The sequence below is a fragment of the Rhodococcus sp. NyZ502 genome (genome assembly GCF_041464245.1).
GTDB classification, from domain to species: Bacteria; Actinomycetota; Actinomycetes; order Mycobacteriales; family Mycobacteriaceae; genus Rhodococcus_F; species Rhodococcus_F qingshengii.
In genome coordinates, this window is sequence record NZ_CP167155.1 from 1,844,600 (window position 1) to 2,305,972 (window position 461,373).

At 62.4% G+C, this 461,373-nt stretch carries 396 protein-coding genes and 2 riboswitches (2 of these 398 only partly in view); of the genes, 243 read left to right on the forward strand and 153 right to left on the reverse strand.

Features of this window, described 5'->3' with window-relative positions; all coding sequences use genetic code 11:
• The 4 genes from rpsL to tuf all read left to right on the forward strand — a co-directional run.
• Nucleotides 1-178 carry the 3' end of a 30S ribosomal protein S12 gene (rpsL, locus tag ACBG85_RS08800; protein ID WP_003941908.1) on the forward strand. It extends 197 nt beyond the left edge of the window, so the window shows 178 of its 375 coding nt (coding positions 198-375); the start codon falls outside the window, past its left edge; it ends in the stop codon at nt 176-178.
• On the forward strand, nt 178-648 hold the full coding sequence (rpsG, locus tag ACBG85_RS08805) for a 30S ribosomal protein S7 (protein ID WP_003941856.1): 471 nt from the start codon (nt 178-180) through the stop codon (nt 646-648). The genes rpsL and rpsG overlap by 1 nt, the downstream gene beginning before the upstream one ends.
• 200 nt (nt 649-848) lie before the next feature.
• The gene (gene fusA, locus ACBG85_RS08810; protein ID WP_007728394.1) at nt 849-2,951 is read left to right on the forward strand and encodes an elongation factor G; all 2,103 of its coding nucleotides are present in this window, start codon (nt 849-851) and stop codon (nt 2,949-2,951) included.
• Nucleotides 2,952-3,076: 125 nt separating this feature from the next.
• Entirely contained in the window at nt 3,077-4,267 is a 1,191-nt protein-coding gene (gene tuf / locus ACBG85_RS08815; protein WP_003941926.1) for an elongation factor Tu, read from the forward strand.
• Nucleotides 4,268-4,404: 137 nt separating this feature from the next.
• Here tuf and ACBG85_RS08820 read toward each other — a convergent pair whose 3' ends face one another.
• Genes ACBG85_RS08820 through ACBG85_RS08840 form a run of 5 tightly spaced genes read right to left on the reverse strand, consistent with a single transcriptional unit; the run spans nt 4,405 to nt 6,948 of the window.
• Complete coding sequence (locus tag ACBG85_RS08820; protein WP_003942084.1) at nt 4,405-4,968, reverse strand: hypothetical protein; 564 nt, start codon at nt 4,966-4,968, stop codon at nt 4,405-4,407.
• Entirely contained in the window at nt 4,965-5,939 is a 975-nt protein-coding gene (locus ACBG85_RS08825) for a DUF6286 domain-containing Asp23/Gls24 family envelope stress response protein (RefSeq protein ID WP_082931432.1), read from the reverse strand. The genes ACBG85_RS08820 and ACBG85_RS08825 overlap by 4 nt, the downstream gene beginning before the upstream one ends.
• Nucleotides 5,926-6,105: a hypothetical protein gene (locus tag ACBG85_RS08830; RefSeq protein WP_003942043.1), complete on the reverse strand. Its 180-nt coding sequence runs from the start codon at nt 6,103-6,105 to the stop codon at nt 5,926-5,928. Before ACBG85_RS08830 ends, ACBG85_RS08825 begins: the two co-directional genes overlap by 14 nt.
• 1 nt (nt 6,106) lies before the next feature.
• The gene (locus tag ACBG85_RS08835; RefSeq protein WP_042453130.1) at nt 6,107-6,484 is read right to left on the reverse strand and encodes a hypothetical protein; all 378 of its coding nucleotides are present in this window, start codon (nt 6,482-6,484) and stop codon (nt 6,107-6,109) included.
• The gene (locus ACBG85_RS08840) at nt 6,481-6,948 is read right to left on the reverse strand and encodes an Asp23/Gls24 family envelope stress response protein (RefSeq protein ID WP_003941912.1); all 468 of its coding nucleotides are present in this window, start codon (nt 6,946-6,948) and stop codon (nt 6,481-6,483) included. The genes ACBG85_RS08835 and ACBG85_RS08840 overlap by 4 nt, the downstream gene beginning before the upstream one ends.
• Nucleotides 6,949-7,075: 127 nt before the next feature.
• Here ACBG85_RS08840 and ACBG85_RS08845 point away from each other — a divergent pair, with 127 nt between their 5' ends.
• Together ACBG85_RS08845 and ACBG85_RS08850 are read left to right on the forward strand one after the other, a co-directional pair.
• Entirely contained in the window at nt 7,076-8,311 is a 1,236-nt protein-coding gene (locus ACBG85_RS08845; RefSeq protein ID WP_315872981.1) for an FAD-dependent oxidoreductase, read from the forward strand.
• Nucleotides 8,312-8,353: 42 nt separating this feature from the next.
• The gene (locus tag ACBG85_RS08850; RefSeq protein ID WP_042921015.1) at nt 8,354-9,118 is read left to right on the forward strand and encodes a glutamate racemase; all 765 of its coding nucleotides are present in this window, start codon (nt 8,354-8,356) and stop codon (nt 9,116-9,118) included.
• Between the two features lie 13 nt (nt 9,119-9,131).
• Here ACBG85_RS08850 and ACBG85_RS08855 read toward each other — a convergent pair whose 3' ends face one another.
• Complete coding sequence (locus ACBG85_RS08855) at nt 9,132-9,500, reverse strand: SPW repeat protein (protein ID WP_003941901.1); 369 nt, start codon at nt 9,498-9,500, stop codon at nt 9,132-9,134.
• A gap of 361 nt (nt 9,501-9,861) precedes the next feature.
• Between ACBG85_RS08855 and ACBG85_RS08860 the strand changes: the two genes are divergently transcribed.
• Nucleotides 9,862-10,599, forward strand: coding sequence for a DNA alkylation repair protein (locus ACBG85_RS08860; RefSeq protein WP_007728380.1), 738 nt, complete (start codon nt 9,862-9,864; stop codon nt 10,597-10,599).
• 38 nt (nt 10,600-10,637) lie between these two features.
• Nucleotides 10,638-11,954 (forward strand): glycosyltransferase family 87 protein, encoded by a 1,317-nt coding sequence (locus ACBG85_RS08865; RefSeq protein ID WP_372027091.1) that lies wholly within the window; start codon nt 10,638-10,640, stop codon nt 11,952-11,954.
• Here the strand turns inward: ACBG85_RS08865 and ACBG85_RS08870 are convergent.
• The gene (locus ACBG85_RS08870) at nt 11,926-12,981 is read right to left on the reverse strand and encodes a ferredoxin--NADP reductase (RefSeq protein WP_003941851.1); all 1,056 of its coding nucleotides are present in this window, start codon (nt 12,979-12,981) and stop codon (nt 11,926-11,928) included. The two genes, ACBG85_RS08865 and ACBG85_RS08870, sit on opposite strands and share 29 nt — an antisense overlap.
• 361 nt (nt 12,982-13,342) lie before the next feature.
• Here ACBG85_RS08870 and mdo point away from each other — a divergent pair, with 361 nt between their 5' ends.
• The 4 genes from mdo (at nt 13,343) to ACBG85_RS08890 (ending at nt 17,709) form a co-directional block, all read left to right on the forward strand.
• Entirely contained in the window at nt 13,343-14,617 is a 1,275-nt protein-coding gene (gene mdo / locus ACBG85_RS08875) for an NDMA-dependent methanol dehydrogenase (protein ID WP_003942095.1), read from the forward strand.
• A gap of 85 nt (nt 14,618-14,702) precedes the next feature.
• Entirely contained in the window at nt 14,703-15,785 is a 1,083-nt protein-coding gene (locus ACBG85_RS08880; protein ID WP_047268919.1) for a MoxR family ATPase, read from the forward strand.
• Nucleotides 15,782-17,305, forward strand: coding sequence for a VWA domain-containing protein (locus ACBG85_RS08885; RefSeq protein WP_050656403.1), 1,524 nt, complete (start codon nt 15,782-15,784; stop codon nt 17,303-17,305). Before ACBG85_RS08880 ends, ACBG85_RS08885 begins: the two co-directional genes overlap by 4 nt.
• Nucleotides 17,306-17,361: 56 nt before the next feature.
• The gene (locus tag ACBG85_RS08890) at nt 17,362-17,709 is read left to right on the forward strand and encodes a hypothetical protein (RefSeq protein ID WP_372027094.1); all 348 of its coding nucleotides are present in this window, start codon (nt 17,362-17,364) and stop codon (nt 17,707-17,709) included.
• Here ACBG85_RS08890 and ACBG85_RS08895 read toward each other — a convergent pair.
• Together ACBG85_RS08895 and ACBG85_RS08900 are read right to left on the reverse strand one after the other, a co-directional pair.
• The gene (locus tag ACBG85_RS08895; protein ID WP_054187804.1) at nt 17,698-18,117 is read right to left on the reverse strand and encodes an RNHCP domain-containing protein; all 420 of its coding nucleotides are present in this window, start codon (nt 18,115-18,117) and stop codon (nt 17,698-17,700) included. The two genes, ACBG85_RS08890 and ACBG85_RS08895, sit on opposite strands and share 12 nt — an antisense overlap.
• Before the next feature lie 11 nt (nt 18,118-18,128).
• Nucleotides 18,129-18,491: an RNHCP domain-containing protein gene (locus ACBG85_RS08900; RefSeq protein WP_003941922.1), complete on the reverse strand. Its 363-nt coding sequence runs from the start codon at nt 18,489-18,491 to the stop codon at nt 18,129-18,131.
• Between the two features lie 435 nt (nt 18,492-18,926).
• Between ACBG85_RS08900 and ACBG85_RS08905 the strand changes: the two genes are divergently transcribed.
• Genes ACBG85_RS08905 through ACBG85_RS08915 form a run of 3 tightly spaced genes read left to right on the forward strand, consistent with a single transcriptional unit; the run spans nt 18,927 to nt 22,229 of the window.
• A complete protein-coding gene (locus tag ACBG85_RS08905; protein ID WP_003942060.1) occupies nt 18,927-20,132 on the forward strand; it encodes an iron-containing alcohol dehydrogenase in 1,206 nt (401 codons plus the stop codon).
• Between the two features lie 43 nt (nt 20,133-20,175).
• On the forward strand, nt 20,176-21,549 hold the full coding sequence (locus ACBG85_RS08910; RefSeq protein WP_003941844.1) for a GAF domain-containing sensor histidine kinase: 1,374 nt from the start codon (nt 20,176-20,178) through the stop codon (nt 21,547-21,549).
• Nucleotides 21,546-22,229, forward strand: a complete 684-nt coding sequence (locus tag ACBG85_RS08915) for a response regulator transcription factor (protein ID WP_003942005.1) — start codon at nt 21,546-21,548, stop codon at nt 22,227-22,229. Before ACBG85_RS08910 ends, ACBG85_RS08915 begins: the two co-directional genes overlap by 4 nt.
• On the opposite strand, the gene ACBG85_RS08920 is transcribed toward ACBG85_RS08915, so the two are convergent.
• Both ACBG85_RS08920 and ACBG85_RS08925 read right to left on the reverse strand, forming a co-directional pair.
• Nucleotides 22,226-22,765, reverse strand: a complete 540-nt coding sequence (locus tag ACBG85_RS08920) for an RNA polymerase subunit sigma (RefSeq protein WP_230359653.1) — start codon at nt 22,763-22,765, stop codon at nt 22,226-22,228. The genes ACBG85_RS08915 and ACBG85_RS08920 overlap by 4 nt on opposite strands.
• Nucleotides 22,766-22,848: 83 nt before the next feature.
• Nucleotides 22,849-23,343: a GbsR/MarR family transcriptional regulator gene (locus ACBG85_RS08925; protein ID WP_007728322.1), complete on the reverse strand. Its 495-nt coding sequence runs from the start codon at nt 23,341-23,343 to the stop codon at nt 22,849-22,851.
• A gap of 68 nt (nt 23,344-23,411) precedes the next feature.
• Here ACBG85_RS08925 and ACBG85_RS08930 point away from each other — a divergent pair, with 68 nt between their 5' ends.
• Both ACBG85_RS08930 and ACBG85_RS08935 read left to right on the forward strand, forming a co-directional pair.
• Nucleotides 23,412-24,347: an ABC transporter ATP-binding protein gene (locus ACBG85_RS08930; protein ID WP_003942009.1), complete on the forward strand. Its 936-nt coding sequence runs from the start codon at nt 23,412-23,414 to the stop codon at nt 24,345-24,347.
• A complete protein-coding gene (locus tag ACBG85_RS08935) occupies nt 24,344-26,014 on the forward strand; it encodes an ABC transporter permease (RefSeq protein WP_372027098.1) in 1,671 nt (556 codons plus the stop codon). The genes ACBG85_RS08930 and ACBG85_RS08935 overlap by 4 nt, the downstream gene beginning before the upstream one ends.
• 12 nt (nt 26,015-26,026) lie before the next feature.
• Here ACBG85_RS08935 and ACBG85_RS08940 read toward each other — a convergent pair whose 3' ends face one another.
• Nucleotides 26,027-26,815 carry a thioesterase family protein gene (locus ACBG85_RS08940; protein WP_042920993.1) on the reverse strand — a complete coding sequence of 263 codons (789 nt, stop codon included), beginning with the start codon at nt 26,813-26,815 and terminating at the stop codon, nt 26,027-26,029.
• A 233-nt stretch (nt 26,816-27,048) separates the two neighbouring features.
• Nucleotides 27,049-27,525, reverse strand: a complete 477-nt coding sequence (locus ACBG85_RS08945; protein ID WP_007728315.1) for a MaoC/PaaZ C-terminal domain-containing protein — start codon at nt 27,523-27,525, stop codon at nt 27,049-27,051.
• A gap of 110 nt (nt 27,526-27,635) precedes the next feature.
• On the opposite strand from ACBG85_RS08945, the gene ACBG85_RS08950 reads away from it, so the two are divergent.
• Nucleotides 27,636-28,061, forward strand: a complete 426-nt coding sequence (locus ACBG85_RS08950; RefSeq protein ID WP_054781287.1) for a DUF6314 family protein — start codon at nt 27,636-27,638, stop codon at nt 28,059-28,061.
• 16 nt (nt 28,062-28,077) lie between these two features.
• On the opposite strand, the gene ACBG85_RS08955 is transcribed toward ACBG85_RS08950, so the two are convergent.
• The gene (locus ACBG85_RS08955; RefSeq protein ID WP_003942061.1) at nt 28,078-28,290 is read right to left on the reverse strand and encodes a molybdopterin-binding protein; all 213 of its coding nucleotides are present in this window, start codon (nt 28,288-28,290) and stop codon (nt 28,078-28,080) included.
• 141 nt (nt 28,291-28,431) lie between these two features.
• Here ACBG85_RS08955 and ACBG85_RS08960 point away from each other — a divergent pair, with 141 nt between their 5' ends.
• A complete protein-coding gene (locus tag ACBG85_RS08960) occupies nt 28,432-28,635 on the forward strand; it encodes a DUF4287 domain-containing protein (protein ID WP_007728313.1) in 204 nt (67 codons plus the stop codon).
• Between the two features lie 6 nt (nt 28,636-28,641).
• Here ACBG85_RS08960 and mftM read toward each other — a convergent pair whose 3' ends face one another.
• On the reverse strand, nt 28,642-29,475 hold the full coding sequence (gene mftM / locus ACBG85_RS08965; RefSeq protein WP_042453167.1) for a mycofactocin oligosaccharide methyltransferase MftM: 834 nt from the start codon (nt 29,473-29,475) through the stop codon (nt 28,642-28,644).
• A gap of 29 nt (nt 29,476-29,504) precedes the next feature.
• Nucleotides 29,505-30,104 carry a mycofactocin system transcriptional regulator gene (gene mftR, locus ACBG85_RS08970; protein WP_007728311.1) on the reverse strand — a complete coding sequence of 200 codons (600 nt, stop codon included), beginning with the start codon at nt 30,102-30,104 and terminating at the stop codon, nt 29,505-29,507.
• A 150-nt stretch (nt 30,105-30,254) separates the two neighbouring features.
• On the opposite strand from mftR, the gene mftA reads away from it, so the two are divergent.
• From mftA to ACBG85_RS09090, 24 genes are all read left to right on the forward strand, one after another.
• Nucleotides 30,255-30,350, forward strand: a complete 96-nt coding sequence (mftA, locus tag ACBG85_RS08975) for a mycofactocin precursor MftA (RefSeq protein WP_063836238.1) — start codon at nt 30,255-30,257, stop codon at nt 30,348-30,350.
• On the forward strand, nt 30,335-30,622 hold the full coding sequence (gene mftB / locus ACBG85_RS08980) for a mycofactocin biosynthesis chaperone MftB (protein WP_007728309.1): 288 nt from the start codon (nt 30,335-30,337) through the stop codon (nt 30,620-30,622). The genes mftA and mftB overlap by 16 nt, the downstream gene beginning before the upstream one ends.
• Before the next feature lie 76 nt (nt 30,623-30,698).
• Nucleotides 30,699-31,916 (forward strand): mycofactocin radical SAM maturase, encoded by a 1,218-nt coding sequence (gene mftC / locus ACBG85_RS08985; RefSeq protein ID WP_003942089.1) that lies wholly within the window; start codon nt 30,699-30,701, stop codon nt 31,914-31,916.
• A gap of 55 nt (nt 31,917-31,971) precedes the next feature.
• Nucleotides 31,972-33,150, forward strand: a complete 1,179-nt coding sequence (gene mftD / locus ACBG85_RS08990; RefSeq protein ID WP_003942047.1) for a pre-mycofactocin synthase MftD — start codon at nt 31,972-31,974, stop codon at nt 33,148-33,150.
• Nucleotides 33,151-33,176: 26 nt separating this feature from the next.
• Nucleotides 33,177-35,108, forward strand: coding sequence for a mycofactocin system FadH/OYE family oxidoreductase 1 (locus ACBG85_RS08995; RefSeq protein WP_058227508.1), 1,932 nt, complete (start codon nt 33,177-33,179; stop codon nt 35,106-35,108).
• The gene (locus ACBG85_RS09000; RefSeq protein ID WP_064689523.1) at nt 35,105-35,932 is read left to right on the forward strand and encodes a mycofactocin-coupled SDR family oxidoreductase; all 828 of its coding nucleotides are present in this window, start codon (nt 35,105-35,107) and stop codon (nt 35,930-35,932) included. The genes ACBG85_RS08995 and ACBG85_RS09000 overlap by 4 nt, the downstream gene beginning before the upstream one ends.
• Complete coding sequence (locus ACBG85_RS09005) at nt 35,932-37,881, forward strand: mycofactocin system FadH/OYE family oxidoreductase 2 (protein WP_372027103.1); 1,950 nt, start codon at nt 35,932-35,934, stop codon at nt 37,879-37,881. The genes ACBG85_RS09000 and ACBG85_RS09005 overlap by 1 nt, the downstream gene beginning before the upstream one ends.
• 52 nt (nt 37,882-37,933) lie before the next feature.
• Nucleotides 37,934-39,172, forward strand: coding sequence for a DUF222 domain-containing protein (locus ACBG85_RS09010; protein ID WP_372027105.1), 1,239 nt, complete (start codon nt 37,934-37,936; stop codon nt 39,170-39,172).
• A 98-nt stretch (nt 39,173-39,270) separates the two neighbouring features.
• A complete protein-coding gene (gene mftE, locus ACBG85_RS09015) occupies nt 39,271-39,963 on the forward strand; it encodes a mycofactocin biosynthesis peptidyl-dipeptidase MftE (protein WP_372027107.1) in 693 nt (230 codons plus the stop codon).
• A 97-nt stretch (nt 39,964-40,060) separates the two neighbouring features.
• Complete coding sequence (gene mftF / locus ACBG85_RS09020) at nt 40,061-41,458, forward strand: mycofactocin biosynthesis glycosyltransferase MftF (protein ID WP_287976250.1); 1,398 nt, start codon at nt 40,061-40,063, stop codon at nt 41,456-41,458.
• Nucleotides 41,455-42,936: a mycofactocin system GMC family oxidoreductase MftG gene (mftG, locus tag ACBG85_RS09025; protein ID WP_372027110.1), complete on the forward strand. Its 1,482-nt coding sequence runs from the start codon at nt 41,455-41,457 to the stop codon at nt 42,934-42,936. The genes mftF and mftG overlap by 4 nt, the downstream gene beginning before the upstream one ends.
• Nucleotides 42,937-43,041: 105 nt before the next feature.
• Nucleotides 43,042-44,355 carry a helix-turn-helix domain-containing protein gene (locus tag ACBG85_RS09030; protein WP_047268928.1) on the forward strand — a complete coding sequence of 438 codons (1,314 nt, stop codon included), beginning with the start codon at nt 43,042-43,044 and terminating at the stop codon, nt 44,353-44,355.
• Between the two features lie 143 nt (nt 44,356-44,498).
• Entirely contained in the window at nt 44,499-46,022 is a 1,524-nt protein-coding gene (adh, locus tag ACBG85_RS09035; RefSeq protein ID WP_007730158.1) for an aldehyde dehydrogenase, read from the forward strand.
• A gap of 91 nt (nt 46,023-46,113) precedes the next feature.
• Nucleotides 46,114-46,674 (forward strand): DUF779 domain-containing protein, encoded by a 561-nt coding sequence (locus ACBG85_RS09040; protein WP_003942021.1) that lies wholly within the window; start codon nt 46,114-46,116, stop codon nt 46,672-46,674.
• A 165-nt stretch (nt 46,675-46,839) separates the two neighbouring features.
• Nucleotides 46,840-48,312: an ethanolamine permease gene (gene eat / locus ACBG85_RS09045; RefSeq protein WP_003941913.1), complete on the forward strand. Its 1,473-nt coding sequence runs from the start codon at nt 46,840-46,842 to the stop codon at nt 48,310-48,312.
• A complete protein-coding gene (locus ACBG85_RS09050) occupies nt 48,309-49,733 on the forward strand; it encodes an ethanolamine ammonia-lyase subunit EutB (RefSeq protein WP_007730162.1) in 1,425 nt (474 codons plus the stop codon). The genes eat and ACBG85_RS09050 overlap by 4 nt, the downstream gene beginning before the upstream one ends.
• Complete coding sequence (gene eutC / locus ACBG85_RS09055) at nt 49,730-50,503, forward strand: ethanolamine ammonia-lyase subunit EutC (protein WP_058227511.1); 774 nt, start codon at nt 49,730-49,732, stop codon at nt 50,501-50,503. The genes ACBG85_RS09050 and eutC overlap by 4 nt, the downstream gene beginning before the upstream one ends.
• 80 nt (nt 50,504-50,583) lie before the next feature.
• Nucleotides 50,584-51,882: an HAD family hydrolase gene (locus ACBG85_RS09060; RefSeq protein WP_372027114.1), complete on the forward strand. Its 1,299-nt coding sequence runs from the start codon at nt 50,584-50,586 to the stop codon at nt 51,880-51,882.
• 142 nt (nt 51,883-52,024) lie between these two features.
• Nucleotides 52,025-52,564, forward strand: a complete 540-nt coding sequence (locus ACBG85_RS09065; protein ID WP_007730168.1) for a hypothetical protein — start codon at nt 52,025-52,027, stop codon at nt 52,562-52,564.
• Between the two features lie 331 nt (nt 52,565-52,895).
• Nucleotides 52,896-54,173 carry an MFS transporter gene (locus ACBG85_RS09070; protein WP_085998903.1) on the forward strand — a complete coding sequence of 426 codons (1,278 nt, stop codon included), beginning with the start codon at nt 52,896-52,898 and terminating at the stop codon, nt 54,171-54,173.
• A gap of 207 nt (nt 54,174-54,380) precedes the next feature.
• Nucleotides 54,381-56,018: an AMP-binding protein gene (locus ACBG85_RS09075; RefSeq protein WP_039973143.1), complete on the forward strand. Its 1,638-nt coding sequence runs from the start codon at nt 54,381-54,383 to the stop codon at nt 56,016-56,018.
• A gap of 4 nt (nt 56,019-56,022) precedes the next feature.
• Nucleotides 56,023-57,690 (forward strand): sigma-54-dependent Fis family transcriptional regulator, encoded by a 1,668-nt coding sequence (locus ACBG85_RS09080; protein WP_058038111.1) that lies wholly within the window; start codon nt 56,023-56,025, stop codon nt 57,688-57,690.
• 108 nt (nt 57,691-57,798) lie between these two features.
• Nucleotides 57,799-59,298 (forward strand): aldehyde dehydrogenase family protein, encoded by a 1,500-nt coding sequence (locus tag ACBG85_RS09085; protein WP_019744236.1) that lies wholly within the window; start codon nt 57,799-57,801, stop codon nt 59,296-59,298.
• Between the two features lie 47 nt (nt 59,299-59,345).
• A complete protein-coding gene (locus ACBG85_RS09090; protein WP_003942086.1) occupies nt 59,346-60,458 on the forward strand; it encodes an NDMA-dependent alcohol dehydrogenase in 1,113 nt (370 codons plus the stop codon).
• A gap of 55 nt (nt 60,459-60,513) precedes the next feature.
• Here the strand turns inward: ACBG85_RS09090 and ACBG85_RS09095 are convergent, their stop codons facing one another.
• A complete protein-coding gene (locus ACBG85_RS09095; protein ID WP_372027116.1) occupies nt 60,514-61,962 on the reverse strand; it encodes a hypothetical protein in 1,449 nt (482 codons plus the stop codon).
• Between the two features lie 223 nt (nt 61,963-62,185).
• Here ACBG85_RS09095 and ACBG85_RS09100 point away from each other — a divergent pair, with 223 nt between their 5' ends.
• The 3 genes from ACBG85_RS09100 (at nt 62,186) to ACBG85_RS09110 (ending at nt 67,425) form a co-directional block, all read left to right on the forward strand.
• A complete protein-coding gene (locus tag ACBG85_RS09100; RefSeq protein ID WP_372027118.1) occupies nt 62,186-64,432 on the forward strand; it encodes an MMPL family transporter in 2,247 nt (748 codons plus the stop codon).
• A gap of 183 nt (nt 64,433-64,615) precedes the next feature.
• Nucleotides 64,616-66,064 carry a hypothetical protein gene (locus ACBG85_RS09105; protein ID WP_372027119.1) on the forward strand — a complete coding sequence of 483 codons (1,449 nt, stop codon included), beginning with the start codon at nt 64,616-64,618 and terminating at the stop codon, nt 66,062-66,064.
• The gene (locus ACBG85_RS09110) at nt 66,061-67,425 is read left to right on the forward strand and encodes a PQQ-binding-like beta-propeller repeat protein (RefSeq protein WP_372027121.1); all 1,365 of its coding nucleotides are present in this window, start codon (nt 66,061-66,063) and stop codon (nt 67,423-67,425) included. The genes ACBG85_RS09105 and ACBG85_RS09110 overlap by 4 nt, the downstream gene beginning before the upstream one ends.
• Before the next feature lie 45 nt (nt 67,426-67,470).
• Here the strand turns inward: ACBG85_RS09110 and ACBG85_RS09115 are convergent, their stop codons facing one another.
• Both ACBG85_RS09115 and dctA read right to left on the reverse strand, forming a co-directional pair.
• Nucleotides 67,471-68,343: a glycosyltransferase family 2 protein gene (locus ACBG85_RS09115; RefSeq protein ID WP_063892130.1), complete on the reverse strand. Its 873-nt coding sequence runs from the start codon at nt 68,341-68,343 to the stop codon at nt 67,471-67,473.
• 534 nt (nt 68,344-68,877) lie between these two features.
• Nucleotides 68,878-70,275 carry a C4-dicarboxylate transporter DctA gene (gene dctA / locus ACBG85_RS09120; RefSeq protein WP_208689716.1) on the reverse strand — a complete coding sequence of 466 codons (1,398 nt, stop codon included), beginning with the start codon at nt 70,273-70,275 and terminating at the stop codon, nt 68,878-68,880.
• A gap of 188 nt (nt 70,276-70,463) precedes the next feature.
• Between dctA and ACBG85_RS09125 the strand changes: the two genes are divergently transcribed.
• On the forward strand, nt 70,464-70,724 hold the full coding sequence (locus tag ACBG85_RS09125; protein ID WP_003942027.1) for a GlsB/YeaQ/YmgE family stress response membrane protein: 261 nt from the start codon (nt 70,464-70,466) through the stop codon (nt 70,722-70,724).
• 158 nt (nt 70,725-70,882) lie between these two features.
• On the opposite strand, the gene ACBG85_RS09130 is transcribed toward ACBG85_RS09125, so the two are convergent.
• Nucleotides 70,883-71,629, reverse strand: a complete 747-nt coding sequence (locus ACBG85_RS09130; protein ID WP_024487832.1) for a GTP pyrophosphokinase family protein — start codon at nt 71,627-71,629, stop codon at nt 70,883-70,885.
• Nucleotides 71,630-71,677: 48 nt separating this feature from the next.
• On the reverse strand, nt 71,678-72,277 hold the full coding sequence (locus tag ACBG85_RS09135) for a TetR/AcrR family transcriptional regulator (protein ID WP_003941968.1): 600 nt from the start codon (nt 72,275-72,277) through the stop codon (nt 71,678-71,680).
• A gap of 98 nt (nt 72,278-72,375) precedes the next feature.
• Here ACBG85_RS09135 and ACBG85_RS09140 point away from each other — a divergent pair, with 98 nt between their 5' ends.
• The 10 genes from ACBG85_RS09140 (at nt 72,376) to ACBG85_RS09185 (ending at nt 138,713) form a co-directional block, all read left to right on the forward strand.
• Complete coding sequence (locus tag ACBG85_RS09140; RefSeq protein ID WP_042453308.1) at nt 72,376-73,965, forward strand: carboxyl transferase domain-containing protein; 1,590 nt, start codon at nt 72,376-72,378, stop codon at nt 73,963-73,965.
• 5 nt (nt 73,966-73,970) lie between these two features.
• Nucleotides 73,971-76,010, forward strand: a complete 2,040-nt coding sequence (locus tag ACBG85_RS09145; protein WP_064074224.1) for an acetyl/propionyl/methylcrotonyl-CoA carboxylase subunit alpha — start codon at nt 73,971-73,973, stop codon at nt 76,008-76,010.
• Entirely contained in the window at nt 76,010-77,173 is a 1,164-nt protein-coding gene (locus ACBG85_RS09150; RefSeq protein ID WP_007730190.1) for an acyl-CoA dehydrogenase family protein, read from the forward strand. The genes ACBG85_RS09145 and ACBG85_RS09150 overlap by 1 nt, the downstream gene beginning before the upstream one ends.
• Nucleotides 77,170-77,658 (forward strand): MaoC family dehydratase, encoded by a 489-nt coding sequence (locus ACBG85_RS09155; protein WP_003942078.1) that lies wholly within the window; start codon nt 77,170-77,172, stop codon nt 77,656-77,658. The genes ACBG85_RS09150 and ACBG85_RS09155 overlap by 4 nt, the downstream gene beginning before the upstream one ends.
• Nucleotides 77,655-78,482 (forward strand): CoA ester lyase, encoded by an 828-nt coding sequence (locus ACBG85_RS09160; protein ID WP_003942031.1) that lies wholly within the window; start codon nt 77,655-77,657, stop codon nt 78,480-78,482. The genes ACBG85_RS09155 and ACBG85_RS09160 overlap by 4 nt, the downstream gene beginning before the upstream one ends.
• A gap of 3 nt (nt 78,483-78,485) precedes the next feature.
• Entirely contained in the window at nt 78,486-79,241 is a 756-nt protein-coding gene (locus ACBG85_RS09165; RefSeq protein WP_007730192.1) for a CoA transferase subunit A, read from the forward strand.
• A 41-nt stretch (nt 79,242-79,282) separates the two neighbouring features.
• Nucleotides 79,283-79,888 carry a 3-oxoacid CoA-transferase subunit B gene (locus ACBG85_RS09170; protein ID WP_372027829.1) on the forward strand — a complete coding sequence of 202 codons (606 nt, stop codon included), beginning with the start codon at nt 79,283-79,285 and terminating at the stop codon, nt 79,886-79,888.
• 457 nt (nt 79,889-80,345) lie between these two features.
• Nucleotides 80,346-109,091, forward strand: a complete 28,746-nt coding sequence (locus ACBG85_RS09175; RefSeq protein WP_372027125.1) for a non-ribosomal peptide synthase/polyketide synthase — start codon at nt 80,346-80,348, stop codon at nt 109,089-109,091.
• A gap of 93 nt (nt 109,092-109,184) precedes the next feature.
• Entirely contained in the window at nt 109,185-123,035 is a 13,851-nt protein-coding gene (locus ACBG85_RS09180; RefSeq protein WP_372027126.1) for an amino acid adenylation domain-containing protein, read from the forward strand.
• Between the two features lie 273 nt (nt 123,036-123,308).
• Nucleotides 123,309-138,713, forward strand: coding sequence for a non-ribosomal peptide synthase/polyketide synthase (locus ACBG85_RS09185; protein ID WP_372027128.1), 15,405 nt, complete (start codon nt 123,309-123,311; stop codon nt 138,711-138,713).
• 173 nt (nt 138,714-138,886) lie between these two features.
• Here the strand turns inward: ACBG85_RS09185 and ACBG85_RS09190 are convergent, their stop codons facing one another.
• The 5 genes from ACBG85_RS09190 to ACBG85_RS09210 form a co-directional block, all read right to left on the reverse strand.
• Nucleotides 138,887-139,789, reverse strand: coding sequence for a triacylglycerol lipase (locus tag ACBG85_RS09190; RefSeq protein ID WP_064443511.1), 903 nt, complete (start codon nt 139,787-139,789; stop codon nt 138,887-138,889).
• 86 nt (nt 139,790-139,875) lie between these two features.
• Nucleotides 139,876-140,913, reverse strand: coding sequence for an alpha/beta hydrolase family protein (locus tag ACBG85_RS09195; RefSeq protein ID WP_058039005.1), 1,038 nt, complete (start codon nt 140,911-140,913; stop codon nt 139,876-139,878).
• Nucleotides 140,914-141,031: 118 nt separating this feature from the next.
• A complete protein-coding gene (locus tag ACBG85_RS09200; RefSeq protein ID WP_058039006.1) occupies nt 141,032-141,892 on the reverse strand; it encodes an ABC transporter permease in 861 nt (286 codons plus the stop codon).
• Nucleotides 141,889-142,752 (reverse strand): ABC transporter permease, encoded by an 864-nt coding sequence (locus ACBG85_RS09205; protein ID WP_054781949.1) that lies wholly within the window; start codon nt 142,750-142,752, stop codon nt 141,889-141,891. The genes ACBG85_RS09200 and ACBG85_RS09205 overlap by 4 nt, the downstream gene beginning before the upstream one ends.
• Entirely contained in the window at nt 142,749-143,720 is a 972-nt protein-coding gene (locus tag ACBG85_RS09210; RefSeq protein WP_020969036.1) for a daunorubicin resistance protein DrrA family ABC transporter ATP-binding protein, read from the reverse strand. Before ACBG85_RS09210 ends, ACBG85_RS09205 begins: the two co-directional genes overlap by 4 nt.
• Nucleotides 143,721-144,124: 404 nt before the next feature.
• Here ACBG85_RS09210 and ACBG85_RS09215 point away from each other — a divergent pair, with 404 nt between their 5' ends.
• Nucleotides 144,125-144,982 carry a glycosyltransferase family 2 protein gene (locus tag ACBG85_RS09215; protein ID WP_064073940.1) on the forward strand — a complete coding sequence of 286 codons (858 nt, stop codon included), beginning with the start codon at nt 144,125-144,127 and terminating at the stop codon, nt 144,980-144,982.
• A 121-nt stretch (nt 144,983-145,103) separates the two neighbouring features.
• On the opposite strand, the gene ACBG85_RS09220 is transcribed toward ACBG85_RS09215, so the two are convergent.
• The 5 genes from ACBG85_RS09220 to ACBG85_RS09240 form a co-directional block, all read right to left on the reverse strand.
• Nucleotides 145,104-146,081, reverse strand: coding sequence for a diiron oxygenase (locus ACBG85_RS09220; protein ID WP_209908057.1), 978 nt, complete (start codon nt 146,079-146,081; stop codon nt 145,104-145,106).
• Between the two features lie 6 nt (nt 146,082-146,087).
• Nucleotides 146,088-146,966 carry a prephenate dehydrogenase dimerization domain-containing protein gene (locus ACBG85_RS09225; RefSeq protein WP_214514505.1) on the reverse strand — a complete coding sequence of 293 codons (879 nt, stop codon included), beginning with the start codon at nt 146,964-146,966 and terminating at the stop codon, nt 146,088-146,090.
• Nucleotides 146,967-146,974: 8 nt separating this feature from the next.
• On the reverse strand, nt 146,975-149,059 hold the full coding sequence (gene pabB / locus ACBG85_RS09230; protein ID WP_214514504.1) for an aminodeoxychorismate synthase component I: 2,085 nt from the start codon (nt 149,057-149,059) through the stop codon (nt 146,975-146,977).
• A complete protein-coding gene (locus tag ACBG85_RS09235) occupies nt 149,056-149,580 on the reverse strand; it encodes a chorismate mutase family protein (protein ID WP_042922406.1) in 525 nt (174 codons plus the stop codon). Before ACBG85_RS09235 ends, pabB begins: the two co-directional genes overlap by 4 nt.
• Nucleotides 149,581-149,665: 85 nt before the next feature.
• Nucleotides 149,666-150,142, reverse strand: a complete 477-nt coding sequence (locus tag ACBG85_RS09240) for a hotdog fold domain-containing protein (RefSeq protein WP_003940943.1) — start codon at nt 150,140-150,142, stop codon at nt 149,666-149,668.
• Between the two features lie 552 nt (nt 150,143-150,694).
• On the opposite strand from ACBG85_RS09240, the gene rpsJ reads away from it, so the two are divergent.
• The 32 genes from rpsJ to truA all read left to right on the forward strand — a co-directional run bounded on the left by rpsJ (nt 150,695) and on the right by truA (nt 168,890).
• Nucleotides 150,695-151,000: a 30S ribosomal protein S10 gene (gene rpsJ / locus ACBG85_RS09245; protein WP_003938093.1), complete on the forward strand. Its 306-nt coding sequence runs from the start codon at nt 150,695-150,697 to the stop codon at nt 150,998-151,000.
• A 17-nt stretch (nt 151,001-151,017) separates the two neighbouring features.
• Nucleotides 151,018-151,674, forward strand: a complete 657-nt coding sequence (gene rplC / locus ACBG85_RS09250) for a 50S ribosomal protein L3 (RefSeq protein WP_003940826.1) — start codon at nt 151,018-151,020, stop codon at nt 151,672-151,674.
• The gene (gene rplD, locus ACBG85_RS09255; RefSeq protein WP_003940723.1) at nt 151,671-152,345 is read left to right on the forward strand and encodes a 50S ribosomal protein L4; all 675 of its coding nucleotides are present in this window, start codon (nt 151,671-151,673) and stop codon (nt 152,343-152,345) included. Before rplC ends, rplD begins: the two co-directional genes overlap by 4 nt.
• Entirely contained in the window at nt 152,342-152,647 is a 306-nt protein-coding gene (gene rplW / locus ACBG85_RS09260; protein ID WP_003940990.1) for a 50S ribosomal protein L23, read from the forward strand. Before rplD ends, rplW begins: the two co-directional genes overlap by 4 nt.
• Nucleotides 152,648-152,686: 39 nt before the next feature.
• The gene (rplB, locus tag ACBG85_RS09265; protein WP_003940895.1) at nt 152,687-153,523 is read left to right on the forward strand and encodes a 50S ribosomal protein L2; all 837 of its coding nucleotides are present in this window, start codon (nt 152,687-152,689) and stop codon (nt 153,521-153,523) included.
• A gap of 13 nt (nt 153,524-153,536) precedes the next feature.
• On the forward strand, nt 153,537-153,818 hold the full coding sequence (gene rpsS / locus ACBG85_RS09270; RefSeq protein ID WP_003940820.1) for a 30S ribosomal protein S19: 282 nt from the start codon (nt 153,537-153,539) through the stop codon (nt 153,816-153,818).
• Nucleotides 153,815-154,219 carry a 50S ribosomal protein L22 gene (gene rplV / locus ACBG85_RS09275; RefSeq protein ID WP_003940717.1) on the forward strand — a complete coding sequence of 135 codons (405 nt, stop codon included), beginning with the start codon at nt 153,815-153,817 and terminating at the stop codon, nt 154,217-154,219. Before rpsS ends, rplV begins: the two co-directional genes overlap by 4 nt.
• Complete coding sequence (gene rpsC, locus ACBG85_RS09280; protein WP_003941003.1) at nt 154,219-155,025, forward strand: 30S ribosomal protein S3; 807 nt, start codon at nt 154,219-154,221, stop codon at nt 155,023-155,025. Before rplV ends, rpsC begins: the two co-directional genes overlap by 1 nt.
• Nucleotides 155,026-155,028: 3 nt before the next feature.
• Nucleotides 155,029-155,445 carry a 50S ribosomal protein L16 gene (gene rplP, locus ACBG85_RS09285; RefSeq protein WP_003940899.1) on the forward strand — a complete coding sequence of 139 codons (417 nt, stop codon included), beginning with the start codon at nt 155,029-155,031 and terminating at the stop codon, nt 155,443-155,445.
• Nucleotides 155,445-155,681, forward strand: coding sequence for a 50S ribosomal protein L29 (gene rpmC / locus ACBG85_RS09290; protein ID WP_003940734.1), 237 nt, complete (start codon nt 155,445-155,447; stop codon nt 155,679-155,681). Before rplP ends, rpmC begins: the two co-directional genes overlap by 1 nt.
• Complete coding sequence (rpsQ, locus tag ACBG85_RS09295; RefSeq protein ID WP_003941020.1) at nt 155,678-155,959, forward strand: 30S ribosomal protein S17; 282 nt, start codon at nt 155,678-155,680, stop codon at nt 155,957-155,959. Before rpmC ends, rpsQ begins: the two co-directional genes overlap by 4 nt.
• 346 nt (nt 155,960-156,305) lie before the next feature.
• Nucleotides 156,306-156,674: a 50S ribosomal protein L14 gene (gene rplN / locus ACBG85_RS09300; RefSeq protein ID WP_003940951.1), complete on the forward strand. Its 369-nt coding sequence runs from the start codon at nt 156,306-156,308 to the stop codon at nt 156,672-156,674.
• A complete protein-coding gene (rplX, locus tag ACBG85_RS09305; RefSeq protein ID WP_003941019.1) occupies nt 156,674-156,991 on the forward strand; it encodes a 50S ribosomal protein L24 in 318 nt (105 codons plus the stop codon). Before rplN ends, rplX begins: the two co-directional genes overlap by 1 nt.
• Before the next feature lies 1 nt (nt 156,992).
• Nucleotides 156,993-157,559, forward strand: coding sequence for a 50S ribosomal protein L5 (rplE, locus tag ACBG85_RS09310; RefSeq protein ID WP_003940924.1), 567 nt, complete (start codon nt 156,993-156,995; stop codon nt 157,557-157,559).
• Between the two features lie 4 nt (nt 157,560-157,563).
• A complete protein-coding gene (locus ACBG85_RS09315; protein WP_003940698.1) occupies nt 157,564-157,749 on the forward strand; it encodes a type Z 30S ribosomal protein S14 in 186 nt (61 codons plus the stop codon).
• A gap of 451 nt (nt 157,750-158,200) precedes the next feature.
• Complete coding sequence (gene rpsH, locus ACBG85_RS09320) at nt 158,201-158,599, forward strand: 30S ribosomal protein S8 (RefSeq protein ID WP_003940873.1); 399 nt, start codon at nt 158,201-158,203, stop codon at nt 158,597-158,599.
• A 14-nt stretch (nt 158,600-158,613) separates the two neighbouring features.
• On the forward strand, nt 158,614-159,153 hold the full coding sequence (rplF, locus tag ACBG85_RS09325) for a 50S ribosomal protein L6 (RefSeq protein ID WP_003940970.1): 540 nt from the start codon (nt 158,614-158,616) through the stop codon (nt 159,151-159,153).
• A gap of 1 nt (nt 159,154) precedes the next feature.
• Nucleotides 159,155-159,562 carry a 50S ribosomal protein L18 gene (gene rplR / locus ACBG85_RS09330; protein ID WP_003940996.1) on the forward strand — a complete coding sequence of 136 codons (408 nt, stop codon included), beginning with the start codon at nt 159,155-159,157 and terminating at the stop codon, nt 159,560-159,562.
• A gap of 31 nt (nt 159,563-159,593) precedes the next feature.
• Nucleotides 159,594-160,265, forward strand: a complete 672-nt coding sequence (rpsE, locus tag ACBG85_RS09335; RefSeq protein ID WP_003940718.1) for a 30S ribosomal protein S5 — start codon at nt 159,594-159,596, stop codon at nt 160,263-160,265.
• Nucleotides 160,265-160,444: a 50S ribosomal protein L30 gene (gene rpmD / locus ACBG85_RS09340; protein ID WP_372027152.1), complete on the forward strand. Its 180-nt coding sequence runs from the start codon at nt 160,265-160,267 to the stop codon at nt 160,442-160,444. The genes rpsE and rpmD overlap by 1 nt, the downstream gene beginning before the upstream one ends.
• 2 nt (nt 160,445-160,446) lie before the next feature.
• On the forward strand, nt 160,447-160,890 hold the full coding sequence (gene rplO, locus ACBG85_RS09345; protein ID WP_003940829.1) for a 50S ribosomal protein L15: 444 nt from the start codon (nt 160,447-160,449) through the stop codon (nt 160,888-160,890).
• A 276-nt stretch (nt 160,891-161,166) separates the two neighbouring features.
• On the forward strand, nt 161,167-162,486 hold the full coding sequence (gene secY / locus ACBG85_RS09350) for a preprotein translocase subunit SecY (protein WP_003940773.1): 1,320 nt from the start codon (nt 161,167-161,169) through the stop codon (nt 162,484-162,486).
• The gene (locus tag ACBG85_RS09355) at nt 162,483-163,028 is read left to right on the forward strand and encodes an adenylate kinase (RefSeq protein ID WP_372027154.1); all 546 of its coding nucleotides are present in this window, start codon (nt 162,483-162,485) and stop codon (nt 163,026-163,028) included. The genes secY and ACBG85_RS09355 overlap by 4 nt, the downstream gene beginning before the upstream one ends.
• Nucleotides 163,028-163,825 (forward strand): type I methionyl aminopeptidase, encoded by a 798-nt coding sequence (gene map / locus ACBG85_RS09360; protein ID WP_003940806.1) that lies wholly within the window; start codon nt 163,028-163,030, stop codon nt 163,823-163,825. The genes ACBG85_RS09355 and map overlap by 1 nt, the downstream gene beginning before the upstream one ends.
• A gap of 313 nt (nt 163,826-164,138) precedes the next feature.
• Nucleotides 164,139-164,360, forward strand: coding sequence for a translation initiation factor IF-1 (gene infA, locus ACBG85_RS09365; protein WP_003418601.1), 222 nt, complete (start codon nt 164,139-164,141; stop codon nt 164,358-164,360).
• Between the two features lie 90 nt (nt 164,361-164,450).
• Nucleotides 164,451-164,564: a 50S ribosomal protein L36 gene (rpmJ, locus tag ACBG85_RS09370; RefSeq protein WP_003938068.1), complete on the forward strand. Its 114-nt coding sequence runs from the start codon at nt 164,451-164,453 to the stop codon at nt 164,562-164,564.
• A gap of 250 nt (nt 164,565-164,814) precedes the next feature.
• Nucleotides 164,815-165,189: a 30S ribosomal protein S13 gene (gene rpsM / locus ACBG85_RS09375; RefSeq protein ID WP_003940834.1), complete on the forward strand. Its 375-nt coding sequence runs from the start codon at nt 164,815-164,817 to the stop codon at nt 165,187-165,189.
• Nucleotides 165,189-165,602 carry a 30S ribosomal protein S11 gene (rpsK, locus tag ACBG85_RS09380; protein ID WP_003940683.1) on the forward strand — a complete coding sequence of 138 codons (414 nt, stop codon included), beginning with the start codon at nt 165,189-165,191 and terminating at the stop codon, nt 165,600-165,602. The genes rpsM and rpsK overlap by 1 nt, the downstream gene beginning before the upstream one ends.
• 22 nt (nt 165,603-165,624) lie before the next feature.
• Nucleotides 165,625-166,230: a 30S ribosomal protein S4 gene (gene rpsD / locus ACBG85_RS09385; RefSeq protein WP_003940769.1), complete on the forward strand. Its 606-nt coding sequence runs from the start codon at nt 165,625-165,627 to the stop codon at nt 166,228-166,230.
• Between the two features lie 120 nt (nt 166,231-166,350).
• Entirely contained in the window at nt 166,351-167,412 is a 1,062-nt protein-coding gene (locus tag ACBG85_RS09390; RefSeq protein ID WP_003941016.1) for a DNA-directed RNA polymerase subunit alpha, read from the forward strand.
• 29 nt (nt 167,413-167,441) lie between these two features.
• Nucleotides 167,442-167,999 (forward strand): 50S ribosomal protein L17, encoded by a 558-nt coding sequence (gene rplQ, locus ACBG85_RS09395; RefSeq protein WP_007728580.1) that lies wholly within the window; start codon nt 167,442-167,444, stop codon nt 167,997-167,999.
• Between the two features lie 6 nt (nt 168,000-168,005).
• Nucleotides 168,006-168,890 (forward strand): tRNA pseudouridine(38-40) synthase TruA, encoded by an 885-nt coding sequence (gene truA, locus ACBG85_RS09400; RefSeq protein WP_217018618.1) that lies wholly within the window; start codon nt 168,006-168,008, stop codon nt 168,888-168,890.
• 57 nt (nt 168,891-168,947) lie between these two features.
• Here the strand turns inward: truA and ACBG85_RS09405 are convergent, their stop codons facing one another.
• On the reverse strand, nt 168,948-170,090 hold the full coding sequence (locus ACBG85_RS09405; protein WP_007728582.1) for an acyl-CoA dehydrogenase family protein: 1,143 nt from the start codon (nt 170,088-170,090) through the stop codon (nt 168,948-168,950).
• A 57-nt stretch (nt 170,091-170,147) separates the two neighbouring features.
• On the opposite strand from ACBG85_RS09405, the gene ACBG85_RS09410 reads away from it, so the two are divergent.
• Nucleotides 170,148-170,726, forward strand: coding sequence for a TetR/AcrR family transcriptional regulator (locus ACBG85_RS09410; protein WP_003940885.1), 579 nt, complete (start codon nt 170,148-170,150; stop codon nt 170,724-170,726).
• 22 nt (nt 170,727-170,748) lie between these two features.
• Nucleotides 170,749-171,306, forward strand: coding sequence for an NADPH-dependent FMN reductase (locus tag ACBG85_RS09415; protein ID WP_003940967.1), 558 nt, complete (start codon nt 170,749-170,751; stop codon nt 171,304-171,306).
• Nucleotides 171,307-171,322: 16 nt separating this feature from the next.
• On the opposite strand, the gene eccE is transcribed toward ACBG85_RS09415, so the two are convergent.
• Nucleotides 171,323-172,963, reverse strand: coding sequence for a type VII secretion protein EccE (eccE, locus tag ACBG85_RS09420; RefSeq protein WP_054188119.1), 1,641 nt, complete (start codon nt 172,961-172,963; stop codon nt 171,323-171,325).
• A gap of 97 nt (nt 172,964-173,060) precedes the next feature.
• Here eccE and eccB point away from each other — a divergent pair, with 97 nt between their 5' ends.
• A complete protein-coding gene (gene eccB / locus ACBG85_RS09425; RefSeq protein WP_082845801.1) occupies nt 173,061-174,527 on the forward strand; it encodes a type VII secretion protein EccB in 1,467 nt (488 codons plus the stop codon).
• Nucleotides 174,528-174,541: 14 nt separating this feature from the next.
• Here the strand turns inward: eccB and mycP are convergent, their stop codons facing one another.
• Together mycP and eccD are read right to left on the reverse strand one after the other, a co-directional pair.
• Nucleotides 174,542-175,954, reverse strand: a complete 1,413-nt coding sequence (gene mycP / locus ACBG85_RS09430) for a type VII secretion-associated serine protease mycosin (protein ID WP_063316703.1) — start codon at nt 175,952-175,954, stop codon at nt 174,542-174,544.
• Nucleotides 175,955-175,968: 14 nt separating this feature from the next.
• Nucleotides 175,969-177,435: a type VII secretion integral membrane protein EccD gene (eccD, locus tag ACBG85_RS09435; protein WP_209448511.1), complete on the reverse strand. Its 1,467-nt coding sequence runs from the start codon at nt 177,433-177,435 to the stop codon at nt 175,969-175,971.
• A gap of 235 nt (nt 177,436-177,670) precedes the next feature.
• Between eccD and eccCa the strand changes: the two genes are divergently transcribed.
• From eccCa to ACBG85_RS09485, 10 genes are all read left to right on the forward strand, one after another.
• On the forward strand, nt 177,671-181,675 hold the full coding sequence (gene eccCa / locus ACBG85_RS09440) for a type VII secretion protein EccCa (protein WP_372027297.1): 4,005 nt from the start codon (nt 177,671-177,673) through the stop codon (nt 181,673-181,675).
• 56 nt (nt 181,676-181,731) lie between these two features.
• A complete protein-coding gene (locus ACBG85_RS09445) occupies nt 181,732-183,174 on the forward strand; it encodes a type VII secretion-associated protein (RefSeq protein ID WP_341514147.1) in 1,443 nt (480 codons plus the stop codon).
• A 184-nt stretch (nt 183,175-183,358) separates the two neighbouring features.
• Nucleotides 183,359-183,664 (forward strand): WXG100 family type VII secretion target, encoded by a 306-nt coding sequence (locus tag ACBG85_RS09450; protein WP_003940986.1) that lies wholly within the window; start codon nt 183,359-183,361, stop codon nt 183,662-183,664.
• Between the two features lie 86 nt (nt 183,665-183,750).
• A complete protein-coding gene (locus ACBG85_RS09455) occupies nt 183,751-184,044 on the forward strand; it encodes a WXG100 family type VII secretion target (protein ID WP_003940975.1) in 294 nt (97 codons plus the stop codon).
• Between the two features lie 290 nt (nt 184,045-184,334).
• Nucleotides 184,335-184,778: a 50S ribosomal protein L13 gene (gene rplM, locus ACBG85_RS09460; protein WP_003940842.1), complete on the forward strand. Its 444-nt coding sequence runs from the start codon at nt 184,335-184,337 to the stop codon at nt 184,776-184,778.
• The gene (gene rpsI, locus ACBG85_RS09465) at nt 184,775-185,284 is read left to right on the forward strand and encodes a 30S ribosomal protein S9 (protein WP_007728596.1); all 510 of its coding nucleotides are present in this window, start codon (nt 184,775-184,777) and stop codon (nt 185,282-185,284) included. Before rplM ends, rpsI begins: the two co-directional genes overlap by 4 nt.
• 154 nt (nt 185,285-185,438) lie before the next feature.
• A complete protein-coding gene (glmM, locus tag ACBG85_RS09470) occupies nt 185,439-186,776 on the forward strand; it encodes a phosphoglucosamine mutase (protein ID WP_372027300.1) in 1,338 nt (445 codons plus the stop codon).
• Between the two features lie 111 nt (nt 186,777-186,887).
• Nucleotides 186,888-187,193: a hypothetical protein gene (locus ACBG85_RS09475; RefSeq protein WP_073512436.1), complete on the forward strand. Its 306-nt coding sequence runs from the start codon at nt 186,888-186,890 to the stop codon at nt 187,191-187,193.
• 176 nt (nt 187,194-187,369) lie between these two features.
• Nucleotides 187,370-188,338, forward strand: a complete 969-nt coding sequence (locus tag ACBG85_RS09480) for a hypothetical protein (protein WP_372027302.1) — start codon at nt 187,370-187,372, stop codon at nt 188,336-188,338.
• Entirely contained in the window at nt 188,335-188,619 is a 285-nt protein-coding gene (locus ACBG85_RS09485) for a hypothetical protein (RefSeq protein WP_003940907.1), read from the forward strand. The genes ACBG85_RS09480 and ACBG85_RS09485 overlap by 4 nt, the downstream gene beginning before the upstream one ends.
• Here ACBG85_RS09485 and ACBG85_RS09490 read toward each other — a convergent pair.
• A complete protein-coding gene (locus tag ACBG85_RS09490; protein WP_372027303.1) occupies nt 188,580-189,419 on the reverse strand; it encodes a dienelactone hydrolase family protein in 840 nt (279 codons plus the stop codon). The genes ACBG85_RS09485 and ACBG85_RS09490 overlap by 40 nt on opposite strands.
• A gap of 112 nt (nt 189,420-189,531) precedes the next feature.
• On the opposite strand from ACBG85_RS09490, the gene glmS reads away from it, so the two are divergent.
• On the forward strand, nt 189,532-191,394 hold the full coding sequence (glmS, locus tag ACBG85_RS09495) for a glutamine--fructose-6-phosphate transaminase (isomerizing) (RefSeq protein ID WP_003940837.1): 1,863 nt from the start codon (nt 189,532-189,534) through the stop codon (nt 191,392-191,394).
• 53 nt (nt 191,395-191,447) lie between these two features.
• Here the strand turns inward: glmS and ACBG85_RS09500 are convergent, their stop codons facing one another.
• Nucleotides 191,448-191,819 (reverse strand): plastocyanin/azurin family copper-binding protein, encoded by a 372-nt coding sequence (locus ACBG85_RS09500; RefSeq protein ID WP_003940908.1) that lies wholly within the window; start codon nt 191,817-191,819, stop codon nt 191,448-191,450.
• A 38-nt stretch (nt 191,820-191,857) separates the two neighbouring features.
• Here ACBG85_RS09500 and ACBG85_RS09505 point away from each other — a divergent pair, with 38 nt between their 5' ends.
• The 7 genes from ACBG85_RS09505 (at nt 191,858) to tsaD (ending at nt 198,409) form a co-directional block, all read left to right on the forward strand.
• A complete protein-coding gene (locus ACBG85_RS09505) occupies nt 191,858-193,291 on the forward strand; it encodes an NAD(P)H-hydrate dehydratase (protein WP_073512438.1) in 1,434 nt (477 codons plus the stop codon).
• A gap of 55 nt (nt 193,292-193,346) precedes the next feature.
• The gene (gene alr / locus ACBG85_RS09510) at nt 193,347-194,549 is read left to right on the forward strand and encodes an alanine racemase (RefSeq protein ID WP_372027305.1); all 1,203 of its coding nucleotides are present in this window, start codon (nt 193,347-193,349) and stop codon (nt 194,547-194,549) included.
• Nucleotides 194,546-195,598, forward strand: coding sequence for an alpha/beta fold hydrolase (locus ACBG85_RS09515; RefSeq protein WP_054831462.1), 1,053 nt, complete (start codon nt 194,546-194,548; stop codon nt 195,596-195,598). Before alr ends, ACBG85_RS09515 begins: the two co-directional genes overlap by 4 nt.
• Nucleotides 195,588-196,079, forward strand: coding sequence for a tRNA (adenosine(37)-N6)-threonylcarbamoyltransferase complex ATPase subunit type 1 TsaE (tsaE, locus tag ACBG85_RS09520; protein ID WP_003940673.1), 492 nt, complete (start codon nt 195,588-195,590; stop codon nt 196,077-196,079). Before ACBG85_RS09515 ends, tsaE begins: the two co-directional genes overlap by 11 nt.
• Before the next feature lie 107 nt (nt 196,080-196,186).
• Nucleotides 196,187-196,870 (forward strand): tRNA (adenosine(37)-N6)-threonylcarbamoyltransferase complex dimerization subunit type 1 TsaB, encoded by a 684-nt coding sequence (gene tsaB, locus ACBG85_RS09525; protein ID WP_372027307.1) that lies wholly within the window; start codon nt 196,187-196,189, stop codon nt 196,868-196,870.
• Nucleotides 196,871-196,880: 10 nt separating this feature from the next.
• A complete protein-coding gene (rimI, locus tag ACBG85_RS09530) occupies nt 196,881-197,375 on the forward strand; it encodes a ribosomal protein S18-alanine N-acetyltransferase (RefSeq protein ID WP_050655860.1) in 495 nt (164 codons plus the stop codon).
• On the forward strand, nt 197,372-198,409 hold the full coding sequence (gene tsaD, locus ACBG85_RS09535) for a tRNA (adenosine(37)-N6)-threonylcarbamoyltransferase complex transferase subunit TsaD (RefSeq protein ID WP_054827677.1): 1,038 nt from the start codon (nt 197,372-197,374) through the stop codon (nt 198,407-198,409). The genes rimI and tsaD overlap by 4 nt, the downstream gene beginning before the upstream one ends.
• A gap of 18 nt (nt 198,410-198,427) precedes the next feature.
• On the opposite strand, the gene ACBG85_RS09540 is transcribed toward tsaD, so the two are convergent.
• Nucleotides 198,428-200,017 (reverse strand): Hsp70 family protein, encoded by a 1,590-nt coding sequence (locus ACBG85_RS09540; protein ID WP_372027309.1) that lies wholly within the window; start codon nt 200,015-200,017, stop codon nt 198,428-198,430.
• Between the two features lie 161 nt (nt 200,018-200,178).
• On the opposite strand from ACBG85_RS09540, the gene ACBG85_RS09545 reads away from it, so the two are divergent.
• Nucleotides 200,179-200,739: a potassium channel family protein gene (locus ACBG85_RS09545; protein WP_042922497.1), complete on the forward strand. Its 561-nt coding sequence runs from the start codon at nt 200,179-200,181 to the stop codon at nt 200,737-200,739.
• Between the two features lie 19 nt (nt 200,740-200,758).
• Here the strand turns inward: ACBG85_RS09545 and ACBG85_RS09550 are convergent, their stop codons facing one another.
• Nucleotides 200,759-202,474, reverse strand: a complete 1,716-nt coding sequence (locus ACBG85_RS09550) for a TIGR03767 family metallophosphoesterase (protein WP_007728613.1) — start codon at nt 202,472-202,474, stop codon at nt 200,759-200,761.
• A 233-nt stretch (nt 202,475-202,707) separates the two neighbouring features.
• Here ACBG85_RS09550 and groES point away from each other — a divergent pair, with 233 nt between their 5' ends.
• Both groES and groL read left to right on the forward strand, forming a co-directional pair.
• On the forward strand, nt 202,708-203,007 hold the full coding sequence (gene groES, locus ACBG85_RS09555; RefSeq protein ID WP_003940763.1) for a co-chaperone GroES: 300 nt from the start codon (nt 202,708-202,710) through the stop codon (nt 203,005-203,007).
• A gap of 86 nt (nt 203,008-203,093) precedes the next feature.
• The gene (gene groL, locus ACBG85_RS09560) at nt 203,094-204,704 is read left to right on the forward strand and encodes a chaperonin GroEL (RefSeq protein WP_065352178.1); all 1,611 of its coding nucleotides are present in this window, start codon (nt 203,094-203,096) and stop codon (nt 204,702-204,704) included.
• 74 nt (nt 204,705-204,778) lie between these two features.
• On the opposite strand, the gene ACBG85_RS09565 is transcribed toward groL, so the two are convergent.
• From ACBG85_RS09565 to ACBG85_RS09580, 4 genes are all read right to left on the reverse strand, one after another.
• Nucleotides 204,779-205,516, reverse strand: a complete 738-nt coding sequence (locus ACBG85_RS09565; protein WP_165638197.1) for an anti-sigma factor domain-containing protein — start codon at nt 205,514-205,516, stop codon at nt 204,779-204,781.
• Nucleotide 205,517: 1 nt separating this feature from the next.
• Nucleotides 205,518-206,186 (reverse strand): sigma-70 family RNA polymerase sigma factor, encoded by a 669-nt coding sequence (locus ACBG85_RS09570; RefSeq protein ID WP_007728615.1) that lies wholly within the window; start codon nt 206,184-206,186, stop codon nt 205,518-205,520.
• An 88-nt stretch (nt 206,187-206,274) separates the two neighbouring features.
• Nucleotides 206,275-206,940 carry a fasciclin domain-containing protein gene (locus ACBG85_RS09575; RefSeq protein ID WP_007728616.1) on the reverse strand — a complete coding sequence of 222 codons (666 nt, stop codon included), beginning with the start codon at nt 206,938-206,940 and terminating at the stop codon, nt 206,275-206,277.
• A gap of 165 nt (nt 206,941-207,105) precedes the next feature.
• On the reverse strand, nt 207,106-207,402 hold the full coding sequence (locus ACBG85_RS09580) for a WhiB family transcriptional regulator (RefSeq protein ID WP_003940939.1): 297 nt from the start codon (nt 207,400-207,402) through the stop codon (nt 207,106-207,108).
• Between the two features lie 768 nt (nt 207,403-208,170).
• Here ACBG85_RS09580 and ACBG85_RS09585 point away from each other — a divergent pair.
• From ACBG85_RS09585 to ACBG85_RS09595, 3 genes are all read left to right on the forward strand, one after another.
• A complete protein-coding gene (locus ACBG85_RS09585) occupies nt 208,171-208,869 on the forward strand; it encodes a hypothetical protein (RefSeq protein WP_003940892.1) in 699 nt (232 codons plus the stop codon).
• Nucleotides 208,870-209,044: 175 nt separating this feature from the next.
• On the forward strand, nt 209,045-209,623 hold the full coding sequence (locus tag ACBG85_RS09590) for a sigma-70 family RNA polymerase sigma factor (RefSeq protein ID WP_003940953.1): 579 nt from the start codon (nt 209,045-209,047) through the stop codon (nt 209,621-209,623).
• Complete coding sequence (locus ACBG85_RS09595) at nt 209,607-210,545, forward strand: anti-sigma-D factor RsdA (RefSeq protein WP_228402069.1); 939 nt, start codon at nt 209,607-209,609, stop codon at nt 210,543-210,545. Before ACBG85_RS09590 ends, ACBG85_RS09595 begins: the two co-directional genes overlap by 17 nt.
• Nucleotides 210,546-210,634: 89 nt before the next feature.
• On the opposite strand, the gene ACBG85_RS09600 is transcribed toward ACBG85_RS09595, so the two are convergent.
• Nucleotides 210,635-211,039: a DUF5319 domain-containing protein gene (locus tag ACBG85_RS09600; RefSeq protein WP_003940777.1), complete on the reverse strand. Its 405-nt coding sequence runs from the start codon at nt 211,037-211,039 to the stop codon at nt 210,635-210,637.
• A 243-nt stretch (nt 211,040-211,282) separates the two neighbouring features.
• Here ACBG85_RS09600 and guaB point away from each other — a divergent pair, with 243 nt between their 5' ends.
• The 3 genes from guaB (at nt 211,283) to ACBG85_RS09615 (ending at nt 215,901) form a co-directional block, all read left to right on the forward strand.
• On the forward strand, nt 211,283-212,806 hold the full coding sequence (guaB, locus tag ACBG85_RS09605; protein ID WP_003940903.1) for an IMP dehydrogenase: 1,524 nt from the start codon (nt 211,283-211,285) through the stop codon (nt 212,804-212,806).
• Nucleotides 212,807-212,833: 27 nt separating this feature from the next.
• The gene (locus ACBG85_RS09610; RefSeq protein ID WP_003940976.1) at nt 212,834-213,973 is read left to right on the forward strand and encodes a GuaB3 family IMP dehydrogenase-related protein; all 1,140 of its coding nucleotides are present in this window, start codon (nt 212,834-212,836) and stop codon (nt 213,971-213,973) included.
• A gap of 173 nt (nt 213,974-214,146) precedes the next feature.
• A complete protein-coding gene (locus ACBG85_RS09615) occupies nt 214,147-215,901 on the forward strand; it encodes a GMC oxidoreductase (RefSeq protein WP_003940689.1) in 1,755 nt (584 codons plus the stop codon).
• A gap of 69 nt (nt 215,902-215,970) precedes the next feature.
• On the opposite strand, the gene ACBG85_RS09620 is transcribed toward ACBG85_RS09615, so the two are convergent.
• Nucleotides 215,971-217,728 carry an Ig-like domain-containing protein gene (locus ACBG85_RS09620; RefSeq protein WP_003940813.1) on the reverse strand — a complete coding sequence of 586 codons (1,758 nt, stop codon included), beginning with the start codon at nt 217,726-217,728 and terminating at the stop codon, nt 215,971-215,973.
• Between the two features lie 51 nt (nt 217,729-217,779).
• The gene (locus ACBG85_RS09625) at nt 217,780-219,549 is read right to left on the reverse strand and encodes an Ig-like domain-containing protein (RefSeq protein WP_372027314.1); all 1,770 of its coding nucleotides are present in this window, start codon (nt 219,547-219,549) and stop codon (nt 217,780-217,782) included.
• Nucleotides 219,550-219,916: 367 nt separating this feature from the next.
• On the opposite strand from ACBG85_RS09625, the gene guaA reads away from it, so the two are divergent.
• A complete protein-coding gene (gene guaA / locus ACBG85_RS09630; protein WP_007727510.1) occupies nt 219,917-221,488 on the forward strand; it encodes a glutamine-hydrolyzing GMP synthase in 1,572 nt (523 codons plus the stop codon).
• 55 nt (nt 221,489-221,543) lie between these two features.
• On the opposite strand, the gene ACBG85_RS09635 is transcribed toward guaA, so the two are convergent.
• Both ACBG85_RS09635 and ACBG85_RS09640 read right to left on the reverse strand, forming a co-directional pair.
• Nucleotides 221,544-221,777, reverse strand: a complete 234-nt coding sequence (locus ACBG85_RS09635) for a hypothetical protein (protein ID WP_003940832.1) — start codon at nt 221,775-221,777, stop codon at nt 221,544-221,546.
• The gene (locus tag ACBG85_RS09640) at nt 221,774-223,159 is read right to left on the reverse strand and encodes a PspC domain-containing protein (RefSeq protein ID WP_007727507.1); all 1,386 of its coding nucleotides are present in this window, start codon (nt 223,157-223,159) and stop codon (nt 221,774-221,776) included. The genes ACBG85_RS09635 and ACBG85_RS09640 overlap by 4 nt, the downstream gene beginning before the upstream one ends.
• Before the next feature lie 236 nt (nt 223,160-223,395).
• Here ACBG85_RS09640 and ACBG85_RS09645 point away from each other — a divergent pair, with 236 nt between their 5' ends.
• The 3 genes from ACBG85_RS09645 to ACBG85_RS09655 are packed head-to-tail and all read left to right on the forward strand — an operon-like array spanning nt 223,396 to nt 226,836.
• The gene (locus ACBG85_RS09645) at nt 223,396-224,676 is read left to right on the forward strand and encodes a PspC domain-containing protein (protein ID WP_372027830.1); all 1,281 of its coding nucleotides are present in this window, start codon (nt 223,396-223,398) and stop codon (nt 224,674-224,676) included.
• A complete protein-coding gene (locus ACBG85_RS09650; protein ID WP_003940972.1) occupies nt 224,673-225,332 on the forward strand; it encodes a response regulator transcription factor in 660 nt (219 codons plus the stop codon). The genes ACBG85_RS09645 and ACBG85_RS09650 overlap by 4 nt, the downstream gene beginning before the upstream one ends.
• Before the next feature lie 49 nt (nt 225,333-225,381).
• The gene (locus ACBG85_RS09655; RefSeq protein WP_047270229.1) at nt 225,382-226,836 is read left to right on the forward strand and encodes an MFS transporter; all 1,455 of its coding nucleotides are present in this window, start codon (nt 225,382-225,384) and stop codon (nt 226,834-226,836) included.
• Here ACBG85_RS09655 and ACBG85_RS09660 read toward each other — a convergent pair.
• From ACBG85_RS09660 to ACBG85_RS09685, 6 genes are all read right to left on the reverse strand, one after another.
• The gene (locus ACBG85_RS09660) at nt 226,833-228,041 is read right to left on the reverse strand and encodes an MFS transporter (protein ID WP_372027317.1); all 1,209 of its coding nucleotides are present in this window, start codon (nt 228,039-228,041) and stop codon (nt 226,833-226,835) included. The genes ACBG85_RS09655 and ACBG85_RS09660 overlap by 4 nt on opposite strands.
• Before the next feature lie 188 nt (nt 228,042-228,229).
• Nucleotides 228,230-229,624, reverse strand: a complete 1,395-nt coding sequence (locus ACBG85_RS09665) for a cell wall metabolism sensor histidine kinase WalK (protein WP_003940854.1) — start codon at nt 229,622-229,624, stop codon at nt 228,230-228,232.
• Nucleotides 229,621-230,319 (reverse strand): response regulator transcription factor, encoded by a 699-nt coding sequence (locus ACBG85_RS09670; RefSeq protein ID WP_058039028.1) that lies wholly within the window; start codon nt 230,317-230,319, stop codon nt 229,621-229,623. The genes ACBG85_RS09665 and ACBG85_RS09670 overlap by 4 nt, the downstream gene beginning before the upstream one ends.
• 75 nt (nt 230,320-230,394) lie before the next feature.
• On the reverse strand, nt 230,395-231,036 hold the full coding sequence (locus tag ACBG85_RS09675; protein WP_372027320.1) for a phosphatase PAP2 family protein: 642 nt from the start codon (nt 231,034-231,036) through the stop codon (nt 230,395-230,397).
• Between the two features lie 2 nt (nt 231,037-231,038).
• Nucleotides 231,039-231,623: a M15 family metallopeptidase gene (locus ACBG85_RS09680; protein WP_003940687.1), complete on the reverse strand. Its 585-nt coding sequence runs from the start codon at nt 231,621-231,623 to the stop codon at nt 231,039-231,041.
• Between the two features lie 110 nt (nt 231,624-231,733).
• Nucleotides 231,734-232,411: a helix-turn-helix domain-containing protein gene (locus ACBG85_RS09685; protein WP_003940889.1), complete on the reverse strand. Its 678-nt coding sequence runs from the start codon at nt 232,409-232,411 to the stop codon at nt 231,734-231,736.
• A gap of 135 nt (nt 232,412-232,546) precedes the next feature.
• Here ACBG85_RS09685 and ACBG85_RS09690 point away from each other — a divergent pair, with 135 nt between their 5' ends.
• Together ACBG85_RS09690 and ACBG85_RS09695 are read left to right on the forward strand one after the other, a co-directional pair.
• Nucleotides 232,547-233,383: a class I SAM-dependent methyltransferase gene (locus tag ACBG85_RS09690; protein ID WP_047270192.1), complete on the forward strand. Its 837-nt coding sequence runs from the start codon at nt 232,547-232,549 to the stop codon at nt 233,381-233,383.
• The gene (locus tag ACBG85_RS09695; protein WP_047270191.1) at nt 233,380-234,771 is read left to right on the forward strand and encodes an FAD-binding oxidoreductase; all 1,392 of its coding nucleotides are present in this window, start codon (nt 233,380-233,382) and stop codon (nt 234,769-234,771) included. The genes ACBG85_RS09690 and ACBG85_RS09695 overlap by 4 nt, the downstream gene beginning before the upstream one ends.
• 9 nt (nt 234,772-234,780) lie before the next feature.
• Here the strand turns inward: ACBG85_RS09695 and ACBG85_RS09700 are convergent, their stop codons facing one another.
• Nucleotides 234,781-235,980: a serine/threonine-protein kinase gene (locus ACBG85_RS09700; RefSeq protein ID WP_003940952.1), complete on the reverse strand. Its 1,200-nt coding sequence runs from the start codon at nt 235,978-235,980 to the stop codon at nt 234,781-234,783.
• Between the two features lie 227 nt (nt 235,981-236,207).
• Here ACBG85_RS09700 and ACBG85_RS09705 point away from each other — a divergent pair, with 227 nt between their 5' ends.
• From ACBG85_RS09705 to ACBG85_RS09735, 7 genes are all read left to right on the forward strand, one after another.
• Complete coding sequence (locus ACBG85_RS09705) at nt 236,208-237,083, forward strand: hypothetical protein (protein ID WP_064689598.1); 876 nt, start codon at nt 236,208-236,210, stop codon at nt 237,081-237,083.
• Nucleotides 237,080-238,633 (forward strand): DNA polymerase Y family protein, encoded by a 1,554-nt coding sequence (locus tag ACBG85_RS09710; RefSeq protein ID WP_372027323.1) that lies wholly within the window; start codon nt 237,080-237,082, stop codon nt 238,631-238,633. The genes ACBG85_RS09705 and ACBG85_RS09710 overlap by 4 nt, the downstream gene beginning before the upstream one ends.
• Before the next feature lie 165 nt (nt 238,634-238,798).
• Nucleotides 238,799-239,644 carry an alpha/beta hydrolase gene (locus tag ACBG85_RS09715; RefSeq protein ID WP_054828055.1) on the forward strand — a complete coding sequence of 282 codons (846 nt, stop codon included), beginning with the start codon at nt 238,799-238,801 and terminating at the stop codon, nt 239,642-239,644.
• Entirely contained in the window at nt 239,631-240,386 is a 756-nt protein-coding gene (locus ACBG85_RS09720) for an alpha/beta fold hydrolase (protein ID WP_030535116.1), read from the forward strand. The genes ACBG85_RS09715 and ACBG85_RS09720 overlap by 14 nt, the downstream gene beginning before the upstream one ends.
• A 67-nt stretch (nt 240,387-240,453) precedes the next feature.
• Nucleotides 240,454-240,795, forward strand: a complete 342-nt coding sequence (locus tag ACBG85_RS09725) for a DUF6292 family protein (RefSeq protein WP_007727485.1) — start codon at nt 240,454-240,456, stop codon at nt 240,793-240,795.
• A gap of 45 nt (nt 240,796-240,840) precedes the next feature.
• On the forward strand, nt 240,841-242,478 hold the full coding sequence (locus ACBG85_RS09730; RefSeq protein ID WP_372027326.1) for a sulfatase-like hydrolase/transferase: 1,638 nt from the start codon (nt 240,841-240,843) through the stop codon (nt 242,476-242,478).
• Between the two features lie 87 nt (nt 242,479-242,565).
• On the forward strand, nt 242,566-243,522 hold the full coding sequence (locus tag ACBG85_RS09735; RefSeq protein WP_003940790.1) for a R2-like ligand-binding oxidase: 957 nt from the start codon (nt 242,566-242,568) through the stop codon (nt 243,520-243,522).
• A 9-nt stretch (nt 243,523-243,531) separates the two neighbouring features.
• Here the strand turns inward: ACBG85_RS09735 and ACBG85_RS09740 are convergent, their stop codons facing one another.
• Nucleotides 243,532-244,170: an HD domain-containing protein gene (locus tag ACBG85_RS09740; RefSeq protein ID WP_007727481.1), complete on the reverse strand. Its 639-nt coding sequence runs from the start codon at nt 244,168-244,170 to the stop codon at nt 243,532-243,534.
• 125 nt (nt 244,171-244,295) lie between these two features.
• On the opposite strand from ACBG85_RS09740, the gene ACBG85_RS09745 reads away from it, so the two are divergent.
• On the forward strand, nt 244,296-245,252 hold the full coding sequence (locus ACBG85_RS09745) for a GlxA family transcriptional regulator (RefSeq protein ID WP_007727480.1): 957 nt from the start codon (nt 244,296-244,298) through the stop codon (nt 245,250-245,252).
• On the opposite strand, the gene ACBG85_RS09750 is transcribed toward ACBG85_RS09745, so the two are convergent.
• The gene (locus ACBG85_RS09750; RefSeq protein ID WP_064073919.1) at nt 245,237-246,082 is read right to left on the reverse strand and encodes an alpha/beta hydrolase; all 846 of its coding nucleotides are present in this window, start codon (nt 246,080-246,082) and stop codon (nt 245,237-245,239) included. The two genes, ACBG85_RS09745 and ACBG85_RS09750, sit on opposite strands and share 16 nt — an antisense overlap.
• 128 nt (nt 246,083-246,210) lie before the next feature.
• Between ACBG85_RS09750 and ACBG85_RS09755 the strand changes: the two genes are divergently transcribed.
• The 3 genes from ACBG85_RS09755 to ACBG85_RS09765 are packed head-to-tail and all read left to right on the forward strand — an operon-like array spanning nt 246,211 to nt 248,245.
• Nucleotides 246,211-246,714, forward strand: coding sequence for a hypothetical protein (locus ACBG85_RS09755; protein ID WP_372027329.1), 504 nt, complete (start codon nt 246,211-246,213; stop codon nt 246,712-246,714).
• A 9-nt stretch (nt 246,715-246,723) separates the two neighbouring features.
• Nucleotides 246,724-247,296, forward strand: a complete 573-nt coding sequence (locus ACBG85_RS09760) for a YdeI family protein (protein ID WP_372027331.1) — start codon at nt 246,724-246,726, stop codon at nt 247,294-247,296.
• A gap of 58 nt (nt 247,297-247,354) precedes the next feature.
• The gene (locus tag ACBG85_RS09765; RefSeq protein ID WP_214514488.1) at nt 247,355-248,245 is read left to right on the forward strand and encodes a sucrase ferredoxin; all 891 of its coding nucleotides are present in this window, start codon (nt 247,355-247,357) and stop codon (nt 248,243-248,245) included.
• Between the two features lie 54 nt (nt 248,246-248,299).
• Here the strand turns inward: ACBG85_RS09765 and ACBG85_RS09770 are convergent, their stop codons facing one another.
• Nucleotides 248,300-249,283 carry a hypothetical protein gene (locus tag ACBG85_RS09770; protein WP_003940911.1) on the reverse strand — a complete coding sequence of 328 codons (984 nt, stop codon included), beginning with the start codon at nt 249,281-249,283 and terminating at the stop codon, nt 248,300-248,302.
• 76 nt (nt 249,284-249,359) lie between these two features.
• Between ACBG85_RS09770 and ACBG85_RS09775 the strand changes: the two genes are divergently transcribed.
• Nucleotides 249,360-249,941, forward strand: a complete 582-nt coding sequence (locus tag ACBG85_RS09775) for a GNAT family N-acetyltransferase (RefSeq protein ID WP_372027333.1) — start codon at nt 249,360-249,362, stop codon at nt 249,939-249,941.
• Nucleotides 249,942-249,954: 13 nt separating this feature from the next.
• Here the strand turns inward: ACBG85_RS09775 and ACBG85_RS09780 are convergent, their stop codons facing one another.
• Complete coding sequence (locus ACBG85_RS09780; protein ID WP_003940783.1) at nt 249,955-250,569, reverse strand: NAD(P)H-dependent oxidoreductase; 615 nt, start codon at nt 250,567-250,569, stop codon at nt 249,955-249,957.
• A gap of 76 nt (nt 250,570-250,645) precedes the next feature.
• On the opposite strand from ACBG85_RS09780, the gene ACBG85_RS09785 reads away from it, so the two are divergent.
• Complete coding sequence (locus ACBG85_RS09785) at nt 250,646-251,221, forward strand: TetR/AcrR family transcriptional regulator (RefSeq protein ID WP_042449699.1); 576 nt, start codon at nt 250,646-250,648, stop codon at nt 251,219-251,221.
• Nucleotides 251,222-251,223: 2 nt separating this feature from the next.
• Here ACBG85_RS09785 and ACBG85_RS09790 read toward each other — a convergent pair whose 3' ends face one another.
• On the reverse strand, nt 251,224-252,147 hold the full coding sequence (locus ACBG85_RS09790; RefSeq protein WP_372027335.1) for a LysR family transcriptional regulator: 924 nt from the start codon (nt 252,145-252,147) through the stop codon (nt 251,224-251,226).
• Between the two features lie 81 nt (nt 252,148-252,228).
• Between ACBG85_RS09790 and ACBG85_RS09795 the strand changes: the two genes are divergently transcribed.
• Both ACBG85_RS09795 and ACBG85_RS09800 read left to right on the forward strand, forming a co-directional pair.
• A complete protein-coding gene (locus ACBG85_RS09795; RefSeq protein WP_372027337.1) occupies nt 252,229-253,218 on the forward strand; it encodes a threonine/serine dehydratase in 990 nt (329 codons plus the stop codon).
• Between the two features lie 153 nt (nt 253,219-253,371).
• On the forward strand, nt 253,372-254,997 hold the full coding sequence (locus tag ACBG85_RS09800; protein ID WP_372027831.1) for an amidohydrolase family protein: 1,626 nt from the start codon (nt 253,372-253,374) through the stop codon (nt 254,995-254,997).
• Between the two features lie 93 nt (nt 254,998-255,090).
• Here ACBG85_RS09800 and ACBG85_RS09805 read toward each other — a convergent pair whose 3' ends face one another.
• The 4 genes from ACBG85_RS09805 to ACBG85_RS09820 all read right to left on the reverse strand — a co-directional run bounded on the left by ACBG85_RS09805 (nt 255,091) and on the right by ACBG85_RS09820 (nt 260,324).
• Nucleotides 255,091-256,242: an MFS transporter gene (locus ACBG85_RS09805; protein WP_372027339.1), complete on the reverse strand. Its 1,152-nt coding sequence runs from the start codon at nt 256,240-256,242 to the stop codon at nt 255,091-255,093.
• A 286-nt stretch (nt 256,243-256,528) separates the two neighbouring features.
• Nucleotides 256,529-257,725: a serine hydrolase domain-containing protein gene (locus tag ACBG85_RS09810; protein ID WP_372027341.1), complete on the reverse strand. Its 1,197-nt coding sequence runs from the start codon at nt 257,723-257,725 to the stop codon at nt 256,529-256,531.
• Nucleotides 257,726-257,825: 100 nt separating this feature from the next.
• On the reverse strand, nt 257,826-259,010 hold the full coding sequence (locus tag ACBG85_RS09815; protein ID WP_372027343.1) for a serine hydrolase domain-containing protein: 1,185 nt from the start codon (nt 259,008-259,010) through the stop codon (nt 257,826-257,828).
• Nucleotides 259,011-259,238: 228 nt separating this feature from the next.
• Nucleotides 259,239-260,324, reverse strand: coding sequence for a serine hydrolase (locus ACBG85_RS09820; RefSeq protein ID WP_230359678.1), 1,086 nt, complete (start codon nt 260,322-260,324; stop codon nt 259,239-259,241).
• A 301-nt stretch (nt 260,325-260,625) separates the two neighbouring features.
• On the opposite strand from ACBG85_RS09820, the gene ACBG85_RS09825 reads away from it, so the two are divergent.
• Nucleotides 260,626-261,795, forward strand: a complete 1,170-nt coding sequence (locus ACBG85_RS09825; RefSeq protein WP_372027345.1) for a sensor histidine kinase — start codon at nt 260,626-260,628, stop codon at nt 261,793-261,795.
• A complete protein-coding gene (locus ACBG85_RS09830) occupies nt 261,792-262,520 on the forward strand; it encodes a response regulator transcription factor (protein WP_054826543.1) in 729 nt (242 codons plus the stop codon). Before ACBG85_RS09825 ends, ACBG85_RS09830 begins: the two co-directional genes overlap by 4 nt.
• A gap of 96 nt (nt 262,521-262,616) precedes the next feature.
• Here ACBG85_RS09830 and ACBG85_RS09835 read toward each other — a convergent pair whose 3' ends face one another.
• From ACBG85_RS09835 to ACBG85_RS09850, 4 genes are all read right to left on the reverse strand, one after another.
• Entirely contained in the window at nt 262,617-264,611 is a 1,995-nt protein-coding gene (locus ACBG85_RS09835) for an SDR family oxidoreductase (protein WP_054188139.1), read from the reverse strand.
• Between the two features lie 50 nt (nt 264,612-264,661).
• Entirely contained in the window at nt 264,662-264,784 is a 123-nt protein-coding gene (locus tag ACBG85_RS09840) for a hypothetical protein (protein ID WP_003940840.1), read from the reverse strand.
• A 284-nt stretch (nt 264,785-265,068) separates the two neighbouring features.
• Entirely contained in the window at nt 265,069-265,536 is a 468-nt protein-coding gene (locus tag ACBG85_RS09845) for a hypothetical protein (RefSeq protein WP_223304434.1), read from the reverse strand.
• A gap of 67 nt (nt 265,537-265,603) precedes the next feature.
• Complete coding sequence (locus tag ACBG85_RS09850; protein ID WP_007727439.1) at nt 265,604-267,724, reverse strand: MMPL family transporter; 2,121 nt, start codon at nt 267,722-267,724, stop codon at nt 265,604-265,606.
• Between the two features lie 71 nt (nt 267,725-267,795).
• Nucleotides 267,796-267,942: riboswitch (cobalamin riboswitch) on the forward strand.
• Between the two features lie 115 nt (nt 267,943-268,057).
• Between ACBG85_RS09850 and ACBG85_RS09855 the strand changes: the two genes are divergently transcribed.
• The 4 genes from ACBG85_RS09855 to ACBG85_RS09870 are packed head-to-tail and all read left to right on the forward strand — an operon-like array spanning nt 268,058 to nt 271,705.
• Entirely contained in the window at nt 268,058-269,053 is a 996-nt protein-coding gene (locus tag ACBG85_RS09855) for an ABC transporter substrate-binding protein (protein WP_054188177.1), read from the forward strand.
• Nucleotides 269,050-270,090, forward strand: a complete 1,041-nt coding sequence (locus ACBG85_RS09860) for an iron ABC transporter permease (protein WP_054188140.1) — start codon at nt 269,050-269,052, stop codon at nt 270,088-270,090. The genes ACBG85_RS09855 and ACBG85_RS09860 overlap by 4 nt, the downstream gene beginning before the upstream one ends.
• 32 nt (nt 270,091-270,122) lie before the next feature.
• The gene (locus tag ACBG85_RS09865) at nt 270,123-270,938 is read left to right on the forward strand and encodes an ABC transporter ATP-binding protein (RefSeq protein ID WP_372027348.1); all 816 of its coding nucleotides are present in this window, start codon (nt 270,123-270,125) and stop codon (nt 270,936-270,938) included.
• Nucleotides 270,935-271,705, forward strand: a complete 771-nt coding sequence (locus ACBG85_RS09870) for a (2Fe-2S)-binding protein (RefSeq protein ID WP_372027350.1) — start codon at nt 270,935-270,937, stop codon at nt 271,703-271,705. Before ACBG85_RS09865 ends, ACBG85_RS09870 begins: the two co-directional genes overlap by 4 nt.
• Nucleotides 271,706-271,736: 31 nt before the next feature.
• On the opposite strand, the gene phoA is transcribed toward ACBG85_RS09870, so the two are convergent.
• Nucleotides 271,737-273,269, reverse strand: coding sequence for an alkaline phosphatase (gene phoA / locus ACBG85_RS09875; RefSeq protein WP_372027352.1), 1,533 nt, complete (start codon nt 273,267-273,269; stop codon nt 271,737-271,739).
• 268 nt (nt 273,270-273,537) lie between these two features.
• Between phoA and ACBG85_RS09880 the strand changes: the two genes are divergently transcribed.
• The 4 genes from ACBG85_RS09880 to ACBG85_RS09895 all read left to right on the forward strand — a co-directional run bounded on the left by ACBG85_RS09880 (nt 273,538) and on the right by ACBG85_RS09895 (nt 279,256).
• Nucleotides 273,538-276,825, forward strand: a complete 3,288-nt coding sequence (locus ACBG85_RS09880; RefSeq protein WP_372027354.1) for an error-prone DNA polymerase — start codon at nt 273,538-273,540, stop codon at nt 276,823-276,825.
• 234 nt (nt 276,826-277,059) lie between these two features.
• Complete coding sequence (locus tag ACBG85_RS09885; RefSeq protein ID WP_007727425.1) at nt 277,060-277,407, forward strand: hypothetical protein; 348 nt, start codon at nt 277,060-277,062, stop codon at nt 277,405-277,407.
• Nucleotides 277,408-277,421: 14 nt separating this feature from the next.
• Complete coding sequence (locus ACBG85_RS09890) at nt 277,422-278,192, forward strand: glucose 1-dehydrogenase (protein WP_003940866.1); 771 nt, start codon at nt 277,422-277,424, stop codon at nt 278,190-278,192.
• A 56-nt stretch (nt 278,193-278,248) separates the two neighbouring features.
• Nucleotides 278,249-279,256 (forward strand): NAD(P)-dependent alcohol dehydrogenase, encoded by a 1,008-nt coding sequence (locus ACBG85_RS09895; protein WP_007727420.1) that lies wholly within the window; start codon nt 278,249-278,251, stop codon nt 279,254-279,256.
• Here ACBG85_RS09895 and ACBG85_RS09900 read toward each other — a convergent pair.
• Together ACBG85_RS09900 and ACBG85_RS09905 are read right to left on the reverse strand one after the other, a co-directional pair.
• On the reverse strand, nt 279,243-280,133 hold the full coding sequence (locus tag ACBG85_RS09900; RefSeq protein ID WP_058039042.1) for an alpha/beta hydrolase: 891 nt from the start codon (nt 280,131-280,133) through the stop codon (nt 279,243-279,245). The two genes, ACBG85_RS09895 and ACBG85_RS09900, sit on opposite strands and share 14 nt — an antisense overlap.
• Before the next feature lie 33 nt (nt 280,134-280,166).
• On the reverse strand, nt 280,167-281,006 hold the full coding sequence (locus ACBG85_RS09905; protein WP_058039115.1) for a CPBP family intramembrane glutamic endopeptidase: 840 nt from the start codon (nt 281,004-281,006) through the stop codon (nt 280,167-280,169).
• An 85-nt stretch (nt 281,007-281,091) separates the two neighbouring features.
• On the opposite strand from ACBG85_RS09905, the gene ACBG85_RS09910 reads away from it, so the two are divergent.
• Nucleotides 281,092-281,400 (forward strand): rhodanese-like domain-containing protein, encoded by a 309-nt coding sequence (locus ACBG85_RS09910; protein ID WP_003940684.1) that lies wholly within the window; start codon nt 281,092-281,094, stop codon nt 281,398-281,400.
• A gap of 47 nt (nt 281,401-281,447) precedes the next feature.
• Here ACBG85_RS09910 and ACBG85_RS09915 read toward each other — a convergent pair whose 3' ends face one another.
• Together ACBG85_RS09915 and ACBG85_RS09920 are read right to left on the reverse strand one after the other, a co-directional pair.
• On the reverse strand, nt 281,448-282,089 hold the full coding sequence (locus ACBG85_RS09915) for a dihydrofolate reductase family protein (protein ID WP_003940771.1): 642 nt from the start codon (nt 282,087-282,089) through the stop codon (nt 281,448-281,450).
• Nucleotides 282,090-282,163: 74 nt separating this feature from the next.
• Complete coding sequence (locus ACBG85_RS09920) at nt 282,164-283,249, reverse strand: TDT family transporter (protein WP_372027357.1); 1,086 nt, start codon at nt 283,247-283,249, stop codon at nt 282,164-282,166.
• Between the two features lie 91 nt (nt 283,250-283,340).
• Between ACBG85_RS09920 and ACBG85_RS09925 the strand changes: the two genes are divergently transcribed.
• Nucleotides 283,341-284,252 (forward strand): LysR family transcriptional regulator, encoded by a 912-nt coding sequence (locus tag ACBG85_RS09925; protein WP_030535095.1) that lies wholly within the window; start codon nt 283,341-283,343, stop codon nt 284,250-284,252.
• 12 nt (nt 284,253-284,264) lie between these two features.
• Here the strand turns inward: ACBG85_RS09925 and ACBG85_RS09930 are convergent, their stop codons facing one another.
• Entirely contained in the window at nt 284,265-284,945 is a 681-nt protein-coding gene (locus ACBG85_RS09930; protein ID WP_007727412.1) for a TetR/AcrR family transcriptional regulator, read from the reverse strand.
• Nucleotides 284,946-285,019: 74 nt separating this feature from the next.
• On the opposite strand from ACBG85_RS09930, the gene ACBG85_RS09935 reads away from it, so the two are divergent.
• The 3 genes from ACBG85_RS09935 to ACBG85_RS09945 all read left to right on the forward strand — a co-directional run bounded on the left by ACBG85_RS09935 (nt 285,020) and on the right by ACBG85_RS09945 (nt 291,362).
• Complete coding sequence (locus ACBG85_RS09935) at nt 285,020-286,156, forward strand: FAD-dependent oxidoreductase (protein WP_372027359.1); 1,137 nt, start codon at nt 285,020-285,022, stop codon at nt 286,154-286,156.
• 7 nt (nt 286,157-286,163) lie between these two features.
• On the forward strand, nt 286,164-286,997 hold the full coding sequence (locus tag ACBG85_RS09940; protein WP_285181813.1) for a DUF3626 domain-containing protein: 834 nt from the start codon (nt 286,164-286,166) through the stop codon (nt 286,995-286,997).
• A gap of 180 nt (nt 286,998-287,177) precedes the next feature.
• The gene (locus ACBG85_RS09945; RefSeq protein WP_372027832.1) at nt 287,178-291,362 is read left to right on the forward strand and encodes a molybdopterin-dependent oxidoreductase; all 4,185 of its coding nucleotides are present in this window, start codon (nt 287,178-287,180) and stop codon (nt 291,360-291,362) included.
• A 6-nt stretch (nt 291,363-291,368) separates the two neighbouring features.
• Here the strand turns inward: ACBG85_RS09945 and ACBG85_RS09950 are convergent, their stop codons facing one another.
• Nucleotides 291,369-291,833 carry a tRNA (cytidine(34)-2'-O)-methyltransferase gene (locus ACBG85_RS09950; protein WP_007727408.1) on the reverse strand — a complete coding sequence of 155 codons (465 nt, stop codon included), beginning with the start codon at nt 291,831-291,833 and terminating at the stop codon, nt 291,369-291,371.
• A 136-nt stretch (nt 291,834-291,969) separates the two neighbouring features.
• Between ACBG85_RS09950 and ACBG85_RS09955 the strand changes: the two genes are divergently transcribed.
• Entirely contained in the window at nt 291,970-292,653 is a 684-nt protein-coding gene (locus ACBG85_RS09955; RefSeq protein WP_058039043.1) for an excalibur calcium-binding domain-containing protein, read from the forward strand.
• A 33-nt stretch (nt 292,654-292,686) separates the two neighbouring features.
• On the forward strand, nt 292,687-293,307 hold the full coding sequence (locus tag ACBG85_RS09960) for a pentapeptide repeat-containing protein (RefSeq protein ID WP_372027362.1): 621 nt from the start codon (nt 292,687-292,689) through the stop codon (nt 293,305-293,307).
• Nucleotides 293,308-293,313: 6 nt separating this feature from the next.
• Here ACBG85_RS09960 and ACBG85_RS09965 read toward each other — a convergent pair whose 3' ends face one another.
• Both ACBG85_RS09965 and ACBG85_RS09970 read right to left on the reverse strand, forming a co-directional pair.
• Nucleotides 293,314-293,589 carry a DUF1905 domain-containing protein gene (locus tag ACBG85_RS09965; RefSeq protein WP_007727403.1) on the reverse strand — a complete coding sequence of 92 codons (276 nt, stop codon included), beginning with the start codon at nt 293,587-293,589 and terminating at the stop codon, nt 293,314-293,316.
• Between the two features lie 32 nt (nt 293,590-293,621).
• On the reverse strand, nt 293,622-294,134 hold the full coding sequence (locus ACBG85_RS09970; protein ID WP_063892105.1) for a GNAT family N-acetyltransferase: 513 nt from the start codon (nt 294,132-294,134) through the stop codon (nt 293,622-293,624).
• A 31-nt stretch (nt 294,135-294,165) separates the two neighbouring features.
• On the opposite strand from ACBG85_RS09970, the gene ACBG85_RS09975 reads away from it, so the two are divergent.
• Both ACBG85_RS09975 and ACBG85_RS09980 read left to right on the forward strand, forming a co-directional pair.
• Nucleotides 294,166-295,023 carry a bifunctional methylenetetrahydrofolate dehydrogenase/methenyltetrahydrofolate cyclohydrolase gene (locus tag ACBG85_RS09975; RefSeq protein ID WP_174519480.1) on the forward strand — a complete coding sequence of 286 codons (858 nt, stop codon included), beginning with the start codon at nt 294,166-294,168 and terminating at the stop codon, nt 295,021-295,023.
• Nucleotides 295,024-295,028: 5 nt separating this feature from the next.
• Nucleotides 295,029-295,313, forward strand: coding sequence for a DUF3017 domain-containing protein (locus tag ACBG85_RS09980; protein WP_003940740.1), 285 nt, complete (start codon nt 295,029-295,031; stop codon nt 295,311-295,313).
• Between the two features lie 5 nt (nt 295,314-295,318).
• Here ACBG85_RS09980 and ACBG85_RS09985 read toward each other — a convergent pair whose 3' ends face one another.
• The 4 genes from ACBG85_RS09985 to ACBG85_RS10000 form a co-directional block, all read right to left on the reverse strand.
• The gene (locus tag ACBG85_RS09985; RefSeq protein WP_372027365.1) at nt 295,319-295,894 is read right to left on the reverse strand and encodes a hypothetical protein; all 576 of its coding nucleotides are present in this window, start codon (nt 295,892-295,894) and stop codon (nt 295,319-295,321) included.
• Nucleotides 295,894-297,723 carry a DEAD/DEAH box helicase gene (locus ACBG85_RS09990; RefSeq protein WP_372027367.1) on the reverse strand — a complete coding sequence of 610 codons (1,830 nt, stop codon included), beginning with the start codon at nt 297,721-297,723 and terminating at the stop codon, nt 295,894-295,896. Before ACBG85_RS09990 ends, ACBG85_RS09985 begins: the two co-directional genes overlap by 1 nt.
• Nucleotides 297,724-297,841: 118 nt before the next feature.
• Nucleotides 297,842-298,978 carry a homoserine O-acetyltransferase gene (locus ACBG85_RS09995; protein WP_372027369.1) on the reverse strand — a complete coding sequence of 379 codons (1,137 nt, stop codon included), beginning with the start codon at nt 298,976-298,978 and terminating at the stop codon, nt 297,842-297,844.
• Nucleotides 298,975-300,300, reverse strand: a complete 1,326-nt coding sequence (locus ACBG85_RS10000; protein WP_007727392.1) for a bifunctional o-acetylhomoserine/o-acetylserine sulfhydrylase — start codon at nt 300,298-300,300, stop codon at nt 298,975-298,977. Before ACBG85_RS10000 ends, ACBG85_RS09995 begins: the two co-directional genes overlap by 4 nt.
• 143 nt (nt 300,301-300,443) lie before the next feature.
• Nucleotides 300,444-300,584, reverse strand: a riboswitch (SAM riboswitch).
• 305 nt (nt 300,585-300,889) lie between these two features.
• Between ACBG85_RS10000 and ACBG85_RS10005 the strand changes: the two genes are divergently transcribed.
• The 7 genes from ACBG85_RS10005 to yhjD all read left to right on the forward strand — a co-directional run bounded on the left by ACBG85_RS10005 (nt 300,890) and on the right by yhjD (nt 307,520).
• Nucleotides 300,890-302,113, forward strand: coding sequence for an NADP-dependent isocitrate dehydrogenase (locus ACBG85_RS10005; protein ID WP_003940772.1), 1,224 nt, complete (start codon nt 300,890-300,892; stop codon nt 302,111-302,113).
• 130 nt (nt 302,114-302,243) lie between these two features.
• The gene (locus ACBG85_RS10010) at nt 302,244-303,452 is read left to right on the forward strand and encodes an MFS transporter (RefSeq protein ID WP_371714359.1); all 1,209 of its coding nucleotides are present in this window, start codon (nt 302,244-302,246) and stop codon (nt 303,450-303,452) included.
• Nucleotides 303,453-303,488: 36 nt separating this feature from the next.
• Nucleotides 303,489-304,334, forward strand: coding sequence for an exodeoxyribonuclease III (locus ACBG85_RS10015; RefSeq protein WP_372027371.1), 846 nt, complete (start codon nt 303,489-303,491; stop codon nt 304,332-304,334).
• Between the two features lie 26 nt (nt 304,335-304,360).
• Nucleotides 304,361-304,879, forward strand: coding sequence for a ribonuclease domain-containing protein (locus tag ACBG85_RS10020; RefSeq protein ID WP_372027373.1), 519 nt, complete (start codon nt 304,361-304,363; stop codon nt 304,877-304,879).
• On the forward strand, nt 304,879-305,373 hold the full coding sequence (locus ACBG85_RS10025; RefSeq protein ID WP_047271784.1) for a barstar family protein: 495 nt from the start codon (nt 304,879-304,881) through the stop codon (nt 305,371-305,373). Before ACBG85_RS10020 ends, ACBG85_RS10025 begins: the two co-directional genes overlap by 1 nt.
• Nucleotides 305,374-305,399: 26 nt before the next feature.
• Entirely contained in the window at nt 305,400-306,434 is a 1,035-nt protein-coding gene (trpS, locus tag ACBG85_RS10030) for a tryptophan--tRNA ligase (RefSeq protein ID WP_003941025.1), read from the forward strand.
• Nucleotides 306,435-306,485: 51 nt separating this feature from the next.
• Nucleotides 306,486-307,520, forward strand: coding sequence for an inner membrane protein YhjD (gene yhjD / locus ACBG85_RS10035; protein WP_042449663.1), 1,035 nt, complete (start codon nt 306,486-306,488; stop codon nt 307,518-307,520).
• Here yhjD and ACBG85_RS10040 read toward each other — a convergent pair.
• Nucleotides 307,517-308,827, reverse strand: a complete 1,311-nt coding sequence (locus ACBG85_RS10040; protein WP_030535079.1) for a D-alanyl-D-alanine carboxypeptidase family protein — start codon at nt 308,825-308,827, stop codon at nt 307,517-307,519. The genes yhjD and ACBG85_RS10040 overlap by 4 nt on opposite strands.
• 198 nt (nt 308,828-309,025) lie before the next feature.
• Between ACBG85_RS10040 and ACBG85_RS10045 the strand changes: the two genes are divergently transcribed.
• A complete protein-coding gene (locus ACBG85_RS10045; protein ID WP_054800914.1) occupies nt 309,026-309,598 on the forward strand; it encodes a dihydrofolate reductase family protein in 573 nt (190 codons plus the stop codon).
• A gap of 62 nt (nt 309,599-309,660) precedes the next feature.
• Here ACBG85_RS10045 and ACBG85_RS10050 read toward each other — a convergent pair whose 3' ends face one another.
• From ACBG85_RS10050 to iolC, 8 genes are read right to left on the reverse strand one after another with little or no spacing between them, the layout of a single operon-like run.
• Complete coding sequence (locus ACBG85_RS10050; protein WP_003941032.1) at nt 309,661-311,166, reverse strand: CoA-acylating methylmalonate-semialdehyde dehydrogenase; 1,506 nt, start codon at nt 311,164-311,166, stop codon at nt 309,661-309,663.
• Nucleotides 311,167-311,190: 24 nt separating this feature from the next.
• Nucleotides 311,191-312,075, reverse strand: coding sequence for a sugar phosphate isomerase/epimerase family protein (locus ACBG85_RS10055; protein WP_217018652.1), 885 nt, complete (start codon nt 312,073-312,075; stop codon nt 311,191-311,193).
• A gap of 2 nt (nt 312,076-312,077) precedes the next feature.
• Nucleotides 312,078-313,118, reverse strand: a complete 1,041-nt coding sequence (locus tag ACBG85_RS10060; RefSeq protein ID WP_372027377.1) for a Gfo/Idh/MocA family protein — start codon at nt 313,116-313,118, stop codon at nt 312,078-312,080.
• Nucleotides 313,119-313,144: 26 nt separating this feature from the next.
• Nucleotides 313,145-314,050, reverse strand: coding sequence for a sugar phosphate isomerase/epimerase (locus tag ACBG85_RS10065; RefSeq protein WP_007727370.1), 906 nt, complete (start codon nt 314,048-314,050; stop codon nt 313,145-313,147).
• Nucleotides 314,051-314,102: 52 nt separating this feature from the next.
• Nucleotides 314,103-316,058, reverse strand: coding sequence for a 3D-(3,5/4)-trihydroxycyclohexane-1,2-dione acylhydrolase (decyclizing) (gene iolD / locus ACBG85_RS10070; RefSeq protein ID WP_064074955.1), 1,956 nt, complete (start codon nt 316,056-316,058; stop codon nt 314,103-314,105).
• A gap of 14 nt (nt 316,059-316,072) precedes the next feature.
• Nucleotides 316,073-316,945, reverse strand: coding sequence for a 5-deoxy-glucuronate isomerase (iolB, locus tag ACBG85_RS10075; protein ID WP_030535075.1), 873 nt, complete (start codon nt 316,943-316,945; stop codon nt 316,073-316,075).
• Between the two features lie 21 nt (nt 316,946-316,966).
• On the reverse strand, nt 316,967-317,866 hold the full coding sequence (locus ACBG85_RS10080; RefSeq protein ID WP_070162750.1) for an aldolase: 900 nt from the start codon (nt 317,864-317,866) through the stop codon (nt 316,967-316,969).
• The gene (iolC, locus tag ACBG85_RS10085) at nt 317,859-318,863 is read right to left on the reverse strand and encodes a 5-dehydro-2-deoxygluconokinase (RefSeq protein ID WP_030535074.1); all 1,005 of its coding nucleotides are present in this window, start codon (nt 318,861-318,863) and stop codon (nt 317,859-317,861) included. The genes ACBG85_RS10080 and iolC overlap by 8 nt, the downstream gene beginning before the upstream one ends.
• A gap of 199 nt (nt 318,864-319,062) precedes the next feature.
• On the opposite strand from iolC, the gene ACBG85_RS10090 reads away from it, so the two are divergent.
• From ACBG85_RS10090 to ACBG85_RS10110, 5 genes are all read left to right on the forward strand, one after another.
• The gene (locus ACBG85_RS10090; RefSeq protein WP_003941006.1) at nt 319,063-319,800 is read left to right on the forward strand and encodes a GntR family transcriptional regulator; all 738 of its coding nucleotides are present in this window, start codon (nt 319,063-319,065) and stop codon (nt 319,798-319,800) included.
• Between the two features lie 106 nt (nt 319,801-319,906).
• Nucleotides 319,907-321,055, forward strand: a complete 1,149-nt coding sequence (locus ACBG85_RS10095; protein WP_287489144.1) for a Gfo/Idh/MocA family oxidoreductase — start codon at nt 319,907-319,909, stop codon at nt 321,053-321,055.
• Between the two features lie 30 nt (nt 321,056-321,085).
• Nucleotides 321,086-322,468, forward strand: coding sequence for an MFS transporter (locus ACBG85_RS10100; RefSeq protein ID WP_372027381.1), 1,383 nt, complete (start codon nt 321,086-321,088; stop codon nt 322,466-322,468).
• A gap of 121 nt (nt 322,469-322,589) precedes the next feature.
• Complete coding sequence (gene iri, locus ACBG85_RS10105; RefSeq protein ID WP_372027383.1) at nt 322,590-324,026, forward strand: rifampin monooxygenase Iri; 1,437 nt, start codon at nt 322,590-322,592, stop codon at nt 324,024-324,026.
• A 58-nt stretch (nt 324,027-324,084) separates the two neighbouring features.
• Nucleotides 324,085-324,510 (forward strand): hypothetical protein, encoded by a 426-nt coding sequence (locus ACBG85_RS10110; protein WP_100245418.1) that lies wholly within the window; start codon nt 324,085-324,087, stop codon nt 324,508-324,510.
• Nucleotides 324,511-324,549: 39 nt separating this feature from the next.
• Here the strand turns inward: ACBG85_RS10110 and ACBG85_RS10115 are convergent, their stop codons facing one another.
• The 4 genes from ACBG85_RS10115 to ACBG85_RS10130 form a co-directional block, all read right to left on the reverse strand.
• Entirely contained in the window at nt 324,550-324,867 is a 318-nt protein-coding gene (locus tag ACBG85_RS10115) for a hypothetical protein (protein ID WP_037125592.1), read from the reverse strand.
• Between the two features lie 61 nt (nt 324,868-324,928).
• The gene (locus ACBG85_RS10120) at nt 324,929-326,113 is read right to left on the reverse strand and encodes a phytanoyl-CoA dioxygenase family protein (RefSeq protein WP_372027385.1); all 1,185 of its coding nucleotides are present in this window, start codon (nt 326,111-326,113) and stop codon (nt 324,929-324,931) included.
• A gap of 173 nt (nt 326,114-326,286) precedes the next feature.
• Complete coding sequence (locus ACBG85_RS10125; RefSeq protein WP_080726629.1) at nt 326,287-327,063, reverse strand: TIM barrel protein; 777 nt, start codon at nt 327,061-327,063, stop codon at nt 326,287-326,289.
• Nucleotides 327,060-328,085 carry a Gfo/Idh/MocA family oxidoreductase gene (locus ACBG85_RS10130; RefSeq protein ID WP_372027387.1) on the reverse strand — a complete coding sequence of 342 codons (1,026 nt, stop codon included), beginning with the start codon at nt 328,083-328,085 and terminating at the stop codon, nt 327,060-327,062. Before ACBG85_RS10130 ends, ACBG85_RS10125 begins: the two co-directional genes overlap by 4 nt.
• 115 nt (nt 328,086-328,200) lie before the next feature.
• Here ACBG85_RS10130 and ACBG85_RS10135 point away from each other — a divergent pair, with 115 nt between their 5' ends.
• The 4 genes from ACBG85_RS10135 to ACBG85_RS10150 all read left to right on the forward strand — a co-directional run bounded on the left by ACBG85_RS10135 (nt 328,201) and on the right by ACBG85_RS10150 (nt 332,302).
• Nucleotides 328,201-329,202, forward strand: coding sequence for a LacI family DNA-binding transcriptional regulator (locus tag ACBG85_RS10135; protein WP_118602482.1), 1,002 nt, complete (start codon nt 328,201-328,203; stop codon nt 329,200-329,202).
• A 160-nt stretch (nt 329,203-329,362) separates the two neighbouring features.
• On the forward strand, nt 329,363-330,364 hold the full coding sequence (locus tag ACBG85_RS10140) for a substrate-binding domain-containing protein (RefSeq protein ID WP_007727338.1): 1,002 nt from the start codon (nt 329,363-329,365) through the stop codon (nt 330,362-330,364).
• Between the two features lie 63 nt (nt 330,365-330,427).
• Nucleotides 330,428-331,486, forward strand: a complete 1,059-nt coding sequence (locus tag ACBG85_RS10145) for an ABC transporter permease (protein ID WP_003940759.1) — start codon at nt 330,428-330,430, stop codon at nt 331,484-331,486.
• A 3-nt stretch (nt 331,487-331,489) separates the two neighbouring features.
• Nucleotides 331,490-332,302 (forward strand): ATP-binding cassette domain-containing protein, encoded by an 813-nt coding sequence (locus ACBG85_RS10150; RefSeq protein WP_007727336.1) that lies wholly within the window; start codon nt 331,490-331,492, stop codon nt 332,300-332,302.
• A gap of 58 nt (nt 332,303-332,360) precedes the next feature.
• On the opposite strand, the gene ACBG85_RS10155 is transcribed toward ACBG85_RS10150, so the two are convergent.
• From ACBG85_RS10155 to ACBG85_RS10170, 4 genes are read right to left on the reverse strand one after another with little or no spacing between them, the layout of a single operon-like run.
• Entirely contained in the window at nt 332,361-333,362 is a 1,002-nt protein-coding gene (locus ACBG85_RS10155) for a Gfo/Idh/MocA family protein (protein WP_082893249.1), read from the reverse strand.
• Nucleotides 333,359-334,225, reverse strand: coding sequence for a TIM barrel protein (locus ACBG85_RS10160; protein WP_007727332.1), 867 nt, complete (start codon nt 334,223-334,225; stop codon nt 333,359-333,361). Before ACBG85_RS10160 ends, ACBG85_RS10155 begins: the two co-directional genes overlap by 4 nt.
• The gene (locus ACBG85_RS10165; RefSeq protein ID WP_372027390.1) at nt 334,222-335,262 is read right to left on the reverse strand and encodes a Gfo/Idh/MocA family oxidoreductase; all 1,041 of its coding nucleotides are present in this window, start codon (nt 335,260-335,262) and stop codon (nt 334,222-334,224) included. The genes ACBG85_RS10160 and ACBG85_RS10165 overlap by 4 nt, the downstream gene beginning before the upstream one ends.
• Nucleotides 335,262-336,053: an SDR family oxidoreductase gene (locus tag ACBG85_RS10170; protein WP_065455150.1), complete on the reverse strand. Its 792-nt coding sequence runs from the start codon at nt 336,051-336,053 to the stop codon at nt 335,262-335,264. Before ACBG85_RS10170 ends, ACBG85_RS10165 begins: the two co-directional genes overlap by 1 nt.
• Nucleotides 336,054-336,128: 75 nt before the next feature.
• Here ACBG85_RS10170 and ACBG85_RS10175 point away from each other — a divergent pair, with 75 nt between their 5' ends.
• Nucleotides 336,129-337,151 (forward strand): LacI family DNA-binding transcriptional regulator, encoded by a 1,023-nt coding sequence (locus tag ACBG85_RS10175; protein ID WP_083057767.1) that lies wholly within the window; start codon nt 336,129-336,131, stop codon nt 337,149-337,151.
• Between the two features lie 58 nt (nt 337,152-337,209).
• Here ACBG85_RS10175 and ACBG85_RS10180 read toward each other — a convergent pair whose 3' ends face one another.
• From ACBG85_RS10180 to sdhC, 4 genes are read right to left on the reverse strand one after another with little or no spacing between them, the layout of a single operon-like run.
• Entirely contained in the window at nt 337,210-337,977 is a 768-nt protein-coding gene (locus ACBG85_RS10180; protein WP_003940925.1) for a succinate dehydrogenase iron-sulfur subunit, read from the reverse strand.
• A complete protein-coding gene (sdhA, locus tag ACBG85_RS10185; protein ID WP_003941011.1) occupies nt 337,977-339,728 on the reverse strand; it encodes a succinate dehydrogenase flavoprotein subunit in 1,752 nt (583 codons plus the stop codon). Before sdhA ends, ACBG85_RS10180 begins: the two co-directional genes overlap by 1 nt.
• 15 nt (nt 339,729-339,743) lie before the next feature.
• The gene (locus tag ACBG85_RS10190) at nt 339,744-340,199 is read right to left on the reverse strand and encodes a succinate dehydrogenase hydrophobic membrane anchor subunit (RefSeq protein WP_003940699.1); all 456 of its coding nucleotides are present in this window, start codon (nt 340,197-340,199) and stop codon (nt 339,744-339,746) included.
• A gap of 1 nt (nt 340,200) precedes the next feature.
• Nucleotides 340,201-340,605, reverse strand: a complete 405-nt coding sequence (gene sdhC, locus ACBG85_RS10195; RefSeq protein ID WP_020969155.1) for a succinate dehydrogenase, cytochrome b556 subunit — start codon at nt 340,603-340,605, stop codon at nt 340,201-340,203.
• Nucleotides 340,606-340,858: 253 nt separating this feature from the next.
• Between sdhC and ACBG85_RS10200 the strand changes: the two genes are divergently transcribed.
• The 3 genes from ACBG85_RS10200 to ACBG85_RS10210 are packed head-to-tail and all read left to right on the forward strand — an operon-like array spanning nt 340,859 to nt 343,646.
• The gene (locus tag ACBG85_RS10200) at nt 340,859-341,263 is read left to right on the forward strand and encodes a cytidine deaminase (RefSeq protein ID WP_003940810.1); all 405 of its coding nucleotides are present in this window, start codon (nt 340,859-340,861) and stop codon (nt 341,261-341,263) included.
• Nucleotides 341,256-342,551: a thymidine phosphorylase gene (locus tag ACBG85_RS10205; RefSeq protein ID WP_003940738.1), complete on the forward strand. Its 1,296-nt coding sequence runs from the start codon at nt 341,256-341,258 to the stop codon at nt 342,549-342,551. Before ACBG85_RS10200 ends, ACBG85_RS10205 begins: the two co-directional genes overlap by 8 nt.
• Before the next feature lie 9 nt (nt 342,552-342,560).
• Nucleotides 342,561-343,646: an adenosine deaminase gene (locus tag ACBG85_RS10210; RefSeq protein WP_003940981.1), complete on the forward strand. Its 1,086-nt coding sequence runs from the start codon at nt 342,561-342,563 to the stop codon at nt 343,644-343,646.
• Nucleotides 343,647-343,661: 15 nt separating this feature from the next.
• Here ACBG85_RS10210 and ACBG85_RS10215 read toward each other — a convergent pair whose 3' ends face one another.
• The 5 genes from ACBG85_RS10215 to ACBG85_RS10235 are packed head-to-tail and all read right to left on the reverse strand — an operon-like array spanning nt 343,662 to nt 346,880.
• Nucleotides 343,662-344,900: a hypothetical protein gene (locus ACBG85_RS10215; RefSeq protein WP_063316661.1), complete on the reverse strand. Its 1,239-nt coding sequence runs from the start codon at nt 344,898-344,900 to the stop codon at nt 343,662-343,664.
• Between the two features lie 47 nt (nt 344,901-344,947).
• Complete coding sequence (locus tag ACBG85_RS10220) at nt 344,948-345,247, reverse strand: YbaB/EbfC family nucleoid-associated protein (protein WP_063316660.1); 300 nt, start codon at nt 345,245-345,247, stop codon at nt 344,948-344,950.
• Nucleotides 345,244-345,585: a hypothetical protein gene (locus tag ACBG85_RS10225; protein ID WP_372027395.1), complete on the reverse strand. Its 342-nt coding sequence runs from the start codon at nt 345,583-345,585 to the stop codon at nt 345,244-345,246. Before ACBG85_RS10225 ends, ACBG85_RS10220 begins: the two co-directional genes overlap by 4 nt.
• 9 nt (nt 345,586-345,594) lie before the next feature.
• The gene (locus tag ACBG85_RS10230) at nt 345,595-346,569 is read right to left on the reverse strand and encodes a C40 family peptidase (protein WP_372027397.1); all 975 of its coding nucleotides are present in this window, start codon (nt 346,567-346,569) and stop codon (nt 345,595-345,597) included.
• The gene (locus ACBG85_RS10235) at nt 346,566-346,880 is read right to left on the reverse strand and encodes a type VII secretion target (RefSeq protein WP_042449627.1); all 315 of its coding nucleotides are present in this window, start codon (nt 346,878-346,880) and stop codon (nt 346,566-346,568) included. Before ACBG85_RS10235 ends, ACBG85_RS10230 begins: the two co-directional genes overlap by 4 nt.
• An 81-nt stretch (nt 346,881-346,961) precedes the next feature.
• Between ACBG85_RS10235 and upp the strand changes: the two genes are divergently transcribed.
• The gene (gene upp, locus ACBG85_RS10240) at nt 346,962-347,585 is read left to right on the forward strand and encodes a uracil phosphoribosyltransferase (RefSeq protein ID WP_064689002.1); all 624 of its coding nucleotides are present in this window, start codon (nt 346,962-346,964) and stop codon (nt 347,583-347,585) included.
• Here upp and ACBG85_RS10245 read toward each other — a convergent pair.
• The gene (locus ACBG85_RS10245) at nt 347,582-349,174 is read right to left on the reverse strand and encodes a phospho-sugar mutase (protein ID WP_064688922.1); all 1,593 of its coding nucleotides are present in this window, start codon (nt 349,172-349,174) and stop codon (nt 347,582-347,584) included. The two genes, upp and ACBG85_RS10245, sit on opposite strands and share 4 nt — an antisense overlap.
• Nucleotides 349,171-349,968: a purine-nucleoside phosphorylase gene (locus ACBG85_RS10250; protein WP_064688923.1), complete on the reverse strand. Its 798-nt coding sequence runs from the start codon at nt 349,966-349,968 to the stop codon at nt 349,171-349,173. Before ACBG85_RS10250 ends, ACBG85_RS10245 begins: the two co-directional genes overlap by 4 nt.
• A 67-nt stretch (nt 349,969-350,035) precedes the next feature.
• Between ACBG85_RS10250 and ACBG85_RS10255 the strand changes: the two genes are divergently transcribed.
• Genes ACBG85_RS10255 through ACBG85_RS10270 form a run of 4 tightly spaced genes read left to right on the forward strand, consistent with a single transcriptional unit; the run spans nt 350,036 to nt 354,184 of the window.
• The gene (locus ACBG85_RS10255) at nt 350,036-350,734 is read left to right on the forward strand and encodes an enoyl-CoA hydratase-related protein (RefSeq protein WP_003940710.1); all 699 of its coding nucleotides are present in this window, start codon (nt 350,036-350,038) and stop codon (nt 350,732-350,734) included.
• 12 nt (nt 350,735-350,746) lie between these two features.
• Nucleotides 350,747-351,907, forward strand: coding sequence for a M20 family metallopeptidase (locus tag ACBG85_RS10260; protein WP_050654878.1), 1,161 nt, complete (start codon nt 350,747-350,749; stop codon nt 351,905-351,907).
• Entirely contained in the window at nt 351,904-353,052 is a 1,149-nt protein-coding gene (locus ACBG85_RS10265) for a M20 family metallopeptidase (RefSeq protein ID WP_231783232.1), read from the forward strand. Before ACBG85_RS10260 ends, ACBG85_RS10265 begins: the two co-directional genes overlap by 4 nt.
• A 55-nt stretch (nt 353,053-353,107) precedes the next feature.
• On the forward strand, nt 353,108-354,184 hold the full coding sequence (locus ACBG85_RS10270) for a hypothetical protein (RefSeq protein ID WP_030535059.1): 1,077 nt from the start codon (nt 353,108-353,110) through the stop codon (nt 354,182-354,184).
• A gap of 13 nt (nt 354,185-354,197) precedes the next feature.
• Here ACBG85_RS10270 and ACBG85_RS10275 read toward each other — a convergent pair whose 3' ends face one another.
• A complete protein-coding gene (locus ACBG85_RS10275; protein ID WP_003940753.1) occupies nt 354,198-354,668 on the reverse strand; it encodes a gamma-glutamylcyclotransferase in 471 nt (156 codons plus the stop codon).
• A 154-nt stretch (nt 354,669-354,822) separates the two neighbouring features.
• On the opposite strand from ACBG85_RS10275, the gene ACBG85_RS10280 reads away from it, so the two are divergent.
• Both ACBG85_RS10280 and ACBG85_RS10285 read left to right on the forward strand, forming a co-directional pair.
• On the forward strand, nt 354,823-356,226 hold the full coding sequence (locus ACBG85_RS10280; protein ID WP_003940987.1) for an NAD(P)H-quinone dehydrogenase: 1,404 nt from the start codon (nt 354,823-354,825) through the stop codon (nt 356,224-356,226).
• A gap of 181 nt (nt 356,227-356,407) precedes the next feature.
• On the forward strand, nt 356,408-357,589 hold the full coding sequence (locus tag ACBG85_RS10285) for a PLP-dependent aminotransferase family protein (protein WP_007727308.1): 1,182 nt from the start codon (nt 356,408-356,410) through the stop codon (nt 357,587-357,589).
• Here ACBG85_RS10285 and ACBG85_RS10290 read toward each other — a convergent pair.
• Both ACBG85_RS10290 and ACBG85_RS10295 read right to left on the reverse strand, forming a co-directional pair.
• Complete coding sequence (locus tag ACBG85_RS10290; protein ID WP_003940707.1) at nt 357,570-358,355, reverse strand: 3-oxoadipate--succinyl-CoA transferase subunit B; 786 nt, start codon at nt 358,353-358,355, stop codon at nt 357,570-357,572. The two genes, ACBG85_RS10285 and ACBG85_RS10290, sit on opposite strands and share 20 nt — an antisense overlap.
• Nucleotides 358,352-359,266: a CoA transferase subunit A gene (locus tag ACBG85_RS10295; protein ID WP_003940930.1), complete on the reverse strand. Its 915-nt coding sequence runs from the start codon at nt 359,264-359,266 to the stop codon at nt 358,352-358,354. The genes ACBG85_RS10290 and ACBG85_RS10295 overlap by 4 nt, the downstream gene beginning before the upstream one ends.
• A gap of 83 nt (nt 359,267-359,349) precedes the next feature.
• Between ACBG85_RS10295 and ACBG85_RS10300 the strand changes: the two genes are divergently transcribed.
• A complete protein-coding gene (locus ACBG85_RS10300) occupies nt 359,350-360,246 on the forward strand; it encodes a LysR substrate-binding domain-containing protein (protein WP_030535055.1) in 897 nt (298 codons plus the stop codon).
• Here ACBG85_RS10300 and ACBG85_RS10305 read toward each other — a convergent pair.
• Both ACBG85_RS10305 and glpK read right to left on the reverse strand, forming a co-directional pair.
• Entirely contained in the window at nt 360,243-361,664 is a 1,422-nt protein-coding gene (locus ACBG85_RS10305) for an MFS transporter (protein WP_075832817.1), read from the reverse strand. The genes ACBG85_RS10300 and ACBG85_RS10305 overlap by 4 nt on opposite strands.
• A 171-nt stretch (nt 361,665-361,835) precedes the next feature.
• Entirely contained in the window at nt 361,836-363,326 is a 1,491-nt protein-coding gene (glpK, locus tag ACBG85_RS10310; RefSeq protein WP_058039065.1) for a glycerol kinase GlpK, read from the reverse strand.
• A gap of 108 nt (nt 363,327-363,434) precedes the next feature.
• Between glpK and ACBG85_RS10315 the strand changes: the two genes are divergently transcribed.
• From ACBG85_RS10315 to ACBG85_RS10325, 3 genes are all read left to right on the forward strand, one after another.
• Complete coding sequence (locus tag ACBG85_RS10315; RefSeq protein WP_125050568.1) at nt 363,435-365,177, forward strand: glycerol-3-phosphate dehydrogenase/oxidase; 1,743 nt, start codon at nt 363,435-363,437, stop codon at nt 365,175-365,177.
• 99 nt (nt 365,178-365,276) lie between these two features.
• Nucleotides 365,277-365,819 (forward strand): hypothetical protein, encoded by a 543-nt coding sequence (locus ACBG85_RS10320; protein WP_312637521.1) that lies wholly within the window; start codon nt 365,277-365,279, stop codon nt 365,817-365,819.
• 50 nt (nt 365,820-365,869) lie between these two features.
• Nucleotides 365,870-366,586 carry a GAF and ANTAR domain-containing protein gene (locus tag ACBG85_RS10325; protein WP_372027404.1) on the forward strand — a complete coding sequence of 239 codons (717 nt, stop codon included), beginning with the start codon at nt 365,870-365,872 and terminating at the stop codon, nt 366,584-366,586.
• On the opposite strand, the gene ACBG85_RS10330 is transcribed toward ACBG85_RS10325, so the two are convergent.
• Complete coding sequence (locus ACBG85_RS10330; protein ID WP_058039067.1) at nt 366,555-367,502, reverse strand: LysR family transcriptional regulator; 948 nt, start codon at nt 367,500-367,502, stop codon at nt 366,555-366,557. The two genes, ACBG85_RS10325 and ACBG85_RS10330, sit on opposite strands and share 32 nt — an antisense overlap.
• Nucleotides 367,503-367,655: 153 nt before the next feature.
• On the opposite strand from ACBG85_RS10330, the gene ACBG85_RS10335 reads away from it, so the two are divergent.
• Complete coding sequence (locus tag ACBG85_RS10335; protein ID WP_003940819.1) at nt 367,656-369,032, forward strand: MFS transporter; 1,377 nt, start codon at nt 367,656-367,658, stop codon at nt 369,030-369,032.
• Nucleotides 369,029-369,772, forward strand: a complete 744-nt coding sequence (locus ACBG85_RS10340; RefSeq protein ID WP_064688928.1) for a 3-hydroxybutyrate dehydrogenase — start codon at nt 369,029-369,031, stop codon at nt 369,770-369,772. Before ACBG85_RS10335 ends, ACBG85_RS10340 begins: the two co-directional genes overlap by 4 nt.
• Nucleotides 369,773-369,808: 36 nt before the next feature.
• Here ACBG85_RS10340 and ACBG85_RS10345 read toward each other — a convergent pair whose 3' ends face one another.
• From ACBG85_RS10345 to ACBG85_RS10365, 5 genes are all read right to left on the reverse strand, one after another.
• Nucleotides 369,809-370,693, reverse strand: a complete 885-nt coding sequence (locus ACBG85_RS10345) for an aldo/keto reductase (protein WP_064689003.1) — start codon at nt 370,691-370,693, stop codon at nt 369,809-369,811.
• Between the two features lie 86 nt (nt 370,694-370,779).
• Nucleotides 370,780-371,703: a hypothetical protein gene (locus ACBG85_RS10350; protein ID WP_030535049.1), complete on the reverse strand. Its 924-nt coding sequence runs from the start codon at nt 371,701-371,703 to the stop codon at nt 370,780-370,782.
• A complete protein-coding gene (locus ACBG85_RS10355) occupies nt 371,693-372,166 on the reverse strand; it encodes a hypothetical protein (RefSeq protein WP_054781860.1) in 474 nt (157 codons plus the stop codon). The genes ACBG85_RS10350 and ACBG85_RS10355 overlap by 11 nt, the downstream gene beginning before the upstream one ends.
• 324 nt (nt 372,167-372,490) lie before the next feature.
• The gene (locus ACBG85_RS10360) at nt 372,491-373,027 is read right to left on the reverse strand and encodes a hypothetical protein (protein WP_003940745.1); all 537 of its coding nucleotides are present in this window, start codon (nt 373,025-373,027) and stop codon (nt 372,491-372,493) included.
• 17 nt (nt 373,028-373,044) lie between these two features.
• Entirely contained in the window at nt 373,045-373,986 is a 942-nt protein-coding gene (locus ACBG85_RS10365; RefSeq protein WP_312637517.1) for an oxygenase MpaB family protein, read from the reverse strand.
• 87 nt (nt 373,987-374,073) lie between these two features.
• Here ACBG85_RS10365 and ACBG85_RS10370 point away from each other — a divergent pair, with 87 nt between their 5' ends.
• On the forward strand, nt 374,074-374,643 hold the full coding sequence (locus tag ACBG85_RS10370) for a TetR/AcrR family transcriptional regulator (RefSeq protein WP_218695222.1): 570 nt from the start codon (nt 374,074-374,076) through the stop codon (nt 374,641-374,643).
• Here the strand turns inward: ACBG85_RS10370 and ACBG85_RS10375 are convergent.
• Together ACBG85_RS10375 and ACBG85_RS10380 are read right to left on the reverse strand one after the other, a co-directional pair.
• On the reverse strand, nt 374,630-375,421 hold the full coding sequence (locus ACBG85_RS10375) for a DNA-formamidopyrimidine glycosylase family protein (protein WP_030535047.1): 792 nt from the start codon (nt 375,419-375,421) through the stop codon (nt 374,630-374,632). The two genes, ACBG85_RS10370 and ACBG85_RS10375, sit on opposite strands and share 14 nt — an antisense overlap.
• Before the next feature lie 63 nt (nt 375,422-375,484).
• Nucleotides 375,485-380,032 (reverse strand): ATP-dependent helicase, encoded by a 4,548-nt coding sequence (locus ACBG85_RS10380; protein ID WP_063316753.1) that lies wholly within the window; start codon nt 380,030-380,032, stop codon nt 375,485-375,487.
• Between the two features lie 106 nt (nt 380,033-380,138).
• On the opposite strand from ACBG85_RS10380, the gene ACBG85_RS10385 reads away from it, so the two are divergent.
• Complete coding sequence (locus ACBG85_RS10385; protein ID WP_372027409.1) at nt 380,139-381,470, forward strand: anaerobic C4-dicarboxylate transporter family protein; 1,332 nt, start codon at nt 380,139-380,141, stop codon at nt 381,468-381,470.
• A 38-nt stretch (nt 381,471-381,508) separates the two neighbouring features.
• On the opposite strand, the gene ACBG85_RS10390 is transcribed toward ACBG85_RS10385, so the two are convergent.
• Genes ACBG85_RS10390 through ACBG85_RS10400 form a run of 3 tightly spaced genes read right to left on the reverse strand, consistent with a single transcriptional unit; the run spans nt 381,509 to nt 384,258 of the window.
• Nucleotides 381,509-382,600, reverse strand: a complete 1,092-nt coding sequence (locus ACBG85_RS10390; RefSeq protein WP_003940896.1) for an N-formylglutamate amidohydrolase — start codon at nt 382,598-382,600, stop codon at nt 381,509-381,511.
• A gap of 34 nt (nt 382,601-382,634) precedes the next feature.
• Nucleotides 382,635-383,639, reverse strand: coding sequence for an acyl-CoA dehydrogenase family protein (locus ACBG85_RS10395; protein ID WP_372027411.1), 1,005 nt, complete (start codon nt 383,637-383,639; stop codon nt 382,635-382,637).
• Between the two features lie 55 nt (nt 383,640-383,694).
• Nucleotides 383,695-384,258, reverse strand: a complete 564-nt coding sequence (locus ACBG85_RS10400) for a helix-turn-helix domain-containing protein (protein ID WP_007727247.1) — start codon at nt 384,256-384,258, stop codon at nt 383,695-383,697.
• Between the two features lie 134 nt (nt 384,259-384,392).
• Here ACBG85_RS10400 and ACBG85_RS10405 point away from each other — a divergent pair, with 134 nt between their 5' ends.
• The 3 genes from ACBG85_RS10405 to ACBG85_RS10415 are packed head-to-tail and all read left to right on the forward strand — an operon-like array spanning nt 384,393 to nt 387,611.
• Nucleotides 384,393-385,784, forward strand: a complete 1,392-nt coding sequence (locus tag ACBG85_RS10405; RefSeq protein WP_372027413.1) for a uracil-xanthine permease family protein — start codon at nt 384,393-384,395, stop codon at nt 385,782-385,784.
• Nucleotides 385,765-386,829: an isopenicillin N synthase family dioxygenase gene (locus ACBG85_RS10410; RefSeq protein ID WP_372027415.1), complete on the forward strand. Its 1,065-nt coding sequence runs from the start codon at nt 385,765-385,767 to the stop codon at nt 386,827-386,829. The genes ACBG85_RS10405 and ACBG85_RS10410 overlap by 20 nt, the downstream gene beginning before the upstream one ends.
• The gene (locus ACBG85_RS10415) at nt 386,826-387,611 is read left to right on the forward strand and encodes an alpha/beta fold hydrolase (RefSeq protein WP_372027417.1); all 786 of its coding nucleotides are present in this window, start codon (nt 386,826-386,828) and stop codon (nt 387,609-387,611) included. The genes ACBG85_RS10410 and ACBG85_RS10415 overlap by 4 nt, the downstream gene beginning before the upstream one ends.
• Here ACBG85_RS10415 and ACBG85_RS10420 read toward each other — a convergent pair.
• Both ACBG85_RS10420 and ACBG85_RS10425 read right to left on the reverse strand, forming a co-directional pair.
• Nucleotides 387,562-389,067 carry an aldehyde dehydrogenase family protein gene (locus tag ACBG85_RS10420; protein ID WP_075832825.1) on the reverse strand — a complete coding sequence of 502 codons (1,506 nt, stop codon included), beginning with the start codon at nt 389,065-389,067 and terminating at the stop codon, nt 387,562-387,564. The genes ACBG85_RS10415 and ACBG85_RS10420 overlap by 50 nt on opposite strands.
• Entirely contained in the window at nt 389,054-390,349 is a 1,296-nt protein-coding gene (locus tag ACBG85_RS10425; protein ID WP_064074932.1) for a VOC family protein, read from the reverse strand. Before ACBG85_RS10425 ends, ACBG85_RS10420 begins: the two co-directional genes overlap by 14 nt.
• A 30-nt stretch (nt 390,350-390,379) precedes the next feature.
• Here ACBG85_RS10425 and ACBG85_RS10430 point away from each other — a divergent pair, with 30 nt between their 5' ends.
• The gene (locus tag ACBG85_RS10430; protein ID WP_003940830.1) at nt 390,380-390,844 is read left to right on the forward strand and encodes an Lrp/AsnC family transcriptional regulator; all 465 of its coding nucleotides are present in this window, start codon (nt 390,380-390,382) and stop codon (nt 390,842-390,844) included.
• Nucleotides 390,845-390,909: 65 nt separating this feature from the next.
• On the forward strand, nt 390,910-392,238 hold the full coding sequence (gene lat, locus ACBG85_RS10435) for an L-lysine 6-transaminase (RefSeq protein WP_047271731.1): 1,329 nt from the start codon (nt 390,910-390,912) through the stop codon (nt 392,236-392,238).
• On the opposite strand, the gene ACBG85_RS10440 is transcribed toward lat, so the two are convergent.
• The 6 genes from ACBG85_RS10440 to uraD all read right to left on the reverse strand — a co-directional run bounded on the left by ACBG85_RS10440 (nt 392,235) and on the right by uraD (nt 398,935).
• Nucleotides 392,235-394,943 (reverse strand): molybdopterin-dependent oxidoreductase, encoded by a 2,709-nt coding sequence (locus ACBG85_RS10440; protein WP_372027420.1) that lies wholly within the window; start codon nt 394,941-394,943, stop codon nt 392,235-392,237. The genes lat and ACBG85_RS10440 overlap by 4 nt on opposite strands.
• Nucleotides 394,940-395,749 (reverse strand): FAD binding domain-containing protein, encoded by an 810-nt coding sequence (locus ACBG85_RS10445; protein WP_030535037.1) that lies wholly within the window; start codon nt 395,747-395,749, stop codon nt 394,940-394,942. Before ACBG85_RS10445 ends, ACBG85_RS10440 begins: the two co-directional genes overlap by 4 nt.
• Before the next feature lie 7 nt (nt 395,750-395,756).
• On the reverse strand, nt 395,757-397,070 hold the full coding sequence (locus ACBG85_RS10450; protein WP_372027834.1) for an 8-oxoguanine deaminase: 1,314 nt from the start codon (nt 397,068-397,070) through the stop codon (nt 395,757-395,759).
• Between the two features lie 53 nt (nt 397,071-397,123).
• The gene (gene pucL / locus ACBG85_RS10455; RefSeq protein ID WP_372027835.1) at nt 397,124-398,026 is read right to left on the reverse strand and encodes a factor-independent urate hydroxylase; all 903 of its coding nucleotides are present in this window, start codon (nt 398,024-398,026) and stop codon (nt 397,124-397,126) included.
• 64 nt (nt 398,027-398,090) lie between these two features.
• Nucleotides 398,091-398,420, reverse strand: a complete 330-nt coding sequence (gene uraH / locus ACBG85_RS10460; protein WP_372027422.1) for a hydroxyisourate hydrolase — start codon at nt 398,418-398,420, stop codon at nt 398,091-398,093.
• On the reverse strand, nt 398,417-398,935 hold the full coding sequence (uraD, locus tag ACBG85_RS10465; protein ID WP_030535033.1) for a 2-oxo-4-hydroxy-4-carboxy-5-ureidoimidazoline decarboxylase: 519 nt from the start codon (nt 398,933-398,935) through the stop codon (nt 398,417-398,419). The genes uraH and uraD overlap by 4 nt, the downstream gene beginning before the upstream one ends.
• 130 nt (nt 398,936-399,065) lie before the next feature.
• Between uraD and ACBG85_RS10470 the strand changes: the two genes are divergently transcribed.
• Complete coding sequence (locus ACBG85_RS10470) at nt 399,066-399,866, forward strand: tyrosine-protein phosphatase (RefSeq protein WP_007727222.1); 801 nt, start codon at nt 399,066-399,068, stop codon at nt 399,864-399,866.
• Here the strand turns inward: ACBG85_RS10470 and ACBG85_RS10475 are convergent, their stop codons facing one another.
• The 9 genes from ACBG85_RS10475 to ACBG85_RS10515 all read right to left on the reverse strand — a co-directional run bounded on the left by ACBG85_RS10475 (nt 399,867) and on the right by ACBG85_RS10515 (nt 408,811).
• Nucleotides 399,867-400,229 (reverse strand): VanZ family protein, encoded by a 363-nt coding sequence (locus ACBG85_RS10475; RefSeq protein ID WP_042922147.1) that lies wholly within the window; start codon nt 400,227-400,229, stop codon nt 399,867-399,869.
• Nucleotides 400,226-400,576 (reverse strand): hypothetical protein, encoded by a 351-nt coding sequence (locus tag ACBG85_RS10480; protein ID WP_003940792.1) that lies wholly within the window; start codon nt 400,574-400,576, stop codon nt 400,226-400,228. Before ACBG85_RS10480 ends, ACBG85_RS10475 begins: the two co-directional genes overlap by 4 nt.
• Entirely contained in the window at nt 400,576-401,001 is a 426-nt protein-coding gene (locus ACBG85_RS10485) for a DUF1707 domain-containing protein (protein WP_003940708.1), read from the reverse strand. Before ACBG85_RS10485 ends, ACBG85_RS10480 begins: the two co-directional genes overlap by 1 nt.
• Nucleotides 401,002-401,077: 76 nt before the next feature.
• Entirely contained in the window at nt 401,078-402,874 is a 1,797-nt protein-coding gene (locus tag ACBG85_RS10490; RefSeq protein ID WP_030535031.1) for an acetyl/propionyl/methylcrotonyl-CoA carboxylase subunit alpha, read from the reverse strand.
• A gap of 138 nt (nt 402,875-403,012) precedes the next feature.
• On the reverse strand, nt 403,013-404,413 hold the full coding sequence (locus ACBG85_RS10495) for a condensation domain-containing protein (protein WP_003940858.1): 1,401 nt from the start codon (nt 404,411-404,413) through the stop codon (nt 403,013-403,015).
• Nucleotides 404,414-404,417: 4 nt separating this feature from the next.
• Nucleotides 404,418-404,834, reverse strand: a complete 417-nt coding sequence (locus ACBG85_RS10500) for a SufE family protein (RefSeq protein WP_003940804.1) — start codon at nt 404,832-404,834, stop codon at nt 404,418-404,420.
• Entirely contained in the window at nt 404,831-405,736 is a 906-nt protein-coding gene (locus ACBG85_RS10505) for a sulfurtransferase (RefSeq protein WP_003940962.1), read from the reverse strand. The genes ACBG85_RS10500 and ACBG85_RS10505 overlap by 4 nt, the downstream gene beginning before the upstream one ends.
• A 118-nt stretch (nt 405,737-405,854) precedes the next feature.
• A complete protein-coding gene (locus ACBG85_RS10510; protein ID WP_218748899.1) occupies nt 405,855-407,318 on the reverse strand; it encodes a condensation domain-containing protein in 1,464 nt (487 codons plus the stop codon).
• Nucleotides 407,318-408,811 carry a condensation domain-containing protein gene (locus ACBG85_RS10515; protein ID WP_042449584.1) on the reverse strand — a complete coding sequence of 498 codons (1,494 nt, stop codon included), beginning with the start codon at nt 408,809-408,811 and terminating at the stop codon, nt 407,318-407,320. The genes ACBG85_RS10510 and ACBG85_RS10515 overlap by 1 nt, the downstream gene beginning before the upstream one ends.
• A 150-nt stretch (nt 408,812-408,961) precedes the next feature.
• On the opposite strand from ACBG85_RS10515, the gene ACBG85_RS10520 reads away from it, so the two are divergent.
• Both ACBG85_RS10520 and ACBG85_RS10525 read left to right on the forward strand, forming a co-directional pair.
• The gene (locus ACBG85_RS10520) at nt 408,962-410,659 is read left to right on the forward strand and encodes an MFS transporter (protein ID WP_042922151.1); all 1,698 of its coding nucleotides are present in this window, start codon (nt 408,962-408,964) and stop codon (nt 410,657-410,659) included.
• A gap of 61 nt (nt 410,660-410,720) precedes the next feature.
• On the forward strand, nt 410,721-412,031 hold the full coding sequence (locus tag ACBG85_RS10525) for an HNH endonuclease signature motif containing protein (RefSeq protein ID WP_063316644.1): 1,311 nt from the start codon (nt 410,721-410,723) through the stop codon (nt 412,029-412,031).
• Nucleotides 412,032-412,140: 109 nt separating this feature from the next.
• On the opposite strand, the gene ACBG85_RS10530 is transcribed toward ACBG85_RS10525, so the two are convergent.
• The 3 genes from ACBG85_RS10530 to ACBG85_RS10540 are packed head-to-tail and all read right to left on the reverse strand — an operon-like array spanning nt 412,141 to nt 414,777.
• A complete protein-coding gene (locus ACBG85_RS10530; protein WP_007731146.1) occupies nt 412,141-412,782 on the reverse strand; it encodes a nucleoside triphosphate pyrophosphatase in 642 nt (213 codons plus the stop codon).
• 16 nt (nt 412,783-412,798) lie between these two features.
• Nucleotides 412,799-413,140, reverse strand: a complete 342-nt coding sequence (locus tag ACBG85_RS10535) for an acyl-CoA carboxylase subunit epsilon (RefSeq protein WP_007731147.1) — start codon at nt 413,138-413,140, stop codon at nt 412,799-412,801.
• Nucleotides 413,137-414,777 (reverse strand): acyl-CoA carboxylase subunit beta, encoded by a 1,641-nt coding sequence (locus tag ACBG85_RS10540; RefSeq protein WP_372027429.1) that lies wholly within the window; start codon nt 414,775-414,777, stop codon nt 413,137-413,139. Before ACBG85_RS10540 ends, ACBG85_RS10535 begins: the two co-directional genes overlap by 4 nt.
• 115 nt (nt 414,778-414,892) lie before the next feature.
• Here ACBG85_RS10540 and ACBG85_RS10545 point away from each other — a divergent pair, with 115 nt between their 5' ends.
• The 5 genes from ACBG85_RS10545 to ACBG85_RS10565 all read left to right on the forward strand — a co-directional run bounded on the left by ACBG85_RS10545 (nt 414,893) and on the right by ACBG85_RS10565 (nt 419,149).
• The gene (locus ACBG85_RS10545; RefSeq protein WP_003940755.1) at nt 414,893-415,747 is read left to right on the forward strand and encodes a biotin--[acetyl-CoA-carboxylase] ligase; all 855 of its coding nucleotides are present in this window, start codon (nt 414,893-414,895) and stop codon (nt 415,745-415,747) included.
• A 118-nt stretch (nt 415,748-415,865) separates the two neighbouring features.
• On the forward strand, nt 415,866-416,441 hold the full coding sequence (locus ACBG85_RS10550; RefSeq protein WP_007731150.1) for an HdeD family acid-resistance protein: 576 nt from the start codon (nt 415,866-415,868) through the stop codon (nt 416,439-416,441).
• Between the two features lie 74 nt (nt 416,442-416,515).
• Entirely contained in the window at nt 416,516-417,082 is a 567-nt protein-coding gene (locus tag ACBG85_RS10555) for a PH domain-containing protein (RefSeq protein ID WP_003941034.1), read from the forward strand.
• Nucleotides 417,083-417,119: 37 nt separating this feature from the next.
• Entirely contained in the window at nt 417,120-417,800 is a 681-nt protein-coding gene (locus ACBG85_RS10560; protein ID WP_003940916.1) for a response regulator transcription factor, read from the forward strand.
• 26 nt (nt 417,801-417,826) lie between these two features.
• Nucleotides 417,827-419,149, forward strand: coding sequence for a HAMP domain-containing sensor histidine kinase (locus tag ACBG85_RS10565; RefSeq protein ID WP_007731154.1), 1,323 nt, complete (start codon nt 417,827-417,829; stop codon nt 419,147-419,149).
• A gap of 25 nt (nt 419,150-419,174) precedes the next feature.
• Here the strand turns inward: ACBG85_RS10565 and ACBG85_RS10570 are convergent, their stop codons facing one another.
• The gene (locus ACBG85_RS10570; RefSeq protein ID WP_047271714.1) at nt 419,175-419,774 is read right to left on the reverse strand and encodes a GtrA family protein; all 600 of its coding nucleotides are present in this window, start codon (nt 419,772-419,774) and stop codon (nt 419,175-419,177) included.
• Between the two features lie 191 nt (nt 419,775-419,965).
• Here ACBG85_RS10570 and ACBG85_RS10575 point away from each other — a divergent pair, with 191 nt between their 5' ends.
• From ACBG85_RS10575 to ACBG85_RS10605, 7 genes are all read left to right on the forward strand, one after another.
• Complete coding sequence (locus ACBG85_RS10575) at nt 419,966-421,165, forward strand: 5-(carboxyamino)imidazole ribonucleotide synthase (protein WP_249786034.1); 1,200 nt, start codon at nt 419,966-419,968, stop codon at nt 421,163-421,165.
• Entirely contained in the window at nt 421,149-421,661 is a 513-nt protein-coding gene (gene purE, locus ACBG85_RS10580; RefSeq protein WP_039973205.1) for a 5-(carboxyamino)imidazole ribonucleotide mutase, read from the forward strand. The genes ACBG85_RS10575 and purE overlap by 17 nt, the downstream gene beginning before the upstream one ends.
• Nucleotides 421,662-421,668: 7 nt before the next feature.
• The gene (locus tag ACBG85_RS10585) at nt 421,669-422,046 is read left to right on the forward strand and encodes a hypothetical protein (RefSeq protein WP_058039082.1); all 378 of its coding nucleotides are present in this window, start codon (nt 421,669-421,671) and stop codon (nt 422,044-422,046) included.
• A 35-nt stretch (nt 422,047-422,081) separates the two neighbouring features.
• Entirely contained in the window at nt 422,082-423,269 is a 1,188-nt protein-coding gene (locus ACBG85_RS10590) for a sensor histidine kinase (protein ID WP_030535022.1), read from the forward strand.
• Nucleotides 423,270-423,304: 35 nt separating this feature from the next.
• Complete coding sequence (locus ACBG85_RS10595; RefSeq protein WP_003940960.1) at nt 423,305-423,997, forward strand: response regulator transcription factor; 693 nt, start codon at nt 423,305-423,307, stop codon at nt 423,995-423,997.
• Between the two features lie 134 nt (nt 423,998-424,131).
• A complete protein-coding gene (locus ACBG85_RS10600) occupies nt 424,132-424,929 on the forward strand; it encodes an ABC transporter ATP-binding protein (RefSeq protein ID WP_003940882.1) in 798 nt (265 codons plus the stop codon).
• Complete coding sequence (locus ACBG85_RS10605) at nt 424,926-427,376, forward strand: ABC transporter permease (protein ID WP_372027434.1); 2,451 nt, start codon at nt 424,926-424,928, stop codon at nt 427,374-427,376. Before ACBG85_RS10600 ends, ACBG85_RS10605 begins: the two co-directional genes overlap by 4 nt.
• A gap of 3 nt (nt 427,377-427,379) precedes the next feature.
• Here the strand turns inward: ACBG85_RS10605 and ACBG85_RS10610 are convergent, their stop codons facing one another.
• Together ACBG85_RS10610 and ACBG85_RS10615 are read right to left on the reverse strand one after the other, a co-directional pair.
• Complete coding sequence (locus ACBG85_RS10610) at nt 427,380-428,093, reverse strand: TIGR03089 family protein (protein WP_372027436.1); 714 nt, start codon at nt 428,091-428,093, stop codon at nt 427,380-427,382.
• 38 nt (nt 428,094-428,131) lie between these two features.
• Nucleotides 428,132-429,616, reverse strand: a complete 1,485-nt coding sequence (locus tag ACBG85_RS10615) for an LCP family protein (RefSeq protein ID WP_037125651.1) — start codon at nt 429,614-429,616, stop codon at nt 428,132-428,134.
• A gap of 114 nt (nt 429,617-429,730) precedes the next feature.
• Between ACBG85_RS10615 and rfbD the strand changes: the two genes are divergently transcribed.
• From rfbD to ACBG85_RS10635, 4 genes are read left to right on the forward strand one after another with little or no spacing between them, the layout of a single operon-like run.
• Entirely contained in the window at nt 429,731-430,570 is an 840-nt protein-coding gene (gene rfbD / locus ACBG85_RS10620) for a dTDP-4-dehydrorhamnose reductase (RefSeq protein ID WP_230359719.1), read from the forward strand.
• Between the two features lie 43 nt (nt 430,571-430,613).
• The gene (locus ACBG85_RS10625) at nt 430,614-431,528 is read left to right on the forward strand and encodes a glycosyltransferase family 2 protein (RefSeq protein WP_003940999.1); all 915 of its coding nucleotides are present in this window, start codon (nt 430,614-430,616) and stop codon (nt 431,526-431,528) included.
• Nucleotides 431,525-432,607 (forward strand): sugar phosphate nucleotidyltransferase, encoded by a 1,083-nt coding sequence (locus ACBG85_RS10630; protein ID WP_037125580.1) that lies wholly within the window; start codon nt 431,525-431,527, stop codon nt 432,605-432,607. The genes ACBG85_RS10625 and ACBG85_RS10630 overlap by 4 nt, the downstream gene beginning before the upstream one ends.
• A gap of 32 nt (nt 432,608-432,639) precedes the next feature.
• The gene (locus tag ACBG85_RS10635) at nt 432,640-433,410 is read left to right on the forward strand and encodes an SGNH/GDSL hydrolase family protein (protein ID WP_003940765.1); all 771 of its coding nucleotides are present in this window, start codon (nt 432,640-432,642) and stop codon (nt 433,408-433,410) included.
• Here the strand turns inward: ACBG85_RS10635 and ACBG85_RS10640 are convergent.
• From ACBG85_RS10640 to cofD, 3 genes are read right to left on the reverse strand one after another with little or no spacing between them, the layout of a single operon-like run.
• A complete protein-coding gene (locus ACBG85_RS10640) occupies nt 433,401-433,961 on the reverse strand; it encodes an NUDIX hydrolase (RefSeq protein WP_372027439.1) in 561 nt (186 codons plus the stop codon). The genes ACBG85_RS10635 and ACBG85_RS10640 overlap by 10 nt on opposite strands.
• A 5-nt stretch (nt 433,962-433,966) precedes the next feature.
• The gene (locus ACBG85_RS10645) at nt 433,967-435,352 is read right to left on the reverse strand and encodes a coenzyme F420-0:L-glutamate ligase (protein WP_372027441.1); all 1,386 of its coding nucleotides are present in this window, start codon (nt 435,350-435,352) and stop codon (nt 433,967-433,969) included.
• Nucleotides 435,349-436,341, reverse strand: a complete 993-nt coding sequence (gene cofD / locus ACBG85_RS10650; RefSeq protein ID WP_003940958.1) for a 2-phospho-L-lactate transferase — start codon at nt 436,339-436,341, stop codon at nt 435,349-435,351. The genes ACBG85_RS10645 and cofD overlap by 4 nt, the downstream gene beginning before the upstream one ends.
• A gap of 380 nt (nt 436,342-436,721) precedes the next feature.
• Between cofD and ACBG85_RS10655 the strand changes: the two genes are divergently transcribed.
• Nucleotides 436,722-437,000: a WhiB family transcriptional regulator gene (locus ACBG85_RS10655; RefSeq protein ID WP_020907098.1), complete on the forward strand. Its 279-nt coding sequence runs from the start codon at nt 436,722-436,724 to the stop codon at nt 436,998-437,000.
• Nucleotides 437,001-437,175: 175 nt separating this feature from the next.
• On the opposite strand, the gene ACBG85_RS10660 is transcribed toward ACBG85_RS10655, so the two are convergent.
• A complete protein-coding gene (locus tag ACBG85_RS10660; protein ID WP_003940797.1) occupies nt 437,176-437,664 on the reverse strand; it encodes a metallopeptidase family protein in 489 nt (162 codons plus the stop codon).
• A 79-nt stretch (nt 437,665-437,743) separates the two neighbouring features.
• Between ACBG85_RS10660 and ACBG85_RS10665 the strand changes: the two genes are divergently transcribed.
• The 18 genes from ACBG85_RS10665 (at nt 437,744) to secA (ending at nt 458,227) form a co-directional block, all read left to right on the forward strand.
• Nucleotides 437,744-438,130: a DUF3499 domain-containing protein gene (locus ACBG85_RS10665; protein ID WP_007731177.1), complete on the forward strand. Its 387-nt coding sequence runs from the start codon at nt 437,744-437,746 to the stop codon at nt 438,128-438,130.
• Between the two features lie 127 nt (nt 438,131-438,257).
• The gene (locus ACBG85_RS10670) at nt 438,258-439,631 is read left to right on the forward strand and encodes a phosphomannomutase/phosphoglucomutase (protein ID WP_003941022.1); all 1,374 of its coding nucleotides are present in this window, start codon (nt 438,258-438,260) and stop codon (nt 439,629-439,631) included.
• A gap of 163 nt (nt 439,632-439,794) precedes the next feature.
• Entirely contained in the window at nt 439,795-440,889 is a 1,095-nt protein-coding gene (locus ACBG85_RS10675) for a hypothetical protein (RefSeq protein WP_058039087.1), read from the forward strand.
• Nucleotides 440,890-442,122 carry a mannose-6-phosphate isomerase, class I gene (gene manA / locus ACBG85_RS10680; RefSeq protein ID WP_047271699.1) on the forward strand — a complete coding sequence of 411 codons (1,233 nt, stop codon included), beginning with the start codon at nt 440,890-440,892 and terminating at the stop codon, nt 442,120-442,122. It begins immediately after the preceding gene.
• A gap of 8 nt (nt 442,123-442,130) precedes the next feature.
• Entirely contained in the window at nt 442,131-443,090 is a 960-nt protein-coding gene (locus ACBG85_RS10685) for a cation diffusion facilitator family transporter (RefSeq protein WP_372027445.1), read from the forward strand.
• An 86-nt stretch (nt 443,091-443,176) separates the two neighbouring features.
• Nucleotides 443,177-444,673 carry an amino acid permease gene (locus tag ACBG85_RS10690; protein ID WP_007731185.1) on the forward strand — a complete coding sequence of 499 codons (1,497 nt, stop codon included), beginning with the start codon at nt 443,177-443,179 and terminating at the stop codon, nt 444,671-444,673.
• 111 nt (nt 444,674-444,784) lie between these two features.
• Nucleotides 444,785-446,011, forward strand: a complete 1,227-nt coding sequence (locus ACBG85_RS10695) for an alkane 1-monooxygenase (protein WP_372027447.1) — start codon at nt 444,785-444,787, stop codon at nt 446,009-446,011.
• Nucleotides 446,011-446,196, forward strand: a complete 186-nt coding sequence (locus ACBG85_RS10700; RefSeq protein ID WP_003940827.1) for a rubredoxin — start codon at nt 446,011-446,013, stop codon at nt 446,194-446,196. Before ACBG85_RS10695 ends, ACBG85_RS10700 begins: the two co-directional genes overlap by 1 nt.
• The gene (locus tag ACBG85_RS10705; protein ID WP_003940894.1) at nt 446,193-446,375 is read left to right on the forward strand and encodes a rubredoxin; all 183 of its coding nucleotides are present in this window, start codon (nt 446,193-446,195) and stop codon (nt 446,373-446,375) included. Before ACBG85_RS10700 ends, ACBG85_RS10705 begins: the two co-directional genes overlap by 4 nt.
• A 48-nt stretch (nt 446,376-446,423) precedes the next feature.
• On the forward strand, nt 446,424-447,065 hold the full coding sequence (locus ACBG85_RS10710) for a TetR family transcriptional regulator (RefSeq protein ID WP_003941024.1): 642 nt from the start codon (nt 446,424-446,426) through the stop codon (nt 447,063-447,065).
• A gap of 60 nt (nt 447,066-447,125) precedes the next feature.
• On the forward strand, nt 447,126-448,604 hold the full coding sequence (ahcY, locus tag ACBG85_RS10715) for an adenosylhomocysteinase (protein ID WP_003940766.1): 1,479 nt from the start codon (nt 447,126-447,128) through the stop codon (nt 448,602-448,604).
• 80 nt (nt 448,605-448,684) lie between these two features.
• The gene (locus ACBG85_RS10720) at nt 448,685-449,326 is read left to right on the forward strand and encodes a dTMP kinase (protein ID WP_007731190.1); all 642 of its coding nucleotides are present in this window, start codon (nt 448,685-448,687) and stop codon (nt 449,324-449,326) included.
• A 116-nt stretch (nt 449,327-449,442) separates the two neighbouring features.
• Nucleotides 449,443-450,120 carry an MtrAB system response regulator MtrA gene (mtrA, locus tag ACBG85_RS10725; RefSeq protein WP_003941013.1) on the forward strand — a complete coding sequence of 226 codons (678 nt, stop codon included), beginning with the start codon at nt 449,443-449,445 and terminating at the stop codon, nt 450,118-450,120.
• The gene (gene mtrB, locus ACBG85_RS10730; RefSeq protein WP_042450112.1) at nt 450,117-451,856 is read left to right on the forward strand and encodes an MtrAB system histidine kinase MtrB; all 1,740 of its coding nucleotides are present in this window, start codon (nt 450,117-450,119) and stop codon (nt 451,854-451,856) included. Before mtrA ends, mtrB begins: the two co-directional genes overlap by 4 nt.
• The gene (gene lpqB / locus ACBG85_RS10735) at nt 451,853-453,631 is read left to right on the forward strand and encodes an MtrAB system accessory lipoprotein LpqB (RefSeq protein ID WP_003940768.1); all 1,779 of its coding nucleotides are present in this window, start codon (nt 451,853-451,855) and stop codon (nt 453,629-453,631) included. Before mtrB ends, lpqB begins: the two co-directional genes overlap by 4 nt.
• 33 nt (nt 453,632-453,664) lie before the next feature.
• Nucleotides 453,665-454,396, forward strand: coding sequence for a ComF family protein (locus ACBG85_RS10740; protein WP_003940811.1), 732 nt, complete (start codon nt 453,665-453,667; stop codon nt 454,394-454,396).
• A 175-nt stretch (nt 454,397-454,571) separates the two neighbouring features.
• Nucleotides 454,572-455,252, forward strand: coding sequence for a ribosome hibernation-promoting factor, HPF/YfiA family (hpf, locus tag ACBG85_RS10745; RefSeq protein WP_003940893.1), 681 nt, complete (start codon nt 454,572-454,574; stop codon nt 455,250-455,252).
• Nucleotides 455,253-455,383: 131 nt separating this feature from the next.
• On the forward strand, nt 455,384-458,227 hold the full coding sequence (secA, locus tag ACBG85_RS10750) for a preprotein translocase subunit SecA (protein ID WP_007731191.1): 2,844 nt from the start codon (nt 455,384-455,386) through the stop codon (nt 458,225-458,227).
• A gap of 36 nt (nt 458,228-458,263) precedes the next feature.
• Here secA and ACBG85_RS10755 read toward each other — a convergent pair whose 3' ends face one another.
• The gene (locus tag ACBG85_RS10755; protein ID WP_372027452.1) at nt 458,264-458,782 is read right to left on the reverse strand and encodes an Rv3235 family protein; all 519 of its coding nucleotides are present in this window, start codon (nt 458,780-458,782) and stop codon (nt 458,264-458,266) included.
• Nucleotides 458,783-458,912: 130 nt separating this feature from the next.
• Here ACBG85_RS10755 and ACBG85_RS10760 point away from each other — a divergent pair, with 130 nt between their 5' ends.
• The 4 genes from ACBG85_RS10760 to ACBG85_RS10775 all read left to right on the forward strand — a co-directional run.
• A complete protein-coding gene (locus tag ACBG85_RS10760; RefSeq protein ID WP_003940859.1) occupies nt 458,913-459,338 on the forward strand; it encodes an HAD-IA family hydrolase in 426 nt (141 codons plus the stop codon).
• Entirely contained in the window at nt 459,332-460,741 is a 1,410-nt protein-coding gene (locus ACBG85_RS10765; protein ID WP_007731194.1) for a wax ester/triacylglycerol synthase family O-acyltransferase, read from the forward strand. The genes ACBG85_RS10760 and ACBG85_RS10765 overlap by 7 nt, the downstream gene beginning before the upstream one ends.
• 23 nt (nt 460,742-460,764) lie before the next feature.
• The gene (locus ACBG85_RS10770; RefSeq protein WP_030535010.1) at nt 460,765-461,265 is read left to right on the forward strand and encodes a hypothetical protein; all 501 of its coding nucleotides are present in this window, start codon (nt 460,765-460,767) and stop codon (nt 461,263-461,265) included.
• Between the two features lie 92 nt (nt 461,266-461,357).
• Nucleotides 461,358-461,373, forward strand: the beginning of a protein-coding gene (locus tag ACBG85_RS10775) for a ferredoxin reductase (RefSeq protein ID WP_003940928.1). The gene runs 1,103 nt beyond the window's last position; the window shows 16 of its 1,119 coding nt (coding positions 1-16); the start codon lies at nt 461,358-461,360; the stop codon falls past the right edge of the window.

Consider the following 461,373-nt stretch of genomic DNA (forward strand, 5'->3'; position numbering starts at 1 on the left):
CATCCCCGGTGAAGGTCACAACCTTCAGGAGCACTCCATGGTGCTCGTCCGTGGCGGTCGTGTGAAGGACCTCCCGGGTGTCCGTTACAAGATCATCCGCGGCTCCCTCGACACCCAGGGTGTCAAGGGTCGCAAGCAGGCACGCAGCCGCTACGGCGCCAAGAAGGAGAAGAGCTAATGCCACGTAAGGGCCCCGCTCCGAAGCGCCCGCTCATCAACGACCCGGTTTACGGTTCCCCGTTGGTGACGCAGCTCGTCAACAAGATCCTGCTGGACGGCAAGAAGTCCACCGCAGAGCGAATCGTGTACCAGGCTCTCGAGCAGGCACGCGAGAAGACCGGCACCGATCCGGTCGTCACCCTCAAGCGCGCCCTGGACAACGTCAAGCCTGCACTCGAGGTTCGTAGCCGCCGCGTCGGTGGCGCTACCTACCAGGTGCCGGTCGAGGTTCGCCCCGGTCGTTCCACCACGCTGGCACTGCGCTGGCTGGTCACCTTCTCGCGTGCACGTCGTGAGAAGACCATGGTCGAGCGTCTCGCCAACGAGCTCCTCGATGCCAGCAATGGCCTCGGTGCAGCTGTGAAGCGTCGCGAAGACACTCACAAGATGGCCGAAGCCAACAAGGCATTCGCCCACTACCGCTGGTGATGTAAAGCGTCGGAGCAACTGCCATCGGGTGGGGCTCCGACGCTTGTCGCCGTTGGCGGCCTGATCATCGCGACGGATTCCGGACGCAGGTGGCCAGGTTCGCCTCGGCAGAGACATAATTGAAAGACCATGGCCCTGACGGTGGAACACACCGATAAGGCCGACACCCGAAAACCAAGCAACGAGCGGGGAAGAAACCTGTGGCACAGGAAGTGCTGACTGACCTGAACAAGGTCCGCAACATCGGCATCATGGCGCACATCGATGCCGGCAAGACCACCACCACCGAGCGCATCCTGTTCTACACCGGTGTCAATTACAAGATCGGTGAGACGCACGACGGTGCGTCGACGACGGACTGGATGGAGCAGGAGAAGGAACGCGGCATCACGATCACGTCTGCCGCCGTGACTTGCTTCTGGAACAACAACCAGATCAACATCATCGACACCCCCGGCCACGTCGACTTCACGGTCGAGGTGGAGCGGTCGCTGCGCGTGCTCGACGGCGCAGTTGCTGTCTTCGACGGTAAAGAGGGTGTCGAGCCGCAGTCCGAGCAGGTTTGGCGTCAGGCTGCCAAGTACGACGTTCCGCGCATCTGCTTCGTCAACAAGATGGACAAGATGGGCGCGGACTTCTACTTCACAGTCCAGACCATCATCGACCGCTTGGGCGCGAAGCCGCTCGTTCTCCAGCTGCCCATCGGCGCTGAGGACGACTTCGACGGCGTCGTCGACCTGGTCGAGATGAAGGCCATCACCTGGCGCGGCGTGGTCCCGACGGGAACCGCTCCGACCATCGAGGAGATCCCCGCGGATCTCGTCGAGAAGGCTGCCGAGTACCGCGAGAAGCTGCTCGAGACGGTTGCAGAGTCCGACGAAGCTCTCATGGAGAAGTACTTCGGCGGCGAAGAGCTCACCATCGAGGAGATCAAGGGCGCCATCCGCAAGATGACGGTCGCCTCCGAGCTGTACCCGGTTCTCTGTGGCTCCGCGTTCAAGAACAAGGGCGTTCAGCCCATGCTCGACGCTGTCATCGACTACCTTCCGAACCCGCTGGACATCGGCGAGGTCATCGGCCACAAGCTCGGTGACGAAGAAGTAGAGATCACTCGCAAGCCGAGCAAGGACGAGCCGTTCTCGGCTCTCGCCTTCAAGATCGCTGCTCACCCGTTCTTCGGCAAGCTGACCTTCGTCCGCGTGTACTCGGGTCGTATCGATCCGGGTGCTCAGGTGCTCAACGCAACCAAGGGCAAGAAGGAGCGCATCGGAAAGCTCTTCCAGATGCACGCCAACAAGGAGAACCCGGTAGACGAGGCCGTAGCCGGCCACATCTACGCAATGATCGGCCTCAAGGACACCACCACCGGTGACACCTTGTGCGATCAGGCGAGCCCCATCGTCCTCGAGTCGATGTCGTTCCCCGCGCCGGTCATCCAGGTCTCCATCGAGCCCAAGACCAAGTCCGACCAGGAAAAGCTGGGCGTCGCGATCCAGAAGCTCGCCGAAGAGGACCCGACCTTCTCGGTCGAGCTCGACGAAGAGACCGGTCAGACCGTCATCGGCGGTATGGGCGAGCTCCACCTCGACATCCTCGTCGACCGCATGCGTCGCGAGTTCAAGGTCGAGGCGAACGTCGGTAAGCCGCAGGTTGCGTACCGCGAGACCATCACCAAGAAGGTCGAGAAGCACGACTACACCCACAAGAAGCAGACGGGTGGCTCGGGCCAGTTCGCAAAGGTCATCATCGCTCTGGAGCCTTTCGTGGGCGAAGACGGTGCTACCTACGAGTTCGAGAACAAGGTCTCCGGCGGACGTATCCCGCGCGAGTACATCCCCTCCGTGGATGCCGGTGCGCAGGACGCGATGCAGTACGGTGTTCTCGCCGGCTACCCGCTCGTGAACCTGAAGCTGTCGCTGCTCGATGGTGCTTACCACGACGTCGACTCCTCGGAAATGGCGTTCAAGGTTGCCGGTTCGCAGGCACTGAAGGAAGCCGCCCGCAAGGCCGGCCCCGTCATTCTCGAGCCGCTCATGGCTGTCGAGGTCACAACGCCCGAGGAGTACATGGGCGACGTGATCGGCGACCTCAACTCCCGCCGTGGCCAGATCCAGGCCATGGAGGAACGCAGTGGTGCCCGTGTCGTGAAGGCGCTGGTTCCGCTCTCGGAGATGTTCGGTTACATCGGTGACCTGCGGTCGAAGACCCAGGGCCGAGCGAACTTCTCCATGGTGTTCGATTCCTACGCAGAGGTTCCCGCGAACGTCTCGAAGGAAATCATCGCCAAGGCGACGGGCGAGTAAGCACAGCGAGCTCCCCAGCCCGCGCCGGCAAGTAACCTCGGTTTCTTCCGGCACGAAGCACGACCTAGTAACAACCAACCGCACTGCTGCATACGGCAAGCAACAACAGTCCAGGAGGACACAAAGTGGCGAAGGCGAAGTTCGAGCGGACGAAGCCGCACGTGAACATCGGCACCATTGGTCACGTCGACCACGGCAAGACCACGACGACGGCGGCCATCACCAAGGTTCTCGCGGATGCATTCCCCGACCTGAACGAGGCTTCGGCCTTCGATCAGATCGACAAGGCTCCCGAGGAAAAGGCTCGTGGCATCACGATCAACATCTCGCATGTTGAGTACCAGACGGAAAAGCGCCACTACGCGCACGTCGATGCACCGGGTCACGCCGACTACATCAAGAACATGATCACCGGCGCAGCTCAGATGGACGGCGCTATCCTCGTCGTCGCAGCTACCGACGGCCCGATGCCCCAGACGCGCGAGCATGTCCTGCTCGCTCGCCAGGTTGGCGTTCCTTACATCCTCGTCGCCCTGAACAAGGCCGACATGGTTGACGACGACGAGATCCTCGAGCTCGTCGAGATGGAGGTCCGCGAACTGCTGGCCGCTCAGGAATTCGACGAGGAAGCCCCCGTCATTCCGATCTCGGCACTCAAGGCACTCGAGGGTGACCCGAAGTGGACGCAGTCCATTCTCGACCTGATGGCTGCTGTCGACGAGTCCATCCCGGACCCGATTCGTGAGACCGAGAAGCCCTTCCTCATGCCCGTCGAGGACGTCTTCACGATCACCGGCCGTGGCACCGTTGTCACCGGTCGTATCGAGCGTGGCGTTGTCAACGTCAACGAAGAGGTCGAGATCGTCGGCATCAAGGAAACCTCGACCAAGACCACGGTCACGGGTATCGAGATGTTCCGCAAGCTGCTCGACTCGGGCCAGGCCGGCGACAACGTCGGACTGCTCGTTCGTGGCATCAAGCGCGAAGATGTCGAGCGTGGACAGGTTGTCGTCAAGCCGGGCACCACGACTCCCCACACGGAGTTCGAGGGCCAGGCATACATCCTGTCGAAGGACGAGGGCGGCCGCCACACCCCGTTCTTCAACAACTACCGCCCGCAGTTCTACTTCCGTACCACGGACGTTACGGGCGTCGTGACGCTGCCTGAGGGCACCGAGATGGTCATGCCCGGTGACAACACCGAGATGTCCGTCAAGCTGATCCAGCCTGTCGCCATGGACGAGGGCCTGCGCTTCGCAATTCGCGAAGGCGGCCGTACGGTCGGCGCCGGCAAGGTTGCCAAGATCATCAAGTGAGACTCTTGTCTCGCTAGCTGATTCACAGCACTGAAAAAGGCGCTCATTCCCTTCGGGGAGTGAGCGCCTTTTCTGTGTCTTCCATCGGGTGGCCTGTGATCGAGTGTTCGGTGATCGGGTGCCTGCGTGGTTCTTACTTACTTGTTGGCTTCCACCCGGTCGAGGTGCAGCAGAACCTGTACTGCGACGGTCGAGCCGTCGAGGCTGCGCCTGGTTGCGCCGGCGATGCGTTCGGCCGAAGCGGTGAATCCGGCGACGTCGATCGACGGATCTGCAGTGACGACAATCGACAGCGTCGGCAGTCCGCGATCGACCGTCGCTTTGCTCTTGGTGCTCCGCACGCCGGTCAGCTGAGCGAGTTCGGCCGCTACGCCGTCTGCGACGGGTCCGAGATCCACGCTGACGTCGGTACCGGATTCGTTGTGCCGCAATGTGACTGCGCTTGTACGGCGCCGGCGAAGGTTCAGGTACAACAGCCCGAAACCGGCGAAGACACAGAGGACGAAGGTGCCCGACAGTACCCAGTGCCACCACGGCTCCTCCGGAAGGCCGAAGAGGACCTCCCGATCGAGGCGTGACACCCAGGTTCGAATCAGCGACGCGCCCGCGTCCCACGCGATGGCGTATGCGCCCGCCGCGAGGAGTGCGATTCCGACGATGAGGACGATGATCCGATCGACCGCGGAGATCCAACGGTTCACGAGGCGTCCTTTCGTCGTACTACAGTTTCTCGCACGACAACCGAAAGTTGCAGTGGCCGCTGCAGTATCGCGAGGTGGGGCCGAACCGCCGCGTCGACGGCTGCGGCAAGTTCAACTCGATCGCCACCGGTCGATTCGATGTGGACCTTGACGTGTTTACGGTCGACGCTGGTGTGAGCCGAGCCGACGCCGGGAACGACCGCTGCGTGGCTACTGCACAGACGTGCAATGTCAGTCGGCCGCATCCACACCGTCGATGCGCTCGGGTTCCCGAGTGGGACATGGGTTTTCGCACGGCGTTTGATCGCCGACATTATCAGGACAACACCCGCGACAACGGCAGCGATCGCCACCGGAAGTAGCCACGGTTGCCAGTGCAGACGAGACGTCCACTCCACGGAGTTTCGGATCCAGGGTGCCGATTCGAAAGTTTCACGGTTGATGAACCATTCGCGCGAGACGACGAAGGCGAGTGCGAGTAGACCACACGCGATGACGACGGCCGAAACCGCGGCCGCCGGGTTCGCAGAGGGGACCCGCGGCGGAATCGGATCCGAGAGTGCCTGCTGTGCCGGGCCCTCCGCGATCTCGACGCCGGAAACACAGGAGTCGTCAGAACCCTCGGTTGCCGCGATCATCACGTTCATGTCGTGGAGTGGAAGCCCGGTCAGCGATTCGACGCTGCGTCCGACTTCCGTTCGCACCCGGCCGGTCAACTCGGTGACCGAACACGGCCAGGACACGGCGAGGAAGAGATTGATGGCGACGGCGTCGCTACCCATCGAGATGTCGGCTCGCGGAAGGTCGCGTCCGGTCAGGCGAGTCAAGCCACCGGACTGGCGGACCACCCCCGGGACGTTCACCGCTGCGGCCGTGGCGATCTTGGCCATCGCACGGTCCTTGATGACCAAGGAGCCGCGTAGGCCAGGATCGTCCGCTGCGCTGGGATCGGACGGCTCAGCCACGGCCACGGCTTCGGAGGATCGCGCCGAGGTCGAGATGTCCGTCGCGGTGTGCTCCGATCGCCATACCGGCGGCGCCGAGCAGGACTGCGAAGACGAAACCGCTGAACCCACCCATGATTCCGGCGAGTGCGAGGAGCAGACCGACCAGCAGTCCGACGGTGGTGCTGTTCATGTCAGTTCCCTTCTCGAATGTTCGGTGCAATGTCTGTGACGGTGGCAGGCTCGGTGACTGCATTTTCGGCATCAACGGGTAGATATCCCGCGGTCGACAGGTCGCCGACGGTCACGTTCACCGGTACGTCGACCAATCTCGCCACCACCGCTCGTACGCGTTCGGCGACGCTGCGAACGTCTGCCGGATAGTGAACGGAAATGTGTACAGCACAAGAGTTTTCGTCGACGACGACGCCGGTGATGCGGCGTCCGGGGAGGTAGGTTCCCACTTCGCCGAACTGTCCTCCGTGCAGATCTGCCACTTCCGGGATGGCAAGAACCGCGTCGGCGACTACCTCGGCCGCGTCGATCTCGCGGCCGGCGTCGGCGGTACTCACTGAACCCTCGGCTTGGCTTCCGGATCGGTACTGCCGCCGCTCTCTGCATCCTCGAAGAGCATGACGTCGAAGACGGTGATGTTGACCTCGGTGACCTCGAGACCCGTCATGCTTTCCACTGCGGCAATGACGTTGCGGCGGATACCTACCGCCAGTTCGTGGAGTGCGACGCCGTACTCGGCGACAATGCCGATGTCGATGGCGGCTTGTTTCTCGCCTACCTCCACCGCCACGCCCTGGGCATGGTTGACGCGGGCGCCCGGTATGCGGTCGCGAAGTGCCCCCACCGCACGCGCTGTGCCCCCGCCGACGTCGTACACGCCGTTGATCTCGCGGGTCGCGATACCGGCGATCTTGGCGACCACGGCGTCGGCGATGATCGTCTTACCCTGGGTGCTGACTAGTTCCGCGCCACCGTCGGCGCCGAATCGGACGCTGTTCTTTTCACTGGAATCGCTGGTCATGGGGGCTCCCTGCTCATGTGTCAGTGCGTGCGTCTGAAGTACCTCCAACTGTAGTGACTGGTAGGTGACCATGCGGGATGCACCACACCTACTCCGGCATTTGGTATGGCAGAGTCGGAGGCAAATAGTGACGGCGTTCATAGTGAGCGCTGCAAGTGACGTGGGTCGGACAGGGTGGTACGTGGTGGCACGGATAGTGATCGTGGGTGCGGGTTTGTCGGGACTGCGGACCGTCGAGGAACTGCGACGAGCTGGTTTCGAAGGTGAATTGACGCTCGCGGGTGGGGAAACGCATCTGCCCTACGACAGGCCTCCGTTGTCGAAGGAAGTGATCCGCGGCGACAAGGACGAGACGACCTTGCGTCCGGCCGAGTTCTACGTCGAGAACAAGGTCGATCTCAAGCTCGGTTCGCCGGCAACCTCGGTGGACACGGTCGCCAAGTCGGTGGCGTTCGCCGACGGATCCACCCTGGACTACGACGAGTTGGTCATCGCGACCGGACTGACTCCGCGTCGCATCTCCGGCCTTCCGGAGTTGTCCGGAGTGCACGTTCTGCGCTCCATCGAGGAAGCGTTGGCCCTCCGCGCCGACCTTGCTCCCGGTAAGCGTGCGCTGATCGTCGGGGCCGGCTTCATCGGCTGCGAACTGGCCGCGAGCATGAAGTCTCACGGCGTCGACGTCGTGTTGCTCGAACCCCAGCCGACGCCGCTGGCGTCGGTGCTCGGCCCCACGGTCGGCGCCCTCGTCGAACGTCTGCATCGGAACGAGGGCATCGACGTCCGAGTCGGTACGGGCTTGACCTCGTTGTCCGGCGACGGAGCGGTTGCCGCGGCGACCTTGAGCGACGGTTCGGAAATCCCGGTCGACGTGGTCGCGATCGGAGTCGGTTCGGTGCCGGTCACGGGATGGCTCGACGGTTCGGGGATCGAACTCGACAACGGAGTGCTCTGCGACGGCGTCGGCCGCACCAGCACCGAACACGTCTGGGCGGTCGGCGACGTCGCGTCCTGGCAGATCGGAGATCGACGCAAGCGTGTCGAACACTGGACCAATGCTGGGGACCAGGCCAAGATCCTGGCGGGAGCGATCACCGGAACGGGTGATCCGGACGCGCCGGCGCAGGTTCCGTACTTCTGGAGCGATCAGTACGACGTCAAGATCCAGGCATTGGGGACCGTCGCACCCACGGACACCGTTCACATCGTGAAGGACGACGGCCGAAAGTTCGTCGCCTACTACGAGCGCGACGGTGTGCTGGCAGCTGTCGTCGGCGGCGGTAGCGCGGGAGCTGTGATGAAGATGCGCGCGAAGATCGCAGCCGGCACGCCCATCTCGGACGTGTTGGAGTCCACACCGGCCTGAACGGATGAGGCAGGACCGGTTCCGAGACGATAGATTTGTGCGGTGATCGTTGCACTCATCGACTCGGGACTGGGCCTGCTCCCTACCTCTGCGTGGCTCAGACGCCTGCGCCCGGATCTCGATCTTGTGCTGTCCCTCGATCCGGACGGCGCCCCCTGGGGGCCCAAGCCCGAGGAGTGGGTCGTCGACCGGGTACTCGGTGCGGTGCGCCGGAGCCTCGATCGTGGGGCTCAGGTCATCGTTCTTCCATGCAATACCGCGAGCGTCACCGCTCTCCCACACGTCCGCGAACTGGTCGGACCGGGTGTGCCGGTCATCGGAACGGTGCCCGCGATCAAGCCCGCGGCCGCCGCGTGCGATTCAGTGGCGATCTGGGCTACCGCCGCGACGACTGCCAGCCGGTACCAAGCCGATCTGATCGAACAGTTCGGCAACGGCGCCAAGGTCGTCGGGGTGCCGTGCCACGGCCTGGCCGATTCGATAGACCTCGGTGATCGTGCAGCCGCACTTGCAGCCATCGAATCCGCAGTGGCCCGGACGCCGGACGACGTCAACGGCGTTGTCCTCGGCTGCACGCACTACCCACTGCTCGCGGACGAAATCGCAGCGCGGCTACCCGCCGGTGTCACACTCTTCGACAGTGCCGAAGCCGTTGCACGACAGACCCTGCGGCGGATCGACGGGCTCGGTGACGCGGGTGAAGGATCGGGAACCGTCGAGGTTTTCGTGAGTGGTCGTCCGGGCGCGCTACCGCCCAGCGCCGAAGCCTTCGACGCCGGGCGGTTGTTGGGCGCGATCAAAGCCTGATCCAGCCGCTCTGTCAATGGGCGGCTACTCCGCCGTGACCCCCGTGATGCATCCGCGCACTCATCACCGGCATCGCACTCACCGCGACCACAACGGTCAGGACCCCGACCACCCAGGCCGTCCACGACGCACCGCGTAGAGCGTCGAAGCTCATGACCCAGGGTGAAATGAACATCAAGACGCCGAAAACGCCCATCGCGTAATCCGCCATGGCCATGTCCGGACGTGCCATGTGCGCCAGACCCGACAGTGCAACCAGGACACCCAGGACGACGAGTGACCACATTGCCCGATCGGTGGTGTCGAGCCACATCGGCGAGAGAGCCGCAAAGACGCCGAGAACCACCGCGACGGCATCTTGCATTCGATTCCACGACTTCATGACGAGACCTCCAAAGACGAGAGTGTGTCCACCTGTAGTACACGCCCGCGGCAGATCGAGATCAACTCTCCGCCAATTGCATTCGCGTTGCAGTTAGAGGCGATGTGGAGGCTCGAATATCAAGATTTGTGACTATTCGTCCGGATTGCCACGAGCCCGCGCGGAGCGCTGGCCGCGATATGTCCCGAGAGTGCCATGAGGGTGAGAGTGGTGAATGCGATAGCGGCGGTGATCATGGGTGGTCCTTTCACTGACTGTCCTCGAGTGTCGTCTGCCGACCTGTGGCCGAGCAGGGCACACGGTGTGAGGACGCTGAGAGAATCGAAGAGTCCGCACAGACGACCCGTGAGAAGGTTCTGGGGTGACGCAATCGAGTGCCCAGGACGTGATCGAACAGTTGGCCGACCTCGCGGATCCCGCGGATGCCGTCCAGCTACAGAAGTTCTTCAAGACAGCGCCGGGGGAGTACGGCGAGGGTGACGTCTTCATCGGCGTGCGAGTACCGAAGACGCGTTCGGTGGTGAAGAAGCATGTCGGTCTCGAGTTGCCTCAGGTACGCCTCCTTCTCGACAGCGACGTCCACGAGCATCGCTTGGCCGGTCTGTTGATCCTTGTTGCTCGATTCGAAAAGGTCAGTCGCCCAAAATTTTTCGACGACGAGAGTCGCTCCCGCATCGCCGACTTCTATCTCAGCGCTGTCGAGGACGGGCGGGTGAACAATTGGGATCTCGTGGATTCGTCCGCCGGACAGATCCTCGGCGGCTGGCTGTACGACCGAGATCGCCGGCTGATCTTCGAGCTTTCCGATTCGGGTGACCTGTGGCGACGACGGGTGGCGCTGCTGACGACGTACGGATTCATCACTCGCGGCGACGGGTCGACCACGCTCGAGCTTGCCGCGCGGGTGCTGGGTGATCGACGAGACCTGACCCAGAAAGCGATGGGCTGGATGCTCCGCGAGGTGGGCAAGCGGGTGGACCGGGATTTGTTGACCGGTTTCCTCGCGAAGAATGCAGCAGACATGGGACGCACGGCACTGAGCTACGCGTGCGAACACCTGACCGCAGACGAGCGAGCGCACTTCCGGGCGGCCCGCTAGCGAAGTACCGCTCGGTAGGTTGTGGGACGATTCTCGGTATGCCCGCCACCCGTGTCGAGGCGTCTCGAATTGTGACGATCGGTTCACTGATCGCTGCCGGCGTCGCAGCTCTGTGTTATCTCGTGTACTCCGTTCGAGCCGTCGAACCCGTTGATTTTCTCGTCTACCGCTACGCTGCCCAGGTGTTCGCAGCGGGATCGAACATCTACGAGGGCAATCTGTCCGGCCCGTTGATCGTCGACGAGGGTATGCCGTTCACCTACACCCCGTTCGCGGTGATCTTCCTCTGGCCGACTGTCCTCTTCGACTGGTGGACTGCCTATCTGCTGTGGTCGGGATTGTGCATCGCGGCGTTGGTGTGGACGGTTGCGATGTTCACTCCCGCTCGCGTCCCCAAGCGGCCGCTCGTCATGGCGGCATTGGTCCTGGCCGTGTCGGTGACTCCCATCGTCAGTGCGCACATCTCATTCGGCCAGGTGAACTTGGTGCTGATGGCGCTCGTACTGCTCGATGTGACTCGCCGAGAGGATTCGAGATTCGGCCGGTGGTTTCCGCGAGGACTGCTGATCGGCGTCGCGGCCGCGATCAAGCTGACTCCGGCTCTCTTCATCGTCTACTTCGTCGTCACGAAGCAGTGGCGACTCGCGATCTGGAGTTCGATCGGATTTGCCGCGGCGACCGCCGTCGCAGCAGTGGTGGACCCGGCCGTCAGCTGGACCTTCTGGTCGGACGTCGTCTGGAACCTCAGCGACCGGGTGGATTTGAGCGGGCAGGCGATCGCGAGTGCCGGCAACAGTTCGCTGCAGGGCGGACTTGCCGCGCTGGGCCCATGGACAGCGTCTCTGGCGATGCCGTCGACCGTGCTGTGCGCGGGGGTAGCGCTATGGATCGCCCGAGATGTCTATCGCGTCGGGCGAGCGGTCGATGCGGCGTTGGTGATCGGATTGAGCGCGCCGATTCTTTCGCCGATCAGCTGGATTCATCACTGGGTGTATCTCGTGCCTGCTGCCGTCACGGTTCTCTTTCGGCTTCGATCGCCGCTGCAGTTCGGTGCGGCCGCTGTGGGGTTGGCCGTCGTCTATTGCGGGCCGAGCATGGGGCAGCAGTTCATCGAGACGTCGCCGCTGCTGCTTCCTCTGGGGTTGGTCCTTCGTGAGGGCTTCCTGATCGTGACCCTGGTGCTGATTCTTGCGCTGTGGCGGTTGCCCACAACGGCGCCGGAGTGGATTACGGGGCGGGACTCGGAAGATGACTCGGGAGACTCCGAACATGACAAAGCCCCCGATTCCGCAGGGAATCAGGGGCCGTCACGCATCGAAGCAGGGTTCAGAACTCGATCTTCAGGTGATCGGTGATCGGCTTCGCCTGGCAACCGAGGATGTAGCCGTTCGCCACGTCCTCGGCGTCGAGGATTTCGGAGTTGTCCATCTGAACTTCGCCTTCGGTGACGGTGCAGGCACACGACCCGCACTCGCCTTCCTGGCAGGAGTACGGCACGTCGAGGCCCTTGGCGAGCATGATGTCGACGAGCGTCTGCTTGCGCGGCCAGACGAGGGTGTGGGTTTCACCGTCCAGTTCGACCTCGACGGTTGCGGCGTCGGCTGCTTCCTCGTCGGAGACCTCGGCTACCTCGACGTCACGGAACGGGTCACCCGCGAGTGAATTGAAGACCTCGGCGTGAACCTGCGTGCGGGGCATGCCGGCCTCTGCCAGTGCCTTGTGGACGGCGTCCATGAAGGGGCCCGGACCGCACATGAAGGCCTCGTACGCGACAAATGGCTTGGCCAGTGTCGCCAACTGTGAGACGGCGGGGAGTCCCTGCACGGTTTCGATCCAGTGGACAACGGTGAGGCGGCCGGGGTGTTGCGCTGCCAATTCGCGAAGTTCGGCGCCGAAGATGACGGACTTCTCGTCGCGATTCGCGTAGATCAGCACGACGTTGCCGCTGCCCTGCGTGAGGGCGGACTTGAGGATCGAGATCACCGGAGTGATACCGCTGCCTGCACCGAAGAGCAGGAAGTCGTGATCGAGCGACTTGGGCGTGAAGACACCTGACGGCGGCAGCACTTCGATGGTGTCGCCGACCTGGAGTTTGTCGCACAACCAGTTGGAGCCGTAGCCGTCGACGGTTCGCTTGACGGTCACCTTGGGGGCGTCGTCGGTGAAGGGTGAACTGGCCAGCGAGTAGCAGCGTGCGACCGAGCCGGTCTGATCACTCGGGATGCGCAGGGTCAGGAATTGACCTGGCTTGTAGTCGAACTTGTCCTTCAGTTCTGCGGGAATCTCGAACACCAGCGACCGGGCGTCGGAAGTCTCTTCGATGACTCCGGACACGGTGAGTACCGCCGATCGCGAGCTGTGCGGTACCTCGACTGTCGTCATCGCGAAGCTAGTCCTCTCGTGAAGCTGGGTAAAGCGCAGGTCAGTGAAGTGCAACATCTAGAACGTGTTCTAGTTCAATGTTAGCAGTGATGAAAAGCTACTGGGGATCGTAGTCGCCGAGCAACACGTTCCCGATCAGCGGGAACCACGGCGGTCTGATCCAGCCGTCCTGGCAGTCCGGGGTGGCGTCGACCTGCCCGAACGGGCGGTTCGTGAGCGGCGTCCGGGCGGTTGAGCTGCCGAAGTCTGTGCACGGGCTGTTTGTCGGTACACAGTGGGAACCAGGTGAGACGCCGGTCACAAAGATTCGGCTCGAATCCCTCCCGCAGTCACATTCGTGCACATCCCTGAGGAGATACCGATGGCTATCGAGCTCAACCAGATCTGGGACTTTCCCATCAAGGAGTTCCACCCCTTCCCTCGCGCCCTGATGGGTGTGGGCGCTCACGACATCATCGGGGTGGAGGCCAAGAACCTCGGCTTCAAGCGCACCCTTCTGATGACGACCGGTCTGCGCGGTTCGGGCATCATCGAGGAACTCGTCGGCAAGATCGAGTACCAGGGTGTCGAGGTCGTGCTCTACGACAAGGTCGAGTCGAATCCCAAGGACTACAACGTCATGGAGGCCGCGGCTCTCTACCAGAAGGAGAAGTGCGACTCGATCATCTCGATCGGCGGTGGTTCGAGCCACGACGCCGCCAAGGGCGCTCGCGTCGTGATCGCACACGACGGTCGCAACATCAACGAGTTCGAGGGCTTCGCCAAGTCCACCAACAAGGAGAACCCGCCCCATATCGCCGTATCCACCACGGCCGGAACGGGTTCCGAGACGTCGTGGGCGTACGTCATCACCGACACGTCGGACATGAACAACCCGCACAAGTGGGTGGGCTTCGACGAGGCGACCATCGTCACCCTGGCGATCGACGATCCGCTGCTCTACTACACCTGCCCTCAGCATTTCACCGCGTACTGCGGCTTCGACGTACTCGCGCACGGCAGTGAGCCTTTCGTGTCTCGTCTCGATTTCGCGCCTTCGCTCGGTAACGCGATCTACTCGGTCGAGTTGGTCGCGAAGAACCTGCGCGAGGCCGTCTTCGAGCCTCGCAACCTCAAGGCCCGCGAGGGAATGATGAACGCGCAGTACATTGCCGGGCAGGCCTTCAACTCCGGTGGCCTCGGCATCGTTCACTCGATCTCGCACGCGGTCAGTGCCTTCTTCGACAGCCACCACGGTTTGAACAATGCCATCGCGTTGCCGCGTGTGTGGGAGTACAACCTGCCTTCGCGCTACGAGCGCTACGCCCAGTTGGCCGGCGCACTCGGTGTCGACACTCGCAACCTCACCACGGTTCAGGCCGCGGATGCTGCCGTCGAGGCTGCCATCCGTCTGGCCAAGGACGTCGGTATCCCCGACAACTTCGGTCAGGTTCGCACCGACTCGTACGCGAAGAACCAGATGAACACCAAGAAGTACGAGGGCCGTGGTGATGTCATCAAGGGTGACGAGAAGACTGTGCGCGCCATCTCCGAGCACATTCAGGACGACTGGTGCACCCCGGGCAATCCCCGTGAGGTGACCGTGGAGTCGATGATCCCGGTTGTCGATCACGCGATCAACAAGTCGTACTTCTAGCAGGGCCTTCGGCCCCGTGCGCCTTTTTGGTAGCCCGCACTACCAAAAAGGCGCACAGGGGCTTGCCCCCCATGAAAGGTGTTCCATGTCCGGTCGCAGTTTCTCCAGCGGAATCGAAGTGAAAGATGCTCTGCGAGAGCAGGACTACATTGCCGATGACGAGTTCGCGGTAGTCGTTCATCTGGCGACGGCGCTGGGGCGCCCGCTCCTGCTCGAAGGTCCGGCCGGTGTCGGCAAGACGGAACTGGCGAAGTCTCTGGCTGCGATCGGGGGCCGCAAACTGGTGCGATTGCAGTGCTACGAAGGGCTGGACGACAATCGCGCCCTGTACGAATGGGACTACGCGAAGCAACTCCTGCACGTGCAGATGCTCCGCGACCGGATCAGCGATCAGGTTTCCGAATTCGACAGCGTCGCCGAAGCGTCCAAGTTTCTGGCCGATCAGGATTTCGGTTTGTACTCCGAGAACTTCCTGTCCGTACGACCGCTGCTCGAAGCAATCCTCTCACCCGATCCGGTAGTGCTTCTGGTCGACGAGGTAGATCGCACCGAGGAATCGATGGAAGCACTGCTCCTCGAGATTCTCGCCGAACAGCAGATCACCATTCCCGAGGTCGGTACGTTCGTTGCCCGCTCGCAGCCCTGGGTCATCCTGACGTCCAACGACACCCGCGAGCTCTCACCCGCGCTCAAGCGTCGTTGTCTGCATTACCATCTCGGCTATCCGACATCGGAGCGTGAACGCGAGATCGTCACGGCCCGAGCGCCTGAGGTGGATACGGCTACGGCCACCGAGGTTGTCGAATTGGCTCGCATCTTGCGTGATCTCCCGCTGCGCAAGAGCCCGTCCATCTCGGAGGTCATCGACGCGGCCAGAGCGGCAACAGTGCTCGCGGCCGGCGGATTCGACACCGCTTCCGACGCCAAGGTGCGCGACATCCTGCTCACGGCGTTGCTCAAGTACTCGTCCGATGTGACGCTGGCCAAGGAACGATTCGACGGAAAGCGTTTCGAATCATCGTCGCGTGACGGTGGCGAGCCGATCGAGCGGGCCACGGTGGCAAGCAAACCCGCCAACACGACGACGGCCGTGTTCCGGGGCACGGGTGGACGTGACCCTCATCAACAGGGAATCCGCGGCGGCAGCGGAATCCGTTCGACGCGATGACGACGCTCGGTGGCCTTGCCGTGTGGCAACCGTCGTTTGTTCTCGACGTGGTGTCCGCGAGTTTCGGCCGATTGCTGAGGGCGGCCGGAGTTTCCGCGTCACCGGCCGAGGTCATCGAGGTTCGGCGTGTTCTCGCGATGGTCGGCGCTTCGGATCGTGAGACGTTGCGAGCATGTCTTCGGGCAGTGTGCGCCAAGTACTCTCACGAGCAGGCCGGTTTCGATCGGGCGTTCGACGCGCTGTTCCGGCCAGCCGCAGGCAAAGCGCACGCCGAGCGGATGGCTTCGCGCGCCGAGGTGGCGGACGGTCTGCCCACCGCGCTGGGGATCGACGAGGATCAAGAAGTAGGCCGGTATGCCGAGTACAACGAGCGTGCAGCCGAGGTCGGCGACTACTTCGATACTCCGGAAGCGGAGAAGGGGTTCAACCCGCACAAGGACGACGACGATGTGTCGATGACGTCCAGCGATGCGGAACTGTCGGTGGATACCGGTTCGGAGACCGGTCGACGGGGAGTCAGCTACACGGTCGACGTGGACCGTGCCGCATCGGCAGTGGTCGGCGACTTGAGCACCAGTGTTGCTGCAGCAGTGGTCGGTTCGTTGTCCTGGGACGATCCGACGTCGATCCTCGCCTGGCTGGATGCATACGACCCGAGCAAAGCGTATGCGGACGTCTCCGACGACGGGCCGCTGACGCAGGCGCAACTGAACCGGCTCGTCGAGGCGGTCGAAGCGTTCGTGCAAGCACTCTCGGCCGCTGCACTCGCCGAAAGCGCTCCCGATGCGCCCGACAGCGAATCTGCTGCGGGCGCAACGCACAACGACATCGAACTCGCGTGCCACGAAGTGCTTCGGCGGATGAGAGGACCGTCCAGACCGCGGCCCCGAGAGCGCTCTCGTGGGCATCTCGACATGCGGCGCACGGTGCGTTCGAGCCTGCGCACCGACGGGATACCCTTCCATCTCGTCGTGAAAGCTCCTCGCCCCGATCGTGTTCGACTACTTCTCATCGCCGACGTGTCGCTGTCCGTGCGCCCCATCACCGCGTTCACTCTGCGCTTGGCTCAGGCAATGCATCGCCGAGCAGATCGTTGTGAAGTCCTCGCCTTCGTCGATCGTCCGGTCGACGTGACCGACACCCTTCTCGCCAGTAGTGGTGACGGCGCACTGGCCGCGGTACTCGCGCACCCGGGTCTGGATCTGGAAGCCAGCAGCGATTACGGGCGGGTGCTCACAGAATTGTTGGACGAGCACGGAAACACCTTGAACTCACGGACGTCTGTCATCATCGTGGGCGACGGTCGGTGCAACGGGTTGCCCCCGCAGGCGGACAAGCTCGAGGAACTCCGCCGAAAGGTCCACCGTCTGGCCTGGATTACGCCTGAACCACAGCGTTACTGGAACCAGGCATCGTGCGCGATGCCGGAGTATTCGGAGATCTGCGACGAGGTTGTTGTTGCCCGAGATGCCGCGCAACTGATGGCAAAGGCCGCCGAGTTGGGGCACGCACTTCGCTGATGTCAGTGCACTTCACCGATGTCACTGCGCGATCTGTCGTGAACTAGTTTGATCTCATGTCCGAAATCAGGGGATCGATCTGGCGACCGATCGCGGCGCTGACAGTGCTCGGCGCCGTGTGTGGGGTTGTGGCGCTCGGCGTGTTTCAGTGGTGGTGGAAGTCGTTGGTGTCACCGCACATTCTCACCGGAGGACCCTATCGGGAGCCGTTTTCCGAACCGACATACACCGGACCCATATTCATGGACCTCTTGCCGGCAGAACCTGCCCCGTGGTTGTACTCGGGACTGGTCCTCGGACCGACTGTGGTCGGCTTGCTCGCCGGGATCGTGTTCGTGGTCTTCGTCCGGTGTAATCGCGCGCAGAACCGCGCGAGTACACCGGACGAATCATCAGAGCGCTAGCAACGCGCGCGAGCGCAGGCGAGGGTCTGCCAACGGACGTAGCGCCAAGCGCAGCAGGACCAAGACGTTGTCGTCGCCGGCAATCCTGTTGACTTTCAACGTATTGCACTCGACACACTGGTGAACGAGCATCCATTCACCGTCTTGACGGACCGACAGGCACAGCGCCGCCATGGCACCTCGGCACTGTTGTGCTCGGTCGCCCGGAACGCGACCGTCCACGTGGCGGCTGGCCAGACAGTTCGGGCAGTGGTTCCGATGAGCGGTACCCGGCGCCGCAGTGGAGATGTCCAAACGGCATGTGAGACAACGGAAGCTCGATCCTTGTTCTCCACCGATTCCGTGCAGTACGTGCTTGGCCCGTTGCGGTGCCCGCCGCGCGCGGGTGCTGGGATTCCTACGTGGCATCTGATTCCCTCTCACAAGTCGCCGAAGGCTTCGAGCGGGAAGGGCGGTTGCGCGAGCGGCCGCACTGCCATTCTCATCAACAACAACTGGTTGTCGTCACGGCTGACGGGGTTGGAGGTGAGCTCGAGGCACTGTGCGCAGCGGTGGATGATCATCCAATCGCCACTGCGCAGTACTGCGATCGAAATGGGAGCCATCCGCATTCCGCAGTCCGACGGTCCACCTTCCACCTGGTCGAACAGGTGTCGGGAATGCAGGCAACTGGGGCAGTGGTTTCGGCGATCACCATCGGGGCCGTACGTCATGACTGTGAGTCCGCACTGAATGCACGAGAAGGTGTCGGTTTTCGAGATGGAATTGTGTGATTGAGGCACTGGAGAACTCCTAGCTGAGTGAACAAAGCAGTAGGAGCAGGCCGAGGGGGCCTCGCGGCTGTCAGTCCGACGTTTCGAGGATCAGCATGTGACCCTCGAGGTTGCCGGTAGTGCAGGGGCGAGAGGCGCGCTCGGCGCGGGCTGGGTCATAAACACCTTCTGAATCGGTTCTACGGGCCACTCTGGCCGCAACCGAAAGTACAGCGGGACCTTCTCGCCGCGCCATTCATTTTCCCGAGACGCCTTACCTGCCCGAACGGGTAGGTAAGCGCCTCTCCTTCGGTGGGTGTGCCCCGTCTGCTGTCCGCGTAGGCTCGGGGCCAGCGATTGTAAGGTGGATCACACCAGTTTGTGCACGTGGGAGTTGATGCGCTGAGAGCGACGGATGCGAAATCCCGACCGGAGATCTCAGAGCAGCGAGAGGAGAGTGGGGTCGTGTCCGTGGCATACCCGGATGCTGTGAACCACGGTGTTCATCGCCGCGGCACTGCTGCTCGACTGGTCAAATTTCACGCCCCCGAGATCGTCTTCGGTATCGGTTCCCTGGTCGAGGCAGCACACGCGACTCTGAGGTTCGGCGGGTTCCGACCATTCCTGGTCACCGATCCCGGTCTGATCGACGCGGGGTGGGTCAGCGAACTCGAAGACCATCTCACGGAGCAGGGATTGACGGCGACGGTGTGGTCAGGGCTGACGCCCAATCCCAAGGACTTCGAGATCGCGGCCGGTTTCGAGGTGTACCAGGAAGGCGAGTGTGACGTCATCATCGCGCTCGGCGGCGGTTCGGTCATCGACGCGGCTAAAGGTGTAGCCGTCCTCGCTGCCAACGGTGGCAACATACTCGACTACGAGGGGGTAGATCAGGCGACCAAACCGATCCCGCCGTTGGTGATGGTTCCCACCACGTCCGGCACGGGCGCGGACGTGTCGCAGTTCTGCATCGTCACGGACACGACCCGCGGCACCAAGATCACCATCATCGGCCGGGCGCTGGTTCCAGATGTGACGGTCATCGATCCGCGGTTGCTCACGACGATGCCCGAGTGGCTCAATGCGGCAACAGGATTGGACGCACTGACGCACGGAATCGAAGCCTTCGTCTCACTGGCGCACAATCCGTTGACCGATCATCACGCGCTCCGCGCTGTCGGCCTCGTGACCGAGAATCTGGTGCACACGATCCAGGACCCGATGGAGATGGAAGCTCGATCGGTGATGGCGCAGGCGAGCCTCGAGGCCGGGTTGGCGTTCACCAACGCGATACTCGGAGCCGCGCACGCCATGAGCCATCAGGTGGGCGGCATGCTCGACCTTCCGCACGGCGTCATCAACGGAATTCTCTTGCCCCACGTCATCCGGTTCAATTCCACCACGGACGCCGCCCCCTTTGTCGCCATCGCTGCGGCACTGAGTCTTCCCGAGCAGCGCGGCACCCCGGAGGAAGCAGCGCTGGCGGTGGCCGACCGTGTCGAACGTCTCGCCCGGGAGGTCGGTGTGCCGAAGGGACTGGGGGAGTTGGGTGTTCGCGAGGAAGACCTGAGTAGGCTCGCCAGCTTCGCGTTGCTCGACGCCTGCATGTCCACCAATCCCAGGGAAGCGACGCAGGAACAGATGGTGGCGTTGTTCCGAGGTGCCTTGTGAAGATGGACGCTGTGAAGAGGGCCGCTGTGAATTGGTGCAGGCGATGACTGCGGACCTGTCCCGGCTCACCGGATTACGATCGGGTAAGAGTTCGTTCTACCCGCAGTATCGCGGAGCGGCCGAGCGCCTCGAACGCGTCGTGCATGCCTTGGAGTTGATCTCGCGGGCTTTGGTGCGCACCGTCGAGGGGCCGGAAACCCTCGTCTGCGCGGTCGCGGAAGCTGCCCGTGCGCATCTGAGTGCCAACTGGATAGTCTTCGCCTTGGCTGACGGAACATTGCCCGACGCCGGACCACGGCGACTGGTTCTCGGCCCGGACGCCACCCCTTTTCTGGTCGACAATGTGGAGGGGCCGCCACTTCCGGAGGACGTCGTCGAATGCCTCGACGACATCCGGTACGGAAGAATCGAATCCAACTCGGTGATCGACGCGCACTACGCGTTTGTGCCGATCGTGCTCGGTGGCGGCGTGGTAGGTGCCTTTGCAGCCTGGACGCCGGCCAACCGAACCCTCGACACGACGGACGGAGCCGTGCTCAGCATTCTGGCCAGCCAGACTGCTGTGGCTCTGCAGAATTCGGCGCTCTATCAGCGCGGACAACTACTGCTCGAGCGTGCCGAAGATGCGTATGCGGAGGCCAATCGTACTGCAGCCGACCTTGCGGTGCGCAACAGCGAATTGGAGTCCACTCAGCGTCAACTCGGAGTGGCGCACCGGCACCAAGTGGTCGACGACGAACGTCACCGGATCGCCCGCGAACTGCACGACAGTGTGACACAGGCGGTGTTGTCGGCGGGCATGCAGATCGAGGTCTGCCGGAGCGACATCCCGGAGGCTGAACGCAGTGAAAGACTGGACTTGGCAAAGGATTTGACCAGGAGGGCGGTCGAGCAGCTTCGTTCGGCGATCTATGCGCTCAATCATTCGTCGGACGCGGACCGGACGTCGTTGCCCGAGATGCTCGAGCAACTCGGCGTGGTTCACATGCCGGACGAGTTGGCGGTGAGCGTTCGCGTCGGCGGTACCCCGACCGAACTTCCGGGCGATGCCGAACACGCTCTTCTCCGGATCGCTGGGGAAGCTCTCTTCAATGCAGCGGTCCATGCTCACGCGAATCGGGCGGTGCTACGTCTGACCTATCGGGCGGACTCCGTGTTGCTGTCGGTCTCCGACGACGGTGACGGCGACCCTGCGCGAATGCGTCTGATCCTCAAACTCGCAGCCACCAACGACGTCGACGGCCGCCATCGCGGTCTCGCGAACATGCAGGCGCGAACACTCGAGTTGGGTGGTGCGCTCGAAGTACGGCGCGCGCGGATCGGTGGGATTCAGATTCTCGTGCGACTACCACTGCCGTTCGACTCGGGCATGGAAAACCTTTGCTCCACAACTGAAATCGAGAGCGAGGAATCATGACCACTGCGCGTCCCGTCATCACCCGCGGAGCATCGCCGGTTCAGGGATTGGTTCGAATCGTCCTGGTCGACGACCATGCAATTCTGCGGCAAGGGCTCCGCTCGGTTCTCGAGCGCGAAAGCGATCTCGAGATCGTGGGGGAGGCTTCGTCCCTCGCCGAGGCACTCGCCGTGGTCGACAAGGTCGGCCCGGACATCGTCCTGATGGATCTCAAACTCTCCGCCAGTTCCGACTACGAGGGACTGACCCTGTGTGGCCAGCTGTCCTCGGCGCATCCCGGCCTCGGACTGTTGGTTCTCACCACGTTTCTCGACGATCAACTGGTGGTGCGAGCGGTGCACGCGGGTGCTCGCGGCTATGTCGTCAAAGACGTCGACACCACCGAATTGGTGCGTGCGATCAGGGCGGTCTCGCGGGGTGAGAGTGCGTTCGATTCGCGCAGCGCGTCAGCTGTCGTGCGATCGCTCAACGGGCAGTCGTCGTCGAAAGAACGATTGACCGATCGCGAACTCGAAGTGCTCAGACTCCTCGCAAACGGCTTGTCCAACATCAAAATCGGTGAGAGATTGTTCATCTCACCGACCACCGTCAAGTTTCACGTCAGCAACATCATGCGCAAACTCGAGGTGAGCCGTCGAGCAGAGGCCGTCTACGCCGCGAGTAAGCAAGGTCTGATCTAGCTCTGCTCGGAGACCGTCCAGGCGCGCAGCGCTTGATGCTGTACGAGGAGCACGCTCGAACGAGTTGTGCGCAGAGTCGACGCGGTCATCTCGGCAGTCAGACCCACTGCGATTCGTAGTACCAGAACCTCACGTTGGTCGTCGGTCAGGCGACGCGGGCGTTTGAATTGTCCGTCGATGTTGCGTGACTGGGGAATTGACGCAATTCGTCGAGAGGCCAACTCGTACGCGAAGGTCTCGATGCGTGTGTCGGCCGAGATCGTGTCGGACATTCGTGTGACGACGTCCAGGGTGCATTGGTGGGCGAGATCGTCGGCGAATGTCGCGACGGGCGTCCCGAGGAGTCTGGCGCGATAGTAGAGAACGACGCGAGGGTGCAACCGGGCCAGTAGTTTCGACAGTGCATGGTGATCACCGGCGAATGCCTCGGCGGCGGTGCGATTCAGGGAAATCGATCGTTCACAGGTTTCGGGTGAAGCGGTACGCGCGAAGGGTGGAGTCGGTGAAGTGTTCGCGCCCCTGATCGACAGCTTCATCAGCAACTCCTCGATTACACCGCACCTGACCGTGCTGGAACGAGAATTGAGGTACCCCGCCGAAATTGCGGGTAAACCTGAAGTTACCTGCCAGGTGTCCGGTCTTTTCGCCGGGAGCGCCAGTCCGCGAGCATTCGCGGCATTTCCGCGGCCATGAAGTCGAAGAAGTCGCGCAGATCTGCCATTCGATCGCCGGCGGTTGTTCCTTCACCGAGGACTCGTATGCCCTCGTCCGCAACTGCCGAGACCTGGTAGAGCGAGGACTGTTTCGTGACAAACGCGTCGGCCCACATGTCGACGCTGACGCAGTAGTGCTGACGCCGCGATCCGGGGACGGCCACACGCTCGATCAATCCGACTTGCTGGAGGTATCGGACGGCTCCGGAAATGGCGGCGGGGCTCACTCCCAACCGAGATCCGAGATCTCCTGGCGTGGACGAGGGTGTCTCGCTGGTCATCAACGCGGCCCAGACGCGGGCGGGCATCGGCGGAAAACCCATGTCGCTCAGTACGAGTGAGAGTCGCTCGACATAGTGTCGGCTCTCGTCCGGTGCAACGGTGTGGCTGGTGTCGGTCATCGGAACCTTTCGATCTTTCCGTCTTTTCTATCTTCACACATTTGTGAAATCGGCGTACGGTCAAATTCATGGGTGCGGCAATTTCAGTGAAAAGCCTCGTCAAGACCTTCGGTACCACCCGCGCGCTGGACGGCCTCGACCTCGACGTCTCGACGGGTGAAGTGCACGGATTCCTGGGGCCGAACGGTTCCGGAAAGTCCACCACTATTCGGGTGCTCCTCGGCCTGCTCCGCTCGGACTCCGGAGACGCAACCGTTCTCGGCGGCGATCCGTGGCGAGACGCTGTCACTTTGCATCGACGTCTCGCCTATGTGCCTGGCGACGTGAATCTGTGGCCCAACCTCACCGGCGGTGAGGCTATCGATCTGTTGGCGGGCCTGCGCGGTGGCCTGGACCGAAAACGCCGCAGCGAGTTGCTCGATCGCTTCGAATTGGACCCGACCAAGAAGGCGCGCACGTACTCGAAAGGTAACCGGCAGAAGGTTGCACTCGTGGCCGCGTTCTCGTCCGACGTCGACCTTTACGTCCTCGACGAACCCACATCGGGGCTCGACCCGTTGATGGAGGCGGTATTCCAGGACTGCGTCGAGGAGGTGGCTCACGCCGGAAAGACGGTACTGCTGTCGAGCCATATCCTCGCCGAGGTCGAAGCGCTGTGCGATCGTGTGAGCATCATCCGCGACGGGCGGACGGTGGAAGAGGGAACACTGTCCGAACTCAGGCATCTCACGCGCACGTCCGTCGCGGCGGAGACGCAGCGTCCGATCGGTGGACTCGACGGACTCGGCGGTGTCCACGACGCGGTGATCGACGGTAACCACGTCACCTGCGAAGTCGACAGCGCGCAACTCGGACCACTCATGACGTACTTGGTCGGATTCGGAATCGTGGCGCTCACTTCCACTCCGCCGACTCTCGAAGAACTTTTCTTGCGGCATTACGGTGACGAACGGGCCAGGGAGACTTCGGTACACCTGCGAGCCGAGACCGGAGTACGGCCGTGACCGTTGTTGTCGAGGCCGCTCCACCGGTACCGGCCTCGGCAAGTCAATTCACCGGCACACGCCGACTGGTTCGGCTGGCTTTGCGGCGGGACCGAATTCAGCTCTCCGTGTGGGTTATCTCCATCGTCTTGTTCATGCTGCTGGTTGTCGCCAGTGTGACCGGGCTGTACTCGACACCCGAGGAATTACGAAACATCGCAGTCAGTTCCGCGGTATCGCCGGTCGCGCTGGCGACCAACGGGATCGTGTCCGGTGATTCGCAGGGCGCGATAGTCGCCAGTCAGTCGGTGCTCGTGTTCGCGTTGGTGGCCGCATTGATGAGCACCCTTGCGGTGGTTCGCCATACGCGACAGAACGAGGAGACCGGCCGAGCCGAGATGATCGGTGCAGCGGTGGTAGGTCGACGAGCGCTCCTGACCTCCGCATTGATCGTAACCGTCGGTGCGAACGTCGTTCTTGCACTGGGAATTGCACTGGGATCGATCGCCGTCGGTTTGCCTGTCGTCGGTTCGTTCGCGTTGGGCGCCTCGATAGGTGGGACCGGAATCGCGTTTGCCGGAGTGGCAGCCGTGACGGCGCAGATCACCGACGGTGCTCGTACGGCCAACGGCCTGGCGGGTGCCGCGATCGGCGTTGCGTTCATGCTGCGCGCGATCGGCGACGTGAACAGTACGGTCGTCGACGACGGAACTCGCGTGGTCAGTGGCTGGTTGTCGTGGCTCTCGCCGATCGGATGGGCACAACAGATCAGACCTTTCGACGACGACGCCTGGTGGATCCTGTTGTTGCTGATCGGATTCGCGGCTGTGCACGTGGTGGTGGCTTTTGTTCTCATCGGCCATCGCGATCAGGGAGCGGGACTCGTTCAGCCCCGACCCGGCCCGCCAGTCGCGGCATCGTGGCTACCGTCGGCCTGGGGCCTGGCGTGGCGCATGCAGCGAATGACGATGTTCTGGTGGATCTTTGCCGTTGTCATACTCGGGTTCGCGTACGGCGCTGTGGGCAACGAGATCGACGCGATGGTGGGATCGTCGCAGCAGACCGCGGAGATGTTCGAGAAACTTGGCGGCGGCGGATCGGATCTGGTGGATTCCTACTTGGCCACTGCTCTGGGGCTCACGTCGATAGTCATCGCGGCGTATTCGGTCCAGAGTCTTCTCCGGATGCGGGGCGAGGAAACATCGGGACGGCTCGAACCGTTGCTGGCAACGTCTTTGTCGCGGTGGAGGTGGATGCTTTCCCACCTGGGTGTGGTTGTGGGCGGCGTGATCCTCGCGCACGTCTTGATGGGTGCCTTCACCGGTTTTGCCTTCGGGCTCGTCACGGACGACATCGGCGGCAACACACTTCGTATGACTGGCGCCGCGTTGGCCTATCTGCCTGCGGTGCTCGTAGTCGTGGGGTTGGTGTCGTTGGCTTTCGGACTGTTTCCGACGTACGCGTCGGCGCTCTCCTGGGGAATCTTGGCGGCATGCATCGTGCTCGGGCAACTCGGCACGTTGCTGAAGCTTCCGCAGGTAGTGCTGGATCTGTCGCCCTACACTCACGTGCCGGGTGCCCCTGCCGAGCCAGTGACAGTTCTGCCACTGCTGGCAATCATCGTTGTGGCAGTGGTGCTTTCGACAGCATCGCTTGTTGCGTTCCGTCGTCGCGACCTCCAGGTGTAGGAGAGCTGAAACTCAACTCAGAATTCGACGAAGCTGGCGAGCCCGAGCAGCAAGTCGTCCGGTCGAGTCGAATAGTTCGGATTCGTCAACACAGAGAGTGTCCGTCGCCCAGGCAGTCCCGTGGCGTAGGCGATACCACGGTGACAGCGTTCGGGGATCTGCCGTGAGGTGCTCCGGGGTGAAATGCGCGGTGAACTCGATGGTCGGTATGGCCACGGGCATCGTCAGTGTCGCGAACAGTCCGGGCGGAAGCGCGTCGAGAAGGACCGCGGCGCGCTCTTGGGCCGTGAAATCGAGGTCTGTGAGCAGGCGGATCCAGACGTCGAATTCAGGGGAGTCGCCACCGGCGAACGGCCTCGCGGAATTGATCGGCCGGATGTCGAGGTGCTGGGCGAACGGCACAAAATCCACCGGGATCTCCAGCGGCGGCAGGGTTGACGGGTCGGCCGGAGCCGGTTCGGCGACAGGGGCGGACATTGTTGTAGCTCCTATGTCGCGGGCCAACCGAACGAGAGCGGATCCCGAACCGGTCAGCGTGACGTGGCAACTGACGGTCCGCCCGCCCCGCATCTCGCCGACAGTCAACTCGGCCGGCCCAGGAGGAACGGGGCGGTCCAGATGCGCCGTGACTGCCAGCGGTTCGGCTCCGGACGCGTCGGCCGCCACCCGCAGCATCCGTGCAATTGCGAGTCCGCCCTGGATGCCGTCGAAACTCCGCCAACTGGAGTCGAATTCGGTGTGATGACGCGCTGCGTCGGTCGACGGCGCGGCCGCCACTGATGCCTGACTAGTAATTGCCATAGTCAGCACCCTAGGTGCTGACTATGGCTATGGCAAGCTAGGTTCTATTCGGGAGTGCTGGACGACCCACCGAAGAGCATGTAGATGAGGATCTGAAGAATGCCGAGAGGATTGATCTCGCCGAGGCTGCTCATGTGTGAGGAACTCCTGATTGCAGGGATGGGTATTGTTGCGTCGCAACGTCACTGAAAGTACGGCAATTCGGACAGTGTGGTGCGAAATTTACCGATAATTCACTGTCCGCGAGTCGAGCGGCAGTGCAGGTAGGCGTCAGTGACCACGTCGAGAACGCGATTGCCGTGTGCATCGACCAATTTCGCTGTGATGGTCACCAATCCTCGCGCGCGATTGTCGAACACGACGTTGTCGACGGTGACCTTTCCGCTCAGGGTGTCACCGGGGCGAAGCGGACGGAGGAAGCTCACGTCGCGCATGGTTTTCCCGGCGATCACGTTCCACTGGTCGTAGAGACTGGCGACCACCAACTTCTGGCAGATCGACAGGGTGTGCAGCCCGCTGGCGATCAACCCGCCGAAGACGCCGGACTCGGCGGCTTCCTTGTCGACGTGAAACCACTGGGGATCCCACTGTGTTGCGAACTCGACGATTTCCTCTTCGGTCACCGAATACGAACCCAATGGGATCACTTGGCCGATCTCGAGATCCTCGGCGAACACTGCGCGTTTGTGAAGGGCGGCCGAATCGTTCATGGTTGTGAAAATCTCCTGCGTGTTCCGGGTGTACTCGGAACATACTCTCGCAGTGTGTTCGAGTCGGTCTCCGGTGTCGTCGGGCAATGCAGGGTCACTAGAATCGCCACATGGTCGACGACGCGAAAATCGAGCCGAGGGCGCTGGTAGGAAAGTGGCACTTCGAGCGGGACATCGTCGACCGCCTTTCCGGTTCCACCAAGCTTGTATTCGGCGAGACCACTATCACCGACGCCGGTGACGGTCGGATGCGCTGGTACGAGAGCGGCACGCTGCGTGACGGCGACCTGGAATTACCCGTGTTCCGAACTCTGTTCGTTGCCGAGCGCGGCCTCGAGTGGGCCGTGACATTCGAAGACGGCAGAGAGTTCCACGACTGGGCGCCGGGGGAGGAAGTCGAGCACCTGTGCGGTGCGGATACCTACCGCGGGCGAATCGACGTCACTGCCGGAGATCGATCGACCTGGACTGTCGTCTGGACCGTGACGGGGCCGAGCAAGGACTACACGATGACCACGCATCTCACCCGGCCCTGATCACATCGCTCGCCAGTTACTCGACGCCGATCGTCACCTCGGTGGACTTCACGAATACCGTTGCGGCTTGGCCTGGTTCAAGATCGAGATCCAGTGCGGCATCGCGGGTGATCGACGAGGTCACAATCTGATTCCCGCCGTCCAACTTCACCTTGACCGTCGCCATGACGGTGCCGAGGTTGACCTCGGTGATGGTGCCGGTGAGTTGATTTCGTGTGGACAGTCGCATCGCTGAACTCCTGTGCTCTCGGGTGGGTGTTCTTCGACCATAATGCGATGGTCGCGTGTCTACCCAGTGATTCCGCAGGTGCGGACATGCGGGCGCCGCCGGTGCGCGAATATTGTCGGGCGGTGGAGGTAGATTCCGGTCATGACTGAACCCGTGAAAGGCCCGGCGTCGTATTTTCCGTCGATCGAGAAGAAGTACGGTCGGCCGATCGGTGAATGGCAAGAGCTGATCAGAAGCTCAGACCTCACGAAGCACATGGAATTGGTCAACTGGTTGAAGTCGGAGCACGGTATGGGTCATGGGCACGCGAATGCGCTTGTCGCCCATACGCTGAAAGAAGGCTAGTTCTTTTCAGGCGGCCGATGCGTCCAGCACCAACCAGCCGCCGTGATGCTCGAATACCTCGAACGGCACACGGCTCTGCCGGCCGACCGCACGCAGTGACTCGAGATCGAAAGTGCGGATGTGGCCGTGGCACGCGGTGGCTTCGTCTTCGAAGGGGACGGCAATGACGACCCGTTGACGCGCGATCCGGAGTGCTTGCGCGATCACGGCCTCGCCGACTGCGTCGTCGACGTGTTCGAGGAGATGAATCGCGGTGACGGTGTCGGCGCTGTTGTCCGGTGCCGGTACTTCACCCGCGTCGCAGATCACCGTGTCGATCGTGATGCCGAGTTCGGGGGCAACCGCGTCGAGCAGGATCATCGTTCCGGGCAGGATGTCCGTGGCGGTCACGTCCATTCCGGCGCGCGCGAGCCGCAGGGGCAGGAAACCGAAGCAGGAACCCAGATCGAGCACGGAACCGCGGACCAGCTCTTCGGCTTTGTCGTGAATCGGCGCGAAATCTGCAGTGCCGTCCAGTAGTTCGGCAAGGGAGTTCCGGTAGTAGGTGGTCCAGGATTCGAGAGCGCCGTCCACGGTGGAGCGAACCAGGCCGACCATCGTCAACTCGAATTCGTCCTGACCGAACTCCGCGTCCTGGATCGACGAGGTGACTCCGGCGACGAGTCGCTCACTCAGATCGGCGGGAGTGAGGGAGTGCTTGACGTGGAGGCGACCGCCTCGGCGATCGAGCGAGATCGGACCGGACTCGACGCGTTCGACGGTGACATGCCCGAACGACCACAAGCCCGGCGTCGACGGCGCCAGGGAATCCAGGACGGGTTCGTTCGTGATGGTGGACATGATCGCCTTTCTCAGGTGGTGATGCTTTCTCAGGTGCTGATACCGGTCCGCAGGGACTGCGTACCTGTTTTCAAGAGTTCCGGTAGCTCGAGTGAATCGTCGGTGAGCCACTGCTCGTACGCCGACATCGCGACCCCGAGCAGAAGATAGCCGACCGTGCGCGGGCCGTGATCGGTCGGCTCGAGATTCATTCGGCGTGCGACGTAGTCGGCGACCACCTGCCGCCAACCTTCGTACATCACCACAGAGTATGCCTGAAGCGTCGGAACTTCGAGGATCAATTCCATCCGTTTGCGATGTACCGCAGTCTCTTCCGGTGGGAAGGTGTTGAACGTCAACAATGCGGATTCGAGTGCGTCGACCAACGGAATATCAGCGGGCAGTGAATCCAGGTGCTCGCGCATCTCGTCGAGATGTCCGTCGAAGTCTCCCCAGGGGACGGCGTTCTTGGACGGGAAGTAGCGAAAGAAGGTCCGACGCGCGATTCCGGCGGCATCGGCTATCTGGTCGACGCTCACCTCGTTGAAGCCGACTGTCGAGAACAGTTCGATCCCGATCGTGCTGATTCCCTCCTTCGTTGTGGAGGGGCGACGACCTATCCGAGCGGACGGTTTCTTGCGGCTACGCATACTTTTTTCGCTCCATGTGTGTCATTCTGCACTCGATGCCATTACAGTGGTGAACCGAGTCACAGTGAAGTCCCACTAGTGACCACCAACTCCCAGGTTGGAAGTCTGATCTACAGACTTCCAGACGGAGTGCGACCGCAGGAGGAATCCATGTCAGATCGTGACAACAAGGCGCTCGAGAACGACCTCGTCGAGGAGTCCCTCGTGGAGGAAGTTTCCATCGACGGCATGTGCGGCGTGTACTGACCGTGTCTGCTTTGGATCTCGATGCGGGGTGGAAACTCCACCCGCAGGTAGCGCTTCGCCCCGAACCTTTCGGGGCGTTGCTCTACCACTTCGGAACACGCAAGCTGTCGTTCCTGAAGAACACGACCATCGTTGCGGTGGTCAAGGCGTTGCCAGACCATCCTGATGTCCGGTCCGCACTACGTGCGCAAGGCATCGAAGATGACGCGGCTCCCCAATATGCCCGCGCGCTGAGCACTCTCGCCGACTCGCACATGATCGTGCCTGTCTGAGCCAGACGCTCGCCCCCACGTGCGGAACAGCCCTTCCGCACGTTCGCCCGCTTCATTTCTTCGCGAGGACACAGCCATGACCTCAGTTCTTGAACAGCCCTCCCCGCCCGCCAAGGTGGGTCGCCTCGTCGATCAGTTCGAACTCGGACTCGACGCCCCCATCTGCCTGACGTGGGAACTCACCTACGCCTGCAACCTGTCCTGCGTGCACTGCCTTTCGTCGTCGGGTCGTCGTGACCCCAACGAGCTGAGCACCGAACAGTGCAAGTCCATCATCGACGAGCTGCAGCGTATGCAGGTTTTCTACGTCAACATCGGTGGCGGCGAGCCGACGGTACGCTCCGACTTCTGGGAGCTCGTCGACTACGCGACCGACCACCAGGTTGGTGTGAAGTTCTCCACCAACGGCGTGAAGATCGACAAGAAGGTCGCGGCGCGCCTCGCAGCCAGTGACTACGTCGACGTGCAGATTTCCATCGACGGTGCCACCGCTGAGGTCAATGACGCTGTGCGCGGGCCTGGTTCGTTCGCGATGGCCGAGCGCGCTCTCGCGAACCTGAAGGAAGCCGGCTTCAAGGACGCCAAGATTTCGGTGGTCGTCACGCGGCACAACGTCAGTCAGCTCGACGAGTTCAAGGCTCTCGCGGACAAGTACGACGCGACCCTGCGCATCACTCGACTGCGTCCTTCGGGCCGCGGCGCCGACGTGTGGGACGACCTGCACCCGCGTCCGGAGCAGCAGCGTGAGCTCTACAACTGGCTGGTCGCCAATGGCGAAGGCGTCCTGACGGGCGACTCGTTCTTCCACCTCTCCGCCTTCGGCGATGCACTGCCCGGTCTCAATCTCTGTGGCGCGGGCCGCGTCGTGTGCCTGATCGACCCGGTCGGTGACGTGTACGCATGCCCCTTCGCGATTCACGAGCAGTTCCTCGCCGGAAACATCGTGAAAGACGGTGGATTCCAGGAAGTCTGGCAGCACTCGGACCTGTTCGAGGAGCTGCGATCGCCCCAAACCGGTGGCGCCTGCAGCAAGTGCAACCACTACGACTCCTGCCGCGGCGGCTGCATGGCGGCCAAGTTCTTCACCGGACTGCCGATGGACGGACCTGACCCCGAGTGCGTCATCGGCAACGGTGAAATGGCACTGGCGTCGGCGGGAGAGGTCCCGAAGTCCAGTGTCGACCACTCCCGTTCCGGTCAACGCAAGACCCCACGTGCATCGGTGCCACTGACACTGATGATGCGTCCGCCCGCCAAGATTTGTGACGAAAACCCGCTTGCGGGAATGCAGTAACTACTGCGCGATACCGACAGTGCGGCGAAAGCTGCACCCCAGAGAGGTCAGTTCAATGGCTAAGAATGCTTTCTTCGAGACGGTGGCAGAAGCACAGCGCCGTGCGAAGAAGAGGTTGCCCAAGTCCGTGTACGCGGCGTTGGTGGCGGGATCCGAGAAAGGGCTGACGGTCGACGACAACGTCGCGGCATTCAGCGAATTGGGTTTCGCTCCCCACGCTGCCGGGCTGTCGGACAAGCGCGAGATGTCCACCACCATTATGGGCCAGGACATTTCGTTGCCCGTCATGATTTCACCGACCGGTGTGCAGGCAGTGCACCCCGACGGTGAAGTAGCGGTAGCCCGTGCGGCTGCAGCACGGGGAACAGCCATCGGACTGAGTTCTTTTGCCAGCAAGTCCATCGAAGAAGTTGCCGCGGCCAACCCGCAGGTCTTCTTCCAGATGTATTGGGTCGGCAGCCGCGACGTGCTCCTGCAGCGTATGGAGCGCGCTCGCGCTGCCGGTGCCAAGGGCCTGATCATCACCACCGACTGGTCCTTCTCGTACGGTCGCGACTGGGGCAGCCCGTCCATCCCCGAAAAGATGGACCTCAAGGCGATGTTCCAGTTCGCACCCGAGGGAATCATGCGCCCGAAGTGGTTGCTCGAGTTCGCCAAGACCGGCAAGATCCCGGACCTGACCACCCCCAACCTCGCGGCTCCCGGCCAGCCTGCACCGACGTTCTTCGGCGCATACGGCGAGTGGATGCAGACTCCGCTTCCGACGTGGGAAGACATCGCCTGGCTTCGTGAGCAGTGGGGTGGACCGTTCATGCTCAAGGGCATCATGCGCATCGACGACGCCAAGCGAGCTGTCGACGCCGGTGTCTCCGCTATCTCGGTCTCCAACCACGGTGGTAACAACCTCGACGGCACCCCGGCGCCGATCCGTGTGCTCCCGGGCATTGCCGAGGCCGTGGGCGATCAGGTGGAAGTTGTTCTCGACGGCGGCATTCGACGCGGCGGCGACGTCGTCAAGGCGCTCGCACTCGGAGCCAAGGCCGTCATGCTCGGGCGCGCCTACCTGTGGGGCCTCTCGGCCAACGGCCAGGCCGGTGTCGAGAACGTGCTCGACCTCATGCGGATGGGCATCGACTCGGGGCTGATGGGCCTCGGCCACTCGTCCATCACCGAACTGAGCCCGGCGGACCTGGTGATACCGGAAGGCTTCACACGCACATTGGGTGCCAGCTGAGATTACGGCTCCGATAGAGCTGTGAGTTGACACTCGACGAACACACGACCCTGGCCGGACGCCTCGTCCGGTCCAGGGTTGTTTTCGGTCCGCACGAGACCAATCTTGCTGTGGGACGCTCGCTTTCCGATCGGCACCGTGCGTACTACCAGCGCCGCGCCGAGGGCGGAACCGGGATCGTCGTCACCGAAGTGGCCTCGGTATCGGAGAACGACTGGCCGTACGAGCGGGCGCCGTTGGCGTCGCAATGTGGCCCGGGGTGGCAGTCGATCGCGGCTGCATGTGCTCCGTACGGAACGCTGGTTCTGGCCGGGCTCGGTCATACCGGCATGCAGGGATCGAGCGCATACTCCCAGTCGGTGCTGTGGGGACCGTCAAGAGTGGCCGACCCGGCGACGCGTGAGTTGCCGATGGCAATGGGGCAGCCGGAAATCGACCAGCTGATAGTCGGCTTCCGTGAGGCGTCGGCGCTGGCCGTCGCTTCGGGAATGGACGGAGTGGAACTCGATGCCGGTCCTCGAAGCATTCTGCGACAATTCCTTTCGGGTCTGACCAACACTCGGCAAGACCGATACGGTAGCGATCGCGTTGCTCTTGTTCGCGAGGTCATCTCGGCAGTGCGCGAGGAAGTCGGGTCGGATCACGTTGTCTCCCTGCGGTTGTCCTGTGACGAGGAAGCTCCATGGGCGGGCCTGACGCCCGATCTTGCCATCGGTATCGCGCGTGAAGTGTCTCCGTTCCTCGATCTCCTTGTCGTCGTTCGTGGCGGACTCTATTCGTCCGACCGGTACCGCCCCGATTTTCACTGCCCGCCGAACTTCAACCTCGATCTGTGCCGTGAGATCAAGGCCGCTCTGTCGATTCCTGTTGTCGTGCAGGGGAGCGTCGTGGACATCGCCGACGCTCACGCGGCGCTGGAAGTAGGTGAGTTCGTCGAGATGACCCGGGCCCAGATCGCAGACCCGGACCTGGTCGTGAAAGCCGCGCGCGGCGATCGTCCCCGGCCGTGTGTGCTCTGCAATCAGACGTGCCTCGTGCGTGATCCTCGCAATCCTGTCGTGACGTGCGTCGGGAATCCGAGCGCGGGTTTCGAGACGGTGGACCCCGATGAGCGAGAGCAGATTTCGACACCGGGAGCCGTGCTGGTCGTGGGGGGTGGCCCCGCTGGGATGGAAGCCGCACGGATCTCGGCGGTGGCGGGGCACTCGGTCACACTCGTCGAGAGTTCATCGCAGTTCGGCAGCATGATCCGAACTTTTGCGCGAGGTGACGGCCGTAGCCGGTTCGCACTCCTCGCGCAGTGGTTGGAGGACGAATGCCGTCGTAGCGGCGTGACGATGCGGACCGGGGCGGCGCTCGACGCCCAAGACCTGGGTGACGCACGCAGCCGGGGCGAGTTTGTTGTCGTTGCCACCGGTAGTGCTGCGAGGCCGCCGACGTATCCGGTCGACGATTCGGTTCGGTGGTTGGATGCGTCGGAAGCCTTCGAGAAGTTGAGCACCGTGGGGCCGGGTCCGGTCGCGCTGATCGATCCCCTCGGTGGACCGATCGCGGTGGCGCTCGCAGAAGCACTCGCGGCCCATGGCATCTCCGTCTCGATTGTGACTCCCGACAGCATCGTCGGTTCGAGGCTCGGTGCGAGTGGGGATCTGGTCGGTGCCAACACGCGCATCCAGCAGGCCGGGGTCACCAGGGTGCTCGCGTCACGTGTCACCGAAATCGCTCGAGGGGCCGTCTGCGTCGAACACGTCCATACCGGCGAGCGGTCACAGCTCGAGTGCGAAGTGGTGATCGACTGCTCGCCTCGTCTGCCGAACGAAACGCTGAAGGAAGAGGCCGACATTCAGGTGGGCGACTCGGTTGCCCCGAGAACTGTTCTCGAATCTATCCGCGAAGGGCGCTTTGCAGGGTTTACTACTAGAACGAGTTTCAATTCTGCAGAGAGGGCTATCTCATGACACAGGGTTCAGTTCGTTCGCTCGAAGGTCGCGTTGCTTTCATCACCGGCGCAGCGCGCGGTCAAGGACGTGCGCACGCGGTCAAGATGGCGCGCGAGGGAGCAACGATCATCGCGGTCGACGTATGCGCGTCGGTGGCGTCGGACAATTCCTACGACGCAGCAACTTCCGAGGACTTTGCCGAGACGATACGTCTGGTGGAAGCGGAGGGCGGGAAGATCCTCGCCCGTGAGGTCGATGTCCGTGACGGCGCAGCGCTCACCGCGGTGGTCAAGGACGGCGTCGAACAGTTCGGACGTCTCGACATCGTGGTCGCCAACGCCGGGGTCTGCAACTGGAATCGATTCTGGGAAATGTCGGACGAGCAGTGGGAAACCCTGATCGACATCAACCTGACCGGAGTCTGGAAAACCCTCAAGGCCTCGGTGCCGGCGATCATCGAGGGTGGGCGCGGTGGATCGATCATCGTGGTCAGTTCGGTGGCCGGACTCAAGGCGCTGCCCGGACAGGCGCACTACGCGAGCGCCAAGTTCGGTCTCGTCGGTCTGACGCAGGCCGCGGCAAAGGAACTGGGGGAGTACAAGATCAGGGTCAACTCGATCCATCCTTACGGAGTGAATACGCCGATGGGGGTCGACCAGGGCGCTCTCGAGGTATTTGCAAAGTTTCCGCAGTACCTTCCCAACTTCACTCCGATCCTCTCGGACATCGCTTTCGCCGAACCTGACGAGATCGCCGATACCGTCCTGTGGCTCGCCGGTGACGGTTCCCGCACCGTCACGGCAAGTCATATCGCTCTCGATCAAGGAAACTCCAAGGTCTGATGACGCCGTACCCGCGCCTCTTCGCGCCACTGCGCCTGGGCAACCTGACACTCCGCAATCGGGTCGTGTTCTCCGCACACCTGACCAATTACGCGGAGAACGGGTTGCCGACGGAGCAGCACGCGAGCTACTACGAGGCGCGGGCACGCGGCGGTGCGGGTCTGATCATCACCGAGGAGCACTCGACGCATCCTTCGGATCGACCGTACGAGAAGATGATTGCGGGCTATCGGCCGGAAGCGATCGAGGGATACCGGCGGATCACCGACGCCGTTCATGCGCATGGTTCGTCGATTCTCGCGCAGATCAACCACAATGGGGGTCAGGGCGCTGGAACCTATTCGCGATCGCCGCTGTTGGCGCCGAGCGCCGTTGCGGATCCGTTGTTCCGCGAGGTGCCCAAGGCTGTCGACGACGCGGACATTGCCGAGATTCTCGCAGGGTTCGCCCTTGTTGCGCGCAACTGCGTTGCCGGTGGCTTCGACGGGGTGGAATTGCAGGCGTCGCAGTCGTCCATCGTGCGCGCGTTTCTCGCACCCTCGACCAACCTGCGCACTGATCGCTACGGCGGGGGCGTGGCGAATCGTGCGCGTTTCCTTCTCGAAGTGCTCGGGGTACTGCGTAAGGCCATCGGCCCGGATCGTGTGCTCGGTGTGCGCCTGAGTGGATACGAAGGAACGCGGGGTGGCATCGAACTGTCCGACGCGGTAACCACCGCCCAACTCATCGAAGCTGACGGTCACGTCGACTACATCAACACCACCGTCGGAATGGCCACGGAAACACTGCATCTGGTCGAAGCATCGATGGCTGTACCCACCGGCTACGCCAACTTCGTCCCGTCTGCGATCAGGGAGGTCATCGATCTTCCAGTCGTCGGAGTCGGCCGTTTCAAGACGCCGGAGCAAGCCGAAGCTGCACTCGAGGACGGTGTATGCGATCTGGTGGGCGTAGTTCGCGGGCAGATCGCCGATCCGGATTTTGTGAACAAGGCGCGTGCTGGTCAATCGGTACAGGTGCGAACCTGCCTGTCCTGCAACCAGGAATGCGTCGGGCGGATGGGTCTGGGACGTTGGTTGGGGTGCACCGAAAATCCGCGCGCCGGTCGGGAATCGGTACCGCTGCCGATGCCGCGGCGACGGGGCCGCACGGTGGTGGTGGTCGGTGGTGGCCCGGCCGGCCTGCAAGCTGCGGCTACAGCGGCCCAGCGAGGTCATGCGGTGACGCTGTTCGAGCGTGAACGAAGACTTGGGGGACAGATTCTTACCGCCTCGGTGGTACCGGCTCGCCGTGAGCTCGTCGACCTCGTCCGGAATCTCGAATCTGAGTGTCGCCGAAGCGGTGTGACGATCGAGTTGGATGCTGGAGCTGATCTCGCGATCGTGGAGGAGCGCGCGCCCGAGGTGGTCGTGATTGCAACCGGAGCGCGGCCTGTGCGACCGGCGTGGGCGGGTGGATCAGAGCGTGTGGTGGGTGTTCGAGACGTTCTCGACGGCAAGATTCTGCCGAGTGGAACGGTGCTCGTCTACGACGAACTGGGATTCCATCAAGGTACGTCGGTGGCGGAGTTCCTCGCTGATCGAGGCTGTGCCGTCACGATCGCGACCAACGGCATGGTGGTCGCGCAGGACCTGAGCATCACCCTGGATTTCGAGGGGTGGAACCGCCGAGCGTTCGAGAAGTCGATCGGTCAACGGACAGATCTGATGGTGACTTCGGTGAGCGCTGGGGCCTCGCCGCTCGTGAGCTTGGTTCACCTTCCGACGGGTGTGACCGAGGAAGTTGCAGTCGACTGGGTGGTCTTCGCGACACAGCAGGAACCTGTCGACGAGTTGTGGAACACCTTGCAGGGAAGCTGTTTCGAGAAATTTCGCATCGGTGACGCCTTGTCTCCGAGGCGTTCGCACGCGGCCGTCATCGAGGGGCATCGGGCCGCGTTGGCGATATAAGTCGTCCGTTTTGTCTCTGGTTCTCGAAAGTATGTTCGATTAAACTTTGAGCATGGACAGTCGGGATGCGTGGCAGCTGGATGGTGAGGGCCTCAAGAGTGAGGTTCTCGATCTGGTGCGCGCCCGGCACGAGTTGCAGTCGCGGATGGTGTTGCTGATCGTGGAGATGTTTTCCCGGGAGACTTTGGTCGGGAAGGGTTTTCGGGCGATCGCGCAGTGGTTGCACGGGTCGACGAATCTGGAGATCGGTGAGTGCAGCCTGCTCGTCGGGTTGGCGCGATTGTTGATGCTCGAACCTGTTGTCGCGGATGCATTCCATCGCGGTGACGTTGATGCGTTGAAGGCGCGGCAGGTGGCGTCGTTTTGTCAGCATCCACCGAAGAACATGACCCTGGCGGATGTGGACAAGGCTCGCGGGATCCTGCTTGGCCTGGCGTCGCAGAATATTGCTGATTGTGATGCGGTGCGGGCGACGATCCGGCGGATCGACAAGCAGTACGGAAACCGTGAGGACGGCGTTCCGGTGGGGGAAGATTCGGAGCGTAACGAGTTCTACGCGTCGAAAGGTTTGTACGGGCGCGTGTCGGTGAAGGGAGACCTAGATGCTGTGAACGGGGCGCGTCTGATCACATTGTTGTCGAGTCTGTCGGCTCCGACGCCGGAGAAGGACGGCGCCAAAGACACCCGCACTCCGGCATTACGACGTGCAGACGGGTTTTGCGAGTTGTTGCGCCGGTACGAGCGGGCGGGGTTGGGTCCGATCGAGGGCGGGGTGAAACCACACATCACGGTCACCGCCAGCGCAAAAGACATGACGGACCTGCAAGCGTTGAAAGACCTCCTGCCGTCCACCGAAGAACTCGGATTTGCGTGGGCGGATTGGGTGGGCCCGATCAGTATTGACACCGCACGGATGTTGGCCTGCGATTGCACCGTGACGCGGATCTTGTTGGATGAGAATGGTGTTCCGCTCGAGTGCGGTAAGGAAGCGAGAACAGCGACGGTGCCGCAGCGGCGGGCGTTGGCGGTCCGCGATGGCGGGTGTGCGTTTCCGGGGTGCGGGACACCGTCGGGGTGGTGCGATGCCCATCATATTGTTCACTGGAACGATGGCGGCCCAACAGATCTCGACAATCTGATCTTGTTGTGCGGTCATCACCATCGGACGCTGCATCACACGGAGTGGCGGGTGGAGATCGGCCCGGATCGGAAAACGGTGTTCTATCCACCGATGTCGATCGATCCGTATCAGCAGCCGATCGGTGGGAACAGCCCACCGACAGCGGCGTGAACCGCGACAACTGACGAATACGCCGGGGCACAACAATCCCCCGGTGTATCCGCATGCAGTGTTGCGGTGGGAGGGGCCCGCACCAATACGATCGGGGGATGAGTTCTCCGCGTGACCTTGCTGCCATCCCGAGTCCTGCGCTCGAGGGCACTGCGCTCACCGTCGTGGTCCCGGTCGGTTCTTTCGAACAACACGGACCGCACCTGCCTCTCGATACCGACACTCGGATCGCGAGAGCAGTCGCACAGGCTCTGCCCGACGTCGTCGTGGCCCCGGCCATCGAATACGGGGCGAGCGGCGAACACGAAGGGTTTGCCGGCACGATTTCGATCGGTGCCGAGGCTATGGAAACCGTCGTCGTCGAATACGGAAGGTCGGCGTTCAGATGGACGAAGCGGGTGCTGTTCGTCAACGGCCACGGCGGAAATGGTCCCGCATTGGCCAAAGCGGTGGCACTTCTGCGGTATGAGGGGCGTGATGCTGCTTGGGCGCCGTGCGCTGTTCCGGGTGCCGACGCGCATGCCGGACACACTGAAACGAGCCTATTGCTGCACCTTTCGCCCGATTTGGTGCACATGAGCCTTGCTGAGACAGGAAATTTGTCTCCTATCGCGGACCTGATGCCAGGAATGCGTTCGGGCGGTATGGTCGCTGTGTCGCAAAACGGCGTTCTCGGCAATCCAGTCGGGGCTACCGCCGAAGACGGCGCATACATCTTCTGTGAGTTGGTAGGACGCGTGACGGATGGACTGGCCCGGTGGGAGCCTGGTCCAGATGGGAGGCTTCGGTGACGACCACGACCGAGTGGGGGCGGACGGTCCACCTGCGACGGCTTTCGAGGCTGCGACGAGTTGCAGCAGGACGGGCTACGTCCCTTACGATCATCTGATGCGACCAGCAAGACTCCCCGACGGCTTCGGCATTCGGTTGGACCCCAAGGTGCGCACGTACTCGGGTGGCCGGGTACTCATCGGCGGATCTCCGACGCGGATGCTCAAGCTGGCGCCGACGGCTGCGGCGATGATCGGTGACGGCTTCCTCGAGGTGGTCGATCAGCAGAGCGCTGCGGTTGCGCGACACCTTCTCGATTCAGGTGTCGCGAATCCTCGTCCGATGTCGACGCCGTCCGCTGCCGATGTCACGGTCGTGATTCCGGTCAAGGACAACCAGGCCGGCGTCGAACGCCTATTGCCCGTCCTCAAGGATCTGACCGTCATCGTTGTCGACGACGGTTCGGAAGTGCCGGTGGAGCCCCGTCGCGCCTGCCCGGGCACCGGCACCATCACAGTGGTCCGGCACGAGAGTGCCCGCGGACCCTCGGCAGCGAGAAACTCGGGATTGCGTTCGGCCCAAACATGTTTCGTAGCTTTTCTGGACTCTGACGTCATACCGCGTGCCGGTTGGCTCGAGTTGATGTTGGGCCACTTCAGCGATCCGGGGGTTGCCCTTGTTGCACCCCGCATCGTCGCCCTCGATCCGTACGGGACGGCGCTGGCGCGGTACGAGAACATGCGATCGTCTCTCGACCTCGGACGCAAGGAAGCTGCGGTGAAGTCGGGCAGTCCGGTCGCCTATGTCCCCAGCGCCGCCGTGATCGTCCGGCGCGACGTGGCACTCGAATGCAACGGTTTCGACGAGAGTCTCGAAGTAGCCGAGGACGTCGATTTCTGCTGGCGACTGCAGGCTGCGGGTTGGCGACTGAGGTACGAACCGGTTGCGCATGTCGCCCACGATCATCGAGTTCAGTTCGACAAGTGGTTCGCCAGGAGAGCGTTCTACGGCACGGGTGCGGCGCCGTTGGCTGCAAGACACGAGGGTTCGGTTCCACCGATGGCGATGTCGTTCTCGACGCTCTTCGCGTGCATCGCCGCCGCAACACTGACCCGTTCCGGTCTTGCCGGCGCACTCGGCGCTTTGCTGTTTACCGTTTACCGGCTGCGAAAGATGTTCACCGGCCTGAGTCAACCCACCCGGATCGCGGCGATCCTCACCGCGCAGGGAGTTGTCGGCGGATTCTGGCAACTCGCCTCGGCAATGTGTCGTCACTACTGGCCCGTGACGCTCCTGGCGGTGATCGCCTCCAGGCGAATTCGGCGGCTGGCCGTCGCTGCAGCAGTCACCGAAGGTTTGGTGGACTGGTATCGCCACCGTGAGCCAGGCGGGCTGGGACCGGTTCGGTACGTCTTCTTCAAACGAGCCGACGACATCGCGTATGGAGCCGGACTCTGGCGTGGCGCATTCGACGCCCGCGACTGGGCGGCGCTGAAACCTCGAATCACCAAGTGACAGAAGCCGACTACGCAGATTTCCTGGTTGTCGGTGGTGGCACGTGTGGTTGCGTGGTCGCAGCCAGGCTCAGTGAAGATCCATCCGCCACGGTGATGCTCCTCGAATCGGGAAGCGGATATCGATCGGCGCTCGAACTCCCGGACGTCCTGGGTGATCCGTACCGACTGCCGGTCGGACCTGCGAGCGAATACACGTGGACCTATCCGGTCGAACTGACGCCGCGTCGGGCGTCCACAATTGCGAGGGGGCGGACACTCGGTGGATCCGGAGCCGTCAACGGTGCGTACTTCACCCGCGCGACCCGTGCTGATTTCGAGAATTGGCCGAGTTCATGGCGATACGACGACGTCTTGCCGTACTTCAAGAAGTCCGAAACGGATCGTGATTTCGAGAGCGAGTTCCACGGGACCGCCGGACCGATCCAGGTCGAGCGTCGAGCGTGGGACCAACTGCATCCACTGAGCGGCGAGTTTCATGCGGCAGCGCTCGGAGCAGGCTTTCCCGACGACGTCGACAAGAATGCGCCGGACTCGTTCGGGGTGGGCCGAGTGCCACTGAACGTGTCGGATCATCGTCGGATCAGTACGGCGATCGGGTATCTGATGCCGGCGTTGCACCGGCCGAATCTGCGGGTGGAATCCGGAGTGAACGTCATTCGTATCGCGTTCTCGGGTACCCGTGCGATCGGCGTCGACGTTCTCGACGACGGTAATGTCCGACGCATTCGTGCCGACCATGTGGTCGTGTGTTCGGGCGCGGTGGCGACACCGCACATTCTCCTGAATTCCGGTGTTGGTCCAGCGGAACAACTTGTAGGGCAGGGAGTTTCCGTCGTTCTCGATCGACCGGGTGTCGGACAGAACTTCGTCGACCACCCGGAAGTGCTGCTGCCGTACCATTTTTCGAAGCCCCGCACGATTCGATCGCAGACTCCGGTGCTGGAGACAGCCCTCAACCTCGCTGAGATCGAAATCCGTCCGTACACCGCATCTTTCACAGACCTGGTTCCCGGCGCGCCTCGCATGGACCACGGCGTCGGAGTGGTCCTGATGGCGCCGCACAGCCGGGGAAGCATCGAACTGGCATCGGGGGATCCCGCTGGGGCGCCGCGTATTCGGTACAACTACGTCGCGTCGGCGCACGATCGAGCTGCCATTCGGGAAGGGATGCGGATCGCCGAGAATCTTCTCGAGTCGATCGCCGAGACGGGGTTGATCGATCGCCCCGTCGTGGAGTACACCGATGAGTGGGTCGAATCCCGCCTGGGAACGTCGCTGCATATGTCCGGTAGTTGCGTGATGGGTGCCGAGGCGGACCCGTTCGCAGTCGTCGACGGTCGGTGCCGTGTGATCGGCGCGCAAGGACTCAGTATTGTTGACACGTCAATCCTGCCGACGATCCCGACCCGCGGCCCGCATGCGACCGCGGTGATGGTCGCGGAACGAGCAAGCGCCATTCTGCTCGGTGACGAGTGACCGCGAGGGGCAGCAGGCTGGGTCGGCAGTCATACCGAATGGTCGTTCTCGCCTATGGGCTGTGATCGGCGTTACAGTGGTCCACGGAGCGGAGGAACGCAAAATATGGCACGTGAACAGGCTGTGCCCGGCAACCCTTGGGTGGCGGTCAGGCCAGGCGATGACGTCGCGTTACTCGCGCGGCGACTTTCGTCTGCCCATCAGTCGTTCATCGATGCCCGCGGCGTGCCCGGCCAGGGGCTGACCGACGACTCGCATGTCCGTTCGGTCGTACTCGAGTCCTGGATGCGGAGCCGCAACAAGGGGGTAAATCCCGATGTGGTCGGCAACCCTGAGATGCTCGAAGGGTTGGAGCTCGAAAAGTATCGCTCCGCGCATCCCATGTCACTGATCCGTCCGGTGATTCGGAAACTCCTGGTGGAAGATGCTGCCGAAACCGGACTACTGATCGCGATCAGTGACGCACACGGTCGACTGCTCTGGGTGGAGGGTGACAACTCGGCCAAGGACAAGGCGTTGTCCATGAACTTCGTCGAAGGCGCCGACTGGAGCGAAGATCGTGTCGGCACCAATGCGCCGGGAACGGCGCTTGCTCTCGATCACTCCGTACAGATTTTCGGATCCGAGCATTTCAACCGAACCGTGCACGACTGGAGTTGTTCGGCCGCACCCGTCCACGATCCCACCACTGGGCAAATCCTTGGTGCCATCGACATCACCGGTGGTCCCAGGGTTGCGGTTCCCGAAGTGCTGTCACTGATCCGTGCAACTGTCGCGGCCGCCGAATCGGAATTGCGATTCCATCTCTTGAACTCGCCCATCCCACTCAGTGCCACGGCTCCGCGCCTCGAAACATTCGGTGCCGGCCGGCCGACCCTGGTTCGCGGCGGTGACCGCATCCCGATTTCGCAGCGTCACGCCGAGATTCTCCTTCTGCTTTCCGAACACCCGGAGGGTCTCAGCTCCGACCACCTTGCGGTCCTGCTCGACGAGGGCGAACTCGACGCAGTGACCATTCGCGCGGAAATGTCGCGGCTTCGTAAGGTTTTCGGCGCCGACCGGCTGGCTTCGCGCCCCTATCGGATCATCACGGAGTTCACGACAGATGTCGGCGAGGTGCGGGCAGCGTTGGATCGAGGCGACGCAGCGACGGCGATGAAACTGTATTCGGGCCCGGTGCTGGCGGGCTCGGCGTCACCCGGCATCGAAGAGGTGCGGGAAGAACTACGCACCAGGGTCCAGGCAGCTCTGCTGCGTGGAGGTGACGCCAACCTTCTGGCCCGGTGGACCACGTCGGTACACGGCCGCGAAGACTCCGTCGTGTGGGAGGCCTACCTGTCCACGTTGGATCCTCAATCTCCGCTGTATTCGCAGGTCCAGGCAAGAATTGATCTCCTCGACCGCCAATTGGGCATCTGAGAATCATCCGCGTTTCTCGCACGCAACGTACTTGCAACGTTGCAACTCCTAGTGTTGTGAATCACACCCCACCGGGGGGTGGGATTGCAGTCACCGATTTGGTGGGTGCGCCCAGGAAGAACACGTTTACATAGGAGCTTGCAATGACCGTGTACGCCCGCCCAGGTACCGCCGACGCGATCATGTCCTTCCAGTCTCGATACGACAACTGGATCGGCAACGAATGGGTTGCTCCGGTCAAGGGTCAGTACTTCGAGAACCCGACACCGGTGACCGGACAGAATTTCTGTGATGTGGCTCGTTCCACCGCAGAAGACATCGAACTCGCTCTCGACGCAGCGCACGCAGCAGCTCCGGCCTGGGGCAAGACCTCGGTCGCCGAGCGCGCGATCATCTTGAACAAGATCGCTGATCGTATGGAGGAGAACCTCGAATCCATCGCACTCGCCGAGTCGTGGGACAACGGCAAGCCGATCCGCGAGACCCTCAACGCCGACATTCCGCTCGCCATCGATCACTTCCGATACTTCGCGGGAGCTATTCGCGCACAGGAAGGTTCGCTCTCGGAGATCAACTCCGACACCGTGGCGTACCACTTTCACGAGCCGCTCGGCGTAGTCGGCCAGATCATTCCGTGGAACTTCCCGATCCTCATGGCCGTGTGGAAGCTTGCCCCCGCCCTCGCTGCCGGTAATGCCATCGTGCTCAAGCCTGCCGAGCAGACGCCAGTCTCGATCCTGCACCTCATCGGCATCATCGGTGACCTGCTGCCTGCCGGTGTTCTCAACATCGTCAACGGCTTCGGCGTCGAGGCCGGAAAGCCGCTCGCGTCCAGCCCGCGTATCAAGAAGATCGCGTTCACCGGTGAGACCACCACCGGTCGCCTGATCATGCAGTACGCGTCGCAGAACCTTATCCCCGTCACCCTCGAACTCGGTGGCAAGAGCCCCAACATCTTCTTCTCCGACGTCCTTGCCTCCAACGACGACTACCAGGACAAGGCACTCGAGGGCTTCACGATGTTCGCCCTCAATCAGGGCGAGGTCTGCACCTGCCCGTCACGTTCGCTGATCCAGGAAGACATCTTCGACGAGTTCCTGGCGATGGCAGCCATCCGCACCAAGGCTGTGCGCCAAGGGGATCCGCTCGACACCGACACCATGATCGGTGCTCAGGCCAGCAACGATCAGCTCGAGAAGATCCTCTCGTACATCGAGATCGGCAAGGCCGAAGGCGCCAAGGTCATCACCGGTGGTGAGCGAGCCGAACTCGGCGGAGACCTGTCCGGCGGTTACTACGTCCAGCCGACGGTGTTCACCGGCAACAACAAGATGCGCATCTTCCAGGAAGAGATCTTCGGACCCGTCGTCTCGGTCACCTCGTTCAAGGACTACGACGAGGCCATCGAAATCGCCAACGACACGCTCTACGGTTTGGGCGCCGGTGTCTGGTCCCGCGACGGCGGAGTTGCTTACCGCGCAGGCCGCGACATCCAAGCCGGTCGCGTCTGGACCAACACGTACCACCAGTACCCGGCACACGCCGCTTTCGGTGGATACAAGCAGTCCGGCATCGGCCGCGAGAACCACCTGATGATGCTCTCGCACTACCAGCAGACCAAGAACCTCCTGGTCAGCTACGCCCAGAAGGCTCAGGGCTTCTTCTGATCTACCCACCGGCACCCGTGAGCCCCTCGCTGCGGGTGCCGGTGAGCAAGACTGCAACACGCGAAACCTGCACAAACACACGGAGGTTGGAATGAGCGCCACGGACACACCCGATACCGGCGCCGTTCCACCCCGGTTGGTGACCACCGCTGGGGCGGCTGACCTCCTGCGCCGCCTCAGCGGGACTCACGGCGAACTGATGATGCATCAATCCGGCGGATGCTGCGACGGCTCGGCCCCGATGTGTTATCCCTCAGGCGAATTCATCGTCGGGGACCGTGACGTACTACTCGGAATCGTCGATCTCCGACTTGCTGTCGGAGAGACTCCCGAAGATCTTCCCACCGGAACCGACGCTGTACAGGTCTGGATTTCCGGATCACAGTTCGAAGCCTGGAAGCACACCCAGTTGGTACTGGACGTCGTGCCCGGCCGCGGCAGTGGATTCAGCCTGGAGTCTCCTGAAGGATTCAGATTCCTCAGTCGAGCAAGGGCATTCACACCGGACGAAAACGAAGCACTCGGCGCGTCGAGCATTCTCGTGGGCGCTGATTGGGAAGCGGGCGTGCGTCCTTTGCCCCCGACGGTTCCCCAGGTGGTCGCCGAGGCCGTCGACGCCTGCCCGGTGCCGGGCGCGGCCGCCCGATCCTGAGAACGGCAGCCTGAAGAAGATCTGAACAGACTCGGGGCCGCTCACATGACAGCCAGTTAACAGCACGGTCATCTCCAGGCGACCTTCTCCGTACATCGCCCACATACCGTTCATTTCACGCGACGCATCCACCGTGCGTCGTCTCATTCTTGACCGATTCAGAGGATGGACATGTCTCTTTCCGACCACGCAACCGGCAAAAACGCCGGTGCCGCGGGTGCACACCACGACGGCGCAGACTTCCATGCGGAAGACAATTCGTATCTGGAGAAACGAACACTCCGAAAGGGAACAGCAGGGTGGGTGCTGCTTGCGGGGTTGGGTGTCAGCTATGTGATTTCCGGTGACTACGCCGGCTGGAACAACGGTCTGGCCGAAGGTGGTTTCGGTGGCCTTCTCATCGCGGCCGTCGTCATCGCGGGTATGTACCTGGCGATGGTGCTCGGTATGGCCGAGATGTCGTCGGCACTTCCTGCCGCTGGTGGTGGATACACGTTTGCCAGACGGGCCATGGGGCCCTGGGGCGGATTTGCCACCGGCACAGCAATTCTCATCGAGTACTCGATAGCACCCGCAGCGATCGCGACCTTCATCGGTGCGTACGTCGAGTCCCTGAACCTGTTCGGGATCACCGACGGCTGGTGGGTGTACCTCGCGGTGTACGCGATCTTCATCGGCATTCACCTCACCGGCGCCGGTGAGGCACTCAAGGCGATGTTCATCATCACCGCCATTGCACTCGTCGGCCTGGTCGTGTTCGCGGTTTCGGCTGTCGGCCTTTTCGATTCGTCCAACCTCACCGATATCGCCGTCGACACCAGCGCAGTCGGATCGTCGTCGTTCCTGCCATTCGGTCTGCTCGGAATCTGGGCCGCCGTGCCCTTCGCGATCTGGTTCTTCCTTGCGGTCGAAGGTGTACCGCTGGCCGCCGAGGAAGCACGTGAGCCGGAGAAGAACGTCCCCCGCGGCATCATCATCAGCATGTTGATCCTGATCGTCACAGGCGCAACGGTTCTCTTCCTCGCCACCGGTGCGCTCGGCGCAGACGCCCTGTCCACCTCCGGAAATCCGCTCGTCGAGGCTCTGGGGGACAGCGGAGCGGCAAAGGCCGTCAACTACATCGGACTTGCCGGTCTGGTCGCGAGCTTCTTCTCGATCATGTACGCCTACTCACGCCAGACGTTTGCGCTCTCCCGCGCCGGCTACCTGCCGAAGAACCTGTCGGTGACCAACAAGCGCAAGGCCCCCACTCTCGCGCTCGTCGTACCCGGAATCATCGGCTTCGCGCTCTCACTCACCGGTGAAGGTGCAATGTTGCTCAACATGGCGGTGTTCGGCGCGGCAGTAAGCTACGTCCTGATGATGGTGAGTCACATCGTTCTTCGTAAGCGTGAGCCGAACATGCCGCGCCCGTACCGCACGCCCGGCGGTATCGCCACCACCTCGTTTGCGCTCGTGATCGCGGCAGTGTCGGTGGTGGCCACCTTCCTGGTCGATCCCGTTGCGGCATTGCTGACGTTGGTTGCCTTCGGAGTTCTCATGGCGTACTTCGGTCTCTACAGTCGCCACCACCTTGTTGCCAACTCGCCGGACGAGGAGTTTGCTGTACTTGCACAGGCGGAAGAAGAATTGGGATGAGTCGCGGGATGGCCAAGTATCACCAGCAGGTATCCGGAACCAACTACTCGTTCGACGGTCTCGTCGATCTGATGGCAAAAGCGACACCACTGCGGTCGGGTGATGAACTAGCCGGTTGTGCGGCAAGCTCCGACGCCGAACGTGCTGCTGCTCAATGGGTTCTGGCTGATCTTCCGTTGACGGTGTTCCTCGAAGATCTGGTGGTTCCGTACGAGGACGACGAGGTAACCAGGCTCATCATCGACAGCCACGATCGCCTGGCCTTTGCGCCGGTGGCGCACCTGACTGTTGGCGGACTACGAGACTGGTTGCTCGAGACCGCGTCGGCGCCGGAAGCTTCAGCACGCTTGTCCGCCGTAAGTCCCGGGCTCACCCCCGAGATGGTTGCGGCGGTCAGCAAGATCATGCGCAATCAGGACCTGATCGCCGTCGCGAAGGCCATCACCGTGACCGCGGGGTTCCGTACGACCATCGGACTGCCCGGCCGGCTGAGCACCCGACTCCAGCCAAACCACCCGACAGACGATCCACGCGGCATCGCGGCGGCCACATTGGACGGTCTCCTGATGGGATGTGGCGACGCCGTCATCGGTATCAACCCCGCGACGGATTCACCCCAGGCCACCTCGGATCTGCTCCACCTGCTCGACGACATCCGTCAGCGATTCGAGATCCCGACTCAGTCGTGCGTGCTCTCGCACGTGACCACCACGATCGGGCTGATCGAATCGGGGGTGCCGGTCGATCTTGTCTTCCAGTCGATTGCCGGTACCGAAGGCGCCAATTCCGGTTTCGGAGTGAACATTCCGCTCCTGCGTGAGGGCAACGAGGCCGGGCGCTCCTTGAACCGCGGAACGGTCGGCAACAACGTCATGTACCTGGAGACGGGGCAGGGGTCCGCCCTCAGCTCAGGTGCCCACTACGGCACCGGCGGAGCCCCGGTCGATCAGCAGACACTCGAGACCAGGGCATACGCAGTGGCACGTGATCTCGAACCGCTGCTGGTCAACACCGTGGTCGGCTTCATCGGTCCCGAGTATCTCTACGACGGCAAGCAGATCATTCGCGCGGGCTTGGAGGATCATTTCTGCGGAAAACTCCTCGGGCTGCCGATGGGAGTGGACGTTTGCTACACCAACCACGCCGAAGCCGATCAAGACGACATGGACAACCTGCTCACCTTGCTGGGCGTCGCCGGCGCGGCGTTCGTGATCGCGGTGCCCGGCGCCGACGACGTGATGCTCGGCTATCAAAGTCTGGCGTTCCACGACGCGCTGTATGTGCGTAAGGTTCTCGGTTTGCAGCCCGCCCCGGAGTTCGAGACCTGGCTCCACAATTTGGGGATGACCGACGCAAACGGTCGGGTTCTTCCGATCGATGCCGAAATGTCGCCGTTGCGGGCTTTGACGGTGAACTCATGACCGAAGATCAGGCACCGATCCTCGATTTCTGGGGTCCACTGCGCAAGACCACACAATCGCGTATCGGGCTGGGGCGTGCCGGAGATTCGTTGCCCACCAAGCGGGTTCTCGAATTCAAGGCAGCTCACGCCGCAGCCCGCGACGCGGTCCACGAGCCACTCGACTCCGAGACGCTTGCCAGTCGGGTCGAAGGGGTGGGCATCGGGGCGCCGGTGGTGGTGGCGAGCAGCGTCTCCACCCGCAGTGAGTATCTCCGGAGACCCGACCTGGGGCGCCAGCCGGCTGACCTGAGCGCGATCAAGAGCTCCGACAAGGAAATCGGGTTCATCCTCGCCGACGGACTCTCCCCGCGAGCACTGATGGACCACGGCGAGCAACTATTGTCCGCGTTGGTCACGGTGTTGGGGGAGCGGTACTCGATTGCGCCGCCGGTGATCGCCACGAATGCCCGTGTGGCACTGGGTGATCACATCGCCGCCGCGATGGGAGTGCAGACGGCGATCGTCCTGATCGGCGAACGTCCAGGGCTCTCCGTTGCGGACAGCGTCGGGATCTATCTGACTCATCTTCCGCGCGTCGGTCGTACCGACGCGGATCGAAACTGCATTTCCAATGTCCACCCACCCGAGGGGCTCGGATACGAGCAGGCTGCTCGTGTCGTCCTGGGATTGGTGACGGGAGCGCGCCAGTTGGGCCGCTCCGGCGTCGACCTCAAGGACACCTCTCGCGCCGACGCCGTTGCGTCGGGAGAAGTGCTGACGCTCGATTAATTGACAACTGCACGGCATACCCGGGTCGATCGACCCGGGTATGCCGTCGTACCCGAATCACGACGAAAACGAGGGAATCGATGTTCCGTTCGCTGCATTCCCGCGCCCTGTGCGCGTTGGCGGTAGGTAGTGTCCTGTTGAGTGCAACTGCATGTAGTTCGGCCGAGAGCGCCCCGAAAGAAGATGTGGCGCAGAGTGGTTCATCCTGCGCGGCGTTGGATCCCAGTCTTGCGTGGTACGGCGACAACCGTGTGACGTTGGATGCCATGATGACGGAGTTCGGAACGTGTGGAGCTGCAGGTGATGTCGATGACGGAGCTCCGTTGGCGCTCTTCGACTGGGACAACACAGTTGTCAAGAACGACATCGGAAGCGCCACCGCATTCTGGATGATCAAGAACAACAAGGTGTTACAGCCTGCCGGAGGGGACTGGGCAACCACCAGCCGCTTCATGACGCCAGCCGGCGTTGCCGCACTTTCCGCCGCGTGTGGCTCCGAGACCGCGCCGGGGCAACCGTTGGCAACCAGCACCGACTTGGACTGCGCGGACGAGATCGTTGCGGTACTCGAAGAGAAGACTCGCGACGGGCAGGCCGCATTCGACGGTTACGATCACCGCCGGACAAAAGCCGCATACGCGTGGGCCGTGCAGTTGATGGCAGGGCACACCGAGGACGAGGTCACCGAGTACGCCCGCGCAGCGCGTGCCGAGAATCTCGCTGCTGCAGAAGGATCCGATCAGACCGTCGGTACGACGGAAGTCGACGGCTCGGTGCGGTACTACGCGCAAATCGAAGATTTGGTGAAATCCCTCGGCGCTCATGGATTCGACGTGCGGATCATCTCCGCGTCGGCCGAACCGGTCGTTCGAGTCTGGGCGGAACAGCTGGGATTGGACGCCGATCACGTGATGGGAGTTCGGCCCATCGTCGAGGGCGGGGTTCTCACCGGGCGCCTGCGTGGGTGTGGTGGCGTTGCGGACGGCGACGACTCGGTCATTCCGTACATCGACGGCAAACGGTGCCAGGTCAACGAGGTTGTCTACGGGGTTCAAGGGCCTACGGCGTTCGAGCAGTTGGCCGCCGATCGACGTCAGGTATTTGCTGCCGGTGATTCTGTCACCGACGTGACGTTCCTCGGAGATGCGACCGGCGCGCGCCTGGTGATCAACCGCAACAATCCCGAACTGATGTGCAATGCCTACGACAACAGTGACGGGAAATGGCTGGTCAACCCCATGTTCATCGAACCGAAAGCACAGGCGGATGCTCCCTATCGCTGCTCGACCGATGCTTACACCGACGCGGCCGGGGAGAAAGGTGCCGTGACTCGCGCAGACGGCAGCGTGATCCCCGATCAGGCCGATACCGTCGCGTGACGGTCGACTTGTCGCGGTGACTTCACAACGATCGATCGGGGTGTGATCTGATTCTGTCGAGCCCTTTGTCGGGCTGCGGAAACCCACGGGTGTCCGCTGTGATGCTGGAGCCGCAGAGGCGGCACGTGAGTAGGAGAAATCGATGGCCTTCGCTGGCAATGTGGACGAGTTGGCACTGCTCCAGGCAGTACGTCTCAAGGAGCGGGTCGGAGCGGTCGTCCTGGCCGAGCACCTGGGCGTCAGCTCGGCTTCCGGTCAAGCTGCGTACGACGCACTTGTCGCGCAGGGCAAAGCGGTCGAAGCGGAAAACGCCATCAGCCTGACCGAGAAAGGTTTGGCAGAACTCGAAGATCAGTTGGACGCCGAGCGCGTCTCGATCGACGAGGACTCCATCGGTGAGGTGTACGAGGCGTTCCTTCCCTTGGACGAGGAGTTCGCCGCGCTCATCGACGACGCAGATGCGGATTCCCTTGCAGAGTTGGATCGCCGGGCTGCAAACCTGTTCGACGATCTGTCGGCATTCGTTCCGCGGTTGTCTCGTTACCAGGATCTCTTCTCGGATGCTCTCGCGAAAGTGCAAGCGGGGGAGTCCAAGTGGATTTCCGAACCGATCATCGACTCCTACGCCACGGTGTGGGGCGAGATCCGTCAGGAACTGTTCGGGGCTGCCGGTAAGGCTTGATCCGTAGCGTTGCACCGTGACGCCGTTTCTCGAGGGCCGTCCGATTCGTGAGAACGAATCGGACGGCCTGCGGCATGTCGAGGGTCGTGAAACTCGTTACCATTGCATACAAGTGGTGACCGAGATCACTCCTACCCCCTTTCGGGGGTAGTGCGGGGGTGAGCCACATCACTACCTTTCCTCCTATCGACGGTGATGCCCACAGGGCGACACCACGGGACCACGGAGGAATCGAGTGACCACAGTCTCTCCCACAGGCGGCACCAGTGCCGCCGGCGCCGGGGGTGCGAGTGCCGCAGGTGCGACGCAGCCCCCGCAGAACACCACCAGTGTGCGGCGCGTTGCAATCGCGAGTTGTATCGGCACGACTATCGAGTTCTACGACTTCTTTATCTACGGAACCGCTGCGGCACTTGTCTTTCCGACGGTGTTCTTCCCCGCGCTCGGTGCCACTGCGGGAACTGTCGCATCGTTTGCGACTTTCGCAGTCGCATTCATCGCCCGGCCCGTCGGCGCAATGTTGTTCGGACACTTCGGTGATCGCATCGGTCGCAAGAAGACGCTGATCTCGACGCTCCTGCTCATGGGTATCTCGACGCTCCTGATCGGCTTGCTGCCGGGTGCTGCAACCATCGGTGTCGCGGCCCCGATCATCTTGGTGCTCTTGCGATTCGGCCAAGGTTTCGCGGTCGGTGGTGAGTGGGCAGGCGCAACCTTGCTCACCGCGGAATACGCTCCACCGGGCAAACGTGGTCTGTATGCGATGTTCCCGCAGCTCGGCCCTGCAATCGCCTTCGTTCTCTCGAGTAGTACCTTCCTCATCACCGGCGCAGTTCTCGGCGACACCAACCAGGCTTTCCTCGATTACGGCTGGCGTATCCCGTTCCTGTTCTCCATCGTGTTGGTCGGCATCGGCCTCTACATGCGACTCGCTATCGAGGAGACTCCCGTCTTCAAGGCGGAGCAGGCAGAGCGCGTCGCGGAGCAGAAGAACGAAGCACCGCGCACCCTTCCGTTCCTGGATGCTTGGCGGTTCCAGACCAAGGAGATCCTGCTCTCGGCAGGCGCCCTGGCTTGCCTGTTCGCGTTTTTCTACATGGGCACGGCTTTCCTGACGAGCTACGGAACAAAGACCCTCGGCTTCTCCCGTCCGTTCGTCCTGTCGGTCGGTATCGCTTCCGCGGTTGTCTTCGGTGCGGCGATCGTCGTTTCCGCTCTGTACTCGGACCGCATCGGGCGCCGCAAGGTCATCATGATCTCGTGTGGTCTGGCCGTCGTCTGGGCGCTGGTGCTGTTCCCGCTCCTCGACACGGGATCGCCGATCGCGTTCATCATCGGGATGTTCGGCACGCTCATGATCTTCGGAATCGCCTACGGCCCCTGCGGTGCGCTGCTTCCGGAAATGTTCCAGACCCGCTACCGCTACACCGGTGCCGGCCTCGGCTACAACCTCGCCGGAGTGCTCGGTGGGGCAGTGCCGCCGCTGATCGCCGCACCGCTGGCCTCGGCCTACGGGAGTATGGCCATCGGAGTCATGCTGGCGATCCTGGGTGTGTTGAGCCTGATCTGCACCTGGGCACTCGTCGAGACCAAGGACCACGCGCTGTAACCACTGTGCGCCTTTATTAACCGCCGGCGGTTAATAAAGGCGCACAGCAGGCGGGTGGGGTGTCCGGACTCTGAACAGTTACGGCCACCCCGCACCGGGAAGTATGTCGTGCATCACACCGAATCGAGTAAATTCGTAGATGAGAGGGTCCGCTGCGGCGGCCCCTCTCATAGGTGCCTGAACAGGTAACCGGAGAGGACAGAACACATGAGTACGCCGCTGCCCAGCTATACGTCCGGAGTATGGGACGGTCCGATGCTGGGCGACACCATCGGAGACAACCTCGATCGCACGGTTGCCGCACACGGCGACCGCGATGCGTTGATCGACCACGCCAGCGGTCGACGATGGACGTACCGGGAGTTCGCCGAGCAGGTGAACGGGCTCGCTGCCGGACTACTTTCCCGTGGTGTGGGGAAGGGCGATCGGGTAGGAATCTGGGCTCCCAACTGTCCGGAATGGACGTTCACGCAATACGCGACGGCAAAGGTCGGCGCGATCCTGGTCAACATCAATCCGGCGTACCGCTCGCACGAGTTGCAGTACGTACTCGAGCAGGCCGGGATCTCGACGCTGGTGTCTGCGGCCAGCTTCAAGACCTCGGACTACGCGTCGATGATCGAGACGGTGCGGCCGCAGTGCCCGGATCTGACGTCGGTGCTCCTGCTCGGTTCACCCGAGTGGGACGCGGTGCTTGCAGACGGCTTGGCGGCGCAGGCAAGCGATCCGGCTCCGCTCGCCGCAGCCCAGGCCGCGTTGTCGGCCGACGACGCGATCAACATCCAATACACCTCGGGTACTACCGGTTTCCCGAAGGGCGCGACGCTCAGTCACCACAACATCCTCAACAACGGCTATTTCGTCGGCGAGTTGTGCCACTACAGCGAGGTCGATCGGGTGTGCATCCCGGTGCCGTTCTACCACTGTTTCGGCATGGTGATGGGCAACCTTGCGTGCACCAGTCACGGTGCTGCCATGGTCATTCCGGGTCCGGCTTTCGATCCGCGTGCTTCGCTCGAAGCCGTTCAGGCTGAAAAGTGCACGTCCCTCTACGGCGTTCCGACGATGTTCATCGCGGAGTTGGCGTTGCCTGACTTCGACAGCTTCGATCTGTCGTCCCTTCGCACCGGCATCATGGCGGGCTCGCCCTGCCCGGTCGAGGTGATGAAGCAGGTCATCGATCGCATGGGCATGTCGGAGGTGTCCATCTGCTACGGCATGACGGAGACCTCGCCGGTGTCGTTGCAGACCCGCTCGGACGATTCGATCGAGCAGCGCACCGAAACGGTCGGCCGGGTAGGGCCGCATCTCGAGATCAAGATCGTCGATCCGGCAACCGGATTGACGGTGCCCCGCGGCGAGCCGGGTGAACTGTGCACGCGTGGTTACTCGGTCATGCTCGGATACTGGGAGAACCCGGAGAAGACCGCCGAGGCGATCGACGCTGCCCGGTGGATGCACACCGGAGACATCGGAGTCATGGACGAGGCCGGATACGTCGCCATCACGGGACGCATCAAGGACATGGTCATCCGCGGTGGCGAGAACGTCTATCCGCGTGAGATCGAGGAGTTTCTCTACACCCACCCCGACATTCTCGATGCGCAGGTCATCGGCGTACCCGACGCAAAGTACGGCGAGGAATTGATGGTGTGGGTCCAGATGCGCGAAGGTGCAGACGATCTCGACGCCGATTCGGTCCGCGCGTTCTGCACCGGCAAGCTCGCGCACTACAAGATTCCGCGGTACGTCCATGTCGTCGACGAGTTCCCGATGACAGTCACGGGCAAGGTCCGCAAGATCGCGATGCGAGAACAGGCGATCGAATTGATCGGTCAGGCCTGAGAGTATGTCCGCGAACCCAGGGGAGCGTGAGCCGGTACGCCCCGAGATCGCGCTCTCCTGGAAGCGTTCTCGACTCAGTGGCCTCGACCCGTCGTCGGCCATCGCCGTGGACACCGAGGAGCAGGACGGTGAGTCTCGTCTGCTCCGGGCCGCCGCACCCGTGCTCGACGAAGTTTCGCAACAGATCGCGGGCACCGGTTTCTGCGTGCTGCTTGCTGATCGCGAATGCCGCGTGGTCGCTTCGGTGTACTCCGACAGTCGCGTCGAGCGAACGATCGAGCGGTTGGGTGTCGTCAACGGTTCACGCTTCGGTGAAGAGCACGCCGGCACCAACGCGCTCGGTACGCCCCTCGAGGTCGGACGAAGCGTGGTGATCCACGGTGACGAGCATTTCCTCGACAGCCTCAAGGGTTTGAGCTGCTACGGACAGCCGATCCTGCATCCCGTCACACGTCGTGTCGAAGGCATTCTCGACATGACCGGCGTTGTCTCGCAGGCCAACCCACTGTTCGCGCCCTTCCTTGCGCGTGCTGCAGCGGACATCGAGAAACGGCTGCTCGAAGGCTCGAAAGCATCGGAGCAGCGGCTGGTCGACGCATTCCAGCGAGTTTCACATCAGCGCCACATTGCCGTCGCGGCCATCGGCGACGACATCCTGCTGAGCAACCGAACCGCTTTGGATCTGCTCGACACCGCAGACCATGTATCGCTCCGTTCCTTGATTGCCGACCTGAATCCGGACCAATCACGATTGGTGACAGTCGAATTGGCGTCCGGCGCGCTGGCGCGAGTTCAAGCCGACCGGATTTCCGGGGCTGACGGTGGTGCGCTCTTCCTGGTCGAACCACTCCAACGGGAACGGGCACCGATCCGCAGAACGCACGAGCGGGCACCGTCTCCCGGCGAACGACTGCGGCGCGACCTGATGCGGGCGCGGGCAACCTCTGCCGCCGTGGCGATCTCGGGTGAAGCGGGATCCGGCCGAACCTCGGCAGCATCGGACGTAGTCGGCAGTGTCGATGCGAGTTGGCTCGATGCCACGCGAATCGCGTTCGACGGCCGTGAGCAGTGGGTCACCGATCTCGTGCGAGCATCCCGTAAGCGTTCGGGCGTGGTCGTGATCGAACAGGTACAACTCCTTCCTGACTCGGTGTTGCCGCTGGTCGCAGACCTGATCGACGCCAGCGCCGAGGGGCCGAAAATCGTACTGACCAGCGGAGCGGCAGTTGATCTTCCGCCGACCATCGCCGCGCTGCTCTCACGATGCGCCTCCCGGGTTGTCATCACCCCACTGCGCGAGCGACAGGCTGAGATCGCCGAGTTGGCACAAGTCATGTTGGAGGGGATCTCACCAGAACTGAGATTGACCGCCAGCGCTGCCGAAGCACTCGCGGCGGCCAACTGGCCGGGCAACCTGGCCGAATTGCGCGTCGTGTTGAATCGCGCCTCGGATGAACGCTCGAGCAATCGCATCGACGTCGCTGATCTGCCCGAGGACTATCGCACCACGACCAAGGTGTCGCGGTTGGCAGGGCGGGAGAAAGCCGAGCGCCAGGCGATCATCGGAGCGTTGAAAGACTGCGGCGGCAACAAGGTTCACGCGTCGGCGCAACTCGGAATCAGCCGAAGCACTCTCTACACACGGATGCGGGCGCTCGACATCACTGTGTAGTTTGCTGTCCGACTTCAGTTGTACAAAGTTCGGACAGTTAGCACCCCTGGAAGCGCGGAAGTATGGCGTGCATCACATTCGCACCTCACTACTTCAGGGGAGTTTCCGATGACGGCAGTAGCCGAACACACCATCAGTTCCGCGGTACAGGGTTTCCTGAACGGACCGAAGAAGCTCTACATCGGCGGCGAATTCGTCGACGCCGCTTCGGGTCAGACCTTCGCGACGTACAACCCGGCTGACGGACAGAAGCTCGCAGACGTGGCACACGGTCAGGCCGAAGACATCGACCGCGCGGTACGTGCCGCTCGAACGGCTTTCGAGGACGGCCCCTGGTCACGTATGAAGGCAAACGAGCGCGAGCGGATGATCTGGCGCGTCGGCGACATTCTCAGTGCTCGTGCCGAGGAATTCGGTCAGCTCGAAGCTCTCGACAACGGCAAGTCCGTTGCCATCGCCACCGCCGTCGACGTGGCTTGGGCCGCAGACGTTTTCCGCTACTACGCGGGTTGGGCCACCAAGATCGAAGGCAGCACCGTCAACGTGTCGATGCCCTTCTCTCCGGGCGGCGAGTTCCACGCCTACACCCTGCGTGAGGCGATCGGCGTCTGTGGACTGATCGTGCCGTGGAACTTCCCGCTGCTGATGTCGTCGTGGAAGCTCGCCCCCGCGCTCGCCGCCGGCAACACGGTGATCCTCAAGCCCGCTGAGCAGACCCCGCTCACCGCACTGCTTCTCGCGGAGGTCTTCGAAGAAGCAGGCTTCCCGCCCGGCGTCGTCAACATCGTTCCCGGCTTCGGCGATGCAGGTGCTGCTCTGTCCGGCCACGACGACGTGGACAAGGTTGCGTTCACCGGTTCCACCGAGGTGGGTAAGAAGATCGTCGACGCCGCCAAGGGCAATCTGAAGAAGGTTACGCTCGAGCTCGGTGGCAAGAGCCCCAATATCGTGTTCGCCGACGCCGATTTCGATTCCGCGGTGGAGGGTTCGCTCAATGCGTGGCTGTTCAACCACGGACAGTGCTGCGTTGCGGGTACTCGTCTGTACGTCGAGGACACCATCTTCGAGAAGTTCACCGAGGCCGTCGCGCACGCAGCGAGCCAGGTCAAGATCGGACCCGGCCTCGATCCCACCACCCAGCTCGGACCGCTGGTCTCGCAGGAGCAGTTCGACAAGGTGACCGGCTACCTGCGTGAGGGAATCGCCGACGGCGCACGTGCACTGACGGGCGGCAACCGCTGGGGCGATCAGGGCTACTTCGTCGAGCCGACCGTCTTCGTTGACGTCAAGCCCGAATTCTCCATCGTTCAGGAGGAGATCTTCGGACCCGTCGTGGCGGCGCTGCCGTTCAATGCGGACGACGGACCGATCACTGCCGCAAACGATTCCATCTACGGCTTGGCCGCCGGCATCTGGACCCGGGACATTTCCAAGGCTCACCGCACGGCGAAGCGCTTGAAGGCCGGTTCGGTGTGGATTAACCAGTACAACGGCTTCGACACTGCAATGCCCTTCGGTGGATACAAGCAGTCCGGCTGGGGCCGCGAGCTCGGCGCTTCGGCTATCGATCTCTACACCCAGACCAAGGCCGTCAACATCGCTCTCTGACCGACCCCATCGCTCATTCTCTCGTCCGACAATCAAGGAGATCACCAGTGAAGACCAAAGCTGCTGTACTGCTCGAGCCCGGAAAGCCTTTCGAGATCATGGAACTCGACCTCGACGGCCCGGGTGTGGGTGAGGTACTGATCAAGTACACCGCTGCCGGACTGTGCCATTCGGATCTGCACCTGACCGACGGTGATCTCCCGCCGCGTTACCCGATCGTCGGCGGACACGAAGGCTCGGGCATCATCGAAGAGGTCGGCCCAGGCGTCACGAAGGTCAAGCCGGGCGACCATGTCGTGTGTAGCTTCATCCCCAACTGCGGCACCTGTCGCTACTGCTCGACCGGTCGCCAGAACCTCTGCGACATGGGTGCCACCATCCTCGAAGGCTCGATGCCCGACGGTTCCTTCCGTTTCCACGGCAACGGAATGGATTTCGGCGGAATGTGCATGTTGGGAACGTTCTCCGAGCGCGCCACCATTTCTCAGCACTCGGTAGTCAAGATCGACGACTGGCTTCCCTTGGAGACAGCGGTGGTCGTCGGCTGCGGCGTGCCTTCGGGTTGGGGAACGGCAGTAAATGCCGGTAACCTTCGCGCCGGTGACACCGCTGTGATCTACGGCATCGGTGGTCTCGGCATCAACGCCGTCCAGGGCGCCGTTTCGGCCGGCTGCAAGTACGTCGTTGTGGTCGATCCGGTTGCTCTCAAGCGTGAGACCGCACTGAAGTTCGGTGCAACCCATGCCTTTGCAGACGCCGAGAGCGCTGCTGCCAAGGTCAACGAGCTGACGTGGGGACAGGGTGCCGACGCTGCGCTCATCCTTGTCGGCACCGTCGACGAGGACGTGGTCAGTGCAGCGACGGCAGTGATCGGCAAGGGTGGCACCGTGGTGATCACGGGACTCGCCGACCCCGCCAAGCTGACCGTTCACGTGTCGGGTACCGACCTGACGCTGAATCAGAAGACGATCAAGGGCACGTTGTTCGGGTCCATGAATCCGCAGTACGACATCGTGCGACTGCTGCGTCTCTACGATGCCGGTCAGCTCAAGCTCGACGAACTGATCACCAACACCTACAGCCTCGAAGACGTCAACAAGGGCTACCAGGATCTACGTGACGGCAAGAACATCCGTGGCGTGATCATTCACGACAAGTAACCCCAAGTGCTGTGCGCCTTTATTAACCGCCCGCGGTTAATAAAGGCGCACAGCACTATTTCTTGGCTTTCGACAAAATCTGCATCAACTGAAGTAGCGCCGAGAACTTCGCGAACACCGAGCGCGAGACCACCGGACCGAAAGCCGCGGTGTCGGTTGCGTCGAAGGCGTCGAGCAGATCCCGAAAGCTTTCGATCTGCTTGATCATCGCGTCCAGGTCGACGTGCGTGACGGCGTCGGCTTCGCGCAGAGCGAGCAGGTACTGCGGCGCCGTCACCAAGGCGACCGCCGGGATCTTCCGCTCGAACAGTGGTTCGCCCTCACCGAAATGAATGACCGGTCCTGGCGCCACGATTCGGCGATCGCCCGCTCCAATGTCGCGCCACAGCGGTGCAACGATGTCGTGCACTTCCCGACTCGTCGCGTAGAGCAGTTCCGGTTCCGGAGTGGTCTCCAAGGCATAGCCGCCGGTCGAGTTGTCCTCGGTATCACCCAGTGCGCCGAGGTGCTCGATGGCGATCCCCGCTACGGCGCGCGCCTGACCGGCTTCGCCCTTCCACATCTCGGGGTGCGCTTCGAGCCAGGTGGACGTTGCCTGTCCGTGCTTGGACACCGCTGGAATACGAAGGTGGCCAGTCGTCAGGACAAAAACGTACGACCGTCGATGCGGCTGCGCCACGGCGTGCCGCGCCAACGCCAACATTCCCAGATGGCCGTTCTCCTCGACACCGTTGGTTCCGTCGCTGTGAGTGATGAGCAGAATCGTCTCTTCGGGTGAGGTTCCGGGGGACACCGCCCACACCGTGTCGGTCCGGGTGTCCGGATGCAGAGTCGCATCCAGTACCAGAGTCGCCAGCTGACCGGAGCGAGCTGCAGCGACAACCTTCGCACCCTCGTCGCCGGCCACCCAGACGGCGGGGATGTCGTGATATGGCTGCGTGAACGGAAGATATTGTCCCAGTGCGTTGTCCGGAGCGATGTCACGCCACACCGCGATCACGCCGAGGACACCGGCCTTGCGGGCCTTGTCGAGCTTCGGGCCCAGAAGTGTTGCGGAGAGAACCGGATTTCGAAGTGTCTCGTCGGTGGCGATCGGGCCCCACTCGCTGACCAGTAGCTTGCGGGGGAGATCGATGTGCGGGACCTCGATCACTGCGATCGCGCCCTTGGCCGCCGACCACTTGGGGCGTCGCGCGCTGACGTAGACCAGGGGAGCGGAGATTCCCTGTGGCCCGGTCAATCCGGAGTAGGGGAATGCGGACGAAACTCTGATCGGTCCCGTCGGCAATTCGATGCGAAGTCCGTCAGGTGTCGCCGGCAGATCCCAGCGTTCGAAAGTGTGTGAATCACGCCGGACGTCGAGGCCCAGTTCGGTCAGTTCGTTCGCGACTTCTTCCACCACCTCGTGGTGTGCAGGAGATCCCGTCAATCGTGGGCCCAGCGCGTCGAGTCGCTGTTGGCCGGCAAGGACGAGATCGCGATCGACGGCCTGGCCGTGATTCATGGGATTGCCTTTCGTACTACGTGGCGTCTGCTCTGGTGAGGCGCCTGCCCGTGTCGTGTCCACGGTACCGAGCGGTCTGAAAACGGGACGAAGGCGCGTCGGATATGCCGTTTTCGCAGATATACCGGGTGCCAACAGGCCGATCGGTCCGTACCGTATGTCCCTGGCACCGAAAGACTCCGTGTTCTTCGGACAGACCAGTCCACGGCGAGAGAGGCCTACGTTGGCTACGTATCTTTACAGGTTGGGGAAGTTTGCTTTCCGCCACAAGTATCTTGTGGTGGCCGCGTGGATTATCGTGATCGCGGTGGTGGGTGGCGCAATCAGCGCCACAAATCCGACGTTCTCCAAAGAATTCAACCTTCCGGGCACCGATTCACAGCGTGCGACCGAGTTGATGAACGAGAACTTTGCAGCTGCAGCGGAGCAGCAAACTCAGGCGTCGACCAGTATTCTCATCGCGGCAGACGACGGGCTTGCCGCGCACAGCGATCAGATCGATCAGTTGATCGCGCAGGCGAAGACGTTGCCGGACATCGTCGATCCCGAGATGATCGTCAATCCGGTCACTCTCGCGGAGGCCAATCCAGCGGTGGCGTCGGCCGTTCTCGGCGACAACGGCAAGGTCGGGCTGATCCAGCTCAATCAGTCGATTCGCATCGAGGATCAGACGCAGGCAAACAAGACCGCGTTCCTCGACTTGATGGCAAAGTTCCGCACCGGCGGCTTGCAAGTCGAAGGAACCGGCTCGATGATGCAGGTGCAGGCCGCGGGCGGTCTGTCGGAGATGCTCGGCTTCGCGGTGGCGTTCATCGTGATGATCGTGGCGTTCGGTGCACTCATCGCGGCGTTCATCCCGTTGTTCACTGCAATTCTGGGAATTGCGCTGGCCACTCTGACTGTCACCCTCGGCTCGGGCTTCTTCGACATCAACGAAGGCGTCACGGGAATCGTCACGATGATCGGCATCGCAGTCTCGATCGACTACGCGTTGTTCATCGTGTCGCGCTACCGCAGTGAGCTCAACCTGGGCGGAACCAGGGAAGCCGCCGCCGGACGCGCAGTAGGTACTGCCGGTTCGTCTGTCGTATTCGCAGGCCTGACAGTGGTGGTTGCGCTGGCGGCCCTGGCGGTGGTCGGGGTTCCGATGATCACGCAGATGGGAATCTCGGCAGCGGTTGCCGTCATCATCGCTGTGCTCGGCGCAATCACATTGATCCCAGCGGTTCTGGGTATCTTCGGCCGATTCGCGTTCTCGCCTCGTATCCCCGGGCTGCGCCACGGTGACGAGCCCGAGACGATGGAATCCAACGGACATCGCTGGGCCAAGATAGTCACCAGGTACCCGTGGCCGATCGCGGGTGCTGCGCTGGTGCTTCTGGTGATCGCGGCTATTCCGATGACGAAGCTCGAACTCGGACTCTCGTTCACTCAGGACGAAGAGCGGCCGGCACTTGCCCTGCTGCAACGTGGGTTCGGTGAAGGCGTCAATGGCGAATTGTTCGTCGTGCTCGACGCGCCTGACGGCACCGACATCACCGCGATTGCCGAAGGCACTGTCGCGCACATCAAGGGCCTCGACAACGTCGCAACTCCGGATCAGTTGATGTGGGTCGGAAACGGACCCGACGCGGCAAACCCGATGGCGGGCGCCAACTCTGCGCTGATCGCGGTCACCCCGCAGATGTCACCGAGCGGCCCCGAAACCCACGAGCTGATGAATCAGATCCGGAATTACGGATCGACGGTGAAATCGGAAGGCGCAGAACTCGGTGTAGCGGGGCAAACCGCGATCGTTGCCGACATGTCGTCGAAGCTCAGTTCCGCGCTCATCCCGTATCTCATCGTGGTTGTGGGGCTGGCGTTCATCATCATGATGGTCGTCTTCCGCTCGATCCTGGTGCCGCTGACCGCAACTCTCGGATTCCTGTTTTCCGTCTGTGCGACCTTCGGCGCCACGGTGGCCATCTTCCAGGAGGGCGACTTCGGGCTGATCGAGCACACACAACCCATCATCTCGTTCCTGCCGATCTTCATGATCGGTGTGGTCTTCGGGTTGGCGATGGACTATCAAGTGTTCCTCGTGACGCGAATGCGCGAGGAATACGTGCACGGATTGTCGGCCAAGGACGCCATCATCTCCGGCTACACCCATGGTGCTCGCGTGGTCGCGTCGGCGGCCATCATCATGATCTCCGTGTTCGGCGCATTCATGCTGTCCTCAGAGACGACAAGCAAGATGATGGGCTTCGGCCTCGCGGCTGCAGTCTTCTTCGACGCCTTCATCATCCGCATGATCGTGATACCTGCGGTCATGTCGATTCTCGGTGATTCGGCGTGGAAGTTGCCGGCGTGGCTCGACAAGATCCTGCCGAACGTCGACATCGAGGGTGAAGCGATTCGACGGATTCCGATCGAGCAGGATCCGAATTCCGATCCAGACCCGAATCAGGTGCCTGTGAGGGTGTAAGCACTCAGGTCGTCAGGACGGGGTGCCGGTTGCACAGCAACTGGCACCCCGTCCTTCTGTGTTCATACGGCGCTCGTGCGATAGGAAACCATCCGGTTGGTAACAGAAATCGCTGTGATCGCGACAGGACATCCAGAGGCGACGCGCATCGGGAGCGGGCCGTGACGGTGACTGCGAGGGTACGTGTCGAAGGAGCAAACCGATTTGAAGCGGGCCGAGAAGTGGACCTTCGCGCTGACGGTCGTCTCCCTGATCGCCGGTGGGACAGTGGTTGCCGGGCTGGTGGATCGGTGGAGCAGTTCGCCGTCCGATGACATCTCGGTAGCTGCGTCATCTTCGATCACCATGACATCCACACCGGACGAGATTCCGGCGGAAGACGTGCCTGAATTCTCGTACGTCACGCCGAGCGCGGTGTACCCGACCACGATTCCGGGTTGTGAGAGTGTCGAAGCGCCGGACGACGACCACGGAATCTCGATCTTCACATCGACAGGCGGCGGCGACGACGCGTATGACGACCCACGTTTTCCGTGGTTTTCCGGCGCCAAGGCTGTATCGATGTCGGATGCGGTCGCCGATGCGATTCCGGACGGCGTCGAGATCAAGTTCGCCAGTCCGAGCCGATCACTCCAGTTCGGTCCGATCTCGGCACCGTCGGCCTCGGACGAGTTGCCCGAGGGATGGACGATCGAGGATCTGGCGTCCACTGATGCGTCGGCGACAATACTTCGAGGCGAGGCCAGTGGTGGACTGTCGGTCTCGGTCAACAGCAGTAAGGCGCCGGTTCCTCCGTGCGTTGCCGGTTCTCTCGTCGAACGTCGCTCACTCGCGGATGGTTCAGTAGTGGACGTGCAGGACTCGTGGAGTGAAATCAACGGACAACGCACTCTTTCTCGTTCGGCGTTCCTTTACGGTATCGATGGCACACGAGTTCACGCCTATCTCGATGACACTGCCGATCGAGTCGGCGCCGAGGTTCAGGCAAGCGGCGCGCTTCCACTGACCATCGACGAACTGGTTTCTCTGGTCAGCCTGCCGCAACTGCGAATCACGACGCCTGCTCCGCCGGGTACGGCACCGCGTTCGCCCGGGTGCCACGGGATCCCCCGAGACTCTGGCGACGTGGCCGAACTCGATCGCGCGACGATCGAACGTCTCAACGCGGTACTCGAAGTCAGATGGCGCGCTGTACCTCCGGGTTTTCCGATTATCGATACCGGACCGGGCACTCTGACGGTGGCGGAGAATGACAAGTCCACTGCATGTCAGAGACTTCCCACCCGGACGGGAGACAGCGAGTCGACGCTCAACATGACAATTACCGGCGGACAACCACTCCCCAAGGAGCCCAACAAATACGACCCCTCCTACTACGGGCACCCCTTGGAGGTCGTGACGCGACCGGATGGATCCGTGATCGAGCGAGACGAACGGAACTACGCGACCGTGCCCATGACAAATGACGGCTCGAAAGCAGAATCGACGCAGGAAACGAGTAGGTCGGTGGTCGTCACTCGCCCGAATGGGACCCAAGTCTCGGTTTCGTCGTCGGCAGCGATCCCGAACGATCCGATGACGTTCGCGCAGTTGGAGTTTCTCGCGACGACCGAAGGCCTGGAGATTCGATGACCACCAGATTCTCCCCGAAATCGCGACTTCGGATCGCGGCCGCCGCAGCCGTAGTCTCCGTCACTGCCGCCATCGCCACGGTGGTCACGTCGACGAGTTCCGAACCGACAGCGATCTCGTCGCCGCTATGGAGCGTCGAGGCCTCCGAGATTCTCGGGCGCGAGTTCGCGATCTTCCGGAGCCCACTTGTTGGAACCGAATTCAACATGGACATGGGCGGATTCATCGACGCCGGATCACTCGTGGTCACGATGATCGGTATGCCGGACCGCCAGGCATATTCGTTGGACGACGCGGAATTGGTCGCACTCGATGCCGACGACGGCACTGTCCGTTGGCGCACGTCGGCGGTCGACGTCGGTGGTTGCTCCGAGACTCTGCTCGGCAGTTCGGTGCTGTGTTTCTCCGGGCCGTACGTATCCGGTGGTTCGTACTCACTTTTCGATATCGAGACAGGAGAGCGTCGAGACATCAAGACGCCGTGGGCACCGATCTTCGCGGTTGTCTCGGGTGACACGGTCCTCGCGCTCGAGGGCGATATCGAGAGCAACGACGTTCGCGTGCACAGCGGAACCGTCGACGATCCGGAAGCGAACTGGTCCAAAGCGTTCGACGTCGGTGGATCGTGGGAAGCCGGATACGTCGATCCGGTGATGTCGGTGCACGGCGATCTGGGCGTGATCACTCTCGACGAGTCTCTGGGATTCGATCTGAAGACGGGCGAACAGCGGTGGGTACACGGTTACTCCACCTGTTCGACCGCGCATACATCGTCGAACGGCGTGACATTGGTGTCGGATGGCGGTTGCGAAGGCAATGGCCGTCCGACAAGTGAGTACGCGCTCGATCAGAACGGGCGCGAGTTCGCCAGGACGGACGAACTGCCCTCGGAGTCCTCGTACTACGGCGGGCGATACAGCCGAGATGATCCCGCGGGAAGATCGACTCCGATCATTCTGGGACACAGCGGTTTCGACCGGACTTCCGGCGAGAAATTGTGGTCCAACAGTGAACTCTTCGACACCGCACAGTCGTTGGCGGTGATCGGCAACGTGGTTGCCGTGACCCGTTCCGGTTCCGAACCCGAGGTCCAGTTCGTGGACCTGCTCACCGGTGAGGTCCTGTGGCGATCGAACGCCGAGCGCGCCGGGGAGGTTGTCTGGCACGGCGATGTCGTTATCGACGAGGGAAACGTCTACGGAACAGATGTCAGGACCGGCCAACGTAGTTGGGAGGTCCAAGTCGTCCAGGACGGGGACGACGAGTTCACGCCTTGGGTGATGCCGCGCGAGCTGTGGGCGGGGGAGAAGGTGCTGTTGCGTTCCAGTGAAGACCGCATCACGGCGTTGAAACTGTCGTGAAATTCGGTGGCTGCGAACCTTCGGTGATTAGCGAAATTCGATGGGTTACTGGTGAACTGGCATGATTCGACCTTTCGACATGCCGAACAAGCGCCTGAACTCCAGGCGCTCCTGCTCGAAGTTGTAGATGCGGTAGACGGGCCACACGAGCGCGTGGAGCATCGAGTCGCCCCAGATGGTCAGTTTGAGGCGCCAATTCATGATGTTGTGAAGGTGCAGAACCGATTCGGATGCTTGGTTGTACTTCAGGTACTCCAACGGAGGGGTTTCACCGCGTCGACCGGACGTTTCTGCTCGCATGTCGGCGATCTGACCGATCGTCATCCCTTCCTCCCGAAGGCACAGTGAAAGGTCGATATCTTCGTGGATGTCCGGCCGGTCACTGACTTGCTCGCGGACCGACAACCATGCGCTTTTTCTGATCGCCATGTTCGCTCCGGCGACAGCGAGTACTTGACGTTCGCAATCGAACTTCCCCTGTTTCACCTGCCTGTCCAGTGCGTAGCGGTGGATTCGAGCAAACGGCGATTCGAAGAGGTAGGTGAGTCCGGCAACCGCTGAATGAGCGGTGCTGCGTTGGAAGAAACCCTTGACCGCATCTGCCCATCCCGGTTGTACCCGTGTGTCCGCGTCGATACGACCGATGATGTTGCCGGTCGAGGCGTCGAAGCCCGCGTTCCGGGCGTGTACGACGCCTTGGCGGGCCTCGAAGACATATCTGACTTTGTCGTACTTCTCGGCGAACTCCTGGATGATCGATGCAGTACCGTCCGTCGAGTTGTTGTCGACAATCAGAATCTCATCGATTTCCGACTGGGTCAGTAGACGCTCGATGCAGCCGGAAACCGCGTTCTCTTCGTTGAATACCGGAACAACCACCGAAAGTCGATTAGTGGACAAGTGTTCAATATCCTGCATGGATGCGGTCACTGTATTCCTTTGCTGGGCAATCGGGTCCAGTCCTTCGCAAAGGTTACGATAGCAATAGGTGACCATTCGGACAATTTGAACCGAGGGCCATATGATCGATCCCGCAACAGCTTATTGCGGGAAACTATCAGCATAAGTGCAGCTGGCACGGCATAAATGCATGCAGAATAAGCCTTTCGGAACTGATTGATTTTTACCCACTCGAGTCTATTCGTCGGTCGAACACCGGACTTTAGTCCTTCTAATTCCGGCAAATACAATGCTGCCCGTTCGCTGAATTGTGAATCGCCACTGCGGCAACCGCCGGGCAATATCTGGATGTCGCAAGTTGCTTTTCAGTGAAGTGGAGTCGGTGCAGCGCAAGTGTCGTATTTGTAGATTCAACGGACCCCTGACGGCAAGGTTGTCGCCATCTGCAAATATTTGCTTTTGTAGCTGTCGGTCTGGATTTTCCAGTGAAGTCTGCCCCCCCGCGACTCTTCAGCACCGATTTCCGATGTGCAAACAGCAGCCGGCACCTACCTATCGGGTCAGGATGCTTTCGGTTTCGGGTGCCGGAACGGTTTTCCCCGCGATCGGATCGACTTCCTCGAGCGGTGGAACGTCTTCTCCGTCGAGCACTCGGCGCATGCGCTCCTTGTCGAGCTGCCCCTCCCAATTGGCGACCACGAAGGTTGCGACACAGTTCCCGAGCAGGTTCACCGACACCCGCATCGAATCCATGATTCGATCGGCGCCCAGTAGGAGAGCGACTGCGGCGACGGGAATTGCGCCGTGACCGATTGCGGCCACGGTGGCCGACAGCGCCAGGAATGACGATCCCGGCACGCCGGCCATTCCCTTCGAGGTGAGCATCAGAACCAGGACGGCAGTGATCTGTTCACCGAGTGTCAGGTCCACGCCGAGTGCCTGCGCCAGAAACAGCATGCAGATCGACAGGTACAGCGTTGCGCCGTCGAGATTGAACGAGTAGCCGGTAGGCACCACCAATCCTGTTGTAGCGCGCGAGCATCCGGCGTTGGTGAGCTTGACCATGATTCGGGGCAGAACTACTTCGGTCGACGCCGTTCCCAAAGCGAGGAAGAGTTCGTCCTTGATGTACTTGACGAACTTCCACAGGTTCACGCCCGCGAAGTACCTGACTATCGCGGCCAGGATGAGGATGAACAGGACGGCGGCGAGATAGCATGCGGCGATCAGCTTTCCGTAACTTCCGAGCGAAGCGATCCCGTACTGACCGACGATGTACGCCATCGCGCCCAAAGCGCCCAACGGCGCCAGTCTCATGATCCAGCCGATGATCGTGAAGAACAGATGGCTCAGACGATCGACGAGTTCGAACACGATCGGTGGTCCACTCTCACCCGCCTTGGCCAATGCGAGCCCGAACAGTACGGCGAAGAAGAGGACTTGGAGGAGTGCGTTCTCGGCGAAGGCCGAAACTATCGACACCGGAATGATATTGAGCAGGAATTCGACGGTGTGGGGAAGTTCGCCACTTCCAGTCTTGGCGGCCACGGCGTCCGCACCGTTCGCCAGCGTCTCCGGATCGATGTCGAATCCCGCACCCGGCTTCATCAGATTTCCGATGAGCAGCCCGAACAACAGGGCGAAGGTGGTCACGACCTCGAAGTAGATGAGTGCTTTGACGCCGATACGCCCCACGGCCTTCAGATCCCCGACGTGGGCGATCCCGATCACAACGGTGCAGAAGATGATCGGCGCGATCAGCATTTTGATCAGCTTGATGAACCCGTCGGCGAGGGGCTTGAGGTTCGTGCCGAATTCCGGCCACAACCAGCCGATGAGAACACCGATGACGATAGCGGCGATCAATTGCACGAACAGTGATCGGTACCAGGGCGGCTTGTTGGCGAGTCGCGCGAGCTCGCTGTTCGGCAGTTTTACGGAAGTTGGCATGGATGGGAACGGTAGGTCCGCTTGATTGCGAAAAAATAACTCGCGAATGTCGTGGATGTAACGCGTCGAGGTTGCATCTCGGACAACAATTCGGTCAACAAGCGACAGTTGTGTGTGACTGTGGTTATTGTTTCCCTGAGCGGTGATCTTCCGTCCGCGTGCATGCACGACGTGTGAGAGGGGCTGTCATGGGGCAAATTATCGGAACCATCATTTTCGGCGCAGTCATCGGAATCCTGGCTCGTCTCGTACTGCCAGGTAAGCAGCAGTACGGCATGATCGTGACCGTCGTGCTGGGTATCGCCGGAGCGCTTATCGGGTACTGGGTCTGGGGAGCGATCTCGGACAAGGGCGACACGGGTGGAATCGACTGGATCCGCTGGATCATCAGCATCGCCGCGGCGGCCGTGCTCTCGATCGGCTACAGCGCCGTCACGGGCAAGAAATAGCAAGCCGACCCAATTCGAGAAGTGCGCCCTCCCGAAGTTCGGGAGGGCGCACTTCTTTTTGTTTGCCCTAGTTGTCCGACCCCAGTTGTGAGCGAACGGCACTTTCGTCGCCTCAGATGCGCCGAAAGGCGCGTTCGCTCAGGGGAGGGGGACCGAAGTCAGAGCGCCCGTCGCTGAAGATGCAGCGCCTCGAGGAACTGCGCCGGCAGATCCTGCTCGAGGATTTCGTCGTCAGGATGCGGTAGCGCTTTGATTTTGGCGAACTCGTCGTTGAGTCGTTCCATCTTGACATCGAGACGGTGTGCCGCGGCAGCAGCCTCGGTGAGTTCGTCGAGGAGTTCGACGGGAACCTCGCGGTTGTACTTGTAGTAGATCTTGTGCTCGAGGCTCGCCCAGAAATCCATTGCGATCGTGCGGATCTGAAGTTCGATCGGTACGTGCCTGACGCGGTCACTCATGAAAACCGGGACCTCGACGATCAAGTGCAAGCTCTTGTAGCCGTTGGGTTTCGGATCGGCGATGTAGTCCTCGCGCTCGATCACCCGAAGGTCCGTCTGGCTGGTGAGCATCTCGGCGATTCGGTACGTGTCGGAAATGAAGCTGCAGGTGATACGTACTCCAGCGATGTCGAAGATGTTCTTCGAGATGTCGTCGATCGTCAGCGGGACGTTCAGGCGTTGAGCCTTTCGCAGGATGCTGTCCGGTGACTTGACCCGTGACGTGACGTGTTCGATGGGGCTGTACTGATTGATGTGAGTGAACTCGTCCTTGAGGATGTTCACCTTGGTCATCAGTTCGGAGATTCCGAATTGGTACAACATCATGAAGCGGGAGAACTCGGTCCGCAGTTCGGCGAAATCGGCCCTGCTGACCCCACTGCTGTCTTCCACGTTCGGCACCCTCATCTGTTAGCTGGTGTAACCAGTCTGCCACCGATTGTGCCGTGTCCGGTTTCAGTGGGTGCGCAGTGCGGCGAGCGTCATATCCCGCAGGACTCGACGCGCGCGTGCCGGCGAAGCGGGGTTGGCGCTGTGAGGGGTCGAGTTGATCAGACCGAAGGTGGCATGCGCTTTGATTCGTGCGTCCGCCTGATCGAGTTGGGGATCGAGTTGCTCGAGCACCCCGACCCAGACCTCGACGTACTTGCGCTGCGTCTGGCGTACCTGTCGACGCGCGTCGGCCGGCAGGCTTTCGAGGTCGCGGTCCTGGATGCGGATCAGGTCCGGCTCGCCGAGCGCGAAGTCGAGGTGGAACTCCACCAGTGCGTCGAGTGCGGCGCTCGGTGAGTCCGCTGCCTCCGCTGCCGCAGAGCCGCCTTCGTGCAGGCGCGTGCTGATGCCGACGAGAAGTTCCACGAGGACGGCGTCCTTGTTCGGAAAGTGCCGGTACACGGCCGGGCCGCTGATGCCGACGGCCGCGCCGAGGTCTTCGAGTCGCACACTCACGAATCCGCGCTCGGCGATCAACCGGGCGGCGGCGTCCAAGAGTTGACGTCGACGGTCGGCCTTCATCTGATCGCGTCGCGTCGGAGCTGCTACCTGCTCAGAGGTCATTCTCTCGATCTTTCTTCGCTTGTGTTCTGGACAACTCAGTTAATCATAGTTAATCTAGTTTCAGTTATCGAGCATTAACTCATGGCGAAGGCGGCGGGATGACTCCCAGTGGAATCACGCAAGGATCGGGCTACCGGTCCGATCACACCGTTCTGGTGGACGAACTGAAGAAGAAACTCGCGCAAGCAGCGCTGGGTGGCAACGAGCGCTCTCGCGAGCGTCACGTGAGCAGAGGGAAGTTGCTGCCGCGAGATCGCGTCGACTCGCTGCTCGACCAGGGCAGCCCGTTCCTCGAGCTGTCCCCACTGGCGGCCAACGGCCTGTACGACGACGAGTGCCCGGGCGCCGGCGTCATCACCGGTATCGGCCGTGTGTCGGGTCGCGAGTGCGTCATCGTTGCCAACGACGCGACGGTCAAGGGCGGCACCTACTACCCGATGACAGTGAAGAAGCACCTGCGCGCGCAGGAAGTTGCGCTGCAGAACAACCTTCCCTGCATCTACCTCGTCGACTCCGGCGGCGCCTTCCTGCCGCGCCAGGACGAGGTCTTCCCGGACCGTGAGCACTTCGGCCGGATCTTCTACAACCAGGCGACCATGAGCGCCAAGGGGATCCCCCAGATCGCCGCAGTTCTCGGTTCATGCACCGCGGGAGGCGCCTACGTGCCCGCGATGAGCGACGAAGCAGTGATCGTCCGCAACCAGGGCACCATCTTCCTCGGCGGACCGCCGCTCGTGAAGGCTGCCACCGGTGAGATCGTGACGGCCGAAGAGCTCGGCGGCGGCGACCTGCACTCCAAGGTTTCCGGCGTCACCGACCACCTGGCCGAGGACGACCGCGACGCACTTCGGATCGTGCGCAACATCATTGCCACGCTCGGCCCCCGCTCCGAGCGCCCGTGGGACGTCATCTCCACGGTTCCGCCCGTCGCCGATCAGAGCGAGCTGTACGACGTCGTTCCGACTGATCCCCGTACTCCGTACGACGTGCACGAGGTCATCACCAAGCTCGTCGACGGTGGCGCGTTCCAGGAGTTCAAGGCTGAATACGGCAAGACGCTCGTCACCGGTTTCGCGCACATCGAGGGCCACCCGGTCGGCATCATCGCCAACAACGGCGTGCTCTTCGGCGAATCCGCCATGAAGGGAGCACATTTCATCGAACTGTGTGACAAGCGCAGTGTGCCGCTGCTGTTCCTGCAGAACATCGCAGGCTTCATGGTGGGACGCGACTACGAGGCCGGCGGCATCGCCAAGCACGGCGCCAAGATGGTCACGGCAGTCGCGTGTGCACGGGTCCCCAAGCTGACAGTCGTCATCGGCGGCTCGTACGGCGCCGGCAACTACTCCATGTGTGGACGCGCGTATTCACCTCGCTTCCTGTGGATGTGGCCGAACGCGCGCATCTCGGTCATGGGCGGCGAGCAGGCCGCGTCGGTGCTCTCGACGGTTCGTAGTGACCAGCTCGACAGCGCGGGTAATCCGTGGTCGGCCGAGGACGAAGAATCCTTCAAGGCGCCGATCCGCGAGCAGTACGAGGCTCAGGGTAATCCGTACTACTCCACTGCGCGGCTATGGGATGACGGTGTCATCGATCCCGCAGATACCAGAACTGTTCTCGGCCTGGCCCTTTCGGTGTGCGCAAACGCGCCGATCGAGCCGGTCTCCTACGGCGTCTTCCGGATGTGAGCGAAATGACTGAGTTGCGCACTATCGATACTGTTCTCGTGGCCAACCGCGGTGAGATCGCGGTCCGCGTGATCCGCACGCTGCGTGAGTTGGGAATTCGCAGCGTCGCCGTCTACAGCGACGCCGACGCGAATGCTCGCCACGTCCGCGAGGCCGACACTGCCGTCAACATCGGACCGGCCGCGGCGCGTGAAAGCTACCTCGTCATCGACAAGGTCATCGACGCTGCCAAGTCCACCGGTGCTCAGGGTATTCACCCCGGTTACGGCTTCCTGTCGGAGAACTCGGCGTTCTCGGCTGCCTGTGCGGCTGCCGGAATCGCCTTCCTCGGCCCCTCCGAGCACGCCATCGAGGTGATGGGTGACAAGATCACCGCGAAGAATGCGGTTGCCGCGTTCGACGTGCCGGTGGTCCCGGGTATCGCTCGCCCGAATCTGACCGACGAAGAACTGATCGCAGCGGCCGAGGACATCGGCTACCCGGTGTTGGTCAAGCCTTCGGCAGGCGGCGGTGGCAAGGGAATGCGTCTGGTCGAGGATCCGGCCAATCTGGCCGAGGCTCTTCGCAGTGCCCGCCGTGAGGCCGCGTCGTCGTTCGGCGACGACACCCTGTTCCTCGAGCGATTCGTCCTGCGGCCCCGGCACATCGAGGTCCAGGTTCTCGCCGACCAGCACGGCAACGTCGTCCACCTCGGTGAGCGCGAATGCAGCCTGCAGCGGCGTCACCAGAAGGTCATCGAAGAGGCTCCGTCGCCGCTGCTCGATCAGGTGACCCGCGACCGGATCGGCGCGGCAGCCTGCAACACCGCTCGAAGCGTCGATTACACCGGCGCCGGCACCGTGGAGTTCATCGTCTCCGCCGACAAGCCGGACGAGTTCTTCTTCATGGAGATGAACACCCGCCTGCAGGTCGAGCATCCCGTCACCGAAATGGTGACCGGACTGGATCTGGTCGAATGGCAGGTCCGTGTGGCAGCGGGAGAGAAGTTGGCCTTCTCCCAGAGTGACATCACGCTGACCGGGCACGCCATCGAAGCTCGTGTGTACGCGGAGGATCCCGGCCGTGGATTCCTGCCGACGGGCGGCCGCGTCGTCGATCTGGTCGAGCCGTCAGGTTCCGGCGTGCGCGTCGATTCCGGACTGCTCGCGGGCACCGTCGTCGGCAGTGACTACGACCCGATGCTCAGCAAGGTCATCGCCCACGCTCCCGACCGCGCGGGCGCACTGCGCAAGCTCGATCGCGCACTCGGTGACACCGCAGTGCTCGGAGTCGTGACCAACATCGAATTCGCACGGTTCCTCCTCGCTGATCCGGATGTGATCGCGGGCAACCTCGACACCGGTCTGCTCGATCGTCGCGTCGAAGACTTTGTCGCAGCCGACGCCTCCGACGAGGTGCTCATTGCTGCCGCGGCGTATCGCTGGCTCTCGCGGTGGACAACTTCGGAATCCGTTGATCCCTGGGACGTCCCGAGTGGGTGGCGCGTCGGAACTCCCGCTCCGACCAGCATCAGGCTCTCCGCCGGCACCCGAACGGCGCACGTTGCGATCGTCGGCGTTCCCGCGGATGCAAAGGTCGAGGTCGAAGGTTCACAGCCTCGCGCATTCAGCGCGACCCTGACGGGATCCGAACTGGCGGTGGTGATCGACGGACGTCGACGCACGTTTGTCGTCGCCCAGACCGATGGCGGTCTGTGGCTGGCAGGCGGCGGAACCTGGCACGTGCGCGAGGTAGCCGAAGTCAGCGTTCGCGGTGAGGACAAGCATGCCGGTGACGCCGAAATCGCCAGCCCCATGCCCGGTGCCGTCATCGCAGTCAACGTCGAGAACGGCGCGGCAGTGAGCGCGGGACAACCACTCGTCGTGGTCGAGGCCATGAAGATGGAGCACTCCTTGACGTCCCCGATCGACGGGATCGTGGAAGTGCTTGTCCGTCAGGGCGATCAGGTGATGGTGGATCAGGTTCTGGCCCGCGTGGTACCTGTCGCGGACGAAGAGACTGCAGAAGTAAAGACCGAGAACACGACGCAGAAGGAAGACGCCTGATGTCCGATTACCTTGCCACCGGAGCGCTTCCGGACGAATACCAGCAGCTCGCCAAGACGGTTGCGGATTTCGCGAAAACCGTAGTGGCACCGGTTGCTGCCGAGCACGACGCCAACCACACCTTCCCGTACGAGGTAGTGGCCGGGATGGCCGACATGGGACTGTTCGGCCTGCCGTTTCCCGAGGAGTACGGCGGAATGGGCGGCGACTACTTCGCACTCTGCCTGGCGCTCGAAGAGCTGGGCAAGGTCGACCAGAGCGTCGCGATCACTCTCGAAGCTGGTGTGTCCCTTGGTGCCATGCCGATCTACCGTTTCGGTAACGAGGCACAGAAGCAGGAGTGGCTTCCGCAGCTCACCAGCGGCAAGTCGTTGGCTGCCTTCGGCCTGACCGAACCCGGTGCGGGTAGCGACGCCGGCGGAACCAAGACCACCGCGAAGTTCGACAGCGGTGAGTGGATCATCAACGGCAACAAGCAGTTCATCACCAACTCGGGCACCGACATCACCAAGCTCGTGACGGTCACCGCGGTCACGGGTGTCAAGGACGGCGGCAAGAAGGAGATCTCGACGATCCTCGTGCCGACCACGACGCCCGGCTTCACGGCCGAACCGGCGTACAACAAAGTCGGTTGGAACGCATCCGACACCCATCCGCTCACGTTCGCCGATGTTCGTGTCCCCGAAGAGAATCTGCTCGGTGAGCGCGGCCGCGGCTACGCGAACTTCCTGCGCATCCTCGACGAAGGCCGCATCGCTATTTCCGCGTTGAGCGTCGGTGCCGCCCAGGGCTGCGTCGACGAGTCGATCAAGTACGCCAAGGAACGCGAGGCGTTCGGTCGCCCCATCGGACACAACCAGGCCATCGCGTTCAAGATCGCGCGTATGGAGGCTCGTGCCCACGTCGCACGTACCGCGTACTACGACGCGGCCGCACTCATGTTGTCGGGCAAGCCGTTCAAGAAGCAGGCGTCTATCGCCAAGCTGATTTCCTCCGAAGCTGCCATGGACAACGCCCGTGACGCCACGCAGATCCACGGCGGATACGGCTTCATGAACGAGTACGCCGTCGCGCGCCACTACCGTGACAGCAAGATCCTCGAAATTGGTGAGGGAACGACCGAGGTGCAGTTGATGCTCATCGCTCGTGAGGCAGGGCTGTGACGAACCCCAAGAAGATCACTCAGCGCGGGCTCTGGTTCGAGGAGTTCGAGGTCGGCGCGATCTACGAGCATCGCCCAGGCCGGACGGTGACCGAGGCTGACAACGTCCTGTTCACGACTTTGACCATGAACACGCAGGCGTTGCATCTCGATGCCGCGTACAGCGAGGACACTCAATTCGGTGTGCGGCTGGTCAATTCGATGTTCACCCTGTCGACCATCGTCGGCCTGTCCGTCGCGCAGTTGACGCAGGGCACCATCGTGGCGAACCTCGGTTTCTCCGAGATCAGCTTCCCGAAGCCGCTCTTTCACGGCGACACCTTGTATGCCGAGACGCTCATCGCGGACAAGCGCGAGTCGAAGAGCCGTCCAGGTGAAGGCATCGTGACGCTCGTGCACACCGGGCGTAACCAGCACGGTGACGTCGTCGCACTGGCCACGCGCAAGACACTGGTGCAACTGCGTCCGGCAGAGGTGTCCTCATGACGTGGACACCGCCGGGGCCGGCGTGGTTGTTCTGCCCGGCGGATCGTCCCGAGCGCTATGCGAAGGCCGCGGCTGTTGCCGACGTCGTGATCCTCGATCTCGAAGACGGTGTGGCTCCGGCCGACAAGGAAGCCGCACGTGCAGCCCTGATCGACACGCCTCTCGATCCGGAGCGGACGGTCGTGCGCGTCAATCCGGTCGGTACGCCTGATCACGAACTCGATCTGATCGCGCTGGACGGCACACACTATTCGCGTCTCATGCTGTCCAAGTGCGAATCGGCCGAGGACGTCCTCTCGCTCGCACCGGCGGACGTGGTTGCGCTCGTCGAGTCCCCGCGAGGAGCCCTCGCCGTGGCCGACATCGCGCTTGCTGCGAACGCCATCGGTGTCATGTGGGGAGCCGAGGATCTTGTTGCCGGTCTCGGCGGCAACTCGAGCAGGCACCCGAACGGTTCGTACCGCGACGTTGCCAAGCACGTCCGATCGACGTCTCTCCTGGCCGCGAAGAGCTACGGCCGGTTGGCTGTCGATTCCGTGTACCTCGACATCAAGGACCTCGTCGGCCTGGGCGTCGAGTCCGCTGATGCCGTCGCAGTCGGCTTCGACGTGAAGGTTGCGATCCATCCGAGTCAGGTCGAGGTCATCCGCGGGGCCTTCGCACCTTCGGAAAAAGAGATCGACTGGGCCACACGAGTGCTTGCCGCGGTGTCTACTGAACGTGGTGTGTTCGCGTTCGAGGGCAAGATGGTCGACGCTCCCGTTCTCCGTCACGCCGAGAAGCTTCTTCACCGAGCCGGAATCTTTCAGCAGAAGGAGAACTAACGGATGAGCAAAGTCGTGAATACGGCAGCTGAGGCAGTTGCCGACATCGCGAGCGGATCCAGGCTCGCAGTGGGCGGCTTCGGGCTGTGCGGTATTCCCGACGCACTGATCGCGGCGATCGCCGACGGCGACGCCACCGATCTCGAGGTGTTCTCCAACAACTGCGGTGTCGACGACTACGGTCTCGGCATTCTGCTCGGCGCGCACCGGATCGCCAGGGTGACGGCGTCGTACGTGGGGGAGAACAAGGAGTTCGCGCGCCAGTATCTCGCCGGTGAGCTCGAAGTGGAGTTGACGCCGCAGGGGACGCTGGCCGAGCGGCTGCGAGCAGGCGGTACCGGCATCCCGGCGTTCTACACTCCGGCCGGCGTCGGCACCCCGATCGCCGAGGGCGGCTTGCCGTGGCGATACAACCCGGACGGTTCGATCGCCGTGGCGTCGCCACCGAAGGCGACGGCAGTGTTCGGTGGCCGCACGTATGTATTGGAAGAGGCGATCACCGCTGACTTCGCGCTCGTGCACGCGGACTACGGCGACACCGAAGGAAATCTCGTCTTCAACAAGACGGCGATGAACTTCAACCCGCTTGCTGCCATGGCCGGCCGGATCACCATCGCGCAGGTGGAGAACCTCGTCGAGCCGGGCGACATCGACCCCGCACACGTGCACCTACCTGGAGTGTTCGTCGCGCGGGTCGTGCACACAGGCCCACAGGAGAAGCGGATCGAGAAGCGGACCGTCTCAGGAGGTACCAAGTGACCAGTGCAGAGGAAACCCGTATCGGTTGGACTCGCCACGAGATGGCCGCTCGCGCTGCCGCCGAGATGCGGCCGGGGGAGTACGTCAACCTCGGCATCGGCCTGCCGACTCTGATCCCCAGTTACCTGCCCGAGGGCGTCAAGGTGGTCCTCCACAGCGAGAACGGCATCCTCGGTACCGGACCGTATCCGACCGATGATCAGGTCGATGCCGACCTCATCAATGCCGGTAAAGAAACCGTCACCGTCAATTCAGGCGCCGCGTTCTTCGACTCGGCTCTCTCCTTCGGCATGATCCGCGGTGGTCACATCGACACCGCGGTGCTCGGCGGGATGCAGGTGTCGAAGACCGGTGACCTTGCCAACTGGATGGTGCCGGGCAAGATGGTGAAGGGTATGGGCGGGGCGATGGATCTGGTCGACGGTGCCCGCCGCGTCATCGTCGTGATGGAGCACACCGACCGCGACGGCAATCCCAAGATCGTCGAGGCCTGCACGCTGCCGCTTACCGGTCAGAGCGTCGTCAACCGGATCATCACCGACCTGGCAGTGCTGGACGTCACCGCGGACGGGCTGCAGCTTGTGGAGCTGGCTCCAGGGGTCAGCAGCGAGCACCTGAAGAGTGTGACTGGTGTGGGCTTTTCCTGAAGCTTCGTACCGTAAATCGAAGAACGCGCCGACCGCTGGTCGGCGCGTTCTTTCGTCGGTCTGTCGGCGAGTACCGATAGTCTCGATCAGCGACTGTCGAATCTCGTTCGAGCTCAGACACCCAGTACCCGGCGGCCCTGTAAATTGTCCGAGGTGACTGATGTGGATTGGGGTGTAGATCGTCGGTTGCAATTGATTGTCCCAGGGGGAGAGGTGTCGCGCGCCGCGTCTGAACGGTGCGTTTCGGCAATGCGATCGGGGGGTAGATGAGCTGGGCGATTTGTAACGAATTGCAACAAAACCGTCGATACACCGGGGTATGGATTTCTCTTGTCACCTATGTATCGGAGACAATGGGTGGTTCTGGCTCGTCGAGGTTGGATGAGGTCGGTAGCTGCTGCGAATCGGACGTTCGGCTCGCACGGGTGCGCAATGGTGTGGAAGAGAGGCTGTGGGCGTGAATTCGCTGGGTAACGGAGAACTGGGGAGCGGCAAGCCGGAGGTCGGCAGCTCGCCGGAAGACGTTCAGCGATCCGACGCATTCCCGCTTTCCGCGGCCCAGCTCGGTATGTGGTTCGCGCAACACCTCGATCCCGCCGTTCCGGTCAACATCGCTCAGTACGTCGAACTCCGTGGTGCTCTGGAACTTGACGCCCTTCGGCAGGCCTGCGCAGACGCCGGTCGCGAAATCGGGTCGGCCTTCGTCCGGATCTTCGAGATCGACGCCCAGCCTTACCAGATCATCGACCCCGCACTCGATGATTCGGTCGGTTACGTCGACCTTCGTAGTGAAGACGACTCGCACGACGCTGCCATGCGGTGGATGCGAGCAGATCGCAGCCGGCCGATCGACATGCTCACGGACCGCTTGATCTCTGCCACGATCCTGCGGCTCGGCGAGAATCGCTACTACTGGTACACACGGGTCCACCACACAATTCTCGACGGTTTCGGTGCGTCGACGTTCGTCACTCGTGTGGCGGAGCTGTACTCGGCGCGCGTGGAGGGCCGGGATCCGGAGCCGAGTGAGGCCTCCGATCTCCGGAACGTCTACGAGGTGGACAACAAGTACCGCCAGTCGAGTCGTTTCGAAACCGATCGCAAGTACTGGGCAGACAAGATCGAGAATCTCGACGAGATCTCGAGCCTCGCGGGTCGAAGTGCCGCGCCGGCTCCAGTCAGTCGGATCGACAGTGCAGCGCTGTCCAACCACGTCGAGGCTCTGCTCGGGCGGTTCCTCGAGCGCATCGAGAAGACCACTGTTGCCGGCACTGTCGTCGCGGCGTTTGCGGCGTACCTCGCTCAGATGACCGGACGAGAGGACGTGTCGCTGAGTCTGCCCGTTTCCGGTCGAACAACAGCCGTGCTGCGTCGATCCGGAGGCATGGTCTCCAACGTCGTGCCGCTGCGCCTGACCGTCACCGCGGACACCACCGTCCAGGAGCTTCTGGACGATGTCAGGAACGAAATGTCCGGCGCACTGCGCCACCAGCGATACCGACACGAGGACATGGTTCGCGGCGGGGACGGGCCGGGCCGGGGCGGATTCTTCGGCCCCTGGATCAACATCATGATGTTTTCCACCGAGTTGGCGTTCGGGCCCCTCGTCGGCGAACTTCACATCTTGTCCACGGGTTTGATCGAAGACCTCGGTGTCAACCTGTATCAGAGCGTCGGCGATACCCGCACACACATCGACTTCGAGTCGAATCCCAATCTGTACGCGCCCGCGGACGCCCAGCGAAATCACTCGCGGTTCGTAGAGTTTCTCGAGAAGTTCGTCTCGGCCGAAACGAGCCGCAAGGTCTGGGATCTTCCTGTCGCAACCGACGAGGAGCGAAACAAGGTTGCCTTGTGGAACCGCACCGGCTTCCACGTTGCCTCGCAGACCATCACCGAAGCATTCGAGCGTCAGGTCGAGAGAACTCCCGATGCCACCGCTGTCATTTTCGAAGGCGCCAGCCTCACGTACGCCGAATTCGACTCTCGCGCAAATGGTTTGGCTCGTCAACTCATCGCCATGGGTGTTGGGCCCGAATCGCTTGTAGGACTGTCGATCCGCAGGTCTTTGGACTTGATGGTCGGTCTGTACGCGATTGCCAAGGCCGGCGGAGCCTGGGTACCGGTGGATCCCGACCACCCAGCCGACCGCACCGCCTACATTCTCGAGTCGGCGCAGCCCACGTGTGTTGTGACCACTGCGCGGGACGACGTGGATCTGCCCTCGGGCACACGGGTCATCGAGATCGACACACTGGACTATGGGCAGCTCGACAGCAGGCCGATCGTCAACGCGGATCGCCTGTCTCCCTTGCATTTCTCGAACACTGCGTACGTGATCTACACCTCGGGTTCGACCGGTCGACCCAAGGGTGTCGCGGTCACTCACGCGGCGATCAACAATCAGCTTCAGTGGATGAACGCCGAGTACGGGCTTTCGGCGTCGGACATCTACCTGCAGAAGACCGCTACGACATTCGACGTGTCGCTGTGGGGATTTTTCATGCCGTTGCAGGTCGGCGCCACGCTCGTCGTCGCGACTCCGGACGGTCATCGAGACCCGATCTACGTGGCGAACAAGATCGCGGAGCTCGGCGTCACGATCACCGACTTCGTGCCATCCATGCTCACGCTGTTCACTGCGAATGCACCTGCCGGATCTTGTGATTCGTTGCGCCACGTGTTTGTCATCGGCGAGGCGCTCCCGCCCGAGACGTCTTCCGCCTTCCGCGAACTCTGTGGAGCCGGACTGCACAACCTGTACGGTCCGACCGAAGCCGCGGTATCGGTCACGTACTACGAGGCCGTGGCCACGGATACTACTTCCGTGCCGATCGGTATGCCGCAGTGGAACACTCAGGCGCACGTACTGGACGGGCAACTTCGCCCGACCCCCATCGGGCAGCCGGGTGAGCTCTATCTCGCCGGCGTTCAACTCGCGCGCGGATACGTTGGTCGACCGGACCTGAGCTCGGATCGGTTCGTAGCCAATCCGTACGGCACGGCCGGTGAGCGTATGTACCGGACCGGCGACCTCGTTCGTCGCCGTGAGGACGGAAATCTCGACTACATCGGGCGTACAGACTTCCAGGTGAAGTTCCGCGGGCAGCGCATCGAACTCGGCGAGATCGAGACCGTCCTTCTGGCGCACCCCGACGTTTCGCAGGCTGTCGTTTTGGTGACCGTCACCCCGACCGGTGATCAATTGGTCGGCTACGTCGTGCCGGGTCCAGGCCGAAACATCGATGCTGCGGTGCTCAGTGAGTTCGCCGGCCGAAGCCTCCCGTCGTACATGGTTCCGGCCGCGTTGATGGTGCTCGATGCGTTGCCGCTCAACACGAGTGGCAAATTGGATCGTGCCGGGTTGCCCGAGCCGGTGTTCGCGAGTGCGAAGCAGTACCGCGAGCCCCGCACCGAAATCGAACGCATCGTGGCGGACGTGTTTGCCGACGTTCTCGGTGTCGAGCGCGTCGGTATCGATGACGACTTCTTCGAGCTCGGTGGAAACTCTCTGGTTGCAACACAATTAGTGACGCGAGTGGGTTCGGCATTGGGAGTGCAACTCGGCGTTCGAGAGCTCTTCGAATCCACCACGGTCGCCACCCTGGCGGCCCGCGCCGAGTCGGTGGCGGGCAACGCCAGGCAGCTCACCCCGCTGATCGCCAAGCCTCGTCCCGAGGTCGTCCCGCTCTCGCTTGCGCAGCAGCGCATGTGGTTCATCAACCGTCTCGATCCGTCGACGCCCGCCTACAATCTTCCGTTCACGGTCCGGCTCACCGGTTCGGTGGACCCGTCCGCCCTGCATGCCGCGGTGATGGATCTTCTCGAGCGACACGAGTCCTTGCGGACGATCTACCCTGATCTCGACGGAACCGCGCAACAGCTGGTTCTGCCGGTCGACCGGGCCGCGGTGGAGTTGAATCCGGTCAAGATTCGGAATTCGCATCTCGACGCGGCGCTGTTCGACGTGGCGTCTCGCGGCTTCGACGTGACGCTCGAAATCCCGGTACGGGTTGCCCTCTTCGAGGTGTCTCCGACGGACTACGTCCTGGTGATGGTTCTCCATCACATCGCTGCAGACGGACTGTCGTTCCGTCCGCTCGCACGTGACCTTCTCGTCGCCTACTCGGCGCGAAGTGAGAAGTCTGCGCCGGCGTGGACGCCGCTGCCGATTCAGTACGCCGACTACGCCCTGTGGCAGCGCGAAGCACTGGGATCCGACGAAGACCCGCGCTCGGAGTCGTCTCGCCAGATCAACTTCTGGCGCCGGGCACTTGCCGATCTGCCGGATCAGTTGGATCTGCCGACCGACCGACCTCGTCCTGCCATCGCGTCCAATCACGGTGCCAAGCACCATTTTCAGATCAGCGAACGCACGACGCGCAAGTTGAACGAGTTGGCGCGCTCGAGGAGCGTCTCGCTGTTCATGGTGTTGCAGGCGGCATATGCAACGCTGTTGAGCCGGCTCAGTGGTACCTCCGACATCGCGATCGGTGCCCCGATCGGCGGGCGAGGCGATCAAGCGCTCAACGACGTGATCGGCATGTTCGTGAACACCCTGGTGCTTCGCACCGAGGTCGATCCGAACGAACGATTCGAAGAGTTGCTCGCTCGGGTAAGGGAATCGGGCTTGTCTGCCTACGGGCATGCCGATGTGCCGTTCGAGCGGTTGGTCGAAGTCCTGAGTCCGGCGCGTTCGCAGGCTCGTCACCCGCTGTTCCAGGTTGCGCTCACTGCGGAGATCAGTGGACGACGCGAACTGGAATTCTCAGGTGTCAAAGCAGTTGCAGCTGAATTGGAAGTCCCGGTCGCCAAATTCGATCTCGAGCTCATGGTGTCCGAGAATCCTGAAGGCAGCGAAGACTCGGACGTCTTGAGCGCCACCTTCACCTATGCCACGGACCTGTTCGATCCGGCCACGGTGAACACTTTCGCTACTCGGTTCGTGCGCATCCTCGATGCCGTGGCTACCCGACCTGAAACGATCGTCGGCGATATCGACCTGCTCTCACGCTCCGAGCGCACCGATCTGACGGTCGTAGCCGCGGATGACACGATGCCCCGGCAGAGTCTCGTCGACATCTTCCTGTCCGGCACGGCTGAGGCGGATTCGGTTGCTGTGCGCTTCGAGGGTCGATCGATCACCTATCGAGAGCTCGATGAGCAGTCGTCGAAGCTCGCTCGGGTTCTGATCGGACGTGGCGCCGGCCCCGAGACCATTGTTGCTCTCGCCTTTCCTCGCTCGTACGAGATGGTCTGTGCAGTATGGGCGGTGGCGAAGTCAGGGGCGGCATACGTCCCAGTCGACCCGAGTTATCCGGAAGATCGTGTCCGGCACATGCTGGCCGATTCTTCGGCCGCGATCGGACTCACGTCGGGACAGTTCGTAGATCAGCTTCCTGCGGTCACAGAATGGTTGGTCCTTGACGGCCAGGCGCTGAACGGAGAACTGTCGGCGCAATCTTCAGCGCCGGTCACGGACGAGGACCGAATTGCTCCGATTCACAGTTCTCACGTTGCATATGTCATTTACACATCCGGTTCCACGGGAAAACCGAAGGGTGTCAGCGTCACTCACGGTGGACTCCGTGGCGTCAGAGACGCAGCACAGCGTCGCTACGGGGTAGAACAGTCCTCGCGCTTCCTCCATATCTGTTCACCGAGCTTCGACCCGTCGGTACTCGAATGGATGGTCGCCTTCTCCGCGGGTGCAACTTTGGTGATCGTTCCGTCGACAATTATCGGTGGACACGAGTTGTCGGATCTTCTTCATTCCGAGAAGGTCACACACGCGATCATCACTCCCGCAGTACTCGGGACCATGGAGCCGGCAGAGCTGCCTGAATTGCGAGTCGTCTCCGTCGGCGGTGACGTGACCACTCCCGAGTTGCTGGCGAAATGGGCCCCAGGGCGCGCCTACTTCAATGGGTATGGTCCGACCGAGACCACTATCATCTCGTCGTTCGGCGATCTCGCGATCGGCCGATCGATCGACATCGGGCGTCCCGTCGAGGGCATGTCGGCACTGGTACTCGACGAGCGTCTGCATCCTGTTCCAGTCGGTACCAGGGGAGAGCTCTACTTTGCGGGCGCTGCATTGGCTCGCGGCTACCATGAGCGGCGAGGCCTTTCTGCGGAACGGTTTGTCGCCAACCCGTATTCGCCGGATGGCGAGCGAATGTACCGGACCGGCGATGTCGTGCGCTGGACCGGCGGAGACGCGCGCGGTGACGCGGGGGTTCTCGAATACGTCGGCCGCAGTGACTTCCAGGTCAAGGTTCGCGGATTCCGTATCGAACTCGGTGAGATCGACGCAGTTCTGTCCTCGCACGAGTCTGTGCGCTTCGCGGTGACGGTCGGAAGCGAAGGCGCGGCGGGTGTCACAACCCTCGTTTCCTACGTCGAACTGGCTGACGGGTCGAGTTTCGATCGGGACGTGCTCGCCTCGTTCGTGGCGGAGGCTCTGCCGAGCTACATGGTTCCGTCCGTCATCATGGAACTCGCTGAGGTTCCGTTGACCCCGGTGGGCAAATTGGATCGCCGGGCTTTGCCGGAGCCTGTTTTCGAGGTCCGCGAGTTTCGTGCACCCACCACGCCGGTGGAAGAGATTGTCGCGCAGGTGATTGCGGATGTTCTCGGAGTGGAACGAGTCGGCCTCGACGACGACTTCTTTGAACTCGGTGGCAACTCCCTGGTGGCCACTCAGGTCACCTCCCGATTGGGGCGGGCGCTCGACACTACGGTGCCGGTGCGAACGCTATTCGACGTTTCCACCGTCGAGGCGCTCGCCGCACACATCGAGTCGCACGTAGGTAGCGGCGGGCAGAAGGCGCTCGTCGCACAGGTGCGTCCCGCGGAAATTCCGTTGTCGCTGGCGCAGCAGCGCATGTGGTTCCTGAACCGCTTCGACACCGACTCAGCTGCTTACAACATCACTTTTGCTCTGCACCTGACTGGTCATCTCGATACTGCCGCGATGGAAATGGCGCTGGAGGACGTACTGGCCCGGCATGAGGTGCTCCGAACGGTATATCCGGACGGGGCTTCCGGACCGAAGCAGTCGATTCTGTCGCTCTCGGAGGCGTTCGGCGGGCTGACCGTGGAGTCGGTTTCGGATCAGGACGAGCTCGAAAGTCGAGTCGCTGCAATCGGATCCTCAGCGATCGACGTCACCGTCGACGTGCCGATCCGTGTCCGCCTGTTGACGGTCAGCGACACCGAGCACACCCTTGCGATCGTGGTTCATCACATCGCCGCTGACGGTTGGTCGATGGCGCCCCTGGCTCGCGATGTCATGATTGCCTACTCGGCACGCAAGGACGGGATCGCGCCGGCGTGGCAGCCGTTGACTGTGCAGTACGCCGACTATTCGTTGTGGCAGCGTGAGGTTCTGGGGTCGGAAGAGGACTCGGAATCACTGATCTCGCAGCAGATCTCGTACTGGACCGAGACTCTGGCAGACCTACCGGATGTGATCGAGCTTCCGTCGGACCGGTCTCGGCCTGATGTGGCGTCGATGCGCGGCGAGCGATTCGCGTTCGAGATCTCCGGGGATGTGCACCGTCGATTGGACGCGCTGGCACGGGAGAACAACGCGACGCTCTTCATGGCGTTGCACTCGGCGCTTGCCGTTCTGATGGCCCGACTGAGCGGGACCTCGGACATCGCCGTGGGCACTCCCGTTGCCGGTCGCGGGGACGAGGCGCTCGACGATCTCGTCGGTATGTTCGTCAACACGCTTGTTCTGCGCACCGAGGTCGACCAGGCCCAGGCATTCACGGATCTGCTGGCTGCGGCGAGTGATTCTGCGCTCGGAGCGTTCGCTCACTCGGACGTGCCCTTCGAGCGGTTGGTGGACGTCTTGGCTCCCGCCCGGTCGCAGGCCAGACATCCGCTCTTCCAGGTTGTGCTGTCCTTGCAGAATCTCGCGCAAACGGCATTGGAACTGCCGGGACTGGCGATCAAGGCCGCCGAAATCGACACGACCACTGCCAAGTTCGACCTCGAACTCGCAGTAACAGAGTCGATCGGCGAAGACGGGATCCAGCAAGGGCTCTCGGCCGAATTCACGTTTGCTGCAGATCTGTTCGACGTTTCGACGGTCGAGGGGTTTGCTCGGCGTCTGGTTCGTATCCTCGAGACTGTCGTGTCGGTTCCTTCGATTGTCGTTGGTGACATCGATATTCTCGACGCGGCCGAGCGGGGTGTGCTGGCCGATGTTCATGGAGGTCAGTCGGTCTCGGGAACCCTGGTCGAGATCCTCACAGCGGCGGCCGCTTTGGATCCGTCGGCGGATGCGATTCGCTTCGACGGTCAGTCGATCAGCTACCGCGAACTCGACGAGCGGTCGTCGCGACTCGCTCGTGTTCTGATTGAGAAGGGCGTCGGGCCGGAGGATCGGGTCGCGATCGCGATTCCGCGTTCGGCCGATTCGGTTCTCGCTCTGTGGGCAGTGGTGAAAACGGGTGCTGCATTCGTGCCCGTCGACCCGACGTATCCGGTTGACCGTATCGCCCACATGATCTCCGATTCCGGTGCGGTGCTGGGTCTTGCGCTCAGTGACGTCGAGGCAGGATTGCCGTCGGCGTTGACGTGGGTTGTTCTCGACGACGAGAAGACAATGGCGGCGTGCGCGGCAGAATCTTGCGCGCCGGTAAGTGATTCGGATCGACGCAGTGCGATCGACGAGCGGCAGCCTGCTTACGTCATCTACACCTCTGGCACCACGGGTCTGCCCAAGGGCGTTGTGGTCACCAATGCGGGTGTGGCGAACTTCTGCGCCGAGCAGGTCGAGCGCTATGCGCTGACCGCGGATGCTCGGACGCTGCATTTCGCCTCGCCGAGTTTCGATGCTTCTGTTCTCGAGTTGCTGATGGCATTCGGAGCAGCATCGACGATGGTGATTGCGCCGACGACGGTGTACGGCGGCGCGGAATTGGCCGAGATCTTGCGCTCGGAGGGCGTGACGCATGCGTTCGTGACGCCCGCTGCGCTGGCATCAGTGGATCCGAGCGGGCTCGACGCGTTGCGGGTGGTTGTCGTCGGTGGCGAAGCCAGTTCGCGGTCTCTCGTTGCCAAGTGGGCGGTGCCGCTTCCGGATGGCGGTGTGCGTGGATTCTTCAATGCGTACGGTCCGACGGAGTCGACAGTCGCCTCGAACATCAGCGATACGCTGACCGCGTTTGATCGTATGAACATCGGCGGCCCGATTCGGGGAATGGCCGCGCGGATCTTGGACGGCCGCTTGCAGCCCGTTCCGGTTGGTGTCGCAGGTGAGTTGTACGTGTCGGGTGTTCAGGTCGCTCGTGGATACCTGGGACAGCCGGCATTGACAGCGGGTCGTTTTGTCGCAGACCCGTTCGGGGCGCCGGGAGAGCGGTTGTACCGCACGGGTGACGTGGTCCGGTGGATCGACGGTGGCGCAGTGGAGTACGTGGGCCGCAGTGACTTCCAGGTCAAGATCCGTGGGTTCCGTATCGAACTCGGCGAGATCGAGGCCGCGCTGACCCGTTGCGCGGGCGTTGCGCAAGCTGTTGCTCTCGTTCGTTCCGACGATCACTTCGGAGATCGTCTCGTTGCATACGTCGTGCCGCAGGCCGGCGCCGAGGTGGATCCCGCACAGGTCATCGAGTCGGTGTCGACGTTCCTGACCGGCTACATGGTCCCCGACTCGGTACTGGTACTCGATTCGATTCCGTTGACCACCGCGGGCAAGACGGACATCAAGGCTCTGCCCTCGCCCGTGTTCGAGTCCAAGGTGTACCAGGCGCCGATCACGACCGTCGAAGAGACTGTCGCGCAGGTGTTCTCCGAAGTTCTCGGAGTCGCACAGGTTGGCCGCGACGACGATTTCTTCGAACTCGGCGGCAACTCGTTGATCGCGACCCGTGTCGCCGCTCGGCTGGGAGAGGCGCTCGACACAAGCGTTCCGGTTCGTGCGCTCTTCGAAGCGTCGACCGTGCAGTCACTCGCCGTCCGGCTCGAGCTGCACGCCGGTTCGGGCGCCACCGCCCCACTGGTGCAGCAGCCCCGGCCAGCTCGGATCCCACTTTCGTTGGCGCAGCAGCGCATGTGGTTCCTGAACAGGTTCGAACCCGCGTCGGCAGTGAACAACGTCCCGGCGGCGATCAGGATTTCGGGCGCCCTCGATGTGGCAGCTCTTGACGCCGCCGTGATCGATGTCGTGGGCCGACACGAATCACTGCGAACTGTGTATCCAGACGTCGACGGCGTCGGCTATCAGGACGTCCTCGACGTCCAAGACGTTGTCGTCGACCTCAGCCCCGTGTCGATCACGGAAGATCGCCTGGCTGCGGGCGTCGCCGAGCTGGCGACAGTCGGCTTCGACGTGACGTCCGAAGTCCCGTTGCGCGCCAAGCTCTTCAAAGTCGGCGACAGCGAATACGTTCTGGTGTTCGTCGTGCATCACATCTCGACCGACGGTTTCTCGATGGGTCCGTTGACCCGTGACGTGATGGTTGCCTACGAAGCACGTACACGAGCGTCGGTGCCGGCTTGGACGCCGTTGCCGGTGCAGTACGCCGATTACTCGTTGTGGCAGCGTGAGGTTCTCGGGTCCGAGGACGATCCGCGGTCCGTGATCGCGAAACAGATTGCGTTCTGGTCGGATGCGTTGGCTGATATTCCGGAGCAGTTGGATCTGCCTGCCGATCGTCCTCGTCCCGAGGTCGCTTCAGGGCGCGGAGCCGAGGTCGAGTTCGATATCGACGCCACCCTGCACGAAGCTGTCAATTCGATTGCGCACAGCAGTAACTCGACACCATTCATGGTTGTTCACGCAGCGCTCGCCGTCGTACTTTCTCGTTTGTCCGCAACGACCGACATCGCGATCGGTACACCGATCGCGGGTCGCGGTGAGGCGCAGCTCGACGATCTGATCGGTATGTTCGTCAACACTTTGGTGTTGCGTACCGAGGTTGATCCGTCGATGTCGTTCACGGATCTGTTGGCGTCGGCGCGTGAAGTGGATCTACAGGCGTTCGCGCATGCGGATGTTCCGTTCGAGCGTGTGGTGGAGGTTCTCGATCCGGTTCGTTCGCAGGCTCGTCATCCGCTGTTCCAGGTGGCATTGACGTTCCAGAACCACGAACAGACAACGCTCGAACTGGGCGACCTCGAAGTGTCGATCGAAAGTGCCGATCTTGCGCTGGCGAAATTCGACCTCCAGTTGACCCTGACCGAACGAACCGACGAGGCCGGCGCACCCGCCGGAATGTCCGCCTCTTTGACGTATGCGACGGATCTGTTCGACGAGTCGACCGTTGTGGAATTCGGTGATCGGCTGGTAAGGACCTTCCGTGCGGTGACTGCTGATCCCACCGTAGCGGTGGGTGACGTTGACATCTTGGTCGATGGAGAACGAAACCTGCTGTCCCGCTTCAGTGCCGGCCAGATCGATCGTGGTGTGGATTCGACGTTGTCGGCGTGGTTCGATGATGCTGCTGCGCGGTTTGGTGATCGGGTTGCGGTGCGGTTCGGTGGCGAGTCGTTGTCGTATGGTGAGTTGTCGGTGCGGGCTAATCGTTTGGCGCGCAGGTTGATTGCTCAGGGTTGTGGTCCGGAGTCGTTGGTGGCGGTGGCGTTGCCGCGGTCGGCGGATCTTGTGGTGGCGTTGTTGGCGGTGGTGAAGTCCGGTGCGGGGTATTTGCCGGTGGATCCGTCGTATCCGGCTGATCGTGTCGAGTTCATGTTGGCTGATGCTGCTCCGGTGGCTGCGATTTCGTGGTCCGGGCGTGAGTTGGTGTTGCCCGCTGGTTTGCCTGTGGTTGATATCGACGCGGTGGATGTGTCGGAGTTCGATGGTTCGGTGGTGGCGGATGCGGATCGTGTTGCGCCGTTGCGGTCGTCGAATGTTGCGTATGTGATTTACACGTCGGGTTCGACGGGTCGCCCGAAGGGTGTGCAGGTTCCGCACACGACGGTGGCGAAGTTGTTTGCGAATACCGAGGGTGTGTACGGGTTCGACGAATCCGATGTGTGGACGATGTTCCACAGTTATGCGTTCGACTTCTCGGTGTGGGAGTTGTGGGGTCCGCTGTTGTACGGCGGCACGTTGGTGGTTGTGGATTATGTGACGTCGCGGTCGCCGGAGCAGTTCTTGGAGTTGCTTGCTGCTGAGCGGGTGACGGTGCTCAATCAGACGCCGTCGGCGTTCTATCAGTTGGCCGAGGCTGATCGGTTGGCGTCGGAATCCGGTCGGGCCGCTGAGTTGTCGTTGCGGTGGGTTGTTTTCGGCGGCGAGGCGCTCGAGCTGCGTCGCTTGTCGGATTGGTACGGCCGCCGCGGTGACTTCGCGCCGACGTTGGTGAACATGTATGGCATCACGGAGACGACGGTGCATGTGAGCCATCGTGTGTTGGATGCTGCGTTGGCGGCGGATGCGTCGGCGAGTGTTGTGGGTCAGGCTATTTCGGGTCTGCAGGTGTTCGTGCTCGATACGCGTTTGGCTCCGGTGCCTGTTGGTGTCGCGGGTGAGATGTATGTCTCTGGTGTTCAGTTGGCTCGGGGTTATCTGGGTCAGGCGGGGTTGACGTCGACGCGGTTTGTGGCGAATCCGTTCAATGCCGGCGAGGTGTTGTACCGCACGGGTGACGTCGCGTCGTGGAACAGTGCTGGTGATTTGGAGTATCTGGGTCGCGCGGATGATCAGGTGAAGATCCGTGGTTTCCGGATCGAGATCGGTGAGATCGAGTCTGCGGTGTTGGCGGATGTGTCGGTGGCGCAGACGGCGGTGGTTGTTCGTGAGGATTCTCCGGGTGATCAGCGGTTGGTGGCGTATGTGGTTCCGGCTGCGGGTGTGAGCGTTTCGGTCGACGATCTTCGGGTGTCGGTGGGTTCGTTGTTGCCGGAGTACATGGTGCCGTCGGCGTTTGTGGTGTTGGATTCGATTCCGTTGACGGTGAACGGGAAGTTGGATCGTCGGGCGTTGCCGGTTCCGTCGTTGCAGGTTGCGGTGTTCCGTGCTCCGACGTCGGTGGTGGAAGAGGTTGTTGCGCAGACGTTTGCGGATGTTCTGGGCGTCGAGCGTGTTGGTTTGGATGATGATTTCTTCGCGCTCGGTGGTAATTCGCTGATTGCGACGCAGGTGACGTCTCGGTTGGGTCAGGCGTTGGATGCTTCGGTGTCGGTGCGGGAGTTGTTCGAGGCGTCGACGGTGGAGGCGTTGGCTGCTCGTTTGGGTTCTCATGTCGGTGGCGGTTCACGTGCGGCGTTGACTGCGCAGGTGCGTCCGGTTCGGGTGCCGTTGTCGTTGGCGCAGCAGCGCATGTGGTTCCTCAACCGATTCGACACCGATTCTGCTGTCAACAATGTCCCTGTTGCCGTTCGGCTCACGGGTGCGCTCGATCTGGTGGCCCTGAATTCGGCAGTTCACGACGTTATCGGCCGTCACGAGGTTCTGCGCACGGTCTACCCCGAGGTCGACGGCGTCGGCTACCAGAAGATCTGCTCGGTAGAAGATGTCTCGATCGATCTCGGCGCAGAACGCGTCACAGACGACCGAATCCAGGCGGAGCTGTATTCGTTCTTCGCCCAGGGCTTCGATGTCACTGTCGAGGTTCCGTTGCGCGCCAAGCTTTTTCAGGTCGCTGATGACGACTTCGTGTTGTCGTTCGTGATGCATCACATCTCGACCGACGGCTTCTCGATGGGCCCGTTGACCCGCGACGTCATGACCGCCTACTACGCCCGAACCAACGGCCAGGCTCCGACCTGGACGCCGTTGCCGGTGCAGTATGCCGACTATTCGTTGTGGCAGCGTGAGGTTCTCGGGTCCGAGGACGATCCGCAGTCCATGATCGCGAAGCAGATTGCGTTCTGGTCGGATGCGTTGGCTGATCTTCCGGAGCAGTTGGATCTGCCTGGTGATCGTCCGCGTCCCGAGATTGCTTCAGGGCGCGGCGCCAATCACAGTTTCACCATCGAACCGCAGCTGTGGTCCGAGCTGGACGAACTGGGCAAGGCAACGAACGCAACTCCGTTCATGGTTGTTCACTCGGCTCTGGCGGTGCTGTTGGCACGACTGTCCGCGACGACCGACATTGCGATCGGTGCCCCGATCGCGGGTCGTGGTGAAGCCGAGCTCGATGACGTGATCGGTATGTTCGTCAATACCTTGGTGTTGCGTACCGAGGTTGATCCGTCGATGTCGTTTGCCGAGTTGTTGGCGTCGGCGCGTGAGGTGGATTTGCAGGCGTTCGCGCATGCGGATGTTCCGTTCGAGCGTGTGGTGGAGGTTCTCGATCCGGTTCGTTCGCAGGCTCGTCATCCGTTGTTCCAGGTGGCGTTGACGTTCCAGAACCTTGGACAGAGTGCTCTCGAACTGCCCGGACTCACCGCCGCTGCTGTGGAATTCGACGCAGCACTGGCCAAGTTCGATCTGCAATTCACACTTGAAGACGCCGCTGACGCCGGTATGTCCGGCACCCTGACCTACGCGACGGATCTGTTCGACGCGTCGACAGCGGCCGAGTTCGCTGATCGGTTCGTGTCCGTCCTCCGTGGCGTTGTCGCGAATCCGGCCGCTGCCGTTGGCGACGTGGATGTTATGACCGCCGGTGAGTTGGATCGCGTTCTGTCATGGAGCGACACGGGTGTCGACAGTGGTGTGGATTCGACGTTGTCGGCGTGGTTCGATGATGCTGCTGCGCGGTTTGGTGATCGGGTTGCGGTGCGGTTCGGTGGCGAGTCGTTGTCGTATGGTGAGTTGTCGGTGCGGGCTAATCGTTTGGCGCGCAGGTTGATTGCTCAGGGTTGTGGTCCGGAGTCGTTGGTGGCGGTGGCGTTGCCGCGGTCGGCGGATCTTGTGGTGGCGTTGTTGGCGGTGGTGAAGTCCGGTGCGGGGTATTTGCCGGTGGATCCGTCGTATCCGGCTGATCGTGTCGAGTTCATGTTGGCTGATGCTGCTCCGGTGGCTGCGATTTCGTGGTCCGGGCGTGAGTTGGTGTTGCCCGCTGGTTTGCCTGTGGTTGATATCGACGCGGTGGATGTGTCGGAGTTCGATGGTTCGGTGGTGGCGGATGCGGATCGTGTTGCGCCGTTGCGGTCGTCGAATGTTGCGTATGTGATTTACACGTCGGGTTCGACGGGTCGCCCGAAGGGTGTGCAGGTTCCGCACACGACGGTGGCGAAGTTGTTTGCGAATACCGAGGGTGTGTACGGGTTCGACGAATCCGATGTGTGGACGATGTTCCACAGTTATGCGTTCGACTTCTCGGTGTGGGAGTTGTGGGGTCCGCTGTTGTACGGCGGCACGTTGGTGGTTGTGGATTATGTGACGTCGCGGTCGCCGGAGCAGTTCTTGGAGTTGCTTGCTGCTGAGCGGGTGACGGTGCTCAATCAGACGCCGTCGGCGTTCTATCAGTTGGCCGAGGCTGATCGGTTGGCGTCGGAATCCGGTCGGGCCGCTGAGTTGTCGTTGCGGTGGGTTGTTTTCGGCGGCGAGGCGCTCGAGCTGCGTCGCTTGTCGGATTGGTACGGCCGCCGCGGTGACTTCGCGCCGACGTTGGTGAACATGTATGGCATCACGGAGACGACGGTGCATGTGAGCCATCGTGTGTTGGATGCTGCGTTGGCGGCGGATGCGTCGGCGAGTGTTGTGGGTCAGGCTATTTCGGGTCTGCAGGTGTTCGTGCTCGATACGCGTTTGGCTCCGGTGCCTGTTGGTGTCGCGGGTGAGATGTATGTCTCTGGTGTTCAGTTGGCTCGGGGTTATCTGGGTCAGGCGGGGTTGACGTCGACGCGGTTTGTGGCGAATCCGTTCAATGCCGGCGAGGTGTTGTACCGCACGGGTGACGTCGCGTCGTGGAACAGTGCTGGTGATTTGGAGTATCTGGGTCGCGCGGATGATCAGGTGAAGATCCGTGGTTTCCGGATCGAGATCGGTGAGATCGAGTCTGCGGTGTTGGCGGATGTGTCGGTGGCGCAGACGGCGGTGGTTGTTCGTGAGGATTCTCCGGGTGATCAGCGGTTGGTGGCGTATGTGGTTCCGGCTGCGGGTGTGAGCGTTTCGGTCGACGATCTTCGGGTGTCGGTGGTTTCGTTGTTGCCGGAGTACATGGTGCCGTCGGCGTTTGTGGTGTTGGATTCGATTCCGTTGACGGTGAACGGGAAGTTGGATCGTCGGGCGTTGCCGGTTCCGTCGTTGCAGGTTGCGGTGTTCCGTGCTCCGACGTCGGTGGTGGAAGAGGTTGTTGCGCAGACGTTTGCGGATGTTCTGGGCGTCGAGCGTGTTGGTTTGGATGATGATTTCTTCGCGCTCGGTGGTAATTCGCTGATTGCGACGCAGGTGACGTCTCGGTTGGGTCAGGCGTTGGATGCTTCGGTGTCGGTGCGGGAGTTGTTCGAGGCGTCGACGGTGGAGGCGTTGGCTGCTCGTTTGGGTTCTCATGTCGGTGGCGGTTCACGTGCGGCGTTGACTGCGCAGGTGCGTCCGGTTCGGGTGCCGTTGTCGTTGGCGCAGCAGCGCATGTGGTTCCTCAACCAGTTGGATACGAGCTCGGCAGGGAACAACGTCCCGGTTGCGATAACTCTCACCGGAGAACTGGACGTCTTGGGGCTGGAGCAAGCGGTCGCCGACGTTATCGGCCGTCACGAGGTTCTGCGCACGGTCTACCCCGAGGTCGACGGCGTCGGCTACCAGAAGATCGTTGCACCGGCTGATGTCGACGTGAACCTCGCGGCAACCTCGGTCTCGGATTCGGAGATCGTTTCCGAGGTAACGAACTTCGTAGCGGCAGGCTTCGACGTGACGGCCGAGGTGCCGTTGCGCGCCAAGCTTTTCCAGATCAAGGCCGACGAGCACGTTCTGGTATTCGTGGTGCATCACATCTCGACCGACGGTTTCTCGATGGGCCCGTTGACCCGCGACGTCATGACCGCCTACTACGCCCGAACCAACGGCCAGGCTCCGACCTGGACGCCGTTGCCGGTGCAGTATGCCGATTACTCGTTGTGGCAGCGTGAGGTTCTCGGGTCCGAGGACGATCCGCAGTCCGTCATCGCGCAACAGATCACTTACTGGGCGCAAGCACTGGACGGCGTGCCCGAACAGTTGAATCTTCCGGGCGATCGGGCTCGGCCGGCGGTATTCTCCGGTCAGGGAGCGACATTCGAATTCTCGATCGGTCAGGAATTGCATGAGCGGCTGATCAGCGTGGGCCGGGAACACAATGCGTCGATGTTCATGGTGGTCCATGCGGCTCTGGCGTCGCTTCTCGCTCGTCTGTCGGGAACAACGGACATCAACATCGGTGCACCGATGGCCGGGCGAGGTGAATCCGAACTCGACGATTTGATCGGAATGTTCGTCAACACCCTGGTTTTGCGTACCGAGGTTGATCCTTCGGCGGCATTCACAACACTTCTGGCCTCGGCTCGGGAAACCGACCTTCAGGCGTTCGCGCACTCGGACCTTCCGTTCGAGCGGCTCGTGGAAGTGCTGGATCCCGTTCGGTCGAGGGCACATCACCCGCTGTTCCAGGTGGCATTGGCATTTCAGAACCTGGGGCAGAACTCGTTGGCTCTGCCCGGTCTGACGGCGGCCGAGTTCGAAATCGACGAGACCGTGGCCAAGTTCGACCTGCAGCTCACGATCAGTGAGGTATCAGAAGGGCTGTCGGCGACGTTCACGTACGCGACGGATCTGTTCGACGAATCGACCGTCCGCGGATTCGCCGCACGATTGATGCGCATTCTGAACGGAATTGCGACGGACCCCGCAACTTCAGTGGGTGACATCGAAATCCTCGACGCGTCCGAGCGTGAGGTTCTGACGAGTCAAAGGGCTTCGTCAGGAGTAGCGCAGGCGCCGTTGGCCGAGATTCTTGCCGACGCTGCTGCGCGCTACCCGGACAACGTCGCTTTGCGCTACCCCGGCACGGCGCAGGCCGCGGCCGGTAGGTCCATGACGTATCGAGAGGTCGACGAGTGGTCGTCGAAGCTGGCCCGCGTTTTGATCAACCGTGGTCTCGGGGCTGAAGATCTTGTGGCGGTGTCGATTCCGAGATCCGTCGAATCGGTACTCGCGGTCTGGGCAGTGTCGAAGACCGGGGCAGCGGTCGTTCCGATCGATCCGCACTATCCGGCAGACCGTATCGCGCACATGCTCAGCGACTCGGGTGCGAAGGTTGGCCTGACCCTCGACGTCGAACGTCCGAATCTCGCCGACGACGTCGAGTGGTTGGTCGTGGACGGACCGCTCGGCGAACAGATGATCGCCGGAGTGTCCGGAGCGCCGATAGATGCCGAGGAACGTGTCCGTCCACTGACGACTGCTCATCCGGCTTGGGTCATCTACACCTCCGGCACGACAGGACTGCCGAAGGGCGTTGTCGCGACCAACGCGGGACTGGCGAGCTTCAGTGTCACGCAGGCCGCGCACTACCTCGTGAAGCCCACCTCGCGGACATTGCACTTCGCGTCACCGAGTTTCGACGCGTCGATGCTCGAGTTGTTCCTCGCGGTGGCCACCGGCGCGACGATGGTCATCGTCCCGCCTGGCGTGTACGGCGGCGACGAACTGGCTGAGGTGTTCCGTAGCGAACGAGTCACGCATGCGTTCATCACACCCGCTGCCCTGGCGTCGATGGACCCGAGCGGCCTGGACGACCTGACGGTGGTAGGCGTGGGTGGCGAAGCGTATTCGCCGGAACTGATCAGCAAGTGGACGACAGGGGACGGATCGGCCGCGTCGGCTTCGGCTCCCAGGACATTCCTGAATGTCTACGGCCCGACCGAGACGACGATCGTGACGAACGTCAGCGTTCCGCTTCTGCCCGGTGACCGAATGGACATCGGCGCCACGATCGGTGACATGGCCGCATTCGTCCTGGACACACGACTCAATCCAGTTCCACTGGGAGTCTCGGGCGAGCTGTATCTGTCCGGTCCTCAGGTGACCCGCGGCTATCATCGTCGTCCAGGCTTGAGTGCCGATCGATTCGTGGCAAACCCGCACGGTAATCCGGGCGAGCGAATGTACCGAACCGGTGACGTGGTGCGCTGGGTCGCTGGAACGGCACCCTCCACCTACGCCGTGGAATACGTGGGCCGCAACGATTTCCAGGTCAAGATTCGCGGTTTCCGTATCGAACTGGGCGAAATCGATGCATCGCTGACGGCACACCCCGAGGTCGAGTTCGCTGCGACGATGGGTACGACCCTGCCGTCGGGTGCCCCGGCGCTGGTGTCGTACGTGTTCACCGGAAAGCACGCTTCGGTCACTTCGGCGGAATTGATCGAATTCGTCTCCAGAACCCTTCCGGCCCATATGGTTCCGGCTTCGGTCATGGTCTCCTCGGACATGCCGCTCAGTCCGGCAGGCAAGCTGGACCGAAAAGCGCTCCCAGCACCGGTTTTCGAGACCAAGGAATTCCGCGCCCCGGTCACCGAGATGGAACAAATCCTGAGCGAGATCTTCGCGGACGTTCTCGGCCTGGATCGCATCGGCACCGACGACTCGTTCTTCGCTCAGGGCGGCGACTCGATCATGTCCATCCAACTCGTCTCTCGTGCGAAGGCACGTGGGGTCGTATTCGCACCCAGTGACGTCTTCGAGAGCAAGACTGTCGCGGCATTGGCCGAAGTGGCGAAGTATGCCGCCGACGTCGAGGCCGCGGTGGTGCTCGAGGAGTTGCCGGGCGGTGGAGTCGGCTGGATGCCGTTGACGCCGATCGAACGATTCATGGTCGAGCGCGGTGGCAGCTACAACCGATTCACACAGACGATGACTCTCGAGCTTCCACTCGGAGTGCAGCGAGCCGACATCGTGCGAACACTCGCTGCAGTCGTCGACCACCACGACATGTTCCGCTCGCGGCTGATCTCCGACGGTCGCGGATGGGGGATGTCGGTCTCCGAGCCCGGAACCGTGGACGTCGAGGATCTGCTCAGCCGCGTCGATGTCGACGCGGCTGCGGACGAGTCGACAATTGTTCTCACGGCTTCCAAGGGCCTCGACGAGGCTCTCGGCCGGTTGAATCCGGCGGACGGCGTAATGGTTCAGTTCGTGTGGGTCGACTTCGGTCCCACTCGCACCGGGCGCTTGATCATTGCTGCACATCACCTGATCGTCGACGGGGTTTCCTGGCGAATCATCGTTCCGGATCTGGTGTCGGCTGCGGCTCAGATGGCCGGGGCGAGCGGAGCGACGGGGGATGTTGCTCTCGAGCCGACCGGTACGTCGATGCGACGCTGGGCTCATGCTTTGTCCGAAGAGGCCCATCGGGATTCGCGTGTGGCCGAGCTGGATACGTGGCGGAAGGTGTTGCAGACACCGGACCCGGTGCTGGGTAAGAGGGCGTACGACTCTGCCGTCGACGTTGCGGCAACGGTTCAGCGGATAAGCGTGACGGTCCCCACTCAGGTGACGGAGACTCTGTTGACCACGCTGCCGGAGGTTTTCAACGGCGGCGCCAACGACGGCCTGCTCGCTGGACTGGCACTCGCGCTGATCGAGTGGCGTCGCCGAGCCGGAATCGACTCGACGTCTGCCTTGCTGCAACTCGAGGGCCACGGTCGCGAAGAAGCCGTGATTCCTGGCGCGGATCTGTCAAGGACCGTTGGCTGGTTCACCGCTGCCTTCCCGATCAGTCTCGATCTTTCCGAGGTAGATCTGGGTGACGCTTTCGCCGGAGGTGATTCGGCGGGACGCGCGATCAAAGCAGTGAAGGAACAGCTTCTGGCGATCCCGGACAAGGGCGTCGGGTACGGACTGCTGCGCTACCTGAACGAAGACACGCGCGCAGTGCTTTCTCGCTTCGCCGGGGGACAGGTCAGCTTCAACTACCTGGGACGAGTTGTCGCCGAGGATCTTCCGGCAGGCGTCGAGGGACTCGGGTGGCTGCCGGCCGGCGATTTCGCCAACGTGTCGGCACCCGAAGACGTCGACATGCCCGCAAACAAGGTCGTCGACATCAATGCGATCGTCAACGACGGCGCAGACGGTGCTGTTCTGGAGGCCTCTTTCGCATACCCCGTCGGTGCCATCGACGGCGAGAGTGTCGAGACATTTGCACAGATTTGGGTCGAAGCACTGACTGCCCTGGCGGAGCATTCTCGCTCCGTCGGAGCCGGTGGACTCACACCGTCCGACGTGCCGCTTGTCTCCGTGAGCCAACGAGATATCGACGGCTTCGAGAATCGATTCGGTACGGTGACCGACATCTGGCCCCTGGCACCGCTGCAGTCCGGTTTGCTCTTCCACGCGATGTTGGCAGAATCCAGCGTCGACCTCTACTCGGTGCAGATGATTCTCACTCTGTCCGGGAAGGTGGATGCCGACCGCTTGCGCACTGCAGCACAGGGAATCATCGACCGTTATGCGAACCTGCGAACGGCATTCACGGCCGACGACGACGGAACGCCGGTCCAGATAGTCCTCGAAGACGTTCCAGTCCCGTGGCGGAACATCGATCTCAGCGATATTGCGGCCGTCGACCGTGAGGCAGCTCTGAACGAAGTTTTGACGGCTGACCAGGCGACACACTTCGACATGGCGTCACCGCCGTTGATTCGGTTCACCTTCGTCACCATGGCGGAGGGGGACTATCGCTTAGTGGTGGCGAATCACCACATTATTCTCGACGGTTGGTCGGTGCCACTGCTCTTGCAGAACCTGTTGGCGCTGTACGCGACGCGTGGTGACGACTCGGTTCTTCCGCGTGTGCGTAGCTATCGCAATTACCTGGCGTGGCTTGTCGATCAGGATCGTGATCGATCACTCACAGCCTGGGCGGATGTGCTTTCCGGCGTCGAAGAGCCGACGCTGCTTGCTCAGGTCACAGGCGGACAGGAATTCACCGCGCTGTCACAGAAGCTGAACGTGTCGATGTCGTCGGAGACAACCGCGGCGCTCACCGCTCTGGCCGCACGACTCGGGGTCACCGCCAACACGATCGTGCAGAGCGCGTGGGCGGTCCTGCTCGGTGCGTTGACCGGAACCGACGACGTTGTCTTCGGTGCAACAGTGTCCGGCCGGCCACCGGCGCTCACCGGCGTCGAATCGATGGTCGGGTTGTTCATCAACACCCTCCCCGTGCGGGTGCGCCTCGACGCCGGGGAGTCCGTCGAAGAATTGGTTGCCAGGGTCCAGATCGAGCAGGCGAGAATGCTTGATCATCACTATCTCGGTTTGACCGATGTCCAGAAAGCAGCGGACGTCGGAACACTGTTCGACACGTTGGTTGTATTCGAGTCGTACCCGGTCGACCGTGAGGGCCTCGCCGCACAGGCGGATGTTCTCGACGGAATGATGATCGACGACATCGCCTCGGACGATTCCACGAACTACCCGTTGACCCTGCTGATCGCACTCGACGAGCAGTTGCACTTGACGCTGCGGTACCTACCGGACTTCTTCGATGCCGACTACGCAACTGCGTTGCTGGACAGAGTTCTTCGACTGCTCTCCTCCGTAGCCACCGATCCTTCGGTGCGTGTTGGTGACGTTGATATTTTGGATTCTGTTGAGCGTTCGTTGGTGCTCGAGGGGTGGAATGACACGGCTCGTGAGGTTGCGGGTGTGTCGGTGTTGGACGGGTTTGTTGCGCAGGTGGCGGCGTCTCCGGATGCGGTAGCGCTCTCGTTCGAGGGGCAGTCTCTGTCGTATGCGGAGTTCGATGCTCGGGTGAATCGTTTTGCCAGGTATTTGGTTTCGGTGGGTGTGGGGCCGGAGTCGTTGGTGGGTGTTGCGGTTCGTCGGTCGGTTGATTTGTTGGTTGCGGTTTACGGTGTGCTCAGGGCTGGTGGTGGGTATGTTCCGGTGGATCCGGATCAGCCTGCGGAGCGTAATGGGTATGTGTTGGCGGCGGCGTCGCCGGTGTGTGTGGTCAGTACTTCTGATGTTGGTTTCGATGCTGGTGTGGTGCCGGTGGTCGAGGTTGATGTTGTTGATGTGTCTGGTTTTTCGGATGCTCCTGTTTCGGATGTGGATCGGGTTGCGCCGTTGCGGTCGGGGAATACGGCGTATGTGATTTTCACGTCGGGGTCGACGGGTCGGCCGAAGGGTGTGGCGGTCAGTCATCGCAGTGTGGTCAATCAGGTGTCGTGGTTGGCGGAGCGTTATGCGGTGTCGGGTTCTGATGTGGTGTTGCTTAAGACTCCGGTGACGTTCGATGTGTCGGTGTGGGAGTTGTTTGTTCCGTTGGCGGTGGGTGCTCGGTTGGTGGTGGCTACTCATGACGGTCATCGGGATCCGGGGTATTTGGCGTCGGTGGTGGCGGCGGAGTCGGTGTCGATGGTCTCGTTTGTGCCGTCGATGTTGGAGGTGTTCGTCGATCAGTTGGTCGACGCGTCGGAGGCGACGATTTCGCGTCTCGGTGGTGGTGGGTTGGGTTCGTTGCGGGTGATTTTCGCGGCGGGTGAGGCGTTGCCGGCGTCGGTGGTGGGTCGGGTGTTGTCGGTGTTGCCGTCGGTTGAGGTTCATAATTTGTATGGTCCGACGGAGTTCACGGTGCATGCGACGGCGGCGGGTCCGCTCGATGGTGTGGGTGTGGTGGTGCCGATGGGTGCTCCGGTGTGGAATTCGTCGGTGTTGGTGTTGGATTCGCGGTTGCGTCCGGTGCCGGTGGGTGTTGCGGGTGAGTTGTATTTGTCGGGTGTGCAGGTCGCTCGTGGGTATTTCGGGCGGGTGGATTTGTCGGCGGAGCGGTTTGTGGCGAATCCGTTCGGTGGGGTGGGTTCGCGGATGTATCGCACGGGGGATGTGGTGCGGTGGATCGGTGTGTCGGGTGAGCTCGAGTATGTCGGTCGTAGTGATTTTCAGGTGAAGTTGCGTGGTCAGCGGATCGAGTTGGGGGAGATCGAGTCTGCGGTTCGGGATCAGGTGGGTGTGGGTTCTGTGGTGGTGGTGGTGTGGCGTGATCAGTTGGTTGCGTATGTCACTGCTGCGGTGGGGTCTTCGGTTGATGTTGATGTGGTGAAGGTGGGTGTGGGGGAGCGGTTGGCGTCGTATATGGTGCCGTCGCAGTTTGTGGTGTTGGATGCGTTGCCGCTCAATGCTTCGGGGAAGTTGGATCGGAAGTTGTTGCCGGAGCCGGTGTTCGAGGTTGCGGTGTTTAGGGCTCCGGTGACGGCGGTGGAGGAGATCGTTGCGTCGGTGTTTGCCGAGGTGTTGGGTGTTGATCGTGTGGGTCTCGATGACGATTTCTTCGAGCTCGGCGGCAACTCTCTCAACGCCACTCGCACGATCAAACGAATCGCCGATGCTCTCGACACCGAACTTTCGGTTCGAGTTCTGTTCGAAGCATCCACGGTGCAGGATCTCGCAGCGCACGCCGAAAGCCGGACCGGGTCGGGTGGGCGAGTCGCGCTGACCGCGGTCGAGCGGCCAGAGCGGATTCCGCTTTCGTTGGCGCAGCAGCGTATGTGGTTCCTCAACCGATTCGACGGGAGTGCAGCGGCATACAACATCCCGATGGCGCTGCGCCTTCAGGGCGATCTTGACGTCTCGGCGCTGAGCGCGGCGATTTCTGATGTGATCGGGCGGCACGAATCACTTCGAACCGTCTACCCGGAAATCGGAGACGGTCCGGTGCAGGTCGTCAAGCCCGTGTCGAGTTGGTCGGACGAAATCGTCGCAGAACCGACTGGCGTGGACGAACTCGAAGGTGAGTTGGTCGCGCTGGCGTCGACGCGCTTCGACGTCACACGCGAGATTCCGATTCGTATCCGGTTGTTCCAGTTGGCTTCCGACGAATACGTACTCGGTGTCGCGATTCATCATATTTCCGCCGACGGTTCCTCGATGGCACCGTTCGCTCGGGATGTCGTGACCGCATACGCCTCGCGGGTTGCCGGGTACACACCGTCCTGGGCTCCTCTCGACGTTCAGTACGCCGACTACAGCCTGTGGCAGCGAGAGGTGCTGGGCAGTGAGGAAGACGCGGGATCTATTGCTTCGCAGCAGATTGCGTACTGGAGCAATGCTCTTGCCGGGCTGCCTGATCAGCTTGCACTTCCCGCCGACCGGCCGCGCCCCGCGACGCAGTCCTTCCGCGGCGGTTACCTGCACTTCGATATCGATGCAGAGTTGCATGCTCGGTTGAGCGGTCTTGCCAGGGCAAATAATTCGACGCTGTTCATGCTCACGCACACTGCGTTCGCGATGTTGTTGGCTCGACTGTCCGGAACCGAGGACATCGCGGTGGGTACACCCATTGCAGGACGTGGTGAGCGGGCACTCGACGATCTCATCGGCATGTTCGTGAACACCTTGGTGTTCCGTACGCAGATCGACAGCGGCACGCCGTTCCTCGACCTGCTCGGACGTGTCAGGGAGACCGACCTTCAAGCATTTGCACATTCGGACGTTCCTTTCGAGCGACTCGTGGAGGTGCTCAACCCACCGCGTTCGACCGCTCGTCATCCGCTCTATCAGGTCGGCTTCCTCTTCCAGAACATGGAAACCGGAGGGCTCGAGCTTCCGGGGCTCACCGTCAAGGGCGTCGATATCGACAACGGGGTCGCGCAGTTCGATCTTCAGTTGATCGTCAGTGATCGGTACGACGCGAACGGATCTGCAGCCGGCATCACGTCGATGTTCAGCTACGCGCATGATCTGTTCGACGAGTCGACCGTGCAGGACTTCGCCGATCGATTCGTGCGATTGCTCGCGGAGATCGCGTCCGATCCGTCGTTGACCGTCGGCGACTTCGCGCTGCTGGATTCGTCCGAGAGCGACCGGATCCTGAACCGCTGGAACGAGACCGATCACTCCGTCCCGGGAGTCACTCTGGTCGAACTGTTCGACGAGCAGGTCGGTTCGAACCCGGGTGCGGTGGCAGTGATCGCAGGGAACACGTCGCTGACCTACGCCGAGTTCGATGCACGTGTGAACCGTCTCGCACGCCATCTGATCGCAACCGGTGTCGGTCCGGAGTCGTTGGTCGCGTTGGCAATCGAGCGATCGGTCGAACTGCTGGTCGCCATGTACGCGGTGGTGAAGGCAGGTGGTGGATACGTACCGATCGATCCGAACCACCCGGCGGACCGCATCGAGTACGTGTTGACCATGGCAGATCCGGTCTGCGTCCTCACTGCCTCGACCACTGCGAAGAATCCGGCGTTCGGTGATTCCGTGATCGAGGTGGACACGATCGATCTCGCGTCCTACGCGGAAGCGACGGTTACCGATGCGGATCGGATTGCTCCACTGCGAGTGGGCAACACCGCCTACGTGATCTTCACGTCGGGATCGACGGGGCGACCGAAGGGCGTCGCGATCTCGCATCAGGCGGTGGTCAACCAGATTCTCTGGAAGCGCGATCAGTACAGCCTGGACCGATCCGATGCGATGGTGCTCAAGACCGCGGCAACGTTCGACCTCTCGGTCTGGGAGTTCTGGTCGGCACTGACTTCCGGTGCACGACTGGTGATTGCCGAACCCGAAGGTCACAAGGACCCGAGCTACCTGCTCGACCTGATGACCCGGGAGAAGATCACGACGCTCCACGTGGTGCCGTCGATGCTCGCGATGTTGCAGTCGGCATCGGAAAATGGCCTTCCGGAATCACTTCGTCAGGTGCTTGCGATCGGTGAAGCGTTGCCGGCCGCGACCGCGACCGAGTTCGCAGAACTCAGCGACGCGCAGTTGGTGAATCTGTACGGTCCGACCGAGGCCGCCGTCTCGGTGACAGCGCACGTCGTCGGTTCGGACGATACGACCTCGGTGCCGATCGGTGCCCCCGAATGGAACACGCAGGTGTTCGTGCTCGACACGCGTTTGCATCCGGTCCCCGTCGGAGTCACCGGGGAGCTTTACCTCGCCGGTGCCCAGCTTGCTCGCGGCTATCACGGTCGCGCGGATCTGACGTCGGAACGATTTGTGGCCAACGTCTTCGGTGACGCGGGTTCGCGGTTGTACCGCACGGGCGACCTCGTCCGGTGGACGGAGAACGGCGAACTCGACTACGTGGAGCGCGCCGACTTCCAGGTCAAGATCCGTGGCTACCGCATCGAACTCGGTGAGATCGAAGCGCTTCTTCGCAAGCAGGCCAGCGTGGACTCCGCTGTGGTGGTGGCCAAGTCGGATGCGCGTATCGGTGATCGACTTGTCGGCTACGTCGTTCCTCAAAGCGGGGAAAGCATCGATGTCGAAACCTTGAAGCGGACTCTTGTGGCTGAGTTGCCGAGTTACATGGTGCCGGCGGCATTGATGGTCTTGGACGAACTACCGCTCAACATCAACGGCAAGGTCGATCGCAAAGCCCTGCCCGACCCCGAATTCGAGGCGACCGAATTCCGTGCGCCGACCAACCCCGTCGAAGAGATCGTGGCGGGTGTGTTCGCTGACGTACTCGGTGTGGCGAGGGTCGGACTCGACGACGACTTCTTCGAGCTCGGCGGAAACTCTCTCGTCGCGACGCAGGTCGTGTCGAGGCTGGGTGAGGCGTTGGACGCGCAGATTCCGGTCCGCGTGATCTTCGAGGCGTCGACTGTCGGGGCATTGGCGTCGAGGGTTCTCGAACACGCGGGATCTGGTGGCCGCCCACCGTTGGTGGCTCAGGTGCGTCCGCACGAGATTCCGCTGTCGTTGGCGCAGCAACGTATGTGGGTGCTCAATCAGTTCGACAAGACCTCGGGTGCGTACAACATCCCCGTCGCGATCCGGCTGTCCGGCGCACTCGATGTCGACGCACTTCACTCGGCGGTGTCGGATCTGATCGAGCGTCACGAAGTGCTCCGGACGGTATACCCGGACCGGGGCAACGGACCGGTTCAGATGATCCTGCCTCGCTCCGCAGCGGCGGTGGGACTGGAAGTGATCGCAACCGACGAAGCGTCGGTCGCCGAGCAGGTGGCTGACACAGTTCGCGAGGGCTTCGATGTCACGACAGCCGTTCCGTTGCGAATCCGTCTCTTCGAGGTCGACGAATCCGAGCGGGTCCTCGTCGTTGTCATTCACCACATCAGCGGTGACGGCTTCTCGATGGCTCCGTTGATCAGAGACACCATGGTTGCGTACACCGCACGTACCGGCGGGGAGACCCCGGAGTGGGCTCCGCTCGAGGTGCAGTACGCCGACTACACGCTGTGGCAGCGTGATGTCCTCGGATCGCCGGAGGACGCGGACAGTCAGCTGGGCCGTCAACTCGCGTACTGGGTGAACGAGCTCAAGGGCACTCCGGAGCTTCTGGAACTGCCGACCGACCGGCCGCGGCCGGCGCGGGCCAGCATGCGCGGTGCGGAATTCGAGTTTGCCGTCGATTCCGAGACCACGGACCGGCTCGCGACGATCGCACGGGAGCAGAACTCGACAGTCTTCATGGTGGTTCACACTGCCCTGGCCGTGCTGTTGGCGAAGATGAGTGGATCGAACGACATCGCAATCGGTACGCCGATCGCGGGTCGAGGTGAGCGGGCGCTCGACGATCTTGTCGGGATGTTCGTCAACACGTTGGTCTTGCGAACGGAGATCGCGCCTGCTTCGACGTTCGTCGACGTTCTGGCACACGTGAAGGACAAGGACTTGTCGGCATTCGCCAATGCCGACGTACCGTTCGAGCGGTTGGTCGACGAACTGGGGCGAGAGCGCTCTCACGCATACTCGCCGCTTTTCCAGGTCATGCTCACCTTCCAGAACATGGCTCTCGGTACGTTCCAGCTCCCGGGCCTCGAGCTCTCTGCGGTCGACAACGGTTTCGACCAGGCGATGTTCGATCTGCAGCTCACCGGTATCGAGCAATTCGACGATGCCGGGGTGCTGTCCGGGCTGAGGATGCGTTTCACCTATGCGACCGACCTGTTCGACGAATCGACCATCGCGCTTTTTGCGGCGCGATTCGGGCGGGTGCTCGAAGAACTGGTGACCGATCCCGGGGTCGTGATTCGCACGATCGACATCGTGACCGAGCAGGAACGCGAGGAAGCGAGCGCTGCCGAGCCGAAGTCCGCGGCGGACCTACCCGAACTGGCAGCCGCAGCGGCGGCCGCCGATCCTGAGGCAATTGCGTTCACCCACGGTGATCAGGCTGTCACCTTCGGTGAGTTGTCGACCAAGCTCGTTGCCATGCGTACCGCCATGGGGGCTGCTCTCGCCCCCGATGCTCTGGTTTCTGTGTCGCTCGCCGGACTTGTTCCGGGCATCCTGCCGGCACTTGGCGTCGACGGTCTCGCCACACTTGTGAGCTCGGTGATAGCTGACGCACAGTCGGTGTCAGCGGGCCGTGGGGGTACGGCCGGGTAACATTCAGTATTTGCCCAGTGAACGCCTCCGGCCGAGCAGAACGCTGTGCTCGACCGGGGCGCACTTCACGAAAGTCAGTTGGAGGAAGTGTAGATGTCCGTCGGTATTCCGGGACCGCAGTCGCTGACGATCGAAGATCTGCCGAAGTTGGTGGCTGCAGTTGCGGCGGTAGATCCTGATCGTGTGGCTCTGAGCCACGGTGGAACCGAAATCAGCTACGGACGACTCAATGACGAGTTGGTCACTCTCGACACCGCGATGGGTGGGGCATTGGGGGCGGATGCCCTGGTTCCTGTTGTCGTTTCCACGGTGCTGCCAGAGCTGATCGGCAGCGAGGCCGACGGTCTCGGCGCGGTGGTCGACCGTCTCATCACCGACGGCACTTCGATCGTGGAGGTCGCGTCGGAGTCCGATGCACACGTGACCCTCGCAGGACTCTTCGACGAGCAGGTCGAGCGGACGCCGGATGCGCTCGCGCTGGATTACGCCGGAACGCAGCTCACTTACGCGCAGTTCGACGCGCGGGCGAACCGCCTGGCCCGTGAACTCGTCGCGGCAGGTGTCGGACCGGACAGCCTCGTCGGTCTCGCGATGCGTCGATCGATCGATCTCCTCGTCTCGATGTACGCGATCGTCAAGGCCGGCGGCGCGTACGTTCCACTCGACCCGGATCATCCTGCCGACCGTCTCGCTTACGTACTCGAGATCGCGAAGCCCACGGCTGTGCTCACACGTACGTCCGATGCCGTGGTGCTGCCGCACGGTACGCCCACGCTCGACGTCGACACCCTCGACTTGTCGGGTCGTGCCGAGACAACTGTCACCGACGCCGACCGGTTGGCGCCGCTGCGCGCGGACAACACTGCGTATGTCATCTTCACGTCCGGATCGACCGGACGCCCCAAAGGCGTTGCAGTCTCTCACCGTGCCATCGTCGCGAACCTGCAATGGCGTCAGACCGAGTACGGATTCACTGCCGACGACGTGATCTTGCAGAAGACACCCTTCACTTTCGATGTGTCCGTGTGGGAGTTCTTCTGGCCGCTGCAGGTCGGTGCATCGCTGGTGATCGCGGAACCCGACGGACATCGTGATCCGGTGTACGTGGCTCGCACGATGATCGAGCGCGGAGTGACGGCGGTGCACTTCGTGCCGTCGATGCTCGCCGTGTTCGTCGCCGAACCCCTTGTTGCGCAGGTCAAAACCCTTCGCTACGTGTTCGCTTCCGGTGAGGCGTTGCCGGCTCGAACGGCGGCACGTCTGCGCGAGGTCAGCAGCGCTGGACTCCACAACCTGTACGGCCCGACCGAAGCCGCCGTCGACGTGACTTATTACGAAACCGGCGAGCAGGATCAGGTGTCGGTGCCGATCGGTGCAGCAGTTGCGGACACCGAGCTCCTGGTGCTCGACGATGCGCTGCGGCCCTCGCCGTCGGGTGTAGCAGGAGAGCTCTATCTTGCCGGGATTCAGCTGGCCAGGGGATACGTGTCGCGTCCCGATCTCACGGCAGACCGCTTCGTGGCGCGGCCCGGCGCTACTGACGGATCCCGGATGTACCGAACCGGAGACCTGGTGCGCTGGCGCGGTGCCGGAGCGAACCGTCAGCTCGAATACATCGGTCGCACCGACTTTCAGGTCAAGCTCCGCGGTCTGCGCATCGAGCTCGGTGAGATCGAGGCGGCACTGCTCGATTGCGAAGGTGTTTCCCAAGCCGTGGTGATCGTCCATTCGGACGAAACGATCGGTGACAACTTGGTGGCCTACATCGTCGCCGAGGGTATCGATTCTGAGAATCTGACGTCGTCGCTTGGCGAACGGCTACCCGACTACATGATCCCTGCCATGTTCGTCGAACTGGACGAGTTTCCGCTCAACGCCAGCGGCAAACTGGATCGAAAGGCTTTGCCCACACCCGAATTCGCGTCGAAGACGGTTGAGTATCGCGAGCCCGCGACACCCACCGAAGCCGGTGTGGTCGCGATCTTTGCCGATCTACTCGGGCAGGATCGGGTAGGGGCAGATGACGGCTTCTTCGAACTGGGCGGCAACTCATTGCTCGCCACTCGCGTGGTTGCGCGGATCAATGCCGAACACGGCATCGCCATCGACATGCGCAACTTCTTCGACGCACCCACCGCCGCAGAACTTGCCGTCTTCATCGACGAAGCGAAAATCTCAGAAGACCGCAAGGCTCACGTTCCCCTGATCCCTCGCGAGCGCCCCGAGTTGGTTCCGCTGTCTTTGGCACAGCAGCGCATGTGGTTCCTCAATCGATTCGAACCAGAATCGGCAGTCGACCATATTCCGGTCGCGCTGCGGCTCAGCGGAGCGCTCGATGTCGATGCGTTGCAAGGCGCACTCGAGGATTTGATCGAGCGGCACGAGATCCTTCGGACTGTGTACCCGGAGGTCGACGGCGTCGGATATCAGCGCCTGGTCGACATTGCAGCCGTGGTACCGAACCTGACTCCCATACGGGTGGACGAGTCGGCGATCGTCGAGCGCGTGACCGACTTCGTGACTCCGGGATTCGACGTGACCACCGAGGTTCCGATTCGGGCGGCACTCTTCCAATTCGCCGCCGACGAATTCGTCCTCGTGTTCGTCGTCCATCACATCAGCGGTGACGGGTTCTCCATGGGACCGTTGACCAAGGACATCGTTTCGTCTTATGTGTCTCGGACACAGGGAATTTCGCACGATCTTGCTCCGCTGCCCGTACAGTTCGCCGACTTTGCACTGTGGCAGCGCGAGGTTCTCGGCAGTGAAGACGACCCGGATTCTCTGATCACTCGCCAGGTCGACTACTGGCGCCACGCGTTGGCCGGTATCCCCGATCAGCTCGATCTTCCGTCGGACCGCCCGCGCCCGCGCGTCGCGTCGAACCGGGGAGCCGGGCACACATTCACGATCGAGCCGGATCTCCACCAGGCTCTCAATCGAATTGCGCTCGACAACAACGCATCTCTGTTCATGGTGTTGCACAGTGCCGTGGCGATTCTGCTGGCGCGGTTGTCGGGGACTTCGGACATCGTGATCGGCACTCCGGTCGCCGGTCGAGGCGATCAAGCTCTCGACGACCTGATCGGAATGTTCGTCAACACACTCGTCCTCCGCACGGAGGTTGATCTCGAAGCTTCGGCACGGGACATGATTTCGCGGGCGCGCGAATCCGACCTCAGCGGCTTCGGGCACGCCGATGTGCCATTCGAACGACTGGTGGAGGTACTCAACCCCGCCCGGTCTCAGGCACGGAACCCGTTGTTCCAGGTGATGCTCTCGCTGCAGAACTTGGGACAGAGCATGCAGCAAAGTCTGGAGGTTCCGGGACTGCGCATTTCCGGACTGGACGTAGAGTCGTCGGCCGCGAAGTTCGACCTCCAATTCACTGTGTGGGAATCTGATACCGCGGACAAGGTCGGTGGTTTGACCGTCGCACTGGTCTATGCGACCGACCTGTTCGACGAGTCGTCTGCCAAATCAATCGGAAAGCGGTTGATTTCAGTTCTCGAAGCAGTGGTTGCCGATCCCTCGGTTCGGGTTGGTGATGTGGATATGTTCGATTCGGGTGAGCGATCTTTGGTGCTCGAGTCGTGGAATGGCACTGCGCATGAGGTTGCGGATGTGTCGTTGGTGGACGTGTTCGATGCTCAGGTTGCGGCGTCGCCGGATTCGGTAGCTGTGTCGTTCGAGGGTGTTTCGCTGTCATATGCGGAGTTCGATTCGCGGGTGAATCGTCTTGCCCGGTACCTGGTTTCGGTGGGTGTGGGACCGGAGTCGTTGGTGGGTGTGGCGGTACGTCGGTCGGTTGATTTGTTGGTTGCGGTTTACGGCGTGCTCAAGGCTGGCGGTGGGTATGTTCCGGTGGATCCGGATCAGCCTGCGGAGCGCAATGCGTACGTGTTGGAGTCGGCGTCGCCGGTATGCGTGATCAGTACCTCTGACGTTGGATTCGATGCCGGTGTGGTACCGGTGGTCGAGGTTGATGTTGTTGATGTGTCTGGTTTTTCGGATAACTCTGTTTCGGATATCGATCGGGTCTCGCCTTTGCGGTCGGGCAATGCGGCGTATGTGATTTTCACGTCGGGGTCGACGGGGCGTCCGAAGGGTGTGTCGGTTTCGCATGCGGCGATTGTGAATCGGTTGGCGTGGATGCAGGACGAGTACGGGTTGGATTCGTCGGATGTGGTGTTGCAGAAGACGCCGTTCACGTTCGATGTGTCGGTGTGGGAGCTTTTCTGGCCGTTGCAGGTTGGTGCTCGGTTGGTGGTGGCTGTGCCGGATGGGCATCGTGACCCGCGGTATTTGACGTCGGTCATTGTGGGGGAGGGTGTGACGACGGTGCATTTCGTGCCGTCGATGCTCGAGGTTTTCGTGACGGATTCGTCTGTGGCTGCGTGTGTTTCGCTGACTCGGGTGTTCGCGTCAGGTGAGGCGTTGCCGGCGAGTGTTGTTGCCGATGTGTGGGCTGTGTTGCCGGGTGTCGGGGTGCACAATTTGTATGGTCCGACCGAGGCGGCGGTGGATGTGACGTTCCACGAGGTGGTGCCGGCGGATGTTCTGGGGGTGCCGATCGGTGCTCCGGTATGGAATACGCAGGTGTTTGTTCTGGACTCTCGATTGAGTCCGGTGCCGGTAGGTGTTGCGGGTGAGCTGTATCTGGCGGGTGTTCAGCTGGCTCGTGGGTATGTGGGTCGGCCGGATTTGTCGTCGGATCGATTTGTGGCGAATCCGTTCTCGGGTGATGGTGGGCGGATGTATCGCTCCGGTGATGTGGTGCGGTGGACTGCGTCGGGCGAGTTGGAGTACATCGGGCGTAGTGACTTTCAGGTGAAGTTGCACGGTTTGCGGATCGAGCTCGGTGAGATCGAGTCGGTGATTCGTGAGCACGAGTCGGTGTCGTCGGTAGTTGTGGTTGTGCGTGAGGATGTGTTGGTTGCGTACGTTACGGCCGCTGGTGGTGTGGTGGACGTTGACGAGTTGAAGAGAGTTGTTGCGGGTCGTCTGCCGGGTTACATGGTGCCGGCGGTGGTGATGGTGCTGGAAGAGTTGCCGTTGGGTGTGTCGGGGAAGTTGGATCGGAAGCTTCTTCCGGATCCGGTGTTCGTGGCGCGCGAGTTTCGGGCACCGTCGAGTGTCGCCGAAATCGCTGTGGCCGGCGTCTTCGGAGATGTTCTCCGGTTGGAACAGGTCGGTCTGGATGACGACTTCTTCGAGCTCGGCGGAAACTCTTTGGTCGCAACGCAGTTGGTGGCTCGCGTAGGTCAAGCGCTCGACACTCAGGTTCCGGTGAGGGTGTTGTTCGATGCTTCGACTGTCGAAGGTTTGGCAGCGCAGGTTGAGTTGATCGCAGGGGCAGGAGGGAGGACCGCGCTCGTGGCCCGCCCACGGCCGGCGTTGATCCCACTCTCACTAGCTCAGCAGCGAATGTGGTTCCTCAGCCGCTTCGATCCTGATTCTGCCGTCAACAACATTCCAATCGCATTGAATATCAAAGGCGTCCTGAATGTTTCGGCGCTGAGGCATGCGATTTCTGATGTAATCGAACGCCACGAGTCGCTCCGGACCGTCTATCCGGAGCAAGGTGGACAAGGACACCAGGTAGTCCTCCCGTCGTCCGAGGTGCCGGTTGAACTGACACCGAAGGTCATCGACGCCTCGCATATTCACAACGAACTTCTGAGTTTCGCGCTCCAGGGTTTCGACGTGACGTCAACCGTTCCGGTTCGAGTCGGGTTGTTCGAACTTGCAGAGGATTCGTACGTTCTGGCCTTCGTTGTGCACCACATCGCAGCGGACGGCTTCTCGATGCGCCCGTTGACTCGGGATGTCATGGTTGCCTACACCGCTCGGGTTTCGAACGGCGTTCCGAATTGGACTCCGCTCGAGGTGCAGTACGCCGATTATGCACTCTGGCAGCGGGAGGTCCTCGGCGACGAGGACGACCCGGATTCGTTGATCTCGGCTCAGCTGGACCACTGGCGCTCCGTCCTCCGTGATTCTCCGGAAGTGCTTGCGTTACCGGCTGACCGATCCCGCCCGGTCGTCGCCTCGAATCGTGGCGCTACGTATCGCTTCTCCGTCAGCGAAGAGATTCGGTCGAGCTTGGACTCACTCGCACGCGAGCGGAACGCATCGCTGTTCATGGTGGTGCATTCGGCCCTCGCCGTGCTTCTCGCAAGGTTGTCCGGTACCAGTGACATCGTGATCGGTACTCCGGTTGCAGGGCGAGGCGAAAAGGCGCTCGACGATGTGATCGGTATGTTCGTGAATACACTGGTCCTGCGGACTCCTGTTGACCTCGCCAGTTCGTTCAGTGCGCTCGTCTCGGCAACGCGGAGGACAGACCTTCAGGCGCTCGGCAACGGCGATGTTCCGTTCGAGCGGCTGGTCGAGGTGCTCGATCCCACCCGATCGCAGGCACATCACCCGCTGTTCCAGGTCGCGTTGTTCTTCCAGAACATGTCGCAGGATGCTTTGGAGCTTTCGGGATTGGAGGTCTCAGGCGTCGAGTTCGATGCCGGTATCGCGAAATTCGATCTTCAACTTACTCTCGCTCCCCGCGTCGAAGATGCGCTCGAAGACGGCATGTTCGCCGAGTTCGCATACGCCACAGATCTGTTCGACGAGTCGACGATTCGTGGATTCGCCGATCGGTTCACCAGGATCCTCGAACAGGTGGTCGTGGATCCGTCGATCACCGTGGGTGACATCGAGCTGTTGGACGAGGCCGAGCGCGAGTCGCTGTTGACTGCGCGCAACTCCACCGCACATGACGTCGGGAACAGTGAGACATTGGCTTCGCTGTTCGACACTCGCGTTGCGTTGGCACCCGATGCTGTTGCCGTGGTGTTCGACGGCCAGTCGCTGACCTATGGCGAGTTGTCGGAACGTGTGAACAAATTGGCACGCAAGCTGATCGAAGATGGTGTCGGGCCCGAATCGTTGGTGGCCTTGGCGATGCGTCGATCGCTCGATCTGGTAGTAGGTATGTACGCGGTGATCGCCGCGGGCGGAGCCTACGTGCCCTTGGATCCCGATCACCCCGCCGAGCGAATCGGGCAAATCCTCACGACGGCCGATCCAGTCTGTGTGCTGTCGACGACGAGGGACGCTTTCGTAGCGCCGAACGGCGCCGACGTGCTGTTGATCGACAATGTCGATCTTTCGAGCTACTCGGCTTCAGTCATTTCCGATGCTGATCGTCGCGGTCGTCTGCATGATGTGAATGCCGCCTACGTGATCTTCACCTCGGGTTCCACGGGCAAGCCCAAAGGCGTTGCGGTGTCGCATCACGCCATCGTGAACCAGGTCCTGTGGATGCAGGATCAGTACGCCATCGGCCCAGAAGACGTCTATTTGCAGAAGACTGCTACGACATTCGACGTCTCGTTGTGGGGATACTTCACTGCGCTTTTGTCCGGTACGAGAGTGGTGCTGGCATCTCACGACGGCCATCGAGATCCCGCGTATCTGGCTCGTCTGATCGAAGATCATCGGGTGACGCTGACGGACTTCGTTCCATCGATGTTGACCGTCTTCGCGACTTCGGTTCCGGAACACGCATTGGTGTCACTGAGGGACGTATTCGTGATCGGTGAGGCATTGCCGGTCGAGACGGTGCGTGCATTCGCTCAGGTGTCGTCTGCAGGCCTGCACAATGTGTACGGCCCAACCGAGGCTGCGGTCTCGATCACCTACTACGAGGTCGATGGATCGGAATCAACAGGGATTCCGATCGGGGTGCCCGAGTGGAACTCGCAGGTCTACGTGTTGGACAGTCGGTTGCAGCCGGTGCCGGTAGGCGTTGCGGGTGAGCTGTATCTGGCCGGTGATCAACTGGCGCGCGGTTACGTCGCGCGACCCGATCTCACCAGTGATCGTTTTGTCGCGAACCCATTTGTGGAGGCGAGCGACACGAACGGTGAAATCAATCCCGGTGGCAGTCGGATGTATCGCACCGGGGACCTGGTGTGGTGGAACACCGCAGGCGAACTCGAGTATGTCGGGCGTACCGATTTTCAGGTCAAATTCCGTGGTCAGAGGATCGAACTGGGTGAGATCGAGTCAGCTCTGCTGGCGCATTCGACGGTAGCTCAGTGTGTGGTCACTGTGGCATCCACCGATACGGGCGATCAGCTGGTCGCATATGTGATCGCGGTCCCGGATTCTGTGATCGACGTAGAAGTCTTGAGGAATGCGCTTCCTGAATCGCTACCTGTCTACATGATTCCGAACGCGATCATGGTCTTGGACGAGTTGCCTCTGAACTCGTCTGGGAAGTTGGATCGGAAGTTGTTGCCGGAGCCGGTGTTCGAGGTTGCGGTGTTCCGGGCCCCGGTCACGCCGGTAGAACAAATTGTCGCTTCTGTTTTCTCGGCGGTACTCGGGGTCGAGCGAGTGGGTCTGGATGACGACTTCTTCGCACTCGGCGGAAACTCTTTGATTGCTACTCGAATGGCCGCTCGGTTGGGGCAGGCGCTCGATGCACAGGTTCCGGTGCGGGTGTTGTTCGAGGCGTCGTCGGTGGAGTTGTTGGCTGCGCGGATGGAGTCGGAGATTGGTTCGGGTGCGCGGGCGGCGTTGACGGCTCGGGTGCGTCCGGAGCGGGTGCCGTTGTCGTTGGCGCAGCAGCGGATGTGGTTCTTGAACCGTTTCGATACGTTGTCGTCGGCGAACAATATTCCGGTGGCGATTCGGTTGTCGGGGTTGTTGGATGTGGCGGCGTTGGACGCTGCGGTGTCGGATGTTGTTGTGCGGCATGAGATTTTGCGGACGGTGTATCCGGAGGTCGACGGTGTCGGGTTCCAGGAGGTGTTGTCTGCGGATCGGGTGCGGTTGGATTTGTCGCCGGTGGCGGTGTCGGAGTCCGATGTCGTTGGTGCGGTGACGGAGTTCTTGTCGGCTGGTTTCGATGTGGCGGTGGAGGTTCCGGTTCGGGCGCGGTTGTTCGCGGTGTCGGAGTCGGAGTTCGTGTTGGCGATGGTGGTTCATCACATCAGTGGTGATGGTGTGTCGATGGGGCCGTTGACGCGTGATGTGATGGTGGCGTACGAGGCTCGTTCTCGGGGTGAGGTGCCGGGGTGGACGCCGTTGGCGGTGCAGTATGCGGATTACGCGTTGTGGCAGCGGGAGACTCTCGGTTCGGAAGATGATCCGTCGTCGTTGATTTCGCGTCAGATCGGGTTCTGGGAGTCGGCGTTGGCGGGGTTGCCGGATCAGTTGGATTTGCCGGCTGATCGTCCGCGGCCGGCGGTGGCGTCCAATCGTGGCGCCAAACACGCTTTCGTTATCGACGCGCCAGAGCATCATTCTTTGAAAAAAATTGCCCGTGAGTCGAATTCGTCCTTGTTCATGGTGGTGCATGCGGCGTTGGCGGTGTTGTTGTCGCGGTTGTCGGGGACGTCCGATATTGCGATCGGTACTCCGGTGGCGGGTCGTGGTGAGCAGGTTCTCGATGATTTGATCGGGATGTTCGTCAATACGTTGGTGTTGCGGACCGAGGTGGATTCTTCGGAGTCGTTCTCGGGGTTGTTGGGTCGGGTTCGTGAGGGCGATCTGGGTGCGTTTGCGCACGTAGATCTGCCGTTCGAGCGGTTGGTGGAGGTGCTCAATCCGGCGCGGTCGCAGGCGCGTAATCCGTTGTTCCAGGTGATGCTGTCGTTCCAGAACATGGAGCAGTCGGTGCTTCGACTTGGCGATCTGACAGTTGCGGGAATCGACGCCAACACGGTGGCGGCCAAGTTCGATCTGCAGCTGACCATGGTCGAGCAGTTCGACGAGGCGGGTGCCCCGGCGGGGATGGCGGCGCAGTTCACGTACGCGACGGATCTGTTCGACGAGTCGACGGTGGCAGGCTTTGCCGGCAGGTTCGGGCGCATCCTTGCTGAGATCACTGTTGATCCGTCAGTTCGGTTGGGTGATATCGACGTACTTACCGCTGCTGAGCGCAGCAACCTTCTCAGCTGGTCCGCTGGTGGGCGCACAGCGTTGGCAGGCGCGTCCTTGACTGCGATGTTCGAAGAACAGGTTGGGCGGACGCCTGATTCTCTTGCCGTCGAGTGCGATGGCGAGGCGCTGACCTATGGGCAGCTCGACGCCTACGCAAACGTGGTGGCCGAGCGATTGACGGCGGCCGGCGTCGGTCCGGACGACGTCGTCGCGTTGATCGTGCCGAGGTCGGTCGAGTGGGTCGTAGGTATGTTGGCGGCGTGGAAGGCGGGTGCTGCGTACGGGCCGATCGATCCGTCGTACCCACAGGATCGGATCGAAGCGATAATCGCCGACACCGGTGCCCGATGCGCGGTGAGTACGACGACTCTCGATCTGGCGGTGGACGTGATCGTCCTCGACAGCATCATGCGCGATTCGCCGATGGTGGAGAGGCCGACGGATCGATGGCGTGAACTCGGTGCGGGGGACCGCTTGGGGTATGTCATTTCGACATCCGGTTCGACGGGTCGTCCGAAGCCGACGTTGGTGCCGATGGCCGGCATCGAGAACACGGTGGCCTGGTACCGCAGCGAGTTGCCCGAAACTGGTGGTCTATTGATCGCGTCGTCACCGAGTTTCGACTTGACGCAGAAGAACGTCTGGGCAGCGTTGAGCAGCGGTCGGAGCGTAGTGCTTGCCTCGGACGGTTTCGATCCGGATGCGATCGTTGCTCGCGTCGGGCACGGTGACGTTGCAGTGGCGAACATGTCGCCGAGCGCGTTCGAAGCCGTGGTGGATTCCGACGAGGAGTCTGCTTTGAGCGTTCTCGATGTTGTGTTCCTTGGAGGCGAGTCGATCCGGCTTAATCGTCTTGGCAGTTTGTTGTCAGGCGGAGTACGCGTGGTGAACAGTTACGGCCCGACGGAAGCGTCGGACGTGGTCTCGTTCCACGCGGTGACTGCGCATGACACCGTCAGCGTTCCGATCGGTGCACCGGTGCCGAACATGGATCTGTTCGTTCTGGATCGGTCGTTGGGTATGGTGCCGCCGGGCGTGATCGGCGAGTTGTATGTCGGTGGTGTCGGTGTCGGTCGCGGATACGGAAACCGAGCGGCGTTGACGGCGGAGCGTTTCGTCGCCAACCCCTTTGCGGGCGGGGAAAGGGGCGCCTCAGATGGCGGCAGCAGGTTGTATCGAACCGGCGACCTCGTCAGGTGGAACGGTCGGGGCGAGCTCGAGTACATCGGCCGATCGGATTTCCAGGTCAAACTGCGGGGGCAGCGTATCGAACTCGGCGAGATCGAATCTGCTCTGATCTCGCACGAGGCGGTTTCAGATGCGGTGGTCGTCCTGCACAGCGATGCGACGTTCGGCGACAGCCTGGTCGGGTATGTCGTGGGAACTGCAGTAGATGCGTCGGAAGTTCTGGAGTCTGTGCGGGCCGTGCTTCCGACGTACATGGTGCCCTCGAAGGTTCTTGTCCTCGACGAGCTTCCACTCAATGCGTCGGGCAAATTGGATCGAAAGGCTCTCCCGTCACCGGTATTCGAGGCAGCAGAGTTTCGGGCGCCGGTCACAGCGGTGCAGGAAATTGTTGCGTCGGTGTTCGGAGATGTGTTGGGCGCGGAGCGGGTCGGTCTGGATGACGATTTCTTTGCGCTGGGTGGTAATTCGTTGATCGCTACCAGGTTGGCAGCAAGATTGGGGCAGGCACTCGATGCGCAGGTCCCGGTGCGCGTGCTGTTCGAGAACTCGACAGTGGAAGGTTTGGCTGTAGTAGCGCAAAAGACCGCAGGTTCCGGTGCGAGGATGGAGTTGGAGGCGCGGGAACGTCCAGAACGTCTTCCTCTGTCCTTGGCCCAGCAGCGAATGTGGTTGGTAAACCAGATGGATCCCGGTTCTGCGGCATACAACATTCCGTTGGCTCTGCGATTGACAGGGAACTTGGATGTCGCGGCTTTGCGCCAGGCTCTTCACGACGTTTTGGTTCGACATGAGTCGCTCCGGACCAGCTACCCGAGTGACATCGAAGGGCCGGTTCAGAAAATCGTCGCGATCGACGAACTCCTTTCGCCTCTCGAAACGATTCAGGTGGACGACGAGGCCGCGGCGTTCAATCGCGTCGTGGAGTTGGTGACGACCGGATTCGACGTAGCTCAGGAGGTACCTGTACGCACTGGGTTGCTCGAGTTGGGCCCGGCAGACTTCATATTCGTCTTGGTCGCTCATCACATCGCCGCTGACGGTGAATCGATGGGACCTCTTGCCCGAGACATGATGGTCGCCTACGAGGCTCGCGTGCGCGGCACCGCGCCGTCGTGGACGCCGTTGACTGTTCAGTACGCGGACTTCGCGATCTGGCAGCGCGAAGTACTCGGTAGCGCCGGCGAGGTCGGCTCACAGGCTGCACGGCAACTCGACTTCTGGCGCCGGACGTTGGACGGTGTGTCGTCGACGCCCGGATTGCCTTCCGACCGTCAGCGACCCGCGCAGATGTCTGCACGTGCCGGTGTCTCGGAGTTCTCCGTCAACGCGGAGACGGCGGCGCGGCTCAACGAGATTGCGCGCGAACACAACGCCACATTGTTCATGGTTGTGCACGCTGCGCTTGCAGTACTCATCGCACGGTTGAGTGGAAGCCGAGATTTCGCGATCGGAACGGTAGTGGCCGGGCGAGGTGAGCAGCAACTGGACGACATAGTCGGAATGTTCGTCAACACGCTTGCACTCAGGACCGCTCCGGATCTCGGAGCGGGATTCGGCGACTTGGTCTCGCTCGTCCGAAACGTCGATCTCGAGGCATTTGCGAACGGAGACATCCCGTTCGAGGAAGTAACCGGCGCCTTGTCGGCGTCAGCGAGCGAGCTCTTCCAGGTTGCACTGTCGGTCGAACCGATGGCAGGAGCCTCGTTCAGTCTGCCGGATTTGAAGATCACGGCTGTCGAGGGTGTGGAGGCGACTGCGAAGTTCGACCTCCAACTCAATCTCAGTTCAGATCCGGTAACGGGAGGGTTGCTCGGCCATTTGGTTTTCGCTGCGGACCTTTTCGACCAAGCAACCGCCGACGCACATGTCGAGCGCTTCGTCCGCGTTCTAGATCGGGTCTCCTCGGATCCTTCACGTCCGATTGGTGACATCGAACTGCTCACCGACTCCGAACGAGCAGAAGTCCTCGGCTCCGTGGACACAACGCCGCCCCCGGCCGTTGGCGCTCCGACGGGCCGACTCGTGCCACAGCGATTGGCAAATTCCGTAGAGGCTGATCCTGATGCTGTCGCAGTCGTGTGCGATGAGGAGGAAATGACTTACCACGAGGTCGATGCACGATCATCTCGCCTCGCTCGCCACCTGATCAATCTTGGGATCGGTCCGGGCGACACGGTGGGGATCACAGGATTGCGTGGCATCGAACTGGTGGTGGCGGCCTGGGCGCTGTCCAAAGCCGGCGCGGCAGCTCTGGTAGGAGCTACAGGAGCAGCACGTGGGACAGAAACGGCTCCGAGTGTGGCCTTGGCGTTGATTTCGGGTGAGGCCGAATCTGACGTACCGCTGGACACGAGCCTCGACTTGGACCAGCCAGATGTTATCGAGTTGGTGGCGTCGTACTCGAGTCGTTCCGTGAACTACACGGACCGGCTTCGTCCGCTGAGCGCGGACGACATCGCGGTCGTGGTTGCCGGTTCGCACCCTGGCCAGATCACCCATGGAGAGCTCGCAGCGAAGTTGGACGCGATGTCGCAGAAGCACGATGTCGACTATGAATCGCGTTTGATGTACTTCGGTCCCGAGGAAGACGAAACATCGATTCTGACTATTCTGCTTGGCGGAGCGGTCGGTGGCGTCGTACTGCTGTACTCGGAAGCGGCGAAGGACGCAGAGGTACAGGAGCTACTTGCAGAGGAGTGGGTTTCGCACGCGGTTGGTCCGACAGACGTCTTCACAGGTGTTGTCGAAGGAGCTTTGCCAGATCTACGCCTGGCGTGTGATCCCGCGACGTGGACTCTGAGCTGACGCCGCCGTTCACGAAGTTGATGGACTCCCATATCCCGAACAGTCCGATGATGTCCACTCCGCGACAGCTGTAACAATGGTTCGGTGTGTCCGATCAACTATTGGGGCTTTACCGGGACGTCGAACGCGATTTGCCCAGGTCAAGGGTAGAACCTCGGAAGTGATCGGATTCCTGCGAATACTGATCGAACTGCAGTACCAAAGCGAAGGTGAAATTGTCTTGACGCAGCACGTGTTCCTCCAGCATGCCGTTCGAGTGCAGGTCGTGACCGCATGAGCTCCGATGGTGTGACGCCAGGGACTTCGGTAGCTCGCAAGGCACGTCGAGAGCGTCCGGCACGCGGCCGTCGTGCCAGCACCTCGTTGCTTCCGCAACTGCTGGCGGCGGCCGTCGAGCTGGGGCCCGAGCGGGAGGCGTTGCGGTTCGAAGGACGTTCGCTGTCATACGCAGAGTTGGACGAGCAATCGTCTCGTTTGGCGAGATTGTTGATCGCCGGCGGCATGGGGCCAGAGGATCGGGTTGCAATTTCGATACCGCGGTCCATCGAGTCCGTTCTGGCACTGTGGGCAGTCGCCAAGTCCGGCGCCGCCTTCGTCCCGGTGGATCCGAACTATCCAGCCGATCGCGTGGCCTACATGATCAGCGATTCTGGAGTTTCGGTCGGGTTGACCACTAAGGGTGCACGCGCCGGGTTAACCGACTCGGTCGGGTGGATCTCGATCGATGCTTCGGACACTGTCGAGTCGTTGGCCGCTGTCTCCGGCGCGCCAGTGACGTATGACGAGCGGGTAAGGACACTGCGTGAGCAGCACGCCGCGTACGTCATCTACACATCCGGCTCCACAGGGCGACCCAAGGGTGTTGTTGTTTCGCATTCGGGGCTAGCCGTCCTGCAGCGAGAGCAAATTCGCATGCTGTCGCTCGACGGCAATTCGCGGGTTTTGCACTTCACGACTCCAAGCTTCGACGTATCGATCTTCGAACTACTCGAGACGATCGGGGCTGGCGCCGTCATGGTGATTGCCCCATCGAGCATCTACGGTGGGCCCGAGCTAGCCGAGCTGATCAAGACAGAGCGAGTGACGCATGTCGGCGCTACTCCTTCGGTGCTCGCATCGGTGGATCCATCTGGACTCGACGATGTTGCTGTCGTCGTGGTCGCGGGTGAAGCGTGTCCGCCAGAGTTGGTCGCGAAGTGGGCGCCCGGACGCCACTTTGTCAACGCGTACGGCCCGACCGAGATGACGATCGTCACGAACATGACGGAACTCGGCGCGGGTGATCCCGTCACGATCGGTGGTCCGATTCGTGGTGCAGCGTCTTTGGTATTGGATGCCCGCTTGCAGCCTGTACCGACGGGGACTACGGGTGAGCTCTATCTTGCAGGGCCGCAGGTTGCGCGCGGATACCACAATTTGGCAGGTATGACGGCCGATCGATTCATCGCGAATCCCTTTGGGGCACAGGGTGAACGAATGTACCGCACGGGGGACGTGGTGCGGTGGACGGAAAGTGCTGCCGGCGATCGTAGCGTCGAATACGTCGGACGGTCCGATTCCCAGGTCAAGATCCGTGGCTTCCGCATCGAGTTGACTGAAATCGACGCGGTCATCGCACTCGACGAACGGGTCGAGTTCGTGACAACGCTCGGGCGAGTGTTGCCCAGCGGTGAAACGGCTCTCATCTCTTATGTGCTTCCTGCAGTTGGAGCCGTGCTGTCCGGGGATGACGTCCTGGCAGTGGTCAAGACGGATCTTCCCCGTCACATGATTCCGGCGGCTGTCGTTGTCATCGACGAGATTCCCTTGACGCCAGTAGGAAAGCTGGATTCAGCAGCACTTCCTGATCCCGTATTCGAGGCCCGAGAGTTTGTAGCGCCATCCTCCGATGGTGAGGTCGTGGTCGCGCGCATATTCGAAGAACTCTTGGGGGTGGACCGAGTCGGCGCTGACGACGACTTCTTCGAACTCGGCGGCAACTCGTTGATTGCTGCGAAATTGGCCGGGCGTCTCAGTGCGGCTTTCGATGTGCGGGTTCAGGTCAAAACGCTCTTCGAGTACTCGACAGTCTCCGGTCTTGCATCTGTTTTGTCAGATTCAGCGGGGCGTGTGCGAATTGCCTTGGCCCCTCGCTCTCGTCCGGAGCGGATACCTCTTTCCCTTGCACAGTCGCGGATGTGGTTCTTGTCGAGATTCGACTCTGTGTCTGGTGTGAACAACATTCCGATCGTGTTGCGGTTGTCCGGTGCCGTCGATGTTTCGGCACTGTCCGCAGCGCTGTCGGATGTTGTTGCGCGGCACGAGGTGTTGCGGACCGTCTATCCGGAATTCGAGGGCATCGGGTTCCAACAAGTACTTCCGGTGGACGAATTCGTGGAAACTGTATTGCCCGAAACTGTCGACGCGGCCGACTTGCTCGGTGTGCTGACGCCAGTGGTGGCAGAGGGGTTCGATGTCACGGTCGAGGTGCCATTACGGGTTCGTTTGTTCCAGACGGGTTCGTCGGAGTTTGTGTTGGCGTTGGTGATTCACCATATCGCTGCTGACGGTGTGTCGATGGGTCCGTTGGTGCGTGATGTGTCGATGGCGTATGTGGCGCGTGCGGGTGGACAGGTTCCGGGGTGGGCGCCGTTGGCGGTGCAGTATGCGGATTACGCGTTGTGGCAGCGTGAGGTGTTGGGGTCCGAGGGTGATCCGTCGTCGTTGATGTCTGAGCAGTTGGGGTATTGGACGTCGGTGTTGGCGGGGTTGCCGGAGCGGATCGAGCTGCCGGCGGATCGCCCGCGGCCGTTGGTGGCATCCAATCAGGGTGCGAGTTACCAGTTTTCGATAGACGCGCGGTTACATCGAGCGCTCGAGCAGTTGGCGCTTGATCGTAATGTGTCGTTGTTCATGGTGGTGCATGCGGCGTTGGCGGTGTTGTTGGCGCGGCTGAGCGGTAGTGACGACGTTGTGGTGGGCTCTCCGATCGCAGGGCGGGGTGAGCCGGAGCTGGACGATCTGATTGGTATGTTCGTCAATACGTTGGTGTTGCGGACCGAGGTGGATTCTTCGGAGTCTTTCTCGGCGTTATTGGGTCGGGTTCGTGAGGTCGATCTCGGGGCGTTCGGCAACGAGGACGTGCCGTTCGAGCGTTTGGTGGAAGTGCTTGATCCGGCGCGGTCGCAGGCCCATCATCCGTTGTTCCAGGTTGCGTTGTTCTTTCAGAACATGGCGCAGGATGTCGTGGAGTTGCCGGGACTGTCGATTGCCGGTTTCGACGCCGGTGTCGAGATCGCGAAGTTCGATCTGCAGTTGACGGTGACGCCGTTGGAGGAGGACGGCGTCGGTGTGGGGATGCCGATGTCGTTGACGTATGCGACGGATCTGTTCGACGCGTCGACAGTTGTTTCGTTTGCGGAGCGGTTGGTGCGTGTTCTGGAAGCAATGGTGGCGGAGCCTGATTCGGTTGTCGGGGATGTGGAGTTGCTCGGTGAGGGCGAGCGTTCGCAGGTGCTGGTGGCGGTCAATGACACTGTTCACGAGTTGACTGTTGGTGCTTTGTTGCTCGACGGGTTTGTTGCGCAGGTGGCGGCGACGCCGGATGCGGTGGCGGTGGTGTTCGAGGGGCAGTCTCTGACGTATGCGGAGTTCGGGTCTCGGGTGAACCGTCTTGCACGGTATCTGATTTCGGTGGGCGTGGGGCCGGAGTCGTTGGTGGCGTTGGCGATGCGCCGGTCGGTTGACCTTGTGGTTGGTATGTATGCAGTGGTTGCTGCGGGTGGGGCGTATGTGCCGTTGGATCCGGATCATCCGGTCGAGCGCAATGGTCATATTCTCGAGACCGCGGCACCGGTCTGTGTGTTGTCCACTGCTGGTGACGGTGTGGTGTTGCCGAGTAAATTCGATGTGGTGTTGATAGACGAGCTGGACGTGTCCGGATTCTCGGATGCGCCTGTTTCTGATGTGGATCGTGTTGCGCCGTTGCGTGTTTCGAATGCTGCGTATGTGATTTTCACGTCGGGGTCGACGGGGAAGCCGAAGGGTGTGGCGGTTTCGCATGCGGCGATCGTCAATCAGATGGCGTGGATGCAGGGGCAGTATGTTCTGACCGGGTCGGATGTGTATCTGCAGAAGACTGCGACGACGTTCGACGTGTCTTTGTGGGGGTTCTTCCTGCCGTTGGCGGTGGGTGCTCGGTTGGTGGTGGCCACTCATGACGGTCATCGGGATCCGGGGTATTTGGCGTCGGTGATCGCTGATCAGCGCGTGACGGTGACGGACTTCGTGCCGACGATGCTGTCGGTGTTCGCGGGGGAAGTCTCTGCCAGCCAGTTGGATTCGCTACGTGATGTGTTCGTCATCGGTGAGGCGTTGCCGGCGCAGACGGTGCGCGATTTCGGTGTTGTTTCAAGCGCGCGGGTTCACAACTTGTATGGTCCGACCGAGGCCGCGGTGTCGATCACGTTCGCGGATGTGACGGATGCTGTCCACGGTGGTGTGGCTTCTATTGGTGTGCCGCAGTGGAATTCGCAGGTTTTCGTCTTGGATTCGCGATTGCGTCCGGTGCCGGCGGGTGTTGCGGGAGAGTTGTATCTTGCGGGTGATCAGTTGGCTCGTGGGTATGTTTCTCGTCCGGATTTGTCGGCGGATCGCTTCGTCGCGAATCCGTTCACTCATGGCAGTGTCGGCGATCGGATGTACCGCACGGGGGACTTGGTGCGGTGGGGCTGGTCGGGGGAGCTCGAGTACATCGGGCGCACTGATTTCCAGGTGAAGTTCCGGGGTCAGCGGATCGAGTTGGGGGAGATCGAGTCGGCCCTGGTGGCCGATGTGTCGGTGTCGGTGTCGTCGGTGGCGGTGGTGTCGACCAAGACCGGTGATCAGTTGGTGGGGTATGTGGTGCCGACGTCGGGAGCGGTGGTTGATGTTGCGGCGCTTGTGGATTCGTTGGGGTCGGTGTTGCCGTCGTATATGGTGCCGTCGCAGATCATGGTGTTGGATGCGTTCCCGCTGAATGCTTCGGGGAAGTTGGATCGGAAGCTGTTGCCGAAGCCGGTGTTCGAGGCTGCGGCGTTCCGGGCTCCGGTGACTCCGGTGGAGGAGTCGGTTGCCTCGGTTTTCGCCGAGGTGTTGGGTGTGGATCGGGTCGGGCTTGATGATGATTTCTTTGCTTTGGGTGGCAATTCGCTGATTGCGACTCGGATGGTTGCCCGCCTTGGGCAGGCGCTCGATACGCAGGTTCCGGTACGGGTGCTGTTCGAGGTGTCCTCGGTCGAGCGCGTGGCTGCCCGGGTTCAGACCAAGATCGGTTCGGGTGCTCGGGCGGCGTTGACTGCTCGGGTGCGTCCGGAGCGGGTGCCGTTGTCCCTTGCACAGCAACGGATGTGGTTTCTGAACCAACTCGACCCAGAGTCGCCGGTCTACAATGTTCCTCTCGCGATCCGGCTTTCAGGGAAGCTGGACGTGGCGGGGCTGAAAGCTGCTGTTTCCGATGTCCTGGCACGGCACGAGTCGCTCAGAACGTTGTACCCAAGCGATCCAGATGGACCAATGCAGGTAATTGTTCCACCCGAAGAGGTCGTGCTGGACTTGAGTCCAGTCGAGGTCGACGCCGAGTCTGTAATGCTGCGCGTAGCAGAGGTTGTCGGACAGGGATTCGACGTCGGTGCTGAGGTCCCCGTTCGAGCGAAACTGTTCAGCCTTGGCTCTGGCGACTACGTGTTGGTTGTCGTGATCCACCACGTTGCCGGAGACGGTTCCTCAGTCGGGCCACTCGGGCGCGATGTCATGGTCGCGTATGAGGCCCGATCTCGGGGGGTGGTTCCGGGGTGGGCACCTCTCGGAGTGCAGTACGCGGACTATGCGTTGTGGCAACGCGAGATGTTGGGCTCAGATGGTGACCCGGACTCGATCGCGTCGAAGCAAATTGCGTATTGGCGAACTCAGTTGGCTGACGTCCCCCCCGTTTTGAATCTCCCCTTGGATCGTGCAAGGCCCGCGATTCAGTCGTTACGCGGAGCGACAGTCAATTTCACGATCGATGCACGCCTTCATTCAGACTTGTCGAGGCTTGCAGAGGGTCACAACGTCACTGTCTTTATGGTCATTCACGCGGCTGTGGCTGTTTTGATGTCCAGACTGAGCAGTTCCACGGACGTGGTGCTTGGTACTCCTGTCGCAGGACGCGGGGAGGCCGAACTCGACGATCTGATTGGTATGTTCGTCAACACGCTGGTCTTACGCACGAACGTCGAAGCGTCGGAGGGATTCGGTTCGTTCCTGGAGCAGGTGCGTGAAATCGATCTATCGGCGTTTGCCAATGCGGATGTGCCGTTCGAGTGGTTGGTGGATGAGATCGACCCCGTGCGTTCTACTGCGCACTCACCGCTGTTCCAGGTTTTGTTGGTGTTCCAGAACTTTGCGCAAACGCAGTTCGTGTTGCCAGAACTCACGATTTCCGGGATCGAAGCGGACTCGGGAACGGCGAAATACGACCTTCAGATCACTCTGTCCGAGGTCATCAGCGAGTCTGGAGAACCCTCAGGGATACACGGGTCGTTCAACTACGCAACCGACCTGTTCGACGAATCAACGGTGCTGGAATTCGTCGATCGTCTGTTGCGAATTCTGAGCACAGTGTCCGCAACTCCGGACGTACTGGTGGGTGATATTCCCGTACTCTCACAGAGCGAGAGTGAACAGGTACTGGCACAAGCTGTTTCGGCCGGATCTTTGTGCTCGGACAATGCGACGCTGGTCTCGTTGTTCGACGAGCAGGTTGCGCGGACGCCTAACTCTGTCGCGTTGGCCATGGACGCAATTGAACTTACGTATGCGGAGTTCGATGCCAAGGTCAATCAACTCGCGCGTCACCTCATTTCCGAAGGAGTCGGACCTGAGCAGTTGGTCGGTGTGGCGATGCGTCGGAGCATTGACCTCGTGGTTGCGATCTACGCCGTTCTGAAGGCTGGGGGCGCCTACGTTCCTATCGATCCAGATCATCCAGCAGAACGCACCGAGTACGTCGTAGAGGCGGCGGATCCGGTACTGATTCTGACTACCGCTCGCGATCAGTTCGCGTCGACGGGTCGACGGATGGTGACTGTCGAGGCTCTGAACTTGGACGGGTTCCCATCTCGCCGGATTGCCGACTCTGAACGCAATTCGCCTTTGCGATCGCAAAACACGGCGTATCTGATCTTCACTTCAGGTTCGACAGGTCGACCCAAGGGCGTTGCCATTACACACAGCGCAACGGTGAACCAGTTGGTGTGGGCTCAGGCGACCTACAGGCTTGATTGCTCGGATGTGGTACTGCACAAAACGCCGATCACCTTCGACATTTCGGTCTGGGAATTGTTCTGGACTCTCCAAACTGGCGCGAAACTGGTCATCGCGGTTCCCGATGGACACCGGGACGCAGATTATCTTGCGAAAACCATCGCTCAAGAGCGGGTCACGACGGTGCATTTCGTTCCGTCGATGTTGAGCGCATTCATGTCCGCGGTGCCCGCGCCGCTGCCGGAATCGGTGCGTCGAGTCTTTGTCGCAGGAGAGGCGTTGAGCGCCGACACCGTACGCCGATTCAGCGGGTACGCCTCGGCGAGCCTGCACAACTGGTACGGGCCTGCCGAGGTCGAGGTGGTAACAGCTTGGGAGGCGACTCCTGAGGCGGTGGTCGTCCCGATCGGTACGCCCGTCGCTAACGCGTCCACTGTTGTGCTTGACGGCCGGTTGGCGCCAGTGCCGGTGGGTGTGGCCGGTGAACTGTATTTGGGTGGACCGCAGGTGGCTCGTGCATATCACGGTGAGCCTGCTATGACGGCGCTGCGATTTGTCGCCGATCCATTCGGATCAGCCGGCGCCAGGTTGTACCGCACCGGAGATTTGGTTCGATGGACCAAATCGGGGGAGCTGGAGTACATCGGCCGTAGTGATTTCCAGGTGAAGTTGCGTGGTCAGCGGATCGAACTGGGTGAGATCGAATCAGCCCTGCTCACGCATGAGAACGTAAACGACGCCGTCGTCGTGATGCACTCTGACTCCAAGTCGGGTGACAGCTTGGTTGGGTATGTGGTGCCGGCGTCGGGTGCGGTGGTTGATGTTGTAGCGCTTACGGATTCGCTGCGTGCGGTGTTGCCGTCGTACATGGTTCCGTCGTTGATCATGGTGTTGGATGCGTTGCCGCTGAATGCGTCGGGAAAGTTGGATCGGAAGTTGTTGCCGGAGCCGGTGTTCGAGGTTGCGGTGTTCCGGGCTCCGGTGACGGCGGTGGAGGAGATCGTCGCGTCGGTGTTCGGGGATGTTCTCGGGGTCGAGCGTGTCGGGTTGGATGATGATTTCTTTGCTTTGGGTGGTAATTCTTTGATTGCTACTCGGGTGGCGGCTCGGTTGGGGCAGGCGCTCGATGCGCAGGTTCCGGTGCGGGTGTTGTTCGAGGCGTCGTCGGTGGAGTTGTTGGCTGCTCGGGTGGAGTCGGAGGTTGGTTCGGGTGCTCGGGCGGCGTTGACTGCTCGGGTGCGTCCGGAGCGGGTGCCGTTGTCGTTGGCGCAGCAGCGGATGTGGTTCTTGAACCGTTTCGATACGTTGTCGTCGGCGAACAATATTCCGGTGGCGATTCGGTTGTCGGGGTTGTTGGATGTGGAGGCTCTGCAGGCTGCGGTGTCGGATGTTGTTGGTCGGCATGAGATTTTGCGGACGGTGTATCCGGAGGTCGACGGTGTCGGGTTCCAGGAGGTGTTGTCTGCGGATCGGGTGCGGTTGGATTTGTCGCCGGTGGCGGTGTCGGAGTCCGATGTCGTTGGTGCGGTGACGGAGTTCTTGTCGGCTGGTTTCGATGTGGCGGTGGAGGTTCCGGTTCGGGCGCGGTTGTTCGCGGTGTCGGAGTCGGAGTTCGTGTTGGCGATGGTGGTTCATCACATCAGTGGTGATGGTGTGTCGATGGGGCCGTTGACGCGTGATGTGATGGTGGCGTACGAGGCTCGTTCTCGGGGTGAGGTGCCGGGGTGGACGCCGCTCGAGGTGCAGTATGCGGATTACGCGTTGTGGCAGCGGGAGACTCTCGGTTCGGAAGATGATCCGTCGTCGTTGATTTCGCGTCAGATCGGGTTCTGGGAGTCGGCGTTGGCGGGGTTGCCGGATCAGTTGGATTTGCCGGCTGATCGTCCGCGGCCGGCGGTGGCGTCCAATCGTGGTGCTGCGTATTCGTTCGTGATTGATCGTGATGTGCATGTGTCGTTGAGTGACGCTGCGCGTGAGTCGAATTCGTCGTTGTTCATGGTGGTGCATGCGGCGTTGGCGGTGTTGTTGTCGCGGTTGTCGGGGACGTCCGATATTGCGATCGGTACTCCGGTGGCGGGTCGTGGTGAGCAGGTTCTCGATGATTTGATCGGGATGTTCGTCAATACGTTGGTGTTGCGGACCGAGGTGGATTCTTCGGAGTCGTTCTCGGGGTTGTTGGGTCGGGTTCGTGAGGGCGATCTGGGTGCGTTTGCGCATGCGGATGTGCCGTTCGAGCGGTTGGTGGAGGTGCTCAATCCGGCGCGGTCGCAGGCGCGTAATCCGTTGTTCCAGGTGATGCTCTCGTTCCAGAACATGGAGCAGACCGCGTTGCAGTTGGGCGATCTGACGGTTGCGGGCGTCGATACCGGCGCGGTGGCGGCGAAGTTCGATCTGCAGTTGACCATGGTCGAGCAGTTCGACGAGTCCGGTGCCCCGGCCGGGATGGCGGCGACGTTCACGTACGCGACGGATCTGTTCGACGAGTCGACGGTGGCCTCGATGGCAACCCGATTCGAACGCATCCTGCGCACAGTTCTCGACGATTCATCGGCGCTGGTGGGAGAAGTCGATCTTCTTGATGGTGTTGAACGAATTGAGATCTACAACAGATCGCGCGCCAGTCGTCGGGATCTGCCCGCGACGCGATTGGTGGATGTCGTCGGTACGGCTCAGCGCGCTATGGATGTTGCGGTGATTTACGGTGACGAAAGCTTGACCTATGGCGAATTCGATTCGCGCGTCAATCGATTGGCCCGACATCTGATTTCGCAAGGTGTTGGACCTGAGGTTCTGGTCGGCGTGCTCATGGGGCGGTCTATATCTTGGGTGATCGCAGCCCATGCGGTGATTCGTGCAGGTGGCGGATATGTACCCCTGGACCCATCGCATCCGACTGAACGCGTCTCTTATGTTTTGCGAACGGCGGCGCCGGCCGTTGTCTTGTACTCGCGTGACTTTACGGTTGATGGTCGACTCGACGCGAAGTTGCCGACTTCCTGGGTTGATGTTGACAGTCTTGACCTGCATACGTATTCGACTGATCCGATCACCGATTCAGAGCGACTGTCTGCTCTTCGGGGAGATCACCCTGCGTATGTGATTTTCACTTCCGGTTCTACCGGGACGCCGAAAGGCGTCCTGGTATCGCATATCGCCGTAGTAAACCAGATGCTTTGGCGCCAGGATCGATACAATTTGGACCCGTCGGACGTGGTGCTGGTCAAGACTCCGTCCACATTTGACGTTTCACTTTGGGAGTTGTTCTGGCCGTGCCAAGTAGGCGCGCGCATGGTGATCGCCGAACCGGATGGCCATCGTGACCCTCAGTACATAGCGAAGTTGATCCGGGAGCATGCGGTCACGGTCGCGCACTTCGTGCCTGCAATGATGGCCCTATTCATTTCAGCCGAATATGCCAGCAATATTCCTTCCTTGAGGCTGGTGTTTTCCGGTGGCGAGGCCTTGAAAGTTGGCACTGCCGCGGAAGTTTTCGGAGTGATGCCATCAGCACGCTTGGAGAATTTGTACGGTCCTGCCGAGGCTGCAATTGATGTGACCTTCCATGAAGTCACATCGGACGAGACCGTGTCGATCCCGATTGGTTCTGCTGTGTGGAATACAGGGCTGCTAGTCCTGGATTCCAGGCTGCACCCGGTTTCAAGGGGTGTTGTCGGCGAGCTTTATCTATCGGGCATTCAGTTGGCGCGCGGGTATATCGGGCGGGCCGCAATGTCGTCGGATCGGTTTGTTGCGAACCCGTTTGCCGATGGCAGCGGGGGCGGTCGGATGTATCGCACGGGCGATTTGGTGCGGTGGGATGCGTCGGGGGAGCTGGAGTACATCGGCCGTAGTGATTTCCAGGTGAAGTTGCGTGGTCAGCGGATCGAGTTGGGGGAGATCGAGTCGGCTTTGGTGGCTGATGCATCGGTATCCGCATCTGCAGTGACTGTTGTTTCGGCCAAGTCGGGTGACAGCTTGGTTGGGTATGTGGTGCCGGCGTCGGGTGCGGTGGTTGATGTTGTAGCGCTTACGGATTCGCTGCGTGCGGTGTTGCCGTCGTACATGGTTCCGTCGTTGATCATGGTGTTGGATGCGTTGCCGCTGAATGCGTCGGGGAAGTTGGATCGGAAGTTGTTGCCGGAGCCGGTGTTCGAGGTTGCGGTGTTCCGGGCTCCGGTGACGGCGGTGGAGGAGATCGTCGCGTCGGTGTTCGGGGATGTTCTCGGGGTCGAGCGTGTCGGGTTGGATGATGATTTCTTTGCTTTGGGTGGTAATTCTTTGATTGCTACTCGGGTGGCGGCTCGGTTGGGGCAGGCGCTCGATGCGCAGGTTCCGGTGCGGGTGTTGTTCGAGGCGTCGTCGGTGGAGTTGTTGGCTGCTCGGGTGGAGTCGGAGGTTGGTTCGGGTGCTCGGGCGGCGTTGACTGCTCGGGTGCGTCCGGAGCGGGTGCCGTTGTCGTTGGCGCAGCAGCGGATGTGGTTCTTGAACCGATTCGACCCGGGATCCAATGTTGACAATATTCCGGTGGCGATTCGGTTGTCGGGGTTGTTGGATGTGGAGGCTCTGCAGGCTGCTGTGTCGGATGTTGTTGGTCGGCATGAGATTTTGCGGACGGTGTATCCGGAGGTCGACGGTGTCGGGTTCCAGGAGGTGTTGTCTGCGGATCGGGTGCGGTTGGATTTGTCGCCGGTGGCGGTGTCGGAGTCCGATGTCGTTGGTGCGGTGACGGAGTTCTTGTCGGCTGGTTTCGATGTGGCGGTGGAGGTTCCGGTTCGGGCGCGGTTGTTCGCGGTGTCGGAGTCGGAGTTCGTGTTGGCGATGGTGGTTCATCACATCAGTGGTGATGGTGTGTCGATGGGGCCGTTGACGCGTGATGTGATGGTGGCGTACGAGGCTCGTTCTCGGGGTGAGGTGCCGGGGTGGGCGCCGCTCGAGGTGCAGTATGCGGATTACGCGTTGTGGCAGCGGGAGACTCTCGGTTCGGAAGATGATCCGTCGTCGTTGATTTCGCGTCAGATCGGTTTCTGGGAGTCGGCGTTGTCGGGGTTGCCGGATCAGTTGGATTTGCCGGCTGATCGTCCGCGGCCGGCGGTGGCGTCCAATCGTGGTGCTGCGTATTCGTTCGTGATTGATCGTGATGTGCATGTGTCGTTGAGTGACGCTGCGCGTGAGTCGAATTCGTCGTTGTTCATGGTGGTGCATGCGGCGTTGGCGGTGTTGTTGTCGCGGTTGTCGGGGACGTCCGATATTGCGATCGGTACTCCGGTGGCGGGTCGTGGTGAGCAGGTTCTCGATGATTTGATCGGGATGTTCGTCAATACGTTGGTGTTGCGGACGGAGGTGGATTCTTCGGAGAGTTTCGTCGATCTGCTCGCAGGTGTGCGGGAGGCTGATCTTCAGGCGTTTGCGCATGCGGATGTTCCGTTCGAGCGGTTGGTGGAGGTGCTCAATCCGGCGCGGTCGCAGGCTCGTAATCCGTTGTTCCAGGTGATGCTCTCGTTCCAGAGCGCACGCCAGACCGGGTTGCAGTTGGGCGATCTGACGGTTGCGGGCGTCGATACCGGCGCGGTGGCGGCGAAGTTCGATCTGCAGTTGACCATGGTCGAGCAGTTCGACGAGGCGGGTGCCCCGGCGGGGATGGCGGCGCAGTTCACGTACGCGACGGATCTGTTCGACGAGTCGACGGTGGCCTCGATGGCAACCCGATTCGAACGCATCCTGGCTGCCGTCGTTGCTGATCGGTCAACCATTGTTGGTGACGTTGATATTTTGGATTCTGTTGAGCGTTCGTTGGTGCTCGAGGGGTGGAATGACACGGCTCGTGAGGTTGCGGGTGTGTCGGTGTTGGACGGGTTCGATGCGCAGGTGGCGGCGTCTCCGGATGCGGTAGCGCTCTCGTTCGAGGGTGTGTCGTTGTCGTATGCGGAGTTCGATGCTCGGGTGAATCGTTTTGCCAGGTATTTGGTTTCGGTGGGTGTGGGGCCGGAGTCGTTGGTGGGTGTTGCGGTTCGTCGGTCGGTTGATTTGTTGGTTGCGGTTTACGGTGTGCTCAGGGCTGGTGGTGGGTATGTTCCGGTGGATCCGGATCAGCCTGCGGACCGTAATGGGTATGTGTTGGCGGCGGCGTCGCCGGTGTGTGTGGTCAGTACTTCTGATGTTGGTTTCGATGCTGGTGTGGTGCCGGTGGTCGAGGTTGATGTTGTTGATGTGTCTGGTTTTTCGGATGCTCCTGTCTCGGATGTGGATCGGGTTGCGCCGTTGCGGTCGGGGAATACGGCGTATGTGATTTTCACGTCGGGGTCGACGGGGCGGCCGAAGGGGGTGGCGGTCAGTCATCGCAGTGTGGTCAATCAGGTGTCGTGGTTGGCGGAGCGTTATGCGGTGTCGGGTTCTGATGTGGTGTTGCTTAAGACTCCGGTGACGTTCGATGTGTCGGTGTGGGAGTTGTTTGTTCCGTTGGCGGTGGGTGCTCGGTTGGTGGTGGCCACGCATGACGGTCATCGGGATCCGGGGTATTTGGCGTCGGTGGTAGCGGCGGAGTCGGTGTCGATGGTCTCGTTTGTGCCGTCGATGTTGGAGGTGTTCGTCGATCAGTTGGTCGACACGTCGGAGGCGACGATTTCGCGTCTCGGTGGTGGTGGGTTGGGTTCGTTGCGGGTGATTTTCGCGGCGGGTGAGGCGTTGCCGGCGTCGGTGGTGCGTCGGGTGTTGTCGGTGTTGCCGTCGGTTGAGGTTCATAATTTGTATGGTCCGACGGAGTTCACGGTGCATGCGACGGCGGCGGGTCCGCTCGATGGTGTGGGTGTGGTGGTGCCGATGGGTGCTCCGGTGTGGAATTCGTCGGTGTTGGTGTTGGATTCGCGGTTGCGTCCGGTGCCGGTGGGTGTTGCGGGTGAGTTGTATTTGTCGGGTGTGCAGGTCGCTCGTGGGTATTTCGGGCGGGTGGATTTGTCGGCGGAGCGGTTTGTGGCGAATCCGTTCGGTGGGGTGGGTTCGCGGATGTATCGCACGGGGGATGTGGTGCGGTGGATCGGTGTGTCGGGTGAGCTCGAGTATGTCGGTCGTAGTGATTTTCAGGTGAAGTTGCGTGGTCAGCGGATCGAGTTGGGGGAGATCGAGTCTGCGGTTCGGGATCAGGTGGGTGTGGGTTCTGTGGTGGTGGTGGTGTGGCGTGATCAGTTGGTTGCGTATGTCACTGCTGCGGTGGGGTCTTCGATTGATGTTGATGTGGTGAAGGTGGGTGTGGGGGAGCGGTTGGCGTCGTATATGGTGCCGTCGCAGTTTGTGGTGTTGGATGCGTTGCCGCTCAATGCTTCGGGGAAGTTGGATCGGAAGTTGTTGCCGGAGCCGGTGTTCGAGGTTGCGGTGTTCCGGGCTCCCACTACCGAAGCTGAACTACTTGTCGCAAGCGTCTTTTCGGAGATTCTCGGTGTCGAGCACATCGGAGCGGACGACAGCTTCTTCGAGTTGGGTGGCAACTCATTGGTCGCAGCGAGGGTTGCTGCTCGGCTGAGCGCAGCAGTTTCCGTGGAGGTCCCACTGCGACTCATCTTCGCTACTTCGACGGTCAGCGAACTTGCAGAACGAATTGCACTCGGAATTCGGGTGGGCTTCGATGCGAAAACCGATGATGCACTACGAACGCTTCTGCCGCTGAGAACGACAGGGAGCGATGTGCCGTTGTTCTGTGTTCATCCACTCGTTGGACTGGCGTGGCCTTTTGCGCCGTTGGCGGCTGTTGTGGACCGTTCGATTCCGCTTTATGGATTGCAGAGCCCTGTTCTGACTGATGAGGCATTCCAAGGACGATCCCTTGACGATTACGCGGATCGCTACGTGGATGAGATCACCCGGGTTCAGCAGTCAGGCCCGTACCGAATTCTCGGTTGGTCGCTCGGCGCGATCATTGCTCAAGCGGTTGCGGCGAAGATGGAGGAGCGAGGCGAGATCGTTGAGGCGTTGATCTTGCTGGACGGTTCGCCGGAAACACGCGACGAATCAGAGCACGCTGTCCAGGTGCGCGCTGAGTTGGCTGCAATGGGGATTGTCTTCGGCGAGAACGAAAAGCTCGATGAATTGTCGGTCGAAAGGTCTGCAGAGATCTTGACGGCTGTCGACGGAGAGAGAATCGGACTCGATGCGTCTGCGATCAAGCGGTTGCTCACAAGCATTGCGATTTCGGCGAAGCTGATCAACGCCCATCGGCCGCAGTCGTTCGGGGGGCCGATCACCTTCGTGAGTTCGTTGGATCGTTCGGACGCAAAGCAAGCCGATAAGGTTTGGGGTCCGTACGCGCAAGGAGAACTGACGGATGAATTGGTCGACGTTCACCACCTGGAGATGATGTCTCCTGAAGGCGTTCGCGCTATCGGGCTGATCATTGAGCGTGTGTTGCGCGGTGGCGCCGCTGATTGATCAACCGGCGTATACGAGCCTGGTCGGGCGACGGCCAGGCTCGTATGCTTCGCTCTTCGTGATTGGCCTTGTAGGAGGTCATGTTCACCCGTGACAGCGCACGCTTGTCGATCGGAGTTTGTCGAGCGTGCGATTTCGACCGCTGCGGCTGAACATCTCGACGTCTGGGGCAGCTATGCGCAGGGGATCGGCGTGAATTCCGGATCGAGCGCGGATTTTACGAGGTCCAACGAATGCGCGTCACGAACCAGCCCCGCATGCGAGGCAGTGTTGCCTGGGCATCCATCCTGGACCCAGACGTTGTTTACAACGGAATTGGGGCCTGCGGTAAGGAACGAAGCTTCCGGAGGGGTTGAAATCTGGTCGTGAGCGGTCGCGATTACGGTATACGTAACTCCCGGTTGGGTTTCCGAGCCCGCATTGAGCTCAGTCAACAGCGGTGTCCCTTGAAGTTGTTGAACACCGGCTGGTCCCCAAATCGCCTGAACCAAGAGGTCTCCAGGAAGCCCCATATCTGAGAGTTGTTTGGCGTTTGCTTGCAAGCCGCCGAAGGTCGTTCCGTGGTTGGTAGCGCCGAGGGTGACCAGAGAATGGACGGCGTTTTTCGACGGATCTTCCGGAGTCGAACCACCGTCGAACTTCAGGTACTGGCGAGCGACGACTCCCCCTTGGGAGTGGCCTACGAGATCCACCTGGCCTGCACCCGTATGACGGCGAACTGAATCAACGAAGGTTGCAAGCTCTTTCGCTGAAGTCGCAATGTCCCTGATACCCCATTGGAGAGCGTTGGGATTGAAGATTTCCCGTGCCCCTCCATAATTGAGAGCAAATACGCAGTAGCCGAGATCAGCAAGTTGCGGGGAAAGTTCAGCCCAGGTATCAACCATGTTCGCGGTTGTTCCATGGATGAGAACTACCGGACGAGGATGATCGGCGCTCGGAACGCAATTCCAGTTGTTGGAGCCCGCCGGCGATGGACCCATAGTCGCGAAACCAGGGCTGGGTTCTCGATCATCTGCCAGGGCACTAACTGAGGTGCCAGACAGCAGGAAACACGTTCCCAGTACGACCAGCATGATCCGAATGAACCGCACCGCTGATTCCTCCTATGAAGCTAATCGGTGCCTCGTGCTGGAGTTGAAGCCAGCACGAGGCACTTGAATCAGACGCCCAGAGACTGTGCGATGAATGGCCAGGACTTGTGTAGATCGTCTTGCCAGTAGCCCCATGAATGGGTACCTGTTGGTCGGAAATCCACTACTGCCGGAATATTCAGTTCGAAGAGCCGCTTCGCCATGTTGGAGGTACACAGGTTGGTTGCAAGCTCGATCGGACTGCCGACAACGATCTGGTCGAACATCGCAGCGCGGCCGTCCTGGATGCGCGGATTAGCAGGGGTGTCATTGGGGAAACCGGGGAGCCCGCTGCCGGTGCTCATGTAAATCTGTGTGCCACGCAGCTTCTCAGCGTTCACAAGGGGGTCGTGTTCCCGCCAACCGGGGCCGTCGAACGGACCCCACATGTTCTGCACGTCGTCAACGCCGCCGATCCACTCCGTGGTGGTCTTGACGAACTGCTGGCCGAGCGGATCGCTGGTCTGAGCACACCCGCTGAATGCGGCAACGGAGTTGTAAAAACCTGGGTACTCGATCGCCAGGTTGAGCACAGAAGTACCCGACATCGAGATTGCTGCAATCGACTGTTCGCCATTGCTGCCAAGTTGCTTGTTCAGCAACGGGGGGAGCTCCTTACCCAGAAAAGTGCTCCACATGTTCTTACCAAGTTTCGGGTCTTCCTTCTGCCAGTCGGTGTAGTACGACAGGCGTCCACCAACTGGCGTCGCGACGTTGACGTTCTTGTCCTGGAAGAAGTCGACGACATCGGTCTGGTACTCCCAAGTAGCGGAATCTTGTCCACCACCGGCTCCGTTGAGCAAGTACAGGATGGGACGGGGCGCGGAGTCATCGGCAGGAGTAATGACCTGAATTGGAACAACGCGGTCCATCGACGCCGCGTATACATTCACGATCTTTTGGCGATCGTTCACTTGCTCGACTGAGACGACGTAAGAACCACTCGTGACGGGCTCCACCGAATCTCCGCCGCCCTGGTGAGTGACAGGCGACGCAGTTGCGATACCGGCCGGAACCAGAGCGCACACCATCGTCACCGCGGCGACACCGGTAGCGCGCCTCCACATGGACTGCCTTGTACGCGTCAAGTTAGATACCTCTCGTTGCGTGGCACGGGTACATCGATGCTCATCCCTGGTGCCACTTGTTTCTCGAACTGTGAAGTCGGTTTGCGGTCTGTATTCGTTACGACATCGCCGCGGCGCGTCGGTATCCCCGAATTGCTGGGTAGACGAAGACCAGAATCATGCCGATGGACCAGATCAGCGTCTTGACGAGGGGTTCCGCCACAGGACCGCCCAACGACAGCCCTCTCATCGTGTCGATAGCGACGGACATCGGTTGCTCTGCCACCACTGGTTGAAGCCACTTCGGGTAGGCCATCACAGGGACGAATCCGGAATTGAAGAACATCAATAGTGTGCACGAGATGGATACGATTTCGACGAGCGGCAAGTTGTCGGAGACAGTGGCCAGGGCCGTCACCATCATGGCAAAACCGACGCCGAAAATGACGGGCAACGCCAAGATCGCGAAGGCCGCCAGCGGACCTTGATTGAATCGGAACCCCAGCAGATAGCCGACGCCGAGAATCACGATTGACGTGAGAAGAACTCGGACTGCTTCTGCGATCATGCGTCCGACGAGACTCGAGGCGCGATGCGCGGGGAGCGTCCAGAATCGACTCAGCAGTCCGGACGCGCGTTCACCTTTGAGGCCGACGGCGCTCGCAATCGACCCGAACATAGCGCCTACGAGGATGATCAGTGGAACTGTCCCGAAAATACTCGACTGGCCGGTTGCTGCTGTAATCGAATTGCCCAATACGACCCGGAACATGAGCAACATGAATGCTGGGTATATGAGGGCTTGAATGGCCGTCGACGGATCTCGCAGCCAGGTGAGCAGCAGGCGTTTAGCCTGAATCCCACTGTGCACGACCAGCGCCTTGAACGAGTTCTCGGGGAGCGCTTTATCCGGGTAAGGGAAGTTGAACCCCTCGACCGGGCGGACTACAGCCATGAATCGATCTGTCGGTTCGTTCATGACCGCCTCATACTTGCCCAGAACGCGAGTGGCGCGAACACGACGATCAACCCGATAGTCCACGCAACGACGGGAAACAGGACGCTCCAGGTGACTCCGCCTTGTGCAAGATCACGCATGGCGAATGAAAACTGCGATACCGGTTGATTGCGTACAAACGGCCGAATCCACTCGGGAAAGCCGGTCTCGGGCGCAAAACCGCAGGACAACATCCCCAGAATCAACTGTGGCAATGTCAGCGCTTGACTGGTGGCCTGCGGGCTCTTCGACAATGAGCCGATGGCGTCACCAGCGAAGGACAGGCAGGTGCTGAACGCCAGGGCGACAGCGCAGAACAAGACGGCCTGCCCGACTCCGGCTGAGAATCGAAAACCGATCAAGTGGCCGAACGCCAATGCGGCAGCAAGCGAGACTGTTGATCTGACGAACCCACTGGATTGACGGGACAGCAGCGGGATCGGGCCGACGACCGGCATGGTTTTCATCCGGTTGCTGAAGCCGGTGATCGATTCGGTCGAAGACATTTGAGCAGCCGAGATCGATGTGAATGCCATCGCCTGCAGGACAATGATCGGCATCAAGAACTGCGCGTAGTTGATCCCTTGAAGTTGCATGACGAACTTCAAGGGAAGGTAGAACCCGATCGTGAAGATCAGCGGTGCGATGACTGCAACGAGCAGCTCATAGCGCTTGACCATCGATTTGACGGTGCGTGCAGTCAGCACCCACCACTGATTGATCGCTGATGGATGCGGTCGGCGGTGCTTTCCAACGCTTAAAGCCTCGGGGACTGCAATCTTGCTGCGACTTTCCCCGCGGACAGTCACTTGATCGACCCCGAATTTTGTAGTTGTCGTCACGGCGTCTCGCTTACGTGCTGTTCACCTGTGAGTGAAAGAAAGACGTCATCGAGTGACGGGCGACGGAGCGCGATGTCTGCAAGCGGAATCCGTGCGTGGTCCAGACGACGCAGCGCTTCGGAGAGGGTTCCTGCGCCGACAGGTGCGGGGATAGCGATGCGACCGCTTTCTTGTGCCAGATCGAATCTGAAGTCGCGGGGGACCAGATTGCCCAGGGCATGGACCGCATGAGGCAGCTGTTTGAGATCTGCGGGCACAATCTCGCAGAAGCTTGCGCCGGTTCGCGCCTTCAGTTGGTCAGCAGTCCCCTCAGCAATGACTGCGCCTTTGTCGATGACGATGATGTTGTCGCTCAGTAAATCTGCCTCTTCGAGGTACTGAGTTGTCAGGAGCACGGTGATTCCCTGCTCCTTCAGTGACTGGACCAGCGACCAGACGCTCTGCCGACTGCGCGGATCCAAGCCGGTGGTCGGCTCGTCGAGGAAAACGACCTCGGGGCGAACAACCAGGCCACACGCGATATCGATTCGTCGGCGCATACCGCCGGAGTAGTTCCTCACTACTCGAGATCCTGCTTCGACGAGGTCGAATTGAGAGAGCAGGTCGGCAGCGCGCACCTTCGCCGACATTCGGTCGAGACCCATCAACCTGCCGAACAGTTCGATGTTCTCCCGGCCGGTGAGTGAATCGTCCAGGGCGGCGAACTGCCCGGTCATCATGATGGAGCGTCGAACCTCGGGAGCATTGCGCACTACGTCGTAGCCAGCCACCATCGCGCGTCCACTGGTGGGACGAATGAGCGTGGAGAGGACCTTCACCGTCGTCGTCTTGCCTGCGCCGTTGGGACCTAAGATGCCGAGCACTGTCCCACGTGGGGCGGTGAAGTTGATCCCTCGCAGCGCGTGCACGTTCTTGAAGGACTTGTGTACGTCCTCCACTAGTACCGCTGCGTCCGTGGAAAAGGGCATCAACACTCCGCTGTCTGCATTGTCGGAACGGGCACGCGCTCCCGACGGGCGCACAGATGCCTTCTGTCTTCTATCCGTGATCTCCGCTCAGATGTTACCGGAGGGTCAAACCGACACTCGGGCAATCGGACGCGTGAGAGGGAGTATGTGGCTCCTGCCAGCAACTCTCACCTTCGATTTCACCTTGTGGCAAGAATCACAAATATTCTTTGTAACGTAAAGATCTCTTCTAATTGAACGAATGACCAAATAGATTTTCAGCGCATCTGCGCAGGTGGGTATTCGGTTGCGCGGACCGGAGGTCTTTGATTTGACCGGTGACGAAAGTCCCCCGATTCCTTCCGGTTGGTCCCCTGGGCCCGCTGCTCGATGTCTTGTGGAGAGATTCGCGATACCGTTGGGAAATGGCGAACGCGACGTTGTCGGTGGTTGTTCCGGCTTTTAATGAATCTGAATACATCGAAACGTGCATCGAAGCGCTCATTGCTCAAGGTGAATATGTCGACGAAATCATCATCGTTGACAATAATTCCTCGGACAACACTTCCGAGTTGATCGAGAAGTATCAAAGTAGTTGTCCCAAGGTTCGGCTTCTCAAAGAATCCCGCCCCGGGGTGGTGCATGCGAGAAACAAAGGGTTTGACGCGGCGAGTGGAGAAATTATCGGACGTATCGACGCGGATACGATCGTGGGGGAAGACTGGGCCGTTGCGGTTCACGAATTCTTCGAGCGTCGCGACGATTTCTCGGGCGTAACTGGCCTGACTTACCTTTATGAATCTCCGATCGCCGGCCTTCAGCGCCGATGGACGAATTGGCGACTCGGTCGCGGGGCTCAGGGGGCGGTTCGGCCCGTTGTTGCAGTTCCAGGCAGTAACATGGCGATGCGTCGGTCGGCTTGGTTGGCCGTTAGGGGTGCGGTCAGCGATCGAACCGACATTCATGAGGATATCGATCTATCCCTCTGCATGGCGCATGTTCGTTGCGCAGTGGGGCAGATCTCGAGCATGGCCGCAAAGGTTTCGGGTAGACGTGGGGTTAGTTCGCCGCGAGTGTATGCACGATATAATCGAGCATCGAAGAAAACCCTCGAGCATCATGGTGTATCGAATTGGAAGTTAACATTCTTGATTGCAGCAGACAGTATTCTGCATGCAATCTTGTGGCCTCTTTATCGAATTTATGACAAGGATTCCGGACAACTCTCGTCTCGGGTCTTGGGTCGGAGGCAGCGGGCGCGGGATCTTCCCGTCTTTTCTTGATAAATCCGTCCGGTATTTATTCGAGAACGCTCGTGTCTAGCTGAAAAATCGGGAGTGCCCGATAATTGCGGACTATTGCTGGTTCTCGTTCGTTGCGAACTATTTCTTTTATTGCACGGGATTAACTGGCAGAATATTCATCTGCAGCGATTGTTACTTCTGGTGTAACTTGTAGCTTTTGGAACAGGGACGTTATTCCACTGTAGTCCTGCACGAACAGTTCGTTGTGCGGTTCCAATGCGACATCGTCGAGCATCTTCCGTCCTCCAGGTATGGCTTCAATTTCCATGATTGCTCGCCACGCGCCGAAGTCGGTCCCGCTGAACGCATGCATTGCGTCCTCGAAACCTTCGAGTAGATAGCTGCGATCTCCACCACCCAGGGAATCCCAGACCAGGACGGCTAATTCCCCGGCAATCGAGGCATGGCAGTACTCGTCGCGAGCGTGCAACCGGATTGTCGCGCGGTTGATCGACTGAACGCCCGGGTCGTCCGAGATGAGGTCGAGGTATGCGGTGATCGACACCTCGGCGACGGTCATGAACGCCAACTGTGTCAGGGCGATCTTGCGAGGCCCCTCGGCTGCGTCGAGAGCTTGCGCCCGCGTGCGGACCGTCAGGACGTCTGGCAGTGCCTTCGCCGGCAGCCCCCAGCCCCTGCCTCGACGGGTCGCTGAACTGGCATTGAAGTGCATGAGCGTGTGATATTGCTCGTCGACCATCGCCTGATTGACGGCCACTGCAGCCCAATCTCCGAGACCGACGCCGAGTCGGTCTTCGGCGAGAACGTCGAAGCCGGGATTGACGACGTACTTCTCGATGTCCATGACGTTCTTGTTGAACGCGATCCATGCCCAGGCTTGCAGGCGTTGCTTCTGCTCGGGGCTCAATGCCAGGTAGGTCGGATGCTCCGCGAACGGGAGAAGTGCTTCGGGGTAGTCGGACAACGACGAATCGAAGAGATCGTCCAGTTCCGGCTCCGCCTTCTTCACGGTTGCCCGGCGCGCCCAGTTGCTCGCAAGGCGGCGGACGATTGCACTCTCGACCGGATCCGAGGCGTCGTACTCCGGGAGGCTGGGCGGACTCACTCCGGGTCTCATCGTTCCCTACTCTCTGTGCCCTTCGGCAATGCGATCGAACAAGCTCTGGCACTCCGCGTTCAATTCGCCGGAGTGATCGTCGAGCGCTGCCTCGGCGGTTTTCATCAGCGTCGTGAAGTCGCCGAGCGTCTCGGCCGCCGTGTCCACCTGTGAGGTGGCATCAAACAGTGCTTTTCGTGTCGCACCTGCATGCGGATTGCCCGCTTGTACGTCCCAGTACACCTCCGGTTCGCCGCCGGCTATCCGCGCCAGGAGCGCGAGCAAGGTCCGATGCGGGGGAGGGGCGACCGCGATGAGTTCGTCCGCGGAAACTCCGAGTTCGGCCAGGGCAACGCCGAAAGCCAGCACCGACGCGTGTGTCAGAACCTGGGTGGCCGCAGCCAACCGGTCGTGACGATCGGCGTCCATCACCGCGACCGACGCTCCCCACGAGCGCACGATGTCGAGGAATCTGTCGGACTGCGGACCGCCGACGTACGGCACTGCGATGACGGCCCGACCGCGTGGCCCGAGCGACGGACGGAACATGGGGTTGAGTCCGAGGAATTCCCCTTCTCGGCCGGCGTCGGCGATTGCTGCGTCCATCCGCGATTTGACCGACAGTGTGTCCACAACGAGAGCGCCGGATGTCCGAAGGCTCGGTAGTGCGGCTAGAGCGACCTGTTCGGGAACCGCGAGCACGATGATGCGCGAGGACTCCACGTGCGCGAGGACTTGCTCACTGGGTTTCGTGATGTCTCCGACGACTACATCTCCGTCGGGATCGCTGCCTGCTGGGTCGACGACGGTGACGGTCGACCCCCCGGCGCGAAGCAGTTCGACGAACATGGATCCGACGGCACCCAGCCCGCCGACAACCGTCGCTGTGCCTGATGACGCCGTCATGGCTGGATCTACCCGCCGTACTCGAGGACCCGCGAGGACACCGCGTCGAGCGCACGGAGCAGCGTGGACGCCTTGACCGTGGTCTCGTCGAATTCTTCTTCCGGATCGGACAACGCTGTGATGGCACCGCCGATTCCGAAGGTCACGCCGCTCGCGGTGCAGACCAGCGACCGGATCACGATCGAGAGGTCCGCGGCGCCACCGAGCGCGAAGTACCCGATCGATCCCGAGTAGACCCCACGTGGGCCTGATTCGAGGCGGTCGATGATCTCCATCGTCCGTACCTTCGGGGCGCCGGTCATCGATCCACCGGGGAACGCGGCACGCACACAGTCCACCGCCGACGACCCCGGACTCAGATGTCCGCGCACCGTCGACACCATTTGGTGAACGGACGAGTACGACTCGATCGCGAACAGCCTCGGAACGTGGACACTTCCCGGAACGCAGACCTTGGTGAGGTCGTTGCGGGTGAGGTCCACGATCATCAGGTTCTCGGCGCGGTCCTTCTCGCTGTCGAGCAGGTCCTGCCGTAGGGCAGCATCACGCGCTCGGGTGACGCCGCGCGGGCGGGTCCCTTTGATCGGCTTGGACTCGACGTTGCCGGCCGAGTCGACACGAAGGAACCGCTCAGGCGAGGCCGAGACCACCGAGATGCCGGTGAAGTCGAGAAGTGCGCTGTACGGCGTCGGATTGATCGAGCGCAGATACTCGAACGCCTGCTGTGCATCGATCGTCTCGTCGACGCTCGCCATGTTGGTCAGACACACCTCGTAGGACTCACCCGCCCGGATCTCCGAGAGGGCCGTTCCGATCAACGACAGGTACTGATCGCGATCATGCCGAAGGCGAGCCTGCGTCCAGACGGTGTCGCTGATCAGCGGAACCGGGGTGCGTTCCGGAAGGTCCGCGCCGATCCGCGCCAGGGTGTCGACGGTCGATTCGAGCCAATCGTCATAGCCGGCGTCCCGGACTTTCTCGCGCAACCTCAAAACGTGAGTGCGGCCCGCGGTGTGATCGATGACGACGGCGCGATCGGCAAACACCAGAGCGGCATCAGGAGTGGGTGCCGGATGGACTGCCCTTCCTCCGGTCTGTGCTTTCAGTTCGTAGCCGAGGTAGCCCACGTAGCCGAGGTTGAAGTCGAGTTCCGGATGTGAGGGCACGAAGCGCGTCGCGAGTTGTGCGTCCAAGTAATCGAAGAACGGAACTCGAATGTGCTCGTCGGACAAGCCTTTTCGGCTGACAGTCAGTACCTCGGCTTGCACGTCGTACGTGATGAACTCGGCCAGCGGCCCCGACGAATCGCCGAGAATCGAAAAGCGCGCACTCGGCTCTGCGGTTGCCGCGCGGTCCAGCCAGAACGCGTTCGGGCCGTCGGCGAACAGTGCTGCATAGGCCGCCGACGGGTCCACTGCAAAATCGAGAATCACGTCGTCGACGTCGTAGTTGATCGCCGGCCGCAGGTCGGGTGTTTGCGGAACAGGTTCGGGTCGGATCACCGAATCCAGAGTGCGTCCGACGGACAGATCGCGGAAGTTCGCGAGCAAATCTATGCCGAACTCGGTGCTGATGGACTCCGGATGGAACTGAACTCCCCACATCGGCTTGGTCCGGTGCCGGACACCCATGAGCAGACCGTCGGACGTCCACGCGGTACGAACGAAGGCGTTCGGCAGATTCTCGACGGTCAACGAGTGGTAGCGAACAGCTCGGAACGGCGACGGAAGTCCGGCAAAAATGCCCGAGCCGTCGTGATCGATCAGCGAAATTCGGCCGTGCATCGGTACGGGCGCAACCACCACGTCCGCGCCGAACAACTCGCACAGGCCCTGGTGGCCGAGACAGACACCGAGAAGTGGGAGAGGCGCTTCTTCGATGAAACGGCGGCTGATTCCGAAATCACGGTCGCGATCCGGCCGGCCGGGACCTGGGGAGATGACCACGTTGTCGTACGACGCGAGATCGAGGGAATCCCAATCCGCGTCGTTGCGGACCACGATCGGCACAACCCCGTTGACCTCGGTCAACAGGGTGAACAGGTTGTAGGTGAACGAGTCGTAATTGTCCACCAGAAGGGTGCGGGAACTCATGTCGATGATCCTGATCTCGGTCCGACGGATTCCCGAACAGTGTCCTCCTCCTCAACAGGTGCGTTGATCACCAGGTCTTCGAGTCGACAGGTCTCGGCAATCATCAGCTCGTACAGGGCGTTGAAGAAGTCAGGAGAGAGGTCGTGTCTACGAGCGAATTCACGCGCCCGCTCCTGCACGACGCGCACGCGGCCGGGTTGCATCATCGGAACCTCGCGGGAGCGCTTCCACTCGCCGATGCGCAGGCAGAGTTCCAGCCGCTGCCGCACCGTCTCGAGAAGTAGAGCGTCGATGGCGTCGAGGTCGCGCCGGAAGCTGTCCAATCCCTCGGCCTCGTCCGGATACGACGAGGTCTGCGTGCCTGCTTCGGAACTCGTTGTGGTCAAGAACTCTTCCACGAGGCCTCCCGGTGCTCGGCGTGACGCGAGGTCGACAATGTGGTGCCCGGAACGCAACCCACCTCCGGACACCGGCACCCCGACCGACCATCGCCGTTCGGGGAGGTGTTCCACGATCGTCATTCGCCGAAACCTGCGGTGGTGCCTAATTCTGCGAAACCTGTTTGGCGGGCGAATCAGGTTGCGATGCAGGCGGGTTCGTGAGTGCCTACTTGGGGGAGACCCAGGTGGTGATTTCGGCGTGGACTACTTCCTTGCCGCCCCGGTCGAAGATCGAGATGGGAACGAGAAGTTCCGTGCCACTCTCGATCGCCGCGAAGTCCGGCAAAGTCTCGAGTCGGGCGACCGCCCGCAGGCCGGTCTCGGCCTTGGCGAGGTAGTCGACCTTCATCGACTTGGGGATCCAGCGGTGGGAGTTCGGAACCGTCGCTTCGCTCAGCATGCCCATCGCGACCTCCGCGAGGTTGCAGGCAGCGATCGCGTGGAAAGTGCCGAGATGATTGTGGACGCCCCACCATTTGGGGGAGCGGACCTCGCAGAGCCCTGGTTCCAACTTGGTCACCCGGGGGAGAACAGAGGCGAAATAGGGCACGCGAATGGACATCGCCGCCGAGAAAACTGCATGTCCGAGGGCGTTGTCCGGCAATTTCTGCCATCCGCGATAGGTAGGGCTGGAGGTAGTCATAGGCGTATCTTACTTCTGAGTAAGGTTGTTGTCGCGCAGCTCACTCGGAAATGGCAGTTCGGGGGAGTTGAGGATTTGGGCCAGGTACGGCATACTGGTCGGGTTGCCTTGTCCGGGACGCGGTCGATTGCGGCCGTGATCGGGTAAGGGTAAGACGTCACAGACGATCGATCGCAGATCCCGTCAGGGTAATCGGGTCAACGACTGTGACCATGCAAGACGAGAAGTAATGCAGGACGGAAGCAGTACCTACTTTGTGTTCGACATCGAACACGTCCGGTACGCATCACGCGCCAGATAATCGAAAGATTGTCCGGCGCAGGATGAGTGAGAAGGCGACACGCCCGACCGCGTGTACCGGAGAACAATGACAAACGAACAGCGGCAGCAGATCCTGATCTCGATCCGAATCTCGGTACTCCCGAGAACTTGGACTTGGTCCCGATCGCTTCAGTGTTCGTCGTGTCATCGTCCAGGCAAGGACTGTGCAGACGAGGTAGCTCGAGCCTGACCAGGCGGGCTACGAAACGCGGCAAGAAAAGGACACTAAGCGTGGCGGGACAAAAGATCCGCATCAGGCTCAAGGCCTACGACCACGAGGCGATCGACGCGTCAGCGCGCAAGATCGTCGAGACGGTAACCCGTACGGGTGCCCGCGTCGTTGGACCTGTGCCGTTGCCGACCGAGAAGAACGTATATTGCGTCATCCGCTCGCCGCACAAGTACAAGGACTCGCGCGAGCACTTCGAGATGCGTACTCACAAGCGGCTGATCGACATTCTCGACCCGACGCCGAAGACGGTTGACGCGCTCATGCGCATCGACCTTCCGGCCAGTGTCGACGTGAACATTCAGTGACGGCGGAGACAAAAACAATGACTGATACCAAGATCAAGGGAATCCTGGGCACCAAGCTCGGCATGACCCAGGTCTTCGACGAGAACAACCGGGTTGTCCCGGTCACCGTCGTGAAGGCTGGGCCGAACGTCGTAACCCAGATCCGTACCGAAGAGCGTGACGGCTACAGCGCCGTTCAGCTCGCGTTCGGCGCCATCGACCCGCGCAAGGTGAACAAGCCGACTTCCGGCCAGTTCACCAAGGCTGGTGTGACCCCGCGTCGCCACGTAGTGGAGCTCCGCGTTGCGGACACCTCCGACTACGAGGTCGGCCAGGAGCTCACCGCCGAGGTCTTCGAGGACGGCGCATACGTCGACGTCACCGGAACCAGCAAGGGCAAGGGCTTCGCCGGAACCATGAAGCGTCACGGCTTCAAGGGACAGGGCGCGTCGCACGGTACCCAGGCTGTTCACCGCCGCCCGGGCTCCATCGGTGGCTGTGCAACTCCCGGCCGCGTGTTCAAGGGCATGCGCATGTCCGGACGCATGGGTAGCGACCGCATCACGACGCAGAACCTCTCGGTCCACAAGGTGGATGCAGAGAACGGCCTGCTGCTGATCAAGGGTGCGATCCCCGGCCGCAAGGGCGGCCTCGTGATCGTCAAGAGTGCAGTGAAGGGTGGTGCACGGGCATGACCAGCACCGAGACCAAGTTGACCCTGGACGTCAAGGTCGCCGGCGGCAAGACCAACGGCACCGTCGATCTCCCCGCTGAGATCTTCGACGCTCCGGCCAACATCGCGCTTCTCCATCAGGTTGTCGTCGCGCAGCTCGCAGCTGCTCGTCAGGGAACCCACTCCACCAAGACCCGCGGCGACGTCCGCGGCGGTGGCAAGAAGCCGTACCGCCAGAAGGGCACCGGCCGCGCACGCCAGGGCTCGACTCGCGCACCGCAGTTCGTCGGCGGCGGAACCGTTCACGGCCCGCAGCCGCGTGACTACAGCCAGCGCACCCCCAAGAAGATGAAGGCAGCCGCTCTTCGCGGAGCCCTCTCTGACCGCGCACGCAACGAGCGCATCCACGTCATCACCGAACTGGTTGCAGGGCAGACGCCTTCGACCAAGGGCGCAATCGCGTTCCTCGGCGAGATTTCGGATCGCAAGAAGCTGCTGCTCGTCGTGGGTCGCCAGGATGTAGCCGCTTGGAAGAGCGTGCAGAACCTGGAAGGCGTGCATCCCATTGCACCCGACCAGCTCAACACCTACGACGTGCTCAATGCAGACGATGTCGTGTTCAGCGTCGAGGCACTCAACGCGTTCATCCACGGGCCCGCAGAGAGCGCTCAGAACAAGGAGGACGCCAAGTGAGCACCATCGCTGACCCCCGCGACATCCTGCTCGCTCCGGTCATCTCCGAGAAGTCCTACGGACTGATCGAGGAAGGCACCTACACCTTCCTGGTGCACCCGGACTCGAACAAGACGCAGATCAAGATTGCCGTCGAGAAGGTCTTCGGCGTCAAGGTGACCAGCGTCAACACCGCCAACCGTCAGGGCAAGCGTAAGCGGACCCGATTCGGTTACGGCAAGCGCAAGGACACCAAGCGCGCGCTCGTGACCCTGTCCGCTGACAGCAAGCCCATCGAGATCTTCGGAGGACCGGTCGCGTAAGCGCCGGGACTTGACGAGACATAGAGGACGAGAAGACTCATGGCAATCCGTAAGTACAAGCCGACAACACCGGGCCGTCGTGGCTCGAGCGTCTCGGACTTCGCCGAGATCACTCGGTCGACCCCCGAGAAGTCGCTGGTTCGCCCGCTGCACGGTCGCGGTGGACGTAACGCACACGGTCGTATCACCACCCGTCACAAGGGTGGCGGACACAAGCGTGCATACCGACTGATCGATTTCCGTCGCAACGACAAGGACGGCATCCCGGCAAAGGTCGCTCACATCGAGTACGACCCCAACCGCACAGCAAACATCGCACTCCTGCATTACGCAGACGGTGAGAAGCGCTACATCATCGCCCCCAAGGGCCTGGTGCAGGGTTCACCGGTCGAGTCCGGTGCAGGCGCCGACATCAAGCCGGGCAACAACCTGCCGCTGCGCAACATCCCGACTGGTACCACCATCCACGGTGTGGAACTGCGTCCCGGCGGCGGAGCCAAGATGGCTCGTTCCGCAGGCGCCAGCATCCAGCTCCTCGGTAAGGAAGGCAGCTACGCCACGCTGCGTATGCCTTCCGGTGAAATCCGTCGCGTCGACGTGCGCTGCCGCGCATCCGTCGGCGAGGTCGGCAACGCCGAGCAGTCGAACATCAACTGGGGCAAGGCCGGCCGTATGCGTTGGAAGGGCAAGCGCCCGACCGTTCGTGGTGTCGTGATGAACCCGGTCGACCACCCGCACGGTGGCGGCGAGGGCAAGACCTCAGGTGGACGCCACCCGGTCAGCCCGTGGGGTAAGCCTGAAGGCCGTACCCGCAAGAACAAGGCAAGCGACAAGATGATCGTCCGTCGCCGCCGCACCGGCAAGAACAAGCGCTAGGAGGGAGTGAAGGATGCCACGCAGCCTTAAGAAGGGCCCGTTCGTCGATGACCACCTCCTCGCGAAGGTGGATGTACAGAACGAAAAGGGAACCAAGCAGGTCATCAAGACCTGGTCCCGTCGTTCGACAATCATCCCGGACTTCATCGGCCACACGTTTGCAGTTCACGACGGCCGCAAGCACGTCCCCGTGTTCGTTTCCGACTCCATGGTCGGACACAAGCTCGGAGAGTTTGCACCGACCCGCACGTTCAAGGGTCACATCAAGGATGATCGGAAGGCGAAGAGGCGATGAGCAACACCGAAACCGCCAACCCGACTGCCAAGGCTGTAGCGAAGCACGTTCGCGTTACGCCGATGAAGGCACGTCGAGTTGTGGACCTGGTCCGCGGGCGCTCGGTTGAAGACGCCCTGAACATCCTGAAGTTCGCGCCGCAGGCAGCGAGCGAGCCGGTCGCCAAGGTGATCGCCTCCGCAGCAGCCAACGCCGAGAACAACCTCGACCTCGACCCCAGCACGCTTGTCGTTGCTACGGCGTTCGTGGACGAGGGCGCGACCCTCAAGCGGTTCCAGCCGCGTGCACAGGGACGTGCGTTCCGTATTCGCAAGCGCACCAGTCACATCACCGTGATCGTGGAGAGCCTGCCGAAGACCGGAACATCGACCCGTAATCGCCGGAAGGGAAGTGCTCAGTAGTGGGCCAGAAAATCAACCCGCACGGCTTCCGTCTCGGCATCACCACCGACTGGAAGTCTCGCTGGTACGCAGACAAGCAGTACGCGGAGTACGTCAAGGAAGACGTCGCGATCCGTAAGCTCCTCGCCACCGGCATGGAGCGCGCAGGAATCGCGAAGGTCGAAATCGAGCGCACCCGTGACCGTGTTCGCGTGGACATCCACACTGCACGTCCGGGCATCGTCATCGGCCGCCGCGGCGCCGAAGCCGATCGCATCCGCTCCGAGCTCGAGAAGCTGACCGGCAAGCAGGTTCAGCTGAACATCCTCGAGGTCAAGAACGCAGAAGCTGAAGCACAGCTCGTCGCACAGGGTGTGGCCGAGCAGCTCTCGAACCGCGTTGCCTTCCGTCGTGCAATGCGCAAGGCCATCCAGTCGGCCATGCGTCAGCCCAACGTCAAGGGAATCCGCGTTCAGTGCTCCGGTCGTCTCGGCGGCGCCGAGATGTCCCGGTCGGAGTTCTACCGCGAAGGCCGTGTGCCGCTGCACACGCTTCGTGCGGACATCGACTACGGCCTCTACGAGGCCAAGACCACCTTCGGTCGCATCGGCGTCAAGGTCTGGATCTACAAGGGCGACATCGTCGGTGGCAAGCGTGAGCTCGCCGCCAACACGGCCGCACCGGCCGGGGATCGCCCGCGTCGTGAGCGTCCGAGCCGTCCGCGTCGTTCCGGTGCCACCGGTACCACTGCGACCAGCACCGAGGCCGGCCGCGCAGCGACCGCAACCGCCGATGCTCCCGCAACTGAACAGAATCAGGAGGGCTGACGCATGTTGATCCCACGGCGGGTCAAGCACCGCAAGCAGCACCACCCGAGCCGTTCGGGTGCCGCCAAGGGCGGTACCCAGGTGACCTTCGGTGACTACGGCATCCAGGCTCTCGAGCCTGCCTACATCACCAACCGGCAGATCGAGTCCGCTCGTATCGCCATGACTCGGCACATCAAGCGTGGCGGCAAGATCTGGATCAACATCTTCCCGGATCGCCCCCTCACGAAGAAGCCGGCCGAAACCCGAATGGGTTCCGGTAAGGGTTCGCCCGAGTGGTGGATTGCCAACGTCAAGCCCGGACGCGTTCTGTTCGAGATGACATACCCCAACGAGGAGATTGCTCGCGAGGCCCTGCGCCGCGCGATGCACAAGCTCCCGTGCAAGTGCCGGATCGTGACCAGAGAGGAGCAGTTCTGATGGCTACTGGAACCCCAGCAGCAGAGCTCCGCGAGCTCAGTGAAGACGAGCTGGTCACCCGGCTCCGTGAGTCGAAGGAAGAGCTTTTCAACCTTCGTTTCCAGATGGCTACCGGCCAGATGGACAACAACCGACGACTGCGCACCGTTCGTCACGAGATCGCGCGCATCTACACCGTCCTGCGTGAGCGTGAGCTCGGACTCGCTGTGGGTCCGGATGCAGGTGACGCGGCATGAGTGAGGAAAAAGCAGTGAGCACAGAAGAGCGCGCGAGCCGTAAGGTCCGTGTCGGATACGTCGTGTCCGACAAGATGGAAAAGACGATCGTGGTCGAGCTCGAAGACCGCGTCAAGCACAAGCTCTACGGCAAGATCATCCGCCGTACGACCAAGGTGAAGGCGCACGACGAGAACGGCGTTGCCGGCGTCGGCGACCGCGTTCAGCTGATGGAAACCCGTCCGCTGTCCGCGACGAAGCACTGGCGTCTGGTCGAGGTCCTCGAAAAGGCCAAGTAAGCCTGATCGAATCCTCGAGCTGATCGAGTATCACCGAATGGCCCGCTTCCCCTTGGGGGAGTGGGCCATTCGGCTTTCCGGGGGCTTTCGGGGCTTTCCGGGCGAAGGGTTCGAGTTGCGTCGAGTACGGCTGATTTGGTATTCGGTGAACCCTTCCCTACAATAGAACGGTTGCCTGTGGCAGAGGTGTGTCTTCACGTGCGCAGCTCGAACGGTGCTTGCAGTGATCGTCTCCCGACGTCAGTCGGTGGGACTGCAGCTCAGACACGACGCAGGTGGCAACAATGACCGCGCGCACCGGGTCGGTAATCCGTTGCGCACGAAATTCCAGGTCTAGGGAGATCAAGTGATTCAGCAGGAGTCGCGAGTTCGCGTCGCTGATAACACGGGTGCCAAGGAAATCCTTTGCATCCGCGTTCTCGGCGGTTCGTCACGTCGCTACGCCGGGATCGGTGACGTCATCGTCGCCACCGTCAAGGACGCAATCCCCGGTGGAAACATCAAGAAGGGTGAGGTCGTCAAGGCCGTCATCGTTCGCACGACCAAGGAGCGCCGTCGTCCGGACGGTTCCTACATCAAATTCGACGAGAACGCTGCAGTGCTCATCAAGGCTGACAGTGATCCCCGTGGAACCCGCATCTTCGGACCCGTCGGCCGTGAGCTGCGCGAGAAGAAGTTCATGAAGATCGTTTCGCTTGCCCCGGAGGTGCTGTGATGAAGGTGCACAAGGGTGACACCGTTCTGGTCATCGCCGGCAAGGACAAGGGCGCGAAGGGCAAGGTCATTCAGGCCTACCCCGCGACCGACAAGGTCCTCGTCGAAGGCGTGAACCGAATCAAGAAGCACACCGCGGTTTCCGCGAACGAGCGCGGAGCATCCTCCGGCGGCATCGTCACGCAGGAAGCCCCGATCCACGTTTCCAACGTTGCAGTCGTCGACTCGGACGGAAACCCCACCCGCGTGGGCTACCGCACCGACGAAGAGTCCGGCAAGCGCGTTCGGATTTCCCGGAAGAACGGGAAGGACATCTGACATGACCTCCACCGAAAACAAGGTCCAGCCGCGCCTCAAGGCACGCTACCGCGCTGAGATCAAGGACGCGCTCAACAGCGAGTTCGACTACTCGAACGTCATGCAGATCCCCGGCGTCGTCAAGGTTGTCGTCAACATGGGCGTCGGCGACGCCGCCCGTGACGCCAAGCTGATCAACGGCGCTGTCCATGACCTGTCGCTGATCACGGGCCAGAAGCCCGAGATCCGCAAGGCACGTAAGTCCATCGCGCAGTTCAAGCTCCGCGAAGGTATGCCCATCGGTGCACGCGTCACCCTCCGTGGTGACCGCATGTGGGAGTTCCTGGACCGCCTCGTGTCTGTCGCTCTGCCCCGTATCCGCGACTTCCGCGGTCTCTCGGGCAACCAGTTCGACGGCAACGGCAACTACACGTTCGGCCTCAACGAGCAGTCGATGTTCCACGAGATCGACGTGGACAAGATCGATCGCCCCCGCGGCATGGACATCACCGTCGTGACCACCGCAACCAACAACGAAGAAGGCCGTGCACTGCTCAAGCACCTCGGCTTCCCGTTCAAGGAGAACTGAGCGCATGGCTAAGAAGGCATTGGTCAACAAGGCCAACAAGAAGCCCAAGTTCGCGGTTCGCGCCTACACCCGCTGCCAGCGGTGCGGTCGCCCGCACTCGGTGTTCCGCAAGTTCGGCTTGTGCCGTATCTGCGTTCGCGAGATGGCTCACGCCGGCGAGCTTCCCGGAGTTCGCAAGAGCTCTTGGTGATCTGAGGCCCTCGGGCTTCGTCACACCACGCATGTGAATGGGCGTGGGTTCCTTTGGAACCCACGCCCATTCGTGGTTTTCATCGAGATGTGAATCGTGCCGATCCTGAAAAGAACTGCCCCGCTGCGACTCTGGTTGAAAGCGATCATCGTTCGTCGGTGTCGTTCTTCGGTGCCGAACGAGCAGTTCAGATTTCGGGGTGCGTCGATAGCTTCCCGATCGCATCCTTCGGGCGGCAGTGGGGGAGGCGACATGGGATCCCGGTGGACACCTGCGCCAAAGTTCCCTACACTAGAGCGGTTGCCGTGGCTGACGCATGCGTTCAGCTCGGTGCGGTAACTTACGCCGTCTGACACAAGTCGGACGGCCCAGCCGAATTGCTGGAGGCCCACGATCGGATTCGTCCGGTGTTGCATGGGAACCACAGCGAGAAAGGTGTCGAGGTCGACCTATGACCATGACTGACCCCATCGCAGACTTCTTGACGCGTCTGCGCAACGCCAACACGGCGTACCACGATGAGGTGAAGCTTCCCCACTCGAAGATCAAGGCGAACATCGCCGAGATCCTCAAGCGCGAGGGCTACATCTCCGATTTCCGTACCGAAGACGCAGAGGTCGGCAAGACCCTCATCGTCGATCTGAAGTACGGTCCCAGCCGCGAGCGTAGCCTCGCCGGCGTGCGTCGCGTTTCCAAGCCCGGTCTCCGGGTTTACGCGAAGTCCACCAACCTGCCCAAGGTCCTCGGAGGCCTCGGCGTGGCCATCATCTCCACGTCGTCCGGTCTGCTCACCGATCGCCAGGCGGCCAATCAAGGAGTAGGCGGGGAAGTCCTCGCCTACGTCTGGTAAGGGAGGCCACCACAATGTCGCGTATTGGAAAGATTCCGGTCACCGTCCCCGCGGGCGTTGACGTCACGATCAGCGGCCAGGATGTCACCGTCAAGGGTCCCAAGGGCACCCTCGCGCTGACCATCTCCGAGCCCATCGCAATCGAAAAGGCAGAGGACGGCTCGCTGAGCGTCACGCGCCCCGACGACGAGCGTCGTAGCCGCGCGCTGCACGGTCTGTCGCGGACCCTGGTTGCGAACATCATCACCGGTGTCACCGAGGGTTACACGAAGAAGATGGAGATCCACGGTGTTGGTTACCGTGTGGCACTGAAGGGCAAGGACCTCGAGTTCGCGCTCGGCTTCAGCCACCCGGTGCCGATCGAGGCTCCTGAAGGCATCACCTTCGTCGTCGAGTCGCCCACCCGGTTCTCGGTGTCCGGCATCGACAAGCAGAAGGTCGGGCAGATCTCGGCCAACATCCGTCGTCTCCGTCGTCCGGACCCGTACAAGGGTAAGGGCGTGCGTTACGAGGGTGAGCAGATCCGCCGCAAGGTCGGAAAGACGGGTAAGTGATATGAGCCAGACTGCAAACCAGAAAGCCAAGCGGATTCCGCTGGGCAAGGATGCGTCCACCAAGCGTCGTCTCTCGAAGACGCGTCGTCACTTCCGTCTCCGCAAGAAGGTCTCCGGCACGCCCGAGCGTCCCCGCTTGGTCGTCAACCGGTCCTCGCGCCACATCCACGTCCAGCTCGTGGACGACCTGGCCGGCCACACCCTGGCCTCCGCGTCGACCATCGAAGCAGACGTGCGCGTGGCAGAAGGCGACAAGAAGGCTGCGAGCGCGAAGGTCGGTCAGCTGATCGCCGAGCGCGCCAAGGCTGCCGGCGTGGAAGCAGTTGTCTTCGACCACGGCGGACACGGCTACCACGGTCGCATCGCGGCCCTGGCAGACGCGGCTCGCGAAGGCGGGTTGAAGTTCTGATGACCAACATTTTCAACGGAAGGACAGCCTGATGCCGGGACGTCAAAGGCGTGACGGCGGAAGCGGACCCGCCGGACAGAATGGCCCCAACAGCGGTGACAACAGCAACGCTCGTGGGGACAACCGTGGTGGCGGCCGTGACCGTCGCGACGGTGGCCGTGGCGGAAACGCTGCGGAGAAGTCACAGTTCATCGAGCGCGTTGTCACGATCAACCGCGTTTCCAAGGTCGTCAAGGGTGGTCGTCGCTTCAGCTTCACCGCTCTGGTGATCGTCGGAGACGGCAACGGACTGGTCGGCGTCGGCTACGGAAAGGCCAAGGAAGTTCCCGCGGCCATCCAGAAGGGTGTCGAGGAGGCTCGCAAGAGCTTCTTCCGCGTCCCGATGATCGCCAACACCATCACTCACCCCGTTCAGGGTGAGGCTGCTGCCGGCATCGTCATGCTTCGCCCGGCAAGCCCCGGTACCGGTGTTATCGCCGGTGGCGCTGTGCGCGCCGTGCTGGAGTGCGCTGGTATCGCGGACATCCTGTCGAAGTCGCTCGGTAGCGACAACGCCATCAACGTCGTGCATGCGACCGTTGCTGCGCTCAAGGGTCTGCAGCGTCCCGAGGAAGTTGCGGCTCGCCGCGGCCTCACCCTCGAAGAGGTTGCACCCGCCGGCATGCTTCGCGCTCGCGCACAGGCTGCTGGGAGTGTGAAGTAATGGCAGATCTCAAGATCACTCAGATCAAGAGCATCATCGGGACCAAGCAGAACCAGAAGGATTCTCTGCGCACGCTGGGTCTCAAGGGCATCCGTCAGACCGTTGTTCGTGAGGACAACGCACAGAACCGCGGTCTGATCAACGTGGTGCGCCACCTCGTAACAGTTGAGGAGGTCTAACCATGACCATCAAACTGCACCACCTGCGCCCCGCTCCGGGATCCAAGTCCAACAAGATTCGTGTTGGACGCGGTGAGGGCGGCAAGCGTGGTAAGACCGCAGGTCGCGGTACCAAGGGCACCAAGGCACGTAACACCGTGCGCGTGGGCTTCGAGGGTGGACAGATGCCGCTTCACATGCGTCTGCCCAAGCTCAAGGGCTTCACGAACCCGTTCCGCGTCGAGTACCAGGTCGTCAATGTCGGCGACATCGCCCGTCTGTTCCCCGAAGGTGGAGCAATCACGGTCGAGGATCTCGTCGCCAAGGGCGCAGTCCGCAAGAACCAGCTCGTCAAGGTTCTGGGCGACGGCGAACTGACAGTTGCCGTTCAGGTGACCGTCGACAAGTTCACCGGTTCCGCCAAGGAAAAGATTGCTGCTGCCGGTGGTTCCGCCACCGAGCTGTGAGTGATCACGCGTAGCTAGTCCGATGGCCGCAGCGCAGCGTTTGCTGCGGTGCGGCCATCGGCGTCTACGAGGTCGTGTCACAGGTACGAGGTCGTGTCACAGATTGGTCGTGCGTGCTCGGACGGGCCAGTATTCTGGTCACCGAGTGGCAAATGTATCTTCGGCTTACCCGGTTTTCGTGGTCTGCCCGCCTAGTTCCCAAATGCTCACTGTTAGAGTTCAAAAGTTCGACAGGTCAAAACGATCTGTCTCCCTACCGTCGTGCCAGGAGGATCTTTGCTTTCCGCCTTCGTCTCGGCCCTCAGGACCCCAGACCTGAGGCGGAAGATCCTCTTCACCCTCGGCTTGGTGGCTCTGTATCGGGTCGGCGCTCTCATCCCGTCCCCAGGTGTCGACTACGGCCGTGTGCGTCAGTGCATCGATATCGCCAACTCCGGTGACTCAGCAGGTATCTACTCGCTGATCAACCTGTTCTCCGGCGGCGCTCTGCTGCAGATGTCGATCTTTGCGATCGGCATCATGCCGTACATCACGGCGAGCATCATCGTGCAGCTCCTGACCGTGGTGATTCCGAAGTTCGAGGAACTTCGGAAAGAAGGCCAGTCCGGCCAGGCCAAGATGACGCAGTACACGCGTTACCTGTCCATTGCTCTGGCAATCCTGCAGTCGACCGGCATCGTCGCTCTTGCGGCACGCGGACAGTTGCTCCAGGGCTGTGACGACATCATCGCCGACAAGTCGATCTTCGGTCTTGTCATCATCGTGCTGGTCATGACTGCCGGTGCTGCCATGGTCATGTGGTTCGGCGAGGTCATCACCGAACGTGGCGTCGGCAACGGTATGTCCCTCCTCATCTTCGCCGGTATCGCATCGCGTATCCCGAGCGAGGGCAAGGCAATCCTCGACAGCCGTGGTCCGTTGGTCTTCGCCTTCGTCTGCCTCGCAGCGCTGCTGATCATCGCCGGTGTCGTCTTCGTCGAGCAGGGTCAGCGTCGTATCCCGGTGCAGTACGCGAAGCGGATGGTCGGACGCAAGATGTACGGCGGATCCTCGACGTACCTGCCTCTGAAGGTGAACCAGGCCGGCGTCATCCCGGTGATCTTCGCGTCTTCACTGCTGTACCTCCCGAACTTGATTGCACAGCTGACTTCGGCCAGTACAGCGGTCGACCCCAGTTGGTGGCAGCGCCTCATCAACACCTACCTGGTGAACCCGGCCAACCCGGTGTACATCGCGATCTACTTCGGCCTGATCGTCTTCTTCACGTACTTCTACGTCGCCATCACCTTCAATCCCGAAGAGCGCGCCGACGAGATGAAGAAGTTCGGCGGCTTCATCCCCGGTATCCGACCCGGTCAGCCGACCGCGGACTACCTCAACTACGTGCTGAGTCGCATCACCCTTCCGGGTGCGATTTACCTCGGCACCATTGCTGTTCTGCCCAACCTGTTCCTCGACATCGGGAATGGCGGCGGCGCGCAGAACCTGCCGTTCGGTGGCACCGCGGTGCTGATCATGGTCAGCGTCGGCCTGGACACCGTGAAGCAGATCGAGAGTCAGCTAATGCAGCGTAACTATGAAGGGTTCCTCAAGTGAGACTTGTCCTCCTTGGTCCTCCCGGTGCCGGCAAGGGCACCCAGGCCGCTATCTTGTCCGAGAAGTTCGGCGTTCCCCATATCTCCACGGGTGATCTCTTCCGCGCGAACATCGGTCAGGCCACCGCTCTCGGTGTGGAAGCAAAGAAGTACATCGACGCCGGCGAACTCGTACCGAGCTCGATCACCAACGACATGGTGAAGGCTCGCGTCGCAGAACCGGACGCAGCAAACGGTTTCCTTCTCGACGGGTTTCCGCGCTCGGTCGAACAGGCTCAGGCACTCGAGGGAATCTTGAAGGATCTCGACACCAAGCTCGACGGTGTCCTCTCCTTCGTCGTCGACGAGGACATCGTGGTCGAGCGTATGCTCGCCCGCGGTCGTGCCGACGACACCGAGGACGTCATTCGCAACCGACTCCGGGTCTACCGCGACGAGACGTCACCGCTGTTCGATTACTACAGGGACAGCATCGTCTCCGTCGACGCGATCGGCGAGGTCGAAGAGGTCAACGCTCGCGCACTGGCAGCGTTGGGTAAGTAATGGTCTTCGGGCGCAAACGCAAGGTTGTTCCGTTCCGCTCCGCGGGCGAACTCGACGCGATGGCTGCTGCCGGCGCGATCGTGGGTTCGGCTCTGGTGGCGGTTCGCGCTGCGGCGAAGCCCGGTGTCAGCACTTTGGAATTGAACGCGGTCGCTGAATCCGTCATTCGTGACGCCGGCGCCGTGCCCTCGTTCCTCGGGTACCACGGCTTCACCGGCTCGATCTGCTCTTCGGTCAACGATCGCGTCGTTCACGGAATCCCTTCTGCTCAGGACATCCTGGCTGAAGGCGACCTGGTTTCCATCGACTGTGGCGCGATCCTCGACGGTTGGCACGGTGACTCCGCTTGGACGTTCGGTGTCGGTGAGATCAGCGTCGCCGATCAGGAGCTCAGCGAAGCCACTCGGCTTTCCATGGAAGCCGGGATCGCGGCAATGATCGCCGGCAACCGTCTGACGGATGTTTCGCACGCGATCGAGGTCGGTACTCATGCCGCCGAGAAGTTGCACGGTCGTTCCTACGGCATCGTCGACGGATACGGCGGACACGGAATCGGCCGGGAAATGCACATGGATCCGTTCCTCGCCAATGAAGGTGCCCCGGGTAAGGGTCCTGAACTGGTTGTCGGATCGTGCCTGGCGATTGAGCCGATGCTCACGCTCGGCACCACCGACACGGTGATTCTCGACGACGACTGGACCGTTGTGACGACCGACGGGTCCCGTGCGGCGCACTGGGAACACACTGTCGCAGTGACCGAAGACGGTCCGCGGATTCTGACACTCCGGCCGGAGTAGTCGACACAGTCGCTGACAAGTGTTGGCAGCGAGCATGATTCATGTTCGAGAAGTCCCAGCCTCATTTCGAGGCTGGGACTTTTTCGATGGGGGAGCGGTGTGCGTCGTCACCCTGACCGGAGGCGCATTTGGCCTGGTCGTTTACATCGCGTAACATGGCTAGGCGGTGCGCTATGCGCGTCGATAGTTCTTGTGCCTACGCCCGGATCGCTCCGGGATCGGGCTTTCGAACTGCCGACGATCTTTCCATTGCGTGCCAATGTAACGGAAGCCGATGCACGAAGCATGCCAAACCAAACGGATCGCGGAGGATATGGCTAAGAAAGACGGGGCCATCGAGGTCGAAGGACGAGTAGTCGAGCCGCTGCCCAATGCGATGTTCCGCATTGAGCTCGAGAATGGCCACAAGGTCCTCGCCCACATCAGCGGAAAGATGCGTCAGCACTACATTCGCATCCTCCCGGAAGATCGCGTTGTCGTAGAGCTCTCGCCCTACGATTTGTCGCGCGGACGCATCGTTTACCGCTACAAGTAACGAACTTCCCGGACCTGACCTGGGTCAGGGAGAAGTATGTCTGCTGCGGTTCATCGCGGCGGGCTGCGACAAAACAGGAGATCAGAAGACGTGAAGGTTCAGCCGAGCGTCAAGAAGATCTGCGAGAAGTGCAAAGTGATTCGCCGTAACGGTCGAGTCATGGTGATCTGCGAGAACCTGCGTCACAAGCAGCGTCAGGGCTAGATCTAGCTTTTCGAAGATCTGCTTGGCAACAAGCAAAGAAGACCTCCCAGTACCAGCCATTGTTGACGAGACCCCACGCGATCGTTCACCGATCGCCAAGGTCGGACAATGGTTCACCCCCGGCACGGAGGCCGGGGCCCCACTGAGTTAGTTGATGAGATCATCTGCGCCTTCGGGCGTCGGTACTCGGCAAGAGGCACAGGGGAAGGGCTGGGAGCAGACCTCCGCACACCGATAAGGAAATGCCACCATGGCACGTCTCTCTGGTGTTGATCTTCCTCGCGAAAAGCGCATGGAGATCGCACTGACATACATCTACGGCATCGGCCGTACCCGCTCCAAGGAAATCCTTGACGCCACCGGCGTCAGCCCGGATCTCCGGAGCAAGGACCTCTCGGACGAGGACCTGGCAAAGCTCCGCGAGTACATCGAGGAGTCGCTCAAGGTCGAGGGTGACCTTCGCCGCGAGGTTCAGGCCGACATCCGTCGCAAGATCGAGATCGGCTGCTACCAGGGCCTGCGCCACCGTCGTGGTCTGCCCGTGCGTGGTCAGCGCACCAAGACCAACGCCCGTACCCGTAAGGGTCCGAAGCGCACCATTGCCGGCAAGAAGAAGGCGAAGTAATGCCCCCGAAGTCACGTAGCACCGGTCCGAAGAAGACCCAGAAGACGCGTCGCAGGGATAAGAAGAACATCCCGCACGGCGCCGCTCACATCAAGAGCACCTTCAACAACACCATCGTGTCCATCACGGACCCCGCCGGAAATGTCATTTCCTGGGCGTCTTCGGGACACGTCGGCTTCAAGGGTTCGCGTAAGTCGACTCCCTTCGCCGCTCAGCTTGCTGCTGAGAGCGCTGCCCGTAAGGCGCAGGAGCACGGTGTCAAGAAGGTTGACGTCTTCGTCAAGGGACCGGGATCCGGTCGCGAGACCGCAATCCGTTCCCTCCAGGCCGCTGGCCTCGAGGTCGGCACCATTTCCGATGTAACCCCCCAGCCGCACAACGGCTGCCGTCCGCCCAAGCGGCGTCGGGTATAGCGGGAAGGATAGGTAGAAGAAAATGGCACGTTATACCGGACCCATCACCCGCAAGTCGCGTCGTCTGCGCGTCGACCTCGTTGGAGGCGACCAGGCATTCGAGCGTCGCCCGTACCCGCCCGGACAGCACGGCCGCGCGCGTATCAAGGAGAGCGAGTACCTGCTCCAGCTGCAGGAGAAGCAGAAGGCTCGCTTCACCTACGGCGTCATGGAGAAGCAGTTCCGCCTGTACTACAAGGAGGCGAACAACCGCCCCGGCAAGACCGGCGAGAACCTGCTTCGCATCCTCGAGTCGCGTCTCGACAACGTCGTGTACCGCGCAGGCCTCGCTCGCACGCGCCGTCAGGCACGTCAGCTGGTCACGCACGGTCACCTTCTCGTGAACAACAAGAAGGTCGACATCCCGAGCTACCGCGTCTCGCAGTACGACATCATCGATGTCAAGGAGAAGTCGCTCTCCACGCTTCCGTTCCAGGTTGCGCGTGAGACCGTTGGCGATCGCCCGGTTCCCGGGTGGCTGCAGGTTGTCGGCTCGCGTCTGCGGATCCTGGTTCACCAGCTTCCCGAGCGCGCGCAGATCGACATCGCTCTGCAGGAACAGCTCATCGTCGAGTACTACTCGAAGTAAGGCGCTTCGCACCCCGTGAGTGGTTGAGGAGTCTCCGGACTCCTCAACCACTCACAGGGCCGCAGGCCCTTTCCCATCGTGGGCGTCAAATAGTGGACGTCCGTACAGGAGGAAATACCAATGCTCATTTCTCAGCGACCCACGCTGACCGAAGAGGTCATCGCTGATAACCGCTCGAAGTTCGTCATCGAGCCCCTGGAGCCAGGTTTCGGGTACACGCTCGGCAATTCGCTGCGCCGCACGCTGCTCTCGTCGATCCCCGGCGCTGCTGTCACCAGCATCCGTATCGACGGCGTCCTCCATGAGTTCACCACCGTCCCGGGCGTGAAGGAAGATGTCACCGACATCATCCTGAACCTCAAGGGCCTCGTCGTGAACTCCGAAGAGGACGAGCCGGTCACCATGTACGTCCGCAAGCAGGGCCCCGGCGCTGTTACTGCAGGCGACATCGTGCCCCCGGCAGGCGTCACCGTGAACAACCCTGATCTGCACATCGCCACCCTGAACGACAAGGGAAAGCTGGAGATCGAGCTCGTAGTCGAGCGCGGTCGCGGCTATGTCCCCGCCGTTCAGAACAAGGCGTCCGGCGCAGAGATCGGCCGTATCCCGGTCGACTCGATCTACTCGCCGGTGCTCAAGGTCACCTACAAGGTGGAGGCCACTCGCGTCGAACAGCGCACCGACTTCGATCGGCTCGTTCTCGACGTGGAAACGAAGAACTCCATCACCGCACGGGACGCGCTCGCTTCGGCGGGCAAGACCCTGGTTGAGCTCTTCGGCCTGGCCCGTGAGCTGAACGTCGAAGCAGAAGGAATCGAGATCGGACCCTCGCCTGCCGAGGCCGATCACATCGCTTCCTTCGGACTCCCCATCGAGGATCTGGACCTCACGGTCCGCTCCTACAACTGCCTCAAGCGCGAAGGTGTTCACACCGTCGGTGAGCTTGTCGGCCGTACCGAGTCCGATCTGCTCGACATCCGCAACTTCGGACAGAAGTCCATCGACGAGGTCAAGGTCAAGCTGCATTCGCTCGGCCTGTCCCTCAAGGACAGCCCCGCATCCTTCGATCCCACCACCGTTGCCGGCTACGACGCCGCCACCGGAACGTGGAGTGACACTGATGCCGGTTCCTTCGGCGATGCCGAAGGTACCGAGGACTACGCCGAGACCGAACAGCTGTAGCAGCTCAGGTCCTTTACTAGGAGATCATCATGCCCAAGCCCAAGAAGGGTGCCCGCTTCGGCGGGTCGGCTTCCCACCAGAAGGCGATTTTCGCCAATCTGGCTACCGCGCTCTTCGAGCACGGTCGCATCACCACCACCGAGTCCAAGGCCAAGGCACTGCGCCCCTACGCCGAGAAGCTCGTCACGCACGCGAAGGCCGGCACGCTGGCTCACCGTCGTGAGGTGCTGAAGGTCATCCGCAACAAGGATGTCGTTCACACCCTGTTCGCCGAGATCGGCCCGTTCTACGCGGACCGTAACGGTGGATACACCCGCATCATCAAGACGATCCCCCGCAAGGGTGATAACGCTCCGATGGCAATCATCGAGCTCGTCAAGGAAAAGACCGTCACCTCCGAGGCTGACCGCGCTCGTCGCGTCAAGTCCTCGCAGGAAGCTCCCGCCGCAGAGAACGTCGTCGAGGCCGTAGAGGCCGACGCGACCGACGCTGAGGTCGAGAACGCTGACGCAGTCGTCGAGGCCATCGAGGACGAGACCGCAACTGCGGCCGACGCTCCCGAGGCCGAAGAGGCCAAGAAGGACTAGTCTCCCTTGGTTTCGGCACACGCTGAATCGAACGAGCCCGCCGCCCCCATCGGGGACGGCGGGCTCGTTCGATTGCGGCTCGACATCTCCTACGACGGCACCGACTTCTCGGGTTGGGCCCGCCAGACCGATCTGCGCACCGTGTGCGGTGAGATCGAAGACAAGTTGGGAACGGTGCTTCGACACCCGGTTCAGTTGACCGTTGCCGGTCGAACCGACGCCGGTGTCCACGCCACCGGTCAGGTAGCGCACGTCGACGTTCCGGGAGAGTTGCTCCCGGACGATCCGTCGCGACTCGTGCGCAGACTTGCACGATTTCTGCCCAAGGACGTTCGGGTCAAACAGATATCGGTGGTTCCGGGTGACTTCGATGCGCGCTTCTCCGCGATGCGACGTTATTACGAGTACCGGGTGACCAACGCGGCGTTCGGAGTGGAGCCACTACGCGCACGCGACACCGTCTCGTATCCCAAACCACTCGATCTCGGAGCGATGCAGGAAGCGTCGAATCGGCTGCTGGGTCTGCACAACTTCGCGGCATTCTGCAAGCGTCGAGAAGGCGCCACGACGGTGCGGGAGCTGCAGCGTTTCGACTGGAGCCAAGAGGGCACGGTGTTCACGGCGTACGTGAATGCCGATGCGTTCTGCTGGTCGATGGTTCGCAGTCTTGTCGGCGCAGTCCTCTCCGTCGGTGAGGGACGGCGCACCGCCGACTGGGTGGCAGGTTTGCTCGACGAAACTTCGCGGTCCAGTTCCATCCTCGTTGCGCCGGCGCACGGACTTTCGTTGGTCCGCGTGGACTACCCCGACTACTCGGAACTGGCTGCCCGCAACGCGATTACCCGTGAGACCCGCGAGATTCCGTCTTCGGGTGGATGCTGCGGCGACTGAACTTCACCATGCAAAATGCCCTCCCACTCTGTGTGGGAGGGCATTCGTATCGGGGGGCTATCCCGCCAGTTGGCGCGCGATGACCAATCGCTGAATCTGGTTGGTGCCCTCGAAGATCTGCGTGATCTTGGCCTCGCGCATGTAGCGCTCGACGGGGAAGTCCTGGGTGTATCCGTACCCGCCGAATACCTGAACGGCGTCGGTGGTGACCTTCATTGCCGCGTCGGTGGCCACGAGCTTGGCGACGCTCGCGTTGCGTGAATACGGAACTCCGGCGTCGCGGCGGCGGGCTGCATCGAGGTAGGTGGCTCGCGCGGAGTCGACTGCGGCAGCCATGTCCGCGAGCACGAAACCGAGTCCCTGGTGATCGATGATCCGCTTGCCGAATGCCTTGCGCTCCTTCGCGTAAGCGACCGCGTCGTCGAGCGCGCCTTGAGCGATTCCGACGGCAACGGCAGCGATTCCGAGTCGGCCGGAGTCGAGAGCGCTGAAGGCAATCGGCAGCCCCTGGCCGCGCTGACCGATCAATCGCTCCTCAGGAATGAAGGCGTCGTCGTAGTTCGCGGAGGCAGTGGGGACCGCGCGTAGCCCCATCTTCTCTTCGGGTTTTCCGAAGCTGAGGCCTTCGGTGTCCTTGTCCACCAGGAGGCAGGAGACGCCGCGTGAACCGTCGTCACTGGTGCGTGCGAAGAGGTTGTAGAAGTCCGCCTTGCCGCCGTTGGTGATCCAGGCTTTCGAACCGTTGACGCGGTAGCCACCGTCGGTGGGCGTCGCCTTGCACGACAACGCGGCGGCGTCGGATCCGGCCTGCGCTTCGGAAAGGCTGTACGCGCCGATGGTGTTGCCGCCCAGCATGTCCGGTAGCCAGCGGTTCTTCTGTTCGTCGGTGCCGAAGGTGAACAGCGGGAAGCACGACAGGCTGTGCACGCTCACCGCCACTGCAACCGCTGCCCAGCGTGAGGCGATCTCTTCGAGCACTTGGAGGTACACCTCGTACGGCTGATCGCCGCCGCCGAACTCCTCGGGATACGGAAGGCTCAGCAGACCCGCCTGTCCGAGTGCGGGGAACACTCCGTCTGGATACTTCTCGGCCTTCTCGTATTCGTTGACCTTGGGCGCGAGTACCTTGTCCGCGACATCACGCGTCAGTTCGATGAGATCGCGAGCTTCTTGGCTGGGCATCAGGCGTTCGACGGGCACGGTCGGCTCCTAGCTAGGTAATAGTACTGAGAACGATACTGCAGTACTGTTGTAGGTATGGCAAGGCTGGTTCACAAGACGACTGCGCGCAGGGCAGAGTTGTTCGATCAATTGGTCGAACTGTTCTTGAGCGAGGGTTTCGCCCACCTCACGCTCGACGAGATCTCAGCTCGTCTGCACTGCTCCAAGAGCACCTTGTACACCGTGGCGGCCGGCAAAGAGGATCTGGTGCGGGCGGTGACAGTGCACTTCTTCCGGGCGGCGACCGATGCAGTGGAGAGTGCAGTCGCCGCCGAAACGGCCCCGACTCGTCGAGTCGCGGTGTATCTCGAAGCAGTGGGTGATCGGCTGTCCGCGGCGTCCAGTCAGTTCATGGAAGACCTGGCCGAATCGGTGTCGGCGAGCCAGGTCTACGAGAAGAACACGTCGATCGCTGCTGATCGTGTGCGATCGCTCATCGTCGAGGGGGTCGATTCGGGCGCATTCCGGCAGGTACACGCATCATTTGTCGCCGATGCCGCTGCGGCGACGATGGTTCGGATCCAGCAACGCGCGGTCTACCGGGCAACTGGTCTGGACGATGCCAGCGCTTATCGGGAACTGGCAGCACTCATCACGGACGGGATCACTGCGTGATCAGTCGCTAGCATCGACGTTCATGGCACCTTTGAACGTCGAAGTCATCGTAGGTTCGGTCCGCGAGGGGCGAATGGGACGAGCAGTGGCGGACTGGTTTGTCGAGCGCGCAACCGCGAACCCGTCGTGGAACGTATCGGTGATCGACCTCAGAGAGCTGTCGTTGCCCCAGGATTTCTCGGATTCACCTGCCACGGAGGTTTTCCGCCGGCGAATCGGGCGCGCCGACGCTGTTGTCGCCGTGACCTCCGAATACAACCACGGGTATCCGGCTGCTCTCAAGACCGCATTCGATTCGGTGAAACACGAGTGGCGTGCCAAGCCGATCGGATTCGTGTCCTACGGCGGGATTTCAGGTGGTGTTCGGGCCGTCGAGCAACTGAGGCAAGTGGTGGCGGAGTTGCACATGGTCTCGGTGCGTCAAAGCGTGACCATTCACCGGGTGCGTAAGCAATTCGGACACGAGCCGTACGGCGTGGATTCGATTGCGATCGATGCAAGCGAGAAGATGATTCGTGAATTGGATTGGTGGGGAAGCGGATTGCGGATGCAACGTGCAAGTGATCCCTATCCCGGCTGATCTTGGACATACGCGATCACGCCATCTGGTGAGCGTCGCCGGCTCGTGGACGGCCGATGAACGATGTCTCGGAAGCGATGGTCACGAGAGTCAGGTCGACGCGTGTACGGCCGGTTTCGACCGTGATCTTGTCACCGAGTGCGAATGGCTGGACTATCGAGATTTCAGGGTCGACCCGAGGCCATTGGCGTGGATGTCCGTACACATAGATTGCGGTCACGCCGGCACGCGGAGATAACCCCTCGACGCCGTCGAACACGACAGTGTTGAAGGCGCCCTCAGGCCCACCGCCCTGCCCGGACACGCGGAGTCGGTCAGGCACTCCCATCGAGTCGGTGAGCGCGGTCCACGCTTGCGGTCGATCGGTGTGGACGAGTACCAGTGCGCCGGTCGCGATGGCTCGAAAGATCAACTGCTGAGCCAGATAGAGTTCGCCGGCGACAAGAACGGTGTTGACGCCCGGCCCCGAAATTCTGGCCGCGACACCGTGCCCGTTTCGGTCCGAGCCGATGAGTTGGCCGCACCCGGCAAGGGGTAGAGCGAGTGAGTCGAGTGTGCCCCCGTCCATGCGAACGCCCGGCGTGATGCCGTCCAGCGCGGCCAATGCGGTTGGCAAGTTGGTCAGCAATCCGTCGCGCTGGCGCCCACGTAGCGAGACCAAACCGGCCAGCGGTGCGTTCTCAGGTGGATTGCGCGTGGTGAAGCGACATGTCGCACTGACCTTCGCCTCTCCGCGTTGTCCGGTGGGTCGTAACCGAATTGTCACGGACGTCCCGACCGTTGCCACTGCCCACACTCGGGTCAGGGTCGCAGTGGTGATGAAACGGGGTTCGATCCCAAATCCGACGTTGGACACGCCAGGCAAGGGGGTACTTCGCCACGTTTCGGTGACCTCGTGGCCGGCCACTCCTCTTGTCACCTGGGCAGTGGACGACGCGATCTCCGGTGCGGTCAGGATCCGCGCCTTGCACCCCGCTGAATCGAGCACCCGGATGACACGATTGGCGGCAACAGCTATCGCGCGGCCGGCGCCCTGTTCGCCCCCGCCCCGGCGTTCGACTGCTGCACCACCCTCCAGCGCGTCGAAACGTAGTGCAAGCCAAACACTTCTGGTGGCGGTGGCTGGTAGTGGTCCGATGAGACGTTCGTAGACTTCGGTGGCAGGCGTTCCCGACGCGGCGCGGTATCCGTGACTGACGATGTCGATGCCGGTGAGTGAGATGTCGTGCTGATAGAGACAATTGGCGAGGGCTGCCGTGGGCAGAAGGTGGGAAGCGTCGAACGAATGACGGCCGATCCTGGTCAGGTAGTCGCGTGGGGGAGCGATCTCGACGACAGCGACGAGCGAAGATCCGTCCACTCGGAGCCCGATGGACTGCTCGGAGGGAGTGTGAAAACTGACGATCGTGCTGCGGTCGACGTCCTTGCGGTGCAGATAGCGAAAGTACCTGACAATCCAGGACATTACCGACCAACCGCCCACATGAAGCAGCATTGATCCGGCAACCACACAACCGATTGCCAGCGCCCAGAACCAATCGAGCCCACTGGCCATCGCGATTCCGCCCGCACCGATTCCGAAAATCTGTGCCGGCACGAACTCGCGCGTCGAAATCCTGTGTGACGACGGCCAATGCTTCAACCGCGATCGGTCCACGGTTCCTCCCCGATACCTGACCTGCGAACTACCCGAAAATTTCCGCCCCAGCGGAACTGTACTGTGTCTTCGCAAGGGGATGTAAGGCACGGGGGGAATGATGGCTGCGACACCTACCACGCGCTGGCAGGTCAACGGGTACCGATTCTTGGTCAGGCGGATGGAACATGCGCTGGTCAGACGAGACGTGCGGATGCTTCACGATCCGATGCGATCACAGTCGCGCGCGTTCACCGTCGGAATAGTCCTCGCTGCACTGGGATTGGCGGGTTGCGCTGTACTCGCTCTGTTTCGGCCACAGGACAGAATCGGCGATGCAGAGATCGTCGTTGCAAAGGAATCGGGCGCGATGTTCGTCGCCATGGAGGGTACGTTTCGCCCTGTGCTGAACTTGGCCTCCGCACGACTGATTCTGGGTTCGCCAGGAAAACCGGCAATAGTCAAGGCATCCGAGGTCGAGGCGAAACCCCGGGGCGCGCTCGTCGGCATTCCCGGCGCACCGTCCGCGCTGCCGGAATCGGCCGACCCTACCAACGCCGCGTGGACGGTGTGCGATTCCGTCGGATCCGACGGGAGAAAATCGTTGACGACTTCGGTCCTGGTCGGCTCGTCCAATGTCGGCGAAAACACGACATATCTGACGAATGACCGTGCATTCCTGGTGAAGTCGGGTTCCGATCACTTTCTCGTGTACGACGGGAAGCGAGCGGAAATCGATGTGGACGATCCGGCGATCATGCGGGCTTTGGGCCTGGAAGGAGCACAGGCGCGGCCGATCAGTATCGGATTCCTCAATTCGATTCCCGAAGTTCCGCGCATCGAGGCTCCGCGAATCCGCCAACTGGGATCGGCGCCCCGGTTTCCTCTGCAGAACAAGACTGTCGGCTCCGTCGTCCAGGTTTCGGTGGGTGCGGACCCGCAGTACTACGTGGTACTCGAGAACGGGATCCAGAAGATCGGTGCGGCGCTCGCCCAACTGATCTACTTTTCGGATTCGCAGGGCGCCACCGGGATCGCGAGCGTCACCCCTGATGCCATCAGTCGTATTCCCTCGGTGAGTGAGCTGGCCGTCGACTTGTTGCCGCGGGTGGTTCCGGAGATCGTCGATGATCACGGCGCACCTGTCGGCTGTCTGGAATGGGCTCCCGCACCTGCAGTCGAGGGCGGCGAAAGTAGTTCTGCAACGCTGAAACTTGTCGCTGGATTGCAGGTTCCGATCCCGGAGGGTGGCAAGTTGGTGTCCTTGGCGCAGGCGGACGGATCGGGTGACAATCTCGACAACGTCCATGTCGAACAGGGATTCGGCGGATTTGTTCAAGCGACCGGAATCGAGACGAACAGCACCAGGCACGACGGAGTGTTCTACGTAGCCGATACCGGTGTGAAGTACGGCGTACCGGACGAAACCTCCGCTCGCGCGCTCGGATTGACGCGAACGCCTGATCGCGCGCCTTGGCAGATTCTCGACCTGCTTGCATCAGGTCCCGCGCTCGAGAAGAGCAATGCACTGATAGCTCACGACGGAATCGCCCCCGATACAGCGCCGGCCGCTCCGGTGAACTGAACACTGCTGACGGTTCAGGGATCGATGTTCTGGCGTTCGGGAAGATGCCGACGAATTACTCGACGAAGAGGCATCGATGCCAACAGCGTCAGTAGGGCGAGGGTGCCGACCGTTCCGGCTCCGACGAGTGCCGTGTCGCGAGATCGGTTGTCGGGGGTCGGCGGCGTGGGTAGGGGATCGATCGACACCGACTGATGGTTGACCTTGACGCGTTCTCCTGGGGCCAATTCGCCCGTCACTGCCGCAAGTGGATCGATGACGCCGTGACCGACGTAGGGATTCCAACCCTGCGCCGGAGCGTGGGCGGTGGCTTCGATACGTTGCATGACCTGAGGCGCAGTCAGTTCCGGGTGAACCGACCGGACCAGTGCGGCGGTTGCCGCGACAAAGGGCGCAGCGAAACTGGTCCCGTTGAACGACTGTACGGCGCCGTCGGAGCCGTACACCCCGTTGGTCAGACCGGGCGACGTCGGGTGAAGTGAGGTGATTCCGGTGCCGGGCGCCGCCACGTCGACCCACGGACCGCCGAGGCTGAAGGAACTGGCGGCGCCATTGGGGTCTACCGACCCGACCGTGAGGACATAGTCGTCGTACCAAGCCGGACTGGCAATCGTCGCAACCGAGTTCCATGGATCGGCTAAGGGGTCGACGGGATCCGGCGGCGGATTCTGGTTCTTGCAACCTCCGGATCCGACGTTACCTGCAGCTGCGACGACTACGACGTTCTTCGCGATCGTGGCGTATTCGATTGCAGCGCCGAGTCGTTGGTCGTTGATCCCGTCCCCGGCAGGCTTGCAGGCGACTTCGGAGATGTTGATGACGCTTGCACCCATGTCCGCAGCGTGACGGACGGCCGATGCCATGGTGTCGACGTTTCCGTACCCGGATGAGTTCTCGGCTGCAGCAGGGTCTTCGCGTTGGCCGGCCACCGAGAAGGCGGCACTGGACTGCCTGATCGAAATTATCTGTGCGTCAGGCGCAGCTCCGGAGAATCCGGAACCCTCGACTTGCTGGGCGGCGATGAGACCGGCCACGACTGTTCCATGTGCGTCACAATCGTCGGTGCCGTCGGAGGTACCGACGTAATCACCGCCGCCGTCGAGCGATGGCAGCCGGGGATGTCTGCTGACACCGGTGTCGATGACGGCAATTCGCTGTCCGGCCCCTCTGGTGATCGGCCACACAGAATCGAATCCCAGATCTCGTTGAGAACGTGGAATGTCCGCATCGTCACCACCTGCCACGGCTGGGACGCACAGGGTTCGTTGTTCGGTGGGTTGTGGAGGTGCGGGCGGACCGTCCTCCGGCAGCATTGCAGGATCGATGGGGGAGGGAACCGCGCTCGATGCGCCACCTGCCCCGGCGAGAACGCTGAAGGCGACGATCACGAGACTGGCGCAGATGTTTGTTGCACGTCGAATCACCATCGATCACCGATCGCTCAGAGGCTACGCATGAGCGCGAAGAGGCCACTGACCCAGCAGATCAGCGGAACGATTGCTGCAATCGCAGCGAGGTCCAACAGCTCGGCAGCGCGTCGCATAACGGGGCTGAATGTGTTCTGGGGGGCGAGGATTCCCAGAATCAGTGCCAGGAGGAGAACGGTCATCGTGATGGCGAAGATGACCAATGCATGGTCGCGATGGGTCCATGCCATGTCGCCCAGGAGAACGAGAATCACCGAGATGCCTGCCGCGATGAGTGGCACAGCCTGCTGTGCGCCCGCGTAGGTGCGCCCGCGAAACATCAGCACGACGGCCGTCGCGAATGCGAGAGCAAGATTCGGCCAGACGATCCCCTGACCAGGCCAGGACCACGCGAGTGCGACGGCAGCGACGAGCGCGACCACTGACGTGGCCACGATCAGCCCGGTCAGATAGTTACGCGCCCGCCCTGCCCTTTCGGCCAACTCGGTCAGCCCGGGTAGTTCGGGTTCGGGCAGTTCGTCGCGGTCGTCGTCGAGGGGATTACTCGGCGTCGGAACAGGGGGAAGCGGTAGTCGCGCGAACAACATCGACAGTCGAGCGGTGAACGTGAGAACGATAAATGCGGCGGCAATCACCGCGCCGCTGACGGTCGCGGTGCGCGCCCCGGGAAGCGTGGTAGTGACGGCAAAGGTGCCCACCGCCGCGAGAAGGACGACGAGAAGTGCGGTGAAGACAGCTAATCCGGCGCCGCACAAGCGGAAGCAGATCAGAGTTACCGCAGCGGCAAATGCCGAACCGAGAAGCAGATGAGCCGAAAGAACAGTGCCGGGCACGCAGAGTGCGCCGGAGATGAACGCCAGTGGCACCGAAGCGCATCCGAGCGTGACGGAACTTGCAGAGTCTCCGTACACCCGCGCCGCCACGGCGGCGGCGACTGTGAGCACCAAAGACGTCACTCCGCCGCAGACGGCGCCGATCAGTCCCGTGTCGCCGAGGACCAGGGCGAGGGCCGCGACGAGCGCAGCGACGAGGGCGGCGGTCGAGCCGACAATGCGCGCGGTGACCGGAGTCCAGCGTCGGTAGACGTCCGCATCCGTGGCCGCGACGGTGTACATGATGTCGTCGAAGAGTGGGGGCGGGGCAGCGGTGTCCGAGGCCTCGAGTACGAGCAATTCTCCATCGCGGATTCCGTGCTCGTGCAGCGACAGCGTCGGTGCCAGCGGTGACCTGCCGACTTTCGACAGAGTCCAGTCGACGGGCTCGAATTGTTCGGTGGTGTGGTCGAACTCGTTGAAATTGCTGTGGTTGACAATTGTGTCCACAATGCCCGGAATGACCACGGTGAGTGGAACACGAAGCGGCACCGCAAGATCCACCTGCGAATGGGCTGAAAGTACCGTCAACCTGCACAGTTCGGCAGAATGACTCGCGCCTCGTCCGTTTCCGGTGTTCGCAGCGCTGGTTGTAGTGGTGCTGGTCAAGATCTGTCCCCTCCCATGACGCGATTCCCCCTTCGCGTCACCCCAGTTCACCCGAACAATACGACATGAACTGCGCGCCTGTATCGAAGACAGCGCCGACAACAGGTGGCACCGACCCGAGTGTCGGTGTTGTGATCTACTCTCTTGCAATTGCGCGAGTACGCCTTGGGGGGCCGGCGGTAGTCGGACGAGGCGCCTGGCGGCAACAGCTGCAGCACCGATGGGGGTGGGTGAATTGAGCACTGTCAGATTTGCGCGTCGAGCACGCCTTGAATCGCCGCGCACACCGGGCGGCGAGGTGACGCTTCAGCCCCCACCGGAGATACCTCGCGTCACGCCGGGAAATCTACTGACCAAACTACTTCCGGTGATCATGGTGGTTGCCATGATCGGCATGGTGGCGCTGATGTTCTCTTCCGGCATGGCGCGCAATCCGATGTCCCTGCTGTTTCCGGTCATGATGATGGTGTCGATGCTCGGAATGCTCGCCGGGGGCGGTCGTAGCGGTGGAGCAAGAGCGTCCGAAGCGAACGAGGACCGCAAGGACTACCTCCGGTACCTGGATCAGATGCGTAGTGATGTTGCTGCGACGTCTGGTGCGCAGCGTGCTGCTCTCGAGTGGAGCAATCCCGAGCCGTCGCTGCTCTGGACACTGGCCGGGACTGTGCGGATGTGGGAGCGTCAGATCACCGACTCGGACTACTGCCACGTTCGGGTAGGTCTGGGTACACAGCGATTGGCCACCAGACTCGTGTCTCCGGAGACCGGGCCGGTCGAGGATCTCGAACCCGTCGCTGCTGTCTCACTTCGGCGATTCGTCCGTGCACATTCGGTTGTGCAGGACCTGCCGACCGCCGTCTCGCTTCGCGGATTTGCTGCGATGTCCATCGAGGGGCAGAGAGATTCCGCTCGTGCGCTTGTCCGCTCGATGTTGATGCAGCTGTGCACATTCCACGGTCCGGACACGCTCCAAGTTGCGGTGGTGTGCGGTCCCGATACCGAATCCGAGTGGGAGTGGGTCAAGTGGCTCCCACACGTGCAACACCCGCAGTCTCAGGACGGCACCGGCACTGCACGCATGGTGTTCGGTTCGTATCTCGAATTCGAAAGTTCCCTCGGGGAACCGCTTTCGATGCGTGCTCGATTCGCTCGCAACACTCCAGCCAGTGTGGGCGTTCCGCATCTCGTGTTGGTCGTGGACGGTGGCTTACTCGAAGGTGACACCGGCCTGTTGTCCGAATCCGGGCTCGACTCGGTGACCGTCCTCGACCTCTGCGGGTTCTGCCCGCGGCTGGTGGCGACGCGTGGGTTGCGACTGGTCGTCGGTAGCGATCAGATCGGCGCGGTGAGCAGCGCAGGAGTTGAGAACTTTGCGAGGCCCGACGCTGCGACGACGAGCCTGGCGCAGGCGTTCGGGCGTCGCATCGCACCGTTCCGTGCGGCATCGCAGAATGCCGTCGACGCAGCTGACGACGACCGATCCCTTCGGACGTGGAGCCAGATGTTGGGGATAGGAAACGTTGCGAGGTTCAATCCTGAGCATGGCTGGCTTCCACGTCAGGGGCGCGACCGACTCCGCGTGCCGATCGGTGTCGGACAAGACGGAAACCCCGTCGAACTGGATCTGAAGGAGTCGGCCGAGAACGGTATGGGTCCGCACGGGCTGTGTATCGGAGCCACCGGTTCTGGCAAGTCGGAGTTCCTGCGAACCTTGGTGCTCGGCCTGATCGCGACCCACTCTCCCGACGCACTGAACCTCGTCCTGATCGACTTCAAAGGTGGTGCAACCTTTCTCGGCCTCGAGGAGGCGCCGCACGTTGCTGCGATCATCACCAACCTTGCCGAGGAATTGGCGATGGTCGATCGTATGAAGGACGCGCTCGCCGGCGAAATGAATCGTCGACAAGAACTGTTGCGTGCGGCAGGAAACTTCGCAAACGTGTCCGATTACGAGAAGGCGAGGCTGGCTGGCGCTGCACTCGATCCGTTACCGGCACTCTTCGTGGTTGTCGACGAGTTTTCCGAACTGCTCAGTCAGCAGCCGGAATTTGCCGAATTGTTCGTGGCCATCGGGCGATTGGGCAGGTCACTTCACATTCACCTGCTGCTGGCCAGTCAGCGACTCGACGAAGGAAAGCTTCGGGGCCTCGACAGCCATCTTTCGTATCGCGTCGGTTTGAAAACGTTCTCGGCGAACGAGTCTCGTTCCGTCCTCGGCGTTCCCGATGCTTATCACCTTCCGGGTACACCCGGTGCGGGATACCTGAAGTCCGATTCTGCTGAGATCGTTCGCTTCCAAGGTGCGTACGTGTCAGGCCCGTACGAGGGCGAGCGGATCGTGCCCACTCGATTCTCGGTCGATTCCCCCGTCGAACTGGCGCCGCTGCCGTTTACCGCGAAGCCCGTGACCGGACCAGAGGCCGTTGTCGTTCCCGTCGAGCCCGACGTCGTCGACATGGGTGAAATCGGTGACGATGCACGTACTCTCATGGGAGTCCTCGTAGACCGCATGCGCGGTCACGGTCCACGTGCGCATGAAGTGTGGCTCCCGCCGCTCGCGTCATCTCCGACGCTTGACCAGTTGTTGCCGCGGTGGGCGACCGGTGATCAACCTCGCGGAAATCTGAGCGCACCCTTCGGCATAGTCGACAGGCCGTTCGATCAGCGCCGCGATCTACTCGTCGCCGATCTCAACGGATCGACTGGCAACCTCGCGATTGTCGGCGGCCCGCAGTCGGGAAAGTCGACGGCGTTGCGCACGTTGATCTTGTCTCTGAGCATGACGCACACGCCGGAACAGATTCAGTTCTACTGCCTCGACTTCGGCGGTGGAACGCTCCTCGGATTGAAAGATCTGCCGCACGTCGGATCGGTGGCAAACCGCTTGGATTCCGACCGCGTCCGGCGCACAGTTGCCGAGGTACTCGGTGTGGTCGCCAAACGGGAGCGACTGTTTCGTGACCTCGGCATCGAATCGATGGCCGATTTCCGTAGATTGCGAACAGCTGATCCCGCCGGGGAAGGTGAGGCTGCGGGACTCCGAGAGGACCCGTACGGTGACGTCTTCCTCGTCGTCGACGGTTGGCCAAGCGTTCGTTCGGATTTCGAATCACTCGAGCCCCAGATCAACATGCTCGCCGGTCAAGGTTTGTCCTTCGGTGTACACGTGATCGTCACGACGTCGAGGTGGGCCGAGATCCGGCCGGCACTCAAGGATCAACTGGGTACTCGCATCGAACTTCGTTTGGGTGATCCGGGAGATTCGGATGCGGGTCGCCGGAAAGCCGGCCTGGTGCCGGAAGGTCGACCGGGTCGTGGCATCACTCGCGACGGACTCCACCTTCTCACCGGACTACCTCGAATCGACGGCCTACCGGGTAGTGAGAACTCGAGTACGGCTGTGGTGGCGACGGTCGAACGTATTGCAGCCATGTCGAATTCGCGTCCGGCACCCACCGTGCGGATGCTCCCGGATTCCTACTCGCGGGCAGAACTTCTCGAAGCTGTCGGGACCCGGTGGCCCTCACCGAGTGCGGCCGACGGTCGGTGCCTCACCGTGCCGATCGGGCTCGGTGAGACCGACCTCGCCCCGGTGTACATGGACTTCCGGGAACACCCGCACCTGTTGATATTCGGCGACACCGCGTGTGGGAAGACATCTCTCTTGCGTGGAATAGCCGAAGGGATCATCGCGTCGAACACACCGGCCCAGGCCAAGCTGATCATCGGTGACTATAGGCATTCCCTGCTGGGCGTGGTCGAAGGGAATCACCTCGGCGGGTACTCGGCGTCGTCGACGACCTTCGGTGAGTTGATGGTCGACTTGGCTCGGATCGTCGCTGCCAGAATGCCGAACGCCGGAACAACGCAGCAGCAATTGCGGGAACGATCTTGGTGGAGTGGGCCGGAGATTTACGTACTGATCGACGACTACGACCTTGTGGCCACACCGAGTGGAAATCCGGTGGCGCCGTTGCTCGAATACATTCCGCACTCCAAGGACATCGGTTTGCACCTGGTTATTGCCCGCCGTTCCGGTGGTGCGGCCAGAGCACTGTACGAGCCGGTCATTGCGAGAATTCGCGACATGGCGCCGGCCGGATTGATCATGAGCGGAAGTCGTGACGAGGGAAATCTCGTCGGCACTGTCCGCGCGTCGGCGATGCCGGAAGGCCGTGGGGTCTACGTTTCCCGCTCGCAAACCCAACTTGTCCAAGTTCCGTGGATGCCACCGCTGTGACCGCTCCGTCCGCAGTGTCGGTCTCGTTACATTGGGGTGCATCGAATATCTGGGTCGTGTCGGGTCAACGCGAATTCTGTTGCAGTGCAGACCTCCGACGCGAACCGGCGTCGGGCCCCGGTGCCTCCGGCGAGAATGCGATCGATTACATCGACGACGATTATGTCGACGTGGATGGTCGGGTTGTCCCGACAGTCTTGGAGGTGGCCAGGCTGATCTCCAGTGCGATGGACGGGTGCGGAATCGTCGACGCAGACATTCTTCATCTCAGTCATCCCTCGGATTGGGGTGCCCCACGCAGGCGGCGATTGCTCGATGCCGCACGTCGAGTGGCGCACGACGTCGTACTCGTTCCGACGTCGATCGCGGCGGCGAGGTCGGCTCATACGGCTTGGCGATCGCGGTGTGTCGTCCTCGAACTGCGAGGCGGAACGGTGGTCGCTTCTGTTGTCGCTGAGGTCGACGGTGAACTCCGAATCGACGGAACACAAAGTTCGGAGATCGCTGACGTTGCGGGGTTGTTTTCCGCAATCGGGGATCTATCGGTTCGGGACGCTGTGGTGTTGGTCGGGCCGAGCTCTCATGCTGTTGCGGCTTCGCTCGAACGGGGGTCGACGAATGTTCACGGCCACGCGAGCATCCGAATTCTGGACGAGAGCCGGGTGGCTGCGTCTCTGGTGGATCCTCAGACGCTCGTTCGCCAGACAACCGCGCGGGACAGTTCGGGACGAATCGTCGACAATTCGGCTTTTGGCGCCGGGTGGGTAGGCGATACGGATGGCGCGAAGTCGATTCCTGGCGCGGACTCGAATGCCTCTTCGCCGCGTCGCGTCGGCGGGCGGCGCGGAGGCCGTCGATGGTTCGCGGCGGCGCTTGCGGTGGTCGCCGTCGCCGGTGCGGTCGCAGGAACGGTCGTGGTGTCCACTCGCGATCGAAACGATTCTCGGTTGACGGGGTCGGTCGCAGCCACGGCGGAAGACGAAGTAGAGATCGTGGAGGCGTCGAAAGAGCAGGAAACGCCTGCCCCGAAGACTTCGATCTCGTCGATCGAGTCCGGGGCCACGCCGGAACTTACTCGTGTGGACGTGGGAAGCGTTGCGGCAGAAGTGCCTTCCGATTGGAAGCTTCTGTCGCGAGGGACCTCGAGCGGGCGTACCGATTTGGTACCCGGTTCGGGTGCGGATCGCAAGATCGTGGTCATCGAGAAACGTCTTGCGGAAGGTGTGGGATTCGATTCCGTCGAAGCTGTTTTGCGTCAGCAGTTTTCGACGTTCGAGGACCCATTGCGGTTCGCAGAGTTTGCTGTGCTCGACGACGCCGCAGGAAAACGGGCAGTGGTGTACGTCGAGTTTCCGGACGATTTCTCCGAGGTGCGTTGGCACGTGTACGTCGACAACGGACGGCAAGTGAGTATCGGCTGCCAGTATCTGGTCGGTGAGTGGGGCAGTCTCGAAGCGGACTGCCTGCGGATGTGGCAGTCGGTCGAATTCACACCGTGACCGGATCGGTCGGTTCTGAAAATATTCTTCGGTCGGGCCGGAACCGTTGGCACGAAGGTCGCGTCAAAGTATGTGTAGCGCACATCAGGGAGTTCCGCTCGACCCCGGTGCACATCCGACGGACAAAGCCCGTTGTGTGTGATCGCCGATACCGAACGGTACTCACCGAATCCAGGGGGACGACATGGGCTTTACCGCAACTACCGCTGAATTGATCGATTCGGCGGGGACCATCGACGGACATCTCGGTGACATCAGGGGGCTGGTCAACGCTGTTCGGTCGGAGGCCGACGCTTCGCACAATTCGTGGAACGGTGCGGCGCAGGTCGAATACGCAGGAATCATGGAGCGATACAACAGCGCGGCCCTGAAGTTGGACACAGCTCTGACCGACATCTGCGAGCAGATCAAACAGGCCGCGGGAACCTTCGACTCGACCGAAGACGACAACGTCAGCTCGCTTCGCGGCGCGACGGTGAACATGTCCTGACCGCCAGCACTTCGTCGTCCGATCAAGCAATCCTCAGCCAGTAGTTCTCACAAGTTCTCTCCAGTCACACCGAACCGGGAGCAGTTATGTCCGACAGGATCAAGTACGACTTCGGCGGCCTCGCAATGCTGTCCGATCAGATGAAACAGCAGGCCAAAGCGATCAACGACAAACAGGGCGACATCAAGGTTGTCGTGGACAAGCTGCAAGCAGGCTGGGAAGGGGCAGGTTCCGAAGCGTGGAACGACGCACAGCGTCGCTGGGCCCAGGCTTCCGAAGAACTGAACATGGTTCTCGCGCAGATCGCCGGAGCGACGGCGAGCGGCTCGGAGAAGATGCAGGAAGCTGATCGGATCGCGGCAAACGGGTTCGGTCGCTGACAACATCCCACGCCGTGATGACACCCCGCCTGCCCCGGTACCGTCAGGTTGCCGGGGCAGGCGCATGTCGATCGCTCGCATCGCTGTGCTGGACGATGATGCTGTTGGCAGGAATGGCTGCGCTTTGACCTGGCAGCGGGTAGACCGGTATCGTCTATCGGTGGCGTGCCGTAGGGCTCCGGCAGAAATGCGTGGAGACCGGCGGTTCTCGGGTCTCAACTGGCCGCCGAGGATCGTTTACGCGATACGCACATGGTCAGCAGTGGAATGAATTAAGACGAGGAAGATCTGTGTCTACGTACACCCCGAAGGCCGGAGATGTGACCCACACGTGGCACGTCATCGACGCCACTGACGTGGTGCTCGGCCGTCTTGCCGTTCAGGCAGCGAACTTGCTGCGTGGCAAGCACAAGCCCACCTACGCGCCGCACATCGACGGTGGTGACTTCGTTGTCATCATCAACGCAGAGAAGGTTGCCATCAGCGGCAACAAGCTGCAGGGCAAGAACGTTTACCACCACTCCGGATTCCCGGGTGGCCTGAAGTCCCGCACTGTCGGTGAGGTCCTCGACAGGACTCCCGATCGTCTCGTCGAGAAGGCCATTGTCGGCATGCTCCCCAAGACGAAGCTCGGCCGCGCAATGAGCAGCAAGCTCAAGGTTTACGCGGGCCCGAATCACCCCCACACCGCGCAGCAGCCGGTGCCGTTCGAGATCAAGCAGGTCGCACAGTGACATCGCCGGAAGAGCAGAACGTGTCCGAAGAGAACATCGAAGCAGTGGAAGAGCTTGTCTCTGACGCAGTCGAGGTCGTCGAAGAGGTTGCTGCAGCTACGCTCGCACCGATCGTCCTCGATCGCCCGGTCCAGACCGTCGGTCGCCGCAAGGAGGCTGTCGTTCGCGTCCGGATGGCTCCCGGTACCGGTCAGTTCAAGCTCAACGGTCGTACGTTGGAGGACTACTTCCCCAACAAGGTTCACCAGCAGCTGATCAAGGCTCCGCTGGTGCTCGTCGAGCGTCCCGAGTCTTTCGACATCATTGCACTGCTGCACGGTGGCGGCCCGTCCGGTCAGGCAGGCGCACTGCGTCTGGCTATCGCGCGCGCACTCATCGAGGTAACCCCTGATGATCGTCCGGCCCTCAAGCGTGCAGGCTTCCTGACGCGTGACGCCCGCGCGGTCGAGCGTAAGAAGTACGGCCTGAAGAAGGCCCGTAAGGCATCGCAGTACTCCAAGCGCTGATGCTTCGCCGAGGTTGACCCGACGGGTCTGCTTCGGCACCTGTTCACCACAAGAGCGGGCGTCCATCGTTACCGGACGCTCGCTCTTGTGTTTCTCGGAGAAATTCCCTTCTCGAGTTCCCTTCTCGAGGTTCACAGGATTCAGGAGTCGTTCTATGGGTCGGTTGTTCGGTACTGACGGTGTTCGTGGACTTGCCAATTCGGATCTGACTGCAGATCTTGCATTGAGATTGGCAGTTGCCGCGGCGAGCGTACTGACAGCCGACACCGCGGACGAACGTCCGACCGCCGTGATCGGCCGCGATCCTCGCGCCAGCGGTGAGATGCTTCAAGCCGCGGTGACCGCAGGATTGAGTTCCGCGGGTGTCGACGTGCTCGACGTGGGTATTCTTCCGACTCCGGCAGTTGCATACTTGACGGCAAAGCTCGACGCCAGTCTCGGTGTCATGATCTCTGCATCGCATAATCCCATGCCGGACAACGGAATCAAGATTTTCGCAGCCGGTGGACACAAGCTGGATGATGCTGTCGAGGTGGCGATCGAGGATGCACTCGACGGCACTGCGCCGCCCGTCCTACCGACAGGTGCCGGGATCGGCCGCGTCCGTACGGTCGACGACGCCGCTCAGCTGTACCTTGCGCATCTGGCGAGCGCGGCGAGCGAGCCACTCGCTGGACTCACCGTTGTGGTCGACTGCGCCAACGGCGCTGCTTCCGCGCTCGCACCGGTTGCCTACGCGGCAGCGGGCGCTCGCGTCATCGCGATCAGCGCCGATCCCGACGGCCTCAACATCAACGACGGCTGCGGATCGACGCACCTGGAGAATCTTCAGAAAGCCGTAGTCGATCACGGGGCGGACCTAGGCCTCGCGCACGACGGCGACGCCGACCGTTGCCTGGCCGTCGACGAGACCGGAGCGGTGGTCGACGGTGACGCGATCATGGCAGTTCTGGCGATCGCGATGAACGACGCCGGTGAGTTGGTCGAGAACACTCTCGTCGCGACTGTCATGAGCAATCTCGGTTTGCACATCGCGATGCGCGAGGCCGGTATAAACATCGTGACTGCTGCCGTAGGCGACCGCTACGTCTTGGAGGAACTGCGCGCGGGCGGATACAGCCTCGGTGGCGAGCAGTCAGGCCATGTCGTGTTGCCGGCGTTCGGCACCACGGGCGATGGGATTCTCACCGGCCTCCGGCTGCTCGGACGCATGGCTCGCACGGGTAAGTCGGCATCCGCGCTGGCCGCAACGATGACAACCCTCCCGCAGGTTCTGATCAACGTGAAGGTCGGGGACAAGGCGACAGTCGCAGCATCGCCGTCGGTACTCGCAGCAGTCGCGGACGCAGAGCGCGTCCTCGGTGACGGTGGTCGCGTGCTCCTGCGCCCGTCCGGGACAGAGCAACTGGTCCGCGTCATGGTCGAGGCCACCGAACTTCCGCTCGCGCAGAGGCTGGCCGACGAGTTGGCCGAGATCGTCGGTTCGGTTTAGCCCCTCATTACGGCATTCGCGTTTTGAGGGAACGTAATTGCGCCCTGCTGCGTCCAAGGAGTCAAAGGCCGCTCGACGTTCGAGTGGTTCCGCTGAAACTTGGGGGCGCTCGTGGATGTCGACCGCGCTGGAACAGATGAATTGGCGCGCCATGCGGTGTCGGTGGCCCAGGCTCTGCGCGATTCTGCGGACCCGATCAGGCGTCTGCGATTCAGCGGTGCCGTTTCGGGCCGTGATTACGCCGAGCATGGAGCCGCGTTGGCGTCGGCATTGGCGGTCCTGAATTCTCGCTTGACTGGCCGTGCGGATCTTCTCGATGCGTTGGCGCGTCGGCTTTCCTCTTCGGCTGAGGTGATCGCTGAGGTGGACGGTCAGGGTGCGCAGCGATTGCGAGACTCCAGCGGGTCGGTCTCATGAGACGGACGAGCGGTACCGCACAGGCAGTACCAAACAGCTACTATTGCGTCGAAGATATTCTTGCACTGCGTGATTCGCGCGTGCGTCCTGACGAAATCCTGGATGCTGGTGCGAGGGGACTGCAGTTCTTCGATCGATTTCACGACCTGGCCTCTCGGTTGGGCTTCGAAGAACGGATGCTTACGTCCTACGAGGATGCGTATCGCGCAGAGGCTGGTATCGATTTCGAGGCACTAATGCGAGATGCGTCGGACATGGCCGCAGCGGTGGACGGTTCGGTCGCCGAGATCGCGATGCTGACGACCCTGGCGGAGAATCTTCCTTCAGTGTGGAATGTTTCCGGCGTGGGTGCGGTCGTAGATCATGCCTTCGCGGCGCGGCGTGAAGCTCGGTCCGATGCGGATTCGGCGCCACTGTTGATCACGCTGGCCGACGAGTTCGCGCGGACGGTTCGAACGGCTTTGGCAGACAAGGCTTTCAAGGTGGCAAGCCTCGACCGGGCGACGATCGGCGGTCTGGGTGCGGGGGAGATCGACCAGCTGACTCACGTCGCTTCCACCGGTCGTGGTGCGGCGCCATGGCTGGACACGGTTTTTCGTTCGGCGTATCTCGATACTCGCGATGAATTCGACAGGGCGTGTGCGGAGTGCGCGAGCGCGGTTGGTCATGCTTTTGACGCCGCGACCCAGTGGGTGACAGACGCGTTCACGTCAACCTTTCCGATCGCCGAGCCGAGTGCATCAGGTGTCGCCGCCGCTCCTGTCTCTTTCTCGATCGGCGGCAACACTTGGGGCTTCTCGATTGCGTCCGACGGTCGTGGGGTGAGTCTGGATGTTGCAGGTGCTGACGGGAACTCTGTGTCGGCCACCCTGGAGTTGAGCGAAAATGGTTGGCCGAGAATAGTGCTCGATGCCGATCCGGAGATGTCGCTGCACGAGGCGCGCCCGCAAGAAGCGTCCCAGCCTGCGACACTCCAGCCCGAAACTCCCGACCCTGAGATTCGCGAGCACGAGGTGCCGGTTGAATCCAACGCCGAGTTCTCGCCCGCGCCGGACCCGGAGCCGCCTTCCACAGTCCCCGACGAGTCGATCGTGGTCCCCGACGGAGAGACGGGCGCTGAGTTGGCCGGAGCTGGTCCGCTGTGAAGTCCGTTCACGCGCCGTTCGAAGCGATCCGTCGAACCCTCGATTCTCAACTCGACGACTTCCGTGAGCGCAGAGTGGCCGCAGCGAGCGCGGAATCGCACCAGGAGCCGCCGTCCGAAACGACATCCGCCGAGAATGACACGGATGGGCCGGTCAGGTCCGGCCCGTATCTGCGATCCGCGTCAGAGCCGACGCCGACGCCGCCGTGCTCGCCGCCGGAGTCGGTGGCGAGTACGGACTCCTACTTACGCAACAGCTGGCTGGCCCGCGCGTCGGAGTGAGGTTCGACCGGCAGCAACGGCGCCGTGTGCGGAATCTCGACGTCAGGATCAGCAAAATCCTTGTACTTCTTGTCGCCGGTCAGATGGAACAACAGGAAGCCCGTGAGCAGGCACCGTGCGGCGGCCTGTGTCTTGCGCTCGGATCCACCGAGGCCCAGGGCGCCGAGGAGTCGGCGGCCTTCGATCAGTCCGGCGTCTTGGGCGTCGTTCACGGTACGTGCGATGACAGGACCGCCCCACTCCACGCTCAGCGGCCGGGCATTGCTGGTCAAGGAATCGACGTCGTCTTCGCCGGCGAGGATCAATCCGGGCGCTGTGATCTTCGACGCGTAGTTCTCCGCCTTGGGTGCTGTCGGGGCCGGGAACAGTGCGGCTACCGCACCGACATCCCCGCGCTGCGCTGCGGCCAGTACCGCAGCGCCCGCGCCCATGCCGTGACCGGCAAAGGCGACCCGATCGGGTTGGACGCTGATCTGTCCGGGGCCGAGTCGCACGCCGACGCAGATGTCGAGCGTCGCTCGAAGATCTGCAGCCAATCCGAGATGTGACGGGACCGGACCGCGTTCGCTGTCGGGCGCCGCTGCGACAATTCCCCAGGAAGCGAGGTGCTGGAGTGTCTGCTCGTACTTGTGGGACCCGACCATCCACCCGTGCGCGAAGGCAACGGCGGGGAGATTGAAACCGGTTTCCGGCGTGTACACGACACCCGGCTGTCCGGCCAGGGCGAGGTTGCCGCGGAGAACTCGGTGCGGGCCGCGCTTGGACAGCTCACGGGTCAGTGTCTTCAGTTTCGGTGCCACGGTTGAAGACGTTATCCGATGAGCCGCCTCGTGTATGCGGAGCGGACGCCGCAACCAGGTGCGGGAACCGCAAAATGCGCCCACCGCCGATGTCCAAGTACCCTGAGTCACCATGTGCGGAATCGTGGGATACGTCGGCCACCGCCCAGCTCTGGGCGTTGTGGTGGAGGCTTTGCGACGAATGGAGTATCGCGGGTACGACTCGTCGGGAATCGCGATTCTCGACGGAACCGGTGGGGTCGAGATCGAGCGTAAGGCCGGTAAGTTGGCCAACCTCGAGGCGGAGCTCGGCGAGTACGGTGCGGATCACTTCGTCGGTACGTCCGGTATGGGCCATACCCGTTGGGCGACGCATGGGCGTCCGACGGACCGCAATGCGCACCCGCATCGTGATGCCTCGGGCAAGCTGGCTGTCGTTCACAACGGAATCATCGAGAATTTTGCCCCGCTGCGTGCGGAGCTCGAGGCTGCAGGCGTCGAACTGCAGAGCGACACGGATTCCGAGGTCGCGGTTCACCTCGTCGCCCGGGCGTACGCCCAGGGGCCGACGGCAGGTGATTTCATCGAGAGTGCGCTGTCGGTGGTTCGTCGGTTGGAAGGTGCGTTCACGCTCGTCTTCACGCACGCTGATCATGCGGACACGATTGTCGCCGCGCGCCGCTCGACGCCGCTCGTAGTCGGTGTCGGTGAGGGCGAGATGTTCCTCGGCTCCGACGTCGCTGCATTCATCGAGCACACACGCGATGCGGTTGAACTCGGACAGGATCAGGCAGTGGTGATCACTGCCGACAGCTACCGGATCTCCGACTTCGCGGGTAACGAGGCAGAAGGACGCCCGTTCCGCATCGACTGGGATCTCGCAGCCGCCGAAAAAGGTGGTCACGATTACTTCATGCTCAAGGAGATCGAAGAGCAGCCGACTGCTGTCGCCGACACGCTCCTCGGCCACTTCGAGAACGGGAAGATCGTCCTCGACGAGCAGCGGTTGTCCGATCAGGAACTGCGCGACGTCGACAAGGTGTTCGTTGTCGCTTGCGGTAGCGCTTACCACTCCGGTCTGTTGGCGAAGTATGCGATCGAGCATTGGACGCGTCTACCTGTCGAGGTCGAACTCGCCAGCGAATTCCGTTACCGCGACCCGGTTCTCGATCGCTCGACGCTTGTTGTCGCAATCTCGCAGTCGGGGGAAACGGCCGATACGCTCGAGGCTGTCAAGCACGCCAAGGACCAGAAGGCACGCGTCCTGGCGATCTGCAACACCAACGGTGCACAGATCCCGCGTGAAGCCGACGCAGTCCTCTACACCCGGGCAGGACCGGAAATCGCGGTCGCGTCCACCAAGGCGTTCCTGGCGCAGGTGACCGCGAACTACCTCGTCGGTTTGGCTTTGGCGCAGGCTCGCGGAACCAAGTATCCGGACGAGGTCGCCCGCGAGTACGCCGACCTCGAAGCGATGCCCGCATTGGTCAGCAAGGTACTCGAGACGGCAGAACCGGTGCGCGCGTTGGCGCGCCAGTTCGCGCACGCGTCGACCGTGCTGTTCCTGGGGCGTCACGTCGGCTACCCGGTGGCGCTCGAGGGTGCGCTCAAGCTCAAGGAGCTCGCGTACATGCACGCCGAGGGCTTTGCCGCCGGTGAGCTCAAGCACGGCCCGATCGCCTTGATCGAGGAGGACCTTCCGGTCATCATCGTCATGCCGTCGCCGCAGGGCCGCGCTGTCCTGCACTCGAAGTTGGTGTCCAACATTCAGGAGATCAAGGCGCGCGGGGCGACGACTATCGTCATCGCTGAGGAAGGCGACACCGTCGCCGCGGCGCACGCGGATCACCTGATCGAGATTCCGGCGTCACCGACTCTGCTGCAGCCGTTGTTGTCCACGGTTCCGTTGCAGATCTTTGCGGCCGAGGTTGCCGCGGCGCGTGGCTACGACGTCGACAAGCCGCGTAACCTGGCGAAATCGGTTACGGTCGAGTAGCTTTCGCTAGAAAATCGGGCCCCGCAGTCGCAAGACTGTGGGGCCCGAGCGCGTTACGGCGTCTCGACGACGACGGTTCCGCGCATCTCGGGATGCGGTGTGCAGGTGTAGTCGTAGGTTCCGGGTTCGGTGAACGTGTAGGTGTAGGTTCCCGATTTCTTGAGCGGACTGCGGAGTTTGCCCTTGGCGTCCCCGAGGCCGTTGACGTCGTGGGCCATTCCGTTGTCGTCGAACACCCACGTGACCGTCTCGCCGACATTCACGGTGATGGACGCGGGGGAGTACGCCATCCCGGAGATGGTCACCACGGGTCCGCTGGCCGTCGTTTCCGGAGCCGGTGGTGTGGAGTCGGTGCCGGAACTGCACCCGACCAGACCGAGAGCGAGCACGAGACCCGCGATTGCCGGGCGAAGACGTGATTTCATGGTTTCGAGGGTAGCGACGGCAACTGAAGGGTTCCGACATGCGTGGGTACTACACAGCCGATCAGGTGCGAGCAGCTGAGGCGCCGCTGCTCGACAAGCTGCCCGACGGGGTGCTGATGCGTCGAGCGGCGTACGGTCTTGCGCGAGTAGTCGCGGACGAATTGCGTTCCCGTACAGGGTCGGTCGCGCATCGGTCGGTGACGCTGCTGGTCGGTACGGGCGACAACGGCGGTGATGCCCTGTGGGCCGGTGCGTTGCTCCGCAAACGAGGTGTGAGCGTGCGGGCCGTGTTGCTCGATCCGGCGCGCGCTCATCGGGCGGGCCTCGATGCTCTCTTGAAGGCCGGCGGCCGAGTCGCCGCCGAAGTCGGGTCGCCGGATCTGGTGATCGACGGCATCGTCGGGATTTCCGGGCACGGCGGTCTACGGCCTGACGCGGCCGATCTCGTCGGCCAGGTGGATGCACCGATCGTGGCGGTCGATCTTCCGAGCGGCGTCGACGCGAACACCGGCGCAGTGGACGGCCCGTCGGTGACCGCTGATGTGACGGTCACATTCGGTGCGCTCAAGCCGGTACACGTACTCGCGGCTCCGCTGTGTGGTCGTGTCGAACTCGTGGACATCGGATTGAGCATCAGCGAACCCGAATTCGGTTCGCTCGATCCGGCGGAGGTCGGTGCGCTGTGGCCGGTGCCCGGTCCGGAGGACGACAAGTATTCGCAGGGTGTGGTGGGCATCGTTGCGGGAAGTGAGCAGTATCCCGGCGCGGGCGTGCTCTGTACCGGTGCCGCGGTGACCGCGACCGCCGGCCTGGTCCGCTACGCCGGGCACGGCGCCACCGAGGTGCTCGCCCGGTTCCCGGAGGTGATTGCGAGTGAGACCTTCCAAGCCGCCGGGCGAGTTCAGGCGTGGGTGGTCGGCCCCGGTATGGGTACCGACGACGACGCCGCGCGACTTCTGGCGTCGGTGCTGGCTACTGATGTACCCGTTGTTGTCGATGCGGACGGACTTACCCTCCTCGCTCAGCGTCCCGAACTTGTCGCAGCCCGGACCGCGCCGACACTGTTGACGCCCCACGCCGGCGAGTTCGCTCGATTCACAACTCTTGGCGACGACAGGATCGCGGCCACGCGTGCTCTTGCCGCACGCCTCGGAGTCACGGTCCTGTTGAAGGGCCATACGACGGTGATCTCGGATCCCGGCGGTGAGGTGCTGGTCAACGACGCCGGCGGCTCCTGGGCATCGACGGCAGGTTCGGGTGACATCCTCTCCGGTGTGATCGGTGCGTTGCTGGCGGCGGGTCTGAGCCCTCTCGAAGCCGGGGCCGTCGGGGCGCGGGCTCACGCGTTGGCTGCGAACATCGCCGCTGCCGGCGGTCAGAGCGATGTCGCCGGAGCACCGATTTCGGCTTCACCCCTGCTGGGAGGTCTGCGGGAATCGGTGCGTGTGCTTCGCTCTTTTGCCCTCGATTGAGGGTGTTCAAACCCGAACACGTGTCCGATTCTGCGTGGGTGGCAGGATTGTCGCCATGACGCTTGCCCAGGGAAGAGCACCGAAGGAGCCTGCGGAGGGGAAGGCGAGCCGACTCGACGACGCAGTAGGGCCGCAGACGGAGGCAGTCGTCGATCTGGACGCGATCGCGCACAACGTGCGTGTTCTGCGTGAATTTGCCGGGGATGCAGCGTTGATGGCGGTCATCAAGGCGGACGGATACAACCACGGCGCAGTTGCGGTGGCGCGGACGGCGCTCTCGGCGGGAGCCCGGGAACTCGGCGTCACCACCATCGCGGAGGCACTGGTCCTTCGCGAGGCAGGCATCACCGCTCCCGTTCTTGCCTGGCTGCACGGCGTCGACGCCGATTTCGCCTCGGCGATCCGATCGGACGTCGAGATCGGCGTGTCCTCCCCGCGACACCTGGCCGCTGTCGTCGACGCGGCACGGGTTCTGGGACAACAGGCGACGGTGACGCTCAAGGTGGACACCGGTCTCAATCGCAACGGCGTATCGAGAACCGAGTGGCCGCAGATGCTCGACGACCTCGCCACTGCGCGGGACGAGGGCACGATCAGGCTGCGCGGAGTGTTCTCTCACCTCGCGCACTCGGACGAACCGCATCACGACGTCATCGACATGCAGAAGCAGCGTTTGATCGACGCGGTTGCCGACGTCCGCGCTCGCGGATTCGACCCCGAAGTCGTTCATCTTTCCAACTCCGCTGCTACAGTCACCCGTCCTGACCTGCGGTTTGACATGGTTCGGCCGGGAATCGCGATATATGGATTGTCTCCGGTGCCCGAACTCGGAGATTTCGGTTTACGACCGGCGATGACGCTGCGAGCGAAGGTGATTCTGGTGAAGAAGGTAGCCGCCGGAGAGGGCGTCTCCTACGGGCATCAGTGGGTCGCACCGCACGACACCACTCTTGCGCTGCTTCCCGTCGGCTACGCCGACGGTTTGTCTCGCTCACTGAGTGGCAAGTTCGAAGTGCAGTTGGGCGGTAAGCGTCGCCAGGCTGTCGGGCGAATCTGCATGGACCAGGTATTGGTGGACCTGGGTCCGGACGGTGACGGAGTTCGCGAAGGCGACACCGCGATCTTCTTCGGCAACGGCGATCACGGCGAACCCAACGCGCAGGCCTGGGCCGACGTACTCGACACCATTCACTACGAGGTCGTGACCGGGATACGTGGACGCACTGTGCGTACGTACATCGGGGGAGAGGCGTCATGAAGACTGCAGGAAAGATGAGCATTCTCGGTGGCCTGCTCAGCGCCGTGGCGCTCGGCTCGATGGCCGGCGTGAACGCATTCAAGACCGCGACGCGTCCGGGCCGGGAAATCTACGCGGACGAGGACTTCGACCTCATGACGCGCGACCGCAAGAGCACGGTGCGCACCGAGGACGGTGTCGAGCTGGCAGTTCGCGAAGTGGGACCGGACGACGCTCCGCTGACGGTCGTTTTCGTGCACGGATACTGCCTGAGTGCGCTGTCCTGGCATTTCCAGCGCCGCCAGCTCGAAGAGCGATGGGGCAACAAGGTTCGCATGGTGTTCTACGACCAGCGCGGACACGGAGACTCGGGCATGCCGCGTTCGAAGAGTTGTACGGTTTCTCAGCTCGGCCGCGACCTCGCGACCGTCGTCGAGGCCAAGGTACCCAAGGGGCCGATAGTTCTCGTCGGTCACTCGATGGGCGGCATGACGGTACTCGCGCTCGCCGGTCAGCGACCCGAATGGTTCGAGGGCCGAGTCATCGGCGTGGGGCTGGTCGCGACGACGGCGGCAGGCCTGGCCGAGACCGGCCTGACCCGCAATCTGCAGAATCCGATCATCGACGGATTCCGGTTGGCAGTGCGCACCTCACCAGGAGTAGTTCAGCATGCCCGGGGCGCTGCGCGAGTATTGATCACGCCGATCCTGCGTGCGGCCTCGTACGGCACCGATGTCAGCCCACGGCTGCATGAACTCTCGGACGGCATGCTCGACCGGACCTCGGTTGTGACCATCGTCAATTTCCTGCGGACGTTGGAACTACACGACGAGTCCGCTTCTCTCGAGGTCCTCGCGCACACACCGGCAGTCGTGATCTGCGGCGATCAAGACATGATGATTCCGTTCATCAGCTCCAAGCGTCTCGCCGCCGATCTCCCCGAATCCGAACTCGTGCGAGTTCACGGGGCCGGCCATCTGGTGCAGCTCGAGTTCCCGGCGATCGTGACGGACGCAATCGACAAGTTGGTGCAGCGAGCGCAGATAGAAGAGCGGTCCGATGTCGGCTGAGAACTCCACGGGACTTCCCGTGTCCGGACAGATCACGTTGGAAACGGCCGAGGATACCGAGGCTTTCGGCCGACGCTTGGCGGCGGGACTTGTTGCCGGCGACCTGGTGGTGCTGGACGGTCCACTCGGGGCAGGCAAGACCGCGTTGACGCGCGGAATCGGCGCCGGGCTCGGGGTGCAGGGCCGGGTGACGTCCCCGACGTTCGTCATCGCTCGTGAGCATCGTCCGGGCACCCGCCCCGGCGGCGGAGTTCCCGTCGGCATGATCCACGTCGACGCATACCGGCTGGGAGACAGCGGACCGCATGCGCTCGACGAACTCGATGCCCTCGACCTCGACACCGACCTCACCGATGCAGTGGTGGTGGTCGAATGGGGTGGTGACGTCGTGGAAAGGCTCGTCGAACGGCACCTGCGAGTGCAGCTTCATCGGGAACCCGAATCGGATGTGCGGACTGCGAGTTGGTCCTGGACGTCGTGAAAGGGAGTTTGGTGTCACAGACGTCGTGAAACGGCGTTTCGTGTCACAGACGTCGTGACCCTCCCGGGCCGGAAGTAGTTCTTCACGTGCGGGTACCCTGAGAAATCGTGCTTGTTCTCGCAATTGACACCTCCACTCCGGCAGTCACTGCCGGAGTCGTCTCCCTGTCGGCTTCGTCACCGGACCCAGTGTCACCGGACGCAGAGTCACCGGACACAGTGGAGACGCTTGCCGTGCGTGTCACGGTCAATCCTCGTGCGCACGCCGAGGTCTTGACCCCTCACGTCCTCGAATGCCTCGCCGAGGCAGGGCTCACACCGGCCGGCTTGAACGCCGTCGTCGTGGGTGTCGGGCCAGGGCCGTACACCGGACTGCGTGTCGGCATGGCGACGGGCGCTGCCTTCGGCGACGCACTCGGTGTTCCCGTGTACGGCGTGTGCAGCCTCGATGCGATCGCGGCTGCGGTACCGACCACACAGAGCCTGCTCGTCGTGACTGACGCGAGGCGTCGCGAGATCTACTGGGCGCGCTATGACGGAGGAGTGCGCGTCGAAGGACCGGCTGTGAATTCCGCCGGCGACGTCGATCCTTCGTCTTCGACGCTGATTGCCGGATCCGCTTCGCACGTGGACTTCTTCGATCTACCCGTCGACCCGGCGGAGACACCTTCACCGGCCGGGTTGGTGACAGTCGCTGCTCGCGAGATCCTGGCCGGCTCGGTTCCGGCCCCGCTGGAGCCGCTGTACCTCCGACGCCCGGACGCGAAGACCCTTGCAGAACGTGGCAAGTGAGACAGAGCAGATGAAGTACAGCATCGAGCCGATGAACGTCGATGACACCGAACGGTGCGCGGAGTTGGAGCGCGCGTTGTTCGCAGGCGACGGACCCTGGAGTGCACAAGCGTTCGTCTCGGAACTTGCAGGCGCACATAATCATTACTTCGTTGCCCGGGAGCCTGACGGTCACGTCCTCGGCTACGCCGGAGTCGCATTGTTGGGGGCGTCGCCGAACATGGAGGCCGAGGTTCACACCATCGGTACAGATCCCTCGGCTCAGCGACTCGGAATCGGCGGCGCGTTGCTCGATGCGCTTCTGACTCTGGCGGATTCACGGCAGTGCCCGGTGTTCCTGGAAGTGCGCACCGACAACGAACCTGCCATCGCGCTGTACCGGCGCGAAGGATTCGAGATCGTCGGAACACGAAAGAAGTACTACCAGCCCAGTGGGGCAGATGCGTACACGATGAGACGGCCTGCCGTGCTCGGTGTCCGCGAAATTGAGGAGCAGCAAGCATGATCGTCATGGGTGTCGAAAGTTCTTGCGACGAAACAGGTGTCGGTATCGTCCGCTGGAACGGTGACGGAACCTGCGAATTGTTGGCCGACGAGGTGGCATCGAGCGTGGATCAGCACGCCAGGTACGGGGGAGTGGTTCCCGAAGTGGCCTCGCGGGCTCACCTCGAGGCGATCGTGCCGACGATGCGCCGTGCCCTTGCTGCCGCCGGTATCGAGAAGCCCGACGCGCTGGCCGTCACCATCGGACCCGGCCTGGCCGGCGCGCTGCTGGTCGGTGTAGCCGCAGCGAAAGCCTATGCGGCAGCATGGAACATCCCGTTCTATGCGGTCAATCATCTCGGCGGTCACGTCTCGGTGGACACTCTCGAGCACGGTCCGTTGCCCTCGTGCGTCGCATTGTTGGTCTCCGGCGGTCACACACACCTGCTTCACGTCGAAGATCTGGGCAAGCCCATTGTCGAACTGGGCACGACTGTCGACGACGCCGCCGGTGAGGCCTTCGACAAGGTGGCCAGACTGCTCGGACTCGGCTTTCCCGGTGGACCGGCACTCGATGCTGCTGCGCAAGAGGGAGATCCGAACGCAATCGCCTTCCCTCGCGGCATGACGGGGCCGCGCGATTCGCGGCACGACTTCTCGTTCTCGGGACTCAAGACGTCCGTCGCGCGCTATGTCGAATCGAAAGAGCGCGCAGGCGAGACCTTTTCGATCCCGGACATCGCTGCCTCGTTCCAGGAAGCGGTTGCAGACGTCCTGACGATGAAGGCAGTGCGTGCAGCCAAGGACGTCGGGGTCGACACGTTGGTTCTCGGCGGCGGCGCCACGGCCAATTCGCGTATCCGCTCACTCGCCGAGCAGCGCTGCGCCGAAGCGGGCATCACGTTGCGCATTCCGAAACCTCGACTGTGCACGGACAACGGCGTGATGATCGCATCGTTGGCCGCTCACCTGATCGGAAACGGCGCAGGCCCTTCGGAATTGAGTGTTGCGACGGACCCGGGGCTGTCGGTCTCCGTCAGCCAGCTGATGCACTGAAAATCGGCCGACTGAGAATCAGCCGACCGGGGCCGGTTCCCGATCCGGTGTGGTCGCGGGACCGTTTTCGGGCATCGAGGTATTCGGTTCACCGGGCTTCGTCGTCGGATCACCACCACCAGGGGTAGTGATTTCGGTTTCGGTGGAACCAGATCCAGGAGTCTCCGGCGTCGTCGGGTTCTCGCCGCCGCTCTCACCCGGGCCGAGACCGCCGCCGGGGTTTGCCTCGGTCGGATCGACCGGGGGCGTCGCCTCGGTGTCCGGTAGCGTCGGCCACCACGCCGGTGGATCGGGCAGCGTGATTCCGGGAATGGTCGGCCAATTCGGAGTGGTCGTTGTCGTGGTCGGCGGCGTGGTTGTCGTCGAGGTGTCCGGGATCGGCGCAGGCGGAAGTGTGTACTGATGCGTTGTGTACGAGTGCGTGTCGTAAGGCTGCGAGTCGAACGGGGTGGTGGGATACCCGTACCGAGGATACGTGCTGCCGGCTACCGAAGGCAGAGGATCATGAGACGGAATGATCGTCGATCCGGTGCTCGGTGTCGCTTCGGGGCTCACCGTCGTCGTGGTCGACCCGGTTCCGACGGGCGAGACCGCGGTGTCGTCGGTCGGAACCAATTCCTTTGCGCCGTAACCGAGTACCAGTCCGCCGACCACGAGCGCACCGATCAACGCTCCCGATACCTTGGCGGTGGATCCGGAGCGCTGGTCACTTCCGGAGCCCAGCAGCGGGAAACGAATTGCGGTGATCGAATCTGCCAGGAGTGCAGCACCTTTGGTTGCCGCAGTCTCGGGCTCGACGATCTCGACCATGGGGACGTCGACGGCAGCGGCGACGGCGGACCGCACGGCCGGAATGTGTGCGCCACCGCCGATGAGTACAACGGCACCGACGGGCCGCGGTGAGCCCTTCACGACTTCACGGATGAAGGTGACGGCGCGCTCGATATCCGGGGCGATGATGGCCTCGAACTCGTCGCGCGTGATCGCCATCGCGTCGATCGGAAGCTCGACGGTCACCTTGGTGGACGTGGACAGTTGCTCTTTGGCGACATGGCACCGGGCGGCAAGAAGTTCCGCGTCGGTGTACCGGCGCAAGTGCCCTGGCGCCTTCTCCGTCACGAAGTCGACCAATGCCCGGTCGATTCCGGCCCCTGCGAGGGCGTCGATACGGTCGGAGTGCAGAACTTCACCGGTGTGGTCGACGACGGACACCGTCAGACCTTGATCACCGACGTCCACCTGAGCTGTCGTGTCGTACCGCTCGGTTTTCCCTGTCTCGGCGAGATACGCGTGTACGGCGGCAGGTTCGGGGATTGCACGGACCTGCTTCGGCGAGCGCGAAAGAGATGACCTGATGCTCGCGAGTTGATCGTCCGTGCGATAGCTGACACCGATCGAGCGCGGCGCTTCAGATCCGTCCGTTACCTGCGTCGTCATCAGCTTGATGGATGCTCTGACAAGGTCACCGACGTTGGAATTGGCCTGATCCGCCGAGACGAAGCGAGTCTCGGCAGGCACGGCGCCTGGCGCGTTTGTGCTGGTATCGGTGTCGACGAGTGCTGAATAGACACCGGAAGATCCAGTGGAAATTCCCAGTGAACAACTCATCGCACACCTCCTCACAGTCAATACCGGTCAATGTTCAATCGACCGCCGTTATATGAACGTTACAGAAGGTTCGTGAGGATTGCTCAGTGCTTTTCGTCTCCGTGACGTCCTTTTCGGACCGAAAGGGTGGTTTTACCTGCGAAATTGTCGATCATTGATTCATGCGGAAAAAAGGCGATTCTCCCCACATCGACCGGGAACGACGACGCGCGCTGATCCGTGGTGCAGTGCTTCGACCCACGCTGACGGTGATCGCCTTCGGATGCGCGTATTTCTTTCTGCCGTGGATCGATGTACATACCGCCAGTGCAATCTTCCTCTTGATCGGTGGAGGCGCCGCGGTACTTGCCGTGACCACCTGGCAGGTGCGGCGAATTCTGCGTTCCGATGTGCCATCTCTGCAGGCGGTCGAAGCTGTGGCGGTGGTGATGCCGACGTACTTGTTGTTGGTGTCCATCACCTATTTTTCGGTCGAGCATGCAAGCCCTGGCAGTTTCACCGAACCGCTGTCGCGTATGGCGGCGCTGTACTTTTCGTTGTCCGTCTTCTCGACAGTCGGATTCGGTGACATCGCCGCGCAGACGGACCTTGCCCGGGGGCTCGTGAGCCTTCAGATCGTCTGCAACCTGGTGTTGATCGGATTCGGCGTTCGATTCGTCGTTGCCGCAGTGTCGTGGGCGAAAGCGCACCGCTCGCCTTCGAGCGGACCTGAAATCACCTAGGACACTGCGGCAATCGGAGTCATCGTCCGGTGTGGACCAACAATTCGACGTTCTGGTCGACGCCGGTACCCGTCAGCTTCGGGTCGCGGTGGATGTCGTTGAACGACAGTTCGCGGTACAGCGAGGCGAGCCCGGCTGCCGACTTGTCGCTGTAGTCGACGGAATTGGGACTCTCCGCCTCGAAGAGCGTCGCAAGCAACGACACCGTTCCGTCATGGTTGTCCGCGATCTCGATGATGCGTCCGAGTTGCGGGTAGTCGATGTGCGAGGCGGTGTTGATCTCCCAGAAGCCCTGCTCGGGGGTCGCGCCGGGCCACGGGGTGATCTTGTTCTCGTGGGTGTGTCCGTTGACCCAGGCAAGTACGTTCGGGAAACGATGCAGCAAGTCGAGAAGCTGTGAACCGCGCAGGCGTGGCTCGAGGACGTTCTCGGGGTCGGGAATGAGATTGTCCATCGTGTCGCTCGTGTGGTGACTGAACAGCACGAAATACGTGTCACCTCGCGACTCGGTGACGCGAGAGCCCGCGGCGTCGTAGTAGGTGCTGCTGCCGGCGCGCAGGGTGTTCTCGATCCACTGGAACTGAGCGGCGCCCAGCGAACCGTCGACGAGGCCCGCGCGGTTGGTGGAGTCCATGCTGATGCCGACGACGCCCGGTGCGATCTCGAACGAGTAGTAACCGATACCGGTTTCGCCGGCGTCGGGGGCGAAACCGTGTCCGACGGGGCCGGGACCGGTGTGCGCGGGATCAAGATGTGCGGCGATGAACTGTCGCGGTGTGAACGGCGCGCGCGACGGGTCGGGGGTGACCTGGCGCGGCGGCGTCGTGAAGGCGGACAGGATTCCGGGTATCGCACTGGGATCGAACTTGGTGGCGACGTCGATCTGCTTGGCCTGCTCCGGTGAACCAGGCACCTCGAATTTGAGAGATCCCGTGTACATCGCTTCGAGCGGCGGGATGCCGCTGGGCACCGTGCCGGACACCGAATCGTCGTGGTTGCCGAACACGCAGTACCAAGGGGTGTTCAGGCCGGGGCTCGACACGGGCGTGAAAGCGGCACCGAAGAAATCGGGGATCTCCGGGAATCCGGCCTTCTTGTACATGTCGAGCATCGGTGACTCGGGGTTCCAGTAGAGATCGGCACCCGAGTTCTGTACACCCTCGTAGCGGTCCTTGGCACCGGTATTGGCGACGACGGTTCCGCCGTTGAGTGAGGTGAGGAACCAGTCGAGTTCGGCGAATTCCTTGTTGTCCGTGTTGTCGCCGGTGGTGACGACGGCATCGAAGGGGCGCGACGTGTGCGGGCCACTGCCGATCGAATTGACCCGGCGGACAAGTGAAATCAGCCCGTGCGCCGTCAGGGTCTCCTGGGGACGGAACGCCGAGCCGGTGATCTGGTGGACGTACTCGAATCGCATGGGGGACTGGGCGTCGACGATGTGGACGTCGGTCAACTGCACGAGTGAGGCGAGCGCGGTGCGTCGGTCCTCGCGTCCCGACTTCGGCTCGGCCAACTCGCTGCGCACGATGTTCGCCCAACCGGGTCCGGCGGTGAGCTTGGTGTAGCCGCTGCTGCTGACGGGGGTGGACACGGACTCGAGAGTGGTGCCAGGACCTGACGTCGGAATGGTCGACGCGCCTGCATATTGCAGGCCCCACGGCTTGCCAAGGCTGACCGCGCCGACGGCGCCGAGTCCGGCGAAGGTCAGAAAACTACGGCGATTGATGTTCGTCACGAAGTGAACAATAGGTGAACGTGGTGGACGGCTGTCCTGTTTCGCTCTGGACGAAGAGAAAAATGCGCCCAGTCCTTGAGGGTTGGCACTCTCACGTATAGAGTGCCAATTGGCGCTGATCGAGTTCCGGCACCCGCGACGACGGGACTGCAGTGACGCGCCGTAAACGGCATACCCAAACAGCTGTCCGAGGATCGCCTCGGACGCACATACCCCAAAGTGGAGGGCTCATCGTGGCGAGCGTCAACATCAAGCCGCTCGAGGACAAGATCCTCGTCCAGGCCAACGAGGCTGAAACGACGACGGCTTCCGGCCTGGTCATTCCTGACACAGCCAAGGAAAAGCCCCAGGAGGGCACCGTCGTTGCAGTCGGCGAAGGCCGCGTCAACGAGCAGGGCAACCGCATCCCGGTCGACGTCAAGGAGGGTGACACGGTCATCTACTCCAAGTACGGCGGAACCGAGATCAAGTACGCCGGCCAGGAATACCTGATCCTGTCGGCACGCGACGTGCTGGCTGTCGTCTCCAAGTAAGACACACGTGATCCGCCCCGGAGTCCACACAGGATCCCGGGGCGGAATGCGTTCACGCCCCGAAGATTCAGGAGCTGACAGAACAGATGTCCAAGCAAATTGCGTTCAACGAGACCGCACGCCGCGCTCTCGAAGCCGGAGTCGACAAGCTTGCCGACGCCGTCAAGGTGACCTTGGGCCCGCGTGGACGCCACGTCGTGCTCGCCAAGGCATTCGGCGGCCCCACCGTCACCAACGACGGTGTGAGCATCGCCCGTGAGATCGAGCTCGAAGATCCCTTCGAGAACCTCGGCGCACAGCTCGTCAAGAGCGTCGCCACCAAGACCAACGATGTTGCCGGCGACGGCACCACCACCGCGACCGTTCTGGCCCAGGCCATCGTCCGCGGCGGACTCAAGAACATCGCAGCGGGCGCGAACCCGATGGCTCTCGGCGTCGGCATCAACGCCGCAGCCGACAAGGTCGTCGAGGAACTGCTCGCCGCAGCCACCCCCGTCGAGGGCGAGAAGTCGATCGCTCAGGTCGCCACCGTCTCCTCGCGTGACGAAGAGATCGGCAAGCTCGTCGGCGAGGCACTCACCCGTGTCGGAACCGACGGCGTCGTGACGGTCGAGGAATCCTCCACCGTTGCAACCGAACTCGTTGTCACCGAAGGTGTTCAGTTCGACAAGGGCTACCTCTCGCCCTACTTCGTCACCGACATCGATGCGCAGAAGGCCGTCTACGAAGACGCGCTGATCCTGCTCTTCCGCGAGAAGATCAGCTCACTTCCCGACTTCCTTCCGCTGCTCGAGAAGGTTGCCGAATCCGGCAAGCCGCTCTTGATCATCGCCGAGGACGTCGAGGGTGAAGTTCTCTCCACCCTCGTGGTCAACTCCATCCGCAAGACCATCAAGGCCGTCGCCGTCAAGGCGCCGTTCTTCGGTGATCGTCGCAAGGCATTCCTCGACGACCTCGCAGTCGTCACGGCAGGCACCGTCATCAACACCGACGTCGGCCTCTCGCTCAAGGAAGCCGGCCTCGACCTGCTCGGCAGCGCTCGCCGCGTTGTCGTCACCAAGGACGAGACGGTCATCGTCGACGGTGCAGGCACCGCTGACGACATCGCGACCCGCGTTGCGCAGCTGCGTCGCGAGATCGAGAACACCGATTCGGATTGGGACCGCGAGAAGCTCGAAGAGCGTCTGGCGAAGCTGTCCGGCGGCGTGGCCGTCATCAAGGTCGGCGCAGCCACCGAAACCGATCTGAAGGAACGCAAGTTCCGCGTCGAGGATGCGGTCAACGCAGCCAAGGCAGCAGTTTCCGAGGGCATCGTCCCCGGTGGCGGATCGGCTCTCGTTCAGGCCGGCACGGCTCTGATCGGGAACCTCGGCTTGACGGGTGACGAGGCCACCGGCGTTGCCGTGGTCCGCGAAGCCCTCAACGCCCCGTTGTTCTGGATCTCCAGCAACGCAGGCATCGACGGTTCCGTCGTTGTCAGCAAGGTCGCCGAGATGACCAAGGGCGAAGGCTTCAACGCTGCCACCCTCACCTACGGCAACCTGCTTGCCGACGGCGTCGTAGACCCGGTCAAGGTCACTCGCTCGGCAGTGGTCAACGCCGCTTCCGTCGCGCGCATGATCCTCACGACCGAGAGCGCCGTCGTCGAGAAGCCGACCGAGGAAGTTGCCGACACCGGACACGGTCACAGCCACTGACTCGCTGCTCGTAGTTTCGACAAAGAAGAGATCCCCCACCGGATTCCGGTGGGGGATCTTTTTTCGTCTGGCGATCAGATGAGCGGGATCGTTGCGAACGGCTCGCTCGTCGGCTGCTGCGATCCGCCGGGCGGTTCGACAGTGAACGCCAACTTCGTATTCGGACCGATGCCGTCGAGCACCACCTGGGTAGTGGGTTTGACGTCGCCCGGAGCCATCGTCCCCATCGGGATCATCGTGGTGTCGTCGGTGTCGCCCGGCACCAGCCACATCTGGTAGACGGTATCCGGACTCGGGGGAGTCACGTCGTTCATCACGAGGACTGCGGCGTCTTCGGAGGGCGAGAACAGCGTCGTGGCACTACCGCCGCCCGGGATGTCACGCGTCGTTGCATGAACGTCGGGTGCTGCCATGATTTCGGATGCGGGGTTCGGCGGCGGCGTGTTGTCGGACAGCGTGCGTCCGATTCCGATGCCGCCGACCAGGATTGCGACTGCGGCGGCCGCCGCAAGAGCCATGGTCCACGGGCGTCGACGGTTACGACGCTCGGCCAGCGAAACCGGGGCGTTGGGAGCCGCGGTCTGTTCTGCGATCGAGGCGAGGACGCTGCTGCGCAGCGACGGCGGGGGCTCGACAGCGTCGACGACGGTCATCGCGGCCATGGTTTCGGCGGTGAGCCGGACCTGGGCGTCGAATTCGGCGCGGGTCGCGGAGTCCGAAGCGGCAAGTCGTTTGTCGACCTCACGGCGCTCGTCGAGGTCCAACGCATCGATCGCGTAGGCGTACGCGTAGTCGATCAGCTCTTCGTCCATCTCACATCACCCCCAAACATCCACGTAGGCGCAGTAGTCCGTCGCGAATTCGCGACTTGATCGTGGGAATCGCCACGCCGAGATCTTCGGCCACCTCGCGGTACGTTCGGCCGCCGTAATAGGCGAGAGTCACTGATTGGCGCTGAGTGTCCGTCAGCGTTTCGAGACAGTCGGTGACAGCACGATGCTCGTCTCTTCGTGTCACTTCGTCGCTGACGACGTCGAACTCGGGAGTGGCATTGGTGGTGTCGTAGAGAGCCTGTCGATCCGAACTCGACTGTTCGGAGCGCACGCGATCCACTGCGCGCCGGTGGGCAAGTGTCAGGAGCCAGGAAAGCGCGGACCCCTTGGCAGGGTCGAAGCTGTCGGCTGATTTCCAGGCCTGGAGGTAGACCTCTTGGACCGCTTCCTCGGAGAAACCTGGATCACGGAGTACACGAAGAACCATGCCGTACACACGGGAGCTGGTTCGGTCGTAGAACTCGGCGAAGGCGCTCTGGTCGCCACCGGCGACGTTCGCGAGGATCACTGCCAGCTCGCGTGATTCCGCGATTCGCGCGGTGCGGGCCGCAGAATTGTCCGTCGGGCATGCGTCGGCCGCATCCGACGCATGGTCTGGCTCGCTCACGAAGAGTTGTCTCGCTTCATCGCGTACAACCGTAGCGTGCATGTCCGGTTCTTTTCTCTTGGCCCGCCGTTGGCCGCTGTGCGCCTTTATTAACCGCGGGGGGTTGATAAAGGCGCACAGCAGGTGGGGACTACTGCGGCATCAGCACCGAATCGATGAGGTAGACGGTGGCGTTTGCGGTCTTGACTCCACCGCAGACGACAGTTGCGTCGTTGACCTTGATGTTGTCACCGGATCCGGTGACGGTAACCGTTCCGCCCTCGGCGGTGGGGTGAGTTCCGTCGATCGCGTCAGGGGCGATCTGGCCGGGAACCACGTGGTAGGTGAGGATCTTGGTCAGCGTGGCGCTGTCCGTCTTGAGGCTGTCGATCGTGGCGGGGTCGATCTTGGCGAATGCCGAGTCGATCGGTGCGAAGACGGTGAACTCGCCACCGTTGAGAGTGTCGACCAGGTTGACGTCCGGGTTGAGCTGGCCGGAGACCGCCGCGGTCAAGGTGGTGAGCAACGGATTGTTGGACGCCGCTGTGGCAACCGGATCCTGGGCCATTCCGCTGACCGATCCGGCGCCGCTCGGCACTGCAGCTGCATAGTCGGCACAACCGGCACCGACCAGATCGGAAGCAGGCTCCGCCATCGCGCTGCTGGGAGACATGCTCGATCCCATGGCAGAAGACGTCATGGCGGCGCTGGACGTGTCGGTCGACGAATCGTTGTCGTCGGAGGAGCAACCGACCACGCCGAAGACGGCGAAAGAGGCTGCTGCGGTGACTGCCAGAACTCGAGTAGAGGTGTTCATGGGTCTGCCTTCCTGAAGGGATGTGCTGAGGTGCACTGTCAGAAGGCATTCGGAGGCAGGCGTCGGTCGGATGGGTCGTGTCGGAAATTCTTTTCGACGGTGTCCCGTCCACACGCAAAAGCCCCCGAAAACTCTCGGGGGCCTAGTGCGCTCTACCTACGTGTATCAGGAAGCTATGCGGGTGGTGCGACGGTGGCGCGCGTGTAGTTCACGTTCGGTTTCCGACATTCCTCCCCAGATGCCGTACGGCTCGGCGACGGTCAGCGCGTGGCTGCGGCACTGCATCAGGACCGGGCACTGACGGCACATCTCTTTTGCGCGGGTTTCGCGCTGGGCACGTGCTCTACCGCGTTCGCCATCGGGATGGAAGAACATGGAGGAGTCGACTCCGCGGCACAGACCGTGCATCTGCCAGTCCCAGATGTCTGCGTTGGGGCCTGGAAGGTGATTCGGTGCAGGCATGTTGACTCCTTACTGCAAGCTCGCGTTGATCAACGAGCGGACCAAGTTGCCCGGAGGTTATCCGGGCCTTCTGAATCGTTCACGCTTGCTAACCGTAAGGGTGCTGAGTAAATCGCGTCAATAGGCTCGTTCAGTGGCGATCGGCATATATCGAAATGCGAGAGTTAACGAAGTATATATTTACATTTCGGGCCCCTCGTGCGTTGTTCTGCGCCGATGTCGAAATTGGGTCGATCGAGGTGGCGGCCGGCAAGCCTGGCAGCTCGAGATGCGAAACCCACAGATCAGGGATATGTTCGAGGCTGATCGCCCGGCGAAATCACTCGGTCATTCGGCTCGGTTTGCGTCATTTGTCCGATATTGCGTGGGCGGGGTTGCGCTCCATTTCGGGACTTAGTGCCCAAGTTTCAACTAGGACATCCGTCCAATAAGTAATGCGCAGTTAACGTCACGGATATATGCCCGTTAAATATCATTACGAGTACATTTGGCAAATCTCAGTTGAATATCTGATTAACTCCGACAAACTTGCCTTTTCGTGTTTCGTGCGACTTTTGGCATCGTTGGTGTGACGCCGGTCGTGCGAATGTCTGCTCGTGCTGCTGCGATGATCAACCTGTGTCGACACCTGCGCGCCCTCAATCACCTGTGCCCAACGAAACAACTGCACTTCCAGGGTCCCTCGAGTCTGCCGCGTTCGGTGCGGATCCGGATCTCGACCGCCTCCCGGCGCCTTGCTCTACCCGAGATTGGTGGACAACGGCAGTAGTGCTGGGTGGTCAGGGCCACTACGCAAGAGCGCGGGCTGCATTGGATGTCCTCGATCGGCTCACGGCCGGGTTCTCGACGCACTCGGATCGGGTTCTTGCCTCTCTGTCTGCCAGCACGAGGGCGTCGTTTCTTCGCCAGAGCGGACGCCATGCACTCGCGTCCACGTGGGACGGGCGCGCACTGGCGATCGTCGGCGGCCTGCCAGGTGATCCAGAGGCTGCCTGTGACGCTCTGACCGGTCTGGCCGCAGACGCCCTCGGCTGTGGCAGGCTCCCGCTCGGCTGGCGCCTGCTGGCGCAATGTCGGGCGCGTCTGGATGCCGAGGGCGGGCTGTGGCGGCAGGAAATTCGGATCGAATGGGTCTCCGCAGAATTGGCGTTGGCGGGAGGCGACTTCGCTCGTGCCCGCAGACACGCAGAACGCGCCGTCGAATTGTCAGCGGAATCGGAGTCTGTGCGGCACCGCGTGAAGTCGGATCTGCTGCGTAGCGCCGCGCTGACCGGAACAGACGCGAGCGCAGCCGTGAAGATGGCAGCAGATGTGTTCGCGCGGTGCCGGCAATACGGCCTGCTGCCCCTGGCCTGGGCGTCGTCTCTGTTGATCGAAGGTGTCAGCGGGGAGAGAACCTCACCGAGTGCCCGGGAGATCGGCGATCTGATTGCGATGCGTGGTGGATCACTCCTACCTTTGTCGTAACCACTCCACCGAAGTCTCCGGAGAACATTCCAGAAGGAGCTGTATCGATATCGCGACTGCTGGGCAGGTATGCGGAGACCAGTCGGTCCGGATGGTTACTCTTAGAGGGTTCCGCTGAGAGCGGGAGCACACCCGCTCGGGAGGTGCCACTGTAACGCCAGGATTTTCGCTGACGATGACAAATACGAGCGATGAGTTGGACACCGCGGTCGCCGCTGCTGCGCAGGGCGACCGTACAGCTCTAGCTTTGGTTCTGGAGAACATCCGACCGATGGTGGTGCGCTACTGCCGCGGTCGAGTGGGTGCGGCCGAGAGAGGACACCTGTCCGCTGACGACGTCGCACAGGAAGTCTGTCTGGCCGTGATGACCGCGCTGCCGCGATATCAGGACCAGGGACGCCCGTTCATGGCCTTTGTGTACGGAATTGCCGCGCACAAGGTTGCGGACGCACATCGAAGCTCCGCCCGTAACAAGTCGGAGCCCGTTTCCGAAGTACCGGATGTAATAGCACTGGATGATGGTCCCGAACAGCGAGCTCTCGATTCGGAGTCCAGCAGACAGATGCACGAACTTCTCGGCACACTTCCGGAGAAGCATCGAGAAATCTTGATACTTCGCCTGGTGGTCGGGATGTCGGCCGAGGAAACGGCCGTCGCCGTCGGTAGTACCGCCGGAGCTGTACGAGTCGCTCAGCACAGAGCGATCGCGAAACTGAAAAAAGAAGTGACGAAAGCAGGTGAGAGCTTTGGCTAGAGACGAGGGGCATGACGCTTCGAATCTCGGTGATCTCGCCGACGACGGTACGCCAGTGGATTTGGCTGCGGTTCGGCGTGACGATGCGCTGATCGAATCCATTTCGAATGGTGGGCCGGTAGCAACCGATAGCACCGAACAGTACGAACTTGCGTTGATCCTCTCGCAATGGCGTGACGATGTCGTTGCGACTCCGATGCCCGAGGGTCCGTTATTGGACGATGTCATCGCTGCAATCACAGCGACGCCGTCCGGCTTCTCCGATCGTCAGCGTTCACGTTCCCGTTCTCGATTGCGTGTGGTTCGTCCGATCGCCGCCGCTGCAGCAGTTGCAGCAGTGGTCTTCGGTGGCGCCACGGCGATGGCGTACGACGCCCAGCCCGGCGATGCCCTGTGGGGCGTCAAGCAGGTCGTCTTCGCCGACGAGGCCAACTCGACAGTTGCGAAGATCGACACGACTTCCGAGCTGGAAAAGGCCGAGCGGCTGTTGGCTGCCGGAGACATTCCTGCGGCAAAGATGGTGCTGGACAACGCAGCTCACCGTGCCGATGCGGTCAAGGACTCGCAGGACAAGACCGACCTCGTCGAGCGTTGGGGCAAGTTGATGACGCAGGTCCAGGAGACCACGTCACCCGCAGTGCCGCCGTCGACGACCGACCAGCAGTCCTCGATTGCCACGTCTCCCACGGCGATTCCGGGGATCTCCGTCAATCCGGCGAACCCTCAGCTGCCTGGGGGTGTGACCACGACGACAACGCCCAATCCTGGAATCATGCAGGCGCCTGGTCCAAGCGCGGCGTCGTCGACACCGTCATCGTCGCCCACGGCAACGACCACGACAACAACGACGACAACCACGACAACGACGCCTCTGGCGCCGGCCTCGTCTCCGTCGGGTGATTCTTCTTCACCCCCGCCCTGATCGCACCGTTCCGATCTGAATTCAAACGAAAGTGGCCGACAAGCAATTGCTTGTCGGCCACTTTCGTATGAGCTTGGGTGAGGTTTCGCTCAGCTGTCGAAACCGTCGCCGTGCATCGCCTCGTTCATCGACGCATCGGCGTATCCACGGCAGTAGTCCCACGTGACATATGCCTCAGGCATCGGGTCGTAGGCAGGCTCGTGAGGGCGGACGGTTCCGTCCACAAGCAGCTGCAGCAGGTTTGCGCGCAGCATGTCCCAGTCGTGGTAGTGATCCTGTTGGCAGTCCTCGCAGCAGACTACGAGACCGCGGATACCGCGGTGAGCGAGGAGTGCCTCGTAAACAGCGAGGTCAGCGAGATCCTCCTCGACCGCTTGGCGTTCGTGGGGGTCGAGTGGTTGGCCCGGCTCGATGGCATCGAGAGCCGCGGAGGGGTCAGCTGGGTCGCCGGCGAAGGGATCTGGCGGCAGACCGGGGGGCAGTTGATCACGCACAGCACCACGGTACGCAGGTCAGGGGGGTCAGCGCCACTTGTTACGCGTACCCGCAGCGTGGGTGGGATGGTTCGGACCTTTGAGTGAGCCGATACCATGGTGTGCAACGCCGGGAAAAGGTGCCAGGAATTTCTTTCCGTGCAGGCGCCTTCTATCCGATATCCAGCTTTCGTAATCCGTTTCGAGGCGGCTGCTACAGCGGTCGCCCTGGGCGAATCTAGGTCCATGGAGGGTCCTGACCGCATGAGTAGTTCTGCAGGACATGTACACACCGGAGGAGACGACCCCAACAAGGTCGCGATGCTGGGACTGACATACGACGACGTGCTGCTGTTGCCTGCTGCGTCCGACGTCATCCCGAGCCAGGTCGACACGTCCAGTCAACTGACCCGCGACATCCGTCTGCGGATTCCGTTGGTCAGTTCTGCGATGGACACCGTCACCGAGTCGCGCATGGCAATTGCGATGGCACGCGCCGGCGGCATGGGTGTTCTGCACCGCAACTCGTCGGTTGAGGTCCAGGCAGGACAGGTCGAGACGGTCAAGCGTTCCGAGGCCGGCATGGTGACCGATCCCGTCACGTGTAAGCCGACCGACACGATGGGTGAGGTCGATGCGAAGTGCGCTCGTTTCCGCATCTCGGGTCTGCCTGTCACCGACGACGCCGGCCAGCTGGTTGGCATCGTCACCAACCGGGACATGCGTTTCGAGGTCGACCAGAACCGCCCGGTCGCGGAGATCATGACCAAGATGCCCCTGATCACCGCTCAGGAAGGCGTCACCGCTGACGTGGCACTGGGTCTTCTTCGTCGGCACAAGATCGAGAAGCTGCCGATCGTCGACGGCAACGGCAAGCTCACCGGTCTGATCACGGTCAAGGACTTCGTCAAGACCGAGCAGCATCCCGACGCCACCAAGGACCGTGACGGTCGACTGCTCGTCGGCGCTGCAGTCGGTGCCGGCGATGACGCCTTCCAGCGCGCGATGGCGCTCACCGATGCCGGTGTGGACGTACTCGTGGTGGACAGTGCGCACGGGCATTCGTCCAATGTTCTCGACATGATCGCCAAGCTCAAGCGTGAACTGGGCGAGCGGGTTCAGATCATCGGTGGCAACGTCGCTACGCGCGCGGGTGCTCTGGCACTGGTCGAAGCCGGCGTCGATGCCGTCAAGGTCGGAGTCGGCCCTGGTTCCATCTGCACCACCCGCGTCATCGCCGGTGTCGGTGCCCCTCAGGTCACCGCCATCCTGGAAGCGGTTGCCGCGTGCAAGCCTCTCGGTGTGCCCGTCATCGCCGACGGTGGACTCCAGTTCTCCGGTGACATCGCGAAGGCTCTTGCCGCAGGTGCGTCGACGGCCATGCTGGGTTCACTCCTGGCCGGTACCGCTGAATCGCCCGGCGAACTGATTCTGGTCGGCGGCAAGCAGTTCAAGAGCTACCGCGGAATGGGTTCGCTCGGCGCGATGCAGTCGCGTGGCGAGGCCAAGTCGTACTCCAAGGACCGGTACTTCCAGGACGACGTGCTTTCCGAGGACAAGTTGGTTCCGGAAGGCATCGAAGGACGTGTTCCGTTCCGTGGCCCGCTCTCGCAGGTGACGCACCAGCTCACCGGTGGTCTGCGCGCTGCCATGGGATACACGGGGTCGGCGACGATCGAGCACCTGCAGAACGCTCAGTTCGTCCAGATCACGGCGGCCGGTTTGAAGGAAAGCCATCCGCACGACATCACGATGACTGTCGAAGCACCCAACTACACCGCTCGTTAGCAACCAGTACACGAGAAAGGGGCGCGCGTGCGCGACCTCGTTGAGATCGGCATGGGTCGAACGGCCCGACGTACCTACGAGTTGGACGATGTGAACATCGTTCCCTCCCGGCGAACTCGTTCGTCGAAGGAGGTGTCGACTGCTTGGCAGCTCGACGCTTACAGGTTCGACATTCCTGTCCTCGCACATCCCACCGACGCGTTGGTCTCGCCGACTTTCGCGATCGAGTTGGGTAAGCGCGGCGGCCTCGGTGTCATCAACGGTGAAGGCCTGTGGGGCCGTCACCCCGATGTCGAGGAGAAGCTCCGGCGTCTCGTCGAGATCGCCGAGAAGGACGGTGGCGTCGACGCGGCCATCCGCTACCTGCAGGAGCTGCATGCGGCTCCGCTGCAGGCCGGTCTTCTGGCAGCTGCGGTGGCGCAGGTCCGTGATTCGGGGGTCACCACTGCCGTTCGCGTCAGCCCGCAGAATGCGCGCGCACTGACGCCGGAGCTGATCAAGGCGGGAATCGACCTCCTGGTCGTCCACGGCACGATCATCTCGGCCGAGCACGTCGTGCACACCGAGCAGGAACCGCTCAACCTCAAGACGTTCATCTCGGAACTCGACGTTCCGGTTGTCGCGGGTGGGGTCAGTGACCACCGCACCGCGCTGCACCTGATGCGTACCGGCGCTGCCGGTGTCATCGTCGGGTACGGGTCTACCGAGGGTGCAACCACCACCGGTGAGGTCCTGGGCATCGGCGTTCCGATGGCCACGGCCATTGCCGATGCTGCAGCAGCCAGGCGCGACTACCTCGACGAGACGGGTGGACGCTACGTCCACGTCATCGCCGACGGTGACATCGCAACTTCGGGTGATCTGGCGAAGGCCATCGCCTGCGGTGCCGACGCTGCCGTTCTGGGCACGCCGCTGGCCGTGTCCGCCGAGGCGCCGGGTGGTGGCTGGTACTGGCCGTCCGCTGCGGCTCATCCTTCGGTTCCGCGTGGAGCACTTCTTCCGGTTTCCTATGGTGAGCGTCCGAGTCTGGACCAGGTTCTGAGCGGCCCTTCGGACGATCCGTACGGTTCGCTGAACTTCGTCGGTGGTCTCCGTCGGTCGATGGCGAAGGCCGGATACTCCGATCTCAAGGAGTTCCAGAAGGTCGGGCTGACAGTCCGCGCGTAGTTTGTACCTTTCTGTGGCCCCGGTTCTTCGTGAACCGGGGCCACAGTTCGTTGTGCAGGACTTTCTTCCGTTCCTGATACTTGCGGTTACGCTTATGGGGCCCCTTGTGGTGGTAGTCACAAGGGATAGGTGCATACTGGCGGGTAACTACGGTTCACGGTGGAGGTGTCCTGATGGGCAAGCAACGGGCAACGGACTACGACGTACTGATCGTCGGATCCGGGTTCGGCGGAAGCGTGAGCGCGCTTCGTCTCGTGGAGAAGGGCTACAAGGTCGGCGTCATCGAAGCCGGCCGACGGTATGCCGACGAAGATTTCGCGAAGACCAGTTGGGATCTCAAGAAGTTCCTCTGGGCTCCGAAGCTGGGGTGCTTCGGCATTCAGCGCGTGCACCTGTTGCGCGACTGCCTCATTCTCGCGGGCGCAGGCGTCGGCGGCGGGTCGTTGAACTACGCCAACACGCTGTACCAGCCGCCGGAGCCGTTCTTCCAGGACAAGCAGTGGGCGCACATCACTGACTGGCGAAGCGAGCTCACCCCGTACTACGAGCAGGCTCAGAAGATGCTCGGCGTCGTGCAGAATCCGCACATGACGCCCGCTGACGAGATCATGAAGTCCGTCGCAGATGACATGGGCGTCGGCGACACGTTCATCCAGACCCCTGTCGGCGTCTACTTCGGTGAACCTGGCAAGAAGGCGAAGGACCCGTACTTCGGCGGCGTCGGACCCGAGCGCACCGGTTGCATCGAGTGTGGCGAGTGCATGACGGGCTGCCGTCACGGAGCGAAGAACACGCTCCTCAAGAACTATCTGGGCCTTGCCGAGACAGCCGGCGCCGAGATCATTCCGATGACCACCGTGTCCGGGCTTCGTGAGGCTCGCGACGGTTCGTGGGACGTGTTCACCGAGCGAACCGGTGCATTCGGACGAAAGAACCGCCGCACCTACACGGCTGCGAACGTCATTCTCGCGGCCGGAACGTGGGGCACTCAGCATCTGCTCTTCGACATGAAGGACACCGGAGCGCTGCCCAAGCTCTCCGACAAGCTCGGCGAGCTGACTCGAACGAACTCCGAATCCATTGTCGGCGCAGGCAAGTACAAGGTCGATCCCGCACTCGACCTGACTCGCGGAGTGGCGATCACCTCGTCGTTCCACCCGAGCAGCGACACCCACATCGAGCCGGTCCGCTACGGCAAGGGATCGAACGCGATGGGCCTGTTGCAGACCTTGATGACGGACGGCGGCGGCAAGACGCCCCGATGGATCAAGTTCCTCGGTGTGGTTGCGAAGAATCCGTACCAGATGTTGCGCATGTTGACGGTCAAGGACTGGAGTGAGCGCACGATCATCGCGTTGGTCATGCAGAACCTCGACAACTCCATCACCACGTACACGAAGAAGGGCCTGTTCGGTCGACGCAAGGTCACCAGCAAGCAGGGCCACGGTCAGCCGAACCCGACGTGGATCCCGGAGGGCAACGAGGCGACGCGTCGAGTTGCCGAGAAGATCGACGGCGTCGCGGGCGGCACGTGGGGCGAGATCTTCAACGTTCCACTGACGGCGCACTTCCTCGGCGGTTGCGCTATCGCGTCGGATTCCGATCACGGCGTCATCGATCCGTACCACCGCGTGTACGGCTACCCGACGCTCAGCGTCGTCGACGGCGCAGCGGTCTCGGCCAACCTCGGCGTGAATCCGTCGCTGACCATTGCCGCTCAGGCCGAGCGTTCGGCCTCGCTGTGGCCGAACAAGGGGGAGACCGACCTGCGTCCCGCCCAGGGCAGCGGCTACGAGCGTTTGGCTCCGATTGCACCCAAGTCGCCTGTGGTGCCGGCGTCGGCCCCGGCCGCGCTGGTCCTGCCGATCGTGAAGATCACCGGCGGCAAGACAGCTACCGCTGTTCCGGCGGAGCCGGCAGCCGGATAGTTCGCCGCGAACGAAGATGGGGCGTGTCGTCGAGGATTCGACGACACGCCCCATCTCTGTTTCAGAGTGTCAGCCTCCTAGCGACCCGAACAGAGTGCCGAGGTCGAGGCTGCCGGTCCCGCCTCCGGGCCCGCCGTCCGTATCGCCGGGGACGGTCAGGGTCTGCGGCGCGGATGCGGAGGCCGTGTAGCCCGAAGCGCCCACGAATTCGGCGGTGACACTGTAGGTCCCGGAGTTGTAGAACGTCGCCGGTACCGTTGCGACACCGTTGACCACGTCGACCGGTCCACCGATGAGGGTGTCACCGACCTTGAACTGGACCTTGCCCGTGGCGCCGGACGGATCGACCGTTGCCTTGAGCGTCACCGGGGTGTTCTTCTGAACAGTTCCGACAGCGTCGAGAACCGTGGTCGTCTCGACGTCAGCCGGAGCCGGCGTCGTCACACTGACCGGGAATGCCGGGGCAGCGGACGGCGCGAATCCTGGTGAGCCCGTGAACTTCGCGACAACCTTGTGCGTTCCGGTCGAGGTGAAGGTGTACGGAGCGACGGCAACTCCGTCGGTTCCGACCGGAGCACTGACCGTTTCGGTGCCGTCGACGATGAAATCGACGGTGCCGCCGGTACCCTGCGGATCGACCTTGGCAGTCAGGTTGACGTCCTGTCCGACCTTCGCGGTCGACGGCGACACCGTGGCGGTAGTGGTCACGGCGTCCGGCGGTGCATCGGTCGTGACGGTCACGATCTTGGCCGACGCCGACGTCGACGCCAGGAACCCAGGGGCTCCGCTGTAGCTCGCGGTGATGGAGTGCGGTCCGTCCTCGGTGAAGGTCGGGGAGATGCTGGCCGACCCTCCGGTTACCGGCACGGCGTCCTCGAGTGGGTTGTCGCCGTCGAAGAACTGGACGGTTCCACCGTTTGCGCCGCCGCTCACGTTGGCTGACAGGGTGACGGGAGTTCCGTTCTTGGCGTTGGCCGGTCCGACGACTGTGGTGGTGGTTGCCTTGTCCGCCTCGATGATCCGCGTCGTGGCGAGGGGGCCTGCGCCGCTGTTGAGCGGACCGTTCTCGGCGTCACGCGGGGTGCATCGCGTGGGTGCCCAGGCGGTGATGACCAGGGTGGCCTTGGGGAGGAACGTGAGGAAGTTGCGATCGTTGTTCCACGCTCCCGCGCTGCCGCCGGTGCGTACCTTCATCGCGACGTCCCCTGAATCGCCGGCCTTGAGAACTGCCTTGACCTGGGGGAGCTGGAACTGCGTGTAGCCGTCGGCATTGTTGGAACCATCGACGTTCTTGCCGGTCGCCTTGACGACGATGCCGCCCTCGGAGTTGATGCTCGAGCTGGGGCTGTTTCCGATGACCTGGTTGTTTCCGGAGAGGCGCAGAATCGTTCCGTTGGGATCGACGTTGCCGTTCTCGTTGACGCGCAGGATGTTCGGCGCTACACCGCTGAGCCCCGCCGAAGTGCCGGGGACGATGGTGGCTTCCACCAGGGTGGCGTTCGCAGGAACGTCGACGTCGACCTTGATGCGGGAGACGTTCTGGACGGTCGCCCCCGAAGCGGAGCCGGGAAAGGCGATGGGGCCGGGTTGGATGGTGACCTCGAAGGTTTCACCGGCGCCGATGGATTCCGGTGCGTCGACGATGACCGAGCCGGACTGTGACTGCGTGGTCGGACCGGCGACAGCGGACGGGGTTGCCAGGCAACTCGTGCCGAAGGTTGTTGTCACGGGGGCCGCTGATGCGGGGATTCCCGCGAGGATGACGCCACTGGCGAGTGCCGTGGCGGCGATCGGCGCCGCGATGCGACGTCTGGAGTACACGAACATGGATTCTCCTGAGCTGGGTACGGGAGTGGTGTCCAAAGCTGATGTGGGGGACTAGCTTCCGAAGAGCGGGATGAGGCCGCTGAGCGAACCGGTGTCCACGCTTCCGGTGCCGCCGCCGTCGGTCGGTGCGGTGCCGACCTGCACGACCGTCGGGCCGGAGACGGAGTTCTTCCAACCGGCGTCGCCGACGAAGTTGGCAGTGAGGCCGAACGTTCCCTCGTCGTCGAAGGTGTGCGTGAGTGTCGCGACGCCGTTGACGACGGCAACGGGTGCGCCGATGGGCGTCGTGCCGGACTTGAACTGGATCAGTCCGTTTGCTGTTCCGGGTGCGACGGTGGCCTTGAGCTGCAATGCCTTTCCGACCTGAGCCGAGCCGCTGACGGTCAGAGACGTCGTGGTGTCGGCGCGGGCGGGTTCGGGATCGGTGACGTTCACAGTGAACGACGTGGACGTGGAGCCGATGAATCCGGTTCCGCCGGAGAACTCTGCCGTCACGGCTGCAGCGCCCGCTGATGCGAAGGTGTGCGGGAGGATCGCGACGCCGTCACCCGTGCCGACCGGTGCGGTACCGACCTCGGCGCCGTCGACCTTGAACGTCACGGTTCCGCTGCTCGGGATGGGGGAGACGGTGGCCGAGAGGTTGGTCGGTTCACCGACAACAGCGGTGAATGGTTCGACAACTGTGGTCGTGGTTCCCCAGTCGGGATCGCTGACGTCGAGTTGGGTTGCGGTGGAGACGGAATCGCCGTAACCGGCCTCGCCGGTGAACACTGCGGTGAAGCTGTGGGTGCCCGAAGCGTCGTAGCTGCGGGTCAGGGAAGCCGTCCCGTTGACTACAGCCACCGGTGCGCCGAGGTTGGTCTCGCCGTCTTTGAACTGCACCGTGCCCACGGCGTTTGCCGGTGTGACGACAGCGCTCACGGTGATGCTGTCACCTACCAGCGCGGCGTTCGGGGCCGAGATCGTGGTGGTGGTGTCCGCGGAGACGTCGACGGTCTGGACTCCGGAGGTCGAGCTGTGGAATCCCGGACCGGCGTTGTACGCGGCGGTGATGTCGTGGGCGCCGACGCTGTCGAAAGTGTGGGAGAGGGTGGCGCTACCGCCCGAAACCGGGACCGGTGAGCCGATGTCGTTGCCGCCGTCCTTGAACTGGACGGTGCCGCTCGCGTCGGACGGCGCAACTGTCGCGGTCAGGTCGACCGGCGTGCCGACCTTCGCCGTTGCCGGTGCAACCAGTGTGGTTCCGGTGGCGACAGACGGGTCGACTACCTGGACGTTGACGTTGATCGGGTTGAGGCCCTGCTGTGTGCTGAAGGCGTTGACGTCGAAGAGCATGCCGCTGTCGTACGTCCCGAATGCTGTGCCGACGGGGACCGTGTAGGTCGCTTCCAGTGTGACGGGTTGGTTCTTCTTGACGACGAATCCACCGACCAGGAAGGTGCAGCCGCTCGAGCACTTCGCGGAGACTCCGCCATCTGATTCGTTGCTGATCGTGGCCCGGTTGGTCACCCCCAGGTAGGTGGCCTTGGCGCTGCCCGGCACGAGGACGAATCCTGCGGGCGGGATGTCACGGATCTTTGCGATCGACCGTTCGATGCCGCTTTCGTTGTGCTTGATCTCGGTCTTGTACGTGACGGTGTCGCCTGGGTGAACTGCCGCGTTCCCGATGACACTCTTCGTGAAGATCAGGTTGTCGGTCGTGCCGGTGAAAGTGGTCGGCGGGGCTTCGTCAGCAGTGGCCGGCGTGCCGAGGACTAGAAGTCCGGCGGCAGCCGTCACAGCTGCGACAGGTATGGCGAGTCGTCGTATGAATCGACGCACAGGTCCTCCTCGAGGTGAGCGCCGTTCGGCGGCGCCGGCCGTTTGCGATCGTGATCCTGATCACTTGACGGGCGAGATTACCTTTACTGGACGTTTGGTTCAGGCGAATCGGTCAAACGTCCAGAAAATTCACCCTTCGTCCATTTCGGGCTCTGGCCTGCGATGATGCTGCCGAATTGATTGCCGAAGCTAAGGTGCGGGTGATTGGGGCGCTGTTGACCTGGACGGTGGTCTAGATCCGCGCGAGGTCGCCGCGCAGTTCTGAGGGGCGGCCTTTGTAGTGACGTACCTCGCGCTCGCTCGGCCGAGTAGCGGGCTGAGTCCATGCATGCGCAGAAGCGCTGGCTGCGGCGATTAGACTGCACCTGTGGCAGATATCGAGCAGCAGAGACCAGTTCTTGTCGTCGACTTCGGGGCGCAGTACGCGCAGTTGATCGCACGGCGAGTTCGCGAAGCCAAGGTCTACTCGGAGGTGATTCCGCACACCACGACCGTCGAGGAGATCGTGGCCAAGAACCCCTTGGCTGTTGTGCTCTCGGGTGGGCCCTCGAGTGTCTACGCAGACGGTGCTCCCAAGCTTGATCCCGCACTGTTCGATCACGACATTCCGGTTTTCGGAATCTGCTACGGATTCCAGGCGATGGCAGGCGCCCTGGGCGGCACCGTCGCCGAGACCGGTACCCGCGAATACGGCCGTACCGACATCGCGGTATCCGGCGGATTGCTCCACGACGGTCTTCCCTCGACGCAGCCGGTATGGATGAGCCACGGTGACGCCGTCACCGAAGCGCCTTCCGGCTTCGAGGTGACCGCGACCAGCGACGGTGCTCCCGTCGCGGCGTTCGAGGACCGCGCCCGCAAGCTCGCCGGTGTGCAGTACCACCCTGAGGTTCTGCATTCCCCGCACGGTCAGCAGGTCCTGAGCCGCTTCCTGCACGAGATTGCCGGTATTCCGGCAGCGTGGACGGCGTCGAACATCGCCGATGCGCTGATCGAGCAGGTTCGCGAGCAGGTCGGAGACGGACACGCCATCTGCGGTCTGTCCGGTGGCGTCGACTCCGCTGTCGCTGCGGCTTTGGTTCAGCGCGCAATCGGCGACCGGTTGACATGCGTCTTCGTCGATCACGGTTTGATGCGAGCCGGTGAGCGCACGCAGGTCGAGCAGGATTTTGTCGCGGCAACCGGCGCTCGTCTGATCACCGTGGATGCCGCGGACACCTTCATCGGTGAGCTGGCAGGCGTCACCGATCCCGAGACCAAGCGCAAGATCATCGGCCGCGAGTTCATCCGCAGCTTCGAAGGCGCAGTCAGTGATGTTCTGGGCGAGAACGCATCTCATGGTGCGACCGTCGACTTCCTCGTCCAGGGCACGCTCTACCCGGACGTCGTGGAGTCGGGCGGCGGCACGGGAACTGCAAACATCAAGAGCCACCACAATGTCGGCGGGCTGCCGGAAGACCTGCAGTTCAAGTTGGTTGAACCGTTGCGTCTGCTGTTCAAGGACGAGGTCCGTGCAGTGGGCCGCGAACTCGGCCTGCCGGAAGAGATCGTCGGACGCCAGCCGTTCCCCGGTCCCGGACTCGGTATCCGCATCATCGGTGAGGTCACCCGCGATCGCCTCGAGATCCTGCGTCAGGCAGATTCCATTGCGCGCGAAGAGCTTACGTCTGCAGGCTTGGACGGAACCATCTGGCAGTGCCCGGTCGTTCTCCTCGCCGACGTCCGAAGCGTGGGCGTGCAGGGTGACGGCCGGACGTACGGTCATCCGATCGTGCTGCGTCCGGTCTCGAGTGAAGACGCGATGACCGCGGACTGGACGCGTCTGCCGTACGAGACCCTCGAGCGCATCTCGACTCGAATCACCAACGAGGTTGCGGACGTGAACCGCGTAGTCCTCGACGTGACGAGCAAGCCGCCGGGAACTATCGAGTGGGAGTAAAAACAACTGTGCGCCTTTATTAACCCCCCGCGGTTAATAAAGGCGCACAGCAGTTTTACTTCCGGTTGCGCCGATTCGGCAGAATCACCAGCAGTAGTCCTGCCACGACGGCGGCACCGACGAACAGCCAACGGAATTGAATGTTCGCTGCCGGCGCCAGGGAGAACGGCCCGACCAACGCCCACACGCTGACCAGTAGTGCGGCCAGTCCGGCGATCAGCAGAAGTGCCGAGGGGCGCTTGGATTCTCGGGTCTCGTCGTGCTCTGTGGTCTCGTCGTATTCGCTCATGATTGCGTCACCTTCAGACTGCCGAACGTTGCTTTGGCGTTGATGGTCAGTGTGGGCGAATCCGGTGTCACATCACGGCCCGGGTGTATTCCGCCGTCGAGGCAACCTGATCCGTCACCCATGACGACGGTGCAGCTGTTCTTGACGTTGACGGTTGGTGGCACCATGACGACGAACTCACCGAACGACGCCGCGACGTCGATGGTCTTGTCCTCGGTGAACTTGACCCCGTTGAGGTCGAGAGTGAAGCTTCCGAAGGCTCCCGAGTACGACGGCTCCAACTCGGAAGCGGTTGCCGGAGTCCATCTTTGCTCACCCGAGGCGTCGAAATCGATCGGGTAGACCAACGAGGCGAGAAGCACGAAACCCACGAGCGGTCCGGTGACGACCAGCAGGCCGTACCCCTTGCGGAAGAATGCCCCGAGGATCAGGCCGAGCGCGATGACGGCGAGTCCGACAGCACCGACTCGGCCGGGAGTGAACCACTCGTTGCCGGTTGCCGCGCCCGCTGCCCCGGTGACGGCGGCGACGATGATCGCGAGTCCGAGCACTGTCAGCGTCCATCGCGAGCGACGCTTACGTGGTGGCAAAGGCAGCAGCGGCGTGGCTTTGACTGCCGGGTCCGGGAGATCCCAGGCGAACGGAGCGACGCCGAGCGGATCCCAGGAGGGCGGTGTGATGGCGGCCTCGCCGATCACCTCGGTCGGATTGGCGGCGGCTGAAGCGCTCGGGTCCTTCGACAGGTTGATCGTCGGATGATCGGCCTGAGATTGCGGTGACTGTTCGGCCGGCCGTTCCTCGGGCACGTAGCTGTCGGGGAGTTTTGTGTACGGCGTGTACACGGGCGGCTGATTGGGTGCGAAGTATCCGGGAGTGAACGGCCCGGGCGTGAATCCCGTGCCTGGATACGCGGTACCCGCGCCGACGTACGGTGACGTGCTCTGTGGCAGTGCAGGCGGGACCGGCGCTCGTTGGTAGAGCAGCCACAGGCCTCCGACCATCAGAATCAGCCCGATCAGACCGGAACCACCCAGGCCGACGCCGACAGGCCCGACGGTCGTAGCCGCGATGGCGAGAGCCACCAACAAGACGATGGTCTTGGTACTGGAATCGGAGCTGTGTCCGCGGCCCATCAACGACTGTGCGGGGGACGATCCGTCACCGGCGCGGGCGAGCACCAACCACCCGGCGAGGTAGAGAAGGATGCCTGAGCCGCCGAAAATAGTGGAGGCCACAAACGCGACACGTACCAGAATGGGGTCGATGCCGTACCGGTATCCGATTCCGGCGCATACCCCGGCCACGTGACCTTGTGCCGGCAGACGCACGGGGCGGGTCCGCCACAGATCCTGGATCTGTTCTTGGAAAGTCGGATTGTTCATGAATCAATCCTGGCTTCCGGGGCGGCCTCCGCGCATCAGGGCCAACCCTGATCTTTGTGACGATCGGGGCCAGGGGCGCCGCCCTGATTCAGGGTTGGACCCTGATGTGAGTCCGAGTGGTTCGTGCCAGTATCGACTATGTGCAATATCTGTCAGATCCGCCGTTCGTGAGCGGTCCCGCTCCCGGGTTCACGGGAGGCCCGCCCGTCAACGGGGTACCGGTGCATGCCGTACCCATGAAGAAGGGTGTGCCCATTCCGGGCGGTGTTCCATTGCGAAAGCTGGAGCGGCGCTCCGGCGGTCGCATCGTCGCCGGTGTTGCAGGCGGTATCGCCGATCATCTCGGGATCGACGTCCTGAAGGTTCGAGTCGCCTTCGCGATTCTGGCGGCGATGGCCGGATCCGGCATAGTGATTTACGGCGTCCTCTGGATCTTCACCTCAGCCGGCACGGACACCCAGAAGCCGTCCGCGGCCGAGCGGCAGCGGGCGTACGGCTTGATCGCACTCGGATTGGGCGGCGCAGCCGCGTTGTCCTGGCTGTTCAGCGGCACGGCGGGTTCGGTGCTCGCACCGTTCTTCGTCGTCGCGATCGGTGCCGCTTTGGTGTGGCGCGAGTTCGACTCCGACGGTCCCCGGACCGTCATCGGCTTGCCGCAGCGGCCTACCGTTCTCACGTGGGCGCGGGTGGTCGGGGGAGCGACCTTGATCATCTTGGGTCTCGGCGTCGTCGTCCTCGCTCAGGTCGACCTCGAAGCACTGCGCTCGTCCCTGCTGGCCGTGGTTGTGACGCTGATCGGTGTCGGTTTGTTGACGGTGCCGCTGTGGCTGCGGATGTGGCGGGCTCTCGGCGCCGAGCGTGCGGCCCGAATTCGCAACGACGAACGTGAAGAGATCGCCTCGCATCTGCACGACTCCGTACTTCAGACGTTGGCGCTGATTCAGAAGCAGTCCGACAATCCGCAAGAGGTGGCGCGCCTGGCCCGTGGTCAGGAACGCGAGCTGCGCAAGTGGTTGTTCAGCGGCGGGGATATCGACCACACGAGCCTGACCGAAGGTCTGAAGATCATCGCCGGTGAAGTGGAGGACCAGCATGGCGTCACGGTCCGCCCCGTCACGGTCGGCGACGTACAACTCGAAGGCGAAGGCGTCGAGAACGGTCTGCCCAAGGAAGCGTTCACCGCGCTCCTCGGTGCGACGCGTGAAGCTCTCGTGAACTCGGCAAAGCACTCGGGGGAGAAGGAAATCAATCTTTTCGCCGAGGTCGAGGGCGACCAGGTCAGTGTGTTCGTTCGTGATCGCGGAGTTGGATTCGACGTCAATGCGGTGCCGGAGGACCGTCAGGGTTTGGCCAAGTCGATTCGTGGTCGCATCGAGCGACGGGGTGGCCGCGTCGTGGTTCGATCCGACATCGGAAAGGGCACCGAGATCCGCGTGCACATGCCGCTCGGTGACTCTGCTCTAAAGTGGGACCAGACTGCTGACCGTGTCGACAACCCCGAGGAACAGCCCCAGTGACTTCGCTTGCGCCGCCCCCGTACCGCGTATTTCTTGTCGACGATCATGCAGTGTTCCGCTCCGGGGTGAGGGCGGAACTCTCGCGCGAGGCAGACATGGACGTAGTCGGTGAAGCCGGTGGCGTCGCTGAGGCGATCGCGGGTATCAACTCGACGAAACCGCATGTCGTTCTGCTCGATGTCCACATGCCTGACGGTGGTGGAGTGGCAGTTCTGCGCGGAATCGATTCCGGCCCGGTGTGCTTGGCGCTCAGCGTTTCCGATGCGGCCGAGGACGTGATCGCGGTGATCCGCGGCGGCGCGCGCGGGTATGTGACCAAGACGATCTCGGGATCCGAACTGGCCGAGGGTGTACGACGCGTTGCCGGTGGTGACGCAGTGTTCGGGCCTCGCCTGGCAGGCTTCGTACTGGACTCCTTCACCGGGCGTTCCAATGCACCCGAGCCGCAACTCGATCCGGAACTCGACTCGCTGACTCCGCGAGAACTCGAAGTGCTCAGATTGCTGGCACGTGGGTACACCTACCGTGAAATCGCCGAGGACCTGGTGATTTCCGTGAAGACGGTCGAGACTCACGCATCGAACGTCCTGCGAAAGACTCAGCAGTCCAATCGCAATGCGTTGACGCGTTGGGCACATCGCCGCCAGATCGACTGAATTCCCGCGCGCTCTTTCGCGATTGCGTGTGAAGGCGCACCATGGACCGATGACGGAACCACTGGCGCTCGCGTCGAAGCGTGGGCGTTGGGTTGTCGCCGCCACCGTTCTCGGCTCGAGCATGGCTCTCCTCGACGGCACTGTCGTCAACATTGCTCTTCCTCACATCGGTGAAGAACTGGGTTCCGGTGTCGCCGGACTGCAGTGGACGCTCAGCGGTTACACCTTGGCCTTGGCGTCGCTGATTCTGCTCGGGGGAGCGCTCGGTGATCGTTGGGGTCGGCGACGGGTATTCGTGTGGGGGACGGTCTGGTTCGCGGTCGCGTCGTTGCTCTGCGGAATTGCACCGGACATCACGTTTCTGGTGATTGCACGAATCCTGCAGGGAGTGGGAGCTGCGCTCTTGACACCTGGCAGCCTTGCCATCATCTCCGCGTCACTTCGTGAGGAGGACCGCGGCGCGGCCATCGGATTGTGGTCGGGTTTAGGTGGTGTTGCCGGCGCCATCGGACCGCTTTTCGGTGGTTGGCTGGTGGAAGTGGCGGGATGGCGATCGGTATTCCTGCTCAATATCCCGCTGGCGATCGTCGTGGTGTGGGCAGCGGTGCGCCATGTACCGGAGAGCCGCGACCCGCATCCGCCCGAGCACCTGGACGTGGTCGGATCTGCCTGCGCAGTAGTCGGTCTCGGCGCACTGACGTACGGGCTGATCGAGGTCAACCCGATAGTCGGGCTGATCGGAGTGATCGCGCTCTGCCTGTTCGTTGTGGTGGAACGACGCTCACCGAGTGCCCTTGTGCCGCCGTCCCTGTTCCGTTCGCGGATGTTCGTCGCGGCCAATCTGGTGACCCTTGCGGTCTATGCGGCGCTGGGCGGTGTGTTCTTCCTGCTCGTGCTGCAACTGCAATTGGTTGCCGGGTACTCGCCGGTGGCTGCCGGCGTCGCAACGGTACCGATCACCGTGGCATTGCTGCTGTTGTCTTCGCGCGCGGGCAGTTACGCGCAGACGCATGGACCGCGATTGCCGATGACGGTCGGGCCCGCCGTTGCCGCGGTGGGGTTGGTGTTGATGACGCGGATCGGCCCGGATGCGTCGTACCTGACCGTCGTGCTGCCGGGAGTTCTGGTGTTCGGGCTCGGCCTGGCGGTGATGGTCGCGCCGTTGACCGCCGCGGTGCTTGGTTCGGTACCGGTGGAGCAGTCCGGAATCGCATCCGGTGTGAACAATGCCGTTGCTCGCACGAGCCAACTTCTTGCCGTCGCGGCCTTGCCTGCCCTCGTGGGTATCGACGCCGAAAGTCTGGTCGATCCGACGAGTTTCTCCGACGGGTTCCGGTACGCGATGTACATCTGTGTGGCACTGCTGTTGGTCGGTGCAGCGATCGCCGCGACGCTGATCCGAACTCCGACAGTAGAGCCTGTTCAGGAAGCGGATTCGGTTGCCTGCAAGCCGCATTGTGATCTGACGGGACCTGCAGTGCAACCGAATCCGATGAGGGACTAGACGCTGATGTCGCGATCGCGGCTGGGCACCAAGGGAATTGCTGCGGCGGGAAATGCCGCGACTATCGCGAAGGCGAGCGGGTAGCCGACCGCGCCGATCAGCGCACCGACCACCGGGCCCACTGCTGACGCGGCAATGAACTGCCCGGTGTTCTGTGCGCCCAATGCTTTTCCTTGCCATTTCGGCCCGGCAGCTTCGGCCACGGAAGTGAATGCCAAACCGTTGTCGGCGACGCTGATAGTGGTTGCCAGCAGCAGGATCAAGGCGGGAACGCCCCAAGGCGCTGCGCCGGCTGCCGCCATTGCCAACATGACCGCAGACGCGGAGACGGCAACCAACCGCAGCGGGCCTACTCTGCTTCCGGCGCGATCACTCCAGATGCCGACAACGATGCGTCCGAGTGCACCCACGAACTGGGAGATCCCGATCAGGAGCCCAGCGGGCGCAGCGTCCCATCCTTGCTCGCTGATCAGCCAGACCAGACCGAATGTCGAGAGGGTGAACTGCGGAAACACCAGCAGTGCAGAGACGACGTGAATGCGCCACAGGAACCAGTTCGAGCGATAAGGATTTACCGTTTCGACCGGGATGTCTGTGGGCCGCGCCGCCGGCCGCGGGGGATTGATCAATGCGACGGCGCAGATCAGGGCGAGAACGCCGTTGAGAGCTACCGACAGTCCGACGGCCGAACCGATTCCTACGTTCGCAGCGAGAGTCGGGATGGTCAGCGACGCGATGGTCACGCCCAGGGGCTGTGACATCTGCCGGATTCCCATCGCGAGGCCGCGCCGATCCTTGGGAAACCAGCCGACCACAACACGTCCACTGGCAGCATTGGTGCTCGCCGCAGCCATTCCGCCCAGCAGAAATGCGATCCCGAGGAGGGTGTAGTTGTCGGTGGTGGTCGCGGCCAGCGCGGCGATCGCCGTCAGGCCGAGCCCGATGGAGATGACCCATTTCTCGCCGAATCTGTCAGCCATCGCTCCCCACGCCACCAGCGTGAGAACCATGCCGAAAGTGGGTGCAGCGGCCAGAGTTCCGGCCTGCGTCAACGAGAGGCCGTGCTCGGAATGCAGCAGCGGGATCACAAAGGCGGGGGTACTGACGAAGACGGTGCCTGCGGCCTGGGCTGCGACGCCGATTCCGAGCATCGTCCACGCCTTCGGGGAGACGGCCGTCTTTTCCAGCCGCGACGCCTGCGTCATGGTGCCCTCCGATCTCTACGCTGTTCGACGATGCCGACGCTACTCGCGTGGTTTCACATGTTGAAACCAGAATCCCACTATTTGGTCAAACGCGGACGGTTCAGGGTACGAAGTGCCCACCCCTTTTCGAGCGAACGGTACGACGATCGCCTTGGGTGCGCCGAAAGGTACGTTCGCTCGGGAAGGGGTCAGCGACGGGGCAGGCGAACCGTGAAGACCGTGCGCCCGTCCACCTGGTCGACGCCGATGGTGCCGCCGTGCAGGTGCACGTTCTCGACGGCGAGCGAGAGTCCGAGTCCGCTGCCCTCGCTGCGTCCGCGCGCGGTGTCGACCTTGTAGAACCGCCGAAAGATCGCCTGCCGGTCTTCGGGTGAGATGCCGGGGCCGTGGTCGACGACGGTGATGACGGAGAAACCGGATTCGACGCTCAACTCGACGCGAACCGGGGGCGCTCCGTGGCGCAGTGCATTGCCGACGAGGTTGGCGACGACAATGTCGATCCGACGCGAATCGACTCTGGCGCTGACACTTTCGGGTGCGCGCAGTTCGACGGTGTCTGTCCATCCGCGGCTCTCGAGTGTGCGCTCGGTCAATTCGACGAGGTCGACGTCGTCGAGGACGAGGTGCGCTTGCTGAGAGTCGTGGCGAGACATTTCGATGAGGTCTTCGACAAGTCGAGTGAGCTTGCCGATCTCACTGCTCACGATGCGCGCGGCAGCGGCGGCGTCGGGCGGAAGATTGGGGATCTCTTCACGGAGGATCTCACTGACCGGCACCAGTGCTGCGAGCGGCGTCCGGAGCTCGTGGGAGACGTCGGCGACAAACCTTCTCGACTGCTCTTCCGATTCTTCCAGACCTCGGATGACCGCTTCGTTGCGAGCGACCATGTTGTTGAACGTTGTTGTGACCTGGGCGAGTTCGGCTACTCCGTCTTCGGGGAGTCGGACGCTGAGGTCGCCGTCGGCAGCGCGGGCGGCCGCCTTGTCCAGGCGTTTGAGCGGACGGACAAGCGTCGACGCGATCCACAGCCCGAGCAGTCCGCTCACCAACACACCGGCGGCGAGGGTGAGGCCGACAGCTCGAAGCAGGTCGTCGAACTTGTCCTGCACTCCTACCAGCGGCCGGATGGTGACGGCTTTGACCAATGTCTCGTTGTCGTAGCTGTCGTCCGCGCTCATGTCCACGACATTGACGGACATTCCCAACATGATGCGCTGGGAGTCGAGCCTCTCGAAACGGATCAGCTTCGGACTGTCCAAACCTTCGTCGAAGCTGGGCGGAATGGTCGCCGCATCCACGGATCCTTGACGGATGACTTCGCCGTCGACGATCAGCGTCATGTCGGACTGGAAGATCTGTTGGAGGTTGGCAGGCGTCAACTCGTCTACCGGTGTTCCGTTGACGTATTGCAGTTCGTCGCGAAATTGTGCGGTCGCGACATCCTGAGCGTTGGAATAGATCCACGACCGTGCCATGAACGAGACGACACCCGCGGTTGCCCCGGCGATGATCACGACGATTGCGATGAACACGAGCACGAGCCTGGTTCGCAGACCGTCGACCTGAAGCCAGGTCGGTCTCATCGGGCTGGGCTGGTGTTGAAGCGATACCCGAACCCGCGCACCGTTTCGATGACGGTCGGTGCGGCCGGGTCGTCCTCGATCTTTCCGCGCAGCCGCTGCACTGCTGCATCGACGATTCTGGAATCACCCAGATACTCCTGGTCCCAGGCTGCGGACAACAACTGTCGGCGGCTCAGGACCTGTCCGGGGTTCTCGGTCAGCGCCAGGATCAGTCGGAGTTCGGTCGGGGTGAGGGTCAGCAGCATCCCGGCCTTGCGGACCTGCAGCGACGACCGATCCAATTCCAGGTCGCCGAACGTCTCTGCACCCGGCGTCGCATCCGGGCGCGTCGTTGCCGGTGCCGAGCGCCGCACGACGGCTTTGATACGAGCGTCGAGGACGCGCGGACTGGCCGGTTTGACGACGTAGTCGTCGGCACCGGCTTCCAGGCCGGCGACGGTGTCGATGTCGTCGGACCGAGCGGTCAGAATGATGATCGGGATCGAACTTCGGGTGCGGATACGTCGGCAGATCTCGTAACCGTCGGCACCCGGCAGCCCGAGGTCGAGTAGGACGAGGTCCGTGGCACCCAGGGCGTCGTCGAAATCACCGTTACCGTCGGGGCGATGGCTGACGTCGTGCCCGAGTCGGTTCAGTCCCAACGTGATTGCCTCGGCCACGGCTGGATCGTCTTCTATGAAAAGAATGCTCACCATGAGCTCACCTTGGACTCGCCATGATCAGGGGCCTTCTGCGGTCGGAGAAATCTCGGTCAGCCAAGGGTACAGGGGTCACACTCGCGAGAGTCGCTCGTTGCCTGAGTCTGCCAGCACCGCATGCCGGGCGACGCTGGTGTTCAACGGAAATGCCGACACAGCGAGGGTGTAGCAGCCGACGAGCAGTAGTGCACCGATCACGTCGCTCGGGCGGTGCCATTGCAGCACGACTACCGAGATCGCGGTTCCGATGGTGATCAGCGCACCGTTGACCGCAACGACCGCCCGCCACCTCGAGGGCGTGACGATCACGATCGCGCAGACCAGAGCAGCTATGGCCGTCAAAGTGCCGCTGGGGAAGGAATTGTGCATCACCAGACCGTTCAGGTCCGGTCGATCCAGCGATTGTTTGAGAACCCAGGCCGTCGTGATGGGACCGAGGGTCACGACGACGACGCGTAAAGCTAGCGCAATCGAGTTGTTGCGCAATGTGATCATGAGCGCCACGAGCACTCCTCCCACTATCAGTATCGGGGTGACGAGGCCGATGAACTCGGCGGAGAACACGCTGAGGCGTTCGGAGGTGGCCGCGCCCACCATGAGTTGTTGGTCGACGATCTGACCACCGGTCGTGTTGACCGCCAATTCGAATTCGACGACTCCGAGGATCAAGAGTGCCAGTGCGGCAATCAGTCTCGCTGGTTTGACTCGTGTCATGATCAGCCTTCCGCTCTCTCGTCCGAGGGGTTGCTCAGTTGTGGCGGGCATTCCCCGCCAGGAGTGGTTGCCAATTCGAAATGCCACATCTCGTTGGCGTAGGTCTGGCAGAGGCCGTAATCGCTGCCGTGCTGAATGAGCCAGTCGTCGGCGTCGGTCGGTCCGATGTCGACGGCCTGTCCACTGACATGCTTGGACAGGCTCGGCGAGTGCACCCACTTGGACGCTTCGTCCACGCTGCCGTACTTGACGACGGCTTCGTCGAACAGTCGCTGTTGGTATGCCGCGGACCGCCAACCCGACGTGACGTGCATGTCCACGCCGGATGCCTGTGCGTCGGCCGCTGCCGACTGGAGCGCCGCGAGCAGTGCGGAATCGAGACGGGCAAGCGCTGGCACATGAGTGTCCTGCAAGCTGATACCGTCCTCGATCTCGCCGCCTGAGGGTCCTGAATCAGGCTGAGTGGCAAGGTAGTTACCGCTCTTCGGTTGTGCTTCTTCTGTGTACGAGCAGGAGCTGAGCGCGACCGCACCGAGCACGACTGCACCGAGTGCGACGAAGCGGATGATTCCGCGGTGGCTGGGCATACAACAGAGACTTCTCGGTCAGTGTCACCGGCAGGTGGTCACCGTTCGTCGACGGTGTCACGGTCTGCAACAGCTCTGTAACAGGACGGAACGGGGCTGGTGAGCGCGCGCTACGCGGGGCGCGGGATCGACGCGAAAGTCGACAGCTCGAACCACGATGGCAGGCTACGACGCAACGCAGTAGGCCCAGAAATGGTGACGTCACCGGACCGTATGGCGTCCGACCAGGTCAGGTTACCTCGCCAGATCTCGGTCATCTGTCGCAAGCCCGCAGAGACCGACACTGCAACGTCGAAACCCGGATCGATATCGCACATGTCCACCTCACCGGAATTGATGACGAGCCACCAGTTCCGCGAATGTCCACGTACTCCGGAGAATGCGAAGTGCACCACGGTCTTGCCTTCAGGCACCACGGAATGATCCACGCGGCGATGCATGTCCCACAGCAGCAGCTTCGGATCCAGATCTTCGTCGCCCAGTTCACCGATCCACCTGGTACCCCAGATGCCGAGAGCTTCGACCACAGGGCGCAGTTCGCGGCCGGCGTCGGTCAGACGATAGCTGACGACACAGTCGGTTTCTTCTCGCTCCACGATGCCGGCGACCGCGAGTTGGTGAAGCCGGGTCGAGAGCAGAGTCGGTGACATTCGCGGGAGCCCGCGGCGGAGATCGTTGAAATGTTCGCTTCCCATGATCAGTTCGCGGAGGAGAAGCAGTGTCCACCGCTCGTCGAGTAGCTCCATCGCCTTGGCGACGGGGCAGAACTGGTGGTACGAGGACCCCATCTCTCGATCGTAGGCCTCCGGGGTGCTCCGGTACAGATTTCGTACTGGAGAGGAGTGAACCGTCGTCGTAGCGTCGGAGTAACGGCATGAACGCTGTCGGGCTCCGAGTACGAAAATTATTGAAGGAGAACGGTAATGAGTGAATCAACGGGGACTCTCGGGTTGGACCGGGAGCTGAAGGCCAAGCACCGGGCAATGTGGGGGCTCGGTAACTATCCGGCGGTGGCGACGCAGGTCATCGCGGAACTCGGACCTGTATTGGTGCGTGAATGTGGCGTGCAGAAAGGAGATCGGGTGCTCGACGTCGCGGCGGGGTCCGGCAACGCCGCCATTCCGGCGGCTGCGCTGGGTGCGCAGGTGATCGCCACCGACCTGGCTCCCGAACTGTTCGTGGCAGGACGGGAGGCCGCGGCACTCGCGGGTGTCGAACTCGATTGGCAGGAGGCCGACGCCGAGGCTCTTCCGTTCGGCGACAACGAGTTCGACGTAGTGCTCTCGTGCGTCGGTGTGATGTTTGCCCCGCATCATCGGCGCGCCGCGGACGAACTTTTGCGAGTATGCCGACCCGGCGGAAAGATCGGAGTGCTGAGTTGGACTCCGACGGGGTTCATCGGCGAGATGTTCAAAACGATGAAGCCGTATGCACCGCCCCCGCCTCCTGGTTCGCAGCCGGCGCCTTTGTGGGGCGACGAGAACCATGTTCGTGATCTGCTCGGCGATGTTGCCGCAAGGAAAGACGTACTTCGTGTGGACACATTCAGCGGGCCGGAAGATTTCCGCGATTTCTTCAAGAAGAATTACGGCCCGACCATCGCGGTGTACCGGAACATCGCCGGCGATCCTGACCGCACACAGGCGCTCGATCGCGATCTGCTCGAGTTGGCAAAGAAGTACGGCAGCGGAAGCGAGCCGTTCGTGATGGAGTGGGAATACCTGCTTCTCACCGCGACACCCGACGAGGGCGGTGCATGATGACGACGGTCGAGTTCGCGCCACTGAAATCGGCGATCACGGGTTCTGTGTTCAGCCCCCGAGATCCGGAGTACGACGACGCCAGGTCGATCTGGAACGGGCAGATCGATCATCGTCCGGCGGTGATCGCCAGGTGCCGGTCGGCGTCGGATGTATCTGTGGCACTTGCATTTGCCAGAGCCCATTCGTTGGAGGTTTCGGTCAGAGGTGGTGGGCATTCCTACCGAGGTACCTCGGTGTGTGAAGGCGGTGTGATGATCGATCTCAGTGCGATCAACGTAGTCAGTGTCGCCCCGTCCGCGAAGCGAGCCAGGGTCGGTGGTGGTGCGACGATTGCCGACCTCGACGCCGCGACGCAGGAACACGGATTGGCAGTGACCGGTGGAGTGATCAGTGATACCGGCGTCGGTGGCCTGACCCTCGGCGGCGGCATGGGGTGGTTGACGCGCACGCTCGGCCTGGCGATCGACAATCTGGTGTCGGCAGAGGTGGTGCTCGCCGACGGTTCGATCGTGCGGGCCTCCGAGAACGATCACAGCGACTTGTTCTGGGCGCTGCGCGGCGGCGGCGGAAACTTCGGAGTGGTCACCGAGTTCGAGTACCGTCTGAGCGAGATCGGTCCGGAAGTGCATCTGGGACTGTTCTTCTGGGGGATGGAGGACGGACCCGCAGCGCTTCGTCTGTGCCGCGAAGTGGTGCCTGCCCTGCCGAGAAATGCCGGAGCGATGGTTGCCGTCGGTTTGTCCGCGCCTCCGGCACCGTTTGTTCCGGATCAGTTTCACCTGCTGCCCGGATACGCGTTGCTGGTAGCCGGTTTCGGATCGGAAGAGGAACACTCGAACGCGATTGCGCCGATTCGAGAGGGCGTGCCGACGCTGTTCGAGTTCGTCACCCCGCTCCCGTACATCGGTTTACAGTCGATGCTCGACGAATCGGAACCATGGGGTGCATACGCCTATGAGAAGGCCTTGGACCTGGTGGATTTCTCCGACGCCGTGATCGATGTTCTGACCGAGCAAGCGGGCAAGAAATCGTCGCCGATGTCCTTCATGCCGATCTTTCCGCTGCAGGGAGCTTTCACCTCCGTCGGCGAGGACGACACTGCGTTCGGTGGTTCTCGCACACCACATTACGTGTGCAACATGACGGCTACGGCCACCGATGCCGGGACACTGGAATTGGATCGATCGTGGGTGCGTGAGACCTGGGAAGCCTTGCGTCCGTTCTCGTCCAATCAAGGCGGGTACGTCAACTTCATGACCGATGTCGACGAGGACCGAGTGCGAGCGTCCTACGGTGCGGCGAAGTACGCGCGATTGTCCGCCGTCAAGGCGAAGTACGACCCGGACAACGTGTTTCACCTCAACGCAAACATTCTGCCCGCGTAGAGCGTCCGGTCAGGCCGTGAATACCAGGATGACGACGATCAGTGCGGCCAAGATGATGACGGCAACCATGCCTGTCATGGCGAGGGGAGCCCAGGCCACTACCTTGTCGCGGGTGCTGGCATCGGCGGGGCCGGTCGGTATCCGCGGCGGCCAGGAGAACATGTCCATGGGGCTGGGGACGTTCCGCAGTGGCGTGTTCTGTTGCACTGCAGGCAGTCCGGTGATCGTGGAGCCGGTCAGGCGATTGCGGCGGTGTGGGTCGGCGAGTTGTGTGGTGCGGTGAGCCCACGCCGGCACGGCGCCTTCGGACGAGTAGACGGGAGCGTCGATCAACTGCTCGATCGTGCCACCGCCCGTCGCGGCTGCAGCGAGCGCGTCGCGTGCCTGAGCCATCGTCGGCCGACGGGTGGGGTCCGGCTCGAGGAGCTGAAGGAGAACGTCGGTGAGCGGTCCGGACTTGGTGGGTCGGTAGATCTCGGCCTTGGCGACACGATGCAGTAGAGCGATGGCGTCCGAGTCGATGCCGAAGGGCGGTTGACCCTCGATCACCGTGTAGAGCGTCGACCCGAGTGAGAAGACGTCACTGGCCTCGGTGGGATCGTCGCCGCGGGCAACTTCGGGTGCAAAGTACGCGGGAGTGCCGGTGATGACCTCGTCCTGGGTGTCGGATACGTCGCTCTTTGCGCGGGCGATGCCGAAGTCACTGATCTTGACGGTGCCGAGAGACTTGCCTCGGTCGGCGATCAGGATGTTGCCGGGCTTGATGTCGCGGTGGACGATGCCGGCGGCGTGCGCCTCGGTGAGCGCCGCAGCGATCTGCGCGCCGATCTGCGCGACCTCCAGCGGTGGCAACGTGTCGGCCAAGTTCATCGCCTGGGCGAGGCTGCGGGCGGGGAAGTACTCCATGACCAACCACGGTTCACCGGACTCGATCGCGACGTCGTACATGGCGATGGAGTGGGGGTGGGTGAGCTTTGCGGCGTTCCTGCCTTCGCGCAATGTACGTTCACGGACCTCTTCGGCCGTTTCGGTGTCGAGGCCTTCCGTGCTTGTGACCTGTTTCACCGCGACGTCACGGCTGAGGAGGGTGTCGCGGGCCAGCCAGACGGCGCCCATGCCTCCGTCGCCGATCTTGGAGCGGAGTCGGTACCGCCCCGCCAGCAGGTATTCGGGCCCGATGCCCCTCCCGGTCTGCTCCTGAGCTGTCACATCTCAAGGTTAATGGATTGATGCCACTGTGACGCTCGAGGCTCCTGTGAACTGGGTTTTTTGCTCTGCTTGACGTGTCGGGGGTGACACGGTTTACTGAAAACAGTTCGAAAATATGTTCGAAATTGCTGTTCGTTGGATGCATGTCAGACCCGACTTCCCCGCGGTTTGCCGGCTGGTTATGGATTGCTGCCGAGTGAGTTTTTCCGGTGTTCCGGAGGATGGGGATGACCGAGGTGACCGAGTTGGTGGAGCTGTCGGCAGATGCGGCGGGGTTGTCCCGTCAGGATCGGCTGGCACAGCTCCGCCGACAGATCGCGTCCATTCCCTCTCGCGGCGATACGTCGTTTTCGGGACCGAGTGTTTCCGTGGCTGGTGTTTCCGGGACAAGTGCAGCAGCCTTCGAGAGTGTTGCCGACCGGGACATACCGGTCGTGAACCGCGCGCACAAGGCTGGTGTTCTCCCAGTGCCGGAAGGTATCGGGGCATTGCTACCGCAGGGCGGTTTGGTGCGCGGAACCGTGGTGTCCGTCGAGGGCGCTGCTTCCTTGCTTTTGGGATTGGTCGCGTCCGTGACGGCGTCCGGGGGGCATGTGGCAGTCATCGGGCAACCTCGACTGGGATTGCTGGCGGCGTACGAGATGGGTGCGCAACTGGAACGTCTGGCGCTCATTCCGGCGCCTGGGCCGGATCCGGTCGAGATCGCTGCTGTGCTGCTCGACGGTATGGATCTGGTGATTCTGGGATTGGCGGGTGCGTCGGTATCCCCGTCGCGTGCGCGAGCGGTGGTGGCGCGCGCCCGGAGCAAGGGCTCGACTCTTGTTGTCACCGAAGGTCACTGGGACGGGGCCGAAGTTCGGTTGGACGCTCGGGTTCATGGTTACGGTGGGTTCGGTCAGGGCCGTGAGTTGGGGCGTGGTCGGCTCAGTTCCCTGAGCCTCGCGGTTCGTGCTCGGGGGCGCTCGTTCCAGCCCCGGACCACGCGTCTGGACATCTGTAGTGCAGCCGGGCGGGTCGAGTGGGTACCTTCCCGGCCGGTCGAGGCCGTGTCGGAGCAGGTGGTGTCGGAGCAGGTGGTGTCGTCGCGGGTGGTGTCACTGTGAGCAGAGTTCTGGCGTTGTGGTGCCCGGACTGGCCGGCGGTGGCAGCGGCAGCGCTTGCCGATCTTCCTGCCACGCATCCTGTCGCGGTCACCTCGGGTAATCGGGTGATCGCATGTTCGGCGACGGCCCGCGCGGAGGGAGTGCGACGAGGCCTGCGCCGACGCGAGTCGCAGGCCCGCTGCCCGGAACTGTATGTGGCGATGGCAGATCCGGAACGCGACGCCAGATTGTTCGAGCCGGTCGCCGCGGCCATCGACGCGGTGGCACCGGGCGTCGAGGTACTCCGTCCTGGTTTGTTGGTGCTCAGTGCGCGAGGTGTCAGTCGGTACTTCGGTTCGGAGGAAGCCGCGGCGGAACGATTGGTGGATCAGGCATCTGCTGTGGGCGTCGAGAGTCAGGTGGGTGTGGCGGATCAACTGTCCACAGCGGTCATTGCCGCGCGCCGGGCAGCGCTGGTGCCGCCGGGGGAGGGGGCACGGTTTCTGGCGCCGCTACCCATGCCGGAGTTGGCGGCCGAGCCCAGTCTGTCTGCGCCGCATCGCGGGGAGTTGGTGGATCTGCTGCGCAGGCTCGGGATCAGAACCATCGGTGCTTTCGCGGATTTACCGGCAGTGGACGTCGCTTCGCGTTTCGGGGCCGATGCGGTGTTCGCGCATCGTGCGGCGCGCGGTGAACCCGAGCGGCCACCGTCGGCGCGGACGCTTCCGCCGGATCTGGAAGTGGAGCAGCATTACGATCCGTCGATCGAGCGGGTGGATGCCGCAGCGTTTGCCGGGCGCGCCTTGGCGAGTCTCCTGCACGACAAATTGTCGGCTGCCGCAGTGGCGTGCACCCGCCTGTCGATTTCGGCCAGCACGGGCAACGGTGAAAATCTTTCTCGGACTTGGCGTTGCGCCGAACCTCTGACACCGGAGGGAACGGCCGATCGAGTGCGATGGCAACTGGACGGCTGGCTCACCGGGCGCAGTGAGACCCGGCCGACCGCAGGCATAGCGGTGTTGCGTCTGGAACCGGTGGAGGTGGTCAGTGCCGGCGCTTTGCAGTTGGGGCTTTGGGGCGGTGTCGGCGACGAGGAGGAGCGGGCCAGGCGAGCATTGGTGCGCGTGCAAGGTCTTCTGGGCGGCGAATCGGTTCAGGTCGGTGTCCTGAGCGGTGGTCGAGGGCCCTCGGAGCGAATTACCCTGTTGCCCTTGGGTGACGAGCGGGTAGCTGCTCATAATCCGACAGCCCCGTGGCCTGGTCGTCTGCCGCAGCCGTCTCCGGGGTCGATCTTCGTCGACAATCCCAAGGTATGGCTGGAGGATGTGGCCGGCAACGCCGTGTACGTCACTGAGCGCGGTGTCTTCAGCTCGCAGCCGGGAAGGCTGAAGTGGGGGAGCAAGGAATGGGCAGTGCAGGGATGGGCCGGGCCCTGGCCGGTGGACGAGCGATGGTGGGACGCAGCCTCGGCGCGCACGGCCGCGCGGGCTCAGGTGCTGTTGGAGGAATCGCGGGCGTTGCTGATGATCTGTGAAGGCGGTGGATGGTCGGTGGAGGGCGTGTACGAATGAGCTCGCAGGTACAGCCAGCTGTACCGGACATGGTCGAGTCGACTGTACGAACAGTAGGGGCGCTGGCGCCATCGCACCGACGCCATCGGGCGCCTAGCGTTGATGACATTCAAAAACTCACTGTTGCAATGATTCTCGTCGTTGCAACTCTTCGCGAGGAGTGTCATGAAAACGGCGGGTCGAGCTGACGTTTCCGGAACCGATCGACTTCACTACGAGTCGATGGAGCTACGCGACGCACAACTTCTGGCGTACGACGAGACCGGCGAAGGCCGGATCGTGGAGGTGTTCGGCGATGTCGCCACAGCCGAGCACATCATGATCTTCGTGCCGGGCAACGACAACGGACTGGGAAACTACTTCGACGAGAACCGTCCGACAGGACCACGCGCGAGCGGATGGACACTGGGAAGGATGCTCCGAACGCTCGGGCCGAACGACCGCGTCGCGGTGATCGTGTGGGTCGGTTATCGGACGCCGTGGGGATTTCTCGAGTCGTTCTCCCGGACACTTGCAGAACTTGGTGCGATAGATCTGGCGCGGTTGACTCGTATCCTGCCGCGATCGGCGCATGTGACGCTCGTCGGACACAGCTACGGGGCCGTGGTGTGCGGACTCGCTCTCCCGTCGGCGCGAGTGGACGATTGCGTGGTGCTGGGTAGTCCGGGGATGGGGACCAGTTCGCGCGAAGACCTGTGCTTTGCCGGAAATCTCTGGGCTGCGCTTGGTCCGTCGGACTGGATCCGCTATTTCCCACGCGTCAAGATCGGCCGCATCGGCCACGGCCCGTCTCCAGTTCGGGCGCAGCACGGAGCCATTGTTTTCGGTACCGGTGCCGTTCGAGGGCATTGCGGCTACTTCGCCGATGCAAGCGAGTCGCTGCGAAACATCGCGAGGATCGGACTCGGTCGCTACGACGAGGTCACGCGACCAGGGGAGTTGCAGCCTCGGCTGACCGCGTCAGCAATCCGCGAGGACGGGTCTATCCTGGGAACTCGTGAGTGTCGCTAACGTACGAAGTGCCGGCGGGGTCCAGATCAGCTACCGCGATTCCGGCTCGCATCCCAGTGTGGCCGATCTGCCTCCGGTAGTCCTCGTGCACGGGATGGGCGGCGACAGCGGTACCTGGGACAAGTTCGCGCGGACCTTGCGATCACGCAACCGGCGAGTTGTCTCGGTCGACCTTCGCGGCCACGGCCGGAGCGCTCGTGCGTCGTCGTATCTGTTCGAGGAGTTCGCGGACGACGTCATGGACGTGTGTGATCATCTCGAACTCGAGCAGGTGGATCTGGTCGGCCACTCGCTCGGCGGGCACGCGGCGTCGTTGATCGCGCAGAAACGTCCCACTGCGGTGCGGAAGTTGGTCATCGAGGAAGCGCCGTTACCATTACGCGCGGGTGACCCGGAACAGGTGTTCGCTAGGAAATTGCCGAGTGTCCCAGAACTGTGGCACGCCACAACAAGTTTGGTGCGGCATCCGCGAGCCGCGTTGACGTTCGATCGCTCGATGACGCGGTCCGCGCTCGAGCAGTTCCGCCGACCGGATCCGCAGTGGTGGGATCGGTTGCCGCTCATCGAGGCTGACATGTTGTTCCTGCGTGGAGGTCTGGGCGGGATGGTGGATCCTGTTCGCCTCGACGCTGTTGCAGCCACCGTCGCACGCTGCGAATTGGTCTCTTTCCGTACCGGCCACAGTGTCCACCGCGACGGTCATCGCCAATTCGAATCCGTCGTGTTGCCGTTCATTTCCTGAAAGCGCAATACTCGATCGGTGATGCCACGAACCCATCCGAAACGTGTGTGGCACCGAATGTACTTCCATGCATACCAACGGCAACGACTGGTCCGCACACGAATACGTCGACGCGGTAGCACGGTCCGTTCACGGTGAGACCGTCCGATGGCCGCAGGGGCCGAGCATGGATGCGGTGATCGTCCTTCCCGTTCATGCCAGGCACCATCCGGGGAAGAACGCAGTTCTGCTCTGGAATCACGACTTCGGTTGGTCGTGGGGTGTCGAGGAGGCTGATGTGCGAAGGACGATTTCGATAGTCGACACCCTCGGTATCGGCCGGACACCGGATCCGCTGCGCTGTGCGGATCGGGTTATCGAACTGATCAGCGCACGGGCAGTTTGCTCGCGCATGTGTAGCGAAGAGTGATTCGGTCAACTCTGGGGCGACAACGCCTCCGAGAGGACGACGCCCGTGAACCCAGAGAACGTTCCAGCCCCGCATTGTCATTCATTGCCGCGCCGGACGTTCCTCGGTGGCGTCGGTGCCCTTGTCCTCGCGGGAGTGGCAGACGTCGCGGCCGGCGCGGTGAGCGCGGTGCCGGTACAAGCAGCACCCGCCGATCGGTTTCCGCAGAAACCCAACATCGTTGTCATCATCACCGATCAGGAACGCCGGCCGATGTACTGGCCCCAAGGCTGGGCTGAACAGAATCTGCCCAACCACAAGAGGATTGCCGATCACGGGCTGAGTTTCGACCAGGCAGTGTGCAACACCGCGATGTGCTCGCCCAGTCGCAGTACGTTCTTCACCGGCCTCTACCCCGCGCAGCACGGGGTCACCGGAACGCTCACCGAAGGTGGCACTGTCTCACCCACCGAGCCACAGTTGCAGGTCTCCGAACAGAACATGGCAAAGCTGCTGGCGTCGGCCGGCTACAACGTCCAGTACCGGGGGAAATGGCATCTGAGCAAAGGCGTCGAGGGTGGTGATCCGACAAGCGAGGACGTGGCAGGATTCGGCTTCGAGGGGTGGATTCCGCCGGACGCGGGCCAGGACACCAATCCGGATCATTTCGGTGGCGGGTGCGCAGACCATGATCGCCGTGTCGCCGAGGAAGCTGTCGAGTTTCTCTCCGGACCCGCAGTCGCATCCGGACAGCCTTGGGCGCTGATCGTCTCGTTCGTGAACCCGCACGATGTCCTCGCGTACCCCCAGACGTGGAACGCGATGAACGGCACGTGCGACAACTACGGATCGGACGCGCCAGGCGCCTTCGAGCAGGGTATCGACTTGCCGCCCACCTTCGACGAGATCCTGGCGCTCAATCACAAACCGACAGCCCAGGTTCAGTCGGAACTGCTGTTGGCAGCCGGGCTCGGGCCGCTGCTCGGACCCGATCAGGCGCGTAACTACATCAACTTCTACGCCTATATGCACAAGGTGGTCGACGAACACATCGGCAGCGTGCTCGACGCGATCGAAGCCACTCCACAGATGCTCGACGACACGGTGATCGTTCGGATGTCCGATCACGGGGAGATGGGGATGAGCCACGGAGGTTTGCGGCAGAAAGTGTTCAACGCCTACGAGGAAACACTGCGCGTTCCACTGGTCATCAGCAACCCCTTGCTGTTTCCCGAACCCGTTCGCACCGACGCCCTGGCGTCGTTGATCGACGTGATGCCCACTCTCGCCACGCTCGCCCAAGCGCCTGCGCGTCAATCGTGGAACTTCCTGGGTACCGATCTGACACCGGTCATCGTCGACGCTGCCGCTTATCCGCAAAGTCCCAGCACGCAGGTTCAGGACACGATTCTGTTCACCTACGACGATCAGAACTGTGCGACGCCCGACGGTCAGAACATCGTCACGCAGCCCAACCACATTCGGTGCATACGCGAGAGCCGCTGGAAGTACACGATGTACTTCGATCCTGCGGGAGTTGCTGCGCCGCAATACGAACTGTACGACTTACAAGCCGACCCCTTGGAACTGAACAATCTCGCCAATCCGCTCAACATCGGTTCGTATCGGCCGGATCTGGCAGCTCAGATGAACGCCAAGCTCTTCGCAGTGATGGAGACCAAGGGTGTTTCCCTGAAGGAATAGATCGAATTTCGTCAAAACTGATTCACGTTTCAGTTCTGCGGGCATGCTGGTGGGGCATCTGTCTTCGGTTCGGGAAGAAGGAATGTCATGACTGTCACCTCGCCGGGGCGAGAAGGTTTCAGTTCTCTTCGGTCGGGAGGGTTGAACTGGGATTCGTTCCCACTCCGATTGTTCACCAAGGGAAACGCCAAATTCTGGAACCCAACCGACCTCGATTTTTCGCAGGATGCCCGTGACTGGCAGGAGCTGACCAGCGAACAACAGCGCAGCGCCACCTTCCTGTGTGCGCAGTTCATCGCCGGTGAAGAAGCCGTCACCGAAGACATTCAACCGTTCATGAAAGCAATGTCGACCGAGGGACGATTCGGCGACGAGATGTACTTGACGCAGTTCTGTTTCGAGGAAGCCAAGCACACCCAGGTGTTTCGGCTGTGGATGGACGAAGTGGGATTGACCAGTGACCTGCATTCCTACGTCGCTGACAATCCGTACTACCGGCAACTGTTCTACGAGGAGCTGCCGTCGTCGCTACGCATTCTCGAAACAGACCCCAGCCCGGTCAACCAGGTGCGTGCCAGCGTCACGTACAACCACGTCATCGAGGGCAGTCTGGCGTTGACGGGTTACTACGCGTGGCAGAAAGTTTGTGCGACGCGCGGAATCCTCCCTGGCATGCAGCAATTGGTGCGAAAGATCGGTGACGACGAACGACGGCACATGGCTTGGGGAACGTTCACCTGCCGAAGGCACGTCGCCGCCGACGATCACAACTGGGACGTCGTCCAGCAGCGGATGGGTGAACTCATGCCCATGGCCCTCGGAATGATCAACTGGGTCAACGATCAATTCGAGGTGCAGCCGTTCGGTTTGGACAATCAGGAGTTCCTCGAGTATGCCGCAGACCGTGCGCAGCGCCGACTTTCGGCGATCGAGTCTGCACGCGGGCGCGACGTCGCCGAGATCGACCTCGACTATTCGCCGGAGACCCTCGAGGAAAAGTTCGGGGCAGAAGATGCCGCTGCGATGAGTGAGGCGGCCAAATGACTGCGAATTCTATTGGGGCCAAGCCGAGTTCTGGATGACCTCGACAAAATCGATGTGCCGAAATCCCGGCACGAAATGTTCGAGTACGTCAGCGTTCACCGTCCCGAACGTGCTTTCGGGACGGTGCTTGAAGCCGTCGGTGAAGGCCTTCAAGATCTGATTCTTGAAATCCGGACGGGGGTGGGCCGCGGTGACGGCGTCGATGTCGGCCTGGTCGAGTTCGCTGTATCCGATTCCGAGTACATCGGTCTCCACACCCGCTGTCACCAAGGCGATTTCGGGCTCCAGCCGCGAGGGGACCTCGGGCGTCGTATGTAGAGCGATGCCTTCCCACACTTTGCGGATGTCGGTTTCGTCGACTTCGTAGCCGGTGAGGAATCGCCGCGCTTCGTCCGCGCTGTCCAATTCGAATCGCGCCGTACTGTCCCGGAATTTCTCGGTGAGCCCCAGGTCGTGAAACATGGCGCCGACGTAGAGCAATTCAGGATCGGCGTGCAGTCCCAAACGCGCGCCTTGCAGCGATCCGAAGAGGAAGACGCGTCGCGAGTGGTGAAACAGTAACTCGGACGCCGTATCTCGGACGAGTTCGGTGGCGTCGGCAGCCATCTTCGAATCGGGGATTTTCACACCGGCAATGATCGTGTTCATCGGTACCTGCTCTGCTCGTCGCTGCTGCGAATTTCTCGGTCTGTCCCAGTGTCGGTCGAGCACGCACGCGGGCGCACCCTGATCTCGGCCATACTGTCCACAGATCAGGACGAAGGGGAGCGATCGTGACCGCAGTGCATCGAGTTGCCGTCCTGGTGTTCGACGGCGTCAAACTGCTCGACGTCGCAGGTCCGAGTGAGGTGTTCGCAGAGGCCAATCGCGGCGGAGCGAACTACGAGTTGGTGATCTGCTCGGTAGGTGGACACGATGTCGACTCGTCGACCGGCATGCGCATTCCGGTCGACTGTGACGTCGCAGATTCCGGTTCCTTCGACACGTTGCTGGTCATGGGTGGCGACGTGTTCCCGTCGATGCCGGTGAGTCCGGAATTGCGTGAGGCAGCGAGCGATCTGGCGAGACGTTCGGGTCGGGTTGCCTCGATCTGTACCGGGACATTCATCCTGGCGGCGAGTGGACTGCTCGATGGACGCCGCGCAACGACGCATTGGCAACACACGGCAACGCTGGCGCGCGCCTATCCGCAGATCACGGTAGTTCCCGACGCCATTTTCATCCAGGACGGCACGGTGTTCTCGTCTGCGGGTGTGACCGCCGGGATCGACCTCGCGCTCGCATTGCTCGAGCGAGATCATGGTGCAGAAATGGCCCGACGTGTCGCACAGCTTCTGGTGGTATTTCTCCAACGTCCAGGTGGGCAGTCACAGTTCTCGCCGTCGTTGAGCGGGCCGCGGCCCCGGGTGCCCGCGCTTCGCGCAGTGGTCGAGGCGGTGGCCGCCGATCCGGCGGGGGAGTACTCGGTCGACGAACTGGCTGCCCTGGCGCACCTGAGCCCACGGCATCTGACGAGGCTCTTTCGGGAAGAACTCGGTACGACGCCGGCCAAATACGTCGAGTTGATCCGTTTCGACTCCGCGAAAGCGCTCCTCGATGCCGGCCACTCGGTGACCGAAGCCGCGCAATTGGCGGGATTCGGCAGTTCCGAATCCCTACGACGAGCATTTTCGACGCATCTCGGAATCTCGCCGCAGGTGTACCGCCGTCGTTTTCAAGCTTTCGGCTGAGACTGACTTTCGTGCTTGCCTTGCGGCGGGCTCATGCCCTGCTTGTCGAGCCAGGCAAGGCTGTAGTCCGCGATCTCACGCCAGCCGTGGTCGATGGTCAGCGAGTGACCTCGATCGCCGAAGACCTTGTATTCGTTGATCGTCGGGGCCTTGGCGTACTTCTTGAACGAGCTGTCCGAACTGGCTTTCGGGACTGTGCGATCCTTGCCGCCGCCGATCATCAGGAGTGGCCCGCGGCGAGCGTTGAAATCTACTGCAGCGGGGCTGTGGGGCGCGAAGTTGGCGAGTGCTGCCTCGAACAACGGCCGACCAGGGGCGGGAATCGCATACTGCTCGAACAATGCGTCGGACTCGTCCTTGGACACGGCACTGGCGAAGGACTTGTGGAACGACTCTCTGTTGTGTGAGTACGCCTTCCGGTAGTTCCCGGGGTTGGACAGGACCGGGAAAACACTGCCCAGTTGAACGAGGGGAAGTTTCAACACCCCTTTGGGCTGAGCCGAGTCGATGGCAATTGCCGCGGTCGCCAACTTCTGGCCCAGCAGTTTCTGCGCGATCAAACCTCCGAACGAATGCCCCACCACGATCGGTGGTTCGTCGAGATCGGCTATCACCTTGGCGTAGTGATCCGTCACGTCCTCGATGCCGTGTCCCGCGATGTCTTCCGGGTGTTCACGCGTCTCACCCACGGTCGACGCGTCCCCTGGCCACCCCGGCGCCATCGTGGGGTATCCCTGCGCGTTGAAAACCTGCGCCCAGGGGTCCCACGTGGTCGGGTGCATCCAAAGTCCGTGGATGAACAGAACAGTCGGGTTGGACTTGGGCGACATGCGCGCTCCCCGCTATCGGACCGATGATCGATACGGAATGCCCGTTTTTCACAACCTCATTCACATTTTCGGCGAGCTCTTCCGTCGGGCCGTTCCGTTCTGTTGTGCGAAGATGGCACGATCGTGGCATGGCACCAACTGGATCTGCGAAGGCGATGGCACTGTGGACTACCGCTTTTGTTGTCTCAAAAGCGAATATTGCTCGCCTACTCGGGCCGGTGGCTCCCAAAGTATTGGAAGTGCAGACGGCCTTCTCTGCTCGCCGGTACGTCGAAATATTGGACTCCATGGACGCAGAGGCCACGGCACGATTTCGTAGTCACTACTACCCCGACTTCGTACATCCCGCGATCTACGCGATGGCTTTGCGGTCAGCGGGCACGAGGCTCGGGGAGCGGGTTCCCCTTTCCCCGGCAACTCGGCGCGCCCTTGCCGTAGTGCCCGTACTGTCGGCGGCCGGCGACTACGTCGAGAACGTGGTCGGACTCCATTTCCTCGATCATCGCGACAGGATCACCGACTCGAGGGTTCGCGCCGCTTCGACCGTCAGTATTGCCAAATGGGTGCTCGCACTCGGAACTCTCGGATATTTGTCGCAGGGTTTTGTCAGAGTATGGGTATCGCGAAAATGAGGAGCACTGATGGCAGTCGAACTCGGCACCGAATACTTCGCTGACGGAGCAGAGTTCCGTCGATGGCTGTCCGAGAACCACGAGGTGGTCCCCGGCCTTTGGCTGAAAATGGCCAAGAAGACCTCGTCGCACAGTTCGATCGACTACGACCAAGCGTTGGACGTTGCCCTGTGCTTCGGCTGGATCGACAGCCTCGCACGGCGAATCGACGACGATTTCTTCGTACAGAAGTTTTCGCGACGCACCGCGCGGAGTCCGTGGTCCAAACGCAACGTCGAGATAGTCGCCCGCCTCGACGCTGCGGGACTTCTCAAGCCTTCCGGCATCGCCGAGATCGAGAAGGCCAAGGCCGACGGTCGATGGGATCGCGCGTACGAGGGATCAGCCAAGGCCGAGGTCCCGAAAGACTTTCTCGATGCGCTCGCGGAAAACCCGAAGGCTCGTGAGTTCTACGCGACGCTCAATTCCACCAACCGATTCACCATCGCGTACCGACTGCAGGAGGCAAAGCGTCCGGAGACGCGAGCCAGGCGGATCGAGAAGTTCGTGAACCAGCTTACGGAGGGCAAGAAGTTCTATTGAGCTGCCGCGTCACTGGGCCACAGGGACTTGCGAATCGACACCCAGCGAGGCTGACACAATGGGCCTCGTGATCGAAGCCGAAACCTGTTCCGCACTGTCTGCTGTCGATGAGCCGCTGGCAGGCAGCGCTGCCGTCGTGCAGGGCTGGGTATGCCTCGAATTCAATGCCGCGTGGGGTCGTGACGTGTTGGACGGTACGGCCTTGGGGGAGGAGCTTGCCGCCGAGCTGAGCCGCCGAGCCGATGCAGCGAACGTACGAATCATGTTCGTTCGGCGACCCGGGCGTACCGATCCGATGACTGATGGACACACCGTCCTGCTTGCGCGCTCCGATCCGAGCGACTCATGGTGTGAAAGGTTGCACATCGATTCGCCGATGGACTTACTCGACGTCGATTTCTCCCTGTTGGATGGGCCGCCACCAGGACTGGGCGAGCAAGTGACCGAGCCAGTCGTATTGGTCTGCGCGCACGGCAAGCGCGACCAGTGCTGCGCTGTATTCGGCAGGCCGATCGCCGCAGCGCTGATGTCGTCCTTCGGACCCCAGGTGTGGGAGTGTTCGCATACCGGCGGGCACCGATTCGCGCCGTCGATGATCCTGTTGCCGAGCGGCAATACGTACGGCCGTCTGTCCGCAAGTGAGAGTGTCACGGCCGTGGAGGTGGCTTCCCGAGATCAGGTCCATTTGCCAGGCCTGCGTGGACGGAGTTGCTGGTCTCCTGCGGGGCAGGCTTCGGAAATTGCTGTGCGACAGCAAATAACCTGCGGAATCGACGACTTGGCTGTCATCGAGCAGGCGAGTGACGGGACATGCGTCGTCGCACATGTGGACGGCCGGCGATGGGCGGTGGAGACGGCACTCTCCGAACTCGCGCCACGTCCACCGAGTTGCGGCGCGGCGCCCAAGCCGGTCAGGCCAGTTGTGGTCACGTCGATTCGAGACCTGTGATTTCATCGTCGGTTTTCTACGATCAGTCTCGATGAACTCGGGTGTGGGTCATCGCTACTGCAACAGGAGCGCAATGACTGCGGGCGGTAATTGACGTTGTCCGAGGAGGTTTACGCGTTGGCATCCGTCGAGTTCGACTGCCATCCGCGTGCCGCCCGATCCGTCGGGACGAAGTACGTCGATCGAAGCGATGTGATGGGCGACGAGATCGCATGGGCCTGCAGGTGGCGCGGTGGATGCAACCTCCATCAGATCAGTACTCTGCTGGCGTGACAAGCGGATTCGGGACTCGGGCAGCGGCGGTTCGGTGGAATAGCGGCACACCAGTAGTCTGCCGACGTCGGAAATCGGTGTAGCCAAAGCTGTTTCCGTCAGTGGGCGCGCGTGAGTGTCTTCGTGTTCTGCCATGCGACTCATGTCAGCTTCAGTGGTCGTCGCGAACGGTTGTCCGATCGACTCCGCGCAGGTTCCGGCGTCATCGGAGGAGATGCCGTCGACCGGATGCTGCGCGCGGCTGATCTCATGTAGTTGGCTCAGGGCTGCGTGTGGTTTCTCTTGCAGTCCGCAGGGCGCGGTCGGCCAGGTAGGGCGTATGGCTGCTCCTGCTTCGTCTACCAGCCACAAACCGGCTGGCGGGACGAGACGGTACGCGCAGTCGGCCCGGACGTTGGCAGGAAATCGACGAGACTGTTCGCGGAATGCATCGTCCACCGCGTGGATGTCCCCCTCGAGGCGTATGGAGTCGATGGTCAACCCACCGTCGGACGTTTCTCCGCGTTCGCATCGAACAACGGCAACGGGGCTGAAATCAGGAGGCGGGTAACCACTTCCCTCGGGGCGAAGTGCGATGCTGCTGTCGCGTGCCTCGGGGGCTACGAGCGCGGCGGTGATATCAGGGGCGAGGCAGTCTGCCCGATCGACCGCCGTCGCGACCGGTGGAGTGAAAGATTCATAGTCTCGAACGCCGGTCCAAACCAACGCAACGGCGACGACACTGACTACGACGATAAAGACCCCAGCTGTGAATCGTCCACTCATACATCGACACTATGTGCTTTTGCGATGGATTGAGGCGAAGTCTCGACCATTGCGGGTGCGACGTAGCATCGCTGCTATGACAGTCGATTTGGTTGCGCCTGACGAGGCCTTGTGGGTGTCCTGGTTGGAGTCGCGTGACGAGTGGGGCGGACCGCAGGCGGATCAGCCCGGCTCGGCCTTGGGAGTTGCGCAACGTCTGGATCTCGACCTTGCCTCCCGCGATGGGTTCGGGCACTGGGTGCAGGAGTTGTTGGCGCAGCCCGAGGCGTTGCCGGGGCCCGACATTGTCCCGGCAACCAACTGGTGGATCGTTCGAGACGGCAGGTATCTCGGTGCTATCCAGTTGTGGCACAGCTTGAATGAGTTCTTGGCTGATCTTGGTGGTCATATCGGCTACGGGATTCGGCCGTCGGAACGGCGGAAAGGGATAGCGTCGGCTGCTCTGCGGGAAGTGCTCACGTATGCCGGCGACCCGGTGGGGCTCAGTCGCGTCCTGATTACCTGCGACGAAACGAACGCGGGTTCGCGTAATGTTATCGAAGGGTGTGGGGGACTTCTCGATAGCGTGCGCCCAGCTGATCAGTTGTCGCGCAACCTCGGCCATTCGGGAGACACGCTTCGCTACTGGGCGGCCACGGGCCGGTCAAGCGCCATTTGACCGTTTTTGACCGTCAACGGGAAGTCGCGGTCGCAGGGTAGGCGACACGGGACGCGATGCTTTCGCTGAGGTCGTGGATTTCTGCGGCGAGGACGTCTCGGCTCTTCGTGTCCGACTCGTGAACGAAGGTTGTCGATCCCAGTGTGGCACCGCAATATTCGATGATTCCGCGTTCGATCTGTGTCCGGAAGGCCTCGTACACGCCGTGTCGGTCGAAACTCTCGGCGTCGTCACCTGCGACTGGAATCAGGTGGACGGTGAGTCGGTCCAGTTTCTTCACGAATTCGCTTCCCGGGGTGAATTCGTACGCCCATCCGCTGACGAAGACTCGATCGATCCAACCTTTGAGTAGTGCGGGCATCGACCACCAGTACATCGGAAACACGAGAATCAGATCGTCTGCACGATCGATTCGGTCCTGCTCGGCTACAACGTCGGCCGGGGGAGTCCCTTTGCCGCGGAACAGGTTCACATCGGCTTCGGCGAATCGGGGATCGAAATTCTCGGCATGTAGGTCCGCGAAGTCGACGTCGCCGCCCAGGTCGCGGATCGCGTCGGCGGTAGAACGGGCGACATGCTGGGTAAGTGACTGGGGATCGGGGTGGGAGACTACGACGAGTGTGGTCATGAGCGTCCTTCGGTAGATGGTGCGCTTATGTACTAAGAGTAGGTTACAATTGGTATATAGCGCAAGGAGGTGTCCGATGGCACGTACGAGACTGTCGCGAGCCGGCAGGTATGAACAACTCGTGGAGGTGTCGTGGGCATTGGTGCGAGAAGAGGGTGCGGACGCGCTGACCCTTGGTCGGTTGGCTGAACGTGCCGGCGTTGCAAAGCCAGTTGTATACAGCCATTTCGCCTCTCGCGCCGCGTTGTTGGCAGCGCTCTTCAAGGAATTCGACGATCGTCAGACGGTGATGCTCGAGGAGTATCTCGATGCCGCGGATGAGTCTCTGAACGGACGCGCGAATGCCATCGCCGACTCCTACGTCGGATGTTCGCTGGCGCAGGGGCGTGAACTGACGGGTGTGCTTGCAGCGCTGGAGGGTTCGCCCGAGCTGGAGCGGGTCAAGCGTGAATCGGAACACGCCTATTCCGAACGATGTCGGGAGGTGCTGACTCCCTTTGGTGCGGGCGGAGGACTTGCGCAACCTTCGATGACCGCAATATTCGGTGCTGCAGAGGCACTCTCGCATGCGGCGGTAGCGGGAGCGCTCTCGCCCGACGATGCTCGAAGCGAACTTGCCGCACTGATAGTCGCGGTGGTCGGCCGGACCTGAGGTCACCGGTTATCTTGGTGCCCATCCAATTCGACGCGCTCACGCATGGATTCGGATATCGCTGTCAGAGTTCTGACGAACGCGTCGATCGCGGGAGCAAGTGGAGGTTTGCCGTAGGTTGCGACGGAGACAGTGCGTCGCTCGCCGGGAATGCGGTGTGCGCGGATACTCGGGTTCTGATGTGCCTGGAGGGCGAGGGCCGGAAGGGTGCTTACCCCGCTTCCGGAGGCGACCAGGGCTTGGACGGCGACGTAGTCGTCGGTCTCGAACTCGATCCGCGGAATGAATCCAGCTCGATTGCAAGCGGTGAGGAGGTGGGCTCGGCAGCTCGGGCAACCGGCAATCCAGGTCTCACCGGCGTAGTCCGTGATCTCGTTGGCGGCATCTGCATTCCGCGTAGAGGTGATCAGGTACAACGGATCTTCCAGCAAAGTCGTCTGCGCGACATGCTTGAGCCCGACTTCAGGGGTGTCCTCGTGCGCGAAGACAACAGCTACGTCGACATCGTTGTTGCGAAGCAGTGCAAGTGCTTTGGGTGGTTCTGCATCAACGAGGCTGATGGACACATCGGGGTACTGGGACGTGAACGCTGCCATCGCCTGCGGAATCAAACTCGCCAGGGCTGACGGGAATGCGGCCAGTCGTAGTCGCCCGGTCCTCAGTCCGGCGTACGTCTGGACTTCGGCTACCGCTGCGTCGACGTGGCCGAGGATCTCGGTGGCTCGCCGAACCAGCACTGCGCCGGCGTCCGTCAGGCGCAGTCCACGACCCGCTCGCTGGAACAGTGGAACCCCGACTTCCGATTCGAGCTGTCGAAGGTGGTGACTGATGGAGGGCTGCGCGTAACCGAGAGAATCGGCGGCGGCTGTCACCGATCCTTCCCGTGCAACAGCGACCAGGACCCTCAGCCGAATTAGATCGAGCATGCCAAAATCATAGAAGATTTCGATGCTTTGGACGAAAACACGTATTGGATCTATGAATCGGTGTTTGGCAGGGTGAATCACATGGCACCGGCATCTGATCTCACGGCATCAAACCAGCTACATCCACCCGTATGGGCAGACATCGAGCGTGCCAGTCAGGTCGTCCGACGGCATCTACCGGTCACGCCCCTGACATCGCATCCGACCTTGGGTGCGGGCTCGTGCAGCCAATTGTTCGTCAAACACGAGAACGTGCACCCCACGGGTGCGTTCAAGGTTCGCGGCGGACTGAATCTGGTGGCAGGACTGGATGAGGCGACGCGGGCGCGGGGGATTGTCGGCTACTCGACCGGAAACCATGCTCAGTCCTTGGCGTATGCCGCAGCGGGTGCGGGCGTGCGGTGTGTGATCGTCATGCCGGTTGGGGCGAATCCAGTCAAGGCTCACGCTGTCCGCATGCTCGGAGCCGAGCTCATCGAGCACGGTGTGAACTTCGACGAAGCACGTGCTCACGCCGATTTCATCAGCGAACGTGACGGCCTGCGTCTCGTGAGCGCCGCCAATGAGCCGGCAATCCTCGCCGGTGTTGCAACGGCCTACGTCGAACTCCTCGACCAACAACCTGATCTGGACGCGGTGGTGGTCCCAGTCGGTGGCGGCAGCGGCGCCGCGGCGGCGTGTCTCGTCGCCAGTGCGCTTGCACCGCACCTCGAGGTGTTCGCAGTGCAGTCTGAGGCCGCACGAGCCGCACATGACTCGTGGAGTTCCGGCACGTGCGTCGAGCGCCCGAACACCACCCGTGTCGAAGGGCTTGCGACCGGTGCCGGGTTCGCGCTGACTCAACGTGTCTTGCGTGAACGCCTCGGGGGATTCCTGCTCGTCACTGACGACGACATCACCCTCGCACAGCGGGCGTTGCTCTACGACGCTCACACTTTGAGCGAAGGCGCCGGTGCGGCCGCACTCGCTGCGGTCTATGCGCATCCGAACACCTTCGCTGACAAGCGCGTTGCTGTTGTCTGCACGGGCGCCAATGCCTCCGAGAATGAGATCCGCAGGATCGTCGGCTAACCGGTGGCATGACCGGAACCATGGGCCAGTTTGGTAGGGCGGCACCAATTTTGCATCGCGTATGTGTGTCTGGAACAAGATTTCGCTTCCACGATTGAGCAGAGTGAACAGGGTCGCATCTCGCGACAGCAAGGCCACCGTGGAGGAGACGTGATGCTGCCGACAATCGTCGTTCGGGACGGGACTGTGCTCGATGGTAGAGGGAGCCCGCCCAGGAAAGCGGATGTTGCGATCTCCGGTGACACGATCGTGGAAGTCGGAACGATGGGTGCTGTGCCGGGGGCGATCGACATCGATGCTCGCGGTTGTATGGTGGCTCCCGGTTTTGTGAATGTGCTCAGCCATAGTTACCTCACGCTGCAGCAAGACCCACGAGGATTGTCGGACTTGTATCAGGGGGTCACAACCCAGGTCTTCGGTGAAGGCGTGTCTCTCGGACCGGTCACGGGTTCTATGACTCCGGCGATGCTCGGATTGGGTGCGATTCCACCTGGGGTGCAATCACATTGGCCGAGGTTGCACGATTTTCTCGAATCATTGGAGACGAACGGCGTCGGTTTCAACGTGGCGAGCTTCGTCGGCGCAGCGAATCTGCGCATGGTGGTTGCGGGTGTGGACGATCGTCTGTTGAGTGAACAAGAGCTGGCCGAAGCGTGTGCCCTGCTCGACGAGGAGCTTGAAAATGGAGCTCTCGGAGTGGGTTCGGCTCTGATCTATCCACCCGGAAGCTATGCCGATACCGGCGAGTTGCGAGCATTTTCGCAGGTGCTCGCCAGACATGATGCCGTCCATATCTGCCATCTCCGAAGCGAAGGGCAGAGGCTTCTCGAAAGCATCGAGGAACTGATCGACATCGCTCAAACGACAGGAGCGCGCGGGGAGATCTACCACCTCAAGGTTGCTGGTAAGTCGCACTGGCACAAAATGTCAGAGGCCCTGCAATTGGTTGAGTCGGCTCGCGAGGACGGCGTGCGAATCACCGCGGACGTATATCCGTACGAGGCGGGGAACACGCTGCTCAGTGCCGCGTTGCCACCGGAGTTTCGGTGTCGTGACACCACGGCCGGGCGCACGCACCTGAACTCGACCGGTGTCCGAGACCAGATCCGCGAGAGGATCCATCGTGAGGACGAGGACTGGGAGAATCTCTATGCTGCGTCCGGAGGTGCCGATGGGGTGACGATCTTGTCCGAGGTACCGGCACTCGGGATCCGAGCGGGGGAAGATCTGGGATCTATTGCTCGGAGGATGGGGCATCACGACCCGGTGGACACCATACTGGCTGTTCTCGACGCTCTCCCCACAGCCGAAGCTGCCTATTTCATTGCGTTGGAGGACAACACGCGAATTGCCTTCGAGCGTCCCTGGGTTTCGGTTGGTTCCGATGCCGATGCTCAAAGCACGGAGACCCTTTTCGCGGGGCAACCCGTCCACCCCCGTTCATTCGGAACTTTCGCCCGTATTCTGAGCCGCTACACCCGCGGCATTGGCGGGCAATCAGTCGAGGAATGCGTTCGCCGAATGACCAGCCTTCCTGCTGAAAACTTCGGTTTGGCGAAGCGGGGCTACATTGCGCCAGGGGGATACGCCGATCTGGCGATCTTCGACCCCTCGCAGGTAGAGGATCTCGCGACATACGACAACCCAAGAGTGTATGCGACCGGAATGCGGCACGTTGTGGTCAATGGGCAACCGGCACTGTCGGACGGGGTGCCGACGGGGAAGCTTGCAGGGCGCGCACTTCGGCGCTCGCGCAACGGGTTCGATGCAGTGAGGTGACGAGCTGGCACCGGGGTCAGCTCCGGATCGGCGAAGCGGCCACTGCCGGGAACGACCCTTCAGCGGCCACTTCGCCGGACCACGTGAGAGCCCTCAGAATTTCGCCGGGGTTTGCGGAACGATCATGGCCACCAAAGCCGCCGCAGCCGTCGCGCCGACCAGGACTCCGAACGCGGCCATGTACGAGAACTGGTCCACCATCCATCCCATCACGAGGGGGGTGATGAAACCGGCGAGCTGTCCACAACCGTTGATCAAACCCATTCCGGAACCGAGGAATTCGGCAGGCAATGCCCGCAACGGGAGGGCGAAGATCGACATCGAGCACAGTCCGCTGACGCCCATCGCGAGGGTTTGATAGAACGTGAACATCGCGACGGTATCGGTGGTAGTCATCAAGAACAGCAGAATGGCGGAGGTGGCCATGCACGGAACGAGCAGAATGCGCGCGCTGTCGTGAAAGTACTTGTCCACCAGACGTCCACCGACGACGATGGCCAATGCCGTGACGATGAACGGGATCGCCGCGAAGATTCCCGTATCGATCAGCGAGAGCCCCTTTTCGTTGAGGAGGTAGCTCGGCACCCAGGTCAACAGCCCATATCCGGCCATGTTGGCCAGGCAGAACAGAAGTGCGAACTTCCAGACCGAAACGGACTTGAATACCGCGGCGCGTGAGTGTTCACTGGCGAGCGGTTGCAGTGCGGCCTCCGGATCTTCCGTGATCTCTGTGTCCAACGGCGCCGGGAGCACCAACCAGACGACTGTGCCGATCACGGCGCCGACTATGGCCACCAGCCAAAATGCGTCCCGCCAACCGACGGCCATGAGAACTGGGGCGATGATCAATGGTGCGATGCCGGGGCCCAGGTTGTTTGCACCGATCATGAAGCCCATGGCCGTGGCGCGAGTTTTCGGACGGGTTCGCTCAGCCAGAGCTTTGAACGACGCTGCTGGGAAGAGACCCTGGCTGAGCCCGAACATCGCACGCATGACCATCAGCGAGACGATTCCCCAGGCGAATCCTGTCAGTGCGGTGAACACCGACCACAGGATCAACGCAACGATCAACAGTGGCCGGGGTCCGAATCGGTCGGCCAGCATGCCGCCGGGGACCTGCCCGAGCATGTAAAAGATGGCGAAGATCGACACGACTCCGCCCAATTGCGTATTACTGAGGGAGAATTCGTCTCCGATCATCGGCAGTGCAAGCCCGATCATCACGCGATCTATCATGTCGATCATCCAGATCGTACTGAGCAGCCCAACAGTCATAGTCGTTGTTCGACGAATTGACTTGTTGTCCAATATGTTTTGTATCGACTTGCCGCCGCTATGCGAGGGTTCCTCAACTGTGGCGCGTTCCGACTTCATCATGCCTCCTGAATTGCGTTGTGCCGCATGGACTGATGAAGTGTGGCAGCGGACACGTTGGCCGCATTGGTCCGTTCGGCCAATAACCGACCGAATGTTTCGTCGGGCGGTACAGCGTCACTCGGGTGAGATTCCGGGTGACGCTGTCACCAGAGCCTTAACTGCACAAAGCTCTGTCCACGGTGTCTACGACGTGTTGCGTGGCGGACGCAGTCGTGGGAAGAGCAGTCACCGCAAGGTTTACGGCGCGCCCGTTGTCGGTGATGCCGCCGCGGGTCTCGTAGCCGACTATGTCGCCGCCATGGCCCCAGTAGACCCCGCCGCACGAGAGAGTCCTGCTGGTGAGGCCGAGGCCGTACTCGAGTCCGGTGGGCCCGCCGACGTGGACGGTGGTACGCATCTGGTCGAGTTCGGCTGCGGGGAGCAGTCGTCCGTCGAGTAGCGCGTAGAGGAACTGGTTGAGGTCCGAGGTGGTGGAGATCAGCTGCCCTGCGGCCCATCCCCACGACGGGTCCATCTCTGTGACGTCACTCAGTGGGCTGTCTGGTGCGGTGCGGTGGTATCCCTTGGGATGGGGACCCCGGATGGTCATGTCTCCCGGGGATGGGAAGTAGGTGTCGCGCAGGCCGATCGGCGCGAAGATACGTCGATTCATCTCCTCGGCGAGGGGGCAGCCGGTAACCTTCTGTACGAGTAGGCCGGCCAGAATGTAGTTGGTGTTGCTGTACCCCCAACTCGTTCCGGGCGGTGCGTCGGCGGGGTGTTGGAACGCGACGTCGAGCAAATCGTGGGGGTCGGCGTAGCGGAATCTGATCTCTTCGTCATTGACGTGTATTCCGTAATCGGGGAGTCCGCTGGTGTGTTGGAGGAGTTGGCGGATGGTGATGTTGTGGCCGTCGATCCCGTCTCCGCGGACGAGTCCGGGTAGGTAGGTCTCGATGGGGGTGTCGAGTTCGATCTTTCCTTCGGCGACCAGTTGCAGGACCACTACTGCGGTGAAGGTTTTGGTGTTGCTGCCGATTCGTATCTGGCCGTTGAGGGGTACCTCTGATCCGGTGGTCAGATCACCGACTCCTGCGGTGTAGTTGCGGGAGTTGCCGTTTCGGTCTTGGATGCTTGCGAGGGCGGCGGGTAGTCCGTCCTCGCTCACCAGCGCGTCGAGGGAGCGTTGAACCGCGTCGGACTCGGTGGAGGAAGAACCGACGGTATCGGGACTGAGGGCGGATGACGGCGAGCAGGACGCCAGCGTCATGGCACCGAGGGCCGCCGCGGCAACGACCGAAAAGGTCCGGTGCCGTTTGCGGTCCTGCGGGCGATCTGAGGAAGGGAAGCCCTTTCGAATATTGTTATGCATCAGTAGAACTCCTGAGGATTGGTAGGGTTCGGGACATCGTTCGCTCGGGAAGAATTGTTGTTCGATGTTGCGTGCGAAGTCGTGCACGAACATGTTTCCTTCACTCCTCGCACATCGCTGCGTCGACAACTCGCTGTGCTGCTACGAAGGCGTCCTCGCTCATCGGGATGTGATTGAGCGTGAGAGTCACAGCGCGTCCTGTGGTATCGACTCCGCCCGAGGTGCCGAAGCCGGGAATTCCGCCGCCGTGACCCCAGATCTCCTTCCCGCAGGAGCTGTTCACGCGGACTAGTCCGAGTCCGTAGCTGTCCTGCGGGCTCCTGTCGAACGGCACGGTGTGTTTCATCTCGGCGAGCCTGTCATTCGAGGCGAGTTCGCCGCGTAGCAAAGCCGTGAAGAAAGTGTTGAGGTCGGCGCCCGTTGCGACCATCGCACCTGAGGTGTCGGCCCACGACACGTCGCCATCGGTGACATCGACCTGAATGCCGTCAATCGGGTGATAGCCCTGTGCATGAGAACCGCGGATCTGTGTCTCGCGGGAGGCGGGAAAATAGGTGTCCATCAGTCCGAGCGGATCGATTATGCGGGTGGTGATCTCCTGCGCGGCAGGGCGTCCTGTGACCTTCTCGATGAGCATCCCGAGCAGAATGTAGTTCGTGTTCGAATAGACAGCCTTGTCTTTGGCTGCCGGGCCGGGTGGAAGAGACATCGCGATATCGACCAGTTCAGTGGGGGAGAAGTGCTCCGGTGGCTGTGCGCTTGTCCCCACCAGCAGCTGGCCGGGCTTGATGTCTTCCGGCCCTGCTCCGCCGGCGGCGAGGTAGTCCGTCAGTCCACTGGTGTGCTGCAAGAGATCTCGAATGGTGACTCGGTTGCCGTCGTTCCCGTTGCCTACGATCGTTCCGGGCAGGTAATGCTCGATGCTCATATCGAGGTCGAGCAGTCCGTCGTCGACGAGTTGCATGACGACGGTCGAGACGAAGGCCTTTGTGTTGCTGCCGATTCGGACCCGCGCATCATCGGGGATAGGCTCGCCGGTGGCGGTGTTTCCCATTCCTGCACGAATGATGCGAGTGCCCCGCGACGGGTCGGAGATCACGAGTTGTGCGCCGGGGATCCCCTGCTTGATGACGCCGTCGAGCGCCTGTTGCACGGCAGCGTCGCTTTGCCGAGTGGAATCAGTGGAGTCAGTGGTGTCACCACATCCGCTCACGCCCAATATGAGGGCTGCAGCGGTGAGTGCCGGAAGCACGGTGAGCAGGGGGCGACGTCGAAGAGTGGTCATTGGTTGTGGTCTCCTGTTCGTCGAATCTCGTGGTGAGTTCCACATGCAGAGAACAGTATTGACGTGCATACGCGTCCTCCATGGTGCGAAGTGCAGTCTCTCGGTGGTGCGTGCCGGAGCGTACGGGGTGTAGCTGGCTGCACCTCGGAGTCCCGCGTCTCGCGGCCGATACTGTCGGTTTGACGAGCTATTTCGGAGTAGGCGGCCTTTGGTGATTGACAGGAGGCCTCAGCGACAAAGGGCGATATCCACCGCGTGTTCGAGTTTTCTCCGGGTGGCGTCGTCGACTACTTGCATGCTGACCGCGATGTTCGCTTCGCGTCCGTCGTCGGTAGCGCCCCCGCGTGTCTCGTATCCAGGGAAACTGCCGCCGTGGCTCCAGGACAGGCCGCCACACGGTAGCGGACGGCTGACCAATCCAAGTCCGTAGCGGGCATCGGGTCCGAAGGTTTCCTCCGCGGGGACGGTTGTGCGCATCTGGTCGAGTTGGGCTGCGGGGAGCAGTCGTCCGTCGAGGAGTGCGTGGAGAAACTGGTTGAGGTCCGAGGTGGTGGAGATCAATTGCCCTGCGGCCCATCCCCACGAGGGGTCTATCTCTGTGATGTCGACGGGAGGCGCGTCCGATGACTCCCGGTAGTAGCCGCGGGGGTGAAGTTCCGAGATCTTCTCGTCGTATGGTTCAGGAAAGTATGTGTGCTGCAGATCGATCGGCGCGAAGATTCGCCGGTTCATCTCCTCGGCTAGGGGTTTTTCAGTGATCTTCTGTACGAGTAGGCCGGCGAGGACGTAGTTGGTGTTGCTGTACTTCCAACTCGTTCCGGGGGCGAAGTCGGCAGGATGTTCGAGCGCGATGTCGAGAAGTTCGCGTGGGTCGTAATATCGGACTTCGTCTTCCAGGTAGTTGCTGTAGTTGGGGAGTCCGCTGGTGTGTTGGAGGAGTTGGCGGATGGTGATGTTGTGGCCGTCGATCCCGTCTCCGCGGACGAGTCCGGGTAGGTAGGTCTCGATGGGGGTGTCGAGTTCGATCTTTCCTTCGGCGACCAGTTGCAGGACCACTACTGCGGTGAAGGTTTTGGTGTTGCTGCCGATTCGTATCTGGCCGTTGGGGGGTACCTCTGATCCGGTGGTCAGGTCACCGACTCCTGCGGTGTAGTTGTGGGAGTTGCCGTTTCGGTCTTGGATGCTTGCGAGGGCGGCGGGTAGTCCGTCCTCGCTCACCAGTGCGTCGAGTGAGTGTTGAACCGCATCGTGCCGCGCAGCGACGGTATCGGCGGACGACGAGCACGCACCGAGGGTGACCACGCTGAGAGTCATTGCGACGGAACAGAGGGCGCGGTGCCGTTTCCGGCTTTGTCTTTGGGGTGAGGGAGGTTGGCCCTGTCGACTGTGGCGGCGCATCAGTAGAACTCCTTGGAGAGATTGATCGGTCTGGACACGATCCTGTCTGCTGGAGGATTGGTCGCGCATCGCTCCGACGCGGGAAAACCATCTCCCTCGATCGGGGGAGGCCATCGCCGAGCGGCCCAGTCATACTTGTCGAATCATGATCACAGGACTACGACCGCTGATGCGAGGCTCTACATACTCAGCTGTACTTTTCGCCTTTTGTGGTGTGTTGGCAAGCCTGCCACTTCTGGTGGTTGCGATGTTGCCTGCTCTCGCGTGGCAATCCGCACCCGAGTTCGTCCGGGTGCTTTCGGTCCTGCTCATATGGGTGACTTTGGTAGGAGCACTCGGCCTGGTGCATCCTGTGCGACGCGCGCTCATCGTTTCTGCCCGCCGACTGCTGCAGGTGTCGCTGCCGAGTCCAGCGCTCGGACACCGTACTCCTAACCTCTCGGACATTGATCGCTGGCGGGCCCCGCTCTGGATTGTCCTGCATGTCATGGTGGGTTGGCTGGCGGCGCTCGCGACCAGCGTCCTTTTCATCATGGGTATTTCGCTCCCGGGGAACTGGCTCGGCGGCACGGCGCGAATCAGTCTGTTCGATACGTCGGTTGACGTGACGGGTGGATGGACCTGGGTCGTGGCGGCCGGCTGCCTCCTGCTTGCGGTAGGAATTTGTGTCCTGGTGGCAACACTGCTGAGATGGCTGGCGCCACGACTGTTGGGGCCGTCCACGGCCGAACGGCTCGCGCTGGCGGAAGAACGTGAACTGCAACTGGCCGAACGTAATCGGGTCGCTCACGAGTTGCACGACTCGATCGGACACACGCTCACCGCCGCCACGATCCAGGCGGCGGTGGCCGGCGAGGTGCTTGCCTCCGATCCTGCCGCAGCGAGGGCCGCCATGCGTAGCATCGAGGAGTCGACACGGGCAGCGCTCGAGGACCTGGACTACGTACTGAGTGTACTTCGAGAGGAGAGGCCTGGGGCTGTACCTTCTCGGACGCTGTCGGACTTGCCTGCGTTAATTGATCGGTTGCGGCATGCGGGGGCGGTTGTGGAGGTGAACCTTTCGGGTGACCTTTCACAGATCCAGGGGACACTCTCTCGCGCGGCGTACCGGATCCTGCAAGAGGGGACGACCAATGCTCTGCGGCACGGGGACAGCGGGCCGATCGAAATCACGGTGGCAGTCGGCTCGGAGAGCGTCGAGCTCAGAGTGGTCAACAGCATCGGGGCAGTGACCGGGGGAAAGGCAGACGTAGTTCGAAGATCAGGGCGCGGCCTGGCAGGTTTGGCCGAGCGCGTGCGACTCTTGAACGGTGAGTTCAAGGCTGGACCGGACGGAGCCCAGGGCTGGCGATTGAGTGTTCAGTTGCCGGTACGGGTGGCACGATGACCGAAGCCAATTGGAGTGAGGACGCCGCCAACCCTGCAAGCATGCCAGTCACCCTGCTGATTGCGGATGACGACGACGTTACCCGCAGCGGCCTGCGTATGCTGCTCGCAGCTCAGCCCGGGATTGTGGTCGTCGGCGAGGCTTCCGACGGTATCGAAGCAGTGGAGCTTTCGCGGCAACTTCGTCCGGATGTGGTGCTGATGGACGTGCGGATGCCGCTGCGCAACGGAATAGAGGCAACTCGGCACCTCCAGGCCGAGTGCACCGAACCGCCGAAAGTCTTGGTAATCACCACTTTCGAAAACGATGGCTACGTCACGGCCGCACTCAGTGCGGGCGCGAGTGGCTTCGTGCTGAAGCGGCTCCCAGTCCCGCAGATCGCAGCGGCAGTACGTGTGGTGGCGGCGGGCGAAGTGATCCTGTTCCCTGCCGCGCTACGCCGGATGGTTACGCCCCGCCCGTTGGTCTCCGCTGAGGCGTTCCCGAATGCAGCGCTGACAGCAAAGGAGGAAGAGGTATTGCGGTTGATGGCCACCGGGCTGTCCAACTCGGATATTGCTCAGGTTCTGGTTGTGAGCCTGGAGACAGTGAAAACGCATGTCGGGAACGTGCTGGCAAAGCTCGGTGCTCAGAATCGGACGCACGCTGTCGTCATCGCCTACGAGTCTGGTCTGGTGGTCCCGGGGTCAGGCACCGATACGGAACCCTGTGCAACTGGCGGTTGATTGATTTTGTCAGCGTGACCCGGTGAGGATTCGCCGACTGAACCTACAGATCCGTTCCGCTGGCCGAAACGCTCCGAGGCGAAGTCACACCACCGGTCACCAGTGCGTACCGGGCACGAGTCGGGCGGCACGACGGCCGAGTTTGCGGATGCGCGAGCGCGAGTGGTGCTGTCGCGTCGGTGTTGCCGGAGCGTCTGCCGGAGTTTCCTTGTCTACCTGACCCTTTGCCGCCGGAGAATCGGGGAAGGCCTGGTACATCTGGTTGAGAATTCGGTCCTTGGTGTGCGGTGCGAACAGGGTTCCCAGATCACCCAGGGTTCCCAGTGGTACGTCGATGCGTTTGGGGCGGTCGATCAGCGCGCGGATCACCATTGCCGCAGCCTTTTCCGGGCTGGTGATCGGGCCGTTGTTGTATTCGCCGGTCGGAGCGATCATCGGTGTTTCGACCAGCGGCATGTGGATGGTCGTGAAAGTGATTCCGTCCGCCAGGGTTTCAGAGGCGGCTACGTCCGAGAAACCGTCGAGGGCGGCCTTGCTCGCCACGTAGGCCGAGAATCTAGGCGTTGCCGCCTGGACTCCCGCGCTGCTGATGTTCACGATGTGGCCGAAGCGGCGAGAACGCATGGTCGGTAACAAGGCGAGCACCAATCGGACAGCGCCGAAGTAGTTCACGGCCATCGTTCGTTCGTAGTCGTGGAAACGATCAGTGGAGTGGTAAATGCCGCGCCGGATGGATCGGCCGGCGTTGTTTACCAACATATCTACGTGATCGTGTTCTGTCAGAATGCTTTTGATCGTGTGCTGGACCGATTCGTCGTCCGTGATGTCGCAGGGATAACCGAATGCCTTGCCCCCGGCTGATCGAATCTCCTGTACTGCGGCATCGAGTTCGTCGGTGCGGCGTGCGATCAGGAGAACGGTGGCGCCCTTCTGAGCGGCGGCAATGGCCGATGCCTTGCCGATTCCGGAAGAGCCTCCGGTGATCAGAACGATCCGACCCACGAGTGGTCCTTCGGGACTGTTACGTCGTGCGCGATTGGGATCGAGGTTTGCGCGCCAGTACTTCCACAACACAGTGGAGTACGACCCGAACTCGGGGACCGCCAGTCCTGATCCGGCCAGGGCGGCAACGGTTCTCGCGGAGGTGAATGTCGGCGCCATCGTCATGTTGTCGAGTAATGCTGCAGGCATGCCGATGCGATCGAGGAAGACCTTCCGCGCCGATTCTGCCGAATCCATCGGCAATGGCGAGACAAAGGGTTTGGCGATCACGCCCGGCAGGCTGAGTGCGGGCCGGGGCGCTCCGGCGGCCTTGGCGAGTCCGGCATAGATTTCGCGTACCGGTTGAGGTTTCGGATTCACGAGATGGAATGCTTCGCCGTCGTGGCCGGGCGCGTGCATCAATTCGACGAGGGCGGCGGCTACGTAATCGACGGGCACCACATTGGTTGCGCCGAGGTTGGGGATCGGGACGGGGAGTGCTGCAGGTAGTTTCGCGAGTAGCGCCAGTCCTGGAAACAAGTAGTACGGACCGTCGATCTTGTCCATCTCCCCGGTGACGGAGTTGCCGACCACGGCAGACGGTCGATAAACACGCCAGGTGAGGCCTTCTCGTTCTCGAACGAGCTTCTCGGCCTCGAACTTGGTTCGGTGGTACGGAGTGGGAAAGCCTTGACCGCAATCGAAATCGGTTTCGCTGAAGGTTCCCGGGTAGTCGCCCGCAACAGCGACTGATGACACGTGATGAAGGGTGGCTCCCAGCTGTGCGGCAAGGTCGGCCACGGAGCGTGTGCCCTCGACATTCGTCGAAGCCTGCTCGTCTCCGGCGGTGATGTCGTAGATCGCGCCGAGGTGAAGGACGTGGTCGGCAGGCGGGGGAGAGTCGATGCCCAGCCCCGGCTCGGTCAGATCTCCAATGAGTGGATGCACGCGATCGCCGCCGGGAATTGCCGACACCTGTTCTTCGAGTTTGGTTACAGAACCGGCTCTGACCAGCACATGGATCTGAGCAGTTTGATCACGCTCGAGCAGGAGTGGCAGTGCAGCTCGTCCGAGGAATCCGGTACCGCCAGTGACGATGTATGTGGCCATAGTCGGTAACTTACTCCAAAGTAAGATCAGCGGCTAGAGGGAAACGAACATCAATGCGTCATGACCCCGTCCTCGGCGTCGAAGTCGATGCCCGCGGAGATGATTCCGGAGAACAAGAACGCGACGGCAAGCGCAAGAGCGGGGATTGCAAGGATCCATTCGAAAATTGTCATGCTCCAAGTCTGACGAAATCAGCTTAGGAGAACATCGCCCTGCGGAGCGATTTAGACGATCGGGCAGTCATCCTCGAGGACGACTGCCCGATCAGGGAAATCCACTAGGTCTGTTGCTGAAGAGTTTCGGGCGCAGTGGGGTGCGCGCTCGTCCTTGCGTCGCGTGACGTGATTTCGGATGAGATGTGGGCGGCCGTTGTTCCGAGGGTGTGAAGGCCATGCGCCGTCCGCCAGTAGACCGGCGCACCATCGTCGAGGCGATGGCGTGGACAGGCCGGCAAACCCTAGGCCGGTTCAGCGCCCGACAAGTCCTCGACCGCATACGGAGTCGTTCCTTCGAACAGAACACCGATCCCGAAAGGATCGGCCATCTCGAGCTTTGACTCAGCGAACCGCAGCAGCCAGGTTCCGTCAGCCCAGATCACCGCCTCAGGTTCGCCGAACAGTGACTCCGTGGCGTCCAACTCCACGAGTTCGGAGTGGCGGAGGCCGAACTGTGGCCCACGCAGCTGTTGACGCAGGTAATCGGCGGCGACTTCGGCAAACTCACCGAACCGGGCCATCACGGTCGCAGCGAGCTCACACACCGCAGACTCCGGCACGGTGGCCGGCTCGATAACCAGACTCACCGGCCTGGAGTCACCGACCCCCTGGACATCGATGATCGATGTCCAGCACGCCAACGAATCGTCCGAGTCGACACGCGAAAACACTGCTGAGCCGACCACAACACTCTCAGGTAAGTCATCCACGACCCCTAGTCAAACACGGCTCTCCGCAGGATCCCAGGGACTCTTCAGCGACATGATCCAGTCGCGATCAGTGGCCGATGCCGACCTTCGCGTGAACCTTTTTCATCCACACAGGAGCCCACCAGTTCGCTTCGCCCATCAACTTCACGAGCGAGGGCACGAGCAACATGCGGATGATGGTCGCGTCGACGATCAGCGCGACGATCATGCCGACGCCCAGGAACTTCATCACTGACAGCCCTGACATTGCGAAGGCCCCCGTCACCACTATCAGGAGTAAGGCGGCAGCCGTCACGATGCGGCCGGTGCGCTCGGTTCCGAACTTGACCGCTTCCTCTGTCGTCGCTCCCGCGTTCTTGGCCTCGACCATCCGTGACATCAGGAAAACCTCGTAGTCCGTGGACAATCCGAACACCACCGCCAGGATGAGCACGACGAACGTCGCCTCCAGCGGAGTTTGACTGACCCCGAGGAGTTCGACGCCGTGTCCGTCCTGGAAGACGAAGGTGAGGACACCGAAGGTGGTCGCGAGGCTCAGGGCTGCCATCAGCACCGCCTTGATCGGCAGCACCACCGAACCGAACGCGAGGAACAACAGGATCAGGGTGGATCCGACCATGATGAGGATCATCACCGGTAGCCAGTGCAGGACGGCGTTGTTGCCGTCGTCGACCATGGCTTGACCGCCGCCGACAAGCAGCACCGTTCCGTCGGGAGCGGAGATCGCACGCAGATCTGTCACTGCGGCGCTCTGTGATTGGGGTGTAGAGCCCTCGCTGTAGAGAGCCTGAACCGCGACGAGTTGATTGGTGCTCGCGACGACGGTCGCCTGACCGATGCCCTCGACTCGACCGGCGGACTCGGCGATCGCTGCACCTTCGGCCGGGGTGAGAGTGTTCCCGTCCTCGGCCTGAAGGATCATCGTTGCGCCGTTTCCGGTTTGCGGGAAGTCGTTGACCAACGTGTCCATTGCGACGCGAGCGGGGTCGTTGTCCGGTAGTGCGGTGTACGAGAGTTCTCCCAGCCGGGCGCCGAGCAGCGGCGAGGCCATCACGAGCAGCACAGCCACGATCGTCACCGAGACTGCGACCGGACGCTTCATCACCCACGTGACGACGCGGCCCCAGAACTTGCGCGAGCGTTCCTCGCCGCGTTGCGCCGCATCCTTGCGCCACGTCAGGGCGTTGATGCGATGCCCCAGAATGGCAAGCAGCGCAGGCACAGCGGTCAGCGACAGGACGGCCGCGCTCAATACTGCGGCGATCGCGCCGAAGCCCAGAGACCGGATGACGGCCTGGGGGAATACGAGCATGCCGCTGAACGCACAGATCAGCAGTAGACCCGAGAACATGACGGTGCGACCCGCCGTCAGAACTGTCCGCTGAGCAGCCGCTCCCGGGTCCGAGCCCGAATTCAGTTCTTCACGGAACCGACCGACCACGAACAGTCCGTAGTCGATGGCAAGTCCCAACCCGAGAAGAGAAGCGACGTTGATCGAGAACGAGGACACATCGGTGATCAGCGTGAGGATTCGCAGAACGGCCAAAGCGCTCAGGACACTGAGTACACCCACGAACACGGGCACGGCAGCGGCGACGATGCCGCCGAAGATGAAGACCAACAGCACCAGAGTGATCGGAATGGCGATGGCTTCGGCGACCACCAGGTCCTTCTCGAGCTTGGTGTTGAATGCGACGCCGACGACGGTGTTACCCGCGAATTGTGCCTCGGCACCTTCGACTTCGAGCTTCGGCAGGAGATCGGCGAAAGTGGCGGGCGTGACGCCCGAGTCCGGTGCCAACGTGATCGCAACGGCCGCCATGGATCCGTCGTTCGAGAGCAGGCTGGCCTTCGCTGCGGCGTCTGTTCCCCAATACGATTTCACCGAAGCGGTCGGCACTTCGGTTTTGAATTGGTCGACGGCGGCTGTCACTGCCGGCCCGATGTCGTCCAGAGTCTTGCCGTCCGTGGGCGAGTAGATCGCGATGATGTCCGGGGTCTGCGGTCCGAGATTGTCTTCGATGATGTCGGCGACCTTCGCGGAGTCGCTGCCCGGATCGATGAAGCCGCCCTGGCTGAGCTTGCCGAACACTCCGAGTCCCCACACCCCACTGATGAGAACTATCAGAACCGCGAGGCTCAGTACCCACCATTTCCGGGCGACGACGGTTTGGGCCCAGCGTGTCATGTATCAACTCCGGTGTGTGGGGGCGTCTGGCCAGATCGACTGTAGTGGGCGTTTGGTCTTGAATCGGAAACGTCATGCATACTGCTCGAAGCACTTGCAAGCCACGCGTGTGGGGGAAGCCGGTCCGAATCCGGCGCTGACCCGCAACGGTAGGTCGATTCTCGGTAGTCACCGAGTGTCGGCAAGCCCGATTACCCGCCGCGCGGTGTGCGACATCCATTCGTCGTGGTCTACGAAAAGGAAGTCCAGCAGGAGCTCTGGCCGAGGATCAGCGTGCGGGCGGAGTTGTCTGTCGGATTCTCATTCGTGGCTCAGAGCCCTTACGAGGTCCCCGTGTCACTTCAGTTCTCCCCGTCCCGCGCCGCCGCTGTTCTCATCGCGGTCGCCTTGGTTTCGGCAGGTTGTTCCAAAGGTCAGGAATCAGAGTCGGCGTCTGCTGCGGAATCCTTCGCACAGCCGGTATCCGTGACCAACTGCGATCGCGAGATGACCTTCGATTCGCCGCCGCAGCGCATCGTGTCTTTGAACGGACACGTCACCGAAGCCCTCATCGAGATCGGCGCGGGTGATCGGATTGTCGGGCGGGCGTACAGCGACAACCCGCCAACTGCCGAGACCGCCGATGTATTCAACAAGATTCCCAGCCTTTCCGATACGTTCCCCAGCATGGAGCAGGTCCTCGACGTCGATCCGGACTTCGTGGTCGGAGGAATGACCAGTGCCTTCAACGAGAAGCAAGGCCGTTCCCGAGACGCTTTCGGCGAGCGCGGAATCAACACCTTCCTCTTCTCGGAATACTGTGGCACCGGTTTCCCCGACATCGGATTGCTCGAGAACGACTACACGCAACTCGGTCGAGTCCTGGGCGTCGAAGATTCCGCCCGCGAGGTCGCAGAGCAGATCAGCGATGGTCTCGATTCCGTCCGCGCTTCGGTCGGAGACGCGGCGCCGGTACCGACCTTCTTCTACGACAGCGGTGACCAGGTTCCGACGACCATCGGCGGAGTCGGCGTCGGTCAATTGGTCGCGGAATACTCCGGCGTCTCGAACATCTTCGCCGAAGGGACAAAGCCCTACATCGACGCATCGTGGGAAGCTGTTGCCGAGCGTGCACCCCAGGCAATCGTGGTCATCGACTACGGCGACAAGACAGCCGAGCAGAAGATCGACTTCCTCCGTGCCCAGCCGTTGATGGCGACCACCCCTGCTGTGCAGCAGAACCGGTTCGTCGTGGTTCCTCTCGCTGACCTGTTCGAGAGTTCACGGTTGGTGCGTTCGGCACAGACCATCGCAACAGCCTTCCATCCAGGCGCTGACGCGGCGAAGTGACCCGCACGCGTTACGGGTACGGCGCCCTGCTTGTCGGCTTGGCGGTCGCCTTGGCGATCGTCCTGGGGTTGGCCGTCTCCTTGGGATCGGTTCGCATTCCCGTCGGTGACGTCTGGGCGATAGTCGGAGCCCGTTTGGCGCCAGGGACTTTCGAGACGTGGTGGACCGCGGCGCGGGAGTCGATCGTGATCGACTCCCGCCTGCCACGTGCACTCACTGCCGCGGTAGTGGGTGCTTCGTTGGCCATGGCAGGTGCAGTTGCTCAAGCTGTCACCCGTAATCCGCTTGCCGATCCGTATCTGCTCGGAGTCTCGTCGGGCGCGGGATTCATGGTGGTGCTCGTGTCGGTGCTGGGTTTCGGCGCCGGCCTCCTCGGGGTTTTCACGATTCCGGTCGCAGCATTCGCCGGGGCGATGATCCCGTTGTTTCTCGCACTGCTGATCGGCGGCCGGTATCCGCAGCCGACCGCGATCATTTTGGTGGGTGTCGCGCTCGCCCAGATATTCTCGGCGCTCATCACCTTTTGCATCCTGGTATTGGCCGATGATCGGCACGTGACGTCGGTGATGCACTGGATTGCCGGCGGATTCGGTGATGCACGATGGTCGACGCTGATCTTCCCGACGATCGCACTCGCCGTCGTCGGCACAGCCCTTCTGTTCAGTTCGCGATGGATGGACGTTTTGCAGACCGGTGACGACGGGGCCGCTGCACTCGGTATGAACGTCCGACGGTTCCGTGTCTTGTCCTTGCTCGCGGTCTCCGTACTCGCGGGCGCAGCAGTCAGCGTTGCCGGTGGAATCGGTTTCATCGGTCTGCTGATCCCGCATCTGGCCGGCTTCATCGTCGGCACCAGAGCAATTCGACTGCTCCCTGCTGCAGCCCTGCTGGGCGCCGTCGCGATGGTTGCCGCGGATACCGCTGCGCGCTCGGTGGCACAATCCACTGAAGTTCCGGTCGGAGTGATCACGGCCCTCGTGGGTGCACCGATCTTCGTCTGGATGCTCTACCGGCAGTATCGGAGGCTCGAACAGTGACACAGGCCAGAACAGTGACACAGGCCAGAACAGTGACACAGACCAGAACAGTGACACTCCCGAAAGACTCCGAAACTGCGCCCCTGCTCGAACTCGTCGAGACCCGGGCGCGGCTCGGAAATCGCGAAGTGTTGCGCGGCATCACTTTCGCAGTCAAGTCCGGTGAAATATTGGGCTTGGTCGGGCCGAACGGCAGTGGCAAGACGACGGCGCTGCGCTGCTGCTACAACGCTTTGACGCCGACAGGTGGCGCAGTTCTGATCGATCAAGTCGACTCGACGACGCTCTCGCGTAAGGACATCGCCCGAACTGTCTCGGCAAGTGTTCAGGAACCCACTGTCTCGGCAGGACTTTCGGTTCGTGAATCGATCGCGCTCGGACGAACTCCGCACCGCAGCTGGTTGGACCGAAGCACGGAGCGCGATACCACCATCGTGGACCGGTGCATCGAGCAGGTCGGTTTGGTCGTGCTTGCCGGACGAGACGTATCGACCCTGTCGGGTGGTGAGCGGCAACGTGTCTCGATAGCTCGCGCATTGGCTCAGGAGCCCAAGGTTCTGTTGTTGGACGAGCCGACCAATCATCTCGATCTTCGTCACCAGTTGATCGTGATGGAACTGCTTACCGAACTTGCGTCGGCGGGGCTCGCAGTTGTGGTCACGATGCACGATCTACGGTTGGCAGTCGAGTACTGCGACAACCTTGCCGTGCTCACCGAAGGTGAACTCCGCGCGTGTGGGTCTACGGTCGAGGTGTTGGACGAGCCGTTGTTGGCCGAGGTTTTCGGCATCAGGGCGCGAGTCGAACGCGGAGTACGTCCGCGGATGGAGATATTGGGGCTGGCATGACGGAATCGGTGGCCGGGATCTACGCCCGTATGGCAGTAGCTGTGCCGTTCTTCGACAACCTGAGCGCGTATCCGGATACGGTGCCCGCGGTGTTGATGACCGACCCCCAGTGGTTGGCAGCACGTGTCGCCGATACGGCAGAGCGATGGGGGAGTGCGGACAGTCGAGTGAACGGCACGTTGTGGTGGTACTCGGCCAGCTCGACGCTGACCGGCATTCCGATCGGAACCGGGATGGTCACCGGGTTCGCGGCCGATCCATCGTTGGACGGTGGGCGGATCTTCTTGCGTGACAACGGCTATCTGGGCGGTTTTGCTGCCGGATCGGTCATTCCGATCTCGCGGAGTGTGGCGGAGTTGGGCCACGCGATGTTCCGCTCGCTCAATCCCGTGATCGAGGTACTCGCCGAGGTGTCCGGCGTTCGGCAGCAGGCGCTGTGGGCGATCACGACGGACTCCATCGCCAATCGCAGCCTCGATGCCGCCGGTAATGCGCGGGAGCGCGGAAGTGCATTTGCGGCCGGTCTGATCGATGTTCTCCGCGGTGAGAACCCGGGCATTCCGGTCCCGCGTTTCGTGGACGTGGATCGCAGAGAATCTGCTGTGCGCGTAAGTAATCCATTGACGCCGGTGGCATTCGGGCGACGCAGATTCACGCAGCGGGCGTCGTGCTGCCTGATCTACGAGGTACCCGGTGAAGGCAAATGCACCAGTTGCCCGAAGCGCGCACCCGAAGATCGGGTGCGCGCCTTGGCTGCTCTGGTGTGACTGTGGGTGGGCGGATTCAGGTGTTATCGGATCAGTGAGCTGCGACCTTGGAACGGTCGAGTCCCAGCGCGTCGGTCATCGTGAAGAACAGGTCGGTCTGGTCCGTGAGACCGCTGACGTTGGCCGCATGCGGGCCGAAAGCTGCTACGCGCAACTGAGTTCCGGTGTGTCCTTCGGACTCGACGGCCGGATCCTCGGACGTTCCGTAGCTGATCGTCATCTCCGAGCCGTCCTTGGTGGTCAGCTTGCGGGTCAGGCCGGGGTAGACGATTTCCTGGGCGCGCTCGACCGGGATGTTCTGGTCCTTGGCGATGGTGGCGATGTCGTCGGCGCTGACATTGGTGACGATCTGGCTGGTGTGAGCGTGGTCGGCTGTGACGATGACCAGGGTTTCTCCGTCGGTCTTCGCGAATTCGAGTGCCTTCTGCACAGCTTCGTCGAGGTCGACGGTTTCACCGATCTGACCGCATGCGTTGGCTGCGTGATCCTGCTTGTCGATCGAGGCACCTTCGACCTGGAGGAAGAATCCGTTGTCGTTGACCTTCAGTAGGTCGATGGCCTTCTGAGTCATGTCCGCGAGCTTGGGCACGTCGGAGGTTCGCTTGGGGTTGTCGACGCAGGTTTCGGCGGGTTGCAGGTAACCGTCACGGGTGGCGACAGAGCCTTCCCAGCGGACGGGCATGTTGCCGTCGGCGAACAAGCCGAGCACGGGTGCATCCTGATCGGCCTTGCCGACCTCGTTCATCTCGGCGGCGTTCTTCACCAGCTGGTAGCCACGGGCGGCGGCCTGCTCATTGAGTGTCTTGCCCTGCCAGTCACCGGTTTTCGCAGTCTCGGCGAAGGACTTGGCGCCGCCGGCAAAGGTGACGTCGGCGCGGGTGTCGAGGAGCTGTTCGCTGATCGATCCCTTGCCGCCGTTCTCGAGGGCGTTCTCCGGGCAGGACTTGGACGTTGCCTCCGGTCCGTAGCACTTGCGGCCACTGACGTGCGCGACCTGCACTGCGGGGGTGGCGTCCTGCACCTCGGCGGTGGAGACGTTGCCGGTGGCCTTGCCGTTCGCCTTGGCGATCTCGAGGACGGTCGACTGGGCCTGCCCCTTGATGTCGACGGAAATCGCGCCGTTGTAGGTCTTGGTGCCGGTGGACCATGCCGATCCGCTGGCTGCGGAGTCGGTGACGTAGTCGGGCTTGCCGTCCTTGGTCAGTGCGTAGTGCGTGTACTGGCCGGTGATCGGCAGGGCGTCGAGGCCGGGGAAGCTGCCCGCAGCGCCTTCGGCGTAGTTGCGTGCGGCGGTGATCTCCGAGTCGCCCATGCCGTCCCCGATCAGGAGGATGACGTTCTTCGCGCCGGAGGCATTGACGGCGTCGCGCACTGCGGCCGACTGATCACCGTCGATGCGACGAGCGCCACCGTTCGAGGACAGTTCGCCGGTCGCGGCGCGATCGACGGTCGCGCCGTTCGAGCCGGTGGCCTCGTCGGCGCTGCTGCTGCAGCCGGCAGCGGCCAGAACGGCGACGGCGCCGGCGACGGCCGTCAACCTACGTGTGTTGCGCGAGAACGACATACGAGTAGTACTCCTGGAAACAGTATGGATGGAGATTATGAACGCCGCTAATGATCTGGGGCGAAAGTGAACGGAGTGCAGACATGCGTACATCTGAATGTGACGAGACGGTGAGGGTTGAGATTCGCTCTGTTGACTGTGGGTGAGTGACCTGTCAGACTGAATCTGCATCGAACATCAGTTCGATGCATGTGGTGCGTCTTCCCTTTCGGCATCCTCGAGCAGTCGGTCGTCCCTGACGGCCGACTCGATCAGGTGCGAGGTCAGTGTGGGTTGGGGAAATGGGCCGCCGACGTGGTCCGAGATGGAACGGGTGCTTTCCGGACGACCCGGCCGTGTGGAACATGAGGATTTGTTTCCGGGCGATGGAAGCGACAGCCCCGCCTGGTCAAGAAAGCGCGGCGAGTACCACGCGGGCGAGCTCACCCGTGGTGCCGGTGTAGTTCCTTACGCAGAACTGCACGCTCACTCGGCCTTCAGTTTCCTCGACGGTGCATCACCGCCGGAAGAGCTGGTCGAGGAAGCAGTGCGTCTCGGGCTCGAAGCTATCGCCGTCACCGATCACGACGGCTTCTACGGCGTGGTGAGGTTTGCGGAAGCCGCACGTGAATGGGGAATGCGCACCGTGTTCGGGGCCGAGTTGTCTCTGGATTCGGTACCCAGAACCGGCACGGCAGATCCCGGTGGAACACACCTCCTGGTGCTTGCCCGTGGGCAGGAAGGGTATCGCCGGCTTTCGCGGGAGATCGCTGCCGCGCATCTGGCGGGCGGCGAGAAGGGCAAACTGCAGTACGACTACGACGTGCTGACCGAAGCGGCCGGTGGCCACTGGCAGATCCTGACCGGGTGCCGGAAAGGTCATGTGCGGCAAGCCTTGACGTCGGGTGGTCGCGAAGCAGCGGCGGATGCCTTGGGGGATCTGGTCGAGCGTTTCGGGGCGGAGCGAGTGTCGGTGGAACTCACTCATCATGGGTTGGCGGAGGACGACGAGCGCAATGCCGTTCTGGCCGAATTGGCGAGAGAGCATGGACTACGTACGGTGGCGACCACCGCCGCGCACTTCGCCGCTCCTCCGCGTCGACGCCTCGCCATGGCAATGGCGGCTGTGCGGTCGCGTCAAAGCTTGGACGAGGCAGCAGGATGGTTGGCCCCTACCGGCGGAGCGCACCTGCGGTCCGGCGCGGAGATGGCGGCACTGTTCTCGCTCTATCCCGAGGCTGTCAGTGGTGCCGCCGATCTTGGTCGTGAGTGCGCTTTCGATCTCAAGCTCATCGCGCCCAAATTGCCACCGTTCGACGTGCCAGCCGGGCATACCGAGGCGTCGTGGTTGCGTGAGCTCACCATGGTGGGGGCGCTGGAACGCTACGGACCGTCGGAAGGTGCACCGAAGGCATACGAACAGCTCGAACATGAACTTGCCATCATCGAGGGATTGAACTTTCCCGGATATTTCCTGGTGGTGCATGACATCGTGTCGTTCTGCAAGAACAACGACATCCTCTGTCAGGGAAGAGGTTCCGCTGCGAACTCGGCGGTGTGTTACGCGATCGGCATCACCAATGTCGATCCGGTTCGCAACAAACTGCTGTTCGAGAGGTTTCTTGCGCCTGAACGTGACGGCCCGCCGGACATCGACGTGGACATCGAGTCCGACCGCCGGGAAGAGGCGATCCAGCACGTGTACGCGAAGTACGGGCGTACGTATGCCGCGCAGGTCGCCAATGTCATCACCTATCGAGGAAAGTCGTCGGTGCGGGACATGGCTCGGGCGCTGGGCTTTTCGCAGGGACAGCAAGATGCGTGGAGTAAGCAGGTCGGCCGGTGGGGTGGTATCGACAAGAATGCGGATACCGATATTCCGCGTCCGGTACTCGAACTGGCGGCGCAGATCGAAGGCTATCCGCGGCACCTCGGTATCCACTCGGGCGGCATGGTCATCTGCGATCGTCCCATCGCCGACGTCTGCCCGGTGGAGTGGGCGCGGATGGCCAATCGCAGTGTCCTGCAATGGGACAAGGACGATTGCGCTGCCGCTGGGCTGGTCAAGTTCGATCTGCTCGGCCTCGGCATGCTCTCAGCTTTGCACTACATGATGGATCTGGTGGCCGAACACAAAGGCATCACAGTCGATTTGGCGCAACTCGATCTGTCGGAAACAGCGGTGTACGAGATGTTGCAGCGGGCAGATTCGGTGGGTGTGTTCCAAGTGGAATCACGTGCGCAGATGGCGACACTGCCGCGTCTGAAGCCTCGAAACTTCTACGACCTGGTAGTCGAGGTCGCGCTCATCCGTCCGGGGCCGATCCAAGGCGGATCAGTGCATCCGTACATTCGTCGGCGCAACAAACTCGAACCTGTGTCCTACGACCATCCGTCGCTCGAGAAGGCACTCGAACGCACGTTGGGGGTTCCGCTGTTCCAGGAACAGTTGATGCAGATGGCCGTCGACGTTGCGGGCTTCACGCCGTCCGAGGCCGATCAATTGCGTCGGGCAATGGGATCGAAACGCTCCACCGAGAAGATGGAACAACTGCGCGCGAGGTTCTATCAGGGCATGCGAGACCTACACGGCATCGGTGACGAGGTTGCCGACCGGATCTACGAAAAGCTGTATGCATTCGCTAATTTCGGTTTCCCGGAAAGCCATTCACAGAGTTTTGCCGCGCTGGTCTTCTACTCCTCGTGGTTCAAACTTCATCATCCCGCTGCGTTCTGCGCCGGACTTCTGCGCGCGCAGCCCATGGGTTTCTACTCGCCGCAGTCCTTGGTTGCCGATGCGCGCCGGCACGGAGTGCAGGTACACGGTGCAGACATCAATGTCAGCCTCGCGCATGCCACCGTCGAGGCAGGTGGATTCGAGGTTCGGCTGGGGCTGGGGGAAGTGCGCAACATCGGCGATGCACTCGCCGAGAAAATTGTCGAACAGCGCGACCTCGGTGGACCGTTCACGTCGTTTCTCGATCTGACCGGGCGGGTGGAACTGACTACCGTACAAGCTGAATCGCTGGCGACCGCCGGTGCGCTAGCCAGCTTCGGTATCTCGCGTAGAGAAGCGCTGTGGGCAGCGGGCGCTGCGGCGGGGGAGCGCCCCGACCGCTTGCCCGGTATCGGTGCGTCGGTCACAGCTCCCACCCTGCCCGGCATGAGCGACGTCGAATTAGCGGCGGCGGATGTCTGGGCGACAGGAGTATCTCCCGACACGTACCCGACACAATTCCTCCGCCCACAGCTCGACGCGCTCGGCGTGGTGCCGGCGTCGAGACTTCTCGACATCCCGGACGGTGACCGTGTGCTGGTGGGGGGAGCAGTCACACACCGGCAGCGTCCGGCCACAGCTGCGGGCGTCACGTTCATCAACCTCGAGGACGAAACCGGCATGGTCAACGTCGTGTGTTCGGTGGGGTTGTGGGCAAAGTACCGAAAATTGGCAAATACGGCGCCGGCGTTGCTTATTCGAGGGAAGGTGCAGAATGCAGAAGGCGCTGTCACCGTCGTGGCAGACCGGATGCAGCTGATGGATCTGCGAGTAACGGCCAAATCGCGAGACTTCCGTTAACGCCTGATTCTGGCCACCGTGTTAGTGCCGAGAGACAGTTTTGTGCCGAGAGGACAAATGTGGAGCTCAACTCTGACCTCCGAGCATATGGTGCGGGTCACATTTGCTCCCTAGGGTTGTCGTTTGAGCGCGATCGATTCACCACACGCAGCCGCGGTCAGTTGCCTTGCGCGTGAATATCGTCGCCTTCCAAACGCGCTGAACCAAAAGCACTTCGAGTCGAAGAGGAACTTCATGAGCACAGCGATTCTCGTCGCACACGTACACCCCGCCGATCCGTCTTCGGAGGATGCGTTCAACCGCTGGTACGACGACGTGCATATTCCGCAGGTCGTCGAACGAGTGCCCGGAGTTGTCTCCGCCTCCAGATTCTTCCTGGCGGATGTGCAGTTGCTGCCCGAGGATGCATTGCCCGCGCGCCGCTACCTGAGCATCTATCAACTCGACACGGAAGATCTCGCGGGCACCGCGCAGGCGTTGGGAAGTGCTTTGGGCGACGGAACTCTCGACATGTCCGAGGCCATCGCGACCACCGGCGACACCGGACCCGAATTGCTTTTCTACGTCCCGACCGAGAATTGAAGGGGAACGCTGACATGTCCGATCTTCTCGCGAACAAAGTTGCAATTGTCACCGGCGCAGGTGCCGGAATCGGCGCCGCCATTGCCCGGGCGTTCGGGGCGGAGGGCGCGAGGGTCGTGGTCTCCGACATCAACGGTGGCGCAGCACAGGCAGTGGCGGACTCGATCGACGGAGCTATCGCTGTCACAACTGATGTCACCGACGAACAGCAGGTCAAGGATCTCGTCGCCAGAGCGGTCGAAGAGTTCGGCGGACTGAACGTCGTAGTACCCAACGCCGGTATCGCCACCACGACCCCGCTGATCGAGACCTCGTTCGAGGACTGGCGGAAAGTGATGTCGGTCAACCTCGATGGAGTGTTCTTGACAGTGCGTCATTCGCTGCCCGCTCTCGTCGCATCCGGTGGCGGTTCGATCGTGAACATCTCGTCGATCTCGTCGACCACCGGCTCGCCTTTGATCGGCAGCTATGCCGCAGCCAAAGCAGCAGTTCGCAATCTCACCGAAACCCTGTCAGCCGAACTTCGCTTCCACGGAATCCGCGCGAATGCATTGCTGCCCGGATTCATCGATACCGACCTGGTCAAGAGTCACCAGCAGGATTTCGAGAATGCCCTCGGCCTCGAGTCCGGGGGATTCGACGACTTGATGGTCACGAAGCAGACGCGCTACGGCCGGACCGAGGAAGTTGCCGCCGCCGCAGTGTTCTTTGCGAGCGACCAGTCGTCGTGGTGCAACGGCAGCAGCCTGGTTCTCGACGGAGGGTTCACCGCTTCTCTCCTCTGAGCAGCAGAACCCTTTCCGAACGTCACCCGATCACCATTCGTGCGAGGATCCACACCATGACCAACCGCGCCGTGTACGTACTCCCGCCTGGAGGATTGAACAACCTCGAATCGAGGACGATCGAGACCCCGGGCCCGGGTGCGGGTGAGGTGACGATCGCGATCCACGCGAATTCGCTCAACCACCATGACTACCTCGTGGCGACCGGAGAGATAGCAACCGACGGTCCGCGGATCCTGTTGTCCGATGCTGCCGGGGAGGTCGTTGCGGTCGGAGACGGCGTAACACAGTTCAGCGTCGGAGATCGCGTGATGAGCACCTATTTGCCGCATTGGCGGAGCGGCACACCGGATTTCGACGGATTCGGAAATTCGCCGGGTGACGGTGTCGACGGGTTCGCCCGCGACACCGTCACCGTGCCGGTATCTGCTGTGACAGTGATGCCGCGAAACTACACCTACGAGGAAGCCGCTACCTTGCCCACCGCGGGATTGTCAGCGTGGCGCGCACTATTTGCCGGAGTCCCGATCATCCCAGGGTCGTCGGTGTTGATCCCTGGGACCAGCACGGTAGCGTTGTTTGCCGTCCAGCTGGCCAAAGCTGTTGGAGCCCAGGTGATCGCAACCTCGTCGGCCCCCGACAAGATGGCTCGATTGGTCGAGCTCGGTGCCGATCACGTGGTCAACTACCGTGAGCGCCCGGACTGGGGTTCGGAAGCGATGCGGCTCAGCGGCGGGATCGACCTCGTCCTCGACGTCGGCGGGCCGTCCACCCTCGGCCAATCTCTGGCGGCAGTCCGACCAGGCGGGCGAATCTGCGCGCTTGGCATCATGAACGGCCCCTCGTCGTCGATCGACCTGACTTCGCTACTGACCAAACAGGTCACCATCGAAGGTGTTTTGGTGGGCAGTCGTGCACATCAGGAGGAGATGGTCGCCGGGCTGGAGAGCCTGGCGCTTCGTCCCGTCATAGATTCTTCCTACAGCCTCGACCGCCTCGCTGACGCTTTCGAGCAGCAGAAATCCGGGCAGGCCTACGGCAAGATCGTCATCACAAACCCTTGATCGCTTGCCGGTCCCAACGGGGATCGGTGAGGATTTCCGCCGAGTCGCCGACAAATGCACTTGCGGCAGTCTGGTCGCCGCTCAGGGTGAATCTCAGCCATGCGGTGAGGTAGCCCCGGAATCCTTCGCCATCTGCGGCCCAATTGTGGCCGACGCCAAGCAGTCTGCCGCGGACCGCCGGTCCGGCGGTTTTGTCGAAGTACTCAGCTTGCGGATCGGCGGTGGAGACCGGGTCGTCGGCGCCGGTCATGAAGAACGTCGGTCCGGTCAACTGGGCCACGTCGATCACGTCGACAGGTCGCGAGGCCCACCACGGGTCAGGCAAATCGAGTACCGCCGTGGCGGTGATCAGATTCGCGGACTGGGTTGCCGCGTTGATCGCGCCACCGGCGCCCTGGGAGTGTCCGACCGAGGCAATGTTGTCGGTGTCGATCCGCTGGTGAAAAATGCTGTCAGCGTTGGTGTTCTGATCGACGACGTACTGGGCAGCCCCCAAGATCTCCGTCCCGTCGCCGGTGACGCTGCTGTCGGCCACCACAACGACAAAACCCCAAGAAGCGAGATGCTGCAGGAGCGCTTCGTACTCTTCGTAAGTCGCATAGCTGCCGTTGCCGAAGGTGACGACGGGATGCCGATTGCCATCAGACGACAAGTCGGCTGGGTAGAACAGTTGGTACCCGGGAACTGAATCGGCAGCCACTTCGTGCGCGCCCTGGGCTGCATACAGATCGCTGATCGATTCCGACGCGATGGATTCGGTGGTCGCGACTTCGGGAGTTGTCGGAACCCCCGCGGTGGCATGAGTGACGGCACCGGAGAGTGCCAGCACACACGATGCAGTCACGACGGCGAACGAGTACTTGGTTCGAGAAGGCATGGGCACAAGTATGTCTTGTACGGTCGCGGTCGGTCAGGCCGAGACGGGTGTGTGCCGATCTTCGCCGATTCGATCTCGGATGAGGAAGACGGCGATCACCCCGAAGACGACCAAGAGGACCGTCAGTAGAGAGGTGATGGCGGCGGCGCCGCTCACTTCCGTGGTCACCGAAGTGTCCAGCCCGCCGGTCGAGAGAATTGTGGTGGGGTCGGTGAGGCCGTGTAACACGATTGCGGCCCAGATCGTGCCCGTCACACGCATTGTCAGGTACATGCACATACCGAAACCGAAGGTGTAGACCACGGTGACAAGGACGGTCGACGGCTTCATCCCGGCGATGAGGTTGACGGTGTGCATGAGTGCAAACACCAGTGAAGACACGACGGCGACAAAGCGTTCCCGGTGGCCGGCGTCGCGCAGCATCTTCACTGCCAGGCCACGGGTGGCCAATTCCTCGGTCAGGCCGACGCACGCACCGAGCACCAGCAGGGCGATTACCTCGCCGGTGGTCCAGGCGCTCCAATCGGTTCCCGCCAGATGCGCAACAATGGCGGCGACCACGATGATCGGACCGATCCACATCCAACCGCGCCCACGAATGGGTTGTGGGCCGAAGACGCCGCGCAGCCAGCCGACCTTTGTCGTGAAAACCAGCAGGGCGATCCCGCCGATCGCGATGGGCAATGCGACGCCGAGGAGGATGCTGGAGGCGCTTGCCACGACATTGTCCGTGTCGATCTGGTCTGCAAAAACCCGGGAGGTAACCTGCCCGACAGCAAGATAGAACGCCAGGTAGACGACTATCAGCAGGAGCACTTTCCATACGGTGGGGCGACTCCAAAAACCGGACTTTTCGGGAACCGTATTGGTCATTGTCAGATCGTAAAGGGAGCTGCACGAAAACGCGCGGGTACCGTCTATTCGGACAGCAGCGAACACGAAGGCAGGCGCAGAAGAAATGTTGGAAGTCGATTTGAATGCACTGGACACGGCTTTGGCAGCGGGTGAGCCGTTGATCGACGTCCGTGAGGCCGACGAGTTCGCTCAGGTCCGAGTTCCCGGTGCGACGCTCATTCCGCTCAGCGAATTCGTCTCTCGCGTGGGTGAAATTCCGGACGCGGAAACGGTGTACATCATCTGCGCCGTCGGTGGTCGGAGCTTGCAAGCCGCTGAGTATCTGCAGGCTCGCGGCATCAATGCGGTTTCGGTGGCCGGTGGAACGATGGCGTGGTACCAGTCGGGGCGCCAGGTCGAGACCGGCGAATAGTGCGTAACTGTTGGGGCAGCTCCCGTTCACGGAGCTGCCCCAACACGTCACTTCCGCCAGAACAGGTGGTGCGTCACGCCGCTCGGGCTCGGCACAACGTCGAGGTTGAAGCGGTCGAGTAACTCGTCAGGTGTCTCCCACAGTCGTAGACCGGATCCGAATTCGATCGGGGAGACAGCGATGTGCATCGTGTCGACCAGATCGGCGTCGAGGAATTCACGGATAGTGCTGACTCCGCCGCCGAGTCGAACGTCCTTGCCCTGCGCTGCCTCACGTGCCTGCGCGAGGGCCGTCGCGGGGTCGGCGTCGACGAAGTGGAATGTCGTGTCCGATAGCGTGAACGACGGCCGCACGTGGTGGGTCAAGACAAAAACCGGGGTGTGGAACGGTGGCTCGTCGCCCCACCAGCCCTGCCACTCGAGATTCTCCCAAGGGCCGCGGTACGGTGAGAATTTGTTGCGGCCCATGATTTCGGCGCCGATGTTATTGGAGAAGTCCCGCGTGAAATAGTCGTCGAGGCCTCGGCTGCCGCCGGGATCGGTGCGATTGGGCCAGCTGGCCGTAGCTCCTGCCCACGCAAACATTTCACCGTGGTCCAGGCCGAACGGGCTCTCGAAGCTCTGGTCCGGACCGCAGGCTATTCCGTCACTCGAAACGCCGAAATTCTGCACTCGCAATAACTGACTCACCGTGTACTCCTGCTCTCGACAATGGTCTACGTAAGTACAGACCGTACGGCGAGCCAAAACTCATCGGTGCGAATTCATGCAGCCGCCGGTAGAACTCCACTGCGGATCGACCGGACGGTCCTGACCGCGACGGTTGCCCAGATGGGGATCAGTACGGTCAGCAGGGCAAGTGCGATTCCCCGGATCAGGGTGGAACCGGTGGCGACTCCGAAGGCATTCGCTCCGACGGCACATGCTCCGATGGGGAAGGTGAAGCTCCACCAGCCGAGCGAGAAGTCCAAGCCGCGGCGCAGTGCGTGGATGGTGACGACGGTGACGGTGACAAACGCGATCACGCCGATGATTCCGACGACGGTTCCGTAGGCGATCCCGAATTCGTGCAGGGTGTCGGCATGCTCGGGGCTGAGTGCATGCCGTGAGCCGGCGGCCAACAGGTTGGATGCCGCGATCGACTGTCCGATCACGCCCAACGGAATCCACAGTGAGGGAATGGCATTGAACGGGATCACGTCGACGCCGGCCGAACGGTTGCGTGCGAACTGCCTGGCGACGGCTACCAGAATGCCGATGGCGGCGGTCAGCGCCAGAGCGAACAGGATGTAGCAGAAAACCAGTACCGCGATGCGTGGAGCGCCTTCGGGCATGTGGGTGCTGACCGCTGCGCCGGTGGTGGCCGAGACCATCGGAGGTACGACGGGCATGAGCCAGAACGGCATTGCCGTCGCCATCCCGGCATCTCGAACGAGTCGAATCATCATCACGACGTAGGTGACCAGGCCGAGTGCCGTGCCGAGTGTCCACAGTGTCAGCGACACGGTGATCGCCACGTCGTGGCCGAGGAAGTCCGGGCCGGTGATGCCGGTTGCGGATCCCACGGTCAGCAGTGCCATTGCGACGGCGCCGTAGAAGGGGAACATCGCGGGGCTGTGCAGGTAGGCGAGGGCCTGACATCGATGTTGTGACCAATGGGTGGCAAATGCTCCGATCAAGGCGCACATTACGAGAACCGCCAGAACCCAGAAGATCTCGGAGACCAGTTTCAAGCCCTCGATCTCCGGTTCGAGCGAAGCGGCGGCCACCGACACGATTCCCGTTCCCATCGCTGCCGCGAACCAGTTCGGAGTGATGTGGGCGAAGGTGGAACTCGTTGTGGTGGTCATGTATTTCACTGTCGTCTCATCCGGTCCGTACCGGTAGACCGGTTGTTCTTGAATGCCCACAAACTCGCCTTGTGGGTCTAATCTTGGGACTATGTCGTTGTCTCCTCGGGTGCCGGAACTCAGTGCCCTCGACGTCCTCCTTTCCGTAGGGCGTCTGGGCAGCATGGGTGCTGCCGGCCGGGAGCACGGACTCAGTCAGCAGGCGGTCAGCGCCCGGGTGCGTTCGGTCGAACGCCAACTCGGAATCAAGGTGTTCGATCGAGCGGCGACCGGTGTTCGTCCCACCGCCGAGGGCGGTCTGATTCTCGAGTGGGCAAGTCACATCCTCGTCAGTGCCGAGGAAATGGCATCGGGAGTTGCCGCACTTCGCGGTGAACGTGATGCTGCCGTCACGGTTGCCGCCAGCATGACCATCGCCGAGTATCTGGTTCCCGGATGGACGGTCGCGATGCGGCACAAGTTCCCCAACGTCGTGGCGTCGGTGAGCTTGCACAATTCCTCGGACGTCTCTGCTCAAGTTCAGGCCGGCCAGGCCGATATCGGATTTGTCGAAGGGCCGGATGTGCCGTCGGCGCTCGCGTCGTGCGAAGTAGCGCGTGATCACCTCGTCGTGGTTGTGCCGCCGGGACACGACTGGGCGAATGGTGTGCCCGTTCCGGTCGAGGAACTCGCACGCACACCGCTGATTCAGCGAGAATCAGGGTCCGGTACGCGCCTGACGCTCGAGAATGCTGTTCCCGATTGTGTGCCGCCGCTGCTCGAGCTCACCTCGTGTACCGCTGTCAAGGCTGCGGTGGTGGCAGGCAACGCCCCGGCTGTTCTATCGTCGCTGGCAGTTGCCGCCGACCTGACGGACGGCCGACTGGTCGCGGTCAACGTCGACGGCTTGCGGATGCCGCGTCGACTCCAAGCCGTCTGGGATCCCGATCGCGGATTGCGCGGTGCGGCAAGAGATTTCCTCGACATAGCGCTCGGATCCAACACCGCTGTTCATTCACGCTGACGGCTACGGCCGCTATCGGACGGTGTCGATCCCCGCGAGGATGAGCTCGATGCCTGCCAGAAACTGTTCTCGGTCGTCGTGGTCGCGCAACTGCGCCGTCACCTGATTGAGGAACGGGTACTTCGCAGAGTCGAGTTCTTCCCATCGCGTGGCGACGCCCGCGAGGAAAGCGGACCGATCTGTCTCACGGGGGAGCAGACGGGCGCCCGCGGCGTACTGTCCGGCGAGACCGAGCACGTAGTTCAGGAGCGCGGACGCGCAGTCGAACTGTGCCGATTCGGGAACGCCGAGCGCCTGGAGTTGCTCGCCGAGACTTTCGAAGATCTGCATCACCGCTGATTGCCATGGCTCGCGAGAGAGTTGGGTGCCGACCCACGGGTGCGCGTCGATCGCGTCGAACACGCCGAGGGTGATGGTCCGGATCGCCTCCCGTGGGGCTGCGCCTTCGGTTGCACCGGTTGTCACGCGGGCGATGACGTCGTCGGTCGCCGCGGCGAGCAGTTCGCTCTTGTTGGCAACGTGCCAGTAAATCGCCCCGCTACCTGTTGCCAGGCGTGCGGAGAGTGCGCGAAATGTCAGCGCGGCTTCGCCCTCGTCGTCGAGGATCTCGATCGCAGCCTCGACGATTCGCTCCTTCGAGAGCGCATCCGTACGTCGTTCGGTCCGCTGATTCCTGGTCGCCATGCGAACCATCTTGACATATCTGGAACGCCGTTCCAAGATGTCATTGGAACGACGTTCCAATTGAAGCCTGAAAGGAAACAAACATGAGCAACTCGATAACGATCATCGGGGCGGGCCTCGGCGGTCTGACCTTCGCACGTGTCCTTCACGTTCATGGAATTCGGTCGAAGATCTACGAGGCGGAACTGTCGGCAGAAGCTCGCACGCAGGGCGGTCAACTCGACATCCACGAACACAACGGTCAGGCCGCGCTCGACGCCGCCGGCCTCACCGACGAGTTCCGCGCGATCATCCACGCGGGCGGCGCCGCGTCGCGCGTACTCGATCAACACGCCGCCGTGCTCCTCGACGAACCCGACGACGGCACGGGAGCACGTCCCGAGGTGCTGCGCGGCGACCTCCGTCGAATCCTGATTGATTCCCTTCCGGACTACACGATCGAATGGGGACGCAAAGTCGACACTGTGCGCTCGCTCGGAGATGATCGCCACGAGTTGACCTTCGTCGACGGTTCGACAGTGACCACCGACCTTCTCGTCGGTGCAGACGGTGCCTGGTCGAAGATCCGGCCGCTGCTCTCCGATGCGAAGCCGGAATACGTCGGCACCACGTTCGTCGAGACCTACCTCCACGACGTCGACGAGAAGCATTCGGCTGCAGCCGAAGCCGTCGGGGACGGGGCGATGTACGCGCCCGCACCAGGAAAAGCGATCGCCGCGCATCGAGAGGCGGGAGACATCGTGCACACCTACGTTCAGCTGAACCGTCCGGCGGAGTGGTTTGCCGGTATCGATTTCACCGACGCCGCCGCTGCGACAGCGCGGGTCGCCGCCGAGTTCGACGGTTGGGCACCGGAACTCACGGCGCTGATCACCGATGGCGAAACCGCTCCGATTCCGCGCGCGATCCATGCACTTCCCGACGAGCACCGATGGGATCGCGTGCCTGGGGTGACGCTCCTCGGTGACGCAGCGCACCTGATGGCCCCGTCCGGTGAGGGTGCGAACTTGGCCATGTTCGACGGCGCCGAACTGGGAAAGGCGATCGCCGCGCACCCCGACGACATCGAAGGGGCACTCGCCGAGTACGAAGAAGCGATGTTCGTGCGCAGCGCATCCGAGGCCGCGGACTCGCACGTGATCCTTGATCTCTGCCTCGGTGAAGGCGCACCGTATTCACTGGTCGATTTCTTCACCGGCGCTGCTTCCATATTCGGATAATGGGCGAATGCCTGTTGATTCCACTCCTTGGTCTGCCGCGATTGCGCACGTGAGCGGTCTCTCGAAGGGCGGCCCGTTGGATCGAAATCACCGGGTGACGTTGCACTTTCATCCGGACCTCCCGTCTGAACGTGGTCTGACATTGGCCTCGATCGCACGTCAAGGCACCTATGTGACCCAGTTCGAGTCTCGAACGAGCAACGGCGGACTGACGGCGCATCACGGCGGCGATCGTTGGCGTTGGGAGAGTCGGATATTCGGCGGAGCTTACGACGAGCGAGAGCCCTCGGAACGGCCGAAGTACGGATCGTTGAACTTCTCCGCCGATCCCTACGGGGCATCCCCTCGGTTCGGCTCGTCCTACTTCCGGCTTGCCGAGCACACGCTCGACCGCACCACTTTCTGCTTTCCCGACAGCGTCTTCGAGCCTGATCATTTCGGAACGGCCGAAGCGATGAGCTTGGTCGGCGCCGCACGGGCTGCCGAGCTCGACGATCCGCTCGACCACTACATCGAGGCGCACGTCCACGGCGTCGTCGACATCGGGACGGACGTCGAGGCGCTCGTTCTGGATCCGAGTTACCGGGGCACACGGATCGAAGAGATCGCCCACTCGCTCACGTGCCCGGTGCTGTGGCACGAGGGATACGCGGTCGATGTCGACGAGATAGCCGAACATCCCGAATACCGGGGTGCGGCCGTGATCGACCTTGCCCGAGAAATTGCGCACGGCAGGCGGCTGACGCCTGCCGTCCTGGGGCTCGCACGGGGTGCATCCTTCGATCCGCAGGACGTCAAGAAGGTTTGGCACTACATCGCTCGATTCGGCGGCAGAGTGTAGAACTGGGCATTCGCGTACAGCTGCACGTCGACGACCGCTGGTCCCGGGACCGCACATCGGTCCGAAGGTCGCGGTGAGGAAAGAGTGATTGATACGCAACATCGGGCATGAACTCCCGAAACAACTGCATCCGAAGATAGAAGTCGACCTTGATCCTCGGTCGAAGGGATGCATGAATCGATGGGCGCTCAACTCACCACCACCAGTGTCGACACACTCTGCGCATACTGCGGGGTGGGCTGTGGTCTTGTCCTCGACATCATCACCGATCCCGAGACGGGGCGTCGGAAGGCTGCGAAGTCTTCCGGTCTGAAGACACATCCCACCAACTTCGGGCGTCTGTGCACCAAAGGCACCACGACCGCAGACATGCTCGCCGGCCCGGGGCGCATGGAATCTGCATATCGCCGTCCGCGCCGAGGTGATGCGATCGAAGCGGCGGACATGGCCGCAGTCATCACTGACACCGCCCAGCGCCTGCGGGCAATAATCGACGAGCACGGTCCCGACGCGTTTGCGTTGTACGTGTCCGGGCAGATGTCACTCGAAGCTCAGTACCTGTCGAACAAACTGGCCAAGGGCTTCATCGGGACCAATCAGATCGAATCGAATTCCCGTTTGTGCATGGCGAGTGCCGGCACCGGCTACAAGCAGTCACTCGGGGCCGACGGACCGCCCGGTTCCTATCAGGACTTCGAACACGCCGACGTGTTCTTCGTGACCGGCGCGAACATGGCGGACTGCCATCCGATCCTTTTTCTGCGGGTGCAGGAGCGGATCAAGGCAGGCGCAAAGTTGATCGTCGTCGATCCTCGACGCACCGCCACCGCCGACAAGGCGAACTTGTTCCTGCAGATCGCTCCCGGCACCGATCTCGCGCTACTCAACGGACTACTCCACCTGCTCGTCGTGAACGGCCACACCGATCCGGACTTCATCGCCGACTTCACCGAAGGCTGGGAGGTCATGCCCAGTTTCCTCGCGGAGTACACGCCTGCGAAGGTCAGCGAGATCACCGGTATCCCCGAGGCCGACATCCGCACTGCAGCGCAGTGGATCGGTGAGGCTGCAAACTGGATGAGCTGTTGGACAATGGGTTTGAACCAGAGCACCCACGGCACGTGGAACACCAACGCCATCTGCAACCTTCACCTTGCGACCGGTGCGATCTGCAAGCCCGGCAGCGGTCCGTTCTCGTTGACCGGTCAGCCGAACGCCATGGGTGGGCGCGAAATGGGCTACATGGGGCCAGGTTTGCCAGGTCAGCGCGCCGTGATGGTCGACGCCGATCGCGAATTCGTCGAGGAGAGGTGGGGGATCCCGCAAGGCTCGCTGCGCACCGACATCGGCGGTGGCACCATCGACATGTTCTCCCGAATGGCGGCGGGCGACATCAAAGCGTGCTGGATCATCTGCACCAATCCCGTTGCGACGGTAGCCAACCGCAAGACCGTCATCGACGGCTTGGAGAAGGCCGACCTCGTCATCACCCAGGATGCTTTCCTGGTCACCGAGACCAACGAATACGCCGATGTTCTGCTGCCTGCTTCGCTGTGGACAGAGTCCGACGGAGTGATGATCAATTCCGAACGCAACCTGACGCTCTTTCAGCAGGCACTGGATCCGGTCGGGCAGGCGCTGCCTGATTGGCAGATCATCGCCCGGATCGCCTGCGAGATGGGGTACGCCGAAGCGTTCACCTACACCTGTGCCGAAGAGGTGTTCGAAGAGATCAAGCAGTTCTGGAATCCGAAGACCGGCTACGACTTACGCGGCGTCACCTACGAGCGCCTCCGCAAGACATCGATCCAGTGGCCATGCCCGCCAGATAGTGATCAGGACCGTCATCCCATCCGATACGTCAATGACGGTGTCAGTCAAAGACTCCTGATCCGCGAGGACGGCAGCACTCCGAGGCTCGCATTTCCCACCGCCACTGGCCGTGCGATGTTCTTCGCACGGCCGCACATGCTTCCCGCCGAAATGCCCGACGACGACTACCCCTTCCTGCTCAACACCGGTCGTCTCGCGCACCAGTGGCACACCATGACCAAGACCGGCAAGGTGGCCAAGTTGAACAAGCTCAACCCAGGTCCCTTCGTCGAGATCCATCCCGACGACGCCGCCAGGCTCGGCATCGTCGACCAGGATGCGATCGAGGTTGCCTCACGCCGCGGTCGCGCTGTGCTTCCGGCTGTTGTCACCGACCGAGTGCGTCCGGGGAACTGCTTTGCCCCATTTCACTGGAACGACGCCTTCGGCGAATATCTGTCCATCAACGCCGTCACCAACGACGCCATCGACCCTGCCTCGCAGCAACCGGAGTTCAAAGCCTGCGCTGTCACTATGACGAAGGTCGCCGTGAACACACCTGAAACAGTGCTCGCCGAGGCGGCGCTGCTGGCTCCCGCGCCAGCTGATCGGGCGTTGTCGCGAACCGATGTCCTCGCAGATGTCCTCGGTCAAACAGGAACACCTGCAGTGGTATTCGATGCGCTCCAGCAGAGCTACCTGGCCGGCCTTCTCGCAGCGTTGCGTGCGGACGCCGATCGCACTGCCGGGGTACCTACCTTGCCGTCGACGGCACCCTTCGATGCCGAAAAGCGGATGTGGGTCGACGGTGTTCTGGCCGGCCTGTACTCGCGGATCTCACTTCCTGACACCGACGGGCCTGCGTTGTCATCGAGTCCGAGTATTGGATCCGAGCGCGCGCCGATCGTGGTGCTCTGGGCATCGCAGACCGGAAACGCGGAAGAATTCGCTGCTGAGTGCGCCACTCGTCTCGGGGGAATCGGCTTGCCCGTCGTGATGCACGCGATGGACGAATTCCCGGCCGCCGACCTGGCAGCTACCAGAGAGGTCCTGCTGATCACCAGTACCTCCGGTGACGGCGAATCCCCGGACAACGGCAGCGGTTTCTGGGATGCGTTGTCTGCTGACACGGCGCCCCGCATGTCCGAGACACGTTATGCAGTCATCGCTTTCGGCGACTCGAACTATGCCGACTTCTGTGGACACGGACGAAAGCTCGACGCCCGCCTTGCCGAACTGGGAGCCAGTCGTATCGTCGATCGCGCCGACTGCGAGCCCGATTTCGAGGACACCGCTGCTGGATGGCTGGAGGCGGTCACGGCTGAGCTTCGGAGCTCGGTGGCCGGCGAGACGACCGACGTCCTCGTTGCAAAGAAGAATTCTGGGACAACCGTTGCAGCCGCGCCGATTTCACCGGCGATGTCGCCGCCGCTGCGATACAACAAGAAGGCGCCGCTGACCACAGCCTTGACGCGCAATGTCGTGCTCAACCGTCCGGGTTCTTCCAAAGACGTGCGGCAGTTGGGCTTTCACCTTCCAGGTGACACGGTCAGTTACGAAGCCGGCGACGCTCTCGGAGTCTGGCCCCGAAACAGCTCTCCGTTTGTCGACGAGTGGCTCACCCTTACCGGCCTCGACGGTGACGAGACCGTCGAACTGGGGCAGTACGGGGAAATGACGCTGCGTACCGCGCTCACCGAGCGCTTGGAGATCACTCGAATCTCGACCGACATGATTCGATTCGTGCATCAACGAACCCGCGATTCGGACCTGGCCGAGTTGTTGAAGCCGGAGAATGTCTCCACGTTCAAAGACTGGTCGTGGGGACGACAGTCCGTCGACATTCTCGCGCAGTCGCCCGTTCGTGCCTCGACAGACGAATGGCTCTCGCTGCTCAAACCGATTCAGCCGCGGCTGTATTCGATTTCTTCCAGCCCGAAAGAGAACCCACGCGAAGTGCAGTTGACGGTGTCCGCGGTGCGATACAACGTTGCGGGTGTCCCACGGCGTGGAGTGTGCTCGACTTACCTCGCCGACCACGCTCACGATGACGACATCGGTATCTACGTGCAGAAGTCGACCCACTTCCGGCCACCTTCCGATCCCGAAACCCCGATGATCATGGTCGGTCCGGGGACCGGCATTGCACCGTTCCGTGCCTTCCTGCATGAGCGGCGGGCATTGGGGCACACGGGTCCGAACTGGCTGTTCTTCGGAGAACAGCACGCCGCGACCGACTTCTATTACCGCGAAGAAATCGAAGAATTGCGGAAAGACGGATTCCTCACCGAACTCGACCTCGCGTTTTCCCGGGATCAAGCCGACAAGGTCTACGTGCAGGACCGGATGCGTGAGCGGGGTGCGCTGCTGTGGGAGTGGTTGCAGAAAGGAGCGCACTTCTACGTCTGCGGCGATGCCAACCGGATGGCCAAGGACGTCGACAGTGCCCTCAACGGGGTGGTCGCTCAACACGGAAAACTGGCTCCTCGCAGTGCCGAGGCATACGTGAAGGCTCTTTCGGCGGAGAAGCGCTATGTCCGGGACGTCTACTGACGTCGATCAGACAGCGCCCTTGAACCCGTGCTGACGCCAGGCCTCGTACGTCACGAGGGCGGCAGCGTTGGACAGGTTGAGGGACCGGCGTCCGGGCAGCATCGGGATACGCAGGCGCTCGGTGACGTGTTCGTCCGCCAATACTTCTTCGGACAGTCCGGTGGGTTCGGGTCCGAACAGCAGGACGTCGCCGGGTTGGTAGGCGATATCGGCATACGACGTGGTCGCGTGCGCGGTGAAGGCGAATACGCGAGCGGGGGTGACGGCTTCCCAGGCAGCGGTCAGGTTTTCGTGGACCGTGACAGTCGCCAGGTCGTGGTAGTCCAAGCCTGCGCGCTTGAGCTTCGGCTCCGACAAGTCGAACCCGAGAGGGCCGACCAGGTGGAGTTCGCAACCGGTGCCCGCGACCATGCGGATCGCGTTTCCGGTGTTGGGTGGGATGCGGGGCTCGTGGAACATCACTCGGAACACTCGAGGAACTGTACCGGGCGACGTATCGGTGCCCACGTCCGTGAGGAGACCGGTCGGGAAGTGTGGGCGAATTGGTAACAAACCGGCCAGTCCGTGCGAATCTATTTCCGGCACTCTTCGCAGAACGGACATTTTGATGAACCCTCCCGCCGGTTGGAACCCCGACCCCTTCGACCCCACGATCGACCGTTACTGGGACGGTCAGCAGTGGACCGCGCAGACACGGCCCAAGGGCGTCGACGCACCCACTCAGGCTTTCGGCACTCCCACGCAGGTCTTCGGCGCACCCGGATCGGCGGCGCCGGACACTAACGCCGAGGAAGGCAAGACGCGGCGTAAGTGGCCGTGGATCGCCGGCGCGGCAGTCGTGGGGCTGGTTGCCATCGCCGCGGCGACGGGAGCGGGCAAGTCGGAAGAATCGACGACGCCTGCTGCGACCTCTTCGGCGACAGCTGCAGCGACGACAACCAAGAGCACTGTCCCGTCGACGACAAAGACCACAACGTCGTCCGCCCCGCCGACCACGACTACCGCGACGACGCTGCCGACCACGACAACCACCGTGGCAATCGTGCCGCTGGTGCCTCAGGTTCCGGAGACCACGACAACGCCGTACGTTCCGCCCGCTCCGGCGTACACGCCCCCGAAGACAACGGAACCCGCCTACGTTCCGCCGCCGGCCAAGGTGCCTGACGCGGGGGTGTATTACGCCAACTGTGCAGCCGTGCGAGCGGCCGGTGCTGCCCCGATCTACCGCGGCGATCCCGGCTATTCGTCCAAGCTTGATCGTGACGGTGACGGCGTGGCCTGCGAGACCTAGGCGATCGAACCGGTGTCGGTGCGGCGGGGCAGTATGGACGGCATGCTCCCCGAAGAATCCGACGATGTCGTCGGCGAAGACTATTCAGACGCGCGGCTGGCCGGGCAGAAGTGGCGTCAGCGCACTTTCACCAACTGCAATTTCCGAGACGCCGACCTCACCGGACTCACGACGGAGTCGGTGGTGTTCACGGATTGTGATTTCACCGGCACCGATCTGGGGGAGTCCGTGCACACGGGAACTGCGTTCCGCTCGTGCAATTTTGCCCGGACCAGCCTGTGGCACAGCACGTTCCGAAACTGCAGTCTGCTCGGGTCGACGTTCGACGGTTGCCGCATCCGGCCGTTGACGCTCGACGAAGTCGACTTCTCGTTGACCTCACTCGGCGGGGCGGACCTGAGAAAGATCGACTTCACCTCGTGCCGCTTCCGTGAAGCGAACCTGGTTCGGGCCGACATGCGGGGCGCGGTGCTGGCGTCCGCGGATCTGTCCGGTGCTCGCACGGGTGGACTCAAACTCGAAGGTGCAGACCTGCGCGGTGCGCGGATCGATCCGAGCCTGTGGACGTCCGCGTCGGTCGGAAACGCGCAGATCGAGTTGACGCAGGCGGTGGCGTACGCGTCGGCGCACGGTCTTGTCGTCGACATGAAGTAGCAGCGCCTAGCTCTCCAAGCGCTCCTCGAGGCGCACCGTCACCAGCTCGCCGGTCTCCTTGCCGATGGCTTTGCGAAGATCGGCTTTGACCGGCAGCTTGTGGTTACCGTCTCCCAACGCCATGAACGAACTCTGGAACGGATGTCCGTCGATCGTCCCGCGTACCTTGACCAGGCCGCGGGTGCCGAAGAACTCGGCGGACTCCGGCCAGATCACATAAGTCCACCCGCCCTTGGCGTCGCTCTTCTGCAGGGTGGCCGTGAATTCCTTGTCCAGCAACATGATGTCGGTCCTTTCGAACTCGTCCCAGTCGATCAGCGGATGAATTCCCGTGCGAGCAGATCCATCAACAGTCCGTCCTTCCACGCACCGTGGCGATCTCGCGAATACTCGCGCATCACCCCGACGTCCTTGAAGCCCACCGATCGGTAGCACGCGATGGCGACGGAGTTGTCGACTTCCGGGTCGATGACCAGACGGTGGAATGCGAGGTCGTCGATCAGGTGGGCACACAGCACCCGTATCGATTCGCGACCGAACCCTCGGCCGTGGAAGTCGGGATCGAGGAACAAGTCGAGCCCGGCGTGGCGGAAGTCGGGGTTGTCTTCCGCTTCGTACCACTGGATGAAGCCGATCAGTTGGTCGCCGTGGAAGATGCTGTAGTGCGTGGTGCCGGCTTCTGGCGCCGCAGGCCAGTCGTCGTCGGGATTTTGCCACCACTGCACGACGTCCGGGTGCAGGTGAATTGCCCGCAGACGGGCGTGATGATCGGGCGCGACGGGGGAGAGGAGCACCCTCGGGCCGCGTAGTTCCGGAGCCGTTGTCACTCATCGACCCTAACCTGGAACAATGGTCGCCGTGACTGCAACGATCCTCGACGGCAAAGCTACCCGCGACGAAATCTTCGAAGACCTGAAGGTGCGGGTGAGCGCTCTGAAGGCAGAGGGCATCACACCCGGCTTGGGCACCATCCTGGTGGGCGACGACCCCGGATCCGCGGCTTACGTGCGCGGCAAGCACAACGACTGCGCCAAGGTCGGCATCAATTCTTTGCGACGCGACCTGCCTGCCGACATCACGCAGGAGCAGCTCAACGCGACGATCGACGAGCTCAATGCCAATCCCGAGTGCACCGGCTACATCGTGCAGTTGCCGCTTCCCAAGCACCTTGACGAGAACGCAGCCCTCGAGCGCATCGACCCCGACAAGGACGCCGACGGCTTGCACCCGGTCAACCTCGGTCGACTGGTGTTGGGCAAGGAAGCCCCGCTGCCGTGCACCCCGCGTGGAATCCTGCATCTCCTGCGCCGCTACGAGGTCCCTATTGCAGGCGCACACGTGGTGGTAGTCGGACGAGGCGTCACAGTCGGTCGCCCGATCGGATTGCTGCTGACGCGTCGTAGCGAGAACGCGACGGTCACGCTCTGCCACACCGGTACCCGCGATCTCGCGGCCGAGGTTCGCCGCGCCGACATCATCGTCGCTGCCGCAGGCGTTCCCGGCCTCATCACCGCAGACATGGTCAAGCCCGGGGCAGCGGTCCTCGACGTCGGCGTCAGTCGCACCGACGACGGCCTGCGCGGCGACGTCGCAGCCGACGTCAGCGAGGTCGCCGGCTTCGTCTCACCCAACCCCGGTGGTGTCGGACCGCTGACCCGCGCGTTCCTGATCACCAACGTGGTCGAGCGCGCCGAGCGGGTTCTGGCCGGAGTCTGAGTCCGATGTCCTCACTGGTCGGCCTCGCGAAGAAGAATCTGCCCATGCTCGCGGTCCTCGCCGTGATCGCGGCGGCCGTGGTTCTCGTGCTGGCCGACCGGTGGCGCCGCGGCGCCCTCGTCTTCGGTGTTGCCGTCATCATCGGAGCTGCCGCTCGGTGGTTCGTTCCCGAGAACCGTGTGGGGTTGCTCGCGGTGCGTGGAAGGGTCTTCGACACTGCGGCGATGGGCGTTATGGGTGTGCTGATCGCGACGCTCGCCCTGACCATCGATCCGCTCGGTACCGACTGAGAAGATCAGTCCCCGTAGAACGAGCGAATATCGATATCACTCAAAGGGATCCACTCCGCCGAATGTGCGGATGTCGACTTCTTTCCAGCCTTGACCGGTGCACTCCGTAACGTCACCGCAAGTGCAGGTTCCTCGTCGATTCGCCCGGCGAGGGCGTAGATCGCGGCGAGATGGTGAACGCACGGCGAGCGTCTACCTGAGCAGTCGCAGCTGGCAGTGCACTCCGAAAGATCAACGGCTACTGCGATATTTCGAGCCTGCAGTTCGGTGACGATGCTGTCCGGCAGTTCGCCGGTGGAGACGGATCTGTTCGCCTTTCCAGCCGAACGGAGAAGGCTCTTCACTGCAGCGATCTCGGATTTGGTCCAGAGCGGGACACCAATCGTCACTGACGAAGTTTTTGCCTTGGTGCTCACCTCGGCGACGACGGTCCCCGACGAGACGACGGTGAACTCCACGGAACCGTTGCGTGCCAGGGTGCGAGCCGTCGGCAGGGACGGGTTCGGACCGGACGCCGCGGTCCGCTCCACCGTGCGCAGCCACGCTCGACCCCAAGCGGTGACGCCGAATTCGTTGGCCATCAGATGATCACCGCGCCGTCGAGTTCGAGAAGTTCACGCAGTTCGGTGTCGGGGAGATCGGCCAGCGCGGCCTCGACGTTCCCGGAGACAGCATCGGCCACAGCTCGTTTGGACTCGTGCATCGCTGCTATGTGATCCTCCACGGTACCGCCCGTCACCAAGGTGTGGACGTTGACGGTGCGTTTCTGGCCGATGCGGTGTGCCCGGTCGGTTGCTTGATCCTCGACGGCTGGGTTCCACCACCGGTCGTAGTGCACGACATGACTTGCGCGCGTGAGGTTGAGGCCGAAGCCGGCGGCGCGCAAGCTCAGAATCAGAACCGGTGGTGAATCCGTCTCGTTCTGGAACGCGTCGACCATCGCGTCTCGTTTGTCGGTGTTCAGGCCGCCGTGGAGGAAAGGCACGGCACCGATACCCAGTTCGGCTCCCAGGTGTCGCGAGAGCATCTCGCCCATCGTCCGGTACTGCGTGAATATCAGCGCGCGATCGCCGTCGTCGACGATCTCGGCGATCATTTCCGTTGCGCGGTCGAGCTTTCCGGATCTTCCGTAGAGGTCGTCCGTATCGCCGGTGACCTGCGCCGGGTGATTGCATACCTGCTTGAGAGTGGTCAGAAGGGCAAGAATGTTGCCGCGCCGGGCAATTCCCGTGCCCAATCCGGAGTCGAAAGCATCGGCAACTGCCGACCGGTAGATGCGCGCCTGTTCAGACGTCAGAGTGCACGAGACCGTGGAGAACTGCTTGGGCGGAAGATCCTTGGCCACTGTGTCTTTGGTTCTGCGCAGAATGAAGGGATCGATGACCGCGGCAAGCCTGGTCGCCGCGGTGGCCGATCGACCGGATTCGATCGGTACGGCAAAGCGTTGACGAAACCGTGCGCGAGTTCCGAGGACGTCGGGATTTGCGACGCGAAAGAGTGACCACAATTCTTCGAGGCGGTTCTCCACCGGCGTGCCGGTCATCGCTACCTTGACGTCCGCCGACAACTGCATTGCTGCTTTCGCGGCGAGGGAAGCGGGGTTCTTGATCTGTTGCGCCTCGTCGAAGACCACTGAACTCCAATGGACCGGGGCAAATTGGGCTGCGTCGGAACGCAAGACGCTGTAGCTGGTCAGAACCGTAGTGCCGGCGGGGATACGAGTGGGAAGTGCACGGGCGGCCCCGTGATGAACGTGCAGTGGCAGATGCGGAGCGAATCGCTCGATCTCGCGGCGCCAGTTTCCTATCACCGAGGTGGGACACACAACCAGATGCGGACCGTCGCCGGCGCGGATCGCGATCATCGAAATCGCTTGCAGTGTCTTACCCAAACCCATCTCGTCGGCCAAGATCCCACCACCCGAACCCGACAGAGCCGTCAGCCAGGCAACTCCCTGCATTTGATACGGGCGCAGAGTCGCCTGAATCTTTGCTCGGCGAAGGCTGTCCACGGCTGTACGCGCATCCGTGAACAACCGCACCGTGGACTCGGCGCTTCGGATCTTCGTGTCGTCGTGCTCGATCGCGGCATGCGCTGCGGTCGGAATGTCATGTGCGCCGGTGTCGATGACGCGCTTCCACGCGAGCAGCGACGATCCGAGGTCGCCGCGACCAGCATCGAGGTTGTGGAACGCGTCGATCGCGGTGGTGAGGTCGAGCAGTTGCGCTCCGACGTCGGTTGCTGTGATCGACTCGTCGACCGGGATCGCAAGCCTGCACACGCCCGGCGACCCGGTCGGCATCCCCAGTGCCGACAGCCGCGCTGCCGGGTCTGCGTCACCCCAGAACGCGAAGGACATGTGCTCGGGAATGTACGTAGCCTGCAGGCGCGTCGAGCATGGCTGATTCACGTTCGCCGATGCTAGCCGCGCCGGCTCACGTTCGCCAATGAGAATGTCGGGAAAACCCGCAGATCAGCTGTGGTTTTCCCGACATTGACGAATCCTGAAAACGTGGCTCTGTGCCGAATCAGCGAGCCGTACGCGCGAACTCCATCGTTCGGCGAAGCAGTCCGGCGACGGCGTCCGCCTCCGTCAGGAAGCCGTCGTGGCCGTCCTTGGACTTGAGAATCTCGAGGCCGCTGCACGTGGAAATTCCGTCGGCGATCTCCTCCTGCAAGCGAAGGGGATACAGCCGATCCGAGTCGACGCCGCCCACCACGACCGGTGCCGTGATCGATGCCAACGCCGCCGCAACACCGCCGCGTCCACGACCGATGTCGTGCCGGTTCATGGCCTCGGTCAGTAGGACGTACGTGCTCGGGTCGAAGCGGTCGACCAGCTTGTCTGCCTGATGTTCCAGGTAACTCTGTACGGCGTATCGTCCACCGTTCCAAGGATTTTCGTCGTTCTGAGCGGAGTTCTCGAAGCGCGCGTCCAGTTCGGACTCGGTGCGGTACGTCAGGTGCGCGATGCGACGGGCGATGCCGAGTCCGGTGCGAGGTGCCCGCCCCGTTCCGTGGTAGTCACCGCCCTGCCAATCCGGATCGGAGACGATGGCAGCGATCTGCGTCGTCTGGGTGCCGATCTGATCTGCAGTGGCCCGTGAACCGGTTGCGAGAACCAACGCGGAGCGAATGCTGTCCGGGTAGGTAACTGCCCATTCGAGGGTGCGCATGCCCCCCATGGATCCGCCGACTACCGAGGCCAACTGGTCGATCCCGAGGAGATCGACGAGCTTCTTCTCCGCCGCGATCTGATCCCGGATGGAGATATCCGGGAACCTGCTGCCCCACGGCTTGCCGTCGTCGGCCGGCGAACTGGGACCGGTCGTGCCGCGACAACCACCGAGGACATTGGTTGCGATGACGCACCATTCGCCGGTGTCGATCGGTTCGCCGGGGCCGACCATCCCGTTCCACCAGCCGGGGGAGGGCTGATTCGCGGAGATCGGTCCGGTGACGTGTGAGTCTCCGGTCAGTGCGTGCTCGACGAGTACTACGTTGTCGCGGTTCGGGGAAAGCTCACCCCACCGCTGAACGGCGAGCGAAACCGATGGGAGTGCCGCGCCGCTCTCGAGTTCCAAGGCACCGATGTCGACGAACCCCACCTGGCCGTCGGGTGGGGGCAGGAGGTCGATCCTGGGCTCCAATTCGTTCACGGTCACGAGTTTGCCACCGCTGCCAGGCCGACGGTGAGATCGGCGAGGATGTCGTCGATTCCTTCGATGCCGACCGCGAGGCGGACGAGCCCGGGCGTGACGCCCGAAGCGAGCTGCTCTTCGGGGGTGAGCTGCGAGTGCGTCGTCGACGCGGGGTGGATGACGAGTGAGCGAACGTCACCGATGTTGGCGACGTGGCTGTGCAGCGTCAGGGCGTTGACGAACGTCTTGCCCGCATCGATACCGCCGGGCAGCTCGAAGGTGACGATGGCACCGGTTCCCTTGGGCGTCAGCTGCTTTCCACGTTCGAACCATGGCGAGGAGGGAAGTCCCGCGTAGGAAACGGAGGCCACCTCGACGTGGCCGTCGAGGAATTCGGCGACCTTCTGTGCATTGGATACGTGGCGCTCGATGCGCAGGCTCAAGGTTTCGATACCCTGCGCGATGAGGAACGCGTTGAACGGCGCCACGGCGGAACCGAGATCGCGCAGCAGTTGGACGCGGGCCTTGAGTGCGAACGCCGGCGCGCCGAGGTCCGCGAAGGTGACGCCGTGGTAGCTGGGATCAGGCGTCGTGAAGTTCGTGTGGCGACCCTGCGTCCAGTCGAAAGTGCCACCGTCGACGATGACGCCGGCGATCGCGGTGCCGTGTCCACCAAGGTATTTGGTGGCGGAGTGAACGACGATGTCGGCGCCGTGTTCGAGTGGGCGAAGCAGGTACGGCGTCGCGACTGTGTTGTCCACGATCAACGGAAGACCGTTCTCGTGGGCCAGTGACGAGATACCGGGTAGGTCGAGGATGTGGTTCTTCGGATTGGCGATCGTTTCGCCGTAGAACGCCTTCGTGTTCGGGCGAATGGCTTCGCGCCACTGCTCGAGATTGTCGGGATCCTCGACGAACGTGACTTCGATGCCCAGCTTACGAAGGGTGTAATGCAGGAGGTTGTACGTGCCGCCGTACAGGTACGGGCTGGAGACGATGTGGTCGCCGGCCTCGGCGATGTTGAGGATCGCGATGGTCTCGGCGGCCTGACCCGAGGAGAGGAGGAGTGCGGCGACTCCGCCTTCGAGGGCAGCGATGCGCTGCTCGACGGCGTCCTGTGTGGGATTCATGATCCGTGTGTAGATGTTGCCCGGCTCGGCGAGGCCGAACAGTGCCGCAGCGTGATCGGTGCTGTCGAAGACGTAGCTGGTGGTCTGGTAGATCGGCAGAGCGCGCGCGTTGGTGGCGGTGTCCGCTGTTTGTCCGGCGTGCACCTGCTTGGTCTCGAACGACCAGTTCGCGGTCGGATCCGAAGTTGCTGCGGCGTCGGCTGTGTTGTCGGTCATGATTTGTTCACTCCAGTGGTCTGACGGATAGATGTCGGACGGGGGCGAATGATCGCCGCCCCGTGCTGGGGTCTATCTGCAAGTGCGACACATACTGAAATACCTCCGTGGGGCTCGGCCCGGTCTGGGGTCCGTCCCTGTCGGACCCGCGCTTGTCACCCGAATTGCGGTGGAACTGCGCGAGCAGATCCACGTCGGGAAACCTGGTCATCACCCGGGGCACCCCACCGCGGTTGGAGGGTTGCCGTCCAGCGAGCCGGGGCTTGACGCTGGCACTCATGACCAAGTCGGATTCTACCGGGAAGTGAGCGCAGTCCTGACACGGGGCGAAATGTGAGCCGCAACCGCACGCGAGGCAGAGCGACGCAGCCCACTAGCAGGCAAAAGTTACTCGCGAGTAGAGACCGATGAGTGGACCTGCCGGTTGCGGCCTCACGGGTTAGCAGTACGCTTGTCTTGTTTGGGACTCATCTCCCGAGATCAGTCCACACCGTCTAGGTTTGATAATCGAACCGTTCGCGGACCCACTCACAAAGTGTGACCGCAACCGTGTAACCAGGGAAACTTCCTAGGAGGACGCGAAGCACCCATGTCCAAAATCAAGGTTGAGGGCACCGTCGTCGAACTCGACGGCGATGAGATGACGCGCATTATCTGGCAGTTCATCAAAGACAAGTTGATCCATCCGTATCTCGATGTGAACCTCGAGTACTACGACCTCGGTATCGAGTACCGCGACGAGACCGACGACCAGGTCACCATCGACGCAGCGCACGCGATCCAGAAGCACGGCGTCGGCGTCAAATGCGCCACGATCACGCCGGACGAGGCACGTGTCGAGGAATTCGGTCTCAAGAAGATGTGGCGTTCCCCGAACGGAACGATCCGCAACATTCTCGGCGGCACGATCTTCCGCGCACCGATCATCATCTCCAACGTTCCGCGACTCGTTCCGGGCTGGACCAAGCCGATCATCATCGGCCGTCACGCATTCGGCGACCAGTACCGCGCCACAGACTTCAAGGTCCCCGGCCCCGGCAAGGTGATGATCACCTACACGCCTGAGGACGGCAGCGCACCGATCGAGCACGAACTGGTCAACTTCCCCGAAGAGGGCGGCGTCGTCCAGGGGCAGTACAACTTCACCACGTCCATCCGTGACTTCGCTCGCGCGTCGCTCACCTACGGACTGCAGCAGAACTACCCGGTGTACCTGTCCACCAAGAACACCATTCTCAAGGCGTACGACGGTGCCTTCAAGGACATCTTCCAGCACGTCTACGAGACCGAGTTCAAGGCTGAGTTCGATGCTGCAGGTCTGACCTACGAGCACCGCCTCATCGACGACATGGTCGCTTCCGCACTCAAGTGGGAGGGCGGATACGTCTGGGCATGCAAGAACTACGACGGCGACGTCCAGTCCGACACCGTGGCCCAGGGCTTCGGCTCGCTCGGCCTCATGACGTCGGTTCTGCTGACACCGGACGGAAAGACCTGTGAGGCAGAGGCTGCTCACGGCACCGTGACGCGTCACTACCGTCAGCACCAGCAGGGCAAGCCCACCTCGACCAACCCGATCGCGTCCATCTTCGCGTGGACCCGCGGGCTCGAGCATCGTGGCAAGCTCGACAGCACCCCTGAGGTCATCGGCTTCGCGCAGGCGCTCGAAGACGTTGTCATCAAGACCGTCGAAAGCGGCCAGATGACCAAGGACCTCTCGATGCTGGTCGGCGGCGATCAGGGCTACCTGACCACCGAGGAGTTCCTCGGCGCGCTCGACGTGAACCTGCAGAAGGCCATGGCCGCGAAGTAGATTCACCGCTTCACCTGTCAAATGGGACGTCTGGGAAACCAGGCGTCCCATTTGTGTTCGCGGTCTCACGTGAGTGAACTCACCCGCTCTCACTTGGAAGTTCAACCAGATGTGAGACCACAATTGATCAGTGACTTCGTCTACCCTCTCCCGTTCTGACACCTCGACACCCGGGGTTCGTTCCGCCAGAGGTCCGGCGATGCTCGCTCTCGCTCTCGGCGGTTTCGGTATCGGCACAACCGAGTTCGTCGCCATGGGGTTGCTCCCGGAAATGGCATCCGGACTCGGCGTCTCGGAACCCGTCGCGGGTCACGTGATCTCGGCGTACGCGCTCGGGGTTGTCGTCGGCGCTCCGCTGATCGCTGCACTCACCGCACGAGTACCGCGCCGCACCCTGTTGATCGCACTCATGGTCGCGTTCACCGTCGGCAATGCCGCCTCGGTTTTCGCGCCCTCGTACACGACGCTGATGATGGCCCGCTTCGTCGCCGGATTGCCGCACGGCGCGTATTTCGGAGTCGCCGCACTGGTCGCAGCTCACCTGGCCGAACCGGGAAAACGCGCGAAGGCCGTCGCCATGGTGATGATGGGTCTTTCCGTGGCCAACGTGATCGGGGTACCGGTCGCGGCCTGGATCGGCCAGGCACTCGGCTGGCGCAGCGCCTTCGCCTTGGTTGCGGTGATCGGAGTGGCAACGGTTGCTTCGCTGTTCGTCTGGATTCCGCGGTTGGACGGTATGCCGGTGACGAATCCGATCACCGAACTCGGGGCACTGGGCCGCGTTCAGGTGTGGATGACCTTGATCGTGGGCATGGTCGGATTCGGCGGGATGTTTGCCGTCTACACCTACATCAGTACGACTCTCACCGACGTGTCCGGGCTTGGCGCTTCGTTCATTCCCCTCGCACTCATGCTGTACGGACTGGGCATGGTGGCCGGCAACTTCGTCGGTGGATACCTCGCGGATCGCGCACTGATGAAGGGCTTGTTCCTGTCGATGGGATCCCTCGTTGTGATCCTCGCGGTCTTCGTGATCGCCGTGCGCAATCCGTACACGGCACTGATCTTCGTCTTCCTCATCGGGCTCGCCGGGTCGTCGATGGTGCCTGGCCTCCAGACACGGTTGATGGATGTCGCCGAGGATGCTCAGACCTTGGCCGCGTCTCTCAATCACGCCGCACTCAACATCGCCAACGCCTTCGGAGCGTGGATCGGCGGCGTCGTCATCGCAGCCGGTTACGGGTACACCGCGCCGGCAGCGGTGGGGTCGTTGCTGGCCGTCGCGGGTCTCGTCGTGCTGGCGGTAGCGGTGATTCTGCAGCGTAGGGCCGCGCGCTGACCTGGGCGCCCATCCGCGTCGGTGGAATCGGCTACGGTGCTTGCCGTGCCACAAACTGCTGACTCCCACATTCTTGCGCCCCACACCATCACGTCCGTGAACGTCAACGGCGTTCGAGCAGCTGCCCGCAAGGGCATGCTCGACTGGCTGGAGAAGACGTCGGCGGATTTCATCTGCCTTCAGGAAACGCGTGCGTCGGACGATCAGCTTCGCGAGACTCTCGAACCAGCGCTCGGCAACGGATGGTTCCTCGTCTCCGCCGAGCCGTCCGCGAAGGGACGCAACGGAGTCGCGGTGCTCTCACGCACGGAACCTGACGCGGTGCGGATCGGTCACGGGGACGACGAGTTTCTCGACGCCGGTCGATACATCGAAGCCGACTTCGCCGATCTGACCGTCGCGAGCCTGTACCTGCCCTCAGGTGAGGCGCTCACGCCGAAGCAGGAGGAGAAGGAGCGGTTCATGGCATCCTTCGCAGTTCACCTCGCCTCCACCGCTGCAGCGGCCGAGGCTGCAGATCGTCACGTGGTGATCAGCGGCGATTGGAACATCGCGCACACCGAACTCGACCTCAAGAACTGGAAGACCAACAAGAAGTCTTCGGGATTCCTCCCCGAGGAGCGCGCCTGGATGGATCTGCTGTTCGCCGAAGATTCCGCGTGGGTGGACGTCTTCCGCGCCCTCCATCCGGGTGTCGACGGCCCGTACTCGTGGTGGTCGTACCGCGGAAAGGCATTCGACAACGACTCGGGTTGGCGTATCGATTACCAGGTTGCCACTCGCGGATACGCCGAGCGGGCCAAGGTCGCGCTCGTGGAACGCGCTGAGTCCTACGACCTCCGTTGGTCGGATCATGCGCCTGTCACCGTCTCGTACCGATAGAGACGCGTATGTCTGAAGGTCTGAAAATGCCGAGCGCAAAGACGCGCAACGCCATCATCACCGTCGTGGTGGCGGTGGTTGCGCTCGTGCTGGCGGTCACCCTTTCTTCACGTGACTCCGACAGTTCGGCGTCGTCGGTGACGAAGTCCTTGAGTGCCCAGTCCTCGAGTGTTCAAGCCAAGCCTGGCGCCACCACCAAGGCTGCGCCGTCGAGTTCCGTGCCCTCGAGCTCCGCTGTCAAGACAACGCAGCAGACGAACAGCGATGCGCCGGCGCGAGTGCTCGCCACGCTGGTGGAGATCGACGCCGGACGGTGGCCGGATTCCGCCAATGCGCCGGGCACCAAGGGCGGCATCACCTTCCGCAACAGCGAAGGACGTCTACCCGCTGTCGGTGCCGGTGGCGGACGTGTCGTCTATCAGGAATGGGACGTGAACCCGAAGAAGAACGGCCAAGGACGCGACGCCGAGCGAATCGTCACCGGCAACGACGGTTCGGCGTGGTACACCCTCGATCACTACGACACGTTTGTGAGGATTCGCTGATGTCCGATTCGTCTACGGTCAGCGTGGCGCAGTGGCTGGATCCGTCTTCGGATGTGGTTTCGGTGGCGCTGCAGAGCGACCCGGCCGTTGCAGATGATCTTGCACGTCAACTCCGTGCCGAGAATTTTATCGTTCGGGTGGTTCGCGGAGAGAACATGCGGACAACGGCGCAGGTCTTCGACGAGTTTGCGGCAGCCTTCCAGTTTCCGTCCCACTTCGGGCGAAACAAAGACGCTTTCGACGATGTCATGCGCGATCTCGACGACGTCCTCGGACTCGGCGCCGGATATGTAGTTGTGGTCCGAGGTGCGGGTTCTCTACTGTCCGAGCAACAGGATCAGTTGGAGTGGTTCCGCGAAACGATGGACTTCTACGCCGAAGAATGGGAACCCGTCGTTTTCCGGACCGTCTACCAGTTCGGTGCGGAGGACCTCACCGCCCACGGTGAAGACCTCGTCGAACTCGACTACCCGGGCACCACGCCACTGCACTGATTTCCACTCGTGAAAAGATCGGAACCATGTCGACCCCTGCAGAACAGAAGCCCACCGCAAAGCCTCGCGTGCTTTCCGGAATCCAGCCGACGTCGGATTCTTTCCACCTCGGCAACTACCTGGGTGCGCTGCAGCAGTGGGTTCCGTTGCAGGACGATTTCGACGCTTTCTACTTCATTCCGGATCTTCACGCCATCACGGTGACGCAGGACCCGAAGGAATTGCGTCGTCGCACCAAGGTTGCGGTGGCTCAGCTCCTTGCGGTGGGGATCGATCCGGATCGGGCGACGCTGTTCGTACAGAGTCAGGTTCCCGAGCACGCACAGTTGGCGTGGGTCCTGAACTGCATCACCGGTTTCGGTGAAGCCAGCCGTATGACGCAGTTCAAGGACAAGTCCGCCAAGCAAGGCAGCGACAACGCCAGTGTCGGTTTGTTCACGTATCCGGTTCTGATGGCCGCGGACATCCTTCTGTACCGCCCGCAGCGCGTCCCCGTGGGTGAGGATCAGCGTCAGCACCTCGAACTCGCACGCGATCTGGCCGGCCGGTTCAACACCCGCTACGGCAAGGCGTTCGTCGTTCCCGAGCCGCAGATCATCAAGGGCACGGCAAAGATCTACGACCTGCAGGATCCGACCGCCAAGATGAGCAAGTCCGCCGCCAGTGCGGCCGGACTGATCAATCTGCTCGACGATCCGAAGGTGTCGGCAAAAAAGATCAAGTCGGCCGTCACCGACAACGAGCGCGAGATTCGTTTCGACCCGCAGGCCAAGCCGGGCGTCAGCAACCTGCTCACCATTCAGTCGGCTCTCTCGGGAGTACCGATCGAGACTCTGGTGGCCGGTTACGAGGGCAAGGGGTACGGCGACCTCAAGACCGATACCGCTGACGTGCTGACCGAGTTCGTCACCCCACTCAAGGCGAAGGTCGACGGTTACCTTGCCGACGAGGCAGAGCTGGATCGCATCATCGCGGCCGGAGCGCACCGCGCCCGTGAGGTGTCTTCACGCACTCTCGCCGCCGTCTATGACAAGGTCGGATTCCTGGCACCAAAGGGCTGACATACGCGAATTCGGACTCACGACGCCTGACCGAACATGAGGGGGACGGCAATGGCTGACACGGACGACGACGCACCGAGCTTCCTCGAGAAGCAACGGGCAGCGCGACCCTGGCTCGATCATCTGGTTCGCGCGGCCGGACGGTTTCAAGAGCAAAAAGGCGACTATTACGCTGCTGGTATCACGTACTTCAGCGTTCTCGCGTTGATTCCGATCATGATGGTCGCGTTTGCAGTGGCCGGTTTCGTATTGGCCGGGCATCCCGAGTACCTGGAGTCGATTCAGGAGCAGATCACCAAGAGCATTCCGGGCAGCTTGGGTGACACCATCAACACGCTGATCGATTCGGCCATCGACTCGCGCGCGAGCGTCGGAATCTTCGGCCTCCTGGGTGCTGCGTACGCGGGTCTCGGTTGGATGGCAAACGTTCGAGACGCGCTGACGGCGATGTGGGAGAGCAAGCGCGAGCCGAAGGGTTTCGTACGTACCAAACTTGGTGACGCAGGGGCCCTCGTCGGTCTGGCTCTCGCCATGGTCGTCTCACTGGGAATGTCGGCGCTGAGCAGTGGGCCGGTTGCGACTCAGATCGTGAAATGGCTCAACCTCGAGAACATCACCGGTGTCGGCGTGGGGCTCAGAGTTGCTTCACTGTTGCTCTCACTCCTGGCGACGTGGGCGGTGTTCCTGTGGGTGATCGCCCGGCTGCCGCGCGAGCCTGTCACGCTGCGTAGCGCTGCGCAGGCAGCGGTTATCGCCGCGATTGTGTTCGAGATCTTCAAGCAGGTGGGTGCGATCTACCTCGCTGCCGTCACCAACGGACCAGCGGGCGTGGCATTCGGTCCGATCATCGGTTTGCTCGTGTTCGTGTTCACGGCGTCAAGGATGCTGCTGTTCTGCACGGCGTGGGCGGCGACGACCAAGGAAAGTATGGCCCTGGCGTTCGTTCCGCCGCCGGATCCCGCAGTGATCTCGCCGCGAATCGTTGTCAGTGACGGTGCTTCACCGTCTCGCGTGGCTGCGCTGATCGCCACGGGTGCGGTTGCCGGCCTGGGTCTTTCGGGCTTCATGCGTCGTCGGCCGCGCTAGCGCCTCCGACGGTTGAGGGCAACGGCTCCCGCCACCAGCGCGATCACCACTACTCCACCGACAGCACCGATGAGTATGCGGTCAGTGGTGTCGGATTCGGCGTCGGTAGCGGTGGGTGCAGCCGAGATCGAGCCTGGTGCAGCGGCAGACGGTGTGCGAGTGACATCGGGCGAGGCATCGTCGGTGGATCGGTCCGTCAACGAGCCGACGGTTGTGCTCGCGGGGAGTGCATATCCGTAGTCGAGTAGACGGGCAGCTTGTTCCCACGGACGGATCGGCTTGGCTTCGCCGCCCATCAATGTCACCAGTAGTTTCCGGCCGTTACGCTCCGCGCCACCCACATACGTGTGGCGGGCGTCGTCGGTGAAGCCGGTCTTGCCGCCCAATGCGCCGTCGTAGTTGTAGAGCAGTTGATTGTCGTTGGCGAGAGTGAATCCGGGGCGGTCCTGATCGTCGGGAATCGTCGGATCTTTGGGGAAGCCGGGAAATTCGACGGTCTCGGTATGGATCAGACCGGCAAACGTCGGATTCTGCAGGGCGGTATGGAAAATCACGGCCAGGTCGTACGGCGAGCTGCTCATCCCCGGGCCGTCGAGTCCGGATGGAGTTGCCGTGCGGGTGTCGAGGGCGCCGAGTTCGGCCGCGAGCGCGTTCATTTTCGACACGGCTGCAGCGTCACCGCCGAGTTGGCGGGCAAGAGCGTGCGCGGCATCATTTCCCGATGCCATGACCAGGCCCTGCATCAGTTGCCGGTTGGTGTACTTGCCGCCCTTGCCGATGCCGACAGCGCTACCTTCAGCGTCCGCGTCTTCGGCCGTTGCGGTGATTTCGGTGTCGAGATCGAGTTCGTCGAGCGCGACAAGAGCCAAGAGCATCTTGATGGTGCTGGCCGGTCGGTAGCGACCGTGCGGATCTTTCGCGGCGAGGACCTCACCGGTTTCGGCGTCCGCGAGTACCCATCCGGATGCCGCGATATCCGCCGGGAGCGGGGGAGCGCCGTCAGGGAGTACAACACCGCACTCGCCGAGCTTGTCTCCACCGACAGGGCTTTCCGGAATCGGGACAGCAGTCGGGGCCGTAGATCCGGGCGCGGGTGCTTCGGAGAGATCGATCGCCGGTGCCGGGCTACTCGTGAAAGGGCAGCTGTCGGTGTTGGGTGTTGTGAACGGCGCTTCGGTGGTGGTGGGCGGCGGCGGGGCCGGTTGGGCGCCGGCCACTCCCGAGGTCCCTACGACACCGGTAAACGCAATGCTCCCTGAGAGCACTGTTCCGGCTACTGCCACTGCACACTTTCGACGCCACATCATCGATATACGAGGGTATGCGAACCTGAGGGAACGTCCGAATCGCCACGCAAGCAGAGGGATCGAAAACAGGCGATTCGGTTTGTACATCGGTCACAGTGGACGATCGCCGCCGATGAGTTCCACCACCACGCAGAGTCTGTAACAGTGGGGTAGTCGGCTACTCGAATGGCGCACACGCACTGACGACAGGGGATCGGTATGGGCAAGATCGTGGTGACAGAATTCGTGTCCTTGGACATGGTGATGGAAGCTCCCGGTGGCGAACCGGGTTATGCGCACACTGGATGGGTCTTTCCGTACCAGGAGGGCGATCAGATGAAGTTCAAACTCGACGAAACCCTCGCCGCGGACGTCCTTCTGCTCGGGCGGCGGACCTACGAGAGCTTCGCCGGTGCCTGGCCCGAGCGCGAGGACGACCAAGGCTTTGCGGACAAGATGAACGAGATGCCCAAGTACGTCGTCACGAGTTCGACCGAACCGCTCGAATGGAACAACTCGACGGCGCTCGACGGTCCCATCGAGGAATCTGTCCCGAAGCTCAAGGAGCAGATCGACGGCGAGATCTTGGTCGCGGGAAGTCGGACGCTCGTCCACGCGTTGTTGCTGGCCGGTCTGGTCGACGAGCTTCGTCTGATGGTCTTCCCGGTCATTCTCGGGTCCGGCGGGAGAGTGTTCCCCGAATCGGCCGACAAGATCGTCCTCGAGTTGAAGGACGATCGTCGGTACGAATCCGGAGTTCAGGTACTGACGTACCACCCCACGGTCGCGTAGACCTCTCGAAAACATCTGTGGCCGAGACTCTTCGAGAGGCTCGGCCACGGATGTCTTGTCGGCTAACTGTTTTCGGGGAAGCCGAGGTTGATGCCGCCGTGGCTGGGGTCGAGCCAGCGACTGGTGACGGCTTTACCTCGCGTGAAGAAATGAACACCTTCTGTCCCGTGAGCGTGGGTGTCACCGAAGAGGCTGTTCTTCCAGCCGCCGAAGCTGTAGTAGGCCATGGGAACCGGGATGGGGACGTTGATGCCGATCATGCCGACCTCCACCTCGTTCTGGAAGCGTCGGGCAGCGCCGCCGTCGTTGGTGAAGATGGCGGTGCCGTTTCCGTACGGGTTGTTGTTGATCAGTTCGAGGGCTTGGTCGTAGGTATCGACACGCACGACGGAGAGGACAGGTCCGAAGATTTCGTCGGTGTAGATCGACATGTCGGTGGTGACGTGGTCGATGAGGGTGGGCCCGAGCCAGAAGCCGTCCGGTCCACCGTCGGCCTGAACTGTGCGTCCGTCGACCACGATGGTGGCGCCGTCCTTCTCCCCGGCATCGACATAGGACGCGACCTTGTCGCGATGGGCCTTGGTGACGAGCGGACCCATGTCGGAGTTCTTGGTGCCGTCACCGGTGACGAGGGGAGTGGTGCGTTCGACGATCTTGGCGACCAGTTCGTCGGCGATGTCGCCGACTGCAACCAGGGCGGAGATCGCCATGCATCGTTCGCCCGCGGAGCCGAATCCCGCGTTGACCATTGCGTCGGCGGCGAGGTCGAGGTCGGCGTCCGGCAGAACGATGGCGTGGTTCTTGGCGCCGCCGAGTGCTTGCACGCGTTTGCCGTTGGCGGTGCCGGTGGCATAGACGTACTGGGCGATGGGGGTGGATCCGACAAACGAAATCGCTTTGACTGCTTTGTTTTCCAGAAGTTCGTCGACGGCGAGCTTGTCACCTTGGAGGACGTTGAAGACGCCGGGGGGCAGACCGGCTTCGGCCCAGAGTTCGGCGAGCCAGATCGCCGCGGTGGGGTCCTTCTCCGAGGGCTTGAGAATCACGGTGTTCCCGGCGGCGATGGCGACCGGGAAGAACCACATGGGGACCATCGCGGGAAAGTTGAAGGGCGAGATGATGCCGACGGGGCCGAGGGGTTGGCGGATGGAGTAGACGTCGACCTTGGTCGATGCATTCTCGGTGTATCCGCCCTTGAGGAGATGCGGTATTCCGCAAGCGAATTCGACAACTTCCTGCCCGCGGCTGATTTCGCCGAGGGCGTCGGAGAGAACCTTGCCGTGCTCGGCTGTGATGATCTCGGCGAGTTCACCTTTGCGAGCATTGAGGAGTTCGCGGAAGCTAAACAGTACCTGTGTGCGCCGGGCCAGTGAGGTGTCACGCCAGGCGGGGAAGGCTGCGGCAGCCGCGTCGATGACAGCGCGGGCGTCCTCGAGGTTCGCCAGGGCCAGTCGGCCGGTGATCTGTCCGGTGGCGGGGTTGGTGACGGTGGCGGTGTCCTCGGACGTTCCGGCGAACGGCTTGCCGTCCAGCCAGTGCGCGATGACGCGAGTATCAGTGCTGGTCATGGTATTTCCTAGTGGTCTGGTGACTCAGGAGTTCGGGGAGGTGTACTTGGCGACGTAGTCGTTCATCGTCTCGCGCTGGTACCGGGAAACCTCGTGCGCGTTTTCGTTCTCGGCGAAGACGCTCGACACCATCACGGTGTTCTCACGTTCGTAGAAGCCGAGTTTGCCGAGACCGCCGAAGAATTCGTCCCAGTTGACGTCTCCGTCACCGATTTTGAGATGCTGATGCACTCGAACGGCATTGCCTGGCGGGTTGGTGATGTAGCGCAGTCCGTGGGAACGGTGATGATCCATGGTGTCCGCCACGTGAACGAGTCGGACCATGTCGCCGGCGGCCTCCATGATGGCGGGAAGGTCCCCACCCATGTGGAATTGGTGGCACGCCACGATCACCATGCCGAGGTTCTTGGAGTTCACACCACGGATCGTGCGGATCGCGGCTAGTCCGTCTTCGACAAAATCGTCCGGGTGGGGGTCGATCAGGACGTCGATTCCCTCGCGTTCGATGATCGGAACCAGTTCCTCCATCGAACGATAGAACGCACGCTCGGACTCTTCGGCCTTTTCGGGGCGGCCGGAGAATTCGGTGTTCATGACGTTGACACCGAGATCGACCGTGATCTGGATGGCCCGCTTCCAGTAGCGCACGGCTGCTTCGCGAGCGTCCTCGTCCGGGCCGGACCACCGAAGGACCGGGAGCACCGACGCGATGCCGACTCCCGCACTCGCGCAGGCCTTCCGGAACTCGGTGACGAGCGCGTCGTCGGCTTTCGGGTGATTGAAGAACGGGATCATGTCGACGTGCGGTGTGAGCTGCAGGTACTCGTACCCGAGATCGGCAACAACTCGGGGTAGCTCGAGTAGTGAGTAATCGTGATGGAAAGGTGTGGGGTCGAGTGCGACCTTCATCGCTAAGCTCCGGCCACAGAGTCGCGCGCAACCATGTCCACGACGACGCGCTGACCCGTCTCCAGAGACTTCACACCGGCGGCGCAGACAGCGGCCGCGGCGTACCCGTCCCAAGCACCTGGTCCCTCGATGTAGTTGCCGGTGCCGGCGCCCGTCTTCACTGCCTTGATCCACCGGGCGAACTCGGTGTCGTAGGCCTGCCCGAAGCGTTCGCGGAATCCTGGGGTGATCTGCCCACCCCAGTTGCCGGGCTTGGTCTTTCGGATCAGTCCCACGTCGAGTCCGATCATCGCGCTTCCGAGTTCGCCGACAACTTCGGTGCGCACCTCGTAGGCAACTCCGGTGGTGACAAACACCTCGGCGTCGACGTGTCTGCCGGACTCGGTCTCGAATATCGCGATCTGTGGGTCTTGAATGCCCTCGGGAGCAAGCGAATTCGCGGCCGGTCGGATGATCTGCACCGAGGTGATCTCTTCGTCGAGCAGGAATCGTGTCACGTCGACCTCGTGGACGAGTGAGTCCTTGACGATCATCGCACTGTCGAAGCCGTTCGGAACCGCAGGATTGCGGTGAGCGCAGTGCACAACGAGAGGGCGACCGAGATCGCCGCTGTCGATCAAATCCTTGAGCTGGGTGTATTCGTGGTCGAACCGGCGCATGAAACCAACCTGGATCAGTCTTTTTCCCAGCGCTGCTTCGGCTTTGACGATCGTGAGCGAACTGTCCGCGTCGGTGGTCAGCGGCTTTTCGCAGAGAACAGGCTTGCCCGCTTCGAGGCAGGCAAGAACCTGCTTCTCATGGGTCGGGCCCGGGGTTGCGAGAACAACGGCGTCGACGTCCTCGGCTGCGATGGCATCGAACGGATCGACGACGACGCGCGCCCCTGGCGTCAGTGCTGCGATTTCCTCGGCGCGGGCGAGAGAGTAGTCGTTGACGACGGTGACGCGGGCACCGCCGATTTTGTTGGTGATGCGGTCGACGTGATCGGCCCCCATGATGCCGACGCCGAGCACTGCGATCCGGAGATCCTGGTTGTCAGACATGCGGTGGTACTCCTCGATTGTGTTGCTCAGTTGAAACGGACGGCGGGGACGCCACAGGTGGACAGGTATTTCTGAGTGCGCGCTGCGATGGGCAGCGGTGTGTCGGGATGGCAGGGATACATGTCCTGCTCGACGATCGCGAACACGTCGATGCCGAGCTTCTCGATGGCCTCCAGAAGCGGCGGCATGTCGGGGATTCCGCGCGGCGGTTCGATCATGGCACCGAGTTTGACGGCCTCACCGAACGGCAGGTCCTCCGCCTCAACCTTGGCGACTATCGCCGGATCCACCTGTTTGAGGTGTAGGTACCCGATGCGCTCCGGATGTTTGTTGATAATTGCGAGATTGTCGCCGCCGCAGTAGCTGATGTGGCCGGTGTCGAGACACAGATTCACGAAACGCTCGTCGGTCCCTTCGAGGAACTTGTAGACGTTGTCTTCGATGTCGACGTGACTGTCGGCATGAGGATGGTACTGCGCCATGACGCCGTACTCCTCGAGCATTGCCTTCCCGAGAGCGTTCATGCCGTCGGTTTTCTTACGCCACTGCTCGGGCGTCAGATTGCGGTCTTCGAGTACCGCTCCGGTGGAAGGGTCGCGCCACATCTCAGGGATGACCACCACGTGCTTGCCGCCGACGGCTGCGGTCAACTTGGCGACGTCCTTGATCTGATTCCAGACGGCATCCCAGGAATCGTCCTGGTGCAGGTGTTCGAAAACGGTACCGGCCGAAAGCTTCAGGCCGCGGGCGCCGAGTTCGTCCGTCAACTTGGCTGGATCGGTCGGAAGGTATCCGAACGGGCCGAGTTCGATCCATTCGTATCCCGACGCGGATACCTCGTCGAGGAATCGTGTGTAAGGGGTCTGCTGTGGATCGTCCGGAAACCACACGCCCCAGGAGTCGGGGGCTGATCCGACGCGAATTGCGCTCATGTCTAGATTCCTTTCGCGGGCAAGCTTTATGGGGTGTGGTTGTGCGGAATTTTCATTCGGATGGACGGAGGTACGGTCGCTGGATCTTCTTCCAGGACTCGTAAGTTGTCCGTGCCTTCTTGGTGGACTCCAGTTCGGAGGTGGCCGATACCGGTACATCCCACCAGGATTCGCTGTCCGGGGCGCCGATCAGCGGATCGGTTTCGACGTGGATGACGGTGCTGGTGTCGCTTGCTTTGGCAACCTTGATCGCGTCGGCGAACTCGGCAGCGGTGTTGGCGCGGATGACGTCGACACCGAGGCTGGCAGCGTTCGCGGCCAGATCGACCGGGAGAACCCCTCCGTCGAGACGTCCGTCATTCGAGCGGTAGCGGTACTGCGTGCCGAAGCGCTGGGAACCCAGCGACTCGGACAGTGAACCGATGGAGGCAAATCCGTGATTCTGCACCAGGACGACGATGACCTTGAGGCGTTCCTGTACGGCGGTGACCAATTCGGTGGCCATCATCAGATAGGAACCGTCTCCGACCATCACGAACACGTCGCGATCGGGGCACGCCATGCGGACGCCTAGACCGCCGGCAACTTCGTATCCCATGCACGAGTACCCGTATTCGACGTGATACCCCTTGGAATCACGGGTTCGCCACAGCTTGTGGAGGTCACCCGGCATGGACCCGGCAGCGCACACCACGACGTCACGTGGATCGGACAGTGTGTTGACCAGGCCGATCACCTGATTCTGATTCAGTGACCCGTCGGCAGCGGGTTCGGCTGGGTTGTAGACGGATTCGACGATCGCATCCCAATCGCGAGCGAGGTCACCGATCCTGGACGCGTATTCGTCGTCCACCCGGTAGTCGTTCAGTGCAAGTGCCAGCGCGTCGAGTGCCTCACGTGCGTCGGCGACAACGCTGACTCCGCCCTGCTTCACGGAGTCCAGTGATGCGACGTTGATGTTGACGAAGCGAACGTCGGGATTGGTGAACGCGGTGCGGGACGCGCTCGTGAAATCGCTGTACCGCGTGCCGATACCGATGACGACGTCAGCCTCGGTGGCCAGTGCGTTTGCAGCCGTAGTGCCGGTGGACCCCACCGCCCCGACGGATTGTGGATGGTCGTAGACCAATGAACCCTTCCCCGCCTGGCTCTGCCCCACGGGGATTCCGGTTTGCGCACAGAACGCTGATAGAGAGTCGCTGGCCTGGCTGTAGATCACGCCGCCGCCGGCGACGATCAGTGGCTTGCGAGCCGAGCGGATGATCGCGGCGGCGCGTTCGATCACCGATCGTTCGGGGAGCGGGCGGGCCACGTGCCAGACTCGCTCGGCGAAGAAGGACTCGGGCCAGTCGAAAGCCTCGGCCTGCACGTCCTGCGGGATGGCGATGGTGACTGCGCCGGTCTCGACGGGATCAGTGAGAACGCGCATCCCGGCGAGCAGAGCGCTCGGCAACTGCTCCGGGCGCCATACCCGATCGAAGTATCGTGAGACCGGTTTGAAAGCGTCGTTGACTGTGACGTCGCCGCTCGACGGGAGTTCGAGTTCCTGTAAGACGGGGGCGCTGGCGCGGGTCGCGAAAGTGTCTGCGGGAAGGAGTAATACAGGTAGACGATTGATGGTGGCCAGTGCCGCGCCGGTGATCATATTGGTGGCACCGGGGCCGACGCTGGACGAGACCGCCCACGTCTGCAGGCGGTCCTTCATGCGGGCGTGCGCGACAGCCGAGTGCACCATCGCCTGTTCATTGCGGCCGAGCACGTAGGGGAGTGTCGGCTCACGGCCGGCGTCGAGATCCTGGATCTCGGCCTGCAAGAGTGCCTGCCCCAGTCCGGCGACGTTGCCGTGCCCGAAGATTCCGAAGCAGCCGGCGAACAGCTTGGTGCGCTGGCCGTCGCGTTCGGTGTACTGGTTGGCGAGGAAGCGGACGACAGCTTGAGAAACGGTGAGGTATACGGTCGGCTCGTCGCGAGGTGGACGATTGCCGGTTGCGTTATTGGTGGGTGCCACAGCTTTCACTTCCGTCAGTTGTGGGACTGCAACGGCAGTCGAGGGTCGATGTCCTGGTGATCCCAGCTTCCACGTAGCCAGGTGTGTTGCGGATCGTCACAGATGTTCCACGCCCGGATCTCGCCCGAACCTGCCATGACATTGAGGTAGTACATGTGGTGGCCCGGCGCTGCGATGGACGGGCCGTGATAGCCGTGCGGCACGAGAACGACGTCGCCCGAGCGGACTTCCTCGAGCACTTCGATAGGTCTCTCGGCGGTTCCGTACACGCGGTGGTAGCCGAAACCTTCGGTCCCGGTGGGGCTTCTGTCGATCTCGAAGTAGTAGATCTCTTCCAGGGCCGATTCGACGTCGCTGTTCTCGTCGTGCTTGTGGCTGGGATACGACGACCAGTTCCCGCCGGGGGTGATGACCTCACACGCGATGATGGAGTCGGCCTCGAAGGTGTCTGCGGTGGCGAAGTTGTGAACCTGTCGGCTGCAGTTCCCGGCACCGCGGAGCTCGACCGCAACTCCTGATGCGGGACCGTATCGATGGGGGAGCTTTGCGCCGGCGCGTGCTCCGCACAGAGCGAAGCGGCCCCCGTCAGCGCTGCTGACCGAGTAGTCGGCGTCGCGACCGACGTACGCGAAATCGCTCGGGCCGTCGAAAACCGATGCGCGGCCAGTGAGGGGAATCTCCGTCCCCTCGGCAACAACCACGGCCGAACCCGCCAGTGGAACGACGATGATCTCGTTATCGCCGGACTGCAGGTGGACGTCAGCGCCAGGGGCGAGTTCGAGTGTCCACAAGCTGGATTCGGTCCACCCGGCGGACTCCGGCGTGACCACTGTCGTGAAATCACCGTCGGCGGACGATCCGGCGGGGACGTAGTACTTGCTGAACATCTTGCTCCTGCCAGGTCGCTTCTAGTGGACGAGCTTGACTGCGGTGTCGACGGCCGCGGTGACGTCGCCGTCGGGTGGGTAGAGCAGCGCGCGTCCGACGATCAGTCCGCGCACGGACGGCAGCTGAAGTGCAGCGTCCCACTTTGCGTACGTTTCTTCCGGCGCGATCTGCGGATCGCCGCCCAACAGGAGCGTCGGGAGGGTGGTCGCATCCATGACGCGTTCCATCTCGTCGACGACCGGCAGTTTCATCCACGTGTACGCCGAGGTGGAGCCGAGACCTTGGGAGATGTGGATGGATTTGATGACGGCGTCGGGGCTGAGATCGTTGACGACCTTGCCGTTCACGCGGCTGGAGAGAAACGGCTCGAGCATCGCGATCAGTCCGGCCGCGGCCAGTTCGTCCACGGCTTCGGCACATGCCGTCATGGTGGGCAGAGTGCCCGCGTCGTCGAGTGCGATGCGTAGCAGCATCTTTCCGCCGTTCATTCCGAACTTCGCGGTGCCCGCCGCGGTGTATCCCGTCATGCGGTCGTCGAGTTCGAAGCTCGCGCCTGCCAGGCCGCCGCGGTTCATCGACGAGAAGACGACCTTGTCGTCGAGGGCGCCGAGGAGGAGCAGATCGTCGAGAATGTCCGCGGTGCCGAGAACGCCGTCGACTCCGGGATTGTCGAGCGCAGTGCGTAATCTGTCGAGCAGATCTGTACGACTGTTCATCGCTGTCGGCTTGCCAGCGACAGACAGTGCCCCACGGGCCGGGTGATCGGCAGCGACGATCATCAGTCGACCATTGCCTCGAACAGTGGCGCGAGGAGTTCGCGCTGCCCAGGCCTTTTCGATGATCTGCGGATCGCTCGCACGCAGTTCCGTCACTTCGGCGTAGGTGGTGGCGAGGGGGCGGGCGGCGAGCTTGTCAGACATTGACTGCCTCCGTGGCTGTGGCTTCGGCGAGATCGTGGACTTCTTCGGCGGTCGGCATCGCAGTGGAGCATTCGAGCCGAGATGCGACTATCGCGCCGGCCGCGTTGGCGTACCGCAGTACCTTCTCCAGCGGCCACCCGGCCAACAGTCCGTGGCACAGTGATCCGCCGAAGCTGTCGCCTGCTCCAAGCCCGTTGACCACGTCGACGGCGTTGGGCGGCACGGTGATCGACTGCTTTCGCGTTTTGCCGAGTACGCCCTTCGGGCCCTGCTTCACGATGGCCAGTTCGACGCCGAGGTCGAGAAGCGCGTCGGCGGCCTTGTTCGGATTGGTCTCACCGACCGCGATCTCGCACTCTTCGCGGTTTCCGACGGCTACTGTCACGTGCGCCAGAGCGCGCTGCACCTGATTTGTTGCTTCTTGGGGCGTCGACCAGAACATCGGGCGGTAGTCCAGATCGAGGACCGTCAGCGGGCGTCGTTCGCGGGCTTCCCAGGCAGCGAAGTGTGCACTGCGACTCGGTTCTTCGGACAGCCCTGTCACAGTCGACCAGTAGAGGGACGATGCTCGAACGGCGTCGAGGTCGATGTCTTCCGGGGTGATCCGAAGATCGGGCGCATGCGGCTTGCGGTAGAAGTACAGCGGAAAGTCGTCAGGAGGGAAGATCTCGCAGAACGTCACCGGTGTCGGGTACTCGGAATTGGTGACGACAAACCTGTTGTCGACGCCCAGACGTGCCAACTCGCGTGTGACGAACTTCCCGAAAGGATCGCTGCCTACGCCGGAGATCAGTGCTGCTCGCCGGCCGAGGCGCGCGGCCGCCACCGAGACATTGGCTGCGCTGCCGCCGAGGAACTTGCCGAACGTCTCGACGTCCTCGAGTCCGACACCGGTCTGAAGTGGGTAGATGTCCACCCCCGATCGGCCGATGGCGAGCACGTCGAAGGGTGCGTCAGGGATGTGTGACCCGCTCTGGTGAGTGTTGATGCTTGTCAAAACTGACTCCCGAGAGTTCGTGGTGGGTTGCCCACGCAGGGCACCGTTGTATGACTGAAACTGTGCGCCGCGACACAGCGATTGTCAATAGTTTGTCTGGACATTATGACTTGCGGTCAAGTGAATGTTAGTGTTCGCATACACTGCCGAGAGAAGTAGCGTCGATACGGCGCCTTCCCAAGACAGATCGGAGTTGGCCGTGGTCGCAGCACTCGCCGTCGAGTTGGACCGCTCGAGCCCGGTGCCGCTGTATTTTCAGCTGGCACAGGCAATCGAGGGCGCTATTCTCGGTGGCGAACTTGCCCCAGGTGATCGCTTCGAGAACGAACTGGCGTTGGCCAAACGGCTCAATCTCTCACGTCCGACCACTCGACGCGCGATCCAGGAACTGGTGGACAAGGGACTACTTGTTCGTAAGCGGGGAGTCGGAACTCAGGTGGTGCAAAGTCCGGTGCACCGCCCGGTCGAGCTCACCAGCCTGTTCGACGACCTTGCGAGGGCCGGCCAGGCGCCGACGACCAAGCTGCTCGAGTTCACGGTGGGAGTTCCCGCCGAGGACGTTGCCGCGGAACTCAACCTCGAACCTGACGCCGAAGTGGCCACCATCAGGCGTCTGCGAAGCACCAACGGCGAACCGCTTGCCGTGATGACCAACTACATTCCGGTGGACATCGCACCCGATCCCGAGGAGTTGGAGACGCAGGGGCTGTACCAAACCTTGCGAACTCGCGGCGTTCACATCCGTGTGGCGCGGCAGCGAATCGGCGCTCGGGCGGCGACTCGCGAAGAAGCAGGATTGCTCGACGAGAAAGTGGGTGCTGCCCTCTTGACCATGAGCCGCACTGCATTTGACGATTCAGGTAGCGCCGTCGAGTACGGCAGCCACTGCTACCGAGCGTCGCGTTACTACTTCGACACCACCGTGGTCGACCGCTAGATCTCGATCCCGGTGACACGAGTACCCGCCTGACCGAGTCAGTGGGGGTGATTTGTGATCCCAGCATTTCTGCGATCCTTCGATCATTTGACCCGAACGGAGCCTCATGACAGGCATTTCAGTAGCAGTTGCCGGATTCGGATGGATGGGCCGCGTCCACACGCAGGCGTATCTGCGTCTGCGGCAACACTATCCCCAGTTTCCCGTGATCCGCCTGGCCGCCGTCGCCGACGAGGTGCCTGGCCGAGGGGAGGAAGCAGCGGACCAATTCGGTTTCGAAGCTTTCACCCAGGATTGGCGCGATATCGCAGCCGATCCGGCCATCGACGCGGTGAGCATCACGGCCCCGAACTTCTTGCACCGTGAAATCGGCGTCGCAATGGCAGAAGCCGGCAAACACATCTGGATCGAGAAGCCCGTCGGCTTGTCCACGGAAGACGCCAAAGCTGTTGCCGCAGCAGTCTCGAAGGCCGGTGTGCAGTCGACCGTCGGCTTCAACTACCGAAACGCGCCGGCTGTGGCCCTGGCAAAAAGCCTGATCGACTCAGGGGAGTTGGGCACGATCACGCACTCGCGTTTTCGTTTCCTCAGCGACTATGCGGCCCACCCTGAAGGTGCTTTGAGTTGGCGATACGAGCGGGAGCGCGGCGGCGCCGGCGTCCTGGGCGACTTGGCTTCGCACGGCATCGATCTGATTCGTCATCTTCTCGGTGACGTCGACGCTCTCGTTGCGGATACTGCGATCTTCATCCCGGAGCGTGCGCGTCCGTCCGCCGCTACCAGTGGACATGCGCGGGCCAGCGGTGGGGAGATGGGGGCTGTCGAGAACGAAGACTTCGTCAGCGCACTGCTGCGCCTCGGGTCGGGTGGCCGGTGCACCCTCGAAGCATGCCGTGTCGCCGTGGGAGAGCAGAACAATTACGGATTCGAGATTCACGGCACGAAAGGTGCCGTGTTCTGGGACTACCGCCGGATGGGTGAACTGGGCACCAGCCTCGGCTCGAAGTACCAGGACCAATCCGTCACGACGGTTCTGGTCGGCCCCGAGTCCGGTGAGTTCGGCCGCTTCCAGCCTGGCGCGGCCAACGCGATGGGCTACGACGACCTGAAAGTGATCGAGGCTCGCAATTTCATCGCCTCGATCGTGGACGGAGCGCCGCAGGGCGCGACCATCGCTGATGCAGTCGCGTCCGCACAGGCTCTGGACGCGATGGTCGCCTCGGTGACCTCCGGCAGCTGGATTTCTCTCGGCTGATCGACAGCTCCTCCGAAAGGCTCTGGTGCAGTGACATTTCCCCGCGGACTGGCGCTGCTCGTGGCAGCAGCGCTGTTCATGGAGATGCTGGACGCGACGATTCTCGCAACGGCACTGCCGTCGATCGCCCAATCTTTCGGAGTTGATGCCGTCGACGTCAATGTCGCCGTTTCTTCGTACCTCCTGGTGTTGGCCGTCCTGATCCCGGCGAGCGGATGGATGGCCGACAGATTCGGAACGCGACGTGTCTTCATCTCTGCCATAGCCGTTTTCACGGTGGCGTCGGTGGGATGTGCACTGAGCACCTCCCTCCCGATGCTGTTGGGAATGCGTGCTTTACAAGGGGTAGGCGGCGCCATGATGGTGCCGGTGGGGCGGCTCGCAGTATTGCGGGTGACGTCGAAGGCGGAACTCGTACGGGCTATCGCCTACTTGACGTGGCCGGCGCTCACAGCGCCGGTTCTTGCGCCCGCTGTGGGTGGAGCCATCGTGTCGATCGCTTCGTGGCGCTGGATCTTTCTGATCAACGTTCCGATCGGGATCGTCGGGTTTCTGCTGGCGTTGCGCCTGGTGCCCGACATTCGGGAGGCGCAGAAACGGAGCCTCGACTGGCTGGGATTGGTGGTGATCGGAGCAGGCGTCGCAGTGCTTGTCGTGGCGCTCGACAGCGTGCACAGTGCCGGAACCGACTGGCTACGAGTGGGCCTCGGGATCGTTGCGGCTCTGATCTTGTTGAGCTTGGCCGTCATTCACCTCGTCCGGTCGGATCATCCGCTCATCGCGCTCGGCGTCCTCCGACTTCGATCGTTTCGGCTCGTCGCGTCGAGCGGCTCGCTGTACCGGCTCGTGATCATGGGCGTGCCGTTTGTGCTGCCGTTGTTGTTCCAAGTGGGATTCGAAATGTCGGCGTTCAAGGCCGGTCTGCTGGTGATGGCTCTGTTCGCGGGGAATATCGCGATCAAACCGCTCACCACTCCGCTCATGCGCAGGTTCGGGATCAGACTAGTTCTGGTGGGAAACGGAGTTCTGTCGGTGGTGTGCTTCGGTGCGCTGGTACTGATCTCGTCGACGACACCGGACGTCGTAATCGCTGTCGCACTGTTTGTCAGTGGCGCGTTGCGATCCATCGGGTTCACCGCGTACAACAGCTTGGCGTTCGCCGACGTCGACTCGGGTGAGCTGACCGATGCCAATACTCTGCATGCAACGCTGCAAGAGTTGGCGTCCGGTCTGGGTATTGCACTGTCCGCTTTGGTGATCACGCTCTGTACACCGTTGGCGGAGTCGGAGGATCTGAGCGGCGGAGTGCCGTTTTCTCTGACGCTGGGTGTTCTCGGGGCCATGCTGGTGCCGACGGTGATCGAGAGTTGGCGGCTCCCACGCGATACGGGTGCTGTGGTGTTGGTGCGCTGATGAAGCGTCTTCCGCCACCTTCATCATAACGCGGGACCCGGGGCTTGCGGCAAGGCCCCGGTGATGGTGCACACTCGTCTGCTGCGAGCAAGCAAAAGCCTTGCCCGAAGGAGGGGATCGCATGAGTGACGTCATCATTGTCGGTGCTGGACCAACTGGATTGATGCTGGCAGGTGAGCTCCGGCTGCAGGGCGTCGATGTCGTCGTCGTGGACAAGGACGAGGAGCCGACTCAGTTCGTCCGTGCCCTCGGCATCCATGTGCGCAGCATCGAAATCATGGAGCAGCGCGGGTTGCTGGACAAGTTCCTCGCGCACGGCCGCAAGTATCCGCTCGGTGGATTCTTCGCGGGGATCAGCAAACCGGCACCGGCGCACCTCGATACTGCGCACGGGTACGTACTGGGCATTCCTCAGCCCGAGATCGACAGGATTCTTGCCGAACATGCCACCGAAGTCGGTGCGGACATTCAGCGAGGGAAGCGCGTCGTCGCGATCCGTCAAGATACCGATAGCGTCACAGCGGAATTGTCCGACGGCACAACACTTCACGCGCGTTATCTCGTGGGCTGCGACGGCGGCCGCAGCACTGTTCGGAAGCTGATCGACGTCGGGTTTCTCGGCGAGCCGTCGAGCGCCGACACGCTGATCGGCGAAATGGACGTGACCATGCCGGCTGATGAACTGGCCGCCGTTGTCGCCGAAATCCGGGAAACGCACAAACGATTCGGAGTCGGTCCCGCCGGTAACGGCGCTTTTCGTGTCGTGGTCCCTGCGGCCGAAGTTGCCGACGGTCGCGCAACACCGACCACCCTCGACGACATCAAACAACAGCTACTGGCCATTGCGGGTACCGACTTCGGTGTGCACTCGCCGCGGTGGCTCTCGCGCTTCGGCGACGCCACCCGTCTGGCGGAGCACTACCGGCGCGACCGGGTGTTCCTCGCCGGCGATGCCGCACACATCCACCCACCGATGGGCGGTCAAGGTCTCAATCTCGGTGTGCAAGATGCCTTCAACCTCGGCTGGAAGCTCGCCGCCGAGATCAACGGCTGGGCACCGGACGTCCTGCTCGACACGTACGAATCGGAACGGCGTCCGGTGGCTGCCGACGTTCTCGACAACACGCGCGCGCAGGCGGAGCTGATCTCCACCGCTGCCGGTCCACAAGCCGTGCGGCGCTTGATCTCTGAGCTGATGGAATTCGAAGACGTCAAGCGCTATCTGACCGAGAAGATCACTGCGATCTCGATTCGCTACGATTTCGGCGAAGGCGACGACCTACTCGGTCGGAGGCTGCGGAACATCGCGTTGACGCGCGGCAACCTGTACGACCTGATGCGATCCGGCCGCGGACTTCTTCTCGACCAGGGTGGCCAACTGTCCGTCGATGGTTGGAGCGATCGCGCCGACCACATCGTTGACACAAGCACTGAATTGGACGCTCCGGCTGTCCTGCTTCGGCCGGACGGTCATGTGGCATGGGTCGGGGATTCGCAGGCGGAGTTGGATACTCAGCTGTCCAAGTGGTTCGGCCGGCCGGCGACGGGCCCCGTGTGACTCTTCGGATTCGGCAACCGAGCACCGTGGCGACTCGGACGCACTACCGTTGACGACTATGAGGCGAAGGTCAGCACAGGTTGCGGCTGCGGCAGCGGGCTCTGTGGGAGCGCTGATGCTGACAAGCTGCACGACCAATGTCGATGTGCCGAAAACCTTTGCCGCCACGATAACGGTGACCGGTCAGGCAGAGCAGGCCGAGACGGTCTCTGGAGAGTGCGTGATCGACATGATTCGTGTTGCTCCGAACGACCAGATTCAGATTTTCGGGGGCAGCGGCGCTGCATCCACAAGGTCGGCACTCGAGGTCGAGGCAATCGATCAACTTCCCGACGGAATGAGCACCTGCTCCTACACCGCACATTTTGATGCCGTCCCCGCAAACCAGAGAAACTATGAGGTGAGCTTGGGCCACTTCTCTCCGGAGTCCTTCAGCTCAGATGAGTTGGAGAACGGTGTCACCTATCAACTTCGCCGGCCCTGACTGAACCAGTTCTCCCTCGCGTTGTATCCGGTCCGACTTTCACTGAGCTCGCTTAGTGGTCCCGTCGCCTCCGCGCTGTCGAGCCTTACCGGGGTTGATGTGGAGCCGAACACCCTCGTAGGCGACTGTGTACGGCACATCGTCGTCGTTGTCCGGGTCGCCGGAGTCCGCAGGATCCGGAAGTTCCGCGATCTGTTCGATGACAGTCTGTGCTCGCGCCGCACCGGGATCGAACATCTCCTGAAACGGCCCGACGAACGACCCCCCAAGCCCGCGGCGCCTTGCCCGAACAGCCGCCCACCCGAACACCGCCAACGGGCCGATCATGGCGAACAGCACTAACAAGTCCCACCCCATGCCACGAGCATACCGACTGACCGGCATTGGGCGGTCCGAGTCTCGTCAGCGCTGTCGTCCCTCAGGCCATTCGTCTCTCGGACTGTGCCTTCAGCAACTCGGCCAGATGGTCAGGCGAGATCCGCTCGCGAACCGCCTCCATCACTAGTTCGGCCTGCGTCTGAGGCGCGAGGCCGTCGATCGGTTGGTCTCGGTCCAGATTGGTCGGGAAGGCGTAGCCCTCAGCGGAAGCGGCGACGGCACAGCGAACGGACTCGTCGGAACCTGCTTCGCTGAGGGCGAGCAGTGCCGGATAGATCGCGTTGACGAGCGCGTCCCGGTCAATGGTTCCGAGGGCGCGACCGAAGGCTGACGACACCTGAAGAAGATTTGCCATGCGCAGGACGTCGGCGGATTTGTTGTGGCCGGCGGCGTGGAACAGTGCAGGGTTGAAGAAGACGGCATCTCCCTTCTCCAAAGGTAATTGGACGTAATTGGCCTCGAAGAACTCCTTGAACTCGGGACGCTCGAACGCGAGGTATCCGGATTCGAATTGTTGGGAGTACGGCAGATATTTCGTCGGGCCCGTCTCGACCGGCATGTCCACATGGGCGACTGCACCTTGCAAGGTGAGGGCGGGGGTCAAGCGATGAACGTGCGCTCGGAACTTCGCAGCGACGTCGCTCGACATGAAACCGAGGTGGTAGTCGCGATGTGGATTCTGTGCGGCGCCACCGGGATTGACGACGTTGACGTCCGACGTCACCTGATACATGGGGCCGAGCCAGGCTTCCGAAGCTAAAGCGACAATGCTGTTTGCGTAGTAGTCGACGTAACCCTTGGGATCTTCGAGCGCCAACTTCAGTTGTGCTCCCCAGATCCGGTCATTGGCTCCGGGTTTGGCGAAGTGATCTCCGGACACCGCGCCGGCTTCGTGTTGGCGCGCAATGAGTTCACGGAAGACCGCACTGGCGCGATCCAATACCTCCGCGTCGAACGCGCCTTGGAAGACCGTGATGCCTGGACCGGTGAGTAACGCGCGGGCGATCTCGTCCTGAATCTCCGCCCGGATTTCAGGATTCGACAATTTGTCGACCAGAGCATCCGAGCGGTAGAGAAGAACGCCGTCGGCCACCGAATGGGCGTACGGGTAATCGACGGGGTCTGTCTCGTGTGCGACCAGAGCGGCGAAGTCTTCGATGTTGCAATCTTCTCGGTGCAACCTACCCGCGAACGGCACGGTGTGGTCGGTCAGTGCTGGAGTCATTCGGGGGCCTTCCTGCGGAGTTCACGATGTGCTGTGACTCAAAGACTGCCAAGGAAAAGCCATCGAAACTACCCCTGAAATCCATCAAAAAGACCTCAGGAAGCGCTCCCCTTGGACTCGACCGGTGACGGAAGATCTGCGCGCTACGACGGGATCACGTTCCTGGGTGAGAGTTAGAGAGTGAAGGCGTTCCGGAAAGCAGTGAGTGCGGTGTCACTGTCTCCGGATGCCCAGCCCTCCAATCCGATCGTGCCGGTGTAACCCTGCTCGGCGAGAACGCGTGCGATGGCTGGGTAGTTGATCTCGCCGGTTCCGGGTTCGCATCGGCCGGGTACGTCGGCCACCTGAATCTCGCCGATGTTGTCACCACAACGCCGCACGAGTTCGATGAGGTTTCCTTCGCCGATCTGTGCGTGGTAGAGGTCGAGCATCATCTTGAGGTTGGGGTGTGAGACGGATTCCACCAGTGCCAGAGTGTCTTTGGCTCTGGCCATCGGTACGCCAGGGTGATCGACGATCGTATTGAGATTCTCGAGGCAGAAGACGACTCCGGCGTCTTCACCCAGTCGCGCGATCTTCTCGAGAGCGCGTTGGGCCGTCAGCCACATCGCTCCCGTAGTTCGATACTGCGGGCGCGCGGCCTGTCCGTCGATCAGCTCGCCGGTATGGAAGTTCAGCCGAGGAACGCCGAGTTTCGCTGCCGGCGTGAGGCATAGCGCCGCTGTTCGTACGAGTTCGGCGCTGCCCGCTTCGTCGAACAAATCGCCGTGAAGATAGCCGGTCATCGAGGAGAACCGAGCCCCGGTGGCGACCAGAGCATCGAGGTCCTTGTCTTGCCAACTCCAGATCTCGGCTGCGAACCCCGCCTCCGAGATCCGCCGAATGCGTTCGACGACAGGGAGTTCGGTGAACGTCATCTCGGCAGAGACTGCCAAATCGAAGGGGCTCACTGCGGCACCGACAGCAGCGATACGGGCAGTCCGGTTTCCACGGATTCTTTTGCAGCCAGTGCGATTTCCAGGGCGTTGCGAGCATCGAGACCGTCGACCGACGGCGCGCTGCCGGAGCGGATGCAGTCTGCGAAGTGCGCTAGCTGGGCAACATAGGCGTCGTGAAACAGTTCGATGTTCACCCGAGGTGTGTCGGCCCGAACGCCCGGTGAGCTGTAATGACGCATCGCGGTCCGCGTGACCTCGCCTGCACTCACCATTCCACCGGAACCGAAAACCTCGCCGCGAACGTCGTAACCGTAGGTGGCCTGGAAGTTGGCCTCGGCCGACGCGAAGGCGCCGTTGTCGAACCGCAACTGAACCATCGACGTATCGAGGTACCCCTGCTCCTTGTACTGCGGATGGACGAGAGCATCGGCCTGCGCGAACACCTCGACGACGCGTGCCCCCGGGTTGAGCCAGAGCAGGGCGTCGAAGTCGTGAATCAGTGTCTCGTTGAAGATCGTCCACGGCTTGACTCGAGAGGCGACGTCGGCGGTGATTCCCGGATCGCGAGTCAGAGAGCGAAGTAGCTGCGGTGTCCCGATCCCACCGGAGGTGATCACGTCGTGTGCCGCGGCGAAGTCGGCGGCGAAGCGCCGGTTGAAACCGACCTGCAGCGCAACATTGTTCGCGGCGCATGCGCCGATTGCGCGATCGGCGTCCTCGAGTGTCAAAGCCATCGGCTTTTCGCAGAAGACATGCTTGCCGGCCTCCGCTGCTGCTACCACGAGATCGGTGTGAGTTGATGCGGGCGTACTGATGAGCACCGCTTCGACGGTCGGATCGGCAATCAGCTCAAGGGCGTCGGTGTACGCGCGGGCGTCGGGACTGACACGTTCGATCAACGACGCCGCAGCGCCGGGCGCAGGATCGGCGACGGCGACGAGACGGGTGCCGGGGATACGCAGCGCGACGGACTCGCCGTGGAAACGGCCGATCCATCCAGCGCCGACCAGACCGACTGCAACAGAGACAGACATGGGGGCTCCGTTCGGAGTGAGGATGAGGAACTAGATCGTTCTAGTCGTGTCAGTAAAGCGCTGGTTGCCTCGTGCGTCAACGTTTCGGCGTGTATTCGCTGGAACGATCTAGTCTGTGGAGGTGAACAGTCGACGCCCCACCTTGCAAGACGTAGCAGACCTGGCCGGTGTGTCACGCGCACTGGTGTCCATCGTCATTCGTGATGTCCCGGGTGCCAGCGATGCGACGCGGGTACGGGTCAAGGCGGCCGCGGACGAACTCGGCTATCGACCCGACAACGCGGCGCGACTGCTGCGCCAGCATCGCAGCCGCCTGATCGGTGTCAGTTATGTTGCCGCGCAAACCTTTCACGCGGAGCTGCTCGACGAGATCTACGACGCAGCCGAACGCTTGCGCTACGACGTCGTTCTCAGCGCCGTCTCGGACCGCAGGCCTGGCTCGCGCGCCGTGCGCACCCTGCTCGACGACCGATGCGAGGCGATCTTGCTGTTGGGTTCGCAGGCGCCGGAATCGGAGATCGTCGACCTGGCGGCCAAGGTTCCCGTCGTCGTGCTCGCCCGGAAGATGCCCTCAGCACATGTGGACGTTGTCCGCACGGACGACGAGGCGGGCGCCGTGATGGCCGTGAATCATCTCGTCGGACTCGGGCACCGCTCGATTGTCCATGTCGACGGCGGACGCGGTCCGGGCGCCCAGGAGAGGCGTCAGGGCTACCGGAAGGCCATGCGGGCGGCCGGACTGGAATCGCGGATACTTCCCGGCGGCCTCACGGAGGAGTTCGGCGCGGACGCCGCGCGGTCGATGGTCGAACAAGGGATTCCCGGTGCGGTCTTCGCTTTCAATGATCGTTGCGCGCTAGGAGTCCTGGACGTCTTCTTGCGTGCGGGAGTCTCGGTGCCCGGCGACGTCTCCGTGATCGGATTCGACAACAGTGCATTGGCAGGTTTGGTGCACATCGATCTGACCAGTGTCGGGCAGGACACGGCGTTTCTGGGTGGCGCCGCGGTGGAGCGAATCTCCGAACGTCTCGATGGCGGAAGTGGACTCTTGGGCAAGGACATAGTCGCGCAGCCACAACTAGTGGTTCGAGGTTCAACTGGACCTGCAGCGCGTTGACCTGGCCTTTCCACTCCCTTCAGTTTGTCTGGTCTTTGATAAGCAGTCCTAATGTCAGAACAAACTATTGACATTCGACTGTGACGGGTATTACATCTTTCACATACAACCGAGCACCATCCGTTCGCGGGCCGTTGGTTGATGTCGAGAGGGAGTTCACATGTCGTTTCTCACGGGACGCAAGAGCGTTGCCGTACTGGCCGGAGCCTCAGTCGTGGTCTTGGGTCTGGCCGCCTGTTCAAGCACCGGCGGAAAGCCGGATTCTTCCGGATCCGGAATGGGCGCGGGTACGGCGGACACGCCCCGCGCCACCATTGCGATGATCACCCACGAGGTTCCCGGTGACACGTTCTGGGATCTGGTGCGCAAGGGCGCCGAAACCGCAGCGGCCAAGGACAACATCGAACTTCGGTACTCCGCCGATCCCGAGGCACCGAACCAGGCCAACTTGGTTCAGAGTGCGATCGACAGCAAGGTCGACGGGATCGCCGTCACGCTCGCGAAGCCCGACGCCATGGTTGCAGCGGTCCAAAGTGCCACCGCCGCGGGCATTCCGGTGGTCGCCCTCAACTCGGGCCTCGAAACCTGGAAGGACATGGGCGTCAAGGAGTACTTCGGTCAGGACGAGTCGATTGCCGGTGAAGCTGCCGGCGAGCGACTCAACACCGAAGGTGCCACCAAGGTGCTGTGCGTGATTCAGGAGCAGGGCAACGTGAGCCTCGAATCACGGTGCGCCGGTGTGAAGAAGTCGTTCAAGGGAACGACGGAGATTCTCAACGTCAACGGCAAGGACATGCCGTCGGTGGAGTCGACCATCACCGCGAAACTTCAACAGGACCCGGCAATCGATCGAGTTCTCGCGCTCGGTGCGCCGTTCGCATTGACGTCCGTGACGTCGGTCGGCAATGCGGGAAGCAAGGCGAAGGTCGTCACCTTCGACACCAACGCGGCGCTCGTCGACGCCATCAAATCCGGTGACGTGCAGTGGGCAGTGGACCAGCAACCCTTCCTGCAGGGCTACCTCGCCATCGATTCGCTGTGGCTTTACCTCAACAACGGCAACGTGATCGGTGGTGGCTTGCCCACCCTGACCGGACCCGCGTTCATCGACAACACCAACATCGACTCGGTCGCCGAGTACGCCAAGAACGGAACTCGCTGATCAGGGCGCACGGAGGGCTGAGAGTCCGCACTCCGTGCGCCTGTCCAGCACGGAAGGGAAATCATGTCCACTCAGGCAGATCTCGACCTTGCCGCCCATAAAGTCGTGACCGATGAACGGGTGAAGGAGCAAAAGCGCATTCAGCGTCTGCTGCTCCGCCCGGAGATGGGTTCACTTGTCGGCGCCATCGCCATCTTCATCTTCTTCTGTATCGTCGCGGCACCGTTCCGTACGCCGGAAGCGCTTGCGACAGTGCTCTACTCCAGCTCCACGATCGGCATCATGGCTTGCGCGGTCGCCCTGCTCATGATCGGCGGCGAGTTCGACCTCTCCGCCGGCGTCGCAGTCACCACGTCCTCGCTCGCCGCGTCGATGATCGCCTACAACCTGCACCTCAACCTGTGGGTGGGCGCGATTCTGGCGCTGGTCGTCTCGCTCGCCGTCGGATTCTTCAACGGCTACCTCGTCATGAAGACGAAGATTCCCAGCTTCCTCATCACCTTGAGTTCTTTCCTGATGTTGACCGGTATCAACCTGGCCGTCACCAAGCTCGTGAGTGGTCAGGTGGCCACACCCAGCGTCTCCGACATGGCTGGATTCGATTCCGCCAAAAAGGTATTCGCGTCGTCGTTCTCGGTCTTCGGGGTGTCCGTCAAGATCACGGTCGTGTGGTGGCTGCTGTTCACCGCGATTGCAACATTTGTTTTGTTCAAGACCAAGATCGGCAACTGGATCTTCGCGGTCGGCGGCAATCAGGACAGTGCCCGCGCGATCGGTGTGCCGGTGACCGCAGTCAAGATCGGCTTGTTCATGACCGTCGGCTTTGCTGCCTGGTTCGTGGGCATGCATCTGCTGTTCTCGTTCAACACCGTTCAGTCCGGTCAGGGTGTCGGTAACGAGTTCCTGTACATCATCGCCGCAGTCATCGGCGGTTGTCTGCTCACCGGTGGTTACGGAACCGCGATCGGCGCTGCGATCGGTGCATTCATCTTCGGTATGACCAACCAGGGCATCGTCTACGCAGGCTGGAACCCGGACTGGTTCAAGTTCTTCCTCGGCGCCATGCTGCTCTTCGCGGTCATCGCCAACAACGCATTCCGCAACTACGCTGCGAAAAGGTGACACATGAGTACCACAGCTGAAGTTCCCGCTCTCTCGAACTCGGGCGGCAACGTGCCACTGATCGAGCTCAAGGACGTCGGTAAGCAATACGGAAACATCATCGCGCTCAAGGGAATCAACCTGCGCGTCGGTGCGGGTGAAGTAACAGGCGTGCTCGGTGACAACGGCGCAGGCAAGTCCACGCTGATCAAGATCATCGCCGGTCTGCACCAACAGAGCGAAGGTGAACTACTCGTCGACGGTGAACCGACAACGTTCCACTCGCCGAAAGAAGCTCTCGGCAAAGGCATCGCGACGGTCTATCAGGACCTCGCCGTCGTTGCGTTGATGCCGGTGTGGCGCAACTTCTTCCTCGGGCAGGAACTGCGCAAGGGTGGTCTGATCAAGTCGCTCGACGCCAACGCCATGCGCGCGACGACTCTTTCGGAACTGTCGAAGATGGGCATCGAACTACCTGACGTCGACGCACCGATCGGTAGTCTCTCGGGCGGTCAGCGTCAGTGTGTTGCCATCGCCCGCGCCATCTTCTTCGGCGCGCGCGTGCTGATTCTCGACGAGCCGACAGCAGCGCTCGGCGTCAAGCAGTCGGGAATGGTGTTGCGCTACATCACCGCTGCCAAGGAACAGGGATTCGGCGTCATCTTCATCACGCACAATCCGCACCACGCGTACATGGTCGGCGATCACTTCGTGCTCCTCAACCGAGGCAGGCAGAAGCTTGACGCCAAGTACGACGACATCTCACTCGAAGAACTGACCAAGGAGATGGCGGGCGGTGACGAGCTCGAGACGCTGACCCACGAGCTTCGCCGCTAGATCAAAACCTCGCGACTACAGCCTCGGTTCGAATCGAACCGAGGCTGTAGTCGTTTCGTCACAGGATGGTCGTCGGCCGAACCCCGAGGCCGGAATGCATGTACGCCTCGTCGATCATCGTCATGTTGGCTACCGCGTCACCCGGCCCGATCGGCAGCGCCGAGACCCCGGACAGATGATCGGCGAACGCTTCGAGTTGATAGGTGTACGACGACTTCGTGCCCAGATGCTCGACGCTCGTGCGCCCACCGGCCGTGACGGAGACACGGTCGTCGATGTCCGGCTGCAGGAAGTTGTGCACCAGGACGTCTCCTTCAGTGCCGAATACTCGGAAGGTGAAGTGATACCGCTCGTCCAACATCGTGGTCACCACGGATGCCGTGGCGCCGCTGGGGTATTCGAGTTCGATGTCGAACCACGAATCGACCCCCGGAGCGTATTCCTCGTGGCGGGTCCCGGTCACCACTGGCGCACCGCCACAGACGTCACTCAGCGTCCGGGAAGCATGTAACCCGTAGCAGCCCAGGTCCATCAGTGACCCGCCTGCCAAGGCGAGCTCCCACCGCGGGTCGTTCTCGGATGGTGTGGGCATCCGCAGTACGGTTTCCACCCGAGTGACCGCGCCGACTGTGCCGCTCCGAACCACATCCAGCAGGCGCCGGTTCACCGGATGAAAGAGGTAGTGGAACCCCTCGAGCAGCGTCACTCCGCTCACGCGCGCTGCCTCGGCTACAGCACGCGCTTCCACCGCGTTGCTCGAAAACGGTTTCTCCGTCAGCACGTGCTTGCCGGCCCGAACGGCGGCGAGATTCCACGGTCCGTGCAGGCTGTTGGGTAGCGCGTTGTAGACGACGTCCACCTCCGGATCCGAGATCAGCTCGGCGTACGAACCGACCACCCGTTCGATCCCGTGCTGGGCCGCATAGGCTCTGGCCCGCTCGGGGTCGCGTGCGGCAACGGCCACCAGGCGGTGCCCGGTGGCCGTTGCAGGTTTGATCATCGCGTTCTCGGCGATGCGTGAGGCTCCCAGAATGCCTATCCGCAGCGGGGTAGGTGTCACAGAACCGACCGCAGATACTCGACGCTCGCTCGCACATCGCGCACCGGTCCTTCGTCCGACGGCGCTTCGGCCAGAATGGTGTCCTGCTCGAGCACGTACCACCCGTCGAAACCGTGGCGCTGCAATATGGCTGTGACACCGGCGATGTCGACGTCGCCGCCACCGAGTGGACGGTACATTCCCGCCTTCACGCCGTCGGTGTAGGTGAGCTCACCTCTGCGAACGCGTGATGCGAGGGCATCGTCGACGTCCTTGAGATGCACGTGGGTGATGCGCTCGGGAGCTTGACGCGCCAGGTCGACCGGATCGGTGCCGCCGATCAACAGGTGGCCGGTATCCAGGCACAGGGGGATGGCCGAGCCGTCGAGCACTCGCAGGACCTCGTCGCGCTGCTCGATCATCGTTCCGACGTGAGGGTGGACAACTGCCCTGATTCCGCGCTCGGCCGCGGCGTCGGTGAGGCGATCGAGATTGTGCAGCAGGGTTTTCCAACTCTGCTCGTCCAGTTCCGGGCGTGAATCGTAGCCGTCGGAACCCGTCGCGGCGGCCAGGACCAAAACCTCGGCACCCGAGGCGACGAAACCGTCGAGGATGGGGGAGATGCCGGGAACCGGATCATGATCGCGATCATGCAGCAGTACCGGTGCGAACCCGCCGACTGCGCTCAGATCGTGATCCGCGAGCACCTTGGCCATTTCGGCGGGTGCAGTCGGCAGAAAGCCCTCCGGTCCGATTTCCGTTGCCGCCAGACCGACTTCGCGCATTTCCCGGAGGACTTGCGCAGGGTCGAGCTGGTAGCCCCAGCCCGGGACTTCGCACACGCCCCAGGAGATCGGTGCGCCGGCGATGCGAGGAGTGCTCATGTGTGTGCCTCATTCTTGTCGTGAAGGAACAGATCTTTGACTTCGGTGATCGTGACGGGCCGACCCTCGCGCAGAGAGTGCGTTGCAGCTTCGGAGATCCAGGCCGACTCGACCGCATCTGCGGGCGTGCACGGTGATTCCCGACGCCCGGCGACAACGCCGAGGAATGCTTCGAGTTCCGCACGGTAGGCGGACGTGAAGCGGTCCATGAAGAACGTGTACGGCTCCTTCGAGGGGAACGATGTTTCGGGGTCGAGGGAGCGGAGTGGCAAGCGGTCGTCCAGCCCGGCAACGACGGAGTCCGCCGAGCCGAGTACCTCGAGTCGGCAGTCGTAGCCGCGGCCGTTGTAGCGGGTATTCGACACGACCGCGATGGTTCCGCCTTCGAAAGTGAGAACCGTTGCGGCGGTGTCGACGTCACCGGCATCGGCGATCCCGCGATCACCCTGATTCGAGCCGGTGGCAAAAACAGTGGTGACTTCGCGGCCGCTGATCCACCGTACGATGTCGAAGTCGTGGATCGAGCAGTCGCGGAAGATGCCGCCTGAGTGTTCGATGTACGAGATCGGCGGGGGAGCGGGATCGAGGGTGGTCGATCGGAGAGTGTGGATCCAACCGAGTTCTCCAGATCGAACCGCGTCGTACGCCGCCACAAATGACGGGTCGAATCGGCGCTGAAATCCGATCTGGACTGGTACCGACGTCTGCTCGGCAGTCGCGAGTACACGAACGGAGGATTCGATGGAGTCGGCTACCGGCTTTTCGCAGAACGTCGGGATGTCTAGGCGAACAGCGGCTTCGATCAATTCGGCATGTGAACTCGACGGCGCGGCGATCAGAACGCCGTCGATGCCTGACGCTAGAAGCGCGTCGGGATCGGCAGCGGACTCCACGTCGAGTTCGCTTGCCACGTCCGCGGTTCGGCGAGCGTCGACATCGGTGACAACCAGTGCGGCGACGCCGTTTAGCGTCAGTAGATTTCGGGCGTGGTAGCTGCCGATTCGTCCGAGGCCGACGACTCCGATGCGAGCGCCCATCAGTCCAGCCCTCCGAAGACGTTCTGGTCCCAGTCGATGATCGAACCCGTCACGACTCCGCTGCGATCGGAGAGCAGGAAGACGACGAAGTCGGCGATTTCGTCGACCTGTCCGAGCTTGCCCATGGGGAGGGTGCTGCCCGCGCGTTCCTGCCAGTCGTCACCAGCGTCGTGAAAAGCTCTCTGCGTGAGGTCTTCACCCTCGGTCTGTGTCCACCCGATGTCGAGACCGTTGATCCGGATACGATCCCAGCGATGCGCATGGGCGGCGTTGCGGGTCAGCCCCGCCAGCCCGGCCTTCGCTGCCACGTACGGCGCGAGATACGGCTGCCCGCCGAGTTCGGACGTGGAGATGATGTTGACGATGGACCCGGGGACCGCACGCTCGCGCATGTCTTTGACTGCTGCCTGCATCGTGAAGAACGGACCGCGAAGGTTCACCGCGATGTGCTGGTCGAAGAGTTCTTCGGTGGTGTCGAGCAGCGTTCCGCGTGAAGTGAGCCCGGCGGAATTGACCAGAGCATCCACGCGGCCGAAGTGAGAGATCGTCTCGGCCACGCTGTCGAGCGCGGAATCCGTTTGTGCCACATCGGCTTCGATGAAGTGAGTTCCCGGAAGTTCTGTCTCGAGAGCCTTTCCGACGTCCGGGCGTCGGCCGGTGAAAGCCACCTGAGCGCCCTCACGGACTGCGGCGCGTACGATTCCGGCGCCGACGCCTTGCGAGCCGCCACTGACCAGTAAGACGGTGTCGGCCAGGAGTGTGGGCCTGGTTACGCCCGGCGTAGAAGTCATGGGTTTAGTCTGGCTGTGACGAAGACCTCGAGCAACAGCAAAAAACCATCAAATATCCATCATCGTGAGGTAGTTGTGGCGCATCGATTCAAAGTACGGGAGATCGCTCAGCAGTCGGGCCTGAGTGAGGCCACCGTCGACCGGGTGCTCAACGACCGTCCTGGAGTTCGCGACGGCACACGATCGGAGGTTCGCCAGGCGATCACGGACCTGGAACGTCAACGCTCGCAACTGAAACTGGTCGGTCGCACGTTCATCGTCGACGTCGTGTTGCAAACTCCTGCAAGGTTTTCCGACGCCGTCCGTGACGCGCTCGAGGCCGAACTGCCCACCCTTGCACCCGCTGTAGTTCGTTCCAGGTTTCACTTTCGTGAAACCGGTTCGGTAGAAGCGATGACGTCGACGCTCGACAAGATTCGCCGGCGTGGCTCCCACGGAGTCATCGTCAAGGCTCCCGACACTCCGGAAGTCGTGGCGGCGATCGACCGGTTGGTGGCGGCAAGGATTCCGGTCGTCACGTTGGTGACCGACGTTGCCGGCAGCAGGCGAGCCGCTTACATCGGCATCGACAACCGAGCCGCTGGAGCCACCGCCGCGTACTTGATAGATCAGTGGCTGGGGGATCGGGAAGGCAACGTGCTGGTCAGCATGAGCAGTGGGTTCTTCCGCGGGGAGGAAGAACGGGAGATGGGATTTCGCTCCGCCATGCGAGTCTCGGCTCCGCATCGACGGTTGATCGACATTCCGAACAGTGACGGTCTGGATCAGACGAGTAGGAAATTGGTGCGAGCGGCACTCGAATCCGATCCGCAGATCCGTGCCGTGTATTCGATCGGTGGTGGCAACCTGGCCACGGTCGACGCGTTCGAAGAATTGAACCGGGAGTGCAGTGTCTTCATCGCCCACGATCTCGACGGTGACAATCGAAAGTTGCTGGGGGAGAAGCGAATATCGGCGGTGCTCCACCACGATCTGCGTGCGGATGTTCGCACTGCCTGTCAGGTGGTCATGAAGGAACACGGCGCTATGGGCGCTCACTTCGGCTTTACGACGTCACCGGTTCAAGTCGTGACACCGCTCAACATGCCCCCGACATAGCTGTGCGCGGCTAAGGAGTCCGGAGACTCCCTAACCGCGCACAGGGCCGAAGGCCTGACTATCGAGCGAAGAGCAGTGCTCGCTTGACTTCCTGAATAGCCTTTGTCACCTGGATGCCGCGGGGGCACGCGTCGGTGCAGTTGAACGTGGTGCGGCAACGCCACACGCCGTCCTTGTCGTTCAGGATGTCGAGACGCTCGGAAGCGGCCTCGTCACGGCTGTCGAAGATGAACCGGTGTGCGTTCACAATGGCAGCGGGACCGAAGTAGCTGCCGTCGCTCCAGTACACGGGGCACGACGTGGTGCAGCATGCGCAGAGAATGCACTTGGTGGTGTCGTCGAAACGTGCACGGTCGTGCTGGCTCTGGATGCGCTCACGAGTGGGCTCGTTGCCACTGGTGATGAGGAACGGCTTCACGGCGCGGAATGCGTCGAAGAAGGGCTCCATGTCGACAACCAGGTCCTTCTCGACGGGCAGGCCCTTGATGGGCTCGACCGTGATGGTGACCGGCTTGCCGTCCTTGGGCAGCATGTCCTTCATCAGCAGCTTGCAGGCCAGACGGTTCACACCGTTGATCCGCATCGCGTCCGATCCACAGACTCCGTGTGCGCAGCTGCGACGGAACGTGAGGGTGCCGTCGAGGTAACCCTTCACGTACAGGAGCAGGTTGAGCAGACGGTCGGTGGGCAGTGCCGGGACCTGGAAACTGTCCCAGTGCTGGCCCTCGCCCGATTCGGGGTTCATCCGCGCGATCTTGAGAGTGACCATGACGGCCCCCTCAGGAACAGCGGGGAGTTTGGGTGCATCTACAGCAGGCGCAGACATCAGTACTTACGCTCCATCGGCTCGTAGCGGGTCTGGATCACCGGCTTGTAGTCCAGACGGATGTCGGAGAGCAGGCCGTCACCCTCCTTGTACGCCATCGTGTGCTTCATGTACTCGGCGTCGTTGCGGTCCGGGAAGTCCTCGCGAGCGTGGCCGCCGCGCGATTCCTTGCGGTTGAGGGCGCCGACGACGGTGACCTCTGCCATTTCGAGGAGGAAGCCCAGCTCGATGGCCTCGAGCAGGTCGCTGTTGTAGCGCTTGCCCTTGTCCTGGACCGTGATGTGGTTGTAGCGCTCCTTGAGAGCACGCACATCCTTGAGAGCCTGGGTGAGGCGCTCTTCGGTGCGGAAGACGGAGGCGTTGTTGTCCATCGACTGCTGCAGCTCGGTGCGGATGTCCGCAACGCGCTCGTGGCCGTGATCGGACAGGATGACGCCGACCCAGTCTTCGACCATCGCGGCCGGGGTTTCCGGCATGTCGACGAACTCGGTGGAGTTCGCGTACTCGGCGGCAGCGATGCCGGCGCGACGGCCGAACACGTTGATGTCGAGGAGCGAGTTGGTACCGAGACGGTTTGCACCGTGTACGGAGACACAGGCGCATTCGCCGGCCGCGTACAGACCCTTGACGATCTCGTCGTTGTTGCGCAGCACCTCACCGTTGATCTTGGTGGGGATACCGCCCATGACGTAGTGGCACGTCGGGTAGACGGGCACGGGCTCCTTGACGGGGTCCACGCCGAGGTAGGTGCGCGAGAACTCCATGATGTCGGGGAGCTTCTCGTCGAGAACTTCCTCGGGGATGTGCGTCACGTCGATGTAGACGTAGTCCTTGTTCGGGCCGGCGCCGCGGCCTTCGAGAACCTCGAGGACCATCGAACGCGCCACGATGTCACGCGGAGCGAGGTCCTTGATGGTGGGTGCGTAACGCTCCATGAAGCGTTCACCATCGGCATTACGGAGAATGCCACCTTCACCGCGGACGGCTTCCGAGATCAGGATGCCGAGACCGGCGAGTCCTGTCGGGTGGAACTGGTGGAACTCCATGTCCTCGAGGGGCAGGCCCTTGCGGAAGATGATGCCCATGCCGTCACCGGTGAGGGTGTGCGCGTTGGACGTCGTCTTGTACATGCGTCCCGAGCCGCCGGTCGCGAAGACGATCGACTTGGCGTGGAAGATGTGCAGCTCGCCGGTCGAGAGCTCGTAGCAGATGACACCGGTGGCAACCGGGCCGTCCTCGGTCTCGGTGATGGCGATGTCGAGGGCGTAGAACTCGTTGAAGAACTCGACGTCGTGCTTGACGCAGTTCTGGTAGAGCGTCTGCAGGATCATGTGACCGGTGCGGTCGGCGGCGTAACACGCACGGCGGACGGGTGCCTTGCCGTGGTCGCGTGTGTGGCCACCGAATCGACGCTGGTCGATCTTGCCTTCGGGCGTGCGGTTGAACGGCAGACCCATCTTCTCGAGGTCGAGCACCGCATCGATGGCCTCCTTGGCCATGATCTCGACGGCGTCCTGGTCGGCGAGGTAGTCGCCGCCCTTGACGGTGTCGAAGGTGTGCCACTCCCAGTTGTCTTCCTCCACGTTCGCCAGTGCGGCACACATGCCGCCCTGGGCCGCGCCGGTGTGGCTGCGGGTGGGGTAGAGCTTGGTCAGTACGGCCGTGCGGGCACGGGGGCCAGCTTCGATTGCCGCACGCATGCCTGCGCCACCGGCGCCGACGATGACCACGTCATAACGATGTTCCTGCATGAAGTCTGTGCTCCCCTAGCTCGCCGAGATATTGGGGTCGAAGGTGAAGATGACGTACGTGCCCAGGCCCATGATCAGGATCATCGAGAGAACGAGGATCGTGGTCAGCCAGAAGCGCGTGGAGTCCTTGCGGGAGTAGTCCGCGATGACCGTGCGCAGACCGTTACCGCCGTGCAGCTGTGCCAGCCACAACATCGTCAGATCCCAGAACTGCCAGAACGGGCTGGACCAGCGACCTGCGACGAACGCGAAGTTCAGACGGTGAACGCCACCGTCGAGCATCAGCATGATGAACATGTGGCCCAGGACCAGAACGATCAGGGCGACGCCGGAGAAGCGCATGAACAGCCATGCGTACAACTCGAAGTTGTTCCGAGCCTTCGCGCGCGGGGACCGCGGGTTGTCCAGGCTTGCGGGACGGTCGTATGAGGTGCCCAGGCTCTTGGCTTCGGGTCCGTGAGTAGTCGCCATGTCAGTGCTCCGCAAACATGTTGATGAGGATGCGTCCGGCGCCTGGGATCATCACCAGGAACCAGATCGTCAGAATGGTCCAGAGCATGACGCGCTGGTACTTCGGGCCCTTCGACCAGAAGTCCACCAACATCACGCGCACGCCGTTGAGGGCGTGGTAGAGGACTACGCCGACGAGGCCGATCTCCATGAGGCCGACGAGGGGGTTCTTGTACGTGTCGATGACGGCGTCGTACGTATCGGGATTGACCCGAACGAGTGCCGTATCGAGAACGTGTACGAATAGGAAGAAGAAAGTAGCGACGCCTGTGATCCGGTGTAGAACCCAGGACCACATTCCGGGGTCGCCCCGGTAAAGCGACCTCGTGCGCTCCTTCTGAGGAGCGGCTTCAGTCGTAGTACTCATCGAGTGCTGTGCCTCCAACGTCATTGGTGGACGCGTCGAGCCTGCAGAGAGCTTCGATGTACCTCAGCCCGGGCTCGACGGGATCCTGAACCGACTTGACTCAGACTCTAAACCTATGTGAAACCGGGAACTAATCAGATGCGGGATTCGTACGCGTACCAAACTCTTTGTAAGGTTTGCCTTTCCAATCTCGCCGAGACTGTTTCGGCGTGGTTTCTGCATCCATTCAGTCGGCGTGATTGGATAACGAACCATGGGCGACATCGACTGGAAGTTGTTGCGGCACAACGCGCAAGTGGTCATGCGGCAGGCTTATGCACCGTACTCGGGCTATGCAGTGGGTGCAGCTGCCCTGGTAGACGATGGTCGGATCGTCTCAGGATGCAATGTGGAAAATGTCTCATACGGTTTGAGCCTGTGTGCCGAATGTGGACTCGTCGGTAACTTGGCCGCCACCGGGGGTGGCCGGCTGCTTGCCTTCACGTGCTGCGACGCGAAGGGCTCGATTCTGATGCCGTGCGGCCGGTGCAGACAGCTTCTCCTCGAGCACGGCGGGGGTGAGATGCTTGTCGACACGAGCAGTGGGTTCAAGCCGCTGAGCGAGCTGTTGCCTGATGCTTTCGGGCCGGAACAAGCAGAGGGGCTCCGCCATGTTTGACGCAGTTTCCATCATCGGCGCCAAGCGTGACGGCCGCGAGCTGTCGGGAACCGAGATCGACTGGATAGTTCAGGCGTTCACACAGGGGATCGTCGGTGACGAGCAGATGTCGGCGCTCGCGATGGCGATCTACTTCCGCGGAATGTCGCGAGCAGAGACCGGTCGATGGACCGAGGCGATGATCGAATCCGGCGGGAGGATGGACTTTTCGGACTTGCCGCTGCCCACCGTCGACAAGCATTCGACCGGTGGAGTGGGGGACAAGATCACCCTTCCGCTTGCACCCCTCGTCGCTGCCTGTGGTCTTGCAGTCCCGCAGTTGTCGGGCCGCGGACTCGGCCACACCGGTGGAACTCTCGACAAGCTCGAGGCCATTCCAGGTTGGCGAGCCGAGCTCACGGCGACGGAGATGGTCGACATTCTCTCGGACCCGAAAATCGGCGCGGTGATCTGCGCTGCCGGAGCGAATCTGGCCCCCGCGGACAAGAAGCTCTACGCGCTGCGCGACGTGACCGGAACGGTGGAATCCATTCCGCTGATCGCAAGTTCGATCATGAGCAAGAAGATTGCCGAGGGAACCGGCGCCCTGGTGCTCGACGTCAAGGTCGGTTCCGGAGCGTTCATGAAGGACCTCGGCGACGCGCGAGAGTTGGCACGCACGATGGTCGAGCTTGGCAACGACGCCGGCGTGCGTACAAGCGCTCTCATCACCGGGATGGACACCCCGCTCGGATTGACGGCGGGCAACGCCCTCGAGGTACGTGAATCCGTCGAGGTGCTGGCAGGCGGCGGGCCGTCGGACGTCGTCGAGCTGACCCTGGTCCTGGCTCGGGAGATGCTGTCAGCGGCTGGGATCGACGGTATCGACCCCGCCGACAAACTGGCCGACGGCACGGCAATGGACCGGTGGCGCGCGATGATCGCCGCCCAAGGTGGGGACCCACACGCGACGCTGCCGGTGGCCCGGCACAGCGACGTCGTCACCGCGGACCGGGACGGCGTACTGACCCGACTCGACGCCATGGCGGTGGGCATCGCGGCCTGGAAACTGGGAGCCGGACGCGAACGGCAGGGCGAAGCCGTTCAGGCCGGTGCCGGCATCGAGATGCATGCAAAGCCTGGCGACGTGGTCCGTGCCGGGCAGAAGCTGATGACATTGCACACCGACACTCCCGAGAGATTTGATGCAGCGCGACGAAGCCTCGGCGGTGGATGGTCGATCGGGACCGATTCCGACACCGTTTCGCGACCGTTGCTCATCGAGCGAATTGTGGGTGATTCGCGTTAGCGTTGGCGAATGAACGCACCGGAGTTGACCACGATCCGCAGCGCACCCAAAGTTCTTCTCCACGATCATCTCGACGGAGGACTCCGACCCGAGACCGTTCTCGAACTGGCCGAGCAATGTGGCTACGACGAGCTGCCGGCGAATACGGCATCCGAACTGGCGCAATGGTTCCGAACTGCCGCTGACAGTGGATCGCTCGAGCTCTACCTCGAAACGTTCGCGCACACAGTCGCCGTGATGCAGACCCCCGAAGGGCTCGCACGGGTGGCACGTGAGTGTGCCGAGGATCTGGCCGACGACAACGTCGTCTATGCCGAGGTCCGTTTTGCGCCCGAGCAGCACCTGGAACAAGGCCTGAGTTTGGACGAGGTCGTCGAGCACGTTCTCGAAGGTTTCCGGGCCGGCGAATCCGCTGCCAGGGTCGCGGGACGGGAGATCCGCATCGGCTGTCTTCTCACGGCGATGAGGCATGCCGCGCGGTCGCGGGAGATCGCCGAACTCGCGGTGCGATTCCGGGACCGCGGGGTTGTCGGGTTCGACATCGCCGGTGCCGAGGCCGGTAACCCACCGAGCCGGCACCTCGATGCTTTCGAGTACATGCGTGACGCGAACGCTCACTTCACGATTCACGCGGGTGAGGCTTTCGGGTTGCCGTCGATCCACGAAGCCATCGCCTTCTGCGGAGCGGATCGGTTGGGCCACGGCGTGCGGATCGTGGACGACATCGACGTAGGCGTGCCAGGTGGGGCAGAGTTGGGTCGGCTCGCGAACTACGTCCGTGACATGCGCATTCCCCTGGAACTGTGCCCGAGTTCGAACGTGCAGACCGGAGCCGTAGCCGCCCTGGCGGACCATCCGTTCGGACTCTTGGCGGACTTGCGCTTCCGAGTGACCGTCAACACCGACAACAGGCTGATGAGCGACACCACCATGAGCCGGGAAATGGCCGCGTTGGTCGAGACCTTCGGTTACGGATGGACCGATCTCGAACGCTTCACCATCAACGCGATGAAGTCGGCCTTCATCCCGTTCGACGAGCGCCTCGCGTTGATCGACGACGTCATCAAGCCGGGCTACGCCGTGCTCATCGGCTAGATGACGTGCGCCCGACTACTCAGATCGAAGCCGGGCCTCGAACTCGCGCTCGAGTTCGCGCCAGGCCTCGGATTCCTTGGTGAACGGCGCACTCGGAGCCATCCGCGACGGATCGGGGTTGAGGAGGTACGAGACGTACCAACCCAGCTCGTTCGACGCGGACAGAGCCTCCTCGGTGGAGTCGTCGTCGGCGAAATCTGCTGCATCGGTGAACAATTCGACGGCGAGTTCCAGCTGCTCGGCATCTACGACGTCCGGGCCCTGGGCGAGGTCGTCGGCGATACCGGGCAGAACGTAGACGTTCTCGTCCGTGACCTCGATTTCGAGTGAACCGTCGACGGCCGCATTCTGAATTTCGCCGTACGTACTGACCTGCGAGAGATCGTGTTCGTGGTTGTCGGCGAGGTAGCGAGCGAGTGCGCGCTCGCTACGGAAGACGGTGATCAGTCCGTCCTTGCCGAGGAAGATCGCCTGATCCCCCATGTAGCAGCGCAGAGTGTAGAACGTCTCGGCCGAGGTGATGATGCGGATCGGGTCGACACCGACCTCACCCCAGAAGGTCTCGACTTCGTCTTCGTCCTCTTCGAGGTCGTCTTCGTCGAATTCCTCGTCCTCGCCCTCCTCGGCGACATCGTCGGCGTCGACGGTGTTCTCGGCGGCAGCGAGCAGTTCAGCTTCGGCCACCGCCACAGCAGCTGCATCGACCTTCGGGGAGGTGACCACCTTGTCGATGGCGTCGAGAACGGCGTCCCAGTCCTTGACGATCGCAGCGCCGACCTGGTCCCACAACTCCAGGCCTTCGCGGCCTTCGAAGGTGCCGGCGCCGGTGGCAAGCGCGCCGAGTACCGGATGGCCGCTGAAGAAGCGGATGACCGCGTCGAGTTCGCACACCTCACCGATGTTGCGAGCCATGTTCAGGGTGTCTTCGAGTTCCGAGACCGCCAGTGCCTCAGGGTCACCTGCGGCCAGTTCCGGCACGCCGACGAAATCGAACGTGAAGTTCTCTTCCGGTTCCAACTCGGCTGCCGACAGTCCGGAGACGACGGCCCACGCCGGATGCTCGACCAGGTCGTTGTCGGAGTCCGTTCGGATGAAGGCCGCGAGTTCCGCGACGGAGGAGAACCCGTAGAGGTCTTCCTCATGGCCGAGAAACGCTTCCCACTCGTCGTCGCCCTCGCGCCAGCGAGGTGCCCACAAAGTGACGAGGTCTCCGTCGGTGAGTCCGATTTCGATAGGGACGATGTCTCCAGCCATGGGCGGAAGCCTATCCACCGCAGCGCGAAAGGCATAGCGGGGGTTCGTCACGTTTGTTTCAGGGCTACTCGGAGCTCACTGACCAGTCGCTCGCGTTCGTCGTTGGACTGTCGAACTGCCTGGTGAATCGTGGCCACCGTCAATGCGGCCACCGTCTGAGAATTCATCGCGGTGACTGCGTCGGTAATCCGTAGGTCGACCAGAGCGCCCAGCCCGTCGACAGTCGCCGTGACTATCCCACCCTCGCTCGAGACGACTACCCGAAGAGCGCCGACCCCGTCGACGGCGTCCTGCAAGAGTCCCGTCCGGTGTTTCGCCAGCTCCATGATTCGATCAATCTCGCTCATATCGAACGCATCCAGCTCGACGGAAGGTTCTGGCCCTCGGCGGCGTCGACATCGGCCAGTCCGTCTCGGGTCGGTAGACCGAGCCGATCGAGGATCGCTGCCGGGACTCCGGTCTCCTCGAGCTCCACACGATGGCGGGCGCCGGCTTCGATTGCTGCATGTGAGCACAGCGTGAGTATCTGCTGCGCCAACCGCTGCCCGCCGTACCGCAGTTCGTCCTGGCTGATCCTCAGGTCCACGGGCACGGCGTGCTCCGTGGCGCGGACCGCGATGGTTCCGTTGCGGTTGACGGCTACGGCTGTGATGATCGGCGATGATTCGCGCTTGTTCTCGGGCATGATTCCCTGTCATTCCGTCGGACGGTAGAAGCCGTGAAAGCCCATGCCGCTGTTCGTGGTTCGGATGGCGCTGATCTCGACAGGATCGCCGGCTTCGACCATCTGACCGTTGCCGATCACCATGGCGACGTGTCCGTCCCAGACCGCGAGGTCGCCCGGCATCAGATTGTTCTGATCGACCTGGTTCCCGATTCCCTGTTCCTGAGCCAACCTCGGAATATCGACTCCGGCCTGGCCGTACGCCCATTGCGTCAGACCACTGCAGTCCAGACCGACTCCGGGTGTCGTGCCTCCCCAGGCGTACGGGACACCCTGTTGAGTGAGCGCGTTGCGTACGGCAGCAGCGGCCTCGGCGTTCGGTGCGGTGGCAATCGAGCCGTCGGGAAGTTCGACCTCAACGCCACCGACGGAACCGGAACCACTTGCGGAACCGGAACCACCCGCCGACTCGGAGACCCCAGGTGCGGGATCGGGTATCGGGACGGACGGGACGAGTGCGGACATCTTGTCGGTCGACCCGGCCAGCTCACCGCGTACCCGCTCGATCACCGATACCGCGCGTCCGAGGTGCTCCAACGCGGCCGACAACAACATCAATTGGCCCGTCGGTGTCATCAGCGTCGGCCCGGCCTTGATCGCGAGTGTCAGAAACGACTGGAGAATCTCACCGAGTTCGGTCATTCCCGCGTACACGGACGTTGTCGCTTCGTCCACGACGCCGGCGATGTCGGTCCCACGATCGGCGAGGTTTCGCGTCGACGTCTGCGTCTGCTCGGTTTTGGTCACCGCAGCGGTGAGTGCCGTGGACGAGCTCTGAGAGGACGCCAGTTCGCTCAGAGCAGCGCTTCCCAATTGGTATGCGATCTCGAGGGCGTCCGTGGCGATTCGGATGCCGACGTCGGGTCCACTTGCGCTGGGGGCACCAGTCCCGACAGTGTCGACCAGATCGATGATCGGTCGTGCGAGTGCGTCGACGTCGATCATGAGCGTGCGGCTTCGGTGAGAGCCCTTCGTACCGATTCCTCGGAGTCGAGATAGACGGCATGAGCGTCGAGGGCGGCCGACCGGACACTGGAAATTACAGTGGACAGTCGATCGATGTCGTCGATGTGCGCTTGTTGTGCCCGGCCCGCGACGCCGACGAAGTCGCCGCCGATCAGCCCGAGCACAGCGGACAGAGCCATGTGATCGCCACCCGCTGCGTCCTGTCGAGCTTGCGCGACGTTGTCGGCAACAGTGCCCAACCGCGTGGCGAACTCCGCGATGCTTTCAGTGTCCAGATCCAGATTTGTCAACTTGTCTTCCCCCCGTTGCGCTTACTCCTTCTTGGACGCCGCGCGGGGTGCTCCGGTTCCCGAGGAACTATTCTGATGGTCATGCAAACGCACGTAGTCGACCATCCGCTCGCGGCGGCCCTCTTGACGACAATGCGTGATGCACGCAGTGAGAACGCGACTTTTCGTTCCGCACTTCGCAGGCTCACGCACATGCTGGTCTACGAGGCCATGCGTAACGCGGAGGTCGAGGAATTTCCGGTCGACACCCCGGTAGCAGCGACGACGGGCATCCGGCTCGCGAAGCCGCCGTTGTTGGTACCGGTGCTGCGGGCCGGTCTGGGCATGGTCGAACAGGCGAGTGCGCTGATTCCGTCGGCCGGCGTCGGCTTTGTCGGAATGGCACGTGACGAAGAGACTCATCAGCCGGTTCCGTACCTCGAATCCCTGCCGGCGGATCTGTCCGGGATCCCGGTGTTCGTGCTCGATCCGATGCTCGCCACCGGTGGTTCGATGGTGCACACCATCGACTTGCTGGTTGCGCGTGGCGCGACGGATGTCACGGCAGTGTGCGTCGTGGCCGCTCCGGCCGGCGTCGACGCGCTGGCAGCGTCCGGCCACCCGGTTCGTCTGGTCATCGCGAGCATCGACGACGGACTCGACGAGAACGCTTTCATCGTCCCCGGTCTCGGTGACGCCGGCGATCGGCAGTTCGGACCCCGCTAGAGCGAAAGGGCGAAGGTTCGGAGTTCGGCCAGCCGGGCCTTCGCCGGCTCTACTGCGTTCGCGAGGTCGTCGCGGTTCGCCACCGGGACGACAACTTCGAGATAGCACTTGAGCTTGGGCTCGGTTCCGGACGGTCGCACCACCACGCGGATCGACGGTCCGTCGAATATCACTGCGTCCGTGCGCATACCACCGCGAACCTCGGCCAAGTCCTCGACGGTGACCGGCTCGCCCGCGAGTTGGCTTGGCGGATCGGCGCGTAGTCGTTTCATCATTTCGGCGATGTCGCTCGAATCCTCGACGCGGCGGGATACTTGGTCCCCACGATGCAGTCCGAATTCGACGGCATAGTCGCCCAGAACGTCCAGCAGGGTTCTGTTGCTGACCGCGAGGGTGGCAGCCAAGTCGGCCACCAGCACGGCAGCCGAGATTCCGTCCTTGTCCCGCACCACATCCGGATCGACGCAGTGCCCGATCGCTTCCTCGTAGGCGTAGACGAGTCCGTCGCCGGCACGCGTGAGCCACTTGAAACCGGTGAGTGTCTGCGCAAACCTGGCTCCGCGGGCTCTCGCCAACTTCGAGAGCAGGGTCGAGGAGACGATCGTCGTCGCCACCAACGAATCTTCGGGCGCCGTGCTCAGTACGTGGTCGGCCAGGAGCACCCCGGTTTCGTCGCCGCGCAACATGCGCCACTGATCACCGTCGCGAACTCCGACGGCGCAGCGGTCGGCATCCGGGTCGAGTGCGATCGCCAGATCCGCGTCGACACGTCGGGCAAGGGCGAGCAGGCGGTCTGCGGCGCCGGGCTCTTCGGGATTGGGGAACTCGACGGTCGGAAACGTGGGGTCGGGATCGAACTGCTCCGCCACGACGTGCAGGTCCTCGAATCCTGCTGCTCGCAGAGCCGCGGTCGCAGTCTCACCCCCGACGCCGTGCATTGCCGTGAGCGCAATCCGGATCGAGCGGGCGTCGCCGTGAGGGAGGGTCGCGATGCGGGCGATGTACTGCTCGACCAGAGAATCGTCGGCCGGAATCACCGATGCTCGCGCGACGTCGGCGGCACTACCGATGCGAGCGATCTCGCTCTCGATTTCACGATCGGCGGGGGAGACGAGTTGCGCTCCGCCCGAGAGATACACCTTGTAACCGTTGTCGGCGGCAGGATTGTGGGAGGCGGTGATCTGGATACCTGCCGCTGCCCCGAGCCTGCGCACCGCGAACGCCACCAGCGGTGTCGGCAGTGGGCGGGGGAGCAGGGTCACTTCGAACCCGGCGGCTGCCATGACCTCGGCGGCGGCCAGAGCAAATGCCTCTGAACCGAGCCGGGCGTCGCGGCCGACCACAACGCGGGACCCGCCCTGGCAGCGAGCTGTCAGCCAGGCCGCCAGACCGGCCGTGGTCCGGATGACGACCGCGAGGTTCATTCCGTTGGGTCCGCCGCGCACCGGCCCGCGAAGCCCAGCAGTGCCGAACGTCAGTGGTGCGGAAAAGCGTTCGGTCAGTTCATGTTCCGAAAGGGCTGCTAATTCTGCGCGGGTAACCGGGTCCGGATCGGCGTCGATCCACTCTGTGACGTTCAGTGGTGTCACAGCTGCTCGACCAGTTGACGCAGCAGCACTCCCATCCGGGCCGCCGAGGCTTTGCCTGCCGCCAGCACCTCCTGATGGTCCAGTGGGGCGCCCGTGATTCCGGCGGCCAGATTGGTGACCATGGAGATGCCGAGAACGCGGGCGCCGAGCGCGCGGGCCGCGATGGTCTCGTGAACCGTCGACATGCCGACCAGATCGGCGCCGAGTGTACGAAGCATTCGAATCTCGGCCGGAGTCTCGTAATGCGGACCGGGAAGCCCGGCGTAAACACCCTCGGCAAGGTCCGGGTCGATCGAGCGAGCCAGCGCACGCAGTTCCGGCGAGTAGGCGTCGACCAGGTCGACGAACTCTGCGCCGACGAGGGGAGAGCGGGCCGTCAGGTTCAGGTGGTCACTGATCAGCACTGGTTGTCCCACTGCGTAGTCCTCGCGGATACCGCCGGCCGCATTGGTGAGGATGACGGTGTCGGCGCCGGCAGCAATGGCTGTCCGGACCGGGTGGACGACGGTGGCGAGATCGTGGCCCTCGTATGCGTGCGCGCGCCCGAGCAGCAGCAGGACTTCGGTGTTTCCGACGCGCACCGAACGAATGGTGCCCGCATGGCCGAGAGCGGACGGTGGGGCGAAGCCAGGAAGATCCGCCATCGAGACTTCGGCTGTCACGTCCGCACCGGCGTCGCCGAACACGTCTGCGGCATCGGTCCACCCCGACCCGAGCACGATGGCGACTGACGGTGACGAAGAGCCAGTCATGGCGGACAGAGCAGCGGCGGCGGCCTCGGCGATCGTTCCCATGTGAGCAACCCTACTGAGGAGTCGGGTCGGTTCGCCGGGTGAGTTGGCGGGCGTTACTCTCCCATCCATGCCTTATCTCGAACGCGACGGCGACGTATTCATCCTGTACCTCGGCAACGAGGGCGAAACGGACAATGAGAACCGCTTCGGCCCTGAGTGGATCGACGCTGTTCACAGCAAGTTGGACGAGGTCGAAGCGCACGAGGGGCCCGCAGCCCTGGTGACGACGGCGACGGGCAAGTTCTACACGAACGGCCTGGACACGACGTGGATCTTCGGCAATCTCGACGGTCTCCCCGGCTACCTGGACAAGGTCCACACCATCTACAGCCGTTTGCTGACCTTCCCGATGGCCACGGTCGCGGCCGTGCAGGGGCACGCGTTCGGCGCCGGCGCCATGCTCGCGTCCTCGCACGATTTCCAGATCATGCGCGCGGACCGCGGCTTCTACTGCCTGCCCGAGGTGGGACTGAACATGCCGTTCACTGTCGGGATGTCTGCACTGCTGAACAGTCGTCTGCCCAAGCAGACGGCAGTCGATGCCATGACGACGGGGCGTCGCTTCGGCGGCGCCGACGCACTCGCTGCCGGCATCGTGCAGGAAACGGTCGACGGCGACGGAGTACTCGCCGCTGCTGTGGCCAAGGCGTCGGCACTGACGTCGACTCACGGCAAGAACTTGGCGGGAATCAAGGCAGGCATCCACCGCGATGCTCTTGCAGACCTCGCTCAGGTGACTGACAAGAGCAACTTCTCCTTCGGGTGAGACAATGATCGCGTGAACCAGAATGTCGACAGCGCAGTCAGGTCCGTAGAGGCCGATCTGATCGCGCTGTCGCATTCGATTCACAGCGACCCGGAACTCGCCTTCGAGGAGTTCCGCAGCGCTGCCAAAGTGTCGGACCTGCTGGCGCAGCACGGTTTCGCGGTCACTCGCGGGATCGTCGATCTGCCGACAGCTTTCGATGCCACCTACGGCAGCGGAGAGTTGGTCATCGCGATCTGCGCCGAGTACGACGCGCTGCCCGAGATCGGTCATGCCTGTGGGCACAACATCATTGCCGCCGCCGCGGTCGGGGCCGGCATCGCGTTGGCTACCGTGGCCGACGAACTGGGGATCACCGTCCGAGTGATCGGTACTCCCGCGGAGGAAACCGGTGGCGGCAAAGTTCTGATGCTCGAGCGTGGTGCCTTCGACGGCGTCGGCGCGGCCATGATGGTTCATCCAGGGCCGATCGACATCATCGGTGCGACCTCGCTGGCCTTGGCGGACATCGCCGTGAGTTATCACGGTCGCGAGGCGCATGCGTCTGCTGCGCCGGAGTTCGGTCGTAACGCCGCCGACGCAGCGACGCTCGCTCAGGTGGCGGTCGGACTGTTGCGTCAGCACCTGCAGCCAGGTCAGCAGATTCACGGAATCGTCAGTGACGGCGGCACGGCTCCCAACATCGTTCCGGCTCGGTCCGAATTGCTCTACTACCTGCGTGCCGAAACGGCCGCGTCGTTGGCCAATCTGTCCGAGCGTGCCGACGCGTGCTTCGCCTCGGGTGCACTCGGCACTGGGTGCACCCACGAAATCCGCACGGTATCGCCTACTTACACCGAGCTGACCCCCGATCCGTGGCTGGCGGCGGCGTACCGTGAACAGATCGTCGATCTCGGGCGGGTGCCACTGGCAGCGGAATGGGAGCGCTCCCGTCCACTGGGTAGTACGGATATGGGTAATGTGACCAATGTGATTCCGGGAATTCACCCGGTCATAGGCTTGGATTCATCGGGGGCAGTGACACATCAGCCGGAGTTCGCGGCTGCGTGTATCACCACCTCCGCAGATCGAGCGGTAGTCGACGGTGCAATTGCGTTGGCCCGCACTGCTGTCCGGGTAGCGTCCGATCCAGAACAACGCGCCCGTCTGTTGGAAGGGGTAGATCGCCGGTGAACGCGGCAATCGACACGTGGATTCACGCGCACACCGACGACCTCGTCGCGTGGCGTCGACACATCCATGCCAACCCGGAGTTGGCTCGCCGCGAATACGCGACCACCGAATTCGTCGCCACCCGCCTCACTGCCGCTGGATTGTCGCCGAAGATCCTTCCCGGTGGCACCGGTCTCACGTGCGATATCGGACCGGAGGGTCCACGAATCGCACTGCGCGCCGACATGGACGCTTTGCCGATGCAGGAGGCGACCGGAGCGACGTACTCGTCCACAGTCCCCGGTGTGTCCCATGCGTGCGGCCACGACGCCCACACCACCATCTTGCTCGGCGCCGGACTGGCTCTGGCCACGCTGCCCGAACTTCCCGTCGGGGTTCGGCTGATATTCCAGCCCGCCGAGGAAGTCATGCCTGGCGGAGCACTCGACGTCATCGCCGCGGGCACGCTCGACGGTGTGTCCAGAATCTTTGCTCTGCACTGCGATCCGCGACTCGAGGCAGGCCAGGTCGGAATGCGCCTGGGTGCGATCACCTCTGCTGCCGACACGATCGAGGTCGTCCTCGACTCTCCGGGTGGGCACACGTCGCGGCCGCATTTGACCACGGATCTGATCTACGCGCTCGGCACCGTCGTGACCGGGCTGCCGGGAATGCTCAGCCGTCGTATCGATCCGCGTACCGGAACCGTCATGGTGTGGGGCGCGGTCAGCGCAGGTCAGGCGCCCAACGCGATTCCGCAGACCGGCATGATGACGGGCACGGTACGTACCGGCGATCACGACACGTGGGAGTTGCTCGAACCGCTCGTGGAAGAAATCGTCCACGGACTGCTCGCACCCACCGGAGTTCGCTACCAACTCAACTATCGTCGCGGAGTGCCTCCGGTCGTCAACGACGAGGTGTCCACTCGGATGTTCGAGGACGCCATCGCGACCGTCGGACAAGATGCTTTGGCGGACACCCCGCAATCCGGTGGTGGCGAAGACTTTTCGTGGTACCTCGAAACCGTGCCGGGTGCCATGGCGCGGCTCGGCGTGTGGTCGGGTGAGGGCGATCAGCTCGACATCCACCAACCCACTTTCGATCTCGACGAGCGAGCACTCGGCGTCGGTGTGAAGGTTCTGACGAGCCTGGTTCTGGGATAGTTCCGGTTCCCGTCGGGGGTACCGTTTTTCGTGTCGTTCGAGTGAAGGTACGGGCATGTCCATAGGTGTGGGAGTGCGAATCGGCACATTGGTGTCGACGGCTGTCGTTGCGTCGAACGATCCGGGTTCGGCCGATCCGGTGGTATTGGTTCGGGACACGATCCTCAATCAACGCAAGGACGGAACGACGGTGCTCGGTGGCACCGAGCAACTGGGTGCCGGCCGTGAGTTCGCCGAGAGCTGGTCGGGCTTTGTCGGTCGCGTCGGGGACCCGAGTGGCGTCGCGGGAACTGCCGATACTCGTTACCGCGCCGAGGATTTGGTGGCGACCTCGATTCGCTGTCTGTTGCAGGAATGCGAGCCGCTGCCCGATCGTGGTGGTCGAAGCGGGGGAGCGCCCGACATCGTCGCGACCTACCCGTCACGCTGGGACTCGTCGACAGCGGCCCTCATGCAGGATTCGCTGGTCTACGCGGGCCTCGAACGGGTCACACTCGTCTCGGATGCCGAGGCCGTGTCGGCGTGGTTCGAGTCGGAAATCGCGGCACTCGCCGGCACGCTCATCGGCATCTATCACGTGGACGACACCGGGGCAGCGGTCACCCTCGTGCGTTCTGGAGTCGCGGCCGGCCGTGCATTCGGCTTTGCCGGCGACGGGAGTTCGCCGAGTTCACGCCTCGCGACGGCTCTGGGTGCGTTCGGTTGGATGCCGGAGAACCTGGACGCCGTAGTCGTCACCGGTGACGGCGAACCGGCGACAGACAAAGCGGCCATGATGTCCATAGCGGCCGGGATTGCCGAAAAGCTCGGTGTCAGATGTGAACTCGGTCCCGGACCTGAGCAGTCGGCTGCGCTGGGAGCCGCAATTCTGGCTGCCGGATTCACCTCGACGTCGCACACTATCGTGCCGATCGGATTGCCGCCTTCACACGACGTGACCGAGGTGTTCGACACCCTGGGACGCGAGAAGGTGGCGGCAGAAACCGCTGCCGGGGTGGCGACCGCCGAGCCGGAAACTGCAGTTGTGGCAGGCGAATCGGAGTCGCGCGGTTCCAAGCGTGTGCTCATCGGCGTGACGGTTGTGGTGGTGCTCGCAGCACTGGCAGTGCTCGCGTATTTCCTGCTGCTTTGAGCAGGACAGCTATCTAATCGGTAACACCGTTACCCGGACCGACATTGCGGCTGTTTCTTGTCCGCAACTCTCGTACGTACTCGGCCGGCGCTCCGGCAATCTCGGCAGCGTCGGCCATCACACCGATGTAGCGGGCCGACGGCAGCCCGCCTTCGTACGCATCCATGACGTAGAGCCACGCAAGTACCGCGTCGCCGGCGGTGTCGACCCGCACGCGGATCTTGCGGTGCAGACCCAGTTCGGCGCCTTCCCAGCGGTCCAGACTCACTTCGTCCTCTTCCGGGACGTCGTAGAGCACCACGAAAACACTGGAATCGGGATCTTCGACCACGGTGGCGAGAGCACCCTCCCAGCCGAGGTCCTCGCCGCTGAAGGTCAGGCGCCAGCCTCGCAGCCACCCTGTCCCGGACATGGGGGAGTGTGGGCAGCGCAACAACATCTGCTCGGGATGCATGTTGGAACCGTAGGCGGCATAAATCGACACGGGCGCAAGCCTAAACCGTGGTCCGAGGGTGTGGCGAAGCGGACCACCGGACGCAAGTAATCTGGTACAAGCACTGCGCGACACGTGGTGCTCGAATAGCGTGACACTGGTCGACGGGAGACCCCTGCCGGCCACGCGAGGACTTGGAGGACACATGACCCGGATCGTGATCATCGGTGGCGGACCCGCCGGCTATGAGGCGGCACTGGTAGCCGCGCAGCACGGGGCCACGGTCACCCTGGTCGATTCGGACGGCGTCGGCGGTGCGTGTGTGCTGTTCGACTGTGTCCCGTCGAAGACGTTCATCGCGTCCACCGGAATCCGCACCGACATGCGTCGTGCATCCGACCTCGGCATCACTCTGGATCCGGAGCAGGCTTCGGTGTCACTGCCGAAGATCCACTCCCGAGTCAAGAGTCTCGCGTTGTCCCAGTCCTCGGACATTCGCGCACGGTTGCAGACGGTAGGCGTCGAGGTTCTCTCCGGCACCGCCGAACTGACCGATCCACTCCTCGGCATGGCAGCACACCAGGTTCGCGCGACGCTCGGAAGCGGCGAGCAGAAGACCATCGACGCAGACGTCGTGTTGATCGCCACCGGCGCCAGCCCCCGCATCATCCCGGGAGCCGAGCCCGACGGTGAGCGAATCATGACGTGGCGCCAGCTCTACGACTTGGACGAGCTTCCCGAGCACCTGGTCGTGGTCGGTTCCGGTGTCACCGGTGCCGAGTTCGTCTCCGCGTACACCGAGATGGGCGTCAAGGTCACGCTCGTGTCCAGTCGCGACCGTGTTCTGCCCGGCGAGGATGCCGATGCGGCGCTCGTGCTCGAGGACGCCCTCGCCGAGCGCGGTGTCACCCTCGTCAAGCACGCCCGCGCGGACGCCGTCGAGCGCACCGAGAAGGGCATCGTCGTCAAGCTCTCCGACGGCCGCACGGTCGAAGGAAGCCACGCTCTGATGACCGTCGGTTCCGTCCCCAACACCAACGGTCTCGGCCTGGAGCGGGTCGGCATCGAGTTGGACAAGGGTGGATACCTGCGTGTCGACCGGGTCTCGCGCACCACGGTTTCCGGTATCTACGCTGCCGGTGACTGCACCGGACTGCTCCCGCTCGCGTCGGTGGCTGCGATGCAGGGACGTATCGCGATGTACCACGCACTGGGTGAAGGCGTCAGCCCGATCAAGTTGAAGACCGTCGCGTCGGCCGTCTTCACACGCCCCGAAATTGCAACGGTGGGTGTTTCGCAGGCAGCGATCGACAACGGAGAGGTGCCTGCGCGCACCGTCATGTTGCCGCTCAACACCAACCCGCGCGCCAAGATGTCCGGTTTGCGTCGCGGATTCGTGAAGATTTTCTGCCGCCCGGCTACCGGCGTGGTCATCGGCGGTGTTGTGGTCGCACCCACTGCTTCGGAATTGATCCTGCCGATCGCGATCGCCGTACAGAACAACCTGACGGTCAACGACCTGGCGCAGACGTTCTCGGTGTACCCGTCGCTGACCGGATCGATCACCGAGGCTGCTCGTCAGCTCATGCGTCACGACGACCTGGACTGACAACCGACCAGAGTCTTCTTACAATGTGGGAACTCTGTTTCACATACTGAAGTATTGGTGGGATAGTCGAGATACCGACCGAATCAAGGGTCGGTATCTCGGCGCTCTCCCGCCCCGTTGACCCAGGACGGCTCAGGGTGTTTTTCCTCTGACCTTCATTCTGCGTGCCTGGGAGCTTCATATGACACACGCCGCGCTGTCCGCTCGCATGGACGGACTCCGTAGTTCTGCAATTCGCGATCTGCTCACCCTGACTGCCCGGCCCGACGTCATCAGCTTGGCCGGCGGACTGCCCGATCCCGATTTCATTCCGCGGGAGCGAATCTCGAAGGCAGCCCACGACGCACTCGGTGACCCCTCGTCCGTTCAGTACGGCGAGACCTCCGGCCTGCTGCGCCTCCGTGAGGTGATCGCCGAGCGCGAATCATCCAAGATCGGGCGGACACTCGACGTGTCCGAAGTCGTGATCACCCACGGTTCTCAGCAAGGTTTGAGCTTGCTCGCGCAGGTCCTCCTCGACGCCGGTGACGTCGTGGTCGTGGAGGAACCGGCATATACCGGTGCGCTGCAGGTCTTTCGAACGGCGCAGGCCCGTCTCGTTCCCGTCCAGCTCGACGAGGACGGAATGGACACCGACGCGCTCGAAGCGAAACTCGACGCCGGTCTTCGGCCCAAAGTTGTTCACACCGTGAGCAATTTCCACAACCCGCGCGGCGCGGTGCTTTCGGCGCAGCGGCGAGCGCACTTGGCGGCACTGGCGGACCGATACGGGTTCTGGGTTCTCGAGGACGACCCGTACGGCGAACTGTACTTCGGCGAGAAACCGCCCGCACCGCTGGCGGCGTTGTCGGACAGGGTGATTCGGCTGTCCAGTGCTTCCAAAGTGTTGGCACCGGCGCTGCGCGTCGGCTGGCTGCACGGCGACCGAAAGGTCTGCGAGGCGGTCGAACTGATCAAGCAAGGCGCTGACCTGTGCGGGTCTTCGCTCACACAGCAGATCGCCGCAGACCTCTTCTCCGACGTCGAATGGTTCGACGCGCATCTCGACGTGCTTCGAGCGGGGTACGGCGCGAGGGCGAAGGCGTTGGTCACGGCCGCCGAGACGGAATTGAGTGGGCGTGCACGCTTTTCCGAGGTCCGCGGCGGGATGTTCTGTTGGATGGATTTCCTCGACGACGTCGACACCACCGAACTCCTGGGTGCCGCGCTCGCGCATGGCGTGGCATTTGTCCCAGGTTCGGCCTTCGCGGTCGAAGCGGACCTTGGTCGAAGCGCTCGACTGTGTTTCGCGACGTATCCCGAAGCGGTGCTGGTCGACGCCGTCGGCAGGCTCCGGGACAGTGTCACCGCAGGTACAGCCTGACTTTGTCGATAGTGTTGCGGAGCAGATCGATCTCCGTACCGGACGGCGGGGTGGTGACGGTGACGTGGTCGGCGACGGCCAGATCCCATCCCGTCGCCTCTCGCACCTGATCGACCGAGATGCCTTCGTGGACACTGGTCAGCTCCAACTCGCCGCCGGGGCCCTGGTGTGTCAGGACACCGAGGTTGGTGAACACCTTTGTCACCCCTGCACCTGCCGGCATGATGCCCTTTCCGCTGGCGTGGGCGCGGGCGGGGCTGGGTGAGGTGCAGAAGTCGAGCGCGGCCGGAAAGGAACTGAGGTCGTGGCGACGCATCACGACGAAGATCTCGGCCGCGTTCGCGATGATCTCGACGGCCCCGCCTGCGCCGGGCAGTCTGACCGTCGGGTTCTTCCAGTCACCGATGAAACTTGTGTTCAGGCTTCCCGTTCGATCGATTTGAGCGGCCCCGAGAAAACCGACGTCGACGTTGCCACCTTGCAGGACATAACCGAAGAGTGCGGCCATACTGAGCACGGATTCGGCGCCGGAGACCACGACGGAGTCGGCGATACCTTCGGCCATCGCCGACGGATGCGCGCCGCACACTCCGGATTCGTAGATCAGTTCTACGTCCGGATTCGACGTGTGGCGCGCGAGATCGACTGCGAGCGTGGGGAGCCCGACTCCGGCGAAGACCCGGCGCTTACCCGCCAACTCGCGTGCCGCGACGGCGACGATCGTTTCGGTGGAGGTGGTGTTACCGCTGACAATCGTGGTGGTCACAGTCTGCTCCCGTAGTCGACAGGTGTGGAGAGTTTTGATCCGACCTCGAGATCCGACCAGTAGTCAGCTCCGAGCTTGGCGAGATATTCGTCGTGATCGCCGAGTGTGTACACCCATTCGTCGAGCCAATTTCTCAGCAACGAAGGGTCTTTGGAAATCTCGGTCCAGCGTCGGTAGAAGCCGCAATCGCGGTCGTAGTATCCCTGTGCGTACGACGGGTGCGCGCCGCGCGGGCAGACGACAACCGCGTCGACTGCATGCGAGGGAATCAGAGTTCGGCTCGGATCTGACCTGATGACCTCGTCGTCGACCAGCTCTTCCACAACGACGATCGCCTTCTTCGCGGCGTAAACGGCTTCTTGCTGCACCCCGGCGATGCCCCAGATCTGTGCGTTCCCGGACGTGTCCGCTCGCTGTGCGCCGATGATCGTCACATCCGGATTCAACGGCGGCACAACGTAGACGCTCCCGCCGCCGTACGGATCCTCGACGAGTCTCAGTTGTGGGTTGAGTGCGGGTAGATCACTACCGGCGTACGACCGCAGCGGGAAGAAGGGAAGCCTGGCCGCTCCCGCCTGATACCGGCACACCATGCCGTAATGACTGTATTCCTCGACTTCGAGGGGGAGCGGGTCCTGGTTCTCGATGCGTCTGCGTAACTCGTACAGAGAACCTGCGGAGCCGCTGGCGAAGAACGAGGCAACCAGCTTTCGGACGCAGCCGGCGGCGACGAGTTGATCGGAAACGATGTCCGGCGTCATCCGGCAGAGCGTGAGGTCCTTTCTGCCCTGCCGGATGATCTCGTGTGCCGCGGCAAAAGGAATGAGATGCGAAAATCCCTCCAGCGCAACGGTCATCCCGTCTTCGACGTATCGGCCGACGGCCTCTTTCATCGAGAGGGTCTTGTCCACGTGTGTACCTCTTCTTGTTCTTTCGCGCACTCGGTCGGTTTCGGAACTTGACATGTTCGGCCGGTGTGGCGCAACAATGTCGGGTGGAAATTCATCAGATCAACGCATTTCTCGCGGTGGCTGAGGAGCTACATTTCGGCCGTGCGGCGCAGCGGCTTCGGATTGCGCAACCGCCGCTGAGTCGAACGATCAGGCAATTCGAGAAACAGCTCGGTTCGCCGTTGTTCGATCGGAGCACTCGAACTGTGCGGCTCACTGCTGCCGGTGAAGCGCTGCTGCTTCCGGCGCGCGAGATTCTGGACGCGTGCCGGATGGCCGAGATCGCGGTGTCTGCGGCAGGCAAGGGAACGACAGGTCGCGTTCGCCTGGGTTTCGCGGGGACTTCTTCGCATCTGCTCGTCGGGCGGTGGGCGAAATTGGTGAGAAAGACCAATCCCGGTATCGAATTCGTGCTCGACAGTTCTGCTTTCGCGAACGAGGCGTTGTTGATGCTGCTCGATCGACGACTCGACATCGGGATGGTGCGGTGGACCGTACCGCCGCTCGGGATCACGTCGAGATTGATCGCCGAGGAGAACTTTCTGGTGGCCATGTCCAAAGACCACCCGTTGGCGTCGAGGGACTCGGTTCGGTTGATCGAATTGGAGTCCGAGAATTGGGTGACGCTTCCGGCGGAGCCAGGTTCGATTCTGCGGGAGTCTCTGCTCACTGCCTCGAAGAACGCAGGGTTCCTGGCTCGCATCGTGCAGACGGCACCGGATTCGATGTCGTTGATCGCGCTGGTGTCCGCGGAAATCGGATGCTCGTTGACCATTTCCTCGGTGGCCCAGAGCATCGTGAATCCTGATGTTGTCTTTGTTCCGGTCATGGACCCACCTCCTCCTCTTCAACTGCGTATCGCCTGGCGAGAGGGAGACGACAGACCTGCTCTTCTCGAAGTGTTGAAATTGTCCGAGCAGGCGCTGCCGTCCCTGGCCTAGACGGTTGCCCGACCGGTAGGAATCTCACCCGCTTCGGACTTCGGCGAGTTCGCAATATCGACAAGAGTGTTTTCGAGTTCGAGTTCGAGTTCGTCGTAGTCCGCTTGTTCGGCCGTCGAGAGTTCGCCCGCGTTGTAGCCGGTACGTCGGAGCAGGAGCAGGGTGCAGATCAGCGAGACAAGGGCGTACAGCCCGGATACGATCGCGACCCCGACGATATTGCCTGACGTGTTGAGCATCCACTGCGCCAGTACGGGAGTTCCGCCGCCGACGACAAGGGAACACAATTGGTACGCCGTCGACAGACCGGTGTAACGGATGTTGGCGGGGAAGGCCCGAGCGAGAACGCCGGCGATGGCGCCGTAGAACATCGAGTGCGGGATCGTGGCCAGACACATCGCGACGACTGCGATGGTGAAGTTCCCGGTTCGGATCGCGAAGAACATGGCGGGCATGAGGACGAACTCCGGTATCACCATCAGGCACATGGCTTTTCGCATGTCGATCTTGGAGACCAGGACGGCACCGAAAGGTTGGACGATGAACTGCACGACGAGCGCGATCGCGATGGCGGCCAGGAAGGTTCCTCGATCGTATCCGAGTTCTTTTGTAGCCCAGGACAATGCGAAGGTGTTCTTGAAATAGGTGACCTGGGCGAGGGGGAGTGCGCCGGCGCCGAGGAGAACCAGTACCCAGTGCTTGCGCAAGACTTCGGCGAGCGGAAGCTTGACGACCTTCTTGCGTGCGAGAACGGCCTTCATCTCGTCCGACTCTTCGAGTTTGAGGCGAATGATCATCCCGAGAATGACCAGCACCGCCGAGATGATGAACGGGATGCGCCATCCGTACAGGAGGAACGACGGCGTCGGCATCGAGGACAGAAGGAAGAACGCGATGGTGGCCAACAGATTTCCGGCGGGTGAGCCCTGTTGGGCGAACGCGGAGTAGAGGATGCTCTTGCCCTTCGGTGCATTTTCGCTGGCAATGAGCACTGCGCCGCCCCACTCGCCACCGACCGCGACTCCTTGGATGACGCGAAGGGTGACCAGACCGATCGGCGCCCAGATCCCGACCTGTGCGTAGGTGGGGAGGAGTCCGATGCCGACCGTGGCGACACCCATCATCATCAAGGTGATGACGAGAGTGTTCTTGCGTCCGATCCGGTCGCCGAGGTGTCCGAAGATGATCCCGCCGATCGGCCTGGCGAGGAAGCCTGCCCAGAGCGTGATGAAGGCGAGGAGAGTTCCGACTCCGTTCGGGAGAGTGTCGGAGAAGAAGATGTCGCCGAATACCAGGGCGGCGGCAGTGCCGTAGATGTAGAAGTCGTACCACTCGATAGTGGTTCCGATGAACGAAGCGATACCGGCTCTTCGCGCCTTGGCGTTGATCTCCTCGGAACTGCGAGTGGGTGAACTCATGCGTGGCGACCTTTCTCTGCAACATTCGCGGCGCCGAAACGTGGCGTGCCTGAATGAGATTCGCAGAGTGGTGTAGGTCACGTCCAATACCAACTTGGTCGCCTATTGATACCTCAGGAGTATCAATAGGCGACCATGATCAGCTCTTCCGGTATGGAAGGATCGGGGTGATTACTCGGACCAGTTGTACGTCCGCTCGACGGCCTTGTTCCACTCCGCGTACAGCCGTGACCTTTCGGACTCGTCCATCGCCGGTTCCCAGGTTTGGCCGACGGCCCAGTTGTTGCGGATGTCTTCGGTGTCGGCCCAATAACCGATGGCGAGGCCCGCTGCGTATGCAGCACCGAGAGCTGTCGTTTCGTTGACCACCGGGCGGATGACGGGAACTCCGAGGATGTCCGACTGGAACTGCATCAGGGTTTCGTTGACCACCATGCCGCCGTCGACCTTCAGTGCGGACAGTTCGACTCCCGAATCCGCTCGCATGGCGTCGATGACCTCGCGGGTCTGGTATGCCGTCGCCTCGAGCGCTGCGCGGGCCAGGTGTCCCTTGTTGACGAACCGCGTCAGACCGACGATGACACCCCGGGCATCCGGTCGCCACCGAGGTGCGAACAGCCCGGAGAACGCGGGCACGAAGTAGGCGCCGCCGTTGTCGTCGACACTTGCGGCGAGCGGCTCGATGTCCTTGGCGTTCTGAATGATTCCGAGATTGTCTCGAAGCCACTGGACCAAGGAACCCGTCACGGCGACGGAACCTTCGAGTGCGTACACGGCTGGGGCTTCGCCGAGTTTGTAGCAGACGGTCGTCAGTAGTCCGTGCTTGCTGTGCACCGGCTTCGTGCCCGTATTGAGAAGCATGAAATTGCCGGTGCCGTAGGTGTTCTTGGCTTCACCCTCGGAGAGGCAGGCCTGGCCGAATGTGGCTGCCTGCTGGTCACCGAGGATTCCGGCGACCGGCACACCGGCGAGATTGCCGCGTGGACGTCCTGTGCCGTAGACCTCTGAGGAACTACGGATTTCCGGGAGCATCGACATCGGGATTCCGAAGTCCGCACAGATCGATTCGTCCCACTGGAGGGTCTCGAGATCCATCAGCATCGTGCGTGACGCATTGGTGACATCTGTCACGTGGACGCCCTCGGTCAGGTTCCACACGATCCACGTGTCGACAGTGCCGAAGCACAATTCGCCGGCCTCCGCTTTTGCTTTCGCACCGTCGACGTTGTCGAGAATCCAGCGGATCTTCGGCCCGGCGAAGTAGGTCGAGAGTGGTAGTCCGGTCTTGTCTCGATACTTGTCCGGACCCTCGTCGCCGCCCAGTTCGACACACAGTTGATCCGTGCGCGTGTCCTGCCACACGATCGCGTTGTAGATCGGCTCACCCGTCGAACGCTCCCAAACGACGGTCGTCTCACGCTGATTCGTGATTCCGACGGCAGCGATGTCGGCCCGCGTGAGATCGACCTTCGCGAGAGCGCCGGCCACCACCTCCCGAGTGTTGATCCACAGCGCCGCCGGATCGTGCTCGACCCAACCTGCTCGCGGGAAAATCTGCTCGTGTTCTTTCTGCGCAACGCTCACCACGGCGCCGTCGTGATCGAAGATCATGCAGCGGCTCGACGTCGTGCCTTGGTCGATGGCGGCGATGTATTGATTCACTGTGCTCCTAGGTTCGGGCGTGTTCGCAGTAATCCGTGCGCTGTCGCAGTATGTGGATCAAGCTACTAGCCTGTAAACGGATTCGTCGTCGACTTACAGGAGACCGGGTTGAGTAAGCAGCAAGGTGCGCAGTTTCTCGGCCCGCAGCAGCGCGAAGCTGCTTGGGAACAACTTCAGACCGAGCAATTCGACGTCGTCGTGGTGGGCGGTGGTGTCGTCGGTGTCGGAGCGGCCCTCGATGCGGCCACCCGCGGGCTGAAGGTTGCGTTGGTCGAGGCCCGTGACTACGCATCCGGTACGTCCAGTCGCTCGTCGAAGATGTTCCACGGCGGTCTCCGCTATCTCGAGCAACTCGAATTCGGCCTCGTTCGTGAAGCATTGCGTGAGCGCGAGCTCTCGCTGACCACGCTCGCTCCGCACCTGGTCAAGCCGCTGAAGTTCCTGTTCCCTCTGGCTCACCGCGTGTGGGAGCGCCCGTACATGGCCGCGGGAATCTTCCTCTACGACCGAATGGGCGGCGCCAAGTCGGTCCCCTCCCAGAAGCACTTGACGCGGGCGGGCGCACTGCGCATGTCGCCGAGCCTCAAGCGCAGTTCACTGACCGGTGGCATCCAGTACTACGACACCGTCGTCGACGACGCTCGGCACACCATGACCGTTGCACGGACCGCCGCCCACTACGGCGCGGTCGTCCGAACGTCGACGCAGGTCGTGGGATTTCTGCGTGAAGCGGACCGGGTCTCGGGAGTTCGTGTTCGCGACTGCGAAGACGGCCGTACCGCGGAGGTCAAGGGTCACGTCGTCATCAATGCAACCGGTGTCTGGACGGACGAAATCCAGGCCCTCTCACGTCAGCGCGGACGGTTCCGGGTGCGAGCGTCGAAGGGCGTACACATCGTCGTCCCGCGCGATCGCATCGTCAGTGAAGCCGCCATCATCCTGCGTACCGAGAAATCGGTGCTGTTCGTCATTCCGTGGGGCAGTCACTGGATCATCGGCACCACCGACACCGACTGGAACTTGGATCTCGCTCACCCAGCGGCAACCAAAGCAGATATCGACTACATCCTCGGCCACGTGAACTCCGTCCTGGTCACGCCGCTGACGCACGCCGACATCGACGGTGTCTACGCAGGCCTGCGTCCGCTGCTTGCCGGTGAGAGCGACGAGACGTCGAAGCTCTCGCGCGAGCACGCCGTTGCCCGTGTGGCTCCAGGCCTGGTCGCCATCGCCGGTGGAAAGTACACCACGTATCGGGTCATGGCGGAAGACGCCGTCGATGTCGCAGCAGAAGACATTCCGGCGCGAGTGGCGTCGTCGATCACGGAGAAGGTGCCGCTCGTCGGCGCCGACGGATACTTCGCGTTGATCAATCAGACTGTGCAACTGGGCGAGCAGTACGGCTTGCATCCGTATCGCGTCAAGCACTTGCTCGACCGCTACGGTTCACTCATCACGGAGGTCCTCGAACTCGGCCGACAGACGCCGGAGTTGTTGCAGCCCATCACAGATGCCCCCGATTACCTTCAGGTCGAGGCTGTGTACGCCGCCGCGGCCGAGGGTGCATTGCACCTCGACGACATCCTGGCTCGCCGCATGCGCATCGCAATCGAGTACCCGCATCGTGGTGTCAACTGTGCGCAACAGGTTGCCGGATTGGTTGCTCCGATTCTCGGTTGGGATCCCGCCACCGTCGAGCGCGAGGTCGACACGTACCGAGCGCGCGTCGAAGCGGAGATCGAGTCGCAGACCCAGCCGGACGACGAGTCGGCCGACGCCTTGCGCGCCGCAGCGCCGGAGTCTCGGGCCGAGATCCTCGAACCCGTCGTCGTGGTGCCGGATCGGGTCTGAGTCGCCCGTCGTTTGTTCTCGGTCTGTCGCGGGTAGGCGGATGTCGAATCACCACCCGTGTCAGCACAGACCGGTCGAGCGTCGCCCAGGAGGATCCCAATGTTCGGTAGTCGGTCGAGATCTGCTGAGGAACACATAGCCACTGCTTATCTGGTCACTCACCTGTGCGGAGCGATGGTAGGGCTGCAACTCTCGCGGTCACTCTCGGACTCGTACGGCGCGTGGGCCGACGGTGAGCTGGACTCGTTGCCGGGTGAGCTCGAGTACGAGATCGAGCAGCTGCTGCAACTGATCGAGGACACCCAGGGCATATCTCTGCCGCGGTACTCCAAGATCGACGCGACGATCAATCGGATCAGGCGCCTCGTCCATGTCGACGCCATCTGGCGCAACCGTCTCGTGAAGCTGGCAACTCTCGAGATCATGCGGACCGCTCTGTGCGGCAAGAGTGCGATGTGGGAGGTCCTGAGAGACATTCCGGCCGGGGAGACGGAGGAGCAGTACCGCGAGCTCAACGACCTGGTGTCCAAGCAGATCACCACCGTCACGGCTCTGCATCACCGCGCGGCTACGGAAGCTTTTCAGGGGACGGACGGGCGGGAATCGGCGAGCGGCGGCGACCCCATCCGCTCGAGTAAGTAAGGTTTGTACCGTTCGGTGAAGAATTCGATGAACGGTAGACCCCGAGGTGTATGGAGATGGCTGAGCGCGACCAAGCACTGACAGAACCCACGGCAGTGTTCGCGGCGTTGGCGGAGATCCTCTACTCCGCCGCAGACAGCGCCGAGGTGTACTCCGCGATCTGTTCGGCGGCTGTCGAGTTGATTCCCGGTTGCGATCGCGCAAGCCTGATGCTGCGACGGGGAAACACCAACGTCACGGTAGCGGCAAGCGACGAGATCGCCGAGTATGCAGACGATCTCGAACGTGCGACTGGCGAGGGGCCGTGCATCGACGCCCTCGACACGGAGGCGCCGCAGCTCGAGTCAGATCTTCGCACTCCGAATCAGTGGCCCGAGTTCGCTCGGAAAGTCGTGGCAGAGACACCCATTCGTGGCTCGATGGGGTTCCGACTGATGGTCGATCGTCAGAAGTTCGGTGCCCTCAACCTCTTCTCCGACACTCCGGGAGCATTCACGGAAACTGTTGCCGACCACGCGATCATGTTGGCATCGTTTGCATCTGTGGCCGTCACCGCGCTGAACCGAGGAGAGGATGCCGACTCGCTGCGGCGAGGTCTGGCGAGCAGTCGCGAAATCGGTCAGGCCGTCGGTCTGCTGATGGCATTGCATCGGGTGTCCGACGACGAGGCCTTCGACATTCTGGTGCGAACCTCGCAGAACATGAACGTCAAGATCGCCGAGTTGGCGCGCAAGGTCATCGTCCAGCATCGTTCGACTCTGGACTGAGCGCTTCGTTCGCCCCGGGAGAGCCGAGGAGTTGAGATCGCTTGCGATCCACAGTCTCTCGAAGTGCCGTCACCACCGCTGCGACTTCCGGTCGGCGCAAGGATTCAGAACGAGCCACCAACCAGTACGAAAGTCTGACTTCGATGTGAGTCGGCAGCACGCGAATCAGATCGTCGTGCTGCTCGGCCATGAAGCAGGGGAGCAGGCCGATGCCGGCACCCGCGCGCGTTGCCTCGATGTGGACGAACACGTTGGTGGACGTGACGGCCTCGCGCATGGAAACCGTGAGCTTGCGGGCCAGATCGAGTTCGTCGACCTGCAGCATCGAGTCGATGAAATACACGAGCGAGTGTTCGGCCAGCTCTTCGGCACTTTCGGGCACTGCATTCTGACGTAGATACTCTCGGGAGGCGTACAAACCCAGCGCGTAGTCGGCCAGATGGACGGCCTCGGCGCGGTGAACTTGAGGTTTGCCGACAACAACCTCGATGTCGAGCCCCGAGCGTATCTGCGACGCCTTTCTGGTCGCGACGACTATCTCCACGCTCACGCGAGGATGGCGTCTGCGAACCGCTGCGCCGGCGGGGGCCGCGATGTATGCGCTGAAGCCGTCGGTGGCCGAGACCCGCACGACGCCGTCGAGTTGCTGCTGACCGGTGGAGTCGAGTGCCAGTTCGTTCACCGCGGCCTCGATGCGCTCGGCCGCGCTGAGGGCTTGTCTGCCCAGGTCGGTCAACTCCCAGCCGCCGGACGAGCGGACCAGTACACGGCCGCCGAGGCTCTTCTCGAGCGAGGCGATGCGGCGCGAAATGGTGGTGTGGTTGAGGCCCAGGTCGTCGGCGGCGGTGTTGAAGCGGCCGGTGCGACCGACCGCGAGAAGCACCAGTAGGTCGTCCGGGCTCAGTCCGAGTGTCATATCTGCATTTTTGCACCTGTATGGTGCGAGATTTGTCATTGTCGTGCCAAGAATCTGCACCGATACTCATCGAGTCACAAAAAATGTGCGAGCGGTCACATTCCTGATCGTGAAGAGCAGGCGAATCGCGAACTGAAGACGAGGGAGTCCACGATGAGTGTCGACAACATGCCGAAACCCGAGAGCCAAGCCCCACCATCGGGGCTGAAGAAGGTGGTCGGCGCCTCGATGGCGGGCACCGTGGTCGAGTGGTACGAGTTCTTTCTGTACGGCACGGCGGCCACTCTGGTCTTCAGCAAAGTCTTCTTTCCTGGCGGCGGCAACGAGCTGGATGCGATCATCGCGGCTTTCATCACCTACGCCGTCGGATTCGCCGCCCGGCCACTCGGCGGAATCGTCTTCGGATATTTCGGAGACAAGTTCGGCCGGAAGCAGTTGTTGCAGTTCAGTTTGCTGCTGGTCGGCGCCGCAACGTTCTTGATGGGCTGCCTACCGACCTACGGTCAGATCGGCTACTGGGCGCCGGCACTGCTGGTCACGCTGCGCTTCATCCAAGGATTTGCTGTCGGCGGCGAATGGGGAGGGGCGGTACTCCTTGTCGCCGAGCACAGCCCGAATCGATCTCGCGGGTTCTGGTCGTCCTGGCCTCAGGCCGGCGTACCGATGGGCAACCTGGTGGCCACTGTCGTGCTGTTGATCCTGACGTCGACGCTCTCGGACGAATCCTTCATGAGTTGGGGCTGGCGCGTTGCCTTCTGGCTCTCCGCGGTGATCGTTCTGGTCGGGTACTACGTTCGGACCAAGGTCACCGACGCTCCCATTTTCATTGCGGCGCAGAAGGAAGCAGAACTGGTCAAGGCAACCTCGTACAGCGTTTTCGAGGTGGTCAAGCGTTACCCGCGCGGAGTGTTGACCGCGATGGGCCTGCGTTTCGCCGAAAACGTCATGTACTACCTTGTGGTGACATTCTCGATCACCTACCTCAAGGTCGTCGTTCATGCGGACACGGCGCACATCCTCTGGTGGATGCTGATGGCACATGCCGTGCACTTCGCAGTGATTCCGTTGGTAGGCAAACTGTCCGACACGATCGGTCGACGCCCGGTGTACATGATCGGCGCCGTCACCGCCGGAACATGGGGATTCTTCGCCTTTCCGATGATGAACAGCGGGCACAATGCAGTCATCTTGTCGGCAATCATCATCGGGCTTGTGTTCCACGCGTTCATGTACGCCGGCCAACCCGCGATCATGGCCGAGATGTTCCCGACCCGGATGCGCTATTCCGGTGTCTCCCTGGGATATCAGGTCACGTCGATTGTGGCAGGTTCACTTGCTCCGATCATCGCGACCGGACTGCTGAGCAAGTTCGACTCCTCGGTCCCCATCGCGATCTATCTCCTGCTGGCATCCCTGGTCACTATCGTCGCAGTCGTTTTCGCGCGGGAGACCAAGGGAATCTCGCTCGAGTCCGTCGATGCTGCCGACGCACGAGTGCTCGCCGACGAGCGGGCCGGTGTTTCCGCATGACGCTCTCCGGCAAAACGGCACTGGTCACCGGTGGTGCCAGCGGTATCGGCGAGGCGTGTGCTCGACTCCTTGCCGCCCGCGGCGCCCACGTCACCGTCGCTGATCTCGACGACGTCGCCGCGAAGGCGCTGGCCGACGAGATCGACGGCACTGCGTTGGCCGTCGATCTCCTCGACACCGACCAACTCGTGGATCTGGCACTCGAGACGGACGTACTTGTCAACAACGCCGGCATTCAACGGGTCAGTCCCATCGAGGATTTCGACGTCGAGGACTTCCGGAAGATTCAACGCCTCATGGTCGAAGCGCCGTTCCTCCTGGTCAGAGCGGCCCTGCCGTACATGTACCGCAAAGGATTCGGGCGCATCGTCAACATTTCCTCGGTCCACGGGCTCCGCGCTTCGGCATTCAAGAGTGCGTACGTCACGGCAAAGCACGGACTCGAAGGCCTGTCGAAAGTTGTTGCGCTCGAGGGTGCCCCACACGGTGTCACCAGTAACTGTGTCAATCCGGGCTACGTCCTGACACCACTCGTGCGATCCCAGATCTCCGACCAGGCAAAGGTTCACGGAATCAGTGAATCCGAGGTTGTCGAGAAGGTGATGCTCACCGAGAGCGCGATCAAACGGATGGTCGAGCCCGCGGAAGTGGCATCGCTGGTGGGGTGGCTGGCATCGACCGAGGCGTCGATGGTGACGGGGGCTTCGTACACCATCGACGGCGGGTGGAGCGCCAGCTAGATCACTGGGGCTGCTGTGTTGTTCAAGCTGCCGGGTTCAGGCTTCGGGAATCTCGATTCCGAACTTCTCGCGGGTGATGACCTCGGGTTCGGGACCGCCGCGAACTCCGGTGTCGAGTGCGTCGATTGCGGAGAGTTCTTCGGCGGTGAGTTCGAAGTCGAACACGTCGAAGTTCTCCGCGATCCGCGAGGGAGTCACCGACTTGGGGATCACCTGGCGGCCCTGCTGGAGGTGCCAACGCAGCATCACCTGTGCAGGCGACTTGCCGTGAGCGGTCGCGATGGCGCCGATGGTGGCGTCCTCGAGGGTCGAGCCGTGGGAGCCGTCGCGGTAGAACGTGATTCCGCCGATCGGTGACCATGCCTGAGACAGAATCCCGTGATCGGCGTCGGCCTCGAGCAAAGTCGACTGCCTGAAGTACGGATGAACCTCGATCTGGTTGACCGCCGGCACCACGGACGTTGCGTCCAGGAGTCGGGTGAGGTGATCCGGCATGAAGTTACTGACTCCGATGGCGCGGACCTTGCCGTCGGCCAGAAGCGTTTCCAACGCCCTGTACGCGTCGATCGTGCGCTCGAACTCGCTCGGCAACGCCTGATGGAGGATCAGGAGGTCGAGTTGTTCGACACCGAGTTTGCCTGCGCTCTTGTCGAAGGCATGCAGAGTCTCGTCGTATCCGTAGTCGGTGATCCAGACCTTCGTCTCGACGAAGATGTCCGCGCGATCGAGTCCGGATCGCCGGATCGCCTCACCGACTCCCTTCTCGTTGCCGTAGGCCGCGGCAGTGTCGATATGGCGATAACCCGTCGACAGCGCGGACTCGACGGCGGCGAGTGTTTCGTCCGGCGGCGTCTGGTACACGCCGAAACCGAGCGCGGGGATGTCGACGCCGTTGTTCAGTTTCAGACTCGGGATGCTCATGTCGTCCACGGTAGCGGCGGCCGGGGGTTCGGCGGGAGTGACTGCTCAGCCGGGTAACGGCAGTACCTCCCTCGACCGGCAGTACTTCAGCTCGGTTGGCAGGTGCCGCCGATGGGTAAAGCCTGCGCTCGTTCGCCTACCCAGCGGCCGATGTCGCTGAGCATCGCAGTACCGTCGGCGAAAGTGCCCGAGTCCGGCTTGGCTGCGATGGCGACAGCGAGTTGTCCGGTGCCGCTGCTGATGATCCCGAATTGGCGGACCAGATAGCCGCCGTCGTCGTCCGGCCCCCACCCACCTTTGAATCGAGCGGCTGGGATCACTCCCAGGCCCCACTGTTGGTCGGGGCTGATGCTGCCCATGAGCCCGAAGACTTCGGTGGCGTCGCTCCGGCATGGCAGGGTGGCGGCGAATTGCGCTTGGACGGCAAGTGGCCATTGTGTTTGACCGAACGAGCTGAATTCTGGTCTTAGCGTGCGTGATTCCACGGTGGTGGACATATCGCCGGAGGCCACGAGGACTGACTCGACCTTCGCTGCGGCAGTGGTCGGATCGCCGAGGCCTCGCCACAGTTCTTCGGCTGATTCGTTGTCGGAGGTGGTGATCGCCTGCTTGACCGTTGTGAGTTCTGTGTTGTCGGGTTCGTGGAGGGCTGCGATGGACAGTGGGACTTTGATGGTGGACCAGGCGACTCCGTTCTGCCACTCGCCGGCAACGAGTGACTGACCTCCGCCGACGGGCACGAGTGCGATACCCACGGCGCCGCCGAGGGTGTTGCCCAGGGCCTCGAATCCGGCGAGCGGGCCGACACCGTTGCCCGGGGCGGCAGGAGTCTCTGTCGGCTCCGGTGGAACGACGACGATTTCGGTGATCGTCTCGACCTTCTCCGACGACTCGTCTCGCGTCGGAATCGTGCAGCCCGCGAGGGCTGCTGCAGAAGCAGTGGCGAGTGCAACCGCCAGGAGTCGTCGGCGCGTCCCGCTACGAGCCTCGACGCACTGCTCAATAGACATAGACCACCGCGTTGTTTCCGCCGGTACACGTGACGACTTTGTTGCCGGCGCAGTTCATCGAGTACCGAGTTCCCGTGACCGGACTGACCGCGCTGATGGAGACCGGGCCGCCGCGTCGACCCTGGCTCACGTACTGGTAGCGCACTTCTTCGGCGAACTCACAGGACGTCACGCTGGTGCCGACGGCGGACGTCGTGAATTCGTTGTTCGAGAACACCGATCCACAACGCGCTGCGCTGCCAGGGACCGACTCGTTGGGCGCGGGTGTGACGACGCCGTTCTGCGGCGCGGCCGCAGGTGAGGTGATCACCACGGTTTCCGTGCGTGCGGTGTTCTCGTCGGAATTGTCGTTCAAGACGAGAGGGAGAACCCATACGTAGACCACGACGGCGACGAGTGCGACTGTGACAACTCCCAGTAGGACCCACAGCCATGCATACGATTTCGGCGGGCGGGGAGGCATCGGCGAATATCCAGTGCCTTGACCGTATGGGGGCCGGGGCGGGGTGTAAGCAGGCTGATGTCCCGAGTACGGAGCCTGACCGGGTGTGATGCCCGGCGGCGGAGGAGGGGGCGGAGGGAGAGGTGTCGTGTGGTTGGAGTCGTTGTTCCAGGGATACGGCGACTGTGGTGTTGTCATTGCGGGCTGCTCCTCTGCCTACTTGATAGAAGTGGGCCGAGTTAGTCGTCGATCACCGCACATCGAAATTACCGATTGTCAGGTTTCTGCGAATTGCCCGTCTTAGTTATATACGACCGGTCTGACTTCTTTTGCACTTGTGGCTCGTCAATGAGTGAGCACTATCTTCAAGCCGACTATGAGGGTGGCGACGGCAGCGAGGCCGAAGGCTGCCAGATGTGTGTTCGTACTGACTTTCTCGCCGTGCAGTCGGCTGATCACGTAACTGGTGGAACCGATCCGCAGGATCAAGACGATTTCCGCGATCAACTGCGCCGTCCGTGGCTCCAGGAAGTTGAACCACGCCGTCGCGAGAATGACGACAGGAACAACCGCAGAGGTGAGGATCGGGACGGAATCGCGAAGCGAGTCGATTCTCTCCGCGGTCGTCAGTCGGCGATCGTTGCGAATGCTCTCGCCGACGCCCTCGGCAAATGTGTGGGCAATGTATGTCGACAATGCCGTGCCGACCACAATCGCGGCGCCGAGCGATTCCTGAGATTTCGTCACCGGTATGAGTGCGGCGAGGACAAGAATGTTGCCGTAGATGTACGCGGTGGTCCTCGCGGCCACACGTTCTTGTCCCAGCGGCGCACCGTGAGACGTGATCGGACGGTTCAGCAGGGTTCGCAGGTCCCACTCCATGTTCAGAGCATGGCAGATCAGACCCTGGGGCTGTAGTGCATCGGGTTATCTCGCTGCTCGAGCGGGGGCAGGTTGCGCGCCGGTGTGTGGACCAGTGGTGCATCGGCGGGGATTCGGCCGTCAGCTCGATCCCATCCCGCGCGAGCACGTGGCTGATACCGGTATCGCCACGGCACCAGACGGAAGACGGCGTTGACGGTGCGGCCGACAGCGTTGTGAATTTTCTGATCGCGACTGGTCCACGAGTAGCCGAGTAGGTCTCGAACCGGTTGGTCGTACATTCCGACCGTCAGCCACACGAATCCGCGGGCGAGGGGGATTCGGACGAGCCGCCACAACGGATCGGGTAGCCACGTCATGTACGGGGGCTTGCCGAGTCCCGACAGGTCGAGGACGTCGCGGGTCGCCTTGTTGTCTTCGAGTACGTTGCGGCACATGTGGTCCCAGTACTCCTGAAATGCTTCCCAGGTCTCGGGAACAGGGCGCATGCTCATCCCGTACAGGCGGTACCACTGAATGTGCTCGGTGAAGAGCTGACGTTTCTGGGCCTCGGTCAAGCCACCGGAGAAGTTCTCGGCAGTGACGATGGTGCCCATGAAGAATGTTGCGTGCGCCCAGTAGAAAGTGTCGGGATCAAGTGCGTGATACCGACGCCCCAACTTGTCGACGCCCTTGATTCGTGTGTGATAGCCGCGGACTTCTTCGGCTGTCTGCTGCGCGCGATCGCCGTCGAAGACCACGCCTGCAATGGGATACAGCGAGCGGTACAGCCGTTCCCACCGCTCGTCGAAGAATTGCGAATGCTCCTCGACTCCGGCGCCGAGGCCGGGGTGCATGTTCTGCATCGAACCGGCCCAGACGCCTTGCAGCATCCCGCGCCAGTCGCCGAAATACTTCCACGTCAGGGAATCCGGACCGAGGGGAACCGGGGTGCTGCTGTCGTCAAGTTGACTACGCATGTTGTCAGATTAGGATCGACAACAGCGGTAGTCAAGGATCGAATACCGGGTGCATTGAAGATCAAGTGTCGGCGAAGTGGGGAAGTTGTGAGCATCGAAGAACGCAGGGCCACTCGAAAGGCGACGTTGTTCGACGTCGGAGTGACACTGCTCGGTGCGGTCGACGGTCCGGCCGTCAATGTGCGAGCGGTCTGCAAGGCCGCTGGTCTGACCGAGCGGTACTTCTACGAGAGCTTCACCGATCGCGATCAGTACGTTGTCGCGGTCCACACGTTTGTCGCCGAGCGCGCGCAGTCGGCGCTCGCCACAGCAGTGGAGTCCGAGACGACATCCGAGGCAGTCGCCACCGCTGCGGTCGACGCTTTCGTCAAGCTGATGGTCGACGACCCGGCAATGGGGCGAGTGCTTCTGATCGCTCCGCTCTCGGAACCCGTCCTGAGCGGCCGCGGTATCGAATCGATGCCGGCGTTCGTCGACCTGGTGTACGACCAGTTGTCCGAGATTGCTGATCCCGTGGACAAGCAGCTGGTGGCAGTCGGACTGGTCGGGGCGTTGTTCACACTGTTCATCGGTTATCTGGACGGCACGATCGTCGTGGACCGTGATCGATTTGTCCGCCACTGCGTCAGGCTGCTGATCAACGCTAACCAGGCGTGAAGGGCTGGCAGGCCGGGCAGAAGAAGATATTTCGCTCGGTGAGCTGATCCGGTCCGAGGGTGTCTTCTCTGATGCGGGTTCCGCAACGGCGGCACGGTTTTCCGCGCCTGCCGTACACCCATGTCTGCCTACCTGGACGGGTGTCGCCGGTCGTGACCCGGATGCGACGCGACTTGTTGACGTTGATGGTGCGAAAAGACAGATCCACTATCGCGTCGAGATTCCCCGCGAGATGTGTCGGCGTTTTCGGGTGAATACCTCGTAGGAAGCAGATCTCGTTTCGGTACACGTTGCCCAGTCCGGCCATCACCCGCTGATCCAGGAGCGCGATTCCGATCGGTACGGAGTCGGCGGCCCGAAGATTTCGGGCGGCCACGGAACTGTCCCAATCGGTCCCGAGCAGATCCGGTCCGAGATGTCCGACGGCCTCCTGTTCCTGCCCGAGTTCGAGGATCTCGGTGATTCCCAGTGAAAAGCCAACTGCTACAGAGTCTTCGGTGGCCAAGATGATGCGCGCTTGATGAGCGGGTCGGCGCCAGCGCTCGCCGGGGCGATAAATCTGCCACTGACCTTCCATCTTCAGATGCGTGTGAATGGACGCTTCGCCCACTCGGATCAGGAGATGTTTTCCGCGGCTGGCGACGGAATCCACGCGGTGGCCCGAGAGATCGACGGTGGCGTAACGAGGAACGCGGACGTCGCAGGTGGTGAGTACCTTCTCGGCCAGGGCAGCGCGCAGTTCATTGGCGGCCCGCCACACGGTATCGCCCTCAGGCATGGTCGCCGCACCCACACTTCAGGATCTCAACTTCCACGATCTCAATCATCATGACCCCAATCCTCATGACCGCAACCGGAATCCGCGAGGGGTGGCCGCGAAGCCGGCTTCGACCAGGACCGGAGCAAAATCGTTGCCGTGGATGGTCTCTCCGTCGACCTTCTCCACTACCAACTTGTCGATGGCGCGAGAAGTCACCTTCTGAGCAAGTGACAGTGCTGCCAGGCGCAACGTTCCGCCGTCGTCGGTGAATGTCAGGATCGTGCGACCGCCGCGCTCGACGAACAGAACCAACTCACCCTCCACCAGAACTACCAGTGCGCCGGCTTTTCGTCCGGGTCGGTGTCCTGGTGACTCTTCGCCCCCCGACGCCGGCCACGGCAGCGCCGCGCCGTACGGGTTTGCCGGGTCGCACGCCGCGAGAGTGACTGCAGCCGAGGAGGTGTGGCGCCCCTCGATGGAATCACCGAACGTCCGCAAGCGGTCCACCACGGGAGGCGTCGAGAATTGAGCGCCGCCCAGGGTGTCCACGAAGTATCCGCGTCGAGCGCGCCCGTTGTCCTCGAACGTGCTCAGTACCTTGTAGATCAACGCGAAACCGCCCGGCACGTTCTCGCTCATCACCGAACCGCGGGTGACGACGCCGTATCGTTCGAGCAGCAGATCAGCCGTGGCGTGCGCCCGGATAGTGGGGTCAGGTTCGATACCTGGCAGCTGGAACCACCGACCGGAGGCAGTTGCCGGTCCCGTGCGCGCGGGCGTGGAAGCGCGGGCCATTCCGCGGTACGGACGGGCCCGCGGAACACGGCGAGGTGATCGGTGACTGGTTGTTGTTCTGGTGGTGTCGGAGAGAAGTGCGCGCAGCGGCGCAACGGTGTCGTTACCGATGTGTCCGAGCCACACCAACTCCCACAGTGCCGTTGTCACCGCACTGTCGACCGTGTCCGCAGCCGACTCCGTAGTTCGCAACGCGTCGACCAACTGGCGGAAGAAGTAGGCACCGCCGCCGGACAGCAGGTCGAGGATGCGCTTCTGCAATTCCGAGACGTCGGTGTCGGCGGGCGAATTGAGCGTGATCGGTGCCAGGTCGGCGGGGTGCAGCACTACCCACCCGTCTTTGCCCGAGATAGCTCCCGATCCGGACCACAGGACTTCACCCGTCGACGTGAGTTCGTCCAACATCGCGGGAGAGTAGTCGGCAACTCGGCTCGGCAGGATCAACGATTCGAGAGCGGACGCCGGAATCGGAACGCCGGCAAGTTGATCGACCACCGTTGCAACACCGTCGATTCCTCGCAGCGTGCCGCCCACGTGCTGCCAACTGGGAAGGAATCGCCCGAGGGTCGCGGTGCTGACCGGCTCGACCTCCTGCCGTGCCGCGGCGAGCGAGCGACGCCGCAAGCGACGCAGGACCTCGGCGTCGCACCATTCGCTCCCGGTTGCAGACGGGCGGAATTCACCTTCCAGGACCCGCTTTTCGAGCGCGAGCCGACCGAGAACGTCACGCGCGACTGATACTCCGAGACCGAAGCGTGCAGCCGCGTCGGCGAGAGTGAAGGGACCGTGGGTGCGGGCGTACCGGCTCAGGAGGTCGTCGAGTGGTTGATCGACCGGCTCGATGAACGCGGCCGGAACGCCGATGGGTAGGGGAACGCCGAGTCCATCGCGAAGCCGCGCTGCATCTTCGACGACGGTCCACCAGCTCTCGCCCGCATACGAGACGTGGAGGGCGCGTTTGTCCGTAACCAACTTCTCGAGCCATGAGACCGGGTCCTCGAGACAGCGTTCGGTGACTTCTTCGGTGGTCAGCGGGCCGAGCATGCGGAGGAGATCGGCAACACCCTCGAGGTCCTTGGCCTTTCGGTCAGGGACGAGCCGTTGCAGTTCACGTTCGGCCTGCTCGATCACTCCGGCGTCGAGGAGCTCGCGCAGTTCGACGCGGCCGAGGAGTTCGGCCAACAGCGTGGAGTCCAAGGACAAAGCGGCGGCGCGTCGCTCGGCGAGGGGGCTGTCGCCCTCGTACATGAACGCACCCACGTAGTTGAACAGGAGCGCACTGGCGAACGGAGACGGAGAGGCCGTCTCCACCTCGACGATTCGAATCTGCCTTTTCTCGATCTTGCCGAACAATTCCTTCAGTGCAGGCAGGTCGTAAACGTCCTGCAAGCACTCGCGTACGGTCTCGAGCAGGATCGGGAAGGTCGGGAACTTGCGGGCGACGTCCAGCAGTTGCGCCGACCGCTGACGCTGCTGCCACAGCGGTGCACGTTTTCCGGGATTGCGGCGGGGGAGAAGCAGTGCGCGGGCGGCACATTCGCGGAATCGGGAAGCGAAGAGCGCGGAGCCGCCCACCTCTTGGGTGACCAGATCTTCGATGTCCTCGACGTCGAAGGCGAACAGTTCGGCGCCGGGAGGTTCGTTCTCGGTGTCGGGGAGTCGGATGATGATGCCGTCGTCGGAGGCCGTCGGGCTGGAATCGACGCCGTATCGTTCCTGCAGGCGCGCCCCGATGGCGAGGGCCCACGGTGCGTGAACCCGTTGGCCGTACGGGGAATGCAGCACCAGACGCCAGTCACCGAGTTCGTCGCGGAAGCGTTCAACCACCAGGGTTCGATCCGACGGCACCTGCCCGGTGGCATTTTTCTGCTCACCGACGAGTTGGATCAGATTGGTTGTGGCGTTGTGATCGAGCCCGCCCACGCGGCAACGCTCGACGACGTCGGCTTCGTTGCCGAGAGCCGTTTCGCGGACGAACTGCCCCAACGCCTGTCCGAGTTCGGCGGGGCGACCGAGTCCGTCGCCGTGCCAGAAGGGCAAACGACCCGGCATGCCGTAGGCGGGGCTGACCAGAACCCGATCGAAGGTGATCTCCTCGATCCGCCAACTGGTGGCGCCGAGCGCGAAGACGTCGCCGACCCGGGATTCGTAGACCATTTCCTCGTCGAGTTCGCCGACGCGGGACGCTTTCTCGCCAACCATGTAGACGGTGAAGAGGCCGCGGTCGGGGATTGCGCCGCCGGAAGTGACGGCCAAACGCTGCGAACCCGGGCGGCCCGTGAGCGTGTTGGACTCACGATCCCAGACAAGGCGAGGACGTAATTCGGCGAACTCGTCCGAGGGGTACCGCCCCGCCAGCAAGTCCAGAGTCGATTCGTACGCCGAACGGGGAAGCGTTGCAAAGGAACCGCTTCGGCGCACGGTCTCGAACCAGTCGTCGACGTCGATCGGTTCGAGAGCGGTGGCCGCAACAGTTTGCTGAGCGAGGATGTCGAGGGGATTGGCCGGAACGGCCATCGCTTCGATCTTGCCTTCGACCATGCGCTCGACCGTCACCGCGCAATGAATCAGGTCGGTGCGATGCTTGGGGAAGACGACGCCTCGCGATATCTCACCGACCTGGTGGCCGGCGCGGCCGACACGTTGCAGGCCGCTGGCAACCGAAGGCGGTGCCTCCACCTGGATGACCAAGTCGACGGCGCCCATGTCGATTCCGAGTTCGAGACTGCTGGTGGCGACGACGCATCGCAATCGACCCGATTTGAGGTCGTCTTCGATGAGGGCTCGCTGGTCTTTGCTGACCGATCCGTGGTGGGCGCGAGCAAGGAGGGGTTCTGCGCCGTAGTTGACCTCGGTGGGAGCCCCGATCTGCGCGGGCGGGCGAGATGTTTTCTCGACGGCCAGACCGATGCGTTCTGCATGAATCTCGTTGAGCCTGGCTGTCAATCGTTCGGCGAGGCGGCGAGAGTTGGCGAACACGATGGACGATCGGTGGTCGAGAACGAGGTCGACGATCTGTTCCTCGACGTGGGGCCAGATCGAACCGGCTTGCGGGGTGGGAGATTCGGAACCGTCGTCCGGCGTCGCGATCCCCAGTTCGGTCATGTCCTCGACGGGAACACGGACCGTGAGGTCGAAGGTCTTGGCGGCAGGCGGTGCCACGATCCGGATGGGTGCCGAACCGGCGAGGAACCGCCCGATCTCCTCGTGCGGACGGACAGTGGCCGACAATCCGATGCGTTGCGCCGGACGCTCGAGCAAGCCGTCCAGGCGTTCCAGTGAGAGCGCGAGGTGAGAGCCGCGCTTGGTGCCCGCCACCGCGTGAACCTCGTCGACGATCACGGTGTCGACACCGACCAGTGTTTCCCGGGCAGCGGAGGTGAGCATCAGGAACAACGACTCAGGCGTGGTGATCAGGATGTCCGGGGGTCGTTTGATCAACGAGCGCCGATCGGCCTGGGACGTATCACCGGAACGGACACCGACGGTGATCTCGGGCGGAGTGAGGCCTAGACGCTTCGCCGTCTGCGTGATGCCGACCAGCGGCGCGCGAAGGTTCCGCTCGACGTCCACACCCAGCGCTTTGAGCGGCGAAATGTAGAGGACTTTGGTGGCGCGTTCGCCTTCGTCCTTGGCGGCGAGTTGATCGAGGGCCCACAGGAACGCCGACAATGTCTTGCCGGAGCCGGTGGGCGCGACGACAAGTGTGTGAGAGCCACTCGCGATGGATTCCCAGGCGCCGAGCTGCGCAGCAGTCGGAGCGCTGAAAGCGCCGCCGAACCACTCGCGTGTGGCGGGCGAGAACCTACCGAGGACGTTGGTCACGACCACCATATTGCCCCTTCCCACCGACAGCGTGTTCGTGCCTGCAGCCGAAGCGCAGAGCATACTATTTGCCCTGTTATAGCGATTCTCTTGTTATCGAGAAGGCGAGTGCCTGATGGAAGCAGTCAAGATTGTCCTCGAGCTGGCGGTAGTGCTCGGGGCGATTGTCATGGGTACCAGATCGAGCGGTGTCGCTCTCGGTCTGTGGGGCGGCGCAGGTGTTGCCGTCCTCGTGTTCGTCTTCGGAGAGGACGTCGGCAGTCCTCCGGTCGACGCTCTCCTCATCGTCCTGTCCGTCGTCCTCGCGTCGTCGATGATGCAGGCGGCCGGAGGTATCGACTGGATGGTCACCATCGCGGCCAAGTTGATCGAATCTCGCCCGAAACAGATCACGCTGATCGCGCCGTTGGTGTCATTCCTGTTCTCGGTCGGTGCCGGCACGTCCAACATCCTCTACCCGCTGCTCCCCGTCATCTACGACGTCTCGTACAAGAACGGTGTGCGGCCGTCACGACCGCTGTCGCTGTCAGTTGTCTCGACCGGTGTGGCGCTGGCGTGTAGTCCGGTGTCCGCGGCAATGGCGGCAATGGTCACGCTGACCGACGTGCCGCCCTACGATTTCGAACTCATCGACATCATCAAGATCACCTTCCCGGCTGCTGTTGTCGGCATCGTCCTTTCCTCCATCGCGGTCAACCGACTCGGCAAAGATCTCGACGACGACCCGGAGATACAGGCGAAGATGAAGTCGGGCGAATTGGCCGGACCTGGTGCAGCCTCCAAGACCGAACTCGACTCGACGAAGACCGGACGAAACGCGGCACTGATCTTCCTCGCCGGCGTCCTGGCTATCGTGATCTTCGGCCTGTTCAAGGGGATTCGTCCCGAAGCTGCCGACGGTACTCCGATGGGGATGACACCGATCATCGAAATGCTGATGTTCGTCGTGGGTACGTTGATCCTGCTGGTGTGCCGCCCGAATGTCGCCGACGTGCCGTCGTCGACGGTGTTCCGTGCCGGTATGGTCTCGGCCATCGCGCTGTTCGGTCTGGCATGGCTGACGGACACGTTCATCAGCGCCCATTCCGAGCTGATCACGAGCACCGTCGGCGACTGGGTCAACGCCGCGCCGTGGATCTTCGCGCTCGGTGTCTTCCTGGTCTGTGTACTGACGACCAGTCAGTCGACCGCTACGAGGACCATCGTGCCGATCGGTCTCGCTGCCGGGATTGCACCCGGTCTGGTGAGCGGAATGTGGGCCGGAGCGTTTGCCGGCGTCTATCTGTTGCCGACAAACGGTTCGCAGATCGCGGCTGCGAACTTCGACCTCTCGGGCAGCACGAAGCTCGGTTCCAAGCTCGTCGACCACTCGTTCTTCCTGCCGACCATCATCTTGGCCGTCACGACGATTGCGGCCGGCGCGTTGTTCGGAGTGGTGCTCGGTTGAGTATTGCGGCTGAGTCAGCCCTGAGTAACAGCGCTGAGTCAGCTGTTGCGGTAGTGGTCCCAGCTCGCCTTGCACGCGTGGGCGAGTTGGTCCACCCGCTCGGCATCGGGTGTCGGCCAGTCGACGCCGGGTTCCATGATGTAGGCGGCCAGTTCGTCTCCCAGTAGGAATTCTCGTTTGAATTCGGCCTGAACCGCGCTCAACGTGATCCCGGCTTCGGCGGCGCGGGCGCTCAATTCGGCGAATCTCGCTCCGGCTCGGATGATTTCGAAACTGCCGAGGTACGGCTGATTGAGAGCGACCGCATCCGGATCGTCGACCTGAAATCCCTTGCGATGTGAGACCGCAAGTGTGCGGATGAGCTCCGGATCCATCGTCACGGGATTGTCGCCGCGTCGATTACCGTCGTGATCGCCACGATTGGAGAGTGCGACGACGTCGGGGAGTCGATCTGCTTCCGGCCGTTCGACATTGACGGCGCCGTCCCGCCGGGTGGTGTGGTTCATCGTGTCGTGGAACGACAACGTCGTGAACGATCGACCGAGTTCGAAGCTCTTCTCCACCATGGCTTCGATCAGTGTGTCGCGAGTTCTTTCGTAGACACCCAAACCGTGTTCGGCTGTCTCGGTGAAGGTCTCGGCGAGGTTCTTCCAGCCCGCGTCGTCGGTCGGCTCGAGCAGCAGGGGGTAGAACGAGAAGGTGACAGGGCGAACTGCGTCGACGCCGGTGAGGTCTGCTTTGTTGCCGGCACCGGCCTTGTGGACGCGGGCGAATGCTTCGCGCAGTGACGCTTCCAGGTTTTCGGGCTTCGCACGGTTGGGATCGCGAATCATGCGAGGGTGCGGATTCTCCACGTACACGATGCGCGAATCGATTTCGGCCCAACGGCGCACGATGGGACTGGTGGACATGTCGGTGAAGTCGAACTGCAGCCGCTGTGTGAACTCGGGTGCGAGAAAACGTGAGAGTTCTGCTGGAATCGCGGAACCCGAGTGTGGGCAACTGACAAGAAGGTCGGCTTCGGCGATGGCGTCGTCGAGACTGCGGGAGTCGCGATCGGCATAGAACGTCAGGTCCTCCGGCGTGAACACGGTTCCGGCCGGGATGAGTACTGGTTCTCCACTGGTCATGAGCCCCAGCGTAATCGAGTACAACCGTGCGTACTCAGTATCCGCTGAGTCGTTCCACGAGAGCTGTTTTGATCTCCGGGCGACCAGCCGCGACAAGAGTGAAGGTGGCTTCACGCATGAGCCGCTCGGGGGTGTTGCAGCCGACCAGAGCGCGGCTTCCGGTCGCAGTCACGAGTGCGGCCGACGCGCGTATCGCAAGTTCCGACGCTCGGGCGCGGGCGGCCGACATGTCGCCGCCGTCGCGCAGTGCTGCATCGAGATCGGCGCGCGCCCGGGTGGCTTGTTCCTCGAACGCGTCGGTGTCGACTCCCAGATCCGCAAGTTCGGTGACAGCGCGGCGGGTGATGCCCATGGCCATCGCGCCGTTGAGCCACAAGCCGGGGAGCTGGGTGCTCTGGAATTGTTCGTCGCTGACGACAGCACAGACGTCGGTATCGGGAATTTCGAAAGCGTCGAACACGATTCGGACGGTGTTGCTCCCGCGCGCCGCGATCAGTGGAAGCTCCTCGATCGTCAGACCCGGGGCCTCGCCCACCGGTACGACGGAATGAACGATGGAATTGTCGAACTCGTCGCGCGCCGACACCAAGAGAACATCGACGATGCCCCAACCGGTGACGAAGGGGGCGATCCCGTCGAGGACGTAGCCGTCGTTCACCCGCTTCGCCCACAGGAGCGGTGGGCGGGGGATGGCGCCGGCATAGGCAACCCCACCGCGAATCGTGCCGGAAACCAGACCGTCCCAGTATTGTTCGCGCAGAGGTGCATTGGGACTCGCCGCCAGGGCTCCGACGACGCCGTGATGCTGCATCCAGGTGAACGTCGTCGCGAGGCAACCGCCGCACAAGGTTTCGAGGACCTCGACCAGTTCTTCGCTGCTGGGGCCACCCTCACCGAGGGCGGCGATGCCGTAGAAGCCGTCGGCGGCGAGCGCGTCGAAATGGCTGCTGGGGATTTCTCCGTCGGCGTCGACGCTGTCGGCGACGGGAAACAGAACGGTATCGGCGATTTCGCGCGCAAGTTCCGGCCACATGGTCACGCTGTCAGGGTAAGCCGTGAGCGGGGGGTTGTGGTGTGGAACTACAGCCGCGCATCTAGAACGAGGGCGGCGAACTCACGATGAGGAACCTCGCGACCGCATCGGTGCGATTGAACCACCGGTGCGGGATGGTCGAGGTGTAGAGGAGGGTGTCGCCTACGTGAAGAACGTGATGCTCGTCCAGTCCCACCTCGACCTCGACAGATCCTTCGAGAACATGAATGAACTCTTCGCCGGCGTGCTCGGTGTGCTCACCTGCCTCGGAATGAGGTGCTGCCGTGATCTCGTTGGGTTCCATGGTCCGTGAGCCGGTGGAGCAGAATCGAATCACCGAATCGTGTGCCAGTTCGAAGGTTCGCCCCTCGCCGGCGCGGACGAGGCTGGACGGAGTTCGCTCACCCTGTGCCAAGAGTGCGTGCGCCGTGGTGCCGAGCGATTGCGCGAGGCGATGAAGGTTCATGACACTGGGTACTGCGTGGCCGTTTTCGGTCTGGCTCAGGAAGGGCTGGGACAAGCCCGACTTCACGGCAACCTCGCGCAACGTCAGTCCGGCTTCTTTTCGCGCAGTCCGCACGGCGGCCCCGATTGCGGTCGCTATCGCCTTCTGGTCGTCGTCCATGTGCCGAAGATAGCAGTGCTCTGGTGAAAGTTTTGATTACACAGACGAAACAAATTCGACCACGGTAAGAAATTATCGACGTGCTGAATAGTCCCGTACACGAAACACTTCCAGCTTCGGACGGAGATCGGCGCATGGCCATCCATCCTGTCGACCAGCGGCTCCCATTTGCCCGCCAGTCTGCTTTTGCTCTTCAGCACGTCCTCATCATGTACACCGGCTGCATCACGGTTCCGCTGGTTTTCGGTGCCGCCGTAGGGCTGGACCGCAGCACAGTCGCGATGCTGATCAGCGCGGACTTGCTCGTTGCAGGCATCATCACGATCATTCAGAGCCTGGGCGTCGGGAAGGTCGCCGGTGTCCGGCTGCCGATCGTCTGCGGGGCGACCTTCGCCGGGCTGACGCCGATGATTCTGATCGCCAAGGAGTACGGCCTGCAGGCGGTGTACGGGTCCATGCTGGTCGGTGGCGTAGTCGGCATTGCCTTGGCCGTGCCGTTCGCCAAGATCGTCCGATACTTCCCACCCCTGGTTACCGGCGTCGTCCTCACAGTCATCGGCATCTCGTTGATCGGTGTCGCAGGAGGACTGATCGTCGGAAACGACCCCACCTCCCCGTCGTTCGCCGACCCGAAGAATCTGGCGCTGGCTGCCGCAGTCGTTGTGGTCGCGGTGGCCTTCATCTGCCTCGGCCGCGGGATGTGGACGCAGCTCGGTGTACTGATGGCGCTGGTGATCGGCACCGTGATCGCCATCCCGATGGGCCTGATCGATCTGAGTGGCGTCGGCGGCTCGGCCTGGGTGGGCTTCCCGATGCCGTTCCACTTCGGCGCTCCGGAGTTTCCCGTCACCGCCGTGGTGGCGATGAGTATCGTCATGGCAGTCGTCTTCGCAGAATCGACGGCGAGCATGCTGGCAGTCAGCGAGATCACCGGAAAGCCTTTGAAGAAAGCAGATCTCGCACGAGGGCTGGTGGCCGACGGGATGTCGGGAGTTCTGGGCGGAATCTTCAATGCCTTTGTCGACACCGTCTTCTCGCAGAATGTCGGCGCCGTTGCCACGACCCGGGTGTACAGCCGGTACGTGACGGCTACCAGCGGTGCCATTCTGATCGTCCTCGGCCTCATCCCGCGAATGGGTGAAGTGGTTGCAGCCCTGCCTGATCCGGTGGTGGGCGGCGTCGGAATCATCTTGTTCTCCACTGTCGCCGTGGTCGGAATCAACACGCTGCGCAAGGTCGATCTCGGCGACCCGATCAACACCACGATCGCCGCTGTATCGGTGGGGATCGGTATTCTTCCGGAATTTGCGGAGGGGATGTTCGAGCGATTCCCCTCCTCGGCTCAGATCCTCCTCGGTAGCGGCATCACCTTGGCTGCGGCCTCGGCCTTTTCGCTCAATCTGCTGTTCAATCACACCCGGCTCGGTGAACTCGCGAGGCGATCGCGAGAGAGCCTCCATGCCACTGCAAAATCTGAACCCGCCACCAGCTCCGCAGGAGACGCCAGTGTCACAGTCCCAGTCTGATCCCTTCCAAGTGCCCGTCGTCGACATCTCGCCTTACGTGCTCGGTGGTGCCGACCAGGACAAGGCGCGAGTGGCTGCCGAAGTCGACCATGCCTGTCGGACTGTAGGTTTCATGCAGATTCGAGGCCACGGTGTTCCGGCCGCTGTTTCTTCCGGCCTCGCCGAAGCGATGGACGACTTCTTCGGGCTGCCGATGGAGACGAAGTCGGGCTACCGAATCGAGGGCGCGAATCGTGGGTACAGCCCGCCCAAGAGCGAGTCGCTGAGCCTGAGCCTCGGCGTCGAATCCGCGACCAGAATGAACGACTTTTTCGAGGCCTTCAACGTCGGAACCGAAGCCCGATCATTCACCGAACTCGAACTGTCGGAGGACGATTACGGAATCAACCTGTGGCCCGCAGTGTCCGGTTTCACGGAGCGGGTGGAGAATTACTACGCCCATGGCGAGCGGGTGGCACGCACACTGACCACCATTTTCGAAGACGCGCTCGGGCTGACCTCAGGATTCTTCGAGTCGATCACCGACCACTCCATCGACGTACTGCGGATGAACAACTACGCGTTACCCGAAGGGACGGTGACGTTGGACGGTGAGTTGAAGGGGATGGGCGAACATACCGATTTCGGGCTGGTCACCGTGCTGTGGGCGGATCAGGTCGAAGGTTTGCAAGTGCTCGGGACCGACCGACGCTGGCACGATGTCTGGCCGCACGACGGCGCGCTACTGGTCAACCTCGGGGATCTCACCGCGCGACTGACCAACGACAGGTGGATGTCCACGCTGCACCGAGTTGCGCCTCCGGTGGTGAACGGCACCATCAAGCGCCGGCGATCGGCGGCCTTCTTCCATGACGGAAACGTCGACGCGGTGATTGCGACCTTGCCGAGTTTTCAGGACGACTCCGGCTTGGAGTACGAACCCATTACCGTTCGCGATCACATCAAGGCCAAATTGGCCGGGTCGAGGCAGGGGAAGTCCAACGCCGCCGCAGGTCGTGAGGCGGCTCGGGTACTTTCGGCTGCAGAGCTCGAGGTCAAGCAGTGAGTGCACGGAACATCGTCCTGATCCACGGAGCATGGGCCGGCGGTTGGGTCTGGGATCGTGTGTGTGGCCCACTGAAATCGGCCGGCTTCAATCCTGTTGTGGTGGAGGTTCCCGGCTCGGGAAGTTGGAACTCAGACGACGTGATCGATCTCGATGTCGTTGCCGAACATGTTGTGGCAGTTGTCGAGTCCTTGGACGGGCAGTGCGCCCTCGTCGGTCACTCCGGCGGTGGCATCGTGGCCTCACAGGTGGCTGAGTTGCTGCCTTCGCGGGTAACGGGTCTTGTGTACGTCGCAGGGATGATGCTTCCATCGCAGACGGACTTCGGGATGCTCTGCATCGAACTCGGTCTGGAAAGTCCGGTCGGGATCTCACGTTGGTTGGTCCCCGCCGACGACGGGGATGCGACGGTGGTACCGCCCGAAGCCGGTGCCGCTGTGTTCTTCCACGAAGCGCCGGTGGCTGATGCGATCTTCGCCGCGCGCATGCTCGTTCCACAACTGGAGTCAGCCCGCCTGATGGCACCGGTCTGGACGGAAGAGCGATTCGGAACCGTGCCGAGGTTGTATGTCGAATGCACGCTGGATCGAACCGTGCCGATCGAGGCTCAACGCGCCATGCAGAGACTTGTCCCCGGTGCCCAGGTGGTCAGCCTGGGCACCGACCATGCACCGCAGTTGTCGGCGCTCCCGGAGTTGATCGACGCGATCACCGATTTCGCCCGGCAGGTGTTCAGCCGAACTCGACCCCTTGAGCCAGCGGAAGCTGGTCCGAGTAATTGACGGTATTGGTGGCTCGGCGCATGTATGCCTTCCACGAATCCGAACCCGACTCGCGTCCGCCGCCAGTCTCCTTCTCCCCGCCGAATGCGCCGCCGATCTCCGCACCGGACGTTCCGATGTTCACGTTCGCGATGCCGCAATCGGAGCCGTCGGCGGCGAGGAAGCGCTCTGCTTCTCGCTGATCGAGTGTGAAGATCGAGGACGAAAGTCCTTGAGGCACGCCGTTGTGCAGCGCAATGGCGTCGTCGAAGTCGGTGTAGGTCAAGACGTAGAGGATGGGTGCAAAAGTCTCCGCCCGCACCACCTCGGTCTGTGCGGGCATACGAACGAGGGCAGGTGTCACGTAGAACCCGGAATCGCCGACGCGGTCCCCGCCACACACCACAGTTCCGCCGTCCGCGCGTGCGGCCGAGAGCGATTTCTGCATCGTCTCGAACGCGGCTTCGTTGATCAGCGGCCCGACCAGAACACCGGAATCGAAGGGACTGCCGACCTCGAGCTGTGCGTACGCGGCCGCAACGCGCTCGACGACGTGATCGGCGATCGACTCGTGCACGATGAGCCGACGAAGTGAGGTGCACCGCTGCCCCGCAGTTCCGGCGGCGGAGAACACGATTCCGCGTACGGCAAGCTCGAGATCTGCCGACGGTGTGACGACTGCGGCGTTGTTGCCACCCAACTCGAGGAGGCTTCGCCCGAAGCGTTCGGCGACCCGCGGAGCCACCGCGCGGCCCATCCGCACGGAACCGGTGGCGCTGACCAAGGCCACCAGTGGGTTGACCACCAAGGCCTCACCGACATCGCGTCCGCCGATGATCAACTGGTGCACGTCGATCGGTGCATCACAGTCGGCGAGGGCGCGTCGGAGGAGGGCGTCACATGCCAGCGCAGTCAGCGGCGTGGTCTCCGAAGGCTTCCAGACGACGGCGTCACCGCACACGAGAGCGATGGCGGTATTCCACGACCACACCGCGACGGGAAAGTTGAACGCGGAGATGACTCCGACAACGCCGAGAGGGTGCCACGTTTCCGTCAACCGGTGTCCGGGACGCTCGGACGGCATGGTGCGTCCGTAGAGCTGCCGGGAGAGACCGACGGCGAACTCGCAGATATCGATCATCTCCTGTACCTCGCCGAGAGCCTCCGAGGTGACCTTCCCGGCCTCCAACGTCACGATTTCCGCGAGGTCATCCTTGTGCTCGGTCAGTAGGCTGCCCAGCCGGCGCACGACCGCGCCGCGCGCCGGAGCGGGGACGGTGCGCCAGGTGAGGAACGCGCGATGCGCCGCGTCGACGGCGTCGTCGACTTCTCTACCGGAGTGCTGCCGAACGGTACGCAGTTGCGTACCGGTGATGGGGGTTCGTGCGCTCAGGTCGCCGGCGGGCCACTCGACACCGCACGCGGCAAGGGCGCTTTCGGCGCGATCGGCGAGGCTCGAAGAATCAGGCAGGTTCACTGGGGAGTCCTCTGTTGTTGTGGGCGGGAGGCAGCACGGCACGTGACGCCTCTTGTTGTGCGCGGTACAGCTCGAACGGATCTTCGATGGTGCGGTCGATGGCGCCCTCCAATCGATCCTGCCCGTATTCGGCGCCGGGCGCATCGGAAACGAATCCGGTCACGGAATCGAGATTGGATGCGAAGATCCCGGCCGCGGAGGCAGGTAGGAAGTCCTCGTAGACGATCGGGTCGCGGACGACAACAGTTCCTTCGTTTCGGTACGTGAAGTACGCCAACCCCGCGGCATCGAGTTCGCTTTCGGAGTGCGGAAATTCGCTGTCCCAATCGGCGTCCTCGGGCGTGGCGATCAGTCGGTCGTAGATCGCTCGCCCGCTGCGGGTCAACGCGATTCCGCGTGCCTCCACCTCGCCGAATCTGACGCGGACGGGCTCAGTGGTGACCGATCCGTCGTGCTGACGGAAGAGTCTGTCTTCGGCCAATGCACGAAACGACGTCTGCCGCAGAAGTAGCGGTGGTCCGCTCCATCTCGGCGGGCCTTGGATGCGGTCGATCATGGTGATACCGCGCTCGGTCATGCGGCGGTACAACTCGTCGATGTCGAGCACTCGCGGGGTGAGGTGATTGACGTGGGTCGAGCCCTGCCCCGCAATGTCTGCAGCGACAGGCGAGATTGCGGCGAGTTCGCGGTACCAGCCCGCGTCGATGGGATCGGTGCCGAGCCGAAACGCCGAGGTCGCTGCATCGACGAACTGTGTCGCCTCGGGCTCCGTCAGGCCGCCCTCGCGACTCGATTGACGTGCCCACTGCAGAAGTTCGGGAGAGAACAGGGTCCGGCGACGCAGAAACCCGGTGATCCGACGCTCGAGGTCGGTGTCGAAGAACCTGGAATCGGAACTGGTCAGCACCGAGGTGAAAACGCGGAACGGGTTCCGGGCGAGTTCGGCGGGATCGGTGGGGCGAAATGCCGTCGAGACAACGGGAATGGGGGAGTCGGTGAGCCGGAGGTCGTAATAGCCGACCGGAAACATACCGAATCCGCCGAAGACGGTGGCTACGTCACGTAGTTCGTCGAGAGTCCCCAGTCTGATGGCGCCGTGACGCTCGGCGCTGACTCTCGCCAGGCTGCCCAGGCGCTCCGCAGAATCCGGATGTTCGGCGGCAAAATCACGGTTCACCTGCATCGTTACATCTACCAAGGTGTTGTAAGCGGGGACCTCGTCGCCATACATCTTGGCGAGGGCCGCTGCGAACCGTGCACGTAGCTCCCAGGTTTCAACCATACGAATGTCCGATTGCGTTAGCCTGCGCAGGTGCGAGAAACAGAAACCAGTGACGTTGCCGGTGTTCCGGTCGACGAAACCGATCGACTTTTGATGCGTGAATTGGTCTTGGACGGCCGTGCCACTCTCGCGAGTCTTGCTGAGAAGGCTGGACTCTCGATCTCCGCAGTCCAATCGCGAGTGCGTCGTTTGGAATCTCGCAAGGTGATCCGTGGGTACTCCGCGAAGATCGATCCGGAGGCACTCGGTCACAATCTGTCCGCATTTGTCGCCATCACTCCTCTCGATCCCTCGCAGCCCGACGATGCGCCTGCCCGCTTGCGTCATCTGCCGGCGGTCGTCTCGTGTCACTCGGTAGCCGGGAGCGAAAGCTACGTCCTCCTGGTCCGGGTGGCGTCACCTCGGGCGTTGGAGCGATTGCTGCAGGAGATCCGTACGGCAGCCAACGTCAACACACGAAGCACCATCATCCTACAAACTTTTTACGACGAATGACGCTTGTTCAATAACTTTTACGGTCCTCTATCGACACTCCCGGAAAATTGACATAGCCTTCGCGTATGAGTACTGCGATGCGAGACTTCGGTGACAGTGCGCTCTTTCCGGTCTACGACGTGTTGAAGGCCAGCATCCTCGTCGACGGATTCGATCTGATTCTCGACGTCGAAGGGTCGCGGGGTTCCTATCTCCGTGACCTGCGAGACGGAACCGAGTATCTGGACATGTTCGGTTTCTTCGGCTCTTCGGCCCTGGGTATGAATCACCCTGCGATCGCAGGCGACGAGGAGTTTCAACAGGAGTTGGCTGTCGTGGCCTCCAACAAGCCGAGTAACTCCGACATCTACACCGAACCCATGGCGCGCTTCGTTGCGGCTTTCGCTCGGGTACTGGGGGATTCGGCACTCCCACACTTGTTCTTCGTCGACGGCGGAGCCCTGGCGGTGGAAAATGCACTCAAGGTTGCCTTCGACTGGAAGAGTCGGTGGAACGAAAGCCGCGGGTTGTCAGCAGATCTGGGGACAAAGGTCCTGCACCTGACCGAGGCTTTTCACGGCCGCAGTGGCTACACGATGTCGCTCACCAACACCGAACCGGGCAAGGTCGCGCGATTCCCCAAGTTCGACTGGCCACGTATCGACTCGCCGTACCTGGCAGACGGCCGCGATGTCGAAGCTGCGGAGAGGCAAGCTCTCGATCAAGCGCGCCGAGCTTTCGCCGACAACCCCGACGACATTGCCTGTTTCATCGCCGAGCCGATCCAGGGCGAGGGCGGCGACCATCACCTCAGGCCGGAATTTCTGCAGGCGATGCAGGAGTTGTGCCACGAAAACGACGCCCTCTTCATTCTCGACGAAGTACAGACCGGTTGCGGAATCACCGGAACTGCCTGGGCCTACCAACAATTGGGTCTGAGTCCGGATGTGGTGGCGTTCGGCAAGAAAACGCAGGTGTGCGGAATCATGGCCGGCGGGCGCGTGGATGAAGTGCATGACAACGTGTTTCACGTCAGTTCTCGGATCAATTCGACGTGGGGTGGCAACCTCACCGACATGGTTCGTGCCCGGCGGATACTCGAAGTCGTCGAGCAGGACCGACTGATCGACCGCGTGCGATTCACGGGTGCGCATCTCCTTGCCCGGTTGACCGAAGTCTGCGGGCGGTACGCGGCGGCAACCGAGCCGCGCGGTCGTGGCCTCATGTGCGCGATCACTCTGGAAGACAGTGACCTTCGCGATCGCGTCGTACAGCGACTGCGTGAAGACGAGCACGTGATGATACTGCCCACCGGGAAGAGGGGAATCAGATTCCGGCCCGCGCTGACGGTGACCACCAGTGAGCTGGACGACGCGGTCGACGCGGTCGAGCGCGTGCTCGCACGCGAGACCTAGGGCCTCTGTAGCTGTTCCCACACTCGATCCGGTGTCATCGGTGTGGAGTACATACGCACTCCACACGCGTTGGCAATCGCGTTTGCCAACGCCGGTGCTACAGGATTGAAGGGGGCCTCACTCATCGATTTCGCGCCGAAAGGCCCGAGCTTGTCGTACGTGTCGGCAAACAGTACTTCGGTGATCGGCAGATCCCCGATCTGGGGAACGTGATAATTGCGCAACTGCGGATTGATCACCCGACCTTCTTCGATGACGATCTCCTCCGACAGCGCAGCGCCGAGCGCTTGTCCCACACCGCCTTCCACCTGCCCTCGCAGTTGTGCCGGGTTCATGACGGTGCCGGCATCGGCGGCCTGAACCGACTGCAGGATCTTCACCCGGCCGGTGTTCGTGTCGACGGCAACGCGAAAACCGTGAACGTTGAACGAGACCGAGCGCGGTGTACCGTCGTGGCGACCGTCAGCGGCGAGCGGGCCACCTTCGAGTAGCGTCGCGAAATCGAGGCAACCGTGGGATGTTTCGACACCGTCCGGCGAAAGGTCGTCGATCTGCGCGCCGCGACCGCTCGATCGCACCGCACGGGTCAGTATCCGCTCGCGAAGGCGCTCGCAGGCGATCAGGAGCGCCTTTCCGGCGACCACCGTTCCCGTCGACCCGAACGCTCCGGTGTCGTATCCGCCAGCATCGGTGTCGGATTGAACAATCGTGATGCGATCGACTGTCGTCCGCAATTCGGTGGCCGCGATCTGTTGGTGAATCGTAGTGGTTCCGTTGCCGAACTCAGCGGTGCCGATGTTCACGACGTACCGACCGTCGGCCTCGAGCGCGACGGTGGTGTCGGAGAAGTGACCACGCGGCGGGATCGTCGCGATCATGGCAATTGCCATGCCCCGACCGATCCGCCAACGCGACCCAGCCGGTGCAGCCTCTCCGCGCCCGCTCGACAGTGCACTGGCGACGAGGTCGATGCACTGGTCCAGTCCGTAGCTGCCGAATTCGAGATCACCGTCTTCGACGTGCCAGTCGACAAAATCGTCTCCGGGAACGACGACGTTGCGCCGCCGAAACTCGAAGGGGTCCATGCCGAGACGATCCGCGAGCTGATCCATGGCCGACTCGACGGCGAAGATGATCTGGCCGAGCCCGTAACCACGAAAGGCCCCGGAGGGAACGTTGTTCGTGTAGACCGCTTCGGCGTCGACGCGTTTGGTCGCAGCGCGATAGACCGCCATGGATTCGGCGCACCCATGGAACATGACTCCGATCGAATGGTTCCCGTACGCCCCCGCGTCGGAAAGCACGTCGATAGCGAGCGCAGTGAGAGTTCCGTCGGCGTCGGCTCCCGCACGCACCGATACTCGCATCGGATGCCGTGACGGTGCGATGGTGAACTGATCGCTTCGGCTGAACTCGTAGGCTACGGGCTTGCCGGTCTTCAAGACGGCCAGTGCGACCAGATCCTCGGTGAGTAATTCCTGCTTCCCGCCGAAACCCCCGCCTACCCGTTTTGCGAACACCCGGATTCGGCTGCGATCGAGATCGAAGATGTGGGCCAATTCGTCCCGAACCAGAAACGGCACCTGTGTGCTGCTTCTGATGACGAGACGGCCCTCCTCGTCGAGCCACCCCACTGCGCCGTGAGTTTCCAAGGCCACGTGCTGGACTCGCGCAGTTTTCCACGTACCTTCGACGACTGCAGTCGCATCTGCGAGCGCACGGTCCAGATCGCCGACGCCATCGTGAAGCGCGGCAACCACGTTGCGGGGGGCCTCGGCGATCCGCGAGCTCTCGTCCTTGTCGCCGTGCAGGAGTGGAGCGCCGGGGGAACGCGCCAGATCTGGTTCGAATACCGCGTCGCGTACCTCGTAGTCGACTTCGATCAGCGAGAGTGCACGTTCCGCCTGCGTCGGGGTTTCGGCGATGACCGCGGCTACGCGCTGGCCGCGGAAACGGAGGGTGCTGTCGAACACGCGCGTGTCGGCCGGATCGTCGTTGCGGTCCTCGTGCCGGGCGGTCGAGAACAGCACGTCCGGACTGTCATGAAAAGTGAGGACCGCGGTGACGCCCGGCGCCGCTTCGGCTGCTGCCGTGTCTATCCGGCTTATGTGTGCGTGTGCGTGCGGACTGCCGAGTACTGCGACGTGAAGCAGGTCGACCGGCTTCTCACCCGGGGAGAAGTCCATGGTGTACTGCTCGGTTCCCGTGACGATGCGCGCGGACGCCGGTGCTGCGATCGAACGCCCTTGTGCCCCGCCTATTTTGGCAGTCTCCGTATTGGATGTACCGGCGAGAGCGTCACGAATGGACCGATAACCGGTGCAGCGGCACAGGTTACCTTTCATCGAGCACGCGAGATCGGATTTTTGCTCGACCGACAACGCTGATGCGGTGACTACCATTCCGGCTGTACAGAAACCACATTGGAATCCGCCCGCGTCCACGAATGCCTGTTGAATGGGGTGAAGTTTCTCCGGTGTTCCGAGACCGGAGGCGGTGACGACGTCGCGGCCGTCGATGCGATGGGCGGGAAATATGCACGAATGGGTGGGGTGTCCGTCGACCAGCACCGAGCAGGCGCCGCAGTCTCCGGCATCGCACCCCTTCTTGACGGAGTTCGCTCCGTGCTCGCGGAGGAAGGTTCGCAGGCACTGTCCTGGGCGGGGCTGGTCGTCGCGCGGAACTCCGTCCACCGAGTACTTCATTCCAGTTCACCTCGGATTTCTTCGGCAAGAAGCTCGGTCATCGCCTTCCGCCACGGCGCAGTTCCATGGACATCGGTGAAGTAGGCGTCTTCCGGAATCCTGCTGCGCAACGCATCCGCAAGTGCTGTGGCGTCGGGGAGTTCGTCGAATTTCAGAGCGTACGGACGGCGGGTCGCGGCGGTGATCGCCAGCGTGAAACCGTCGGCGCCGCAGCGTCCGGCCACGGCTACGGCCGATCGCCCGAGTGACGTCTGAGCCAGCTTTCGCATCGCGGTACGTGCAGTCAATGCATGCACGGGAATCCGGATACTGCGGATGATCTCGCCGGACCTGAGTACGTTTCGAGAATCGTCGATAACGAAATCGACTACGGGGAACGAGTATTCGGTACCGTCCGGACGCCAGATCGTCAGTTCGGCGTCGAGAGCGGTGCACAGAGTCGTCATCGCTCCGGCCGGGAAGGAGAGCGCGATGTTGCCGCCGACTGTCGCGTATCGCAACACCTTCCACGATGCGAGTAGTGCGTCAGCGCAGTGTTGGAACAGAGCTGCGGCGCGCCAGGATGCGGGAAGTTCGGCGCGGCACAGTTCCTCGATGGTGCAGGTGGCCGCGATCTCGAGACCGAGATCGCCGACCGCCACAGCTTCCCAGTCGAAGCCCGCAAGGTCGACAAGGGTGGTCAGGTGCGGCTGCGGTTCCGAGTACAGCCAGGTGCCGCCACCGATGAACCCGATGCCGGGTGACGCACAGGGGAGTTCGGCGCGGGTCCGCGGCACCAGAACTTCGTCGACGCTGTGCAGGTCCATCGCGACCTCAAGCCTTTCCGAGTAGGTCGCGGTGTGCGCGTGCGACATCCGAGGCCACGACGTCCTCGTCGACGGTGGTGACTCGTCCGTCGGCAACTACGATTCGCCCGTTGACGAGCAGTAACTTCAGCGGGGGAGTCGAGCCGAGTACGAGCGCCGCCACTGGATCGGTGATGCCGGCATGCGCGACGGTGTCGAGTTTCCACACCGCCAGGTCGGCAAGTTTTCCGACCTCGATCGATCCGATCTCGCTCTCTCGGCCCAGAACTCGTGCGCCGCCGATGGTTCCCAATTCCAAGGCTTTTCGCACCGTCATCGTCTGCGGTCCGCCCTTGGAGCGGGCAAACAGAAGTGCATGACGAGACTCCTCGATCAGGCTGCAAGCTTCATTGCTCGCCGCGCCGTCCACGCCGAGCCCCACGGTGACCCCGCCGTTCACCAGATCGGCGGCACGGGCGATACCGGCTCCCAGGCGCGCATTGGAGGTCGGGCAGTGCGCCGCCGCAGTTCCGGTTCGCGCCATCGTCTCGATACCGGCGTCATCGAGATGGACTGCGTGGGCGTACCAGACGTCCGGGCCCACCCAGCCGAATCGTTCCATGTATTCGACCGGCGTGCAACCGAAATGCTCGCGGCAGAATCTCTCCTCGTCCAGTGTCTCGGCCAGATGCGTGTGCATACGCACGCCGTTTTCGCGGGCCAGCGTCGCGGACTCGCGGAGCAATGCCTCCGTCACCGAGAAGGGTGAGCAGGGAGCTACCGCGATCTGCAGCATCGATCCGGGATTCGGGTCGTGCCAACGGTCGATCACCGACTGCGTGCCGGTCAGGATGTCATCGAGTTTTTCCACGACGTGATCCGGTGGCAGGCCGCCGGAACTCTGGCCGAGATCCATCGACCCACGGCACGGGTGGAATCGAAGGCCGACCTGCGCAGCCGCGGTGATCTCGGCCTCGAAAACGTCGCCGGCGTCGCGGGGAACGACGTAGTGGTGGTCGGTGGTGGTCGTACATCCGGTTTTCGCCAACCACGTGAGGCCGCCGGTGGCCGCCACGTGGACGGCGTCGGCGTCGATACCTGCCCAGACGGGGTACAGGGTGGTCAGCCACTCGAAAAGCGTCGAGTCCGCGGCCAGGCCTCGGGTGATCCATTGGTAGAGATGATGATGTGTGTTGACCAGACCCGGCGTGATCAGGCAACCACTCCCGTCGATCACTTGCGCACCCGGGTATTCGGGTGGCGTTCCGGCGCCGACGTCGACGATCTTGTTGCCCGAGATCACCACATAGCCGTCGGAGTACTCGGAGCGGTCGCCGTCCATCGTGACCACATGAGCGCCCGCCACGACGAGTGTTGCCCCGAGAGCTGATTCGGTCACGACAACCAACCGGCGTAGGTGGTCCACGACGGCCCCGCGTCTGGTGCGTCGGATCGGCTGACCGCAGCTTGGATCAGGCCGTACGGACGATCCGCAGCGTGGAACACCTCGTTGTCGTTCTCCACTCCGAAGCGGCCGAGTGCATATTCGAAATGATGCTTGTTGGGTGCGGACAGTCGAACCTCCGCGATGATCGGGAATTCCTCGAGGATTGCCTTGCCGATGTGGAAGAGCGTCTGCTGCAGGGCAAGTGAATGTACCTGTGCGAACTGCTTGACGATCTGTGCCTTGATGCCCGCGTAGACCGATTCCCAGTCGACGTCGGTGGTGACGAATCGCCACTGGGCGACCAACGTCGTCGCCATGACGCGGTCGTCGGTCGGCTCGAGAACGGTGTACGGATCTTCGAGAAAACCCGAGAACTCACTACCGGTCGATTTGAGGATCACGAGGTCCTTCAAGCCGCCGATCACCCATGTCCCGGTATCGGCGATGGTGATCGACGCCGTCCGAACTTCCTGACCCTTCCGAATCCAGGTGTAGTCGTGCTCGCTGCCGTCGACAATCGCACGCTCCCAGGCGTATTCCTCGATCTCGATCCGCGCGCCACTGACCGGTTCGATGCCGTCGACGAAATGACGGGCGAGTTCGAGTCCGTACGTCTCGATCGAGATCAGACCCTTTTCCTTGGCGTAGGAGTAGGCCGTTTGTTTCTGCGTGTCGGTCGGCAGAACCTTCGATTGATCACCGGTGAGGTACGCGTCGGCGAAATCTCCACGCAGGCAGGTGGAGACGTTGATGTCGTGAATTTCGTGACGGGGGGTGTCTCGATAGATTCGGACTACTCGATTTTCCGCTTTGCCGTACTGGTGACCCGATAGTTCGATCGATCCGCTCAACCGTTCGGTGTTCGTACTGCCGGTTGTGATGTTGCCGGTCGTGATGTTTTCGGTAGTCACGTGTTCAGCTCCCGCGATAGGTGGAATAAGCAAAGGGAGACAGCAACAGTGGGACGTGATAGCCCCGTGCCGTGTCGTCCACCCGGAAGGTCACTGTCACTTCCGGGTAGAAGTTTTCTTGTCCGTTGGTCTCGAAATACGTTCCGGTGTCGAAAGTCAGGGTGTAGTGACCGGCGGTCAGGCCATCGGGAGCAAGTTCGGGGATGCGGCCGTCGGAGTCGGTCTCCGCAGTGGTGACGGAGGCGCCGTCTCGATCACGAAGTTCGACGCGAATCCCCGCCGCGGGGTTGCCCGTCGTCGCGTCGAGAACGTGCGTGCTGAGGGTCTTGCTCATGCTGTGCCTCCGGCGAGTGCATCGATCAGACGGGCGAGTCTGATCCGATTGATGGCGGCCAATTCGGTTCGAAGCACGGAACGCTCGGTCGCCGGGTCGTTTCGGAGACGACCTCGAAGGATGTCGAGGAGCTCCGTTCCAGATTTCCCCGACGCGCAGACCAGGTAAACATGGCCGAATGTCTCTTCGTACTCGGCGTTCTTCCGTCGAAGTTCCGCGAGTACGTCTTCTGTCGCCGACGAGACTCCCGACTGTTCACGGGTAGAGGCCGCGCTCTCGCTTCGCTCACCGATTCGTGGGTGGCCGGAGAGAGCGTCGTCGATCTCGGACTCGGGAAGCTCGGCCAGCACCGCATCTGCTTTGTCGAACAGAGCTTCCAGATCGGCGAACGGGCGAGACGAGGCGATTTCCTGTGCCCACACGGCGGAATGGCAACACTCGAGCAGCGCCGCGACTGCCTGGTGGTCACCGAGCGCATCGAAGGCTCCGAGACCACTGGAATTCGTTGTAGGCATGTCCACAGGATTACTTGAGCATGTTACGGATCTGTAGCGCAGCAATTACGGGAGATGATGTGTCTCGATCTTATTTCTCCGGCTGCTCTTCCCCGATCACGGTTTCTCGGCGACCGATACATTCTCAGGTATGACCGATACTCCGAAGCTGTCTTCCGTCGTACCGTCCCTGGCGAACCTCCGAGACATCGGTGGCCCCGAATCGAGCTTCGGTGGCACCGTCCGCACCGGGAGCGTGTTTCGTTCCACCGATCTGGCATCGCTCAGTGCGGACGGCGCACAGACCCTCGCCGATCTGGGCATCGTCACGATCTACGATCTGCGCACCGAATCCGAACGCGAGACGGCACCGGATCTGACGCCGGACGGTATCCGAGAAATCGGCCTGGACGTATTGGCGGACAAGCAGTATCGCGCCATTCCGGCTCAGATGCAGCAGATGATCGCCGACCCGGCGTTTGCTGCCGAAGCGTTGGGCAGCGGCCAGGCGCTCGAGTACTTTCAGGGAAGTTACCGCGATTTCGTGACCTTGCCGAGTGCGGTCGCGTCGTACCGGCAACTGTTCGTCGACTTGGCGCAGCCGCCCAGCTCGCCGGCACTCATTCACTGCACCACGGGCAAGGATCGCACGGGTTGGGCAGCGGCCGCGTTACTGCTGTTCCTGGGTGCCTCCGAGGACGCGGTCTTCGCGGACTACCTCGAAACCAACAAGATTTTGTTGCCGATGTTCGCGCCGCTCCTCGAGCGATTCGAGGCCAAGGGGATCGACCCGACCCTGCTCGAGGGTGTCCTCGGTGTCAGGCGCGAGTACCTGGAGGCGTCGATGGCAGAGCTCGCGCAGGTACACGGATCCATCGAGGCCTACTTCACCGACGGCTTGAAGATCGACGCGTCGACCCAGGACCAATTGCGAAGCAACCTGCTCAGCTGATCAGGACCTGCTCGGCTCGTCTCGGCGGGAAGTTCGTCGCCTCGTCACGAGGCTGACGATACCGATCCCGATGGCGATGCCGAGCAGGTCGGCGCTGCCGTCCCAGATCGAACCGGAACGCGAAATGGGCAGCGCTGCTTGAAGAACCTCGGACGTCGCGGCAAAGATCAACAACCACACAGCCGTGAGCCACACCGGGATCCGCGCGTGCAACGAGGTGATCGCCAATACCGCGAACATCAGCGTGTGAGTGATCTTGTCGGTGTTCTCCGGGCTCGAGGGCACGGTGGAACCCGGGGAGAAGAGCATGATCAGGGCAATGACCACGGCGATCGCCAACGGCCAGTATCGGTTGTTCTTCAATTCGTCTGCCCCTCGACGACGACGAGTCCGAGTGCACCTTCGGCGAATCTGGTGACGGCGTCGGCGGCCGTCGTGAGCGCCTCGGTGTGCCCGTCGCGGGCCCAGCCGGTGAGCAGGGCGGTGGAGTCGAGAGGCGTCAGAACGACCTCGGCGAGAAGCTCACCGGTGTTGGGTTGGCACACTGCCCAGGAGTAGACGCTGTTTTCGTGCCACTGAGCGCTTCGCTGACTCACGTAATCGGGGTCGGTGATACCACCATCGGCAAGGGCGGGGCGGTCGTCCACACGCTCGTCTGCGCGTAGTGCGCGTAGATACCAGCCGCCTGCGTTGATCTCGATCGGCTCCATCAGTCGGAGTCCCGCTCGCGGCGGCGCTTGGCTTTGCGTTCCCGGTCGGTACCGAACAGCAGTGCACCGGCCAGGGGAATCGCGAGGAACCACAACCAGGTACCGGTGACGAAGAACAGGATCACCGCGAGAATCGGGACGACGGCCATGACGCGACCGGACCAGTCGGGGTTGAAGCCTCGCTCCGCCGGTGCGTCGGGAGGCGTCACCATCGACAGGGGAGCGGTGCCGGGGGCTTGGTAGTTGCCCGGAAGATCGGCGAACACCGGAACGAGTTCACTGCGAGTTGTTGCGGCACTGACGATTCCGCTTCTCTCGTCGAACTCGGTGACGGTGAGGCGGCCTGCGGCGAAGTGCTCGCTCAGGAGATCGAGTGCCTGCTCGCGTTCTGCAGTGCCGATGCGAATGTCGGGGACGTCAGCCATCGTTACAGCCTACTCAAACGACTGTGCGCCTTTCCGGTAGTGGGGACTACCGGAAAGGCGCACGGGGCCGGAGGCCCTACTTCAGTTCTGCGAGAACCGTTCCCTGCGTGATTGCTGCACCCGGCTCGACGGACAGTCCGGTGACGACACCGGCCTTGTGCGCGTTGACGGGGTTTTCCATCTTCATGGCTTCGAGAACGGCGATCAGATCGCCTTCTGCGACTTCCTGGCCTTCGGTCACTGCAACCTTGACGACGGTGCCCTGCATCGGAGCCGTGACAGCGTCACCCGATGCTGCACCTCCGCCGGCGCCGCCGCGCTTGCGCGCCTTCGGCTTCTTGCGGATCGCACCGGAGGCAGCGCCGCCGCCGTTGCCGAGCGAGAACTGGCCCGGGAGGGAAACCTCGACGCGACGTCCACCGACCTCGACGACGACGTTCTGACGCGGCAGAGCCTCGTCCTCGTCGTCTACGGGAGCACCGGCGCCTGCGTACGGCTCGATGGGGTTGACCCAGTCGGTTTCGATCCACTTGGTGTAGATGTCGAACTTCTCGCCGTCACCGATGAACGCCGGGTTCTCGACGATGTGGCGGTGGAACGGGAGAACGGTCGCGAGGCCGTCGATCTCGAACTCGGCCAGAGCGCGCGATGCCCGCTGGAGGGCTTCTTCGCGGGTGGCGCCGGTGACGATGAGCTTGGCGAGCATGGAGTCGAATTGTCCGCCGATGACGTCGCCGGCAACGACACCGGAATCGACGCGAACGCCGGGGCCCGTGGGCTCACGGTAGACGGAGACCGGGCCGGGGGCAGGCATGAAGCCGCGGCCGGCGTCTTCGCCGTTGATGCGGAACTCGAAGGAGTGTCCACGCGGGGTGGGATCTTCCTTGATGGAGAGTTCTTCGCCGTTGGCGATGAGGAACTGCTGACGCACGAGGTCGATGCCCGCGGTCTCTTCCGTGACGGGGTGCTCGACCTGCAGGCGGGTGTTGACCTCGAGGAAGGAGATGGTGTCGCCCTGAACCAGGTACTCGACCGTTCCGGCGCCGTAGTAGCCGGCTTCCTTGCAGATGGCCTTGGCGGATGCGTGGATGCGTGCGCGCTGGTCGTCCGTCAGGAAGGGAGCGGGAGCCTCTTCGACGAGCTTCTGGAAGCGACGCTGCAGCGAGCAGTCGCGGGTACCGGCGACGACGACGTTGCCGTGCTGGTCGGCGATGACCTGAGCCTCGACGTGGCGGGCCTTGTCCAGGTACTGCTCGACGAAGCACTCGCCGCGACCGAAGGCTGCGATGGCCTCACGGGTGGCCGACTCGAACAGCTCGGGGATTTCCTCGATGGTCTGGGCGACCTTCATGCCGCGTCCACCGCCACCGAAGGCAGCCTTGATCGCAACCGGGACGCCGTATTCCTTGGCGAATGCGACGACCTCGTCGGCGCCCTTGACGGGATCCTTGGTGCCTGCTGCCATCGGCGCCTTCGCGCGTTCTGCGATATGGCGTGCCGTGACCTTGTCGCCGAGGTCGCGGATGGACTGCGGTGACGGACCGATCCAGATGAGGTTCGCGTCGATGACGGCCTGGGCGAAGTCGGCGTTCTCGGAGAGGAAACCGTAGCCGGGGTGGATGGCGTCGGCGCCGGACTTCTTGGCTGCGTCGAGGATCTTGTCGAACACGAGGTAGGACTCGGCGGACGTCTGTCCACCGAGGGCAAATGCCTCGTCTGCGAGCTTCACGAACTGCGCGTCTGCATCGGGCTCGGCGTAAACGGCAACGCTGCCGTAGCCGGCATCCTTGGCCGCCCGGATGACCCGTACCGCGATTTCACCGCGGTTCGCGACAAGCACCTTCGTAATGTGCGCGCTGGCATGACTGGGCACTGAGCCTCCTGTGGTTCGCATAGTCTGTCTCCGCGGTGTATTCCTCTGGGATTTCACCATCGGGGGATTGGCATCACTTCGGAGTGTATGCATCGCTTCGGCGCTGGTTGTAACCGGATCGCTAAAGCCCACTCCGGCTTAGGAAACGGTTTCGAAAACTACCGATGAGTAGCTGTCGGAGGTGGCGGCGTCCGGTTCGGTGACGATTTCTTCGATGGTCCGGCGCAGTGCGGCCACGTAGGCGTGAACCGCGGCGTTCGCCGTCTCGTTGCCTGGGTACCTGACCGCGAGGTTGAGTCCCTGGGGTGTGCGGTTGATCCAGATGTAGACGTCGTGCGTATATGCCTTGCTTCGAAGTGCTCTGGCGTTCCATTCGGGCCACTGTGCGGCTTCGGGCACGAAGCGAACATCCATGTAGGACACGACGAATCGCGGTCGGATCGGGGTTTCGAGGTGCTCACCGATCCGATCGAACGGGACAGCTGCGGCAGGCTTGACCGAAGCGATGGATTCGGCGGCGCGTGTCGCGAGGTCGCCGAACGAACAGTCCGATCCAACGGCGAACTCGACCGGGCACAGTCCGACGAACCAGCCGAGCGCACCCGCCCACTCCTGAGCGCTGCGGGTGTGAACCGGCGTCACGACCTCGAATCGATCGGATCCCGCGACTTCGCGACCTACAGCGGCAAGTCCGCCGAGAAGTCCGGCGAAGTACCCCACGCCGGTGGCTGCACACGTCGAACTGAAGGCCTTGGACTGGTCGGCGTCGAGTAGCCAGGTCGACAGGCCGTTCTGAGAATCGGTTCCACGGTCACCGATCGGTAGCGGGAACTGGGGTAGACCGTCCGTGCCGAGAGCCTTTCGCCAGATCTCGACCGCAGCCTTCTCGGCTTCCATGTCGGCCATCTGCTCGCGTTCGACGGCACCGAAATCGACGTAGCTGCCCACCGGAAACAGATTTGCAGCACTACCGGTCGAGGCCTCGCGGTACAGAGCTGCGATCTCGTGAGCGACCAGCACGATCGAGAACCCGTCGATGATCGAGTGGTCCGCCGCGAAGAACACGGTGAACGGACCGTCGCCACCGCGGGGCGTCAACGTCGCGAAGACGTACGACGGCCAACTGTGCGGGGACGCGTAATCGTCGAACAGGCGGTGAAGGTGGTCGAAGTTGTCCTGGCTGGACGCGTCGTAGCCGTGGCTGACGACCCCGATGTCGATTCCGCCGAGCGGGACCGTGTGCCGGGTGATCTCGCCGCTCGAGGGTTCGAGGACGGTATGCGAGCGCAGAACTTCGTGACGGTCGATCCACCGGCCGAGAGCGACTCGGAACGCATCGACGTCGAGCGGGCCGGAAATCTCGAAAGCTGTTCCCAGCCAAGACTTGTCGCCTGCGCCTGCAGCGGAACGGTTGAGATGTGCCTCGTGAATGTAGGAGACGGGCCGCGGATCCGGAACCCAGGGCCCGGTTGCGCACGGCAACCATTCGACGAGTGCGCCGGCCGGAATCGCATAGTCGGCCAGTTCGGTGAACTCCATGTTTTCAGCCCCGCAAGTGCCGCTTGATGCGCGCGAGCATGGCCGACATTCCGCGCAGACGGAGCGGGCTCACGGCTTCTGCGAGACCGAGCGCCGAATAGAAGTCGTCGGGTACACCGAGGATCTCGTCGGCGCTGTGGCCGTCGAGCCCCTGCGCGAGGATCGATGCGAAACCACGCGTCGTGGGAGCCTCGGGGGGAGCGCTGAAGTACAGACGGACGTTGTCGCGATCCGAATCGTCGACCGAGAGGAAGAGCGGCGACTGACATTCGGGGACCGGCTCCATCGCGCTCTGCTCGAGCTCCGCCGGCAACGGCGGCAGCTCTCGGCTGAACTCGAGAAGAAGGGTGAGCTTGTCCGAGGCGCCGACGGCCGCGAAGTCGTCGACGATCTCGGCCAGAGCCGAAGGAAGAGCGCTCATGACGCCGATACAGAGGACGGAACGGCGCCGGGCTCTTCGCCCTGGACGATCGGGACGCGCACGGCATTGCCCCACTCGGTCCATGAACCGTCGTAGTTACGAACGTTCGGGTAGCCGAGAAGATGAGTCAACACGAACCAGGTGTGACTGGAACGCTCACCGATGCGGCAGTACGCGACGATGTTGTCGTCGGCCGACAGGTCGCCGTAGATCTCGCCGAGTTCGGTACGGGTGCGGAAGCGGCTGTCCGGTGCCGCTGCCTTCGCCCACGGGATGCTGAGCGCGCTGGGAATGTGTCCACCACGCAACGCACCCTCTTCGGGGTAGTCGGGCATGTGGGTGCGCTCGCCGGTGTACTCCTGCGGAGATCGCACGTCGATGAGCGGCCCGTCGCCCAAGTGCGCGAGAACGTCGTCCTTGAATGCGCGAATGGGAGCGTCGTTGCGCTCGACGACCGGGTAATCCGTTGACGTGATGTCGGGAACGTCGAAAGCGGTGTCGCGGTTCTCGGCGATCCACGCATCGCGGCCACCGTCGAGAAGACGGACGTCCTCGTGGCCGAAAAGAGTGAAGACCCACAGTGCGTAGGCCGCCCACCAGTTGCTCTTGTCGCCGTAGATGACCACGGTGTCGTCGCGGCCGATGCCCTTGCGGTTCATCAACTCTGCGAACTTCGCACCGTCGATGTAGTCGCGGGTGACCGGATCGTTGAGGTCGAGATGCCAGTCGATCTTCACGGCTCCGGGGATGTGGCCGACGTCGTACAACAACACGTCTTCGTCGGATTCGACAACCTTGAGGCCCGGCGCACCGAGATTCGCCGAGAGCCATTCCGTCGAGACCAACCGGTCGGGATGCGCGAACTCGGCAAACGCGGTTGAGGGATCGGGGGCAACGGGCACGGGCGTACTCCTGAAGACGAATCGTTCGGTTCGAACACGGACTTGATCGATTCTATGCGCTGTGCGCAAGGTGAGACGCCCGGAAGCAGGTTCTGCCTGCTCGTGCCCGTTGCCGACCCTAAATCCTCGGTGTTCCTGCTCCGACGCTCGAATCTCTCAATTGTTCGGTGACACTTCCGATCGGCGTCACGCCCCGGGCGCAGACTTCTCTCAGAATCCGGTCGAGTTCGGTGAGGAAATTCACCATGGTTTCGTTTGCCGTCTCGGTATCGGGAAAGCGTGAACGCAGCGAGAGACCACGGTTCGTTCGCGAAATCCAGAACTGGGCATCGTCGGCGACCGTCACATTGCTGATGTGATGGGCGTTGAGGAGATCATGATCGTCTGTGCCGGGTAGTTTGCGGTAATCGATGTACGACACCATGAAGACGTCGGTGCGCGTGCGTCGAATCTTGTCGCCCAAAGCATCTCGAACCTGGGCCATGGTGACGCCCTCGAGCGTCAACGCAACTCGGAACGACGCGTGCGTATGTGCAAGGGATGCACCGAAATCCGCGTCGGGAGTGATCTGGACCGTGATCGGCGCGCTGGTGGTGAGCCAGCCGATCGCGTCGGCCCACCGCGGATCTTTGCGGATGTGAAGCGGAAATTGCAGCGGAAGCGTCGACCGCCCGGTGTACGAGTGGACGGAAAGTCCCATCGCAGTGAGGATTCCGGTGAACACGCTACCGCCGGCGGATAGGCAGATCTCGTCGAACGTCGCCGTCAGCTCCTCGTCGAGCAGCACGCGCACATCGGCGCCCTGCGGCGCGGGCTTTCCGCCCTCGACGCCGAGTTCCAAGGGGAAACTCGGTGATGTGCCACCGCAGATCTCGTAGAACCTTGCCCACTCTCGGATTCGAGGGTCGTTGTCGACGGGAAGCAGAGCGTCTGCCTCCAGTTCGCAGTACCGCACGAAACTTCCCGGGTCACCCAGTCGGCTCATCACTGCGTCGACGGCCTCGTGGTCGGTCAGGTCGGGTAGGGCGATCAGTCCCTCGTAGATCTGTCGCAGTTCCCCGAGAGCGATGACCAACGAGTAGCCGTCGACGAGTGTGTGATCGAACGCGCTCAGGACCGTGTAATGCTCTTCGCGTTCGACCGTGGCAAACGTGTATGCAGGGAAGGTCAGTGGATCGCATACCGTCGTGAATCGCTTCTTGAGATGCGCTCGGAGGTCTTCGGTCGAATCGAATTTCAGAGGTTCCGAAGTCTCGATGTGTGTGCCGTCGGGATCGAGTCCCATTCGGGTGGTGGTGAACTCGCCCACCTCGAATCCTGTGTGCAGAGTGTCATGGCGACTGATGAACAGGCGCAGCGCGAGATCGAGTGCAGGCCGATTCAGTTCTCCGGGAAGGTCGAATGCGGCTGCCATCCACACACTCCGGCCCATGCCGTGTGTTCGCGCAGTCTCGAGGTGAAAATGCTGGTTGTACGACGGTGGTACTTCCGACTCGGTGACGGCGCCGTCCGCGGGCTGAAGCGACCATTCGGTGACGATTCCGGGGTCGAGTCCGTATCGATCGATCGAGGTGACATGCATCAGGCCACTCCCTCTGGTGCCACGAACGAGTAGTCGCCTTGAGCTGCAACAGTTTTGATGATCTTCGAGACATGCTCGGCGAAGCGGGTGGCCGATTCGTGGGCAATGGGGGTGTCGGGGTGAGACACGGCGATCCAGGTTCCGGTGTGCATCCGGTTGATCCACATCGACGCGATCTGAGTCTCTTTGCCGCCGACGATTCCCGTTGCCTTCGTCTCGGCGTAACTGTATGGATCCGGCATGCGTCGGCCGTCGATGTACGAGACGATCGGCGGCGGGGTGAGCGTCTTCGACAGTCCGCCGGGTGCGGAATCCGACTCGGCCAAGCTCGACAGAACCAGATCGATGACCTGCTGCACAGAGACATCGAGGAGTGCCTTGCCGTCGTGGTACCCCTGCTGCCCGAGCTTTGCCAACTCGGTGAAGCGTCGCTTGTCGTCGACGTCGATGCCGACCGGGATCAGGTTGATGTACCAGCCCTGCGCAAACGAGTCGGCCTCGGTTCGTGTGCTGACCGGCGAGAGGGCGATGTACTTGTCGCGTCCGGCGAGTTCGAATTCCGCAATCGCGAGCGCGGTGAACATTCCGCCGATGAAGTTGGCGCCGTTGGCTTTACAAACCGCACCGAACTTCTCGCACTCGATGTCGTCGGCCAGGTCGAAGCGTGAACCGATAGCCGGTTTGGGTGCGTCTTCGGCCCCGAGCGGGAGCGGAAATCCGGGGAACGAGCCGCCGCTGCGCATGAGGTAACCGAGCCACTGGTGCACTTCGGGTGACTGCATCGTCAGTTCGGTTGTTCGCTCGCGTTCGACGCGACCGAACTGTGCGTAACTTCCGGCCGGCCCGAGCTCGGGATGCGATCCGGTCGTTTCCGCGGCGTAGAGCTGACGCAATTCTGCGTACATCAGCACCATCGAGTTCATGTCCGAATGGGCGTGGTCGACTGCATGGAACAGGGTGAAGCTCGGATCGGCTTCGAGGTCGGCATGGTGGTGCTCGACGGCACCGAACACGAAGGCCGGCCACTGCAGCGCGCTGGTTTCGGTGGCGAACTTGGTCGCGACGAGCGCGCGGATCGCCTCGGATTCGGAGACGTCGTCGCCGACGCGGTACTCGAGTTCGATGCTTTCGACCGGCACCACGTGTCGACGGACCTCGAACGAGGTGTCCGCAGCGTCGGTGGTTGCTTCGTCGAACGAGAACCAGCTGTGCAGCGTGTCGTGGCGACGGATGTAGCGCTGAAGGGCTCGCGTCATGGCGTCGCGGTCCAGTGTTCCTGCAAAATCGAAGGCGATACCGATCCACGGAGACTGCGGATCGCCCTTCTCCGCGGTGACGCGGGCGCGTCGCAGGTGGCGATCCTGCATCGTGGTCGGGGGTAGTTCTCGGTCGATCTCGGCTTCGGCGGCTCGTTGAGCGGAAGCATGCGTGACGCCCCATTCGATTACCCGCCCAGGAAGCGGGTGCCAATGGGTGATCAAGTTCAGATCCATCGAGTAGAACTCCTGCGTGTGTCGTCGAGAAGCCTGCTCTGAAAATGGGCAGACGACGAACTATCCCATCTGGGGGACTGAATTGTCCGAAATACTACAATCTAAACAAGAACAGGTTCTAGAAGCGTTGTGTTCGATTAGGATCATTCGGTGCTTCCGGACCCTTTAGGTGACGCTGTCGGCGCCGACCACAAGGGCGGGCGGCGAGCTGGTTCTCTGACGCCCTGGCTCGGGTTGGCGACGAGTCTGGCGGCGGCATTCATGCAATTGCTCGACGCGACCATCGTCAACGTCGCGCTTCCGAGTATCGCCGTCGATCTTCAAGCAGGCGTATCGGCGCAGTTGCTCATGGTCAGCGTGTACATCCTGGCTTTCGCGTGTTCGTTGATCACTGCAGCGCGGCTGGGGGACCTGTTCGGCCGTAGAGTTGTTTTTCTGACCGCCCTGTCCGTATTCGTGGTTGCCTCGTTGCTGTGCGGACTCGCGCAGAGCGCGACGATGTTGATCGTCTTCCGGGGTCTGCAAGGATTGGCGGCCGGTTCGATGTCCGCCCAGACGTTTGCCATCATCTCGGGCCTGTTTCCGAAGGCCAGGCATCCGCGAGTCTTCGGGATCTACGGTGCGACCATCGGGCTCGCAACGGTCAGCGGGCCTCTGATCGGTGGGCTGCTGATCGAGTGGAATCTGTTCGACTGGGGCTGGCGCCTGATCTTCTTCGTCAACATCCCGATCGGCATCGCCGCCTTGATTCTCGGATATTTCCATCTCGTCGATGCTCGCGCTGAGCATGTGCGCTCACTGGACCTCATCGGCGCCGCACTGTCATCACTGGCGCTGTTCCTGCTGATCCTTCCCCTGGCCGAGGGAAGGGCGCGCGGATGGCCCACAGGTCTTGTCGTAATGCTCGCGATGTCGGCGCCGGTGGCAGTGGCGTTTGTGCTCTACGAATCGCGTTTGGCGAAACGAGGCGGCGATCCGGTCCTTCGTCTCGAGCTTTTCCGCGACCGAGCCTTCACAATCGGCGCGGTTCTTGCGTTCGTTTTCTTCGGAACCCTGACTTCCTTGATCTTCACCATCAGTCTCACCCTTCAGTTCGGCTTCGGGTTCTCCGCATTGCGAGCGGGCGTCATGACGCTGCCGTGGGCCGTCGGAATGGGCGTGGCGGCGGTTCTCTCATCGGCGGTGTACCGGATGCTCGGAAACCGTGTTCTGATCCTGGGGATGGTCGTCTTTGCCGGCTCGCTGATCGCGCTGTCGATCATCCTCGAACGCGAAGGAACCGATCCACGCTGGCTCGCGCTCGCCGGTCCGCTGCTTCTCGGTGGCGCAGGTCTCGGACTGTTCGTGGCACCACTGCAAACCGCGATCCTTGCGACGGTCGAACCCGCGCACGCGGGTTCGGTGTCGGGATTGCTTCCTACCGTTCAGCAGGTTGGCAGCTCCATCGGACTGGCCTTGATCGGAGTGGTGTTCTTCTCGCTCGTCGCGGGGCAAGCTCCGCAAGCAGTGCAGGGGGAGCGGCCCGAGTACGTTGCGAACCTTGAAGCTGCCGGCGTTGGTCCCGGCCTGATCGACATCGCCGAAAAGGCCTTTGTCGATTGCGCGACAAGCCAATTGGCATCCGGAACACCGATGGAGGTGGCGCCGGAATGTCGCCGGGACGGCTCCGCCGGTGCCGGGGGTCAATCCGTTCAGGTGGCAGTTGATGCCGCGTACGCATCGACTCGCGCGGCGGCCGGCGAAGCATTTCTCGAAGCGCAGCGCCGTGTGCTCGCGATCATCGCAGCAATTGCGCTCGGTATCGGATTGGCGTCGACTGCTCTGCCGCGGGTCAATTCGCCGGTCTGAAAATTGCCCTTGACTCGAACGGGTGTTCGAGTACCCTGTGTGCAGGGGATCGGGGGATTCAATGAGTGTCTTGTTGTCGGATGTGGTGTCGGGTTCTGCGGTGGGGTTACGCGGACGGTTGTGGCAGTTGTCTGCTGCAGAGTTGCGCGCTGCTGCGGTGTCGGCGAGTGCGGAGATTCTGCGCCTCGAAGCTGTGCGTGTGGCGGTGGTGGACGAGTTGTCGTTGCGCCCGGATGATCAGGTGATTGCCAGTCGCGGGGTGGGTGCGTGGTTGGCGGCCAACACGATGCTGCAGGTTCGGGACGGGAAGAAGATCGCCGCTCTCGGTGCAGCGTTGCGGCCGTTTCCGGCGGTGGCGGCTCGGTTCGATTGCGGGGATTGCTCGTTCGAGCACGCGGTGTTGATCGTGGCGTTCTGCGAGTCACCGCCGAAGGGGATGCCGGAGGACGCGCTCCCTCGCTGTATCGATTTGTTGTTGGCTGCTGCGTCGGGTGTGGAGGCGACGACGACGAAGGTGCGGAACGTGATCGCGACGTTGGAGCGGTTGTTCGAATCGGATGAGATCCCGCCCGCTGAAGATGTCGATCTCAATGAGTTGCGGATCGCGTCGACGTTGAACGGACGGGTGGTGGTGCGCGGCGATTTCGATGCCCTGACCGGTGAAATGCTGCTGTCGGCGTTGTCGAATCTGACGATGCCCACCCCGGCACCGGACGGGACGCCGGATTCTCGGTCGGCGGCGAAACGGACCGCGGATGGGTTCACCGAACTGATCCGGCGTTATCTCGATTGCGCCAAGACTGGTACCGATGGTGGTCAGCGTCCGCATGTGAACGTGCACATCAATGCTCGTGATTTGGCTGAGCATCGGGATTGTGCCGCACAGTCTTCGGATTCGGGTGATGACGGCTCACTGGAGCTGTCCGATCTTGATGTCGGGCACATGCCCTGGCTGGGACCGCTGTCGGTGTCGCAGACCAGGCTTCTCGGGTGTGATTGTTTCCTCTCCACGGTCCTGCTCGACGATCACGGCGCGCCGCTCGATGCGAAACCAGGGAAGAGGTTGGTCACCGCCGAACAGCGAGTGGCGTTGATTGCCCGAGACAGAGGCTGTGCGTTCCCGGGTTGCACATGTGTACCGGCGTGGACCGATGCGCACCATATCCGGCACTGGGCCAACGGCGGGCCGACGGTGATGAACAATCTGGTCCTGCTGTGCCGTTCACATCATCGGTTGATGCACCGGAAATCAGGGTTCGTCGGGAAGTGGGCGATTCGGATCGGTGTCGACAACAAGCCCTGGTTCATTCCGCCGCCCTCGATCGACCCCGGACAGCAACCCAGGCCGGCGAACACCACCTTCAAAACCTGAAGGGTCAAACCTTTTCGGTGACAACAAAAACGACCAGCTTCGCATCGGCATGGACCCGATGCGGGGCTGGTCAGTGGTGCTTGGAGAAAACGTGCTTGGAGAAAACGCGTCAGAAGATGCTCTGCGTGCGCCAGAGATCCGAGACGGAAACCCCGACACGCTCGAGAAGTGTTCGTACCAAAGGTAATCCGATACCGATGACACTCGAGGGATCACCCTCGATCCTCTCCACGAACCAGCCGCCGAGACTGTCGAGCGTGAATGCTCCGGCGACTTGGAGCGGCTCGCCCGTTGCCAGGTATGCCTCGAGATCCTCGGTGGACGGTTGCGCGAAATGAACCACTGTTGCGCTGTGATCCGAGGCCATGCGGACGATGCGGCCGTCGGCGACGCGTAGGACACAGTGCCCGGTCAAGAGAGTGGCGCTGCGTCCGGCCATTGCGGCCCATCGCTTACGGGCGATATCGACGCTGCCCGGCTTGCCTTGAAGTTGCCCGTCGATCAGGAGCATCGAATCGCACCCGACAACGACTACGTCGGTGAGATTGTCGGCGGCAAGACCGGGAACGATCTCGGCGGCCTTGGCCTCCGCCAGTACCGTCACGACTTTTTCGGGGGCAGCGTCGGGTCCGAGGTTGTCGGCGATCTTGTCCTCGTCGACGCCGGAGACACGCACAAGCGGCGAAACCCCGGCCGCCCGCAGAACTGCGAGGCGAGCCGGGGACGCTGAAGCTAGAACCAGTTGAGTCACGTCAGCAGAGTGATCGTCAGCTGCGACGGATCGCGGGGTTCAGGTACGCGTACGGCGAGAACGGCGCACGCGTGCGGTGGAACTGAGTCGGATCGCCCCAGGTCTCCGCGGGAACGTTCGACTCGGGAGCTTGACCGCTGCCGGCAGCCGCAGCAAGCACGCTGACCAGTGCCGCGATCTCGACGTCCGTGGGCGAACCCTTGACGATCTTGATGACCGACGCGTCGGAGGTCGACGTCTCGGTCAGCTCCGTGAGCGAAGCATCCGTCGCGGTTCCCTCGACGACCGCACCGTTGGTCGGTGCAGTCTCCGCCAGTGCGACATCTTCGCTGAGAATGTCCTCGGTGGTTGCGGTCATAGGGGAATGTTCCCATGCTTCTTGGGCGGAAGGGAAACGGCCTTGCGCTCTAGCAGTCGCAATGCGGAAACGATTTGTCCGCGGGTGTGCGACGGAGGAATGACAGCGTCGACGTATCCGCGCTCAGCGGCGACGTACGGGTTGACGAGGGTGTCCTCGTACTCGTTCTGCAGCTTGAGGCGCAATGCATCGACGTCTTCGCCGTTCTTCGCGGCTTCGAGAAGCTGCTTGCGGTAGACGAATCCGACTGCTCCGGATGCACCCATGACGGCGATCTGAGCGGTCGGCCATGCCAGGTTCACGTCGGCGCCCATGTGCTTGGAGCCCATGACGTCGTACGCTCCGCCGTAAGCCTTGCGGGTGATGACCGTGATCTTGCCGACCGTTGCTTCTCCGTATGCGTAGATGAGCTTCGCGCCGCGCCGGATGATGCCGTTGTATTCCTGCTCGGTTCCGGGGAGGAAGCCGGGAACGTCGACGAGGGTGATGATCGGGACGTTGAACGCGTCGCAGGTACGCACGAAGCGAGCGGCCTTCTCCGAGGCGTCGATGTCGAGGCAGCCCGCGAACTGGGTGGGCTGGTTGGCGACGATGCCGACCGAGCGTCCGTCGACGCGACCGAAACCGACGATGATGTTCATCGCGCGCTCGGCCTGGACCTCGAGGAACTCGTCGTCGTCGAGGATGCGACGGATGACCTCGTGCATGTCGTACGGCTGGTTGGCCGAGTCCGGGATGAGGGTGTCGAGTTCGATGTCCTCGGCGGTCAGGCTGTCTTCGATCGAACCGACGATGGGGTCGGTGATCTCGCCGCGGGGAGCCGCTGCCTGGTTGTTGGACGGCAGGTAGCTGAGCAGGTCCTTGACGTAGTCGAGTGCGTCCTGCTCGCCGGAAGCGACGTAGTGGGCGACGCCGGACTTGACCATGTGGGTGCGAGCACCGCCGAGGTCTTCCATCGTGACGTCTTCACCGGTGACCGTCTTGATGACGTCGGGGCCGGTGACGAACATCTGGGAGGTCTCGTCGACCATCACGACGAAGTCGGTCAGTGCGGGGGAGTACACGTGTCCGCCGGCGGCGGGTCCCATGATCAGTGAGATCTGGGGGATGACACCCGAGGCCTGGACGTTGCGGTGGAAGATCTCGCCGTAGAGGCCGAGCGAGACGACGCCTTCCTGAATGCGCGCGCCTGCACCTTCGTTGATGCCGACGAGGGGCCGTCCGGTGCGGATCGCGAGGTCCATGACCTTGACGATCTTCTCACCGTAGATTTCGCCGAGCGATCCGCCGAAAACGGTGGCGTCCTGTGAGAAGACACAGACGTCGCGGCCGTCGATGGTGCCGTAACCGGTGACGACGCCGTCGCCGACCGGGCGGTTGTCAGCGAGACCGAAGTTCACACTTCGGTGCCGTGCCAGTGCGTCGAGTTCGACGAAGGAGCCCTCGTCGAGGAGGGCGGTGATGCGCTCGCGGGCGGTCAGCTTGCCTTTGGCGTGCACCTTGTCGATGGCGGCTTCGCCGCTCGGTGCCTGCGCCTGGGCTTGGCGATTCCGCAGGTCCGCGAGCTTTCCCGCGGTCGTGTGGATATCGGGTGCGGCCGCCGCCTCCGGCGCGTTCGGCTCTTGGACAGTGGTCATGGACGTGAGCTTAACGAGAGTGCGTGGGGGGCTTCGAAGGCAGGTCCGATTGTCGCTGTCTTGCAGGCTCAAGCTACTGACCAGTACATTCTCGCCGTCGTCATAGGCTGGGGCTATGTGGACCGACTTGAACCGACCGCCCCTCGACGGCAATGCCCTACGACGCGCACTGGTGCGCAGTGACAACGACGACGCGCGCGTTTTCTGGAACCGCCTCGACGTTGTCGAGGAGACCGGTTCGACGAACGCGGATCTCCTTGCGCGAGCGGCAGATCCGGATGCCGACCGTCACGTTCTGATCGCCGAATATCAGGCGAGTGCCCGTGGCCGTCATTCGCGCACGTGGGTGAGTCCGCCGCAAGCGCAGATCTCGATGTCGGTTCTGCTGTCGATGCCCGGAATGAATCTCGCGGACATGGGTTGGCTCCCGCTACTGTCGGGAATCGCGGTCGTCGACGCGCTGCGCAACGTGGCCGAAGTACCCGCAGAACTCAAGTGGCCGAACGACGTTCTCATCGGTGACAAGAAGGTCGCCGGCATTCTGGCCGAGGTGGCGAGGACGGCGCCCGATCCCGCGGTGGTGGTGGGGATCGGGCTGAACGTGAGCCTCGGCGTCGAGGAGCTGCCCGTCCCGACCGCTACGTCACTGCTGATCGAAGAAGCATCGACTGTCGACCGCGACACTCTCGTTCGCGCAATCGCCCGTGAATTGGCGACGCAATTCCGTGCTTGGGAATCGTCGAAATGGGATACATCTGTGTTGGCTGCCGAATACCGGCAGCGCTGCGGGACGCTGGGCAAACGAGTCCGCGCGGTTTTGCCGGGCGACAAGGAGGTGTTCGGTATCGCGACCGACGTCGACACTTCCGGACGCGTCGTCATCGAAATCGAGGGAACAGATGGGGAGACCTTTGCGGTCGCAGCAGGTGATATCACGCACCTTCGCGCCGCCCCGGTCACCGAATCGTGAACGTTGCCGGATTTTCTGGCACCAAAGTGCTAATTTTTGGCCCGGACCGGTTTTCGAACCAACCGTCCGTCCTTCATTTCACTCAACTGCGGGATTTACCGAGCTGCCTAGGGGCGTCATGACCACACCGATCGTTGTTCCGACCGAAGCCGAGACGGCCGAGAGCGCTCGCCGCGTACTCACCGGCGTGACGGTGCTGCTCGGTGTCCTCACATTGGGCCTGGGTATCGCGGTACTCGCGTGGCCGGATGCCACCCTGTTCGTGGTCGCGGTTGTCATTGCGATCCAGCTGTTCGGATTCGGAATCGTCCAGATCATCCGTTCGTTCGCGGACGTGACGGCTTCGGGTGGAACTCGCACGCTCGTCGCGATCTCCGGCGCGTTGGCAGTGCTCCTCGGATTCCTGGTTCTCCGTAGCCCTCTGCAGACGGTGGTTCTGATCGCATTGGTGATCGGTGCCTGGTGGGTATTCCGTGGCGTTCTCGATCTGGTCGACGCGGCGTCCGGGCACACCGTTGATCGCGGTCTATCGATCGTGCTCGGAGTCATCAGCATCGTCGCGGGTGCAATCGTCCTTCTGCAGCCCGAACTTTCACTCGACGTCTTCCGCATCGTGGTCGGCGTGTGGATGGTGCTGTACGGCATCATCATCGTCGTGACCCCGTTGGTGCTGCGAAAGCTCGCGCAGCCCTGAGCGTTGCCCTGAAGGCGGGTGTGCCTGAAAGTCGGTATGCCTGAAAGTCGGTGCGGGGTGGCAGACTTCCCGTCATGGGATATCCCGAAGACGCCCTCGCTCAGGACGAGGAACTGATACTGCATCGCCATCCTCATTGGAAGATGTTGGTGCTTCCGGCGCTGACGTTCGTGCTTGCGACGGCCGTCGCCGGGTTCTTGTTGGGCCTCGCACAGACGAGATTGGACGGCACGGCTCGCACCGTGTCGTCCATTGCCGTCGGAATCATCTGGCTCGGTGTCGTGGCCTGGCGGTCGGTTGCGCCCTTCACGGTTTGGAAGTTCACGCATTTCATCGTCACCGATCGGCGAGTGCTCATCCGCCACGGAGTGCTCACGCACACGGGTATCGACATTCCCATGGGACGGATCAGCAATGTTCAGTTCCGTCACGGCCTGATCGATCGAATGCTCAAGACCGGAACTCTGGTCATCGCATCTGCCAGTGACGATCCGCTCGAGTTCGACGACATTCCTGACGTCGAGCACGTTCACGCCCTGCTATATCACCAGGTTTTCGATTCCATGCAGCAGCCACCATCGCAGGCACCGCAGTGGCCGTCAGGTGAAAACGACGACCCGAATGATCGAAATGGCTGGTAATCAACGTGCAAAGGCGTGTTGTCCGTAGTCTGTTCGTGTGACTGCCGTATTGCTAGCCGAAGACGACGAGGCCATTGCTGCACCCCTTTCCCGCGCCTTGGGGCGTGAAGGGTATTCGGTGACGGTCGAACCGACCGGACCCGCTGCGTTGCAGCAGGCGCTCGAAGGTGATTTCGACCTGTTGATTCTCGATCTCGGCCTTCCGGGCATGGACGGCCTCGAGGTCTGCCGACAGATTCGTGCGCATCGCACCTCGCTCGCCGTGCTGATGTTGACCGCCAGGACCGACGAAGTCGACTTCGTGGTCGGGTTGGACGCGGGCGCCGACGACTACGTCAGCAAGCCGTTTCGTCTCGCCGAGTTGATGGCACGTGTGCGAGCACTCCTGCGTCGCCACGGTGGCCGCGAGGACACGATCGTCGAGGTCGGTGGCATCAGGCTCGAGCCCGCGGCACGACGCGTACTCGTCAACGGCTCCGAAATCGCCTTGGCCAACAAGGAATACGAGCTTCTGCGGGTCCTCCTCGAGCACGCCGGGGAAGTGGTCTCGCGCGATACGATCCTTCGTGAGGTGTGGGGCGACGTCGAGCTTCGTGGATCGAAGACGCTCGACATGCACATGTCGTGGCTGCGCCGCAAGATCGGCGACGAGGGCCCCGCCGTGGAACGCAGGATTGCCACCGTCCGCGGTGTCGGTTTCCGAATCAACACCGACTAACTTCTCGAGAATCAGGAACTGCCGGCATGCGGCGTCGCATATTGCAGTCGATTCTCGCTGTCGTGATCATGACGGCGTTGCTGCTGGGGGTTCCGCTGATCTACACGGCGTGGCTCTGGGTGGAGGACGTGACGCGAAGTGATCTCCGGGTGCGCCTCGACCGGATGGCCGCTGAGGTCATCGCGCAAGAGGGGACGAACGGACTCGTCGAAGGTGCGTTGAACACCGATTCGCTCAAGGTTCTCACCCCGAACGACGGGCGCCTCGTCGTCGTGTATCCGACCGTCGTCGACGGCGCCGCACGCGTCGACGTCGGTGAGGCGACGGTCAAGAACGCACTCGTCGAATCGCTCGCGATGGGAACGTCCGGCTCGTTGCGTCTCGAGGTGCCGTCGGAGAACCTGCGCACCCAGCAGAAGCAGGCGGTGATGGCTGTCGGCGTGCTCGTGCTTCTGTCCATCACGGCAGGCACCGTGGTTGCTGTGGTCACTGCGCGTCGGCTGGCCGATCCGCTGCAGGATGTGGCCGACCGGGCGGCGCGCCTCGCCGAAGGCGACTTCCGGCCGGATCCTCGTCGGCACGACATCCCCGAACTCGACCGCGTGTCCGACGTCCTCGATGCGGCAACCGTGGAGATTTCGGTGCGGCTGCAACGAGAGCGCGCGCTGGTTGCGGACGTCTCGCATCAACTGCGCAGTCGACTGACTGCAGTGCGGCTGCGCCTGGACGAGTTGTCCGTTCACGAAGATCCTGACGTCGTGAACGAGGCCGAGGAAGCCATGGCGCAAGTGGACAGGCTCACCGACGGCATCGACGACCTGATTCGCTCGTCGCGCACCAGTGGGTCATCGGCGAGTCTGGTGTCGGTAGTCGGCGAGCTGGAACAGGTGACTCGCGACTGGCAGGCTCAGTTCGACGGAGAGGGACGCAGGCTGCGCCTACGCGGCGATCGCACGGTGATGGCTGCGACCACAGGTTCGCGTCTGCGTGAAGCTGTTTCCGTTCTGGTCGACAATTCGTTCGAACACGGTGAAGGCACGTGCACGGTGTCTGTGCGATTGATCGACGGTACGGGTCGCAGTTCGTCTCGCCGTGACTCGATGGTGTGCGTCGAGGTCACCGACGAAGGCTCCGGTGTGGAGAACGATCTGGCGCCGCACATCTTCGACAGAGGATTTTCGGGGGCGGGGTCCACCGGCGTCGGGTTGGCGCTCGCACGTGCACTGATCGAAGCCGACGGGGGCCGCCTGGAACTGCAGAGGCGTAAGCCTGCCTTGTTCGCCGTCTTCCTGCCGGTGGCCAACACGGCGCCGACCGCGGACGTCGTTCCGCACCGCGAACCGCGCTGACCGAAAGGCCGCGCAGACGGAAAACTCAGGAGTGCCCGAGCTCCTCTTCGGCGTCAGGAATTACCGGCTCAGGCGCTGTGGTTCCGGATAACGCCGTGGTTTCGGGCAACCCTGTGGTGTCGGACAGTTCGAGCGGTTCCGGATTCTCGTCGGGAAACACGAACTTGCGGAAGGCCCAGAATCGGAACGCCATCTGCAGCAGGTTGCCGATGACATATGCACTGATGAAGTCGGCGATGTTCTCCGTCGCCAGGCTGACTTCGGGTGCGCGCAGGTTGAAGACGTAACTGGAGATGTACAGCGGGATGAAGCTGATGACGACACCGATGGCGCTGATGATGAAGAACAGCGCAGCTTCGTGCGCTGGTTCACGGCCACCACGGTTCTTGAACGACCACTCGCGGTTGAGAATGTACGACGCGATCACCGCGACGACGCCGGCGATGATCTTGGCCGTGATCGGCTTGGATTCGAGGATCGACAGCTTGAGTGTGTAGAAGATGCCCGAGTCGATGAGGAAGGTCGTTCCGCCGACGATCGCGAATTTGATCAGCTCGCTGTGACGCAGAGCGATGTCACGAAACGGTTGGGGTATGCGGGCAATGACCCCGTCGACAAATGGCACAACAGACGAGTTTACGAAACGAAACCGCGTTACCACCAATTTGCCGCGGATTCATCAGCAGAATCACAGATTGGGAACGCTGAATGAACGGGCGAACGCGGCACATGACAACATAGAGAGCCGTGACCGGCAACAACGATCCCGCGCAGATCCCCGCCCGCCCGACCACCCCTCGACCGGCAAAAGCATCCATGCCCGTCGTCACCATGATCGGTGGCGGACAGTTGGCCAGGATGACTCACCAGGCGGCGGTGGCCCTGGGCCAGACGCTCCGAGTGCTCTCCGGGACTTCGGACGAGCCGGCAGCTCAGGTCAGCCCCGACGTCGTGCTCGGCAGCCACACCGACCTCGACGCTCTTCGACGCGCAGCGGTCGGTTCCAACGCGTTGACGTTCGACCACGAGCACGTGCCCACGGAGCATCTCGAGGTTCTTGTCGCCGAAGGCGTGAACGTTCAGCCGCCGCCGCAGGCTCTGATCTTCGCTCAGGACAAACTGCTGATGCGTCGCAAACTTGCTGAACTGGGCGCGCCCGTACCTGCGTACGCCGAAGTGACGTGGGCAGAAGACGTCGTGCGTTTCGGTGCGCAACACGGTTGGCCGCTTGTCATCAAGGCAACTCGCGGAGGCTACGACGGCCGCGGAGTCTGGATCACCGACGATCAGGACGAAGCAGAGGCCATCGTCACCGAGCAGCTGGACAAGGGTGTTCCGCTGATCGTCGAGGAAATGGTCTCGATGCGTCGGGAACTGTCCGCCATGGTCGCGCGGTCGCCGTTCGGCCAGGGCGCTACGTGGCCGGTCGTAGAGACCGTTCAGCGCAACGGCCAGTGCGCCGTCGTGATCGCACCTGCTCCCGCCCTTTCGAGCGCCGTTGCCGAGGAAGCCGAACAATTGGCGTTGCGCATCGCGTCCGAGCTCGGTGTTGTCGGCTCGATGGCCGTCGAACTCTTCGAGACGACTGACGGCACTCTCGTGGTCAACGAGCTGGCCATGCGCCCGCACAACTCCGGTCACTGGACGATGGACGGCGCACGCACCTCTCAGTTCGAACAGCATCTGCGTGCAGTTCTCGACTACCCGCTCGGCGAGACCTCGCCGATCGCACCGGTCACGGTGATGGCAAACGTTCTCGGTGCACCGGAAGCGCCCGAGATGACGATGGACGAGCGTGTCCATCACCTGTTCGCTCGGATGCCCGACGCGAAGATCCACCTGTACGGCAAGGGTGAGCGCAAGGATCGCAAGATCGGTCACGTCAACATCGTGGGCGGCGCCGGATCCATCGACGATCCGAATTACGTTGCCGCAGTTCGGGAACGCGCCGAGCGCGCAGCACATTGGCTTTCGTACGCAGTTTGGACCGACGGATGGGATGTACACGGTGAGTGAGAGCGCGCAGGTCGGCCTGATCATGGGCAGCGATTCGGATTGGCCGACCATGGAAGCTGCAGCCGAAGCTTTGGCCGAGTTCGGTATCCGCTTCGAGGTCGGTGTCGTCTCGGCGCACCGCACGCCTCAGCGGATGCTCGACTACGCCAAGGAAGCTTCCGGCCGCGGAATCAAGGTCATCATCGCCGGTGCCGGTGGCGCCGCGCATCTTCCGGGCATGGTTGCCTCGGCCACGCCGTTGCCCGTCATCGGTGTTCCGGTGCCGCTCAAGTACCTCGACGGTATGGATTCGCTGCTTTCGATCGTCCAGATGCCGGCCGGCGTCCCGGTGGCGACAGTGTCGATCGGCGGCGCTCGCAACGCCGGTCTGCTGGCTGCTCGGATTCTCGGTGCTTCGGATCCCGCACTGCAGCAGCGGATGGTGGCGTTCCAGGAGAGCCTCGAGTCGATGGTGCTCGACAAGGACAAGGCGCTCCGCGAAAAACTGCTGGGCTGATCTTCTCGTGTGTGCACGACGCGGGCTGCCGCTGATCCGAGCGAGTCGGGGCAGCGCGCAGTCCGCGTTCGTCACCCGCGTCGCCCTGCTGTACGCCAGGATTCTCGGCGCGGACATCCGCTTCGACGACGAGTTCGGAATCTTTGTCGCCTCCGGACTGCGCTGCGGGTTCGCCAGAGGCGGAACAACTCTCGGTGGTGTATATCTCACGCGGCGGAACACGACTCGATCCGTCCTTCGTCACGAGGCCGTTCATGCAGACCAATGGGCCAGGTACGGAATCATATTCGGGTTGTTGTACCTGCGTGAGGAACTGCGTCATCGCGGGCCGCGCAACCGCTTCGAAATCGAGGCCGGTCTCGAAGACGGCGGTTACCGCACCTGAGTGAAAGCTCGTCAGTAAAAGCTACTCTTGGCGGCATGGCTCGTTTTCCGACTAGTGAACGCTTCGTCCGCTGGAGCGCGGAACATGCTCGCGGTGTGGACATCTGCATTGCGACGGTTGCCGCACTGTTCAGCGTTGTCGTTGCGGTCGAGGCGAGTCCGCTGGCGGTGTTCATCTCGCTGGGTATGACCGTTCCGTTGGCGTGGCGACGCTCGCGCCCCGAACTCTCCGGCATGGTGATCGCAGGGTTCGCAGTTCTACACGTGATCTTCATCGGCAACACACTGCTCGCATCGGCCGTTGTCGTCCCCATCTCCCTGTACGCGCTGGCCGCCTATGGTGCTCGGTGGAGTTCACTCACCGGGCTGGTGCTCGCGTTGCTCGGCTCGATTGCCGGGACTGTTCGATACTTCGGCTACGACGGAATCCCGGTGTCCTCGCAGGTCATGCAGTCCGTGGCCGTCATGATCTTCATGCTCGCGGTCTGGGCGTTCGGTGATTTGCGTCGAGTTCGTACCAAACAATTGGAAGGTCTGACCGAGCGCGCACGGTTGCTCGAACTCGAGCGTGCGCAGGAAGCGGAAATCGCGACGATCAGCGAACGCTCGAGGATTGCGCGCGAGATGCACGACATCGTCGCGCATTCGTTGACCGTTGTCATCGCTCAGGCCGACGGTGGACGCTACAGCGCGGCCAAGGATCCTCAGGCTGCAATTCAGGCACTCGAAACAATTGCCTCCACCGGCCGCCAAGCGTTGACCGACATGCGATCGCTGCTGTCCGTCCTGCGTGAGGACACGCCCCGTGATTTCTCGGTGATCCCGGGCGCCGGCGACATCGACAGTCTCTTCCACGAGTTACGCAGCAGCGGACTCGACATCGCCGTCAGCGTGACCGGGGAACCACGCGAACTCTCTGCGGGTGCGGGGTTGACGGCGTATCGCATCGTGCAGGAATCGCTGACGAACGTTCTCAAACATGCGGGGCCTGGAGCACAGGCGAGCGTCGAGATGACATGGGCTGAAACCGAACTCGTTCTCGGTATCACCGACGACGGACGAGGCGGCAGCGCCGCGCTGGTCGAATCGTCACCAGGCGGACAGGGACTGATCGGAATGGCCGAGCGAGCCAAGCTGCACGGAGGCAAAGTGACCGCCGGACCGAAATCAGGCGGCGGATACAGCGTCCGGGCCGTCTTGCCGTACGAACGAACGTCTGGGTAGGTCTTGAAACGTCCGAAGGTCTTAAGGTGAGTGGCATGGACGAACACGTGGCTCCGATCGCAGTGGCACTGATCGACGATCAGCAGCTGGTCCGCGCAGGTTTTCGAATGGTCATCGACTCACAGCCGGATCTGTCGGTGGTTGTCGAGGCTTCGGACGGTCAGCAGGCGTTGACCGAGTTGGCCGCCCGTCATGTCGACGTCGTTCTGATGGATGTCCAGATGCCGAAGATGGACGGCATCGAGGCGACTCGTCGGCTCCTGGCCGACCCCGATGCGCCGAAGGTCGTGGTGCTCACCACCTTCGACAACGACGAGTACGTGATGTCGGCTATCCGGGCGGGCGCCAGTGGTTTCCTGCTCAAGGACGTGCCACCGGAGCAGTTGCTCGACGCCATCCGCACCGTGCACCGCGGGGACGCGGTGATCGAAGCCCGGGCCACTCGGCGACTGCTTCAGCACGTCGGGCCACTCCTGGAAGGCTCGGCGCCCGAAGCGCAGTTGCCCGAAGAGTTGACGCCGCGCGAGGTCGAGGTGCTCGAAGCCATGGCGTACGGGCTGTCGAATTCGGAGATCGCTGCAAAATTCCACGTCTCCGAGACGACAGTGAAAACCCATGTCGGACGGGTTCTTTCGAAGACTCATTCTCGTGATCGTGTACAGGCAGTCGTCTTCGCCTTCCAGATCGGACTTGTCCGGCGCGCAGATCTCCTCGGCACCGAGGGCTGACACGCCGCCCTGTCCAGTCCTACCCCGGGATGACACCGGGCTCTCCAAGATCGCCCCGCACTCCGACGCGGAGACCACTTGCGCTGCAATAACGTCGATTCCGTCATAGCGAGAAGCTTTACGGAGGGCAAAAAATGCATGCGCACACCACGACGGAACCAGCCGCAGTGCCGGCGATCACTGCCCGCGGTGTCACCAAGGTGTACGGCACCGGTGAGACCACGGTTCACGCGCTCGGCGGAGTCGACGTGGACTTCGGTCGCGAGCGGTTCACCGCGATCATGGGCCCGTCCGGCTCCGGAAAGTCGACGCTCATGCACTGCCTGGCCGGACTCGACACGGTCTCGGGTGGGCAGGTTTTCCTGGGCGACACCGAAGTCACGAAACTCGGCGACACGGAGCTCACCGAACTGCGACGCGAGCGAATCGGATTCGTCTTCCAAGCGTTCAACCTGCTACCGGTGCTCACTGCTCGGGAGAACATGCTGCTGCCGATGAAGCTGGCAGGTAGTGAACCCTCGCCCGAGTGGATGGACGAGGTGATCGGAAAGCTGGGCCTGTCGCAGCGCCTCGGCCACCTGCCGCACGAGTTGTCCGGCGGTCAGCAGCAACGTGTAGCTGTCGCCCGTGCATTACTGCCCCAGCCCGACGTGATCTTTGCCGACGAGCCTACCGGCAACCTGGATTCCCGTTCCGGGACAGAGGTTCTGGGACTCTTGCGCACCAGTGTCCGGGAGACCGGTCAGACGGTCGTGATGGTGACACACGATCCGGTGGCGGCGTCGTACGCGGATCGAGTCGTGTTGATCGCGGACGGGCGTATAGCCGGAGAGATCGACCATCCCACCGTCGACTCGGTGATCGGTGCCATGCGAGCTCTCGGTGCCGACGACCTGGCCGATGTTCCTGCAGTTTCGGGTGCATTGCGATGAGAGGTCTGGCTTTTGCGCAGGCGCGGGCACACGCCGGGCGCTATGTGGCGTCGATACTCGCGGTGGTGATCGCCGTCGGATACATCGTCGCGACGTTGACTTTGAGCTCGACGGTCGACGCGAGTGTGAGCAAATCACTTGCGACGCAATACGAAACCACAGATGTCGTCGCGTCCGGTCCAGGCGTGACGGAAGCTCTGCTGAGCGCGGTGCCGGGCGTCTCGGCGGTGGCCGACGACGTGTCGACGTATGTTCGTGTCGACTCCGAGGCAAAGGGCGCGTCCTACGGGGATGCGCTCTCGATTGCCGACAATCCCGAATTGCGTTGGGAGAAGGTGTCGGAGGGATCGATTCCGGCCGGTCTGGGGCAGGTGTTGGTGAGCGCGGACTCCGGGATACCGATCGGTGCCCGAATCACAGTCACGGCACGGGATTCGACGGTCGGTGCCGCTGCACCCACCGCGGAGGTAGTCGGACTGGTCGACCTCTCCGGTTCGGCGCAACGACTAGGCGGGATCAAGATATTCACCACCGCCGAGCAGGTGAGCGCGTGGGCCGGTGACAGTGCCGAACGTGAGTTCCGTGTCGCCGGTGACGGTTCACGCTCTCAGCAAGAACTCGTGGATTCGATCTCGAGCGCGTTGCCCGCGGACTCCACCGTGCTGACCGGCGACGAAGCCACAGACAACGCCGCAGCCGAATACATGGGCGGCACCAAGATCCTCAGCACGGTGTTGCTCGCCTTCGGCGCCATCGCCGTTGTTGTTGCCGCGCTGGTGATCGCCAATACATTTGCCGTGCTGCTCGCGGCGCGCACTCAGGAACTTGCGTTGCTGCGATGCGTCGGCGCCACGGCCAAACAGGTTCGCCGGAGCATTCGCAGTGAAGCCGCGGCGGTCGGCGTGATCGCCTCGGTGATCGGCGTCGGACTCGGTGTCGGACTTGCCTGGGCAATCGGTCGCGTAGCAACGGCCGCAGATGTGCCGGTTCCTCTTTCGTCACTGAGCGTCACCCCGGTGACCGTGCTCGTCGGTCTTGCCGTCGGCATCGTGATGACGATGCTCGCTGCATCTGCGCCCGGGCGGGCGGCAACGAGGCTCTCCCCGCTGGCAGCACTGCAGCCGATGGAGTCCAAGCCCGAGAGCGTTCAGGTATCGGTGGTGCGCCGGGTTCTCGGCGTCGTGATCCTGCTCGCGGGCATCGCGATGACCGTCCTGGGAGTGACGAATCAGCAGGTGCCGGCCGCAACCGCCGGTGGACTGTTCTCGTTCCTGGGGATCGCGGCACTGTCCGGTCGAATCGTGCCTGCACTGATCAATGCGGCCGGCGGAGTGTTGGCGAGACTGATCGGTCCGGTGGGAAGCCTGGCAGCAGGCAACGCCGGTCGGAACCCACGCCGCACCTCGGCGACAGCCATCGCATTGTTGATCGGTGTGGCCTTGACGAGCACGCTCGTCGTGGGAATCGCGACGGTCAAGGAAGCCGCACCCGCGGCGATGGACAGTCAATTCCCCGTCGACGTCATGGTGAGCAGTTCCGGTTCGGCACCGCTTCCCGCAGGGTTGGGCACAGACATCGCCGCGGTCAACGGTGTCGGCGCGGTGAGCGGTCTGGACAAGGCCGAACTGACGATCGACGGGCGCGGTTCGTTGGCCGGATTCGGCGTCGACGCTGCTCGGGTGAAAGATGTTCTGCGTACCGAGATCTCGGTGCCCGCGGCCGGTCAGTTGGTGCTCTCGCCCGCTGACCTGACCGAATACAAGCTTTCGGCGGGCGATACGGCGACGGTGCGTGGGGATCGCGGCATCGTGAACGTCAGCGTGGTCGAGGGCGTGAAAGGTCAACCAGCACTACTGGATCGAGGCGATCTCGGTGCAGCGGCCACCGCGCCGACCACCGATTCGTACTGGGTAAGGCTGGGGACGGATACTGACGAACAGGCTTTGGCCGCCACCGACCGCATCACCGAACTGGCACGCCAGGAAGCGCCGGGCAGCGATGTTCAGGGCATGACCGAGATGCGTTCAGCTCTCGATTCGATCCTCGACACCATGCTCATGGTGGTTGCCGGATTGCTGTCGGTAGCGGTGTTGATCGCTTTGATCGGCGTCGGAAACACCATGGCACTGTCCGTTCTCGAACGGCGCCGCGAATCCGGACTGCTTCGCGCACTCGGTCTGACCAAGAAGGGAATTCGAGCCATGTTGATCTGGGAAGCGCTGCTCGTGGCAGGAGTCGCATCGGTGATCGGAGTGCTGTTCGGGATGGTGTTCGGTGTAGCCGGTACCGCATCGGTTTTCGGGATCGAGGACGTCGCCCTCAGCGCAGTGCCGTGGGTGCAGTTGGTAGCCATCGTGTTGATCGGCGGAATCTGCGGTGTGATCGCGTCACTGCTCCCCGCTAGGCGGGCGGGGCTGGTGTCACCGGTGACAGCTCTCGCGAGCTAGCGTTCAGAACTGTTTCGTGACCTTCTCGGTGCCCACTCGGCGCGCGGTAGCTTCCGCGTCCGGGTGGGCCACCTGCACGAGTGAGGCACCCGCGGCGAGAACTGCCAGAAGCCCGTCGATCAATTCGTCTGCCGTGTCCCACGTGCGACTGGAGAGGACACGATCCGTCGACACCAATTCGACGTTCTTCGCCGATGCCCGTGCCGCGTCGATCGTGTCCGCTACGGACCGGCCTTCCAGCGCCGAACCGGCCCCGGCGCTACGGAACTGGTCGCCGTGCACACGGATGGAGGTTGCGTAGTCGGCGACGCCGAGCGGAAGATCGCTCAAACCTTTGCCGAACGCGTCGAGGGAGAGTGCGGCTACTTCCGGTACGTCCGCAACATCGTCCAGTCGGTCGGCAGTGACAAAAGCCAGTTCGGCGTCGGCGTCGGGGGAGAGGACCACCTCACCGCCTGCCCACCACACACCCAGCAAGACGGCGACGCTCTGCCAGTGCGCGGGAAGCAGCACGGCAACTTTGCTGCCGGGCTCGAGGGCGAACTCGTCGCGGACCATATTCGCTGTCTTTGCCGCCCAGTTGGCCAGAGTGCTCGCAGACAATTCGATGCGCTCGCCGGTGGCGTCGTCGTAGTAGGTCACGCGAGGGCCGGCCGGGTCGGCAGCCAGGATCGGTCCGAGGAGGGCGTCGGTCAGGTTGTCTACAGGCGAAGGCACGTCGTCAGCTTACGCAGCCGTTCAGTTCACACAATTTTTCAGTTGACACAGCGCGGGCCGTTGGAGGCCGCGTCGATCGGCGGGCCGGGAGGGGCGGGAGTGGGGCTGGTCTCGGTGGTGCTCGACGATTCAGTCGTGCTTGTCGCTCCTTCGGGCGGGGATACCGCGTCCGCGGACTGCGGGCCGCTGTAGTCCTCGGCAATGACAACCCGAACCTTGCCCGAGGACAATGACGAATCCGCCTTGACCGTCAGACCGCCGAGTGCCTCGGCCACCGCGAGTGCTGCGTCGTCGTCCGCGGACTTTGCGAACACCGTAGATTCGGTGACGTCGGAGCCGGTGTTGTTGCCGACCTGACCCTGCTTGTATCCGAGGGCACTCAACGCTTCGGAAACCCCGCTGGCCAACCCTGCGATGTCACTGGCGTTTGCGACGTCGACAGTGATCGAGGACGCATTCACCGTGGTCGGTGCTTCGGAGGTCTCCTCCGAGTCCTCGCTGTCGGCGCCGACCAATCCCGCGATGTACTTCTTGACGGCCTTGGGATCGACCTTGACGATGGACTCGCCGTAATCGGTCATGCCGTTGATGTCGAGAACGGGAATTGTCTCGAATTGCACCTTGCCGCCGGCCAGATTCTGCAACTGCTTGGCGAACTCGATGATGTCCCAGTCGTCGTCGATCACGACGGAACGCTGGACAGCCGAGGTCAGCTGACTGAGCTTGCCGGGGTCACTGAGGGTTTTTGCGCTGAGTACCTTGCTGACGAGAGAAGCCATGAACACCTGCTGGCGAACGATCCGGTCCAGGTCGCCGCGAGGAAGATCGTGTCGTTGTCGCACGAAGCTCAGCGCGTCGGCACCGTCGAGTGTCTGTTTCCCGGCCGCGAAATTGGCTCCGGACATCGGTTCGTCTACCGGCGCGTTGAGGCACACGTCGACTCCGCCCACTGCGTTGGTCAGCAGGACGAATCCGAGTAGTCCGACTTCGGCGTAGTGATCGACGGTGATGCCGGTCAGATTCGCCACCGCTCCGATGAGCGCGGTCCGGCCGGCTTCCGTCGACTTCTTGTCTGCGTCGCTGTCGGACGACCCGTTGTTGACCAACTTCAGCCGTTCGGTTTCCTTGGTGGCACCGAACGCGGCGTTGATCTTCGACATACCGATACCCGGGACGTTGACGTACGCGTCGCGGGGAATCGAGATCGCGGTCGCGGAACTCCCGTCGTTGGGGACGCGGATCAAGATGATGGTGTCGGTATTGGACGCAACTTCCTCACCTGCGCGCAACGAGTCGAGCTCGCTTTGTGAGAGCGGGTTGCCGTGCGCGTCCGTTCGACTGTCCGTTCCCACCATCAGAATGTCGATGGCGCCGTCCTTGCCGCCACCGAGGCCGAGTCCGCTGGCAGTGGCAAGGCTGTTTCTCAACGAGTCCACACCCCGCCACGCGAACCCGGTGACCAGCAGTACGAGCACGGACAGCACCGCGACCGCTATGCGAGCCGGGCTCGTCTTGGTCCGAATCGGCGCAGGTCGTGGACGCGCGCGGCGCTGCGGTTGCTGGTGGGACACCCCTTCAGGTTACTGGTCCGATGCTCGGCCGCGGGTACCTCGACGCGGCGTGCCAGACTCAACCGTGTGACGAATATCCTGCTCACCGGCGCCCGAGGGCAGCTCGGAACACGTATCGATGCTCTCGCAACGTCGGCGGGTCACACTGTGACGGCCGTCGGTTCCCGCGAGCTGGACATCACCGACAGCCGCGCGGTCGACGACTTCGTCTCGCCTGGTTCGGTGCTGATCAACTGCGCTGCGTACACGGCCGTCGATGCTGCCGAGACCGACCAGGAGGCGGCGAGGGCGGTCAACGAGATCGGACCGCGGAATCTCGCGCAAGCCTGTGCGCGGGTGGGTTCGCGGTTGATCCACGTTTCGACGGACTACGTCTTTCCGGGCGATGCAAGCTCGCCATACGACGTCGATGCACCGACCGGTCCCGCGACGGTCTACGGCCGAACCAAACTGGACGGCGAGATCGCTGTTCGAGAGTCGGGGGCTGACGCGGCCGTTGTCCGCACCGCGTGGGTGTACTCCGGTGTCGGCACGGATTTTGTCGCCACGATGAGAAGGCTCGAAGCCGAACGCGAATTCGTGAACGTCGTGGACGACCAGATCGGGTCACCCACGTACAGCGTCGATCTGGCCGGCGGCATCGTCGAACTCGCGCTGCTGGACTTCACGGGTGCGTCGACATTCCACGTGACCAACGGCGGGCAAGCAAGTTGGTACGAGTTGGCGCGAGCTGTTTTCGAGGAGATCGGAGCAGACCCTGCTCGGGTGCGCCCGTGCAGTAGTGCGGAGTTCGTACGCCCTGCCTCTCGCCCGGCATATTCGGTCTTGTCCGAGCGCGCGTGGGTTACCGCGGGAATGACGCCGCTGCGTCCGTGGCGAGAGGCTCTGCACGCCGCTCTGGCGTGAGCATTGTTCGGGGCAGTGGCCGCGGACGGCTAGGCTGACCGGCGTGAGTCCCAAGCTGGCCGTGGTAACGGTGACCTACTCGCCAGGCGAGCATCTCGAGAATTTCTTGAGCACGCTCGCTGTGGCGACGACAGAAAAACCCCAGGTCATCATGGCCGACAATGGGTCGACCGATGGTGCCCCCGAGGCCGCCGATGCCAAGTACGAGCATGTCCGTCTGCTTCGAACCGGCGGAAACATCGGGTACGGGGGAGCGATAAATCGGGCTGTAGCGGAGATCGATTCGTCGATCGAATTCGTCGTGATTTCCAACCCGGACGTCCAATGGGCACCCGGTTCACTCGACGAATTGGTGGCTGCGGCAAATCGGTGGCCAAGGGCCGGTGCACTGGGGCCGAAGGTCCTCGAACCGGACGGCAGTGTCTATCCGTCGGCGCGAACGGTGCCCGACATCACCTCGGGCGTCGGGCACGCGTTGCTCGGTACCGTATGGCCGAAGAACCCGTGGACTGCTCGTTACCGTCAGGAGAACGAGGCCGTCACCGAGCGTGCAGTGGGGTGGCTTTCCGGGTCGTGCCTGCTGGTGCGACGCGACGCCTTCGACACCATCTCAGGTTTCGACTCTCGTTACTTCATGTACATGGAGGACGTGGACTTCGGTGACCGCCTCGGAAAAGCCGGGTGGCTCAACGTATTCGTCCCCTCGGCCGTCGTCACCCATGCCAAAGGCCATGCGGCAGGACGTCATCCGGAACTGATGTTGCCTGCCCATCATCGCAGTGCGTACCAGTTCCAGGCTGATCGCCATCCGCACTGGTGGCAGGCTCCGCTACGACTTGCCTTGCGCGGTGGCCTCGCGGTGCGATCCAAGATCGCCGTAGCTTCTGCAGTTCGCGAGCGCGCTCGCACCGACAACTCGACCGACAACCCATCAGTTTCGAACCACGGGGGAAAATGATGTCCGATCCGAATCCGACCGACGCCGTAATCCTGGTAGGCGGCAAGGGCACTCGGCTGCGTCCGTTGACGCTGTCGGCGCCCAAGCCGATGCTTCCGACAGCCGGCCTTCCGTTCCTGACGCACCTGCTCGCCCGCATCGAGGCAGCCGGAATCAAGCACGTCGTGCTCGGAACGTCCTTCAAGGCAGAGGTATTCGAGGACTACTTCGGCGACGGCTCCAAGATGGGCCTCGAGATCGACTACGTCTTCGAGACCGAACCGCTGGGCACCGGTGGCGGAATCCGCAACGTGCTGCCGAAGTTGCGCGGTGACAACGTCATGGTGTTCAACGGCGACGTGCTCGGTGGCACCGATCTGAACGGCATTCTCGAGACCCACGAGAAGACGGACGCCGACGTGACCCTGCATCTGGTTCGTGTGGGAGACCCGCGAGCATTCGGTTGCGTTCCGACCGACGAGGACGGACGAGTCTCGGCATTCCTGGAGAAGACTCAGGATCCGCCGACGGATCAGATCAACGCCGGTTGCTACGTCTTCAAGCGCGAGATCATCGAACAGATCCCCGAAGGACGACCGGTATCGGTCGAGCGCGAGGTGTTCCCGAATCTCCTGGCCGAGGGCAAGCGGGTGTTCGGCCACGTCGACTCGTCGTACTGGCGTGACATGGGAACCCCCGAGGACTTCGTTCGCGGTTCCGCCGACCTGGTGCGAGGTATCGCACCTTCGCCGGCTCTCGAAGGTCCGCGCGGCGAGTCGCTGGTTCACCCCGGAGCCGGAATCGCGCCGGGCGCTGTTCTGATCGGCGGCACGGTTGTCGGTCGAGGCGCAGAAGTTGGTGCAGGCGCTCGCCTCGACGGTGCAATTCTCTTCGACGGCGCCGTTGTGGAAGCCGGGGCGGTGGTCGAACGATCGATCCTCGGATTCGGCGTCCGTATCGGACCCCGAGCGCTGGTCCGCGACGCTGTCATCGGAGACGGCGCGGACATCGGTGCGCGGTGTGAATTGTTGCGCGGCGCACGCGTGTGGCCGGGGGTGACGCTGCCGGACGGTGGCGTGCGCTTCAGCACAGATGTGTGATCGTTAGCTGACCTACTGGAATACTGGCGGGTATGACTTCTCTTCCGAGCCGTTACGTTGCCCTCGGTGACTCGTTCACCGAGGGCGTCGGCGACGCCGACGAACGATTCCCCAACGGTCTGCGCGGGTGGGCAGACCGAGTGGCCGAGCAGCTGGCGGTGAACAATCCCGACTTCCGCTACGCCAACCTGGCGATTCGTGGTCGCCTACTCGGACCGATCATCGACGAGCAGTTGGAACCCGCTCTGGCGTTGAAGCCCGATCTGGTGACCATCTACGCCGGCGGAAACGACATGATGCGTCCGAAGCTCGACATCGATGCGATGGTCGCCCGCTACGATTCGGCAATCGGTCAGCTCACTGCATCCGGCGCTCGGGTTCTGATGTTCACCGCGTACGACACCGGATGGTCCGCCTTCTTCGGCAAGCTCCGCGGACGTCTGGCGATCTACAACGAGCTTGTTCGCGAGGTGGCCGACCGCCACGACGCGACCCTCGTCGACTTCTGGCGATTCTCCGAATATCAGGACCTTCGGATGTGGGACTGGGATCGCCTCCACATGTCGCCCTCCGGGCACGAGAACATGGCGACGCGTGTGCTCGACGTGCTCGGCGTCGAACACGGATTGACCCCGCCCGATCTCGGGCCTGCGCCGGTTCTCACGAAAGCCGAAACTCGTCGCGAGGATCGTCAATGGGCGCGAGAGTTCTTGGTGCCGTGGGTAGCTCGGCGCGTGAAGGGAACATCTTCGGGCGACGGCGTGAGCGCCAAGCAGCCCCAGCTTTCTCCGATTCAGTCCTGATTCTTGCGCTGACGGGCGAGCGCGACCAGGTGGTCGATGGTCTCGCGTTCCGCTGTAGGTGGGAGCGCGTCCACCGGCCACCATCTGAGGTCGGTGGACTCTGCGCTGCGGACGATATGTGAATTGTCCGGCGCCGCAACAAGAAACCGTAGATCGAGATGGCGAGTCGGTACTCCGAGTGAGCACGTGATCGGATGCGTGTGGGCGGAGAGTAGGTCCGCGTCTATCCGAACGTCGTGAATTCCGGACTCCTCGCGAGCTTCCCGCAATGCCGCATCTACCACCGTCTCGTCGTCGGGCTCGCAGTGGCCGCCGAGCTGAATCCACCTGCCCACCTTGGGATGCAGGGTCAGCAAGACGTGGCAGCCACTCTCGTCGAGAACGAGAGACGACGCGGTGATGTGTCCCGGTGCGTGGCGACGAAGGCAGCCGTCCGGAGCCGAATCGAGGAACGCGAGCATCGTGTGCCGCAATGATTCGTCCGCTTCGGAGGACGTCTCCCAGCCCTCCAGGACGCCCTTGGCGGAGGCGTGCAGCGATTCGGCTGACATGGGACCTACAGCTCCACCAACGCGTCCCCGGGGGCGGAGACAGAGCGCGGAGTCAGTGGTTCGAGGGGGTGCCCGATTGCGATGGCACCGAGTGGCTGCCAATCCGCCGGGAGATCGAGTTGTTCGCGTACGAGATCGGCGGCGAAGATCGTCGATCCGATCCAGCAGCTTCCCACGCCGCGGGTAGCCAACGAGACCAGCAGTCCCTGCACTGCCGCGCCGGCGGCGACCGTGAACATCGTCGACTCCGCCGCGGTTCGTCCGGCATCCGGATAACTGTGTGCGCCATCGGGCACGCAGAAGGGAATGACGACCTCGGGGGCCTCGAACAGGATGTTTCCGCGGGCAACCCGGGCCTCGACGGATTCGTCACTGCGACCGTCGGCGCGAAGATCGGCGGCCCACTTCTCGCGCATCTGCTCGAGAAGAGCCGTGCGGACCGACTCCGTGCGTAGCCACACGAATCGAACCGGTCTCGTGTGGTGCGGTGCGGGAGCGGTGAGTGCCTCGGCGATCGAGCTGCGAATGATCTCCGCGTCGACGGGATCACTTGCGAACTGTCGGACCGATCGACGCAACAGCAGCGCCTGGCCACGGCCCATCGCCGTAGCTTCCTCGGTGCCCAGCCAGAACAGATCGTCCGGGCCGCGGCGAATCAGATCCTGGCCACTCGAACCGTCGTCCTCGAACCGAAGCCCACGAACGACGGCGACGGGAACGCCGCCCAGCTTGCCCTTGACCAAGTCGCCCGCAGCGGCGATTTCGTCCGCGATCGCGATCTCGGTGACGATCAGATCGTTGCCCTGACTGTCCTGTGCTCCGAGGTAGCCGTGCAGGACCGGAATGCCGGAGGAACCGATTGCGGCGTCGGTCTGCCCGTTGCGCCACGCACGACCCATCGTGTCGGTGACGACGACGGCGACGGACTTGCCCGTGCTCTCGAGAATTCGGGCGCGCAGACCCGCAGCGCTCGCATCCGGATCCACGGGGAGCAGCGCCAATTCGGCACCGTCGACGTTGGAGCCGTCGATGCCCGATGCGGCCTGCACGATTCCGAGTTTGTTCTCGGTGATCAGAGTGCGGCCCTTGCGTGCCACGACGCGGACGGCTTCCTGATCCACCAGGAGGCGTCGTGCCGCGTCGCGCTCTTCCGGATCGGTCGGTGAGGAAACGATGCGACCCTCGACTTTGGAGAACACCTTGCTCGTGACGACAACGACGTCGCCGCTCTCGAGCCACGGCGTCGCGTCGACGACAGCGGTGGCCAAGTCGTCTCCGGGCCGGAACTCGGGAAGCCCGAGCACTGGAATGACTTCGATTGCGGCGCCGGGGGAGTGATCACCGGGAGAGTGATTTCTGTCGCGGCTTGCTTCGGTTCCGGGCTCGGTCACAGTTCGACTCCGGCGATCTCGAAAGCCGTGCGAACCATTTTCGCGGTCTCTTCGGGGGACGTCATCAAAAGTGGGATGCTTCGCACGTCCACCCCGTCGATGTCGGCCGTGTCACCTTCGTCGACGAGCCAGCCGTCGAGAATGCCGTTGATCGAACGAGCTCCGTAGTGGCGACCGATCGCCTCCGAAGTCGTCTCGACCCCGATCACCTCGAGGCACTCGTCAGCCATGCCGCGCAACGGTTTTCCGCCGATGACGGGGGAGAGGCCGACAACCTTGGCCGCGGTTGTTCGCAGGGCACCGCGAATGCCGGGCACCGCGAGGATTGCGCCGACGCTCACGACGGGATTGGACGGTGCGATCAGCACGATGTCGGCACCGTCGATCGCCTCGACCACCCCTGGCGCGGGCTTGGCCTGCTCGGCGCCGACGTGAGCGAAGCTGTGCGTTTCCACCTGTGCCCGATGGCGTACCCACCACTCCTGGAAATGAATCGCCTTCTGCTCACCGTCTTCCGGATCGGTGATCACGACGTGTGTTTCGCTGCGGTCGTCGCTCACGGGAAGCAGTGCGACACCGGGATTCCAGCGATTGCACAACGCTTCGGTGATCGCGGACAACGGATATCCCGTGCGGAGCATCTGGCTGCGAATCAAATGCGTTGCGATATCGCGATCTCCGAGGCCGAACCAGTCCGGCTTCGCGCCGTACGCGGCGAGTTCTTCTTTCGCATTCCAGGTTTCGCCGGCGTGCCCCCACCCGCGTTCGGTGTCGATGCCGCCGCCGAGTGTGTACATACAAGTGTCCAGATCGGGGCAGATGCGCAGACCGTGCATCCACACGTCGTCCCCGACGTTGACGACGGCCGTGATGCGATGTGGGCCTTCGTATTTCTCGAGGGATTCACCACCGGCGATTCCGAGCGCGTTTTGAACACCTTGAAGGAAACGGGCCCCGCCGACGCCGCCAACCAATACAGTCACGTTCACGACAACAGAGCCTAGGCGGTCGGCGCGTCGTCGTGTCTGGCGGGCAGAAGGTCCCGTCAATTGAGGGCCGGAATACTAATGGATTCATCTCGTTTAGCTTGACCGCGACACGCTGGACGTGTGTAATCTCAAATGTGTCATTCCAACCGCTACTTGTGAGTTCACTTGCAGCGGGGCCGGTTTCGAACACAGTTTCGAACGGTCGACGGGGTGGGGTTGAAGATGGAGTGAAAATTCTGCGCTATTACAGGTGAGGAGGCGGAACGATGCCCAATGAAAATGTCGAGATCAGTTCTCTCGCAATGACAGTAAGCGACGAACCGCAGACCGATTCCCGAGCAGGCGCAGCGGAAGGTGCCTGCAGCAGTGAGTTCGACGGTATGAGTACTCGGCCAGTGCTGAGTCTCGTCACCGGCTTCGAAGAATTGTTCGACACCATCGAGGATCAGTGGCAGGAGCGTGCTCTCTGCGCGCAGACCGATCCCGAAGCGTTCTTTCCTGAAAAGGGAGGATCGACGAGGGAAGCAAAACGGATCTGCCTCGGTTGTGAAGTTCGTGACGAGTGCCTCGAGTACGCGCTCGCGAACGACGAACGGTTCGGAATCTGGGGAGGGTTGTCCGAGCGCGAGCGTCGGCGACTCAAGCGGGGGATCATCTGATCTGCTGCTGAATCGGTTCTGTCAGCGTCGGGGCTGACGGGCGGTCTTCGAAAGTCTGACCTGCAACGGGGAATTGCAGGTCAAGCAACGACTGTTTTGTTCTTCGTGTGGATTTACTTCTTCGTGTGACATCAGTTTTTTCGTCTGACAGTGCGTCAGTCCTCGTCGGGCAGTATCAGTCCTCGTCGGGCAGCGTGGGGTCGATGACCTGTGGGTCGACGCCCAGATACGTGCCGACTTGATGGACCAACACGTCGTGCACCAGATCCGTGAGTTCTTCCGGATCCTTCGCTCGCTGCTCCAATGGGCGGCGAAACAGCACAATTCTTGCGCGAGTCGTATTTCCGTGACGGTCGATTCCGGCCGGAATCAGTCGTGACAGTGGAACCGGGCCGTCTGCGATGACCTCCGGCGGCCATGTGACGGACTCCGGATCGTGCGCGTGAATCTTCGGAACTTCGTCCACTGCGATGTCGAGTTTCGTCAGCCGGTCGTGCCATGCGAGGTCGACGGGAGAGAAGGCGTCGAGCACCAGGAGATCGAACTTCTCCGCGCGGGTACGCCTGGCGGGCACCTCCGGGGGAAGTAGCGGTCCGCGCAGGCCACGGCCGTGTCGCTCGATGGAACGAGTGGTGACCGAGCGTCGGCGGCGGGCTTGTGGCATGGCGCCAGATTACGACAGGAGAAACTGCTCGGTGTGTCCGAGTAGGTTCCGGACGTGGGGAGGGCTAGGCTCCGTACCTGTGAGATCTCTGCGTCGCTGCTGCCGCCCCGGGTGTAAGAACCCCGCCGTCGCGACGCTTACGTATGTCTACTCGGACTCCACTGCGGTTGTCGGGCCGCTGGCAACCGTCGCCGAGCCCCATTCATGGGATTTGTGTGACACTCACGGCTCTCGAATCACCGCCCCCAAGGGGTGGGAACTCGTCCGCCACGAAGGCGGATTCGCGTCGAGTACTCCCGACGAAGACGATCTGACCGCTTTGGCTGAAGCTGTACGTGAGGCCGGTCTCGGAGATCGCAGCAAGTCCAACGTCGATGCAGATGAGGACATACGTCCCGCAGCTCCGAGTACTGCCCGTACAGGGCGTCGTGGACACCTACGCGTTCTGCCCGACCCGTCCAACTGACGCGAGATTCGTCGCCGTAGACGCTAGGCTCGACCGAGTACTTCCACACCCGAGTACTGCGAATCTCCGGACGCCATGCGCCCGGACGTTCCCGTCTGTGAGGGTGCATGCACAAGGAGAGTTTTCAGTGGGGCGAACAGCCGAGTCGGTTGCTGCAATCATCAAGGCGTACGACGTACGCGGTGTGGTCGGTGAGCAGATCGACGAAGATTTTGTCCGCGACGTCGGTGCGTCGTTCGCCCGCCTGGTCCGCGACGAGGCCGGCGCCGCCACGACGGTTGTGATCGGCTACGACATGCGCGCATCGTCGCCCACACTGTCTTCGGCTTTCGGTGACGGCGTGCTTGCTCAAGGGCTCGACGTCGTCTACATCGGATTGGCGTCGACCGACGAGCTCTACTTTGCATCCGGTTTGCTGAACTGCCCGGGCGCGATGTTCACGGCGAGCCACAATCCCGCCAAGTACAACGGCATCAAGATGTGTCGGGCCGGCGCCAAGCCGGTCGGTCAGGACACCGGCCTCGCAGTCATCTCCGCCGAGGTCGTCTCGGGTGTTCCCGCGTACGACGGACCGGCAGGCACCGCCAGCACCAAGGACGTCCTCGAGGAATACGCGAGCTACCTCCGCGGATTGGTCGACCTGGCTGCGTTGCGCCCGCTGAAGGTCGCAGTCGATGCAGGCAACGGTATGGGCGGCCATACCGCGCCGGCCGTATTCGGGCCGATGCCCCTCGACGTCCTGCCGCTCTACTTCGAGCTCGACGGCACGTTCCCCAACCACGAAGCCAATCCGCTCGATCCGGCCAACCTCGTCGACCTGCAGGCCTACGTGCGCGAAACCGGAGCGGACATCGGCTTGGCGTTCGACGGTGACGCGGACCGTTGCTTCGTCGTAGACGAGAAGGGCGACCCGGTCTCGCCGTCCGCGGTGACGGCACTTGTCGCCAAGCGCGAACTCGCGAAGGAACCGGGCGCGTCGATCATCCACAACCTGATCACGTCACGGGCAGTGCCCGAACTGGTCGAAGAACTCGGCGGCGTCGCTATTCGTACCCGAGTCGGCCACTCGTTCATCAAGCAGGAGATGGCCGAGACCGGTGCGGTGTTCGGCGGCGAGCACTCCGCTCACTACTACTTCCGCGACTTCTGGGGCGCCGACTCCGGCATGCTCGCGGCGCTGCACGTACTCGCCGCACTGGGCGAGCAGGATCGTCCGCTCTCCGAGTTGATGGCGGAGTACACCCGCTACGCGGCCTCGGGCGAGATCAACTCCACCGTGGCTGACGCGGCAGATCGTACGGCCGCTGTACTGGCGGCATTTGCCGACCGCACCGAGTCGGTGGATCGCCTCGACGGTGTCACGGTCAGCCTCGAGGGAAATGCCTGGTTCAACTTGCGCGCGTCCAACACCGAACCACTGCTGCGACTCAACGTCGAAGCACCCACGTCCGCCGATGTCGACGCATTGGTGAACGAAATTCTGGCGATCGTCCGGGCTTGAATCCGAGTCTGATCGGTTTGTCGGTGAGCCGAAGCCCTGGGATAGTTGGGGGACTATCTCAGGAACGACGGCCTCGGGAACGAGGGCTTTGCCACCACGGACCGCGTGGAGCTGGAATGCTGGATGGTGCGGGAACTGCTAACGGAGAAGGGGGTGCGGTGAGATGACAGCGCCGATGCCGCTTCTCGACCTCGACGACAGCGAGGGTTTGTCAGCTGCCGATTCGGAAGGGCTACTGCGGTCTGTAGCCATGGGCGGCGCACAGATTCGGGCCACCGCGTCGGCCGTCGGTGAGGGTGTGATCTCCCGATTGGCCGGTCTGCGTCCGCGCAGCGTCGTACTCATCGCCGGCGCGGGTGGCGCCCGGCACGGAGCCAGGATCGCGCTTGCTCTCGTAGGAGATTCGGTCGGTTGCCCGCTCCTCGTTCTCGATCGGACGCCGTCGTGGGCCGGGCCATTGGACGTGATCGTCGTCGCCGGTGACGATGCCGGTGATCCACGCCTCGTCGAATCCGTTGACAGTGCCGTACGCCGCGGCGCCGAGGTTGTTGTCGCCGTTCCCGACGAGGGGCCCATGCGAGCCGTGGCGGCCGGGCGCACCATGCCCTTGCCACCGCGGCTCTACGCCTCGCCCCGGCACACTATGACGCGGTTCCTCGCCGTCTTCCTCGCGGTTGCCGCCGAAATCGAGGGCAAGGGATCGATCGAGGACCGTTCGGCGGTGCTCGGTCGAATCGCCGACGCAGTTGATGCGGAGGCGCTGCGGGACGGACCTGCCAACGAGGTATTCCACAACCCGGCCAAGTCGTTGGCCACCAGGATGAGCGGCCGGCGAGTCGTTCTGTGTGGAAGTGGTTCCGTGACAACAGCACTCGCAGAGTTCTCGAGCGTTGCGTTGATGAGCTCCGGCCTGAACGCCGCTGCCGCCGAGATCTCCGAGGTGATTCGTTCGGCGCGGGCACTGTTCGCGCCGGACGCAGCTTCACGTGATTCGGTGTTCCACGACCCCTTCTTTCACGATCCGCAACTCGACGGCGCGCTGCCGACCCCGCCGGCGCGGGCGTTCGTCTTCGCGACCGAATCCACGCGCGGGGAGGCGAGGCGCCGGATGGACGCACTGGCTGACGCCGACCTGGTGGTTGCGGCAGACGAAGACCAGACCAACGTGGTCATATCGGAGATGGAGCAGGTATTCGTGTTGGCGTCTCGAATAGACATGGCCGCGGCGTACGTGCAGTTGACGGGCGGTGCGAAGTAAGTGCGTGAACTCGAAGGTGCACTTCGTTCTTACGCGTGGGGCTCGCGAACGGCAATTGCCGAACTACGCGGTCTTTCGACTCCGTCGAATCATCCCGAAGCGGAATTGTGGTTGGGCGCGCACCCGGGTGACCCGGCGCGCGTGATCACCGAATCCGGAAGCGAGTCGTTGCTCGAGGTCCTGCACCGCGAACCCGAACGCGAACTCGGCCGTGAGAACCTCGAGGCATTCGGTGAGCGACTCCCATTCCTGCTCAAGCTGCTTGCGGCGGAAGAACCGCTGTCGCTTCAAGCGCACCCCAGCGCCGTTCAAGCCGACGAGGGATTTCGTCGTGAGAACGCACTCGGCGTTCCCATGGAATCGCCGATTCGCAACTACAAGGACGGCAGCCACAAGCCCGAACTCGTTGTCGCGCTGAGCAGATTCGAAGCGCTTGCCGGATTCCGCGAGCCGACGCGGACTGTCAAACTGCTGCGCGCTCTGGCCGTCGACGAGTTGGAGCCGTACATCGGTCTGCTCGAAGGCCAACCCGATTCCGACGGACTGCGGGCGTTGTTCACGACGTGGATCACGCTGCCGTCCACGGTGCTCGGGACCTTGCTCCCTGCCGTACTTGCCGGGTGCATCACCTACGTCGCGCACCACGACGCCGAATTCGTGACCGAGATCCGCACCGCGCTGGAATTGAGCGAGGCGTACCCCGGCGACGCCGGTGTTCTGGCGGCACTGCTGCTCAACCGCGTCACCCTCGAGCCCGGCCAAGGACTGTTTCTCGCTGCCGGCAATCTCCACGCGTATCTCCATGGACTCGCGGTCGAGATCATGGCCAACTCCGACAACGTGCTGCGTGGTGGGCTGACACCGAAGCACGTCGACGTGCCCGAATTGCTGAGGGTTCTGGACTTCGTCGGGGCCGATATCGAAGTGCTCGATCCGGCCCCGTCATCAGGATCAGGTCAGTCAGGATCAGGTAGATACGAGTACGTCACGCCGGCGCCCGAATTTCGTTTGACGCGTCTGGAGTTCGACGCGAATTCCACGGACATCGCCGTCGACGCTTCAGGCCCGCGGATTCTGATCTGCACCGACGGCGCGGTCACTGCGACGTGCGGCACTGACACTCTCGACCTCGATCGAGGCCGAGCGGCGTGGATCGCTGCCGACGAGCCCGCGATACACCTGAGCACACGGACCCCGACTGCGCAGGTTTTCAGTGCCGTAGTCGGAAACTAGGAGACATTGTGTCGGCTCATGGTGGCAAGAAGGCAATTCTGGCGGCCCTCGGAGCCAATGCCGGAATTGCCGTAGCCAAGTTCGCCGGATTCTTGATCACCGGATCGTCGTCGATGCTCGCCGAATCGGTGCACTCGGTGGCCGACACGTCCAATCAGGGTTTGCTGCTCCTGGGGCAGAAGAAGGCAGAACGTGACGCGGATCAACTGCACCCGTTCGGCTACGGGCGCAACCGATACTTCTATTCGTTCGTCGTTGCACTGGTGCTCTTCACCCTCGGTTCGCTGTTCGCGATTTACGAGGGTATTCACAAGATTCAGCATCCGGAAGAACTCAATTCGGCTTTCGTGGCAATCGCTATTCTTGGCATAGCGATTTGTCTGGAGGGCTACAGCTTCCGGACCGCAGCGAAGGAATCACGACCGCTCAAGGGAAATGCGTCGTGGTGGAACTTCATCCGAACCTCTCGTAGCCCGGAACTCCCGGTTGTGCTGCTCGAGGACACCGGCGCATTGATCGGTCTCGTCCTTGCACTCGGCGGCGTCGGTCTCACGATGGTGACCGGAAATCCGGTCTTCGACGGCATCGGAACTCTGTGCATCGGTGTCCTGCTCGGCATCATCGCGGTCATTCTGATCATCGAAATGCAGTCGCTGCTGATCGGTGAGGGCGCAACGGCGGTGGAGACCGAACTGATCCTCAACGCCCTGGTCGACGGAACTCGTATCGAACGCGTCATTCATTGCAAGACGCAGTACCTCGGTCCCGAGGAGATCCTTGTTGCTGCCAAGGTTGCGGTGCCGATCGGATCGACGATCTCGGACGTGGCGACGGCGATCGACGAGGCCGAGTCTCGCGTGCGCGCTGCAGTGCCTGCGGCGCGGGTGATCTACCTCGAGCCGGACCTGGATCGTCTCAGCGCAGGAGATCGCCCTGAAACAGATCTACAGGCTCCCGACAAACCCTGAACAAAGCTGCGCCTGCGGGCTTAGGCTGATGCCATCTCTCTACTTGCCCATGGTGGGACCTGCTGGTCCCCAGCAAGGAGGCGGCAATGGCTGTCAAGGACGAGCAGGCCGGATCTGGACGGTCGAAGCTGTTTCGAACCAAATCGATCGAGCAGTCCATCAAGGACACCGACGAGCCGGAAACCAAACTCCGGAAAGAACTGAACTCGTGGGATCTCACGGTGTTCGGTGTCGCAGTAGTCATCGGTGCGGGCATCTTCACACTCACGGCTCGGACGGCGGGAAATGTCGCCGGGCCGTCGGTCTCGCTCGCGTTCGTCATTGCCGCCATCGCCTGCGGACTGGCAGCGCTGTGTTACGCCGAATTCGCGTCGACGGTCCCGGTTGCCGGTAGCGCGTACACGTTCTCGTACGCGACGTTCGGCGAATTCGTCGCCTGGATCATCGGCTGGGATCTCATCCTCGAATTCGCCTTGGCGTCTTCGGTGGTCGCCAAAGGCTGGTCGCTGTACCTCGGCGAAGTGATGGGCTCACGCAGCCCGATCGTCGAGTTGGGGCCGATATCCTTCGACTGGGGTGCGGTGCTGGTGATCGCTGTCATCACGATCCTGCTCGCGACCGGCACAAAACTCTCGTCGAGGGTGTCGCTGGTGATCACGGCGATCAAGGTCGCGGTGGTGTTGCTGGTGATCGTCGTCGGCCTCTTCTACATCGACACCGACAACTACTCGCCGTACATTCCGCCGTCGGAGCCGGGCTCGACGGGAGAGGGCATCCACCAGTCGTTGTTCTCGTACGTGACCGGGGCCGGTGGCAGCACCTTCGGGTGGTACGGATTGCTCGCGGCAGCCAGTCTGGTGTTCTTCGCGTTCATCGGCTTCGACGTCGTCGCCACGACGGCGGAGGAGGCGAAGGAGCCGCAGAAGGCGCTGCCACGCGGCATCCTGGGTTCGCTCTTGATCGTCACGGTTCTGTACGTGGCGGTGACACTGGTGCTGACCGGGATGGTGAAATACACCGAGCTCGAGGGCGATACATCCAATCTGGCAACGGCATTCGCCTTCCACGACATCACGTGGGCGAAAAACGTCATCTCGTTCGGTGCGTTGGCCGGTCTCACGACAGTGGTGATGGTGTTGATGCTCGGGCAGACCAGGGTGCTCTTCGCGATGGCACGCGACGGTCTGATGCCACGACGCCTGGCGCCGACCGGCAAGCACGGAACCCCTGTGCGGATCACGATCTTGGTCGGCGTCGTGGTCGCGGTGCTCGCCGGCGTTTTTCCGATCGGCACCCTCGAGGAAATGGTCAACATCGGCACACTGTTCGCTTTTGTTCTCGTCTCGATCGGGGTTCTCGTGCTCCGTCGGACGCGTCCCGACCTACCTCGCGGATTCAGGGTGCCGCTGGTCCCGCTGGTCCCGATTCTGGCCGTCCTCGCGTGTCTGTGGCTGATGTTCAACCTGTCGGTGGAGACCTGGATGAGGTTCGTGGTCTGGATGGCCCTCGGCGTTGTCATCTATTTTGCCTACAGCAGGCAGCATTCGATGATCGGGAAGCGTGAACGCGGCGAAATCGAGTAGATGTACAAAGTTTATGATTTGTCTATCACTTGTACAAAATCAGTAGTACTGTCTACCTCATAGTGAACTGACTCACAGTTTTCGGGTCGGTCCGAATCGAGGAGGTAGACCGTGTCGACGCACGTGGACTCGCAATCCGGCCAGACGCTCCCGCCCGAGCAGTGGCGTGACAAGAAGAGATACCTCTGGCTGCTCGGCCTCGTGCCGCCGACGGCGGTCTTCATCGCCGTCGGATTGGTCGCGTTGTTCAACAGTCTCGGATGGAATGCGGTCTCGCCGGTGTGGTGGTGGATCGGGCCGCTTCTCGTCTACATCCTGCTCCCGATCCTCGACGTCTTCTTCGGCCCAGACGGCGAGAATCCGCCGGACGAAGTGATGGAGCGCCTCGAGAACGACAAGTACTACCGGTATTGCACCTACATCTACATACCGTTCCAGTTGGTCAGCCTGGTCATGGCCTGCTACCTCTGGTCGGCGACCGATCTGTCCTGGCTCGGAATCGACGGGGGACTTGGGCTGATCTCCAAGATCGGTCTGGCGATCAGTATCGGTTGTGTCGCAGGAATCGGGATCAACACCGCACACGAGCTCGGTCACAAGAAGGACGATCTCGAACGCTGGTTGTCGAAGATCACTCTGGCGCAGTCGTTTTACGGCCACTTCTACATCGAGCACAATCGTGGACACCACGTGCGCGTCGCCACGCCCGAGGATCCGGCGTCGTCTCGCTTCGGTGAGAGCTTCTGGACCTTCCTGCCGCGCAGTGTGTGGGGATCTCTGCGCTCGTCGTGGTCCCTGGAAAAGGCCAGACTCGATCGACTGGGTAAGAAGCCGTGGACAATTCGCAACGACGTCCTGCATTCGTGGTTGATGTCCGTCGTACTGTTCGGTGTCCTCGTCGCCGTCTTCGGCCTCTCGGTACTGCCGTTCCTGGTGCTGCAGGCCGTGTTCGGATTCTGTCTGCTCGAAACCGTCAACTACCTCGAACATTACGGACTGAAGCGTCGTCGTCTGGACAGCGGGCGGTACGAGCGTGCAGCACCGGAGCACAGTTGGAACAGTGATCACATCTGCACCAACATCTTCCTGTATCACCTCCAGCGTCACAGCGATCATCACGCGAACCCGACGCGTCGTTATCAGACGCTTCGAAGCATGGACGGTGCGCCCAACCTGCCCAGTGGGTACGCGAGCATGATCATCCTCGCCTACGTTCCACCGCTGTGGCGAAAAGTGATGGATCCCAAAGTCCTTGCGCACTACGGCGGCGACATCACCCGCGTCAACGTTCAGCCGTCCAAGCGTGATCGCATCCTTGCTCGGTACGGAGCAGCGTGATGAGCAGCTATCGATGCCCGGTCTGTGAATACGTCTACGACGAATCGAAGGGTGCACCACGAGAAGGGTTTCCGGCGGGCACGCCGTGGGATGCCGTGCCGGACGACTGGTGCTGTCCGGACTGCGGCGTGAGGGAAAAGCTGGACTTCGAGCCGATGCCGGCAACGGCGGGGAGTGAATCATGAACGACTACAAGCTGTATCAGTGCGCGCAATGCGGCTTCGAGTACGACGAGGCAGTCGGCTGGCCGGAGGACGGTATCGAACCGGGCACTCGCTGGGACGACATTCCCGAAGACTGGAGTTGCCCGGACTGCGGGGCGGCGAAGAGCGACTTCTTCATGGTTGAGGTCGAACGACGGTGAGATGCGTCGGCGTCGAACGGACCTAGGTGCGGCGGTAGTGTCGTCACCATGACTTCGACGCCCACTCGTCTGCCGCAGAAAGAAGCGTCGCGCCTGCTGCTGCGTACGTCGGTGCTCGATTCGATGCGTGAGTTGTTGACCGAGCGCGACTGGTCCGAGGTGACGCTGACGGTTCTGGCCAAGCATGCCGGTGTGAGTCGTCAGACGCTCTACAACGAGTTCGGCTCGAGGCAAGGGCTTGCCGAGGCGTACGCGCTTCGCCTTGCTGACGGCTTCGTCGACGCGGTGGACGAGGCCATGGTGGCGAACGACGGACGTGCAGTCGAGGCGTTGACGGCGGGTTTCGGATCGTTTTTCGCCTCCAGTGCAACCGACCCGTTGGTGATCTCTCTGCTCACCGGTGAGGCCAAGCCGGACCTGCTTCGCCTGATCACCACCGACAGTGCGGTCATCATCGAGCGCGCGTCGTCGCGGCTTGCGGAGAGTTTCCAGCGAGGGTGGATTCAGGCGTCACCCGCCGACGCCGGAATTCTGGCCAGGGCGATTGCGCGTCTCGGGCTGAGCTACATTTCGATGCCGCCGGAGTCCGAGGCTTCGGTGGCGGAGGATCTGGGCATACTGCTCGGGCCGTTCATCGACGTGGCGCGCGAGGGCCGCGCAGTAGAGGGGCGGGCGGGAGAGGGCGTCTAACCGATAGCCTGGTACACCGATAGGCTTGTGCAGAGTATGCACGTCAACCAGGAGAGGCAGATGACGACCTCAGTTTCAACAACGCCCGTGGCCGAGAGCCGTAACGGCATCGACTTCAAAGTTGCAGATCTTTCGCTCGCGGAGTTCGGTCGCAAGGAAATCCGTCTGGCAGAGCACGAGATGCCCGGCCTCATGGCGCTTCGTCGCGAATACGCAGAGGTGTTGCCGCTCAAGGGCGCTCGCGTTTCCGGCTCGCTGCACATGACCATTCAGACCGCGGTGCTGATCGAGACGCTGACCGCGCTCGGCGCCGAGGTCCGCTGGGCTTCATGCAACATCTTCTCCACGCAGGATCACGCTGCCGCCGCCATCGTCGTCGGTCCGCACGGCACCCCGGAAGAGCCCAAGGGCGTTCCGGTTTTCGCCTGGAAGGGTGAAACCCTCGAAGAGTACTGGTGGGCAGCCGAGCAGATGCTGACCTGGCCGGGTGAGCCTGCCAACATGATTCTCGACGATGGCGGCGACGCCACCATGCTGGTGCTCAAGGGCGCACAGTTCGAGAAGGCCGGCGTCGTCCCGCCGACGGACGACGACCAGGATTCCGACGAGTACAAGGTCTTCCTTGCACTTCTGCGTCAGTCCCTCGAGTCCGACAAGGGCAAGTGGACGGCAATCGCCGAGTCCGTCCAGGGCGTCACCGAGGAGACCACCACGGGCGTTCTGCGCCTGTACCAGGTTGCCGCTGCCGGTGAACTCACGTTCCCCGCTATCAACGTCAACGACTCGGTCACCAAGAGCAAGTTCGACAACAAGTACGGCACGCGCCACTCGCTGCTCGACGGCATCAACCGCGGCACCGACGTTCTGATCGGCGGCAAGGCTGCGCTGGTCTGCGGTTACGGAGACGTCGGCAAGGGTTGTGCCGAGGCACTTCGCGGCCAGGGCGCTCGCGTCGCGGTCACCGAGGTCGACCCCATCAACGCCCTGCAGGCGCTCATGGACGGCTTCGAGGTCAAGACAGTCGAGCAGGCCATCGGCTGGGCCGACATCGTGATCACGTCCACCGGTAACAAGGACATCATCACGTTCGAGCACATGAAGGCCATGAAGCATCAGGCCATCCTGGGCAACATCGGTCACTTCGACAACGAGATCGACATGGCCGGCCTCGAGAAGTCCGGCGACGTCACGCGGATCAACATCAAGCCGCAGGTCGACGAGTTCACGTTCGCCGACGGCCACTCGATCATCGTGCTGTCCGAAGGCCGCCTGCTCAACCTCGGCAACGCGACGGGCCACCCGTCGTTCGTGATGAGCAACAGCTTCTCCAACCAGGTCATCGCGCAGATCGAACTGTGGACGAAGCCGGACGAGTACGACAACGAGGTCTACCGCCTCCCGAAGCACCTCGACGAGAAGGTCGCCAAGATCCACGTCGAGGCACTCGGTGGCACGCTGACCAAGCTCACGAAGGATCAGGCAGAGTACATCGGCGTCGACGTCGAAGGCCCGTACAAGCCCGAGCACTACCGCTACTGACCCGGTGATTCGTCACTGAGGATGTAGTGTCCGCCGTCCCCCGGTCTGCGCAAGCAGGCCGGGGGATAGGCTTGTCCGCCGTGGGAACACTGGTGGCATTGGAAGGCCTCGACGGCGCTGGAAAGCGAACGTTGATCGGCAAAGTGGAGAGCGAACTCCGCCGCGGCGGCACGTCGATCGCGACTCTGGATTTTCCGCGGTACGGGAAGTCGATCCACGCGGATCTTGCTGCCGAGGCACTCAAAGGATCGCACGGAGACCTGGCTGAATCCGTGAACGCGATGGCAGTCCTGTTCGCCCTGGACCGCGCGGGTGCGGCGGATCGGATCTCGGACCTGTTGTCCGCCAACGACATTGTTCTCCTCGATCGCTACGTGGCGTCCAACGCCGCCTACAACGCGGCGCGCGCGCATCAGGGCGTGGACGGCGAGATGGTCGCCTGGGTCCGTGAATTGGAGTTGGGTCGACTCGCTCTTCCCGCTCCCGATCTGCAGTTGTACCTCGACGTACCGGTAGCTCTGGCCGAGCAGCGTGCTCGCTCGCGTGAGGCCGAGGACGCGTCGCGTCAGCTCGACGCCTACGAGCGCGACGGCGGCCTGCAGGCCAGAACCGGTGAGCTCTACAAGCAGTTGGCAGCGACGGACTGGGTCTCGCCCTGGTGGATCGTGGGGCCGGAGACGGACCCGGGCGAACTGGCGCGCAGGCTCGCGGATTTCGCGTGATCGGTCACCCTTGCGGCCGGGATTCGAACTTTCCGGCACAGTAGAGGGAAAGACGCGGCACGCCGCACGGCCTCGTAACGGTCTGATTCATCGCTCCGAGATGCAACGATAGGGATATGAAACCAAGGATTCTGGTTGTCGACGACGACACGGCACTCGCCGAGATGCTCACGATCGTGCTGCGTGGTGAGGGTTTCGATCCCTACGTGGTAGGCGACGGAACCCTGGCGCTCGCGGCAGTGCGTGAGACCCGGCCCGACCTCGTCCTGCTCGATCTCATGCTTCCCGGAATGAACGGGATCGACGTATGCCGAGTTCTGCGTGCGGATTCCGGCGTGCCCATCGTGATGTTGACGGCCAAGACCGACACCGTCGACGTCGTACTCGGCCTCGAATCCGGTGCGGACGACTACATCATGAAGCCGTTCAAGCCGAAGGAGCTGGTGGCGCGGGTGCGTGCTCGCCTGCGCCGCACGGAAGAGGAGCCGGCCGAGCTGCTGAGCATCGCCGACATCGTGATCGACGTTCCGGCACACAAGGTCAGCCGCGGCAGCGAGCAGATCTCGCTCACACCACTCGAATTCGACCTGCTGGTCGCATTGGCGCGCAAGCCGCGCCAGGTGTTCACCCGTGAAGTCCTCCTCGAGCAGGTGTGGGGATACCGCCACGCCGCCGACACCCGCCTGGTGAACGTGCACGTTCAGCGTTTGCGCGCCAAGGTCGAAACTGATCCCGAGAATCCCGAAGTGGTTCTGACGGTCAGGGGGGTCGGCTACAAGGCCGGACCGCCGTGAGCGGAGTTTCCAGGTGGCGTCGTCGTCTCAACCGACGGCTGACGCCATTTCTGCGGTGGTGTCACTCGATGAGCAACACCCTCGCGCACACGTGGCGACGCTCGCTCCAATTGCGAGTGGTCGTCTCGACTTTGACGTTGTCCTTGATCGTCATCGTCATTCTCGGTGTCGTGCTGACCAGCCAGATCACCGATCGGCTGTTGGAAACGAAGATCACCGCGGCGACCGAGGAAATGGACCGAGCCCGCGGCATCGTCGAAGACCAACTCGCGGGCGTCGACGATTCGACGGCGCTCAACGTTCAATTGGAAAGCGCTGCATCCGGACTGACCAGCCGTCGAAACCAGACCTCGGGCCAGGCCTCCGGGTCGGCCGGCACCTTCGACCCGGTGCTCATCGTGCCAGGGGACGGGCCGCGCCAGCCGACGAGTTCGGGACCGGTCGATCAGATCCCCGACAACCTTCGCGAGTTCGTCAAACGCGGCCAGATCAGTTACCAATTCGCGACGGTGTCCAACCCGAACGGTTACTCCGGACCCGCGCTGATCATCGGTAGCCCCACCGCGTCGTCGATATCGGGACTCGAGCTGTATCTGATCTTCCCGCTCGCCAGCGAAGACCGAAGTCTGTCTCTTGTTCGAAGCACCCTGCTGATCGGTGGAGCCGTGTTGCTGGTGCTCTTGGCGGCGATTTCGCTGTTGGTTGCCAGACAGGTCGTGCTTCCCATCCGATCGGCCTCGCGAATCGCAGTGCGTTTCGCAGACGGCCGACTCAAGGAACGAATGCCGGTCCGCGGCGAGGACGACATGGCGCGCCTGGCCATGTCCTTCAACGAGATGGCCGAGAGTCTGTCCAAACAGATCACCCAGCTGGAGGAGTTCGGCAGTCTCCAGAAACGCTTCACCTCCGATGTCAGCCATGAACTCCGCACACCTCTGACCACGGTCCGGATGGCCGCCGACCTGATCTACGACGGCAGCGAGAACCTCGACCCGATGCTGCGTCGGTCGTCGGAACTGCTTGTCGCCGAGCTGGACAGGTTCGAGGGGCTTCTGGCGGACCTCCTCGAGATCTCCCGCCACGACGCCGGTGTCGCGGAACTCGCATCCGAACAACTCGACGTGCGTATGTGTGCGCGAGCGGCCGTTTCCACGGTTCGCCATCTCGCCCGCGAATCCGGCACCGAACTGATCGTGGACATGCCCGACGAGCCGGTCATGGCAGATGTCGATCCGCGCCGCGTCGAACGCATCCTGCGAAATCTCCTTGCCAACGCCATCGACCACGGTGAGGGGAAGCCGATTCTGCTTCGCCTTCGCGCCGACGACAATGCCCTCGCCTTCATCGTCCGCGACAGTGGCGTCGGGTTGCGTCCGGGCGAGGAGAAGTTGGTCTTCAACCGGTTCTGGCGATCGGACCCGTCCCGTGTGCGCCGCAGTGGTGGCACCGGACTCGGCCTCGCAATCAGTGTCGAGGACGCGAATCTGCACGACGGCAAGCTCGAGGCCTGGGGCGAACCGGGAGTCGGCGCCTGCTTCCGGCTGACGCTCTCGCGCACCCGTGGCAAGAAAGTCGTGTCGAGTCCGCTGCCACTCAAGCCGACGACCACCAAATTCGTCCGCACGCCGAGCGAAGCCGACATCGTCGCCGATACCGTCGGCGAGGTCACATCGTCCTTGCCGACTCCGCGCGAAACTGACTCACGGAACGAGTCCAACGGTGGGGATCGATCATGATCGGAACCCGCCGCCGTCTGGCACTTCTCGCAACAACGCTCAGCGTGCTGTTGCTGACCGGTGCATGCGCGAGTTTGCCGGAGTCCTCGTCGCCACAGGCAATCGGAACTCTGGCGACAGCCGTGCCCGGAACCTCTGTCGAATCACCGGCATCGGGGCGAGAGCCGGACCTGCTGGTACGTGACTTCGTCAAGGCAAGTACCGATCCGTCCAACCGGCATGCCGCAGCCCGTCAGTACCTCACCAAGGACGCGTCGGCGCGTTGGGACGACGCGGCAAGTGCTGTCATCGTCGACAAGGTCGATGTGCTCTCTGTTTCTCGAACCAGCACCGAAGCCGTCTACACGATTCGTGTGAACAAGGTCGGTCGCCTCGACCCGGGAGGACTGTACGTTCCCGAAGAGGGCAGCTTCGAAGCGAGGATGACCCTGGCGTTGACCGACGGCGAATGGCGGATCAGTGATCTGCCTCCCGGCGTGATCATGGAGCGTCCGCAGTTCCTCGGCGCTTACCAGCGGAAGTCGTTGTTTTTCCTCGACCCCACCAGCCAGACGGTCGTCCCCGATCTTCGCTGGATCTCCGGCGGGCAGGACCAGGTGGCGGCTCAGCTGATCGGTCTGATGATCGACGGACCGAAGGCAGCGCTGGCGCCGGCTGTGCGAAACGAACTGGGCAATGGCGTGTCGGTGATCGGTCCGATCACCAAGGCCGACGGTAAGCCGGGACAGGTCGGAGTCGGTCTCGGTGGTGTGCGCATCAACTTCCGCCTTGACAACCCGATGGATGCTGCTACTCGCGGTTTGTTTGCAGCACAGGTCATTTGGACGCTCGCCAACGCCGATGTGGCAGGGCCGTACGTTCTGGAGATCGACGGCGAACCGCTGGACGCGGCTCATGCCGACGGCTGGACCACCGCCGACGTCGCATCCACCAACCCACTGGCCACCACGAGTGCAACCGTCGGACTGCATGCACTGCGCAACGGTTCACTGGTGAGTGTCACCGAGCAAGAGGCGACTCCGGTGCCCGGTTTCGCAGGCAATGCGGGCAACCTCACGGCGGCTGCTCTCTCACGGGACGGCAAGTTGGTGGCAGCCGTCGCGGACACCGCTCGGCCGGATCCCGGCACAAGATTCGACTTGTCGCTCGGGACATACGGCGAAGGGTCCGTTCCGGTACTCGAAGGCAGCGCCATCACCAGACCCTCGTGGGAGCTGGACAACAACGCGGTCTGGACGGCTGTGAACGGCAATACCGTCGTTCGGGTCGTCCGTGAACCAGGCACCGGCCGGGTGTCGGTCACCAACGTCGACGTCGGGGCCCTGACGTCGGTCGGTTCCACGATCTCGGAACTGCGTCTGTCGCGGGACGGCGTGCGAGCGGCGATGATCATCGACGGCAAGGTCTACCTGGCTGTGGTCGTGCGCACCGCCAGCGGGGTCTACGCCCTGACGAGTCCACGCGCAGTGGCGTCCGGCTTGGGCAGTACCGCGCTCTCACTCGATTGGAGCAACAGCGACACCATCGTGATCGCGCGCAGTGGAGCCGACATACCGGTCGTCCAGGTCGCGATCGACGGCTCACGAATGGACGCGCTGCCGAGTGGAAACCTGACCGCTCCCGTCACCTCCGTGGATGCATCGCCGACCACCGAGTACGTCGCCGACGCGCGTGCGGTGTTCCAACTGAACAACAACGACCCCGCCGGGGATCGCCGCTGGCGTGAGGTGACCGTGCTGACCGGACAGAAGGCGATTCCGGTTCTGCCTGGCTGACGCCTCTGCGCTCTGGTGAATGTCTGCGCTCTGATGCATGTCGGTGCTCAGGTTCATGATTCGGCCATGGGGGACAAGAAATTCGGTGCCGGTCTGCTCGACCTGCTGTTGCCACGCGAGTGTGGTGGGTGTGGCCGCTCGGGGACTCTGTGGTGCGGTGAGTGCGCGGAACTGCTGCGCGATCATCCGCTTCAACTGAGTCCGCGCGTGGATCCGGGCGTGCCCGTCTGGGCACTCGGCCGCTACGACGGCCCCAGGCGACGCAGTGTGATCGAGATGAAGGAACGGGGTCGTCGGGACCTCGCGATGCCTCTGGGGATCGCTGTGGCCGACGCGTTGGCCACTCTGGAACGGTGGGGCGAGCTCGGCAGCGGGGGTCGTCCGCCGATCGTGCTGGTGCCGGCTCCCACGCGCGCCCGAGCGGCGCGATCTCGCGGGGGTGATCCGGTTCGCCGGATAGCCGAAAGTATGCGCGGAAAGCGGGAAATTGGTTCTGTCGCGGGTCGTCCGGTACGTGTCTGTCCGATTCTCCGGATGACGCGAGGTGTACGTGACTCGGTGGGACTGTCCGCGGCCGACCGGGTGACCAACGTGAACGGTCATGTGTCTCTCGACACCACTGCGATCTCTTCGATTGCCGGGGACAGTGACATCGTCCTGCTCGACGACGTCCTCACCACGGGAGCGACTGCGGCAGAGTCGGTTCGGGCCCTCTCGCTCAGTGGGATTCGGACAACTCTCGTGCTTGTCCTTGCAGGGGCTTAGATGAATTTCGTTGGAACAGTGGCACTCGCGCGCGTTACGTACTAGCGTCGGCGGCACACCCGAAAATACTGGTAGGAGGTGGTACTTCGATACTGGTGCCGGGCGGATCCCCTCTCGGTACTTGCAGAATTTGCCGCCGCCCACCGTGGGGCGGGGCCGTAATTGGGAGGTACGAGTGACGACCCCTTCGCAAGCCTCGTTTTTCATCGAGGACGCCACCATCGAGCGTTCCGAGAATGCCGCAGCTCCGAGATCCGACGTCGTAGTCAAGGGACGAAATGTCGAGATCCCCGATCACTTCCGAATCTACGTTTCGGAAAAGCTGGCGCGACTCGAACACTTCGACCCCTCCATATTCCACTTCGACGTGGAACTCCAACATGAACGCAACCGACGACAGGCCAAGAGTTGCCAGCGCGTCGAGATCACCGCTCGAGGTAAAGGCCCGGTGGCCCGAGCCGAAGCGTCCGCAGACAGCTTCTACGCCGCCTTCGAATCGGTGATCGACAAGCTCGAGAGTCGCCTCCGTCGAACCAAGGACCGCAAGAAGGTCCATTACGGCGACAAGCGACCGGTGTCCGTCGCGGAGGCAACCGCCTCCCTCGTCGACGCAGACTCACTCGGAGTCACACCGGACATTTCGCTGAACGGTCAAGAGCCGGACGAGTACGACGGCCCGGGACGCGTGGTCCGCACGAAGGATCACCCGGCCGAGCCGATGACCATCGACGACGCTCTCTACGAGATGGAACTGGTCGGACACGACTTCTTTCTCTTCCATGACAAGGAGTCGGACAAGCCGTCCGTCGTCTACCGTCGTCACGCTTTCGACTACGGATTGATCCGCCTGACATGACCCAATCGGTGGTGGGTTTGCTCGCTCGCCGCCGGTAGCGCCTACCATGGAATCCGGCCGGAGTTTTCGGACCCCGGCCGGATTTTCAGTGTGTGACCCCCTGTCGCCGAAGATTGAGGACGAAGAAGACTGTGCCGTCGCTGTCGCTATCGAAGCTGCTCCGTGTTGGTGAAGGTCGCATGGTCAAGCGGCTCAAGCACATCGCCGAGCATGTGGAATCTCTGTCGCCCGATGTCGAAGGCCTGACAGACGAGCAACTCAAAGCCAAGACCACCGAGTTCCGTGAGCGCTATGCCGCCGGGGAAACTCTCGACGAGTTGCTGCCCGAGGCATTCTCGGTTGCCCGCGAGGCGTCGTGGCGCGTGATCGACCAGAAGCACTTCCACGTGCAGATCATGGGCGGCGCGGCCCTGCACTTCGGCAACGTCGCCGAGATGAAGACCGGTGAGGGCAAGACCCTGACCTGTGTTCTTCCGGCATACCTGAACGCGATCGCGGGTGACGGCGTCCACGTGGTGACGGTCAACGACTACCTCGCCAAGCGTGACTCCGAGTGGATGGGCCGCGTTCACCGCGCCCTCGGCCTCGAGACCAGTGTGATTCTCTCGGGCATGACGCCGGCCGAGCGCCGCGTCGCCTACGCAGCCGACATCACGTACGGCACCAACAACGAGTTCGGCTTCGACTACCTGCGCGACAACATGACGCATTCGTTGGACGACCTGGTCCAGCGTGGCCATGCGTTTGCCATCGTGGACGAGGTCGACTCGATCCTCATCGACGAAGCCCGAACCCCCCTCATCATCTCGGGCCCGGCCGACGGCTCCAGCAAGTGGTACAGCGAGTTCGCGCGCATCGCGCCGCTGCTGAAGAAGGACGTTCACTACGAGGTCGACATCCGCAAGCGCACCATCGGTGTGCACGAGGCGGGCGTCGAACTGGTCGAGGACCAGCTCGGTATCGACAACCTGTACGAAGCCGCGAATTCGCCGCTGGTGAGCTACTTGAACAACGCGATCAAGGCCAAGGAGCTCTACACCAAGGACAAGGACTACATCGTCCGCGACGGTGAGGTCATCATCGTCGACGAGTTCACCGGCCGCGTGCTGGTCGGCCGCCGCTACAACGAGGGCATGCACCAGGCGATCGAGGCCAAGGAGAAGGTGGAGATCAAGGCGGAGAACCAGACCCTTGCCACCATCACCCTGCAGAACTACTTCCGTCTGTACGACAAGTTGTCGGGCATGACGGGTACCGCCGAGACGGAAGCTGCCGAGCTTCACCAGACTTACACGCTCGGTGTGATCCCGATCCCGACCAACCGTCCGATGGTCCGAGTCGACAACGGCGACCTCATCTACAAGACCGAGGAAGCCAAGTTCGACGCGGTGGTCGACGACGTCGTCGAGCGCCACGAGAACGGCCAGCCCGTCCTGATCGGTACCACCAGCGTCGAGCGCTCGGAGTACCTGTCCAAGCAGTTCACCAAGCGCGGCGTTGCCCACAACGTCCTCAACGCCAAGTTCCACGAGAAGGAAGCGACCATCATCGCCGAGGCCGGTCGCTCCGGCGCGGTCACCGTCGCGACCAACATGGCCGGCCGCGGTACCGACGTCGTGCTCGGTGGTAACCCGGACATCATCGCGGACATCGCGCTGCGCAAGAAGGGCCTCGACCCGGTCACGACGCCGGACGAGTACGAGGCAGCCTGGGACGCAGTCCTGGACGAGGTCAAGGCTGAGGTCAAGGCAGACGCCGAGAAGGTCCGCGATGCCGGCGGCCTGTACGTCCTGGGCACCGAGCGTCACGAATCGCGCCGAATCGACAATCAGTTGCGTGGTCGTTCCGGACGTCAGGGTGATCCCGGCGAATCGCGGTTCTACCTTTCGCTCGGTGACGAGCTCATGCGCCGCTTCAACGGTTCGGCACTCGAGTCGATCATGACGCGCCTGAACCTGCCCGACGACGTCCCGATCGAAGCCAAAATGGTCTCGAAGGCCATCAAGAGCGCTCAGACCCAGGTGGAGCAGCAGAACTTCGAAATTCGCAAGAATGTCCTCAAGTACGACGAGGTCATGAACCAGCAGCGAACGGTCATCTACAAGGAGCGCCGCCAGATCCTCGAGGGTGAGGACATGGAAGGCCAGGTCGAGCAGATGATCACTGACGTGGTCACCGCCTACGTCGACGGTGCCACCGCTGAGGGATACGTCGAGGACTGGGATCTCGAGCAGCTGTGGACGGCGCTGAAGACGCTGTACCCGGTCGGCATCGATCACAAGACGTTGGCAGGGGAGGACGGCGCAGGCATCAACAGTGACCTGAGCCGTGACGACCTGCGAACCGCTTTGCTCGAAGACGCCCACGCGGCGTACAAGAAGCGCGAAGCCGAGATCGATGCGATCGCCGGCGAAAACGGTATGCGTGAACTCGAGCGTCGTGTCTTCCTCTCGGTCCTGGACCGTAAGTGGCGCGAGCATCTCTACGAGATGGATTACCTCAAGGAGGGAATCGGTCTGCGTGCGATGGCCCAGCGCGATCCGCTGGTCGAGTACCAGCGCGAGGGTTACGACATGTTCATCGGCATGCTCGACGGATTGAAGGAAGAGTCCGTCGGATTCCTCTTCAACCTGCAGGTCGAGGCAGCTCCGGCGCAGCCCGCAAGTGGAATTTCCGTCACCGCGGGCTCTGCCGCCGCGGCGTCCGCCACGGCGCCCAAGCCGCTCCCCACGCAGGAAGCTGCGGCCAGGACAGCCGGAACTGCTGCCCCGACGGCGTTGCGCGCCAAGGGACTTGACGACGAAGGTCCGTCGCGTCTGACGTACACCGGCCCGGACGAGGACGGCAAGGCAAAGGCAACACGTGACTCGGCTGCCGACACCGGCGACGGTGCCGCCTCTCGTCGCGAACGTCGTGAAGCCGCACGGACGCAGTCGAAGAGCAATCGAGCTCCGAAGTCCAAGCGCAAGCGCTGAGGTATTAGCGCAGTCAGTACTCGGCAGGCTGGACGGTCACACCACGTGTAGTGCGGTGACCGTCCAGCCTGTTTCGTCTGAGTGGTCGATCCGGCCTGCGACGGCAAAAGTCTGCGTGCCTCGTGTGTACGTCGCACAGACTTCGGCGGTACTCTCCGACACTGCTTGAACGTGGGTGCGGTGAACGGCCGCGCCGCCCAGCTTCCGGGCCGAGAAATCCGAAGTGTAAAGTCGCGCAACAACTTCCAGGACGGACGGCGTCAACACGCCCTTGAGTTGCCGTGGATTTCGTCGTCGGTCGACGGTTTCGAGAACCAGACGTAGTGATCGGTTCCAGAAGATGTCGGCACCTACCAGCCGCGGTTCCGGAGCGTGAGTGAACCCGGTACTGGGCGACGTTCCGTTGTGTGGCGTCTTTCGCGGGCGACGCAGCATCCGGTCTGTTCGGCACTGCGTTCGGTCTGGCCGGCACTGTGGCCGCGACAGCACGACGGTATGCGGGTGAGGCTCGAATTGCGGCGCCGGCTCGAGAACGATCTTGCAGTCCTGCTCCATGACATCCCCCCGGATGATCCTGCGTCCGAGACAGCTGTCTCGGACTTCGCTCCCCCGAGCGATGGTGAGAAGCATGACACGAATCGCTCGAGATGTCGCCGTGATCACCATCGCGACTTAGGGTGATGGCGTGCGGGGACTTCTGTTGGATGTCGGTGGCGTGCTGTTCGGTCCGGGATCGGATCTCGACGGCTTGAGCGCGGTCGTGCGCGCGGTGAAGGCCCGCGGAATCGTGACGGGAATCGTCAGCAACGATCCCGGCGGCGCCAGTGCTCAGTGGTTGCGGGATCTCGGCGACGGGGTCTTGGTCGACGACGTGATCTTGTCCGGTGATGTCGAGATGGCAAAGCCCGACGCCGAGATCTATCTGTTGGCAGCGAGTCGTTTGGGCGTCGAGCCGGAGGATTTCGTTTTCGTGGATGATCTCGAAATCAACGTCCGGGCGGCTGTGGCCGTCGGGATGGTCGGGGTCCATCACGTCGGCTCGGAATCGACCATCGAGGAGTTGTCGATTCTGTTCGATCTCGGCGAAGGAGGGGACACGAAGCCATGGTGAACAGACTGACGACTCAGGATGCCGCTTTCTACTTCCTCGAAGCCGGGACGACGCCGATGCATGTCGGCTCGTTGGGGATCTTCAGGCAACTGCGAAACGGGATCGATCACGAGGAGTTGCTTCGACTTGTCGAAGAGCGGCTCGGATCGGTTCCGCGGTACCGACAGAGAGTTCGCGAGGTGGCGTTCGGTCTGGCCCGCCCCGTCTGGGTGGACGACTCGGATTTCGACATCACCTATCACGTACGCCGATCGGCTCTGCCCAAACCAGGTTCCGACGAACAGCTGATGGATCTGATCGCGCGGCTGACGTCGAGACCACTCGACAGCACGAGGCCGTTGTGGGAGATGTACCTGGTCGAGGGGCTGACCAGAAACAGATTTGCCATCTTCACGAAGTCTCATTCGTCGTTGGTGGACGGCGAGGCGGCTCCAGAGATCAGTCAGGTGATCTTCGATCCGGAGAAGAATCGAGCGCCAGGCCCCGAAGAATTGTGGATGCCCGCCAGGCCGCCGAGCGACACCAGCTTGTTGGTCAGTGCACTGGCAGATCTCGTGACGAGCCCGGGGGAGGGGATCGCGCGGGCGCGTGCAGCGTTCAACGACGTGACCACGTCCGTCACCGAGGCAGTGAGTGCACTCGGGAAGCTTGCAGAAGTGGTTCGAACGGCGACCCAGGTGGCCCCGTCGAGCCCGCTCAATGCCACCATCTCGCGCAATCGGCGCCTTGCGGTGGCCAAGACGTCTCTGGAGGACTATCGACGCATTCGTGCGCGGTACGGGTGCGAGATCAACGACGTGATCCTGACCGTCATCGCGGGTGCGATGCGGAACTGGTTGCTCTCGCGCGGTGAACCGGTGACCGAGGCGACCATCGTGCGAGCGATGGTGCCCATGTCGGTCTACACCGACGGCCCGGAGAGTCCTGACGTCGACGATCCGCAAGCGCCCGGACATGTTTCCTCGTTCCTCATCGACCTGCCTGTCGGTGAACCCAACGCGGTGGTTCGGCTCTCGCACGTGGCCCATGCGACGGAGGCATTCGCGCGTCAGGGTCGGCGGGTCACCGCGCAGACGATGGTGCGAATGTCCGGGTTTGCGCCGGCGACGCTGCATGCGATGAGCTCGCGTGCGGCCAGCAGTCTGTCGCAGCGAATGTTCAACTTGATGATCACCAATGCGCCAGGGCCGCAATTTCCGCTCTACCTCGGTGGGGCTCGGATGCTCGAGATGTATCCCGTGTCGCCACTACTCAAGAATCAGACACTCAGCATCGCCCTGACGTCGTACGACGGGAATGTCTACTACGGTTTGAATGCCGACCGTGACGCGATGTCGGACGTCGACGTCGTTCGTTCGCTGATCTTCGAGTCACTCGAGGAATTGACGGATGCGAGTCGGTGACGAACGAGCATGAAGGTGGTCTCATGAGGGTGTACGTACCGGCGACGGTCGAGATTTTGCAGCAGTTGGTCGCAGATCAGGAGTTCGACCCTATGAGCCGGACGGCTTTTGCGGTCACCCCGACTCTGCGTGAGTCGTACGCGGCGGGGGACGACGACGAGTTGGCCGAGGTCGCCATGGGTGAGGCTGCGCGTGCGTCGCTGCGGCTGATCGCCGGAACCGAGGGTGACGTCACCTTCCGGCGTGCTGTCGTTGCCGCCGACGTCGACGATGCCGATGTGAAGTTACGGCCAGATCTCGACGATTCGGTAGTCCGATTGGCGGGTCCTGTCACGATGGCTCAGGTTGCATCTGTGCATGTCGACCTCGAACAGGCAGAATCGGACATCGAGCGCGCTGCTGGCATAGTCGACGCGGCAGATCTCGGTGACGCCGATGCCGAGTTCACGCTCGGTGACGCGGAGGACCACGAGTTGGCGTGGTACGCCGCGCAGGAGTTGCCGTTCTTGCTCGACCTGCTGTGAATGTGCTTACCGTGAAGTAACCTACGGTACCGTAACCTGATAACCTACGGTACCGTAGGCAGTGGGTTCGGAAGGTGAGAGGTGGAGGTCTGATGGGTCTGAAGGACT

What these genes read in the sequence shown, in the direction of transcription:
- ACBG85_RS10170 (WP_065455150.1), bottom strand. Translation starts at nt 336,053, where the DNA reads ATGACTTCTACGCCGGGCGTAACCAGGCCCACACTCCTGGCCGACACC.
- rplX (WP_003941019.1), top strand. Translation starts at nt 156,674, where the DNA reads ATGAAGGTGCACAAGGGTGACACCGTTCTGGTCATCGCCGGCAAGGAC.
- ACBG85_RS10540 (WP_372027429.1), bottom strand. Translation starts at nt 414,777, where the DNA reads ATGACCACTGTCCAAGAGCCGAACGCGCCGGAGGCGGCGGCCGCACCC.
- ACBG85_RS09390 (WP_003941016.1), top strand. Translation starts at nt 166,351, where the DNA reads ATGCTCATTTCTCAGCGACCCACGCTGACCGAAGAGGTCATCGCTGAT.
- ACBG85_RS10320 (WP_312637521.1), top strand. Translation starts at nt 365,277, where the DNA reads ATGTTCGGTAGTCGGTCGAGATCTGCTGAGGAACACATAGCCACTGCT.
- purE (WP_039973205.1), top strand. Translation starts at nt 421,149, where the DNA reads ATGTACACGGTGAGTGAGAGCGCGCAGGTCGGCCTGATCATGGGCAGC.
- ACBG85_RS09750 (WP_064073919.1), bottom strand. Translation starts at nt 246,082, where the DNA reads ATGTCGCCCAAGTCCAACCCGACTGTTCTGTTCATCCACGGACTTTGG.
- ACBG85_RS10230 (WP_372027397.1), bottom strand. Translation starts at nt 346,569, where the DNA reads ATGATCGACGTCGACGCACTCGCACGACCGATCATCGATCTGGTCGAC.
- ACBG85_RS09110 (WP_372027121.1), top strand. Translation starts at nt 66,061, where the DNA reads ATGACCACCAGATTCTCCCCGAAATCGCGACTTCGGATCGCGGCCGCC.
- ACBG85_RS09830 (WP_054826543.1), top strand. Translation starts at nt 261,792, where the DNA reads ATGACCGAAGCCAATTGGAGTGAGGACGCCGCCAACCCTGCAAGCATG.
- ACBG85_RS09740 (WP_007727481.1), bottom strand. Translation starts at nt 244,170, where the DNA reads ATGAACACGATCATTGCCGGTGTGAAAATCCCCGATTCGAAGATGGCT.
- mftA (WP_063836238.1), top strand. Translation starts at nt 30,255, where the DNA reads ATGTCAGATCGTGACAACAAGGCGCTCGAGAACGACCTCGTCGAGGAG.
- ACBG85_RS09640 (WP_007727507.1), bottom strand. Translation starts at nt 223,159, where the DNA reads ATGAACAATCCGACTTTCCAAGAACAGATCCAGGATCTGTGGCGGACC.
- ACBG85_RS09785 (WP_042449699.1), top strand. Translation starts at nt 250,646, where the DNA reads ATGGCACGTACGAGACTGTCGCGAGCCGGCAGGTATGAACAACTCGTG.
- ACBG85_RS09125 (WP_003942027.1), top strand. Translation starts at nt 70,464, where the DNA reads ATGGGGCAAATTATCGGAACCATCATTTTCGGCGCAGTCATCGGAATC.
- ACBG85_RS09195 (WP_058039005.1), bottom strand. Translation starts at nt 140,913, where the DNA reads ATGTGGAGGCGCGCTACCGGTGTCGCCGCGGTGACGATGGTGTGCGCT.
- ACBG85_RS10095 (WP_287489144.1), top strand. Translation starts at nt 319,907, where the DNA reads ATGACAGGCATTTCAGTAGCAGTTGCCGGATTCGGATGGATGGGCCGC.
- ACBG85_RS09645 (WP_372027830.1), top strand. Translation starts at nt 223,396, where the DNA reads ATGAAGAAGGGTGTGCCCATTCCGGGCGGTGTTCCATTGCGAAAGCTG.
- ACBG85_RS09930 (WP_007727412.1), bottom strand. Translation starts at nt 284,945, where the DNA reads ATGGTTCGCATGGCGACCAGGAATCAGCGGACCGAACGACGTACGGAT.
- mycP (WP_063316703.1), bottom strand. Translation starts at nt 175,954, where the DNA reads ATGGTGATTCGACGTGCAACAAACATCTGCGCCAGTCTCGTGATCGTC.
- ACBG85_RS09165 (WP_007730192.1), top strand. Translation starts at nt 78,486, where the DNA reads ATGAGCAAAGTCGTGAATACGGCAGCTGAGGCAGTTGCCGACATCGCG.
- ACBG85_RS09940 (WP_285181813.1), top strand. Translation starts at nt 286,164, where the DNA reads ATGCCTGTTGATTCCACTCCTTGGTCTGCCGCGATTGCGCACGTGAGC.
- ACBG85_RS09140 (WP_042453308.1), top strand. Translation starts at nt 72,376, where the DNA reads ATGACTCCCAGTGGAATCACGCAAGGATCGGGCTACCGGTCCGATCAC.
- mftC (WP_003942089.1), top strand. Translation starts at nt 30,699, where the DNA reads ATGACCTCAGTTCTTGAACAGCCCTCCCCGCCCGCCAAGGTGGGTCGC.
- ACBG85_RS09800 (WP_372027831.1), top strand. Translation starts at nt 253,372, where the DNA reads ATGCTGCCGACAATCGTCGTTCGGGACGGGACTGTGCTCGATGGTAGA.
- uraH (WP_372027422.1), bottom strand. Translation starts at nt 398,420, where the DNA reads ATGAGCAAGACCCTCAGCACGCACGTTCTCGACGCGACGACGGGCAAC.
- ACBG85_RS10690 (WP_007731185.1), top strand. Translation starts at nt 443,177, where the DNA reads ATGGCTGTCAAGGACGAGCAGGCCGGATCTGGACGGTCGAAGCTGTTT.
- ACBG85_RS10165 (WP_372027390.1), bottom strand. Translation starts at nt 335,262, where the DNA reads ATGGGCGCTCGCATCGGAGTCGTCGGCCTCGGACGAATCGGCAGCTAC.
- alr (WP_372027305.1), top strand. Translation starts at nt 193,347, where the DNA reads ATGACGCTTGCCCAGGGAAGAGCACCGAAGGAGCCTGCGGAGGGGAAG.
- ACBG85_RS09635 (WP_003940832.1), bottom strand. Translation starts at nt 221,777, where the DNA reads ATGAGCGAATACGACGAGACCACAGAGCACGACGAGACCCGAGAATCC.
- ACBG85_RS09030 (WP_047268928.1), top strand. Translation starts at nt 43,042, where the DNA reads ATGGCACGTGAACAGGCTGTGCCCGGCAACCCTTGGGTGGCGGTCAGG.
- ACBG85_RS09215 (WP_064073940.1), top strand. Translation starts at nt 144,125, where the DNA reads ATGGCGAACGCGACGTTGTCGGTGGTTGTTCCGGCTTTTAATGAATCT.
- guaB (WP_003940903.1), top strand. Translation starts at nt 211,283, where the DNA reads ATGAGTAGTTCTGCAGGACATGTACACACCGGAGGAGACGACCCCAAC.
- ACBG85_RS09150 (WP_007730190.1), top strand. Translation starts at nt 76,010, where the DNA reads ATGTCCGATTACCTTGCCACCGGAGCGCTTCCGGACGAATACCAGCAG.
- ACBG85_RS10225 (WP_372027395.1), bottom strand. Translation starts at nt 345,585, where the DNA reads ATGCCCGAGAACAAGCGCGAATCATCGCCGATCATCACAGCCGTAGCC.
- mftF (WP_287976250.1), top strand. Translation starts at nt 40,061, where the DNA reads ATGCGACCAGCAAGACTCCCCGACGGCTTCGGCATTCGGTTGGACCCC.
- sdhA (WP_003941011.1), bottom strand. Translation starts at nt 339,728, where the DNA reads ATGCAGGAACATCGTTATGACGTGGTCATCGTCGGCGCCGGTGGCGCA.
- ACBG85_RS08925 (WP_007728322.1), bottom strand. Translation starts at nt 23,343, where the DNA reads ATGACCGACACCAGCCACACCGTTGCACCGGACGAGAGCCGACACTAT.
- ACBG85_RS09770 (WP_003940911.1), bottom strand. Translation starts at nt 249,283, where the DNA reads ATGAGTGGACGATTCACAGCTGGGGTCTTTATCGTCGTAGTCAGTGTC.
- ACBG85_RS10600 (WP_003940882.1), top strand. Translation starts at nt 424,132, where the DNA reads ATGCATGCGCACACCACGACGGAACCAGCCGCAGTGCCGGCGATCACT.
- ACBG85_RS10770 (WP_030535010.1), top strand. Translation starts at nt 460,765, where the DNA reads ATGAGGGTGTACGTACCGGCGACGGTCGAGATTTTGCAGCAGTTGGTC.
- ACBG85_RS10115 (WP_037125592.1), bottom strand. Translation starts at nt 324,867, where the DNA reads ATGGGGTGGGACTTGTTAGTGCTGTTCGCCATGATCGGCCCGTTGGCG.
- ACBG85_RS09135 (WP_003941968.1), bottom strand. Translation starts at nt 72,277, where the DNA reads ATGACCTCTGAGCAGGTAGCAGCTCCGACGCGACGCGATCAGATGAAG.
- ACBG85_RS09680 (WP_003940687.1), bottom strand. Translation starts at nt 231,623, where the DNA reads ATGCCCAGCCACCGCGGAATCATCCGCTTCGTCGCACTCGGTGCAGTC.
- ACBG85_RS10335 (WP_003940819.1), top strand. Translation starts at nt 367,656, where the DNA reads ATGAGTGTCGACAACATGCCGAAACCCGAGAGCCAAGCCCCACCATCG.
- ACBG85_RS09190 (WP_064443511.1), bottom strand. Translation starts at nt 139,789, where the DNA reads ATGCTGGTCGTACTGGGAACGTGTTTCCTGCTGTCTGGCACCTCAGTT.
- rplQ (WP_007728580.1), top strand. Translation starts at nt 167,442, where the DNA reads ATGCCCAAGCCCAAGAAGGGTGCCCGCTTCGGCGGGTCGGCTTCCCAC.
- rplO (WP_003940829.1), top strand. Translation starts at nt 160,447, where the DNA reads ATGACCATCAAACTGCACCACCTGCGCCCCGCTCCGGGATCCAAGTCC.
- ACBG85_RS10755 (WP_372027452.1), bottom strand. Translation starts at nt 458,782, where the DNA reads ATGGAGCAGGACTGCAAGATCGTTCTCGAGCCGGCGCCGCAATTCGAG.
- ACBG85_RS09500 (WP_003940908.1), bottom strand. Translation starts at nt 191,819, where the DNA reads ATGAAATCACGTCTTCGCCCGGCAATCGCGGGTCTCGTGCTCGCTCTC.
- ACBG85_RS10080 (WP_070162750.1), bottom strand. Translation starts at nt 317,866, where the DNA reads ATGTCTGACAAGCTCGCCGCCCGCCCCCTCGCCACCACCTACGCCGAA.
- ACBG85_RS09935 (WP_372027359.1), top strand. Translation starts at nt 285,020, where the DNA reads ATGAGCAACTCGATAACGATCATCGGGGCGGGCCTCGGCGGTCTGACC.
- ACBG85_RS08870 (WP_003941851.1), bottom strand. Translation starts at nt 12,981, where the DNA reads ATGACGACAGTCGAGGTACCGCACAGCTCGCGATCGGCGGTACTCACC.
- adh (WP_007730158.1), top strand. Translation starts at nt 44,499, where the DNA reads ATGACCGTGTACGCCCGCCCAGGTACCGCCGACGCGATCATGTCCTTC.
- ACBG85_RS10655 (WP_020907098.1), top strand. Translation starts at nt 436,722, where the DNA reads ATGAGTACTCGGCCAGTGCTGAGTCTCGTCACCGGCTTCGAAGAATTG.
- ACBG85_RS09925 (WP_030535095.1), top strand. Translation starts at nt 283,341, where the DNA reads ATGTCGTTGTCTCCTCGGGTGCCGGAACTCAGTGCCCTCGACGTCCTC.
- rpsQ (WP_003941020.1), top strand. Translation starts at nt 155,678, where the DNA reads ATGAGTGAGGAAAAAGCAGTGAGCACAGAAGAGCGCGCGAGCCGTAAG.
- ACBG85_RS10365 (WP_312637517.1), bottom strand. Translation starts at nt 373,986, where the DNA reads ATGCGTAGTCAACTTGACGACAGCAGCACCCCGGTTCCCCTCGGTCCG.
- ACBG85_RS09835 (WP_054188139.1), bottom strand. Translation starts at nt 264,611, where the DNA reads ATGGCCACATACATCGTCACTGGCGGTACCGGATTCCTCGGACGAGCT.
- rpmD (WP_372027152.1), top strand. Translation starts at nt 160,265, where the DNA reads ATGGCAGATCTCAAGATCACTCAGATCAAGAGCATCATCGGGACCAAG.
- eat (WP_003941913.1), top strand. Translation starts at nt 46,840, where the DNA reads ATGGACATGTCTCTTTCCGACCACGCAACCGGCAAAAACGCCGGTGCC.
- ACBG85_RS09885 (WP_007727425.1), top strand. Translation starts at nt 277,060, where the DNA reads ATGAGCACAGCGATTCTCGTCGCACACGTACACCCCGCCGATCCGTCT.
- ACBG85_RS09620 (WP_003940813.1), bottom strand. Translation starts at nt 217,728, where the DNA reads ATGTTCGTGTACTCCAGACGTCGCATCGCGGCGCCGATCGCCGCCACG.
- ACBG85_RS10050 (WP_003941032.1), bottom strand. Translation starts at nt 311,166, where the DNA reads ATGACCAGCACTGATACTCGCGTCATCGCGCACTGGCTGGACGGCAAG.
- ACBG85_RS09755 (WP_372027329.1), top strand. Translation starts at nt 246,211, where the DNA reads ATGGCACCAACTGGATCTGCGAAGGCGATGGCACTGTGGACTACCGCT.
- ACBG85_RS09985 (WP_372027365.1), bottom strand. Translation starts at nt 295,894, where the DNA reads ATGGCCAACGAATTCGGCGTCACCGCTTGGGGTCGAGCGTGGCTGCGC.
- eutC (WP_058227511.1), top strand. Translation starts at nt 49,730, where the DNA reads ATGACCGAAGATCAGGCACCGATCCTCGATTTCTGGGGTCCACTGCGC.
- ACBG85_RS10510 (WP_218748899.1), bottom strand. Translation starts at nt 407,318, where the DNA reads ATGCATGTCACCTCGATCGATCGATACGGACTCGACCCCGGAATCGTC.
- ACBG85_RS10705 (WP_003940894.1), top strand. Translation starts at nt 446,193, where the DNA reads ATGAACGACTACAAGCTGTATCAGTGCGCGCAATGCGGCTTCGAGTAC.
- ACBG85_RS09570 (WP_007728615.1), bottom strand. Translation starts at nt 206,186, where the DNA reads ATGCACGCTACGGTTGTACGCGATGAAGCGAGACAACTCTTCGTGAGC.
- ACBG85_RS09095 (WP_372027116.1), bottom strand. Translation starts at nt 61,962, where the DNA reads ATGAATCACGGCCAGGCCGTCGATCGCGATCTCGTCCTTGCCGGCCAA.
- ACBG85_RS09590 (WP_003940953.1), top strand. Translation starts at nt 209,045, where the DNA reads ATGACAAATACGAGCGATGAGTTGGACACCGCGGTCGCCGCTGCTGCG.
- ACBG85_RS09545 (WP_042922497.1), top strand. Translation starts at nt 200,179, where the DNA reads ATGCGGAAAAAAGGCGATTCTCCCCACATCGACCGGGAACGACGACGC.
- ACBG85_RS09760 (WP_372027331.1), top strand. Translation starts at nt 246,724, where the DNA reads ATGGCAGTCGAACTCGGCACCGAATACTTCGCTGACGGAGCAGAGTTC.
- ACBG85_RS10425 (WP_064074932.1), bottom strand. Translation starts at nt 390,349, where the DNA reads ATGGTTGAAACCTGGGAGCTACGTGCACGGTTCGCAGCGGCCCTCGCC.
- ACBG85_RS09455 (WP_003940975.1), top strand. Translation starts at nt 183,751, where the DNA reads ATGTCCGACAGGATCAAGTACGACTTCGGCGGCCTCGCAATGCTGTCC.
- ACBG85_RS09050 (WP_007730162.1), top strand. Translation starts at nt 48,309, where the DNA reads ATGAGTCGCGGGATGGCCAAGTATCACCAGCAGGTATCCGGAACCAAC.
- ACBG85_RS08910 (WP_003941844.1), top strand. Translation starts at nt 20,176, where the DNA reads ATGACTGCGGACCTGTCCCGGCTCACCGGATTACGATCGGGTAAGAGT.
- ACBG85_RS08885 (WP_050656403.1), top strand. Translation starts at nt 15,782, where the DNA reads ATGACGACGCTCGGTGGCCTTGCCGTGTGGCAACCGTCGTTTGTTCTC.
- ACBG85_RS09655 (WP_047270229.1), top strand. Translation starts at nt 225,382, where the DNA reads ATGACGGAACCACTGGCGCTCGCGTCGAAGCGTGGGCGTTGGGTTGTC.
- ACBG85_RS08930 (WP_003942009.1), top strand. Translation starts at nt 23,412, where the DNA reads ATGGGTGCGGCAATTTCAGTGAAAAGCCTCGTCAAGACCTTCGGTACC.
- ACBG85_RS08920 (WP_230359653.1), bottom strand. Translation starts at nt 22,765, where the DNA reads ATGAAGCTGTCGATCAGGGGCGCGAACACTTCACCGACTCCACCCTTC.
- ACBG85_RS09960 (WP_372027362.1), top strand. Translation starts at nt 292,687, where the DNA reads ATGGACGGCATGCTCCCCGAAGAATCCGACGATGTCGTCGGCGAAGAC.
- uraD (WP_030535033.1), bottom strand. Translation starts at nt 398,935, where the DNA reads ATGCCTACAACGAATTCCAGTGGTCTCGGAGCCTTCGATGCGCTCGGT.
- ACBG85_RS10400 (WP_007727247.1), bottom strand. Translation starts at nt 384,258, where the DNA reads ATGGACGACGACCAGAAGGCGATAGCGACCGCAATCGGGGCCGCCGTG.
- ACBG85_RS09575 (WP_007728616.1), bottom strand. Translation starts at nt 206,940, where the DNA reads ATGAACACCTCTACTCGAGTTCTGGCAGTCACCGCAGCAGCCTCTTTC.
- ACBG85_RS10350 (WP_030535049.1), bottom strand. Translation starts at nt 371,703, where the DNA reads ATGTCTATTGAGCAGTGCGTCGAGGCTCGTAGCGGGACGCGCCGACGA.
- rplF (WP_003940970.1), top strand. Translation starts at nt 158,614, where the DNA reads ATGTCGCGTATTGGAAAGATTCCGGTCACCGTCCCCGCGGGCGTTGAC.
- ACBG85_RS10565 (WP_007731154.1), top strand. Translation starts at nt 417,827, where the DNA reads ATGCGGCGTCGCATATTGCAGTCGATTCTCGCTGTCGTGATCATGACG.
- rplE (WP_003940924.1), top strand. Translation starts at nt 156,993, where the DNA reads ATGACCTCCACCGAAAACAAGGTCCAGCCGCGCCTCAAGGCACGCTAC.
- ACBG85_RS09080 (WP_058038111.1), top strand. Translation starts at nt 56,023, where the DNA reads ATGTCCGCGAACCCAGGGGAGCGTGAGCCGGTACGCCCCGAGATCGCG.
- ACBG85_RS10405 (WP_372027413.1), top strand. Translation starts at nt 384,393, where the DNA reads ATGGCCATCCATCCTGTCGACCAGCGGCTCCCATTTGCCCGCCAGTCT.
- ACBG85_RS09505 (WP_073512438.1), top strand. Translation starts at nt 191,858, where the DNA reads ATGCGTGGGTACTACACAGCCGATCAGGTGCGAGCAGCTGAGGCGCCG.
- rpsK (WP_003940683.1), top strand. Translation starts at nt 165,189, where the DNA reads ATGCCCCCGAAGTCACGTAGCACCGGTCCGAAGAAGACCCAGAAGACG.
- ACBG85_RS10450 (WP_372027834.1), bottom strand. Translation starts at nt 397,070, where the DNA reads ATGGACGGCGACCGCTCCGAGTACTCCGACGGCTATGTGGTGATCTCG.
- lat (WP_047271731.1), top strand. Translation starts at nt 390,910, where the DNA reads ATGAGTACTGCGATGCGAGACTTCGGTGACAGTGCGCTCTTTCCGGTC.
- rpsS (WP_003940820.1), top strand. Translation starts at nt 153,537, where the DNA reads ATGCCACGCAGCCTTAAGAAGGGCCCGTTCGTCGATGACCACCTCCTC.
- ACBG85_RS10220 (WP_063316660.1), bottom strand. Translation starts at nt 345,247, where the DNA reads ATGAGCGAGATTGATCGAATCATGGAGCTGGCGAAACACCGGACGGGA.
- rplP (WP_003940899.1), top strand. Translation starts at nt 155,029, where the DNA reads ATGTTGATCCCACGGCGGGTCAAGCACCGCAAGCAGCACCACCCGAGC.
- ACBG85_RS10500 (WP_003940804.1), bottom strand. Translation starts at nt 404,834, where the DNA reads ATGAGCGCTCTTCCTTCGGCTCTGGCCGAGATCGTCGACGACTTCGCG.
- lpqB (WP_003940768.1), top strand. Translation starts at nt 451,853, where the DNA reads ATGATCGGAACCCGCCGCCGTCTGGCACTTCTCGCAACAACGCTCAGC.
- ACBG85_RS08830 (WP_003942043.1), bottom strand. Translation starts at nt 6,105, where the DNA reads ATGAACAGCACCACCGTCGGACTGCTGGTCGGTCTGCTCCTCGCACTC.
- ACBG85_RS08955 (WP_003942061.1), bottom strand. Translation starts at nt 28,290, where the DNA reads ATGCGACTGTCCACACGAAATCAACTCACCGGCACCATCACCGAGGTC.
- ACBG85_RS09450 (WP_003940986.1), top strand. Translation starts at nt 183,359, where the DNA reads ATGGGCTTTACCGCAACTACCGCTGAATTGATCGATTCGGCGGGGACC.
- mftR (WP_007728311.1), bottom strand. Translation starts at nt 30,104, where the DNA reads ATGCGTAGCCGCAAGAAACCGTCCGCTCGGATAGGTCGTCGCCCCTCC.
- ACBG85_RS09145 (WP_064074224.1), top strand. Translation starts at nt 73,971, where the DNA reads ATGACTGAGTTGCGCACTATCGATACTGTTCTCGTGGCCAACCGCGGT.
- ahcY (WP_003940766.1), top strand. Translation starts at nt 447,126, where the DNA reads ATGACGACCTCAGTTTCAACAACGCCCGTGGCCGAGAGCCGTAACGGC.
- glmM (WP_372027300.1), top strand. Translation starts at nt 185,439, where the DNA reads ATGGGTCGGTTGTTCGGTACTGACGGTGTTCGTGGACTTGCCAATTCG.
- ACBG85_RS09225 (WP_214514505.1), bottom strand. Translation starts at nt 146,966, where the DNA reads ATGACGGCGTCATCAGGCACAGCGACGGTTGTCGGCGGGCTGGGTGCC.
- ACBG85_RS10710 (WP_003941024.1), top strand. Translation starts at nt 446,424, where the DNA reads ATGACTTCGACGCCCACTCGTCTGCCGCAGAAAGAAGCGTCGCGCCTG.
- ACBG85_RS10150 (WP_007727336.1), top strand. Translation starts at nt 331,490, where the DNA reads ATGAGTACCACAGCTGAAGTTCCCGCTCTCTCGAACTCGGGCGGCAAC.
- iolB (WP_030535075.1), bottom strand. Translation starts at nt 316,945, where the DNA reads ATGTTCAGCAAGTACTACGTCCCCGCCGGATCGTCCGCCGACGGTGAT.
- ACBG85_RS08915 (WP_003942005.1), top strand. Translation starts at nt 21,546, where the DNA reads ATGACCACTGCGCGTCCCGTCATCACCCGCGGAGCATCGCCGGTTCAG.
- ACBG85_RS10700 (WP_003940827.1), top strand. Translation starts at nt 446,011, where the DNA reads ATGAGCAGCTATCGATGCCCGGTCTGTGAATACGTCTACGACGAATCG.
- ACBG85_RS10445 (WP_030535037.1), bottom strand. Translation starts at nt 395,749, where the DNA reads ATGGACCTGCACAGCGTCGACGAAGTTCTGGTGCCGCGGACCCGCGCC.
- ACBG85_RS09130 (WP_024487832.1), bottom strand. Translation starts at nt 71,629, where the DNA reads ATGAGGGTGCCGAACGTGGAAGACAGCAGTGGGGTCAGCAGGGCCGAT.
- tsaE (WP_003940673.1), top strand. Translation starts at nt 195,588, where the DNA reads ATGTCGGCTGAGAACTCCACGGGACTTCCCGTGTCCGGACAGATCACG.
- ACBG85_RS09580 (WP_003940939.1), bottom strand. Translation starts at nt 207,402, where the DNA reads ATGCCTGCACCGAATCACCTTCCAGGCCCCAACGCAGACATCTGGGAC.
- ACBG85_RS10390 (WP_003940896.1), bottom strand. Translation starts at nt 382,600, where the DNA reads ATGACCAGTGGAGAACCAGTACTCATCCCGGCCGGAACCGTGTTCACG.
- ACBG85_RS09870 (WP_372027350.1), top strand. Translation starts at nt 270,935, where the DNA reads ATGACGGAATCGGTGGCCGGGATCTACGCCCGTATGGCAGTAGCTGTG.
- ACBG85_RS10340 (WP_064688928.1), top strand. Translation starts at nt 369,029, where the DNA reads ATGACGCTCTCCGGCAAAACGGCACTGGTCACCGGTGGTGCCAGCGGT.
- ACBG85_RS09675 (WP_372027320.1), bottom strand. Translation starts at nt 231,036, where the DNA reads ATGACACGAGTCAAACCAGCGAGACTGATTGCCGCACTGGCACTCTTG.
- ACBG85_RS09965 (WP_007727403.1), bottom strand. Translation starts at nt 293,589, where the DNA reads ATGTTGCTGGACAAGGAATTCACGGCCACCCTGCAGAAGAGCGACGCC.
- ACBG85_RS09735 (WP_003940790.1), top strand. Translation starts at nt 242,566, where the DNA reads ATGACTGTCACCTCGCCGGGGCGAGAAGGTTTCAGTTCTCTTCGGTCG.
- ACBG85_RS10380 (WP_063316753.1), bottom strand. Translation starts at nt 380,032, where the DNA reads ATGGTGGTCGTGACCAACGTCCTCGGTAGGTTCTCGCCCGCCACACGC.
- ACBG85_RS10040 (WP_030535079.1), bottom strand. Translation starts at nt 308,827, where the DNA reads ATGATGTGGCGTCGAAAGTGTGCAGTGGCAGTAGCCGGAACAGTGCTC.
- ACBG85_RS09725 (WP_007727485.1), top strand. Translation starts at nt 240,454, where the DNA reads ATGCATACCAACGGCAACGACTGGTCCGCACACGAATACGTCGACGCG.
- ACBG85_RS10605 (WP_372027434.1), top strand. Translation starts at nt 424,926, where the DNA reads ATGAGAGGTCTGGCTTTTGCGCAGGCGCGGGCACACGCCGGGCGCTAT.
- ACBG85_RS09900 (WP_058039042.1), bottom strand. Translation starts at nt 280,133, where the DNA reads ATGCCTTCTCGAACCAAGTACTCGTTCGCCGTCGTGACTGCATCGTGT.
- ACBG85_RS09670 (WP_058039028.1), bottom strand. Translation starts at nt 230,319, where the DNA reads ATGGTGAGCATTCTTTTCATAGAAGACGATCCAGCCGTGGCCGAGGCA.
- ACBG85_RS10285 (WP_007727308.1), top strand. Translation starts at nt 356,408, where the DNA reads ATGACACACGCCGCGCTGTCCGCTCGCATGGACGGACTCCGTAGTTCT.
- rplC (WP_003940826.1), top strand. Translation starts at nt 151,018, where the DNA reads ATGACTGATACCAAGATCAAGGGAATCCTGGGCACCAAGCTCGGCATG.
- ACBG85_RS10160 (WP_007727332.1), bottom strand. Translation starts at nt 334,225, where the DNA reads ATGAGCACTCCTCGCATCGCCGGCGCACCGATCTCCTGGGGCGTGTGC.
- ACBG85_RS09180 (WP_372027126.1), top strand. Translation starts at nt 109,185, where the DNA reads ATGTCCGTCGGTATTCCGGGACCGCAGTCGCTGACGATCGAAGATCTG.
- ACBG85_RS09790 (WP_372027335.1), bottom strand. Translation starts at nt 252,147, where the DNA reads ATGCTCGATCTAATTCGGCTGAGGGTCCTGGTCGCTGTTGCACGGGAA.
- rplB (WP_003940895.1), top strand. Translation starts at nt 152,687, where the DNA reads ATGGCAATCCGTAAGTACAAGCCGACAACACCGGGCCGTCGTGGCTCG.
- groL (WP_065352178.1), top strand. Translation starts at nt 203,094, where the DNA reads ATGTCCAAGCAAATTGCGTTCAACGAGACCGCACGCCGCGCTCTCGAA.
- ACBG85_RS08895 (WP_054187804.1), bottom strand. Translation starts at nt 18,117, where the DNA reads ATGCCACGTAGGAATCCCAGCACCCGCGCGCGGCGGGCACCGCAACGG.
- ACBG85_RS09000 (WP_064689523.1), top strand. Translation starts at nt 35,105, where the DNA reads ATGACACAGGGTTCAGTTCGTTCGCTCGAAGGTCGCGTTGCTTTCATC.
- ACBG85_RS09920 (WP_372027357.1), bottom strand. Translation starts at nt 283,249, where the DNA reads ATGACCACCACAACGAGTTCCACCTTCGCCCACATCACTCCGAACTGG.
- ACBG85_RS10330 (WP_058039067.1), bottom strand. Translation starts at nt 367,502, where the DNA reads ATGACACTCGGACTGAGCCCGGACGACCTACTGGTGCTTCTCGCGGTC.
- ACBG85_RS10200 (WP_003940810.1), top strand. Translation starts at nt 340,859, where the DNA reads ATGGGCGACATCGACTGGAAGTTGTTGCGGCACAACGCGCAAGTGGTC.
- ACBG85_RS10345 (WP_064689003.1), bottom strand. Translation starts at nt 370,693, where the DNA reads ATGAGCATCCCGAGTCTGAAACTGAACAACGGCGTCGACATCCCCGCG.
- mftE (WP_372027107.1), top strand. Translation starts at nt 39,271, where the DNA reads ATGAGTTCTCCGCGTGACCTTGCTGCCATCCCGAGTCCTGCGCTCGAG.
- ACBG85_RS09540 (WP_372027309.1), bottom strand. Translation starts at nt 200,017, where the DNA reads ATGAGTTGTTCACTGGGAATTTCCACTGGATCTTCCGGTGTCTATTCA.
- mftM (WP_042453167.1), bottom strand. Translation starts at nt 29,475, where the DNA reads ATGTCCACCATCACGAACGAACCCGTCCTGGATTCCCTGGCGCCGTCG.
- ACBG85_RS09075 (WP_039973143.1), top strand. Translation starts at nt 54,381, where the DNA reads ATGAGTACGCCGCTGCCCAGCTATACGTCCGGAGTATGGGACGGTCCG.
- ACBG85_RS10005 (WP_003940772.1), top strand. Translation starts at nt 300,890, where the DNA reads ATGTCCAAAATCAAGGTTGAGGGCACCGTCGTCGAACTCGACGGCGAT.
- tsaD (WP_054827677.1), top strand. Translation starts at nt 197,372, where the DNA reads ATGATCGTCATGGGTGTCGAAAGTTCTTGCGACGAAACAGGTGTCGGT.
- ACBG85_RS08940 (WP_042920993.1), bottom strand. Translation starts at nt 26,815, where the DNA reads ATGGCAATTACTAGTCAGGCATCAGTGGCGGCCGCGCCGTCGACCGAC.
- map (WP_003940806.1), top strand. Translation starts at nt 163,028, where the DNA reads ATGGTCTTCGGGCGCAAACGCAAGGTTGTTCCGTTCCGCTCCGCGGGC.
- ACBG85_RS10140 (WP_007727338.1), top strand. Translation starts at nt 329,363, where the DNA reads ATGTCGTTTCTCACGGGACGCAAGAGCGTTGCCGTACTGGCCGGAGCC.
- ACBG85_RS09170 (WP_372027829.1), top strand. Translation starts at nt 79,283, where the DNA reads ATGGCCGCTCGCGCTGCCGCCGAGATGCGGCCGGGGGAGTACGTCAAC.
- ACBG85_RS10120 (WP_372027385.1), bottom strand. Translation starts at nt 326,113, where the DNA reads ATGACTCCAGCACTGACCGACCACACCGTGCCGTTCGCGGGTAGGTTG.
- iri (WP_372027383.1), top strand. Translation starts at nt 322,590, where the DNA reads ATGAGTGACGTCATCATTGTCGGTGCTGGACCAACTGGATTGATGCTG.
- ACBG85_RS10535 (WP_007731147.1), bottom strand. Translation starts at nt 413,140, where the DNA reads ATGACCGCAACCACCGAGGACATTCTCAGCGAAGATGTCGCACTGGCG.
- ACBG85_RS10485 (WP_003940708.1), bottom strand. Translation starts at nt 401,001, where the DNA reads ATGGCTGACGTCCCCGACATTCGCATCGGCACTGCAGAACGCGAGCAG.
- ACBG85_RS10525 (WP_063316644.1), top strand. Translation starts at nt 410,721, where the DNA reads ATGAGTGTCTTGTTGTCGGATGTGGTGTCGGGTTCTGCGGTGGGGTTA.
- ACBG85_RS10270 (WP_030535059.1), top strand. Translation starts at nt 353,108, where the DNA reads ATGTCCATAGGTGTGGGAGTGCGAATCGGCACATTGGTGTCGACGGCT.
- ACBG85_RS09705 (WP_064689598.1), top strand. Translation starts at nt 236,208, where the DNA reads ATGACCGAGGTGACCGAGTTGGTGGAGCTGTCGGCAGATGCGGCGGGG.
- ACBG85_RS10110 (WP_100245418.1), top strand. Translation starts at nt 324,085, where the DNA reads ATGAGGCGAAGGTCAGCACAGGTTGCGGCTGCGGCAGCGGGCTCTGTG.
- rpmC (WP_003940734.1), top strand. Translation starts at nt 155,445, where the DNA reads ATGGCTACTGGAACCCCAGCAGCAGAGCTCCGCGAGCTCAGTGAAGAC.
- ACBG85_RS09840 (WP_003940840.1), bottom strand. Translation starts at nt 264,784, where the DNA reads ATGACAATTTTCGAATGGATCCTTGCAATCCCCGCTCTTGCGCTTGCC.
- ACBG85_RS09010 (WP_372027105.1), top strand. Translation starts at nt 37,934, where the DNA reads ATGGACAGTCGGGATGCGTGGCAGCTGGATGGTGAGGGCCTCAAGAGT.
- ACBG85_RS10205 (WP_003940738.1), top strand. Translation starts at nt 341,256, where the DNA reads ATGTTTGACGCAGTTTCCATCATCGGCGCCAAGCGTGACGGCCGCGAG.
- ACBG85_RS10180 (WP_003940925.1), bottom strand. Translation starts at nt 337,977, where the DNA reads ATGTCTGCGCCTGCTGTAGATGCACCCAAACTCCCCGCTGTTCCTGAG.
- ACBG85_RS10020 (WP_372027373.1), top strand. Translation starts at nt 304,361, where the DNA reads ATGCCGAGCGCAAAGACGCGCAACGCCATCATCACCGTCGTGGTGGCG.
- pabB (WP_214514504.1), bottom strand. Translation starts at nt 149,059, where the DNA reads ATGAGTTCCCGCACCCTTCTGGTGGACAATTACGACTCGTTCACCTAC.
- ACBG85_RS09905 (WP_058039115.1), bottom strand. Translation starts at nt 281,006, where the DNA reads ATGACCAATACGGTTCCCGAAAAGTCCGGTTTTTGGAGTCGCCCCACC.
- ACBG85_RS09005 (WP_372027103.1), top strand. Translation starts at nt 35,932, where the DNA reads ATGACGCCGTACCCGCGCCTCTTCGCGCCACTGCGCCTGGGCAACCTG.
- ACBG85_RS09240 (WP_003940943.1), bottom strand. Translation starts at nt 150,142, where the DNA reads ATGACTACCTCCAGCCCTACCTATCGCGGATGGCAGAAATTGCCGGAC.
- rimI (WP_050655860.1), top strand. Translation starts at nt 196,881, where the DNA reads ATGAAGTACAGCATCGAGCCGATGAACGTCGATGACACCGAACGGTGC.
- ACBG85_RS10255 (WP_003940710.1), top strand. Translation starts at nt 350,036, where the DNA reads ATGCCTTATCTCGAACGCGACGGCGACGTATTCATCCTGTACCTCGGC.
- dctA (WP_208689716.1), bottom strand. Translation starts at nt 70,275, where the DNA reads ATGCCAACTTCCGTAAAACTGCCGAACAGCGAGCTCGCGCGACTCGCC.
- mftD (WP_003942047.1), top strand. Translation starts at nt 31,972, where the DNA reads ATGGCTAAGAATGCTTTCTTCGAGACGGTGGCAGAAGCACAGCGCCGT.
- ACBG85_RS10575 (WP_249786034.1), top strand. Translation starts at nt 419,966, where the DNA reads ATGCCCGTCGTCACCATGATCGGTGGCGGACAGTTGGCCAGGATGACT.
- ACBG85_RS08890 (WP_372027094.1), top strand. Translation starts at nt 17,362, where the DNA reads ATGTCCGAAATCAGGGGATCGATCTGGCGACCGATCGCGGCGCTGACA.
- ACBG85_RS09815 (WP_372027343.1), bottom strand. Translation starts at nt 259,010, where the DNA reads ATGACCACTCTTCGACGTCGCCCCCTGCTCACCGTGCTTCCGGCACTC.
- ACBG85_RS10590 (WP_030535022.1), top strand. Translation starts at nt 422,082, where the DNA reads ATGGCTCGTTTTCCGACTAGTGAACGCTTCGTCCGCTGGAGCGCGGAA.
- ACBG85_RS09315 (WP_003940698.1), top strand. Translation starts at nt 157,564, where the DNA reads ATGGCTAAGAAGGCATTGGTCAACAAGGCCAACAAGAAGCCCAAGTTC.
- ACBG85_RS09945 (WP_372027832.1), top strand. Translation starts at nt 287,178, where the DNA reads ATGGGCGCTCAACTCACCACCACCAGTGTCGACACACTCTGCGCATAC.
- rpsD (WP_003940769.1), top strand. Translation starts at nt 165,625, where the DNA reads ATGGCACGTTATACCGGACCCATCACCCGCAAGTCGCGTCGTCTGCGC.
- ACBG85_RS09415 (WP_003940967.1), top strand. Translation starts at nt 170,749, where the DNA reads ATGGCACCTTTGAACGTCGAAGTCATCGTAGGTTCGGTCCGCGAGGGG.
- ACBG85_RS09085 (WP_019744236.1), top strand. Translation starts at nt 57,799, where the DNA reads ATGACGGCAGTAGCCGAACACACCATCAGTTCCGCGGTACAGGGTTTC.
- rpsM (WP_003940834.1), top strand. Translation starts at nt 164,815, where the DNA reads ATGGCACGTCTCTCTGGTGTTGATCTTCCTCGCGAAAAGCGCATGGAG.
- ACBG85_RS09690 (WP_047270192.1), top strand. Translation starts at nt 232,547, where the DNA reads ATGAGTGAATCAACGGGGACTCTCGGGTTGGACCGGGAGCTGAAGGCC.
- ACBG85_RS09890 (WP_003940866.1), top strand. Translation starts at nt 277,422, where the DNA reads ATGTCCGATCTTCTCGCGAACAAAGTTGCAATTGTCACCGGCGCAGGT.
- ACBG85_RS09200 (WP_058039006.1), bottom strand. Translation starts at nt 141,892, where the DNA reads ATGAACGAACCGACAGATCGATTCATGGCTGTAGTCCGCCCGGTCGAG.
- ACBG85_RS09235 (WP_042922406.1), bottom strand. Translation starts at nt 149,580, where the DNA reads ATGACGATCGTGGAACACCTCCCCGAACGGCGATGGTCGGTCGGGGTG.
- trpS (WP_003941025.1), top strand. Translation starts at nt 305,400, where the DNA reads ATGTCGACCCCTGCAGAACAGAAGCCCACCGCAAAGCCTCGCGTGCTT.
- ACBG85_RS10515 (WP_042449584.1), bottom strand. Translation starts at nt 408,811, where the DNA reads ATGGATCTGAACTTGATCACCCATTGGCACCCGCTTCCTGGGCGGGTA.
- ACBG85_RS10555 (WP_003941034.1), top strand. Translation starts at nt 416,516, where the DNA reads ATGGGATATCCCGAAGACGCCCTCGCTCAGGACGAGGAACTGATACTG.
- ACBG85_RS10280 (WP_003940987.1), top strand. Translation starts at nt 354,823, where the DNA reads ATGACCCGGATCGTGATCATCGGTGGCGGACCCGCCGGCTATGAGGCG.
- rplV (WP_003940717.1), top strand. Translation starts at nt 153,815, where the DNA reads ATGAGCAACACCGAAACCGCCAACCCGACTGCCAAGGCTGTAGCGAAG.
- ACBG85_RS09820 (WP_230359678.1), bottom strand. Translation starts at nt 260,324, where the DNA reads ATGACTCTCAGCGTGGTCACCCTCGGTGCGTGCTCGTCGTCCGCCGAT.
- yhjD (WP_042449663.1), top strand. Translation starts at nt 306,486, where the DNA reads ATGGCTGACACGGACGACGACGCACCGAGCTTCCTCGAGAAGCAACGG.
- ACBG85_RS10210 (WP_003940981.1), top strand. Translation starts at nt 342,561, where the DNA reads ATGAACGCACCGGAGTTGACCACGATCCGCAGCGCACCCAAAGTTCTT.
- ACBG85_RS09780 (WP_003940783.1), bottom strand. Translation starts at nt 250,569, where the DNA reads ATGACCACACTCGTCGTAGTCTCCCACCCCGATCCCCAGTCACTTACC.
- ACBG85_RS09715 (WP_054828055.1), top strand. Translation starts at nt 238,799, where the DNA reads ATGAAAACGGCGGGTCGAGCTGACGTTTCCGGAACCGATCGACTTCAC.
- ACBG85_RS10660 (WP_003940797.1), bottom strand. Translation starts at nt 437,664, where the DNA reads ATGCCACAAGCCCGCCGCCGACGCTCGGTCACCACTCGTTCCATCGAG.
- ACBG85_RS09410 (WP_003940885.1), top strand. Translation starts at nt 170,148, where the DNA reads ATGGCAAGGCTGGTTCACAAGACGACTGCGCGCAGGGCAGAGTTGTTC.
- ACBG85_RS10545 (WP_003940755.1), top strand. Translation starts at nt 414,893, where the DNA reads ATGTGGACCGACTTGAACCGACCGCCCCTCGACGGCAATGCCCTACGA.
- ACBG85_RS09565 (WP_165638197.1), bottom strand. Translation starts at nt 205,516, where the DNA reads ATGGACGAAGAGCTGATCGACTACGCGTACGCCTACGCGATCGATGCG.
- ACBG85_RS09665 (WP_003940854.1), bottom strand. Translation starts at nt 229,624, where the DNA reads ATGAGACCGACCTGGCTTCAGGTCGACGGTCTGCGAACCAGGCTCGTG.
- ACBG85_RS10130 (WP_372027387.1), bottom strand. Translation starts at nt 328,085, where the DNA reads ATGTCTGTCTCTGTTGCAGTCGGTCTGGTCGGCGCTGGATGGATCGGC.
- ACBG85_RS09850 (WP_007727439.1), bottom strand. Translation starts at nt 267,724, where the DNA reads ATGACACGCTGGGCCCAAACCGTCGTCGCCCGGAAATGGTGGGTACTG.
- ACBG85_RS08950 (WP_054781287.1), top strand. Translation starts at nt 27,636, where the DNA reads ATGGTCGACGACGCGAAAATCGAGCCGAGGGCGCTGGTAGGAAAGTGG.
- ACBG85_RS08865 (WP_372027091.1), top strand. Translation starts at nt 10,638, where the DNA reads ATGCCCGCCACCCGTGTCGAGGCGTCTCGAATTGTGACGATCGGTTCA.
- ACBG85_RS09185 (WP_372027128.1), top strand. Translation starts at nt 123,309, where the DNA reads ATGAGCTCCGATGGTGTGACGCCAGGGACTTCGGTAGCTCGCAAGGCA.
- ACBG85_RS10375 (WP_030535047.1), bottom strand. Translation starts at nt 375,421, where the DNA reads ATGCCTGAGGGCGATACCGTGTGGCGGGCCGCCAATGAACTGCGCGCT.
- phoA (WP_372027352.1), bottom strand. Translation starts at nt 273,269, where the DNA reads ATGTCGTTCTCGCGCAACACACGTAGGTTGACGGCCGTCGCCGGCGCC.
- ACBG85_RS10025 (WP_047271784.1), top strand. Translation starts at nt 304,879, where the DNA reads ATGTCCGATTCGTCTACGGTCAGCGTGGCGCAGTGGCTGGATCCGTCT.
- ACBG85_RS10740 (WP_003940811.1), top strand. Translation starts at nt 453,665, where the DNA reads ATGCATGTCGGTGCTCAGGTTCATGATTCGGCCATGGGGGACAAGAAA.
- ACBG85_RS10675 (WP_058039087.1), top strand. Translation starts at nt 439,795, where the DNA reads ATGACAGCGCCGATGCCGCTTCTCGACCTCGACGACAGCGAGGGTTTG.
- mtrA (WP_003941013.1), top strand. Translation starts at nt 449,443, where the DNA reads ATGAAACCAAGGATTCTGGTTGTCGACGACGACACGGCACTCGCCGAG.
- ACBG85_RS09480 (WP_372027302.1), top strand. Translation starts at nt 187,370, where the DNA reads ATGCTTACGTCCTACGAGGATGCGTATCGCGCAGAGGCTGGTATCGAT.
- rplD (WP_003940723.1), top strand. Translation starts at nt 151,671, where the DNA reads ATGACCAGCACCGAGACCAAGTTGACCCTGGACGTCAAGGTCGCCGGC.
- ACBG85_RS09980 (WP_003940740.1), top strand. Translation starts at nt 295,029, where the DNA reads ATGTCCTCACTGGTCGGCCTCGCGAAGAAGAATCTGCCCATGCTCGCG.
- ACBG85_RS09160 (WP_003942031.1), top strand. Translation starts at nt 77,655, where the DNA reads ATGACGTGGACACCGCCGGGGCCGGCGTGGTTGTTCTGCCCGGCGGAT.
- ACBG85_RS09895 (WP_007727420.1), top strand. Translation starts at nt 278,249, where the DNA reads ATGACCAACCGCGCCGTGTACGTACTCCCGCCTGGAGGATTGAACAAC.
- ACBG85_RS10355 (WP_054781860.1), bottom strand. Translation starts at nt 372,166, where the DNA reads ATGCCTCCCCGCCCGCCGAAATCGTATGCATGGCTGTGGGTCCTACTG.
- ACBG85_RS09210 (WP_020969036.1), bottom strand. Translation starts at nt 143,720, where the DNA reads ATGCCCTTTTCCACGGACGCAGCGGTACTAGTGGAGGACGTACACAAG.
- rpsG (WP_003941856.1), top strand. Translation starts at nt 178, where the DNA reads ATGCCACGTAAGGGCCCCGCTCCGAAGCGCCCGCTCATCAACGACCCG.
- ACBG85_RS10595 (WP_003940960.1), top strand. Translation starts at nt 423,305, where the DNA reads ATGGACGAACACGTGGCTCCGATCGCAGTGGCACTGATCGACGATCAG.
- ACBG85_RS09805 (WP_372027339.1), bottom strand. Translation starts at nt 256,242, where the DNA reads ATGATCGACATGATAGATCGCGTGATGATCGGGCTTGCACTGCCGATG.
- ACBG85_RS09660 (WP_372027317.1), bottom strand. Translation starts at nt 228,041, where the DNA reads ATGACGCAGGCGTCGCGGCTGGAAAAGACGGCCGTCTCCCCGAAGGCG.
- ACBG85_RS10305 (WP_075832817.1), bottom strand. Translation starts at nt 361,664, where the DNA reads ATGAGTTCACCCACTCGCAGTTCCGAGGAGATCAACGCCAAGGCGCGA.
- ACBG85_RS10190 (WP_003940699.1), bottom strand. Translation starts at nt 340,199, where the DNA reads ATGGCGACTACTCACGGACCCGAAGCCAAGAGCCTGGGCACCTCATAC.
- ACBG85_RS09795 (WP_372027337.1), top strand. Translation starts at nt 252,229, where the DNA reads ATGGCACCGGCATCTGATCTCACGGCATCAAACCAGCTACATCCACCC.
- upp (WP_064689002.1), top strand. Translation starts at nt 346,962, where the DNA reads ATGCAAACGCACGTAGTCGACCATCCGCTCGCGGCGGCCCTCTTGACG.
- ACBG85_RS10470 (WP_007727222.1), top strand. Translation starts at nt 399,066, where the DNA reads ATGACCGATACTCCGAAGCTGTCTTCCGTCGTACCGTCCCTGGCGAAC.
- ACBG85_RS10440 (WP_372027420.1), bottom strand. Translation starts at nt 394,943, where the DNA reads ATGAAGTACTCGGTGGACGGAGTTCCGCGCGACGACCAGCCCCGCCCA.
- ACBG85_RS10250 (WP_064688923.1), bottom strand. Translation starts at nt 349,968, where the DNA reads ATGGGAACGATCGCCGAGGCCGCCGCCGCTGCTCTGTCCGCCATGACT.
- ACBG85_RS10045 (WP_054800914.1), top strand. Translation starts at nt 309,026, where the DNA reads ATGGGCAAGATCGTGGTGACAGAATTCGTGTCCTTGGACATGGTGATG.
- ACBG85_RS09765 (WP_214514488.1), top strand. Translation starts at nt 247,355, where the DNA reads ATGGGCCTCGTGATCGAAGCCGAAACCTGTTCCGCACTGTCTGCTGTC.
- eccB (WP_082845801.1), top strand. Translation starts at nt 173,061, where the DNA reads ATGATGGCTGCGACACCTACCACGCGCTGGCAGGTCAACGGGTACCGA.
- ACBG85_RS10055 (WP_217018652.1), bottom strand. Translation starts at nt 312,075, where the DNA reads ATGAAGGTCGCACTCGACCCCACACCTTTCCATCACGATTACTCACTA.
- ACBG85_RS10480 (WP_003940792.1), bottom strand. Translation starts at nt 400,576, where the DNA reads ATGGAGCCGATCGAGATCAACGCAGGCGGCTGGTATCTACGCGCACTA.
- ACBG85_RS09910 (WP_003940684.1), top strand. Translation starts at nt 281,092, where the DNA reads ATGTTGGAAGTCGATTTGAATGCACTGGACACGGCTTTGGCAGCGGGT.
- ACBG85_RS10145 (WP_003940759.1), top strand. Translation starts at nt 330,428, where the DNA reads ATGTCCACTCAGGCAGATCTCGACCTTGCCGCCCATAAAGTCGTGACC.
- rplR (WP_003940996.1), top strand. Translation starts at nt 159,155, where the DNA reads ATGAGCCAGACTGCAAACCAGAAAGCCAAGCGGATTCCGCTGGGCAAG.
- ACBG85_RS10550 (WP_007731150.1), top strand. Translation starts at nt 415,866, where the DNA reads ATGACCACACCGATCGTTGTTCCGACCGAAGCCGAGACGGCCGAGAGC.
- ACBG85_RS09060 (WP_372027114.1), top strand. Translation starts at nt 50,584, where the DNA reads ATGTTCCGTTCGCTGCATTCCCGCGCCCTGTGCGCGTTGGCGGTAGGT.
- ACBG85_RS09775 (WP_372027333.1), top strand. Translation starts at nt 249,360, where the DNA reads ATGACAGTCGATTTGGTTGCGCCTGACGAGGCCTTGTGGGTGTCCTGG.
- ACBG85_RS10495 (WP_003940858.1), bottom strand. Translation starts at nt 404,413, where the DNA reads ATGGAGTTCACCGAACTGGCCGACTATGCGATTCCGGCCGGCGCACTC.
- ACBG85_RS10060 (WP_372027377.1), bottom strand. Translation starts at nt 313,118, where the DNA reads ATGTCTGACAACCAGGATCTCCGGATCGCAGTGCTCGGCGTCGGCATC.
- ACBG85_RS09515 (WP_054831462.1), top strand. Translation starts at nt 194,546, where the DNA reads ATGAAGACTGCAGGAAAGATGAGCATTCTCGGTGGCCTGCTCAGCGCC.
- infA (WP_003418601.1), top strand. Translation starts at nt 164,139, where the DNA reads ATGGCTAAGAAAGACGGGGCCATCGAGGTCGAAGGACGAGTAGTCGAG.
- ACBG85_RS10000 (WP_007727392.1), bottom strand. Translation starts at nt 300,300, where the DNA reads ATGACCGACAACACAGCCGACGCCGCAGCAACTTCGGATCCGACCGCG.
- ACBG85_RS09695 (WP_047270191.1), top strand. Translation starts at nt 233,380, where the DNA reads ATGATGACGACGGTCGAGTTCGCGCCACTGAAATCGGCGATCACGGGT.
- sdhC (WP_020969155.1), bottom strand. Translation starts at nt 340,605, where the DNA reads ATGAGTACTACGACTGAAGCCGCTCCTCAGAAGGAGCGCACGAGGTCG.
- ACBG85_RS09685 (WP_003940889.1), bottom strand. Translation starts at nt 232,411, where the DNA reads ATGGGGTCCTCGTACCACCAGTTCTGCCCCGTCGCCAAGGCGATGGAG.
- ACBG85_RS10325 (WP_372027404.1), top strand. Translation starts at nt 365,870, where the DNA reads ATGGAGATGGCTGAGCGCGACCAAGCACTGACAGAACCCACGGCAGTG.
- ACBG85_RS10215 (WP_063316661.1), bottom strand. Translation starts at nt 344,900, where the DNA reads ATGGCTGGAGACATCGTCCCTATCGAAATCGGACTCACCGACGGAGAC.
- ACBG85_RS08945 (WP_007728315.1), bottom strand. Translation starts at nt 27,525, where the DNA reads ATGAACGATTCGGCCGCCCTTCACAAACGCGCAGTGTTCGCCGAGGAT.
- ACBG85_RS10385 (WP_372027409.1), top strand. Translation starts at nt 380,139, where the DNA reads ATGGAAGCAGTCAAGATTGTCCTCGAGCTGGCGGTAGTGCTCGGGGCG.
- ACBG85_RS08840 (WP_003941912.1), bottom strand. Translation starts at nt 6,948, where the DNA reads ATGACCAGCGATTCCAGTGAAAAGAACAGCGTCCGATTCGGCGCCGAC.
- ACBG85_RS10640 (WP_372027439.1), bottom strand. Translation starts at nt 433,961, where the DNA reads ATGTCAGCCGAATCGCTGCACGCCTCCGCCAAGGGCGTCCTGGAGGGC.
- ACBG85_RS09115 (WP_063892130.1), bottom strand. Translation starts at nt 68,343, where the DNA reads ATGCAGGATATTGAACACTTGTCCACTAATCGACTTTCGGTGGTTGTT.
- ACBG85_RS08960 (WP_007728313.1), top strand. Translation starts at nt 28,432, where the DNA reads ATGACTGAACCCGTGAAAGGCCCGGCGTCGTATTTTCCGTCGATCGAG.
- rpsE (WP_003940718.1), top strand. Translation starts at nt 159,594, where the DNA reads ATGCCGGGACGTCAAAGGCGTGACGGCGGAAGCGGACCCGCCGGACAG.
- ACBG85_RS09955 (WP_058039043.1), top strand. Translation starts at nt 291,970, where the DNA reads ATGAACCCTCCCGCCGGTTGGAACCCCGACCCCTTCGACCCCACGATC.
- ACBG85_RS09615 (WP_003940689.1), top strand. Translation starts at nt 214,147, where the DNA reads ATGGGCAAGCAACGGGCAACGGACTACGACGTACTGATCGTCGGATCC.
- ACBG85_RS10360 (WP_003940745.1), bottom strand. Translation starts at nt 373,027, where the DNA reads ATGGAGTGGGACCTGCGAACCCTGCTGAACCGTCCGATCACGTCTCAC.
- ACBG85_RS09220 (WP_209908057.1), bottom strand. Translation starts at nt 146,081, where the DNA reads ATGAGACCCGGAGTGAGTCCGCCCAGCCTCCCGGAGTACGACGCCTCG.
- ACBG85_RS09065 (WP_007730168.1), top strand. Translation starts at nt 52,025, where the DNA reads ATGGCCTTCGCTGGCAATGTGGACGAGTTGGCACTGCTCCAGGCAGTA.
- ACBG85_RS08855 (WP_003941901.1), bottom strand. Translation starts at nt 9,500, where the DNA reads ATGAAGTCGTGGAATCGAATGCAAGATGCCGTCGCGGTGGTTCTCGGC.
- ACBG85_RS10630 (WP_037125580.1), top strand. Translation starts at nt 431,525, where the DNA reads ATGATGTCCGATCCGAATCCGACCGACGCCGTAATCCTGGTAGGCGGC.
- ACBG85_RS10765 (WP_007731194.1), top strand. Translation starts at nt 459,332, where the DNA reads ATGGTGAACAGACTGACGACTCAGGATGCCGCTTTCTACTTCCTCGAA.
- ACBG85_RS10635 (WP_003940765.1), top strand. Translation starts at nt 432,640, where the DNA reads ATGACTTCTCTTCCGAGCCGTTACGTTGCCCTCGGTGACTCGTTCACC.
- ACBG85_RS10065 (WP_007727370.1), bottom strand. Translation starts at nt 314,050, where the DNA reads ATGAGCGCAATTCGCGTCGGATCAGCCCCCGACTCCTGGGGCGTGTGG.
- ACBG85_RS08880 (WP_047268919.1), top strand. Translation starts at nt 14,703, where the DNA reads ATGTCCGGTCGCAGTTTCTCCAGCGGAATCGAAGTGAAAGATGCTCTG.
- ACBG85_RS09040 (WP_003942021.1), top strand. Translation starts at nt 46,114, where the DNA reads ATGAGCGCCACGGACACACCCGATACCGGCGCCGTTCCACCCCGGTTG.
- ACBG85_RS09810 (WP_372027341.1), bottom strand. Translation starts at nt 257,725, where the DNA reads ATGCATAACAATATTCGAAAGGGCTTCCCTTCCTCAGATCGCCCGCAG.
- glmS (WP_003940837.1), top strand. Translation starts at nt 189,532, where the DNA reads ATGTGCGGAATCGTGGGATACGTCGGCCACCGCCCAGCTCTGGGCGTT.
- mdo (WP_003942095.1), top strand. Translation starts at nt 13,343, where the DNA reads ATGGCTATCGAGCTCAACCAGATCTGGGACTTTCCCATCAAGGAGTTC.
- rpsH (WP_003940873.1), top strand. Translation starts at nt 158,201, where the DNA reads ATGACCATGACTGACCCCATCGCAGACTTCTTGACGCGTCTGCGCAAC.